The sequence below is a fragment of the Parasphingomonas puruogangriensis genome (genome assembly GCF_036663635.1).
Lineage (GTDB): Bacteria > Pseudomonadota > Alphaproteobacteria > Sphingomonadales > Sphingomonadaceae > Sphingomonas.
Genome location: NZ_JAXOJI010000001.1, coordinates 556,329 through 1,015,459 on the forward strand (window position 1 = coordinate 556,329; position 459,131 = coordinate 1,015,459).

General features: G+C 65.3%; 420 protein-coding genes, 5 tRNA genes and 3 pseudogenes (2 of these 428 cut by a window edge). 215 read left to right on the plus strand and 213 right to left on the minus strand.

Annotated elements, in window-relative coordinates:
- Nucleotides 1–3,921: the 3' portion of a hypothetical protein gene (locus tag U1739_RS02905; RefSeq protein WP_332703803.1), read on the plus strand. The gene continues 1,146 nt to the left of window position 1, outside the view; the window shows 3,921 of its 5,067 coding nt (coding positions 1,147–5,067); the start codon falls outside the window, past its left edge; its stop codon occupies nt 3,919–3,921.
- A gap of 452 nt (nt 3,922–4,373) precedes the next feature.
- Here the strand turns inward: U1739_RS02905 and U1739_RS02910 are convergent, their stop codons facing one another.
- On the minus strand, nt 4,374–5,345 hold the full coding sequence (locus U1739_RS02910) for a phospholipase D family protein (protein WP_332703805.1): 972 nt from the start codon (nt 5,343–5,345) through the stop codon (nt 4,374–4,376).
- Between the two features lie 239 nt (nt 5,346–5,584).
- Between U1739_RS02910 and U1739_RS02915 the strand changes: the two genes are divergently transcribed.
- The 5 genes from U1739_RS02915 (at nt 5,585) to U1739_RS02935 (ending at nt 8,656) form a co-directional block, all read left to right on the plus strand.
- Nucleotides 5,585–5,788, plus strand: a complete 204-nt coding sequence (locus tag U1739_RS02915; RefSeq protein ID WP_332703807.1) for a hypothetical protein — start codon at nt 5,585–5,587, stop codon at nt 5,786–5,788.
- Nucleotides 5,789–6,482: 694 nt separating this feature from the next.
- Nucleotides 6,483–7,043 carry a tyrosine-type recombinase/integrase gene (locus U1739_RS02920; RefSeq protein ID WP_332703809.1) on the plus strand — a complete coding sequence of 187 codons (561 nt, stop codon included), beginning with the start codon at nt 6,483–6,485 and terminating at the stop codon, nt 7,041–7,043.
- A 137-nt stretch (nt 7,044–7,180) separates the two neighbouring features.
- Nucleotides 7,181–7,444: a DUF3768 domain-containing protein gene (locus tag U1739_RS02925; protein ID WP_332703811.1), complete on the plus strand. Its 264-nt coding sequence runs from the start codon at nt 7,181–7,183 to the stop codon at nt 7,442–7,444.
- A gap of 1 nt (nt 7,445) precedes the next feature.
- Nucleotides 7,446–8,090 (plus strand): hypothetical protein, encoded by a 645-nt coding sequence (locus U1739_RS02930; RefSeq protein ID WP_332703813.1) that lies wholly within the window; start codon nt 7,446–7,448, stop codon nt 8,088–8,090.
- Nucleotides 8,087–8,656 (plus strand): hypothetical protein, encoded by a 570-nt coding sequence (locus tag U1739_RS02935; RefSeq protein WP_332703815.1) that lies wholly within the window; start codon nt 8,087–8,089, stop codon nt 8,654–8,656. The genes U1739_RS02930 and U1739_RS02935 overlap by 4 nt, the downstream gene beginning before the upstream one ends.
- An 84-nt stretch (nt 8,657–8,740) precedes the next feature.
- Here the strand turns inward: U1739_RS02935 and U1739_RS02940 are convergent.
- Nucleotides 8,741–8,830: transfer RNA gene (locus tag U1739_RS02940), tRNA-Ser, on the minus strand.
- A 139-nt stretch (nt 8,831–8,969) separates the two neighbouring features.
- Between U1739_RS02940 and U1739_RS02945 the strand changes: the two genes are divergently transcribed.
- The 9 genes from U1739_RS02945 (at nt 8,970) to U1739_RS02985 (ending at nt 17,943) form a co-directional block, all read left to right on the plus strand.
- Complete coding sequence (locus tag U1739_RS02945) at nt 8,970–9,998, plus strand: lytic murein transglycosylase (protein WP_332704850.1); 1,029 nt, start codon at nt 8,970–8,972, stop codon at nt 9,996–9,998.
- On the plus strand, nt 9,982–11,061 hold the full coding sequence (locus U1739_RS02950; protein WP_332703817.1) for a septal ring lytic transglycosylase RlpA family protein: 1,080 nt from the start codon (nt 9,982–9,984) through the stop codon (nt 11,059–11,061). Before U1739_RS02945 ends, U1739_RS02950 begins: the two co-directional genes overlap by 17 nt.
- A gap of 29 nt (nt 11,062–11,090) precedes the next feature.
- Entirely contained in the window at nt 11,091–12,266 is a 1,176-nt protein-coding gene (locus U1739_RS02955; RefSeq protein WP_332703819.1) for a D-alanyl-D-alanine carboxypeptidase family protein, read from the plus strand.
- Nucleotides 12,263–12,889, plus strand: a complete 627-nt coding sequence (gene tmk / locus U1739_RS02960) for a dTMP kinase (protein WP_332703821.1) — start codon at nt 12,263–12,265, stop codon at nt 12,887–12,889. Before U1739_RS02955 ends, tmk begins: the two co-directional genes overlap by 4 nt.
- A gap of 79 nt (nt 12,890–12,968) precedes the next feature.
- The gene (locus U1739_RS02965; protein WP_332703823.1) at nt 12,969–13,949 is read left to right on the plus strand and encodes a DNA polymerase III delta subunit-related protein; all 981 of its coding nucleotides are present in this window, start codon (nt 12,969–12,971) and stop codon (nt 13,947–13,949) included.
- A gap of 177 nt (nt 13,950–14,126) precedes the next feature.
- Entirely contained in the window at nt 14,127–15,647 is a 1,521-nt protein-coding gene (gene metG / locus U1739_RS02970; protein WP_332703825.1) for a methionine--tRNA ligase, read from the plus strand.
- A complete protein-coding gene (locus U1739_RS02975; RefSeq protein WP_332703827.1) occupies nt 15,647–16,423 on the plus strand; it encodes a TatD family hydrolase in 777 nt (258 codons plus the stop codon). The genes metG and U1739_RS02975 overlap by 1 nt, the downstream gene beginning before the upstream one ends.
- 114 nt (nt 16,424–16,537) lie before the next feature.
- Complete coding sequence (locus U1739_RS02980) at nt 16,538–17,302, plus strand: MBL fold metallo-hydrolase (protein ID WP_332703829.1); 765 nt, start codon at nt 16,538–16,540, stop codon at nt 17,300–17,302.
- On the plus strand, nt 17,299–17,943 hold the full coding sequence (locus U1739_RS02985; RefSeq protein ID WP_332703831.1) for a retropepsin-like aspartic protease family protein: 645 nt from the start codon (nt 17,299–17,301) through the stop codon (nt 17,941–17,943). The genes U1739_RS02980 and U1739_RS02985 overlap by 4 nt, the downstream gene beginning before the upstream one ends.
- Before the next feature lie 270 nt (nt 17,944–18,213).
- Here the strand turns inward: U1739_RS02985 and U1739_RS02990 are convergent, their stop codons facing one another.
- The 4 genes from U1739_RS02990 to U1739_RS03005 form a co-directional block, all read right to left on the minus strand.
- Entirely contained in the window at nt 18,214–19,317 is a 1,104-nt protein-coding gene (locus U1739_RS02990) for a sensor histidine kinase (protein WP_332703833.1), read from the minus strand.
- 296 nt (nt 19,318–19,613) lie between these two features.
- Nucleotides 19,614–20,405 (minus strand): helix-turn-helix transcriptional regulator, encoded by a 792-nt coding sequence (locus U1739_RS02995; RefSeq protein WP_332703835.1) that lies wholly within the window; start codon nt 20,403–20,405, stop codon nt 19,614–19,616.
- A 119-nt stretch (nt 20,406–20,524) separates the two neighbouring features.
- Nucleotides 20,525–21,541, minus strand: a complete 1,017-nt coding sequence (locus U1739_RS03000; RefSeq protein WP_332703837.1) for an LLM class flavin-dependent oxidoreductase — start codon at nt 21,539–21,541, stop codon at nt 20,525–20,527.
- 185 nt (nt 21,542–21,726) lie between these two features.
- Nucleotides 21,727–22,749, minus strand: a complete 1,023-nt coding sequence (locus U1739_RS03005; RefSeq protein WP_332703839.1) for a serine hydrolase — start codon at nt 22,747–22,749, stop codon at nt 21,727–21,729.
- A 168-nt stretch (nt 22,750–22,917) separates the two neighbouring features.
- Between U1739_RS03005 and U1739_RS03010 the strand changes: the two genes are divergently transcribed.
- The gene (locus U1739_RS03010) at nt 22,918–23,748 is read left to right on the plus strand and encodes an aldo/keto reductase (RefSeq protein ID WP_332703841.1); all 831 of its coding nucleotides are present in this window, start codon (nt 22,918–22,920) and stop codon (nt 23,746–23,748) included.
- Nucleotides 23,749–23,759: 11 nt separating this feature from the next.
- Nucleotides 23,760–24,038 carry a DUF3253 domain-containing protein gene (locus tag U1739_RS03015; protein ID WP_332703843.1) on the plus strand — a complete coding sequence of 93 codons (279 nt, stop codon included), beginning with the start codon at nt 23,760–23,762 and terminating at the stop codon, nt 24,036–24,038.
- A gap of 87 nt (nt 24,039–24,125) precedes the next feature.
- Here U1739_RS03015 and U1739_RS03020 read toward each other — a convergent pair whose 3' ends face one another.
- A complete protein-coding gene (locus tag U1739_RS03020; RefSeq protein WP_332703845.1) occupies nt 24,126–31,931 on the minus strand; it encodes a pectate lyase-fold domain-containing protein in 7,806 nt (2,601 codons plus the stop codon).
- 194 nt (nt 31,932–32,125) lie between these two features.
- Between U1739_RS03020 and U1739_RS03025 the strand changes: the two genes are divergently transcribed.
- Together U1739_RS03025 and mazG are read left to right on the plus strand one after the other, a co-directional pair.
- Nucleotides 32,126–33,184, plus strand: coding sequence for a helix-turn-helix domain-containing protein (locus U1739_RS03025; protein WP_332703846.1), 1,059 nt, complete (start codon nt 32,126–32,128; stop codon nt 33,182–33,184).
- A 168-nt stretch (nt 33,185–33,352) separates the two neighbouring features.
- Entirely contained in the window at nt 33,353–34,105 is a 753-nt protein-coding gene (gene mazG / locus U1739_RS03030) for a nucleoside triphosphate pyrophosphohydrolase (RefSeq protein WP_332703848.1), read from the plus strand.
- A 118-nt stretch (nt 34,106–34,223) separates the two neighbouring features.
- Here the strand turns inward: mazG and hflX are convergent, their stop codons facing one another.
- The 7 genes from hflX to dusB all read right to left on the minus strand — a co-directional run bounded on the left by hflX (nt 34,224) and on the right by dusB (nt 43,355).
- Entirely contained in the window at nt 34,224–35,510 is a 1,287-nt protein-coding gene (gene hflX, locus U1739_RS03035; RefSeq protein ID WP_332703850.1) for a GTPase HflX, read from the minus strand.
- The gene (hfq, locus tag U1739_RS03040) at nt 35,507–35,998 is read right to left on the minus strand and encodes an RNA chaperone Hfq (RefSeq protein ID WP_332703852.1); all 492 of its coding nucleotides are present in this window, start codon (nt 35,996–35,998) and stop codon (nt 35,507–35,509) included. The genes hflX and hfq overlap by 4 nt, the downstream gene beginning before the upstream one ends.
- A gap of 167 nt (nt 35,999–36,165) precedes the next feature.
- Complete coding sequence (gene ntrX / locus U1739_RS03045; protein ID WP_332703854.1) at nt 36,166–37,539, minus strand: nitrogen assimilation response regulator NtrX; 1,374 nt, start codon at nt 37,537–37,539, stop codon at nt 36,166–36,168.
- A 3-nt stretch (nt 37,540–37,542) separates the two neighbouring features.
- Entirely contained in the window at nt 37,543–39,765 is a 2,223-nt protein-coding gene (locus tag U1739_RS03050) for a sensor histidine kinase (protein WP_332703855.1), read from the minus strand.
- A gap of 52 nt (nt 39,766–39,817) precedes the next feature.
- Nucleotides 39,818–41,266, minus strand: a complete 1,449-nt coding sequence (ntrC, locus tag U1739_RS03055; protein ID WP_332703857.1) for a nitrogen regulation protein NR(I) — start codon at nt 41,264–41,266, stop codon at nt 39,818–39,820.
- Nucleotides 41,266–42,354, minus strand: coding sequence for a two-component system sensor histidine kinase NtrB (locus tag U1739_RS03060; RefSeq protein WP_332703859.1), 1,089 nt, complete (start codon nt 42,352–42,354; stop codon nt 41,266–41,268). Before U1739_RS03060 ends, ntrC begins: the two co-directional genes overlap by 1 nt.
- Nucleotides 42,354–43,355, minus strand: coding sequence for a tRNA dihydrouridine synthase DusB (gene dusB, locus U1739_RS03065; RefSeq protein WP_332703861.1), 1,002 nt, complete (start codon nt 43,353–43,355; stop codon nt 42,354–42,356). Before dusB ends, U1739_RS03060 begins: the two co-directional genes overlap by 1 nt.
- Before the next feature lie 83 nt (nt 43,356–43,438).
- Between dusB and U1739_RS03070 the strand changes: the two genes are divergently transcribed.
- From U1739_RS03070 to U1739_RS03080, 3 genes are read left to right on the plus strand one after another with little or no spacing between them, the layout of a single operon-like run.
- Nucleotides 43,439–44,638, plus strand: coding sequence for a bifunctional 2-C-methyl-D-erythritol 4-phosphate cytidylyltransferase/2-C-methyl-D-erythritol 2,4-cyclodiphosphate synthase (locus tag U1739_RS03070; RefSeq protein WP_332703863.1), 1,200 nt, complete (start codon nt 43,439–43,441; stop codon nt 44,636–44,638).
- The gene (locus U1739_RS03075; RefSeq protein WP_332703865.1) at nt 44,635–45,177 is read left to right on the plus strand and encodes a hypothetical protein; all 543 of its coding nucleotides are present in this window, start codon (nt 44,635–44,637) and stop codon (nt 45,175–45,177) included. Before U1739_RS03070 ends, U1739_RS03075 begins: the two co-directional genes overlap by 4 nt.
- A 2-nt stretch (nt 45,178–45,179) precedes the next feature.
- The gene (locus U1739_RS03080) at nt 45,180–45,692 is read left to right on the plus strand and encodes a CinA family protein (RefSeq protein ID WP_332703867.1); all 513 of its coding nucleotides are present in this window, start codon (nt 45,180–45,182) and stop codon (nt 45,690–45,692) included.
- On the opposite strand, the gene U1739_RS03085 is transcribed toward U1739_RS03080, so the two are convergent.
- Both U1739_RS03085 and lipA read right to left on the minus strand, forming a co-directional pair.
- On the minus strand, nt 45,641–46,114 hold the full coding sequence (locus U1739_RS03085; protein WP_332703869.1) for a type II toxin-antitoxin system RatA family toxin: 474 nt from the start codon (nt 46,112–46,114) through the stop codon (nt 45,641–45,643). The genes U1739_RS03080 and U1739_RS03085 overlap by 52 nt on opposite strands.
- Entirely contained in the window at nt 46,114–47,034 is a 921-nt protein-coding gene (lipA, locus tag U1739_RS03090; protein ID WP_332703871.1) for a lipoyl synthase, read from the minus strand. The genes U1739_RS03085 and lipA overlap by 1 nt, the downstream gene beginning before the upstream one ends.
- Before the next feature lie 55 nt (nt 47,035–47,089).
- Between lipA and U1739_RS03095 the strand changes: the two genes are divergently transcribed.
- A complete protein-coding gene (locus U1739_RS03095; protein ID WP_332703873.1) occupies nt 47,090–47,737 on the plus strand; it encodes a carbonic anhydrase in 648 nt (215 codons plus the stop codon).
- On the opposite strand, the gene U1739_RS03100 is transcribed toward U1739_RS03095, so the two are convergent.
- Both U1739_RS03100 and aspS read right to left on the minus strand, forming a co-directional pair.
- Nucleotides 47,734–48,510 (minus strand): polyphosphate kinase 2 family protein, encoded by a 777-nt coding sequence (locus U1739_RS03100; RefSeq protein ID WP_332703875.1) that lies wholly within the window; start codon nt 48,508–48,510, stop codon nt 47,734–47,736. The two genes, U1739_RS03095 and U1739_RS03100, sit on opposite strands and share 4 nt — an antisense overlap.
- Nucleotides 48,511–48,663: 153 nt before the next feature.
- Nucleotides 48,664–50,484, minus strand: a complete 1,821-nt coding sequence (aspS, locus tag U1739_RS03105; protein WP_332703877.1) for an aspartate--tRNA ligase — start codon at nt 50,482–50,484, stop codon at nt 48,664–48,666.
- 173 nt (nt 50,485–50,657) lie between these two features.
- Between aspS and rnd the strand changes: the two genes are divergently transcribed.
- Nucleotides 50,658–51,833: a ribonuclease D gene (rnd, locus tag U1739_RS03110; protein WP_332703879.1), complete on the plus strand. Its 1,176-nt coding sequence runs from the start codon at nt 50,658–50,660 to the stop codon at nt 51,831–51,833.
- Nucleotides 51,830–52,120: an I78 family peptidase inhibitor gene (locus tag U1739_RS03115; protein WP_332703881.1), complete on the plus strand. Its 291-nt coding sequence runs from the start codon at nt 51,830–51,832 to the stop codon at nt 52,118–52,120. Before rnd ends, U1739_RS03115 begins: the two co-directional genes overlap by 4 nt.
- Nucleotides 52,121–52,156: 36 nt before the next feature.
- On the opposite strand, the gene U1739_RS03120 is transcribed toward U1739_RS03115, so the two are convergent.
- The 4 genes from U1739_RS03120 to U1739_RS03135 are packed head-to-tail and all read right to left on the minus strand — an operon-like array spanning nt 52,157 to nt 57,730.
- The gene (locus tag U1739_RS03120; RefSeq protein ID WP_332703883.1) at nt 52,157–53,650 is read right to left on the minus strand and encodes a Ppx/GppA phosphatase family protein; all 1,494 of its coding nucleotides are present in this window, start codon (nt 53,648–53,650) and stop codon (nt 52,157–52,159) included.
- 8 nt (nt 53,651–53,658) lie between these two features.
- A complete protein-coding gene (locus U1739_RS03125) occupies nt 53,659–55,833 on the minus strand; it encodes an RNA degradosome polyphosphate kinase (protein WP_332703885.1) in 2,175 nt (724 codons plus the stop codon).
- Nucleotides 55,830–56,483, minus strand: a complete 654-nt coding sequence (locus tag U1739_RS03130; protein ID WP_332703887.1) for an HdaA/DnaA family protein — start codon at nt 56,481–56,483, stop codon at nt 55,830–55,832. The genes U1739_RS03125 and U1739_RS03130 overlap by 4 nt, the downstream gene beginning before the upstream one ends.
- Nucleotides 56,480–57,730: a heavy-metal-associated domain-containing protein gene (locus tag U1739_RS03135; protein WP_332703889.1), complete on the minus strand. Its 1,251-nt coding sequence runs from the start codon at nt 57,728–57,730 to the stop codon at nt 56,480–56,482. Before U1739_RS03135 ends, U1739_RS03130 begins: the two co-directional genes overlap by 4 nt.
- Before the next feature lie 60 nt (nt 57,731–57,790).
- Here U1739_RS03135 and purM point away from each other — a divergent pair, with 60 nt between their 5' ends.
- From purM to U1739_RS03155, 4 genes are all read left to right on the plus strand, one after another.
- The gene (gene purM / locus U1739_RS03140; RefSeq protein ID WP_332703891.1) at nt 57,791–58,897 is read left to right on the plus strand and encodes a phosphoribosylformylglycinamidine cyclo-ligase; all 1,107 of its coding nucleotides are present in this window, start codon (nt 57,791–57,793) and stop codon (nt 58,895–58,897) included.
- Between the two features lie 115 nt (nt 58,898–59,012).
- Nucleotides 59,013–59,570: a phosphoribosylglycinamide formyltransferase gene (gene purN, locus U1739_RS03145; RefSeq protein ID WP_332703893.1), complete on the plus strand. Its 558-nt coding sequence runs from the start codon at nt 59,013–59,015 to the stop codon at nt 59,568–59,570.
- Nucleotides 59,567–59,941: an MmcQ/YjbR family DNA-binding protein gene (locus tag U1739_RS03150; protein ID WP_332703895.1), complete on the plus strand. Its 375-nt coding sequence runs from the start codon at nt 59,567–59,569 to the stop codon at nt 59,939–59,941. Before purN ends, U1739_RS03150 begins: the two co-directional genes overlap by 4 nt.
- Complete coding sequence (locus U1739_RS03155) at nt 59,938–60,627, plus strand: hypothetical protein (protein WP_332703897.1); 690 nt, start codon at nt 59,938–59,940, stop codon at nt 60,625–60,627. Before U1739_RS03150 ends, U1739_RS03155 begins: the two co-directional genes overlap by 4 nt.
- A 122-nt stretch (nt 60,628–60,749) precedes the next feature.
- Here the strand turns inward: U1739_RS03155 and U1739_RS03160 are convergent, their stop codons facing one another.
- The 4 genes from U1739_RS03160 to U1739_RS03175 all read right to left on the minus strand — a co-directional run bounded on the left by U1739_RS03160 (nt 60,750) and on the right by U1739_RS03175 (nt 63,825).
- A complete protein-coding gene (locus tag U1739_RS03160; RefSeq protein WP_332703899.1) occupies nt 60,750–61,268 on the minus strand; it encodes a GNAT family N-acetyltransferase in 519 nt (172 codons plus the stop codon).
- Between the two features lies 1 nt (nt 61,269).
- A complete protein-coding gene (gene ndk / locus U1739_RS03165) occupies nt 61,270–61,692 on the minus strand; it encodes a nucleoside-diphosphate kinase (protein WP_332703901.1) in 423 nt (140 codons plus the stop codon).
- 75 nt (nt 61,693–61,767) lie between these two features.
- On the minus strand, nt 61,768–62,208 hold the full coding sequence (locus U1739_RS03170; RefSeq protein ID WP_332703903.1) for a DNA polymerase III subunit chi: 441 nt from the start codon (nt 62,206–62,208) through the stop codon (nt 61,768–61,770).
- 144 nt (nt 62,209–62,352) lie between these two features.
- A complete protein-coding gene (locus U1739_RS03175) occupies nt 62,353–63,825 on the minus strand; it encodes a leucyl aminopeptidase (RefSeq protein WP_332703905.1) in 1,473 nt (490 codons plus the stop codon).
- A 163-nt stretch (nt 63,826–63,988) separates the two neighbouring features.
- On the opposite strand from U1739_RS03175, the gene U1739_RS03180 reads away from it, so the two are divergent.
- The 6 genes from U1739_RS03180 to U1739_RS03205 all read left to right on the plus strand — a co-directional run bounded on the left by U1739_RS03180 (nt 63,989) and on the right by U1739_RS03205 (nt 70,588).
- Nucleotides 63,989–66,238: an LPS-assembly protein LptD gene (locus U1739_RS03180; RefSeq protein WP_332703907.1), complete on the plus strand. Its 2,250-nt coding sequence runs from the start codon at nt 63,989–63,991 to the stop codon at nt 66,236–66,238.
- Between the two features lie 89 nt (nt 66,239–66,327).
- A complete protein-coding gene (locus U1739_RS03185; protein ID WP_332703909.1) occupies nt 66,328–67,671 on the plus strand; it encodes a peptidylprolyl isomerase in 1,344 nt (447 codons plus the stop codon).
- Between the two features lie 10 nt (nt 67,672–67,681).
- Nucleotides 67,682–68,677, plus strand: a complete 996-nt coding sequence (gene pdxA, locus U1739_RS03190) for a 4-hydroxythreonine-4-phosphate dehydrogenase PdxA (protein ID WP_332703911.1) — start codon at nt 67,682–67,684, stop codon at nt 68,675–68,677.
- Nucleotides 68,674–69,495, plus strand: a complete 822-nt coding sequence (gene rsmA / locus U1739_RS03195) for a 16S rRNA (adenine(1518)-N(6)/adenine(1519)-N(6))-dimethyltransferase RsmA (protein ID WP_332703913.1) — start codon at nt 68,674–68,676, stop codon at nt 69,493–69,495. Before pdxA ends, rsmA begins: the two co-directional genes overlap by 4 nt.
- A 40-nt stretch (nt 69,496–69,535) precedes the next feature.
- Nucleotides 69,536–70,297 carry a Crp/Fnr family transcriptional regulator gene (locus U1739_RS03200; RefSeq protein ID WP_332703915.1) on the plus strand — a complete coding sequence of 254 codons (762 nt, stop codon included), beginning with the start codon at nt 69,536–69,538 and terminating at the stop codon, nt 70,295–70,297.
- Between the two features lie 48 nt (nt 70,298–70,345).
- The gene (locus U1739_RS03205; protein WP_332703917.1) at nt 70,346–70,588 is read left to right on the plus strand and encodes a DUF6894 family protein; all 243 of its coding nucleotides are present in this window, start codon (nt 70,346–70,348) and stop codon (nt 70,586–70,588) included.
- A gap of 276 nt (nt 70,589–70,864) precedes the next feature.
- On the opposite strand, the gene U1739_RS03210 is transcribed toward U1739_RS03205, so the two are convergent.
- From U1739_RS03210 to guaB, 3 genes are all read right to left on the minus strand, one after another.
- Nucleotides 70,865–71,377 (minus strand): tetratricopeptide repeat protein, encoded by a 513-nt coding sequence (locus U1739_RS03210; protein WP_332703919.1) that lies wholly within the window; start codon nt 71,375–71,377, stop codon nt 70,865–70,867.
- A 32-nt stretch (nt 71,378–71,409) separates the two neighbouring features.
- Nucleotides 71,410–72,585, minus strand: a complete 1,176-nt coding sequence (locus U1739_RS03215) for an RsmB/NOP family class I SAM-dependent RNA methyltransferase (RefSeq protein ID WP_332703921.1) — start codon at nt 72,583–72,585, stop codon at nt 71,410–71,412.
- A gap of 183 nt (nt 72,586–72,768) precedes the next feature.
- On the minus strand, nt 72,769–74,226 hold the full coding sequence (gene guaB / locus U1739_RS03220) for an IMP dehydrogenase (RefSeq protein WP_332703923.1): 1,458 nt from the start codon (nt 74,224–74,226) through the stop codon (nt 72,769–72,771).
- Nucleotides 74,227–74,607: 381 nt separating this feature from the next.
- Here guaB and U1739_RS03225 point away from each other — a divergent pair, with 381 nt between their 5' ends.
- Entirely contained in the window at nt 74,608–75,591 is a 984-nt protein-coding gene (locus U1739_RS03225) for an SPFH domain-containing protein (RefSeq protein ID WP_332703927.1), read from the plus strand.
- Nucleotides 75,588–76,034: an NfeD family protein gene (locus tag U1739_RS03230; protein WP_332703928.1), complete on the plus strand. Its 447-nt coding sequence runs from the start codon at nt 75,588–75,590 to the stop codon at nt 76,032–76,034. The genes U1739_RS03225 and U1739_RS03230 overlap by 4 nt, the downstream gene beginning before the upstream one ends.
- 115 nt (nt 76,035–76,149) lie before the next feature.
- On the opposite strand, the gene U1739_RS03235 is transcribed toward U1739_RS03230, so the two are convergent.
- The gene (locus U1739_RS03235; protein WP_332703929.1) at nt 76,150–77,757 is read right to left on the minus strand and encodes a phosphoenolpyruvate carboxykinase; all 1,608 of its coding nucleotides are present in this window, start codon (nt 77,755–77,757) and stop codon (nt 76,150–76,152) included.
- A gap of 209 nt (nt 77,758–77,966) precedes the next feature.
- Here U1739_RS03235 and U1739_RS03240 point away from each other — a divergent pair, with 209 nt between their 5' ends.
- From U1739_RS03240 to U1739_RS21110, 9 genes are all read left to right on the plus strand, one after another.
- Nucleotides 77,967–78,674 carry a response regulator transcription factor gene (locus tag U1739_RS03240; protein WP_332703930.1) on the plus strand — a complete coding sequence of 236 codons (708 nt, stop codon included), beginning with the start codon at nt 77,967–77,969 and terminating at the stop codon, nt 78,672–78,674.
- A gap of 5 nt (nt 78,675–78,679) precedes the next feature.
- On the plus strand, nt 78,680–80,230 hold the full coding sequence (locus U1739_RS03245; protein ID WP_443025483.1) for a sensor histidine kinase: 1,551 nt from the start codon (nt 78,680–78,682) through the stop codon (nt 80,228–80,230).
- Nucleotides 80,230–80,658 carry an HPr kinase/phosphorylase gene (locus U1739_RS03250; RefSeq protein WP_332703932.1) on the plus strand — a complete coding sequence of 143 codons (429 nt, stop codon included), beginning with the start codon at nt 80,230–80,232 and terminating at the stop codon, nt 80,656–80,658. Before U1739_RS03245 ends, U1739_RS03250 begins: the two co-directional genes overlap by 1 nt.
- Nucleotides 80,658–81,593: an RNase adapter RapZ gene (gene rapZ, locus U1739_RS03255; protein WP_332703933.1), complete on the plus strand. Its 936-nt coding sequence runs from the start codon at nt 80,658–80,660 to the stop codon at nt 81,591–81,593. The genes U1739_RS03250 and rapZ overlap by 1 nt, the downstream gene beginning before the upstream one ends.
- A complete protein-coding gene (locus U1739_RS03260) occupies nt 81,593–82,000 on the plus strand; it encodes a PTS sugar transporter subunit IIA (protein ID WP_332703934.1) in 408 nt (135 codons plus the stop codon). The genes rapZ and U1739_RS03260 overlap by 1 nt, the downstream gene beginning before the upstream one ends.
- Nucleotides 82,000–82,272, plus strand: coding sequence for an HPr family phosphocarrier protein (locus U1739_RS03265; RefSeq protein ID WP_332703935.1), 273 nt, complete (start codon nt 82,000–82,002; stop codon nt 82,270–82,272). The genes U1739_RS03260 and U1739_RS03265 overlap by 1 nt, the downstream gene beginning before the upstream one ends.
- 144 nt (nt 82,273–82,416) lie before the next feature.
- Nucleotides 82,417–83,217 carry a TrmH family RNA methyltransferase gene (locus tag U1739_RS03270; protein WP_332703936.1) on the plus strand — a complete coding sequence of 267 codons (801 nt, stop codon included), beginning with the start codon at nt 82,417–82,419 and terminating at the stop codon, nt 83,215–83,217.
- A gap of 70 nt (nt 83,218–83,287) precedes the next feature.
- Nucleotides 83,288–83,539: a type II toxin-antitoxin system ParD family antitoxin gene (locus U1739_RS03275; protein WP_332703937.1), complete on the plus strand. Its 252-nt coding sequence runs from the start codon at nt 83,288–83,290 to the stop codon at nt 83,537–83,539.
- Nucleotides 83,536–83,745 (plus strand): type II toxin-antitoxin system RelE/ParE family toxin, encoded by a 210-nt coding sequence (locus U1739_RS21110; protein WP_443025484.1) that lies wholly within the window; start codon nt 83,536–83,538, stop codon nt 83,743–83,745. Before U1739_RS03275 ends, U1739_RS21110 begins: the two co-directional genes overlap by 4 nt.
- A gap of 94 nt (nt 83,746–83,839) precedes the next feature.
- On the opposite strand, the gene U1739_RS03280 is transcribed toward U1739_RS21110, so the two are convergent.
- A complete protein-coding gene (locus U1739_RS03280; RefSeq protein WP_332703938.1) occupies nt 83,840–85,225 on the minus strand; it encodes a DNA recombination protein RmuC in 1,386 nt (461 codons plus the stop codon).
- A gap of 199 nt (nt 85,226–85,424) precedes the next feature.
- Between U1739_RS03280 and U1739_RS03285 the strand changes: the two genes are divergently transcribed.
- Nucleotides 85,425–87,104 carry a formate--tetrahydrofolate ligase gene (locus tag U1739_RS03285; protein ID WP_332703940.1) on the plus strand — a complete coding sequence of 560 codons (1,680 nt, stop codon included), beginning with the start codon at nt 85,425–85,427 and terminating at the stop codon, nt 87,102–87,104.
- Between the two features lie 163 nt (nt 87,105–87,267).
- On the opposite strand, the gene def is transcribed toward U1739_RS03285, so the two are convergent.
- Together def and recR are read right to left on the minus strand one after the other, a co-directional pair.
- Complete coding sequence (gene def / locus U1739_RS03290; protein WP_332703942.1) at nt 87,268–87,795, minus strand: peptide deformylase; 528 nt, start codon at nt 87,793–87,795, stop codon at nt 87,268–87,270.
- 230 nt (nt 87,796–88,025) lie between these two features.
- Nucleotides 88,026–88,622: a recombination mediator RecR gene (gene recR / locus U1739_RS03295; protein ID WP_332704853.1), complete on the minus strand. Its 597-nt coding sequence runs from the start codon at nt 88,620–88,622 to the stop codon at nt 88,026–88,028.
- A 54-nt stretch (nt 88,623–88,676) separates the two neighbouring features.
- Here recR and fmt point away from each other — a divergent pair, with 54 nt between their 5' ends.
- Entirely contained in the window at nt 88,677–89,651 is a 975-nt protein-coding gene (gene fmt, locus U1739_RS03300) for a methionyl-tRNA formyltransferase (RefSeq protein WP_332703944.1), read from the plus strand.
- A complete protein-coding gene (gene truA / locus U1739_RS03305; RefSeq protein ID WP_332703946.1) occupies nt 89,648–90,391 on the plus strand; it encodes a tRNA pseudouridine(38-40) synthase TruA in 744 nt (247 codons plus the stop codon). The genes fmt and truA overlap by 4 nt, the downstream gene beginning before the upstream one ends.
- Here the strand turns inward: truA and U1739_RS03310 are convergent.
- The 6 genes from U1739_RS03310 to U1739_RS03335 all read right to left on the minus strand — a co-directional run bounded on the left by U1739_RS03310 (nt 90,366) and on the right by U1739_RS03335 (nt 98,188).
- A complete protein-coding gene (locus U1739_RS03310) occupies nt 90,366–91,565 on the minus strand; it encodes a class I SAM-dependent RNA methyltransferase (RefSeq protein WP_332703948.1) in 1,200 nt (399 codons plus the stop codon). The genes truA and U1739_RS03310 overlap by 26 nt on opposite strands.
- On the minus strand, nt 91,562–93,109 hold the full coding sequence (locus U1739_RS03315) for an NAD(P)H-hydrate dehydratase (protein ID WP_332703950.1): 1,548 nt from the start codon (nt 93,107–93,109) through the stop codon (nt 91,562–91,564). Before U1739_RS03315 ends, U1739_RS03310 begins: the two co-directional genes overlap by 4 nt.
- A complete protein-coding gene (locus tag U1739_RS03320) occupies nt 93,106–93,525 on the minus strand; it encodes a hypothetical protein (RefSeq protein ID WP_332703952.1) in 420 nt (139 codons plus the stop codon). The genes U1739_RS03315 and U1739_RS03320 overlap by 4 nt, the downstream gene beginning before the upstream one ends.
- Complete coding sequence (gene ilvD / locus U1739_RS03325) at nt 93,506–95,227, minus strand: dihydroxy-acid dehydratase (protein WP_332703954.1); 1,722 nt, start codon at nt 95,225–95,227, stop codon at nt 93,506–93,508. Before ilvD ends, U1739_RS03320 begins: the two co-directional genes overlap by 20 nt.
- A 236-nt stretch (nt 95,228–95,463) precedes the next feature.
- The gene (locus tag U1739_RS03330; RefSeq protein ID WP_332703956.1) at nt 95,464–96,288 is read right to left on the minus strand and encodes a 4-(cytidine 5'-diphospho)-2-C-methyl-D-erythritol kinase; all 825 of its coding nucleotides are present in this window, start codon (nt 96,286–96,288) and stop codon (nt 95,464–95,466) included.
- 241 nt (nt 96,289–96,529) lie between these two features.
- Complete coding sequence (locus U1739_RS03335; RefSeq protein WP_332703958.1) at nt 96,530–98,188, minus strand: electron transfer flavoprotein-ubiquinone oxidoreductase; 1,659 nt, start codon at nt 98,186–98,188, stop codon at nt 96,530–96,532.
- A gap of 117 nt (nt 98,189–98,305) precedes the next feature.
- Here U1739_RS03335 and U1739_RS03340 point away from each other — a divergent pair, with 117 nt between their 5' ends.
- The 5 genes from U1739_RS03340 to U1739_RS03360 all read left to right on the plus strand — a co-directional run bounded on the left by U1739_RS03340 (nt 98,306) and on the right by U1739_RS03360 (nt 102,960).
- On the plus strand, nt 98,306–99,040 hold the full coding sequence (locus U1739_RS03340) for a uracil-DNA glycosylase (protein ID WP_332703960.1): 735 nt from the start codon (nt 98,306–98,308) through the stop codon (nt 99,038–99,040).
- Between the two features lie 23 nt (nt 99,041–99,063).
- On the plus strand, nt 99,064–100,821 hold the full coding sequence (locus tag U1739_RS03345; RefSeq protein ID WP_443025500.1) for a lytic transglycosylase domain-containing protein: 1,758 nt from the start codon (nt 99,064–99,066) through the stop codon (nt 100,819–100,821).
- Complete coding sequence (moaB, locus tag U1739_RS03350; protein ID WP_332703962.1) at nt 100,811–101,338, plus strand: molybdenum cofactor biosynthesis protein B; 528 nt, start codon at nt 100,811–100,813, stop codon at nt 101,336–101,338. The genes U1739_RS03345 and moaB overlap by 11 nt, the downstream gene beginning before the upstream one ends.
- A 63-nt stretch (nt 101,339–101,401) precedes the next feature.
- A complete protein-coding gene (locus U1739_RS03355; protein WP_332703964.1) occupies nt 101,402–101,815 on the plus strand; it encodes a BLUF domain-containing protein in 414 nt (137 codons plus the stop codon).
- Between the two features lie 59 nt (nt 101,816–101,874).
- Nucleotides 101,875–102,960 carry a PA0069 family radical SAM protein gene (locus tag U1739_RS03360; RefSeq protein WP_332703966.1) on the plus strand — a complete coding sequence of 362 codons (1,086 nt, stop codon included), beginning with the start codon at nt 101,875–101,877 and terminating at the stop codon, nt 102,958–102,960.
- A 13-nt stretch (nt 102,961–102,973) separates the two neighbouring features.
- On the opposite strand, the gene U1739_RS03365 is transcribed toward U1739_RS03360, so the two are convergent.
- Nucleotides 102,974–103,687: an EAL domain-containing protein gene (locus U1739_RS03365; protein WP_332703968.1), complete on the minus strand. Its 714-nt coding sequence runs from the start codon at nt 103,685–103,687 to the stop codon at nt 102,974–102,976.
- Nucleotides 103,688–103,885: 198 nt separating this feature from the next.
- Between U1739_RS03365 and U1739_RS03370 the strand changes: the two genes are divergently transcribed.
- The gene (locus tag U1739_RS03370) at nt 103,886–104,410 is read left to right on the plus strand and encodes a ferritin-like domain-containing protein (protein ID WP_332703970.1); all 525 of its coding nucleotides are present in this window, start codon (nt 103,886–103,888) and stop codon (nt 104,408–104,410) included.
- A 21-nt stretch (nt 104,411–104,431) separates the two neighbouring features.
- Here U1739_RS03370 and U1739_RS03375 read toward each other — a convergent pair whose 3' ends face one another.
- From U1739_RS03375 to secG, 9 genes are all read right to left on the minus strand, one after another.
- Nucleotides 104,432–106,003, minus strand: a complete 1,572-nt coding sequence (locus U1739_RS03375; protein WP_332704857.1) for a long-chain fatty acid--CoA ligase — start codon at nt 106,001–106,003, stop codon at nt 104,432–104,434.
- A 257-nt stretch (nt 106,004–106,260) separates the two neighbouring features.
- Nucleotides 106,261–109,740 carry a DNA polymerase III subunit alpha gene (gene dnaE, locus U1739_RS03380; protein ID WP_332703972.1) on the minus strand — a complete coding sequence of 1,160 codons (3,480 nt, stop codon included), beginning with the start codon at nt 109,738–109,740 and terminating at the stop codon, nt 106,261–106,263.
- Nucleotides 109,741–109,923: 183 nt separating this feature from the next.
- Entirely contained in the window at nt 109,924–110,403 is a 480-nt protein-coding gene (locus U1739_RS03385) for a glutathione peroxidase (protein ID WP_332703974.1), read from the minus strand.
- A complete protein-coding gene (locus U1739_RS03390; protein WP_332703978.1) occupies nt 110,400–111,005 on the minus strand; it encodes a GNAT family N-acetyltransferase in 606 nt (201 codons plus the stop codon). The genes U1739_RS03385 and U1739_RS03390 overlap by 4 nt, the downstream gene beginning before the upstream one ends.
- Nucleotides 111,002–111,673 (minus strand): ABC transporter ATP-binding protein, encoded by a 672-nt coding sequence (locus U1739_RS03395; protein WP_332703980.1) that lies wholly within the window; start codon nt 111,671–111,673, stop codon nt 111,002–111,004. Before U1739_RS03395 ends, U1739_RS03390 begins: the two co-directional genes overlap by 4 nt.
- A 156-nt stretch (nt 111,674–111,829) precedes the next feature.
- Entirely contained in the window at nt 111,830–113,080 is a 1,251-nt protein-coding gene (locus U1739_RS03400) for a lipoprotein-releasing ABC transporter permease subunit (RefSeq protein ID WP_332703981.1), read from the minus strand.
- A gap of 597 nt (nt 113,081–113,677) precedes the next feature.
- A complete protein-coding gene (locus U1739_RS03405) occupies nt 113,678–116,146 on the minus strand; it encodes a TonB-dependent receptor (RefSeq protein WP_332703983.1) in 2,469 nt (822 codons plus the stop codon).
- A gap of 347 nt (nt 116,147–116,493) precedes the next feature.
- Nucleotides 116,494–118,128 carry a CTP synthase gene (gene pyrG, locus U1739_RS03410; protein WP_332703985.1) on the minus strand — a complete coding sequence of 545 codons (1,635 nt, stop codon included), beginning with the start codon at nt 118,126–118,128 and terminating at the stop codon, nt 116,494–116,496.
- Between the two features lie 85 nt (nt 118,129–118,213).
- Nucleotides 118,214–118,585 carry a preprotein translocase subunit SecG gene (gene secG / locus U1739_RS03415; RefSeq protein ID WP_332703988.1) on the minus strand — a complete coding sequence of 124 codons (372 nt, stop codon included), beginning with the start codon at nt 118,583–118,585 and terminating at the stop codon, nt 118,214–118,216.
- A gap of 253 nt (nt 118,586–118,838) precedes the next feature.
- Here secG and U1739_RS03420 point away from each other — a divergent pair, with 253 nt between their 5' ends.
- The 7 genes from U1739_RS03420 to eda all read left to right on the plus strand — a co-directional run bounded on the left by U1739_RS03420 (nt 118,839) and on the right by eda (nt 125,337).
- Nucleotides 118,839–119,159, plus strand: a complete 321-nt coding sequence (locus U1739_RS03420) for a MarR family transcriptional regulator (protein ID WP_332704859.1) — start codon at nt 118,839–118,841, stop codon at nt 119,157–119,159.
- A gap of 118 nt (nt 119,160–119,277) precedes the next feature.
- Nucleotides 119,278–119,469: a hypothetical protein gene (locus U1739_RS03425; protein WP_332703990.1), complete on the plus strand. Its 192-nt coding sequence runs from the start codon at nt 119,278–119,280 to the stop codon at nt 119,467–119,469.
- Complete coding sequence (gene argC / locus U1739_RS03430) at nt 119,466–120,395, plus strand: N-acetyl-gamma-glutamyl-phosphate reductase (RefSeq protein WP_332703993.1); 930 nt, start codon at nt 119,466–119,468, stop codon at nt 120,393–120,395. Before U1739_RS03425 ends, argC begins: the two co-directional genes overlap by 4 nt.
- 14 nt (nt 120,396–120,409) lie before the next feature.
- Nucleotides 120,410–121,873, plus strand: a complete 1,464-nt coding sequence (zwf, locus tag U1739_RS03435; protein WP_332703995.1) for a glucose-6-phosphate dehydrogenase — start codon at nt 120,410–120,412, stop codon at nt 121,871–121,873.
- Nucleotides 121,874–122,060: 187 nt separating this feature from the next.
- Nucleotides 122,061–122,774: a 6-phosphogluconolactonase gene (gene pgl, locus U1739_RS03440; RefSeq protein ID WP_332703997.1), complete on the plus strand. Its 714-nt coding sequence runs from the start codon at nt 122,061–122,063 to the stop codon at nt 122,772–122,774.
- Between the two features lie 172 nt (nt 122,775–122,946).
- On the plus strand, nt 122,947–124,725 hold the full coding sequence (gene edd, locus U1739_RS03445; RefSeq protein ID WP_443025501.1) for a phosphogluconate dehydratase: 1,779 nt from the start codon (nt 122,947–122,949) through the stop codon (nt 124,723–124,725).
- A gap of 3 nt (nt 124,726–124,728) precedes the next feature.
- A complete protein-coding gene (gene eda / locus U1739_RS03450) occupies nt 124,729–125,337 on the plus strand; it encodes a bifunctional 4-hydroxy-2-oxoglutarate aldolase/2-dehydro-3-deoxy-phosphogluconate aldolase (protein ID WP_332704001.1) in 609 nt (202 codons plus the stop codon).
- A 142-nt stretch (nt 125,338–125,479) separates the two neighbouring features.
- On the opposite strand, the gene mltG is transcribed toward eda, so the two are convergent.
- The 6 genes from mltG to fabD all read right to left on the minus strand — a co-directional run bounded on the left by mltG (nt 125,480) and on the right by fabD (nt 130,468).
- The gene (gene mltG / locus U1739_RS03455) at nt 125,480–126,448 is read right to left on the minus strand and encodes an endolytic transglycosylase MltG (protein WP_332704003.1); all 969 of its coding nucleotides are present in this window, start codon (nt 126,446–126,448) and stop codon (nt 125,480–125,482) included.
- A gap of 139 nt (nt 126,449–126,587) precedes the next feature.
- The gene (gene fabF, locus U1739_RS03460; RefSeq protein ID WP_332704005.1) at nt 126,588–127,850 is read right to left on the minus strand and encodes a beta-ketoacyl-ACP synthase II; all 1,263 of its coding nucleotides are present in this window, start codon (nt 127,848–127,850) and stop codon (nt 126,588–126,590) included.
- Between the two features lie 135 nt (nt 127,851–127,985).
- On the minus strand, nt 127,986–128,222 hold the full coding sequence (locus U1739_RS03465; protein WP_332704007.1) for an acyl carrier protein: 237 nt from the start codon (nt 128,220–128,222) through the stop codon (nt 127,986–127,988).
- Between the two features lie 98 nt (nt 128,223–128,320).
- Nucleotides 128,321–129,058 (minus strand): 3-oxoacyl-[acyl-carrier-protein] reductase, encoded by a 738-nt coding sequence (gene fabG / locus U1739_RS03470; RefSeq protein ID WP_332704009.1) that lies wholly within the window; start codon nt 129,056–129,058, stop codon nt 128,321–128,323.
- 3 nt (nt 129,059–129,061) lie between these two features.
- Nucleotides 129,062–129,490 carry a GxxExxY protein gene (locus U1739_RS03475; protein WP_332704011.1) on the minus strand — a complete coding sequence of 143 codons (429 nt, stop codon included), beginning with the start codon at nt 129,488–129,490 and terminating at the stop codon, nt 129,062–129,064.
- Between the two features lie 42 nt (nt 129,491–129,532).
- Nucleotides 129,533–130,468: an ACP S-malonyltransferase gene (gene fabD / locus U1739_RS03480; RefSeq protein ID WP_332704013.1), complete on the minus strand. Its 936-nt coding sequence runs from the start codon at nt 130,466–130,468 to the stop codon at nt 129,533–129,535.
- Between the two features lie 166 nt (nt 130,469–130,634).
- Between fabD and U1739_RS03485 the strand changes: the two genes are divergently transcribed.
- From U1739_RS03485 to rplI, 4 genes are all read left to right on the plus strand, one after another.
- Nucleotides 130,635–130,994: an RcnB family protein gene (locus tag U1739_RS03485; RefSeq protein ID WP_332704015.1), complete on the plus strand. Its 360-nt coding sequence runs from the start codon at nt 130,635–130,637 to the stop codon at nt 130,992–130,994.
- A gap of 346 nt (nt 130,995–131,340) precedes the next feature.
- A complete protein-coding gene (rpsF, locus tag U1739_RS03490; protein WP_261294172.1) occupies nt 131,341–131,766 on the plus strand; it encodes a 30S ribosomal protein S6 in 426 nt (141 codons plus the stop codon).
- A 14-nt stretch (nt 131,767–131,780) separates the two neighbouring features.
- Nucleotides 131,781–132,005, plus strand: a complete 225-nt coding sequence (gene rpsR, locus U1739_RS03495; RefSeq protein ID WP_034158365.1) for a 30S ribosomal protein S18 — start codon at nt 131,781–131,783, stop codon at nt 132,003–132,005.
- 14 nt (nt 132,006–132,019) lie between these two features.
- The gene (gene rplI / locus U1739_RS03500; protein WP_332704017.1) at nt 132,020–132,643 is read left to right on the plus strand and encodes a 50S ribosomal protein L9; all 624 of its coding nucleotides are present in this window, start codon (nt 132,020–132,022) and stop codon (nt 132,641–132,643) included.
- 335 nt (nt 132,644–132,978) lie between these two features.
- On the opposite strand, the gene mutL is transcribed toward rplI, so the two are convergent.
- On the minus strand, nt 132,979–134,787 hold the full coding sequence (gene mutL / locus U1739_RS03505; protein ID WP_332704019.1) for a DNA mismatch repair endonuclease MutL: 1,809 nt from the start codon (nt 134,785–134,787) through the stop codon (nt 132,979–132,981).
- 158 nt (nt 134,788–134,945) lie between these two features.
- Here mutL and U1739_RS03510 point away from each other — a divergent pair, with 158 nt between their 5' ends.
- The 7 genes from U1739_RS03510 to U1739_RS03540 all read left to right on the plus strand — a co-directional run bounded on the left by U1739_RS03510 (nt 134,946) and on the right by U1739_RS03540 (nt 142,118).
- Nucleotides 134,946–135,992 (plus strand): rod shape-determining protein, encoded by a 1,047-nt coding sequence (locus U1739_RS03510; RefSeq protein ID WP_332704021.1) that lies wholly within the window; start codon nt 134,946–134,948, stop codon nt 135,990–135,992.
- An 81-nt stretch (nt 135,993–136,073) separates the two neighbouring features.
- Nucleotides 136,074–136,973 (plus strand): rod shape-determining protein MreC, encoded by a 900-nt coding sequence (locus U1739_RS03515; RefSeq protein ID WP_332704023.1) that lies wholly within the window; start codon nt 136,074–136,076, stop codon nt 136,971–136,973.
- Nucleotides 136,970–137,488, plus strand: coding sequence for a rod shape-determining protein MreD (mreD, locus tag U1739_RS03520; protein ID WP_332704025.1), 519 nt, complete (start codon nt 136,970–136,972; stop codon nt 137,486–137,488). Before U1739_RS03515 ends, mreD begins: the two co-directional genes overlap by 4 nt.
- Nucleotides 137,489–137,496: 8 nt before the next feature.
- Nucleotides 137,497–139,575, plus strand: coding sequence for a penicillin-binding protein 2 (gene mrdA, locus U1739_RS03525; RefSeq protein ID WP_332704027.1), 2,079 nt, complete (start codon nt 137,497–137,499; stop codon nt 139,573–139,575).
- Nucleotides 139,572–140,684, plus strand: coding sequence for a rod shape-determining protein RodA (gene rodA / locus U1739_RS03530; protein ID WP_332704029.1), 1,113 nt, complete (start codon nt 139,572–139,574; stop codon nt 140,682–140,684). The genes mrdA and rodA overlap by 4 nt, the downstream gene beginning before the upstream one ends.
- Nucleotides 140,685–140,790: 106 nt before the next feature.
- A tRNA-Lys gene (locus U1739_RS03535) sits at nt 140,791–140,866 on the plus strand.
- A gap of 256 nt (nt 140,867–141,122) precedes the next feature.
- Complete coding sequence (locus U1739_RS03540; RefSeq protein WP_332704031.1) at nt 141,123–142,118, plus strand: sensor histidine kinase; 996 nt, start codon at nt 141,123–141,125, stop codon at nt 142,116–142,118.
- A 52-nt stretch (nt 142,119–142,170) separates the two neighbouring features.
- Here the strand turns inward: U1739_RS03540 and U1739_RS03545 are convergent, their stop codons facing one another.
- Nucleotides 142,171–143,472 carry an SLC13 family permease gene (locus tag U1739_RS03545; RefSeq protein WP_332704033.1) on the minus strand — a complete coding sequence of 434 codons (1,302 nt, stop codon included), beginning with the start codon at nt 143,470–143,472 and terminating at the stop codon, nt 142,171–142,173.
- A gap of 109 nt (nt 143,473–143,581) precedes the next feature.
- Between U1739_RS03545 and U1739_RS03550 the strand changes: the two genes are divergently transcribed.
- The 6 genes from U1739_RS03550 to U1739_RS03575 all read left to right on the plus strand — a co-directional run bounded on the left by U1739_RS03550 (nt 143,582) and on the right by U1739_RS03575 (nt 152,660).
- Nucleotides 143,582–144,475 (plus strand): hypothetical protein, encoded by an 894-nt coding sequence (locus U1739_RS03550; protein ID WP_332704035.1) that lies wholly within the window; start codon nt 143,582–143,584, stop codon nt 144,473–144,475.
- Between the two features lie 282 nt (nt 144,476–144,757).
- The gene (locus tag U1739_RS03555) at nt 144,758–145,693 is read left to right on the plus strand and encodes a serine hydrolase (RefSeq protein WP_332704037.1); all 936 of its coding nucleotides are present in this window, start codon (nt 144,758–144,760) and stop codon (nt 145,691–145,693) included.
- Between the two features lie 77 nt (nt 145,694–145,770).
- Nucleotides 145,771–147,054 carry a family 1 glycosylhydrolase gene (locus tag U1739_RS03560; RefSeq protein WP_332704039.1) on the plus strand — a complete coding sequence of 428 codons (1,284 nt, stop codon included), beginning with the start codon at nt 145,771–145,773 and terminating at the stop codon, nt 147,052–147,054.
- A 103-nt stretch (nt 147,055–147,157) separates the two neighbouring features.
- Nucleotides 147,158–147,973: a hypothetical protein gene (locus U1739_RS03565; RefSeq protein ID WP_332704041.1), complete on the plus strand. Its 816-nt coding sequence runs from the start codon at nt 147,158–147,160 to the stop codon at nt 147,971–147,973.
- A gap of 182 nt (nt 147,974–148,155) precedes the next feature.
- Nucleotides 148,156–149,067: an ABC transporter ATP-binding protein gene (locus tag U1739_RS03570; protein ID WP_332704043.1), complete on the plus strand. Its 912-nt coding sequence runs from the start codon at nt 148,156–148,158 to the stop codon at nt 149,065–149,067.
- Between the two features lie 5 nt (nt 149,068–149,072).
- The gene (locus U1739_RS03575; protein WP_332704045.1) at nt 149,073–152,660 is read left to right on the plus strand and encodes an ABC transporter permease/M1 family aminopeptidase; all 3,588 of its coding nucleotides are present in this window, start codon (nt 149,073–149,075) and stop codon (nt 152,658–152,660) included.
- Nucleotides 152,661–152,702: 42 nt separating this feature from the next.
- Here U1739_RS03575 and U1739_RS03580 read toward each other — a convergent pair whose 3' ends face one another.
- The 5 genes from U1739_RS03580 to U1739_RS03600 all read right to left on the minus strand — a co-directional run bounded on the left by U1739_RS03580 (nt 152,703) and on the right by U1739_RS03600 (nt 159,227).
- Nucleotides 152,703–154,088, minus strand: a complete 1,386-nt coding sequence (locus tag U1739_RS03580; RefSeq protein ID WP_332704047.1) for a M16 family metallopeptidase — start codon at nt 154,086–154,088, stop codon at nt 152,703–152,705.
- Nucleotides 154,089–154,424: 336 nt separating this feature from the next.
- The gene (locus U1739_RS03585) at nt 154,425–156,917 is read right to left on the minus strand and encodes an ABC transporter permease (protein ID WP_332704049.1); all 2,493 of its coding nucleotides are present in this window, start codon (nt 156,915–156,917) and stop codon (nt 154,425–154,427) included.
- A gap of 24 nt (nt 156,918–156,941) precedes the next feature.
- Nucleotides 156,942–157,634: an ABC transporter ATP-binding protein gene (locus tag U1739_RS03590; protein ID WP_332704051.1), complete on the minus strand. Its 693-nt coding sequence runs from the start codon at nt 157,632–157,634 to the stop codon at nt 156,942–156,944.
- A gap of 11 nt (nt 157,635–157,645) precedes the next feature.
- Nucleotides 157,646–158,959, minus strand: a complete 1,314-nt coding sequence (locus U1739_RS03595; protein ID WP_332704053.1) for an efflux RND transporter periplasmic adaptor subunit — start codon at nt 158,957–158,959, stop codon at nt 157,646–157,648.
- Nucleotides 158,960–159,080: 121 nt separating this feature from the next.
- Nucleotides 159,081–159,227 carry a hypothetical protein gene (locus tag U1739_RS03600; RefSeq protein ID WP_332704055.1) on the minus strand — a complete coding sequence of 49 codons (147 nt, stop codon included), beginning with the start codon at nt 159,225–159,227 and terminating at the stop codon, nt 159,081–159,083.
- A 229-nt stretch (nt 159,228–159,456) separates the two neighbouring features.
- On the opposite strand from U1739_RS03600, the gene U1739_RS03605 reads away from it, so the two are divergent.
- Both U1739_RS03605 and U1739_RS03610 read left to right on the plus strand, forming a co-directional pair.
- Nucleotides 159,457–160,851, plus strand: coding sequence for a sigma-54-dependent transcriptional regulator (locus U1739_RS03605; RefSeq protein WP_332704057.1), 1,395 nt, complete (start codon nt 159,457–159,459; stop codon nt 160,849–160,851).
- The gene (locus U1739_RS03610) at nt 160,841–162,163 is read left to right on the plus strand and encodes a sensor histidine kinase (RefSeq protein ID WP_332704059.1); all 1,323 of its coding nucleotides are present in this window, start codon (nt 160,841–160,843) and stop codon (nt 162,161–162,163) included. The genes U1739_RS03605 and U1739_RS03610 overlap by 11 nt, the downstream gene beginning before the upstream one ends.
- A 60-nt stretch (nt 162,164–162,223) precedes the next feature.
- On the opposite strand, the gene U1739_RS03615 is transcribed toward U1739_RS03610, so the two are convergent.
- The 3 genes from U1739_RS03615 to ahpC form a co-directional block, all read right to left on the minus strand.
- Complete coding sequence (locus U1739_RS03615; protein ID WP_332704061.1) at nt 162,224–163,009, minus strand: DUF1206 domain-containing protein; 786 nt, start codon at nt 163,007–163,009, stop codon at nt 162,224–162,226.
- A gap of 153 nt (nt 163,010–163,162) precedes the next feature.
- Entirely contained in the window at nt 163,163–164,743 is a 1,581-nt protein-coding gene (ahpF, locus tag U1739_RS03620; protein WP_332704063.1) for an alkyl hydroperoxide reductase subunit F, read from the minus strand.
- Between the two features lie 86 nt (nt 164,744–164,829).
- Complete coding sequence (gene ahpC, locus U1739_RS03625) at nt 164,830–165,393, minus strand: alkyl hydroperoxide reductase subunit C (RefSeq protein ID WP_332704065.1); 564 nt, start codon at nt 165,391–165,393, stop codon at nt 164,830–164,832.
- Nucleotides 165,394–165,686: 293 nt separating this feature from the next.
- Here ahpC and U1739_RS03630 point away from each other — a divergent pair, with 293 nt between their 5' ends.
- Nucleotides 165,687–166,784 carry an NADH:flavin oxidoreductase/NADH oxidase gene (locus U1739_RS03630; protein WP_332704067.1) on the plus strand — a complete coding sequence of 366 codons (1,098 nt, stop codon included), beginning with the start codon at nt 165,687–165,689 and terminating at the stop codon, nt 166,782–166,784.
- 141 nt (nt 166,785–166,925) lie between these two features.
- Here U1739_RS03630 and U1739_RS03635 read toward each other — a convergent pair whose 3' ends face one another.
- Genes U1739_RS03635 through U1739_RS03650 form a run of 4 tightly spaced genes read right to left on the minus strand, consistent with a single transcriptional unit; the run spans nt 166,926 to nt 171,007 of the window.
- Complete coding sequence (locus tag U1739_RS03635; RefSeq protein WP_332704069.1) at nt 166,926–168,344, minus strand: amino acid permease; 1,419 nt, start codon at nt 168,342–168,344, stop codon at nt 166,926–166,928.
- Nucleotides 168,345–168,369: 25 nt separating this feature from the next.
- On the minus strand, nt 168,370–169,026 hold the full coding sequence (locus tag U1739_RS03640) for a GntR family transcriptional regulator (protein WP_332704071.1): 657 nt from the start codon (nt 169,024–169,026) through the stop codon (nt 168,370–168,372).
- Nucleotides 169,027–169,081: 55 nt separating this feature from the next.
- Complete coding sequence (locus U1739_RS03645; RefSeq protein ID WP_332704073.1) at nt 169,082–170,080, minus strand: 4-hydroxyproline epimerase; 999 nt, start codon at nt 170,078–170,080, stop codon at nt 169,082–169,084.
- A gap of 12 nt (nt 170,081–170,092) precedes the next feature.
- Entirely contained in the window at nt 170,093–171,007 is a 915-nt protein-coding gene (locus U1739_RS03650; protein WP_332704075.1) for a dihydrodipicolinate synthase family protein, read from the minus strand.
- A 72-nt stretch (nt 171,008–171,079) separates the two neighbouring features.
- On the opposite strand from U1739_RS03650, the gene U1739_RS03655 reads away from it, so the two are divergent.
- Nucleotides 171,080–172,297 (plus strand): NAD(P)/FAD-dependent oxidoreductase, encoded by a 1,218-nt coding sequence (locus U1739_RS03655; protein WP_332704077.1) that lies wholly within the window; start codon nt 171,080–171,082, stop codon nt 172,295–172,297.
- A 10-nt stretch (nt 172,298–172,307) separates the two neighbouring features.
- Nucleotides 172,308–173,489 (plus strand): M24 family metallopeptidase, encoded by a 1,182-nt coding sequence (locus tag U1739_RS03660; RefSeq protein WP_332704079.1) that lies wholly within the window; start codon nt 172,308–172,310, stop codon nt 173,487–173,489.
- 67 nt (nt 173,490–173,556) lie between these two features.
- On the opposite strand, the gene U1739_RS03665 is transcribed toward U1739_RS03660, so the two are convergent.
- From U1739_RS03665 to U1739_RS03675, 3 genes are read right to left on the minus strand one after another with little or no spacing between them, the layout of a single operon-like run.
- A complete protein-coding gene (locus U1739_RS03665; RefSeq protein WP_332704081.1) occupies nt 173,557–175,329 on the minus strand; it encodes a DUF885 domain-containing protein in 1,773 nt (590 codons plus the stop codon).
- Complete coding sequence (locus U1739_RS03670) at nt 175,329–176,363, minus strand: Ldh family oxidoreductase (RefSeq protein WP_332704083.1); 1,035 nt, start codon at nt 176,361–176,363, stop codon at nt 175,329–175,331. Before U1739_RS03670 ends, U1739_RS03665 begins: the two co-directional genes overlap by 1 nt.
- A complete protein-coding gene (locus tag U1739_RS03675) occupies nt 176,360–178,726 on the minus strand; it encodes a beta-L-arabinofuranosidase domain-containing protein (RefSeq protein ID WP_332704085.1) in 2,367 nt (788 codons plus the stop codon). The genes U1739_RS03670 and U1739_RS03675 overlap by 4 nt, the downstream gene beginning before the upstream one ends.
- Nucleotides 178,727–179,045: 319 nt before the next feature.
- Here U1739_RS03675 and U1739_RS03680 point away from each other — a divergent pair, with 319 nt between their 5' ends.
- Entirely contained in the window at nt 179,046–181,793 is a 2,748-nt protein-coding gene (locus tag U1739_RS03680) for a DUF5695 domain-containing protein (RefSeq protein WP_332704088.1), read from the plus strand.
- 139 nt (nt 181,794–181,932) lie between these two features.
- Complete coding sequence (locus tag U1739_RS03685; protein WP_332704090.1) at nt 181,933–182,595, plus strand: cell wall hydrolase; 663 nt, start codon at nt 181,933–181,935, stop codon at nt 182,593–182,595.
- A 53-nt stretch (nt 182,596–182,648) separates the two neighbouring features.
- Here U1739_RS03685 and U1739_RS03690 read toward each other — a convergent pair.
- From U1739_RS03690 to U1739_RS03710, 5 genes and pseudogenes are all read right to left on the minus strand, one after another.
- Nucleotides 182,649–185,052, minus strand: a pseudogene (locus U1739_RS03690) (TonB-dependent receptor).
- Between the two features lie 193 nt (nt 185,053–185,245).
- Nucleotides 185,246–186,235: a sterol desaturase family protein gene (locus U1739_RS03695; protein WP_443025485.1), complete on the minus strand. Its 990-nt coding sequence runs from the start codon at nt 186,233–186,235 to the stop codon at nt 185,246–185,248.
- 302 nt (nt 186,236–186,537) lie between these two features.
- Nucleotides 186,538–187,464: a Vgb family protein gene (locus tag U1739_RS03700; protein ID WP_332704092.1), complete on the minus strand. Its 927-nt coding sequence runs from the start codon at nt 187,462–187,464 to the stop codon at nt 186,538–186,540.
- A 32-nt stretch (nt 187,465–187,496) separates the two neighbouring features.
- Nucleotides 187,497–188,510, minus strand: a complete 1,014-nt coding sequence (locus U1739_RS03705; protein ID WP_332704094.1) for an MBL fold metallo-hydrolase — start codon at nt 188,508–188,510, stop codon at nt 187,497–187,499.
- 17 nt (nt 188,511–188,527) lie between these two features.
- Entirely contained in the window at nt 188,528–189,616 is a 1,089-nt protein-coding gene (locus U1739_RS03710) for an MBL fold metallo-hydrolase (RefSeq protein WP_332704096.1), read from the minus strand.
- Between the two features lie 150 nt (nt 189,617–189,766).
- On the opposite strand from U1739_RS03710, the gene U1739_RS03715 reads away from it, so the two are divergent.
- Genes U1739_RS03715 through U1739_RS03730 form a run of 4 tightly spaced genes read left to right on the plus strand, consistent with a single transcriptional unit; the run spans nt 189,767 to nt 192,980 of the window.
- Nucleotides 189,767–190,852 (plus strand): putative urea ABC transporter substrate-binding protein, encoded by a 1,086-nt coding sequence (locus tag U1739_RS03715; RefSeq protein ID WP_332704098.1) that lies wholly within the window; start codon nt 189,767–189,769, stop codon nt 190,850–190,852.
- A 30-nt stretch (nt 190,853–190,882) separates the two neighbouring features.
- Nucleotides 190,883–191,698 (plus strand): ABC transporter permease, encoded by an 816-nt coding sequence (locus U1739_RS03720; RefSeq protein WP_332704100.1) that lies wholly within the window; start codon nt 190,883–190,885, stop codon nt 191,696–191,698.
- A complete protein-coding gene (locus U1739_RS03725) occupies nt 191,695–192,465 on the plus strand; it encodes an ABC transporter ATP-binding protein (RefSeq protein WP_332704102.1) in 771 nt (256 codons plus the stop codon). Before U1739_RS03720 ends, U1739_RS03725 begins: the two co-directional genes overlap by 4 nt.
- A gap of 11 nt (nt 192,466–192,476) precedes the next feature.
- A complete protein-coding gene (locus U1739_RS03730) occupies nt 192,477–192,980 on the plus strand; it encodes a CopG family ribbon-helix-helix protein (protein WP_332704104.1) in 504 nt (167 codons plus the stop codon).
- Between the two features lie 177 nt (nt 192,981–193,157).
- Here the strand turns inward: U1739_RS03730 and atzF are convergent, their stop codons facing one another.
- The 8 genes from atzF to U1739_RS03770 form a co-directional block, all read right to left on the minus strand.
- Complete coding sequence (gene atzF / locus U1739_RS03735) at nt 193,158–194,936, minus strand: allophanate hydrolase (protein ID WP_332704106.1); 1,779 nt, start codon at nt 194,934–194,936, stop codon at nt 193,158–193,160.
- A complete protein-coding gene (uca, locus tag U1739_RS03740; protein ID WP_332704863.1) occupies nt 194,933–198,547 on the minus strand; it encodes an urea carboxylase in 3,615 nt (1,204 codons plus the stop codon). The genes atzF and uca overlap by 4 nt, the downstream gene beginning before the upstream one ends.
- Entirely contained in the window at nt 198,548–199,183 is a 636-nt protein-coding gene (locus tag U1739_RS03745) for an urea amidolyase associated protein UAAP2 (protein ID WP_332704108.1), read from the minus strand.
- Nucleotides 199,184–199,194: 11 nt separating this feature from the next.
- Entirely contained in the window at nt 199,195–200,022 is an 828-nt protein-coding gene (locus tag U1739_RS03750; protein ID WP_332704110.1) for an urea amidolyase associated protein UAAP1, read from the minus strand.
- A complete protein-coding gene (locus U1739_RS03755) occupies nt 200,019–200,501 on the minus strand; it encodes a CopG family ribbon-helix-helix protein (protein WP_332704112.1) in 483 nt (160 codons plus the stop codon). Before U1739_RS03755 ends, U1739_RS03750 begins: the two co-directional genes overlap by 4 nt.
- A gap of 121 nt (nt 200,502–200,622) precedes the next feature.
- On the minus strand, nt 200,623–202,326 hold the full coding sequence (locus U1739_RS03760) for a cation acetate symporter (RefSeq protein WP_332704114.1): 1,704 nt from the start codon (nt 202,324–202,326) through the stop codon (nt 200,623–200,625).
- Nucleotides 202,323–202,649 carry a DUF485 domain-containing protein gene (locus tag U1739_RS03765; protein ID WP_332704116.1) on the minus strand — a complete coding sequence of 109 codons (327 nt, stop codon included), beginning with the start codon at nt 202,647–202,649 and terminating at the stop codon, nt 202,323–202,325. Before U1739_RS03765 ends, U1739_RS03760 begins: the two co-directional genes overlap by 4 nt.
- The gene (locus U1739_RS03770) at nt 202,646–203,410 is read right to left on the minus strand and encodes a GDSL-type esterase/lipase family protein (protein ID WP_332704117.1); all 765 of its coding nucleotides are present in this window, start codon (nt 203,408–203,410) and stop codon (nt 202,646–202,648) included. Before U1739_RS03770 ends, U1739_RS03765 begins: the two co-directional genes overlap by 4 nt.
- Before the next feature lie 261 nt (nt 203,411–203,671).
- On the opposite strand from U1739_RS03770, the gene U1739_RS03775 reads away from it, so the two are divergent.
- The 12 genes from U1739_RS03775 to U1739_RS03830 all read left to right on the plus strand — a co-directional run bounded on the left by U1739_RS03775 (nt 203,672) and on the right by U1739_RS03830 (nt 214,460).
- Nucleotides 203,672–204,367: an endonuclease/exonuclease/phosphatase family protein gene (locus U1739_RS03775; protein ID WP_332704119.1), complete on the plus strand. Its 696-nt coding sequence runs from the start codon at nt 203,672–203,674 to the stop codon at nt 204,365–204,367.
- Between the two features lie 79 nt (nt 204,368–204,446).
- The gene (locus tag U1739_RS03780; RefSeq protein WP_332704121.1) at nt 204,447–206,741 is read left to right on the plus strand and encodes a patatin-like protein; all 2,295 of its coding nucleotides are present in this window, start codon (nt 204,447–204,449) and stop codon (nt 206,739–206,741) included.
- Nucleotides 206,742–206,924: 183 nt separating this feature from the next.
- Nucleotides 206,925–207,266, plus strand: a complete 342-nt coding sequence (locus tag U1739_RS03785; protein ID WP_332704122.1) for a hypothetical protein — start codon at nt 206,925–206,927, stop codon at nt 207,264–207,266.
- On the plus strand, nt 207,263–207,937 hold the full coding sequence (gene pyrF, locus U1739_RS03790) for an orotidine-5'-phosphate decarboxylase (protein ID WP_332704125.1): 675 nt from the start codon (nt 207,263–207,265) through the stop codon (nt 207,935–207,937). Before U1739_RS03785 ends, pyrF begins: the two co-directional genes overlap by 4 nt.
- Before the next feature lie 128 nt (nt 207,938–208,065).
- On the plus strand, nt 208,066–208,704 hold the full coding sequence (locus U1739_RS03795; RefSeq protein ID WP_332704127.1) for a phosphoribosylanthranilate isomerase: 639 nt from the start codon (nt 208,066–208,068) through the stop codon (nt 208,702–208,704).
- A gap of 204 nt (nt 208,705–208,908) precedes the next feature.
- A complete protein-coding gene (trpB, locus tag U1739_RS03800; RefSeq protein ID WP_332704129.1) occupies nt 208,909–210,153 on the plus strand; it encodes a tryptophan synthase subunit beta in 1,245 nt (414 codons plus the stop codon).
- Complete coding sequence (locus U1739_RS03805; protein ID WP_332704131.1) at nt 210,150–210,536, plus strand: hypothetical protein; 387 nt, start codon at nt 210,150–210,152, stop codon at nt 210,534–210,536. The genes trpB and U1739_RS03805 overlap by 4 nt, the downstream gene beginning before the upstream one ends.
- The gene (gene trpA, locus U1739_RS03810) at nt 210,533–211,336 is read left to right on the plus strand and encodes a tryptophan synthase subunit alpha (protein WP_332704133.1); all 804 of its coding nucleotides are present in this window, start codon (nt 210,533–210,535) and stop codon (nt 211,334–211,336) included. The genes U1739_RS03805 and trpA overlap by 4 nt, the downstream gene beginning before the upstream one ends.
- A complete protein-coding gene (gene accD / locus U1739_RS03815; protein WP_332704135.1) occupies nt 211,333–212,190 on the plus strand; it encodes an acetyl-CoA carboxylase, carboxyltransferase subunit beta in 858 nt (285 codons plus the stop codon). Before trpA ends, accD begins: the two co-directional genes overlap by 4 nt.
- A 48-nt stretch (nt 212,191–212,238) precedes the next feature.
- Nucleotides 212,239–212,622, plus strand: coding sequence for an endonuclease domain-containing protein (locus tag U1739_RS03820; protein WP_332704137.1), 384 nt, complete (start codon nt 212,239–212,241; stop codon nt 212,620–212,622).
- A 1-nt stretch (nt 212,623) separates the two neighbouring features.
- Complete coding sequence (locus U1739_RS03825) at nt 212,624–213,931, plus strand: bifunctional folylpolyglutamate synthase/dihydrofolate synthase (RefSeq protein ID WP_332704139.1); 1,308 nt, start codon at nt 212,624–212,626, stop codon at nt 213,929–213,931.
- A gap of 70 nt (nt 213,932–214,001) precedes the next feature.
- Nucleotides 214,002–214,460 (plus strand): DUF6628 family protein, encoded by a 459-nt coding sequence (locus U1739_RS03830; RefSeq protein WP_332704141.1) that lies wholly within the window; start codon nt 214,002–214,004, stop codon nt 214,458–214,460.
- Nucleotides 214,461–214,598: 138 nt separating this feature from the next.
- On the opposite strand, the gene U1739_RS03835 is transcribed toward U1739_RS03830, so the two are convergent.
- Complete coding sequence (locus U1739_RS03835) at nt 214,599–215,933, minus strand: AmpG family muropeptide MFS transporter (RefSeq protein WP_332704143.1); 1,335 nt, start codon at nt 215,931–215,933, stop codon at nt 214,599–214,601.
- Nucleotides 215,934–215,997: 64 nt separating this feature from the next.
- Here U1739_RS03835 and U1739_RS03840 point away from each other — a divergent pair, with 64 nt between their 5' ends.
- Complete coding sequence (locus tag U1739_RS03840; RefSeq protein WP_332704145.1) at nt 215,998–217,131, plus strand: aromatic ring-hydroxylating oxygenase subunit alpha; 1,134 nt, start codon at nt 215,998–216,000, stop codon at nt 217,129–217,131.
- A gap of 119 nt (nt 217,132–217,250) precedes the next feature.
- Here the strand turns inward: U1739_RS03840 and U1739_RS03845 are convergent, their stop codons facing one another.
- Nucleotides 217,251–217,679, minus strand: coding sequence for a response regulator (locus U1739_RS03845; RefSeq protein ID WP_332704147.1), 429 nt, complete (start codon nt 217,677–217,679; stop codon nt 217,251–217,253).
- 144 nt (nt 217,680–217,823) lie between these two features.
- On the opposite strand from U1739_RS03845, the gene U1739_RS03850 reads away from it, so the two are divergent.
- The gene (locus U1739_RS03850; protein ID WP_332704149.1) at nt 217,824–219,230 is read left to right on the plus strand and encodes a pseudouridine synthase; all 1,407 of its coding nucleotides are present in this window, start codon (nt 217,824–217,826) and stop codon (nt 219,228–219,230) included.
- A gap of 3 nt (nt 219,231–219,233) precedes the next feature.
- Nucleotides 219,234–219,770 carry a 16S rRNA (guanine(966)-N(2))-methyltransferase RsmD gene (gene rsmD, locus U1739_RS03855; RefSeq protein ID WP_332704151.1) on the plus strand — a complete coding sequence of 179 codons (537 nt, stop codon included), beginning with the start codon at nt 219,234–219,236 and terminating at the stop codon, nt 219,768–219,770.
- Here rsmD and U1739_RS03860 read toward each other — a convergent pair.
- The 6 genes from U1739_RS03860 to U1739_RS03885 all read right to left on the minus strand — a co-directional run bounded on the left by U1739_RS03860 (nt 219,761) and on the right by U1739_RS03885 (nt 225,869).
- Nucleotides 219,761–220,201, minus strand: coding sequence for a globin domain-containing protein (locus tag U1739_RS03860; RefSeq protein ID WP_332704154.1), 441 nt, complete (start codon nt 220,199–220,201; stop codon nt 219,761–219,763). The genes rsmD and U1739_RS03860 overlap by 10 nt on opposite strands.
- Before the next feature lie 54 nt (nt 220,202–220,255).
- Complete coding sequence (locus U1739_RS03865; RefSeq protein WP_332704156.1) at nt 220,256–221,518, minus strand: MFS transporter; 1,263 nt, start codon at nt 221,516–221,518, stop codon at nt 220,256–220,258.
- A gap of 140 nt (nt 221,519–221,658) precedes the next feature.
- Nucleotides 221,659–223,308 (minus strand): inorganic phosphate transporter, encoded by a 1,650-nt coding sequence (locus tag U1739_RS03870; RefSeq protein WP_332704158.1) that lies wholly within the window; start codon nt 223,306–223,308, stop codon nt 221,659–221,661.
- A gap of 179 nt (nt 223,309–223,487) precedes the next feature.
- Nucleotides 223,488–224,105 (minus strand): class I SAM-dependent methyltransferase, encoded by a 618-nt coding sequence (locus U1739_RS03875; RefSeq protein WP_332704160.1) that lies wholly within the window; start codon nt 224,103–224,105, stop codon nt 223,488–223,490.
- Between the two features lie 25 nt (nt 224,106–224,130).
- Nucleotides 224,131–225,369, minus strand: coding sequence for a BtaA family protein (locus U1739_RS03880; protein WP_332704162.1), 1,239 nt, complete (start codon nt 225,367–225,369; stop codon nt 224,131–224,133).
- A gap of 101 nt (nt 225,370–225,470) precedes the next feature.
- On the minus strand, nt 225,471–225,869 hold the full coding sequence (locus tag U1739_RS03885; protein WP_332704164.1) for a GFA family protein: 399 nt from the start codon (nt 225,867–225,869) through the stop codon (nt 225,471–225,473).
- A gap of 206 nt (nt 225,870–226,075) precedes the next feature.
- Here U1739_RS03885 and U1739_RS03890 point away from each other — a divergent pair, with 206 nt between their 5' ends.
- Complete coding sequence (locus tag U1739_RS03890; RefSeq protein ID WP_332704166.1) at nt 226,076–226,321, plus strand: hypothetical protein; 246 nt, start codon at nt 226,076–226,078, stop codon at nt 226,319–226,321.
- A gap of 79 nt (nt 226,322–226,400) precedes the next feature.
- On the opposite strand, the gene U1739_RS03895 is transcribed toward U1739_RS03890, so the two are convergent.
- The 3 genes from U1739_RS03895 to U1739_RS03905 form a co-directional block, all read right to left on the minus strand.
- Complete coding sequence (locus U1739_RS03895) at nt 226,401–226,877, minus strand: hypothetical protein (RefSeq protein WP_332704168.1); 477 nt, start codon at nt 226,875–226,877, stop codon at nt 226,401–226,403.
- Between the two features lie 13 nt (nt 226,878–226,890).
- On the minus strand, nt 226,891–227,187 hold the full coding sequence (locus tag U1739_RS03900) for a hypothetical protein (RefSeq protein ID WP_332704170.1): 297 nt from the start codon (nt 227,185–227,187) through the stop codon (nt 226,891–226,893).
- 360 nt (nt 227,188–227,547) lie between these two features.
- A complete protein-coding gene (locus tag U1739_RS03905) occupies nt 227,548–228,720 on the minus strand; it encodes an aspartyl protease family protein (protein WP_332704172.1) in 1,173 nt (390 codons plus the stop codon).
- Nucleotides 228,721–228,851: 131 nt separating this feature from the next.
- Between U1739_RS03905 and U1739_RS03910 the strand changes: the two genes are divergently transcribed.
- The 6 genes from U1739_RS03910 (at nt 228,852) to U1739_RS03935 (ending at nt 233,469) form a co-directional block, all read left to right on the plus strand.
- Nucleotides 228,852–231,176, plus strand: a complete 2,325-nt coding sequence (locus U1739_RS03910; RefSeq protein ID WP_332704174.1) for an ATP-dependent helicase — start codon at nt 228,852–228,854, stop codon at nt 231,174–231,176.
- A 212-nt stretch (nt 231,177–231,388) separates the two neighbouring features.
- Complete coding sequence (locus tag U1739_RS03915) at nt 231,389–231,604, plus strand: DUF2283 domain-containing protein (RefSeq protein ID WP_332704176.1); 216 nt, start codon at nt 231,389–231,391, stop codon at nt 231,602–231,604.
- Nucleotides 231,605–231,884: 280 nt separating this feature from the next.
- The gene (locus tag U1739_RS03920; protein WP_332704178.1) at nt 231,885–232,127 is read left to right on the plus strand and encodes a type II toxin-antitoxin system Phd/YefM family antitoxin; all 243 of its coding nucleotides are present in this window, start codon (nt 231,885–231,887) and stop codon (nt 232,125–232,127) included.
- The gene (locus tag U1739_RS03925; protein ID WP_332704180.1) at nt 232,127–232,549 is read left to right on the plus strand and encodes a type II toxin-antitoxin system VapC family toxin; all 423 of its coding nucleotides are present in this window, start codon (nt 232,127–232,129) and stop codon (nt 232,547–232,549) included. The genes U1739_RS03920 and U1739_RS03925 overlap by 1 nt, the downstream gene beginning before the upstream one ends.
- Before the next feature lie 124 nt (nt 232,550–232,673).
- Nucleotides 232,674–232,973 (plus strand): hypothetical protein, encoded by a 300-nt coding sequence (locus U1739_RS03930; RefSeq protein ID WP_332704182.1) that lies wholly within the window; start codon nt 232,674–232,676, stop codon nt 232,971–232,973.
- Between the two features lie 100 nt (nt 232,974–233,073).
- On the plus strand, nt 233,074–233,469 hold the full coding sequence (locus U1739_RS03935; protein WP_332704184.1) for a hypothetical protein: 396 nt from the start codon (nt 233,074–233,076) through the stop codon (nt 233,467–233,469).
- Nucleotides 233,470–233,556: 87 nt separating this feature from the next.
- On the opposite strand, the gene U1739_RS03940 is transcribed toward U1739_RS03935, so the two are convergent.
- The gene (locus tag U1739_RS03940; RefSeq protein ID WP_332704186.1) at nt 233,557–233,904 is read right to left on the minus strand and encodes a hypothetical protein; all 348 of its coding nucleotides are present in this window, start codon (nt 233,902–233,904) and stop codon (nt 233,557–233,559) included.
- A gap of 80 nt (nt 233,905–233,984) precedes the next feature.
- On the opposite strand from U1739_RS03940, the gene U1739_RS03945 reads away from it, so the two are divergent.
- The 3 genes from U1739_RS03945 to U1739_RS03955 all read left to right on the plus strand — a co-directional run bounded on the left by U1739_RS03945 (nt 233,985) and on the right by U1739_RS03955 (nt 236,770).
- Nucleotides 233,985–234,398: a cupin domain-containing protein gene (locus tag U1739_RS03945; protein ID WP_332704188.1), complete on the plus strand. Its 414-nt coding sequence runs from the start codon at nt 233,985–233,987 to the stop codon at nt 234,396–234,398.
- Nucleotides 234,399–234,435: 37 nt separating this feature from the next.
- A complete protein-coding gene (locus tag U1739_RS03950) occupies nt 234,436–235,827 on the plus strand; it encodes an MFS transporter (protein WP_332704190.1) in 1,392 nt (463 codons plus the stop codon).
- Between the two features lie 76 nt (nt 235,828–235,903).
- Nucleotides 235,904–236,770 carry an alpha/beta fold hydrolase gene (locus U1739_RS03955; protein ID WP_332704192.1) on the plus strand — a complete coding sequence of 289 codons (867 nt, stop codon included), beginning with the start codon at nt 235,904–235,906 and terminating at the stop codon, nt 236,768–236,770.
- Between the two features lie 79 nt (nt 236,771–236,849).
- Here the strand turns inward: U1739_RS03955 and U1739_RS03960 are convergent, their stop codons facing one another.
- Together U1739_RS03960 and eno are read right to left on the minus strand one after the other, a co-directional pair.
- Nucleotides 236,850–237,161 (minus strand): FtsB family cell division protein, encoded by a 312-nt coding sequence (locus U1739_RS03960; RefSeq protein WP_332704194.1) that lies wholly within the window; start codon nt 237,159–237,161, stop codon nt 236,850–236,852.
- Between the two features lie 61 nt (nt 237,162–237,222).
- Nucleotides 237,223–238,500, minus strand: a complete 1,278-nt coding sequence (eno, locus tag U1739_RS03965; RefSeq protein WP_332704196.1) for a phosphopyruvate hydratase — start codon at nt 238,498–238,500, stop codon at nt 237,223–237,225.
- Between the two features lie 154 nt (nt 238,501–238,654).
- Here eno and U1739_RS03970 point away from each other — a divergent pair, with 154 nt between their 5' ends.
- Genes U1739_RS03970 through U1739_RS03990 form a run of 5 tightly spaced genes read left to right on the plus strand, consistent with a single transcriptional unit; the run spans nt 238,655 to nt 240,674 of the window.
- The gene (locus tag U1739_RS03970) at nt 238,655–239,209 is read left to right on the plus strand and encodes a hypothetical protein (protein ID WP_332704198.1); all 555 of its coding nucleotides are present in this window, start codon (nt 238,655–238,657) and stop codon (nt 239,207–239,209) included.
- A complete protein-coding gene (locus tag U1739_RS03975) occupies nt 239,187–239,570 on the plus strand; it encodes a phage holin family protein (RefSeq protein ID WP_332704200.1) in 384 nt (127 codons plus the stop codon). The genes U1739_RS03970 and U1739_RS03975 overlap by 23 nt, the downstream gene beginning before the upstream one ends.
- Nucleotides 239,567–239,905, plus strand: coding sequence for a DUF3618 domain-containing protein (locus tag U1739_RS03980; RefSeq protein ID WP_332704202.1), 339 nt, complete (start codon nt 239,567–239,569; stop codon nt 239,903–239,905). The genes U1739_RS03975 and U1739_RS03980 overlap by 4 nt, the downstream gene beginning before the upstream one ends.
- Entirely contained in the window at nt 239,902–240,387 is a 486-nt protein-coding gene (locus tag U1739_RS03985; RefSeq protein WP_332704204.1) for a hypothetical protein, read from the plus strand. Before U1739_RS03980 ends, U1739_RS03985 begins: the two co-directional genes overlap by 4 nt.
- Nucleotides 240,388–240,443: 56 nt before the next feature.
- Nucleotides 240,444–240,674, plus strand: coding sequence for a DUF4170 domain-containing protein (locus tag U1739_RS03990; protein ID WP_332704207.1), 231 nt, complete (start codon nt 240,444–240,446; stop codon nt 240,672–240,674).
- Between the two features lie 16 nt (nt 240,675–240,690).
- Here U1739_RS03990 and map read toward each other — a convergent pair whose 3' ends face one another.
- The 6 genes from map to carA all read right to left on the minus strand — a co-directional run bounded on the left by map (nt 240,691) and on the right by carA (nt 247,747).
- Nucleotides 240,691–241,518, minus strand: a complete 828-nt coding sequence (gene map / locus U1739_RS03995) for a type I methionyl aminopeptidase (protein WP_332704209.1) — start codon at nt 241,516–241,518, stop codon at nt 240,691–240,693.
- A gap of 40 nt (nt 241,519–241,558) precedes the next feature.
- Nucleotides 241,559–242,197: a rhomboid family intramembrane serine protease gene (locus U1739_RS04000; protein WP_332704211.1), complete on the minus strand. Its 639-nt coding sequence runs from the start codon at nt 242,195–242,197 to the stop codon at nt 241,559–241,561.
- 5 nt (nt 242,198–242,202) lie between these two features.
- Nucleotides 242,203–242,679 (minus strand): transcription elongation factor GreA, encoded by a 477-nt coding sequence (gene greA / locus U1739_RS04005; RefSeq protein ID WP_332704213.1) that lies wholly within the window; start codon nt 242,677–242,679, stop codon nt 242,203–242,205.
- 75 nt (nt 242,680–242,754) lie between these two features.
- Nucleotides 242,755–246,087 (minus strand): carbamoyl-phosphate synthase large subunit, encoded by a 3,333-nt coding sequence (gene carB, locus U1739_RS04010; protein WP_332704215.1) that lies wholly within the window; start codon nt 246,085–246,087, stop codon nt 242,755–242,757.
- Nucleotides 246,087–246,461, minus strand: coding sequence for a ribonuclease E inhibitor RraB (locus tag U1739_RS04015; RefSeq protein WP_332704217.1), 375 nt, complete (start codon nt 246,459–246,461; stop codon nt 246,087–246,089). Before U1739_RS04015 ends, carB begins: the two co-directional genes overlap by 1 nt.
- Nucleotides 246,458–247,747, minus strand: coding sequence for a glutamine-hydrolyzing carbamoyl-phosphate synthase small subunit (gene carA, locus U1739_RS04020; RefSeq protein WP_332704219.1), 1,290 nt, complete (start codon nt 247,745–247,747; stop codon nt 246,458–246,460). The genes U1739_RS04015 and carA overlap by 4 nt, the downstream gene beginning before the upstream one ends.
- Nucleotides 247,748–247,863: 116 nt before the next feature.
- On the opposite strand from carA, the gene U1739_RS04025 reads away from it, so the two are divergent.
- The 4 genes from U1739_RS04025 (at nt 247,864) to rpoD (ending at nt 252,759) form a co-directional block, all read left to right on the plus strand.
- Nucleotides 247,864–248,316 carry a GatB/YqeY domain-containing protein gene (locus U1739_RS04025; protein ID WP_332704221.1) on the plus strand — a complete coding sequence of 151 codons (453 nt, stop codon included), beginning with the start codon at nt 247,864–247,866 and terminating at the stop codon, nt 248,314–248,316.
- Nucleotides 248,317–248,426: 110 nt separating this feature from the next.
- Nucleotides 248,427–248,825, plus strand: a complete 399-nt coding sequence (locus tag U1739_RS04030; protein ID WP_332704223.1) for an endonuclease domain-containing protein — start codon at nt 248,427–248,429, stop codon at nt 248,823–248,825.
- Nucleotides 248,822–250,732, plus strand: a complete 1,911-nt coding sequence (gene dnaG, locus U1739_RS04035) for a DNA primase (RefSeq protein ID WP_332704225.1) — start codon at nt 248,822–248,824, stop codon at nt 250,730–250,732. Before U1739_RS04030 ends, dnaG begins: the two co-directional genes overlap by 4 nt.
- A complete protein-coding gene (rpoD, locus tag U1739_RS04040; protein WP_332704227.1) occupies nt 250,732–252,759 on the plus strand; it encodes an RNA polymerase sigma factor RpoD in 2,028 nt (675 codons plus the stop codon). The genes dnaG and rpoD overlap by 1 nt, the downstream gene beginning before the upstream one ends.
- A 95-nt stretch (nt 252,760–252,854) precedes the next feature.
- Here rpoD and U1739_RS04045 read toward each other — a convergent pair whose 3' ends face one another.
- Nucleotides 252,855–254,561, minus strand: a complete 1,707-nt coding sequence (locus tag U1739_RS04045; protein ID WP_332704229.1) for a M20/M25/M40 family metallo-hydrolase — start codon at nt 254,559–254,561, stop codon at nt 252,855–252,857.
- A gap of 159 nt (nt 254,562–254,720) precedes the next feature.
- On the opposite strand from U1739_RS04045, the gene U1739_RS04050 reads away from it, so the two are divergent.
- From U1739_RS04050 to U1739_RS04065, 4 genes are all read left to right on the plus strand, one after another.
- The gene (locus U1739_RS04050) at nt 254,721–255,305 is read left to right on the plus strand and encodes a nitrogen regulation protein NR(II) (RefSeq protein WP_332704231.1); all 585 of its coding nucleotides are present in this window, start codon (nt 254,721–254,723) and stop codon (nt 255,303–255,305) included.
- Between the two features lie 95 nt (nt 255,306–255,400).
- Nucleotides 255,401–256,066 carry a DUF6975 family protein gene (locus U1739_RS04055; RefSeq protein WP_332704233.1) on the plus strand — a complete coding sequence of 222 codons (666 nt, stop codon included), beginning with the start codon at nt 255,401–255,403 and terminating at the stop codon, nt 256,064–256,066.
- A 68-nt stretch (nt 256,067–256,134) separates the two neighbouring features.
- Nucleotides 256,135–256,989: an AAA family ATPase gene (locus U1739_RS04060; protein WP_332704235.1), complete on the plus strand. Its 855-nt coding sequence runs from the start codon at nt 256,135–256,137 to the stop codon at nt 256,987–256,989.
- A 141-nt stretch (nt 256,990–257,130) separates the two neighbouring features.
- A complete protein-coding gene (locus U1739_RS04065) occupies nt 257,131–257,700 on the plus strand; it encodes a CHAP domain-containing protein (protein WP_332704237.1) in 570 nt (189 codons plus the stop codon).
- Nucleotides 257,701–257,705: 5 nt separating this feature from the next.
- On the opposite strand, the gene U1739_RS04070 is transcribed toward U1739_RS04065, so the two are convergent.
- Both U1739_RS04070 and U1739_RS04075 read right to left on the minus strand, forming a co-directional pair.
- Nucleotides 257,706–258,296: a hypothetical protein gene (locus U1739_RS04070; RefSeq protein ID WP_332704240.1), complete on the minus strand. Its 591-nt coding sequence runs from the start codon at nt 258,294–258,296 to the stop codon at nt 257,706–257,708.
- A 12-nt stretch (nt 258,297–258,308) separates the two neighbouring features.
- Nucleotides 258,309–259,259, minus strand: a complete 951-nt coding sequence (locus U1739_RS04075) for a BPSL0067 family protein (protein WP_332704242.1) — start codon at nt 259,257–259,259, stop codon at nt 258,309–258,311.
- 163 nt (nt 259,260–259,422) lie between these two features.
- Here U1739_RS04075 and U1739_RS04080 point away from each other — a divergent pair, with 163 nt between their 5' ends.
- Nucleotides 259,423–260,601 carry a vWA domain-containing protein gene (locus tag U1739_RS04080; protein WP_332704243.1) on the plus strand — a complete coding sequence of 393 codons (1,179 nt, stop codon included), beginning with the start codon at nt 259,423–259,425 and terminating at the stop codon, nt 260,599–260,601.
- Here U1739_RS04080 and U1739_RS04085 read toward each other — a convergent pair whose 3' ends face one another.
- The 5 genes from U1739_RS04085 to U1739_RS04105 form a co-directional block, all read right to left on the minus strand.
- Nucleotides 260,602–260,934 carry a PilZ domain-containing protein gene (locus U1739_RS04085; protein ID WP_332704245.1) on the minus strand — a complete coding sequence of 111 codons (333 nt, stop codon included), beginning with the start codon at nt 260,932–260,934 and terminating at the stop codon, nt 260,602–260,604. It abuts the gene before it with no gap.
- Between the two features lie 67 nt (nt 260,935–261,001).
- The gene (locus U1739_RS04090; protein WP_332704247.1) at nt 261,002–261,145 is read right to left on the minus strand and encodes a hypothetical protein; all 144 of its coding nucleotides are present in this window, start codon (nt 261,143–261,145) and stop codon (nt 261,002–261,004) included.
- Nucleotides 261,146–261,262: 117 nt separating this feature from the next.
- Entirely contained in the window at nt 261,263–262,459 is a 1,197-nt protein-coding gene (locus U1739_RS04095) for an exo-beta-N-acetylmuramidase NamZ family protein (protein ID WP_332704249.1), read from the minus strand.
- A complete protein-coding gene (locus U1739_RS04100) occupies nt 262,456–262,986 on the minus strand; it encodes a DOMON-like domain-containing protein (RefSeq protein WP_332704251.1) in 531 nt (176 codons plus the stop codon). Before U1739_RS04100 ends, U1739_RS04095 begins: the two co-directional genes overlap by 4 nt.
- A 43-nt stretch (nt 262,987–263,029) precedes the next feature.
- Nucleotides 263,030–263,329 (minus strand): GIY-YIG nuclease family protein, encoded by a 300-nt coding sequence (locus tag U1739_RS04105; RefSeq protein ID WP_332704253.1) that lies wholly within the window; start codon nt 263,327–263,329, stop codon nt 263,030–263,032.
- A gap of 119 nt (nt 263,330–263,448) precedes the next feature.
- Here U1739_RS04105 and rimO point away from each other — a divergent pair, with 119 nt between their 5' ends.
- The gene (rimO, locus tag U1739_RS04110; RefSeq protein ID WP_332704255.1) at nt 263,449–264,777 is read left to right on the plus strand and encodes a 30S ribosomal protein S12 methylthiotransferase RimO; all 1,329 of its coding nucleotides are present in this window, start codon (nt 263,449–263,451) and stop codon (nt 264,775–264,777) included.
- A 117-nt stretch (nt 264,778–264,894) separates the two neighbouring features.
- Here the strand turns inward: rimO and U1739_RS04115 are convergent, their stop codons facing one another.
- The 3 genes from U1739_RS04115 to U1739_RS04125 form a co-directional block, all read right to left on the minus strand.
- Nucleotides 264,895–266,379, minus strand: coding sequence for a serine hydrolase domain-containing protein (locus U1739_RS04115; protein ID WP_332704258.1), 1,485 nt, complete (start codon nt 266,377–266,379; stop codon nt 264,895–264,897).
- Nucleotides 266,380–266,593: 214 nt separating this feature from the next.
- The gene (locus U1739_RS04120; RefSeq protein ID WP_332704262.1) at nt 266,594–266,986 is read right to left on the minus strand and encodes an MAPEG family protein; all 393 of its coding nucleotides are present in this window, start codon (nt 266,984–266,986) and stop codon (nt 266,594–266,596) included.
- A gap of 164 nt (nt 266,987–267,150) precedes the next feature.
- Nucleotides 267,151–269,529, minus strand: a complete 2,379-nt coding sequence (locus U1739_RS04125; RefSeq protein WP_332704264.1) for a membrane-bound PQQ-dependent dehydrogenase, glucose/quinate/shikimate family — start codon at nt 269,527–269,529, stop codon at nt 267,151–267,153.
- A 153-nt stretch (nt 269,530–269,682) separates the two neighbouring features.
- Between U1739_RS04125 and U1739_RS04130 the strand changes: the two genes are divergently transcribed.
- Both U1739_RS04130 and U1739_RS04135 read left to right on the plus strand, forming a co-directional pair.
- Complete coding sequence (locus U1739_RS04130) at nt 269,683–271,065, plus strand: leucyl aminopeptidase family protein (RefSeq protein WP_332704266.1); 1,383 nt, start codon at nt 269,683–269,685, stop codon at nt 271,063–271,065.
- A 60-nt stretch (nt 271,066–271,125) separates the two neighbouring features.
- On the plus strand, nt 271,126–271,566 hold the full coding sequence (locus tag U1739_RS04135) for a DUF3606 domain-containing protein (RefSeq protein ID WP_332704268.1): 441 nt from the start codon (nt 271,126–271,128) through the stop codon (nt 271,564–271,566).
- A 134-nt stretch (nt 271,567–271,700) separates the two neighbouring features.
- Here the strand turns inward: U1739_RS04135 and tpiA are convergent, their stop codons facing one another.
- Nucleotides 271,701–272,450 (minus strand): triose-phosphate isomerase, encoded by a 750-nt coding sequence (tpiA, locus tag U1739_RS04140; RefSeq protein ID WP_332704270.1) that lies wholly within the window; start codon nt 272,448–272,450, stop codon nt 271,701–271,703.
- A gap of 128 nt (nt 272,451–272,578) precedes the next feature.
- On the opposite strand from tpiA, the gene U1739_RS04145 reads away from it, so the two are divergent.
- The gene (locus U1739_RS04145; protein WP_332704272.1) at nt 272,579–274,531 is read left to right on the plus strand and encodes a peptidylprolyl isomerase; all 1,953 of its coding nucleotides are present in this window, start codon (nt 272,579–272,581) and stop codon (nt 274,529–274,531) included.
- Nucleotides 274,531–276,033 carry an anthranilate synthase component I gene (trpE, locus tag U1739_RS04150; protein WP_332704274.1) on the plus strand — a complete coding sequence of 501 codons (1,503 nt, stop codon included), beginning with the start codon at nt 274,531–274,533 and terminating at the stop codon, nt 276,031–276,033. The genes U1739_RS04145 and trpE overlap by 1 nt, the downstream gene beginning before the upstream one ends.
- A 106-nt stretch (nt 276,034–276,139) precedes the next feature.
- Here trpE and U1739_RS04155 read toward each other — a convergent pair whose 3' ends face one another.
- The gene (locus U1739_RS04155) at nt 276,140–276,568 is read right to left on the minus strand and encodes a hypothetical protein (RefSeq protein ID WP_332704276.1); all 429 of its coding nucleotides are present in this window, start codon (nt 276,566–276,568) and stop codon (nt 276,140–276,142) included.
- A gap of 123 nt (nt 276,569–276,691) precedes the next feature.
- On the opposite strand from U1739_RS04155, the gene U1739_RS04160 reads away from it, so the two are divergent.
- The 4 genes from U1739_RS04160 (at nt 276,692) to moaC (ending at nt 279,801) form a co-directional block, all read left to right on the plus strand.
- Nucleotides 276,692–277,276 (plus strand): anthranilate synthase component II, encoded by a 585-nt coding sequence (locus tag U1739_RS04160; protein WP_332704278.1) that lies wholly within the window; start codon nt 276,692–276,694, stop codon nt 277,274–277,276.
- A gap of 124 nt (nt 277,277–277,400) precedes the next feature.
- Nucleotides 277,401–278,396, plus strand: coding sequence for an anthranilate phosphoribosyltransferase (gene trpD / locus U1739_RS04165; RefSeq protein WP_332704280.1), 996 nt, complete (start codon nt 277,401–277,403; stop codon nt 278,394–278,396).
- Nucleotides 278,393–279,178 (plus strand): indole-3-glycerol phosphate synthase TrpC, encoded by a 786-nt coding sequence (trpC, locus tag U1739_RS04170; protein WP_332704282.1) that lies wholly within the window; start codon nt 278,393–278,395, stop codon nt 279,176–279,178. The genes trpD and trpC overlap by 4 nt, the downstream gene beginning before the upstream one ends.
- Nucleotides 279,179–279,327: 149 nt before the next feature.
- On the plus strand, nt 279,328–279,801 hold the full coding sequence (gene moaC, locus U1739_RS04175) for a cyclic pyranopterin monophosphate synthase MoaC (RefSeq protein WP_332704284.1): 474 nt from the start codon (nt 279,328–279,330) through the stop codon (nt 279,799–279,801).
- Between the two features lie 186 nt (nt 279,802–279,987).
- On the opposite strand, the gene U1739_RS04180 is transcribed toward moaC, so the two are convergent.
- Complete coding sequence (locus tag U1739_RS04180) at nt 279,988–282,309, minus strand: TonB-dependent receptor (RefSeq protein WP_332704286.1); 2,322 nt, start codon at nt 282,307–282,309, stop codon at nt 279,988–279,990.
- Nucleotides 282,310–282,593: 284 nt separating this feature from the next.
- On the opposite strand from U1739_RS04180, the gene U1739_RS04185 reads away from it, so the two are divergent.
- Both U1739_RS04185 and lexA read left to right on the plus strand, forming a co-directional pair.
- Nucleotides 282,594–283,775, plus strand: coding sequence for a molybdopterin molybdotransferase MoeA (locus tag U1739_RS04185; protein ID WP_332704288.1), 1,182 nt, complete (start codon nt 282,594–282,596; stop codon nt 283,773–283,775).
- A 54-nt stretch (nt 283,776–283,829) separates the two neighbouring features.
- The gene (gene lexA, locus U1739_RS04190) at nt 283,830–284,504 is read left to right on the plus strand and encodes a transcriptional repressor LexA (RefSeq protein ID WP_332704291.1); all 675 of its coding nucleotides are present in this window, start codon (nt 283,830–283,832) and stop codon (nt 284,502–284,504) included.
- Between the two features lie 173 nt (nt 284,505–284,677).
- Here the strand turns inward: lexA and U1739_RS04195 are convergent, their stop codons facing one another.
- Nucleotides 284,678–286,879: a ComEC/Rec2 family competence protein gene (locus tag U1739_RS04195; protein WP_332704293.1), complete on the minus strand. Its 2,202-nt coding sequence runs from the start codon at nt 286,877–286,879 to the stop codon at nt 284,678–284,680.
- Between the two features lie 65 nt (nt 286,880–286,944).
- On the opposite strand from U1739_RS04195, the gene gltX reads away from it, so the two are divergent.
- From gltX to U1739_RS04215, 4 genes are all read left to right on the plus strand, one after another.
- Nucleotides 286,945–288,393 carry a glutamate--tRNA ligase gene (gltX, locus tag U1739_RS04200; protein WP_332704865.1) on the plus strand — a complete coding sequence of 483 codons (1,449 nt, stop codon included), beginning with the start codon at nt 286,945–286,947 and terminating at the stop codon, nt 288,391–288,393.
- Nucleotides 288,394–288,416: 23 nt separating this feature from the next.
- On the plus strand, nt 288,417–289,700 hold the full coding sequence (locus tag U1739_RS04205) for a citrate synthase (protein WP_332704295.1): 1,284 nt from the start codon (nt 288,417–288,419) through the stop codon (nt 289,698–289,700).
- Nucleotides 289,700–289,897 (plus strand): hypothetical protein, encoded by a 198-nt coding sequence (locus U1739_RS04210; protein ID WP_332704296.1) that lies wholly within the window; start codon nt 289,700–289,702, stop codon nt 289,895–289,897. Before U1739_RS04205 ends, U1739_RS04210 begins: the two co-directional genes overlap by 1 nt.
- 69 nt (nt 289,898–289,966) lie before the next feature.
- A complete protein-coding gene (locus tag U1739_RS04215; RefSeq protein WP_332704297.1) occupies nt 289,967–290,161 on the plus strand; it encodes a hypothetical protein in 195 nt (64 codons plus the stop codon).
- A gap of 56 nt (nt 290,162–290,217) precedes the next feature.
- Here the strand turns inward: U1739_RS04215 and U1739_RS04220 are convergent, their stop codons facing one another.
- The 5 genes from U1739_RS04220 to U1739_RS04240 form a co-directional block, all read right to left on the minus strand.
- Nucleotides 290,218–292,077 (minus strand): M1 family metallopeptidase, encoded by a 1,860-nt coding sequence (locus U1739_RS04220; protein ID WP_332704299.1) that lies wholly within the window; start codon nt 292,075–292,077, stop codon nt 290,218–290,220.
- Nucleotides 292,078–292,267: 190 nt separating this feature from the next.
- Nucleotides 292,268–293,617: a sensor histidine kinase gene (locus U1739_RS04225; protein ID WP_332704867.1), complete on the minus strand. Its 1,350-nt coding sequence runs from the start codon at nt 293,615–293,617 to the stop codon at nt 292,268–292,270.
- A gap of 17 nt (nt 293,618–293,634) precedes the next feature.
- Nucleotides 293,635–294,723 (minus strand): DUF2336 domain-containing protein, encoded by a 1,089-nt coding sequence (locus tag U1739_RS04230; RefSeq protein WP_332704301.1) that lies wholly within the window; start codon nt 294,721–294,723, stop codon nt 293,635–293,637.
- Between the two features lie 35 nt (nt 294,724–294,758).
- Nucleotides 294,759–295,940 (minus strand): hypothetical protein, encoded by a 1,182-nt coding sequence (locus tag U1739_RS04235; RefSeq protein WP_332704302.1) that lies wholly within the window; start codon nt 295,938–295,940, stop codon nt 294,759–294,761.
- A gap of 68 nt (nt 295,941–296,008) precedes the next feature.
- Nucleotides 296,009–296,302, minus strand: a complete 294-nt coding sequence (locus tag U1739_RS04240; protein WP_332704304.1) for an Hpt domain-containing protein — start codon at nt 296,300–296,302, stop codon at nt 296,009–296,011.
- An 80-nt stretch (nt 296,303–296,382) separates the two neighbouring features.
- Here U1739_RS04240 and U1739_RS04245 point away from each other — a divergent pair, with 80 nt between their 5' ends.
- The gene (locus tag U1739_RS04245) at nt 296,383–298,677 is read left to right on the plus strand and encodes a coiled-coil domain-containing protein (RefSeq protein WP_332704306.1); all 2,295 of its coding nucleotides are present in this window, start codon (nt 296,383–296,385) and stop codon (nt 298,675–298,677) included.
- Between the two features lie 30 nt (nt 298,678–298,707).
- Here the strand turns inward: U1739_RS04245 and U1739_RS04250 are convergent, their stop codons facing one another.
- The 26 genes from U1739_RS04250 to U1739_RS04375 all read right to left on the minus strand — a co-directional run bounded on the left by U1739_RS04250 (nt 298,708) and on the right by U1739_RS04375 (nt 321,680).
- Nucleotides 298,708–299,037, minus strand: a complete 330-nt coding sequence (locus U1739_RS04250) for a GIY-YIG nuclease family protein (RefSeq protein ID WP_332704308.1) — start codon at nt 299,035–299,037, stop codon at nt 298,708–298,710.
- A gap of 79 nt (nt 299,038–299,116) precedes the next feature.
- Nucleotides 299,117–299,395, minus strand: coding sequence for a DUF1467 family protein (locus tag U1739_RS04255; protein WP_332704310.1), 279 nt, complete (start codon nt 299,393–299,395; stop codon nt 299,117–299,119).
- 7 nt (nt 299,396–299,402) lie between these two features.
- The gene (locus U1739_RS04260) at nt 299,403–301,043 is read right to left on the minus strand and encodes a ribonuclease J (protein ID WP_332704312.1); all 1,641 of its coding nucleotides are present in this window, start codon (nt 301,041–301,043) and stop codon (nt 299,403–299,405) included.
- Nucleotides 301,044–301,160: 117 nt separating this feature from the next.
- Nucleotides 301,161–301,943, minus strand: coding sequence for a type III pantothenate kinase (locus U1739_RS04265; RefSeq protein ID WP_332704314.1), 783 nt, complete (start codon nt 301,941–301,943; stop codon nt 301,161–301,163).
- A 9-nt stretch (nt 301,944–301,952) separates the two neighbouring features.
- Nucleotides 301,953–302,723, minus strand: coding sequence for a biotin--[acetyl-CoA-carboxylase] ligase (locus U1739_RS04270; protein WP_443025502.1), 771 nt, complete (start codon nt 302,721–302,723; stop codon nt 301,953–301,955).
- A gap of 47 nt (nt 302,724–302,770) precedes the next feature.
- Nucleotides 302,771–304,219 carry an NADH-quinone oxidoreductase subunit NuoN gene (nuoN, locus tag U1739_RS04275; RefSeq protein WP_332704318.1) on the minus strand — a complete coding sequence of 483 codons (1,449 nt, stop codon included), beginning with the start codon at nt 304,217–304,219 and terminating at the stop codon, nt 302,771–302,773.
- The gene (locus U1739_RS04280) at nt 304,216–305,742 is read right to left on the minus strand and encodes an NADH-quinone oxidoreductase subunit M (RefSeq protein WP_332704320.1); all 1,527 of its coding nucleotides are present in this window, start codon (nt 305,740–305,742) and stop codon (nt 304,216–304,218) included. Before U1739_RS04280 ends, nuoN begins: the two co-directional genes overlap by 4 nt.
- A gap of 109 nt (nt 305,743–305,851) precedes the next feature.
- Nucleotides 305,852–307,948 (minus strand): NADH-quinone oxidoreductase subunit L, encoded by a 2,097-nt coding sequence (gene nuoL / locus U1739_RS04285; RefSeq protein ID WP_332704322.1) that lies wholly within the window; start codon nt 307,946–307,948, stop codon nt 305,852–305,854.
- A 4-nt stretch (nt 307,949–307,952) separates the two neighbouring features.
- Nucleotides 307,953–308,258 (minus strand): NADH-quinone oxidoreductase subunit NuoK, encoded by a 306-nt coding sequence (gene nuoK / locus U1739_RS04290; RefSeq protein WP_332704324.1) that lies wholly within the window; start codon nt 308,256–308,258, stop codon nt 307,953–307,955.
- Nucleotides 308,255–308,866: an NADH-quinone oxidoreductase subunit J gene (locus U1739_RS04295; protein ID WP_332704326.1), complete on the minus strand. Its 612-nt coding sequence runs from the start codon at nt 308,864–308,866 to the stop codon at nt 308,255–308,257. The genes nuoK and U1739_RS04295 overlap by 4 nt, the downstream gene beginning before the upstream one ends.
- A gap of 147 nt (nt 308,867–309,013) precedes the next feature.
- Nucleotides 309,014–309,499, minus strand: coding sequence for an NADH-quinone oxidoreductase subunit NuoI (nuoI, locus tag U1739_RS04300; RefSeq protein ID WP_332704328.1), 486 nt, complete (start codon nt 309,497–309,499; stop codon nt 309,014–309,016).
- A complete protein-coding gene (gene nuoH / locus U1739_RS04305) occupies nt 309,496–310,674 on the minus strand; it encodes an NADH-quinone oxidoreductase subunit NuoH (protein WP_332704330.1) in 1,179 nt (392 codons plus the stop codon). Before nuoH ends, nuoI begins: the two co-directional genes overlap by 4 nt.
- Nucleotides 310,671–312,674, minus strand: coding sequence for an NADH-quinone oxidoreductase subunit NuoG (nuoG, locus tag U1739_RS04310; RefSeq protein ID WP_332704332.1), 2,004 nt, complete (start codon nt 312,672–312,674; stop codon nt 310,671–310,673). Before nuoG ends, nuoH begins: the two co-directional genes overlap by 4 nt.
- Before the next feature lies 1 nt (nt 312,675).
- Nucleotides 312,676–312,906, minus strand: coding sequence for a hypothetical protein (locus U1739_RS04315; RefSeq protein WP_332704334.1), 231 nt, complete (start codon nt 312,904–312,906; stop codon nt 312,676–312,678).
- Nucleotides 312,903–314,207 (minus strand): NADH-quinone oxidoreductase subunit NuoF, encoded by a 1,305-nt coding sequence (nuoF, locus tag U1739_RS04320; protein ID WP_332704336.1) that lies wholly within the window; start codon nt 314,205–314,207, stop codon nt 312,903–312,905. Before nuoF ends, U1739_RS04315 begins: the two co-directional genes overlap by 4 nt.
- The gene (locus tag U1739_RS04325; protein ID WP_332704338.1) at nt 314,208–314,372 is read right to left on the minus strand and encodes a hypothetical protein; all 165 of its coding nucleotides are present in this window, start codon (nt 314,370–314,372) and stop codon (nt 314,208–314,210) included. It abuts the gene before it with no gap.
- The gene (locus U1739_RS04330) at nt 314,369–315,037 is read right to left on the minus strand and encodes a complex I 24 kDa subunit family protein (protein WP_332704340.1); all 669 of its coding nucleotides are present in this window, start codon (nt 315,035–315,037) and stop codon (nt 314,369–314,371) included. The genes U1739_RS04325 and U1739_RS04330 overlap by 4 nt, the downstream gene beginning before the upstream one ends.
- A complete protein-coding gene (locus U1739_RS04335) occupies nt 315,037–315,342 on the minus strand; it encodes a nuclear transport factor 2 family protein (RefSeq protein ID WP_332704869.1) in 306 nt (101 codons plus the stop codon). The genes U1739_RS04330 and U1739_RS04335 overlap by 1 nt, the downstream gene beginning before the upstream one ends.
- Nucleotides 315,343–315,365: 23 nt before the next feature.
- Nucleotides 315,366–316,568, minus strand: coding sequence for an NADH-quinone oxidoreductase subunit D (locus U1739_RS04340; protein ID WP_332704871.1), 1,203 nt, complete (start codon nt 316,566–316,568; stop codon nt 315,366–315,368).
- A 29-nt stretch (nt 316,569–316,597) separates the two neighbouring features.
- Nucleotides 316,598–317,446, minus strand: coding sequence for an NADH-quinone oxidoreductase subunit C (locus tag U1739_RS04345; RefSeq protein ID WP_332704343.1), 849 nt, complete (start codon nt 317,444–317,446; stop codon nt 316,598–316,600).
- Nucleotides 317,443–317,991: a NuoB/complex I 20 kDa subunit family protein gene (locus U1739_RS04350; protein ID WP_332704345.1), complete on the minus strand. Its 549-nt coding sequence runs from the start codon at nt 317,989–317,991 to the stop codon at nt 317,443–317,445. Before U1739_RS04350 ends, U1739_RS04345 begins: the two co-directional genes overlap by 4 nt.
- On the minus strand, nt 317,982–318,356 hold the full coding sequence (locus tag U1739_RS04355) for an NADH-quinone oxidoreductase subunit A (protein ID WP_332704347.1): 375 nt from the start codon (nt 318,354–318,356) through the stop codon (nt 317,982–317,984). Before U1739_RS04355 ends, U1739_RS04350 begins: the two co-directional genes overlap by 10 nt.
- A gap of 258 nt (nt 318,357–318,614) precedes the next feature.
- Nucleotides 318,615–319,427, minus strand: coding sequence for an inositol monophosphatase family protein (locus U1739_RS04360; RefSeq protein ID WP_332704349.1), 813 nt, complete (start codon nt 319,425–319,427; stop codon nt 318,615–318,617).
- Between the two features lie 43 nt (nt 319,428–319,470).
- Complete coding sequence (efp, locus tag U1739_RS04365) at nt 319,471–320,034, minus strand: elongation factor P (protein ID WP_332704352.1); 564 nt, start codon at nt 320,032–320,034, stop codon at nt 319,471–319,473.
- A 36-nt stretch (nt 320,035–320,070) separates the two neighbouring features.
- Nucleotides 320,071–320,664: a M23 family metallopeptidase gene (locus tag U1739_RS04370; protein WP_332704354.1), complete on the minus strand. Its 594-nt coding sequence runs from the start codon at nt 320,662–320,664 to the stop codon at nt 320,071–320,073.
- Between the two features lie 20 nt (nt 320,665–320,684).
- Nucleotides 320,685–321,680, minus strand: a complete 996-nt coding sequence (locus tag U1739_RS04375; protein ID WP_443025486.1) for a L,D-transpeptidase family protein — start codon at nt 321,678–321,680, stop codon at nt 320,685–320,687.
- Between the two features lie 41 nt (nt 321,681–321,721).
- Here U1739_RS04375 and U1739_RS04380 point away from each other — a divergent pair, with 41 nt between their 5' ends.
- A complete protein-coding gene (locus U1739_RS04380) occupies nt 321,722–322,315 on the plus strand; it encodes a peptidoglycan L,D-endopeptidase MepK (RefSeq protein WP_332704356.1) in 594 nt (197 codons plus the stop codon).
- A 4-nt stretch (nt 322,316–322,319) separates the two neighbouring features.
- On the opposite strand, the gene U1739_RS21115 is transcribed toward U1739_RS04380, so the two are convergent.
- The 10 genes from U1739_RS21115 to gap form a co-directional block, all read right to left on the minus strand.
- On the minus strand, nt 322,320–322,472 hold the full coding sequence (locus U1739_RS21115; protein ID WP_443025503.1) for a type II toxin-antitoxin system RelE/ParE family toxin: 153 nt from the start codon (nt 322,470–322,472) through the stop codon (nt 322,320–322,322).
- 94 nt (nt 322,473–322,566) lie between these two features.
- Nucleotides 322,567–322,779 (minus strand): type II toxin-antitoxin system RelB family antitoxin, encoded by a 213-nt coding sequence (relB, locus tag U1739_RS04385; protein ID WP_443025504.1) that lies wholly within the window; start codon nt 322,777–322,779, stop codon nt 322,567–322,569.
- 11 nt (nt 322,780–322,790) lie between these two features.
- Nucleotides 322,791–323,483: a thiamine phosphate synthase gene (gene thiE / locus U1739_RS04390; protein ID WP_332704360.1), complete on the minus strand. Its 693-nt coding sequence runs from the start codon at nt 323,481–323,483 to the stop codon at nt 322,791–322,793.
- Nucleotides 323,473–323,955 carry a hypothetical protein gene (locus U1739_RS04395; RefSeq protein ID WP_332704362.1) on the minus strand — a complete coding sequence of 161 codons (483 nt, stop codon included), beginning with the start codon at nt 323,953–323,955 and terminating at the stop codon, nt 323,473–323,475. Before U1739_RS04395 ends, thiE begins: the two co-directional genes overlap by 11 nt.
- A 9-nt stretch (nt 323,956–323,964) precedes the next feature.
- Nucleotides 323,965–324,873 carry a class I fructose-bisphosphate aldolase gene (locus U1739_RS04400; RefSeq protein WP_332704364.1) on the minus strand — a complete coding sequence of 303 codons (909 nt, stop codon included), beginning with the start codon at nt 324,871–324,873 and terminating at the stop codon, nt 323,965–323,967.
- A gap of 21 nt (nt 324,874–324,894) precedes the next feature.
- On the minus strand, nt 324,895–325,227 hold the full coding sequence (locus U1739_RS04405) for a type II toxin-antitoxin system PemK/MazF family toxin (RefSeq protein ID WP_332704365.1): 333 nt from the start codon (nt 325,225–325,227) through the stop codon (nt 324,895–324,897).
- Nucleotides 325,218–325,454 (minus strand): ribbon-helix-helix protein, CopG family, encoded by a 237-nt coding sequence (locus tag U1739_RS04410; protein WP_332704367.1) that lies wholly within the window; start codon nt 325,452–325,454, stop codon nt 325,218–325,220. Before U1739_RS04410 ends, U1739_RS04405 begins: the two co-directional genes overlap by 10 nt.
- Nucleotides 325,455–325,503: 49 nt before the next feature.
- The gene (locus U1739_RS04415; RefSeq protein ID WP_332704369.1) at nt 325,504–326,700 is read right to left on the minus strand and encodes a phosphoglycerate kinase; all 1,197 of its coding nucleotides are present in this window, start codon (nt 326,698–326,700) and stop codon (nt 325,504–325,506) included.
- A complete protein-coding gene (locus U1739_RS04420; RefSeq protein ID WP_443025487.1) occupies nt 326,697–327,233 on the minus strand; it encodes an MOSC domain-containing protein in 537 nt (178 codons plus the stop codon). The genes U1739_RS04415 and U1739_RS04420 overlap by 4 nt, the downstream gene beginning before the upstream one ends.
- A 14-nt stretch (nt 327,234–327,247) precedes the next feature.
- The gene (gap, locus tag U1739_RS04425; RefSeq protein WP_332704372.1) at nt 327,248–328,258 is read right to left on the minus strand and encodes a type I glyceraldehyde-3-phosphate dehydrogenase; all 1,011 of its coding nucleotides are present in this window, start codon (nt 328,256–328,258) and stop codon (nt 327,248–327,250) included.
- Between the two features lie 254 nt (nt 328,259–328,512).
- Here gap and U1739_RS04430 point away from each other — a divergent pair, with 254 nt between their 5' ends.
- From U1739_RS04430 to U1739_RS04445, 4 genes are all read left to right on the plus strand, one after another.
- Nucleotides 328,513–328,695, plus strand: a complete 183-nt coding sequence (locus tag U1739_RS04430) for a hypothetical protein (RefSeq protein WP_332704902.1) — start codon at nt 328,513–328,515, stop codon at nt 328,693–328,695.
- Nucleotides 328,695–328,982, plus strand: coding sequence for a cell division protein ZapA (locus U1739_RS04435; protein WP_332704374.1), 288 nt, complete (start codon nt 328,695–328,697; stop codon nt 328,980–328,982). The genes U1739_RS04430 and U1739_RS04435 overlap by 1 nt, the downstream gene beginning before the upstream one ends.
- Before the next feature lie 426 nt (nt 328,983–329,408).
- Complete coding sequence (locus U1739_RS04440) at nt 329,409–329,906, plus strand: 5-formyltetrahydrofolate cyclo-ligase (protein ID WP_332704376.1); 498 nt, start codon at nt 329,409–329,411, stop codon at nt 329,904–329,906.
- Entirely contained in the window at nt 329,903–330,127 is a 225-nt protein-coding gene (locus U1739_RS04445) for a DUF2842 domain-containing protein (protein WP_332704378.1), read from the plus strand. Before U1739_RS04440 ends, U1739_RS04445 begins: the two co-directional genes overlap by 4 nt.
- Before the next feature lie 152 nt (nt 330,128–330,279).
- On the opposite strand, the gene U1739_RS04450 is transcribed toward U1739_RS04445, so the two are convergent.
- Nucleotides 330,280–330,356 (minus strand) — tRNA-Asp (locus U1739_RS04450).
- 67 nt (nt 330,357–330,423) lie between these two features.
- The gene (locus U1739_RS04455) at nt 330,424–331,608 is read right to left on the minus strand and encodes an AI-2E family transporter (RefSeq protein WP_332704877.1); all 1,185 of its coding nucleotides are present in this window, start codon (nt 331,606–331,608) and stop codon (nt 330,424–330,426) included.
- Nucleotides 331,609–331,751: 143 nt separating this feature from the next.
- Here U1739_RS04455 and U1739_RS04460 point away from each other — a divergent pair, with 143 nt between their 5' ends.
- On the plus strand, nt 331,752–333,257 hold the full coding sequence (locus U1739_RS04460) for an FGGY family carbohydrate kinase (RefSeq protein WP_332704380.1): 1,506 nt from the start codon (nt 331,752–331,754) through the stop codon (nt 333,255–333,257).
- Nucleotides 333,258–333,475: 218 nt separating this feature from the next.
- The gene (locus tag U1739_RS04465; protein WP_332704382.1) at nt 333,476–334,180 is read left to right on the plus strand and encodes an SIMPL domain-containing protein; all 705 of its coding nucleotides are present in this window, start codon (nt 333,476–333,478) and stop codon (nt 334,178–334,180) included.
- 78 nt (nt 334,181–334,258) lie between these two features.
- Here the strand turns inward: U1739_RS04465 and U1739_RS04470 are convergent, their stop codons facing one another.
- Nucleotides 334,259–336,010 carry an AMP-binding protein gene (locus tag U1739_RS04470; RefSeq protein ID WP_332704384.1) on the minus strand — a complete coding sequence of 584 codons (1,752 nt, stop codon included), beginning with the start codon at nt 336,008–336,010 and terminating at the stop codon, nt 334,259–334,261.
- A gap of 130 nt (nt 336,011–336,140) precedes the next feature.
- Between U1739_RS04470 and U1739_RS04475 the strand changes: the two genes are divergently transcribed.
- The 7 genes from U1739_RS04475 to U1739_RS04505 all read left to right on the plus strand — a co-directional run bounded on the left by U1739_RS04475 (nt 336,141) and on the right by U1739_RS04505 (nt 345,868).
- Nucleotides 336,141–337,361 (plus strand): serine hydrolase domain-containing protein, encoded by a 1,221-nt coding sequence (locus U1739_RS04475; RefSeq protein ID WP_332704386.1) that lies wholly within the window; start codon nt 336,141–336,143, stop codon nt 337,359–337,361.
- Between the two features lie 122 nt (nt 337,362–337,483).
- Nucleotides 337,484–339,511 (plus strand): 3-hydroxyacyl-CoA dehydrogenase NAD-binding domain-containing protein, encoded by a 2,028-nt coding sequence (locus U1739_RS04480; protein ID WP_332704388.1) that lies wholly within the window; start codon nt 337,484–337,486, stop codon nt 339,509–339,511.
- A 142-nt stretch (nt 339,512–339,653) separates the two neighbouring features.
- On the plus strand, nt 339,654–340,844 hold the full coding sequence (locus U1739_RS04485) for an acyl-CoA dehydrogenase family protein (RefSeq protein ID WP_332704390.1): 1,191 nt from the start codon (nt 339,654–339,656) through the stop codon (nt 340,842–340,844).
- Between the two features lie 151 nt (nt 340,845–340,995).
- Nucleotides 340,996–342,123: an acyl-CoA dehydrogenase family protein gene (locus tag U1739_RS04490; RefSeq protein ID WP_332704392.1), complete on the plus strand. Its 1,128-nt coding sequence runs from the start codon at nt 340,996–340,998 to the stop codon at nt 342,121–342,123.
- Nucleotides 342,124–342,269: 146 nt separating this feature from the next.
- Complete coding sequence (locus U1739_RS04495) at nt 342,270–343,148, plus strand: acyl-CoA thioesterase (RefSeq protein WP_332704394.1); 879 nt, start codon at nt 342,270–342,272, stop codon at nt 343,146–343,148.
- A 21-nt stretch (nt 343,149–343,169) separates the two neighbouring features.
- Nucleotides 343,170–345,029 carry a DUF885 domain-containing protein gene (locus U1739_RS04500; protein WP_332704396.1) on the plus strand — a complete coding sequence of 620 codons (1,860 nt, stop codon included), beginning with the start codon at nt 343,170–343,172 and terminating at the stop codon, nt 345,027–345,029.
- Between the two features lie 56 nt (nt 345,030–345,085).
- On the plus strand, nt 345,086–345,868 hold the full coding sequence (locus tag U1739_RS04505; protein WP_332704398.1) for a methyltransferase domain-containing protein: 783 nt from the start codon (nt 345,086–345,088) through the stop codon (nt 345,866–345,868).
- Nucleotides 345,869–345,919: 51 nt separating this feature from the next.
- Here the strand turns inward: U1739_RS04505 and U1739_RS04510 are convergent, their stop codons facing one another.
- The 6 genes from U1739_RS04510 to U1739_RS04535 form a co-directional block, all read right to left on the minus strand.
- A complete protein-coding gene (locus tag U1739_RS04510; protein WP_332704400.1) occupies nt 345,920–346,108 on the minus strand; it encodes a hypothetical protein in 189 nt (62 codons plus the stop codon).
- A 267-nt stretch (nt 346,109–346,375) separates the two neighbouring features.
- Nucleotides 346,376–347,173, minus strand: a complete 798-nt coding sequence (locus U1739_RS04515; protein ID WP_332704402.1) for an SDR family NAD(P)-dependent oxidoreductase — start codon at nt 347,171–347,173, stop codon at nt 346,376–346,378.
- Nucleotides 347,174–347,286: 113 nt separating this feature from the next.
- Nucleotides 347,287–348,051, minus strand: a complete 765-nt coding sequence (locus U1739_RS04520) for an SDR family NAD(P)-dependent oxidoreductase (protein ID WP_332704404.1) — start codon at nt 348,049–348,051, stop codon at nt 347,287–347,289.
- A gap of 127 nt (nt 348,052–348,178) precedes the next feature.
- Nucleotides 348,179–349,231, minus strand: a complete 1,053-nt coding sequence (locus U1739_RS04525) for a phosphotransferase family protein (protein ID WP_332704406.1) — start codon at nt 349,229–349,231, stop codon at nt 348,179–348,181.
- Nucleotides 349,231–350,316, minus strand: coding sequence for a Zn-dependent alcohol dehydrogenase (locus tag U1739_RS04530; protein ID WP_332704408.1), 1,086 nt, complete (start codon nt 350,314–350,316; stop codon nt 349,231–349,233). Before U1739_RS04530 ends, U1739_RS04525 begins: the two co-directional genes overlap by 1 nt.
- 102 nt (nt 350,317–350,418) lie before the next feature.
- Nucleotides 350,419–351,696: an acyl-CoA dehydrogenase family protein gene (locus tag U1739_RS04535; RefSeq protein ID WP_332704409.1), complete on the minus strand. Its 1,278-nt coding sequence runs from the start codon at nt 351,694–351,696 to the stop codon at nt 350,419–350,421.
- Nucleotides 351,697–351,848: 152 nt separating this feature from the next.
- Here U1739_RS04535 and U1739_RS04540 point away from each other — a divergent pair, with 152 nt between their 5' ends.
- From U1739_RS04540 to U1739_RS04560, 5 genes are all read left to right on the plus strand, one after another.
- Complete coding sequence (locus U1739_RS04540; protein ID WP_332704411.1) at nt 351,849–353,090, plus strand: TetR/AcrR family transcriptional regulator; 1,242 nt, start codon at nt 351,849–351,851, stop codon at nt 353,088–353,090.
- Between the two features lie 43 nt (nt 353,091–353,133).
- A complete protein-coding gene (locus U1739_RS04545; RefSeq protein WP_332704413.1) occupies nt 353,134–354,318 on the plus strand; it encodes an acyl-CoA dehydrogenase in 1,185 nt (394 codons plus the stop codon).
- A 112-nt stretch (nt 354,319–354,430) separates the two neighbouring features.
- Nucleotides 354,431–355,549, plus strand: coding sequence for a CaiB/BaiF CoA transferase family protein (locus tag U1739_RS04550; RefSeq protein ID WP_332704415.1), 1,119 nt, complete (start codon nt 354,431–354,433; stop codon nt 355,547–355,549).
- Between the two features lie 10 nt (nt 355,550–355,559).
- The gene (locus U1739_RS04555) at nt 355,560–356,663 is read left to right on the plus strand and encodes a CaiB/BaiF CoA transferase family protein (RefSeq protein ID WP_332704417.1); all 1,104 of its coding nucleotides are present in this window, start codon (nt 355,560–355,562) and stop codon (nt 356,661–356,663) included.
- Nucleotides 356,664–356,714: 51 nt separating this feature from the next.
- Entirely contained in the window at nt 356,715–357,473 is a 759-nt protein-coding gene (locus U1739_RS04560; protein ID WP_332704419.1) for a class II aldolase/adducin family protein, read from the plus strand.
- Between the two features lie 47 nt (nt 357,474–357,520).
- Here the strand turns inward: U1739_RS04560 and U1739_RS04565 are convergent, their stop codons facing one another.
- Both U1739_RS04565 and U1739_RS04570 read right to left on the minus strand, forming a co-directional pair.
- A complete protein-coding gene (locus U1739_RS04565) occupies nt 357,521–357,919 on the minus strand; it encodes a hypothetical protein (protein WP_332704421.1) in 399 nt (132 codons plus the stop codon).
- A complete protein-coding gene (locus U1739_RS04570; RefSeq protein ID WP_332704423.1) occupies nt 357,919–358,392 on the minus strand; it encodes a hypothetical protein in 474 nt (157 codons plus the stop codon). The genes U1739_RS04565 and U1739_RS04570 overlap by 1 nt, the downstream gene beginning before the upstream one ends.
- Nucleotides 358,393–358,582: 190 nt before the next feature.
- Between U1739_RS04570 and U1739_RS04575 the strand changes: the two genes are divergently transcribed.
- The 4 genes and pseudogenes from U1739_RS04575 (at nt 358,583) to U1739_RS21120 (ending at nt 362,049) form a co-directional block, all read left to right on the plus strand.
- On the plus strand, nt 358,583–359,125 hold the full coding sequence (locus U1739_RS04575; RefSeq protein WP_332704425.1) for a (2Fe-2S)-binding protein: 543 nt from the start codon (nt 358,583–358,585) through the stop codon (nt 359,123–359,125).
- A gap of 115 nt (nt 359,126–359,240) precedes the next feature.
- Nucleotides 359,241–360,149: an RcnB family protein gene (locus U1739_RS04580; protein ID WP_332704427.1), complete on the plus strand. Its 909-nt coding sequence runs from the start codon at nt 359,241–359,243 to the stop codon at nt 360,147–360,149.
- Between the two features lie 79 nt (nt 360,150–360,228).
- Nucleotides 360,229–360,909 carry a prolyl hydroxylase family protein gene (locus U1739_RS04585; RefSeq protein WP_443025488.1) on the plus strand — a complete coding sequence of 227 codons (681 nt, stop codon included), beginning with the start codon at nt 360,229–360,231 and terminating at the stop codon, nt 360,907–360,909.
- Between the two features lie 145 nt (nt 360,910–361,054).
- Nucleotides 361,055–362,049 (plus strand): annotated as a pseudogene (locus U1739_RS21120) (IS30 family transposase).
- Between the two features lie 4 nt (nt 362,050–362,053).
- On the opposite strand, the gene U1739_RS04600 reads toward U1739_RS21120, so the two are convergent.
- The gene (locus tag U1739_RS04600; protein WP_332704431.1) at nt 362,054–362,938 is read right to left on the minus strand and encodes a 5'-methylthioadenosine/S-adenosylhomocysteine nucleosidase; all 885 of its coding nucleotides are present in this window, start codon (nt 362,936–362,938) and stop codon (nt 362,054–362,056) included.
- 233 nt (nt 362,939–363,171) lie between these two features.
- Here U1739_RS04600 and U1739_RS04605 point away from each other — a divergent pair, with 233 nt between their 5' ends.
- Together U1739_RS04605 and U1739_RS04610 are read left to right on the plus strand one after the other, a co-directional pair.
- Nucleotides 363,172–363,696 carry a gamma carbonic anhydrase family protein gene (locus U1739_RS04605; RefSeq protein ID WP_332704433.1) on the plus strand — a complete coding sequence of 175 codons (525 nt, stop codon included), beginning with the start codon at nt 363,172–363,174 and terminating at the stop codon, nt 363,694–363,696.
- Between the two features lie 37 nt (nt 363,697–363,733).
- Nucleotides 363,734–364,693, plus strand: coding sequence for an NAD(P)H-dependent flavin oxidoreductase (locus tag U1739_RS04610; RefSeq protein ID WP_332704435.1), 960 nt, complete (start codon nt 363,734–363,736; stop codon nt 364,691–364,693).
- Between the two features lie 36 nt (nt 364,694–364,729).
- On the opposite strand, the gene U1739_RS04615 is transcribed toward U1739_RS04610, so the two are convergent.
- Both U1739_RS04615 and U1739_RS04620 read right to left on the minus strand, forming a co-directional pair.
- Nucleotides 364,730–365,164 carry a DUF1465 family protein gene (locus tag U1739_RS04615; RefSeq protein WP_332704437.1) on the minus strand — a complete coding sequence of 145 codons (435 nt, stop codon included), beginning with the start codon at nt 365,162–365,164 and terminating at the stop codon, nt 364,730–364,732.
- A 106-nt stretch (nt 365,165–365,270) separates the two neighbouring features.
- The gene (locus U1739_RS04620; RefSeq protein WP_332704439.1) at nt 365,271–365,468 is read right to left on the minus strand and encodes a YdcH family protein; all 198 of its coding nucleotides are present in this window, start codon (nt 365,466–365,468) and stop codon (nt 365,271–365,273) included.
- A gap of 176 nt (nt 365,469–365,644) precedes the next feature.
- Between U1739_RS04620 and U1739_RS04625 the strand changes: the two genes are divergently transcribed.
- Nucleotides 365,645–365,800 (plus strand): YdcH family protein, encoded by a 156-nt coding sequence (locus tag U1739_RS04625; RefSeq protein WP_332704441.1) that lies wholly within the window; start codon nt 365,645–365,647, stop codon nt 365,798–365,800.
- Between the two features lie 50 nt (nt 365,801–365,850).
- Here U1739_RS04625 and U1739_RS04630 read toward each other — a convergent pair whose 3' ends face one another.
- On the minus strand, nt 365,851–366,246 hold the full coding sequence (locus tag U1739_RS04630) for a PilZ domain-containing protein (RefSeq protein WP_332704443.1): 396 nt from the start codon (nt 366,244–366,246) through the stop codon (nt 365,851–365,853).
- Nucleotides 366,247–366,345: 99 nt separating this feature from the next.
- Nucleotides 366,346–366,807: an RNA polymerase-binding protein DksA gene (dksA, locus tag U1739_RS04635; protein ID WP_332704445.1), complete on the minus strand. Its 462-nt coding sequence runs from the start codon at nt 366,805–366,807 to the stop codon at nt 366,346–366,348.
- A 460-nt stretch (nt 366,808–367,267) separates the two neighbouring features.
- Between dksA and U1739_RS04640 the strand changes: the two genes are divergently transcribed.
- Nucleotides 367,268–368,095, plus strand: a complete 828-nt coding sequence (locus U1739_RS04640; protein WP_332704447.1) for a hypothetical protein — start codon at nt 367,268–367,270, stop codon at nt 368,093–368,095.
- Nucleotides 368,096–368,174: 79 nt separating this feature from the next.
- On the opposite strand, the gene U1739_RS04645 is transcribed toward U1739_RS04640, so the two are convergent.
- A complete protein-coding gene (locus U1739_RS04645) occupies nt 368,175–368,615 on the minus strand; it encodes a host attachment family protein (protein ID WP_332704449.1) in 441 nt (146 codons plus the stop codon).
- A 93-nt stretch (nt 368,616–368,708) separates the two neighbouring features.
- On the opposite strand from U1739_RS04645, the gene serS reads away from it, so the two are divergent.
- The 6 genes from serS to U1739_RS04675 all read left to right on the plus strand — a co-directional run bounded on the left by serS (nt 368,709) and on the right by U1739_RS04675 (nt 374,088).
- Nucleotides 368,709–369,986 carry a serine--tRNA ligase gene (serS, locus tag U1739_RS04650; RefSeq protein ID WP_332704451.1) on the plus strand — a complete coding sequence of 426 codons (1,278 nt, stop codon included), beginning with the start codon at nt 368,709–368,711 and terminating at the stop codon, nt 369,984–369,986.
- Nucleotides 369,983–370,285: a DUF2513 domain-containing protein gene (locus tag U1739_RS04655; RefSeq protein ID WP_332704453.1), complete on the plus strand. Its 303-nt coding sequence runs from the start codon at nt 369,983–369,985 to the stop codon at nt 370,283–370,285. The genes serS and U1739_RS04655 overlap by 4 nt, the downstream gene beginning before the upstream one ends.
- A gap of 93 nt (nt 370,286–370,378) precedes the next feature.
- A complete protein-coding gene (gene surE, locus U1739_RS04660) occupies nt 370,379–371,143 on the plus strand; it encodes a 5'/3'-nucleotidase SurE (RefSeq protein ID WP_332704455.1) in 765 nt (254 codons plus the stop codon).
- Between the two features lie 8 nt (nt 371,144–371,151).
- Complete coding sequence (locus U1739_RS04665; protein ID WP_332704457.1) at nt 371,152–372,213, plus strand: peptidoglycan DD-metalloendopeptidase family protein; 1,062 nt, start codon at nt 371,152–371,154, stop codon at nt 372,211–372,213.
- Between the two features lie 196 nt (nt 372,214–372,409).
- Nucleotides 372,410–373,636 (plus strand): tyrosine--tRNA ligase, encoded by a 1,227-nt coding sequence (gene tyrS, locus U1739_RS04670; RefSeq protein WP_332704459.1) that lies wholly within the window; start codon nt 372,410–372,412, stop codon nt 373,634–373,636.
- Between the two features lie 137 nt (nt 373,637–373,773).
- On the plus strand, nt 373,774–374,088 hold the full coding sequence (locus U1739_RS04675) for a PilZ domain-containing protein (RefSeq protein WP_332704461.1): 315 nt from the start codon (nt 373,774–373,776) through the stop codon (nt 374,086–374,088).
- A gap of 30 nt (nt 374,089–374,118) precedes the next feature.
- Here the strand turns inward: U1739_RS04675 and recG are convergent, their stop codons facing one another.
- The gene (gene recG / locus U1739_RS04680) at nt 374,119–376,179 is read right to left on the minus strand and encodes an ATP-dependent DNA helicase RecG (RefSeq protein WP_332704463.1); all 2,061 of its coding nucleotides are present in this window, start codon (nt 376,177–376,179) and stop codon (nt 374,119–374,121) included.
- Nucleotides 376,180–376,253: 74 nt separating this feature from the next.
- On the opposite strand from recG, the gene U1739_RS04685 reads away from it, so the two are divergent.
- Nucleotides 376,254–376,520, plus strand: coding sequence for an FAD assembly factor SdhE (locus tag U1739_RS04685; RefSeq protein ID WP_332704465.1), 267 nt, complete (start codon nt 376,254–376,256; stop codon nt 376,518–376,520).
- Nucleotides 376,521–376,682: 162 nt separating this feature from the next.
- Nucleotides 376,683–380,240, plus strand: coding sequence for a transcription-repair coupling factor (mfd, locus tag U1739_RS04690; protein ID WP_332704467.1), 3,558 nt, complete (start codon nt 376,683–376,685; stop codon nt 380,238–380,240).
- A gap of 146 nt (nt 380,241–380,386) precedes the next feature.
- Here the strand turns inward: mfd and U1739_RS04695 are convergent, their stop codons facing one another.
- Entirely contained in the window at nt 380,387–382,369 is a 1,983-nt protein-coding gene (locus tag U1739_RS04695; protein WP_332704469.1) for a putative bifunctional diguanylate cyclase/phosphodiesterase, read from the minus strand.
- Nucleotides 382,370–382,495: 126 nt separating this feature from the next.
- Here U1739_RS04695 and moaA point away from each other — a divergent pair, with 126 nt between their 5' ends.
- From moaA to U1739_RS04720, 5 genes are all read left to right on the plus strand, one after another.
- Nucleotides 382,496–383,521, plus strand: coding sequence for a GTP 3',8-cyclase MoaA (gene moaA / locus U1739_RS04700; RefSeq protein WP_332704471.1), 1,026 nt, complete (start codon nt 382,496–382,498; stop codon nt 383,519–383,521).
- Nucleotides 383,522–383,531: 10 nt separating this feature from the next.
- The gene (locus U1739_RS04705; protein WP_332704473.1) at nt 383,532–384,308 is read left to right on the plus strand and encodes an NAD kinase; all 777 of its coding nucleotides are present in this window, start codon (nt 383,532–383,534) and stop codon (nt 384,306–384,308) included.
- Nucleotides 384,309–384,376: 68 nt separating this feature from the next.
- Nucleotides 384,377–384,451: transfer RNA gene (locus U1739_RS04710), tRNA-Asn, on the plus strand.
- A gap of 296 nt (nt 384,452–384,747) precedes the next feature.
- Nucleotides 384,748–386,241: a L,D-transpeptidase family protein gene (locus U1739_RS04715; RefSeq protein WP_443025489.1), complete on the plus strand. Its 1,494-nt coding sequence runs from the start codon at nt 384,748–384,750 to the stop codon at nt 386,239–386,241.
- A 10-nt stretch (nt 386,242–386,251) separates the two neighbouring features.
- On the plus strand, nt 386,252–386,590 hold the full coding sequence (locus tag U1739_RS04720; protein ID WP_332704474.1) for a hypothetical protein: 339 nt from the start codon (nt 386,252–386,254) through the stop codon (nt 386,588–386,590).
- Between the two features lie 2 nt (nt 386,591–386,592).
- Here the strand turns inward: U1739_RS04720 and U1739_RS04725 are convergent, their stop codons facing one another.
- Nucleotides 386,593–387,861: a PepSY-associated TM helix domain-containing protein gene (locus U1739_RS04725; RefSeq protein WP_332704476.1), complete on the minus strand. Its 1,269-nt coding sequence runs from the start codon at nt 387,859–387,861 to the stop codon at nt 386,593–386,595.
- Nucleotides 387,858–388,337 carry a hypothetical protein gene (locus U1739_RS04730; protein WP_332704478.1) on the minus strand — a complete coding sequence of 160 codons (480 nt, stop codon included), beginning with the start codon at nt 388,335–388,337 and terminating at the stop codon, nt 387,858–387,860. Before U1739_RS04730 ends, U1739_RS04725 begins: the two co-directional genes overlap by 4 nt.
- A gap of 226 nt (nt 388,338–388,563) precedes the next feature.
- Here U1739_RS04730 and U1739_RS04735 point away from each other — a divergent pair, with 226 nt between their 5' ends.
- The 3 genes from U1739_RS04735 to U1739_RS04745 all read left to right on the plus strand — a co-directional run bounded on the left by U1739_RS04735 (nt 388,564) and on the right by U1739_RS04745 (nt 390,918).
- Complete coding sequence (locus U1739_RS04735; protein ID WP_332704480.1) at nt 388,564–389,160, plus strand: CC0125/CC1285 family lipoprotein; 597 nt, start codon at nt 388,564–388,566, stop codon at nt 389,158–389,160.
- 353 nt (nt 389,161–389,513) lie between these two features.
- Nucleotides 389,514–390,347: a peptidoglycan-binding domain-containing protein gene (locus U1739_RS04740; RefSeq protein ID WP_332704482.1), complete on the plus strand. Its 834-nt coding sequence runs from the start codon at nt 389,514–389,516 to the stop codon at nt 390,345–390,347.
- A 10-nt stretch (nt 390,348–390,357) separates the two neighbouring features.
- On the plus strand, nt 390,358–390,918 hold the full coding sequence (locus tag U1739_RS04745; RefSeq protein WP_332704484.1) for a hypothetical protein: 561 nt from the start codon (nt 390,358–390,360) through the stop codon (nt 390,916–390,918).
- Nucleotides 390,919–390,978: 60 nt separating this feature from the next.
- Here U1739_RS04745 and secA read toward each other — a convergent pair whose 3' ends face one another.
- Both secA and U1739_RS04755 read right to left on the minus strand, forming a co-directional pair.
- Nucleotides 390,979–393,714, minus strand: coding sequence for a preprotein translocase subunit SecA (gene secA, locus U1739_RS04750; protein WP_332704486.1), 2,736 nt, complete (start codon nt 393,712–393,714; stop codon nt 390,979–390,981).
- Between the two features lie 96 nt (nt 393,715–393,810).
- Nucleotides 393,811–394,071: a hypothetical protein gene (locus U1739_RS04755; protein ID WP_332704488.1), complete on the minus strand. Its 261-nt coding sequence runs from the start codon at nt 394,069–394,071 to the stop codon at nt 393,811–393,813.
- Between the two features lie 321 nt (nt 394,072–394,392).
- Here U1739_RS04755 and U1739_RS04760 point away from each other — a divergent pair, with 321 nt between their 5' ends.
- Complete coding sequence (locus U1739_RS04760; protein ID WP_332704490.1) at nt 394,393–395,520, plus strand: zinc-binding dehydrogenase; 1,128 nt, start codon at nt 394,393–394,395, stop codon at nt 395,518–395,520.
- Nucleotides 395,521–395,696: 176 nt separating this feature from the next.
- On the opposite strand, the gene U1739_RS04765 is transcribed toward U1739_RS04760, so the two are convergent.
- Nucleotides 395,697–396,443 carry an SDR family oxidoreductase gene (locus U1739_RS04765; protein WP_332704492.1) on the minus strand — a complete coding sequence of 249 codons (747 nt, stop codon included), beginning with the start codon at nt 396,441–396,443 and terminating at the stop codon, nt 395,697–395,699.
- 99 nt (nt 396,444–396,542) lie between these two features.
- Between U1739_RS04765 and U1739_RS04770 the strand changes: the two genes are divergently transcribed.
- The 4 genes from U1739_RS04770 (at nt 396,543) to U1739_RS04785 (ending at nt 399,886) form a co-directional block, all read left to right on the plus strand.
- Nucleotides 396,543–396,929 (plus strand): winged helix-turn-helix transcriptional regulator, encoded by a 387-nt coding sequence (locus tag U1739_RS04770; protein ID WP_332704494.1) that lies wholly within the window; start codon nt 396,543–396,545, stop codon nt 396,927–396,929.
- A 53-nt stretch (nt 396,930–396,982) separates the two neighbouring features.
- The gene (argJ, locus tag U1739_RS04775) at nt 396,983–398,203 is read left to right on the plus strand and encodes a bifunctional glutamate N-acetyltransferase/amino-acid acetyltransferase ArgJ (RefSeq protein WP_332704496.1); all 1,221 of its coding nucleotides are present in this window, start codon (nt 396,983–396,985) and stop codon (nt 398,201–398,203) included.
- A gap of 172 nt (nt 398,204–398,375) precedes the next feature.
- A complete protein-coding gene (locus tag U1739_RS04780; RefSeq protein ID WP_332704498.1) occupies nt 398,376–399,278 on the plus strand; it encodes a glutathione S-transferase family protein in 903 nt (300 codons plus the stop codon).
- A complete protein-coding gene (locus U1739_RS04785) occupies nt 399,278–399,886 on the plus strand; it encodes a glutathione S-transferase family protein (protein WP_332704499.1) in 609 nt (202 codons plus the stop codon). The genes U1739_RS04780 and U1739_RS04785 overlap by 1 nt, the downstream gene beginning before the upstream one ends.
- Before the next feature lie 93 nt (nt 399,887–399,979).
- Here U1739_RS04785 and trxA read toward each other — a convergent pair whose 3' ends face one another.
- The 11 genes from trxA to ahcY form a co-directional block, all read right to left on the minus strand.
- A complete protein-coding gene (trxA, locus tag U1739_RS04790) occupies nt 399,980–400,303 on the minus strand; it encodes a thioredoxin TrxA (RefSeq protein WP_261295321.1) in 324 nt (107 codons plus the stop codon).
- 78 nt (nt 400,304–400,381) lie between these two features.
- Nucleotides 400,382–403,783, minus strand: a complete 3,402-nt coding sequence (addA, locus tag U1739_RS04795; RefSeq protein WP_332704501.1) for a double-strand break repair helicase AddA — start codon at nt 403,781–403,783, stop codon at nt 400,382–400,384.
- A gap of 117 nt (nt 403,784–403,900) precedes the next feature.
- Nucleotides 403,901–406,984, minus strand: coding sequence for a double-strand break repair protein AddB (gene addB, locus U1739_RS04800; protein WP_332704503.1), 3,084 nt, complete (start codon nt 406,982–406,984; stop codon nt 403,901–403,903).
- On the minus strand, nt 406,977–407,729 hold the full coding sequence (locus U1739_RS04805; RefSeq protein WP_332704505.1) for a nucleotidyltransferase family protein: 753 nt from the start codon (nt 407,727–407,729) through the stop codon (nt 406,977–406,979). The genes addB and U1739_RS04805 overlap by 8 nt, the downstream gene beginning before the upstream one ends.
- Nucleotides 407,726–408,694 carry an aminoglycoside phosphotransferase family protein gene (locus U1739_RS04810; RefSeq protein WP_332704884.1) on the minus strand — a complete coding sequence of 323 codons (969 nt, stop codon included), beginning with the start codon at nt 408,692–408,694 and terminating at the stop codon, nt 407,726–407,728. Before U1739_RS04810 ends, U1739_RS04805 begins: the two co-directional genes overlap by 4 nt.
- Nucleotides 408,691–409,131: a tRNA (adenosine(37)-N6)-threonylcarbamoyltransferase complex ATPase subunit type 1 TsaE gene (gene tsaE, locus U1739_RS04815; protein WP_332704507.1), complete on the minus strand. Its 441-nt coding sequence runs from the start codon at nt 409,129–409,131 to the stop codon at nt 408,691–408,693. The genes U1739_RS04810 and tsaE overlap by 4 nt, the downstream gene beginning before the upstream one ends.
- A gap of 1 nt (nt 409,132) precedes the next feature.
- On the minus strand, nt 409,133–409,432 hold the full coding sequence (locus U1739_RS04820; RefSeq protein ID WP_332704509.1) for a CcdB family protein: 300 nt from the start codon (nt 409,430–409,432) through the stop codon (nt 409,133–409,135).
- Nucleotides 409,432–409,689 carry a type II toxin-antitoxin system CcdA family antitoxin gene (locus U1739_RS04825; RefSeq protein WP_332704511.1) on the minus strand — a complete coding sequence of 86 codons (258 nt, stop codon included), beginning with the start codon at nt 409,687–409,689 and terminating at the stop codon, nt 409,432–409,434. Before U1739_RS04825 ends, U1739_RS04820 begins: the two co-directional genes overlap by 1 nt.
- A 51-nt stretch (nt 409,690–409,740) precedes the next feature.
- A complete protein-coding gene (locus U1739_RS04830) occupies nt 409,741–412,107 on the minus strand; it encodes a sensor histidine kinase (protein WP_332704513.1) in 2,367 nt (788 codons plus the stop codon).
- Nucleotides 412,108–412,281: 174 nt separating this feature from the next.
- Entirely contained in the window at nt 412,282–415,299 is a 3,018-nt protein-coding gene (locus tag U1739_RS04835; RefSeq protein WP_332704515.1) for a TonB-dependent receptor plug domain-containing protein, read from the minus strand.
- A 250-nt stretch (nt 415,300–415,549) separates the two neighbouring features.
- The gene (gene ahcY / locus U1739_RS04840; protein ID WP_332704886.1) at nt 415,550–416,953 is read right to left on the minus strand and encodes an adenosylhomocysteinase; all 1,404 of its coding nucleotides are present in this window, start codon (nt 416,951–416,953) and stop codon (nt 415,550–415,552) included.
- A 194-nt stretch (nt 416,954–417,147) separates the two neighbouring features.
- On the opposite strand from ahcY, the gene U1739_RS04845 reads away from it, so the two are divergent.
- Nucleotides 417,148–418,167, plus strand: a complete 1,020-nt coding sequence (locus U1739_RS04845) for a phosphatase PAP2 family protein (RefSeq protein WP_332704517.1) — start codon at nt 417,148–417,150, stop codon at nt 418,165–418,167.
- On the opposite strand, the gene U1739_RS04850 is transcribed toward U1739_RS04845, so the two are convergent.
- A complete protein-coding gene (locus U1739_RS04850; protein WP_332704888.1) occupies nt 418,138–418,698 on the minus strand; it encodes a YqgE/AlgH family protein in 561 nt (186 codons plus the stop codon). The two genes, U1739_RS04845 and U1739_RS04850, sit on opposite strands and share 30 nt — an antisense overlap.
- 114 nt (nt 418,699–418,812) lie before the next feature.
- Between U1739_RS04850 and U1739_RS04855 the strand changes: the two genes are divergently transcribed.
- From U1739_RS04855 to U1739_RS04870, 4 genes are all read left to right on the plus strand, one after another.
- Nucleotides 418,813–419,292, plus strand: a complete 480-nt coding sequence (locus U1739_RS04855) for a peroxiredoxin (RefSeq protein WP_332704519.1) — start codon at nt 418,813–418,815, stop codon at nt 419,290–419,292.
- A gap of 101 nt (nt 419,293–419,393) precedes the next feature.
- Nucleotides 419,394–419,696: a hypothetical protein gene (locus U1739_RS04860; protein ID WP_332704521.1), complete on the plus strand. Its 303-nt coding sequence runs from the start codon at nt 419,394–419,396 to the stop codon at nt 419,694–419,696.
- Between the two features lie 161 nt (nt 419,697–419,857).
- On the plus strand, nt 419,858–421,309 hold the full coding sequence (locus tag U1739_RS04865; protein WP_332704523.1) for an AMP nucleosidase: 1,452 nt from the start codon (nt 419,858–419,860) through the stop codon (nt 421,307–421,309).
- 186 nt (nt 421,310–421,495) lie between these two features.
- Nucleotides 421,496–421,972, plus strand: coding sequence for a hypothetical protein (locus U1739_RS04870; protein ID WP_332704525.1), 477 nt, complete (start codon nt 421,496–421,498; stop codon nt 421,970–421,972).
- Between the two features lie 45 nt (nt 421,973–422,017).
- Here the strand turns inward: U1739_RS04870 and U1739_RS04875 are convergent, their stop codons facing one another.
- From U1739_RS04875 to U1739_RS04900, 6 genes are all read right to left on the minus strand, one after another.
- Nucleotides 422,018–423,850, minus strand: coding sequence for a M2 family metallopeptidase (locus U1739_RS04875; RefSeq protein ID WP_332704527.1), 1,833 nt, complete (start codon nt 423,848–423,850; stop codon nt 422,018–422,020).
- Between the two features lie 58 nt (nt 423,851–423,908).
- Entirely contained in the window at nt 423,909–424,673 is a 765-nt protein-coding gene (locus tag U1739_RS04880) for an alpha/beta fold hydrolase (RefSeq protein ID WP_332704529.1), read from the minus strand.
- On the minus strand, nt 424,654–425,091 hold the full coding sequence (locus U1739_RS04885; protein WP_443025505.1) for a GFA family protein: 438 nt from the start codon (nt 425,089–425,091) through the stop codon (nt 424,654–424,656). Before U1739_RS04885 ends, U1739_RS04880 begins: the two co-directional genes overlap by 20 nt.
- A 16-nt stretch (nt 425,092–425,107) precedes the next feature.
- Complete coding sequence (locus U1739_RS04890; protein ID WP_332704533.1) at nt 425,108–425,518, minus strand: type II toxin-antitoxin system VapC family toxin; 411 nt, start codon at nt 425,516–425,518, stop codon at nt 425,108–425,110.
- A gap of 318 nt (nt 425,519–425,836) precedes the next feature.
- On the minus strand, nt 425,837–426,277 hold the full coding sequence (locus U1739_RS04895; protein ID WP_332704535.1) for a GFA family protein: 441 nt from the start codon (nt 426,275–426,277) through the stop codon (nt 425,837–425,839).
- Nucleotides 426,278–426,311: 34 nt separating this feature from the next.
- A complete protein-coding gene (locus U1739_RS04900) occupies nt 426,312–427,340 on the minus strand; it encodes an aspartate-semialdehyde dehydrogenase (RefSeq protein ID WP_332704537.1) in 1,029 nt (342 codons plus the stop codon).
- 141 nt (nt 427,341–427,481) lie between these two features.
- Between U1739_RS04900 and dut the strand changes: the two genes are divergently transcribed.
- The 6 genes and pseudogenes from dut to U1739_RS04930 all read left to right on the plus strand — a co-directional run.
- Nucleotides 427,482–427,925 carry a dUTP diphosphatase gene (gene dut / locus U1739_RS04905; protein ID WP_332704539.1) on the plus strand — a complete coding sequence of 148 codons (444 nt, stop codon included), beginning with the start codon at nt 427,482–427,484 and terminating at the stop codon, nt 427,923–427,925.
- A 2-nt stretch (nt 427,926–427,927) separates the two neighbouring features.
- Nucleotides 427,928–428,311 (plus strand): hypothetical protein, encoded by a 384-nt coding sequence (locus U1739_RS04910; RefSeq protein ID WP_332704541.1) that lies wholly within the window; start codon nt 427,928–427,930, stop codon nt 428,309–428,311.
- Complete coding sequence (locus tag U1739_RS04915) at nt 428,272–429,078, plus strand: HesA/MoeB/ThiF family protein (protein WP_443025490.1); 807 nt, start codon at nt 428,272–428,274, stop codon at nt 429,076–429,078. Before U1739_RS04910 ends, U1739_RS04915 begins: the two co-directional genes overlap by 40 nt.
- Before the next feature lie 92 nt (nt 429,079–429,170).
- On the plus strand, nt 429,171–430,316 hold the full coding sequence (wecB, locus tag U1739_RS04920; protein WP_332704543.1) for a non-hydrolyzing UDP-N-acetylglucosamine 2-epimerase: 1,146 nt from the start codon (nt 429,171–429,173) through the stop codon (nt 430,314–430,316).
- Entirely contained in the window at nt 430,294–431,604 is a 1,311-nt protein-coding gene (wecC, locus tag U1739_RS04925) for a UDP-N-acetyl-D-mannosamine dehydrogenase (protein WP_332704545.1), read from the plus strand. The genes wecB and wecC overlap by 23 nt, the downstream gene beginning before the upstream one ends.
- A gap of 221 nt (nt 431,605–431,825) precedes the next feature.
- Nucleotides 431,826–432,448 (plus strand): annotated as a pseudogene (locus tag U1739_RS04930) (GDP-mannose 4,6-dehydratase); the annotation flags it as partial.
- 528 nt (nt 432,449–432,976) lie between these two features.
- Here U1739_RS04930 and U1739_RS04935 read toward each other — a convergent pair.
- The 3 genes from U1739_RS04935 to U1739_RS04945 form a co-directional block, all read right to left on the minus strand.
- Nucleotides 432,977–433,114, minus strand: coding sequence for a hypothetical protein (locus U1739_RS04935; protein WP_332704547.1), 138 nt, complete (start codon nt 433,112–433,114; stop codon nt 432,977–432,979).
- 289 nt (nt 433,115–433,403) lie between these two features.
- A complete protein-coding gene (locus U1739_RS04940) occupies nt 433,404–434,144 on the minus strand; it encodes a polysaccharide biosynthesis/export family protein (RefSeq protein WP_332704549.1) in 741 nt (246 codons plus the stop codon).
- Nucleotides 434,145–434,256: 112 nt separating this feature from the next.
- The gene (locus tag U1739_RS04945) at nt 434,257–435,549 is read right to left on the minus strand and encodes an exopolysaccharide biosynthesis polyprenyl glycosylphosphotransferase (protein WP_332704551.1); all 1,293 of its coding nucleotides are present in this window, start codon (nt 435,547–435,549) and stop codon (nt 434,257–434,259) included.
- A 306-nt stretch (nt 435,550–435,855) separates the two neighbouring features.
- On the opposite strand from U1739_RS04945, the gene U1739_RS04950 reads away from it, so the two are divergent.
- The 5 genes from U1739_RS04950 to U1739_RS04970 all read left to right on the plus strand — a co-directional run bounded on the left by U1739_RS04950 (nt 435,856) and on the right by U1739_RS04970 (nt 438,439).
- A complete protein-coding gene (locus U1739_RS04950) occupies nt 435,856–436,035 on the plus strand; it encodes a hypothetical protein (RefSeq protein WP_332704905.1) in 180 nt (59 codons plus the stop codon).
- Entirely contained in the window at nt 435,960–436,661 is a 702-nt protein-coding gene (locus tag U1739_RS04955) for a glycosyltransferase (protein ID WP_332704892.1), read from the plus strand. The genes U1739_RS04950 and U1739_RS04955 overlap by 76 nt, the downstream gene beginning before the upstream one ends.
- Complete coding sequence (locus U1739_RS04960; RefSeq protein ID WP_332704552.1) at nt 436,634–436,765, plus strand: hypothetical protein; 132 nt, start codon at nt 436,634–436,636, stop codon at nt 436,763–436,765. Before U1739_RS04955 ends, U1739_RS04960 begins: the two co-directional genes overlap by 28 nt.
- A 16-nt stretch (nt 436,766–436,781) precedes the next feature.
- Nucleotides 436,782–437,456 carry a hypothetical protein gene (locus tag U1739_RS04965; RefSeq protein WP_332704554.1) on the plus strand — a complete coding sequence of 225 codons (675 nt, stop codon included), beginning with the start codon at nt 436,782–436,784 and terminating at the stop codon, nt 437,454–437,456.
- 539 nt (nt 437,457–437,995) lie between these two features.
- Complete coding sequence (locus tag U1739_RS04970) at nt 437,996–438,439, plus strand: FecR family protein (RefSeq protein WP_332704555.1); 444 nt, start codon at nt 437,996–437,998, stop codon at nt 438,437–438,439.
- Nucleotides 438,440–439,092: 653 nt separating this feature from the next.
- On the opposite strand, the gene U1739_RS04975 is transcribed toward U1739_RS04970, so the two are convergent.
- Both U1739_RS04975 and rpsU read right to left on the minus strand, forming a co-directional pair.
- Nucleotides 439,093–439,719: an FKBP-type peptidyl-prolyl cis-trans isomerase gene (locus tag U1739_RS04975; protein WP_332704557.1), complete on the minus strand. Its 627-nt coding sequence runs from the start codon at nt 439,717–439,719 to the stop codon at nt 439,093–439,095.
- 85 nt (nt 439,720–439,804) lie between these two features.
- Nucleotides 439,805–440,011, minus strand: coding sequence for a 30S ribosomal protein S21 (gene rpsU, locus U1739_RS04980; protein ID WP_069203433.1), 207 nt, complete (start codon nt 440,009–440,011; stop codon nt 439,805–439,807).
- A gap of 195 nt (nt 440,012–440,206) precedes the next feature.
- On the opposite strand from rpsU, the gene cysS reads away from it, so the two are divergent.
- The 6 genes from cysS to U1739_RS05010 all read left to right on the plus strand — a co-directional run bounded on the left by cysS (nt 440,207) and on the right by U1739_RS05010 (nt 446,677).
- Nucleotides 440,207–441,646 (plus strand): cysteine--tRNA ligase, encoded by a 1,440-nt coding sequence (gene cysS / locus U1739_RS04985; protein WP_332704559.1) that lies wholly within the window; start codon nt 440,207–440,209, stop codon nt 441,644–441,646.
- 178 nt (nt 441,647–441,824) lie between these two features.
- Complete coding sequence (locus U1739_RS04990; protein ID WP_332704561.1) at nt 441,825–442,760, plus strand: D-2-hydroxyacid dehydrogenase; 936 nt, start codon at nt 441,825–441,827, stop codon at nt 442,758–442,760.
- Nucleotides 442,761–443,158: 398 nt separating this feature from the next.
- The gene (locus tag U1739_RS04995) at nt 443,159–443,371 is read left to right on the plus strand and encodes a hypothetical protein (RefSeq protein ID WP_332704563.1); all 213 of its coding nucleotides are present in this window, start codon (nt 443,159–443,161) and stop codon (nt 443,369–443,371) included.
- 333 nt (nt 443,372–443,704) lie between these two features.
- Complete coding sequence (locus U1739_RS05000) at nt 443,705–445,075, plus strand: class II 3-deoxy-7-phosphoheptulonate synthase (protein WP_332704894.1); 1,371 nt, start codon at nt 443,705–443,707, stop codon at nt 445,073–445,075.
- 53 nt (nt 445,076–445,128) lie between these two features.
- Nucleotides 445,129–445,203, plus strand: a tRNA-Glu gene (locus tag U1739_RS05005).
- A 163-nt stretch (nt 445,204–445,366) separates the two neighbouring features.
- Nucleotides 445,367–446,677: a tyrosine-type recombinase/integrase gene (locus U1739_RS05010; protein WP_332704565.1), complete on the plus strand. Its 1,311-nt coding sequence runs from the start codon at nt 445,367–445,369 to the stop codon at nt 446,675–446,677.
- Nucleotides 446,678–447,043: 366 nt separating this feature from the next.
- Here U1739_RS05010 and U1739_RS05015 read toward each other — a convergent pair whose 3' ends face one another.
- From U1739_RS05015 to U1739_RS05035, 5 genes are all read right to left on the minus strand, one after another.
- On the minus strand, nt 447,044–447,511 hold the full coding sequence (locus U1739_RS05015; RefSeq protein ID WP_332704567.1) for a hypothetical protein: 468 nt from the start codon (nt 447,509–447,511) through the stop codon (nt 447,044–447,046).
- A complete protein-coding gene (locus U1739_RS05020; protein WP_332704569.1) occupies nt 447,511–447,705 on the minus strand; it encodes a hypothetical protein in 195 nt (64 codons plus the stop codon). Before U1739_RS05020 ends, U1739_RS05015 begins: the two co-directional genes overlap by 1 nt.
- A gap of 11 nt (nt 447,706–447,716) precedes the next feature.
- Nucleotides 447,717–448,199, minus strand: a complete 483-nt coding sequence (locus U1739_RS05025) for an OmpH/Skp family outer membrane protein (protein WP_443025506.1) — start codon at nt 448,197–448,199, stop codon at nt 447,717–447,719.
- A 229-nt stretch (nt 448,200–448,428) separates the two neighbouring features.
- On the minus strand, nt 448,429–449,151 hold the full coding sequence (locus tag U1739_RS05030; protein WP_332704573.1) for a SapC family protein: 723 nt from the start codon (nt 449,149–449,151) through the stop codon (nt 448,429–448,431).
- A 62-nt stretch (nt 449,152–449,213) separates the two neighbouring features.
- Nucleotides 449,214–459,131, minus strand: partial view of a filamentous hemagglutinin family protein gene (locus U1739_RS05035; protein WP_332704575.1) — the 3' portion only. Its footprint extends 1,842 nt past the window's final position; only the last 9,918 of its 11,760 coding nucleotides appear in the window; the start codon falls outside the window, past its right edge; its stop codon occupies nt 449,214–449,216.

Consider the following 459,131-nt stretch of genomic DNA (forward strand, 5'->3'; position numbering starts at 1 on the left):
CGGGTGCGAAGCGAGGCCTTCGTCCTCCAGTTCGGCGAGACGGCCAAGCAGCTGACGAGCGCCTCGGGTCAGGAGGTAAGGTCGCTGGTGGAGGGCGCCATCGCCATGGCCGATCGCACTGCGTTCGACCTCCTCGTGACCGGCCCAGGCGCCGCGGCGCGAGCGGTCGAGGACAAGAAGGGCTTCCTGACCTGGAAGGGCGACGCGTCCATGCGAGGCGCGCGGGTATTCCGGCCTGCGCTTCTGCGCGCGGTGGAGGCGGATTGGGTCGGACGGGCAGGAGCGATCGGCTACTGGACCCAGGTCGTACGTGCCGACGGATCGCCTGTCGGGGAGCTCGGGTTCACGGAGATCGAGCCAGGTGACCGTGGCCCGACGACGGAGCGTGCGCGCGAGGCGAGCCGAAAGCTGGCCGACGAACTAGGTGCGGCCGGCCTGCTCGGCCTCGTCATACCCCCCGGCTGGTCCGCAGCGGACAACTACATCAACGCGTGGGAGAAGGCTCTCGACGCTGGGAGTCCCATCCTAGCCCGGCATGGCACGGTGGAGGTCCGCGGGCAGTCTGGCATCCTCATCGGGCTGCTGGTGACCCCACTGCACCCGCTGCGTTTCGCGTGGCATGCGCACTATGACCAAGTCGTGGCCCATGCGCGCTTCGAGCAGGGGCTCTCGCCGCAGCACATACAGTCGACGGTCCGCCCGATCGATTCTTCGTTCTTTCCTTTCGCGCTGCCAGGAGACGAGGGTGCCGGCTTCGTCTTCGCTGACGTGATCGGCTTCCACACCGTGGCGATGACGGTGGACGGCGAGCGTGAGCCAAAGGCCGCCACCGCGCTGCTCGCAGCCTGTCTTGGATCCGGCACGGCGACGGTCCCATCGATCGGGCAGGCGAGCGCCGCGGCCATAGCGCGCGAGCTCGGTCACTATCTCGACTGCTACGGCGGCGCCAACGGCGAGCGGCCGGACCTCTTGGCAGTGCAGGCCTGGCGTGCCGGGGACGGCTTGACCGTCGCCAGCGCGCTTGGTCAGACGCTCGCGGCACGGGGATTCAACGACGACGACGATGTTGACTCGCCTCTCTGTTTCACGCTCGACCTCTTCCACGCTCCGCGCTCGGCAGGTGCGGGACAGTTCCTGTCCGCGGTGGGACAGCGTCGCCGCGCCGGAGGTCAGGCCCTTGATCAGCGGGACCGCTGGCTCGCCGAGACCGCGACGCGACCTGGCGATGTGCTCGTCCCGCGGCTCAGGTGGGCCAAGCATCAGGAGCCCTCGGTCGATGACGACTTGGCATGGAGCCGGATGCGGGCCTCGCACGTCAGCCTCGCGTTCGATCTGTTCGAGACCAGCCTCGGGACCGTTCCCGCGTCCGCTGTATCGGACTTACGGCCACTGCATGCCTGGGGACTTCTGAGGACGCTAGAGCGGCGTGCCATCACCGGGCAGGACTTGGAGTGGATGACCTACGCGGCGCCCGAACTGGGCGGCGATCCGAGCCCAGAGAGCCGCACCGCCAGCGATCGGCTGCGCCGCATCGATCGCGCTACGGCTCGCGCCACGGCACGCGGGCTGGGCGGCACGGGCGACGACTGGCCGGTTCTGAAGACGCGACTGCTGCCAGCGGACCGTCGTAGGATCGACAGGATGCATGACCAGAGCGACTGGGTGATCACGCTCGATCGCAATGCGGCGCTCGACTACTTCGACTCTCCTCAAAATAGTCCGGACGCCTACGAGCGTTTTGTCATCGACACCGTGCCGGAGCGTTCGGATCTGACTGCAATCCAACTGGTCACCTCCACGACGAAGCTCGATGCGGTTCGCGACCTGGTCGACGAGGCCCTCGGGGACATGGGCCTCAGCAGTAGCGAGCGGAACAGCCGCTTCCTCGTCGCTCAGCTAAAGGCGCTGAGCGGGAGGCTGGCGATCCGGCTTGCGGATGGCGGGACGAGGACCGGCGAGCTGATTGCGCTGGCGCTGATGTATGCCCACTGCGCGGCAGCCGGGGAGCAGAAGGGACCGTGGCTCAACGTCGCTCAGGGTGTTCTGATACCCGTCGATGAGATTGCCGATCATGCCCCGATCGTGAACACGCCAGCGGCCGACGGCGAGACCGCGCGTCGTGCCGACTTCATCCACGTCAGCGCTCCTGCCCGCGGGCCGCTCGAATTCCGCTTCGTCGAAGTGAAGAACCGACAGCATCTGCGAACGGCGAGGCAACCGGACATGCTTGCGCACATGGTCGCGCAGACCGGGGATCTTCGCGTGAGGTGGATGGACTGGTTCTTCGGAGCTGACCTGGAGCCGCTGGAGCGGGTGGTCCGGCGAGCCCAGCTGGCGAAGCTGCTTCGTTTCTACGTCGATCGCGCCGCACGCCACCGGCTTTCGCTGCAGGCGACGGCTCGGCTGAATGGCGAGATCGACCAGATGGTGTTGAAGGAGACCTATCTGCCGGGCACGGTCGCCGATCCGGACGTAGGCTACGTCTTCTGTCCGGAGCACCGTTCAGGGCAGGTCGAGCGCATCTATTCCGAGCGCAGCGAGACCGCGCTATGGCTCTTCGGGCCGACGATGCTCCCCGACGAGACGAGCGGCGCGCCGGGCACGCTGATGCTCCCTGCCAACGTAACAGTCTCTGAAGGACCGGGGCCGCAGGGGGATAGGGGCCAGGGCGACGCGGTGCTCGAGCCCGGTTCAGACTTCGGGCAGGGCGAAAGTGACGAGCCGCATGTGCCGAGCGAAGTCGGTGTAGCCGGCGCAGCGGTGTCCCCCGAGGCTGACGCGAGCGTCGCCACCGGTGGAGCACTCTCGGCGGGAAGCGCTGATGTCATTCTGGATCCCTTCTCAGGCTTGGTAGCCGAAGAGGGTGGAGCGGCGCCGGAGCTGGTTCGGGATCCCGTCGAGGTCCGTCTGGGCGAGTCCCTTACGCAGATGCCTGTCGACTGGTCCGTCTCTATTCGCACCAACCCACACATGATGATTGTCGGCCTGCCAGGGATGGGAAAGACGACTGCGCTCATCAACATCTCGAAGCAGCTGACCGCTGCAGGCATCGCGCCGGTGATCTTCTCGTATCACGACGACATCGACGAAAAGTTGGCGGATGCGATCGGTCCCATGCGGACGATCGACTTTGACGGCCTTGGATTTAACCCGCTGCGTGTCGACGCGCCGGGGCCGATGGCCTACATCGACGTCGCTGGCACGCTGCGCGACATCTTTGCCTCCATCTTTCCGGATTTGGGTGAGATCCAGCTCGAAGAGCTCCGCGGGGCCATCAGGCAGAGCTACGACGACCTTGGATGGAACGACCGCGCCGCTCAGCGGCCTGCGCCTCCGAGGTTCCGGACGTTCCTCGACATCTTGAAATCTCGTTCAAAGCCGAACCAGAACTTGCTCGCCCGCCTTCAGGAGCTAGATGACTACGGGTTCTTCGGTGGGGAGGACGGTGGCTCCGGCATACTCGTTGATCGCAAGCCCACGCTGATCCGCGTCCACCTCAGCACGAACGAGATCGTCCAACGCGCCTTCTCGTCGTTCGTCCTCTACAGCATCTATAAGGACATGTTCCGCAGGGGTGTTCAGCAGGGCCTTACCCACGCGGTGATCTTCGACGAGGCGCACCGGGCTGCTAAGCTGAAGCTGATCCCGCGCCTCGCTAAGGAGTGCCGTAAGTATGGCTTGGCGCTTACACTCGCGTCGCAGGGCGTCAGGGACTTCGATGGCGGGCTTTTCGAGGCCGTTGCGAACTACCTGATCCTGCGAGTGACAGAGGCGGATGCCCGCACCCTCGCGCGGAACTCGGGGCCGACTGCCGACCAGCAGCGCACTACGGACCGGCTGAAAGCCCTCGAGCCCTACCACGCAATGTTCTTTTCCGCCGCGACGCAGAAGCCGATCTCATTGAGACTAGGCGCCGGCTAACGGGACGGTGCTCACAGCCATATACGTTAAGAGGTCGAATGGCGCACGAGTATTTAGCGGCCTTGGGTAATGCCTCGAAGCTCCTGGAGGAGGCGCGCCGCGAGCTCGTTGAAATGTAACGCGCCAAATATGCTCAATGGCTCAGCAGCCGTCGGAACTCGTTTGGAGAGAAGCTCAGGATGGTCGGTTCCTTCAGCGCATACGCCTTTAGCCTGACAGCGACCATCGATGCGTCGATCGCGTGAGCGACTGCGCACCAAACATGGACAGTCTCCGAAATCGCGCGGGCGAAGCGGCGAGGTAATGGACCGATCATAGCCCGAAAATTTGATCAGGTTTTATCATAGCTGCGACAGCTGCTTGTTTGACGTTTGCTTTCGGGTGACGGCGATGTCGCCGTCGGTGTTGCATTCGGGACTTCATTTAAAGTTCGGTCTCTTGAAGCCAAACCGTCAATCCAGACAATCTATCGCTACGGCTAATTCGCGTGCGGTAAATAGGACGTCGTCATATTTGTCTAGCAGACGGCGGACCAAGTGCTGATCGGCCTTGCAAATCGCCTTCGGGTCAGGAAGGTCGCCTTCGACAACAGACCGTACTGCCGGCCAGTACTTGCGAGTCATTACAGTACCCGTGGCATCGTGATAGTATAAAGCCGTACGGCCGTAGCAGTAAAGTCGATTGTCAGGCATCCAGAACTCAATGCACGAACGTCGCCAGCGTGCGAGGTCAGAACGATCCCATCCGATGAACATGCCGTCGTCTGGCAAACACGTGATCTCTCTCTCTTCGTCAGGGTGCGCCGCAACCATCGCTGAACGGGCGCGCGCACGCTGCTTGGGTTTAGCGTCGGTTTGCGCAAGCACGATGCTGATCTCGGAGAAGCGATCGGGGTCAGCGGCGATCTGATCCAGAAGAGAGCCGACACGGATTGGCCGCCCACCCGGAACGCCACTCGGTCTGAAGCGCTTCCTTGCGAGAGCTAGGGCTTCCTTGTCGACCTTCTTCGACCGTTTCCAAAGCAATGCGAACCAAGCGCCCGCTTCGGCGAAGCCGGTATCGGCCGGAGCGAGAAGCATGCCAGCCTCAATCAGACCGGGACCAGTGTCAAAGCCGATCCCATTGCTGGAGGCATTGGCGGAACCAACGACGGCACCGCGGTCGGATATGTAAACTTTCGCGTGAAGGTCCGGGACGTGCCTTAGCAGCTTGTTTTTCGTAGCCCCGAGATCGACCAGCGCTTTAGGCGAGGTGCCGCCCCGCGTCACGTCGCAGATGATGCGTGCGGCCGGTGGTCCTTCCGATGGCGGGAACGCCTGGTCGATGCCAGCGCCCCAGTAGGCGACCGCACAACGCACGTCAGCGCCGGAGAGAACTTCTTTGATGGCGGTGGCTAGATCTCCGCCTGTCAGAAATTTGATCATCGAGTGTTCTCCCTCATCCCAAGCTACGCCCACTGGCCGGGGATGTCATCGCGTCATGTCTTCGCGTTGCAACGCCGATGGTAAGTTCGGTTTCGAAAAGAACCGGGCATGAACCTACGATCTGCCGATTACCCAGTTGTTCGGATGCTCTCGCGACGAAAGATATCGACTTTTGCGCCGCGGGTATGAGATCCTTCGTCTGACGGAGATTTTGCCGTCCAATGATAGGAGGCATCTCAATGCCCTATATGATACATCCGCGCGTCACGAATCAGCGTTCGGCGGTCGAGAACGGGATGACCGTTCTCACAGTCGACACGACGGTCGTGCTTGATTGCTGCGACAAGGCTTTTAGCCGATTCGCGCGCGATCAGCTCGAGCGTGAACAGGCACGCGTCAGCCGTCGCTTCGGCTTCGGCGAGGTTTGCCTAAACCAGATCTGATCTGGCGTGTATTGGCGCCCGGGGCCCGGCTCCGGGCGCCTCTTTATCCTAGCGGTTCCCGACCAGCGTCACTGCGCCGTGGTCACGTTCTACGGCATGATCCCGTTAAGTATGAGCGTCTGTAAGAAAGCATTTCGCGGAACCGCCGTCTCTATCAATGCGGGATTATCCAAGGGCGACTTGGGCCTTACGACATCCCAATCGTCTATGCGATCGTCCAGGCCAGCCTGAAGGTCGGGATAACGATCCCTACGGAGCTAGGCCCCTTCATATTCTCGTGGGACACCTTCGGTGGAGCCGCCGCGCTGCGCTAGGGCGTCTTCATTAACGCGACGGCGACCGTGCTTACAGGTCTGTCCTCATCTTCTGCGACGTCCGCCGCGACAACCGCGCGAAGGTGATCGCCACCTACTCGGCGATTAACAAGCAAGTGCATGACCGCGAAGGCACCGTCGTGCGCGATGTGGACAACAGGAATCGATCGCGGACGACGGCCTCGATGCCCGCAGCTCGAACACGCGGCTTACAGATAAGGCGATGCGTAGAACGCTACTATCGATCTTCGAACGATCGTAAGCTACTCTAAATAGGCAGTTATTTGACAAATTGGTTTAAATCGGCTAATCTATAGTGGGCACATGTGTGTTGCCTAACCCCGATATCGACAGGAATCCTTATGGGAGGATCAGCCAAGGTGCTGGAAGTGGCGCACGTGCGTCGCCTGCTTTCGCACGTCCAATGCACACGAAACCCCGCCCGCAACCGCGTCATGGTTTTGCTCAGCTTCAAAGCTGGCTTGCGGGCCGGAGAGATCGCGGGGCTCGATTGGCGCATGGTATTGCGCCCTGACGGGCGTTTGGCAAAGCAGTTGAACGTCGATCACCGCATCGCCAAGAAAGGATCAGGTCGGCGAATACCGATTAGCCCGGAATTGCGCGTCGCGCTGGAGCGACTACTGCGCGAGCTTGGCCATCCCCGTGACGGACCCGTAATTCGGTCGGAGCGCGGTCGGCATATGACACCCCGCAGCGTCGTCAATTGGTTCCGCCGCACCTACGCTGAGCTCGGCATGGCCGGATGCTCATCCCACTCTGGGCGGCGGACCTTCATTACCCGCTCAGCACGTCTCCTGATCAAAACCGGCGGATCGCTCCGCGATGTCCAGGAGCTCGCGGGTCACCGTTCTCTTACCACTACCGAGCGGTACATCGAAGGCGACCGCGACGCGCAGCGTCGCCTTATGCGCCTGATCTAACCCACCTACATTTTTGGAGAATAATCGTGCCTGATCACGAAACGAATCCGCACGTCCGCTCGGCATCACGTGGCGCTGCACGACACCGTGCCATTCAGCGCCTCAACGACGAACTACGCACAGGGGGGGCAGGGGGCATGCTGGCCATCACGCCCGGCGTTGCAGCGTTGGGGCGGGAAGCGCTGGCAACGATCGTTGCTGACGTTCGAATGCATGAGCTGTTTAGCGAAGAAAACGACCCCTTTGGCGAACATGACATGGGCACCGTCCATCACGCTGGTCAGCGGCTGTTCTGGAAGATCGACTATTACGATACGAACCTCGAATTTGGATCGCCGGATCCTGCTGACCCGGCGGTCACGACGCGCATCCTGACAATCATGCTAGCGTCGGAATACTGATGTGGCGGACGGCACGTTTCACCCGCCGGCGCTGGACTTCGTACGGCCACAAAGCCTGCGACAGCTCCGGCGCCTGCAACCGGTTTGGCACGGACATTACGCCGACCTGTCTTACATCTACGCCTGCATCAATGCGCTACGGTTGCTGTTGGAGCCGAGCAGGCCGTTGCCACCTCGCGATTGCGAACAGCTTTTCCGCTTCGCTGTGCGCTTCCTGGATCGCGCCGGTCTGTTGGCAGCAACGGTGGAGCGCGGGCTGGCGCCAGCGGGCTGGACCAGCCTTGTGCGCGGTGTGGCGGACCGGGCGGAGGACCTAGCATGCATGCGGCTTGCCATGGCCCAGCCTTATCCGGATGGCGCCGTCACCTTCGACCAAGTCAATGATGCGGTTCGATCAGCGATCGACGCGCGGGAAGTTGTTCTGATCGCTCTCGCTGGGCACTACGAGCACTACACGGTCATCGCGGGCTACAGCCGCACCCGCTTCCGCCTATTCGATGGCTACGGCTGCTCCTGGCTTAACCTTGAAGCGTGTGACGTTGCCAGCGACATCGCGATCGCCCGCCACCAGATTGATCCCCGCTCCATGGTCACGCTCGGCCTAGCGCCCACCCAACACGTCGACCTCCTGAAGGATTCATCATGATCACGCTCGAACGCTTTCGCGAAATTGAAGCTGCCGTGCGGGAGGCCGGCTATTCCGACGCCATCGAGCGATCGGAAACGCCAACCGCCCCGGCCACCGCCTACGAGTTCGCCGCCGGGGCCATCTACGTCATCGCCAACTCCGGCATGCGCAACAGCGTGGCCCGCCCGATCTATGAGCGATGTATGATCGCGCTGAAAGCGACCGACAGCTGCAAGTCGGTGTTTGGGCACCCCGGCAAGTCTGCCGGCATCGACTTGATTTGGGCAGAGCGTGACCGCCTGTTTGCAGAATATCTCGCTGCTGAGGACAAGGTGGCGTTCCTACAGACGCTGTCATGGATCGGCCCGATCACGAAGCTTCACCTAGCTAAGAACTTTGGCGGCGACTTCGCCAAGCCAGACGTGCATCTCAACCGCCTAGCTGACGCCGAAGGAACGACGGCACAGGCGCTATGCGAGCGACTAGGGACGGAGGCCGGCTATCGGGCAGCGACGATCGATTTGATCCTGTGGCGTGCGTGCGCTGATGGAATTATCAGCTCGTTCGCCGCGGATCATCGTTGACCGCAGGTAGCAGTTTCAAAAGTGGGCATCTTAGTGGGCTTGGTCCGGAATTCTGATGGAAAATCCAACAATATCAACGGAAATTGGCGGAAGAGGTGGGATTCGAACCCACGGAGAGCTTGCACCCTCGCCGGTTTTCAAGACCGGTTCCTTAAACCACTCGGACACTCTTCCATACCGGTTCGGCGGCGCGGCGGCGCTTGGCCGCGTTGCCGCGCCACCCCGCATATCCGGGCTGCGCCGCTTTGTGCAAGCGCTGCGACGCTTTGGGGTTCATGACGCGTCTTGGCTGTGCCAGTGTCGCCGGATGAAGATGCTTACCCGACTGAAATCGATCGTGGCTGCGGCCGGCGCGTGCGTTCTGGCGGCCAGCCCCGCGCTGGCGCAGGATGAAGCGGGCTTCCAGGCCTATCTGCAGACCCTGCGCAGCCAGGCGTTGGCCAAGGGCGTCAGCACGCGCACGCTGGACCAGGTGCTGCCGACGCTGACGCTCAACACGCGCGTGATCGAGCTCGATCGCCAGCAGCCGGAGGCGTCGCCCAACGCGCCAGTGCCCAATTTCGCGCCGTACAAGACCAGCCATGTCGATGCCTCGCGGATCAGTCGCGGGCGCGCCGCCTATCAGGCGCAGCGCGGGCGGCTGGCGCGGATCGAGCGCGAGCAGGGCGTGCCCGAATCGATCATGGTGGCGATCTGGGGACATGAGACCAATTACGGCAACGTGATGGGCAATTTCGATCTGCCGCGCGCGCTGGCCTCGCTGGCCTATGAGGGGCGCCGCCGCGACTTGTTCGCCGGGGAATTCATCGCCACGCTGCAGATCATCGATCGCGGAATCCCGCCCTATCAGATGAAGGGCAGCTGGGCCGGCGCGTTCGGCGGGCCGCAATTCCTGCCCTCGGTCTATCTGCGCCTGGCGCGCGACGGGGATGGCGATGGCAAGGCCGATATCTGGAACAGCGCGGCCGATACGCTGACCTCGATCGGCAATTATTTCGCCAATGCGGGCTGGCGCCCGGGCCAGCCCTGGGGGCTGGCGGTGACCGTGCCGGCGAGCCTCGACCGCGCCGCGATGACCACGCGTCTGGTCTCGCCGCGCTGCCCGCGCGTGTTCGCGCGGCACAGCGCGTGGAAGACGATGGCGGAATGGCGCGCGCTGGGCGTCACGCCGGAAACCAAGACTTGGCCCGACGATCGCGTGCTCGCCACGTTGATCGAGCCCGATGGCGTGGGCCGCACTGGCTATCTGCTAACCGGAAATTATCGGGTTATCCTCGATTATAACTGTTCGAACTTTTATGCTCTTTCAGTCGGGTTGCTCGCGGATGCTGTCGAACACTAAATCCTTGCTCGGTTTCACGTTGCTGCTCGCCGGTTGTGCCGGTGGCGGCGGCACTGGCGATGCGCCGCGGATCGACGGCCCGTCGGCGCGCGCGCTGGATGCGCCCTATGCGCCGCGCGAGGAGTATCCGCCCGTGGTGCCGCAGGCGGCGAGTGCGCCCGGCGCCCCCTATCGCCTGCAGGGCGATTACCCGCCCGAACCGGGCGTCGGCCGGATCGACACGGTAGACGTGCCGCCGTCGCGCGTCGCGCCCGGCGCCAATTATGATGCGCCTGCCGCGCCCTATCGCCCGATGCCGTTGCCGGCGGACGCGCCGCCAGCGGTGGCGGCCAGCACCGGCCCGCGCGGCACATCGGGCGAGCAGCAGCGCTATGACGCGGTCGGCTATGCCAGCTGGTATGGCGAGGAAATGGGCGGCGGCACCACGGCATCGGGCCAGCGCTTCGATCCCAACGCGATCACCGCGGCGCACCGCACCTTGCCGCTCGGCTCGGTGGCCGAGGTCACCGCGCTGGATAGCGGCCGCACGATCCTGGTGCTGATCGCCGATCGCGGCCCCGGCGCAGCGGATCGCGAAATCGATCTGTCGCGTGGCGCGGCGCAATTGCTCGGCGTGACGGCGATGGCGCCGGTGCGGGTGCGGCTGACCAATGCCTCGCCGCAGGATGTGCGCGCCTTGCGGTCCGGCCAGCCGGCGGGCGAGCGAATCGATGCGCCGCCAACGTTGCTGACCGCCTTGCGCCGCAAATTGCCGACGCGCGCCATAACCGCGGCGCCACCGCAGCCGCTGCGGCCGGTCCGTCCCAACTACACGCCGCCCGCACCGCGCCCCACGGCGGGCCGCGCACCGGTCACCTCAGGCCTGTTCGTCCAGGTCGCCGCTTTGTCTAACGAGGGCAGGGCACAGGCGCTCGCCACCAGCCTTGGCGGGCGCGTGCAGCGCATCGGCGCGATCTTCCGCGTGCAGATCGGGCCCTATGCAAATACCGCTTCGGCGCAACGCGCGCGTGACGAGGTCGCCCGGCGTGGCTATGGAGATGCTCGGATCGTAACCACGAACTGAGCTTTCCCTCTTAGCGCCACGGACTGACCATGAAGAAACTGCTCGCCGCCACCATCCTCACGCCTGCTTTGCTTCTTGCCAATCCGGGCCTGGCCGAGGCGCCCGATTACCCCACGCCAGCGCCGGTTGCCTATCTGACCGACCTGTCGACCGGGGCGGTATTGTTCTCGAAGGACGCCGATCGCCGCATGCCGCCGGCCTCGATGGCCAAGATGATGACGGTGTATGTCGCGTTCGACATGCTCAAGAAGGGCGAGATCAAGCTCGGCCAGAAGTTCGAGGTGCGCCCCGAAACGTGGCAACGCTGGCACGGCCCGGAGGCGGGATCGACCATGTTCCTGTCGACCGGCGAGCAGGTCAGCGTGGAAAATCTGCTCAAGGGCATCGTGACCTTGTCGGGCAATGACGCCTGCGTCGTGCTGGCCGAGGGCATTTCCGGCACCGAGCCCGCTTTTACCTCGCGCATGAACGAAGCGGCCAAGCAACTGGGCCTGGCCAACAGCCATTTCGGCACGTCGAACGGCTGGCCGGATAATGGCGTGACCTATGTGACGGCGCGCGACCTGGCCAAGCTGGCGGCCGCGACGATCCAGAACTTCCCGGATTATTACAAGAAGTTCTATTCGCTGCCGAGCTTCACCTGGGGCAAGACGCTGGGCGCCGGCGCCGATATCACGCAGCAGAATCGTGACCCATTGCTGGGCCGTGTGGCCGGCGCCGATGGCTTGAAGACCGGCCATACCGACGAGGCCGGCTATGGCTTTACCGGATCGGCGCAGCAGAATGGCCGCCGTCTGGTAATGGTGATGGCTGGCCTGACCAGCTCCAACCAGCGCATGGAAGAGTCGGTCAAGTTCATGAACTGGGGCTTCCGCTCGTGGCAGGCCAAGCCGATCGCCGCCAAGGGCCGCAAGATCGAGACCGCCGAAGTGCAATTGGGCGACGCCGCGACCGTCGGCCTGGTCGCGCCGACCAACCTGACCGTTACGTTGCCCGCCGGTGCCGCCCCCGCGCTGTCCGGCAAGGTGGTGTATGACGGCCCGATCAAGGCGCCGATCAAGGCCGGCCAGCATATCGCCGATCTGGTCATCAGTTCGCCCGATCTGCCCGAGCAGCGCTTGCCGCTGGTGGCCGAAAGCGATGTCGGCGAGGCCGGCTTTTTCGGCCGCGCCTGGGCCGGACTGACCGGCCTGTTCGGCGGGTGATCGGCCGCTTCATCTCGCTCGAAGGCGGCGAGGGAGCGGGCAAATCGACCCAGGTGCGCGCGCTTGCCGCGGCGCTGGAGGCGCGCGGGCTGCCCGTGCTGGTGACGCGCGAGCCGGGCGGCAGCGAGGGCGCGGAAGCGATCCGCGCGTTGCTGATGGAAGGCGCCGTGGCGCGCTGGAGCCCGCATAGCGAGGCGTTGCTGTTCGCCGCCGCCCGCGCCGATCATGTCGAGAAGACGATCCGGCCTGCTTTGGGTGCCGGCTCCTGGGTGATCTGCGACCGCTTCATCGACAGCAGCCGCGCCTATCAGGGCGTGGCCGGCGGGATCGACGACGCGGCGGTGCTGGCGTTGCACGGCTTCGGATCGCGCGGGTTGTTGCCCGATCGCACCTTCGTGCTGGAAGTGCCGGTCGAGCAGGGTCGCGCCCGCGCCGAGCGGCGCGACGGCGCGGCGGCGGACCGCTTCGCCGCGCGCGGGGATGCGTTTCATGAGGATGTGGCGAGGGCGTTCCGCGGTTATGCCGAGCGTGAGCCGGATCGGGTGCGGCTGATCGATGCGGCGGCCAGCGCCGAGGCCGTGACCGCGGCGCTGCTCGCCGGTTTGGCTGACCTGCTGCCATGAGCCAACCACTATTGTTCCCCCGCGCAGGCGGGGGCCCAGACTGGGTTCCCGCCTTCGCGGGAACACAAGGGTGGCTCGCATGACGCTTCCCCTTGGCAACAGCACCGCGCATGACGCGTTTCTCTCGGCCATGGCGGGGTCGCTGCATCATGCCTGGCTGTTCGCCGGGCCGGAAGGCGTGGGCAAAGCGAGCTTCGCGCGCATCGCCGCGCGCCGCTTGCTGGCCGATGGCGCCGGCGGACCGCCGCTGCCGCCGGGCTATGACGTGCCCGACAGGCACCCGACCAACCGGCTGATCGAATCCGGCGCGCATCCCGATTACCGCGTGCTCGCGCGCGCGCCCAAGGATGACAAGGGCGGCGCCGAATTGGCCCGCTCGATCCCGATTGCGCAGGTGCGCGCGCTCAACCCGATGTTCGCCATGGCCCCGTCGCAATCGTCGCGCCGCGTGATCATCATCGATGCCATCGACGAGGTCGAACGACCCGGCGCGTCCAACGCGTTGCTCAAGAACCTGGAAGAGCCGCCGCAGGGCACGATCTTCCTGCTGATCAGCCACGCCCCCGGCCGCCTGCTGCCGACGATCCGCTCGCGCTGCCGCCTGTTGCGCTTCGAGGCGCTCGACGATGCGCTGATGCGCCAGGTGCTGCGCGCGCAGCAGCCGACGCTTGCCGAGGAGGAACTGGCCGCGTTGATCAAGGCCGGGCAGGGCTCGCCGGGGCGCGCCTTGGGCTTTGCCGGGCTCGATCTGGCGCAGCTCGATAGCGCGCTGGCGGCGATTGCGGGCGATGGCGACCCGAGCAATGCGCGCCGCGCCAAGCTGGCCAAACTGCTGTCGCCCAAGGCGGCGCAACCGCGCTACGAAGCGTTCCTCGATCGCGCGCCGGCGTTTATCGCGGCGGCGGCACCGGGGCGGCAGGGGCCGGCGCTGCGGTCCGCGCTCGACAGCTATGACGCCGCGCGGGCGCTGTCGGCGAGTGCGCGCGGGCTGTCGCTCGATGCGCAGGCGACGGTGTTCGAGATGGCGGGGCTGGTCGCGACCCTGGCGCCATCCCGCTAGCCGCATATCCGTCATCCCGAACTCGTTTCGGGATCCAGGCGCGGTCACCCGTCCCATGGACATGGTCCTGTTGGCCGCCGACCGCGCCTGGATCCTGAAACAAGTTCAGGATGACGATGGAGTGGAGGGCAGTTCGGGTGGTTCCAACCCCCACCAAAGCACGCTACAGCCGCCTTCATGGACCCCTATTACATCACCACCGCGATCAGCTATCCCAATGGCCGCCCGCATATCGGCCACGCCTATGAAGCGATCGCCGCCGACGCGATCGCCCGTTTCCAGCGCCAGGCCGGGCGCGACGTGCGCTTCCAGACCGGCACTGACGAACATGGCCTGAAGATGGTCCAGGCGGCGCGCGACAAGGGCGTGGCCGTGGCCGATCTCGCCGCGGAAATGTCGGGCTATTTCCGTGCCATGGATGACGCGCTGAACATCAGTTATGATCGCTTCATTCGCACCACGGAGCCTGCCCACCACCAGGCCAGCCAGGCGATCTGGCAGGCCATGGCGGCCAATGACGACCTGTATCTCAGCCGCTACGAAGGCTGGTATTCGGTCCGCGACGAAGCCTTTTACGAAGAGAAGGAATTGCGCGAGGAAGAGGGGCGGAAACTTTCCCCGCAGGGTACGCCGGTCGAATGGACCGCCGAGGAAAGCTGGTTCTTCCGCCTGTCGAAATACCAGCAACCATTGCTCGATCATATCGCCGCCAATCCCGATTTCATCCGCCCGGAGAGCCGCCGCAACGAGGTGACCAAGTTCATCGAGGGCGGGCTGATGGACCTCTCCGTGTCGCGCACCAGCTTCGATTGGGGCGTCAAGGTGCCGGGCAGCGATGGGCATGTGATGTATGTATGGGTCGATGCGCTGACCAATTATCTCACCGGCGCGGGCTATCCTGACAAGGCCGATGAACTGGCCCAGTGGTGGCCGGCCGATCTGCACCTGATCGGCAAGGATATCGTGCGTTTTCATGCGGTTTACTGGCCGGCTTTCCTGCTCTCTGCGAAGCTGGCGCTGCCCAAGACGGTGTATGGCCATGGCTTCCTGCTGCACCGCGGCGAGAAGATGTCCAAGTCGATCGGCAACGTGGTCGATCCGATTGCGCTCGCCGAGACGTTCGGCGTCGATCCACTGCGCTACTTCCTGCTGCGCGAAGTCAGTTTCGGGCAGGACGGATCCTATTCGGCCGAGGCGATCGTCACCCGCGCCAATGCCGATCTGGCCAATGGGCTCGGCAATCTCGCGCAGCGCTGCCTGTCGATCATTGCCAAGAATTGCGACGGCGTGGTGCCAGCGGATACCGTCGATACCCAGGCGCCTCATCTTGGGGACATACTCGGTCATGTCACGGAACTGATGGCCGATCTCAAGCTCAACGAAGCGCTCGAGGCGATCTGGGAGGGCGTGCGCATCGCCAATGGCTATTTCGCCGAAATGGCGCCCTGGGCGTTGCGCAAGACCGAACCGGCGCGCGCCGATGGTGTGCTGTATTATACCGCCGAAGTGGTGCGGCAACTGGCCATTCTCGTGCGGTGGGTGGTGCCCGCGAGCGCCGACAAGCTGCTCGATCTGCTCGCCCAAGCGCCCGACGCGCGCGATTTTGCTGCGCTGGCGGTGCCGCTCCAGGCCGGCATTACGCTGCCGGCGCCGCAGGGCGTGTTCCCGCGGCTCGATCTGCCGGTGGAGCCCAGCTGATGCTCGCCGACAGCCATTGTCACCTCAATTACAAGGGCTTGGCCGAGGATCAGCAGGCGGTGCTCGAACGCGCCCGGGCCCGCGGCGTCACCGCGATGCTCAACATCGCGACGCGCGAAAGCGAATGGGATGACGTGCTCGCCACCGCCGAGCGCGAGGCGGACGTGTGGGCCACCGTCGGCATCCACCCGCACGAGGCGGACAAGCATCCGCATATCGACACCGCCAAGCTGATCGAGCGCGCGCAGCACCGCCGCGTGGTCGGCATCGGCGAGAGCGGGCTCGATTATTATTACGAGCATAGCGACCGCGCGCGCCAGCAGGCCAGCTTTCGCGCGCATCTCGCCGCGTGCCGCGAGACGCAGCTGCCGATTGTGGTCCACACGCGCGACGCCGAGGACGATACGGCGACGATCTTGCGGGAAGAGCTGGGGAAGGGGGCTTTCCCCGGCGTGATCCACTGTTTCACCGCCAGCGGGGCCTTTGCCGATATCGCGCTCGAGCTCGGTTTCTACATTTCCATTTCGGGTATCGTGACGTTCAAGAATGCCAAGGACCTGCAGGAGACGGCGGCGCGGCTACCGCTCGATCGGCTGCTAATCGAGACCGATGCGCCGTTTTTGGCGCCCGTGCCGCATCGCGGGAAGACCGGCGAGCCGGCATTCGTGGCGGATACGGCGGCGTTCCTGGCGCAGTTGCGCGGGGAGAGTGTCGAGGAATTGACTGAGGCGACGGCGCATAATTTCCACCGCTTGTTTAACAAGACGGTTCGGTGAGCAATATGATCGTCCGTCATCCCAGCGACAGCTGGGATCTCAAGCGGCATGTGCGGGACAGGAGCCGCACGAGACCCCAGCTTTCGCTGGGGTGACGCAATTAGGGTAGGGCCTTTGAAAATCCGCCTCCTCGGTTCGGGCACCTCGTCCGGTGTGCCGCGTATCGGCAATGATTGGGGCGCTTGCGACCCCAATAACCCGCGCAACCGCCGCACGCGGGCCTCGGCGATCGTCGAGACCGCCACGACGCGCATTCTGATCGACACCAGCCCCGATCTGCGCGAGCAATTGCTCGCCGCGGATGTCGGCGACGTCGACGCGGTGATCTGGACGCACGACCATGCCGATCATTGCCACGGCATCGACGATCTGCGGCAAATCTATCATGCCCGCGGCCGCCCCGTCGCCGGCTTCGCGCGACCGGCGACCTTGGCGCAGCTCAACGACCGCTTTGCCTATGTGTTCAACGGCCGCGCCGGCTATCTGCCGACCGTCGACGGCGTGCCATTGCCCGACGCGCTGCGCATCGGCGACATCGACATCCGCGTCGTCGATCAACCGCATGGCAGCATCTTTTCCGCTGGGCTGCGCTTCGACTGCGGCGCGGCATCGATCGGATATGCCACCGATTTCAATATTTTAACCAATGATATGCGAAACCTGTATCAGGGCCTCGATATCTGGGTAGTGGATGCGCTGCGACGCTTTCCGCATCCGTCGCATCCCGAATTGTCCGAGGTGCTGCGGTGGATCGAACAGTTGCGGCCGGGGCGATCGGCGCTGATCCATATGGACCAGTCGATGGATTATGCCACATTGATCGGCGAACTGCCGCCGGGTGTCGAACCCGGCTATGACGGGTTGGAGCTGAGCGCATGAGTGACGGACCCGGCTTTGCCTATCTGCTGTTGATGCTGGTCCTGCCATTGTCCGCGCTGATGGCGCGACGGCTGCCGGTCGGCAGCATGGTCAAGATGGCGCTGGGCTGGGTGGCGATCTTCGCCGTGCTGATCCTGGCGGTGGGCAATTGGGAGCGCGTGGCGCCGGCGTTCCGCTCGCTCGGCGATACGCTGGGGATCAGCGATCAATCCGTCTCCGGCACGACGGTCAGGATCCGCAAAAGCGAGGACGGGCATTTCTGGGCCAATGTCGTGCTCAACGGCGCCGAGCGCCGCATGCTGATCGACAGCGGCGCGACGACGACGGCGATTTCGACCGGCACGGCGACCGCCGCCGGACTCGACCTCGACGAGGAGGCGTTCAACACGCTGCTCAACACCGCCAACGGCACGATCAGCGCGCGGCACGCGACCGCCAAGACGCTCGATATCGGGGGCATCCATGCGGAAGATATCGGCGTGGTCGTGTCGCCGGCATTCGGCGACACCGATGTGCTCGGCATGAACTTCCTGTCGCGGCTCAAATCGTGGCGCGTCGAAGGCAATGTGCTGGTGCTGGAACCGAAAGGGGGCTCGACTACGGACAGCGCCGGCCCCGCAGCGGATGATGACTCAATTTAACATAATGTATATTATCGGATCGATTGATTGAGTGGCGTCCGTCTGAGAAGCGCCAGCCCTTTCCGGATGAGCCTCGTCGTTTTGGATCCATCCGGCCCGGTTCGACATGAGGTCCATGTCTCGTACGGCGCGCAGCGACTGTCAGGATATGAACAAGACGGATGCGTCGTTGATTCCGCCATCCATCAACTTGTCGATCCCGACCGCGTCTGACCGTCCGCGAACCCTACCCTTCGAGCCTCTGTGAGATGCAGTCGTGATCGCAGCGGTCTATGCAAGCCCACGGCTGTCCGGTAACCTCACACTGAAACACGCTCCGGGCCCGCCCGCGCGCGCCGCAGCGCAAAACGTGCCGTCGAGTTGCCGGGTCAACGATGTAATCACCCGCATGCCGAGGCTACCATCGATCGCGGTCGGATCGAAACCCGGTGGCAGCCCGTCGCCTTCGTCGCAGACCGAGAGAATTTGATCACCCACGGTGCGGCGATAGCTTACGGAGATCGTGCCCCTGCCGTGCTTGGCGGCATTGGTCACCAACTCGTTGACGAGTAATCCAATCGGCTGGATCAGCGTCGTGGGCACGTTACCCTCGTCGCCATCGACCTCGACTTCACGACCGACAATCGAGGCCAAATCGTTACACAACCGGCGCAAGAAGGTAATGCAAGAGGTTTCGGTCGCGTCGCCGGCGTAGAAATGGCGATGGACCTGCGCCACCGCCGCAACGCGGTTCGCCGCAATTTTCAAATGCGACGCTGCCTCGCCGACATCCGGTGAGCGGCTTTGCATCAGCAATAGGCCCGAGACGAATTGGAGGCTGTTCATCACCCGATGATCGATTTCCTTGGCCATCAACTCAGCCTGGCCCAGCGCGCGGCGGGCCGAAAGCTGCAGCTCCATCTGGTCCATCACTACCGAGGCGAGGTCCTTGAGGTCCTCGATCTGCGCCTCCTCGATCGGGCGGGCTGCCGTGTCGATGACGCACAAGGTGCCAAGATTATAGCCGTCGCTGCTGGTCAGCGGCACCCCCGCATAGAAGCGCAGGCCGAACTCACCGGCGACCAAAGGGTTCGCGAGCGAGCGTGGATCGACGCTGGCGTCGCTCAATATATGTGGCACGTCGCCGAGGATGGCCGAAGCGCACAGCCCGGGATCCCGGCCGATCTCGCTTACCGGCACGCCGTGGTGCGACTTGAACCATATCCGATGCTCGTCGACGATGCTGATGATCGAGATGGGCACACCGAAGCGACGCGCCGCCAGCGCGGTGATGCGGTCGAACGCCCCGTCGGGTGGCGTGTCGAGGATGTCGTAGCGCCTGACCGCCGCCATGCGCTCGGCTTCGTTCGCGGCGATGATGGTTTGGCCGTTCATGCCGGAAGCGGTCCTCGTTGAAGGTCGAGACGGCCTCCTGCACGCTCTGGCACGTTCCGTCGATATCGTTTTGGCAGCGAGCGCTATGATGTCGACGCTTTACGGAAGCGGGTGCCGATCAGCCGTTCGATCCTCTTGGCACAATGACGGTTCCATCGCCGAGCCGCTGATCTGCATGGGGTACACTGCCGAGGTCACGTTGCGGACATCCGGCGCCCCTGCCCGCTTTCCGACCCCGACCATTCGTTCATCCGGTAACGGCTGTTGTCGGCGGCTGGCGCCGGTGGCCTCCGCGGTCACCGCCCCGGGAGTTTTCCCCCTGGTTGGAGAATGCCGCCGGCCATCCGGCCTTCGCCGTCGAGCGCGGCCGACATCAATACCTCGCCATTGGCGAACACCAGAGTGTAGGCGTCGTCGCCCATCATGCCACGCCCGCGGAAGGTGACCGATTTCAGCTCGCCGAGCGATTTGAACATGGGATGCGTCATGGGCAGATCGCCACGGACGACTTCGGCGAACCGCGGAGCGAGCTTGTCATAGTCTGGCGCACCGCTCGCCAGGCCAGCGACAAGGCGCCGCAGGGCGGCCTCGGTGCCGGCCGTCGGCACGGCGTCGGGTGCGACTGACGGTGCCGACGGCACTCTTGCCGATGGGCTTGCCCGTCCCTCGACGGCGCCAGACTGAACCCAAAGTATCAACGCGGCTGCGGCGAAAAAGCTCATTAGCATTGCTCCTGAGACCACATAAAGCTGATGCCGCCATGTGATCCGCGCGGTCTCGTTTCGCGGGGCGGCAACGGAGCCGCACTCATCGCCCTCAGCATGGCGCGGCGGAAGCTCCGACGCGCCGGGTCCCAGCCGACCGGACCGCTCTAGCGACTCCACCAGCTTCGCCGCTTCGAGCGATGAGGACAGGCCCAGCTTGGCGCGGGCCATCTTCAAGCGCTTCTCCACAGCGTGAGGAGAGATACCAAGATCCAGGGCCATCTGCTTGGCAGTCTGGTGGTTCAGACAGCGCTTCAGGCATTCCCGCTCGGCTATTGTCAGGCGCAGGATCGCTGCCCGTGTGCTCTGGTTGATCACGTCCATGCTCATGCCGCCCAACGTAGCGCTTTCCGAGCCAGTACCAACTCCACCTGTCTGGTACCCCATCCGCCAATGCCAGTGCGACGCGCAGGAAGGACTGGGACTGGCGGATGGTTCGGGGATCAGCGCCACCCCAGCGCAGGCGCTACGTGGGTCAGGACGGAATCGAGCACATGGGCGTTATAGTCGACCCCGAGCTGGTTCGGTACCGTGAGCAGCAGCGTGTCTGCCTCCGCAATGCCCTCGTCAGCGCGGAGTTGCTCGATCAAGCGCTCGGGCTCGGCGGCATAGGAGCGGCCGAACACCGCCCGCATATTGTCGATCACACCGATCTGATCGCTGCTGTCGCCGCGCCCGAAATAGGCACGATCCCGATCGTTCATCAGCGCGAAGATCGAGCGCGAGATCGAGACTCGCGGCGTCCAGTCGTGCCCGGCGGCTTTCCAGGCGTCGCGGTAGAGCCGGATCTGCTTGGCCTGCTGGATATGCAGCGGCTCCCCGCTCTCGTCCGCCTTCAGCGTCGAGCTCTGCAAGTTCATGCCATGCTGCGCCGCCCACACTGCGGTGGCATTCGACGACGAGCCCCACCAGATGCGCTCGCGCAACCCGGCGGAGTGGGGTTCGATGCGGAGCAGGCCCGGCGGGTTGGGGAACATCGGTCGCGGGCTGGGCTGGGCGAACCCCTCGCCCTTCAGCAGATCGAGAAAGACCTCGGCGTGGCGACGGCCCATATCCGCATCGCTCTCGCCCTCGGCCGGCGCATAGCCGAAGTGACGCCAGCCCTCGATCACCTGCTCGGGCGAGCCGCGGCTGATCCCGAGTTGCAGGCGGCCGCCGCTGATCAAATCGGCCGATCCGGCGTCTTCTGCCATATAAAAAGGGTTTTCATAGCGCATGTCGATCACGCCAGTGCCGATCTCGATCCGGCTGGTCCGGGCGCCGACCGCGGCAAGCAGCGGAAAAGGCGACGCGAGTTGCTGTGCGAAGTGATGGACGCGGAAATACGCGCCGTCCGCGCCCAGCTCCTCGGCGGCGACAGCAAGCTCGATCGACTGCAGCAAAACATCCGACGCGGATCGCGTCCCCGATTGCGGCGCTGACGACCAATGACCGAAGGAGAGAAATCCGATCTTTTTCATGATGTGCTCCTGGTGCTGGCGGTTGTCGCAGCTTCGCGACGACGGTCTGCCTATGCTGCCTAGATAGGGAGCACAGGGCATGACGTCGCGGCAGCGCAGGGAAACGCAGCTATTCTATCTAGCCGAGATCCGCGATGGCGCGGCAGGCTGGCGGCGTTTAGCAGAAGCGCAATAAACCGGGCTGGTCACCGCATTCGCATGAACAGAGCAAGGGCGTTGCGGGCGCTATCGGCAAAGCGGTCGTAGATCATGCGTGAGACCTCAGCGATTACGGGCTGGCGATCGCGTCCGCCCCGGGCGAACACCGCGACCGCCACGCGGCGGCCGTCGGGCATGGTAATGAACCCCACGTCGTTGGTGACACCATCAAGGGTGCCTGTCTTGTCTTCCACCAAAGTGCCCGCCGGAAGCAGCGCGCGGATACGGCGCGTGCCCGTCTCGCATCGGCGCATCAGGTCCAATAGAAAGATGCGGCTTTGAGCGGTCAGCACCGTGCCGTTATCGAGCCTGGACAATAAAGCGACCATGGCCACCGGCGTGGCGACATCCTGGCTGTCGGCAAGGTGGCCGCGCTCTCGCAGCAGCTGCGCTATCGTCCGGTCTACGCGCATACCCGTGATCTTTTGCGACAAAAGCCACTGCTGGACCGCGACGGGGCCGCCAACGGTGGCAAGCAGCTGATCGGTCGCATGATTGTCGCTCCGAACGATCATCAGCTCCAGCGCTTTGGCGGCGGTGCGGCCCGATATCAGGTCGCCGAGGCTGCGTCGTCCTTGATCCACCTCGGCGAGATAGGTCGCTGCGATGGCCAGCTTGACCGTGCTGGCCATCGGAAACGCGGTGCCGCCGTTGATGGCGACGATCGAGCCATCCCGCAGGTCGAGCGCAGCAATGCCGTATTCCCCGGGGCGTTGCGCTACCAGCATGGTCAGCTGGTGCTCAAGCCCGATGAGCTCGGGAGAGCTTGCGGCTGCCGGCGCCGAGACCAGGACGCTGGCGGCGATACCGAGCAAGAGCAGGCGGAAAAGCGGGGGTAAGCGCATCGATGATCCTTGCATGCCGCCCTTCAGCGAAGTGCCCATCCTAGACTGAAAACCTGAACACCTCGTGTCGCATGCCAGCGAAAATAGGCCAAGTGGTGGGTCGCGGTCAGCAATCAGCAAATCCGGTTCGTTGGGCCAATTCCAGACCGGCGCCTTCGGGCACATGCGAACATCCGGGAGACCGGCAGAGCTGTAGGTCAAGTGGCGACGCAACTTTCGGCGAGTGGGACTAAACTATGGTCCGGGTGCGACGGCGATTTAATTCACGTGGCAACGCGCCACAATCGCTGGCCCGGAGTTGCATAGCGATCAACTCTAGTCGCGAGACGAACGATGAAGACCGTGACGCTGCCTGATGGCGAGAAGGTGCCCGCGCTGGGGCAAGGCACGTGGATGATGGGCGAGCGGCACGACCGCCGGGCCGCCGAGATCGCGGCGCTGCGTGCTGGCGTCGAACAGGGGATGACGCTGATCGATACTGCAGAAATGTATGGGGAGGGAGCCGCCGAAACGTTAATCGCCGAGGCGCTCGGCGATGTGCGCGACGCGCTGTTTCTGGTGAGCAAGGCCTATCCGCAGAACGTATCGCACCAGCGGCTGGCCACCGCTTGCGAAGCCAGCCTGAAGCGGCTCGGCACCGATCGCCTCGACCTGTATCTCCTGCACTGGCGCGGATCGGTGCCACTTGGGGAGACGGTGGAAGCGATGGAGGCGCTGCTGTCGGCGGGCAAAATCCGTCACTGGGGCGTTAGCAATCTCGATACCGATGACATGGTCGAACTACGCGCCGCTGGCGGCCGCAACTGTGCGACCAACCAGATCCTTTACAACCTCACCCGCCGGGGTGCCGAGCACGACCTGCTTGAGTGGTTGAGCGATCATGCCATGCCCGCAATGGCCTATAGTCCAGTCGAGCAGGGCCGGCTCCTGGCCAATCCGTCGCTCGCCAAGATCGCCGATACGATCAATGCCACGGCGGCGCAGGTGGCGCTGGCATGGTCGATGCAGCGCGGGAACATCATCGCGATCCCCAAGGCCGGCACAGTGGCGCATGTGCAGGAGAACCGCGCCGCCGCTGACCTCGTTCTGTCCGAAGCGGATCTCGCTGCACTCGATGGAGCATTCCCGCGGCCAAATCGCCGGCGCCCGCTCGAGATGCTATGAGCGGTCCGGGAATGGGGACGGCCGAACCGAGCGCGCGAGACGCGACGCTGGCGTTGCTCAGCTGCCGTGCACACGGCGCCACGATCTGTCCTAGCGAGGTGGCGCGCGCATTGGCCGCCCCACCGCAAACTGGCGCACCCGGCACCAATTGGCGGGAGTTCATGCCCATCGTTCACGCTGCGGTCGACGAGTTGGTCGCGGAAGGACTGGTGCGCCTGAGCTGGAAGGGCGCCCCGCTCGCGGCACGCGCTGGCCCCTATCGCATTGGTCAGATCACAGCGCCGGTTTGATGAAGATCGGGCGCTAGCCGAGCCAAGCCAGGTCATCCGCTCGGGCTTTGTCACACCCGAGCGCGATGGCGTGCGCGCCGCACTCCGTCAAAAACGGATACGCATTCCCGCGCGACCACCAAATCCGCGATACTCGTCCGAATAGCGGCCGGTGCCTTCGATGAAGCCGCTTACCGCCCCATGGTCAATCGTCAGCCCGAGCTTGCCGATGGCATAATCGGGCAGATGAGTGTCCCCGACCGACAGGCTCGTGGCACCGGTCGAGAAGATCACGCCTTGATCGGCATCGAACGTCCGGACGTAATCGGCCGCGCCGTACAGCGTGGCCCGCGCCGCGCCGACGGCAACGCCGCCGCCGAAGCGCACGCCCGCTGCGCCGGTCCAGCCACGGCGATCGTCGAAGTCCAGCGTCGCGATCAGCGGCAGCGTGTCGATGCGCGTCGTCGCCCAACTGACCTTCACCGCCGGCTCGACGAAGAAGTTGCCCCCGGCGACACGCAGCCCCGCCTCGCCACGCGCGGAGAAGCCATCGGCATCGGTATCACCCCGCTCGCCGGCGACCCGCACGTCGAGATCGTAGCGATCGTATTTGCCCAGCACATTGGCGAATAGCGGTCCACTGCGCAGCGCGCCGTACAGGCCGATATTATAGGCGTCATACTCGATCCGATCGGCGCTGCGATCGAAGCCGAGCACCGAATTGGCATAGCCGCCGGTGATGCCGAACGTCGCGCCACCACGGGTCACATCTACGCCGTATTGCCCGCTGAAGCCGTCCTGCTTGTACCCCAGATCCGCCGTCTGGCCGAAGCCGAAGCTGGCGAAGCGGCGCGTTTCGTCACGCGATGCCCCCGCCCCGCCCGCGACGAACCACATGCCGCTGCCCGCTGCCTCGCTGTCGCGCGTTGCCGCCAGATGCGCCGAAACGGCATCGGCCGACTCCAGCGCGAGGGTCCGGGCGCCCTCGCTGGTCTTGAGCAGGCGGTACGCCCCCGTCGATGGCGCGCTGACCAGACGGAAGCTGGTATTGCCTGCGTCGAACAGCAGCCCGCGCTGGAAGAATCCGGCATCGCGCTGCGCCGGATCGAGCGTGAAGGCGCCGGCGAGCGTGCCGCTGCCGGCCTGCACCAATGTGACGCCAGGGTTGAGCACCAGGGCATTGCCGGACGTCTGCAGCACGATGCGTGTCGATCCCGTCGCCGCGCCGGCGATCACCAGACGATCCGCGATCGTCGTGGTGCCGAAGCTGACATCCAGGCCGATCGTGCTCGCGCCCGTGCCGGAGAAAGCGCCAGACAGCGCCAGCCTGTCGCCAGCAATGCCGTTCCGCAAATCGATCGCACCGCTATTGGCGGTGCTTTCCAATCCGCCGATCGTGCGCGACACCGCGGTGGTGGCGATCACCGGCAGGCCGTTGCTGCCCAGCGTCGCCAGCCGCAACGTGCCGCTATTGGCCAGCCGGTCGTTCCCCGCCCCGAAATCGACGTCGCCCGCGAGAAGCAATGATCCGGCCGTGTCGAGCTCATCGTCGCCCGCGCCGAAGCTCGTGCCGGACGCGAGATACAGATCGCCGGTATTGCTCACGCGATCATTATTGGCGGTGAGCACCAGCGCACCGGCGATCGTGCCGGTATTGACGATCGTTGCGGCGCCGCCATCGGCGCGCACCGCGACCCCGCCGGCGCTGCGGATCGTGCCGCCATTGGTCAGCATATTGCTGCCGCTGCCGCCGAGCAGAACGGCCGTCCTGGTCGAGAAGACGCCCCCGCCGTCCACCACGGTCAACGCCGCCCTGCCCCCGGCGGCGATGCGCACCCCGTCATGCCCGCCCGTGCTCGCGACGGTGCCGACCACGACGGTGGCATCGCCGATCGCCTGCGCGTCGATCGCGGATTGCGCCGTCGCGCCCGTGCCGGTTGCGGTCACCGCCCCCACGGTGACCGCAACCGTAGCACCGCGTGCGATGATCGCGGCGCTATCGCCGGCATCGTTGCGCACGCTGTTGGCCCCGATCGAGACGGTGCCCGCCCCTTGCGCGAAGATCCCGGCCGAACCCTGACCGCTGGCGCCGGCCGAGCCGACCAGCACGCCGACATCGCCGGTCGTGTTGCGCGCGGTGATCGCATCCCGGCTGATGCCGGTGGCGACCACAATCGTGCCATCGACGATCGTGCTGCCGCTGGTCGCATCGGCGAAGATCGCCTCGCCGCCATTGTTGCCGCTGCTGACCACGCTGCCGAACTCGACCGTAGCGCCGGTCGCGCCGATCGCCAGGATGCCGTTGCTGTCGCCGGCATGGACCACCCGGTTGGCGAATACCCGTGCCTCGCCATTGGCGGCATAGGCGCCGATCGCCGTGCCGCCGCCCGTGGCGGTGACCTGCCCGGCGACGACGACGATGGCATTGCCTTGCTGATAGCTCGATGCGTCCACCCCGATCGCGCCCGCACCGCTGACCGTGACGTTCCCGGCCACGGCATAGGCCGATCCGTAGGCATGGGCGACGACGCCGTGCGCCAGCGCGCCGCTCGTCGTGACCTGGCCGACGCTCGCCGCCGCCACATTGACCCCCTCGACGAGCAGCCCGATCGAACGGTCACCGCTGGTCGTGATCGTGTCGGCAAGGCCGTAGGCGGCGCCGAACGAGCGGACGAATATGCCGCGCGCGTCGTCACCGGTGGTGGCCACGCTGGTCACCTCGACCAAGGCGATATCGTTGTTGGCGCCAGCATAGATGCCGGTCGCGCCATCGCCGCTGGTCGCGATCGTGCCGTTGCCGGATACGGTCACCCCGGCATAGCCGCGGGCGGCAATACCGCCTTCGAACGCGCCGCTGGTGACGATCGTGCCGTTGTTGATGATCGTGGTGGTGCCGAACGAGTCGCTGGCGATGATCGCCTGCGACCGATCGGCCACGCGGCCACCGGGCAGCGGCAGAAGCTGCGGCCGGGGCAATTGATCCGCGCTGCCCGCCACCGTGCCGGTGATCGTGACGAGCGCATCGCCGTTGACATAGGTCTCGATCCCGCGCGCGCCATCGCCCGACACCGTCACGTCGGCAACGGTGAGGGTGGCATCACCCAGCGCGCTGACGAACGCGCCGTACGAGCCGGCGCCCGACACCGCGACCGTACCGAGAGCGACGCTGGCCGAGCCGTTGGTGAGGACCGCCAATCCATCGGATAGCGCACCGCGCGTCGCCACGCTGTCGATCGCGATAGCGACATCGCCTTGAGCCCGGACACGCACGGCCGTGCTGTCGTCGCCGAAGGTGGAAACGCTGCCGATATCGAGCAGTGCGTCACCGCCGCTGGTCAATTGCAGGCCGAGCGACCGATCGCCATATGTCGTGATCGCAGACGTGCCGTTGACCGACGCAGCGCGTTGCCCGGCAATCACTACCGCCGTGGCATCGTTGCCAAGCGTCGATATCATGCCGCTGCCCGCCAAAGCGGCGATGCCATTGCTGGCGATCGACACGCCGGCATTGCCGAGGCCGGTCGTGGCAATGCCGCCGATATTGGTCAGTGACGCGCTATTGCCGCCCATAAGATCGATCGCCGCGGTCTGCAGCACGCTTTGCGCCGCGCTGGAGGTGATTGCGCCGTTGGTCTTGACCGTCAGGTCGATCCCCGCCTGCGCGACGATCGCCCGTGCGTCGGCGCCGCTGACGTCGATCGCGTCGACATCGATCGTGATCGAGCCCGGCGAGACCGCGACCACGGCAGTGCTGCCGGCCCCCGACACGCCCAGTGCGCCGGTCGAGCGGAAATCGATCCCGCTGCCGGACACGAGGCGTACGACGTCGGACCGCGCGCCATTGGTCGATCCGCTACCGAGCGTGACGCTTAGCGGCCCCCCCGTGCTGACATTCATGCCATTGGCGGACTCGCCATCGGTGGCGAGTTGACCGATCGTGATGTCGGCCGCACCATTGGCAGCGAGTGTAACCCCGTTCGACCTTCGGCCGGATGTCGTGATCGTGCCGACGTTCAGCCTGGCCTCGCCGCCAACCGTCGCGGCGATGGCAGTAGCGTTTCCACCGGCGGTGGTAATCGAGCCGGCTCGTAAGCTGAAGTCGCCGCCGCTGTCTGCCTCGATACCATAGCTGAAAGCGCCGGAAGCCGTGATCGACGCCTGATCGATCTTGATCGTACCCAGCGCGGTGAGCTTATAGCCGCCGTTGAACGTGCCGATCACCTCGACCCGGCCGGTGCCGTCGATATTTATGTCGTTGTTGGAGCGCAGGTTCACGGCGCTGAATCCGTTGGTCTGCATCTTGATCAGGGCATTGTTGGTAAAATCGATATTGAACGTGCTGAGCGGGTTGGAGGCGCGCGGCTCCGTCGTATCGAAGGATAGCATGGCATATTGCAGGCCCCCGGCAACCTGCGGGACCGCGTCGACGCTGATGATATCGCCATCGAACGTCGTCGCAATATCGCCCGCGAAGATATCGAGCAGCGTGGTGGTCAGGTTGCTGGTGATCGTGCCACGATTTTGGAACGTCGTCGTGCCCGTAGAGACGAGCGAGCCGATGCTCGATCCATTCGACAATTGCATCGTTCCGACGTCGATCTTGGTATCGCCCCCGAACGACTGGGCAAGGATACCGATGCCGGATCCGGTTCCCTCGAACCGGTCCAAGTTCACCGTAACCGTCCCTCGCGAGACTGCAGATATACTGTTGATAGCGGCGCCGGCCGACCGAAGTTCGGCCACGTTGATCGTGATATCGCCGAGCGAGCTCGCCCCGATGCCGGACGCTCCAAATCCGTTGACCAGGATCGTGCCGGTGGAATCGACGACAATCTGGCCATTCGAGCGCAAATACATCGCTTGAGATACGTCGCCATCGACCGCGATGATTCCGTCATTGCGAACACGAACCGAATCGAACGCCTGCAGCGTGAGCGTTTGCGCATTGCCCGTAAAAACGAAATCGTCCGGTCGCGTGGCAATCATGGTGCCGGTGTTCGTGAAATCGATCGATCTGGCCACGACGTCGATCGCGCGGGAAGACTGTCCGGCCGCCGTGAAATCGCTGGCATTGATTACGACGGCCGCATTGTCGGCCTGGATCGACATGCCGGAGGAAAAATCGCCGCTGGTCGCAACGGTATCCACGTTCACCGTCACCACGCCGCTTCCGGCGCTGATGATGCTCATGCCATTTGCATGATCGCCGGTCGTCGTGATGTTGCTGGCGGTGACATCGATCGTGCCATCCCCGAGATTTTCCACGCGAATGCCGCGTCCTTGCTCACCCGATGTGAGAATATCGCTGGCCGCGACTGCGATATTGCCGTTCTGCGACAGTATGTTGATTCCGTAGCTGCTATAGCCGCTGGTGCGGATGTTCGTCGCAGCGAGCGTGACGTCGCCGGCCGCCCGAATCGAGATCGCATCGGCCAGATCGCCGGTGGATGCGGCGCTTCCGGCCACCACCACCGCGTTGCCGGCGGTTTGTGCGTCGATGCCATACCCCCCCGTGCCCGTGGCGGTGGCGCGGTCGACGCTGATCGCCAGATCGCCCGCCGCGCGCGCAAAGATCGCGTGCCCATCCTCGCCACCACCCGACGCCTGGCCGATCGCGATCGCTGCATCGCCGCGGCTTTCGACGGAGATGCCGACGCCCTGCGCGGCGAACACGTTGCCCGTGCCGCTGACGACGACCGTATCGCCGGTCGCGCGGAGCGAGGTCATGTTCGCGCCCAGCGCTTCGATCCGATCAGCGACCGAAACCGCGGCCAGGCCGCTTGCCGCATTAACCTCGACCAGCGCACGCGTATCGTCGGCATCGCCCGTGCCGAGCACCGATCCGACCGATACTGTAGCGTTGCTCCCCAGCGCATAGACCGCGCTGCCGTTGACGCCTGTGAGTTCGGCGTCCGCCAGCGCTGCCGTGACGTCGGCATAGGCGGCGTCGACCACGATGCCCGATTGGTTATCGCCGGTCGCCCGCAGTTTCCCGAGCGTGACATCGATCGCGCCAGTCGCGGCGGCGCCGCCCGTCATGCGGATATTCACCCCCGTCGATCCGTAACCGGCCAGGGCAATCGATCCGATATCCACCGATGTCGCCGCCATGCCAGCGCGCGCCAGGCGCACCGCGTCGCCGACCAGGCCGGTGGTTTCGATCGTATCGACCGTGATATCGATCGCGCCGGCGGCGTTGCCGACGATGCCGAAGGCATAGTCGCCCGTCGTACGGATCGTGCCCTGCGTGATCGAGGCAGCGCCGCCGCTGTCGAAGGACACAGCGGACGCGTAGTCGCCGTGGCTCTCGATCGTACCCGTGCCGGAAACGACGACACCTTCACTGCCTCGGATCAGCACGCCGCCAACATTCGCGCCAGTGGCGATGATCGTGCCGTCGTTATGCAGCGAGGCGAGCCCGATGCCGTCGATCGCCGGCGCGTAGGCGAACGGCGCGGCAGCAATGGCGACGGCGGCGGTCGCGGTGTCGTTATCGCCCGATACGCTGATCTCTCCGGTCACCGTCGCGGCGACGCGCTGCCCATCCAATCGGATGCCGTGCCCATAGGCGCCGCTCGCGCTGACATCCCCCGCGGTGAGATCGATCGCACCATAAGACGTCATTCGAATGGCGTCCGCCATGTCGCCTGTGACACTTACCGAAGCGATGTTGGCCGTGATGTCGCCGCCGGTGAACACGCTGACGCCGCTCGCACCATAGCCGCTGGTCGAGATCGTGCCGAGCTTGAGATCCGTCGTCCCGGTATCGGACAAGACCACCACGCCGAGCGATCCGTCGCCGCTGGTCGTCACCGATGTGAGGTCCATCACCACGGCGCCGGCCGTCGAATAAATCGTTACGCCGTTCGATTCGTCGCCCGATGTGGCGATCGTACCGGAACCGGCGATCGTGACATCGCCGAACGCCCGGGCATCGATCGCCTCGCTTGCGGTGCCGCTGGTGGTGATCGACCCGTCAAGCACGACGTTTAGCGTCGTCGCGCCCCGCGCCCGCACTCCGCCCGCCTGTCCGTTGTCGGTGACGACGTCGCCACTGACGACGATGGTCTGGGCATCGCCACCGCTCGCCCGGATGGCGGTGGCACCGTAGCCGGCTGTGTGGATGCTTCCTGTGTTGATCGTCAGATCACCGCTGGTGGCGAAAGCATAGACCCCATAGGCATTGTAGCCGGACGTGCTGATCCGATCGACATCGATCGTCGTTGTGCCTGCGCCAAGGCTGTACGATACCACGCCGTGGCCATAGTCGCCGCTGGTGGCGACATCGCTGGCGGCGATCGCGGTATCGCCGTCACCACTGGCGAAACCGACGACGCCGCGCGCGCCATAACCTTCCGTGCCGATGTTGGAGGCGTCGATCTGCAGGCTGCCATCCTGCACCACGCCGCCGACACCCGCCTGGCGCGCGCCATAGGTCCGCACGCTACTGCCGGCCGCCGCATCGATCGTGACGTTGGCCGCCTGAAATCCTTCGCCGCGCACCGCGGTGAACTGGCCCGCCGTATCGGGCAGCACCACCGCCACGCCGTTCTGCAGCGCGATGCTGAGATCCAGTACCTCGGTTGCGGGATCGGTCACGTCGTCGCCCGGCGTGGCGGGCTGCGCAAAATAGGAGATGCCAGCCGGATAGGGATTGCCGCTCGGCGCGCAGACGACGCTGCCGTCGACTTGCGGGCCGCAGGCGTCCACGGCCTGTGCCTGGGCGCGATCAGCCCAACCAATACAGATCAGCGTGGCGGCAATCGCGGTGGTCGCAATCAGGGTGCGGCGCGGCAGACGGCGCGTCTGCACCATCGCATTGGCACCCCGCACGGGGCCGGTCCCCAGGACCATGCGGGCGGATGACGCCACGAGATAGAACGAATTCTGGCAGTTTGCGCCGAACAGCGACATGCGACATCCCTCATTGAAGACGATGCGCAGTTCCCGTCCGCGCCCCCGGAGATCGCCCGTGCGGCGGCATGGGGAATGGCGTCAATGGCCCCGCGAATACTGCGACGAAACCGCCGGGAAATGATACGAATTGTATGGCTTGGTCCCCCTGCGCGACGCTAGTGGTGACCAAACGGCCGTAGGAAGGATGTCTGATGGAGGAAACGGGCAGGCTTGCGGTTACCGTGCCCAATTTCCAGGTCGCCAGCGCCGATGTTGGCGGCGCGGCGGCGTTCGACGCCTTTGCCGCTTCCGTCGCGGATGTCTTCGCGCTCGCGCTGGTCGGCGAAATGGCTGTTACGGAGTATCAACTGACGCTGTCCGCCTGGCATCTTGGCACGCTGATGATCGGCGATTTCCGGTCCAGTGCGCTGGCCTTCGATCGGTCGGGCGCGCTGACCGCCGCCGGTGGGCTGGATCACCTGCTGATCCAGCTATACGTCGAAGGCGGTTTCACCGGGACGGCCGACGACCGTAAGCTTGAGGTGCGGGCCGGTGATATCGTGGTGTTCGATCTCACGCGCATGCTCTCGACCGTGACGACACCTTTCCGCAACATCTCGCTGCTGGTGCCGCGCACGTCGTTCGAAGATGCGCTGGAAGAAGTGGATTGTCTCCATGGCATGATCCTGCATCACGAGACTCCGCTCGGCGGGTTGCTGGCCAATTATCTCGAATCTTTGGTCGCGCGACTGCCGCAGTTGACGCCGGCCGACGCGATCGTGTCCGCCAATGCCACGGTAGGACTGGCGGTGACCGTTTTGGCGGCGCACGCGCCCCGCGGGTTGGCGAGCGCCAGTGCGGTCCGCTCGCCATTCCGCAAAATCGCGTTGCACATCGATGCGAATTTGCACGACGCGCGCTTGAATGCCGAATCGATCGCGCCGATCGTGGGCATGTCGCGGGCGTCGCTCTATCGCCTGTTCGAGCCGGTGGGCGGGGTCGCGCAATATATCCGGCGCCGCCGCTTGATCCGAGCGGCATTGGCATTGGCTACCCACACGGATCGACCGCGTCGGATCGGGGAAATCGCGTTCGAACACGGCTTCACCAGCGAGGCGACCTTCGCGCGCGCCTTCAACCAGGCGTTCGGCATATCGCCGACCATCGCCCGATCCCGCGCGTCGATCCTGCTCACTGCCCCAGCTATCGATTCCAGCGGACGAGTTGACCACCGGGTGTTCGCGGACTGGATGCGTACCCTGCAGGCGTGATTTACCGGCGTTACCCCTATCGGTGCGTTGCGGCGGCTCAGTACGCCACAGATCGCCACAGTCGGTCACGCGGCTGGTGTTTTCAGGGCGCAACCGGCGATGTGGTTTCGATGGCCCCGCCCGGCCGCCGCTGCTAGCCGCTACCTGGTGCTAACCGATGGAAATAACATGCAGCCTCAATCCCCCATCGACCGGCTCGTCCAGATCATGGCGCGGCTGCGCGATCCCGTCAGCGGCTGCGCCTGGGATAGCGTGCAGAATTTCGCTTCGATCGCGCCGTACACCATCGAAGAAGCCTATGAAGTGGCCGACGCGATCCAGCGCAACGACATGCCCGATCTCAAGGACGAACTTGGCGATCTGTTGCTGCAAGTGATCTTCCACAGCCGCATCGCCGAGGAAGCAGGGCATTTCGCGCTGGCCGATGTGGCGGCTGCGATCAGCGACAAGATGGAGCGCCGCCACCCGCATATCTTCGGCGACGCGGCCGAGGGCGGTCATTCTCTGTGGGAACAGATCAAGGCCGAGGAGCGCGCCGGCAAAGGTGCCAGCGGCGCGCTGGACGGCGTGGCGATCGGCCTGCCCGCTTTGCTGCGCGCGGAAAAGCTGCAGAAGCGGGCAGCGCGGACCGGGTTCGATTGGCCCGACGCGGCGGGGCCGCGGGCGAAAGTGATCGAGGAGATGGCCGAGATCGATGCGGCCTCCGCGGCCGAGCGCGAAGGCGAGGTCGGCGATCTGCTGTTCTCGGTGGTCAATTGGGCGCGGCATCTGGGGGTCGATCCGGAAGCGGCGCTGCGTACGGCCAATGCCAAGTTCGAGGCGCGCTTCAAGGCGATGGAGGCCGATGCTGGCGATGCCTTTGTGGGGCTCGATCTGGACGCCAAAGAGGCGTTGTGGCGGGCGGCGAAGGCCAAGGAATAGGCGCTACATCGTCACCCCAGCGCAAGCTGGGGTCTCATGCGGCTCTGTTCTGCGCTATCCGCTTGAGATCCCAGCTTGCGCTGGGATGACGGGTTTGGGAGGTATCGCCTCCCTATTCCTAGCGCTGCCCGAAGCGTTCGAAATCGCGCGGCGCCATGCGCACGTCGTAGCTGGCGCGATCGCCTTCGACGTCTTGCCCCAGCACTTCGCCATGCGCGTGCAGCCAGGCGGCGGCCGCGCCATCGCCGGCGTCGAGCTCGATATGATAATCGCGATGGCCCTCGGTGACCATCTTGGCGATCGTCTCGAGCAGGCCCGGCACCCCTTCCCCGCCCAGCGCGGAAATCGCCACGACATCGTCGCGCCGCGCGGCTTCGCCGAGCAATTGGGCGCGGTCTTCCTCGGCCAACAGGTCGAGCTTGTTCCACGCCTCGATCCGGGGCGTGGTTTCATCCACGCCGATATCGCGCAGCACCGCCTCGACATCGTCGCGTTGCGCCATCGTATCGGGATGGGCGATATCGCGGACGTGGATCAGCAGATCGGCCGATACGACTTCTTCGAGCGTGGCCTTGAACGCGGCGACCAATTGCGTCGGCAGTTCGGAGACGAAGCCGACCGTGTCGGACAGGATGACCTTGTCGATCCCCGGCAGGCTGATCTGCCGGAGCGTCGGATCGAGCGTGGCGAACAGCAGGTCCTCGGCCATCACCTCGGCCCCGGTCAGGCGGTTGAACAAGGTCGATTTGCCGGCATTGGTGTAGCCGACGAGCGCGATCACGGGCCATGGCGCACGCTGCCGCCGATCGCGGTGCAACCCGCGCGTGCGGCTGACCTTTTCGAGTTCCTTCTTGAGCCCGGCCATGCGGTCACGGATCAAGCGCCGATCGGCTTCGATCTGCGTTTCGCCCGGGCCGCCGAGAAAGCCGAAGCCACCGCGCTGGCGTTCAAGGTGGGTCCAGCTGCGCACCAGGCGGCCGGCCTGGTAATCGAGATGTGCGAGTTCAACCTGCAGGCGACCCTCGGCGGTGGCGGCGCGCTCGCCGAAGATTTCCAGGATCAGCCCGGTGCGATCGATCACCTTGGCCTTCAGCGCCTTTTCGAGATTGCGCTGCTGCACCGGTGTCAGCGCGGCATCGAACACGACGAGGTCGGCCTCTTCCATCGCCACCGTGGCGGCGAGCATCTCGACCTGCCCGCTGCCGAGCAGAGTCGAGGGGCGCCGTTCGCGGATACGGAAGGAGACCTTGTCCGCGACGATCACGCCGATCGCCGCGGCCAGGCCGGCGGTTTCGTCTAGCCGGGCAGCAACGTCTCGCGACGACCCGCCCTGTTCGGGCAACACCACGACGCAGCGTGCGCCGCGGGCAAAATCCTGTGCGTCGCGATCAAATCCAGCGGTCAATCTTCGGCCTCGTCGGTGGGTTCGTCAGCCAGGTTGAGCGGGTGCGCCGGCTGGATGGTGGACACGGCATGCTTGTAGACCAGCTGCGACATGCCATCGCGCTGCAACAGCATGCAGAACAGATCGAACGCCGCAATCTGCCCCTGCAGCATCACGCCGTTGACCAGGAACATGGTGACATTGTCTTCCGACTTGCGCACCGCGTTGAGGAAGATTTCCTGCAGCAACGGCGTGCGCTTCTGCGCCTCGCCGACCGCATTGACGATCGCCGCGACATCCACCGTGCCCGACGGCATGATGGTGGAAATGGCATGTTTGTAGATCAGTTGCGACTGGCCGTCCCGGCGCAGCAACACGGAGAAATTGTCGAACCAGGTAACGATACCCTGGAGCTTGACGCCCTTGACGAGAAACATCGTCACCGGGGTCTTGGAGCGCCGAAGCGCGTTCAGGAACAGGTCCTGGAGGGAAGTCTGCTTGTCGGCCATCGGCGCGATCCTTGTTATTGGCGGGGAGTTTCCCCGCATTGCGCCGGTTCCGGCGTCGAGCGCGCGGTTGAGCTACCGCGCCATCCCAATCTAGGGATTGGGCGGGCCAACGTCCACTGTTCGATGGAGATTGATTGCCCCGGCGCGGCGCTGCCGCACCGGGCGGCTTACTCGTCGCGGGTTTCGGTGATGCCGAGCAGCTTGAGTTTGCGGTGCAGCGCCGAGCGCTCCATGCCGATGAAATGCGCGGTGCGCGAGATGTTGCCGGAGAAGCGGCGGATCTGCACGCGGAGATATTCGCGTTCGAACGTTTCGCGCGCCTCGCGCAACGGGCTGCCCATGATGGCCGAACTGCCCGCCCCCATCTCGCCGGGTTCGCCCAACACTTCGGCGGGGAGCAGGTCGATCTCGATCCGCCCGATGCGGTCGCCCGGCGCCATGATGATGGTGCGCTCGACCACGTTGCGCAGCTGGCGGACATTGCCCGGCCATTCGTAGCTCTGCAGCGCGACCATCGCGTCGGAGGCGATCTCCGGCGTCGGCACGCGGCGTTCATTGGCGTAATGCGCCATGAAGTGATGCACCAAGGGCGGAATATCCTCGCGCCGCTCGCTGAGATTGGGAATCAGCACGGGCACGACGTTGAGCCGGTAATACAAATCCTCGCGGAAGCGGCCCTCGGCAATCTCATGGACCAGATCGCGCGCGGTAGCTGAGACGACGCGGACATCGACCTTGACCACACGCTGGCCGCCGACCCGCGTAAAGCTCTGATCGGTCAGCACGCGCAGGATGCGGCCCTGCGTGGCGATCGGCATGTCGGCAATCTCGTCGAGGAACAGCGTCCCCGTATGCGCCTGTTCGAGCATGCCGGGGCGGACCAGATCGCCGCTTTCCTCGACCCCGAACAATTCCTCTTCGACACGCTCCGGCGTCATGTTTGCCGCGCTGACGATGATGAACGGCGCATCGGCGCGCTGGCTCCAGCCGTGCAGCAGGCGCGCGGCGACTTCCTTGCCGACCCCTGCCCCGCCCATCACCAGCACCCGGCTGCCGGTTGCGGCGACGCGCTTCAGTGTCGCGCGCACGCCGTTGATCGCGGTCGAATTGCCGGTCAGATCGGTATCGCGACCGACGCTGGCGCGCAGGCTCGCGACCTCGCGGCGCAAGGCCTCGGTCTCGGTGGCGCGTGCGACCATCAGCAGCAGGCGTTCGGCTTCGAACGGCTTTTCGATGAAATCGACCGCACCGCGGCGGATTGCCGCCACCGCGGTATCGAGATTGCCATGGCCGGAAATGACCAGCACCGGGATCGAGGGATCGCGGCGCTTGAGCTCGTCGAGCAGATCGAGCCCGTCGAGCTTGGAATTCTTGAGCCACACGTCGAGCAGCACCAAGGACGGGCGCCGGGCAGCGATCGCCTCCAGCGCGGCATCGCTGTCCGCCGCGGTGCGCGTGGCATAGCCTTCGTCTTCGAGCACGCCCGAAACGAGCTCCCGAATATCGCGTTCGTCGTCAACGACGAGGATGTCGAGCGCCATGATTTATGTCCGTGTTCTGGTGAGTTCGGTGGGGAGCCGGTCGTTCTTGCTGTCGATCGTATCGTCGTCGCCCGCATCCATGCGGGCCAGCGCCGCCGCGTCGAAGCGCATCGTCACGATCGTGCCCCCGCCCGGGCGATCGCCAAACGCCATGGTGCCGCAATGCTCCTCGACGATCTTGTTGACGATCGCCAAGCCCAGCCCGGTGCCCCGCGCGCGCGTCGTCATATAGGGTTCGGCGATGCGGTCGCGCGCGGCGGGCAAGCCTACGCCATTGTCGGCGACCTCGAGTACGATCGACTTGGCGGGATCGCCGCTGATGGTCATCGCGACTTCGCCGGCATTGCCCTCACCCTGCGCCTCGATCGCCTCGACCGCATTCTTGATGATGTTGGTCAGCGCCTGGCCGATCTGGCGCCGATCGCAGACCAGATCGACGCTGGCCGGCGTGCTGACCAGCGAGAAGGTCACGCCGGGATGCGCGACCTCGTGCAGGAACAACGACTGGCGGGCGATATCGACCAGCGACTCATGCTTGAACAGCGGCTTGGGCATGCGCGCGAAGGACGAGAATTCATCGACCATGCGGCGGAGATCGCCGACCTGGCGCACGATCGTCTCGGTCAGCCGGCCGAACGTGCCGTCATCATTCTCGATCTGCTTGCCATAGCGGCGCTGCAGCCGTTCGGCGGCAAGCTGGATCGGAGTCAGCGGATTCTTGATCTCGTGGGCGATGCGCCGCGCGACATCCGACCAGGCGGCGCGGCGCTGATCGAGCAATTGCTGGGTGATATCGTCAAACGTCAGGATCGGCCCAGCTTCCGCGCGGGCGATGCGCACGGCCAGCGTGCGCGCTTCGCCCTGCGCATCGACTTCCACGATCGCGTCGCGCTGGTCGGTGCCGATCAGGGCAGCGAGTTCGGGCGCGATGTCGGCGAGCAGGCGTCCCACCGGGCTGTCCGTGCCGGTCTTCAGGAGATCGGTGGCCGAGCGGTTGATCAGCCGGATCGTGCCGTCGCGCCCGGTGGCCACCACGCCGGCGCTGACCCCCGACATCACCGCCTCGATCAGCGCGCGGCGCGTTTCCAGTGCGCCGGTCTGTTCTTCCAGCTGGCGAGTCATCTGGTTGAACGCATCGGCCAACACGCCGACCTCGTCGCGCGTCTTGGGCGACGGCACGCGTGCGGTGAGATCGCCGCCCGCCACGGCGCGCGCCGCACCGACCAGTTCGCCGACCGGCCTAACGAGGCGATCGGCTACCTCCAGCGCGATCCACACAGCCACACCTACGATGAATAAGGACACCAAGAGCAAGGCGGCATTGAAGCGGATCTGCAACGATCGAGATCGTGCGAGCAGATCGCGATAATCGCCCAGCACCGCCTCGGCGCGGTCGGTCTGCGCGGTCATCGTCTTCGAATCGGTCAGCCGTGCGGTGTAGAGATACAGGTCGCTCGCGCCGGGCAGCATCGTCACCGTCTGGATGCGATCGCCCATATCGGTAACCACGCTCTTCTGGGCCTTCAGCGCAGCGATCGTCTTGGGGCTGACCTGTTCGGTCAGGTTGCGCGCATAAGGATTGACCAGCGCCAGCGATTGGATGCCCCGCGTCGGCGAGACGGTGAAGATCGCGCTCTCGTTGAGGTTGCGATAATAGACCTGCCGGCCGAAAAAGTCGGGAAACTGGGGATCCTCAATCGGCCGTTCGCGCAGGAAACCCGAAATATCCTGCGCCATGGCCAGCGTCTCGGTGTTCCAGCGATCGAGCTGCTGCTGATAGGAGACGCGCGCCAGCACGGTGGCATTCTCCAGCATGCCGCGCGCTTTGTCAGAAAACCAGAATTCGACGCCATATTGGAACAGCAAGGAGGCGAATATCGTCACCAGCAGCATCGGCACGGCGGCGACGACGGAGAACAAGGCGACGAGCCGGACATGCAGCCGGCCATTGCCGCCGATCGGCGAGCGTGCCGCGCGCCGCATGGCAATGCGCCGGCCGAGCAGGACGAGCAAGGCGATACCCGGCACCAGGTTCGACACCAGCAACAAGGCCACCACCGGCGGGGTAAGCAGACGCTGCGACGATTGCTCGCCGACGATGACGAAATAGCTGACCGTCGCGATCGCGATCGCGCCGGCGAGCACGAGCAACTCGATAAAGGGCGTCACGCTGAACCGGCGGTTCGTCGTTTGCGGCATGTCCATCGCGGTAGTGTCGGCGATCATCGTGTCCTTGGTACAACAAGAATGTGGCCAATAGAACACAGTTTGTGGCGGCCTACCCCGATATCGGCTCGCTCGACCGCCCGGTGGCCGGATCAATGCCCAGCGTATCCAGTCGTTTGCGCAAGGTATTGCGGTTGATGCCAAGGGCGCGGGCGGCGCGCAACTGGTTCTGCCCGTGGCGCGCGAGCATCGCTTCGATCAGCGGGCGCTCGACCTCGCCGATGATGCGATCGTAGAGCGTACCGTCGTCGAACACCGCGGGCTCCTCCCGCGCCATCCGTTCGAGCCGCCCGCGCACTGCCGCCTCGATGCCCGGATCGACCTCGACCGGGCTGGCATTATGATTGCCGAGCATGGCGCGGACTTCGCCGGCATCGATCCGCTCGTCACGCGCCAGCACGGCCATGCGGCGCATGATATTTTCGAGCTCGCGGACATTGCCGGGCCAGTCGTAATGTTCCAACGCGGCGATCGCCTGCGGCTCGAGCTGCTTGCGCGGCAGCCCGCTTTCCGCTGCCTTGTCGAGAAAGTGGCGGGCGAGCAGCGCAATGTCCTGCCGCCGCGCGCGCAAGGCGGGCAGCGCGATCGGCACGACGTTGAGCCGGTAAAACAGATCCTCGCGGAACTGCCCACCGGCGACAAGGCCGCCGAGATCGCGGTTGGTGGCGGCGACGATGCGCACGTCGGCGCGGATCGTGCGCGCGCCGCCGACAGTGGTGAATTCGCCCGATTGCAGCACGCGCAGCAGCCGCGTCTGCGCTTCCATCGGCATGTCGCCGATCTCATCGAGGAACAAGGTGCCGCCCGCCGCCTGCTCGAACCGGCCGGCCGAGCGCGCCTGCGCGCCGGTGAAGGCGCCGCGTTCGTGCCCGAACAGTTCCGCCTCGATCAGTTCGCGCGGGATCGCCGCCATGTTGAGCGCGACGAAGGGCGAGCGCCGGCGCGGCCCCAGATCATGGATGGCCTGGGCGACCAGCTCCTTGCCGGTGCCCGATTCGCCGCAGATCAGCACGGTCAGGTCGTTGGAGACGACGCGGGCGATGATGCGGTACACGTCCTGCATCGCCGGCGAGCGGCCGATCAGCGGCAGCGTGCCCTCGTCCTGATCGACCGAGTCGAGCGGTCCGCTGGCGGTCCGCGCGAGCGCGCCTTGCACCGCACGCGACAGCGCTTCGAGATCGAACGGCTTGGGCAGATAGTCGTACGCGCCGACCTCGGTGGCGCGCACCGCGGTCGACAGTGTGTTCTGCGCCGACAACATGATGACCGGCAGCGACGGGTGTTCGACGATCAACCGTGCGACGCGATCGAGACCGTTGCCGTCGGGCAGGATCACGTCGGAAATGACGACGTCGGGCGTGATCAGTCGCAGCTGCGCGTCGAATTCGGCAAGTGATCCGGTGGTGCTCACCCGATGCCCCTCGCGGCGCAGCGCTTGCGCGACGACGGTGCGAATTGCGGCATCGTCGTCGACGACCAGGATAGTGCCGGTTTTGGTCATCATTCGCCTCGGGGCAGCAGGATGCGGAATACGGTCGCCTCGGGGGATCCTTCCCGCGCATATTGGATGATCCCGCCCATGTCGCGGACCAGCTTGTCGACCAATGCGAGGCCCAGCCCCTCGCCCTCGGGCTTGCCGGAAATGAACGGGTCGAACAGATGATCGGCGATCTCGGCCGGCGCGCCGGGGCCATTGTCGATCACCGCAATCTCGATCGGCAGCGGGCGCCGCGCGCGGCCCGGCGCGGCGCTCACCGCCATGCCGTGGCGATAGGAAGTGGCCAGCGTGATACGGCCATCGGCCTGGCCCGCCAGTGCCTCGCAGGCATTCTTGATCAGGTTGAGGATCACCTGGACCATCGCATCGCGATCGACCAGCACCGGCGGCAGCGACGGATCGAAGCGCTCCTCGATCGGCACGTCGCGGGCAAAGCCGGCCAGCGCGACGCGGCGCACATGATCGAGCATGGGATAGATATTTTCCGGCGCGATGGTCAGCGGCCGCGTGTCGGTGAAATCCTGCATCCGATCGATCAAAGCGGCGATGCGATCGACCTCGGTGACGATCAGCGTCGTCAGCTCCGCCGCCCCCGCGCCGTCGTCCCCCGCGCCTGCTTCCATGCCGAGCAATTGCGCCGCGCCGCGGATGCCGGACAGCGGATTCTTGATCTCGTGCGCCAGCATCGCTGCCGCGCCGACGGCCGCGCGCGCGGCGGAGGCGCGATCGGCGCTATTGCCGAGCCGGCGGGAGGCGGCGGCATGATGCAGCGTGATGGTGCGCCAACCGGGACGATCGGCCACCCCCGCCTCGATGAAATCGGCGCGCACCCGCCCGCCGCGGACCAATTCGATCTCGACATCGAAGGCGGCGAAGCCGTGGCTGTCATGCGCGGTGGCGTCGCGCGGCGAATGCAGGATCGATTCGAGTGACTGGCCGAGCATGGCGCGCTCGGACAGGTTGAGCAGCGCCTCGCACTCGGCATTGGCATGCACCACGCGGTCGGCCGGATCGAGCACCAGAACGGCGACGGGCAAGGCCGCCAGCAGCTCCGAAAAGCTCGGCACGCTGCTCGCCCGGGCAGCCGCCATCAGGCCGCCGCGCGGCTGCGATAGGGCGCGTAGAATTCCGCCAACATGGTCTGCACCAGCTTGGGATCGGGGATCTGGTTGACGCGGTTGCGGAACTCGGCCGAGCCGTGGATGCCGCGCGTGTACCAGCCGATATGCTTGCGCGCCATGTTGACGCCAACCTCATTGCCGTAATGGCTCAGCATCGCCTCATAATGCTCGGCGATGACGTCATATTGTTCGCTAAGATCGGGATCGGGCACGCGTCGCCCGGTGGAGAAATATGCCATCAACTGGCCCAGCAGCCAGGGCCGGCCGTAAGCGCCGCGACCGATCATGATGCCATCCGCGCCGGATTGCTCCAGCGCCGCCTCGGCATCCTCGATGCCGCAAATGTCGCCATTGGCGATCACCGGCAGCTCGACCGCGTCCTTGACCTTGCGGATGAACGCCCAATCGGCCGAGCCCTTGTACATCTGGTTGCGCGTACGGCCGTGCACCGCGATCAGTTTCACGCCCAGATCCTGCGCGATCTTGGCCAGTTCCGGCGCGTTAAGGCTGTCGTGGCACCACCCCATGCGCATTTTCAGCGTGACCGGTACGGTCACGGCATCGACCACGCCGCGGATGATGTTCGCCGCATTGTCGAGGTCGCGCATCAGCGCCGATCCGGCATCGCCATTGGTCACCTTGCGCACCGGGCAGCCCATGTTGATGTCGATGATCGCCGCGCCACGATCCTGGCTAAGCTTGGCCGCCTCGCCCATCTCGTACGGCGTGCACCCGACCAATTGCATCGACACGGGATTTTCGCTGACATGCCACGCCGCTTTCTGGAGCGACTGGCGCGTCTCGCGGATCGCCGCCTGGCTGGCGACCATTTCGGTGACGTTGAGGCCGGAACCGTAACGCCGGACGAGCGTGCGGAACGGCATGTCGGTCACACCGGTCATCGGCGCGAGCACCACGGGGTGGTCGATCCGCACCGGGCCGACCTGGATGGGGGTGAGCTTCTTGATCATGTGCCTGAAAAATGGGCAGTAGCGCCGCGTAGCCAAAATGGCAAGGCTGGCGAGCCGGTGCGGCTTGGGCTAGGCGGTCTGGCATGACGACGCCCCGTACAGCCGCCATCATCGTCGCCGCCGGCACCGGCACGCGCAGCGGCAGTGATGCGCCCAAGCAATTCGCGATGCTGGCTGGCAAGCCGATGATCGCGCACAGCGTCGCGGCGTTGAGCGCGCATCCGGCGATCGAACGCCTGATCGTGGTGATCGGTGCGGGGCAAGAGGCGGCGCTGCGGGGCGCGGTTGGTAACGTGGAATATGTCATCGGCGGCGCGACGCGGCGGCTGTCGGTGCTGGCCGGGCTGGAGGCGCTTGCCACCCCTACCCGTCACCCCGGACCTGTTCCGGGGTCCACCGTGCCGCCGACGGAACTGGTCGAGCGCGTACTGATCCACGATGCCGCCCGCCCCTTCCTGCCGATGGCCGTGATCGATCGCCTGCTTGCCGCGCTGGACGAGCACGAGGGCGCACTCCCCACCCTGCCCGTCGCCGACACGCTGACCAACGCACACGGTGACACGATCGACCGCACCGGCCTGTCGCGCGTGCAGACGCCGCAAGCGTTCCGCTTCGCTTCGATCCTTCGCGCGCATCGCGGGTGGGTCGGGGACGAGCCGACCGACGATGCGCAAATGCTGCGCCGGCTTGGCGGCAGCGTCGCGATGGTCGAAGGAGATGGGATGCTCGACAAGATTACCTACCCCGCCGATTTCGCTGCCGCCGAGGCGCGGCATAGTGCCGGCCTCGTTTCGCGCAGCGCCAGCGGCTTCGACGTCCATCGCCTCGAAGTCGGCGAGGAATTGTGGCTTGGCGGCGTGCTGATCCCGCATGACAAGGGTCTGTCCGGGCATAGCGACGCCGATGTCGCGCTCCATGCGATTACCGACGCACTGCTCGGCACGATCGCCGCCGGCGATATCGGCACGCATTTCCCGCCCAGCGATCCGCAATGGAAGGGCGCCGACTCCGCGCAATTCCTCGACCATGCCGCCAGCCTGGTGCGCGATGCCGGCGGGATCATCGACTTCATCGATCTCACCTTGATGTGCGAGGCGCCCAAGATCGGCCCGCACCGCGAGGCGATGCGCACCCGCATCGCGGCATTATTGCGGCTGTCATCCGCGCAGGTTAGCGTCAAGGCGACGACGACCGAACGGCTCGGCTTTACCGGGCGCGGCGAGGGGATCGCGGCGCAAGCCATGGCGACGATCAGAATAGCGGCCGGGATGCAGGGGGCATGATGCGCAGACGAACGATCGGCACGGCGGCGGCCTTATGGCTGGCGCTGGCGGCCACCGGGGCCCAAGCGGCGACACCGTGCCTGACCGAACCGGAAGCCGAAGGGCTGGTGATCAGCCTGTTGCCCGACATGGTCGAGGCGGTGGGCACGACCTGCGCCCCCAACCTGCCGCCCGAGGCCATGCTGCGCTCGGGGCTCAGTTCGATCGTCACGCGCTATCGCGCCGAGGGACCGGCCGCTTTGCCGCAGGCCAAGAGCGCTTTCGCCAAGCTGATCGGCAACGACATGCAGGGCCTCGATCCGGAACTGATGCGGCCGCTGATCACCGCGATGATCGCGCCGATGCTCGCCAAGGAGATCAAACCGACGGATTGTCCCAGGGTCGAACGCATCGTCACGCTGCTGGCCCCGCTGCCGGCGCGCAATGTCGCAGGGGTCGCCGTATTGTTGTTCACGCTCGGCACCGAGGGCAAGCGCGACAAATCGCCGTTTAAGATCTGCCCTGCCCCCTCGGTCCTCTCCTCGCTGCCAAGGCCATGACGATGGACACCATCCTCCCTACCGAGCTGGTCGAGGCCGCGCGAAAAGTGGTCGAGCGCAACATCGCGCTCGGGCGCCGCATCAGCGTGGCGGAAAGCTGCACCGGCGGGCTGGTGGCCGCCGCGCTGACCGAGATTCCCGGCTCGTCCGACGTGCTCGAGGCAAGCTTCGTGACGTATTCGAACGACGCCAAGCTCGATATCCTCAAGGTCAGCTCGGATGTCGTCGAGACGTTCGGCTCGGTATCGATCGCGGTGGCGTGGAGCATGGCGCAGGGGGCGCTTGAAGTCAGCGGCGCCGATGTTGCGGTGGCGATCACCGGGATTGCCGGGCCGGGTGGCGGGTCCGAGAAGAAACCCGTTGGCACCGTCGTGTTCGCCCGGGCCGAGAAGGGCGCCGATCCGGCCGATATCGTCGCCGACCGCAAGAATTTCGGCGATCTCGGCCGCGGCGGCGTGCGGCTTCAGGCGGCGCTTTGCGCGCTCGAACTGCTGATGCCGCCCGAGGAGGCGTAAAGCACTGCGGCGCGCTCCTCGAACGCGCCGATCATTTTCCGCAGCGCGCTGCCAAACACTTGCCCCGCGAGCATTTCGAACACGCGGTTCTTGAACGCGAAATCGACCGTGAAGTCGACGAAGCAACCGTGCTCGCCATCGGGGCGGAAGGTCCAGTCGTTGCGCAGATATTTGAGCGGCCCATCGATATAATCGACCGACAGATGGCTGGGCCGCTGCTTCTCGACCTTCGAAGTGAACGTCTCGCGCAGGCCCTTGAAGCCGACGATCATGTCGGCGAGCATCTCGGTCTCGCTGTTCGAACGCACGCGGATCGCGGTGACCCAGGGCAGGAATTCGGCATAGCGGCCGACATCGGCGACCAGATCGAACATCTGCTCGCAGCTATAGGGCAACCGGCGGGTTTCGGAATGCTTGGGCATCAGCCGCGCGCGAGCTTCGCCTCGCGGGCCGCGCGCAACCGAGCGAAATCGTCGCCGGCATGATAGCTCGAGCGCGTCAGCGGCGAGGACGCGACCAGCATGAAGCCCTTGGCGCGGGCGATCTGCGCATAGGCATCGAAGGCCTTGGGCGTGACGAAATCGAGCACTTTCGCGTGGCGCGGCGTCGGTTGCAGATACTGGCCGAGCGTGAGGAAATCGACATCGGCGCTGCGCATATCGTCCATCACCTGGTGAACCTCCATCCGCTCCTCGCCCAGACCCATCATCATGCCGGACTTGGTGAAGATCGAGGGATCGTGCCGCTTGACGCTCTCCAGCAGGCGCAGCGAGGCATAGTAACGCGCGCCCGGGCGGATCGTCGGATACAGGCGCGGCACCGTTTCGAGATTGTGATTGTACACGTCCGGGCGCGCTTCGACGATCGACTCGATCGCGGCCTGCGCCTTGTTGCGGAAATCGGGCGTGAGGATCTCGATCGTCGTGCCCGGCGTGGTGGCGCGCAGCGCCTGGATCACACGCACGAACTGCGACGCGCCGCCATCGGGCAGATCGTCGCGATCGACCGAGGTGACGACGATATGCTGGAGCCCCATCTGCGCCGCGGCATCGGCGACGTTCTGCGGCTCCGCGAGGTCGACCGCGCGCGGCATGCCGGTCTTCACGTTGCAGAAGGCGCAGGCGCGGGTGCAGGTGTCGCCCAGGATCATCACCGTGGCGTGCTTCTTGCTCCAGCATTCGCCAATATTGGGGCAAGCCGCTTCCTCGCACACGGTGGTGAGGCTTTTCGAGCGCATCAGATCGCGCGTTGCGGCAAAGCCGGCCGAGGTCGGCGCTTTCACGCGCAGCCAGTCCGGCTTGCGCTGACGGGCAATGGGGGCGAGCGGGGACATCTCGTTCATGGGGTGCATCTAGCGATGGGTTGAAGCCGTTACAACACACGCTAGAACCGCCGGCATGACCGACTTTACCGATCTGCTCGATGGCTATGGCCGTTTCCGCTCCAGTGAATATCGCCGCCATCGCGCTCGGTGGGACGAACTCAGCGAAGGGCAGAGCCCGCGCGTGATGGTGATTGCCTGCTCAGACAGCTGCGTCGATCCGGCGCAGGTGTTTGATACCGTGCCGGGAGAGATCTTCGTGGTGCGCAACGTCGCCAACCTCGTACCCCCGTTCGAAGTGGGCGGGGGGCGCCACGGCGTCTCCGCGGCGCTGGAATTCGCCGTGACGCAGCTCGAAGTGCCCGAGATCGTGGTCATGGGCCACGGCGCCTGTGGCGGCGTCAGCGCGGCCTTGTCGCGCCGCTTCGAGGGCGAAGCGCCGGGCGCGGGCGGCTTTATCGCGCATTGGGTCGACATGCTCGATGAAGCCCGCGACCGCATCATCGCGCAGCATGGCAACGGGCCGGAAGCCGTCCGCGCGCTCGAACTGGAGACGGTACGCGTGTCGATCGCCAATCTACGCAGCTTCCCATTCGTCGCCGAGCGCGAAGCCGCGGGCACGCTGACCTTGCACGGCGCCTATTTCGCCATCGCCGACGGCGTGCTGCACGTAATGGACGAGACGGGCGCGTTCGCTCCGGCCGCGCCCATCGCCGCGGCCTAGCCCTTCTTCAGGGCCTTGCGCGCGAGCTTTTCCAACGCCGGGTCCAGTTCGGGCGGCGCCATATCGACATTGGCTTCGAGTTGATCGGCAATGAAGGTCAGCGCGGCGATCCGCGCGGCTTTCTTGTTGTTGCCGTCGATCACCTGCCACGGCGCCCAGCGCGTGTCGGTGCGCTGAAACATCTCGGCCATCGCCTCGAGATAGAGATCGCGCTTGTCGCGGTTGCGATAATCCTCGGCGCCGGTCTTCCACCGCTTCCACGGGTGATCGAGCCGTTCGAGCAGGCGTGCATCCTGCTCTTCCTGTGTGGTGTGGACGAACAGCTTGATGATGGTCGTGCCCGAATCCGCCTGCTGCGCCTCGAATTCGTTGATCTCGTCATAGCCGCGACGCCACTCGGCTTCCTTGGCATAGCGTTCGACCCGCTCGACCAGCACGCGGCCATACCAGCTGCGATCGAACACGCCGATATTGCCATCCGCCGGCAACCGCTTCCAGAAGCGCCACAGGAAATGCCGCGCCAGTTCCTCGGGATGCGGCGCCTTGATCGGCCAGACCTCGAAATTGCGCGGATCCCAATTGCCGGTCAGGCGCTGGATGATGCCGCCCTTCCCCGCCGCGTCCCAGCCCTCGAACAACACGATGGCGCGCTTCTTGTGGACGATATAGGCGACCTGGATATGCGCGAGCCGCTCCTGGAGCGCCGCGAGATCGTCCGAATAGTCGCCGTCATATTTCTTGCCGGCTTCGTAGTCGGACAGGTTGATCGTCATACTGGCGTCCTTTCATACCCGTCATCCCGGACTTGATCCGAGATCCATCGTGCCGCACGCCCGGCGCTCCGCCGTGACGCGCGTACCAAGCCGCCTGATGGATCCCGGATCAAGTCCGGGATGACGGTGGATTTGGGGCAATAGCAGTGCGGATTATTCCGGCCGAACCGCGTCGCTCACCGTCTTCGCCACCACCGGCGCCACCGTCTTGAGGTTGAGTTCCTTGAGCTGCTTCTCGGTCGCAAAATTAGGCGCGCCCATCATGAGATCCTCGGCCTTTTGCGTCATCGGGAAGGTGATGACCTCGCGGATGTTGGGCTCGTCGGCGAGCAGCATGACGATGCGATCGACGCCCGGCGCCGAGCCGCCATGCGGCGGCGCGCCGCACTTGAACGCGTTGATCATGCCGGCGAAGTTCAGATCGACATCGGCCTGGGTGTACCCGGCGATCTCGAACGCCTTGTACATGATCTCCGGCTTGTGGTTGCGGATGGCTCCGCTCGACAATTCGATGCCGTTGCAGACGATGTCGTACTGATAGGCCAGGATATCGAGCGGGTTCATCGTCTCCAGCGCGTCCATCTCACCCTGCGGCATCGAGAAGGGATTGTGGCTGAAATCGACCTTCTTGGCGTCCTCGTCATATTCGAACATCGGGAAATCGACGATCCAGCAGAATTCGAACGTCTTGTCGTCGATCAGCTCGAGCTGGGTGGCGACGCGGGTACGCGCCAGGCCGGCGAGCTTGGCCGCCTGCGCCTCCTTGCCCGCGGCGAAAAAGATGCCGTCGTTCGGCCCGAGGCCCAACGCCTCGGCGATAGCCTTCATGCCGTCCTGGCCGTGATTGTTGGCAATCGGGCCGCCGAACACGCCGTCCTTCTGCGTGGCATAGCCGAGGCCGGGGAAGCCCTCGCTCTGCGCCCAGCTGTTCATCTCGTCGAAGAACTTGCGGCTCTTCTCATGCGTGTTCGGCGCGGCCAGCGCACGGACCACGTCGCCGCCCTCGACCATCGACGCGAAGCGGCCGAAGCCCGAACCGCGGAACAGTTCCGACACATCGTGGATCAGGATCGGGTTGCGCAGATCGGGCTTGTCGTTGCCGTATTTCAGCATCGAGTCGCGATAGGGGATGCGCTTGAACGGCAACGGGCTGACCTTGCGCCCCTTGCCCTGCCAATCGGCGAATTCCTCGAACACGCCGTGCAGCACCGGCTCGATCGCGGCGAACACGTCTTCCTGCGTGACGTAGCTCATCTCGAAATCGAGCTGGTAGAATTCACCCGGCGAGCGATCGGCGCGCGCGTCTTCGTCGCGGAAGCACGGCGCGATCTGGAAATAGCGATCGAAGCCGGCAACCATCAGCAGCTGCTTGAACATCTGCGGCGCCTGCGGCAGCGCGTAGAACTTGCCCGGATGGACGCGGCTCGGGACCAGATAGTCGCGTGCGCCCTCGGGCGACGATGCCGTCAGGATCGGGGTCTGGAACTCGGTGAAGCCCTGGCCGATCATGCGCTGGCGCAGGCTGGAAATGACGTTCGAACGCAGCATGATGTTGGCGTGCAGCCGCTCGCGGCGCAGATCGAGGAAGCGATAGCGCAGGCGGGTCTCTTCGGGATATTCGTTCTCGCCGAACACCGGCATGGGCAATTCCTGCGCCGACGATTGCACAACGACGTCGCGGGCGCGGATTTCAATCTCGCCCGACGGCAGATTGGCATTCACCGTCTCGGGCGACCGCGCGATGACATCGCCGGTGATCGTCACCACCGATTCGGCGCGAAGCTTGTCGAGCACGGCGTGCGTCGGGCTGTCGCTGTCGGTGACGATCTGGGTGATGCCGTAATGATCGCGCAGATCGACGAACAGCAGATTGCCGTGATCGCGCTTGCGATGGACCCAGCCGCTGAGCTTGACGGACGTGCCGACATCGGCGGCGCGGAGCTGGGCGCAAGTGTGCGTGCGATAGGCGTGCATTGTTTTACTCTCGTATCGTCACCCCAGCGTAGGCTGGGGTCTCATGGGGTGAGCGCCGCGCGCGCCCCACAAAGATCCCAGCTTTCGCTGGGATGACGGTGAATTGGGTGGGTGTGCGCTTCCCTTTCCAGCCCGCCTTTGTCAAGCCGCGCAGGCCTCGCTATGGCACGCCCATGCATATCCATCCGCTCATCACCGACAGTGCGACTCTCGCCAATCTGTGCGCCCGTCTCGCCCAAGCCGACTTCGTCTGCGTCGATACCGAATTCATGCGCGAGAACACGTTCTGGCCGGAACTGTGCCTGATCCAGATCGCCGATGTGAACGAGGCGGCAGCGATCGATCCGATGGCGCCGGGGCTGGACATGAAGCCGTTGCTCGATCTGATGACCGAGAATCCCGACGTGCTGAAGGTGTTCCATGCCGGCGGGCAGGATCTGGAGATCATCTATAATCTCACCGGCAAGACGCCCTATCCCCTGTTCGACACGCAGGTCGCGGCGATGGCGCTCGGGCAAGGCGAGCAGATTGGTTATTCGAACCTGGTCGACGCCTATCTTGGGATCGTCGTCGACAAGGGCGCGCGCTTCACCGATTGGAGCCGCCGTCCGCTCGACGCGCGACAGATCGAATATGCCATTGGCGACGTCACGCATCTCGCCGAAATCTTCCCCAAGATGCTCGCGCGGCTGCGCAAGACCGGGCGCGGCGCGTGGCTCGACCAGGAGATGGAGCGGATCGGCGATCCCGCCAATTACGCCAATGATCCCGAGGAAGCGTGGAAGCGCATCCGCGTGCCCGGCCGCAAACCCGATCTGCTCGGTCGCCTGAAGGCGCTGGCGCGGTGGCGCGAGATCGAGGCGCGGCAGAAGGATATTCCGCGCGGCCGCATCGTCAAGGACGAGACGATCGCCGACATTGCCGGCCATCCGCCGCGCAAGCAGGGCGATCTCGCCAAGGTCCGCGGCCTCTCGGCGAGCTGGGCGAACAACGATATCGGCGCGCGCATGATGGCCGCGCTGGACGCTGCCGTGCCGATGGACGCCGACGAGATGCCGCAGCGCGACGATCGCAAGCCCGGGCTGGGCAAGGACGGCGCGCTGGTCGCCGATCTGCTCAAGCTGCTGCTCAAGATCCGCTCGAAGGAAATCGACGTCGCCTCGCGGCTGCTGGCGCGCAGCGAAGATCTCGAGGCGCTGGCTGCGGGTACGCGCGCCGATCTGCCGATCCTCACCGGCTGGCGCTTCGAACAGTTCGGCCGCGATGCGCTCGATCTGGTCGAGGGCCGGCTCGCCTTTGCCGTGGTGGGCGGCAAGCTCAAGATGACCCGTACGGAGGATACCCCATGAAGCTCGCCCTCGCCGCCCCCGCCCTCGTGCTCGCCCTGGCTGCTTGCACGCAAGAACACCCCGCCCCGCTGCCCGCGCCTGCCGGCCTGTGCAAGGCGGCGCCGGTACAGCGCTTCGTCGGGCAACAAGCAACGCCGGCGTTGGTGGAGAAAGTGCAACGCCGCTCCGGCGCAAGCACCGCGCGGCGCATCACGCCGGAAATGCGCGTGACGATGGAATTCAACGAAGCGCGCGTGAATGTTTGGGTTGGCCTGAAGGGCGAGGCGGAACGGATTACCTGCGGGTAATCTTCCTCCCCTCCCTTCCAGGGAGGGGAGTTTAGGTTAGTCTGCCACCACCGCCGCCCGCCCCACGCCAGTGGCGAGCGCGGTATGCCGCCGCTCGACCGCATCGCCGTAGAGCGCGCGATCGGCGTCGGCGAGATGCAGCGTCACTGCCGTCGCATCCTCGCTCAGCCGCGAGCGCTGCAACGGCCCGGCCAGCCCGCCGCTGAGCCGTTGCCCGAGCCGCATCGCCAGCCCCCAGGTCAGCGCGCGTTTGAGATCCTCGGCCGGCGCCAGCATCGCCAGCGGCGCTGGCGTGTTGGTGCCGCCGCCCAGGCTGGTGAACAGGGCCTGCGCCATCAGCGCGCGGCCCCGCGCGTCGATCGCCACCCAATTACCGTGCAATGCGATTTCCACACCGCGTTCGGCGCGAAATTCGGGATTGGCGCGCCAGCCGACATCGGCGAGCTGACACGCGGCATGGCGCAGGCGCGCCATCTCGGCATCGTCATTGCCGAACAATGGCGCGATCCAGCGGTCCAGCAGATCGCCATGTTCGGGAAAGCGGCCGTGCCGCCGCCCCTCGTCGCGCGTCGCGACGATCAGCGGATCTTCATCTTGCGTCGCCGCGTCCAGCGCGCCGTAGAGCAGCCCCTCGCGCAGCCCGAAGGCGGAGACGATGGTGCGATCGCTGCCGATATGCTTGAGCAATGCCTGGAGCAGCGCGGCGCTGTCGCCCAAGGTCGAGGCACGACCCGAGGATAGCCCGGGCACGGCGCGCAGCCATTGCTTGTTCACGTGCGCGATCGTCCGCCCCATGCGGGTGATCGCTTCGGCGGGCATGGCATATTGGTGAATCACCGGCAGCGGATAGCTGCACAGATGCATGTCGAGCCGCCCCAGCGCGCGCCACGAGCCGCCGACCAGATACAGCGGCAGACCCGCGCCGGCGCCGAGCCAGCCCGCCGCGCTGAGCGCGCCATGCACCTGCCGCTCCAATGCCCCCGGGCCCTTGGCGCGCACCGCCCCGATGCGCAACACGCCTAAGGGAAAGGACACGCGCTCGCCCAGCTCGCCACGCTCGACGCGGACCAGCTCGAGGCTGCCGCCGCCGAGATCGCCGACAATGCCATCCGCCGCCGGAATGCCCGAGAGCACGCCGTGCCCCGCCGCCATCGCTTCCTGCTCGCCGGACAGCGTCTCCACGTCCAGCCCGAGCTGCCGCACCGTCTCCAGCAGGGCCGCCCCGTTCGAAGCATCGCGTACCGCCGCCGTCGCCACCGTGCGCAGCCGGGTGACGTCCATCTCGCGCGCCACCGCGGCGAACCGCGCCAGCGCCTGTTCGGCCAGGTCCAGCGCGGCTTGCGAGATCGCCCCGTCCTGCGCCAGGCCGCGTCCGAGCCCGGCCATCACCTTTTCGTTGAACAGCACCGAGGGCACGCGTTCCGGCCCTTGATAGACCACCAGGCGGATCGAATTGGAGCCGATATCGATGATCCCCGGGCGGGGTTCGTTCTGTGGCTCGGTACGCGGTTTACGAAACAGACTTGCCATGATCTCGGTCAGTGTCCTCGTCGCAACGACAATTTGGGCACCGATTTGCCCTTCAGCGCCGCGCCGCGCCCGGACAGCGACGGATTGGTCATGAAATAGCGATGCAGGTTGAACGGCCGGTCGCCCGGCGTTTCGCGCACATAGGAGCCGTCCGCCTTCAGATCCCAGCTCTGCTCGTTGTCGATCAGATTGGCGACCATCACCTGGTCGAGGATCTGGTCGTGCACCGTGGGATTGAGGATCGGCAGCATATATTCGACGCGGCGATCGAGATTGCGCGGCATCCAGTCGGCCGAGGAGATGAACAATTTGGCATCGTCATTGGGCAATGCCTTGCCATTGCCGAACGCCCAGATGCGGCTGTGCTCGAGGAACCGGCCGATCACCGATTTGACGCGGATATGCTCGGACAGGCCGGCGATCCCGGGCCGCAGACAGCAGATGCCGCGGATCACCAGATCGATCTCCACGCCCGCCGCGCTCGCCTCGTACAATTTCTCGATCATCGCCGGATCGACCAGCGAATTCATCTTGGCCCAGATCGCCGCCGGCTTGCCGGCCTTGGCATTGGCGATCTCGCCATCGACCAGATCGACCAATTTGGGGCGCAGATCGCGCGGGGAAAGGCTGACCAGCGCCATATTCTCCGGCTCGACATAGCCGGTGATGTAATTGAACATCTGCGCGGCATCCTGCCCGATGCGCGGATCGGCGGTGAAGAAGCTGAGATCGGTGTAGATCTTGGCCGTGATCGGATGGTAATTGCCGGTGCCGAAATGGCAGTAGGTGCGATATTGCCCGGCCTCGCGGCGCACCACCATCGAGATCTTGGCGTGCGTCTTCCACTCCATGAAGCCGTACACCACTTGCACGCCCGCCCGCTCCAGCGCGCTGGCCCAGATGATATTCTGCTCTTCGTCGAACCGCGCCTTGAGCTCGACCACCGCGGTGACCGACTTGCCCGATTCCGCCGCCGCGATCAGCGCGTTAATCACCGCCGGCTGCTTGCCGGCGCGGTACAGCGTCTGCTTGATCGCTACCACGTCGGGGTCGGCGGCGGCTTGCTTGAGAAAGGCGAGCACCACGTCGAACGTCTCGTACGGATGATGGACGACGATGTCCTTGGCCTTGATCGCGGCAAAGCAATCGCCGCCGAATTCACGGATGCGCTCGGGGAAGCGTGGCGAGAAAGCGGTGAATTTGAGATCGGGCCGATCCTCGTCGACGATCGCGTCGAGATCGCCCACGCCCAGGAACGCGCCGCTTTCGGTCACGAAGGCGTGCCCGCCCAATTCGTCGCGCAAAGCTTCGCCGAGCGCCTGCGGCATGCCGCTTTCAAGTTCGAGGCGGATCACCCGGCCACGGCGGCGGCGCTTGATGGCGTTGGCGAAGTAGCGGACCAGATCCTCGGCTTCGTCGTCAATCTCGAGATCGCTGTCGCGCAGCACGCGGAATTCCGCGCCGCCCAACACTTCATAGCCCGGGAAGATCAGCGGCGCGAAGCGCTTGACCAGCGATTCGACCGCGACGAACCGCGCGCGCTCGCCCGGCACGCGCACGAAGCGCGGCATCTGGCTGGGTAGCATGATCAATTCGCGGATCGGCTCCTGGTCCGACAGGCGGACGAGATCGAACATCACCGCCAGGCCCTTGTTCGACATGAACGGGAAGGGGTGCGCGGGATCGAGCGCCTGGGGGGTCAGGATCGGGAAAATCTGTTCGAGAAACTGGTTCTGCAGCCAATCGACTTCCTCCGAGGTGAGGAAATCGTCGATCGTGCGCGAGCCAAGGATATCGATGCCCTGGTCGCTCAACTGGCGGCGCAGGTCGCGCCAGACCGAGCGCTGGCTCTCGATCAGCTCGTCCGCCTCGGCGACGATCGCGGCCAATTGCTGCCCCGAGGTCATGCCGTCGGCCGAGCGCCGATCGACGTCCTGCACCAGCTGGCCCTTGAGACCGGCGACGCGGACCATGAAGAATTCGTCGAGGTTCGAGCCCGAGATCGACAGAAAGCGCACGCGTTCCAGCAGCGGATGCGCTTCGTTGCATGCTTCCTCCAGCACGCGGCGGTTGAACGCCAGCCAGGAGAGTTCGCGGTTGAAATAGCGATCGCCGCTTTCCTCGGCGGCGAACTGGTCGTCATCATCCTCGGCGAGGCGCGCGATATGGGCGGGGCGGGTCATGGAACCTCGAATGGCAATGTGGGGGCCGGATCGACGATCAGGCTCGCCTCGGTCAATGTGGCCTTGGCCAGCGGAATCGACAAGCGTTTGCGCCGTTCCAGCACTGCCTGGTCGAGCACGTCGACGGCGCGGATCAGCGCGACATGGCTGCGTTCGACGCGGGTCAGCAGCCATTGGATCAGGTCCGGCCGCGCATCCAGCCCGCGCCTGATGAACATCCGTTCGAACAGTGCCTGCATCAGCGCGTCATCCGGCGCACCGATTTGCGCCACCGGGCTGGCAGCCAGACGCGAGCGCAGATCGGGAAGTTTGACGGACCATTCGGGCGGGGCATGGTCGGCGACGATGACAAGCGGATGACGCTCCTCCTGCGCGCGGTTCCAGGCGTGAAACAGGGTCGTCTCTGGCTGCCGCTCGGCATCGTCGATAATCGTGCCATTGCTCTTGGCGGCAAAGATCCGCGCGAGCAGGCTGCGGCCCGATTTGCGCGGGCCGGTCAGCACCACGGTCATCACCGGCCAAGACGCCCAATGCTCCAGCTGGTGTACGGCGCGCGCGTTTGATTCGCTGACCAGGAATTCGTCGTCGCGGGGATCGGCCGGCCATTCGAACGGCAGCGCGATCTGCCCGCCTGTGGGGCCAACGCTCATCCGCCGGTCGCATTGTCCGCGGGGGAGGCCGCGGGCGGGGCCAGCGGGCGGCGGATGCGCAAGGTGGTGCCCGCGCCCTGCACGATCCAGCCGCGCGCCTCCAGCGCCGCCTGCAACGCCGCCGGATCGCCCTCGAACCCGACGCGCATGACGGACACCCCGCCCAGCGCCAGGCTGCTGGTCAGCGCGCTGCGCACGCCGGGAATACCGCGCAGCGCCGCCTCGCCCGAAGTCACCGCGGCAACGCCGGGCGTATCGAACTGGATGTTGATCGACACCGTCGCGGCAGTCGGGACGGCCGTCGCCGGATCAACCGGCAGCTCTGCGACCGGCGTTTCGACCACCGTTCCCGGCGGCGGCGGCGGGACATAAGCGAGCCCGGCATCGGTTGCGAGGCCGCCACCGCGCAGCGCCGCCTGATACGATTCGTCGATCCGCTTGACCCCGGCGTCGAGCAAGGCCGGCAGCCCGTCACCATTGTTCACGCGCAAGGTGAACTTGGTCACCAGGCGATTGTCCGGGCCATGCCGCGCCTCGAACGCGCCGATCACCGGCCCGCCCGGCCATTGGCGATACAGTCGCACCGCCGGCACAAGCACGTCGAGCGCGCCATATTGATCGAGGATCGTGCGCCACCAGCCGCGCCCCGGCCGCCCGGTCTGGCCGAGATTGAGCAGCAGCGCATCCGGCCCCGACCCCGCCGGGCGGATATAATCGACCACGCTGTTGCCGGTGCGGTATCGCGTCCACGCTTCCGCCCATTCGGTGCGTTTCTCGAAAATCTGCCCGGCGCCGCCGGAATATTGCAGCGGCAGCACGAGCATCGGCGACGAACGCAACGACTGGCCGGCGACGCCGAGCAGCGATCCCGCGCGCCCGCGATTGAACAGCACGCCGAGCTTCGCGACATAGCGGTTCGGCCCGATCTGCTCATTCTCGACGACGATGCCGGAGACCATCGCATCCAACGTGCCGTCGGACAGCCCACCACCGCCCGCGCCGAGCCGCTGCGAGAGCATCACCCAGCCCTTGCGCTGCGCCAGCCGCCAGCCGGCCTCGCGCGCCGCCACGGCGTTCTTGCCGGTCACGTCAACTTCGACGCCGCTTACTTCGTAGCTGCCCGAGGCATCGCCCATCGAATAGCCCTGCGGCCCGCCCTCGTCCTGCGCCAAGACCATGGCGCTGCCCGTGGCGAGCAACAGGGCGAGCGCTGTTTTCACATGCGGTAAGGAGATTTTGGCGGACATCGCGGCCCTTGTGGCGAAGCAGGCGTGGAAATCCAAGCGCGATATGGCTAGGGGCGGCATATGAACGACACGCCCCGACAGAATAGTCCCTACACCTATGCCCAGGCGGGCGTCTCGATCGCTGCCGGCAATGCGCTGGTCCGCGCGATCGGACCGCTGGCCAAATCGACCCGCCGCAAGGGCGCGGATGCCGATCTCGGCGGCTTTGGCGGGTTCTTCGATCTGAAGGCGGCGGGCTTCGTCGATCCCCTGCTGGTGGCGGCGAATGACGGCGTCGGCACCAAGCTCAAGCTGGCGATCGAGCATGACGCGCATGACGGCGTCGGCATCGATCTGGTCGCGATGTGCGCCAACGATCTGATCGTGCAGGGTGCCGAGCCGCTGTTCTTCCTCGATTATTACGCCACCGCCAAGCTCGACTCGGCGGTCGCCGAGCGCGTCATTGCCTCGATCGCCGAGGGCTGCCTGCAGGCCGGCTGCGCGCTGATCGGTGGCGAGACGGCGGAGATGCCCGGCATGTACGCGCCGGGCGATTACGATCTGGCCGGCTTCTGCGTCGGCGCGGTCGAGCGGACCCAAGTGCTCACCGGGCGCGAGATCGCGCCGGGTGACGTGATCCTTGGCCTTGCTTCGTCGGGGGTCCATTCCAACGGCTTCTCGCTGGTCCGCCGGCTGGCCGCGGACAAGGGCTGGAAGCTCGACCGCCCGTCCTTGTTCGATCAGGACGTGCGCCTGATTGACGCGCTGATGGCGCCGACACGGATCTACGTGAAGAGCCTGCTGCCGTTGCTCGCCGAGCGCCGCATCAAGGGTCTTGCGCACATCACCGGCGGCGGGCTGCTGGAGAATGTGCCGCGCGTCCTGCCCGAGGGCGTCCATGCGACAATCGACGCCGACGCCTGGCCGCAGCCGCGGCTGATGGCGTTCCTGCAGGCGCAGGGCGCGATCGAGCCGGAGGAAATGGCGCGCACGTTCAATTGCGGGATCGGCATGGCGGTGGTCGTGGCGGCGGATGAGGTTGCCGGCGTGAGCGCGGCGCTGGAAGCGGCGGGCGAAGCGGTGTTCCGGATCGGGGCGATCGAAGCAGGCGAAAAGGGCTGCACGGTTAGCGGTTCGACCGAGACCTGGGGCGCGCGCGCCGACTGGACTGCGACGCATCATGGGTGAGCCTTCTTCCCCCCTCCCGCTCGCGGGAGGGGCCAGGGGTGGGCGCCCGCTTTCCCCGGCAGCTTCCGCTGACAGCGCGAGCCCACCCCTAACCCCTCCCGCAAGCGGGAGAGGGATGCCCGCCCGCATCGGCATCCTGCTCTCAGGCCGCGGATCCAACATGATGGCGCTCGCCGCGACCGCCGGCGACAGCTATGAAATCGCGCTCGTCGCTTCCGACAAGCCCGAGGCCCCCGGCCTGGCCTGGGCCGCCGACCACGGCATCCCGACCTTCGCTCATTCCCCCAAAGGCATTCCCAAGGCCGAATACGAAGCCGCGATCGACGCCGCCCTCCACGCGGCAGGCGTCGAGATCATCGCGCTTGCCGGCTATATGCGCCTCCTGTCCGACGCTTTCGTCGCCAAATGGCGCGGAAAAATTCTCAATATCCACCCGTCGCTGCTGCCCAAATATAAGGGCCTCGATACCCACGCCCGCGCCATCGCCGCCGGCGATACGATCGCCGGCTGCTCCGTCCATATCGTCACCGAGGAACTCGACGGCGGGGAGATACTTGGCCAGGCCGAGGTCCCGATCCTGCCCGGCGATACGCCCGACACGCTGGCCGAGCGCGTCCTTTCAGCCGAGCATCGCCTTTACCCACGAGTTCTGGCAGACTTCGCGGCACGATGAGCCCCGATCCCGAACCCCTGCTCGCCAAGGTGCGCGATGCCGCGCTGGCGCTGCCCGAAAGCTATGAGAAATTGTCGCACGGCTCGCCCGGCTTCTTCATCGAGAAGGGCAAGGCCTTCGCCTATTTCTGGCACGATATTCACAGCGACGGCGAGACGGTCGCGATCGTCAAGACGACCGGCCCCGACGAACAGCAGATGCTGATCGAGGCCGATCCTGCCTTCTATTATTCCCCACCCTATCTCGGGCCCAGCTTCTGGATCGCGATGCGGCTCGATGGCGCGGTCGATTGGGACCGTGTGGCGGACCGCATCGCGATCAGCTGGGAGCTGGTCGCGCCTGGGCGCCTGCTCGAGGCGGGCGGACGATGAACGGAGACCCACCGACAGTGCCCCCCATTCCGGTCGATCCACTCGTTCCCCCACCGCCCTCTAACGCAGCCGCGCCGGCAGCGGACACCGTCGCACAGGCCGTCGATCGCGCCGAGGCTGCGGCGACGCGCCGCCGCTGGGTCACGCTGGCCGAATTGGTCGGCGTCGCCGGGGTGATCATCGCCGCGTTCGGGCTGTGGCTGACCTGGTCCGATCGCCGCGCCGACGACCAGGCCAAGCAGGCCGAACAGGCGAGCGAGCGCAAGACGCGGACCTTGGTGATGCTCAAGGCGACGGTCGAGGGCGATAATCTGGCCCTCAGCGATCCGGCGCACGACGTGCAGACGATCGATATCGTCTTCCCAAAGGCGCTGGGCGTGGCGGCGAAGACCGACGCGGATCCGCAGATCGATGCCGGCTGGGTGTCCGCCCCGATGCTGAAACTCACCGATGGCGGCGCCGATACGCAGAGCGGGCGGCTGCCGGTGCTGATCACCGCAAGCTATTGGGACGCGGATGTCGAGCGCCACGATGCGGCGATCTATGACGTGGTGTGGAAGACCGAGGGCGGCTTCCCGCTGGGCCGCTCCTTCAAGCTCGAGGGGCTGAAGCTCAAGGAGCGGAGCGCGTCGGTCGCTCGGCTGGAGGCGATCTGGGCGAGAGAGAGGCCGAAGCCGGCAAAATAGCACCTTCCCGGCGGAGGCCGCGGCCCAGGAGCGAGACAGTGGTTATCAGGCGGTGCGCGACGTAACTTCTGACGTCACGCCTGGGCCCCGGCCTTCGCCGGGGAAAGGCCAGGGAAATTGCCTTACAAATCCCGCGCGTAAATTGGGTCGTCGTGCGTTTCGCTGCCAACGGTAAATTGTCGCGAGCCGATCACCGCAAACCCATGGCGCTCGTAAAAGGCATGGGCGCGGAAATTCTGGTCCCACACACCGAGCAGCATACGTTTTCCGCCCAGCCGCCTGGCATCGGCAAACGCCTGGGTGATCAACTGGGCGCCGATGCCCGAGCCATAGCTTTGCCGCAGCGTGTAGATCCGCCGCAGTTCGATATCGCCCGGCGCGAGCGCGATCGGAAAGTCGGGCGCGGTGAGCACGGTATAGCCGACCGGCGCGCCGCCCGGCAGCATCTCGGCCAGGCTCACCACCGAGCCGGGATCGTTCGTCCAATCGACGAAAGCCTCGGCGCGGTTATGCTTCAGGCAATGCGCGACGAGGTCGGCGCCATCCAGCGACGGCGCATAGGTATCGAGAAAACATGCATTGGCGACGAGCGACAGGCGATCGGCATCGTCCGCCCCGGCCTGTCGCACGCGCCACTGCATATCAGCCGACGATTTCTTCGGGCTTGAAGAAGTAGGCGATCTCGATCTCGGCATTCTCGTCCGAATCCGAACCGTGCACCGAGTTTGCTTCGATCGATTCGGCCAGTTCCTTGCGGATCGTGCCGGGCTCGGCATTGGCCGGGTTGGTCGCGCCCATGATGTCGCGGTTGCGCTGCATGGCGTTCTCGCCTTCCAGCACCTGCACGACGACCGGGCCGGAGATCATGAACGACACCAGGTCGTTGAAGAACGGGCGCTCGCTATGCACCGCATAGAAGCCTTCGGCCTGCTCGCGGGTCATCTGGATGCGCTTGGACGCGATGACGCGCAGGCCCGCTTCTTCCAGCATCTTGGTGACGGCGCCGGTGATGTTGCGGCGCGTGGCGTCGGGCTTGATGATCGAGAATGTGCGATTCGCGGCCATGACCGTGAAGCTCCTTGCGATGGGGGAATGGAATGAAGTCGCGGCTAACTAGTCGCGCAGCCCGGGGGATGCAAGTTAGGCCGCCTGTTCCCAGCGGCCATTGTCGTTCTGCTTCCAATAGCGCCGTTCGACGCCATCGCGATCGGCCAAGGCCTTCCACGCGGTCCGCGCCTCAGTGATGCGATCGCCATCGAAGAAATGGAAGGCGCGCTCGAAATTTAGCGCTTGCTCGCGCCATATCCCGTCGACCAGCGCGATATGCTTGGCGCCATTGATCGGTACGGGCTCCGCGCTGAGCAAGATCGGCTGCACCGCATCGTTTGGCCCGCCGGCCTCGGCATGCGGCAGGAAGCTTTCCGGCGCATAGCTCCACAGCAGGCGATCGAGCGCCTGCCGCTGCGCCGCGCTTTCCGCCACGATCAGCAGACGGGCACCGCTCGACAGCACTTTCTCCGCGATCTGCGGAAGGGCGCGGTCGAGCGGGGTGGTGGTGAGGTGGTAGAAATCGACCTGCATTTATCCCCTCCCCGTCATCCCCGCTACCGTCATTCCCGCGACCGTCATCCCAGCGAAAGCTGGGATCTCCTTGAGGCGCGCCAGACGCCCGCCCCACCAAGATCCCAGCTTACGCTAGGGTGACGGACGTAGGGACGTGCCCCCTCAGCCTTCGAAATTATCCGCCACGAACCGGTCGAGCAGCCGCACGCCATAGCCCGTCGCGCCCTTGTCGTAGTTCGGCCCGGCCTTGTCCGACCATACCATGCCGGCGATATCGAGATGCGCCCACTTCACGCCGGTATCGACGAAGCGCTGGATGAACTGCGCCGCGGTGATCGAGCCCGCCCCGCGCGGGCCGACATTCTTCATGTCGGCGATCGGCGAATCGATGATCTTGTTGTACGTGTCGGACAGCGGGAAGCGCCACAATTTGTCGCCCGTGGCGAGGCCCGCCTGCAGCAACTGATCGGCCAGCGCATCGTCATTGGCGAACAGCCCGCCATGCTCATGGCCGAGTGCAACGATCATCGCGCCGGTCAGCGTCGCCAGATCGACGATCGTCGTGGGGCGATGCGTGCGCTGTACCCAAGTGACGCAATCGCACAGCACCAGCCGGCCTTCGGCATCGGTGTTGAGCACTTCGATCGTCTGGCCGGACATGCTGGTCAGCACGTCGCCGGGGCGGATCGCATTGCCGTCAGGCATGTTCTCCACCAGCCCGCACACGCCGATCACATTGGCCTTGGCTTTCCGCGCCGCCAGCGCCTTCATCGCGCCGACGACGGCGCCGGCGCCGCCCATGTCCCACTTCATGTCCTCCATGCCGGCCGCACCCTTGATCGAGATGCCGCCCGTGTCGAACGTCACGCCCTTGCCGACCAACGCAATGGCCGGATCGCCCTCGCCTGCGCCGCTCCACTTGAGCGCCAGCAAGCGCGCCTCGCGCGCCGAGCCCTGGCTGACGCCAAGCAAGGCGCCCATGCCGAGCTCGCCCATCGCCGCCTCGTCGAGCACGGTGACTTCGAGCCCGAGCCCCTCGATCTCGGCCAGCACTTTGGCGACGAAGGTTTCGGGATAGATGATGTTGGCCGGCTCGGCGACCAAGGTGCGGGTCAGTTCCATGCCCTCGGTGACCGCCTTCTGGCCGATCCACGCCGCATCGGTGCCCTCGGGCGCGTTGACGATGACGATTTCGCCCAGCGTCGGCTTGGATTTTTCCGGCAGCTTGGTGCGGTACACGTCATGCCGCCAGGCGCGCTGCGCTGCGGCGGCCGCGAACAGCGCCGCGGTCTTGCCCTGCGCGCCCGCGCCCGCCAGATCGACGGTGGCCGTGATGACTCCCGAAGTCAGCAGCTTGGCGGTCAGCGCGCCGCCGGCTTTCTCCCACGCCGCCGCGCTACCGTCGCCGACGCCGAGCAGCAGCACGCGCCGCACGCCCGCCCCTGCCGCGATGAAGGCCTCGACCACCACGCCGGGCTCGCCATCGAAGCGGTTGCCGCGTGCCGCGCCGATCACCACGCTCTTGGCCGCCGCATCCAGCCCGCCCAGCGCGCTGCGCTCCAGCGCGTCCTTTTCGATCGGCAGGGCAAGCACGGCACCGGCATCGGCGGGCGCGGTGGAAAAAACGATCTGCATGACAATCCTTGGGGCTGCGGTGAGGAATCTGTTGAGTCGTACCCTCTAGGCCAGCCGCAAAGCGCTGGCAAAGCCATGCGCGCGATTGCGGCGCGCGGGCGGTGGTGCGATAGGACGCCCAATCGCGCGCCATTCCGGTGCGTCCGGGGGTGTGTTTCCCAACGTGAAGCGTTCCGATCTTTTCTCGACGTGCGCGCTTCCGCTCGCCCTCTTCGCTGCCGGCGCCGCGCACGCGCAGGACCTGCAGACGCGCCCCGTCGACGCACCGCCGCCATCGACCGCAGCCAAGCCGGCTGGTGACGACGAGGTCGAATTCGCCGCCACCGAGCTGCAATATGACAGCGATGGCGAGATCGTCACGGCGATCGGCGACGTGCGCATGTTTCGCGCCGGGGATCGCTTGCGCGCCGACAAGGTGGTGTGGAACCGCAAGACCGGCAAGGTCGTGGCGACCGGCAATATCGCGGTGACCAATCCCGGCGGCGATACGGCCTATGGCGATTCGATCGAGCTGACCGATTCGCTCAAGGATGGCATGGTCGACAACATGCTGGTCGTGCTCGAACGCGGCGGCCGCCTCGCCGCGCGCCGCGGCACCCGCGCGCTGGACGAGACGCTGACGCTGGACGATGCCGCCTATACGCCGTGCACCGTGACCAATTCCGCCGGCTGCCCAAAAGAGCCGTCGTGGAAGATCACGGCCGTGCGCGTGGTGTATCGCCCGGAGCGGGGCCGCATCTTCTATAGCGGCGCCAAGATCACCGTGTTCGGCTTGCCCAGCCTGCCGCTGCCCGCTTTCTCGCATCCGGTCGGCGGGAATAACGAAGGCGCCAACGGGCTGCTCTCACCCGACATCAAATATAATGCCACCAACGGCCTGGAATATGCCCAGCCTTACTTCTTCAATCTGGCGCCCAATCGCGCGCTGATCGTTACCCCGCACGTTTTCAGCGGCGTGCTGCCGATGCTGCAGGCCGATTACAGCCAGCTCAGCACCAAGGGCGCGTTCAAGCTGCGTGCTTATGCCACCTATGGCCAGCGCAGCGAGGATCTCGACACGGCCAATCCGGTTGGCACCGAATCCGCCTTTCGCGGCTATCTCGATGGCGTCGCACGCTTTCAGTTCGATGAGAATTGGAGCGCCAGCGCGTCGATCCGCCTGGCCACCGACCGCACCTTCCTGCGCCGCTACGACATCTCCTACGACGATCGCCTGCGGTCGACCGCCAGCCTCGAGCGGATCGACGCGAACAGTTATTTCGGGCTGACCGGCTGGTTCGTGCAGACGGTGCGGGTCAACGATCCGCAAGGGCTGCAGCCGATCGCCCTGCCCGAACTGGATTATCGCCGGCGCTTCGACGACGGGCTGCTCGGCGGCAAGATCCAGCTGCAGGTCAACACGCTCGCGCTGACCCGCACCGAAGGCCAGGACACGCAGCGCGCCTTTGCCAGCGCGCGCTGGGACCTGCGCAAACTGACCCGCTGGGGCCAGGAAGTGACGTTCACCGCGTACGGCCGCGCCGACGCCTATAACAGTAGCGATTCGCTCACCACCGACGTGGCGAGCTATTCCGGTACCGAAGGATTTCAGGGGCGGCTGGTCGGCGCGCTGGCGGTCGACGTGAAGTGGCCGCTGATCGGCGAACTGTTCGGCGGCACGCAGCGGCTGACGCCGCGCGTGCAGATCGTCGCGTCGCCCAAGGTCGAAAATCTGGATATCCCCAATGAGGATGCCCGCGCGGTCGATCTCGAGGATTCCAACCTGTTCGCGCTCAACCGCTTTGCCGGCTACGACCGCGTCGAAGATGCCACGCGCTTCACCTATGGCGCGGATTGGGCGCTCGATCTGCCCGGCGTGTCGATCAACGCCAATATCGGCCAGAGCTATCGGCTTGGCTCGCGGCCGGTGATCTTCCCGTCCGGCACCGGTCTCACCGATCGCTTTTCCGATTTTGTCGGGCGCACCGAAGTGCGCGTGCGCGACATCGTCTCGGTCACGCATCGCTATCGGCTCGACAAGAGCGGTTTGGCCATTCGCCGCAACGAGCTCGATGCGACGCTCGGGTCGCGTTCCACCTATGCGCTGATCGGCTACCTCCGGCTCAACCGTGACATCACGGGCACGGCCGAGGATCTGCGCGATCGCGAGGAAGTCCGCCTGGCCGGCCGCGCGCAATTCGCGCGCTTCTGGTCGGTGTTCGGCTCGACCGTGATCGATCTTACCGATCGCAGCGAAGACGTGTTGTCGGTGTCCGACGGTTTCGATCCGGTGCGCCACCGGCTTGGCGTCGCTTATGAGGACGATTGCCTGAAACTTGGCTTTACCTGGCGCCACGAATATCAGACCACCGGCGACGCGCGCAGCGGCAACGGCTTTTCGTTGAGCCTTTCCTTCAAAAATCTGGGCCGCTAAGCTGGCATTCACCTCCGCCGTTTCATGACCAGCGCGCTATCTGCGCTGCGACGCTTCTTGGGATTTACAACACCGTGATGATTTCGAAGATGAAGGCTGGCCGTATCGCCCGCGTGATGACCGCCTGTGCGGGCATCGCGATTGCCACCGTCGCCGTTGCGCAAACGGTGGAAGACAGTGCCGTACCCGCGGTCGGCCTCAACATTCCGGATAACATGCAGGTGTTCGGCAAGGTCGATCCCAACGTGCGCAAGCCAACCGCGATCGTCAACGACACCGTCATCACCGGCACCGATGTCGACCAGCGCGTTGCCTTGATCATGGCGGCCAACCCGCTGAAGATCAGCGACGAGGACAAGATCCGCCTGCGCACCCAGATCCTCAACCAGTTGATCGACGAAGCGCTGCAGATCCAGGAGGCCAAGGCTAACGACATCACGATCCCGCCGGCGCAGATCACCTCGAGCTTCAACAGCGTGGCGAAGAACTTCCAGCAGACCCCGGAGGCATTCCGCACGTATCTGCGCAAGGTCGGCTCGTCGGAACGCTCGATGAAGCGCCAGATCGAAGGCGAACTGGCGTGGAGCGGGTTCCTGCGCCGCAAGGTCGAGCCGAGCGTCAATGTCGGCGAGGAAGAAGTCGCGTCGATCCTCAAGCGCATGCAGGACGCCAAGGGCACCGAGGAATATCACGTCGCCGAAATCTATCTCTCGGCCACGCCCGATCGCGCCGACCAGGTGTTCGCGGCGATGCGCCAGATGATCGAGAAGATCCAGAAGGGCGAAGCGCCGTTCGGTTATTTCGCGCGTAACTTCTCCGAAGCATCGACCAAGGCAGTCGATGGCGATCTTGGCTGGGTGCGTACCGCGCAGCTGCCGGATTCGCTGTCCAAGGCCGCCGCGACGATGCAGACCGGCCAGATCGCGGGCCCGATCGAGGTGCCGGGCGGTTTCTCGCTGCTGTATCTGGTCGACAAACGGCAGGTGCTGACCGCCGATCCGCGTGACGCGCGGCTGGCGCTCAAGCAGCTGACGGTCAGCTTCCCCGCCGGCACCAGCCAGGCCCAGGCCACGGCGCGCGTGGGGTCGTTTGCTACGGCGGTGAAGGAGATCAAGGGTTGCGGCGACGTCGCCAAGATCGCCGCGACGCTTGGTGCCGACGTGGTCGACCGCGATGCGATCCTGATCCGCGACTTGCCGCCGGCATTGCAGCAAATCCTGCTGCAGCTGCAGGTCGGCGAAGCGACGCCGCCGTTCGGCTCGGCGCAGGACGGCGTGCGTGCCTTGGTCGTGTGCGGTCGCGACGAACCGCGCAACGGCGAGTTGCCCAATGCCGGGCAGCTGCAAGGGCAGATGGAGCAGCAGCGCGTCAACCTGCGCGCCCAGCAGATGCTGCGCGATCTGCGGCGCGACGCGATCGTCGAATATCGCTGAGGCCGGCCCCGTGATCGCGCCCCTGGCGGTATCGATGGGCGATCCCGCCGGGATCGGCCCGGAGGTCATTGCCAAGGCCTGGGCGGTACGCGACACCCAGCGCCTGCCGCTGTTCTTCGCGGTCGGCGACGCGCGCGCGATTGCCGCAGTATGGGATGGCCCGGTCACCGAGATCGGCGATCCCGGTCAGGCCGCGGCCGCGTTCGCCACCGCGCTGCCGGTGCTCAACGTGGAGGATGGCGGGCAGATCAATCCCGGAATGGCGGACGTCGATGGCGCACGCTGCGCGTTGCATTCGCTCGAGCTCGCCGCCGGGCTGGCCCGCTCCGATGCGGTCAGTGCGCTGGTCACCGGGCCGGTATCCAAATCACAACTCTACCAGATCGGCTTCAGCTATCCCGGCCAGACCGAATTCATCGCCGAGCGCTGCGGCATCGCGCGCGACAATGCGGTGATGATGCTTGCCGGCCCCACCTTGCGCGTGGTGCCGATCACCACGCATGTGCCGCTGGCCGACGTCTCCGGCCTGCTTTCGATCGACTTGATCGTGTCCAAGGCGCGCGCCACCGCGCGCGGGCTGCAGCGCAATTTCGGCATCGAACGGCCGCGTCTGGCCTTTGCCGGGTTCAATCCGCATGCCGGCGAGAATGGCGCGCTGGGTCACGAAGAGATCGATCTGCTGATCCCCGCGATCGAGCAGCTCCAGGCCGAGGGGATCGACGCAACCGGTCCGTTCGCCGCCGACACGATGTTCCACGATCGCGCCCGCGCCAGCTATGACGTGGCGATGTGCTGCTATCACGATCAGGCGCTGGTGCCGCTCAAGACGCTGCATTTCGACGATGGCGTCAATATCACGCTGGGCCTGCCGATCGTCCGCACCTCGCCCGATCACGGCACCGCGTTCGGCATTGCCGGCAAGGATATGGCCCATCCCGGCGCGATGATCGCCGCGATCCGCATGGCCGGCGAAGCCACCGCACGCCGCATTGCCACCGAGGCGTGAGCATCGATCTGCCGCCGCTGCGCGAGGTGATCGCGCGCTATGGCCTCAACGCGAGCAAGGCGCTGGGCCAGAACTTCCTGCTCGACCAGCAATTGCTCGCGCGCATCGCCCGTATCCCGGGCGATCTTCAGGACGCCGAAGTGTTCGAGGTCGGCCCCGGCCCCGGCGGCCTGACCCGTGCGCTGCTGCAGGCCGGCGCGCGCGTCACCGCGGTCGAGCGCGACCGCCGGTGCATCCCCGCACTTGCCGAATTGGGCGACGCCTTTCCGGGCAAGCTGTGTGTGATCGAGGACGACGCGCTCGAACTCGACACTACCGCCTTGTTTGAGGGCAAGCCGCACATCGTCTCCAACTTGCCCTATAATATCGGCACTGCCTTGCTCGTGCGCTGGCTGTCGGCCGACTGGCTGCCATGGTGGCAGAGCCTGACCTTGATGTTCCAGAAGGAAGTGGCCGACCGCATCGTCGCGGGTACCGACGACGATGCGTACGGCCGGCTCGCGGTGCTCGCGCAGTGGCGCTCGACCGCCAAGCTGGCCATGCCGGTACACCGCTCGGCCTTCACGCCGCCGCCCAAGGTGATGTCGGCGGTGGTCCATATCGCCCCGATCGCGGCGCCCGACGGCGTCAACTTCGCCATGCTCGAGCGGCTCACCGCCGCCGCCTTCGGCCAGCGCCGCAAGATGCTGCGGCAGAGCGTCAAGGGTCTGCCCGGTGCGCTCGCCGCGCTGGAGACGGTCGGCATCGATGCGACGCGCCGCGCCGAAACCGTCAGCGTGGCCGACTTCGCCGCCGTCGCGCGCGCGATGAGCGTGTGATCTATTGGATAGCGTGTTGAATTCATTGTAGAGCGTCGCAATGACTGATGCTCGACATGGCCTTTCCCTGTGGCTCGACCGACTGACCCTGCGCTCCACGCTGACCGATGCCGAGTGCGAAGCGATCCTGGCACTGCCCGGCGAGCTCGAATTGATCCGGCCCAATCGCGATTTCGTGCGGCTCGGCGAGCAGGTCGATCGGGCCTGTCTGGTCGTCTCCGGCCTGGCCGGACGGTTCGGCCAGACCCGCGACGGCGAGCGCCAAATGACGGCGCTGCATATTCCGGGGGATATGGCCGATCTTCATTCGGTCGTCTTACCGAAAGCGGCGACGGCGCTGCAGAGCGTGAGCGAGACGCTGATCTACCGGGTGCCGCATAGCGCGGTGCACAAGCTGGCGAGCCAGTCGCTGGCGCTGGCCGAGGCATTCTGGCGCGATTGCATGGTGGATGCCGCCGCGCTGTCGCAATGGGCGCTGGTCAATGCGCGGCTATCGGCCAAGGGCCGCGTCGCGCATCTGCTGTGCGAAATGGCCAGCCGTTTCTCCAAGGAGGACTGTCGCGCCGAGCAAGTGATCGACTGGCCGCTGACCCAGACGACGCTGGGCGATACGACCGGCCTGACCCCGGTCCATGTCAATCGCACGCTGCGCGCGCTCCGCGAAGCCGGGGCAGCGCACATTACCGACAAGCGTCTGCACATTCTCGACTGGAAGCTGTTGCAGTCAATCGGCGAGTTCGATGCGCGATATCTGGCGCTCGAAAGGGTCGATGAAGCGGGCCTGCCGAGATTATTCGCCTGATCTCGATAAATTTGCGAAACTTCCTGCCCGATCAGACGCTTGCCTTGCATGGCACGGTATTTCTTCATCCTGCATGAGTGCGGGACAGTAACGCCCGACCCCGATGGTCGCGATTTCGCTTCGCTGGAGGCGGCGCATGCCGCCGCCGTGCAGGATGCGCGAGCGATCATGTGCGAAGAGCTGGGCAGTGGCAGCCTGTGCCTGTCCTGCCATATCGACATCACGACGGACCAGGGCGAGTTCGTCGAACGCGTGATGTTCAAGGATACGGTGGCGGTGACGGGGGTCTGAGCCGTTTCATCGCCCGGGATTGTTCCGGGGTCCACTAAGCGGCTTTCGTTGCGCCCAATTGTCGATCGTGGTGCCGGCGGTAGAGTCCCCCCTAACGAGCCGGCGATCATACCTTTGCGAAATGTACCGTAATGTTCTCCCGCGAAGGCGGGAGCTCAGGGCACCGATCGTCAGCCTTTGCGGCCCTGGGCCCCCGCTTGCGCGGGGGAACAAGGGGTACTTGCCCGGCGGGAACAGCACAGGGCAAGTCCAAGCTGACGCTATGGGGCGCCCGGCTTATTCCGTCGCGGTGGGCACCTTGTCCGGCACCTTGGTCGCTGCCGCGGTCTGCACCGGCGGGCCCTTGGCGATGACGGCGGCCAACGACATGCCTTCCGGACACGCGGCCTTGCCGCACAAGGTGCGGATCTTGACGAGATTGCCCTTAGCCTGCGTCACTGCCCCCTTGCTGACCAGCGCGGCGCCCTGACGGGCCAGCGCGACGCGATCATTGGGTTCGAGCAGCAACGCCTCGCGGTACAGGCGGATCGCCTTGCCCGGCAGGCCGCGCGCCTGCGCCACATCGCCGAGCACGATAAAGGCCGGGCGGTTGCGCGGATCTACCGCCAGCGCGGTTTCCAGCAAATCGGTGGCGCCGTCGAGATTGCCCGCCGCCTGCGCTGCACGGCCCTGCGCGAGCAGCGCGAGCGAGCGGGGATCGATCTGGTCGTCGGGGCGCTGGCCGTGCAGCGACGTCGATACCGTCAGCAGAGTCAGCGCGACGGCAGCGGCGACGGACGAATAACGCATGATGCTCTCCGGGGTAGGCACGATGGGTTTGGCTAGCATGGCCGCAGGAGGCGCGCGACAAAAAAGCCGTCGGTGGCGTCATGCGCCGGCGTCAGCCGCACGCCGCCGCCATGCGCGCGGCCAGCGGGGAGATCGAGACTGTCGACTTGCCAGCCGGGATGCGCGGTGAGGAACGCCGACACCTGCCCTGCCCCCTCTTCGTCGAGCAGCGAGCAGACGATATAGACCAGGGCGCCGCCCGGCTTGACCAGGCCGGCGCCGATTTCCAGGACATGCGCCTGGGTTGCCGCCAGCCGCTCGATCCGGTCCGGCGTCAGCCGCCAGCGCGCCTCGGGATTGCGCCGCCACGTGCCGGTACCCGAACAGGGCGCATCGATCAGCACGCAATCCGCGTTGTCGCTCCAGTCGGCAAGCATCTCGACCTCGCTGCCGGGATTGAGCAACCGCGTCTCGACCACCGTCGCGCCGGCGCGCGCGGCGCGCGGCGTCAGCCGCGACAGGCGGGCACGATCGGTATCGGTGGCGAGCAGTGCGCCGTCATTGCGCATGGCGGCGGCCAGCGCGAGCGTCTTGCCCCCCGCCCCGGCGCACAGATCGACGATGCGTTGCCCGGGCAACGCGCGCGCGGCGAGCGCGACGATCTGGCTGCCGGCATCCTGCACTTCGATCGCGCCATCCTTGAAGGCGTCGAGCTGTTCGATGCTGGTGCCCGAGGGCAGGCGCAGCGCATCGGGCAGGCCGGCGATCGGATCGGCGCCGTCGATCGGTTCGGGCGCAGGGACGAGTCGGTTGATACGGATGTCGAGCGGCGCGCGGTCGATCAAGGCGGGCAGTTCGTCCGCGCCGATGCCGTCAGCGGTGAGCTTGGTGACGATCCATTCCGGCGCGATGCCAGGGGCAGCAGCGGCTTCCTTGTCGCCGATCGCCGCCGGCGCGTGGGTCGAGCCGTCGAACAATGCGGCGATGTCGGGATCGGTCGCCGCCAGCGCGAGCATCGCGGCGCGGCCGCTCTTGGGCCGCTCGCCGAGCTGCCGGATGGCCGAATAGACCAGCTCGCGGACGGCGCGGCGATCCTTGCTGCCGGCATAGCGGCGCTGGGCGAAATATTTGGCGATGATGGTGTCCGCTGCGGCGCCCTGATCGCGCGCGGCGATGACGATGGCGTCGAGCAGGTCGATCGCGGCCTGGATGCGGGCGGAGGGAGTCATGTCAAATTCCTGACGCCGTGCATGATACGCAGCACGAACGCCCTATATTCCAAGCATAACCGCTTCCCCGGCGAAAGCCGGGGTCCAGTAGTGGAACAGCCGATCATCGATCGCTGCTCCCCGTTACCACTGCCATCGCGACTGGGCCCCGGCCTCCGCCGGGGAAGCACCAGCAGTGAAAGCTTAGCGCGTCGGATAGTTCGGCGCTTCGCGGGTGATCGACACGTCGTGCACATGGCTTTCCATCAGCCCGGCGCCGGTGACCTGCACGAACCGTGCGCGCTGCTGCAGGTCGGGAATCGTGGCCGAGCCGGTATAGCCCATCGCCGCCTTCACGCCGCCGACCAATTGGTGGATCACGTCGCGCGCCGGGCCCTTAAAGGCGACCTGCCCCTCGATGCCCTCGGGCACCAACTTCAGCTGATCCTTGATGTCGCCCTGAAAATAGCGATCCGCCGAGCCACGCCCCATCGCGCCGACCGAGCCCATGCCGCGATAGGATTTATAGGCGCGGCCCTGATAGATGAACGTATCGCCGGGCGCTTCCTCGGTGCCCGCCAGGAGCGAGCCGATCATCACGCTCGATGCGCCGCCGGCCAGGGCCTTGGCGATATCGCCCGAGGTGCGGATGCCGCCATCGGCGATCACCGGCACGCCGCTTTTGGCCGCTTCCGCGGCGCATTCCATCACGGCGGTGAGCTGCGGCACGCCGACACCGGCGACGATCCGCGTGGTGCAGATCGAGCCCGGCCCGATGCCAACCTTGATCCCGTCCGCCCCGGCGTCGATCAGCGCGCGCGCCGCTTCGGCGGTCGCCACGTTGCCGGCGATCACCTGAACCGAATTGCTCAGCTTCTTCACGCGTTCCACGGCGCGCGCGACATCGCGGTTATGGCCGTGCGCGGTGTCGATCACGATCAGATCGAGCTCGGCATCGACCAACGCCTCGGTACGCTCGAAGCCCTTGTCGCCGACCGTGGTCGCCGCGGCGACGCGCAGGCGGCCGCTCTCGTCCTTGGTCGCGTTGGGATAGGTGACGGCCTTTTCGATATCCTTGACGGTGATCAGCCCGACGCAACGATAGCTATCGTCGACCACCAGCAATTTCTCGATCCGGCGGTGGTGCAGCAGGCGGCGCGCCTCGTCCTTGCCCACGCCCGACGACACGGTGGCGAGATTTTCGTGCGTCATCAGCTCGGACACCGGCTGGAGCGGGTTCTCGGCGAAGCGCACGTCGCGGTTGGTCAGGATGCCGACCAATTTGCCGTCGCTTTCCACCACCGGGATGCCGCTGATGCGGTTGTTGCTCATCAGCGCGCGCGCCTCGGCCAAAGTCGCGCGCGGGTGGATGGTGATCGGGTTGACCACCATGCCGCTTTCGAAGCGCTTGACCTGGCGCACCGCGGCAACCTGCTCGTCAATCTCCATGTTGCGGTGGAGCACGCCGATGCCGCCCAATTGCGCCATGACGATCGCCATGTCGGCCTCGGTCACCGTATCCATCGCCGAGGACAGGATGGGAATATCGAGCGCGATGCCGCGGGTCAGCTGCGTGCGCGTATTGGCCTGGCTGGGGACGATATCGGATTCCGCCGGATATAGCAGGACATCGTCGAAAGTGAGGCCGAGGCGAATGTCCATGGGAGCCAGTTCCTGCGTGGGGAGAATCGTGGCGTGCCATGTAACCAAGTGGGGGGCATTGCGCTAGGGCGGGCATCGGCACGCACCCCGTCACGCACAAACCGTCAACCCGGACCGGTCCGGGATCCAACGCGCCACGAGGCCAAGCGCCGGAAATCAGCGTCCGCCCCCCGCTTGCAATGTTGGAAATGTTCTGCTTACGTTCCCGGTCGCGCAACAGTGGCTTGGTAGCACTCTAGGATGGGGAGACAGACGGAAAGATATCGCGTTGGCCTAACCTTAGCCTAACCTTAGGGTCCCGACGCTCGGCCAGCCCCGCGCATTTGGCTATGTTTGCCCCACCGATCTGCTAAATTGCCTGCGGACTTCGGGAGGGATGACATGGCGTTGATCTTGAGCGCGATCACGGTCGCCTTGGTGCTGTTCTATCTCATGACGAGCATCAAGATCGTACGGCAAGGCTATCAATATACGATCGAACATTTCGGCCGCTTCACCACCACAGCGCGTCCAGGGTTCAATTTCTACCCCGCTTTCTTCTACCGCGTCGGTCGCAAGATCAACATGATGGAGCAGGTGATCGATATTCCGGGGCAGGAGATCATCACCAAGGACAATGCCATGGTGGCGGTCGACGGCGTGGTGTTCTTCCAGGTGCTCGACGCGGCCAAGGCGGCGTATGAAGTGTCCGAATTGTATGTCGCGATCCTGCAGCTGACGACGACCAACCTGCGCACCGTGATGGGCTCGATGGACCTCGACGAGACACTGTCGAAGCGCGACGAGATCAACGCGCGGCTGCTGGTGGTGGTCGATCACGCCACCGCGGCATGGGGCGTGAAGATCACGCGCGTCGAAGTGAAGGATATTCGCCCGCCCGCCGACATCGTCAACGCGATGGGCCGGCAGATGAAGGCCGAGCGCGAGAAGCGCGCCAATATCCTCGAAGCCGAAGGCAGCCGTGCGTCCGAAATCCTTCGCGCCGAGGGGCAGAAGCAGTCGAAGATCCTCGAAGCCGAAGGCCGGCGCGAAGCGGCGTATCGCGATGCCGAGGCGCGCGAACGCTCGGCCGAGGCGGAGGCCAAGGCCACGCAGCTCGTGTCGATCGCGATCGAACAGGGCAGCGCGCAATCGCTCAACTATTTCATCGCGCAGAAATATGTCGAGGCGATCAGCAAGTTCGCCACGTCGCCCAATGCCAAGACGATCCTGTTCCCGGTCGAGGCGACGCAGCTGATCGGCACGCTGGGCGGGATCGGCGAACTGGCCAAGCAGGCGCTGTCCGACGCGCCCGCCCCGGCGGCGCCCAAGCCCCCTGCCCCGCCGGCGCGCGTGCGCGGGCCGTTCGAGCAAGAAGGCCAATGACGCTGGACGGGATCGGCGCGGGAACGCTGTGGCTGGCAGTTGCGCTGCTGCTGGGGCTGGCCGAATTGCTGATCCCCGGCGTGTTCCTGATCTTCCTTGCCATCGCTGCGGCGATCACGGGCGTGGCGACGCTCGCACTGGCCGACCTGCCGCTTGCCGCGCAGCTTGCCTCGTTCGCGATCTGGAGCGGCGTTACCGTGCTGATCGGTCGCCGCTGGTATCGCGACTATCCGGTGGCGACGACCGATCCGCTGCTCAACGATCGCGCCGCCCGGCTCATCGGGGAGATCGTAACGGTGGAACAGGCGATCGATGCCGGCGGCGGGCGGGTACGCGTCGCGGACGGCGTATGGCCGGCGCGGGGGCCGGACAGCGCGGTGGGCGCCCGGATGCGGGTCATCGAGGTCGATCGCGGTGTGCTGGTGATCGAGCCCCTACCCTAGCCGCTTCCCCGGCGCAGGCCGGGGCCCAGTAGCGACGGTCGAGCCGGTCGGGTGTTGCGCCCGTTACCTTCTACGCCATGACTGGGCCCCGGCCTGCGCCGGGGACGGAGCTTAACTACGCCACCTCGCGAACGCGTGGCGCCGCCTGCCGCACGCCCTCGTCGACATGCTCGGCGAATTGCGCGAAATTCTCCACGAACAGATCGACCAGCTTGGCCGCGGTCGCGTCGTAGCTTTCCTTGTCGGCCCAGGTCTCCCGCGGATCGAGGATCGCGCTGTCCACGCCCGGCACGCTGACCGGCACCTGGAAGCCGAAATTGGCATCGGTGCGGAACTCGGCATCGTTGAGCGAGCCGTCGAGCGCAGCGTTAAGCAAGGCCCGCGTCGCCTTGATCGGCATGCGGTGGCCGGTGCCGTATTTGCCGCCGGTCCAGCCGGTATTGACCAGCCAGCAATCCACCCCGCCCTTGGCGATGCGGCTCTTGAGCAGATTGCCGTAGACCGAAGGATGGCGCGGCATGAACGGCGCGCCGAAGCAGGTCGAGAAGGTCGCATCCGGCTCGGTCACGCCGATCTCGGTGCCGGCGACGCGCGCGGTATAGCCCGACAGGAAATGGTACATCGCCTGATCCGGGGTGAGCTTGGCGATCGGCGGCAGCACGCCATACGCATCGGCGGTGAGCATGACGATGTTGCGCGGCACCGGCCCCATATTGTCCGCGCTGGCATTGGGGATGAAGTCGATCGGATAGGCGCCGCGGCTGTTCTCGGCCAGGCTGTTATCTTCGAGATCCAGCGCGCGCGTGACCGGGTCCATCACGACATTTTCCAGCACGGTGCCGAAGCGCTTGGTCGTGGCAAAGATCTCCGGCTCGGCATCGGCCGACAGGCGGATCATCTTGGCGTAGCAACCGCCCTCGAAATTGAACACCGCGGTGTCCGACCAGCCATGTTCATCGTCGCCGATCAGGGTGCGGCTGGCATCGGCGCTGAGCGTCGTCTTGCCCGTGCCCGACAGGCCGAAGAACACTGCCGTATCGCCGTTCGGGCCGATATTGGCCGAACAATGCATCGGCATCACCCCGTTCACCGGCAGCAGATAGTTGAGCAGCCCGAACACGCTCTTCTTCATCTCGCCGGCATATTTCGTGCCGCCGATGAGGATCAATTTCTCGGTGAAATTGACCGCGATGACGGTGGCGCTACGGCAGCCATGCTTGGCCGGATCGGCGCGGAAGCTGGGCAGATCGATGATGGTATATTCCGCCTCGAAAGCGCGCAGTTCGGATTCCTTGGGGCGTACCAACATCGTGCGGATGAACAGGTTGTGCCAGGCGAGTTCGGTGACGACGCGGACCCGAACGCGGTTCTCCGGCTGCGATCCGCCGAACAGATCCTGGATGTACAGGTCTTCCTTATCCTTCAGCGCGGCCATGAAATCGGCCTTGAGCGCGGCGAAATCATCCGGGCTCATGCCCTTGTTGCTCTTGCCCCACCACACGACGGAATCCGTCTCGGCGTCGCGCACGATGAACTTGTCCTGCGCCGAGCGGCCGGTGTGATCGCCGGTCTCGACGACCAGCGGACCATCGGCGGAAAGCTTTCCTTCGTTCTTCGCCACTGCCGTTTCGATCAGCCGCGCGGTGACCAGGTTCCAGTGGAGGTTGGCGCGCGTTTCGATACCTTGCGCTTCCAAACCGGCATCGGGGATACGATCGCTCAACTCAACTCTCCTGTGATGCTTACGGTACATGCCGTATCAACATACTTGCCCGCAGGCTTATCGCGGCCGATCGTTTGTTGTCCAGTGGACAAACTGGTGCGATTTATCGGACAATTTCTGGAAATGTTCGTCTTATAAGCGCTGCATGGGCGAGGTTGAGCGGCCGCCGCATTTGCCCTAGTCGGATAGGCGATAAGCAAGGTGACCCAATGACGGCAACGATCGCGCTCGTCGATGACGACCGCAACATCCTGACATCGGTGTCGATCGCCTTACAAGCCGAAGGCTTCGTCACGCGGGTCTATTCCGATGGCGAGACCGCGCTGAAGGCGTTGCTCGACAATCCGCCGGATCTGGCGATCTTCGATATCAAGATGCCGCGCATGGATGGGCTGGAACTGCTGCGCCGGCTGCGCGAGAAGCAGGCCACGCCGGTAATCTTCCTGACCAGCAAGGACGACGAACTCGACGAGGCGCTTGGCCTGGCGATGGGCGCGGACGATTATATCGCCAAGCCCTTCTCACAGCGCCTGTTGATCGCCCGCATCCGCGCGATCCTGCGCCGTACCGAATTGGTCCAGGCCGGCCCGGCGGCGGACGCCGAAGTCGCGGCGGGCGAATTGGTTCGCGGGCGCCTGGCGATGGATACGGCGCGGCACCGCGTCACCTGGGACGGCAAGCCGGTGACGCTGACGGTGACCGAATTCCTCATCCTCGAAACGCTCGCCCAGCGCCCGGGCATCGTCAAGACGCGCAACCAGTTGATGGATGCGGCCTATCAGGACGACATCTATGTCGATGACCGCACTATTGACAGCCATATCAAACGCGTGCGGCGCAAATTCCGGCAGAGCGACGCGGAATTCGACGCAATCGAAACGTTATACGGCGCCGGCTACCGATTTTCCGAGGAATGAACCAGGTGGGCTGGGAGGATGACGACCGGCTCGACCTGCGCTGGTCGGGCCGCATTTCGCTCACGCCGCGCATCCTGGCGGTCAATATCTTCGCGCTTGCCTTGCTCGCCGGTGGTTTCTTCTATCTCGATTCCTATCGCAGCCGGATCGTCGACAGCCGCGTCGCGCAATCGATCAGCGAAGCACGATTGATGGCCGAAGCGCTGCGGTCGGTCGCGCCCGGGCGCCGCGACGCGCTGATGCTGCGGCTCGGTCGCGATACCGGATCGCGACTGCGGCTGTACGACGATACCGGTGTCTTGCTCGCCGATACGCGGGCGCTGGGCCTGCGCAACGTGGTGCTGCGCGATCCGGACAAACAGGATTGGGGCCAGGGCGCCGCGCGCTTTCTCGACGCGGTCATCGACACCGTGGTGGGAGCGCCGCGCGCGCCGCTGTATCGCGAACGGCGCGACGGCCTGGGCTGGCCGGATGTGCGCGCCGCGCGCCATACCGGCGCAGTGCCTGCGTCGGTATGGCGCGCGCCGGATCGCACCCCCGTGATCACCGCCGCCGCGGTGGTGCCGGGCCAGGGCACGGTGTTGATCACCAGCAACGCAACCGAGATCACGCAGACCGTGCGGGTCGAGCGCTTCCGGCTGAGCATGGTGCTGTTGATCGTGTCGATCGTGTCGATCCTGTTGTCGCTGTTCCTGGCGCGGACGATCGTGCGGCCCTTACGGCGCCTGGCGCGGGCCGCAGTGCGCGTGCGACTGGGGCGCGCGCGGGAAGTGGTGGTCCCTCGCCTGCCCTCCCGCCGTGACGAGCTGGGCTTGCTGGCGCGGGCGCTGTCCGACATGAGCCTGGCGCTGCGGGCCCGGATCGACGCGACCGAGGCGTTCGCTGCGGATGTGACGCATGAGATGAAGAACCCGCTCGCCTCCATGCGCTCGGCGATCGAGGGCATGTCGATGGTCGCGGATCCCGTGCTGCAGGCGCGATTATTAGCCATCCTGCGCGATGACGTGCACCGTATGGACCGGCTGATCACCGATATTTCCGAGGCCTCGCGGCTCGACGCGCAGCTCAGCCGCGCCAAATTCGAGCCGGTCGATATCGGCGCGATGATCGCCGGGCTGCTCGACCAGCGCGAGCAACGCGGGATCGAACGCGGCGTGCGCCTGTTGTTCGATCGCCATCCGGCCGATTCGCTGGTGGTGATGGGCGAGGGACAGCGGCTCGAACGGGTGTTCGAGAATTTGATCGACAATGCCGTGTCCTTCTCGCCCGATGGCGGACTGATCACGATCGGTGCGCTACGCGGCAGCGATCGGGTGACGATCAGAGTCGAGGACGAGGGCCCCGGCGTCCCCGCGGATGCCCGCGAACAGGTGTTCAGCCGCTTTCAATCGTTGCGCCCGGACAGCGAGGAGTTCGGCAAACATTCCGGGCTTGGCCTCGCCATCGCGCGAACCATCGTCGAAGGACATCAGGGGGACATTTCGGTCGAATCGCGGGAAGACCGACTGCAGGGCGCCCGCTTCGTGGTACGATTGCCGTTGGCGGACCAACGATGATGGCAGAGGTCACCGCTAGCGAGACACGTCATGTTACGGCGGTGGCGATCGGCGGCCGCGCGGTGCTGATCGAGGGGCCGTCGGGCGCCGGCAAATCCGATCTCGCGCTGCGCCTGATCGATCGCGGGGCGACCCTGGTAAGCGATGATTATACCCTGCTGACACGGGAGGATGACCGGCTGGTCGCGCGTGCGCCGCAAACGATCGCTGGGCGGATGGAAGTCCGTGGCCTAGGGATCGTCACGGTAGCGCATCTCCTGTGTGCGCCGGTGGGATTGCTCGTTCGGTTGTCGGCCCAGGTCGAGCGTATGCCCGAGCCTGCCGCGCAGGTGATTGTTGGCGTCACGATACCGCTTATCACGCTTAACGGACTCGAAGCGTCGGCGCCGATCAAGGTCGAGCTGGCGCTGGCACGGACGGGAAATTGATGCCGCAACCGAAGCAAATTCTGCTCGTCACTGGCCTGTCGGGGGCCGGAAAATCGACCGTGCTGCGCACGCTGGAGGATCTGGGCTGGGAGGTGGTCGACAACCTCCCCTTGTTGTTGCTCGATCGACTGCTTGGTGCGCCGCTGCCCGAAGGGTCGGAGGGCAGCGATCAACCGTTGGCGATCGGCATTGGCGCGCGCACCCGCGGCTTCGATCCCGGCGGCATCGTCAAGCGCATCAAGATTCTGCGCGAGACGCATGGCCATGATATCGGCACCTTGTTCCTCGATTGCGCCGGCAGCGAGCTCGAGCGGCGCTATTCGGAGACGCGGCGCCGCCATCCGCTCGCGCTCGACCGGCTGGCCAGCGACGGCATCGCGCGCGAACGCGAGTTGCTCGAACCGTTGCGGCGCTGGGCCAACCGGCTGATCGACACCACCACTTTGACCGCCAATGAACTCGCACAACAGATTCGCGAGAGCTTTTCCGGCGGACGGCTTGGCGAGCCCACGCTGTCGATCCTGTCGTTCGGCTTTGCCCGCGGGCTGCCGCGCAATGCCGATCTGGTGTTCGACATGCGCTTCCTGCGTAATCCGCATTGGGTGGCGGCGCTGCGCCCGGGGACCGGGCTGGATGCGGATGTCGCGGCGTATGTCGCCGGCGACCCCGCTTACGAGGCGGCGGTAGCGCAGATCGAGTCGTTGCTGCTCTTGCTGCTGCCGCGTTACCGGGCCGAGGGGAAATCCTATGTTACGGTGGCATTTGGCTGTACCGGCGGGAGACACCGCTCCGTGCACGTCGCCGAGCGCGTCGCGAAGCGGTTGCGCGACGCAGCATTTTCGCCCACGGTTCGGCACCGCGATCTGGCCGCGGCGCCCCAGGATACGCTGGAAGGCGCCCCGGCCGATGGCCCTGGCAGTGGAATGCAGTTGTAATGATCGGCCTTGTTCTGGTGACGCATGGGCGGCTGGCGGATGAATTCGTCACCGCCATGGAGCATGTCGTGGGCAAGCAAGAGCGGGTCGCCACGATCCCGATCGGCCCCGATGACGACATGGAAGCGCGCCGCGCCGATATTGCCGACGCCATCGTGCAGGTGGATGATGGCAGCGGCGTGATCGTGCTGACCGACCTGTTCGGCGGCACCCCCTCCAATCTCGCCATTTCACTGATGGAAAAAGGCCGCGTCGAAGTGATTGCCGGAATCAACTTACCGATGCTGATCCGTCTCGGCTCGGCGCGCTCGAAGATGAAGGTCGTCGAAGCCGTCGCCGCAGCGCGCGAGGCAGGGCGCAAATATATCACCGTGGCCTCGGAAGTGCTTGGCGAGGCGGCTGCCTGATGGCCGTGCAGCGTACCGTGTTGATCACCAACAAGCGTGGGCTACATGCCCGGGCCAGCGCCAAGTTCGTTACCTTGGCCTCGACCCAGGGGATCGAGGTGACGGTGGAGAAGGACGGCGCGGGGTCCGTGACCGGTACGTCGATCATGGGGCTGATGATGCTTGGCGCGGCGATGGGCGATTCGATCGTCATCTCGGCCGATGGCGATGGCGACGAAGCCGCCGTCGCCGCACTAACAGAACTGGTAGAAGCAAAGTTCGGCGAGGATTGACCTCATCCTCCCCTCCCGCTTGCGGGAGGGGTCGGATGACCTCATCCTCCCCTCCCGCTTGCGGGAGGGGTCGGGGGAGGGCATGTGAGCGGTGATGACAGACAGCCCCTCCCCTAGCCCCTCCCGTAAACGGGAGGGGAATTAGTGCCCCGCGAGATTACCGCCTTCTCCAACCCGCTGATCAAGCGCATGCGCAGCCTGCGCGAGAAGCGCCATCGCCGCGCCGAGGGGCTGTTCCTCGCCGAGGGCCTGCGCATCCTGACCGAGGCGCGCGAGAACGGGCGCATCCCGGAATTCCTGTTCTATTCGCGCGAGGGCGCTGCGCATCCGCTGGTGCGCACGCTGATTTTCGATGTCGAGGATAGTGGCGGTCAGGCGATCGAAACGGTGCCGGACATCCTGACCAAGCTGTCGGGCAAGGACAATCCGCAGGCCGTGGTCGGCGTGTTCGCGGCGTTCGATTCGGCCTTGGCGGTGCTCGACCGGAGCAGCGCGGACATCTGGCTGGTGGCGGAGCGGCTGCGCGATCCCGGCAATCTGGGGACGATCCTGCGCACCGGCGACGCGGTCGGCGCCGGCGGGCTGATCCTGCTTGGCGAGTGCGTCGATCCCTTCTCGATCGAGGCGGTGCGCGCCAGCATGGGGGCACTGTTCACCGTGCCGGTGGTGCAGGCGGAGTGGGACGAGTTCCTGCCCTGGCTGCGCAGCGGGCCGGGCCAGTTGGTCGGGCTCAGTTTGGACACCGAGAACGATTATCGCGCGGCCAAATATGACAGCCCGACCTTTCTGCTGACCGGCAACGAGGCGCAGGGCATGCCGCCGGAGATGGCGGCGGAATGCGACCTGCTCGTCAAGCTGCCGATGCTCGGCAAGGCGGACAGTTTGAACGCGGCGGTGGCGACGGCGGTGATGGCCTATGAGGTACTGGCGCAGCGGCGCGGCTGAACGGCGACCGGTGGAATTGTGTCCGCCTGTTGTGGTATGATCTCTTATGGTGTGATGCAGGAGACCGCCGGTGGACGTTGCAATCGGAAAGCGCTGGGAAGGCTTCGTGGAGGACGCCGTGAGGGACGGCAAGTTCGAGTCGGCCAGCGACGTGGTCAACGAGGGGCTTCGGCTGGTCGAGCAGCGCGAGGCAAAGCTGCAGGCGTTGCGCGAGACACTGGCGGCGTCGATCGCGCGCGGTGGGGCATATAGCGACGAGGAAGTTGGCGCATATATTGCCTCACGGCGTGACCGGCGCGCTGCTGCGACGGCGGCGGGATGACGCGGCCTCTGAATTACCTGGCGTCGGCGCGAGGTGATCTGGAAGCTATCGCAAACTATCTCGAAGATGAGACCGGAAGTGCAGCCCTGGCGGATGCGTTCGCCGATCGGTTGCGTGCTAAGTGCCGGAAGCTCGCGGCCCTGCCCGGCTCGCTCGGCACGGAAAGACCCAAGCTGCAATCCGGTATCCCTGCGAAGGCTACGTGATCTACTTCCGTTACACCACGAACGCTGTGGAAGTGATCAACGTTCTCCACGCGAGCCGCGACGCCGAAGCGCATTTCCACGGCTAGGCGCCCGCTCACTCGGCGGCCTCCTTCGACTCCTCCAGCAAGATCGGCGCCGTGCTCTGCCGCGCCAGCGTCTCGATCGCCGGGACGTCTTCCAGTTCACGCGCGCCGGTTTCGATGTTGAGCGCCTTGAACTTGCGGCCGGTGACCATCAACCGGCCGTTGAACGAATTGCTGAACGCATTGAAATTGCTCACCGCGCTGTTCAGCCCGGAGCCGACCTTGCGCAAATCGTCGGCCACCTTGGCCAGGCGATCATGCATCTCCTTGCCCAGCTCGCCGATCTGGCGCGCCTCCTTGGCGAGCTTTTCCTGCCGCCAGACGGCCGCGACGGTGCGCGCGATGGCGATCAGGTTGGTCGGCGTGGCGAGCAACACGCGCTTGTCGAAGGCGAAATCCCATAAGGTCGGATCGTGTTCGAGCGCGGCGGAGAGGAAATGCTCGCCCGGCACGAACATGATGACATAATCGGGGGCGTCGGCGAACTGGCTCCAATAGGCCTTGTTGCCGAGCCCGTTGACGTGCGCGCGCATCGCCGTGGCATGCGCGCCGAGCGCGACCAGTTTCCCGGCATCGTCGGCCGCGCCGAACGCGTCCTGATAGGCGTTGAGCGACACTTTGGCATCGATCACCAGCGATTGGCCGCCAGGGATGTTGATGATCACGTCGGGGCGCAACCGCCCGCCATCCTCGCCGGCGACGCTGACCTCGGTCTGGAAATCGGCATGTTCGGACAGGCCGCAGCTTTCGAGGACATTCTTCAATTGCTGCTCGCCCCAGCGGCCGCGCGATTTCGGCGCGTTGCGCAGCGAATTGACCAGCTTGGCGGCCTCGGTCGAGACCTTTTCCTGACCGATGCGCATTTGCTCGATCTGGCCCTTCAGTTCGCTGAACGCGCCTTTGCGCTCGCTCTCGACCTTCGAAACCGCTTCCTCATATTTGAGCAGTCGATCGCTGACCGGCTGGAGCATGGATTTGAGATTTTGCCCGGCGGTTTCCTCGGACTGTTTGAAGCGCTCTTCGGCACGCGTGAGAAACGCTTTCTGAGCCTCACCGAGCAACTTGCCAGCCACTTCGTTGAAGTGGCCCGTCATCGCCTCGCGCGAATTCTTAAATTCCTCCAGCCGCGCTTCGAACGCACTGGAATGCGCCTTGAGCGCGGCGTTCTCGGCGCGGAACGAGTCGCGCTCCTCACGGATCAGATCGAGCTGATCGCGCAGATAGGCAGCGGCCTTACCGCGTTCCTCGGCAGCGGCGAGTTCGGTGATCGCGCGCTTGAATTCCTCGGTCCGAGCATCGCGTTCGGCGCGGGCTTGGGCCGTGGGGCGGCTGCCGAGCAGCCAGCCCAGGGCAGCCCCGAGGATCACGGCGATCAGCGCGACGAGCAAAATTTCCATCACCGCGCCCCGCCGAAAGTAACGAAAGTAACACTACGTCCCCCTCGAAATCCCCCTCCCGCATGATCAGCATCGTAACTGGCGGCGATTTGGTTCGGGTAACGCATGCCGGGAACATAGATTGAACACTGCTTGTAGGACAGAGAGAAATCGCACACTTCGGCTTGCGGCCGCGTCGGGCGGGCTTAGGACGGTGCGCATGCTGACAGACATTGCCATCTCCCGCGCCGCCACGCTTCAGCCCATTGGGCAGATCGCCGCCAAGCTGAACATCCCGCCAGAAGCTGTTGAACCTTATGGGCATTTCAAGGCCAAGATCGATCTGGCGCGGGTCCCGGCGACGGGCAAACAGGGCAAATTGATCCTGGTCACCGCGATCAACCCGACGCCGGCGGGCGAAGGCAAGTCGACCACCTCGGTCGGGCTGGCCGATGCGCTAAACCTGATCGGACGCAACACCGTGCTGTGCCTGCGCGAACCTTCATTGGGCCCGTGCTTCGGTACCAAGGGCGGCGCGGCGGGCGGTGGTTATGCGCAGGTCGCGCCGATGGAGGATATCAACCTTCACTTCACCGGCGATTTCCACGCCATCACCAGCGCGCACAATCTGCTCGCGGCAATGATCGACAACCATGTCCATTGGGGCAATGCGCTGGATATCGACGTGCGGCGCATCGTGTGGCGGCGCGTGCTCGACATGAATGACCGGGCGCTCAGGGATATCGCACAGTCGCTGGGCGGGCCGGCTAATGGCTATCCGCGCGAAAGCGGGTTCGACATCACCGTCGCGTCGGAGGTTATGGCGATCCTCTGCCTAGCCGATGGGTTGGAGGATCTCGAGGCGCGGCTCGGGCGGATCGTGGTAGCCTATACGCGCGGCCAAGGATCAGAGGGGCGCCGGCCGGTGACGGCGCGCGATCTCAAGGCCGATGGTGCCATGGCAGTCCTGCTGGCGCAGGCGATCAAGCCGAACCTAGTGCAGACGCTGGAGGGCAATCCGGCGTTCGTCCATGGCGGGCCGTTCGCCAATATCGCGCACGGCTGCAATTCGGTGATCGCGACGCGCACCGCGCTGGCGCTGGGCGATTATGTCGTGACCGAAGCGGGGTTTGGCGCGGATCTGGGGGCGGAGAAGTTTTTTGACATCAAGTGCCGGCAATCGGGGCTGAAGCCGGCGGCGGCGGTGATCGTGGCGACGGTGCGGGCGCTGAAGATGAATGGCGGCGTGGCAAAGGGCGATCTGGGGCCGGCGGATGCCGCGGCGGTGCGGCGCGGTGGCGTCAATCTGGCGCGGCATATCGAGAATGTGCGCATGTTCGGCGGGCCGGTGGTGGTGGCGATCAATCGCTTCGATGGCGATAGCGACGAGGAGTTGGAGGTGATCCGCGAAATTGCTGCGGCGCAGGGCTCGGACGCCGTGCTATGCACGCATTGGGCCGACGGCGGCGCGGGCGCCGTGGCGCTGGCGGAGAAAGTCGCCGAGCTGTGCGATCACGGGAGCCCGCAATTCGCGCCGCTCTATGACGACGGTCTGTCGCTGTTCGAGAAGATCAACACTGTGGCGACGCGGATCTATCGTGCGGAGGAGGCGATCGCCGAGCCGTCAGTGCATGCGCAGCTCAAGCGCTGGGAGGAGGCCGGGTTCGGCGCCCTGCCCGTGTGCATGGCCAAGACGCAGTATAGTTTCTCGACCGATCCGGCGAAGCTGGGCGCGCCGACGCACCATGTCGTGCCGGTGCGTGAGGTGCGGCTGAGCGCCGGCGCGGGCTTCGTGGTGGCGATCTGCGGCGAGGTGATGACGATGCCGGGACTGCCGCGGGTGCCGGCGGCGGAGGGGATCCGCTTTGGGGCCGGGGGCGAGATCGAGGGGTTGTTCTAGATTTCGCTCAAAGTGGTACTGTGAGCGCGTTGTTTAAGGCCCCCTCACCCCGCCGCCTCACCGTCACCCCAGCGAAGGCTGGGGTCTCTCGCGGATAGCGAACCCGAAGCCGCTTGAGATCTTAGCTTTAGCTGGGACGACGTATTGGCGAGGGGTCCTGCCCTTAGCCCTTGCGCATCTTCGTCAGCTTCTTGAGCAGCATGTCGCGCTTCAGCTTCGAGATGTGGTCGATGAACAGCACGCCATTAAGATGGTCGATCTCGTGCTGGATGGCGGTGGCCATCAGGCCGTCGAAATCCTGCTCATGGCTCGCGCCCTGCTCGTCGAGCCATTTCAGGCGGCAGCGCGCAGGGCGCTGGACCTCGGCATATTGCTCGGGAATCGACAGGCAGCCTTCGCTGTAGCTGGACAGTTCCTCGCTGACCGAGACGAGTTCGGGATTGATGAACACGTGGGGGCTTCGCACCGGCTTGGCGTCTTCCTCGTCCGATTCCGGCTCCTGCAGGTCGATCGTGACGATGCGCTGTTCGATCGCCACCTGCGTCGCGGCGAGGCCGATGCCGCGCGCGTCGTACATCGTGTCGAACATGTCGGCGACGATCGAGCGGACCGCGTCGTCCACCTCCGCCACGGGTTTGGCGACGGCGCGCAGGCCGGGATGCGGTACTTCGAGAATTTCTAGGATTGCCATGGGCGCGGGCTAGGAAAGCCTGCGATGTACGTCAAGTTTCCTTCCTCTTTGCGCTCTCTGCGGCTCTACGCGAACAAGCAAAAGTTGGGTCGCGCAGAGGCGCGGAGGACGCGGAGGAGAAGAGGCTTCGCGCTCTTCGCGTATCTTCGCGCCTTTGCGTGAACCCACCTTTTTCACGCGAAGGCGCGAAGGGACGCGAAGGGACGGAGAGAATTTTGCGCTGCGCGGGCTTAAGTCACTGGGCGCCTGGCTCTGAGCGCCTGGGCGAGCGTGCCTTCGTCGAGATAGTCGAGCTCGCCGCCGACGGGGAGGCCGTGGGCGAGCTGGGTGACGCGGATCGGGAAGCGGTCGATGCGGTCGGCGATATAGTGGGCGGTGGTCTGGCCTTCGAGCGTGGCGTTCATCGCCAGCACGACTTCGTCGATGCCGCCCGCCTCGATGCGGCGGACGAGCGAATCGATCGTCAGGTCCTCCGGGCGGATGCCTTCGAGCGCGGACAGGCGACCGCCGAGCACGTGGAAGCGGCCGGGGAACAGCCGCGAGCGATCGAGCGCCCAGAGATCCGCGACTTCCTCGACCACACAGAGCGCGCGGGCATCGCGGCGGGGATCGGCGCAGATCGCGCAGGGGTTGGTGGTGTCGATATTGCCGCACACGCCACAGGTCGACAGCGTTTCATCGACGGCGTTGAGCGCATCGAGCAATGGGCCGAGCGCGGTCTCGCGCTTCTTGAGCAGGTGGAGCACGGCACGCCGGGCCGATCTGGGGCCGAGTCCGGGAAGCCGCGCCAGGGCTTGCGTGAGCGCTTCGATCTGTGGGGAGGCCATGGGGAACAGATAGGGGGTTGCGTGAGGGAATGCCAAGCGGCCAGAGCGTTCCCCATGCGGATAGTGTTCATGGGTACGCCCGAATTCTCGGTGCCGGTGCTGCAGGCGTTGGTCGATGCGGGGCATGACGTGGTGGCGGCGTATAGCCAGCCGGCGCGGCGCAGCGGGCGCGGCAAGGCGGTGACGCCGTCTTCGGTACAGGCGCGGGCCGAGGCATTGGGTATCGCAGTGCGCACGCCGGTGTCGTTGAAGGATCCGGCAGCGCAGGCGGACTTTGCCGCGTTCGGCGCGGATGTGGCGGTGGTGGCGGCTTATGGGCTGATCCTGCCGCGCGTGGTGCTGGAGGCGCCGCGTCTCGGGTGTCTCAACGTGCATGCCTCCTTGCTGCCGCGGTGGCGCGGGGCGGCGCCGATCCAGCGCGCGATCCTGGCCGGCGATGCCGAGACGGGCGTCGGCATCATGCAGATGGAGACGGGGCTGGATACCGGGCCGGTGCGGCTCGAGGGGCGCACGGCTGTTGAACGCAAGACGGGGGGGGAACTGACCGACGATTTGAGCGCGATGGGGGCGCGGCTGATGGTCGAGGTGCTGGCGGATATCGCCGCCTATCCGGCGGTGGCGCAGCCGGTGGAAGGCGTGACCTATGCGCCGAAGATCGACAAAGCGGAGACGCGGCTGGATTTCTCCAGGAGCGCGGTGGAGGCCGAGCGGCAGGTGCGCGGGTTCAATCCGCCGGGGGCGTGGTTCGAGGTTGCCGGAGAGCGGGTGCGGGTGTTGGCGGCGGACGTGCTGGCTACCCCCCCGCGTCATCCCAGCGAAAGCGGGGATCTCGTGGCAACCGGCAGTGCGCCGGCCGCGGAAGACCCCAGCTTTCGCTGGGGTGACGGTGTGGTGGTGGACGACGAACTTACGATCGCCTGCGCCGAGGGCTTGATCGGCCCTACCCTGCTGCAGCGCGCTGGGCGTGGCGTCATGACGGCGAGCGAGTTGCTGCGCGGCTTTGCGATCCCTGAAGGCACGCAGCTTTGACGCGGTTCGCGTTGACCGTGGAATATGACGGCCGCCCCTTCGCCGGGTGGCAGCGGCAAACGCATTCGCCCAGCGTGCAGGCAGCGATCGAGGCGGCGATCTTGGCCGTAACGGGCGAGACGGTGGCTGTGCATGCCGCCGGGCGGACCGACGCGGGGGTGCATGCGACGGCGATGCGTGCGCATGTCGATGTGGCGAAGCCGTTGACCGGTTTTCGGCTGGCGGCGGCGATCAACGCCAAGCTGGCGCTCGCACCGGTAGCGATCCTTGCTTGCGAAGCGGTGCCGGAGGACTGGCATGCGCGGTTTTCCTGCCTGGGGCGGCATTACGAATATCGCATCATCATGCGACGGGCGCCGCTAACGTGGGAGCGCGGACTGGCGTGGCGCGTGCCGGTGGCGCTGGATACGGCAGCGATGGCGGCGGCGGCGGCGCGCCTGATCGGGCGGCATGATTTCACCACCTTCCGCTCGGCGCATTGCCAGGCCGATAGCCCGCTGCGCACGCTCGATCGGCTCGACGTAGTGGCAGCGGGAGATCGGATCAGCGTGTTCGCCTCGGCGCGGTCGTTCCTGCATCACCAGGTGCGCTCGATGGTCGGGTGTCTGGCGCTGGTCGGGCAAGGCAAATGGTCGCCGGACGATATGGCGGAGGCGTTGGCCGCGCGCGATCGCACGCGGCTGGGACTCAACGCGCCGCCGGATGGGCTGTTCTTTATCGGGGCGGACTATCCCGGCTGAACTTGGCGGCCAGTTCGACATGCGTCGACCAGCGGAACTGGCCGACCGGCTGGATCCAGTCGAGCGTATAGCCACCCTGGCACAAAATCTCCGCATCGCGCGCGAAGCTGCTGGGATTGCACGAGACATAGGCGATCGCCGGCACTTTAGCCGGGGCCAGCAGCAACACCTGTTCGCGCGCGCCGGCGCGCGGCGGATCGAGCACGATGGCGTCGAAGCGATCGAGTTCGGCAGTGGTCAGCGCGCGGCGATAGAGATCGCGATGGTCGGCAAAGATCGGGCGGCGCGCCTGGGCGGCAGCGCCCTTGAGCGACAGGATCGCGTCACGCGCCGCTTCGCCGGCATAGACCTTGCCCGGCAAGGCGAAGGTGAAGGTGCCGAGGCCGGCGAACAGATCGGCGATCGTCGCGGCGCCGCTGGTGGCGGCGCGCACCGCCTCGATCAGTGCGGCTTCCCCGTCTGCGGTGGCCTGGAGGAAGGCGGCGACGGGCAGCGGCACGGGCACGCCGCTCAGCGTGATCGTCACCGGCTCGGGCTCCCAACGGATCTCGGGGCCCATGCCGCTATCGATCGCGAAGCGCGCGACGTTATTGGCGAGCGCAAAGGCGCTGATCGCTTCGGCCGCGTCGAGACCTTCGGCTTCCACGCCTTCGATGAGCAGGTCGAGGCCCTGATCGGCTTGGGTGAGATGGAGGCGGGCGCGACGGCCTTTGCGCAGGAACCTGGCCAACAGGACGCGCATAGGGGCAATGACGGCGAACAGTGCGGGGGTCAGCACCCAGCATTCGTGGATATCGACCAACGTGTGGCTGGCATTTTCGCTGAAGCCGATCTGCACCTTGCCCTGCTTGAGCTCGGCTTGCAGCGCGGCGCGACGGCGGGTCTTGGGGGGTGACAATATCGGCGTGCGGATTTCGGTCGAGAGGTTGTGCGCGGCGAGCGCACCCTGGATGCGGTCCGTAATGAACTGCGCATAGCTCTCGTCATCGAGATGCTGGAGCTGGCAACCGCCGCAGGTCGGGAAATGGCGGCAGGGCGGTAGCTGGTGGTGCGGGCCGGGAATGACCTCGAAGGCGGCGGTGAGCGTGTCGCCGGGCGCGGCCAGGGGCGCGCTGCGGCCATCGGCGGTGAGGCCGTCGCCGCGCGCAGCGACGCGAATGATGGTGTCGTTCATGAGGAGGCTCTAGCGGCACTCAGCGCCTGGGCAAGGTCGTCGGCGATAAAGGCGGCGCCACAGCGGCGTGCGGCCTCGGCGTGGAGCCAGACGCCGGCGGCTGCCGCGTCGAGCGGGGCGAAGCCGGCGGCGAGCATGGCGGCGATCGCGCCGGCGAGGACATCGCCGGTGCCGGCGGTTGAGAGCCAGGGGCTGGCTGTCTGCGCGATGCGGACCGTGCCGTCGGGGCTGGCGATGACGGTGTCGGCGCCCTTGAAGACGATTGTTGCGTTGGCTTGAGTTGCTGCATCGCGGGCGCGATCGATCTTGCTGACCGCGCAACCTTGTTCCCCCGCGACGGGGGTCAAGTCTGGGCCCCCGCCTTCGCGGGGGAACAAGGCGTCGAATTCGCCGGCGTGCGGGGTGAAGATTGTGGGCGCTTTGCGGTTAGCGAGTTGGGCGAGGCGGCTACCTTTGAGCAGGTGGAGCGCGTCGCCGTCGATGATCAGTGGGTGATCGGTGCCGAGCGCGGCGTCGAGCTTGGCTGCCGCGTCGGCATCGCGGCCGAGACCGGGGCCGATCAGGAGTGCGTTGATGCGCTTCTCGGCGATTGCTTCGGCAGAAAAGGCTTTGTGGACCAACGCGTCCGGCCCGCCCTGGTCGTCGCCGAGCAGCAGGACATAGCCGGCGCCGGCGCGCATTGCGGCGATGCTGGCGAGGCGGGCGGCGCCGGGCATGCTGCCGGCGATGATCGCGACCATGCCGCGCGTGTACTTGTGCGCATCCGGGCCGGGAGGCGGGAGCATTGGGCGCGCGAGGATTTGCGCTGCCGAGGACGTGGCCACGCCGAGGTCGAGAATGCGGATCGCGCCGCAGTGGCGGGCGGCGGGCTGGAGCAGGTGGCTGGGCTTGGCCGCGGCGAGCGCCAAGGTGACGTCGAAGTTGGGAATGTCGCTGAGCACGTGGCCGTCGTCGGTGATGACGCCACTGGGCAGGTCGATGGCGATAGTGAGGTGCGCGGCTTTGGCGAGTTCGCGGAGTTTGGTGGCGATCGGGGTTGTTTTCTCGTCGTCCTTCGCCGTCACCCCAGCGAAAGCTGGGGTCTCGCGCGACTCCTGGGCGCCGTTGTCCGCTTGAGATCCCAGCTTTCGCTGGGATGACGGTGGGGCCGGGGTGTCGTCCAGTCCGCGGGTCAGACCGGTGCCGAACAGGGCGTCGATAAGGATCAGGGCGGGCGCCGCGTCGGCGAACCGCTCGACGGGGCCGGGCCACCCTGCCCTCGCCGCCTTGGCCGCGTCGGTCTTCGGGTCGGCAAGGGCGGCGACGCGCACGCGCAAACCGGATTCTTGTAACAGCCGGGCGGCGACGTAGCCGTCGCCGCCATTGTTGCCCGGGCCGCACACGATCAGGATCGGATTGCTGCCGGCCAGACGGCGGACGGTGGCGGCGATTTGTTGACCGGCACGCGCCATCAGGCTTTCGACCGTGGCGCCGGCGGCGATGGCGGCCTGTTCCGCCGCGCGCATCTCGGCGGCGGTGAGGATCGGGCCGGCCAGTGGCGTCATGAAGCGGGCGTGCCGCCCTTTACCGTGGCCGGCAGGCGGTAGCGGCTGCCGCCCAGCGCGACTTCGATCTGGTTGCCGGGAAGGACGCTGACCTTGGCCTGCTCCGCCCCGTCCGCTGCGACGACGCCGCGGCCATCCTTGGTCACCAGCAAGCGGCGGAAGGCGCCATCGGCGTGGCGCAGCGTCAGGACCAGCCCGTCCGGCCCGGTCTGGCGCTCGACCGTGCAGGTCGGCGCGAACGCCCCCTGCCCCTGCGCGCACATCAGCCGCCCGTCATCGCCTTGCGCGGCACTACGCTCCGCCTCGTATTTGGCGAGCGTGGCGTGATCGGTCTTCTGCTCGCCGCACGCGGCGAGCAGGCAGACCAGGACCAGAAGGAAGGGACGCGTATCGGCGTCAGATATCCGCATAGACATGGGTTTCGGCCGCTGCTCCGGGGTGAGTGACGGCGCCCTTATAAGCGGGGCCGACGTTTTGGGCATAGCGCCACAAGGCGCCGGATTGGTAATCGTTGGCGCGCGGCACCCAGGCGGCGCGGCGCGTGGCCAGCACGTCCTCGTCGACCAGCAGATCGATCGTGCCGATCTCCGCATCGATGCGAATCAGATCGCCATTTTCGACCAGGGCGATCGGTCCACCTTCTGCGGCTTCCGGGCCGACATGCCCGATGCAGAAGCCGCGCGTACCGCCGGAGAAGCGACCGTCGGTGACCAAGGCGACCTTTTCGCCGAGGCCAAGCCCATAGAGCGCGGCGGTAGTGGAGAGCATCTCGCGCATGCCGGGGCCGCCCTTGGGGCCTTCGTAGCGGATGACGATCACTTCGCCGTCGTTGATCTCGCGTGCCTCGACCGCAGCGAAGGTATCCTCCTCGCAATCGAACACGCGCGCCGGGCCTTCGAACACCAAGCGGTGCATGCCCGCGACCTTGACGATTGCGCCGTCGGGCGCGAGCGTGCCGCGCAGGCCGACGACGCCGCCGGTGGGGGTGATCGGCGTCTTGATGTCGTAGATTACCTTCTGGTCCGGGTTCCAGGTGACCTGGTCGATATTCTCGCCCAAGGTTTTGCCGGTGACGGTCAGGCAATTGCCGTCGAGGAAGCCGCCGCTGAGCATCGTCTTCATCAGCATGTAGACGCCGCCGGCTTCGTACATGTCCTTGGCGACATACTGACCGCCGGGCTTGAGATCGGCGATATAGGGCGTCGATTTGAACGCCTCGGCGACGTCGAACAAGTCAAAGTCGATGCCGGCCTCGTGCGCCATGGCCGGGAGATGCAGCGCGCCGTTGGTCGAGCCGCCGGTGGCGGCGACGACGCGGGCGGCGTTGATGAAGGCTTCGCGCGTACAGATGTCGCGGGGGCGGATGTTGAGGTTGATCAGCTCCATCACCTGCGCGCCGGCGGCGATCGCGATCTGCTCGCGCGTGCTATACGGTGCGGGCACCATGTTGCTGTTCGGCAAGGACAATCCGATCGCCTCGCCGACACAGGCCATGGTGTTGGCGGTGAACTGCCCGCCGCACGCGCCGTGGCCGGGACAGGCGACCTTTTCCAGCTCGTGCAGGTCAGCGATCGGGCAATTGCCCGCGGCGTATTGGCCGACCGCCTCGAACACGTCGACGACGGTGACGTCCTTGTCGTGATAGCGGCCGGGCAAGATCGAGCCGCCATAGACGAAGATGCTGGGCACATTGAGGCGCAGCATTGCCATCATCATGCCGGGCAAGGATTTGTCGCAGCCGGCAAAGCCGACCAACGCGTCGTAGCAATGGCCGCGGACGCTGAGTTCGACCGAATCGGCGATCACCTCGCGGCTGACCAGCGAGCTCTTCATGCCCTGATGGCCCATGGCAATGCCATCGGTGACGGTGATGGTGTTGAAGCGGCGCGGCATGCCGCCGGCGGCGTTGACCCCGGCTTGCGCGGCGTCAGCTTGCGCATCGAGCGTCGTGTTGCAGGGGGCGCTGTTGTTGCCGGCCGAGGCCAAAGCGACGAACGGGCGGGCGATCTCCTCTTCGCTTAGGCCCATGGCATAATAATAACTGCGATGCGGCGCGCGTTCAGGACCGACCGAAACGTGACGGCTGGGCAGCGTGGATTTGTCAAAGGAGCGTGTCATGCGCACGCCTATGTCGCGAGAGGCAGGTTTGACGCAAGTCTATTGCGCGAAAAAGGACGGCGAGCATTGCGCTCGCCGTCCTTCGGGATGACGCCCGCGAGGGGATCATCAGCGGACGCTGCGCAGCGCGCCGGATCCGTTCGTGCTTGTAACAGCAAGGATGGGGCCAGTGGCGGATTTCTGCGGTTTGATCGCCAGGACCTGATCCGACTGTCCCGTAACGGGGCGTTTGACTGTTACGCGAGTGTCGATTCGAGACACCACCAGGCTGGATTTGCGGCGCGGATGGCAGCGGCGGCGGTACTGCGCTCGGCCGCACTGGCATATAGCGCGAAGCAGGTCGCGCCCGAGCCCGACATGCGCGTCAGGAGCGGATCGGTCATGGTGAGTCGGTCGATCACTGCGCCGATCACAGGGGCAAGCGTGCGTGCGGGCGGCTCGAGGTCGTTGCGCCCCGCCAGCGCGCGATCGAGCAGCGGGCCGTCGCTGATCGGACCGCGGTCGACGCCGTCCCAGCGCTGGAACACGGCGGCGGTGGAGACGGCGACGCGCGGATTGACCAGCAGGACCGGGATGTCGGTCAGGCCGTCCAGCGGCTGGAGTCGCTCCCCCCTGCCCGTGCCGACGGCGCTGCGGCCGTATAGGCAGGCGCGAACGTCTGAGCCGAGTGTATCGGCGCAGGCGAACAGGATCGGATTGTCGAGCTGGATGTGGTTGAGGCGGGCAAGCGCGCGGAGTGTGGCGGCGGCGTCGGCCGAGCCACCGCCGATGCCCGAGGCGATGGGCAGGTTCTTGGTCAGCGTGATGGCGTAATCTTGTTCTATGGCAAAGCGTTGCGCGAAGATGCTGGCGGCGGCTGTGACGAGATTGTCGGCCTTGGGATCGAGGCCAGCGGCGAAGGGCCCGTCGATGTGGAAGCTGGGCTGGCCCGGTTCGAGGCGGATTTCGTCGCCGTGGCGGAGGAAAGCGAACAGCGTCTCTAGCTCGTGATAGCCGTCGGCGCGGCGGCGGCGAACGTGCAGTGCGAGGTTGATCTTGGCGGGGGCCGGTTCGGCAGTCATGCGCAAACTCCCCTGTTCAGCGCTTCCCCGGCGCAGGCCGGAGCCCAGTCGTGGAACGATGGTTGGCGGGCGCTGCGCACAGTTATTTCAACCTTCGCGACTGGGCCCCGGCCTTCGCCGGGGAAGCGGTGGGAGAGGAAAGCGCGCCGCGGCGAAGCCGCGTCGTCGGTCGGCGCTTGGGCGCCGCCGACCGGACGCGCCTTGAGCCGCGACGCAACTTCGTTGCGTCTTGGCCGGCGCGTTACATATTCGGATAGTTCGGCCCGCCGCCGCCCTCCGGCACCACCCAATTGATGTTCTGCGTCGGATCCTTGATGTCGCAGGTCTTGCAATGGACGCAATTCTGCGCGTTGATCACGAACTTGGGATTACCCTCCTCCTCGCCGACGATCTCGTACACGCCGGCCGGGCAGTAACGCTGCGCCGGCTCGTCATACATCGGCAGGTCGTATTCGACCGGGATAGTGGGATCCTTCAGCGTCAGATGGACCGGCTGGTCCTCCTCGTGATTGGTGTTGGAAATGAACACCGAGGACAGTCGATCGAAGGTCAGCACGCCGTCCGGCTTGGGATAGTCGATCTTCTTGACCATGTCCTTGCGCCACAGGCTCTTGTGATCGGCATGGTGCTTCATGGTGAAGGGCAATTTGATGCCGAAGCTTTCCAGCCACATGTTGATGCCGGCGAGCGGCGTGCCGAGCAAGGCGCCGAACTTCTCGACGATCGGCAGCACGTTGCGGACGACGGACAATTCCTTCTTCACCCAGCTCTCATCGAACGCCGCCGGATAGGCGACGAGCTCGTCATGCTGGCGCTGCGACATCACGGCGTCGACCGCGGCCTCGGCGGCCATCATGCCGGACTTCATCGCGGTGTGCGTGCCCTTGATCCGCGGCACGTTGAGGAAACCGGCGCTGTCGCCGATCAGCGCGCCGCCGGGGAAGACCAGCTTGGGGATCGACTGCAGCCCGCCATCGCTGATCGCGCGCGCGCCATAGCTGACGCGCTTGGCGCCCTTGAGCAAGGCGGCGACCTGCGGGTGGGTCTTCCAGCGCTGCATTTCCTGGAACGGGGAGAGATAGGGATTGGAATAGCTCAGCCAAGTGACGAAGCCGATCGACACCTGGCCATTGGCCTGGTGGTAGATCCAGCCGCCGCCGTTCGAGCCGGTTTCGCTGAGCGGCCAGCCCTGCGTGTGGATCACGCGACCCGGCGCATGCAGCGCGGGATCGATATCCCACAATTCCTTGACGCCGAGGCCGTAAACCTGCGGTTCGGCGTCCTTGGCGAGATCAAACGTGCGGATCAATTCCTTCGACAGATGCCCGCGCACGCCTTCGCTGAAGAAGGTATATTTCGCATGGAGTTCGAGCCCCGGCGTATAATCCGGCTTGTGCGTGCCATCGCGCGCGACGCCCATGTCGCCGGTGGCGACGCCCTTGACCGAGCCATCTTCGTTGAACAGCACTTCGGCCGCGGCGAAACCAGGGAAGATCTCGACGCCGAGTTCTTCCGCCTGGGTGGCGAGCCAGCGGCACAGATTGCCCAGGCTGCCGGTATAGGTGCCCTTATTATGCATGAAGCCGGGGGTGGCGATATGCGGCATGCTGTACTGCTTGCTTTTGGTCAGGATCCAATGCTGGTTGTCGTTCACCGGCACTTCAGCGAGCGGGCAGCCATCATCGCGCCAGGAGGGCAGCAATTCGTCGAGCGATTTGGGATCGATCACCGCGCCGGACAGGATGTGCGCGCCGACTTCCGAACCCTTTTCGAGCACGCAGACGGAGATGTCGGCCTCTTTTGCCGCCGCGGCCTGTTTGATGCGGATCGCCGCGGAAAGGCCGGCGGGCCCAGCGCCGACGATCACGACGTCATAGGGCATGGATTCGCGTTCGCTCACTCTTCGTCTCCATCAAGGACCATGCCCGCGCGCTCTCGTCGCGTGGCAGCAACGCCCCGTCCAAGTTGCGGTGCCAGTAAGTTGACCTTCGCGTCAACATGTCTCCTATAGGGATATATGGGGGCCGATCAGAATTACGACTGGAATCAAGCCGCTGCGAGCGCGATTGCGTGGTGGCAGGATGCCGGCGTCGACATCATTATCGACGAGGAACCGCGCAACTGGCTGGCCCGGCCGGCCGCTGCCGCCAGCGTAACGACCGTCGCCACCGTCGCCGCACCGGTGGCCTTGCCCGAGACGGCGGCCGACTTTGCGATCTGGCGCGCCGGCGCGGACGTGCCCGAAGCGACCTGGCATGGTCCGGGGATCGTCGCGCAGGGCGATCCGGCGTCGCCGATCATGATCCTGATCGACATGCCCGAGCGCGAGGATGCCGACAGCGGCATGCTGTTGAGCGGTGCCGCGGGCAAATTGTTCGATCGCATGCTGGCCGCGATCGGCCGGACGCGCGAAACGATCTATCTGGCGGCCGTGTGCACCAAGCGGCCGGCGGCGGGCCGTGTCGCGCCGGAGATGGAAGCGCGGCTGCACGAACTGGCGCAGCATCATGTCGCGCTGACCGGCGCCAAACGCGTGCTGCTGATGGGCAATGCGCCGAGCCGTGCGCTGCTCGGGGCGGATGCGATGCGGGTTCGTGGTAGTTTACACTCGCTTAACCTTAAAGCTGGCACGATAGCGGCAGAGATCGAAGCGGTGGCGAGCTTTCATCCCCGCTTCCTGCTCGAAAAACCCGCCGCCAAGGCCGAAGCATGGAAAGACTTGCAGATGCTGATCGAGGGATTGGAATCGTGAGAAACGTATTTCTGGCCGGGGTGATGGCCGTGATCCCGCTGGGCGGCGCCATGGCCGCCGGCACCGCGGCCCCCGCCCCCGTTCCGGCGGCTGCACCCTATGAGGCGCCGCGCGCGGACGGCATTCCCGATCAACTCGATACTGGGCAGCGCGACGGCTATCGCACGGTGTTCGCCGCGATCCGCGACCAGCGCTGGCTCGATGCGCAATTGCAGCTCGATTCGATGAAGCCGGGCCCGCTGCACGCCATCGCCCGCGCGGAAATGCTCACCGCCAAGGGTTCGCCCAAGGCCGATCTCGATCCGCTGCTGAAGCTGCTCGCCGAGGCGCCGGAACTGCCACAGGCGACGCAAATCTATGCCATGGCCAAGTCGCGCGGCGGGGTCGACCTGCCGCCGCTGCCGGAGGCCAATCGGCTGACCTGGTTGGGCGGCGCGCCGGTACGGTTGCGCGCCAAGAGCATCAAGAGCGACCTGTCGAGCGCCGAACTGGCGATCAAGATGCATCCTTTCGTCAAGGCGGATGATGGCGCATCGGCCCAGGCACTGCTCGAGTCGACCGTCGGCCTGACGCCGGAGGCGCTGACCGAGTGGCAGCAGAAGGTATCGTGGATCTATTATCTGCAGGGTAATGATCGGTCCGCGCGGGACATGGCGTCGAAGGCGGCGCAGGGCTCGGGCGACTGGGCGATCCAGGGCGACTGGGTCAATGCGCTGGCGGCGTGGCGGCAGAAGGATTGCACCGCGGCGGGCCAGGCGTTCGAGCGCGTCTCGGCGCGGGCCGGCGACATCGAATTGCGCTCCGCCGGCCTATATTGGGCAGCGCGCGCCGACATGGCGTGCGCGCGGCCCGACCGGATCGAGGCACGACTGAAGAGCGCGGCGCAGTATCGCGAAACGTTCTACGGGCTGCTCGCGCGCCAGGCACTGGGCATCCGCGACGTGACGCCGAAACCGGACAAATATGTCGCCAGCGATTGGCAGACGCTTGCGCGGCGCCCCAATGTGCGTGTCGCCGCCGCGCTGGTGGAGATCGGCGAGAACAATCTGGCCGACGAAGTGATCAAGCAGGAGGCCAAGCTCGGCAGCCCGCAGGAATTCCCCGCTTTGGTACGGCTGTCGAACAGCTTCAACCTGCCCAGCACGACGGTGTGGCTGTCCTATAACGGCCCGGTTGGCGCGACGACCTCGGTCGCGGCGCGCTATCCGGCGCCGAACTGGACGCCGGACGGCGGCTGGCGCGTCGATAAGGCGTTGGTCTATGCCCACACGCTGCAGGAATCGCGCTTCCGCACCGATGTGGTGAGCCCGGCCGGCGCTTACGGCCTGATGCAGGTGATGCCCGCCGCGGCGACCGATATCGCGCGCAAACATGGCCGGCTGTACGATCGCACGATGCTGTCGCGGCCCTCGGTCAATATGGAAGTCGGGCAGAGCTATCTCGAGCAATTGCGCGATCTGCCACTGACCGGCGGGCTGCTGCCCAAGGTCATCGCGGCCTACAATGCCGGGCCGGCGCCGGTGCAATTGTGGAACGCGCTGTCGCGCGATGGTGGCGATCCGTTGCTATATATTGAGTCGATCCCCTATTGGGAGACGCGCGGCTATGTCAGCACCGTGCTGCGCAATTACTGGATGTACGAGAGCCAGAGCGGCAAGCCGGCATCGCCGAGCCGCACTGCGCTGGCGCAGGGCCTGTGGCCGCGCTTCCCCGGCATGGCAGGCGCCAGCAGCGTACGGCTTACCGCAGCCCCGAAGGGTGTGATCCTCAGTGCCAATTGACGAGGGCGCGGCGTTCAAGCCCGTCCGTATTGCCGTCCTGACCATTTCCGACAGTCGTCGGCTGGCCGACGATCGGTCTGGCCAGGCGCTGGTCGATCGGCTGACCGCGGCCGGGCATGTGCTGGCGGACCGCTCGATCGTCACCGACGACGTGCCGGCGATCGTCAGCAAGCTGCACCGCTGGATCGACGACGACCAGGTCGATTGCGTGATCACCACCGGCGGCACCGGCGTCACCGGGCGCGACGTGACGCCCGAGGCGATCGAGCAGATCCAGGACAAGGCGATTCCGGGCTTCGGTGAACTGTTCCGCTGGCTCAGCTTCCAGACCATCGGCACGTCGACGATCCAGTCGCGCGCCTGCGCCTGCGTGACGCGTGGCACCTATATCTTCGCGCTGCCCGGCTCGACCGGCGCGGTGAAGGATGGGTGGGACGGGATCCTGGTTCATCAATTGGATAGCCGGTTCAAACCGTGCAATTTCGTCGAGCTGATGCCGCGGCTCATGGAGCGCTGAGCGGGAAGCGCTGTTCCCCGCGCGACGAATAGCGTAGCCTTTCGGAGGTGGGGGAGAGCGACCATGGTGACGCAATTGATCTATATGTCGCAGCCGTTCGGCTATGACAGCGCGATGCTGGCGGGAATCCTAGCAGCCGCCCGCCGCAACAATCCGCGCCACGCGATTACCGGTGCGCTGATCTGCCGCCAAGACATCTACCTGCAGTTGCTCGAAGGCGATGCGGCGGCGATCGACGCATTATACCAGCGGATCTCGATCGACGATCGGCATCTGGCCGTCACCTTGCTTAGTCGGGCGGAGGTCCCCGATCGGCTATTCTCGGCCTGGGCAATGCTGCACGATCCGGCGCGATCCTGGCTTTGGTCGGTCGATGAGGTCGCGCAGGGTGCAGTCCGTGACGCCGGGCCATTGGCATTGCAGCGGGTATTCGAACGGATCGCTGCCGAGGTCATGCAGGACGATCTGCCTGGCTGAGCCGCTGCGAGCCGCGCGTCGTTCTTGTTATGTTCCCTATGGCATGCTATCGATCGGCAATGGTCGGCTCCCGCCCCTCCGGCGCCCGTACGCAGCGTGGCGCAACGCTCAACCAGGAGAGCAGCCGCTTCGGCTTGCCCGATCGCGCGGCGGACGGCGACTGGCTCGATGCGCGCGAGGAGCTGGACGGGCCGGCGCCCAAGCTGCGCACCACCGTGACGGTAGAGACGGCGCGGACGATCATCTCGCGCAATGCGTCGCCGGATATCGGCTTCGATCGCTCGATCAATCCCTATCGCGGGTGCGAGCATGGCTGCATCTATTGCTTCGCCCGGCCGAGCCACGCCTATCACGATCTGTCGCCAGGGCTGGATTTTGAAAGCCGGCTGTTCGCCAAGCCAAATGCTGCCGACCTGCTGCGTGTCGAGCTGGCCAAGAAGGGTTATGTGGCGCGGCCGATCGCGTTCGGGACCAACACCGACCCGTATCAGCCGATCGAAAGCGACTGGCGCATCACCCGGTCCTGCATCCAAGTGTTGGCCGAGTTCGATCATCCGCTGACCATCACCACCAAATCGGACCGCGTGACGCGCGATATCGATCTGTTGGCACCGATGGCGGCAAAAGGGCTGGCGGCGGTGGCGATGTCGATCACCACGCTCGAGCCGCGCCTCGCCATGACGCTGGAACCGCGCGCGCCCTCCCCTGCCCGGCGGCTGGCAGCGGTGCGCAAGCTGAGCGAGGCAGGCATCCCGACCTATGTATCGATCGCGCCGGTGATTCCCGGGATCACCGATCACGAGCTCGAACAGATCATCGAACAGGCAGCGATGGCCGGCGCGCGATCGGCGTTCTTCCTACCCGTGCGGTTGCCGCATGAGGTGGCGCCGCTGTTTCGGGCCTGGCTGGACACGCATTTTCCCGATCGCGCGGGGAAGGTGATGGCGGTGATCCGCGAGTTGCGCGGCGGGCGGGACAATGATCCGAATTTCCACACGCGGATGCGCGGACAGGGGCCATGGGCGGAATTGTTGCGCACGCGTTTCCAGATTGCTTGCCGCAAAGCCGGCTTCACCGGCGAGCGCTTGGCGGTGCGAAGCGATCTGTTTCGGCCGCCGGCGGGGCCGCAGGGGGAACTTTTCTAACCGGCGGGATGGGTCAAGCGGCACGAGCCGACGCAGCGACGGGCATGTCGATCGCCGGCAGTCGTTCGAACGCCGGTTTGGCGAGCAGATAGCCCTGGACGAGGTCGATGCCGATCGAGCGCACTGCATCCAGCTCGGCACGGGTTTCGATCCCCTCGGCGACGAGACGGATACCAAGTCGCGCGCAGAGGCCGACGACGGATTCGACGATCATGCGGCGCGGCATGCTGGCGTCGATCCCGCGCAGCAGATCCATATCGAGCTTGATCACGTCGGGTTGGAAGCGCGCCAGCAGACTGAGCCCGGCATGGCCGGCGCCGAAATCGTCGATCGCGGTGGTGAAGCCCATCGCACGATAGGAATCGACGATATTCTGGACATGCTCGGGATCGACCATCCGCTCATTTTCGGTGAATTCGAACATCAGCCGGTCGAGCGGCAGCCCGGTCGCCGCGGCGGTGCGCAGGGTCAGCTGAATACAGGCCGCGGGCGAATAGACCGCATTGGGCAGGAAGTTGATCGAGAGCAGCGCGCCGCTATCGAGGATGCCGGCGGCGACCGAGCGTTCGATTGCGGCGACCCGGCAGCGCTGATCGAAGGCATAGCGATTATCGTCGGTAACCTGCCCCAGGACCGACGCGGCCGAGGCCCCATCGGCACCGCGCACCAGCGCCTCATAGGCCCAGGGCCGGCCCGTCGTCATATCGACGATCGGTTGAAACGCCATGGATAGGGCGAAATCGAGCGCAGCGCCGTCTCGGCACCCGGCGCAGGGGGAGGAACGGTTTGTCATCAAGCACTTATACGACTCAAGACTTAACGGATCGTACCTAACTTATGTTGTTCGGCGATATTGTTCGGATCCGTCGTGAACCGGGACGGGCTTCACTCGTTGCCATGATACTCGATCATTTGGAGACGAATCATGGCCACGGCTAACAGCAACGACGTGACGCAGTCCCTGTTCATCACCGGGCTGCAGAATATCCACGGTGTGGAAAACCAGGCGTTAGCGCTGATCGACCGGCAGCTCGATCACCTCGAAAACTATCCCGAAGTGTCGGACATGCTGCGCAAGCATCGCGGCGAAACCGAGGAGCAGATCAAGCGCGTCGACGCGATCCTGGCGGAATTCGATAGCGATCCGGCCAAGCTCAAGGACATTTTCCTGAGCATTGCCGGCAATATGGCGGCGATCGCGCACATTCCGGCGCCGGACGAGATCCTCAAGAACAGCTTCGCCAATTACGCCTTCGAGAATTTCGAGATCGCTGCCTATACCTCGCTGCTGACCATGGCCGAGGCGGCCGGCGTGGGCAATCTGGCCGCGCCGCTCGAACTATCGCTGAGCGAAGAGCAGCGCATGGCCACGTGGGTGCTGGAAAGCCTGCCGGCGCTAACCACCAAATATATCGGCCGCCGCGAGGCCGGCGAAACCGCCAGCCATTGATCGACCGACAAGCCGGTGGCGTCAGACCGCCGCCGGCTTGTGATCCTTGTAGCGCGCGCGCAGTTCGGTCTTGAGCAATTTGCCGGTGGCGGTGTGCGGCAGGCTTTCGACGAACAGGATATCGTCGGGCAACCACCATTTGGCGACGTGGTTGCCGAGATGCGCGATGATCTCGGCCGGCGTGACTTGGCTGTCCGGCTTGCGCACGACGAGCAGCAAGGGGCGCTCATCCCATTTGGGATGATAGATGCCGATCGCCGCGGCCTCCCCGACCCCCGGGCAACCGACGGCGGCGTTCTCGAGCTCGACCGAGCTGATCCATTCGCCGCCGGATTTGATCACGTCCTTGGCGCGATCGGTGATCTGCATCGTGCCATCGGTGTGGAGCACGGCGACATCGCCGGTATCGAACCAATTGTCGGCATCGACCGCATCTTCGGGCGCGCCGAAATAGCGCTGCACGATCCACGGGCCGCGGACCTGCAGACGGCCGGAGGATAGTCCGTCGCGCGGCTGTTCGCGATCCGCGTCGTCGATCACCCGCAGTTCGATGCCGAACGGGATGCTGCCCTGGCGTTGCAGCATGTCGAGTTGCGCCTCGCGGTTCATCGCGTCCCATTCGGGCGGCGGCGTGGCGGCAGTGGCGACGGGCGAGGTTTCGGTCATGCCCCATAAGTGGATGACCTTGATGCCCATATCGAGGAAGCGCGCGATCATCGCGCGGGGGGCGGCCGAGCCGCCGACGGTGATCTGTTCGACGGTGGCGGGGCGCTCGCCGGTGGCGTCGATATGCTGGAACAGCGCCAGCCACACGGTCGGCACGCCGCTGGCCAAGGTCACGCGTTCGCGGTTCATCAGCCCGCACAGGACCGCGGCATCGTTGACCTGGCTGAACACCATTTTGCAGCCGGCCAGCGGCGCCGCGAAGCACAGACCCCAGGCGGCGGCATGGAATAGCGGCACGATCGGCAGCATCGTGGTGCGCGCGCTGAGCGTCATCACCGACGGGGAGCAAGCGTGCATGGCGTGGAGCAGGGTCGAGCGGTGCGTATAGAGCACGCCCTTGGGATGGCCGGTGGTGCCGCTGGTGTAGCACAGCATGCACGGCTCGCGCTCGCCGCCTTCGACCCAAGTGTAGGTGCCGGTCTCGGCGTCGAGCAGGGACTCGAATGCACCGTCATCGAAACAGATATAATGTTCGATGCTGGTCCATTGCGCTTTGAGGCGATCGACGATCGGCTGGAACAGCTTGTCGTAGAGCAGGACGCGGTCCGCGGCGTGGTTGGCAATATAGACGAGCTGTTCGTCGAACAGGCGGGGATTGATCGTGTGGACGACGCCGCCCATGCCGATCGTACCGTACCAGGCGACCAGGTGGCGATGATGGTTCATCGCCAAGGTCGCGACACGGTCGCCTGCGACGATGCCGAGCTTTTCGAGCGCCTGGGCGAGCTTTTTCGAGTCTCGCGCGATGCCGGCCCAGTTCGTGCGGGTCTCGCTGCCGTCGGCCCAATGGCTGACGATTTCGCGGCCGGCGTGTTCGCGGGCGGCATGGTCGAGCAGCCGGGGGACGCGTAGTTCGAAATCCTGCATTCCACCCAGCACGTCGCTCTCCTCATCCGCTATCGTGCGGTTATCGCACCAGCATAATGACGGAGACGCGCGGGGCAATCCCGCGACTGTAACGAAGTGCTTCGGTCAGCGGGACAGACCTGTCGCGCGCATTGCCACGTCATCCCAGCGAAAGCTGGGATCTTATGCGGCTCGCAGCGGACGCGAGCCGCAGGAGACCCCAGCTTTCGCTGGGGTGACGGCGGTGGCAAATGCTTGTGTTTAGTATCGAGGCCGCGTCAGCCGACCAGCGCCAGCCGTGTCTCCGCCGGTTTCAGTGCCACGTTATCCACATCCTGCAGGCTCTCAATCTGTCCGGCGAGTTCGCCGTCGAGCAGGAAATCGCGCCCCAGCAGCAAGCGGGCGGCGCGGCCGTCGGGTAGCGCGGCGTTGACCCATACCTCGCCGCGCGCGCCGCGGTGCGTGGAGAGCAAGTCGGCAAGCTGGCGCATCGCGGCGATGCTGTGCACGTCGGCGACCAGATTGAAGCGCGCCAGGCTGGCGAGTTGCTCGAACGGCTGGATACGCTTGACGCTGACGCGCGGCGTATCCTCACCCGGGCGACGATCGAGTTCGACGGTCAGCACGCCGCAGCCGCCATTGCGCGCGGCCTCCTCGAGATCGGCGGCGACATTGTCGTCGAAGCAGGTGGCGACGAACTGGCCCGACGGATCGGACAGGGTCGCCATCATATAGCGTTTCCCACGCGCCGACGTGCGCCAGCGGGCATCCTCGACCAGCGCCGCCATGGTCGCGCCGGCCCGCGTGCCGTCGTCGGGGATCTGCAGATCGGCGAGCGCGGAGAATTGGCGGACGCCATGCGCGCGGGCGAGATGGGCGTGGCGATCGACCGGATGCGCGGAAAAATAGAAGCCGAACGCTTCCTTCTCCTGCTCCATGCGCTGCGCCATGGTCCAGCGCGCGCTGAGCGGCAGCTTGATATCGGGCTCGGCTGCTTCGTCGCCGCCGAACAGACCGCCCTGCCCGCTGGCCTTCATCTCCTGCGTGCGCGACGCAGTGGCGAGCAGTGTCTCGGCGACAGCGAAGATGCCGGCGCGATTGTCATTCATGCCGTCGAACGCGCCGGCCCCGGCCAGCCCTTCCAGCTGGCGCTTGTTGAGCAGGCGCGGATCGACGCGGCGGGCGAAATCGTCGATGCTGGCGAAATAGCCGTTCTGCTTGCGCTCGATGACGAGCTTCTCCATCGCCCCTTCGCCGACGCCCTTCAACGCGGCCAGCGCGAAGCGGACGGCCAGGCCATCCTCGGTCGCCTCGACGCTAAATTCCGCCTCGCTATTGTTGACGCACGGCGGGACGCAGGCGACGCCCAAGCGCCGCATGTCGTCGGCGAAAATGGCCAATTTATCCGTCAGATGCAGGTCGTAGCACATCGAGGCTGCGAAGAATTCGTGGGGGTAATGCGCTTTCAGATAGGCGGTCTGATAGGTCAGCAGCGCGTAAGCCGCCGAGTGACTCTTGTTGAAGCCGTAGCCGGCGAACTTGTCGATCAAGTCGAACAGTTCGTTGGCCTTGGCTGGCCCGATATTATGCGCCGCCGCGCAGCCCTCGACGAAGGTAGCGCGCTGGTCGTCCATCTCCTTCTGGATCTTCTTGCCCATCGCGCGGCGCAGCAGATCGGCGCCGCCCAGGCTGTAGCCGGCGAGGATCTGCGCCGCCTGCATGACCTGTTCCTGGTACACGAAGATGCCGTAGGTTTCCTTGAGGATACCCTCCAGCAGCGGGTGCGGATATTCGATCGGCTCGTCGCCATTCTTGCGCCGCCCGAACATCGGGATGTTGTCCATCGGGCCCGGGCGATACAAAGCGTTGAGCGCGATGATGTCCTCGAACACGGTCGGCTTCACGGCCGTGAGCGTGCGGCGCATGCCCTCGGACTCGATCTGGAACACGCCGACGGTGTTGCCGCTCTGGATCAGCTTGAAGGTCTTTTCGTCGGTCCATTCGAGCCCGTCGAGATCGACCGTGATGCCGCGCTTGGCGAGCAATTGCACCGCCTTCTTGAGCACCGACAGCGTCTTCAGCCCGAGAAAATCGAACTTCACCAGCCCGGCGCCCTCGACATATTTCATGTCGAACTGGGTGACGGGCATGTCGGAGCGCGGATCGCGATAGAGTGGCACGAGCTGCGCCAACGGGCGATCGCCGATCACCACGCCGGCGGCGTGGGTGGAGCTGTGGCGCGGCAGGCCCTCCAGCTTCATCGCCAGATCGATCAGGTGGCGGACGTTGGCGTCCGACTTATATTCGTGGTGGAATTCGCTGACGCCGTTGAGCGTGCGCTCCAGCGTCCAGGGATCGGTCGGATGGCTGGGGACGAGCTTGGCCAGGCGATCGATCTGGCCGTAGCTCATCTGCAGCACCCGGCCGGTATCCTTGAGCACGGCGCGGGCCTTCAGGCGCCCGAAGGTGATGATCTGCGCGACGTGATCGCTGCCGTATTTCTGCTGCACGTAGCGGATCACTTCCTCGCGCCGCGTTTCGCAGAAATCGATGTCGAAATCCGGCATCGACACACGTTCCGGGTTGAGGAAGCGTTCGAACAGAAGGCCGAGTTTCATCGGATCGAGATCGGTGATGGTCAGCGACCAGGCAACGACAGAGCCGGCGCCCGAGCCACGGCCCGGGCCGACCGGGATGTCGTGATCCTTGGCCCATTTGATGAAATCGGCGACGATCAGGAAGTAACCGGGGAAGCCCATCTGGATGATCACGTCGAGCTCGAAATCGAGCCGCTTGCGGTAATCCTCCTCGGTCGTGTCGGGGGCGAGGCCCTTCTTGAGCCGCTCGGTCAGCCCGGCATGCGCGTCGGCGCGCAGCGCGAGCGCTTCGGCGTCGCGGTCGCCAGCGAGGCTCGGGAGGATCGGCTTGCGATACGGCGCGGAAACGGCGCAGCGCTGCGCCACGACGAGCGTGTTGGCGATCGCTTCGGGCAAATCCTCGAACAGCGCGCGCATGTCCTTGGCCGGCTTCATCCAGGCATCGGGCGAGCTGCGCGGGCGATCGTCGCTGGCGATGTAGGTGGAGTTGGCGATGCACAGCAACGCATCGTGCGCCTCGCTGAAATCCTCGTCGGCGAAGCAGCATGGGTTGGTGGCCACCAGGGGCAGGTTGCGGGCATAAGCGAGATCGAGCAGCGGCGCTTCGGCCTTGCCTTCGATCTCGTCGAGCCGGCGGGTGAGCTCGATATAGAGGCGGTCGGGGAACAGCCTTTCGAGCCGGTCGGCATAGGCTTCCGCGCGACCGAGCTGGCCTTCGGCGAGCAGCCGCGTCAGCCCGCCTTCGCGGCCGGCGGTGAGCGCGATCAGGCCGTCGGCATGCTTGGCCAGCGTCTCAAAGCTGACATGCGGCGAGAGTTCGAGCGGGCGGCCGAGATGGGCCTGGCTGACCAGCTCGCAGAGATTGTCATAGCCGGTCTCGTCCTGCGCATAGAGCGCGAGCCAATCGAGCGGGGCGTCAATGCCCTCGGGCATGTCGGGCCGGCACACGCCCAGCATGGTGCCGATGATCGGCTGCACGCCCGAACCTTTGCAGGCATCGGAATAGGCCATGGCGGCGTACAGGCCGTTGCGATCGGTCAGCGCGGCGGCGGGGAAGCCGAGTTCGGCGGCGCGTTTGGCGATCGCCTTCGGTTCGATCGCGCCGTCCAGCATGGTGTAGGAGGAGAAGATACGGAGCGGCACGAAGGCGGAATGCGACATGCGTGTGACTATGCCGCCTTTGCTTGATTCGCGTAACCGCCTGCTCAAAAATTCTTGTGGGAGATGGGCTTACCGGGCCCCCTGCCCGTCACCCCAGCGAAAGCTGGGGTCTGGTGCGGCTTCTGTAATGCTGCCAGCCGCTTGAGATCCCAGCTTTCGCTGGGATGACGGTTGTGGCTGGGCCTACAGCAGTTTTTCGATGTCCGCCTTGATGTCCGCCGGCTTCGTCGTCGGGGCATAGCGTTCAACGACCTGGCCGTCCTTGCCGACGAGGAATTTGGTGAAGTTCCACTTGATCCCCTCTGTGCCGAGCAGGCCGGGTGCCTGCTTTTTGAGCTCGACGAACAGGGGCGCCGCATCGGCGCCGTTGACGTCAACCTTGGCAAAGACCGGGAAGGTCACATCATAGGTCAGCGAGCAGAAATTGGCGATCTCCGCCGCGTCGCCCGGCTCCTGCCCTCCGAACTGGTTGCACGGAAAGCCGAGCACCTCGAAGCCTCGGTCCGCATACTCGCGGTGCAACGCTTCGAGGCCCTCATATTGCGGGGTGAAGCCGCATTTCGAGGCGGTGTTGACGATCAGCAGCACCTTGCCAGCATAGGCCGAGAGATCGGCCGAGCTGCCGTCGGCGTTCTTGACGGTGATATCGGTGATCGCGGTCATGCAGGCGTTCCTTCGTGGCGGGCGAGCAGGAAGTTGAGGTTCTGGCGCACGCCGGGCCATTCGTGCGCGAGGATCGAATAGACCACGCTGTCGCGCAATCGCCCGTCGGGCAGCAGCTGATGACCGCGCAGGATCCCATCGCGCTTGGCGCCAAGCCGCTCGATCGCGGCCTGCGAGCGCTTGTTGAGGAAATCAGTGCGGATCTGCACGCATTGACAGCCGAGCACCTCGAAGGCGTGCGTGAGCAGCAGCAGCTTGGCCTCGGTATTGACGCCGGTGCGCTGGACCGTCTTGGCGTAGAAGGTGCCGCCGAGTTCAAGCCGGCGGTTGGCCTCGCTCATGCGCATGAAGCGTGTCGTGCCGATGATCGTGCCTGCCGGATCGAGCACGACGAACGGCAATGCGCGCCCATAGTCGCGTTCCCGCAGCGTCGCCGCCATGAACGCATCGGGGTTCTTCAGCTGCGCGACATTGGCGTAGAACGTGTCCCACAGATCGTCCGCCGCGGCGACCGCGACCAGCGCGTCCTTGTCGTCTTCGTGCAGCGGGCGGAGCGTGACGTGACGGCCGATCAACGTCGGCGTGCTCCGCCACAGGCTCATGCCAGGCGGCCCTCGTGCAACCGCACGACGCGGTCCATCTTGGCGGCGATGCGCTCGTTATGCGTCGCGACCAGCGCTGCGGAGCCTTCGTCGCGGACCAGGCGGAGGAACTCGGCGAGCACGATATCGGCGGTGGCTTCGTCGAGATTGCCGGTCGGTTCGTCGGCCAGCACCAGCGCGGGGCGGTTGGCCAGCGCGCGGGCGACGGCGACGCGCTGCTGCTCACCGCCGGACAGCTGGCTCGGTCGGTGCGTCAGGCGGTGGCCCAGGCCCAGCGCGGTAAGCAATTGCGCGGCGCGCTCATCGGCCTCGGCGCGACTCTTGTCCTTGATCAACTGCGGCAGGACGACGTTTTCCGTGGCGTTGAAATCGGGCAGCAGGTGATGGAATTGATAGACGAAGCCGAGCTGGTCGCGGCGCACCAATGTGCGGCCATGTGCGTCGAGCTTGGCGGCTTCCTTGCCGGCGATCTCGATCGAGCCGGCAAAGCCGCCTTCGAGCAGCCCGACGGCCTGCAGGAGCGTGGATTTGCCCGAGCCCGAAGGACCGAGCAAGGCGATGATCTCACCCTGGCCGACGGTAAGATCGATGCCGCGCAGGACTTCGATCGTCACGTCGCCCTGGACGAAACTGCGCTGTAGGCCGGTGACGCGGAGGATGTCGGTCATGAAAAACTCCTCCCCGGTACGGGGAGGTGGCATGCGAAGCATGACGGAGGGGGTGTGCCGGCAACGCTACAGTTGCGTGCGTGGAGCCCCCCCTCCACCATTCGCGTGAAGAACGCGAATGGTCCCCCTCCCCGTTCCGGGGAGGAATTGAAGTGATCATTCATAACGCAGTACCTGAACGGGATCGGTGCTCGCCGCCTTGAACGCAGGGTAGAGCGTGGCGAGGAAGCTGAACACCAGCGCCATCAGCGCGATCGCGACGATTTCGACCGGATCGGTCTTGGAGGGCAATTCGGTGAGATAGCGGATCGAGGGATCCCACAAGTTCTGGCCGGTCACGAGCTGGACGAAATTGACCACGCCCTGCCGGTAGAACAGAAAGACGAAGCCGAGCAGCAGCCCGGCAAGCACGCCCAATGCGCCGATCGTCGTACCGACGACCATGAAGATGCGGATAAGACCCACCCGCGTGGCCCCCATCGTGCGCAGGATGGCGATGTCGCGCGTCTTGGCGCGGACCAGCATGATCAGCGACGAGAGGATGTTGAACACCGCGACCAGGATGATGATCGACAATACGGTAAACATCGCCACGCGCTCGACCGCCAGCGCCTCGAACAATTGCGCGTTCATCTGCCGCCAATCGGCAATCACGCCCCTGCCCTGCAGCTTGTCGGCAAGCGGCGCGAGGATCGTCTGGACGCGATCGGCATTGGTCGTCTGCAACTCGATCATGCCGACATTGTCGCCGAGCAACAGCAAGGTCTGAGCATCCTCCATCGGCATGATGACGTACAATTTGTCGTAATCGTACACGCCGATCTCGAAGATCGCGCCGACCGTATAGGAAACAATGCGCGGCACCGTGCCGAACGGCGAGGTCTGACCCTGCGGGCTGATCAGCGAAATCTGACTGCCGACCACCGCGCCCAGTGCCTCGGCCAGCCGAGAGCCGATCGCGATCGTGCCGCTATTGGCGGTCAGGCTGTTGAGCGATCCGGCGACCAGCTTGGTATTGATCGTCACATTGTTGCGAATGTCCGCCACACGCATGCCGCGCACCAACACGCCTTCGACACGACCATTATAGGTCGTCATCAGCGGTTGTTCGATCAACGGCGTGGCCTTGGTCACGCCAGGGGTGGCCTGGGCCGTCTTGACGATATCGCGCCAGTCGGGAAGTCGCCCGCCGACACCCTGCACCACGGCATGGCCGTTCAGCCCGACAATCTTGTCGAACAATTCGGCGCGAAAGCCGTTCATCACGCTCATCACGATGACCAAGGCGGCGACACCGAGCATCACCGCGACCAGGCTGATGCCGGCGACGAGGAAGATGAACGCCTCGCCCTTGCCGGGCAGCAGATAGCGGCGCGCGATCATGCGTTCGTAGCGGGACAGGATCATAAAGGGATGGTTACGCTTGTGCCCGAGGAGAGACGCGCTTTCTCTACGGCGCTGTACGGGCGCTGGCAACTAAGGCGCTGGTGTGGCGGAATCGACACAGGGTGGGCGCAATCCAACGGCGCACCGCACATAGGCGGTGACAAGAACCGGTACACAACCTAGCAACACAATCACTGAGACACAGGCAATGGCCGTGGTTCGGGGATTGAAGCTTTCAGTTCCGCCTTACGGGGCGTGTAGCGGGAGCGGGAAATGGGGGCTGACGAGCGATCGTCACGCAGGACGCCCGGGCTGGCAACGGCCCGGGCGTTTGCTTTTGGGCGAAGGCGCACGTGCCGGTCCGCCCGCGGATCGCCCAAAACGGCCGGCGGGCGGCGCTTCCGCCGACCCGGCCGACGGCTTTGCCGTGGGCGCCTATCCAGCCACTAAATTCCCTCTCCCGCCTGCAGGAGAGGAGCGAGACTTGGGCTGCGCACTTCTGCGCGGTCCTGGTCGCAGCGGTGAGGGTCTTCTTTTGGTACAGCGGGCGAACAAAAGAAGAAGACCCTCACCCAACCCTCTCCCGCGAAGGGCGGGAGAGGGCTTTAGGGCAAGAGATCAGAACGACTTGCTTACGGTCAGCCCGTAGGTTCGCGGATCGCCCGGTTGCCCGACGATCAACCCGGTGCTGCCCGACTGGGTGGAGAGCAATTCGAAATAGTTCTGATCGAACGCGTTGCGCACCCAGCCGAACACGTTGAAATCATCCTTGCGATAGCCGGCGCGGACGTTGGACATGGAATAGCCCTCGATCCAGGTATAAGCCGATGGCGACGGGTTAGACGAGAAGCGCGAGCGATAATTGCCGTCATAGCCGATATAGACTTCGCCGCCCGATCCGCCGACCGGGACATTGTATTCAGCGCCGTAAGAGAAGGACCATTTCGAGATGCCGGGCAGGCGTTGGCCGGAAATGTCGCAGGCCACGGCGCTGTTGGCCCCCGGTACGCCGGCATTGCCCGATGCGCCGACCACGACCGTGCCACCGGACAGTTCGGGCGGGCACGGCGCGTTGGTGAACTTCTGATAGGTCGAATCGGTATAGGCGCCGTTGACGTAGAGGTTGAGGCGCTGGCTCGGGCGGAAGCTCGAATCGAATTCGAAGCCGCGCGAGCGCACCTTGGCGGCATTGGCGAGATAGCCGCGGATGACGGTCAGCTGGCCGTTATTCACCGTCGCCTGGTAATCGGCGACTTCGGTCCAGAAGCCGGCGAGGTTGAGCGTCACGCGACGATCGAAGAACTGGGTCTTGAGGCCGACCTCGTAATTGTCGACCTTCTCGGGCTTTACCGTCTGCGTGCTGAGATCAACGCCAGTGCCGGCGGCATTGAGCGGCAAGCCGGAGAGATTGATGCCGCCGGACTTGAAGCTCTTGGCGTAGGTCGCATAGCCGTGAATATCAGCGGAGAAGTCGTAGGAAGCGGTGATGTCGCCCGAGACGTTCCAATCGCTGAACTTGGGCGCATAGCTTTGCGGTGCGAGCGTCGCGCACTGGTCGCGCACCACGCTGCTGGTAGGCGCCGGATCGCAGATCACCAGCGCGCCCGCGCCGTTGGTGACGACAGAGACATAGGAGCCGCTTTTCTTGTCATAATTGACGCGCAGGCCAGGCTGGAGGTGGAAGCCCTCGAACAGCTCGTAATTGAGCTTGCCGAACACTGCGAAACTGGTGTTGTCGAAGCTGATCGTGTTGGTCGAGGTGAGCCCATTGAGCACCGCCGGGTTGCACGCATTGGCGGTCAGCGTCGCACAGCCATTGGCCAGGAAGGGCGGATTGCCTGGGTTGAGCAGATAACGGCTCGCCGCCGGCCCCTGCACCTGCGAACCCTGCGTATCGATCGTCTGATGGAAATAGAACGCACCGACCGTGTACGCGAGCTTGTCCGCGCCGTTCGAGGCAAGGCGGATTTCCTGCGACACCTGCTTTTGCTGCGACGGGTTCTGCGAGATCGTGGTGATCGGCAGGCCGATGAAATCGCGATCATTCTGCGGCTGCCAGTCCCAATAGCGCCACGCGCTGACCGAGGTGAGCGTGGCCGCCCCGAGATCCCAATTGGCAACCAGCGAGACCCCGCCGATTTCCTGGCGCGACCGGATCCCGGCATCCAGGTCCGTCACGCGATCGAATGGGTTCTTGCTTGGCGGCGTATAGCCGAAGGCGGCGGCGAGCGCGTCATATTGGCGGCTGAGCGGGCGCTGCGTGGTTCCGACGCGCGCAAAATATTGCACGCAGCAATCCGGGCTCTGCACGTTGAAATCGCCCGACAAGGTCAGATCCAGCGCATCGGTCGCCTTCCACAGCAATTGGCCGCGCAGCCCGAGGTTGCGCAGGCGATGCAGATCGTCGCCCGAGCTGCTATTGTAGATCGTGCCTTTGCGGGTCGTTGCCGACGATGACAGGCGCAGCGCGAGATTGTCGGTCAGCGGCCCCGACACCGACGCTTTGGCCTGGACGAAATTGTAATTTCCACCGCTTAGCTCGACCTTCGCCTCGGGCTCGAAGCTTGGCGGGCGGGTGGTGATGTTGAGCGCGCCGGCCGTCGTGTTCTTGCCGTAGAGCGTACCCTGCGGCCCACGCAGCACTTCGACCTGCGCGACATCGACGAAATCGAATGTCGAGGCGCCGATGCGCCCAATATAGACGCCATCGACATAGAAGCCGACGCCCTGCTCAATGCCGTCATTGGTCAGGCCGAATGGCGCGCCGAGGCCGCGAATGTTGATCGCCGAGTTGCGCGGATTGCTGGAATAGAATTGCAGGCTCGGCTGCTGCTGCTGCAGCCGGTTGACGTTGAACGCGCCGGTGCGTTCGATCTCGGCACCGCCGATCACCGAGATGGCGATCGGCACTTCCTGCACCCGCTCCTCGCGACGCCGCGCGGTGACGACGATGTCGCCCGAGCGCCCCTCGGGGTCGGCCCCATCGGCGGCGGCGACCGGCGTCTGCTGAAGCGGCGCTTCCGGCGGCGCGGCGGTGAGCGGCGCGGCAGTCGACACCATCAAAACATACCAAGCGTGTGCGAGCATCGGGATCCCCTTGTCGCCATTGCGGCGGTTGGCGATCATAATGCCTATTAATTTGGTGGGCTTTTATACGAAGAACTTTTGGGGGGCGAAGTTGAACTTCATCGCGTTGAAAAGGCCGGACTTTGTTGCGCGATTATGGCGCTGAGCGAACAGTCGCGGCGCGAGATTTTGGTTAGCGCCGGGATGACAACGCTGGCAGATCGGCGGGACGCGCTGCGGGCACGAGCCGAGTCCGGTCGCGACGGCTGATGCGACTTAGCGTGGCGCCCCCCAATCTGCTGCGCCGCGACTGGGCCCCGGCCTTCGCCGGGGAACGTATCGGTCAGGCCGGCGGCGGCCTGCCTGGATCAGACCAGGCGGCTCTGCTTCACTGCCGCCGCGACGAAGCTGGCGAAGAGCGGGTGCGGGTCGAACGGTTTGCTCTTGAGCTCGGGATGGAACTGCACGCCAACGAACCACGGATGATCCGGGCGCTCGACGATCTCGGGCAGCATGCCATCCGGCGACATGCCGGAGAAGACGAGACCGCCCTTTTCCAGCGTGTCGCGGTAATGCGTGTTGACCTCGTAGCGGTGGCGATGACGCTCGCTGATATCGTCGGACTGATAGATCGAGGCGACGACGCTGTTGCCGTCGAGCTTGGCTTCATAGGCGCCGAGCCGCATGGTGCCGCCGAGATCGCCATCCGCCTCGCGCTTCTGCACGCCTTCCGCGGTCATCCATTCGGTGATCATGCCGACCACCGGCTCGGACGTCGGGCCGAATTCGGTCGACGAGGCGTCGGGGATGCCGCCGAGGTTCCGCACGCCTTCGACACAGGCCATCTGCATGCCGAAGCAGATGCCGAAATAGGGCACTTTGCGCTCGCGGGCGAAGCGCACGCTGGCGATCTTGCCTTCCGCGCCGCGCTCGCCGAACGCGCCGGGCACGAGGATCGCGTGGAGCGGCTCGAGCTTGGCAGCGATATCGCTCTCGGGCTGCTCGAACAGTTCGGCATCGATCCACTGCACGTTGACCTTGACACGGTTGGCCATGCCGCCGTGGACCAAGGCTTCATTGAGCGACTTATAGGCATCCGGCAGGCCGACATATTTGCCGACCACGCCGATCGTGACCTCGCCTTCGGGGTTCTGCAGCCGATCCATGATATCGGCCCAGCGATCGAGCAAAGGGGCTTCGCCGGGTTCGATGCCGAACGCGCGCAGCACTTCCGAATCGAGGCCCTCCGCGTGATATTGCTCGGGCACCGCGTAGATGCTCTTGGCGTCTAGCGCGGGGATGACGGCCGCCTGCGGCACGTTGCAGAACAAAGCGATCTTGGCGCGGTCGCTGGCCGGCAGGAATTGCTCGCAGCGGCATACCAGCACGTCGGGCTGTACGCCCAAGGCGGCGAGTTCGCGCACCGAATGCTGGGTCGGCTTGGTCTTCAATTCGCCGGCGGCGGCGATGTACGGCACCAAGGTGACGTGGATGCTGACCGAATTGCCGCGGCCAAGATCGTTGCGCAGCTGGCGAATCGCCTCGATGAAGGGCAGCGATTCGATGTCGCCGACGGTGCCGCCGATCTCGCACAGGACGAAATCGAGATCGTCGGTCTCGGCCTGGGCGAATTCCTTGATCGCGTCGGTAACGTGCGGGATGACCTGCACGGTGGCGCCGAGATAGTCGCCGCGGCGCTCGCGGGCGATGATCTGTTGGTAGATGCGGCCGCTCGTGATGTTGTCCGACTGACGCGACGGCACGCCGGTGAAGCGCTCGTAATGGCCGAGATCGAGATCGGTCTCCGCGCCGTCGTCCGTCACATAGACTTCGCCATGCTGGTAGGGCGACATCGTGCCGGGATCGACGTTCAGATACGGATCGAACTTGCGGATGCGCACGCGGTAGCCGCGCGCCTGCAGCAACGCCGCGAGGCTCGCTGCCATGAGACCTTTACCGAGCGAGGAGACCACGCCGCCGGTGATGAAAATAAACCGCGCCATGGGAGCAAATGCCTAGCGTCTATCGGGCCGCGACGACAAGCGCGCGACTCCGTCAGGTGAGTAATAAAGTTGCGAAGGTGCGCGCTTACTGCGCGAGCGGCACCGCATCGTTGGTGACCGGCGCCGGGGCCTGGATCGCCGTGCCGTTCGCCTGATCGACCGCCAGCGGCGCCGTTGCCGCCGGCGCGACCGCGGCCGGCTTGCGCGCCAGGCTGGGATCGATCTTCACCGTCTGGCGGTTGGCCGCGAGCACCGCCAGCACGATGCTGAGCACGACGAACGCCGAAGCGAGCACCGCCGTCGAGCGCGTGAGGAAATCCGCTGCACCGCGCGCCGACATCAATCCGGACGGGCTGCCGCCCGTGCCGAGGCCGCCACCTTCCGACTTCTGCATCAGGATTACCGCCACCAGGGCGGCCGCGACGATGGCGTGAATGACGAGCAGAAAAGTGAACATGGGGTGCGGTTACGTTTCTTGGCTGTTCCGGAAGGCGGGCACATAGGCGAGGCTGCGCCACCAATCAACCGCCCTGCCGGTATGACGAACGCATGACCGCGCCATTAACAATTCGTTGTGCCACTGAAACCACCCGCGCTTGCGGGCGTTATATGTCCGATGCCACGATCCCTCCGGCATCGGGTATTGGTGGAAGTTGACCGTGGCGACTGTATTGGAAAAACCATCTTTCGGCTCTGCGCTCGGTTCCTGGATGCAGGCGCTGGTCGATTATGTGCGATCGGGCGAACCCGATCTGACCAATCGCCAAATGGCCCTGTTGCTGGTCGTCTACCTGAAACCAGGGCCGCATACGGTGCGTGGGCTGGCCCGTGCGTTGAACGTTTCCAAGCCCGTGGTGACGCGCGCCTTGAACCGCCTTGGCAGCCTGGGCTATCTGCGCCGACAGCGCGACGATACCGACAAGCGGAACATCTTCGTCGCGCGGACCACTGAAGGGGCAGATTTTCTTGAAGAGTTCGGGCATTTTCTCGGCGAGGTCGAGCAGCCAAGCGCCCGCCGGGCCGTCGCGTAGCAGCTTTGCGCTGGCCGGTCGGTCGGCGAAACTCGATCCCCGGACACACGCAGTGCGTGGCGATCTAGCCGATCTGCGGCTTGCGGACCGTGTATTCGCGCCACATTACGCTGCTCCCATGACGGTGGTCCTGGAGAATGATGTGATCCTCCGCGAAGCAGCACCCATGAATTCGGCCGAGATTGCCCAGCTCCGCGCTGGCGAGTCGTTCGAGGTGCTGGAATTGGCCGGGAGCAATGCCTGGGGCCTAGCGCCGGCACAGGGACTGGTCGGCTATATCCTTGCCTCGGCAATCGGGCCGCAGGCGTGACCGCCACTGTCTTCATCGATGGCGCCGAAGGCACGACCGGCCTGGAAATCCGCGAACGGCTGGCCGGGCGTAGCGATATCGCGCTGATCCAACTCGACGATGCCAAGCGCAAGGATGTCGACTCCCGCCGCCAAGCGCTGAACGACGCTGACTTCGTCATCCTGTGCCTGCCCGATGACGCCGCGCGCGAAGCGGTCGCGCTGATCGACAATGACCGCACGCGCGTGATCGATGCATCGACCGCCCACCGGATCGGCGACGGCTGGACCTATGGTTTTGCCGAACTCGAGCCGGGCCAGATGGCGGCCATCGCCGAGGCGAAGCGGGTGAGCAATCCGGGCTGTTATCCCACCGGCTTCCTGGCATTGGTGCGCCCCCTGGTGCGCGCGGGGCTGGTGCCGGTCGATTGGCCGCTGACCGTCAACGCGGTTTCCGGCTATTCCGGCGGCGGCAAGGCGATGATCGCCGACTATCAAGACGCCGCCACCCCGCCGGCGGCGCGCGCTTACGGCCTGGGTCTGGCGCATAAACATGTCGCCGAGATGCAGAAGCATGCCCGGATCGAACATGCGCCGATCTTCGCGCCAGCGGTGGTGAACACCTATCGCGGCATGATCGTCGAGGTGCCGCTGCCGCTGCACATGTTCTCGCGCCGCCCGAGCCTGCACGTGTGCGAAGCCGTGCTGGGCGAGGCGTATCGCGACTTCGCGCTGATTCGGCTGGGCGAAGGCGACGCGGCGACGGTGAGCATCGCGGACGATGCCGGCAGCGACCGGCTGACGATCCGGGTGTGCGGCAACGCCGATACCGGCCAGGCGCGGTTGATCGCCACGCTCGACAATCTCGGCAAGGGTGCGGCCGGCGCGGCGGTGCAGAACCTCAACATCATGGCCGGGTTCGATCCTGTGGCCGGACTTACCCTCTAAGCGAAAGAGCCTTCATGCAGCGCAATCCGGTAAACAAGTTGCTCCTGTTCGGGGCGACCGGCGATCTTGCTCAGCGCATGTTGCTGCCATCGCTGTACGGGCTGCACGCCGACAAATTGTTGCCCGAAGGCCTGACCATCACGGGCGCGGCGCGGTCGGAGCTCGACGATGCCAGCTATCGCGACTTCGCCAAGAAGGCGCTCGACGAATTCCTGCCCGATGATCGCAAGGACGAGACGGCGATCGTCAGCTTTCTCGAGCGGCTGTTCTACCAGGCGGTCGATCTCTCCGCCGAGGATACGTTTGCGCCGCTGGCGGAAAAGGTCGGCGACGTCTCCGGCGGCCTGGCGATCTTCCTGTCGACCGCGCCGTCGCTATTCGAACCGGCGATCAAGGGGCTCGAAAAGGTCGGGCTGACCGGCGAGACGGTGCGCATCGGGCTGGAGAAGCCGCTCGGCTATGATCTCCAATCGAGCCGCGAGATCAATGATGCGGTGTTCCACGCCTTCCCGGAGCCGCGCACCTACCGGATCGATCATTATCTCGGCAAGGAGACGGTGCAGAACATTCTGGCGCTGCGCTTCGGCAACACGTTCTTCGAGCCGATCTGGAATGCCGGCGGGATAGCCAGCGTGCAGATCACCATCGCCGAGACGGTTGGGCTGGAGGATCGCGCCGGTTATTACGAAACCGCCGGCGCGCTGCGCGACATGGTGCAGAATCATATCCTGCAATTGCTCGCTTTGGTGGCGATGGAGCCCCCTGCCCGCTTCGACGGAACCGCGGTGCGCGACGAGAAAGCCAAGCTGTTCCACTCGTTGCGGCCGATGACACCGGCCGACGTGGAGCAGCAGACCGTGCTCGGGCAATATTCGGCCGGTGCGGTCGAGGGCGAACTGGCCAAGAGCTATACCGACGAGCTGGGCAAGCCATCGAATACCGAGACGTTCGTCGCGCTCAAAGCCCATATCGATAATTGGCGCTGGCAGGGCGTGCCCTTCTACCTGCGCACGGGCAAGCGCATGGCGACGCGCCGCTCGGAAATCGTCATCCAATTCAAGCCGGTGCCGCATTCGATGTTCGCGACACGTGGTGGCAAGTTGCAGCCCAACACACTGATCATCCGCTTGCAGCCGGAGGAATATGTCCAGCTGCTGGTGATGGCCAAGGAGCCTGGGCTCGACCGCGACGGCATCCGGCTGCGCGAAGTGCCGCTCAACCTGTCGCTGGACAATGAGTTTGCCGGGACGCGGCGGCGCATTGCCTATGAGCGGCTGCTGCTGGATCTAATCGAAGGCGACCAGACATTGTTCGTGCGCCGCGACGAGGTTGAGGCGCAATGGCGCTGGATCGATTCGATCCGCGACGGCTGGGCGGCCAACGGCACCAAGCCCAAGACCTATCCGTCGGGCACCTGGGGTCCCTCGACCGCAACGGCGCTGACCGAGCGCGACGGGGTAACCTGGCACGACGATTGACCTACTTCCAGCCCTCTCCCGCTTGCGGGAGAGGAGCGAGACTTGGTTCGCCTTCTCCAGGCGGGCCTAGTCGCAGCGGTGAGGGTCTTCTTTTTGGCTAGCGTCGAAATGAAGAAGACCCTCACCCAACCCTCTCCCGCAAAGGGCGGGAGAGGGCTAAGAGCCAGAAACACACATTGGAATTATCATGAACGACGAACACGAAATCGAATGGTGGGATTATGACGATGCCGAGGAGATGGCCGCGGCCGTTGCCGGCGATATCGCCTTCATCATCGAAAGCGCGATCGATGCGCGCGGCGCGGCGGTGATCGCGCTGTCCGGCGGCAAGACGCCGATCCCGATCTACGCCAAGCTGGCCGAAGCGAAGATCGACTGGAAGCGCGTGACGATCATCCCGACCGACGATCGTATCGTGCCGCTTGGCGATCCGCTGAGCAACGTAACGATGATCGCCAAGACCTTCCTGCCCAAGGGCGCGCGCGTCATGCCGATCGTCAGCGACAAGGCGGCGGACTATAAGGCGGCGGGCCGCTCGGCCGATGCGCTGATGCAGGATCTGCACTGGCCGCTCGATCTTTGCCTGCTTGGCGTCGGCACGGACGGGCACACCGCCTCGATCTTTCCCGGCCCCGATTTCGAGGAAGCGATCGCCGGGCCGAAGGAACGTCGCGGGCTCGGCGTGATGCCCGATCCGCTGCCCAAGGACGCGCCTGTGCCGCGCGTGACGCTGAGCCGCGCTGCGATCGTCTCGGCCAAGGCCTTGCTCATCGCCGTCACCGGCGCCGAGAAGCGCAAGGTGATCGAAGCCGCGATCAAACAAGGTCCGTCGTCGAGCTACCCGATCGGCCGCGTGCTCGCGGATGCCGAGCTGCCCGTGGATATCCACTGGAGCGAATGATGACGCGCGCCCTCCGTCACCGTTCTCCTGCGCACGCAGGAGCCCAGGGTACCGCGCGCGGCGCTCGTGGCTCTGGGCCCCTGCTTTCGCAGGGGAACGTGGTGAAATGCGGGACAAGGGAGGGGGCTTGGTCATGACACTTCATCCGGAGATCGCCGCCGTCACCGATCGCATGATCACGCGCTCCAAGCCGACGCGTGATGCCTATCTGGCGCTGATCCGGCATGAGCGGGAGAATGGCCTGGAGCGGCCGAACCTGGGCTGCGCCAATCTCGCGCATGGTTATGCCGGCACGGACGAGGATCGCGATGCGATGCGGCCGTGCGATTCGATGAATATCGGCATCGTCACCGCCTATAACGACATGCTTTCCGCTCACGCGCCTTACTATCGCTACCCCGAGCAGATGAAGGTGTGGGCGCGCGAAATCGGCGTCACCGCGCAGGTCGCCGGCGGTGTGCCGGCGATGTGCGATGGCGTGACGCAAGGCTATCCCGGCATGGAGCTGTCGCTGTTCAGCCGCGACACGATTGCGATGAGCACCGCGATCGCGCTCAGCCACGGCCTGTTCGAAGGCGCGGCCTTGCTCGGCATCTGCGACAAGATCGTCCCCGGTCTGTTGATGGGCGCGCTGCGCTTCGGCCATCTGCCGATGCTGCTGATCCCCGGAGGCCCGATGCGCACGGGCCTCGCCAACAAGGCCAAGGCGGCGGTGCGCGAGCGCTATGCGGTGGGCGAGGCCAGCCGTGAAGAACTGCTCGACGCGGAGATCGCCGCCTATCACGGCAAGGGCACCTGCACCTTTTTCGGCACGGCCAATTCGAACCAGATGATGATGGAGATGATGGGTCTCCATATCCCTGGCGCGGCGTTCGCCAATCCGGGCACCAAATTGCGCCAGGAACTCAGCCGTGCGGCGGTGCACCGCATTGCCGCGATCGGCTGGCAAAGCGAGGATTACCGCCCGCTCGGCCACTGCGTCGACGAGCGCGCGATCGTCAATGCGGCGATCGGGCTGCTTGCCACGGGCGGCTCGACCAACCATCTGATCCACTTGCCGGCGATCGCCGCCTGCGCCGGGATCGTGATCGACTGGGAGGATTTCGATCGCCTGTCGAAAGTCGTGCCGCTGATCGCCCGCGTCTATCCCAATGGCTCGGCCGACGTGAACCAGTTCGAAGATGCCGGCGGCATGCCGTATGTGATCCGCGAATTGCTCAGCGAAGGGCTGATGCATGGCAACGTGCTGACCGCCGGCGGCGCGACCATGGCCGATTTCGGCACCAAGCCCGAGATGCAGGACGACGTGCTCGCCTGGAGTGATCCGGGGCCGAGCAAGGACGAGACGATCGTTCGTCCGGCCGCGTCGCCCTTCTCGACCGAGGGCGGCTTCCGCATTCTCGCCGGCAATCTCGGCCGCGCGTGCATCAAGGTCAGCGCGGTCGATCGCGATCGCTGGACGATCGAAGCGCCCGCCCGCGTGTTCGAAACGCAGCAGCAGGTGCAGGACGCGTTCAAGGCCGGCGAACTCGACCGCGACGTGATCGTGGTAGTGCGCTTCCAAGGGCCGCGCGCCAACGGCATGCCCGAACTGCACAAGCTGACCCCGCCATTGGGCGTGTTGCAAAACAAGGGGTTTCGCGTCGCTTTGGTCACCGATGGGCGCATGTCCGGCGCCAGCGGCAAGGTGCCGTGCGCGATCCATTCCAGCCCCGAGGCGTTGGGCGGCGGGCCGCTCGGCAAGGTGCGCGATGGCGATATCATTCGGCTGAGCGCGGAGACGGGCGAGCTGGTCGCGTTGGTTGATCCGGTCGAGTGGGCGGCGCGGGACTTCGCCGTCGCCCCTGCCCCCGCGATCGGCATGGGCCGGGAATTGTTCGCGCTGATGCGCACACAGGCGAACGAAGCGGAGCGTGGCGGATCGGCCATGCTGGCGGCGATGGGCTGGTAAGGAATGACGATGGATATCGAAGCGATCATGCGCACCAGCGCGGTCATCCCGGTGCTGGTGATCGATGATGCCGCCACTGCCAGGCCTTTGGCCGAGGCGTTGGTCGCGGGGGGACTGCGCGTGCTGGAAGTGACGATGCGCACGCCGGCCGCGCTGGATGCGATCCGTGAGATGAAGCAGGTGCCGGGCGCCATCGTCGGGGCCGGCACGGTGGTGGATACCGCACAGTTCGAGCAGGTCATGGCGGCGGGGGCGGAGTTCATCGTCTCGCCCGGGCTGACCGATCGGCTGGGCGGCGCGATCGTGGAGAGCGGCGTGCCGTATCTGCCGGGCATCGCCAATGCCGGCGACATCATGCGCGGGCTGGATCTGGGGCTGACGCACTTCAAATTCTTCCCGGCCGAGGCGTTGGGCGGGCTGAAGGCGTTGAAGGCGCTGGCCGCGCCATTCTATCAATGCCAATTTTGCCCGACCGGCGGGATTACCGAGGCAAGTGCCCCGGATTGGCTGGCGTTTGCACCGGTGCTGTGTGTCGGCGGGAGCTGGGTGACCGGCGGGACGATGGCGGACGTCGAGGCGAAGGCGAAGGCGGCGAGCGGGTTGCGGGGTTAAAATCCTCCCCGGCACGGGGAGGCGTCAGCCGCAGGCTGACGGAGGGGGTGGGCCGGCAGCGCTACCGTCGCGTTGCCAGCCCACCCCCACCACCACCCGGCTGAAGAAGCCGGGCGGTCCCCCTCCCCGTTCCGGGGAGGATCTACATCTCGCCTCTTGCCCGTCTTATCGCATACCATTTCTGCACATTGGCATTGTGCTGTTCCAGCGTGTCGGCAAACACATGTCCGCCGGTCCCATCCGCGACGAAATACAGCGCGCTGGATTGCGCCGGATCGAGCACCGCAGCGATGCTCGCGCGCCCCGGATTGGCGATCGGCCCGATCGGCAGGCCGACCTTGGCATAGGTATTGTAGCCGTTGTCCGCCTGCAGCTCGGAGCGCAGAATACGGCGTCCCAGCGGGCGGCCCTTGGTCACCGGATAGATAACGGTGGGATCGGCCTGGAGCGGCATGCCGCGCTTCAAACGATTGGAATAGACCGCCGCCACGGTGCGGCGCTCGGACTCCTTGCCGGTTTCCTTCTCGACGATCGAGGCGAGGATCAGGGCGTCGCGCGGCGTGGTGACGGCGATGCCGGGTTTGCGCTTGGTCCAGGCCGCGGCGAGGTAGGTGGTCATCGCGCGCTGCATGCGCTGGACCATCGCGGCGCGGGAATCACCGCGCTGGAAGCTGTAACTATCGGGCAGGATCGTGCCTTCGATCGGCACGCCGATCTTGCCCGTCATGCCCTTGGTGTTCATGATCGCATCGCGCGCCATGATCGAGGGCCAGCCTTCGGGGATGGTGACGAAGCGCTGCAGCGTGCGGCCGCCCTGTAACAGCTTCAGGATATCGGCCTGGCTGAGCTGCGCGGGGATGCGATATTCGCCGGCCTTGATCCCGGCGCCACCGCCGAAGATGCGCGCGAACAGCTTGAACCTGCTCGCCGACGAGATCGCGCCGGCCTTTTCCAGTTCTGCCGCCGCACCGGCCATGCTGGTGCCCGGCGCGATTTCGACCGTAATGTTGCGCTTGAGCGGGCCGCTGCCGCCCCATTGCTGGAGCACGATGAAGAAGACGATCACCACGATGGCGGCGACCAACAGGCCGGCGCAGCCGAGCTTCTTCATCGAACTTCCCCGTTTCACTGCGCTTCCCCGGCAGAGGCCGGGGCCCAGTCGCGATGGTTGAGGTAACTTTGCGCAATGCTAGCCAACGACTGTTCCTCGACTGGGCCCCGGCCTTCGCCGGGGTGGCGGCACGGATGGGTTATGACACCGCCTTCATGACGAGCGACGCGTTGGTGCCGCCGAAGCCGAAGCTGTTGTTCAGCACGGCCTTGACCTTCCGCTCCTTGGCCTTGTGCGGCACCAGATCGACGCCGACGCAATTCCCGCTGGGATTGTCGAGGTTGAGCGTCGGCGGCACGATCTGGTCGCGCATCGCCAGGATGCAGAAGATGCTCTCCACCGCGCCGGCGCCGCCGAGCAGATGGCCGATCGCCGACTTGGTCGACGACATCGACATGGTGTCGATATTGTTGCCGAACAACCGGCGCACGGCATTGAGTTCGAGCTCGTCGCCGAGCGGCGTCGAGGTGCCGTGCGCGTTGATGTAATCGATATCGGCGAGATCGAGGCCGGAGCGTTTTACCGCCATCTGCATCGAGCGGAACGCGCCCGAACCTTCGGGGTGCGGGGCGGTCACGTGATAGGCGTCGCCCGACATGCCGTACCCGACCACCTCGGCATAGATCTTCGCGCCACGTGCCTTGGCATGCTCATATTCCTCGAGACAGACGACACCGGCGCCTTCGCCCATCACGAAGCCGTCGCGATCCTTGTCCCAGGGGCGGCTAGCGCGCCATGGCTCGTCGCGGAAATTGGTCGACAGCGCGCGCGCCTGGCCGAAGCCCGCGATACCGATCGGGCAGATCGTGCCCTCGGCGCCGCCCGCCAGCATGACGTCGGCATCGTCCATCGCGATCATCCGGGCGGCATCGCCGATCGAATGCGCGCCGGTCGAACAGGCCGTGACGACGGCGTGGTTGGGGCCCATCAGCCCGTATTTGATTTGCACTTGGCCGGTGATCAGGTTGATCAGGCGCCCGTGCACGAAGTGCGGCGAGACGCGGCGCGGGCCTTTTTCGTGCAGCACGATCGATTCGCTCTCGATCCCCGGCAGGCCGCCAATGCCCGAGCCAATCGAGCAACCGGCGCGATATTTCTGCTGCTCGGTCATGTCGAGCAGGCCGGCATCTTCGAGCGCCTGGCCGGCGGCGTCGATGCCGTAGATGATGAACGGATCGACCTGCCGCTGGACCTTGTGATCGACGCGTTTGCCCGGATCGAAGCCATAGGGGTGATCCGGGGCCTTCACTTCGCAGGCATAATTGCTGTGATACTCGGTCGCGTCGAAACGCGTGATCGTCTCAGCCCCCGATTTGGCGGCGAGGATATTCGCCCAGGCGGTTTCGACATCGGCGCCCAGCGGCGTGACGAGTCCAAGTCCGGTTACGACAACGCGGCGCATGGGCGTTCTCCGTTAAGTCTTAAAATGCGAACGGCCCCCCACCCCTTGGCGATATGCCGGGACGGAGAGCCGATCATATGGTCTTCAATCATCGGGCGCTGCCGGTGCCGCAAGGGCAACGGCAACGACCGGCGATCAGGCCTTGTTCTCGTCGATGAAAGTGATCGCGTCCTTGACGGTCGTAATCTTCTCGGCTGCGTCATCGGGGATTTCGACGCCGAATTCTTCCTCGAACGCCATCACCAGCTCGACGATATCGAGGCTGTCTGCGCCCAGATCGTCGATGAAGCTCGCGTCCTCGGTGACCTTGTCGGCTTCGACGCCGAGATGCTCGACGACAATCTTCTTAACGCGCTCTGCGGTCTCGCTCATGGGTATCGTCCCTCTATCGCTGGGGGTTTGGGTAATTCCTGAACGCACCTAGAACGGGGTTGGTGCCCTTGCAAGGGGCGCACAGGGTTGGATGGGGATCAAATCATCGCCATCCCACCATTTACGTGCACGGTTTGTCCCGTGACATAGTCAGCTTCGCGACTCGCAAGATAGACCACGGCGGCGCCGATATCGGCGCCTTGGCCCATCTTGCCGGCAGGGATGCGCGCGTTGAGCGCCTCCTTCTGGGCGTCGGGCAGCGCGTCGGTCATCGGCGACGTGATGAAGCCGGGCGCGACGCAATTGACCGTGATGCCCCGCGACGCGAGTTCCTGCGCCAGCGCCTTGGACATGCCGACCAGCCCGGCTTTCGAAGCGGCGTAATTGGCCTGGCCCGGATTGCCGGTCGTCCCGACCACCGAGGTGATCGACACGATGCGCCCGAAGCGCGCCTTCATCATCGGCCGCGCGGCAGCGCGGGCGAGCCGGAAGGCCGCTTCGAGATTGACGCGGATCACCATGTCCCACTCCTCGTCCTTCATGCGCATGACGAGATTGTCGCGCGTTACGCCGGCATTGTTGACCAGGATATCGAGCGTGCCGAGCGCCGCGACTGCGGACGGCACCAGCGCATCCACCGCAGCGCCATCGGATAGATCGCACGGCAAGGCGACATGATCGCCACCGAGGCTATCCTTGAACGCCTCGAGCTTGGCCTGGTTGGAGCCGGATACAGCAAGCCGGGCGCCTTGCGCGGCGAGCGCTTGCGCCACGGCCGAGCCGATGCCGCCGGACGCGCCGGTAACGAGGGCGGTCATGCCTGTGAGGTCGAACATCTCTTAATCTCCGAGGTTGATTGGTTCGCGCAGAGGCGCGGAGGACGTAGAGACGTGGTTATTCACCAATCTGCGTATGCCCTCTTTAAGCGTGTTGCCGCCGAAATTGATGAGCAGCCCGACGGGCTGATTAGTCAGTCTGAGATATGTCAGCAATTGCTTAGCGTGGACCGGCAGCAGGCGTTCGATCGATTTGATCTCAACGACGAGACGCTGATCGACCAGCAGATCGATCTTGAAAGCGCCCTCGAAATGCATCCCATCGAAATCGATGCTGATCGGCTGTTGCCGCGCAACGGCGTAGCCCATCTTCATCAGCCGTCCCGCCAGCAAGGCCTCATATACGCTTTCCATGAGGCCGGGGCCAAGTTCGCGTTGCAGCCGCAAAGCGACATCGAGTACATCTCCGCTGACCTCGTCGATGTCTTTCACTTCTTCTCCGCGTCCTCCGCGCCTCTGCGCGAACCAACCTTCTTAAAGCGTCTTAGCCATCGCCTCGATATCGTCCATCGAGATCACACTAGCCGTCTCGACGTCAGGCGTGATGCGCTTGACCATCGGGGCCAGCACCTTGCCGCCGAATTCGACGTAGCGCTCGACGCCCGCCGCGGTCATCGCCAGCACCGATTCGCGCCAGCGGACCATGCCGGTGACTTGTTCAACGAGCAGGCGGCGGATCGTGTCGGGGTCGCTGACGGGCGCGGCGGTGACGTTGGCGAAGACGGGGACGAGCGGCGCGGCGATGCGCGCTTCGGCCAGCGCCTTCTCCATCGCGTCGGCCGCCGGCTGCATCAGCGGACAGTGGAACGGGGCGGAAACGGGCAGCAGGATGCCGCGCTTGGCGCCCATGTCCTTGGCCAAAGCAATGGCGCGCTCGATCGCGCCGCGATGGCCGGAGATGACGACCTGGCTTGGATCATTGTCGTTGGCGACGGTGCACACTTCGCCCTCCGCCGCGGCATCGGCGATGGCCTGGGCCTTGGTGAGGTCCGCGCCGAGCAACGCGGCCATCGCCCCCTCGCCGACCGGCACTGCGGCCTGCATCGCCTGGCCGCGATGCTTGAGCAGGCGCGCGGTGGTGGCGAGATCGAACGCACCGGCGGCGCACAGCGCAGTATATTCGCCGAGCGAGTGGCCGGCGACATAATCGGCCTTGTCGGCCAGGCGAATGCCGCCTTCCTGCTCGAGCACGCGCAGCGTGGCGATGGCGTTGGCCATGATCGCCGGCTGGGCATTTTCGGTGAGGAGAAGCTGGTCCTCCGGCCCTTCGGTCATCATGCGGTAGAGATGCTGGCCCAGCGCGTCATCGACTTCCTGAAACACCGCCTTGGCGATCGGACTGGCCTCGGCAAGCGCCCTGCCCATGCCGACGGCCTGGCTGCCCTGGCCGGGAAAAATAAATGCGCGCATGTTTCGCTCCTGATTTCAGGCGTGCGGCCTAGAAAGGCGCGCGCGCTCTGGCAAGCTTGCGACACTTTGCGACCATTTACGCGTTGGGCGGGACAGGGTTGCGACAAGTGACCCCTAAATAGGTTCTCGACGCCAACGACGGCGCCGAATGTTTCGGAGACTGATCATGAAGAAGTTCATCCTCGCCGCGCTTGCCGCCTCGATCGCCCTGAGCCCGATGGCCGCATCGGTCGCCAGCGCGCAGGGCCGCCAGCAGGAGCGCCATACCACGGTGGTGAAGCGCAACGGCAATGTCGTGAAGAAGACGGTCGTGCGCCAGCAGGCACCGAAGTATCGCAGCGACTGGCGCAAGGGCCAGCGCTTCGACCAGCGCCAGGCCCGCAATTATCGCCAGATCGACTATCGCCAGTATCGCGGCCTGCGCGCACCGCCGCGCGGCTACCGCTACGTCCAGTCCGACCGCAATGTCATTCTGGTCAGCAATGGCGGCATCATCTCGCAGATCTTCGCCGGCCTGATCCGGTAAGGGATTGCTTCTCTAGCCAGAAGGGGCGGCGGGACTTCGGTTCCGCCGCCCTCTTTTTTACGGCGGCCCTCCCTCGTCATCCCGGACTTGGTCCGGGATCCAACCAGCGGCTTGGGACGGCGTATGAAGCGTGAACATCGCCTTGCCGGCCCATTGGATCCCGAATCAAGTCCGGGATGACGGGGTGTGTGGATGGTTCCTTGCCTTATCGGGCAATTCCGCTATGGACCGCCACTTCGGGGTTGACCGCATGCGCGTTCCGCCTCGTTTGCATACCAAGACGATAGCCGGAGGGGCGTCACGCATGGTGCGGGCGTCAGCGATCGGCCAAGACGAAGGACAAGACATGGCTCTGTATGAGCACGTGTTCCTTGCGCGCCAGGATCTGGCACAAGCGCAGGTGGACGCCCTGGCGGAAAACGCCAAGAAGATCATCGACGATAACAATGGTCGCGTCGTAAAGACCGAAAATTGGGGCCTGCGCAGCCTGGCGTACAAGATCGCCAAGAACCGCAAGGCGCATTACGTGATGCTCGAAATCGACGCCCCCGGCGATGTCGTGGCCGAGCTCGAGCGCCAGACGCAGATCAACGAAGACGTCATCCGCTACATGACCGTCAAGGTCGAAGGCCATGAAGAGGGCCCGAGCGTGATGATGCGCAAGTCCGATCGTGACCGCGAGCGTCGTGGTGACCGCGAAGGCGGCCGTCCTGACCGTGGTGACCGCCCCGAGCGCTCCGAGCGCCCGCGTCGTGATTTCGACGGCGAATAAGGAGCATATAGACAATGGCACGCCCATTTTTTCGCCGTCGCAAGTCCTGCCCGTTTTCGGCCAAGGACGCCCCACGGATCGATTACAAAGACGTCCGGTTGCTGCAGGGCTTCGTGTCCGAGCGCGGCAAGATCGTCCCGAGCCGTATCACTTCGGTGAGCGGCAAGAAGCAGCGCGAACTCGCCCAGGCGATCAAGCGCGCCCGTCATCTGGGCCTGCTGCCCTATATCGTTAAGTAAGGAAGGACTGACCCATGCAAGTCATCCTGCTTGAGCGCGTCGAGAAGCTCGGCGCCATCGGCGACGTCGTCACGGTGAAGGACGGGTTCGCCCGCAACTTCCTGCTGCCGAACAAGAAGGCGCTTCGTTCCAACGAAGCCAACCGCAAGGTGTTCGAAAAGAACAAGGAATCGATCGTTGCCACCAACGCGGCACGCCGCGGCGAGGCCGAGATCGAAGCCAAGACGATCGACGGCATCACGCTGACGCTGATCCGCCAGGCATCGAACACCGGCCAGCTGTACGGCTCGGTCGCGGTGCGCGATCTGCTCGACCTGCTCGAGACCGAGGGCCACAAGGTGCCCAAGTCGTCGATCGTGCTTAACAAGCCGATCAAGGCGATCGGCCTGTACGAAGTGAAGGTCGCGTTGCATCCGGAAGTCTCGGTGACCGTCAAGGTCAACGTGGCACGCTCGCCGGAGGAAGCAGAAATGCAGGCCTCGGGCGTCAACGTGATGGAAGCGATGTTCGAAAAGGACGAGGCCGGTTTCGTCGAGGATTACGATCCCAACGCCGAGCCTGGCGTGACCGCCGAGATGTCGTCGAACGACGACGCCGCGCCGGCCGCCCGGAACGACGACGAGACGACCGAAGGCTGATCTTGCAGCTTAGGTAAGAAAAAGGCCCGTCCGGAGCGATCCGGGCGGGCCTTTCTTCGTTCAAGTTCCTGCCAGCGCGAGGGGACGCCGGGGAACGCTCAGCTCAGGGACACGCCACGCAGGCGCCGACGACGGCAGCCAGGGGGATAAGCGCGAATACGAGGGGAAGTATCTGCTTCATGACCGGTTCGTTTCTCGTGAACTGAGGACCTGAGGCTGAAATGCGCGAGCGCCAAAAAGGTTTCCAGGAGATGAACGAGCCGATCCGCCACCGTCACCCGGGCCTCGCGGGATCCCGGGTCAAGCCCGGGATGACGAGGTCGTGCACCGGCGACCTACTTGCGCCCGAACAGTTTCTCGACATCGCTCATCTGCAGCTTCACCCAGGTCGGGCGGCCGTGATTGCATTGGCCGGAATGCGGCGTGACTTCCATTTCGCGCAGCAACGCGTTCATCTCGGCGACCGAGAGGACGCGCCCTGCCCTGACGGAGCCGTGGCAGGCCATCGTGCCGGCCACCGCATCGAGCCGCTCCTTCAGACTAAGCGCCTCGTCGAACGCGGCGAGCTCGTCGGCGAGGTCGGTGACCAGGCCGGCGACGTCGCTTTGCCCAAGCAAGGCCGGCACGGCGCGCACCAGCATCGCCCGTGGACCGAACCGTTCGAGATCAAGGCCGAACTCGCTCAGCTCCGCGGCGCGCGCGTCGAGGCGGTCGCAGGCGGGTTCGTCGAGTTCGATCACTTCGGGGAGGAGCAGTGCCTGGCTGGCGACGCCGCCATTGGCCATCGCCTTGCGCATGCGTTCAAGAACGAGGCGCTCATGCGCGGCGTGTTGATCGACCAGCACCAGGCCGTCTTCCGCTTCGGCGACGATATAGGTCTTGGCGACCTGGCCGCGGGCCACGCCGAGCGGGTGGGTGATGGTGTCCGGCGGCGCGGCGTAGGACGGTTCGGCGCGGCCTTGCGGGGCGGGCATCGTGAAAGTCTGGCGGCGTTCGTACACCGCGCTTCCTCCCGTCATCCCCGCAAAGGCGGGCATCCCGCTGGCTGGCGACGGCGTGAAGAAGGAAGAAGCGGGATCCCCGCCTTCGCGGGGATGAACGATAAGTTGCTCCGCCTGCCATGCCGCCATCGCGTCCTCGGCCGGGCGTTGCACGCTGCGGTGCCCGGCTCCGTCGAGCGCGCGGCGCAGGCCGCTGACGATCAGTCCGCGAACCAGCGCCGGTTCGCGGAACCGGACTTCGGTCTTGGCGGGATGGACGTTCACATCGACGGCGTCCGCCGGTACGTCAAGAAACAGTGCCACCATGGCATGCCGATCGCGCGGCATCATTTCAGCATAGGCGCCGCGGATCGCGCCGATCAGCAGGCGATCCTTGACCGGGCGGCCGTTGACGAACAGATATTGGTGATCGGCGATGCCGCGGTTGAACGTCGGCAGGCCGGCAATGCCGCCGAGCGTCAGCCCCTCGCGCGCGAAATCGATCGGTACGCCATTCTCGATCATACCCCGATCGGTCAGTGCGGCGACGCGTTGCGGCAGGCTTTCGCCGGCCAGCACCTGCAGCGCGCGCCGGCCGTCATGCTCGACCGAAAAGCCGATATCCGGCCGGGCCATGGCGAGCCGCTTCACCACGTCGAGACAGGCGGCATATTCGCTGCGCGCCGAGCGCAGGAATTTGCGCCGTGCGGGTACCCGCGCGAACAGACCGTCGACGCGCACCCGCGTACCGGGCGGCACGCCGGCCGGGCCGTCGGCGTCGACCACGCCGTTATCGACGATGCGCGCCCAGCCTTCGGCGCCGCGCACCCGACTCTCCAGCGTCATCCGCGCGACGCTGGCGATCGACGGCAGCGCCTCGCCGCGAAAGCCCAAGGTCGTCACTGCCTCGATCGCTTCGTCGGGCAGTTTCGATGTAGCGTGCCGCTCGAGCGCCAGCGCCATGTCGGCCGGCGCCATGCCGCAGCCGTCGTCGATCACTTCGATGCCGTCGATTCCGCCGCCGCTGAGCCGCACATCGACTCGGGTGGCGCCGGCGTCGATCGCGTTTTCTACCAATTCCTTCAACGCGCTGGCTGGCCGTTCGACCACTTCACCGGCAGCGATGCGATTGACGAGATGTTCGGGCAGGCGGCGTATTGACATGGGGTTTCCCCTAGACCAAGCGACGGCATCCCGCGACCCGCATTAGCCAAGTTCTGAGCGAGGAAATCCCGCCCGGTTCCTTGGCACGATATGAATAGCGCGCGATTTTGACACAGGCTGCCGGCCCGGCTCCGGGGCGGCCAAGTACGGAACGATCAATGGCATTCTTCTCGCGCTTCTTCAGAATGATGTCGCACGACATGGCGATCGATCTCGGTACTGCCAATACGGTCGTCTATCTGCGCGGCCGCGGCATCGTGCTCAACGAACCGTCGGTGGTGGCGATCGAGACGATCAACGGCGTGAAGAAGGTCAAAGCGGTCGGCGAAGACGCCAAATTGATGATGGGCAAGACGCCCGACACGATCCAGGCGATCCGCCCGCTGCGTGACGGCGTCATCGCCGACATCGACATTGCCGAGGAAATGATCAAGCATTTCATCCGCAAGGTGCATGGCGGCCAGCGCCGCTTTCTGCGCTGGCCGCAGATCGTGATCTGCGTGCCATCGGGCTCGACCTCGGTCGAGCGCCGCGCGATCCGCGATGCCGCGTCGAATGCCGGCGCCAGCCAAGTGTGGCTGATCGAGGAACCGATGGCGGCGGCGATCGGCGCCGATATGCCCGTCACGGAGCCGATCGGCTCGATGGTGGTCGATATCGGCGGCGGCACGACCGAAGTCGCCGTGCTCTCGTTGCGCGGTCTGGCCTACACCACGTCGGTGCGCGTCGGTGGCGACAAGATGGACGAAGCGATCGTCTCCTATATTCGCCGCAATCATAACCTGTTGATCGGCGACTCGACGGCCGAGCGGATCAAGCAGGAAGTGGGCGTGGCCAAGCCGCCGGCCGATGGCATCGGGCTGACCATCCACGTCAAGGGCCGCGATCTGGTCAATGGCGTGCCCAAGGAGATCCAGATCAACCAGGGCCAGATCGCCGAGGCGCTGAGCGAGCCGGTCGGCCAGATCGTCGAAGGCGTGCGCATCGCGCTGGAGAATACCGCGCCGGAACTGGCGGCGGATATCGTCGATCAGGGCATCGTACTGACCGGCGGCGGCGCGCTGCTGCAGGGCATCGACGAAGTGTTGCGCGACGAAACCGGGCTGCCGGTGACGATCGCCGACGATCCCTTGATCTGCGTCGCGCTCGGCACGGGTCGTGCGCTTGAAGATCCGGTGTATCGTGGTGTGCTGCATAGCGCCTGAGCGAGCAGCGCGCGCCGCGCGTGACGATATTCTAAAGCCCGGCCGACGCGAGCGGCGGCCGGCGCGACGATAGGGGGAAAGATGGCGCCGTCTCGCAATCGGCGTCCGGGTTTTTCGCGGCGGGCGCAATACGGACTATTTCTGGGCTACGTCATCGCCGGCGTCGGCGCGCTCGTCGCGGTGGTGCTGCTCGCGCTCGCGACCTTGAACCCGCCGGCCTATGCCGTGGCGCGCGCGACACTGGCCGAACTGACCACACCGATCTCCAGCGGGCTGGCCGGGATCGGCCGTGGCGTCGCGGCGATCCCGGCGGGCATTGCCGACCATTTCGCGGTCAAATCCGACAACGCCGAATTGCGCCGCGAGTTGAAGGACGTGCAGCGCCTGCTGCAGCGTGCGCGGACGCTGAACTATGACAATCGCCGGCTCAAGGCGCTGCTGCGCTTTCGCGAGCGCGCGGTGGCCCCGATCGTGACGGCCCGGTTGGTCAGCTCCTCGGCGTCGAGCACGCGGCGGGTCGCCGTGCTCAATGCCGGCGCCTGGCAAGGCGTGCGCGAAGGGCAGCCGGTGCAGGGGCCGGAGGGACTGATCGGCCGCATTCTGGAGGCCGGGCCGAACACGGCGCGCGTGCTGTTGATCACCGATCCCGAAAGCATCGTGCCGGTGCGCCGCACGCGCGACGGGCTGGCGGCGCTGGCCGCCGGCCGCGGCGACGGGCTGCTCGACATCCGCTCGGTCAGCCTGACCAATGTGGCGTTCCAGCCGGGCGACGTGTTTGTCACCTCGGGCACTGGCGGGATCTACGCCCCGAACATCCCGGTGGCGCGGATTTTGCGGCGCGCCAGCGATACCGCGTTGGCGCGCGCTTTCACCCAGGCCGACACGCTCGATTTCGCGCTGGTGCAGCAGGCATTCCTGCCGCCCCCCGCCCCGGCCCCGACGCCCTCCCCTACGCCGGCGCCGGCCGCGGCAGCGCCGTGAGATCGCCACGCCCCCGCGCCGGGCCGTTCGATCCCGCGCCGCTTGGCCCGATCGCGCGCGTGCTGCCGGCGCTCAGCGTGATGGCGGGGTCGTTGTTGACGATCTGGCCGTATATCGCCAGCTTCCCGATCCTGCCGCCAATGGGCCTGGTGATGCTGCTTGGCTGGCGCCTGCTGCGCACGGATTCCTTCCCGATCTGGGGGGCGCTGCCGCTTGGCCTGTTCGACGATCTGCTTAGCGGGCAGCCGCTCGGCAGTGCGATGCTGCTATGGCAATTATGCTTCTTCGCCATCGACATGATCGACCAACGACTGGTGTATCGCGATTTCTGGCAGGACTGGCTCGTCGCGGCCTGCGCGATCGGATTCTGCCTGATCATGGGCCGGGCCTTTGCCACGCCGTTCGGCGCGCATGTCGATACCGTATTGCTGCTCCAGGCAAGCATCGCGATCATGCTGTTCCCGCTCTGCGCGCGGTTGTGCGCCTGGCTTGATGGCAAGCGCGGGGACGCGTAGGTCGGCCCATGCGGATCGCCAGCGAACAATCGCAATCCTACAGTTTCACCCGCCGGGCGTTGATGCTCGGTGGCGCGCAGGCGACCGTCGGACTGCTGCTGGCCGGACGAATGACCTGGCTCGCGGTGGCCGAGAACGAGCGTTACCGGCTGCTGTCGGAAAGCAACCGCGTCAACATGACGTTGGTGCCGCCCCGGCGCGGCTGGATCGTCGATCGCCACGGCGCCCCGATCGCCAACAACCGCACCGACTTTCGCGTCGATCTGATCCCCGATCGCTTGCTCGATGTCGACAAGGTGCTGGCCGAACTAAGCCGGATCCTCACGCTGCCGCCGGAGGAGATCGAACGGATCAAAACCGACCTCAAGCATGCGCGCGGGCTGCAGCCGGTGCAGGTGATGGAGAATCTCGACTGGGAGCGGTTTGCCGCGGTCAGCGTGCGCCTGCCCGAACTGCCCGGCGTGGCGCCGACGCGCGGTTTCGCGCGCAGCTATCCCGCCGGCGCCGCCGTGGCGCATCTCACCGGCTATGTCGGCGCCGCCTCGGCCGCGCAGTATCAGAAGACCAAGGATCCGCTGTTCGTCACGCCCGGTTTCAAGCTGGGCAAGGACGGGCTCGAAAAGACGCTGGAGGCCACGCTGCGCGGCGATGCCGGGGCCAAGCGCGTCGAGGTCACCGCCCGCGGCAAGCTGGTGCGCGAACTGGAGACGAAGATCGATACGCCGGGCAAGACGGTCCGTCTGACCATCGATGCCGGGCTGCAGGAATATGCCGCGCGGCGGCTCGGCACCAATAGCGGCTCTGCCGTGGTGATCGATTGCGACAGCGGCGACATCATGGCGATGGTGTCGATGCCGGCCTATGACCCCAACAGCTTTTCCGATGGCATCAGCCATCTGGAATGGAAGATGCTGTCCGACGACGATCACGTGCCGTTGATGAACAAGTCGCTGCAGGGCCTGTATCCGCCGGGATCGACGGTCAAGCCGATGAACGCGCTGGCCCTGCTGCATGCCGGCGTCGATCCACATGCGCGGATCAACTGTTCGGGCGCGATGCGCGTCGGCACCGGCGTGTTTCACTGTCACAAGCGCGGCGGCCACGGCCCGCTCGACATGAAAAATGCAGTGATGCAGAGCTGCGACATCTATTTCTACGAGATGATCCGGCGCGTCGGCTATGATGCGATCGCGCCGATCGCGCGCGAAGTCGGGCTCGGGCAGAAGTTCGAGTTGCCCTTCGATTCGCAGCGCTACGGCACGGTGCCGGACAGCGCATGGAAACTGAAAAAGTATAAGGACGCGTGGACCATTGCCGACGGTCTCAACGCCTCGATCGGCCAGGGCTATGTGCTGGCCAATCCGTTTCAATTGGCGGTGATGGCGGCGCGGATCGGTTCGGGACGGCAATTGACGCCGCGCCTGATCATGAACGGCACAGTGCCCCCGGCCCCACCGCTGTCGGCGACGCCTGAACAGCTCGCCATCGTCCGCGACGCGATGTTCGGCGTGATCAACCAGGGCGGCACCGGCGGGCGGGCACGCATGCTCGTGCCCGGCGTCGCCATGGCCGGCAAGACCGGCACCGCGCAAGTGCGCCGCATCACCATGGCGGAACGCGCCGGGGGCGTGCTCAAAAATGGCCAATTGCCGTTCAAGATGCGCGACCATGCCTTGATTGTCGGCTTCGCGCCGGCCGACAAACCGAAATATGCGATGGCCGTGGTGCTCGAGCATAATGGCCATATCACCGCCAATCTCGATACGCCGCTGACCGGGCGCGACATCATGACCTATATGTTCGATCGCGAGCGGGCGATGGCATCGCTGGCCGAGTTCGAGCCGACCTGGGGCGGCGACATCCGCACCCGCGCCGATGCCCAGGCCGCCGCGTTTCGCGCCACCGCCGCCGCGCCGCCGCCGATCGTCGGCGCAGCGACCGAGACCAATGCTACCGCGCCGACCGCCGCGCCCGCGGTCGCTGCCGCCACCGACGCGGCCAACGCCACCGCCGAGCAATTGGCGCGCGATGCCGCCACCGGCAACGGTGTGGCCGAAACCATCGGCTCGCCCGAGCCGTCGCCATGAGCGGTCGCAATTTCGTCCCCGCGCCATTGGCGCAATTGCCGTGGCGGATCATCCTGCTGGTCATGGCGATCAGCGCGTTCGGGCTGGTCGTGCTGTATTCCGCCGCTGGCGGCAGCGTGCGGCCCTGGGCGCTCAACCAGGGCGTGCGCTTCATCGTGCTGCTGGCCGCGGCCCTCGCATTGTCGCGGGTCCGGGAGAGCTTTCTCGGCAAGATCGCGCTGCCGGTGTACGGCGTGCTGGTGGTCTCGCTGGTGCTGGTCGAACTGCTCGGCGCGGTGCGCGGCGGCAGCCAGCGCTGGCTGGATCTGGGCGTGATCCGGCTGCAGCCGTCCGAATTCATGAAGCCGTTCATCGTGCTGGCCTGCGCCAAATTCTACGACATGCTGCCGCCCAGCGAGACGCGGCGCTTCGGCGCGATCTGGCCCGCGGCGCTGCTCATCGGCGTGCCCGCCGGGCTGGTCATGTTGCAACCCGATCTCGGCACCGCGCTGATGATCTGCGCGGGCGGCGTGACGGTGGTGTTTCTCGCCGGCGTGCCGCTCCGGCTGTTTGTCGGCGGCGCGCTGGCGCTGGGCGCAGCGATCCCGATGGCGGTCAATTTCGTGCTGCACGATTACCAACGCAACCGCATCCTCATCTTCCTCGATCCGGAAAGCGATCCACTCGGCACTGGCTATCATATCAGCCAGTCGAAAATCGCGATCGGCTCGGGCGGCATTTTCGGCAAGGGCTTCCTCAACGGTTCGCAAAGCCATCTCGATTACCTGCCCGAGGGCCATACCGATTTCGCGCTGGCGACGATGATGGAGGAATGGGGCTTGGTCGGCGGCGTGCTGACGATCATCGCTTTCTTCTGCATCATCTTCTGGGGCGTCAACGTTGCGCTCAACGCCTCGACGCGGTTTGGACGGCTGACCGCCGCCGGCTTGTCGGCGACGATCTTCTTCTATGTCGCGATCAACATGTCGATGGTCATGGGCCTGGCACCGGTCGTCGGCATCCCCCTGCCCTTTATCAGTTTCGGCAGCTCGGCGCAGTTGACCGTGCTGCTGTGCCTCGGCGTGCTGATGTCGATCGACCGGCAAAATCGCCAGACCAGCGCTTGGTGAGAAAAAGCGCATAAAAGGGTTTGCATTCCCCGGGCACGATGCTAGTTCGCGCCCTCCCCGAACGCGGCGGCGCCCTCCAAGCGCCACCAGATGCCGCGGCGGATATGGACGCATAGCTCAGTTGGTAGAGCAGCTGACTCTTAATCAGCGGGTCCTTGGTTCGAGCCCAAGTGCGTCCACCATATATCTCAGATAAGTTGAGCTCACGGCCAGTGCGATGCGCTATCCGGGGTGCACCTCGACGCACGTTCTACGCCATTGCAGGCGCGACAACCTTCGTCGGGGTTGCCGATCACGAACAGCCTGTTTCATCACCAGGAAATTGATCTCAGTTAATAATGGCGTTCAGGATGCAGCTAGGCTCGGATCGGTGATCGTTCGATAGGGCTCCCAGTGATTTCGTCACTAGCCGCACAACACTTTCGCAGAGGGCGGCAAATGAATTCGAGCCAGAGTGCCGACACGCCCCAATGGGGTATCGTCGATCTACGCCGCGCGACCCAGGCGGCGGGCGTTGCGCTGTGGTCGTGGAACGTCGAAACCGACCGCATCACGATGGACGAGCACGGGTTCCGCTTGTGGGATGTCGGTACGCAAGGCGAGATCACCTTTGAGGACCTCTCGGGAAAGATCCACCCGGCCGACCGGGATCGGGTGCGGGCCGCTTTCTCGGCGACGCGTGCCCTGATCGGCGCCTATGATATCGATTTCCGCATCCTGAGTGGCGACGATGTGCGGTGGATTTCCGCCCGCGGCCAAGGTGACGATGCAGGCATCATCGAAGATGTCATGTTCGGCATCTTCCTGGACGTTACCGATCGGAAGCAGGCGGAGGAAGCGCACGAATTGTTGGCGGGGGAAATGAGCCATCGCGTCAAGAACCTGCTGGCGATCGCCTCCAGCCTCACCACGATCGCGTCGCGATCCGCCGTGAGCGCGGAAGAGATGGCCAACGACCTGACCACGCGCCTGTCGGCCTTGGGCCGCGCCCATGACTTGGTTCGACCGACGCCGGACGGGGAAAACTCCGCTTTGGTCGGCGACCTGATTTCCGTGGTGCTGGCGCCCTATGACGGCCTGGCGGCGCTGAGCGGCAGAGTGCGGGTATCCGTACCGAGGATCGCCACCGGCGACGGCGCCGCGACCAATCTGGCGCTCATTCTGCACGAACTGGCGACCAATTCGGTGAAATACGGCGCGCTATCCGTCTGCGCCGGTACGATCGATATCACGTGCACCGTGCGGGACAATGATGTGGCGCTGGTATGGACGGAACGCGGCGGTCCGACGATCGCCAAGGCAACCGAGGCGGGGTTCGGTAGCAAGCTGATCGCCCGCCTGACGGCGCGGCTTGGAGGGTCCTGTTCGACCGACTGGTCGGCCGGCGGCGTCACCGTGACGCTCACCATGAAAAAGGACCGTTTAGCAGCCTAGCGTCGCGCAATTTGCACGAGCCACCCAGCGCCATCGGGCGCCACCGGGGCGGTCAGAACGGGAAGAAGGTCTGGATCGCCACGATCGCCACGCCAAAGGTGATGAAATTAAGCGGCAGCCCGACCTTCACGAAATCGAGATAGCGATAGCCGCCCATCTGATAGACGATGACGTTGGTCTGATAGCCGAACGGCGTGGCAAAGGCGGCGCTGCCGGCCATCATCACGGCGACGAGGAACGGCCGCGGGCTGACCCCCAGGCTCTCGGCCAGCGCCACGGCGATCGGCGTGACCAACACCGCAACGGTGGCGTTGGAGAGCAATTCGGTCAGTACCATGGTCAGCCCGTAGAGCACGATCAACGCAGTCAGCGGCCCGACTTCCTGCATCGATCCGACCAAGGCGCCGGTCGCCTCTGCCGCAAGCCCGCTGCGCTCCATGGCCATGCCGAGCACGACCATGCCGGCGATCAGGATCAGGATCTGCGGGCGCAAGCCGCCATAGGCCTCGTCCGCCGTGATCACGCGCAGCAAGATCAGCAGCACCGCACCGGCAAAGGCGGACGCGGCGATCGGGGCCAGGCCCATCGCCGCGACCGCAATCGCGCTGGCGAAAATGCCCAGCGCAATCGCCGCCTTGACCGGCTGGAACGGCCGGGGCGTGGCAAACAAAGTGGCATCGCCGACCTGCCCGCCCGGCACGTCGATCACGGTCGCCTCGGTCGCCGGGGCGGCATCGGTCATGCTGCCGCGCATCAGCCGGCCGCTGAACAGGAACAGGTACAGCGCCCCCGCCAGGGCGATGGGCAGGCCGACGGGGGTGATCTCGAACATGCCGAAGCGCGGCTGGCCGGCGACGCGCGCCATGTCGTCGACCAGCAAATTGGTCGACGTGCCGATCAAGGTGCAGCAGCCGGTCAACACCGTGATGTAGGACAAGGGCATGAGATAGCGTTTCGGCGGTAGCTTCAGCGCGATCGCCACATCGCGCACCACGGGCGCCCCGAGCACCACGATCGGCGTGCTGTTGAGAAAGCACGACACCAAACCGATCGCCGCGAGCAGCAGCCACAGGCCCGCCGCGCCGAGCCGCCGGCACATCTTCACCGCCGCTTCGATCGCGCGATCGAGCAGGCCCGACAATTCCAGCGCGTAGGCGATGACGAACAGCGAGGCCAGCGCGATGATCGCCGGGCTGGCGAAGGCGCCCTGCACCTCGATCGGCCGCACCACGCCAGTCGCCAGCAACACCGCCGCGCCGCTCAGCGCAACGACGTCGGCGCGCACCTTGTCCCAGATCAAAGCGGCGACCACCGCCACCAGCACGACCAGCGTGAGGATCTGATCGAATGTCACGGGTGCTGCGCGCGGGCCATGGGCACGATCACGAAATGGGGCATACCTTCTCCTGTGGATGGCGCTACACCGGGTATGACCGGGCGCAAAGCTTTGCTATCCCCTGACCATGAATGAGCCAAGCCTCCGCACCAGTCGTGTCGCGCTCGCCGCCGGCCTTGCCGCCGTTGTCGTGGTGGGCGGCGGCGGGTTTCTGCTCGGGCGATCGACTTCGGCGCGGGATCCGGCGCCGGCGGTCGTGGCGCCGATCGCCGCCCCGGCGCCGTCCACGCCGGAGGCCGAACAGCCGGCCCCGCGCGATCGCGTGCTGACCCGCGTCGATCTGATCGCGCTGGCCGCCCAAGCCACCGATGCCGTCGCCTCGGGCCAGCCGCTGCCCGCCGCCATCGCCCGCGCGATGGGTCAGCGTTTCGCAATCAATATCCCGTTTGGCTGCCAGGGTCCGGCTGACGCGACCAGCGACGCGCCGATGCGCTGGCGCTACGATGCCGAGACCAAGGTGTTGCGTGTCCATGTCGCGCCGGTGGTGTGGAACCCGACCGAGATCCTGCCTGCCGCCGCCGTCGAGTCGGTCGCCGCGGTCGAGGGGTTCTGGATCGCGCGCCCATGGAGCGCGAGCGATAGCTGCCCGCCAGTTGGCGAAGCGGCGACACCCAGCGGCGCGGACGCCGTAACCCTGCCCGGCCAGACGCTGGCCATCGCGCAATTTTTCGGCGCGGACGACGTGCGCCAAGGGCGACGCGGCGACAAACCCTATGAAGCGGTCGTGCGCCTGCCCGACGGGGCCTTTGCCGGCCCACAGGGGTTGCGATTGCGCATCACCGGGCGGATCGCCGCGCCGCCCGGCGGCGGCCCGGTCGCGTGCCGCCAGCCGGCCGGCGCAGAGCAGCGCCCGATCTGCCTCATCGCCATCGCCAGCGACGAAATCGCCATCACCGATCCCGTCTCCGGCACCGTACTGGCGACCTGGACGGTGGACGGCGCGGACGCTGCGGGACAGTGATCCCGCGATAATCGGCTCAACGTGCCCAGGCGCGCGGCAGAGCGATGGCGGGGCACTGGCCTGGCCGGCCCTGCGCAGGCTAAGATAAGCGCAGATTACCGGGGTCGTTGTTTGCGTAAATTTTCAGTGAGCCGGGCCGCGATCGCTGCGCTTGGCACGAGCATTTGTTTGGCGGCCTGCGTGCCGAACGGCCCGCCGCCGCGGCCCGCCGCCCCGGTGTTCCGGCCATTGCCGGCGGCCCCGCCTCTATCCGTCACGGCGCCCCCCGCCACGCGACCGAACGTGCGTCGGGACCAGCCCCCGGCGGACCTGCTCAGTGCGGTGCAGGCCTTGGGCGGCGGCTTTGCGGGCCAGGTCGGCATCGCCATCCGCGATGTCGATGACGGCTGGGCGGTGGGGCATAATGCCGACCTCCCGCTACCCCAGCAAAGCGTGAGCAAATTGTGGGTGGCGATCGCGGTGATGGACGCGATCGACCGCGGCACGCTATCGCTGTCCGACGCGATCACCGTGCGCCGGTCCGATCTTACCGTATTTCATCAGCCGATCCGCGCCTCGGTCGGCGCGGACGGTTATCGCACCACCATCGGCGCGTTGCTGGAAGGCGCGATGACGCGCAGCGACAATACGTGCAATGATGTGTTGCTGTGGAAAGTCGGCGGCCCCGCGACGATCCGCCGCGTGCTGGCGCAGAAGGGCGTCATCGGGGTCGGCTTCGGCCCGGGCGAGCGCCTGCTCCAGGCCAAGACCGCCGGGCTCGACTGGCGCCCGGAATGGGCCGGTGGGGCGGGCTTTCTCGAGGCCCGTGCGAAAATGACCTACGAGGCGCGCGACGCGGCGTTGAAGCGCTATCTCGCTGCGCCGTATGATGGCGCTTCCGCCAACGGTATCACGCTCGGGCTCGCTTTGCTGCAGAAAGGCGCGCTGCTCAGCAACGCCTCCACCGTGCATCTGCTGACGCTGATGCGCGCCAGCAAGACCGGACCGCTGCGGCTGAAATCGGGGCTCCGCCCCGGCTGGAGCTTTGCGCACAAGACCGGCACGGGGCAGGAACTCGCCAGCCTCGCCACCGGCTATAACGATGTCGGGCTGTTGCGCTCGCCCAGCGGCCACACTTATGCCGTCGCGGTGATGATCGGCAGCACGCGGCGCCCGATCCCCGCACGCATGCAATTGATGGGCGATGTGACACGGGCGCTCATCGCGGCGGTCGAATAACGGCTGCGCACTCCGCCGTTCCGCGCTCGCAGGTTGATTGGCTCGCAAGTGGCCCGCCTGCGTTGAAAGAGCACCTCTTGGGGAGACCGATCATCGCCACCTTCATGTTCGCGACGGGAATCGAAAATAGCGTACCCACGATCCATGGTGGGCGTACGCGCGTCGACGAGATGGAAAGCTGTGGTCACTATCGGCGCTGGCAGGAGGATTTCGCGCTCGTTGAAGACATGGGCATCGGCTATCTTCGCTTTGGTCCGCCGATCCACAAGACCTGGCTGGGTGCCGACCGCTACGACTGGGAATTCGCCGACCTGACCTTTGCCGATCTGAAGCGGCGCAATATCGCCCCGATCGTCGACTTGTGCCATTTCGGCGTTCCGGACTGGATCGGCAATTTTCAGAACCCAGACTTTCCCGACCAATTTGCCCGCTACGCCGCCGCCTTTGCCGAGCGTTTCCCCTGGATCCAGCTCTATACGCCCGTCAACGAGATGTATATCTGCGCCACCTTCTCGGCGCGCTACGGCTGGTGGAACGAGCAACTCAGCAGCGACAAGGCATTTGTTACAGCGCTCAAGCATCTCGTAAAGGCCAACGTGCTGGCCATGCAGGCGATCCTGAAGATACGCCCGGATGCCATTTTCATCCAGAGCGAGTCTTCCGAATATTTCCATGCCGAAAGCCCGGCGGCGATCCGGCCCGCTGAAATCATGAACGCGCAGCGGTTTCTCTCGCTAGACCTGAACTATGGCCGGCGCGTGGATTCGGAAATGTACGAATATCTGCTCGATAACGGGATGACGCGGGACGAATATCACTTCTTCCTGAACCAGCACCTCAAGCAACATTGCATCATGGGCAACGACTATTACGTCACCAATGAGCATCGGGTGGCCGAGGACGGATCGACGCGCGCCTCGGGCGAGATATTCGGCTATAGCGAGATCACCCGCCAATATCATGACCGCTACCGGCTCCCGGTCATGCACACCGAGACCAATTTGAACCAGGGCCCATCGGGCCGGGAGGCGGTGGACTGGTTGTGGAAGGAATGGGCCAACGTGCTGCGCGTGCGCAACGACGGCGTACCGATCGTCGGCTTCACCTGGTATTCCCTGACCGATCAGATCGATTGGGACAGCGCGCTGCGCGAGACCAATGGCAACGTCAATCCGCTCGGCCTGTTCGATCTGGACCGCAACATCCGGCCAGTGGGCACGGCTTTCAAAAAGCTCATCACCCAGTGGCGTGACGTGCTGCCGACGCAAAGTCTCTGCCTGACCGTGCCGGTCGTGCTGCCGGACGAGAATGACGACGTGAATGCCAGGCGACAGACCAGGCTCGCTGAACAGATGCAGTAGACCTGTCGAACCGATCGACTACAGAGCGCCGGCATCCGAAGATGCTGCAAGCCGATCACCGGAGCACGAAATGTACTTCTCCCGAAATGCAGTTGCGGCCGGCATGACCATCGCGCTGATAGCAACGGCAAGCGCGGCGCAGGACGTGCCCGTCGCCGCTGTGCCGACCCTTGCGCCGGCCCAGATCGTCACGCGCTGGACGGCCGAGGAAGCGCGCCAGGGCGCCGCGGCCGACGCGCGGCATTTCTACGCGATCAGCAACAACCGGATCGGCAAATACAACAAGAAAAGCGGCCGCCGGGTCGCGCAATGGCAGGGTTCAAAAGCGCAGTTTCCGCATATGAATTCCTGTGTCGTCGACCGGACCCAGTTGATCTGTGCGGCGTCCAACTATCCCGCGGTGCCGATGGCCAGCGCGATCGAGATTTTCGACGCCGCTACGTTGCGCCATATCCGATCGATCACGCTGCCGCCCCTGCCGGGATCGCTGACCTGGATCGAGCGGCGCGGGAAGGATTGGTTTGCCGGGCTGGCCAATTACCCGGTGGCCCGCGGCGGGGAAGCGGGTCACGATCATCGCTGGACGTCGCTCGTCCGGCTGGACGCCGGCTTGCGCCCGACCGGACTGTGGCACTTTCCCGACAGCGTGCTGGCGCGCTTTGCACCGATGAGCTGTTCCGGCGGCACGTGGGGCACGGATGGCCTGCTTTATGTCACGGGCCATGACCTGCCCGAGCTTTATGCGCTGCGGCTGCCGAAAGCGGGCACCGTGCTCGAACACATTGCCACGATCCCCCTGCCCACCGGCGGCCAAGCGATCAGCTGGGACCCGTCCGCGCCGCGTACCTTGTGGTCGCTTGATCGCGCCACCAAGCAGGTCGTGGCAAGCCGGATCGGGGCTATAGACATCAAGCGCTAGTCTGTTTGCAGGCGATCGACCCAAAAGTCACCATTGTCCGTCTTCATACCACCGCCCAACATCGGGCGCCCATTCAGGCCCAATCCGGACGTCAAGGTGCAGGCGCCGCCACTCGCGCTCAAAGACGTGGTGTACAAGCACAACACACTCGCTATGATCACCCTAACATTGCGGGGGATCACATGCTCGAGCTCAACGGCGTAACCCATATCTACGCGAACGGAACGAAGGCGCTCGACGATGTCAGCCTGACTGTGCCGACCGGCATGTTCGGGCTGCTGGGCCCGAACGGCGCCGGCAAGTCGACGCTGATGCGGACGGTGGCCACGCTGCAAACGCCGACCGCGGGCACGATTCGGTTCGGCGCGATCGATGTCATCGCCAATCCCGAGGCACTGCGCGAGACATTGGGCTATCTGCCGCAGGATTTCGGTGTCTATCCGCGCGTTTCTGCCTATGACATGCTGGATCATATGGCGGTGCTGAAGGGCATCGCCTCGGCGCGCGAGCGCAAGGAGACGGTCGAGACCCTGCTCAACCAGACCAACCTCTGGGCGGTGCGCAAGAAAGCGATCGCGGGTTTCTCGGGCGGCATGCGGCAGCGTTTCGGAATCGCCCAGGCGCTGATCGGCAATCCCGGACTGATCATCGTCGACGAACCGACCGCCGGGCTCGATCCCGAAGAGCGCAACCGCTTCCTCAACCTGCTTGCCGAGATCGGCGAAAATGTCGTGGTGATCCTGTCGACACACATCGTCGAGGACGTCGCCGATCTGTGCCCGCGCATGGCGGTGCTGGCAGCGGGGCGGATCCAGCTGGAAGGCGCGCCGCTGGAATTGATCGAGCAGACGCGCGGCAATGTCTGGGCCAAGACGATCGGCCGCGACGAGCTCGACGAGAGCCGGCTGCGCTACGAAGTGATCTCGACCCGCCTGTTCGCCGGGCGCACGATCATCCACATCCTGGCGCATGACGATCCCGGCGACGGCTTCGCGCCGGTAAAGGGCGGGCTGGAGGATGTGTATTTCTCCACCCTCGCCCGCTCGCGCCGCGTGCCGGCCGCCGAGCCCGTCTCCAGCTCCATCGCGGCCTGAGCGCGATGTTCGGCCAGATCGCCCGCTTCGAACTGCGCTACCAATTGCGCAATCCGGTCTTCTGGACCGTCTCGATCCTGTTCTTCCTGCTGACCTTCGGCGCGATGACGGTCGAGCAGATCCAGATCGGCAGCGGCGCCAACATCCACAAGAACGCGCCCGTTGCGATCGCGCAGATCCACCTGATCATGTCGCTGTTCTTCATGTTCGTGACGACGGCGTTCGTCGCCAACGTGATCGTGCGCGATGATGAAAGCGGGTTCGGGCCGATGGTGCGCTCGACCCGCGTCAGCAAGACGGATTATCTGCTCGCCCGTTTCCTCGGCGCGTTCGCCGCTGCGGCGATCGCCTTCGCCGCCATCCCGCTGGCGATCTGGCTGGGCTCGATGATGCCGTGGATCGATCCCGAAAAGCTCGGGCCCAACCGGCTTGGCGATTACGCTTATGCCTATTTCCTGCTGGCCCTGCCCAACGTGTTCCTGACCTCGGCGATCTTCTTCGCGGTGGCGACGATGACGCGGTCGATGATGTATTCCTATCTCGGCGTGGTCGTGTTCCTGGTGCTCTATTTCGCGCTCACCGCGATCCTGCGGAGCAAGCCCGAATGGCGCCCGTTCGGCAGCTATGTCGAATTGTTCGGGCTTGGCGCGTTCAACACGACGACGCGATACTGGACGGCGAGCGACGCCAATGCGGGCATGCCGGCCTTTGCCGGCGTGCTGGTGTGGAACCGGGTGATTTCGATCGCGGTCGGGCTGTTGGCGATCGCCATCGCCTATGCGCGCTTCTCCTTCGCCGAGCGCGGCGTATCGAAACGCAAACTGCGTCGGCAGCGGCGTAAGACCGCCAAGCTCGCCGCGCAATTGCCGACCATGGTCGAGCGTCTGCCTGCCGCGCGCCCAAATCATGCCGCCTGGACGCGGCTGAGCACACGCTGCCGCTTCGAAATGGGCTTGGTGTTCCGCAGTCCCGCCTTCGTCGTCCTGCTGATGATCGGGCTGTTCAACGCCGTCGCCGCCTTGCTGTTCGCCAATGAGATGTTCGGCACGCCGATCCGCCAGCTGACCTTCGCGGTGATCGGCACTTTGCAGGGCAGCTTTTCGATCATCCCGCTGATCATCGCGATTTATTATGCGGGCGAATTGGTCTGGCGCGATCGCGAGCGCGGCATGCACGAGATCGTCGATGCGACCTCGCTGCCCAATTGGGCGTATCTGGTGCCGAAAGTGCTCGCGGTCACCGGCGTATTGTTCGCCACGACGCTGGTTTCGGTGGTCGCCGCCTGCCTCGTCCAGCTCGCGCGCGGGCAAACGGATCTGGAATTGGGCCAGTATTTCGCCTGGTATCTGCTGCCCACCACCGCCGATGCCGTGATCCTCGCCGTCCTGGCGGTGTTCGTCCAGGCGCTCAGCCCCAACAAATATGTCGGCTGGGCAATCATGGTGGTCTATCTCGTCGGCACGATCACGCTGACCAGCATTGGGTACGAGCACCCACTCTACCAATATGGCAGCACCGGCACCGTACAGCTCTCGGACATGAACGGTGACCAAATCGGCGGCGCGCGCGCATGGTGGTTGCGGCTCTATTGGGGCGGTATCGCGCTGGCGCTGGGCGTCTTCGCGCACCTGTTGTGGCGTCGCGGCACCGAGACGCGGTTGAAACGGCGGCTGCTGCAATTGCCACGACGTCTGATCGGCGTGCCCGGCGCGGTGCTGGCCGGCGCGTTGCTCGTGAGCGCGGCAAGCGGCGCGTATCTCTATCACGACATGAACGTGATCAACACCTATCGCACGGCGCAGGACGGCGAACGTCGGATGGCCGACTATGAGAAGAAGTACCTCAGATACGCCGCGGTGAAGCAACCGTCGGTGACCGACATGCGGCTGAACATCGCGCTCTACCCGGAGCAGCGCCGGATGGAATCGTCCGGCAGCTATGCCTTCGTGAACGACACTGGCGCCCCGCTCCGCGACCTGCACGTGCGGCTGATGAACGATCAGACCAAGCTGGGCGCGGTTGCCATCCCCGGCGCCAGGCTGGTGATGGACGACGACGACCTGCAATATCGCATCTACCGCTTCGCTACACCGCTCGCCCCCGGAGCGCGGGGCACGCTCAGCTTCCACGCGACACGTTGGGAACGCGGCATGCTCGCCAATGCCGACGATACCCGCGTGGTGGGCAATGGCAGCTTCCTGCAGAATGGCGAGTTCGCCCCGCAGCTTGGCATGGACCAGAACGGCTTGCTGCAGGACCGCGCCAAGCGCCGCAAATACGGTCTGCCGCCCGAATTGCGCCTAGCCAAGCTCGAGGACCGTTCGGCGCAGGCGCGCAACATGCTGTTCAATGCGCCGTGGGTGCGTTCGGACATCACCGTCTCGACCAGCGCCGGCCAGACGCCGATCGCGCCCGGCCGGAAGCTATCCGATACGATGGCGAACGGCCGACGCACGGCGCGCTTCGTCTCGACCGCGCCGATACTCGCCTTCTTCTCGGTGCAATCCGCCGCTTACGCCGAAAAGACCCGCCTGGTGGACGGCACGCGCCTCGCCGTGTTCTACGATCCCAAACATGCCTTCAATACGACACGCATGCTCGATGCGATGCAACGCTCGCTGCGCTATTACCGCGCCAATTTCGGCCCCTATCAGTTCGACTATGCCCGGATCATGGAATTTCCCGGCTATGCCAGCTACGCGCAGGCGTTCGCCGGCACGATCCCCTATTCGGAACGGATCGGCTTCATCGCCGACGGCCGCGATCCGGATGCGATCGACTATGTCAGCTATGTCACCGCGCACGAACTGGGCCATCAATATTGGGGCCATCAGTTGGTCGCCGCCGATATGCAAGGCGGCACGCTGCTGCTCGAGACGATGGCGCAATATTCCGCGCTGATGGTGATGAAGCACCAATATGGCGAGGACAAGATCCGCCGCTTCCTGAAATACGAGCTCGATTCCTACCTGCGCTCGCGCGGCGGCGAAGTGATCGAAGAAGTGCCGCTCGATCGCGTCGAGAACCAGGGCTATATCCATTATCGCAAGGGTTCGCTGGTCATGTACCTGCTGCAGGATCGGCTCGGCGAGGCGCGCGTCAACGCGATGCTGCGCGGCCTGCTTGAGCGCTATCGCTTCAAGGGCAAGCCGTATCCGCGCTCGCTCGATCTGGTCGCCGGGTTCCTGTCGCTCGCGCGTACCCCCGGCGAACGACAGCTCGTGCTCGACCTGTTGGACCGGATCACGGTGTATGACCTGAAGACGACAGCGGCGACGACGCGGCAGCGTGCCGACGGCCAATACGAGACGGTGCTGACCATCGATGCCGGCAAGTTCTACGCCAGCGGTAGCGGCGTCGAGAAGGCGGCGCCGCTTGCTGACACGATCGACGTTGGCGTGTTCGAGCAACGCCCGGGCCTGGGCAGCTTTGCCGCGCGCGACGTGCTGCTCAAGGAGCGCCGGCCGATCGTTTCCGGGATACAGACCGTGCGCATCGTCACGAAGCGCAAGCCGGCCTTTGCGGGGATCGATCCCTACAACATGTATATCGACCGCAATGGCGACGACAATGTTATCCCGGTGACGTCTTAAGCTGGGGGGATCGCAGATCGGCGGGGACGACGTCGCCAGCTCTCATGAAGCCTTAAGAGAGCGACGCACCTTGCAGCCAGAGGTGTCTTCGGCTTCGGCGGCAATGGCGCGGATCGTCGCTTCCGGATGGCGAACCTTGGCGAGTTCGGGCGCCTCCACGCGCAGGTGTTCGACGCCGCTACCCCATTGCCGGCGCCACCACGTGCTGGCGGACCGCGCATCGATGCGGGGCAGCATGTTCCGCGCATAGCCGAGCATTTCATCGGGCGGGATCAGGTCCTTCCCATCGGCGATAGCGTGCGACAGGTCTCGCGCCAGATCGACGTTGCGCACCTTGGCCATCTCTCCCGCGCGATATTGCAGATCGGCAGCGACGTTGCGTTTGGCTGCCGCCCATTCCTGCTCCGTAAAGCCGGTCGTCGCGAGCTCGCAGGTCATCTTGCGCAGGCCCGCGACCGCCGGCTGCCACTGATCGACGGCAAATCGGTCCCACAGCATGATCTGCCGATGACCCTCGCTACTTTCGATGAACATGCCGAGCTTGCCGGCCGGGCTGCCCGGCTGGGAAGCGGCGAAGCGCCCGTCGATCGCCCGCACGGCCAGCAGATCCATGAGGTCCGCCTCGGCCTGCCGGGCGCGCGTCGAGGGCGGCGCGGGGGTGGGCATGACGACCGTCATCATCGCCGTCCTGCGCCCCTGGGGCAGCGCGGAGACACTGATCGGGCGGATGCGATCGCGCTGAAACACTGGAAATGGCGCTCGGCGGGACACGGGCTTGCTGGGCTGCCAGGTGCCGAAGCGCTGCTCGATCAGCGCCCTCACCTGCTCGGCGTCGACATCCCCCACGATCACGATCATCATGGTCTCGGGCTGATACAGCCGTCGGTACAGATTACGGATCGTATCGATACTCGCGGTCGGCACATCATCGGAGTTTTGAGCCTCGATCACGTCGTTGGGCGACCCTGGCGCGACCGCCGCGATGTAATCGGCGAAGATTTCGTTGCCGAGCTTCTTGTCCGCCATCTCCCGCACGACCTCGGCCCGGGCGGCATCGACCGCATCGGCGCGCAAGGTGAGGTCGGTCGCGGCGTCCCGAAACAGGCTCAGCAACGTGTCGATCTCGGCCGGTGCCGTGGTTTTGGTCGACAAATAATAGTTGGTTTCCCGCCACGAGGTCGAGCCGGCATTCGGCGCAGGGAACGTCAGCGGCAGGCCGATGCGAACGAGATGTCGGAAGTCGTCCGGCTCTTTGTTGGTCGGGCTAAGGAAGAAGATATGTTCGATCAGGTGGGCCAATCCCCGCTCGCCGGGGCGTCGTTCGGCAATGAACCCACCCTCATTGCGCACCAGAAAGCCAATTCCGGGCTCACTGCCGCGGCGCGGCAGGATGGCGAAGCGAACCCCGTTGCTGAGGCGTCCCGTCACGGTCTTCTGCCAAGCGCCATCGGAGGGGCGCGCGATCGTCCTTTGGGTGACTGCGTCAGTCGCTGCGAGTGGAGAAGAGGACACGGCTATAGGAAGCAGCGCGAGGCGTAGCGACGACCGGAAGTGGCTTATCACTTGCAAGGCTTGATCCCTTCCAGCCTGTCGCTTCCGATCCCGACCACCGGCAGCAATTAGCGCGATGATTGTAAAGTTTTGCGGCAGGAGGATGACACGCGCTGAAGCGTCCAACTGATCGAAAGCCCACGATCAGGATCGCCGACCTGGTCCAGTTGATCCTGGCGCTCGTCCGATCGGACGAGCGCCAGATCGCACCGGTCACTCGTAGCGTAATGCTCGGATCGGGTTTTCGCGCGCGACCCGCCAAGCGTGGCTGGCGATCGTGGTCGTCGCGATCACCAGTGCCAAGCCGCCGGCGGCGAGGAACGGCAACGGCCCCAACGCGATGCGGTCATCAAAGCCGTTCAGCCAGCCGCGCATCATCCACCACGCGACCGGCCACGCGATCAAATTGGCGACCACCACCGGCCGGGTGAACTGCCACACCAGCAATCGCACGATATCGCGCGTGCCGGCGCCCAACACCTTGCGAATGCCGATTTCCTTGGTGCGGCGTTCGGCGGTGAAGGCGGCAAGCCCGAAGAGGCCAAGACACCCGATGATTACCGAGAGGATGGCGAAGCCGGCGAAGACCTGCCCGGTGGCCACGTCCGAGCGATAGAGATCGGCGGCCTTATCGTCGGAAAATTCGGCGTCGAACGGCACGGTGGGCACGATGCGTTTCCATACCGCCCCGATCCGCGCCATCACCGCCGCCGGATCGGGATCCTCGACCCGCACCACCAGCCACGGCAGGTTATATTCGTCATGATACATGATCATGTCCTCAACCTGCTCGCGCGCGCTGCGGAACCGCGTGTCGCCGAGCACGCCGACGATCGTCGCCGGCACGGTGCCGTTCTTGGGATCGACGAAGCTCATGCGAATCTGCTTGCCGACTGCCGCCTGCGGGCTGGCAAAGCCCATCTGCCGCACCGAACTTTCATTGACCATCACGTTCATGCCGCGCGCGACCAACGCCTTTTCCTTGGCGTCGTCGGGCACATCGGCAACGGTCGCGTCGTCCATCGCGCGATCGCGCTGCAGCGTGCGTCCGGCGAGCAACTTCATCCCCATCGTTTCGGGATAATCGAACCCGACGCTGTACGACCCCAGGGTGAGCGGAGTGGGCTTGCCGGGCAGCATGACGCTCTGGTTCATGCGATTGTCGGTCGCCACCGCAATGCTGGTGCGCGCGACATGCTTGACGCCGGGTGTGCGCAGCACTTGCTGTTCGATCGTGTCGATCGAGGGGCGTACGGCCGTGCGGCTCATATTCTCCACCTGGATCAGGCCGGAACGTTTGAAGCCGGGATCGGCGCTGCGCAGGAAAGCCGTCTGGGAATAGACGATCGCGGTGCAGATGATCAGCCCGATCGAAATGGCGAACTGCACCACCACCAGCCCGTTGCGCAGCACGCCCGATCCTTCGGCTTCGGCCGCCGACTTGTTCGCTTTCAGCACACGTGCCGGCTGGAAGCGGGTGAGATAGAAAGCGGGATACAAACCGCCGGCCAGGCCGACCGCCAGCAGCAGCACCAACGCCGGTAACAGCACGCCCCCGCCGCCGAAATATTGCAGCGCCAACTCCATGTTGAGATAGGTCCGCAGCCACGGCAGCGACAGCTCGACGATCGCCAGCGCGACGAGCATCGCGATGGCGGAGACCAATACCGACTCCGCGAGGAACTGCGCGATCAACTGACCGCGGCTGGCGCCCAGCACTTTGCGCAGCGCCACTTCGCGCGCGCGCTGCGAGGCGCGCGCCGTGGCCAGGTTGGTGAAGTTGACACAGGCCATGACCAGGATCAGCGCGGCGAGGATGGCGAAGGTAACGATGGTGCCGGCATCCTCTTCGTTGGCCGAGGGGCCGGACTTGCCCGTACCGAGATGGATGTCGGGCAATGCCACCAGCTTGAAGCTGGTATCTGCCGTTTGGCTGATCAGTTGCCCGCCAACCATGTCCTTGGGCGCGGCGCGCTCTTTCCAGGCGTCGAGCTGCGCGTTGAGCGCGGCGACGTCCGTGCCCGGCTGCAGCGCGAGATAATTATAGCCGCTATATTGGCCCCAATTATTTTCCTGTCCGGGCGGGAATCTGGCCGGATCGGCCAGCACGGCCATGCCCATGCGGTTGTGCGAATTGCGCGGCAGATTCTTGTAGACGCCGGTGACGCGGAAATCGCGCTTGCCCTCACGCGCCTGGGCAGTGACCGTCCGGCCGATCGCATCCTCGCTGCCGAACAGCGAGAGTGCGGTCTTTTGCGAGACAACGATGCTGTTGGTGTCAGGCAACGCGGTCGCCGCCGAGCCGCGCACGAAGGGCAGGTCGAAAATCTTGAAGAAATCGGCGCCGACCTGCGTGATGGTTAGCTGGCGTGGCTCGCCCTTGTCCATGATGACAGGCTGCCAATTGGTCATATAAGCAAGCCGCGCAATCTGCGGAAAATCCTTCTTGAGCGCCGGTCCGACGGCATAAGGCGACATCTGGATCGGATCGACCGCGCCGGTCTGGGCATCGCTCGTCACCGCCTGCACCTGATAGATATTGTCGGCATTGGGCACGAAGCGATCGAACGACAGATGCTCGCGCACGAACAGCGAGATCAGCAGGCAGGCGGCGAGGCCGATCGCTAGGCCGAGGATGTTGATGAAGGCGTAGGTACGGTTCTTGAGCAGGGCTCGCAGACCGACGGTCAGGTAATTGCGCCACATGGCAAGGTCTCCGGGAAATCGGGGTCAGGCAGCGCGGCGGCGTTCCTGCAGGATGCGGCCGTCGAGCATGTTGACGACGCGGCCGGCATAATCGGCGTGCGCCGGCGAATGCGTAACCATGACGATGGTCGAGCCCTCGGCGTTCAGCGCCTGCAGCATCTTCATCACTTCCTCGCCATGCTGCGTATCGAGATTGCCCGTCGGTTCGTCGGCCAGGATCAGCTTCGGCGCGGCGACCAGCGCGCGGGCGACGGCGACGCGCTGCTGCTGCCCGCCGGAGAGCTGGCTCGGGCGGTGCTTGGCCCGGTGGGCGATGCCGACCTTGTCCATCACCGCATCGGTGCGGCTCTTGCGATCGGCGGGAGAGACCTTGTGGTAGAGCAATGCCAGTTCGATATTCTCGCGCACCGACAGTTCGTCGACCAGATTGAAGCTCTGGAAGATGAAGCCGATGTTTTCCTTGCGGACGACCGACAGGCCGGCTTCGCTCAAGCCCGCAACTTCTTTACCGGCAAAGACATAGGAGCCGCTCGACGGGCTATCGAGCATGCCGATCAGGTTGAGCAGGGTCGATTTACCGCAGCCCGAAGGTCCCATGATAGCGACGAACTCGCCGGACTGAATATCCAGGTCGATGGCATCGATCGCGGTCGTTTCGACCATATCGGACGCATAGATGCGGCAGAGATTGCGCATCGTCAGCAGAGCAGTGTGCATGGGAGCATCCTTCACTTGGCGAGGGAGAGCTCGGCCTTGTCGGCAAAGCCCGTATAGGGAGAGGTGATGACGCGCTCGCCGGGATCGAGCCCATCGAGGATTTCGATACTTTCGGTGTTGCGGCGACCCATGCGCACCTGGCGCTTGATCGCCTGGCCGCCGCCGGGCGCGACGACGAACACCCAGGTGCCGCCGGTTTCGTTGTAGAACGCACCGTTGGGCAGCAGGATCGCCGGCGCCGGATCGCCGAGCGTGAGGCGTGCCTGGAGCGACTGGCCGCGCTGGATGTCCTTCGGCTCGACACCGATAAACTGCAGGTCGAGCTGGAACTCACCATTCTGCACCTGCGGGTAGATTTTGCTGACACGCGCGGCGAAACTCTTGCCGCCGACATCGATCGTCGCCTTCTGCCCGATAACGACGCGGCCGAGATAATATTCGTCGACCCCGGCGATCAGCTTGTTGCGACCCGGGGAATCGATCTGCCCGATGCGCTGCCCGCGCGACAGCGACTGGCCGACCTGGATCGAGAAACCCGACAGCTGCCCCGCGACCGGCGCGCGCAGGTTGAGCGCGTCGAGATTGCCGCGAGCAAGCGCCAGGCTGGACATCAGCGAGTTCGAAGACGCACGAAGCTGCGCCAGCTGGCTCGACATCAATTTGCGATCGGTCGCCTGGCCGCGGCGCAGCACGGTGCCGCGCTCGCGCTCGTAGGCGTAGGAATCGCTGGTGTCGCTGAACGTCTTGGCGGCGACGAAGCCGCGCGCGGCGAGCGCCTTTTCCCGGGCATATTGGCGTTCGGCCTTGGTGCGCGCGAGATCGGCCTCGAGGATCGAGCGTTCGTTGGCGAGCTGCGTCTGCGCCAGCGCCAGCTCCTGGCTGCGCATGTTGTTGAGCTGCTCGGTCACTTCGCTCTGCCGCGCGAGCACGGACAGCTGCAGCTCGGCATTGGACAGCAAGGCGATCGGCTGGCCCGCGGCGAGGCTGGCGCCGTCTTCGACCAATACCTTCTCGACCCGCCCGCCCTCGATCGCGTCGAGAAACACGGTCTGCAGCGGCGTGACGCGAGCGCGCAGCGGAATGAAATCGTCGAACGTGCCGCGCGAGACGGTGGAGATGGTCAACCGGCTGGCGGCGACGCTCTGGCTGTCACTGCGCGGTGCGAAATACCAGAAGGCCGCGGCGGCGAGCAGGAGCGCGACGACGCCGGCCGCGAGCTTGTATTTGAGTGGCAGTTTGCGCGAGACGACGACGCGATCCATGCCGCTGCCGCTGACGGCGGCACCGGGGTTGTCGTTGTCATCACGGAGGTGGACGATGCTCATACGACGTTTCTCGCAATCGTCGTGCCAGATCGTGCCGAGGGAATAGCGTGGCGGCCGTGCACGCGACTGTCCGAAAGCGAACAGTCGCGTTCGATTTCGGACAGAATGGCGGGTGCTGCGCTCATACGGTGATGCTCAACCGGACCGTAGCGGCGGCGTGGATCTGCGGCAGTTGGATCCAGCCATAGGCCGATGCCAGCGTCAGCGCCGACACGGCGATCAGCGCCAACATCGCGGCGAGAATTTTCGGGGGCCAGTCGGGGTGCATGCGTCGTTCCTCGTGCGGCGGCAGGCTGCCGACGTGTGATACGTTGCAGGGGGTGTGCCAAACCCGCCCTCACCGCGCGTCATCCCAGCGAAAGCAGGGATCTCACGCCGGCAGCGCGGGAAAAAGCCGCCGGAGATTCCAGCTTTCGCTGGGGTCACTACCGGCGAAAGCGTCTGGCACGTAAATTGATTGTCCGTTTCCGCACACTGATTGTACGGAAGCGAACGTGATGGGGGCCGAATTCGATCTATGCGTCGTGGTCGACGACGATGAGGACATCCTCATGGCGGCGCGCCTGTTGCTGCGCACCTTATTCACCGAGGTGCTGACCGCGCGCGCGCCGGACGAGGCGCTGGCGTTGATCGCCGGGCGCTCGCCCGATGTACTTTTGCTCGACGCCAATTTCGGGCGCGGGGCGACCGATGCGCGCGAGGGGCTGGCCTTGCTCGATGCGCTGCTCAAGGCCGATCCCGAACTGGTCGTGGTGATGATCACCGCGCATGCCGGCGTGCAGGTCGCGGTGACCGCGATGAAGCACGGCGCGACGGATTTCGTGTCCAAGCCGTGGAGCAACGAGCGGCTGCTTGCCACTGTCCGCACCGCCGCCGCGCTGCGCCGCTCGCGCCGTGCGGTGGCGACGGAACGCGGCAAGGTCGCGACGATTGCCGCGCCAGCCAGAGCCGGCAACTCTCCCTTGCTCGGCGATGCCCCGGCGATGGCGCGCGTGCATTCGTTGATCGCGCGCGCCGCGCCGACCGATGCCAACGTGCTGGTGCTTGGCGAAAATGGCACGGGCAAGGAATTGGTCGCGCGCGCCCTGCATGCCGCCTCGCGGCGCGCGGATCGGGTCATGGTCACCGTCGATCTCGGCGCGGTGGCCGAAGATCTGATCGATTCCGAGCTGTTCGGCCATGTCAAAGGCGCCTTCACCGATGCGCGCAGTGATCGCATCGGGCGGCTCCAGGCGGCCGATGGCGGCACGTTGTTCCTCGACGAGATCGGTAACCTGCCGTTGCGCCTGCAACCCAAATTGCTCACCGCGCTGGAGCAGCGCCAGGTGACGCCGGTCGGCGCCAACAAGCCGGTGGCGATCGACATCCGCGTGGTGGCGGCGACCAACCTGTCGCCCGACCGCCTGCATGATGAGGCATATTTTCGGCAGGACCTGCTGTTCCGGCTCAACACGGTCGAGATTCGATTGCCGCCGTTACGCGATCGGCGCGAGGATATCGGGCTGTTGATCGATCATTATCTCGAGCTCTACGCGCGGCGCTACGATCGCCCCGTCGCGCGCGTGTCGCCGACCGCGCGCGCGGTGCTGGCCGGGCATGACTGGCCGGGCAATGTCCGCGCCTTGCGTCATGCGGTTGAGCGCGCGGTGATCCTGGCCGCCGGGCCAGTGCTGGAGGCGGAGGACTTCGCGCTGGGGGCCGCTGCGCCGCGCATCGCACCGGAAGCGATCGTCGCGCCCGGCCCCGCCGACGACCTCAACCTCGATCGCGTCGAGCGCCGGCTGGTCGAGCAGGCGCTGCGCCGCCACGGCTACAATATCTCGCTCGCTGCCCACGAACTGGGCCTGTCGCGTGCGGCCTTGTACCGCCGGATGGAAAAGCATGGGCTCTGATCGCTTCACGCGGGCGATGATGCTGCAGTTTGCGGGCCTGCTGGCGGCGATGCTGGCGTTCGTGTGGGCCGTGCAGACGCCGGGGCTATGGGCAGTACGCTGGCTGACCGGCGCGTTGCTGGCGGCCGCGATATACGGCGTGTGGCAGCGCATCGCGCGCACCAATGTGGAAGTTGCGCGTTTCGTCGAAGCGCTGCATCGTGGCGATGTCACCACGCATTTTCACCGCCACGAGGGATCGGGCTTCGGCACGATGGGCGATGCATTCAACGCCGCGATCGCGCAGGTGCGCGAGGAACGCCGCGCAAGCGGCGACGATCTCCGCTATCTGGAGGCGTTGATCGACGACATGCCGGTGGCGCTGCTGACCATCGATGCAACCGGGCGGGTCGATCCCGGCAACAAGGCGGCGCGGCGCTTGTTTGCTCAGGTTGGCGGCGCGCGGCCGGAGGATTATGCGATCTATGGCGCGACCTTCGCCGCGCGACTGGCCGATGCCGGGCCGGGGCGCGAGGAGATGTTGATCCTCAATCTCGACGGCCACGCCAAGCGCGCGCTGGTCCGCTCTGCCAGCCTGACCCGGCTCGGCCACGCCACCCGCGCGGTCATCGTGCAACCGGTGCAAGAAACGCTCAACGCCGTCGAAATGGCCACGCAGACTGATCTGGTGCGTGTCTTGACCCACGAAATCCTCAACTCGCTGACCCCGGTCACGTCCCTCGCCGCGACCGCCGCGGCGCTACTCGGTGACCTCGACCGCGGCACCGATCCCCAATTGTCCGATGCGCGCGACGCGGTCACCACGCTCGCCCGTCGCGCCGAGGGGCTGGGCCGCTTCATCGACAGCTACCGCGCCGTTGCCAGCCCCCCGCGACTGCAGCGCCGGGTGTTTGCAGCGGCGCCGTTCGTTGCGGAAATACAGCGGCTGTTTGCTGCCGAATGGCCGGGCGTAACGCTCGACGTGGCACTCGAGCCGGCGCTCGAGCTCGACGCCGATCCCGATCTGATCGCGCAACTGCTGATCAACCTATTGCGCAATGCTGCCCAGGCCTGTGGGTCCGTCGCCCAACCGATCATTATCCTGGCGATGCAGCGGCTGCCGGGGCGCGCGATTGCCCTTGAAGTGTCGGATAGCGGACCGGGCGTGCCCCACGCCCTGCGCGACGATATCTTCCTGCCCTTCTTCACCACGCGTGCAACCGGCACCGGCGTAGGCCTGAACCTCGCGCGGCAGATCGTCACCGCGCATGGGGGCAATATCGAAGTCGTTGATGGGCCAAGCGGCGGTGCGCTGTTCCGTATCGTAATCTGACCGATTCAACACTGCCGACCAGTCAGCTCGGCCTGGCGAACACAGAGCCCAGAAACCCAGCTATCGCCCCGTCGCGTGCCGCGCGAGATCGCCTACGGCCACATCGTGGATGATCCGGAACCGCGCTTCGATCAGACTGAACACGCCAAAGCCGATCAAGCCGATGGCGATGACGATATCCGCCGGGCTGGTCAGCCAGGACAGTGCCTGCGCCATGCCGCCGGCCTGGCTCGCCTGATCGTTCATACCCGCCTTGAACAACAGATAGCTGCAGATGACGAACACGACGCCGCGCGCGGCATAGCCGGCACGACCGCTCCACCGCGCCCAGGGCTGCGATGCGATGTGCGGCTCGAGATAGTCGAGGAAACTGCCTTTGGCCGCTTTGACCAACTGGAGGATGCCGACACCGAACAGGATGACGGCGCCGACCATCACCAACAGCGTGCCGCCGGGCAGGTCGAGCGCGACCTGCGTGCCCTCGCGGGCGCCGTTGCCGCCCGAGCCCAGCCCACGGATTAGGCGGACCGCCTGCCAGGTCAGCAACAGATGGACGATCCCGCTGATCGCTGCGCCGACCCGCTCCATCACACCCTTGCGATCTGCACCGTGCCGCTCGATGTCGAACGCGGCATCGCACAGTCGCCAGACGCCATAAGCGCCCAAGCCCACCGCCATGACCGAGAGCAATATGCGGCCTGCGCCATCGCCGACATATTGCAGCGCGCCGCTGGGATCTTCCGCGCGCCCGGCGCGGATGACCAGAAAAGCAATAACCAGATACAGGATACCGCGCGTGGCGAATCCGATCCGTGTAAGTGTGGTCAGCCGTGCGCTGGCGTTCATTACAATGGTCCCCCTGTCCCGCGAGAACGGCCTGGATCGCTGATACGTTCCCAGGGAGATCATCACATTCCGGCCTTCCACTCCCGCGCCAACAACCGCGGCCCCTTGGCAAGAGGGAGAGGCCTCGGTTGCTCGGATGGCGCGGCAGACCCGCTAAGCGGCGGCGGCCTGCAATTCCTCCTCGGGTAGCCGGATCATATAATCGAAGGCGGACAGCGCCGCGGTCGAGCCGGCGCCCATGGCGATCACGATCTGCTTGAACGGCACCGTCGTGCAATCGCCGGCCGCGAAGATGCCCGCACGCGACGTCTCGCCGCGATGGTCGATCTCGATCTCGCCATGCTGGGTCAGTGCGATCGTGTCGCGCAGCCACTCGGTGTTGGGGACGAGGCCGATCTGCACGAAGATGCCTTCGAGCGCGATCTCGTGCAGCGTATCGTGGTTGCGGTCCTTATAGATCAGCCCGGTCAGCTTCTCGCCATCGCCGACCGCCTCGGTGGTCAGCGCGGAGGTGATGACCTTGGTGTTGGGCAGGCTGGCGAGCTTGCGCTGAAGCACGGCGTCGGCGCGCAGGTCGCTGGCGAATTCGATCAGCGTGACATGCGCGACCAGGCCGGCAAGATCGATCGCCGCTTCGACGCCCGAATTGCCGCCGCCGATCACCGCGACGCGCTTGCCCTTGAAGAGTGGGCCGTCGCAATGCGGGCAATAGGTGACGCCCTTGTTGCGATATTCGTCCTCGCCCGGCACGTTCATCTGCCGCCAGCGCGCGCCGGTCGATAGGATCACGGATCGCGCCTTGAGCGATGCGCCGCTCTCAAGCTGTACTTCATGCAGGCCACCGGGCGTGCGCGCCGGGATCAGCTTGGCGCCGGTCTGATGGTTCATGATATCGACGTCATAGTCCCGGACGTGCTGCTCGAGCTGCGCGGCGAGCTTGGGCCCTTCGGTATGACTAACCGAGATGAAATTCTCGATCGCCATCGTGTCGAGCACCTGCCCGCCGAAACGCTGGGCGGCGATGCCGGTGCGGATTCCCTTGCGCGCGGCATAAATCGCCGCCGCGCCACCGGCCGGGCCGCCGCCGATCACCAGCACGTCGAACGGATCCTTGTGCTTCAGCTTTTCCGCGGTGCGCGCCTCGGCGCCGCGGTCGAGCTTGGCGACGATCTGCTCGAGCTCCATGCGGCCCTGGCCGAACACCTCGCCGTTGAGATAGACCGTGGGCACGGCCATCACCTTGCGGGTCGCGACTTCGTCGGGGAACAGGCCGCCATCGATGGCGACGTGGCTGATGCGCGGGTTAAGCACGCTCATCAGGTTGAGCGCCTGCACCACATCCGGGCAATTCTGGCACGACAGCGAGAAATAGGTTTCGAAGGCATAGTCGCCATCGAGATCCTTGACCTGCTGGATAATCTCCTGCGCGGCCTTGGACGGATGGCCGCCGACCTGCAGCAACGCCAGCACCAGCGAGGTGAATTCATGGCCCATCGGCAGCCCGGCGAAACGCACGCCAAGATCGGTGCCGACACGACGGATCATGAAGCTGGGCGTGCGCTGGTCGTCGGCGGTGACGACAGTCACGCTGTCGGACAGCGCGGCGATTTCGTTCAGCAAAATACCCAGCTCGCGCGATTTGGCATCGTCACCCAACGAGGCGACCAGTTCGATCGGCTGCTTGATATTGACCAGATAGGCCTTGAGCTGCTGCTGCAGATTGGCGTCGAGCATGGGAAATTCCTGTTTCTTGAACGCAAACGGCCCGGGGCGGAGGTAAAATCCACCCCGGGCCGCTCATTTACCCGAAGGCGGTTTGCTTAGATCTTGCCGACCAGATCGAGCGAGGGGGCCAGCGTCTCTTCGCCTTCTTCCCACTTGGCCGGACACACTTCGCCGGGATGCGCGGCGATATACTGTGCCGCCTTGATCTTGCGCAGCAGCTCCGCCGCGTTGCGGCCAACGCCTTCCGAAGTCACTTCGATGAGCTGAATAACGCCCTGCGGGTCGACCACGAAGGTGCCGCGATCAGCCAGGCCCTGGCCGGCGCGCAGGATGTCGAAATTGGTGCTGATCGTGTGGTTCTGATCGCCCAGCATGAAATAGTTGATCTTGCCGATGGCTGGCGACGTGTCATGCCAGGCCTTGTGGCTGAAATGCGTGTCGGTCGAGACCGAGAACACTTCGACGCCCATCTTCTGCAGCGTCGGGTAGATATCCGCGAGATCTTCGAGCTCGGTCGGGCAGACGAAGGTGAAATCCGCAGGATAGAAGAAGAACACGGCCCACTTGCCGGCGACATCGGCCTGGGTGACCTCGACGAACTTGCCCTGCTTGTAGGCCTGGGTGGTGAAGGGCTTGATCGAGGTTCCGACGAGCGACATGAATGATCTCCGATTGGTCGTTGCAGTGCAGCATATAATGCGCTCAAGCTAAGAAAGGAAATCGTCAAACTCGCGGCTGTTGATCGATTTTGTCACTCACAGAGCAGCAGTGGCCCGCCATCCATGGCGTTGACCTTCGGTCTGTTGATCGCTTGAAACGATAACTACCGCTGACCGCGCGGGCCTGCGATCGCTACGGAAATTCGCTGCACCGCCGCATAAATCGTTTCCGCTGTGGCGCGACGTTTGAGCGATCCACGCGTTATCCGGACCTGTCATTATCGGAGACATGCATGCCCACCCCTGCCCTATTCACCCCGTTGCGCGTCGGCGCGCTTGAGCTTGCCAATCGCATCGTCATCGCGCCGATGTGCCAATATTCTGCCGAAGACGGCTGCATGACCGACTGGCATCTGATCCATCTCGGGCAATTGGCGCTGTCGGGCGCCGCTCTGCTGACGATCGAGGCCAGCGCGGTGACTCCTGAGGGGCGGATCACCTATGGCGATGTCGGGCTGTACGACGATGCCACCGAAGCCGCGATGGCCCGCACGCTCGCCGCCGTGCGGCGCTGGTCCGACATGCCGATCGCTATCCAACTCGCCCATGCCGGCCGCAAGGCGTCGTGCGCCAAGCCGTGGGACGGCGGCAAGCAGATCGCCCCGGACGCCGAGCATGGGTGGCAAACCGAGGCGCCATCGGCGCTGGCGTTCGAGACCGATGAGCATCCGCCCGTCGCCCTCGATGCCGACGGGCTGGCGCGGATCCGCGAGGCGTTCGTGGCAGCGGCGCTGCGCGCCAAGCGGCTCGGCATCGATGCGGTGCAGTTGCACGGCGCGCACGGCTATCTGCTGCACGAATTCCTCTCGCCCTTGTCGAACCAGCGCGACGACGCCTACGGCGGAAGCTTGGAAAACCGGATGCGGTTTCCGCTGGAAGTGTTCGATGCCGTAAAGGCCGCGTTCGGCGGGCCGGTGACGATGCGCGTGTCGGGTTCGGATTGGGCCGCGGGCGGCTGGGATTCGGCGCAGACCGTGGCGTTCGCGCAGGCGCTCGAAGCGCGCGGCTGCGATGCGATCCACGTGTCGAGCGGCGGGCTGACAAGCGCGCAGCATATCCCGGTCGGCCCGAACTATCAGGTGCCACTCGCGCGCGACGTCAAGCGCGCCGTGGCCATGGCGGTGGTCGCGGTGGGGTTGATCACCGAATTCGAACAGGCCGAGGCAATCATCGGCACCGGCGACGCCGATCTGATCGCGATCGCGCGCGGCGCCTTGTACGATCCGCGCTGGCCGTGGCACGCGGCGGCCGCACTCGGCGGGCAAGTGAAGGCACCGCCGCAATATCTGCGCAGCCAGCCGCGGCAGTATAAGGATTTGTTCGGCAAATAGCCTGTCCGTGGGTCGGGATATCGCTCTTCCGCCACGGACCATCACAGCTGTGGTAGCCAATAACTTCCCCGGGGCCGGGCTTACCTGCGCCGGGGAAGTCGATTTCACCGGACGGTTTCGCCCGCCCCCAGACCAGATCGCTTACGGCGTGACGGGCTCGGCCTTCCCAACCAAGCTGCGGCTGCGGCTATAAGCGAAATATACGATCAGCCCGATGCCGTTCCAGATCACGAAGCGCACCAAGGTCGAGGTCGGCAAGCTGAACAGCAGGTACAGGCAGCCGAGGATCGCCAGCGTGCCGACGACATAGGGCTGCGGGCAACGAAACAGCCGCTTCATGTCCGGTGCAGTGCGCCGCAAGACCATCAGGCACGCGCCGACCGCGATGAATGCGACGAGCGTACCGGCATTGGCGAGCTCGGCGATTTCGTCGAGCCGGAAGATGCCGGCCACCACGGCGATCGAAATCCCCGTCAGCAGCGTGATCAAGGTCGGCGCGCCGGTCCGCGGGGACACTTTGGCGAGGCGACGCGGCAGCAGGCCGTCGCGCGCCATGACGAAGAAGATGCGGCTCTGGCCGTACATCATCACCAGGATCACCGACGGCAAGGCGATCACCGCGGCGAGCGCAATCAGATAGGCCGCGACGGGCTGGCCCAGGCTGCGCAGCACCAGCGCCAGCGGCTCGGGCGAATTGGCCAGTTGCTGGAACGGCAGCGCGCCGATCGCGGCGATCGCCACCGCCATATAGATCACGGTGCACACCGCCATCGAACCGATGATGCCGATGGTCAGATCGCGGCCGGGGTTTTTCGCCTCTTCCGCAGACGTCGCCACGGCATCGAAGCCATAAAAGGCGAAGAACACGATCGCCGCCGCCGCCATCACGCCGCGCTTGTGGCCGGCAATCTCGGTGCTGGCGAAGCCATAGGGCATGAACGGTTCGAGGTTGCTCGACTGGAAGGCGGGCAGCGCGAAGGCGATGAACACGCCGAGCGCGACGAGCTTGATGATCACCAGCACGATATTGAGCGTTGCGCTTTCCCGCGTACCCGCGATCAGCATGCCCATCACGGCCAGCGCGACGAACACGGCAGGTAGATTAACGATACCGCCACCATGCGGGCCGACGAGGATTTCATGCGGCAGATGTACCCCCGCCGCCTCGATCCAGCCGACCAGATAGCCCGACCAGCCGACCGCGACGGTCGAACAGGCCAGCGAATATTCGAGGATCAGGCTCCAGCCGACCACCCAGGCGATCTTTTCGCCGAGTGCCGCATAGCTGAACGTATAGGCGCTGCCCGCTGCCGGGATCATCGTCGCCAGTTCGGCATAGCACAGCGCAGCGCAGGCGCAGACCGCGCCGGCAATGGCAAAGGCCAGGATCACGGCGGGTCCGGCGCGTTCGGCGCCGACGCCGGTCAGGGTATAGATGCCGGTGCCGACGATCGCGCCGACCCCCAGTGCGATCAGATGCGGCCAGCTCAGCGTCTTGGCGAGGCGTTGTCCCGTCTCATGCTGCGTAACGTTACTGAGCGACTTGCGTGGTCCGAACATTCTATCCCCCTTGTCAGCGCCTGTGTCAGGTCGTCATGGTCGTTTTGAATTGCGCGCGCAGATCGTCCAGCGTGCCCTGGATGTGCGCAGTGAGCCGTTCGGTGAGCAGCGGCACGTCGCGCGCCAGCCAGGCGTCGATCAGCCCGCGATGTTCGAGATGCGCGCGCGCATCGCGGCCGGCGGGCTTGAGCTGAGCGACGACATAGCGTTCGGCCAGCACCGCAAGCCGCTCGACCAATTGCGTGGTGAGCAATTTGTCCCCCGGCCGCACTAGCGCTGTATGGAAGGCGCGATTGCGGATCGCGACTTCGGCGAGATTGTTGTTTGCCGCACTGTCGAGCAGTTCGAACGCCTCATAAGCGGCGGCGCGGTCGGCATCGTTGGCGAGCGTCGAGGCGAAGGCGGCCGAGCGCGGCTCGAGCGCCAGCCGCAATTCGAAGATCTCGTCGGCCTGCGCGGCGGACATCGGCTGGACGAAATAGCCGCGGTTGGGCTGGCTGGTCAGCAGACCTTCCTGCTCGAGCCGGGCGAGCGCCTCGCGCAGCGGAATCTTGCTCACGCCGAGATCGTTGGCCAAGGCGTCCTGGCGGATCGGCAGCAGATCGGGCAGCGCGCCGGTGACGATCTGCTCGCGGACGATCTCGAACACGCGTTCGGAAAGGGTACGTACGACGAGGCTCATCGCTCTGTCACTCCATCCAGGGGTGTCACCGCAACCGAGAAAAACGGCCGGTTGATCACTTCACCTGAAATCCATCCCAGAAGCGGTCCGCGCGATCAATCCAGATCGTGTTGAAACCGGTGGCGATGGCGGAGCCTTCGATCGAGGGAATGATGGCCGCCTGATTGCCGAGCGTCGTCGCCCGCTCGACCCGGCCGATGAACTGGCTGCCGATATAGCTTTCGTGGACGAAGCGCTCGCCCACCGCCAGCCGCCCGGTGCCGGCAAGATGCGCCAGCCGGGCGGAGGTGCCAGTGCCGCACGGGCTGCGGTCGATCGCCTTGTCGCCGTAGAACACGGCGTTGCGGCCATCGGCGCCGTCTCCGCGTGGCTGGTCGGCCCACAAGATATGGCTGACGCCGCGAATCGTCGGGTCGAGCGGATGGACCGGTTCGTATTTTGCCCGGATCGCGTCGCGGATCCGGCCGCTGAGATCGATCAACCGGCTCGCACCAAGATCGTCAAGCGCGGTGTACGCGCCCTGCGGCTCGATGATCGCATAATAATTGCCGCCATAAGCGACATCGACCGACAAGGGCCCGATCCCCGCCACGTCGATCTGGATGCCGGTCGCGGCGACATAAGACGGCACGTTGGTGATGCGCACCGCGGTCACCTTGTCGCGCTCGGTCGTATAAGCGATGTCGATGATCCCGGCAGGCACTTCGACCTTCAGCTGCCCCGCTATGGCTGGCTGGATCAGCCCGTGCTCCAGCCCGAACGTGACCATGCCGATCGTGCCATGCCCGCACATCGGCAGGCAGCCGGAGGTCTCGATGAACAGGATACCGATATCGGTATCGTCCCGTGTCGGCGGATAGAGGAAGCCGCCCGACATCATGTCATGGCCGCGCGGCTCGAAGCACAGGCCGGTGCGGATCCAGTCGAAGCGCGCCATGAAATCCTGGCGGCGCTCCGACATGGTCGCCCCCTTGAGCAAGGGCGCACCGCCGGCGACGAGCCGCACCGGGTTCCCCGCCGTATGGCCGTCGATGCAAAAGAAGGTGTTGCGCATGATCTCTCTCGCTCAGGCCGCCTTGGCTTGGTCAAGATGGGGGCGCGTTGCCGCGGCCTTCTCGACCATCGCGATCACTTCGGCGCGGCGCGCGCCGATCAACGGGTAACGCGGCGGCAGCACCCGCTCCGAGCCACGGCCCATGACCTGCTCGGCGAGCTTGATCGACTGGACCAGATCATGCTCGGCATCGAGATGCAGCAGCGGCATGAACCAGCGATAGATTTCGATCGCCTTGGCATGATCGCCCCGTTCGAACGCCGCGACCAGCTCGACCGATTCCTTGGGGAAGGCATTGGTCAGGCCGGAGACCCAGCCTTGCGCACCGAGATACAGGCCTTCGAGCGCAACATCGTCGAGGCCGGCGAACAGCACATAGCGGTCGCCGAATTCGTTGCGGAAATCGGTGAAGCGGCGCGTGTCCGGCGCGGATTCCTTGACCGCGACGATATTCTCGACCTCGACCAGGGCCGACAGCACGGCGCTGTTGATCACCGTGCGATAGGCCGGCGGGTTGTTGTACAGCATGATCGGCAGCGCGGTGCTCTCGGCGACGCCCTTGAAATGCGCGACGAGCTCATGTTCCTGCGGCACGTAAACCATCGGCGGCAGCAGCATCAGGCCATCGGCGCCGGCCTTTTCCGCTGCCTGCGCGTAGCGCGACGCGCGGCGCGTATCATATTCCGACACGCCGGTGATCACCGGCACGCGGCCCGCGACGACTTCGACGATCGCGGTCAGCACGGTGACCTTCTCGTCATATTCGAGCGAATTATTCTCGCCGACCGTGCCGAGCGCGATCACGCCGGTGACGCCGTCGCGGATCAAATCATCGACAACACGCTGCGTATCCGCGAGATCAATCGACAGATCCTCGCGCAGCTGGGTCGTTACAGCTGGGAAGACCCCCTTCCAACCGATCGTCATTACAATACCCTTTCTTGAGTTCTTATACTGTATACGATATGGGATTTTGCGACGCAACAAGGGATTTGGCGGGTGCAGCGAATAACGATCGTCGGCGGCGGGATCGTCGGCTTGACCAGCGCGGTGGCGCTGGCGCAGGCGGGGTTCGCGGTGAGTGTGTTCGAACCCGACGCGGCGCGCAATGCTGCCTCATGGGGCAATGCCGGGCATATCGCGACCGAGCAATTGGCGCCGCTGGCCTCGCCGGCGTCGCTCCGCTCGGTACCGGGGCGTATGTTCGCGCGCGGCGGCGCGCTCGATCTACCCCTGAACATGATCCGTCACTGGCTGCCGTTCGCACTGAAGATGCTGCGCGCCTCGACGCCGGGGCGCTTTGCCCGCGGCCGCGCGGCGTTGACCCCGTTGCTCGCCGATGCGCTGCCGGCATGGCAGCGGCTGGGCGCAGCGGTCGGCGCCCCGGAATTGATCAGAACGGACGGGCATTTCGTCCTGTGGGAATCGGAGGCATCGGCGCAGCGCGGTCGCGCAGCATGGGCGGCGGCGGAGACCGGCACGGCGACGTTTCGGGACGCGACGATGGCGGAACTCGACGCGATCGATGCGCTCAACACCACGCCGTATCTCGACGGGATCCGCTTTGCCGGTAGCGGCCAGATCAGCGATCTCGGCGATCTCGCCGACGCGCTGGAACGCGCCTTGGTGACGGCGGGCGGAAGGATCGTGCGTGAGACGGCCGGCCTGATCGTCAAGGATGGCCGCGCGTGCGTTGTCGGAAGCGAAAGCGATCTGGTGTTGATCGCCGCCGGCGCGCGCTCGGCGGCGTTGATGCGGGCGGCGGGCCACCAGGTGCCGCTGATCGCCGAGCGCGGTTATCATATCCGCGCCGCCGCCGCGGCTTGGCCCGCGGATATGCCGCCGATCGTGTTCGAGGATCGCGCGATGATCGTCACGCGCTATCGCGATCAGGTGCAGGCGGCGAGCTTCGTCGAGTTTGGCGCGGTCGACGCGCCCCCGGACGACGCCAAATGGCGGCGACTGGAGGAGCATGTCGGTGCGCTTGGCCTGCCGCTTACCGGCCCGTTCGTGCGCTGGATCGGCGCCCGCCCCACCCTGCCCGATTATCTCCCGGCGATCGGCCGCTCGCGCCGTGCCGGCAATCTGCTCTATGCCTTCGGGCACCAGCATCTTGGGCTGACGCTGGCGCCGATCACGGCCGAGTTGGTCGTGGCGCTGGCACGCGATACAGCGCCGGCGATCGATATCACCCCGTTCGATGTCGAGCGGTTTTGAGGACGAGACGATGACGATTGGTGGATCCGACAGCGCCAGCGAACTGGCCACGCTCACCCCCTGGCGCGACCGGGCAGCGCCGATCGGCCGCGCCGAATATGACGCGCGACTGGATCGTGCGCGCGCCCTGACCGACGCGGCCGGCGCGACCGCGTTGCTGGTCAATGCCGGGGCGAGCCTGCGCTATTTCGCCGGCGTGCCCTGGGGGGCGAGCGAGCGGATGGTAGCGATGTTGCTGCCGGTCGGCGGGCGGCCGGTCATGATCTGCCCGGCGTTCGAGCAGGGCACCTTGGCGGCGGATCTCAAGATCGACGCAGAGCTCGCCTTGTGGCAGGAGGATGAAGAGCCGGCCGATCTTGTCGCACGGCTGCTCGGGCCGGATGCGGTGCTCGCGGTCGATCCGTCGCTGCCGTTTGCCTGGGGGGAAAAGCTGCGCACGCGTGGGCTTAGGCTCGCCGACGGCACCGCACCGATCGACACGTGCCGCCAGATCAAATCGGCCAGCGAACTGGCGTTGCTGTCGCAGGCCAAGGCGATGACGCTGGAGGTCCACCGTCGCGCCGCCGCGATCCTGCGCCCGGGGATCGCCGCCTCGGAGGTGGTGCGCTTCATCGATGCCGCGCACCGTGCGCTCGGCGCGTCCGGCTCGAGCTTCTGCATCGTGCAGTTCGGCCGCGCCACCGCCTTCCCCCACGGCCTGCCCGGCGAGCAATATCTCGCCGAGGGCGACCTGGTGCTGGTCGATACCGGCTGCCTGGTCGAAGGCTATCATTCGGATATCACGCGCACCTATGCCTTCGGCGCGATCGGCGACGAGCAGCGCGCGATCTGGGCGATCGAGAAGGAGGCGCAGGCAGCCGCCTTCGCCGCCGTGCGGCCGGGCGAGACGTGCGAGGCGATCGACGCGGCTGCGCGCCGCGTGCTGGTGGCGCATGGTCTGGGGCCGGACTATAAGTTGCCGGGGCTACCGCATCGCACCGGGCACGGCATCGGCCTGTCGATCCACGAGCCGGCCTATCTGGTGCGCGGCGACCGCACGGTGCTCGCGCCCGGCATGTGCTTTTCGAACGAACCGATGATCGTCGTGCCGGATCGCTTCGGCGTGCGGTTGGAGGATCATTTCCACGTAACGGAAACGGGCGCGGCGTGGTTCACCGAACCACAGCACTCGATCGATCGGCCGTTCGGGTAAGCCGTTGCGCTGGCGACGTTCCCCGGCGCCGCCCAGGGAAGAACAGCTCCCGCCCAGCGCTTCTGCGTCATTCGCTGTCCGGGTACGGCCCTTTACCGCCTTGGGCGATCAACCGATCGACGCGCGCGTCGATCACCGGCAACGGCACCGCGCCCAATTCGAGCACGGCATCGTGAAAGGCGCGGATGTTGAACTTGCTGCCCAGCGCCTGTTCGGCGCGCGCCCGCGCGCGCTGGATGGCCAGCTGGCCCATATAATAAGACAAAGCCTGCCCGGGCCAGGCGATGTAGCGATCCACCTCGGTGGTGATCTCGTGGTCCGACAGCGCGGTATTGTCGCGGAAATATTGCTGCGCGCGCTCGCGGCTCCAGCCCTGCGTGTGAATGCCAGTATCGACCACCAAGCGCGCCGCTCGCCACATCTGATAGCTCAGCATGCCGAAGCGATCATAGGGGGTTTCGTACATCCCCATTTCCTCGCCCAGCGCTTCGCAATACAGCGCCCAGCCCTCTCCATAAGCCGAGAGATAACCGTCGCGGCGGAACTGCGGCAGATCGGTATTTTCCATCGCCAGCGGCATCTGCATGGCATGGCCCGGCGCGCTTTCGTGCAGCGTCAGCGCGATCTGCGAATAGAAGGGCCGCGCGGGCAGATTGTACGTGTTGACCAGATAGATTCCCGGACCGCCGCGACCGCCGGTGTAGAACGGCGCGATATCGTCCGGCACCGGCTTGATGGCGAAGCGGCTGCGCGGCAGGCGGCCGAAATATTGTGATGCCTTGCCGTCGAACGTCTTGGCAATCCACGCCGCGCGGTTGAGCAATTCGTGCGGCGTCTTGGGATAGAATTGCGGATCGGTGCGCAAATGCTGCAGGAATGCCTTGAGATCGCCTGTAAAGCCGACCTCTTTCATCACGTCGAGCATGCGTGCGCGGATCTTGGCGACTTCCGCCAGGCCGGTGGCATGGATCTCCTCCGCGCTGACATCGAGCGTGACGAATTCGCGGATCTTGGAGCGATAATAGGCTTTACCGTCGGGCAGGTCGTACGCCGCCAGGCTGGTGCGCGCGCCGGGAATATAGTCGCTGCGCAGGAAGGCGAGCAATTTGGCGTGCGCGGGCGTCACCGCGTCGCCGATCGCCGCCAGCCCTTCGGCGCGCAGCTTGGCCTGCGTGGCCGCCGGAATGATTGCCGGGAACGTCTTGAAGGGCGCGTAAAAGGGCGACTCCGCCGCGCTCCTGGCCTCGGCGACCTGCGCCACGCCAATGTCGCGGCCTTCGAGCGTGATGCGCGACGGCGTAAAGCCGCGCTTCAGCCCGGCACGCATATTGACGATCTGCTGATCGAAATAGCGCGGCACCTCGCGCAGCATGGCGATATAATTGCGATAATCAGTCTCGGTGCGGAAGCTGCCACGCGACCATTCGGTCACATCGCCCCAGAAGCTGGTGTCCGAATTGAGCGGCTTTTCATACTCCCGGAAGCGCTGCTCGGCGAGCAGGCTGTCGATCTGCTGGCGATAGACCGCGAAGTCGATCTGCACCTTGGGCGACAGCGCCGCGACATTGATTGCGGCCAATTGCTTGTCGACCGCGCTCCACCGCGCGAGCTTTTCGGCCTGCGCGACGGGGCCGACGTCGGGGAGTTTGCTGCCCGCCTGTTTGGGGCTGTCCTCGTCGGGCGCCTGGTGGCGCTGCCGCCAGCTATATTCCGCGGTGTAGATGGCCTTGAAACGCGCATCGGCAGACTTTTTCGCCACCGCCGTTTTGGCCGGGGCCGCCAACGCCCCGCCGCTTGCCGTGCTCAGCAGCAGACCGACGACCATCATCGTGCGTTGCATCATCTCTCTCCATCCGACAGCGCCAGGATATCGGCGTATAATTGACCCGGGATCAGCACGCCCTCAGCCAGGCTGCGTGCCCGTGCGTCGTAGCGCCGTTGCGACGGCAGCCGCGCGCCCTGCCCTTCGATCGCGGCGAACAGCGCTTCGGCGCGTTGCAGGTGATCGGTGACACCAAGCCCCAGGAAACCCGCCGGATCGATCGCCACGATCAATTCGCCGCCGATCGGCGACCCGCCGCGTCCATCGTCGAGCGTGATCGATTCCCGGCTGGTCATGTCGCCGATCAGCGGCCCGGCCAGCAGTTCGACCATCGCCGCCAGTGCCGATCCCTTGTGCCCGCCGAACGTGCGCAGCGCGCCCGCCAGCACGGCTTGCGCATCGGTCGTCGGTTCACCGGCCGCATCATAGCCCCAATCGTCGGGCACGGGTTTTCCCGCGCGACGATGCAGCTCGATCTCGCCGCGCGCCACCGCGCTGGTGGCAAAATCGAACACGAAAGGGTGTTCGCCGGGCCGCGGCCAGCCGAACGCGATCGGATTGGTGCCGAACACCGGCTGGGTACCACCGGCCGGCGCCACCCAGGCATGGCTCGGGGTGAAGGCCAACGCGACCAGCCCATCCTCCGCCAACGCCTCGACCTCCGGCCACAAGGCGGCGAAATGCACGACCTGGTTGAGCGCCAGCGCGGCAATGCCATAGCGCCGCGCCTTTTCGGCGAGCAGCGGCCGCCCGGTCTCGAACGCCAATTGCGCGAAACCGCCACCGCCATCGACCTGCACCAGGGCTGGCGCCGGTTCGCTGACCAGCGGCACCGCATCCGTCACCACCACGCCGGCGGCGATGCTGCGCGCCGCAACGAGCAGGCGATAAATGCCGTGCGACGCGCAGCCATCGCGCTCGCCCGCGACCATCGTCTCGGCCACCGCGACGGCGTGCGGCTCGGCCAGCCCGGCGGCGCGCAGCACGCGACGCGCGAGCGCGCGCACCTCGTCCAGCGTCAGCCGCACATCGCCTTGCGTCGCGACGCTCACGTGGCAGGCTTGGCCGTGAACAGGCGCACGCCAAACACCGGCCCGGCGGAACTGCGATCATGCGGCACGAAGCGCACCTTGATCGCGGCTTTCTTGGTCAGCGGTTCGGGCAACGCATATTCGACGTCGATGAACTTGCCCGGACTATCCTCGGACAGGTGTTGTGTGGCGATCTTGACGTTGTCGACCAGGATGTCGAAGTCGCGCGTGCGCTCGCCGCCCCAATAGCTCGCCTGCAGGATCAGCGGGCCGGGCTTGGTCTTCAGCGTGAATTCGAAGAACCCGCCGGCGCGCGCATCGCGCCCGCTGCGGCCGCGATAATTGACCGGATAGGAGATTTCGGAGACGAGGTTGTGATCGCGCTCCGGCTGCATTTCGCCGAGATACATGACGTCGACCGAGCGGCCGGCAATATCCTTGAGCCGCGCTTGTTCGCGGTTGAACGCCGCTTCCTCGGTCTTCCAGCCGGCCTCGGAAAAGCGCTTGAAATAGACCGCGCTGCGCCGGTCATATTGGCGATAGAAGGGCACGAAGCCGAGATCGGCCGGACGCACGATGCCGCGCGTGGCGAAGCTGGCGTCGCCCGGCGCGGGCGTAAAGGCGGCAAGCAGGTTCTCGCCGACCAATGCCGGATCCGCGCTCGTCCACGGCGTTCCCTTGGGGCCGAGATCGGCAGCGAGCACCAAGGGCCCGCGCAGGATAGCGATCGTAGCGGCATTGCCTGGCGTCGCTTCGATGCGCAGCTCGAGCGGCAGGCTGATCGCCAGCACGTCGCCCGCCGCCCATTTGCGCCGCACGATCGCATAGCCGCCGGCATGCTGCGCTTCGATCGGCTTGCCGTTGAGCGTCAGCACTGTCTTGCCCTCGGCCCAGCCCGGCACGCGCAACGCGACAGGGAATTTGCCGGCGCGGTCGAGCCTGGCGAAGGTCAAGGTCGATTCCGGCTCGAACGGATAGTTGGTCTCGAGCGTCAGTTCAGCGCCGCGCGCCTTCCACGTCGCGCTGGCCGGGATGTAGAGGTTGACCAGCAAGGCCCCCTCGCCTTCCCAGAAGATCGCCTCGCCATGCTTGGAATGGCTTTCCATGCCCGAACCGACGCAGCACCAAAAGGCATCGTCGTCCACGGTCGAATAATCGCGCGCCGCCCCTGTCATCAGCGGCGTCATATAGGTGAAGCCACCGCTCTTGGGATGTTGCGCCGCCATCGTGTGGTTGAGGTGCGCGCGTTCGTAGAAATCGAACAACGCGCCATCCGGCTGCCAGCTGTACAGTTTCTGCGTCAGCTTGAGCATGTTGTAGGTGTTGCAATGCTCGCAGGTCTGCTCGGTGATGTGATCGGCGAGCGTATCGGGCGCGGAGAAATATTCGCGATCGGCATTGCCGCCGATCACATAGGAGTGGTGCTGCGTCACCGTATCCCAGAAGAAGCGCGCCGCCGTGGCCTGTTCCGGCTTGCCGGTCAGTTCGTGCAGACGCGCCAGGCCGATCAGCTTGGGCACCTGCGTATTGGCGTGGAAATTGGCCAATTTGTCGTCACGCGCGGCGAGCGGATCGAGCACCTTATTGTCGTACAGCCGCTCGGCAACAGCCAGCCACCTGTTGTCCCGGGTACGCGCATATAGTTCGGCATAGCTTTCGTTGAGCCCGCCATATTCGCAGCTCAGCACTTCCTGCATCTGCTTGTCGTCGAGCGCTGCGAACACACGCTCGAAATAGCGCGCTAGGCCGGTGACCACCTGCAGCGCCTGTGTGTTGCCCCAGGCCTGGTGCACGTCGAGCAGACCGGCAAACACTTTGTGCACGGTGTAGAGCGGCGACCAGGCGCCGTTCAGATCGAACCCCCCGGAGCGGATCTCGCCGCGCATCAGCTCGGGGAAGATCTCCTCGCCATCGACGACGCTCAGATCCTTGCGCTTGCGCTGCAACGCGCCGACATAGCCGGTGCCACGCTTGGCCTGCGCGGTGGCCAGTTCGGCGACGATATAATCGGCGCGGCGACGGCATTCGGGATCACCGGTCTGCGCATGCATCAGCGTCAGCGCGGTCAAATAATGGCCCAGCGTGTGCCCGGCGATCGTGTCGCTTTCCCAGCCGCCATAGATCGGCGCCTTGGGCGGAAGCCCCGCAAACTTGACGAAATTGTGCAGCAGCCGGTCAGGCTGAAGGCGCAGCAGATAGGTACGATTGACCTCGACAGCGTTAGCAAAGTCGGAGGGTGCTAGGCGCACGGCCGATAGCGGCAAGGGCTGCGCGGTGCGTGGCAGCAGGCTGGCAGGTGCCGCCATCGCTGCTGGCACCCGCGCAGCAATCGCCACTGCCGCCGCGCTAAGCATCAGTTCGCGCCGATTTCCCTGAAACATCATGTCGCCTTCTTAGAATACGGTATACGATATTTCGATAACGGCCGTAAGTCAACGCCAGCCCGATAGGCAAGTCTCAATAATATACCGTATAATATCCTTGACCCTTGGCGTGGGGATTGCTGTAAGACCGTAGAGGGGGATGTCATGATCGGTTACTTCTCATCAAGCGCGCACCGCGAATGATGGACGCCTGCAGCTCCCTGAGCCGCCTAACAGGCAGCCGTGCCGGTTCCTGCACCGCGCCGATCCATGGCCGCAGCCGCCCAACCCCCGTGCCACCAGCGCGTGCCTCGGCAATCGCGAGTTAGTGAGAACCACCATGTCCTTGTCCCGCACGCTATCGCCGATCGCGCTGCTGCTTGCCGGTGCGTCGATCGCCTCGGCGCCAGCCCTGTTCGCGCAGAAAACGCAGCCGCCAAAGCCGGTATACAAGCCGATTGCCACTACGCTGTTTTCGGTCGGCGCGTTCGAGTTGGCCTTGCGCAGCGATACGCAGACGCTCGAGCGGCTGTCCCCCAAAGCCGATCCGAAGTTCGATTTCACCCCCGGCGGGCGCGAGGCGGAGCGCCAGGGCGATGGCTATCAGCATATCGGCGATCTCAACATCCGCCTGAAGAGCAATGCGGGCGACTGGCAGGACTTCGCCTCGGCCCATGCGCGCAAGGCGATCCACGTGCTTCCGGCCGGCGCCAGGACGATCGCCGCAGCCGATATCACCGCCTCGATGGGGGTGGGCATCCCGCTGAAAGTCGAGCGCCGCTGGGTCAACGAGCATGGCACGCTGGGCTTACGCTTCGTGCTGACCAACACCTCCCGGACACCGGTCGAAATCGGCGCGCTCGGCCTGCCGATGGTGTTCGACAATATCATCAGCGATCGCACGCTCGATCAGGCGCATGAGAGCGCCAGCTTCGTGGATCCCTATATCGGTCGCGACGCCGGTTATCTGCAAGTCACGCGGCTGAGCGGCAAGGGGCCCGCGTTGCTGGTACTGCCGGAGAAAGGCACGCCACTCGAAGCCTATCGCCCCAATCTCGAGCCGGGCGATCGCTCGGCCTTGTCGATCTTCACCGACAAGAGCCCGCGTGGCCAGACCTCGGAAGGCTTTTACGACTGGACCGTGGCAAGCAAGGGCTTCGCCGAAAAAGAATGGCGCAAGGCCGGCGAGCAATGGAACGCACCGACCAGCTTCACGCTTGCCCCCGGCGCCTCGCGCGCGATCGGCGTGCGCTTCGTCGCATCGCCTTCGATCCGCGCCATCGAAACGACGCTGACCGCTGAGAAGCGGCCCGTAGCGGTCGGCGTGCCCGGCTATGTCGTGCCGACCGATCTGGAGGCGAGCCTGTTTCTCAAGGCCCCGCACAGGGTCGCCAAGATCGAAAGCTACCCGGCCGGCGCGCTGACCGTCACCGCCGCCGGCTCGGCCAAGGGCTGGGCCAAGTATACGGTGCGTGGCGTGCGCTGGGGCCAGGCGCGGCTGTCGATCACCTATGCCGATGGCAGCGTGCAGACGGTGAGCTATTTCGTCACCAAACCGCTCGACCAGACGATGGCCGATCTCGGCCGCTTCTCCACCACCAAGCAGTTCTTCGACGACAAGGCGGACCCGTTCAAGCGCGCGCCTGCCATCCTCAGCTATGACCGCGATGCCGACAAGATCATCACGCAGGAACCGCGCGTGTGGATCGCCGGGATGAGCGACGAGGGCGGCGGCGGCGCTTGGGTGGCGGCGATGATCAAGCAGCTCGACAATCCGGTTCCGGCTGAAGTCGCCAAGCTGGAGCGGGTGGTCAACGAAACCGTCATCGGCAAGCTGCAGGTCGCCGACGGCCCGACTGCCGGCGCGGTAAAGAAGAGCATCTTTTATTACGATCCGGCCGGGCATCCCGATTATTACGACAAGACCGCCAATTGGACATCCTGGACTTCCTGGTCGAAAAAGGATGCCGGCGATCTCGGCCGCGCGTACAATTATCCGCACGTCGCGATCGGCCACTGGGTGCTGTACCGCGTCGCGCGCAACCACCCCGGGCTGGTCACGCAGCGCGACTGGCGCTTCTACCTGGAACACGCCTACCAGACGACCGTCGCGATGATGCGCGATGCGCCCTATTACACGCAATTCGGGCTGATGGAGGGCGACGTGTTCGTCGACATCCTCAAGGACCTGAAGCGCGAGAACATGACCGCCGAGGCAACCGAGATGGAGCGGCTGATGAAGCGCCGCGCCGATCACTGGGCCTCCCTGCCCTATCCCTTCGGCAGCGAAATGGCATGGGACTCGACCGGCCAGCCTGAGGTCTACGCCTGGCTGCGCTATTTCGGCTATCAGAAGCAGGCCGACCAGACTCGCGAAGTGATCCTAGGTTACGATCCAACCATCCCGAGCTGGGGCTATAACGGCAATGCCCGGCGCTATTGGGATTTCCTGTACGGTGGCAAGACCGCGCGGATCGAGCGCCAGATCCACCATTACGGCTCGACGCTCAACGCGGTCCCGCTGTTCGAAGCATACCGCGCGAACCCAGCCGATGCGCATCTGCTGCGCGTCGCTTATGGCGGCCTGATGGGCGGGATCACCAATATCGACCAGCAGGGCTTTGCGTCAGCCGCCTTCCATAGCTGGCCCGACATGATGTCGTGGGATCCCTATACCGGCGACTACGGCATGGGCTTCTTCGGCCATGCCTATGCCGCGGCGACCTATATGGTGCAGGATCCGCAGTTCGGCTGGATCAGCTATGGCGGCAATCTCCGTCAGGCCGGCGGTCGGATCACCGTGACGCCGAAGGATGGCGCTCGCGCACGCCTGTTCGTGGCCCCCGCTGGCGCCTGGATCACGCTCGCTGCCGGCAAAATCGCCTCGGCCAGCTACACGCCGGCCACCGGCAGGATCACACTGACGCTCGATCCTGCAACAGCCGCGACCCCGGTGGCGCGCGTCCTGGTCGAGACCACCACCAAAACGGGCCGTCAGTACACGATCGGCAGCGGCACCGCCGAGCGCGGCGGCACGGCGATCACGCTGAGCGCGGCACCGACCAAGGTCGACCTGACGCCCAATTAAGCAGGACGTCGGGATGGCGCCGCGGGTGGTGCGCGACAGCGTCCAGGGCGGCGATCAACCTGCCGCCTGCCCGGCCAATCAACCCGGTCGTGCCCACGCAGCGTTGCTTGCACCGCGCCATGTTGGCTAGACCGCAGCGATGGCGCAGCGACGTACTTCCCCCCGCCGGCATGCCGGCGCGACCAGCGGCGCGCGCGACGCGGCGGCGGAGCGGTGGCTGCTGCTGATCGGCGTCATCATCCTCCTGGTGATCGTCGCTATGCTCGCTCCCTGGCCGTTTCCGAAGCGGATACGCGACGGCGCCGTGCCGATGACCATGGCGCAGGCGCGCGCCTCCAACGCCGCCGTGCCGATCGAGGCACGACGCCGCATCCGCGCCGCGCCTTACCGCTTCCGGGGCAGCGCAACCGCGCGGGCCGAGGCCGTGGACTGTCTGGCCACCGCAGCGCTGTACGAGGCCGGGGCGGATGCGCGGGGGCAGCAAGCCGTCATCCAGGTGATCCTTAACCGAGCGCGCGCACGCGGTTTTCCGCGCACCATCTGCGGCGTCGTGTACCAGGGCTATGCCCGCATCACGGGCTGCCAATTCTCGTTCACCTGCGACGGCTCCGTGGCCCGGCGGCCAGTGCGGCGCGGCTGGTCTGCGGCACGCCGCACGGCACGGCGCGCGCTGGCCGGACGAGTCTTTGCCGATGTCGGCGGCGCCACCCACTATCATGCCAATTGGATGGTGCCCTATTGGCGCAATTCGCTGACCAAGATCGCGCGGGTTGGCACGCATCTGTTCTACGTGCGCCGCTGACCGGCGAAGCGAGCGGGGCGCTTTCCTCCGGGAAAGCGCCCCGCTCGTCACGATCAGTATTTGATGCGTGCCTCGATCCCGACGGTGCGCGGATTGATCACGGCCTGACCATAATAGCGCACCGCGACGCCGTCATTGACGCCGATCCGCGAGCGATCATTGCCGACCGATACCACTGCATATTTGTCGAAGATATTGTTGGCAAACAGGCTCAAACTGTAGCTGTCGGTCTCGTAGCCCAAGGTCGCGCGGTGCAGCACATAGCCCGGGATCTTGTCGCCATAAGCGCGATCCCAGCCGAGCCGCGACACGACATTGCCGCGATAGGTCGCGGTCCAGTTGGCGATGAGATTCCCGTCCATCAGCGGCATTGTATAGGTCGCGCCCAAGCTGCCGGAATTCTTGGCGGAGCCAGGCAGGCGATCGCCTGACAGCGCATCGAGCTGGACGAACCGGTTGGAATAGTCGCCCGGAGTCTCGCGAATGGTGATGATGCCGGGCACGTCCTCGGTCAGCTTGGCATCGTTGTAGGAATAACTGCCTTGGATCGCGAGCTCAGGCACGGGCCTGAACTGGAACGTCGCCTCGACGCCCTTGGACACCGCCGTGCCGCCATTCACCGTAATCCCGGTCGCGCCGTTGACCGTGGCGGAGGCGACTTGGATGCCGCTCCAATCGATATGGTAGACGTCGAAGCTCAAGCTCAATTTGCGGTCGAACAGCTGGGTGCGGACGCCGACTTCGATGTTCTTGGTCGTATCGGGACCATATTGCAGCTCATCGGGCAAGGCGCAGATGTTCTGCCCTTCCGGCAACGGATTGTCGCACGGCGCGACGGTGTTCGGGCCGCCGATGCGATAGCCCTTGCTGTAGGTGGCATAGAGCATCAGGCCCGGGGTGAAGTTGTAGGAAGAGTTGAGTTTCCACACCCAACCGTCTTGCCCGCCGCTGCCGCCGTTCACCGTCTTGTCGTACGGGCTGAGCGGCTGGCCGAGCAGCGGCAGAGTCTGCGCGCCTTTGATCTCGGAGGTATATTTGTAATAGCGCGCGCCAGCGGTGACCTGCCATTCGGGCGTCACCTTGAACGTTCCTTCGCCAAAGATCGCCTTTCTCGGTCACTTTGGCCCGGGTGTAGGATACGTATTCGAGCTCGTCAGGGTTGGTGGCAAGATCCACCCACGGATGGCCCGGCACATGCTCGGCATAATCGTTCTTGCGCTTCTGCTGGTTGTAGAAACCACCAAGCACCCAGCTGAACGGCCCGCCGTGCCGCGAGACCAGCCGCACTTCCTGGTTGAACTGCTTGCGCGTGCCATCCGATTCGTTCCAGCTCGTGAACGCGGGAAACAGCTCGTAATCATAGTCGAGATCAAGCAGCAGATCGGTATTGTCGGACTGCGATTTGGTTCGGACGTTGGTATAGGCGGTGGTCGCGACGAGATCCGCGATATCGGCGAGGTTTGCGTCGACCTCCATGCTCAGCAAATGCGCGCGGCGATTGACCGGTTCGATATAGCGCGCGGCATTCTGATACTTGCCCGTGCCGAGCACGCCGGCGCTATTGGACTGCGAGCCGTCCGTCTTGGTGCGCTGGAAGGCGTAGGTGAAGTTGACCTTAAAGTCGTCGGTGGTCTGGAACAGCAGCTGGTTGCGCGTCGTGAAGGTCTTTTCGAAGTTGAGATCCTTCTGCCCGCGCAGATTGGCGGCATAATCGGCATCGGACACGCCACCGGTACCGCCTGGCTGCGGCAGCGACACGCCGGGCTGCTGAACCAGCAACGGGTAATCGATAAAGCCCGGATCGTAATAATAGCCCGTCGCCGTGCGGAACGCGATGTGATCCTTGACGATCGGGATGTTGATCACGCCATCCGCCTGATAGCCAGCCTTGCCGCTGTGGCTCTTGCCATAGAGGCGGCCATGCGCTTCGCCTTCAAATTCGGTCAGATTGGGGCGATTGGGGATATAGCGGATCGCACCGGCCATCGTGCCCAGCCCGTAGAGCGTGCCCTGCGGCCCGAGCAAGGTCTCCACGCGCGCGATGTCGATCAGCTTGAAGTCGTAATAGAGCGGCACTTCGCCGAGATAGATGCCCATGGCATTGTCGTAGCTATTGCCGCCGGACGTGACGTCCGAGGCATTGAGGCCGCGCAGCACGATCGCTCCCGTGGACCCCGGCCCGGTATCCGAAATGGTCATGCCGGGGGTGAAATCGGCGAGATCGCGCACGTCGTCGATCCGCTGGCGCGCGATGTCCGCGGCACTGATCGCCACGATATTGATCGGGGTTTCCATCAGCGTGGTGTTGCGGCGCGTGCCGGTGACGATGATCTCGCCGCCGCTCTCCTCATCGGGGGTCAGCTGCGTCTCCTGTGCCGCGGCCGGCATGGCGAGGACGGTGCCAGCGATGATCGTGGCCGATAACAGTGCCGATCTCAGTGTCGCGCGATAGAACATGATATTCCCCCTTCGTGTTATGGGTCTCCCGTGCGCTGGCGCTGGTGCGCCGGAGCCCGAGCGGCCTTCGTTCGTGACACCGGGCGCATGTCGCCGGCGCCGCTCGCCGGCATGCTGGCCGACGGGCAAACTGTTCGAATTTCAAAAGTGTCGCGGCGTTCGATCAATGCTTACGCCGCAGGTTCCGCCTGGCTCAGCCGCTCGCCGAGACAGGCGGGCTCCTTCTCGCCTTGGCCCGGTCGATCAACGGGCGGGCCGGGAAGATCGTCTGCTCCCAGATCGACAGTCTCTTGCGATCGTCCTGCCCGACGACGGTCGATTCCCCGTCGCGGTAGGTGCCGAACAGGCGATCGAGCAAGATTAGCGAGTTGCCGTAATTGCACCGCGTATCCTCATAGCTGAGCGCGGTGTGATGCAGGCTGTGGTGCCTGATCGTGGTGAAGACATAGGCATACCAAAGCGGCGGATCCGACCGCACATTGGCATGGGCGAAGGTCGATACCGCGCCGAGGATGTTGAACCCGCAGAACAGGGCGGCCTGGGGCAGATCGAACAAGGCGACCACGCTCAGGCTGATCAGGAACAGTTCCAGCGGATTGCCCACCGCACCCTTCATCGCGTTCAGCTGCGTGATGTGATGGTGCGGCGCATGCGTCCACCACAGCACCGTATTGTGCATCAGCCGGTGCATCCAATATTGGCCGAACTCGATCAGGAAGACGACCAAAGCGACCTGCACGACGAACGGCAGCTGCATCACCCACGGGGTGGTGATGCCCAGCGATTGCTTCAGCGCTTTCAGCGGCTCCTCGGCCAGCGTGGCCGAGGCCCACGCGATCGCCGTATAGCCGAGGATCACGTAGAACACGTCGGTGGCGAATTCGCGTTTGTCGAGCCGCCAATCGGCATGCCGCTCGTGCACCCATTCGAGCGTCTGGACGAATGCCGTGGTCAGCGCGCCGGCGATGACGATCGACCACGGGCTCTTAATCCAGGACGTCGGCCCGAATGCCCAGAAACAGATGATCACCGCCACGGTGGCCGGCGGCAACAGGTTGAAAACCGCCTGTTTGATGGTCGTCCGACCCGCGGCCGCGGACGACGCCTCATCGGCGACATAGGCGCCACCGCCGATCGATCGCAGGTCGGCAGAGAGAGCAGCAGTAGCAGGCTGTTGGTCCACAGAACATCTCCCCATCCGAGCCGACAAACCGGCCTGATGTTTCGATCCTCTCCTGTCCCTAAACCCGCTCTTCGAGGCGTTGCGTCACAGGCTATTCATATTACGTATTGCGTCAAGAGTATTAATTGAGCCCGACACGGAAGTGTCATCGACGTGGCAAAAATACCAGATAACAGCCATTTCTTGGGCAAAAACCGGGCATGTTTCGCTATCGTGCTTATTAACGAAGCAGGCCGAATTGGACCGCGGCGAGCGCCTCCCCGCGCACACCGTATCGACTCGTTGGCCGCTGAGCCCCGCGTCTATTTCGGCGTGCGTGCGGCGCTCCACCAGGATAGCGTGTGCACGTCGTGCGCACTCGTCCAGATGCCAGACGGCGTATAGCGCAGCGCGCCGCTACCGGCGGCCTTGCCGGCGCGCGCCAGGATCGCCAGCGAGGTCGGATCGATCGCCACGAAGGTCTGCTCCTCCGTCGTGCGCAGCCAGACCTTGCCGCCGCCGACATCGATATCGCCATAGATCAGCGTTTTGCCGACCGTCACGCGCCCCGATACCGTCACGCTTTCCGGGTCGATCCGCGCGACCGTGCCGTCGCCCTGTTCCTGCACCCAAACCGCCCCCTCGCCTGCCGCCAGAAAGCCGGGTTGCTTGCCGAGCTTGACCGTCTTCACCACGGTATCGGTCTGGGGGTCGATCCGTTGCAGCGACTGTGCGGCGCTGCTGACCGCCCATACCGCGTCGAATCCGGCAGCGAGATAGAAGGTGCCGGGATCGACGGCGATCGTGGCGCGCACGGTATTGGTCTGTGGATCGATCCGCGCGACCTTGCCCGCTTCGTCGCTCGGCACCCAGATCGATCCCGCCGCGGCGACGACGTTGAGCTCGCCCTTGGGATTGCCGATCGGAGTGGCGATGATGGCCTGGAGACGCGCCGTCTTGAGATCGATGCGGTACAGATTGCCGCCCTGGCAATTGGCCACCCACAACGATCCGAACGCCACCGCCATAGCCCCACACGGCTTTGGCACCGACACCGAGGCAAGCTTGCCGCGCCTGGACCATTGTTCGACACGACCGGCATTGGTGGCCCACACCGTTTTGCCGTCGACCGCCAGGAAATCGGCAAAGCCCGGCACGGTGAACACCGTTTCGCGCAGCGCCAGAGGATCCAACGGGGCGGCGGCGCATAGCCCGGCCGCGATCGACATCAATCCCAGGATACGTTTCATCTGCTCACTCCCCCTCCGACCCGCGCCGCGAGTCAGCTGTACCGATATGGATTCTTGTCGATCGTCGTCGTTCCCCGCGTCTGGTTGCAGAGGAAGACGGTGCCGGTGAAAAAGATGCCGGGTTCGGTGATCTTCTGCGCATGGGCAAATGCCTCGCGCAGTTGCTGCACCGTCATCTCGACCGGCGCTTCGTCCGGCTGATAGGTCATGCCGTAGGCATAATCCTCGCCATCGCGGCTAATCTCGACATGGCAGCCCATGACATGGGTCACCGGATGCGTGTCGCAAAAGTCGATCAGCCGCTTCATGCTGTCGAACCATGGCTGCCAGAAGCTGATATAGCAGCGCCCGCGATAGAACATGTCGCCGGTGTAGAGGATCTGCGTGTAGCTGTCGTAATAAGCGAATTCCGACACGACATGGCCCGGCGACCCCCAGATCAGGATATCGCGCCCGCCCAGATCCAGCGTCACGCGTTCTTCGGGAAAGTTTGTCATACCCCAGAAGCCGACCATCTCGTCATGGGTCAGACCCATATAGCGGGTGTTGGGGCGGTCGGCGAACTGGTTGGTCGCGGCATAATGATCGTCGTGCAGATGGGAGAAGGCGACCAGCAATTCCATGCTGGCGGGATCGCGGCCGTTGCGCTGGCACCATTGCTCGATGCACTGATCGACCACGCCGCGCAGGTCGTAATCGTTGCGCAACTGCACATAGCCCTCGTCGAGCAGCAGCACGCGATCATTGCCGAAATAGAGCGGCGCGAACGGCGCTTCGTAACTATAGGCTTTGTTCTGGCGCAGGATCGCAGTGTGCGGGTTGTACCAATGCACCTGGATCGCGGGATCCTTATTGTCCATGCTCGAGGACGAGCCGCAAATCCACTTGGCAGGAAAGCTGCCCTTGCCCGGGACATTGGTCGTGAAATCGACCGGGGGCGGCCGGACGGAGGCCGATGCCGCCTTGGCCAAGCCGGTCAGCGCGACGCCGGACAACGGGATGGCCGCCACCGCGGCGTTGTAGGTCAGGAAAGTGCGGCGATCCATGAAGGCGCTCCCAATCGTCAGAAATGAAACGGCGGCGTGATATTGGGCACGCCGTCCGGCCAGATGCGTGTGCGCTGATCGGGACTGACGCCGTTGAACAAGACGAAATCGGGCCGGATCAGCATCATATCCTTGCCCTGCACCGCGCGCGCATGAACGATCGCCTCGTTGATCAGCGCGGGGTTCATTTCGAGCACGCGCTCGTGCGGCTTGTAGCTGGCGAAGCGCCGGTAATATTTGCCCGGCACGAACATCATCTCGATATGGCCGCCCAACACCCATTTCACCGGCTGGCTGGCGGCAAAGGCCTTGAGCCGCTCCAGCGAGGCGACATAATCGTCATCATTGCTGATATTGATCTTGCCGGGAAACAGCAGGTCGCCAGTGAACAGGAAGTCGCAATAGGGATCGTAGAAGCTCACCCCGTCCTTGTGCGTGCCTGGCGTAGGGATCACCTCGATCACCCGATCGCCCAGATCGATCTTGCCGACGCCGGCGGGCCAGCTGCCGGCCAAAGCGTAGAAGCGCTTCATCACTGCCAGCGGCCGCGGCACGATGGTGGTGTTCGCGCGGTCGGCAAATTGCACCAGGCCCTGGTTCTGCGCGACATCCTCGCCCGAGGTCAGCGCGATCGTCAGCGGAACCCTGGTCCGACCGCGCGCCTGCCCCCAGCGGGTGATGATCGCGTCGACGGTCTCGCGCAACGGATAATGATTGGCGTCGGCCGTTGCACCGCTGTCGATCAACAAGGCGCCGTTATTGCCGAACAGCAGATAAGTGAACGGCGCTTCCCAATGCACGCAGACATTCTGGCGCAGCACGAACGTGTCTTCGTTATATTGCGTGACCTGCACGCGCGGATCGCGGTTCTTGGCCGCAACGTTGGAGCCATAAGTCCAGCGAAACGCCAGATTGCCCGGCGCCGGGCCATCACAGGCATAATCGTGCACCACCGATTTGCTGCGGTGCAGCGGTATCGCGCTGTCGGTGTTGCGGACACCGGGCGGATTATAACCCAGATCGGGATTGCCGTTGGGATAGGTGCGTGCCACCACAGGCTTGGCACTGCCGGCCGGTGCGGGCGTGTCGGTCGCTGTCTGCGCCATGGAATTCCCCCGAAATGTGCCCCGAGCAGCCGCCCTTGGCGCTGCGTCACCGCCATGATATTGATATTACCGATCGTCGCAATAGTAATAATGACGCATGGACAAAGCGTGGTGTTGCAGCGATGCTGCAATGCGAAAGGGGATCGAATCATGCTTCACCGGATTCGCAGCGCTGGAAAAATCGCGCTCATGGCCTGCACGCTGCTGGCGGCGTCCTGCGCACCTTCGTCGACAGAAGCCCCCAAGCCGCGCACGGAGTTCAGCATCGGTTGGTCGATCTATGCCGGCTGGATGCCGTGGCCCTATGCGCAGCAGGCCGGTATCGTGAAGAAATGGGCCGATAAATACGGCATCAAGATCGATATCGTGCAGGTCAACGATTACGTGGAATCGGTGAACCAATATACCGCCGGCAAATTGGACGGCGTGACCGTCGCCAATATGGATGCGCTGACCATTCCCGCCGCCGGCGGCAAGGATACCAGCGCCATCATCGTCGGCGATTATTCGAACGGCAATGACGGCATCGTGCTTAAGGGCGCCGAGACGCTCGCCGCGATCAAGGGCCGGCAAGTCTATCTCGTCGAGCTATCGGTATCGCATTATCTGCTTGCGCGGGCACTCGAAACGGTCGGGCTGGCACTGACCGACGTCAAGACGGTCAATACGTCGGATGCGGACATTGTCGGCGCCTTCTCTGCCCCGGCGGTCACTGCCGCCGTCGCTTGGAACCCGCAGCTGATGACGATGAAGGCGACGCCAGGCGCGAAACAGGTGTTCAGTTCGGCCGACATACCCGGCGAGATCCTCGATCTGCTGGCGGTCGATACCGCGACGCTGAAGGCCAATCCCAACCTGGGCAAGGCGCTGGCCGGCATCTGGTATGAAACCACCGCGCTGATGCAGCGCCAGGATGCGCAAGGCAAAGCGGCGCGCGCCGCGATGGCGAAGCTGGGCGGCACCACTCCGGCTTTGTTCGACAGCCAACTTGCTACGACCTACCTGTATGCCGAGCCCAAGGCGGCCGTGGCGGCGATGTCCGCGCCCGGCCTGATCACCACCATGACGCGGGTGCGCGATTTCAGCTTTGCCAAGGGGCTGTTTGGCCAGGGCGCGAAATCGGCCGACGCGGTCGGCATGGCGTTCCCCGGCAACAAGACACTGGGCGACCCCAACCATGTCACGTTGCGCTTCGATCCCAGCTACATGCAGATGGCCGCCGATGGTAAGCTGTAACGGCGGCCGGCGCAGTCGGGATCGGGCATTATGCGCTGGGTGAACCGCCGCATCAGCCGGGGGCATAGCATCCTGCTCGGCGCGCTCCCGATCCTGCTGCTGGCGTTGGTCTATGTCATCGCCGCGGCCAGCCGCCATGCGCTGAACCCCAATGACAAGATCCTGCCGCTGCCCGGCGGCATGGTCGACGCCATGGCGGTATTGCTGTTCCAGCCGGATCAACTCTCCGGGCGGCTGATCTTCTGGGCGGATACGCTCGCCAGCCTGCAGCGGCTGGGCATCGGGCTTGGCCTGTCCACGCTATCGGCCTTGCTGGTCGGGCTGCTGCTTGGCGTGCTGCCCCCCGTTCGGGCGACCTTCGGGCCACTGGTGACGGGGATCGCGGTGATCCCGCCGATCGCCCTGCTGCCGATCCTGTTCATAGCCTTCGGGCTCGGCGAAATGTCCAAGGTGGCGCTGATCTTCATCGGCATCGCACCGTTCATGATCCGCGACGTCGCCGCGCATGTCACCGCGCTGCCGCGCGAGCAGATCATCAAAGCGCAGACCCTGGGGGCGAGCAGCTGGCAAGTGCTGCTGCGCGTCGCCCTGCCCCAAGCCATGCCGCGACTGATCCAGGCCGTGCGGCTGTCGCTCGGGCCGGCCTGGGTGTTCCTGATCTCGGCCGAGGCGATCGCCTCCGATATCGGTCTCGGCTATCGTATCTTTCTCGTCCGCCGCTATCTCGCGATGGATGTCATCCTGCCCTATGTCGCTTGGATTGCGGTGCTGGCGATCGGCATGGACATGATGCTCAGCTGGTCCAGCCGCCGGCTATTCCCCTGGGCGCATGGAGCGGACCATTGAGCGCCGTGCTGAGCCTGCGCAACGTGTGGGTCGAATATGGCGACAAGGTCGTGCTCGAACGCGTCAACCTCGATATCGAGGAGGGATCGTTCGTGTCGATCATCGGCCCGTCGGGTGCCGGCAAGAGCAGCCTGTTACGCGTCGTGCTTGGCCAGGAAGCGCCGACGCGCGGCGCGATCCTGCTCAACGGCGCACCGCTGAAGCCCGAATGCGGACCGGATCGCGGCGTCGTGTTCCAGCGCTATTCGGTGTTTCCGCACCTCACCGTGCTGCGCAACACGATGTTCGGGCTGGAATGCGCCCAGGCCCCCTTGTCCGCCCGATTGTTCGGCGCGCGCCGCCGCGCCGCAACGCTGGAGGCGGAGGAAATGCTGCACGCCGTCGGGCTGGGCGACAATCTGCATCTTTATCCCGCGCAGATGTCCGGCGGGATGCAGCAGCGGCTGGCCATTGCCCAGGCGCTGATCAAGCGCCCGCGCATCCTGCTGCTCGACGAGCCGTTCGGTGCGCTCGATCCCGGCATCAGGGCGGATATGCACACGCTGATCACGCGTTTGTGGAGCGACTATGCGTTGACCGTGATCATGGTGACGCATGATATCAAGGAAGCCTTCTCGCTCGCCACCCGCGTGCTGACGCTGGACAAGCGCCGCCACGATCCACACGCGCCCCACCGCTTCGGCGCGACCGCGGTATACGATCTTCCGCTGCTGCGACGGGCTCGGGCGGTCGCAAAAGCTATTACCATCGCCGATGTTCAGGATTAGAAGCCTGCAACATGAGCACCGAACCCACCACTCTCGCCCGTCTCAGCATGAGTCTTCCCGCCGAGCTGTTTCGCCAGCTCGACGTCATGGTCGACGAACGCGGCCTGCCGTCGCGCTCGCAGCTGATCGCCGAACTGATTCGCCACGCGCTGGCCGAACATGAGGCGCTGACCCGGCCCGAGGACATGCTCGCAGGCACGATCACGTTGGTCTATCGCGGCGATCGCGGCCGCGTGCGGCATCAGCTCGCACAGACCCAGGCCGAATATCTCAAGGAAGTCATTTCGTCGCAGCACGTCTTCCTGGAAGACGATCAGTCGCTCGAAGTGCTGCTGGTACAGGGCCCCGCCACGCGGCTAAAGGCGCTCTGCGATGCGTTGCGCCGGATCCGCGGCGTGCATCAGTTGCAACTCGTCACCACCACCGCATTGCTGCCGCCGCTGCACGAGCAGGACGGCGAGATCGAGGATAATGCGGCGAGCAAGAAACAGGCGGACAAGAAGGTCGCCGCCTGATCGTTGCCTCCGGCATCCGAACTTTTAAGCAGAATAAGATCTCCCCTACCCGTCACCCCGGCCTTGAGCCGGGGCCCCGCTTCTTGGCCGGCAAAGAAGCGGGGCCCCGGGTCAAGCCCGGGGTGACGATGTATAGTAGGCCGAGAACACAGCCGACCCTAGGCTGGGGGTAGCAGACTAGACGGTGCCCCCCGCCCCCTCCGCCACGAACGCCCGCCAGCCGCCAAGCTCGGTGATATCGCGTGCGCCGACCGTCGCCCGCGGCTCGGCGACGAAGCCCTTGACCGACGTGCCGTCGTCGAGCGTGACCGTGCCGATCGCCAGCGGCGCCGGCACCTCGGCCACGAAGCTCCCAAACGCCGCGACATCCAGACGGTAGATCTCGACCGCGATGGCGGCGCCGCTGTCGTCATGCACCAGCGCCGGCTTGGGCGGCACGGTGCCCGCCATGGCGTAGAGACGATAGCTGTCGGCGGTGTGCGCGCTGCGCACGAATTCGGCGGCGCGGCTGGTCAATTGCCAATGCAGCGGCATCCCCTCGAGATGCGCGCCGACGACCGCGAGTTCGACGGTTTCCATGATAGTTCCTTCCAGGTTCAACGGGGGAGTCGTGCGCACCGGCATCTTGGCCAGCCAGTCGGACCCGAGATCGAGCAGCGCGCGGTCTGCGCCGTCTGGCGCGACGAACGTCACGCCGATCCCCGTCCGGTTCGACCGATACCCCGCCGGCAGCGCCAGCGCGCTCATCTCCAGCAGGTTCACGAAATTGGTATAGCGGCCCAGCCTGGCATTGAGCGCGATCGGCGCAGCGCGAAGCTCGGTCAGGCGGAAGATCGTCGGCGTGGTCGGCAGCAACAGCGCATCCACGTCCTGCCACATCAGCTCGGCCTGCCGCCGCGCGTGGCGCAGCGCATAGATCCCACGAAAGGTCTCGACCCCGCTGACCGCCAGCCCGCCCGAGACGATCTCGCGCACCACCGGATCGATCGCGTCGGGGCGCTCTATCAGCAATTGCTCGATCGCCGCGGTGCGCTCGGCCACCCATGGCCCCTGGTAGAGCAATTGCGCGGTATCGAGTAGGAACTGGATATCCAGCGGCACGATCGTGCAGCCCGCCGCGATTGCCGCATCGACCGACACGCGGAACGCCGCGATCGTCTCCGCATCGCCGTCGATCTGATGCTCGAGCGGGATGCCGATGCGCCGCCCGAGCGGGCGATCCGCAATGGCCCGGCTGAAATCGTCCGCCAGGTCGATGCCGGCAACCACGCTATCGACTAATGCCGCGTCGGCGACGGTACCGGTCAGCGCCGTGATGCAATCGAGCGTGCGGCACGCGGGCACCAGCCCGGTGCTGCTCCAGCGCCCGACGCTGGGTTTGAGCCCGACCAGGCCGTTGAACGCGGCGGGCACCCTGCCCGACCCTGCCGTATCGGTGCCGAGCGCGAAGGCGACCAGCCCGGCCGCCACTGCCACCGCCGATCCCGAGCTCGATCCGCCACTGACATAGGCGCGATTGAACACGCATTGCGGCGCGCCGTAAGGGCTGCGCGTGCCGACCAGCCCGGTGGCGAATTGATCGAGATTGGTCTTGCCGATCGGCACCGCGCCGGCCGCGATCAATCGCGCCACGACGGTGGCGGAGGCATCGGGCGTATAGGCGAAATCGGGGCAACCCGCAGTCGTCGGGCAGCCTGCCAGATCCACATTGTCCTTGATCGCGAACGGCACGCCGGCGAGCGGCAAATGCTCCCCCGCAGCAATGCGGGCGTCGACCTCCGCCGCCATCGCCAGCACGGTATCCGCCGGCAGCCGTGTGATCCATACTTCCGGCTGGATTGCGGCATAGGCCTCGACCCGCGCCAGCGTCTCCCGGGCGACGGCAAGCGCAGACACGCGCGCGGCGCCGACATCGGCGGCGATTACGATGGCATCCTGCAGCAGGCGATCGGTCATGCCGGCTGGATCGCGATCATCGGGCTGCCGGGGTTTACCGCCTGCCGTTCCTCGACATACAGACCGGCGACCACGCCGGCATGCGGGCTCGACACTTCGGTCTCCATCTTCATCGCCTCCAAGATTGCGATCGGCTGGCCCTCCGTGACCCTATCCCCCACGCCGACCAGCAGCTTCCACACGCTCGCCCCGAACGGTGCTTCCACCAAGGTCGCGCCATCCGGCACCGCGATCTCGACGATCGCGGCATCGCCACCGCCCTCATCGACCAACGCCGCGACCCGGTCGAACTCCCCGCGCCGTTCCCAATCCGCGCGTTCGGCATCGAATGCGGCCTGTCGCGTCGCCTGGAACGCGTCGATGCCCTTGGCGTGTTCCTTGAGGAACGCACGGTAATCGGCGAGCCGGAACACCTCCTCCTCGATCCGGATCGAGCGCCGGCCGAGCGGGAAATCCCGCCGCCATTCGGTCAGTTCGTCATGCGTCACGGGGAAGAAGCGGATCTGGTCGAAGAAGCGCAGCAGCCACGGCTTGCCCGCGGCGAACGCGTCGGTCTCGCGCCAGCTGTTCCACACCTGGATCGTGCGCCCGAACAGCTGGTAACCGCCCGGCCCCTCCATCCCGTAGATGCACATATAGGCGCCGCCGATCCCGACCACGTTAGGCGGTGTCCAGGTGCGCGCGGGGTTATACTTGGTCGTCACCAGCCGGTGGCGCGGGTCGATCGGGGTGGCCACCGGCGCGCCGAGATAGACGTCGCCCAAGCCCATGACGAGATAGCGCGCGTCGAACACGATCCGCTTCACCGCATCGATATCGTCGAGCCCGTTCACGCGCCGGATGAATTCGATATTGTCCGGGCACCACGGCGCATCGTCGCGCACCGATTGCATATATTTGTCGATCGTCTCGTAGATCGCCGGATCCTGCCAGCTGAGCGGCAGATATACGACACGCGACGGTATTTCGAAATCGTCGAGCCCGCCGAGCCGCGCCTCGGCATCCTCCAGCGCATCGAGCAACGCGGTCTGCGAGAGGATGCGGCTGTCGAAATGGATCTGCAGCGATCGGATCCCGGGCACCACATCGATGATCCCGGGCAGGGCCAGACGCTCGAGCTCGAGCATCAGCGCATGAACACGCAGGCGCAGTTCGAGATCGAGCACGATCTCACCATATTCGACCAGCAGGTTGCGATCGCCCTGGCGGCGATACAGCACGCGCGGAATCTCGCCCGAGGCATCGCGCCTGCGCAGGATCGGCGACATATCCACGTCGTCCAGCGCCAGCGGCGCCTCCGCAGCCGTCAGTCCCGCGATCGCGCGGTCCTGCGCCTGTTCCGCCGCCACCGCCGTGGCATCATCGACCACGTCGAAGCGCAGCGTATCGCCGGGCGCCAGCTGCCCGACCTTCCACAGATCCGCCTGGATCACGACCAGGGGGCAAACGAACCCACCCAGCGACGGACCGTCCGGCCCGAGGATAATCGGCATGTCGCCGGTGAAATCGACCGCACCAATGGCATAGGCATTGTCGTGGATGTTGGACGGATGAAGCCCTGCCTCGCCGCCATCGCGCCGCGCCCAACGCGGTTTCGGGCCGATCAGCCGCACGCCGGTGCGGTTGGAATTGTAATGCACGCGCCAATCGGTCGCCCGCAACGTGGCGATGTCGTCGTCGGTGAAGAAATCGGGCGCGCCATGCGGCCCGGACAGCACGCGGATCGTCCAGTTGCGCGCGATCGGCGGCAGCGCCGCCGCGTCCAGCACCGGGGGCAGCGGAGCATCTTGCGGCGTGGCAAGATGCAGCGTGTCGCCGGTCGCCACGGCGCGCGCGGCATGGCCGCCGAATTCGCCCAGCACGAAGGTCGATCGGCTGCCGAGAAAGGCCGGCACGTCGAACCCACCGACCAGCAGCAGATAGCCGCGCAGGCCCACGCCCGTCACCCGGCCGATCTTCAGCGTCTGCCCGGCCGTCACGCGCACCGGCGCATAAGGCTCGATCGCCGCGCCATCCACGGTAGCGTCGAACCGTGCGCCGGCCAGGCAGATCGTCGCCGCCGTGGCGAAGCGCAATGTCGGCCCCGCCGCGGTGAATTCGAGCCCGGCCATGCCTTCGGGATTGCCCAGCAAGCGGTTGCCCAGCCGGAACGCGAACGCGTCCATCGGTCCCGATGGCGGCACGCCGACATCCCAATAGCCCAGCCGCCCGGGGTGATCCTGTACCGTCGTCGCCGGACCGCCGCTCAGCACCTGGATCGTGGCCGGCCGATAGACGATATCGTCGAGCGTCCGGGTCGAGACATTGCCGCTAGTGAAGGCGTCGCTGCGCACCACGGCGCGCAGCCAATCGAGATTGGTCTCGATCCCCGCCAGCCGCACAGCGTCCAGCGCGCGCTGCATCGCCACGATCGCCAGCGCCCGGTCAGGGGCCGTGACGATCACCTTGGCCAGCATCGGATCGTAAAATGCGCTGATCTCGCTGCCCGTCGCCACCCACCCGTCGACCCGGATATCGTCGCCGGTCGGGAAGGCGACGTCGATCAACATGCCGGTGCTCGGGCGATAGCCCTGCGCCGGATCCTCGGCATAGAGCCGCACCTGGATCGACGCGCCCCGCGCCTGGCCGTCCCAGCCATCGAGGAACGCGCGCTCACCGGCGGCGCCCCGAATCATCCATTCGACCAGGTCGATGCCGGTCACCTGTTCGGTCACGCCATGTTCGACCTGCAGCCGCGTATTGACCTCGAGAAAGAAGAAGTCGTCGCGATCGGCATCGTAGAGGAACTCGACCGTCCCCGCCGAGGCATAGTTTGCCGCCGCCGTCAGGCGCACCGCCGCCGCGCTCATCGCCGCGCGCGTCGCCTCGGGCAGGCCGGGCGCCGGAGTCTCCTCTACCACTTTCTGGTTGCGCCGCTGCAGCGAGCAATCGCGCTCGCCCAGCGCCAGCACGCCGCCGCGACCATCACCGAACACCTGCACCTCGATGTGGCGCGCGCGCGGCACGTAGCGCTCGAGGAACACGCCGCCATCGCCGAAATTGCCCGCCGCCTGTCGTACCACAGCGGCGAAGCCATCGCGCAGCGCCGCTTGATCGGCGCAGATGCGCATGCCGATGCCACCACCGCCGGCGGTCGCCTTGAGGATGACGGGATAGCCGATCACCTCGGCCGCGCCGACCGCCGCCTCGGCATCGGCGAGCAATGCGCTGCCCGGCGCCAACGGCACGCCCTGCTCGGCGGCCAGCGCCCTCGCGTTATGCTTGAGGCCGAAGGCCGCGATGTTGGCCGGGGTCGGCCCGATGAACACGATGCCGGCCGCCTCGCACGCCTCGGCAAAGGCGATGCTTTCCGACAGGAAGCCATAGCCCGGATGGATCGCCTGCGCGCCGCTGGCGCGCGCGGCCGCCAGGATCGCGGCGATATCGAGATAGCTCTCGGCGGCCGGCGAGGCGCCGATATGCACCGCCTCGTCGGCATCGCGCACATGCAGCGATCCGGCGTCGGCGTCGCTGAACACGGCGACCGAGCGGATGCCCATCTGGCGCAACGTGCGAATGATCCGGCAAGCGATCGCGCCCCGGTTGGCGACTAAGACGGTATCGAACAAAATTCAGGCGCTCACGATCATGCGGACAGGCGTCGGGTTGAAGCCATTGCAGGGATTGTTGACTTGCGGGCAGTTGGACACGACCACCGTCACGTCCATGTCCGCGCGCAGTTCGACCCACAGGCCCGGCGCGGAAATGCCATCGACGATGCCGAGCGCGCCGTCGGCCTCGACCGGCACGTTCATGAACCAGTTGATGTTGGACACCATGTCGCGCTTGCCGCGCCCGGCGCGCGCATTGGCGTCGAGGAAATTGTCGACACAGGCATGTTGCGCCTTGGTGTGATGACCATAGCGCAAGGTATTGGACTCGCACGAACAGGCGCCGCCGATCGTGTCGTGATAGGCGACGTTGGTGTCGACCAACGTCATCATCGCCCGCCCCTCGTTCGACAGCAACACTGCACCGGTGCGCAGGAAGATATTGCCCTGCGCGGCGATCGTATCCTGCGCGCTATAGCGTTCGGCATCGTCGGCGGCGGCGTAGATCAGGAAATCGACCGCCTGATTGCCTTCCACATCGACGATTCGCAGATACTCGCCCTTGGCCAGCGCCTGCATCCACGGCGCGCGCGCGGGCACGATCTCGTCCAGCAGGACCGAATTGCGAACGCGCGGGGCGTCAGACTGCTCATTCATCGATCCGTCCTTCACCGCAGGTAGAAATCGTCGGTATTGGCAAAAGCGCGCGTCGCTTCCGGCGTCGCGTGCCGGATCGCGTCATCGGGGGCAGCCGGCGCGCCACGCCACGCCAGCACGCGCGCCGGCGTCACGCGATAGTCGGCACGGGAATCGAGCACGTGCGGGCAATTGGCCAGCACGACGAACAGCTCCATGTCGGCGCGCAACGTAACCGCGCGGCCGGCGGCGTACGGGCCGGCATCGAGCGCGACCTCGCCCGCCGTGCCGATCCGCACCGGCTTGAACCAATTGACGCAAGGATGAATGTCGCGCCGGCCCAGGCCGAGCTTGGCGACGGCAATGGCAAAGCGATCACGCGCATTGGGATGCACGCCGTGATTGGCGCCATCGCCATAAAGCTTGGCATTGCTGGCGGCGTTGGAGGCGCCGCAGACCAGGTCGTGTCCGGCGGTATCGTCGGCCACCACGCTGGCCATGACGCGCCCCATGTCCGACAGCAGCATGCTGCCGGCTCCCAGATAGGCATTCCACTGGATCTTCATCGTATCGGCGACATTCAGCCGCTCGATCGGCTGTTCGGCATTGAACACCAGCATGGACAGGCAGGCATCGCCCTCCAGATCGGCGATGCGCAGCCGCGCCCCACGCGGCAGCCGTCGTGCGGCATAGCCTCCTGCCCCGATCGTCTCCGCCCACAACATATCGTCAGGCGACACGTCGCTCGGTCGATCGATCGCCTGGGTCGGGGGCACGGTCGGCATCGCCTCGACGATCGTGCCGGCCATCGCGCGGGCATGCGCCTGTGCGCCATAGGGATTTGCGGTCGTGTTGCTCATTCGCTCGTTCCAACGGATGGGGTGGCCTCGCCGGGCGCATGCAGGGGGCGAAGGAGAGAAGTGGTCGCGACGAAGTTCAGTTGCTGCACCCCTCGAATGGATCGTAACGCGTCGCACAACGCATCGAGGCGGTGGGCCGGTCCCTGCACCAACAGCACTTCGAGCGATTGGTCGTCCTCGAGGAAAACGTGCTGCGACGAGATCACTTCCTTGAGATATTTGGCTTGCGCCAGCGCCAGCGCATGACGCACCTCGCCGCTTTCGGCGCGGTAGATCAGCGTCATCGTGCCGGCGATCGTATCGTTGGGCCGGTCGCGCGCGCCATAATGATCCAGCTCCTGCCGAATGAGCTCGACGATGATCTGCGAGCGATTGCTCAAGCCACGTTCCGCCACCATCACGTCAAGCTGCCGGAACACATCGGCCGGCAGGCTCAGGCTTAAGCGGGAGATCGCACTTTCGGTGCTGTCGAACGGCATCAGGCGAGTTAGGATATTATTACGGAGATCGTCAATCGTAATAATAGCTGGAGGCAAGCAAAGTCGCGCGGAAAGCCCGCCTGGCCGACACGAAAACGGTCATCGTCGCCGCCCAGTCCGGTCAGTGCGCCGCCGCGCTATGGACGCCCAGTCCGGTTTCCGAGCGCAATCGCTGTTCGGGATAGCCGGCCCTGTCGATCGCCGCGCGCGGCGAGCGATCGAGCAACGAGATCAGCCAGATGGCGAGGAAACCGGCCGGCACCGAGAACAAGGCGGGCGAACTATATGGGAAGATCGCCTGCTCGAAGCCGAACACCGCGACCCAGATTACCGGCGACAGCACGGTCAGCCCGAACGCGGCAAGCAGCCCGATCGCCCCGCCCCACGCCGCGCCGTTGGTGGTGCAGCCCTTCCAGAGCAACGACATGACCAGCACCGGAAAATTGCCCGACGCGGCCAAGGCGAACGCAAGACTGACCATGAAGGCGACATTCTGCTTCTGGAACACGATGCCGAGGATGATCGCGGCGATGCCGAGCAGGATCGTGGTGATGCGCGAGACGCGCAATTCCTTCACGGGATCGGCATCGCCCTTATGGATCACGCTGGCATAGACGTCGTGGCTGATCGCCGAAGCGGCCGACAGCGTCAGCCCGGCGACGACGGCCAGGATCGTCGCAAACGCCACTGCGGAGATGAAGCCGAGGAACAGGTTGCCGCCGATCGCATGCGCCAGATGCATCACCGCCATATTGTTGCCACCCCGCAAGGCGCCGGCCGCATCGACATAAGCGGGGTTGAACGAGACCATCACGATCGCCCCGAAGCCCAGCACGAAGGTCAGCGCGTAGAAATAGCCGATCCACACCGTTGCCCACATGATCGATTTGCGCGCTTCGCGGGCATCGGGAACGGTGAAGAAGCGCATCAGGATATGTGGCAGGCCGGCAGTGCCGAGCATCAGCGCGAAACCGAACGACAAGGCCGAGATCGGATCCTTGATGAACCCGCCCGGCCCCATGATCGCCTGTCCCTTGGCCGCGGCATCGCCGGCCGAAAGACCGCTGTCGAGCGCCAGCTTGGTCTTCACCGCGACCGCTTGCGCGAACAAATTCTCGAACGAAAAGCCGACATGCGCCATCACGCCGAGCACCAGGAAGGTCGCGCCGCACAGCAGCATCACTGCCTTGATGATCTGCACCCAGGAGGTCGCGCGCATTCCGCCGAACAGGACATAGACCATCATCAGCCCGCCCACGACGGTGATGGCGTAGAGATAGGGCAGCCCGAACAGCAATTGGATCAACTGCCCCGCCCCGACCATCTGCGCGATCAGGTAGAAGGAGACGACAAACAGCGTGCTGATCGCTGAAAAGCTGCGCACCGGCCCCTGCAGGAAGCGATAGGAAGCGACGTCGGCGAAGGTGAAGCGGCCGAGGTTGCGGAGTTTCTCCGCAACCAGGAACAAGACGATCGGCCAGCCGACGAGGAAGCCGATGGCATAGATCAGCCCGTCATACCCATCGTTGAAGATCTGCGAGGTAATGCCGAGGAACGAGGCGGCCGAGCAATAATCGCCGGCCATGGCCAGCCCGTTCTGGAAGCCGGTGATCCCGCCCCCGGTATAGAAATCGGACACGGTGCGCGTGCGCTTCGCCGCGGCACCGGTGATCCACAAGGTGATCGCGACGAAGCCGGCGAACATCAGGATCGCGGTCCAGTTGGTCGGCTGCTGCTGCACCGCGCCGGCGATCGCCGCATTGGCGCCGCTGGCCCAACCAAGCAAGGTCAGCAGCACCGCGCTGCGCATCAGGCTGCCGGTCATGCCGGGATATCCGCGAGCAGTTCGGCCAGCCGCGTATCGAATTCGCCATTGGCGCGCCGCACATAGACCGCGCAGATCGCCACCGTGCCGGCCAGTATCGCTGCCCCCAGCACCACGGCGATGCTGGTCGTGCCCGCGCCGATCGGCTGCGCCATCAGCGGCTTGTCGAACGCGATCAGCGCGATAAAGCCGCTATACACGATCACCGTGATGGCGGTCAGCAGCCAGCAAAAACGCTGCCGATCGCGCACCAGCGATTGGTAGCGGGGATCGGCGGCGATGCGCGCCTCGCGCCTGCGCTCGGTACCGTCCTCGCCGCTCACCGCGCACCCCGCACGAGCCGGTCGATATCGGGCCGGATCGTATCGGCCCAAATGCGATAGCCGCGCGCGTTGGGGTGGAGATAATCGGGCATGACCTCGCCCGACAGTGTGCCGTCCGGCGCCAGGAAGCTGGCGGCGATATCGCGGTAGAAGACCGTCTTGCGATCGGCCAGCCCGGCGATGCGCGTGTTCGCGGCATCGACCGCGACGCGCAGCGGGTCGTCCTTGCGGTTGCCGCGCGGGAAGATGCCGAGCAGCAGGATCTTGCTGCCCGGCAGTTTGCGGCGGATCGCCTGGACCACCGCGGCAACGCCATCGGCGGTCTCGTCCGGGCCCATCTTGTTGGCATTGGCGAGATTGTTGGTCCCGATCATCAGCACGACCAGCTTGGGTGCGAGCCCGTCGAGCTCGCCATGGTCGATGCGCCATAGAACGTGCTGCGTCTCGTCGCCGCTGACGCCGATATTATAGGGACGGTAGCGGCCGAAATAATCGTCGAACAGCTCGTGCTGCGGGTTCTGTCGCCAGCCATCGGTGATCGAATCGCCGACGAAGATCAGCTCGGTGCCACCGGTCTTGATCAGACTGTCGCGGCGAGCGAGAAACGACAGGTGGCGATCGAGGTCCTTCTCGGCCGCCGCACTGCCACGCTGTTGCGCCGCCGCCCCGTCGCCCTGAGCCGCGCTGGCGCCGTGCGCCGTCAGCGACACGATCAACGATGCGGCGAGCATCAAGCGCAGGGCCGTCCCTGGATAAAGCATGTCTATGTCCTTCGCCTGCTCGCTGACCGGATCGCGCGGGGCAGCGTAGCGCTAAACGTCGATGCTCGACACTTCAATGTACCGCACTCTTTGCGCCGGGCGTGTTGACTGTCGGCCGCGAAGCCGCGACACCTGCGACGTCGCATAGTTCTGCGGCGTCCGAACGGTCGCTCCCTGTTCGACTGCGCCGCGCCGGTAACCGGATCGCGGTTCGGCTCGCGCGACCGGCACCATTTCTCGCGAACGGCGTTTCTTCCCCAGATGATCAAGGTCGCGAGCTACAATATCCACAAGGGCATCGGGCTTGACCGGCGCCGCGATCCGATGCGCATCCTCGAAGTGCTGCGCGAGATCGATGCCGATGTCATCGCGCTGCAGGAGGCCGATCGCCGCTTCGGCGCCAAGGCCTGCGTTATTCCGCTGCATGCGCTGGAGGAACATTCGCCGTGGAAGCCGATCTCGTTCGGGGTCCGCGCCGGATCGATGGGCTGGCACGGCAATGTGCTGCTGGTGCGCAAGGAGGCGGTGGTCATCGACAGCGAGGCGATCCACCTCCCCGCGCTCGAGCCGCGCGGCGCGGTGATGGCCGACGTCCGGGTCGGCGGCGCGGCGATCCGCGTCGTCGGCATGCATCTCGATCTGTCCGGCCTGTGGCGACGGCGTCAGGCGCACGCCATCCTCAGCCATGTCGACGCCAGCGCCGAACGTCGCCCGACCGTGCTGATGGGCGATCTCAACGAATGGAGCGCCGGCCGCGGCTGTCTGCGCGATTTCGGCAAGGATCACGCCTTCGCCGCAACCGCGCCGAGTTTCCACGTCCGCCGCCCGGTGGCGCGGCTCGATCGCATCATGGTCTCGCGCGAGTTGCAGGTCGTCGACTGCGGCGCGCATCACAGCGCCGCCTCGCGCAAGGCATCCGATCATCTTCCGATCTGGGCCGTGCTGGCGAGCACATGACCTTCGCCGAACCATACGCCCCTTCCGTCATCTCCGCGCAGGCGGGGGTGACGGAAGACGGGTCGAGGGGCGTCGGCTGATGCGCGAGAAGGAACTTCGCCTCGCTTTGGTCTGCTATGGCGGCATCAGCCTGGCCGTCTACATGCACGGCATTTCCAAGGAAATCTGGCGTCTGGCGCGCGCCAGCCAGGCGTTTCACGCCGGCGAGGAACCCGCCAGCGGCAGCCAGCACGTCTATCGCGCCTTGCTCGAGGAGATCGAGGCGGAAACCGGCGTGCGGCTGCGTGTGCTGGTCGATATCATCGCCGGGGCCAGCGCGGGCGGTCTCAACGGCGTGTTCCTCGCGCAGGCCATCACCACCGGACAGAGCCTCGAACCGCTGACCGATCTGTGGCTCGATTCGGCCGATGTCGAAGCGCTGATCGATCAGACCGCGGCGCCGCAATCGGGCCTGACCAAGGTCTGGGCCTTGCCGCTGGTGTGGATGGCGGCGGGCCGCGGGGTCAGCAAGCTCGACGAAACCGTCGATCCCGAGACGCGCGAGGAAGTGCGCCGCAAACTCTCGCATTTCATTCGCTCGCGCTGGTTCTCCCCGCCCTTCGGTGGCGAGCGCTTCACCGGGCTGATCCTCGACGCGCTCGACGCCATGGCCAAGGGGCCGCGCGGCGCCCGCCTGCTGCCCGACGGCCAGCCGCTCGACCTGTTCGTCACCGTCACCGATTTCCGCGGCCATCCCGAACGGCTCAGCCTGCATTCGCCGACCGAAGTGATGGAGACCGAGCACCGCTTGGTCGTGCCATTCTCCGATCACGGCATTGCCCGCGATACGCTGGCGCACCCGGCGGAGCTGGCCTTTGCCGGCCGCGCCACATCCAGCTTTCCCGGTGCCTTCCCGCCCTTTACGGTCAAGGAACTCGACGCCGTTCTGAAGACGCGCAAGCGCAAATGGCCCGAGCGCATGGCCTTCCTCAAGCGCATCCTGCCGCGCCAGTTCGCCGCCAATGCCGCCGAGGGCGCGGTGCTGATCGACGGCTCGGTGCTCGCCAATGCGCCGTTCCGCCCGGCGATCGACGCGCTGCGCGAACGCCCGGCACGGCGACAGATCGATCGCCGCTTCATCTATATCGATCCCACGCCAGGCAATAAGATGCGCTTCAGCAGCGGCGCGGAGGATTTGCCGAGCTTTTTCCAGACCATCGTCGGCGCTGCGTCCGAACTGCCCCGCCAGCAGCCGATCCGCGACAATCTCGAAGCACTGGCCGAGCAATCGCAGCGCATCGAGCGCATGCGCGGCATCATCGCGGCGATCCGCCCCGAGGTGGAGGCGCAGGTCGAATCGCTGTTCGGCTACACATTGTTCCTCGATTCGCCGACCACCACGCGGCTCGCCAATTGGCGCAACCGCGCGCAGAGCGCGGCAGCCGTCAAGGCCGGCTATACCTATGCCGCCTACGGCCATCTCAAGATCACCGGCGTGATCGAGTTGATCGTCGGCCTGCTCTATCATGCCGGCGGCGAGCCCGGCCCCGGGCCATGGGACCGCATCCATCGCCATATCTGCGACGCCATCAAGACGCGCGGGTTCGACACGATCGGCCCAGCCTTTTCCGGCGGCGCCAGCGCGGAGACGATCGCGTTCCTGCGCGCCTATGATCTGGGCTTTCGCATTCGCCGGCTGCGCATCCTCGCACGCCGGCTCGGCGAGCTCGAGGCCGAAGGCGCCGAGCTCGAATTCGGTCCGTTGCGCGAAGCGATCTATCTCAGCCTTGCCGCCTATCTCGATCGCAAGCGTAGCGACGTCCACGCGCATCTCAAACGCGACGTGCGCGCCTTGCGCGGCGATGCCGGGCCGTTGCTTGATCGGCTGGCGGGATCGCTCGATCTCAAGCGGCTCGACACCGAAACCGACGCCCGCCTCGCCGCTGCCTTTGCCGCTTTGCCCAAGGACCTGCGCCGCCCGGTGCTGCTGACCTATCTCGGCTTTCCCTATCTCGATACCGCCACCTTGCCCCTGCTGCAGGGCGAGGGGCTCGACGAATATGACCCGATCAAGGTCGATCGCATCTCGCCCGACGACGCCAAATCGATCCGCGGCGGCGGCGCAGAGGCGACGCTGAAGGGTATCCAGTTCAACAATTTCGGCGCCTTTTTCAGCCGCGCGTACCGCGAGAACGATTATATCTGGGGCCGGCTGCACGGCGCCGAGCGGATGATCGACATCCTGGTCTCGACCCTGCCGGAAAATGTCCGGCTGAAGCCGGGGCGGATAGCGGCCGTGAAGCGCGCAGCGTTTCTGGCGATCGTCGACGAGGAGGAACCCAAGCTAACGGCTATTCCGGGGCTGATCGAGACGCTGCGCCGGGAGATCGGCTAGCAAATCCCTCTCCCATCGGGAGAGGGGAGAGGCGCGAAGCGCCGGAAGGGTGAGGGTGACCCCGATTGGTTGGGCACCCGCCATCGCCCTCACCCTTCCCACGCCTGCGGCGCGGGCCCCTTCCCGCTCCCAAAGGGAGAGGGAGTATGGCCAAACCCGCCCGCCCACGTTAGCCTGCCCGCCATGCAATTTCTCAAAATCCTCTTCTGGTGCCTGCTCGCGTTCGTCGCGGCATTGTTCACCCTGGCCAACTGGACCAACGTGCAGATCAAGCTATGGGGCGGGCTGATCGCGGAAGTGAACCTGCCGCTGCTGCTGCTGACGGTGTTCCTGCTCGGGCTGCTGCCGATGCTGCTCTATCATCACACGGTGCGCTGGCGGTTGCGCCAGCGCCTGGCCACCGCACAGGGCACGGTCGAGGCGTTGCGCACCCCGGCCAACCTGCCGCCCGCGCCGGTGCTGCGCCCCGATGCCGAGCCCGCGCCGCCCGCGATCCTCACCGCCGTCCCGCCGGGCGGCGCATGAGCAACCGCATCTATGTCGCGCTCGACACGCCCGATCTGGCCCGCGCCAAGGCCATGGCGACGCGCGTCCAGCACCATGTCGGCGGGATCAAGCTCGGGCTCGAATTCTTCATGGCCAATGGCCGCGCCGGCGTGCGCGAGATGGCCGATCTGGGCCTGCCGATCTTCCTCGACCTGAAGTTTCACGACATTCCCAACACCGTCGCCAAGGCGATCCAGGCGCTGCAGGGGCTCGAACCGGCGTTGCTTACCGTCCACGCGGCCGGTGGCCAGGCGATGCTCGAGGACGCCAAGGCTGCCGCCGCGGTCGGCACCAAGGTCATCGCGGTAACCACGCTGACCAGCCTCGACGCGACCGATCTCGCCGCCATCGGCTGCCCGAGCGATCCGCACGAGCAGGTGATGCGGCTGACCGAATTGGCCAAGGCCGCCGGCGTCGACGGCGTGGTCTGTTCGGGGGCGGAAGTGGCGGCGGCCAAATCGGTCTGGCCCAAGGGCTTTTTCGTGGTGCCCGGCGTGCGCCCGGCCAACGGCACGGTCGGCGACCAGAAACGCGTCGTCACCCCCCGCGCCGCGCTCGATGCGGGCGCGTCGATCCTGGTCATCGGCCGGCCGATCACGCAGGCGGACAATCCCGATATGGCGGCGCGCGAAATCGAAGCCACGCTTTAATCCCTCTCCTTTTGGGAGAGGGTGGCCGAGCATAGCGAGGCCGGGTGAGGGCGCGTCAGAAAGATCGCCAGCCCCGCCGCTTCGCGGGGGCCCTCCCTCGCCCGACAGGAGAGGTATAAAGGAACCCCATGACCATCAACGCCAAGATCTGCGGCCTCTCCACCCCCGAAACGCTCGACGCAGCGGTGCGCGGCGGGGCGAGCCATGTCGGCTTCGTCTTCTTCCCCCCCTCGCCGCGCACTCTCTCGCGCGACCGCGCGCAACAACTGGCCGCGCGTGTGCCCAGCCATGTCGCGCGCGTCGGCGTGTTCGTCGATCCCGACGATGCGCTGCTCGACGCGTCGATCTCCGCCGGCGCGCTGCATATCCTGCAGCTGCACAATACCAGCCCGACCCGCGCCGCGCATATCCGCGCCACCACCGGCCTCGCCGTATGGGCGGCCGTGGCGGTGAAGCAGCGCGCGGACCTTGCCGCCGCGCAGACCTATGCCGGCGCAGTCGATCGCATCCTTTACGACGCCAAGACTCCGCCCGGCGCGGCCTTGCCCGGCGGGATGGGCGTGCGCTTCGACTGGACCTTGCTTGAGGGGTTCCGCCATCCCCTGCCCTGGGCACTGTCCGGCGGGCTCGATCCGCTCAACGTGGCGGAAGCGATCCGAGTGACGGGGGCGGAACTGGTGGACGTGTCGTCGGGCGTCGAAATCGCGCCGGGCATCAAGCATGTAGCCAAGATCCAGACGTTTCTGGCGGCGGTACAGGCAGCCTGAGCCTGCCACCAACGTCGTCACCCCGGCCTTGAGCCGGGGCCCAGCTACTTCTTCTGAGTGCGGGGCAAGGCAGCGGGACCCCGGGTCAAGCCCGGAGTGGCGATATTCGGTCGGTCACCACCATATCGTTCGAGCCAATAAGGGTGGCCGCGCCGCGCCGCGTATCCCTCGACACGAACGAAGCGGGTGATTAAGCGCACAGCCATGAACGCCCCTCACACGCTCACCCCCAATTCCTACCGCGCGCAGCCCGACGAGCGCGGCCATTTCGGCGCGTTCGGCGGCCGCTATGTTGCCGAGACGCTGATGCCGCTCGTGCTCGATCTCGATCGCGCCTATCGCGCCGCGAAGGAAGATCCCGCCTTCGCCGCGCAGTTCGACGATCTGCTCGAACATTATGTCGGCCGCCCCAGCCCGCTTTATTATGCCGAACGCCTCACCGATGCGCTGCGCGACAGCGCGCCCGATGGCAAAGGCGCGCAAGTGTGGTTCAAGCGCGACGAGCTCAATCACACCGGCGCGCATAAGATCAACAATTGCATCGGGCAGATCCTGCTCGCCATGCGCATGGGCAAGACGCGGATCATCGCCGAGACCGGCGCGGGGCAGCACGGCGTCGCCACCGCCACGGTGTGCGCACGCTTCGGCCTGCCGTGCGTGATCTATATGGGCGCCAAGGATGTCGAGCGGCAAGCGCCCAACGTGTTCCGCATGAAATTGCTCGGCGCGGAAGTGCGGCCAGTGACGAGCGGCGCGCACACGCTGAAGGATGCGATGAACGAGGCGATGCGCGATTGGGTCGCCAACGTGCACGACACCTTCTACATCATCGGCACCGCCGCCGGCCCGCATCCCTATCCCGAACTGGTGCGCGATTTCCAGAGCGTGATCGGCAAGGAAGCGCGCGCCCAGATGTTAAGCCGCATCGATCGCCTGCCCGATCTATTGGTCGCGGCGATCGGCGGCGGATCGAATGCGATCGGCCTGTTCCACCCGTTCCTCGACGATCCCGAGGTCAAGATGCTCGGCGTCGAAGCCGCCGGGCACGGCCTCGACAAGGAACATGCTGCCAGCCTGGCGGGCGGATCGCCCGGCATCCTACACGGCAACAAGACCTATCTGCTGCAGGACGAAGACGGCCAGATCACCGAGGCGCACTCGATCTCCGCCGGACTCGATTATCCCGGCATCGGCCCGGAGCATAGCTGGCTGCATTCGATCGGCCGCGTCGAATATACCAGCGCGACGGACGTCGAGGCGCTCGACGCGTTCCAATTGCTGTGCCGCACCGAAGGCATCATTCCCGCGCTCGAGCCGTCGCACGCCATCGCTGCCGTCGCCAAGCGCGCGCGGGAGATGGACCGGGAACAGATCATCCTCGCCAATCTGTGTGGCCGAGGGGACAAGGATATCTTCACCGTGGCGGATGCGCTGGGAGTGAAGATGTGAAAATCATCAACAAGCCGTTTGACGATACCCGACAGATTGCGTTGGCTATAACAATCCTGTTGGCAGTGGCGCTCTTCGTATTGGGCTCCAGAGATGCGTTTGCCTTAGACGTGGTATCGTTTCCGTATATCTTCTTTTTTTCACTCGCACTGCGTTTTGCGTTGCCAAAGCGAGCAACGGTCAGGCGCCGGTTCGCGGACCCCCTGCCGTGGATCGCGCTCGCAAGCGCGTGCTTGACCGCTTGCGGAGCAATATTGTTCATGGAGCCTGAAGGTGGGCTCGGGCTGAGCTTTCTGGCAGTGGGATTTTACCTGGGACTACCGATCTTGCTGCTGACTATGCTGCTCACCTCCATCTCATTCCCGATCGATAAGCACGCATGACTCGCCTCTCCGCCGCCTTCACCAAGGCCCACCCGGCACTCGTCACCTTCGTCACCGCCGGTGACCCCACGCCGCACGCCACCGCCGCGATCCTCGACGCACTCGTCGCGGGCGGCGCGGACGTGATCGAGCTCGGCATGCCCTTCACCGATCCGATGGCCGACGGCCCGGCGATCCAGGCCGCCAATCTGCGCAGCCTTGCCGCAGGCACCAAGACCGCCGACATCCTGGCCATCGCCAAGGCGTTCCGCGCCCGCCACCCGGAAACCCCGCTGGTCCTGATGGGCTATGCCAATCCGATGACGATCCGCGGTGGCGACTGGTTCGCCGCCGCGGCCAAGGATGCCGGCGTCGACGGCGTGATCTGCGTCGATATCCCACCCGAGGAAGATCCGGAGCTCGGCCCGGCGCTGCGCGCCGCGGGTATCGATCTGATCCGCCTCGCCACCCCGACCACCGATGCCGCGCGCTTGCCTGCGGTGCTCGATGGCGCCAGCGGCTTCGTCTATTACGTCTCGGTCGCCGGGATCACCGGGCTGCAACAGGCGGTGCAATCCTCGATCGAGGACGCCGTTGCGCGGCTGAAGGCCGCCACCGACATTCCGGTCGCCGTCGGCTTCGGCGTGCGCACGCCCGAACAGGCCGCCGCCATCGCCAAGGTCGCCGACGGCGTCGTCGTCGGCTCGGCGATCGTCGATCTCGTCGCCGAGCATGGCGCGGATGCGCCGGACGCGGTGCGCGCCTATATCTCTTCCCTCTCGTCGGCGATCCGCGCCGCCCGCCTGGAAAAAGTCGCATGAGCTGGCTCACCAACGTCCGCAACGCCTTGGCCTATGTCGTGCCGGCGAAGAAGGAGACGCCCGACAATCTCTGGCACAAGTGCAAGGGCTGCGGGCAGATGGTGTTCCTCAAGGAACTGGAGGAGAATCTCCACGTCTGCCCGCATTGCGAGCATCACGATCGTATCGGCCCGGTAAAGCGCTTCGAATATACGTTCGATCCCGGCAGCTACCAGATCATCCCGCTGCCCAAGGTGCCGGACGATCCGTTGAAATTCCGCGACACCAAGAAATATGCCGACCGCATCAAGGCCGCGCGCACCGCGACTTCCGAAGGCGACGCGCTGATCAATGCGCGCGGCACGATCGAGGGGCATAAGGTCGTCCTCGGCGTGCAGGATTTCGCTTTCATGGGCGGCTCGATGGGCCTCGCCGTCGGCGAGGCGTTCATCCGCGGCGTCGAGAATGCCATTGCCGATCATTGCCCGTACGTGATCTTCACCGCGGCGGGCGGGGCACGTATGCAGGAAGGCATTCTCAGCTTGATGCAGATGCCCCGCGCAACGGTGGCCATCGCCATGCTGCACGATGCCGGCCTGCCCTATATCGTCGTGCTGACCGATCCCACGACCGGCGGCGTCACGGCCAGCTATGCCATGCTCGGCGACGTGCAGATTGCCGAGCCCGGCGCGCTGATCGGCTTCGCCGGCCAGCGCGTGATCGAACAGACGATCCGCGAGAAGCTGCCCGAGGGCTTCCAGCGCGCGGAATATCTGCTCGATCACGGCATGCTGGACATGGTCAAACACCGCAAGGAGATGCGCGCGACTTTGGCCAAGGTGGTGGATTATCTGTGCGTGAAGCAGGCCGCCTAGCGCGATAAAGCCCTCTCCCCTCCGGGGAGAGGGTTTGGGAGAGGGGCAGTGCCGCAGACCGACAAGCTGTTGCTGGAACGCGCCAAATCAATGCGCACCAACATGACCCAACCGGAGCGCGAAATCTGGACCGCGTTGCGCGCGAAACGGTTCGAGCACGTCAAATTTGCACGCCAGGTCGTTATTGGCCCGTACATCGCCGATTTTGTCGCCAGATCCCGCAAGCTGATCATCGAGATCGATGGTCATACGCATACCGATGCCGAGCGTGACGCGCACCGTACCGCGTGGCTCGAAACCCAGGGCTATCGTGTGATCCGTTTTACCAATAGCGACGTGATGCAGAACATCGAGGGCGTGTTAGACACGCTGGCTTCGGCGCTTGCCGCTGCCCCTCTCCCAACCCTCTCCCCGAAGGGGAGAGGGCTTTAAGATGCCCGACCACGCCCACTCCACCAACCCGGCCGTCCAGCGCCAGCTCGACCGGCTGTGGGCGCTCTCGCCCGGCGCCGATATCCTCGGTCTCGAGCGCATCACGCAGCTACTCGCCCGCCTCGGCAATCCGCACGAGCGGCTGCCGCCGGTATTTCATGTCGCCGGCACCAACGGCAAAGGCTCGACCTGCGCGTTCCTGCGCGCCGCGATCGAGGCGGCGGGATACACCGCCCATGTCTATACCAGCCCGCACCTTGTCCGCTTCAACGAGCGTATCCGCATCGCCGGCGCGCTGATCGACGATGCCACGCTGGCCACGCTGCTGGAGGAAGTCCTCGATGTCGCCGACGGCATCGGCGCGAGCTTCTTCGAGGTCACCACCGCGGTCGCCTTCCTGGCCTTCAGCCGCACACCAGCGGACGCCTGCATCATCGAGGTCGGGCTGGGCGGCCGGCTCGACGCGACCAATGTCGTCACCCCCGTCATCACCGGCATCGCCCAATTGGGCATCGATCACCAGAGCTTCCTGGGCGACACCTTGCTGCAGATCGCCGGCGAGAAAGCCGGCATCGCCAAACCGGGCGTGCCCTTGGTGACGATGGACTATCCCCGCCCGATCCGCGAGCGCATCGCCGCCATCGCCCGGCAGGCCGGCGCCCGCGTGCTTGCGCGGGGCGCCGCCTGGACCAGCGAAACCGCGCGCAACACGCTGAAGTACAACGATATCGGCTTCACGCTCGTAACCAATCGCCCGCGCCTGGTCGGCACGCACCAATCGCGCAATCTGGCATTGGCCATCGCCATGCTGCGGCATCAAAGCGCGCTGGCCATTCCCGACGCGGCGCTGCGCGCCGCCGCCGACTGGGCGCACTGGCCCGCGCGCATGCAGCGGCTCGGGCCCGGTCCGCTGCTCGCGCGCCTGCCGTCCGGCAGCGAGATCTGGCTCGACGGCGCGCACAACCCCGCCGCCGCCCGCCCGCTCTCCCGCGCGCTCGGCCGCATCGCCCAGGGCCGCCCGGTCACGTTGATCACCGGCATGCTCGCCAACAAGGACGCGCCCGGCGTGCTCCACGAACTCGCGCCGCATCTCGCGCAGGTGATCGCCGTGCCGGTCCCCGGCCACGCCCATCACCACCCCCAGGCGCTCGCTGCCATCGCCGCATCCTTCGCCCTCGGCGCCACGACCGCCCCCTCGTTCGACGCCGCGATCGAGCAATTGGGCGACGCCCCCCGCCTCGTGCTGATCGCCGGCACGCTCTATCTCGCCGGTGAGGTGCTCGCCGCCAACGACGAGCTCCCGACCTGATCGCTTATTGCTATTGACTTGCAATAACGAACCGACCAGCTTGCAGGTGACCGAAGCGGAGTCGCCGATCATGACCATTACCCCCAACACTTCCGGCGTGAATACCGTCGCCCCCAGCACCGCGGCGGCCTTGCCGCACGCTTTGCCGCCGTGCCGCAACGCGCACATCGCCTTGTTCGCGATCCGGCGCATGGGCGCCTGTGGCCTCGCCGATGCGCACGTCGCGCATGCCTTTGTCGGCGGCTTCGGCGAAGGCTTTCGCCGGCCGCTGATTTTGACGCGCGTGTTCATGGCCGAACTCGCCGAGAATGCGACGCAGCCGATCGCCATCGCACCGTGCTGCTGCGGCCGCATGACCCCGGCGGAACGCGCGCTGCTCACCGTCCTGTCGCGCGCCGACACGGCGCCCGACATCGCCCGACTGCTGCTCGCCGACCTGCTCGGCAACCGCCGCGTCGATGGCGTGCTGGCCAGCGCCTGCGCGGTATCCCAGGCGTTCGCCGATGCCGGGCGACCCATTGCGGCGTGATCTACTATCCCAGCCCTTCCCCGGCGAAGGCCGGGGCACAGTAGCGACGGTGGGGGTAACGGCGCGCAACGCCAGCTAACGTCTGTTCCGCAACTGGGCCCCGGCCTTCGCCGGGGAAGCGCCTACCGGGATAACCAGTCAGCCGCCTCCCTCCCGTACGTCGCCCTCGCCCGCCGTGCCCGCATCGCCGATCGAGCGATCGACCAGCCCGCTGCGCATCATCCACCAGAATAGCAGCACGCCAGGAAAGGCCAGCACGGTCGTCAGCAGGTAGAAGTTCACATAGCCGAACGTCTCCACCAGCCCCCCCGCGGTCGTACCGGTGACGAACCGGCCGACGATGCTTGATGCCGCCGAGATCAGGGCATATTGCGCCGCAGTGAAGCGCAGGTCGGTAAGCGCGGCGAAATAGGCCACGACGACCACGCCGCCGAAGCCGCTGGCGAAATTCTCGAAGCCGATCGCGCTGGCCATGCCGATATTGGAATGGCCTGCCGCGGCCAGCGCCGCGAAGCTCAGGTTCGACACTGCCATCAGCACCAGCGACAGCAGCACCGAGCGTTTCATCCCCATCTTGGCGTACAGCGCGCCGCCGACGAAGATGCCAATCAGATAGGCGAGGAAGCCGATCCACACGTCGTAGAAGGCAATCTCATCATTGGTGAATTTCAGATCCTCGAACAGCAATCGCAGCGTCAGATTGGCCAGCGTATCGCCGATCTTGTGGATCAGGATGAACGCCAGCACGATCAGCGCGCCTTCGCGCGCGAAGAACTGCACGAACGGGCCCCAGATCGAGCGGAAGAATGCCGCTGGCCCGGTGCGTCCATCGCTCGGTTCGCGGTGTCGTTCCGGCTCACCGACGATCAGCGCGGCGATCACCGCCGGCAGCGCGAACGAGGCGCAGGCGAGATAGGCCAGTTCCCAGCCGCCGCGCGCGGCGATCACCAGCGCCAGCGCACCGGCGCCGGCCGAGCCGATCCGCCAGCCATATTGCGACATGCCCGATCCCACGCCCAATTGCCGTGGCTCGAGAATCTCGATGCGGTAGGCGTCGATGACGATATCGAACGTCGCGCCGGCAGCGCCGACCAGGATCGCGGCAATGGCGGTGGCCATGATGTCCGCCTTGGGGTCGATCAGTGCGAGATTGGCCACCGCCGCGATCACCAGCACGCCGGCGACGATCATCCACGACACGCGCTGCCCGAGCCGGCCGATCAGCGGCAAGCGCACGCCGTCCACCACCCACGCCCACAGCCATTTGAGATTGTAGACCAGGAAGGCCAGGCTGAACGCGGTCACCGTTTTCTTGTCGATGCCGTCCTGCGCCAGCCGCGTGGTCAGCGTCGCGCCGATCATCGCATAGGGAAAGCCCGAGGAGATACCGAGCGCCAGCGCGGCAAGCGGGGCCTTTTCGACATAGGGCTTGAGCCCGTCCCACCAACTCGCGCCGGTTGTCGTATCGGTCATTCGTCTCTTGCTCCCCGCGTCCAAGGCGCAGAGACTAGCGTCAAAATATGGGAGAGGAAGCGTCATGAACGCGCTCGAGACGATCATGCGCCCAACCGATGGGCAGTTGGCGCTTGCCCGGCAGCTCGCCGATGGCGGCGCGCGGGCTAATGCCGGGATCAGCTATATCGATGCCGCGGCTTACATATCGCCGGCGCGACACGCGGCCGAACAGGCGCGCATCTTCGCGACCAGCGCCTTGGTGATCGCGCCCTCCGCGCTGCTGCCCGAGCGCAACATGGCCGTGCCGCACGACGGCTTCGGCAAGCCGCTGCTCATCGCGCGTGACAAGCACGGCACGGCGCAGGTGTTCCTCAACGTCTGCCAGCATCGCGGCACGCGGCTGGTCGAGGGCAACGACCCGGTGTGCGCGGCGCGGCTGGTCTGCCCCTATCATGCCTGGAGCTACACGCTCGACGGGCAGCTTGCCGCCCTGCCCCGGCCCGACAGCTTCCCCGGGCTCGACAAGGCGCAGTTCGCGCTCAAGCGCCTGCCCACGCTCGAAGCCGGCGGGCTGATCTGGTTCTCGTTCGACGAGGCCGCCGATTTCACCGATGCCGCAGCGCTGGGCCAGGATTTCGCCGCGTTCGATCTAGCTGGCCAATATCTCTTCCGTCGCCGCGCGCACGATGTCGCGGCGAACTGGAAGCTGATCATGGATGCGTTCCTCGAAAGCTACCACGTCCAGCGGCTGCATTCGGCGACGATCGGCCCGTTCTTCAAGGATGGCGTGGCCAGCGGCGACACGGTCGGTCCGCACCAGCGCTCCGCCGTCGGCCGCGCGGCGGCCTTGTCCGATGCCAGCGATTGGCCGACCTTGCGCGCGGCGATCACTTACACCTACCAGATGTTTCCCGGCACGATCCTGATCGTCAGCCCGGATTATATGAACCTGATGACGCTGATGCCGCAAAGCGAAAGCCGCGTGCTGGTCGAGGATTTCATGCTCATCCCCGAGGCGCCGCAGAGCGAGAAAGCGCTGGCGCATTGGGAAAAGAGCTGGACCTTGCTCGATGGCGGCGTGTTCGGCGCCGAGGATTTCCGCGCCGCGGCGCTCGGCCAGCAGGGGCTCGCGTCTGGAGCGTTGGAGCGGCTGACTTTGGGCACGCTGGAGAGCGGGATGCGGCGGTTCCACGACGAGGTGGAAGCGCGGCTGTAAATCCTTCTCCCTTTGGGAGAAGGTGGCGCGAAGCGCCGGATGAGCGCGACCGGCCAGATATGCCGCCCTCACCCTTCCGCGCTACGCGCTCCCTCCCTCTCCCGCTGGGAGAGGGAATGCTACGCCGCCTCGAACAACCGGAACCCGCTCGGCAAGCGCTTTGGCGGCTTGCCGTCGAGCACGCCTTCAACCGCGTTGATCGCGCCCAGCAAACTCTTCTGCGCGTAAGGCTTGGACAGGCAGCCGACCGCCACCTCGCTTGCGCCGGCCGGGCATTCGCCGGTCACGAAGATCACCGGGATGCCCGCGGCATGCGCCGCCCGCGCGACATCCAGCCCGCTGCCATCGGCCAGGTTGACGTCGACCAGCATCAGGTCGATCTCGTCCTCGCTTTCGATCGCCGCCATCGCATGCACCACGCGGTCGACCGTGGCGACGATCTCGAACGCTTCGTCGCGCAGGAAATGTTCGGTGTCGAACGCCACCAACGGTTCGTCCTCGACGATCAACAGCCGCACGATCCGCCGTGTTTTCTTGCCGAACAGCATGGGGTGGGAACCCGCCTTTGCCCTTGGGCCGGCAGGACATTCCCGCCGACCTCGTTACGCCTGTGACCCTTAACGCGCGCACCTAGCCTTGGTCGCAACATTTTTTTTCCGCTCGGCACGCATTTAAGCTGTATCAGCGCAATCGTGTCACAGTCATCCAACACTTCCGCGCCCCGCGAGGGGCCCCGCGACGGTCAACGCATCGCCAAGCTCCTCGCCCGCGCCGGCATCGCCTCGCGCCGCGAAATCGAACGCATGATCGAAGAGGGCCGAGTCGCGCTTAACGACGTGGTCATCGACACGCCGGCGACCGTGCTGACCTCGCTCGCCGGCGTCACCGTCGATGGCGATCCGGTCGAGGCGCCCGCCGCCGCGCGCCTGTTCCTCTATCACAAGCCCGCCGGCCTGCTCGTTACCGAGCGCGATCCCGGCGGCCGCCCGACGATCTACGACAAGCTGCCCGACGATCTGCCCCGCCTGGTCCCGGTCGGCCGGCTCGACATCAACACCGAGGGACTGTTGTTGATGACCACCGACGGCGAGCTCAAGCGTCAGCTCGAGCTGCCCGCCACCGGCGTCGAGCGCGCCTATCGCGCCCGCGCTTACGGCAACATCACCCAGGCGCAGCTCGAGGAATTGATCCACGGCATCGAGATCGAAGGCGTGCGCTATGGCTCGATCAACGCCAATCTTGAGCGTCGCACCGGCGCCAATGTGTGGATCGAGATGATCCTCACCGAAGGCAAGAATCGCGAAGTACGCCGCGTGCTGGAATTCCTCGGGCTGAAGGTCAGCCGGCTGATCCGCACGCGCTACGGCCCGTTCCTGCTAGCCGATCTGCCGGTCGGCGGGATCGGCGAAGTGAAGGGGCATGACGTCGCCGCGTTCCGCAAGAACCCGACCAAGAATCCGCCACCCGAGCGCCTGCGCCGTGACGAGAAGTTCAGCGAGCGGCCCCGAAATCTGCCGGTGCCGACGCCGGTCCAGGCCAACACCGCCCGCCCCCGCCCGGACGGCCCGCGCCCCGCGCCGGGGTCGCCGAGCGCCGCACGCAAACCGAGCCCGGTCCAGGCCGGCAAGCCCGCCACGCGCATCACGCGTGAAGCGGCGTCCGCCGCCGATCGCGCCGCGTTCATCGATTCGCCGACGCGTGGCCAGCGCGCCAGCGGGCGCCCGGCCCGGCCCGAGCCCAAGCCTACCGCCAAATCCGATGGCTGGCAGCCGCCAACCGAGCATCAGGCACGCGAGCCGATCGCCGGCGCCAAGCCGAAGCGCTTCTACGACGCCAAGCCGCCACGCGACCGCGCCGCCACCCCGGCGCGCGATGGCCAGCCTGCGCGCCCAGCGCGCGACGGGCAGCCGGCGCGTCCCGCCCGCGTGTTCAACGCCGAGCTCGGCCGCAACGTCCGCGCCAAGGCTCCCGGTGCGCCCCGCGCTGCTGGCGATGCCGCGCGGCCGTCGCGTCCCTCGACGCGCCCCACACCGAAAAGCGGGCCCCGCCCGACCGGCGGCAACACGCCGCGTGGGGCCCCACCCCGTAACCGGAAGTAAATCATGCGAATCATTTCAGGCCAGTGGCGCGGTCGCCAGATCGTCGCGCCCAAGGGCGATGCCACCCGCCCGACGGCCGATCGCACGCGCGAGACGCTGTTCTCGATGCTGACCAGCCGGCTCGGCAGTTTCCAGGATCTGGCGGTCGCCGATCTGTTCGCCGGCTCCGGCGCGCTTGGCATCGAAGCCTTGTCGCGCGGTGCGGCAAGCTGCGTGTTTGTCGAACAGGATAAGCCGGCGCTCGACGCGCTGCGCGCCAATCTCGCCAAACTGGGCGCCACTGCCGACGTGCGCGCGCAGTCGGTGCTGGCCCTGGCGCACGTCGCCCAGCCCATCGACGTGATCCTGATGGACCCGCCCTACGGCACCGGCGCCGGCGCCGTCGCCTTGGACAAGCTCGGCCGGCTTGGCTGGATCGGCCCGGCGACCTGGATCAGCATCGAAACGGCCAAGGACGAGACGATCGACGTCGACGGTTTCGAGATCGATGTCGAGCGCACGTCCGGCAAGGCCAAGCTGACGCTCCTGCGTCAGTCCTGAACCCGCGCCATCGGGGGCGGCGCCACCACACGGCTGGCCTCGATCATCGTTTCCGCCACAAAGGCATAGGCTTCGCACCAGGCGGCCTCCGTCGCCGCGTCGATGCGGCCGCCGCCCTGTACCGCGACCATCTCCAGCAAGGCGCTGCCCACCGCGGCGTAATGCGCTTCCGCCACGCCGTAGCCGACATGACGGATGGCCAGCGCGTGCAGTTCCGGCAACATGTCGATCGGCCGGCTCAGGCCGGTGATGATCTTGGCGATCGCGCCGATCAACAGTCGGCCCTGTTCGACCATATCGTCGCGGAACAGCAACCGCGTCTCCGGCTCCAAGGCAAACAGGCGATCGTAGAACACCGTCGCCGCTTCCTCCGGGGCGAACAGCACGTGCATGAAGCTGTCGCGCAGGAGCTCGATTTGCTGCGGACTCATCGATTATCTCCCAGCCCGGCACGATGGCCCCAGGCTGGTAAAGATTTGGTACGGCTAACGCCGCAGGATCGCCAGCCCCGCCAGGCTCAGCACGCCGGCCACCACCAGATACGCCCCGACCATGTTCAGCCCGCCGCGCTCGGCAAGCGCCTGCGCGGCGATCGGCGCCAGCGCCCCGCCGAAGATCCCGCCCAGGTTGAAGGTGATGGAGACACCGGTATAGCGCACGCCCGCCTCGAACAATGACGGCAGCCAGCCGCCCAGGGGCCCGTAGCAAAAGCCCATCGCGAACAGCGAAAAGGCCAGCCAGGCGAACACCACCCACAAGCTCGCCGCGCCGAGCATCGGCCCCATCAGCAGGCCCGACAGCACACAGCCGGCAAAGCCGATGCGCAACATCGCCTGCGCGCCGCTCTTATCGGCGAGCGTGCACGACACGATCACGCCGAGCGCCAGGAACAGAATTGCGGCGATCTCGACGCCAAGGAACGCCTGCCGCCCATGGCCCAGGGTCGTCGTGCCGTAGCTCAGCGCGAACGCCGTGGTCAGGTAGAACAATGCGAAGCAGGCGATCACCCCGACCGTGCCGGCGATCGTCGGCCGCAGATGCGATTTGAACAATGTCGCGATCGGCACCTTGGGCAAGGCGTCGTGCGCCGCCGCCTCGCGAAACGCGGGCGTCTCGGTCAGCTTCAGCCGCACCCACAGCCCCAGGCCGACCAGGATCGCGCTGGCCAGGAACGGCACGCGCCAGCCCCAATCGCGGAACTGCGCGTCGGTGAGCACGGCGCCCAGCAGCAGGAAAAAGCCGTTCGCGGCAATGAACCCGATCGGCGCGCCCAGGGGTGGAAACATGCCGTAGCGATTTTCATAGCCCGGCGGCGCATTCTCCACCGCCAGCAGGCTCGCCCCGCCCCATTCGCCGCCCAGCCCGAAGCCCTGGGCGAAGCGCAAGATGCACAGCAGCAGCGGTGCGATCCAGCCGACCTGCGCATAGCTCGGCAGGAAGGCGATCGCCACGGTCGCGCCGCCCATCAGCATCAGCGACGCGACGAGCGTCGACTTGCGCCCCAGCCGATCGCCGAAATGACCGAACACCGCGGCCCCCAGCGGTCGCGCAAAAAAGGCCAGCCCGAAGCTGGCGTAAGACAGCATCAATTGCGCCGACTGGCTTTCCGCCGGGAAGAATAATGGCCCGAACACCAAGGCCGCGGCGGTGGCGTAGATATAGAAATCGTAAAACTCGACCGAGGTGCCGATCAGGCTGGCGACAAGGATGCGACGATGCGCCCGCATCGGGCTTTGGGGAGCGGTCATGCCGATGCGTTCGCGCTATCGGATCGAGGGGTCAAGCCTCTCACCGTCATCCCAGCGAAAGCTGGGATCTCAAGCGGCATGGAAGGGACAGGAGCTACGCGAGATCCCAGCTTTCGCTGGGATGACGTGATCTGGCAGGCTCAAGCCCCGCCGTTCGCCCGCACCAGCGTTAGCAGCAACCAATATAGCCCGCCCGACAACAGCATCGCTGCCGGCAGCGTCATCACCCAGGCCAGCGCCATGTTGCGGATCGTGCGCACCTGCAGCCCCTGCCCGTTGGCCACCGAAGCCCCCGCCACGCCCGAGGTCAGGATATGCGTCGTCGATACCGGCAAGCCGAAGCGCTCGGCCATCAGGATCACCGCCGCGGCGACCAGTTCGGCCGAGGCGCCCATGCCATAGGTCATATGGCTCTTGCCGATCTTCTCACCCACCGTGACGACGATTCGCTTCCAGCCCACCATCGTGCCCAGGCCCAAGGCGATCGCCACGGTGATCTTGACCCACAAGGGAATGAACCGCGTGCCCGATTCCAACATGCCCTGATAATCGCCGATGCTCTTCAGCTCCTGTGCCGAAAAGCGCGTCTCGGCATCCTTGGCCTTGGTCATCAGCTTGGTCGTATCGAGCAGCAGATACATGTCGTTGCGCACGTTATGCGTTGCTTCCGCGGGCACGTTGCTCAGCGCGCCATAGCCGCCGACGCGCGTCGCCAGGTCGCGCGACACCGTTTCCACCGCGCCATACACTTCCGGGCTGTCGACCTTCTTGGCCTGCAACGCATCGGTCAGCACGCCGCGCGCGGCGATCAGCGGAATATCCAGCCCGCCCGATTTCGCGTCGAACGTTGCGCTTGCGCTGTTCGCCGCTGCGACGAACGCCGGCGTCGCGCTGCTCGGCAGCGTGCGGTTCAGCGCATAGGCGGTCGGCGCGCAGCCGATCAGGATCAACATGATCAGCCCCATGCCCTTCTGCCCGTCATTGCCACCATGCGCGAAACTGACGGCGGTACAGGTGAAGATCAGCAGTGCGCGAATACCCTTGGGCGGCGGGGCGCCTTCCACCGGCGGCGCGTACAGCGCCGGCTTGCGCACCAGCATCTTCATCGCGAACAGCAACGCCATCGCCGCGAAGAAGCCGATCAGCGGCGCCATCCACAGCCCGGTCAACACCTTGCTTGCCTGGCTCCAATCGACGCCCGCCGTGCCGCCGGCGCTGCCGCCGGTGAGCAACTGGTTGGCGAAGCCGACGCCCAGGATCGAGCCGATCAGCGTATGGCTGGAGGAATTGGGCAGGCCGATATACCAGGTCGCCAGGTTCCACAGCACGGCGGCGAGCAGCAGCGAGAAGATCATCGCAAAGCCGCCGCTGCTGCCGACGTTGAGGATCAGATCGACCGGCAGCAAGGTGATGATCGAATAGGCCACCGCGCCGGTCGACAGCATCACGCCAAGGAAATTGAAGAAGCCCGACCAAACAACCGCGGCATAAGCCGGCATCGAATTGGTGTAGATCACCGTCGCCACGGCATTGGCGGTGTCGTGGAAGCCGTTGACGAATTCGAAGCCCAAGGCGATCAGCAGCGCCAGCGCGAGAAACGCGAACACGCCGAGCGCCAGGCTCTCGCCCACCTGCCGCGTGTCGACGAACACGCTGTAACCGGCATAAGCGAACCCGCCGATCAGGGCGGCGAGGAACAGAGTCCGGGCGATCGGCGGAACGGGGCGATCGAACCGTGATCCGGGCGCGTCGAGGGGCAGCTGTGCAGCTGCGATAGCGTGTGTGGCCATGATGGGATCGCCTTCGCTGGAGTTCATGACAACTTGATGACGAATTGATGACGCTAGGGCCCGGTTCACGCCTTCCCCTCTCCGTCACGCCCCACGTAAGCGGGGGCCTCGCTTCTTCTTCTGGCCGCGCGCAAGGCAGCGGGATCCCCGCTTTCGCGAGGATGACGCATGGGCAGCGACTAAGGTCGCTCCAGCCGCCCCGCCCAAGCATAGCCCCGATAGCGCGGCGTAAAACTCGTCCGCCACGCATCCCGCGCCGCGACCTCGTCCAACGCCGCTGCCAGATCCGCCCGCGGCGTTACGTCGAACTTGCCCAGCCAGGCGAACAAGCCGCGCCGGAACATCGCCGGCAACCGCTCCTGCTGCCCGAAATCGACGCAATCCACCCGCCCCCGCGCCACTGCCGCGGCTTGGCCAAGCGCGGCGCGCCAATCGGGTATCATCGATAGCGTGTATGACAGCATCACCCGATCGAATGCCGCCTCGCCGAACAGCGCCACGGGATCGAACCCGGTGGCATCGCCCTGCGCCAGCACGATGCGGTCGCTCAGCCCGGCGCGCGCCACGTTAGCCCGCGCCGTGATCAGCATTTCCGCCGACAGATCAAGCCCGAAGCACCGCGCTGCGGGCCAGGCCTTAGCCACCGCGATGAGGTTGCGCGCGGTGCCGCAGCCGATCTCGATCACGCTGCCGCCTTGCCCCAGATCGAGCTCGGCAATCAGCCGGTCGCGCCCGAGCAGGTAATATTTGCGCGTCAGATCGTAGAAATGGCGCTGCCGCGCATAGATCGCGTCCATCCGCGCCGCCTGGGGCTCCACCGGCTCAGCCCTTCAGCACGTAGAGATGCACGCCGCCATAGATCGAGGAACGGTCGCGCGCGGTGTAATCGAGCGACTCCACGGCGCGATACTCCCAGCGATCGAGCACCGTGTCGGCCACCCGCCCCGGCAACAGGGTCGGCGCGGCGGCGGTGCGGAACAGCACGCGTGCGCCCGGCTTGGCGGTGCGGGTGATCTCGCGCCACAGGTCGTTCAATTGCTCGTCGGTCATCCAATCCTGCGCGTCGAGCAGGATATAACGATCGCGGCTCCCCGCCGGCAGCCCGCCCAGATGCTCGGTCAGGTTGGCGTGCAACACCTCGATCCGGTCCGCCCGCGCCGCGATATCGGCATGGTGCGCGGGTTCCAGATACGGCGGCACCGATCGCCCCTCGCCCGGGCCATAACGCCGTCCGAAGGCCTGCTGCGCGAAGTAATTATCGCTCACCGGGAAGTCGCATGCGAGTTTTTCGAGCCGCCCGCGCAGCACCGCGCGTATCCCGCCGGGATCGTCATTGGACAGCGCAACATATTGTGCCGGCGGGATTCCCAGCCCGAAAAGCGACGCCGGCTGATCGATCAACCACCGTACGAAACCCTTATCGAACACCGGTGCCAGCCGCGTCTCAAACACCCGCCGCTGCTCCTCGATCGTCTGGGCCGCGAGAATCTCGCGCGGATCGATGCCGTATAGCCGCGCGACGAGATGCGCGCTGCCGATGAACTGCCCGAGCAAGCCGCGCTTGTAGATGTTCGAGGCGAAACCCCGGATGCGCCGCCGGCCGATCAGGTCGCGGCCCTCCCAATAGCGCTGCGTCACATCGTCGAGATGCGGCCGCAGCACCTCCTGATAGACGCGGACATTGGCCTTACTGTCCGCCGCGCCGAAGAAGCGGTGGAACGCGGCATGATCGGGCAGGTGTTGCGCGGCGGCGACTTTCAGCCGGCCCAGCGCAACGTGCGCCGTGTTGAGGTCCACCGCGGTGATACGCGCCGGATCGGCGGTCAGATACGACAATACATTGCAGCCGCCGCTGGCGATCGTCACGACATGGCTATCCGGCGTGATCGCCAGCGCTTCCATGTCGACGACCGGATCTTCCCAGATCTGGGCATAGACCAGCCCGCGGAACGCGAAAGTAAAGGCACGCTCCAGCATGCCCGCCTTGCTGCCGCCGTCATGCTGGTGAACCGCCGCGCCGACCTTCTTCACTGTAGCCCGATGAAGCTTCAAGCTCGCCATGCCGCGTCCCCCGTTGTCCGAGGTCGCCGCTACGTCCTTTAAATGACGCGCCCAAGACGTGGGCGTGACGCTGGCGTGACGGCGGTGCGTGGGCCGGCCACTTAGCTGCCCGGATAGCGGTCGAATTTGGGCAGATCGGGAACAGTGCCGATCCAGTCCGGCGCGTCCGCCATCTGAATGCACGCCTGCGGTGCGATTGCATCGGTATCGTCGAACGACCCGCTCTGGATGTCGATCTTGCCGGGAAAGACTGATTCGCTTTCGAAGAACAGCCCGGTGCCGCACGTGCCGCAAAAGGATCGTTGGACATCACCGGATGAATTGTACTGCGTCGGCGTGCCGGTGATCGTCACCGCATCGCGCGCGAACAGCGCCCAGCCGACCATCGGTGCCCCGGCCGAGCGGCGGCACGGCTCGCAATGGCACAGCGCATGATGCTCCGGCGCGCCGTCTGCCACATATCGTATCGCGCCACAGCGGCACCCGCCCGTCACCGTCATCTCGTCTCTCCCCAAGCGTTCCCTGTTTGTTTCATAAGGCTTAAAATGTCCCGAGTCGAGAAAAAGCCAGCCTTGCCGACCCTGAAAGTTCTTTTTCCTATTAAAACTGGGGAGTTTCGCGGTAAGACGGTGCCTGACGTCGTTCGGCGCCGCGTTTCAGGCGGCAATGGGGATCTGTCGCAAGACCTGAAACAGGAGAATTTCCGATGAAGAAGATCGCAACCCTCGCCCTCATCTCGGCCGCTGCACTGAGCCTCGCAGCTTGCGGCGACAAGACCAGCAGCAACACCGTGACCACGATCGACAACGAGACGGTGCTGAATTCCGAAGAAGCTCCGCTCGACAACCTCGGCGGCACGGACGCTGATCTGCTCGGCAACTCGGCCGACAACGTCTCGGTCGATGCGACCACGACGACGGTCAACAGCACGACGGTCAACACCGTCGAGTAATCTCGCTGCACCTTTTAGGTGCTGCGAGAACGGGCCGGTCGCCTTCACGGGCGGCCGGCCTTTTCGTGTCCGCATAGCGTCAGATCGCCGCCGTCTCGGCCATGGCGTCGGCGCCGCCGCTGACACTGTCCATTCCCGCCCGCGCCGCCGTACGCAACGCCACCTGGTCGGGTGGGACGCGTGTCATCACCTGCGGGCACCGCAGGCAGATGGCGTCGCCCCGTTCTTCATGCCAGCGGCACGTCGCACGGATCTGGCACGAAGGAAGCGTCGTCACCACCGCGGGCAATTGCTCGAGAATACGCTGGCCCAGCCCGCATCGCCCATCGGCATACTGGCCGCAGCGCCCATTTTCGCACCGCCCGGAATACCGAAACACCAGGGTAGGATCGAGCTCCCCCAGGGTGCCCATCATTGCCGGCGTGATCTCGGCGCGCTGCTTCAAATAGGCGATGCGCGGTTCGGCCAACGTCCCGGCAACCACCCCAAAGACTTGCGCGTCCACCATGTCGGGTTGCGCGCTCGGACAAGATAAGGGGGCATCGGCATCGCACATCGCAACCGCCGCCTTAGAAATTGCGGAACTGCGGAATATCGATGCGCTCGAAAAAGCCCGCGAGGATCCGATCGTCGATCTGCAGCACCGCCGGCGAGGCTTCGAACCCTGCTTCGGTCACCTGCTTGGCAACCGCGTCGGCGAACTTCTTGCCCTCGCCAAAATCCCGCACGACCTTGCCGGCCAGATCCCAGCGGAGCACGAGCGACTCCCCTTCCACCCGTACGCCCGCGGCTTTGACGGCCGCCTCGACGATGCCCGGAAGTTCCCGTACCGAGATAAGCGAAGCGCTACTACGTCCCATGACCATTTCGACTCTCCCACTGTCTCGACCGCATCAACATAATTCGATGCTTCGAGTAGGAGAGTCAAGTACAACCCAGACATACTTGGATCTATAGCTTACGATCACTGATCTTTACATAAATTATGCTGTCGCTTTTGTCCAATTTTTATCAATTCCTCATAGTTACCGCTTAACTAACTAAGATAGACGCACCGATCTTCGCGCAGCGGCGCCGGTAGCGCCATAGCGTTCCAAGCCAAACTACCGCTCCGTAAAGCAAGAGTTGATTTCCTATCTCGTGAATAGGAATTACCCAGGTGCCTGTCAGGTTTGCTCCCTGGACGGCTTCGGCCCGACACGCGTGTCGGGCCGTTGTTGTTGGGGCTACAGATAGGGTGCGAGCGTGAACGCTATCGCAGAGCGCGCGCCGTCCCGCTCGATCTCCAGCGATACCGCCTTGCCCGGCGCGCCGACGATCTTGCGCAGCGCCAGCGGGAACGTATCCCCCACGATACGGTCGCCGACCCTCATCCCGGCCTTGGCTGCGGGGCTGCCGGTGCCGACCGCACCCACGGTGATCGCGTCGCGCTCCTGATCGAGCCATAGCCCGGACAGGCCATAGCGATCCGGCAACGGCATGGCATTGGCGTTGCGCTTCACCCACAATGCCTTGGCTTTCACATCGGTCGACAGGTTGAACTGCCGCAGCACCTGCAGGCCGATAACACCGTCCACACCTTGCGTCGGCCGGTCTTCTCCGCTGAGCGTAACGAGCGGCGATACGTAGGACGCACCGCCGAACTCGGCGCGCTCGACGCGCACGGTCCGGGCGATGCGCGCTTCCCCGCCCACGCCGTGCGGCCGCGTTGGCGCATAAGGCTGGGTATCGCTCCATAGCCCCATCGACTTGGCGACCGAACGGTCGAGCGAAAAACCTCGTGGCGCACCGGTATCGAGCAGGAAGCGCAGCCGCCGCCCGTTGACCGTGGCATCGCCATAAAGATGGGGCGATCCCGCCCCCATGCCGGATCCGGAGGCGACGCTGCTGATCGCATTGTCGATGCGGAAAAAGCCGCTACGCGCCGGCCGCCCGTCCAGATAGCTGCGCCATTCGCCATTCTCGATATCGAGATCGCTATCGGTCGCCGTCAGCATGCCCGCCGCCAGCGTCCCCCGTATCTCGCGATTGAAGCCACTCTCCATTGCGCCGAACGCCACGCCGCGTTGCATGGCGCCACCGCCGAACACCACGTCGCGCGCAAGATATAGCGGCAGCATTGTCCGCCCGCCGACACCGCCCATGCGCACCGAACCGCGCGACGACAGTTTGAGCGCGCGTGCGAGCTCCTTGTCGATCAGGCTTAGAAAACCGCCGCTGTCGATCAGGAACAGATACGGCCCTGCGCCATTGATGGTCAATGGCATGACGACACGGTCGCCGAGCAACTGGATGCGGCTGACGACCACGCGCGGCTCGGCCGCGATCGCCCGCCCCGCGCCCGTCAAGACGGCGGCGCCGCCCACTGCCAATGTTCGAATCACATCACGACGGAGCATGCCAAAACCTCATTCTTGTTGCGCGACGTCGTAATGCCGCCCGCGTCGGACACAATTGCCATAGATCTATTACCATCGGGCGACGCGCTGCGTGGTTGCTCTGCGCGCCCGCGTTCCCTACCTGTTCACGAATGTCCCTCCCCGCGCCCTCCCCGCAAGATCCCGCCTATCTCCGCGGGCTGAACGAACCCCAGCGTGAAGCCGTGCTGACCACCGAAGGCCCCGTATTGGTCCTCGCCGGCGCCGGCACCGGCAAGACCGCCGCGCTTACCGCCAGGCTCGGCCATCTCCTCTTCACCAAAAAGGCCTGGCCGTCCGAAATTCTCAGCGTCACCTTCACCAACAAGGCGGCGCGCGAGATGAAGCACCGCGTCGGCAAGCTCGTCGGCGACGTCGTCGAGGGCATGCCGTGGCTCGGCACGTTCCACGCGATCGGCGCCAAGATGCTGCGCCGCCACGCCGAATTGGTCGGCCTGCAGAGCAATTTCACCATCCTCGATACCGACGATCAGCTGCGCCTGTTGAAGCAGTTGATCCTCGCCGCCGATCTCGACGAGAAACGCTGGCCCGCCCGCGCACTCGCCGGGCTGATCGATGGCTGGAAGAACAAAGGCCTGGTCCCCGCCGATATCGATGCCGGCGAGAGCGAACTCTACGCCAATGGCCGCGGCGGCGAGCTGTATGCCGCGTACCAAGACCGGCTCAAGACGCTCAATGCGTGCGATTTCGGCGATCTGCTGCTGCACATGCTAGTTATCCTCAAGACCGACCGCGCGGTGCTCGCCGAATATCAGCGCCGCTTCAAATATATCATGGTCGACGAATATCAGGACACCAACAGCGTCCAATATCTGTGGCTCCGCTTGCTTGCCCAAGAGCATAAGAACATCTGCTGCGTCGGCGATGACGACCAGTCGATCTATTCCTGGCGCGGCGCGCAGGTCGAGAATATCCTCAAGTTCGAAAAGGATTTTCCCGGCGCCAAGGTGATCCGGCTGGAGCAGAATTACCGTTCCACCCCGCACATCCTCGGCGCCGCCAGCGGCGTGATCGCCAACAATAGCGGCCGCCTCGGCAAGCAATTGTGGACCGAGCTCGACGTCGGCGAGAAGGTCAAGGTGCTCGGCGTCTGGGACGGCCCCGAGGAGGCACGCCGCGTCGGCGACGAGATCGAGACGTGCAAACGTGCGGGCAAATCGCTCGACGATGTCGCCATCCTGGTCCGCGCGCAGCACCAGACGCGCGAATTCGAGGATCGCTTCATCTCGATCGGCCTGCCCTATCGCATCGTCGGCGGCTTTCGTTTCTACGAACGCGCCGAAATCCGCGATGCGCTGGCCTATCTGCGCATCGTCGCGCAGCCGGCCGACGATCTCGCCTTCGAACGCATCGTCAACGTGCCCAAACGCGGCCTGGGCGACAAAGCGGTGCAGAAGGTCCACCAACTCGCCCGCGCGCAGGGCATCCCGCTGACCACCGCCGCCGCGCGCATCCTCGACACCGACGAACTGACCGGCGCCGCCCGCCGCACGCTCGGCAATCTCGTCGGCGACATGGCGCGCTGGCGCAGCATGGCCGGCGAGATGCCGCATCCCGAGCTCGCCCGCATCGTGCTCGACGAGAGCGGCTACACTGCGATGTGGCAGGCGGAAAAGTCCGCCGAAGCCGCCGGCCGCCTCGAGAACCTTACCGAACTCGTCCGCGCGATGGAGGAATATGAGAATCTCGGCGCGTTCCTCGAACACGTCTCGCTCGTCATGGATAATGAAAGCAATGCCGAGGATCCCAAGGTCACGATCATGACGATCCACGCTGCCAAGGGGCTGGAATATGACACCGTATTCCTAGTCGGCTGGGAAGAGGGCCTGTTCCCCTCGCAGCGCTCGCTCGACGAAGGTGGACTCGCCAGCCTCGAGGAGGAACGCCGCCTCGCCTATGTCGCGATCACGCGCGCCAGGCGGAAAGCGATCATCATCCACGCTGCCAACCGCCGCATCTATGGCCAATGGACCAGCAGCATTCCCAGCCGCTTCGTCGGCGAATTGCCCGACGTGCATATCGAGCAGGAAACGACCATGTCCGGCGGCGAGAGCCTGTGGCGCGCGAATTGGTCCGAACGCGCCGACCCATTCGCCGACATCGCCCGCGGCAGCGGCCGCGGCCCCGGCTGGCAACGCGCCGCCGGCCTCACCCCCGGCGTCGACCCCGCCAAACCCGGCGGCGCCTTCACCAGCCGCACCTTCTCGCGCGAACCCTCGCGCGTCGTCGAGGCGCGGGCGAGCGCGGTCAGCCTGGGCAATAAGGGCCGCGACGACGTGTCGGTGGGGATGCGCGTGTTCCACCAGAAGTTCGGCTACGGCGCGATCGCCGAGATCGAAGGCAACAAGCTGGAGATCGATTTCGAGAGCGCGGGGCGGAAGCGGGTGATGGATAGTTTCGTGACGGTTGGCGACTAACTATCTTAAAGCCCCTCCCCTTCAGGGGAGGGGTTGGGGTGGGGAAATGCGACTAATGCCACCTAACCAATGGCATGATCCGGCCGCATCCGCCTGTGGCGGCGGATAGTGGACGATGTCGGGAAATCCTATATCCCGCGCGTCGTGACGCTCGAAGAAGGCGAGACGGTGCACAACGCCTTTTTAGACCGTACCTGTCGCGAGGCCGAGAGATGAAGCTGCTCTATTATCCCGAGACCGACAGCATCTATATCGAGTTGCGCGCGGGCGCCGGCGCGGAGACGCGCGAAGTGGCGGACGGTGTGAATATCGATTTGGATGCGGCCGGGAATATCGTGGGGATCGATATCGACCAGGCTTCGACCAAGCTGGACCTTGCCACGTTGAAGACGGCGGGATTGCCATTGCGTGATTTAAGCGCGGCTTAGATGGACACAGACAATAGGGACGCGGGGTGCTTTCCACTCACCAAGACCTGATGTCGAGCTGCTAACATTACTCAACTCGTCATGCTGAACTTGTTTCAGCATCCATCGTGCCGCAACCTCCGACCGAGCGGGAGGCGCAATGGACCCTGAAACAAGTTCAGGGTGACGGGCGTGGTGCGGAGGAAACCTTGCTATCACTCAGCCAAGCGTTTGCCGGCAGTCTTCAAAATTGCACACAACCCTGATATGGTCATCCACCTAGTCATGGAGCGCGCACCACATGGAACGCATCAACCTCGCCGACACAAAAGCCCATCTCAGCGAGATCGTCAACCGCGTCGAAGCGGGGGAAACCGTCGAGATCACGCGCCGCGGCATCGCCGCCGCGCATCTTAGCCCCGTGCCGAAGCCCAGGCAGAAGATCGACCTCGCTGCGCTGCGCAAGCTACGCGAAGGCCAGCAAATGCAGCCCGTTTCTGCCAGCGAGTTCATCCGCCAGATGCGTGATTCCGATCGCTACTGATGTTTTATCTCGACACGTCGGTGATCGTCGCGGCGCTCACGCTCGAAGCGCATAGCGAGCGCGCATCGGATTGGATGGCGGCGCAGGACGAGGGCACGCTCCACGTCAGCGAATGGAGCGACACCGAAGTGTCCAGCGCGCTCGCGCTCAAGATGCGCACCGGCATCCTGTCGACCGAAAAGCGCGCCGAGGCGCTTGCCACATGGCGCGGCTGGCGCGATCGGGTGCTGACGCTGTCACCGGTCGAGTCCAGCCACTTCATGGCCGCGGCTACCTTCGCCGATCAGCACAAGCTCGGCCTGCGCGCTGGCGACGCCCTGCACCTCGCCATAGCGGCCGGCGCAGGATTGCGCATCGTCACGCTCGACAAAACCATGGCCGAGGCCGCTCCGTCGTTCGGCATCCCCGTCGAACCGCTCTGAGCAGCCACGCCCCGGGTGCTCACCGCAAACCTGTACCTCACCCTACACCCCCATTCAGGAACGATACCCGTCGCAGGGCGTACCCCTTGCCCATGGCCCAACCCGGGCCGCGAGAGGATCGCTCATGAAGTTTACCCATTTGATCGCCGCCGCCCTGATGATGGCCGGGATCGGCGTCTCCACCGAGGCCTCGGCACAGCGCCACGACGGTTACAGCCAGAACGATCGCCGCGACGACGTGCGCAATGATCGCCGCGACAATCGACGTTACGATCGTCGCGACAATCGCCGCTACGATCGCCATGACAATCGCCGCAACGATCGCCGCTGGCGCAACAACGGCCGTCACTACGGCTGGAACAACAATCGCCGCCCGTGCCGCGTGATCTATCGCAACCATCGTCGCGTCACTGTCTGCCGCTGAGCACATCCGGGGAGGGGCGCCCTCGCCTCTCCCGTTAGCCGCGTTTCCGCGCAGTGCGAATGTTGGATAAATGTTGGAAATCGCGCGTCATGATCGACGAATGACCGATTCGCACCCCCCCGCTCCGCCCGTCGATCTCGACGATTATGCCCTCACCTCTGCCGCCGTGCCGTCGCGCAAATGCCATGCCGGCTGGAGCGAGCGCCGCCAGCGCTGCTTCATCGCCGCGTTGCGACAAGTCGGCTCGGTTCAGGCCTCCACCCGCGCGGTCGGCTGCTCACCGCAATCCGCCTACAAGCTGCGCAAGCGCCCCGACGCGACCGAGTTCGCCGCCGCCTGGGATCGCGCGCTCGACGAAGCGCGGCTCGACGCATTCGACCGCGCGATGGCGCGCGCGGTCGATGGCTATCACCTGCCCCTATTCTATCGCGGCCGCTTCACCGGCACCGCGCATCGCCACGATCATCGCGCAGCCATTGCCCTGCTCGGCAAGTGAACATTGTCAAATTCGCCCGAAAGGCGAAAAACGAACGCAAAATGCCGTAACTTCGCAAGCTTTGCCGACCGTATATGGCGCGGAATGTCAGTCCGGCTCGACCGCCATCAGCGTGGTATCGGCATATTTGAAGCTGCCCTGGTCGAACAGGCTGCTGACCTGGAATGCCCGCGGGGTGATGCGCAACGCGGTCAGGCCGATCAACTTGAACGTGCCCATCTTGGGTTCCTTGGGCGGCTTGCCGTCGCGCGTCAGCACTTCGGCGTCGATGAACAGCTCGTCATGCTTGGTATAGATGACATGCGGCGCCAGCGTCATCTCGGTCTTGTTGTACGTCGCGGCGAGGCACATCTTGCGCACGATCGCCTCGAACACCGTGGGGGTGGTGGTGGGCGTCTGGACGGGCGGCCGCTCAGCGGTCATGGTATCGGTCATCCCGCCAACATATCGATTACGCTGCAGTGCAGCAAGATACTTCAGGGTAAACGCTGTCTTTCGGATAATGGACCCATGGCATGCGCGACGCGACGGCCTTGATCGCCGCCTTGGATCTGGCCCCGCATCCGGAGGGCGGCTGGTTCCGCGAAACCTTTCGCCAGGCCAATCCGGATGGCGGCCGCGGCCTGGCCACCGCGATCCTGTTCCTGCTCGAGGCGGGCCAACGCTCGCACTGGCACCGCGTCGACGCCGCCGAACTATGGCTATGGCATGCCGGCAGCCCGCTCGCTCTGTCGATCCATCAAGGCAGCACGATGACGCACATGCTCGGCGCCGACATCTTGGGCGGGCAGCAAGCGCAGGCGCTGGTCCCACCGCACGCCTGGCAATCGGCCGAAGCGCGGCATGGCTGGGCCTTGGTCAGCTGTGTCGTCACGCCGGCATTCGAGTTCGCCGGTTTCGAACTCGCCCCGCCCGGCTGGCAGCCGTGACTTGCGCTCGCCGCGCACAAGCCTAAGCGCATCTGCCATGACCGACGGCCTCCCCATGCACCGCCGCTTATTGGCGATCGGCGCGCTTTCCTGCGGCACCGCGCTGATCATCATCGACGGCGCCGTCGCCACGGTCGCGCTGCCGACCATCGCGCGCGATTTGCGCGTCGATAGCAGCGCAGTGGTCGCGGTGGTGACGATCTACCAGCTGACGCTGGTCATGCTGCTGCTGCCCTTCGCCGGGTTGGGCGACCGCATCGGGCTGAAGAAGATGTACCAGCTCGGCCAGCTGATCTTCACCGTCGCGACGATCCTGTGCTTCTTCGCCAAGAGCCTGCCCTTCCTGCTCATCGTTCGCGCGTTCCAGGCGATCGGCGCGGCGGCGGCGCTCAGCGTCTCTTCGGCGCTGATCCGCCAGACCTACCCTGCTAAGCAATTGGGCCGCGGGCTGGGCATCAATTCGGTGATCGTATCGAGCAGCGCGGCGGCCGCGCCGACCATCGGCGGCCTCGTCTTGTCCTTTGCGCCCTGGCCATGGGTGTTCGCCAGCGCGGTGCCGTTCGCCATCATTTCGCTCGCGCTAGGGCGCGCCCTGCCCGATCCCAAGCCGCGCGAAACACGCTTCGACGTGATCGGCGCGGTGATGTGCGCGGCCATGTTCGGCCTGGTCATCGGCGGGCTGGAATCCAGCGTGCATGGCGATTCGCCCGTCGTCTCGGCCGCGATCGTGCTGATCGGCGCGGCGATCGGGGTCTATTTCGTGCGTCGCGAACGACACGAGCCCGATCCCATCCTGCCCATCGATCTGCTCTCTCGCCCGGTGCTCGCGCTCTCGGCGATCGGCGCCTATACCGCGTTCATCGCCTCGATGACGCTGCTGCTATCGACGCCGTTCCGGCTCGGCGCGCTTGGTTTCACACCGGCGATGATCGGCGCCGCCATTGCCCCCTGGCCACTGACCAACATGATCGTCGCACCGCTGGCCGGCTGGTTGTCGGATCGCATTCCGGCCGGGCTGCTGGGCGGCATCGGCATGTGCATCTCGATCACCGCGCTGCTGTTGCTGGCCTTCATGCCGGCTGACCCCAGCCTGTTCGACGTCGCCTGGCGGATGGCGTTGTGCGGGTCGGGCTTCGGCACCTTCCTGCCGCCCAATGCGCGGCTGATCATCGGCAGCGCGCCGCGCGAACGCGCCGCCGCCGCCGGCGGCCTGGTCTCGACCGTGCGCTTGGTCGGCCAGACCACCGGCGCGACTCTCGTCGCTGCACTGCTGGCCGTCGGCGTCGGCAATGGCATCGTCCCGCCGCTGGTCGCCGCCGGCCTGGCGGTGGTCGCCGGCCTGTGCAGCCTCGCCCGCTTACGGCCGTCGATCCGCAATCCCAAGGCCGATGAAGCGGATGACGTGCAGCCCGCCAGTCCGGTCCGCTGACGCGACGGCCACCGGAACTGTACCCACCGCCGGTCCGTTCAGGCCGCACGATTGGTCAGCGTTACGGAGCTCCCCCATGCCCTATATCAAGACACGCGATGGCACAGACCTCTATGTCAAGGATTGGGGCAGCGGCCGCCCGGTGGTGCTGATCCATGGCTGGCCCCTGTCCGCCGACAGTTGGGACGCCCAGGCGATGGCGCTGGCCGAAGCGGGCTTCCGTGCCATCGCTTATGACCGCCGAGGCTTCGGCCGCTCGGGCCAGCCCTGGACCGGCTATGATTATGATACGCTGTCGGACGATCTCGCCGACGTGCTCGATCAGACCGGCGCGGCAGATGCGACCGTCGTCGGCTTCTCGATGGGCGGCGGCGAAGTCGCGCGCTATATGAGCCGGCACGAGGGCAAAGGCGTGATCGGCGCCGGGCTGATTTCCTCGGTCGTACCGTACATGCTCAAGACGGATGACAATCCCAACGGCGTGCCCGAGGAGCAGCTGAACGCGATCGGCGATGGCATCAAGAAGGATCGGCCGGGCTTCTTCCATTCCTTCTTGCAGGATTTCTTCGGCGTTGGGTTCATCTCCTCGCCGGTCAGCAGCCAGACGGTCGATTGGGCCTGGCGCTTGGCCATGCAGGGCGGCCTCAAGCCGATCCTCGCCTGCGCGGAATCCTTTGGCCACACCGATTTCCGCGGCGACCTATCTGCGTTCCGCGTGCCCACGCTGGTCGTCCACGGCACCGCCGACAAGACCGTGCCGATCGACGCCACCGGCCGTGCGGCGGCCACCGGCATCGCCGGCGCGCAACTGGTCGAATATGACGGTGCCCCCCACGGGCTGACGGTGACGGAAAGCGATCGCTTCACGAACGATCTGTTGACGTTCCTGGGGCACGGGCGTGGTGTGACGTCGGATCACGAGGCGCAGTTGATCAGCGGCTGATGGTCGAACGCAAAAGGGCGGCGCTCCCGATGGAGCGCCGCCCTTCTTGCTGCGTCAGCAGCGGCGAACTCACCCGCGCTCAATTCAGCGGCACGATGACCTCATCCGGATGTACGACATTCAGCTTCTCGCGCGTCAGCTCGTCGACCATGTCCGGATCGGCGCGCTTCGGATCAAGCAGTGCCACCTTGTTCTGCCACTCGGCGCGCTTCGTCTTGAGCGCGGCAAGTTGCACCTCGCGCACGCTCAGCTGCCGTTTGACGTCGCCATAAGCCCGCGCGCCGTTCGGCCCGAGCACGGTGTATGTGCCCAAACCGACGATCACGATCACCACCACCGCCGGCACGATCGCGCCGCGGAGCATCGTCGAAAAGGTTGAACGCTTGGCCATAGACTGATTCTCGCAGGCTAAGCCTATCGTATCAAGGAGTTTTTAACCAGGATCGGTTCGATCACCCGCGCAGCACGCCCCGCCCGGCATAAACGGCGGCATCACCCAATTCTTCCTCGATCCGGATCAGCTGATTGTACTTCGCCAACCGGTCGCTGCGCGCCAGGCTGCCCGTTTTGATCTGCCCGCAATTGGTCGCCACCGCGAGATCGGCGATCGTGCTATCCTCGGTCTCGCCCGAGCGGTGCGACATCACCGCGGTATAGCTTGCGCGATTGGCCATCGACACCGCTTCCAGCGTCTCGGTCAGCGTGCCGATCTGGTTGACCTTGACGAGGATCGAATTGGCGATCTTCTCGTCGATGCCGCGCTTCAGCCGCTTGGGATTGGTCACGAACAGATCGTCGCCGACCAACTGCACCTTGTCGCCGACCAGATCGGTCAGCGCCTTCCAGCCGGCCCAGTCGTCCTCCGCCATGCCGTCCTCGATCGAGAAGATCGGGTAGCGGCGCGTGAGATCGGCGAGATATTCGGCCATCTCGGCGCTCTCCAGAATGCGGTTCTCGCCCGATATATTGTAGCGCCCGTCCTTGAAGAATTCGGTCGCGGCGCAATCCAGCGCGATCATCACATCGTCGCCCGGCGTATAGCCCGCCTTCTCGATCGACGACATGATGAAGTCGAGCGCATCGCTAGTGCTGGCGATGTTCGGCGCAAAGCCGCCTTCGTCGCCGACCGACGTCGCCAGGCCCTTGTCGTGCAGGCCCTTTTTCAGCGTGTGAAAGATTTCAGAGCCGCAGCGCACCGCATCGAAGATCGTGTCCGCGCCGACCGGGACGATCATGAATTCCTGGAAATCGATCGGATTGTCGGCATGCTCGCCGCCATTGATGATGTTCATCATCGGCACCGGCAGGACATGCGCCGAAACCCCGCCGACATAGCGATATAGCGGCAATCCGCGCGCATCCGCCGCCGCCTTAGCGACCGCAAGGCTGACGCCGAGGATCGCGTTGGCGCCGAGCCGGCTCTTGTTCTCGGTGCCGTCGAGATCGATCATCGCGCGATCGATATCCGACTGGTCTTCGGCATCCATGTCGACCACTTCCTCGGCAATCTCGCCATTGACCGCGTCGACCGCGCCCTGCACGCCCTTGCCCAGCCATTGGCTCATGTCGCCATCGCGCCGCTCGACCGCCTCGTGCGCGCCGGTTGAAGCACCCGACGGCACCGCGGCGCGGCCGAAGCTGCCATCCTCGAGCATCACGTCCACTTCGACCGTCGGATTGCCGCGGCTGTCGATGATCTGGCGGGCGTGCAGGTCGATGATTGCGGTCACGGAACGATCCTTATAGTCTAGGCGCCTCGGCGGCGGTGCGAGGGCCTGTATCGGCTATCCGTCCCCCCGGCAATTCGCCCCGCCAATTCGGTGCGACGATGGAACCGCGATGCGCGCGACAAGTTGAGCGGTTAACAACGGAAAGGGCGATATCATGGCCGACCAGAACGACAAACCAACCGACGGCGTGTTCGAGAATGCAGGCGCCAAAGACGTCAACGATACGCCGCCGGCCGACACCAGCTTCCGTCCCGAAAGCGAAGCCAACGATGTCGATGCTGCCAGCGCAGCCGACGCACCGACGGAGCAGCCCGCGGCAAACGCACCCTCCGGCACAGCCCAGACGCTTAAGGATGGCGCCGCCAAGGTCGCGCAGACGGTCGGCGATCGCGCCAAGACCTATGTCGAGGACGGCAAATCGCGCGCCAATAGCGCGCTCGACGAACTAGCCCAGATGATCAACGATGCGGCTGGCACGGTCGACGACAAGATCGGCGCGCAATACGGCCAATATGCCCGTACCGCTGCCGACACGGTCTCGGGCTTTTCGGACTCGCTCAAAGCCAAGAATGTCGACGATCTAATCGCGGACGCCACGGCGTTCGCCAAGAAAAGCCCGGCGATCGCCATCGGCACAGCCGCGGCGCTCGGTTTCGTGCTGATCCGTCTCGTCCAGTCGGGTCTCAATGCCGACAACGACCAAGCGTGATGCAGCGGCGGCGGGGCTCGACATGGTGACGCAACCGCCGCCCGAGGAAAGTATCGGCACGCTGGTCGGTAACGTCGTCGAAGACGGTCGCGCCTATGCGCTCGCCGAACTTGCCATCTATCGCGCCAAGGCTATGGCGTGGCTGGGGCAGGCCAAGTTCGTCGCCCTGTTCGGTGTCAGCGCGCTGCTATTGGCCAATTGCGCGATCATCGCCTTATTCGTCGGCCTGCTCCTCACGCTGGCGCCCCGCGTCGGCCCCGGCTGGGCGACGATGATCGTGGTCGGCGGTACATTGGCGTTTGCAGGGCTGCTCGGATGGCTGGCGCTGCGCCACATCCGAAAAATGGGAGCGGCCAAATGAGTGACGCCGTCACCGCCGCCGAGGCCCAAGCTGTTATCGCCCGCGCTCGGCTCGGCGCCACGCTCTCGACCCTACAATCCCGCCTCGCCCCCAAGGCGCTGGCGCAGGAAGCGGCGCAAGGCTTGTTGGACAAGGGACAGGCGGTGGCCACCAGCGGTGTCGAGGTCGTCCGTCGCAACCCGCTGACGGTCGCCGGTGCGCTCGGCGCCGTGGCCCTGTTCCTGGCCCGCAAGCCGATCGCCAAATTGCTGACGAAAAACGGTGATGCAACCTCGCCGACACCCGATAGTTTGACCCTCCGAAAGCCCCGTGCTGTCAAAAGGAAGCCGAAATGACCGATCCAGTCGCGCCAGCCAATGGTACCAAGAACAAGGTTCAGGCTCAGCCGGAGCCACCCAAGACGACCATCGAAAAGACCCGCTTGGCTGCTACGCACGCGCTCGACACGGCGCGTGACAGTGCGCGCGATGCGGCCGACCGCACCGCCAAGGCAATCGACGCCAATCCGCTGCCGGCGCTGGTCGGTGGCGTGGTGATCGGCGCGCTGGCCGGCGCGCTTGTGCCGCGCAGCCGCCGCGAGGCCGAGCTGCTCGCGCCGGTCGGTCGCAAGCTCCGCGCCACCACCACCGATGCTGTGCAAAGCGCCAAAACCACCGGCCTGGCCGAGTTGGGCGCGTTGGGGCTGAGCAAAGGCGCGCTCAGCGAACAGGGCGGCAAGCTCGTCGGCGGTATTTTGACGGCGCTGGCCACCGCGGGCAGCGCGGCGATCACGGCGTCGCGCGAGGCCAAGGCCAAAGCGGAAATAAGCGCGGAATAGACGACGGCGGCCGCCGAGGCTAAGGCGCTTATGAACCCCATCCCCAGGATACGATCATGAGCAAGCTCCACCTCGTTTTCGGCGGCCGCGTCAGCGACCCGCGCACGCTCGACTTCGACGATCTCGATTCGATCGAGATCGTCGGTATGTTTCCGGACTATAAAAGCGCCGAAAAGGCCTGGCGCGCGGCAGCACAGCGCACCGTCGATGATGCAGAGATGAAGTACGTCGTGGTCCATCTGCACCGGCTGATGCAGCCCGATATGATCGCCAAGGCAACGCTCTGAAGCGGCTACCGCCCGCCTATCGGTAAGGTGGGCGGTGCAGTCCAGCGGGGCTAGTGGTGAAAATCTCGCAGCCCGTATCGGTGATGCCGATCGAATGTTCGAACTGCGCCGAGAGCGATCGATCGCGAGTCACCGCCGTCCAGTCATCGTCGAGCACCTTAACATCGGCGCGCCCGGCATTGATCATCGGCTCGATCGTGAAGATCATGCCGGGCTTGAGCTCCGGCCCGGTGCCGGCCTTGCCATAATGCGGCACGTCCGGCGTATCGTGATAGACCAGGCCGACACCGTGCCCGACGAAATCGCGCACCACGCCGTAGCGATGTTTTTCGGCATGCCGCTGGATCGCGTGGCCAATATCTCCCAGCCGGTTGCCGGGCCGCGCCTGCTCGATCCCGAGCGTCAGGCAGTCGTAGGTCACATCCACCAGCCGCCGGGCCTTTAGCGCGACGTCGCCGACCAGATACATGCGGCTCGTGTCGCCATGCCACCCATCGACGATCGAGGTCAGGTCGATATTTAGGATATCGCCCTCCTTCAGCGTGCGTTCGCCGGGGATGCCATGGCAGACGACCTGGTTGATCGAAATGCAGCTGGTATGGGCGTAGCCGCGATAGCCGATATTGGCCGGCACCGCCCCCGCCGCGACGATCGCTTCGGCGGCGAAATCGTCCAGCGCTTGCGTCGTCACGCCCGGGACGACCCGATCGGTCAACGCGTCGAGCACCGCGGCCGAGACCTGCCCGGCCCTGCGCATGCCGGCGAACGCCTCGGCATCGTAAAGCTTTATCTCGCCGGCGCGGCGGATCGCCTCGACCGAGGTGGCGGATACGTAACGCGTCATCAGTCTCTTTCACTGTCGCCAGGCTTGGCGTCGTACGACGTCACGCGCCGCGGTAGCGCCACAACAATAATGGCCGCGCCAGCACCAGCCCGGCGATAAACCCGCCGATATGCGCACCGATGGCGATGCGCACGTCGCCGTTGAGGCCGGCAAGCCCGGTAAGCAACTGGATTCCGATCCATGCCGCGGCCAGCCACAGCACATGGATCACGCTCGCCGGTACCGGGCCGATCGGCTTGGCGCGCATCTCTCCGTAGAACAAGGAATAAGCCGCGATCACCGCCGAGATCGCGCCCGACGCGCCGATCATCGGCGCCACGCCACTCGGGTCCTGCAGCCATTGGCCGGCGGCCGCGGCATAAGCGCCGACCACATACAGCACCACCAGGCCCTTCGCATCCAACGCCCGCTCGGTCATCTGCCCGCAATAGAACAACATGACGAGGTTCAGCGTCAGGTGAATGAAGTTGGCGTGCAGCAATGTCGCGGTCAGCGGCGTCAGCCACCATGGCACGCTGGCGCCGAATTCCGGCGGCAGGACGGCGCCCGAAGCGATCGCCGGGATGAACCCGGCGACCACCGCGGCATAGCCGGCATTACCGGTGAGGATGACCAAAGCCGACACGAAGATCGTCGCGACCACGAGGATCGCGGTCGCGCGTGTCTGGCGCCAATCCATAAGGGTCAGATGAACTCGATCTTGGACACCGAATACCAGCGGTCGCCCGCCGGCACGGTCACTTCGACTTCGTCATCCACGCGGCGCCCGATCAGCGCCCGGCCGAGCGGCGAATTGTACGAGATGCGCCCGCCCTTGGCGTCCGCCTCGGTCTGGCCGACGATCTGGTAGGTCGATTCCTTCTCGTCCTCGTCGATCAGCGTGACGGTCGCGCCGAACACCACCTTGTCGCCGGTCAGGTCACGCGGGTCGATAACCTGCGCGCGCGACAATTTGTCCTCGATATCGCTGATCGACGCTTCGATCTGGCCCTGGCGCTCCTTGGCGGCATGGTATTCGGCGTTTTCCGAAAGATCGCCATGCGCGCGCGCTTCCTCGATCGCGTCGACAATGGTCGGGCGCTCCGCCTTAAGCCGTTTCAGGTCCGCATTGAGCTTTTCATAGCCTTCCTGCAGCATCGGCATCTTTTCGACGGTCGCCATCCCTCTTCGTCCTTCGTCAATTGCCCCATTCGGCCGGCCCTGGTGGGCCCGCCCGCACGTTTTGTAATTTGGGGGTTAGTTGTGCGAGTGCGAATAATAGGATTGCAGCGGCCGTACTTCAAGGTCGTGGTTGGCCAGCGCCGCAATTGCCCGCGCCGCTTCGACGCTCGCCGCCGCGGTGGTGAAGTGCGGAATCTTCTGCACCAGGGCCGCGGCGCGGATCGGCTGCGAATCCTTCAGGCTCTGCCAACCTTCGGTAGTGTTGAACACCAGGTCGATCTCGCCGTCCTTCATCCGGTCGACGATATGCGGCCGCCCCTGCGCCACCTTGTTGACCCGCTCGACCAACACACCATTGGCGGTGAGGAAGGCGGCGGTGCCGTCGGTCGCGATGATGCGGAAACCCTGCTCGGCAAGCGTCCGCGCGGCGGGCAGGATCACCGGCTTGTCGTTCGGTTTGACCGAAATGAACACATTGCCCTTGCTCGGCAGCACGGTGCCCGCGCCAAGCTCTGCTTTGGCGAAGGCGATGGCAAAATTGCTATCGATTCCCATCACTTCGCCGGTCGACTTCATTTCCGGCGAAAGCACCGGATCGACGCCGGGGAAGCGGTTGAACGGGAACACCGCTTCCTTCACCGCATAATAATCGATGTGGCGATCGATCTTGGGCAGGTTCGCCAGCTTCTCGCCGGCCATCACGCGTGCGGCGATCTTGGCGATCGGCGCGCCAATCGCCTTGGCGACGAACGGCACCGTGCGGCTGGCGCGCGGATTGACCTCGATGAGATAGACCAGACCATCCTTGACCGCGAACTGGATGTTCATCAGCCCGACGACCGACAAAGCATGCGCCAGCGCCACCGTCTGCCGCTCGATCTCGGCGATGATCTCGTCGGACAGCGAATAAGGCGGAATCGAGCAGGCGCTGTCGCCCGAATGCACGCCGGCTTCCTCGATATGCTGCAGCACGCCAGCGACAGTGACATCGGTCCCGTCGCAGATCGCATCGACATCCACTTCGATCGCATCGCGCAAATACTGATCGATCAGCACCGGCGAATCGCCCGAGACGTGCACCGCGGTGGCGATATAATTGTCGAGTTGCTCGAGCGAGTCGACGATCTCCATCGCGCGGCCGCCGAGCACATAGCTCGGCCGCATCAGCACCGGATAGCCAATCCGCTCGGCCGCGGCGACCGCCTCGTCACGGCTACGCGCCAGGCCGTTGGCCGGCTGCAACAGCCCGAGCTTGGTCACCAGCGCCGAGAAACGCTCGCGATCCTCCGCCAGATCGATCGCGTCCGGCGAGGTGCCAAGGATCGGAATCCCCGCCGCTTCCAGCGCGCGCGCGAGATTGAGCGGCGTCTGCCCACCGAACTGCACGATCACGCCGACCAGTTCGCCATTCTGCTGCTCGGTGTGCAGGATTTCCAGTACGTCCTCGGCGGTTAGCGGCTCGAAATAGAGCCGATCCGACGTGTCGTAATCGGTCGATACGGTCTCCGGATTGCAGTTGACCATGATCGTCTCATAGCCCGCTTCCTCCAGCGCGAAGCACGCATGGCAGCAGCAATAATCGAACTCAATGCCCTGCCCGATCCGGTTCGGTCCGCCGCCCAGGATGACGATTTTCCGACGCGCGCTGGGCATGCTCTCGCATTCCGGCTCGCCGAAGCTGCCGGCCTCATAGGTCGAATACATATACGGCGTCTTGGCGTCGAATTCCGCCGCGCACGTATCGATGCGTTTGAACACCGGGCGCACGCCGAGCCGGTGGCGCAGCGCACGCACCTCGTCCTCAGTCACGCCGCCGGTCATCGCGACCACGGCATCGTGGATCAGCCCGGAGCCACGCGCGATGCCGCGCGCATTGCCGCGCAAATTGGCTGACTTTAGAGCCAGATAGGCGAGCCTCTTATCACTGAAGCCCATCGACTTGAGCTTGCGCATCCCGGCCGCATCGATCGGCAGACCGTGCTGGCAGACCTGCTCCTCCGCCGCGATGATCTCGGCGATGCGCTCAAGGAACCACGGATCGAACTTGGCGATCGCATGCACCTCGGCAACCGTGAAGCCCTCGCGCAACGCCTGCGCCGCGACCAGCAACCGATCCGGCGTGGCGCGCGCCAAGGCAGCCTCGATCTCCGCACGTGGCGCGCCGACGAGATGCTCGATCATGTTGAAGCCGGAAAGACCGGTCTCCAGCCCGCGCAGTGCCTTCTGCAGGCTCTCGTGAATATTGCGCCCGATTGCCATCACTTCGCCGACGCTCTTCATCGCAGTCGAGAGGATCGGCTCGGCGCCCTTGAACTTTTCGAACGCGAAACGCGGGATCTTGGTGACAACGTAATCGATCGTCGGTTCGAAGCTCGCCGGCGTCGCGCCGGTAATGTCGTTGGTGATCTCGTCGAGCGTATAGCCCACCGCCAGCTTGGCCGCGACCTTGGCGATCGGGAAGCCGGTCGCCTTGGAGGCAAGCGCTGACGAGCGCGACACGCGCGGATTCATCTCTATCACGATCAGCCGGCCATCGGCCGGATTGACCGCGAACTGCACGTTCGAGCCGCCCGTCTCTACGCCGATCTCACGCAGCACCGCGATGCTCGCATTGCGCATGATCTGATATTCCTTGTCGGTCAGCGTCAGCGCCGGCGCGACGGTGATGCTGTCGCCGGTATGTACGCCCATCGGATCGACATTCTCAATCGAGCAGATGATGATGCAATTGTCGTTCTTGTCCCGAACGACCTCCATTTCATACTCTTTCCACCCCAACAGCGACTCTTCGATCAGCACCTCGGTGGTCGGCGAGGCATCGAGGCCGGAGCGCACGATTGCCTCGAATTCCTCGCGATTATACGCGATCCCGCCGCCCGATCCGCCCATCGTGAACGACGGCCGGATGATCGACGGCAGCCCGGTGCGCTCGAGCACCTCGAACGCTTCGCTCACCGAATGCGCGATCCCCGAGCGCGCGCTTTCCAGCCCGATCCGGTCCATCGCCTCGCGGAACTTCTGCCGGTCCTCCGCCTTGTCGATCGCCTCGGCATCGGCACCGATCATCTGCACGCCGTATTTTTCCAGCGTGCCGTCATTGAACAGCGCCAGCGCCGTATTCAAAGCGGTCTGCCCGCCCATCGTCGGCAGCACCGCGTCCGGTCGCTCCTTGGCGATGATCTTGGCGACGATCTCCGGTGTGATCGGCTCGACATAGGTGGCATCGGCCAGTTCGGGGTCGGTCATGATCGTCGCCGGGTTCGAATTGACCAGCACGATGCGATAGCCCTCCTCGCGCAGCGCCTTGATCGCCTGCGTGCCCGAATAATCGAACTCGCACGCCTGGCCGATGACAATCGGTCCTGCGCCGATGACGAGGATGGAAGAGATGTCTGTACGTTTTGGCATCAATCTTGTCCGTCTTCGCCGGTGCCATCTTCGGATGTGCAGCCCCAGCCGTCATATTCCACGTCGTACAGCAATTCGATCTGCAGGCAGCGCAAAGTCAGCGCCTTGATCGAGGCCTCGTCGGCGGCCTGTTCGCAGCCGAGGAACAGTGAAATTTCACCATCTTCGTCCTCTTCGCGCTCGATCACCGTGAAGCCCAGCTCCTCGGCATTCTCTTCGAGCCGATCCAGCGCACCCTCGTCGCCGCGGAAGCTGACATCCACCGGCCGCACGATTTCCGCGACATCGCCATTCTCGGCGAGGCTGGCGAGCACGTCCTTGTCCGCTGCCCATTCGGCATCGAGCCGCGCCTGATCGACTTCGGGAAGAGTCATGACGCCACCTTCAAGCTACCGACGAATTTCTCGAACAAATACAGGCTGTCCTGCGGGCCCGGGCTTGCCTCGGGATGATATTGCACGCTGAACGCAGGCCGGTCGGTCAGCTCGAAGCCGGCATTGCTGCCATCGAACAGCGACACGTGCGTCTCGCGCGCGGTTTCCGGTAGGCTCTCGCCGATCACCGCGAAACCGTGGTTCATGCTGGTGATCTCGACGACGCCGTCGGCGAGGCGCTTGACCGGGTGGTTGGCGCCGCGATGTCCCTGGAACATCTTGGTCGTCCGGCCGCCCACTGCCAGCGCGAGCAACTGGTGCCCAAGGCAGATGCCGAACAGCGGGATGCGCGTCTTGAGCAATTGCTGGATCACCGGCACGGCATAGTCGCCGGTCGCGGCGGGGTCGCCCGGGCCGTTGGACAGGAAGATGCCATCGGGCGCGAGCGCCATCACGTCGTCATAGGTCGCGGTGGCCGGCAGCACGCTGACCTTGGCGCCGGCGGCGGCGAGATTGCGGTAGATGTTGCGCTTCGCGCCGTAATCGATCGCCACGACATGGGGGCGCTCTGCTCCCCTCCCGCTTGCGGGAGGGGTTGGGGGAGGGCCTATCAGCGGGTTGGACGGCGCATTTGCGGACATGCCCTCCCCTAGCCCCTCCCGCAAGCGGGAGGGGGATTGATCATAACCAAAGCCCAACTTCCAAACGCCGCCTTCCCAGCCATAATGCGTCTCGGTGGTCACGTCCTTGGCCAGGTCCATCCCCTCCAGGCCTGGCCAGGCGCGCGCCTGTTCCAGCAGCGCCGGGATGTCGAACTCCCCCACCGCCGAATGCGCGATCACCCCGTTGGGTGCGCCGCCCACGCGGATGCGCTTGGTGAGCGCGCGCGTATCGATTCCGGCAAGGCCGATCCGTCCATGCTTGGCCATCCACGCATCAAGCCGCTCGACCGAACGAAAATTCGACGGTTCGGTCACGTCCTCGCGCACGATGATGCCCAAGGCATGCGGATCGTCCGCCTCCAGATCATCCGGATTGGCCCCTACATTGCCGATATGCGGAAAAGTGAAGGTCACCATCTGCCCGGCAAACGACGGATCGGTCATCACTTCCTGATAGCCGGTCATCGCGGTGTGGAAGCACACTTCGCCCACTGCCACGCCTTCCGCGCCGAACCCGCGCCCCCACGCCACGTCCCCGGTCGACAGCACCAGCACGCCGGTCGCGCCCTCTGGAGCCTTGGCCGAAACCTTGTCAGGCATGGCAATAGGTTTGGCGTCGGCCATGTCGGCGGGCACTCCGTTCGTTATCGATGTCGCTAAGCGGCGTTGGCTAGAGACGCATGTCGGATGCGTCAATCGCTTAAACCGGCTAGACCCGCCCGCGACAAAAAGGACGTAGAATGATTCGAGACGACATCAAGGCCGCGCAGATCACCGCGATGAAGGCCGGCGACAAAGTGACCCGCAATGCGGTCAGCCTGATCCAGGCCGCGGTCAAGAACCGCGATATCGAAGCGCGCACAGGCGCCCCGCCGGCCAGCGACGACGCGCTGGTGATCGAAGTGCTGCAGAAGATGGTCAAGCAGCGCCGCGAGTCGATCGACATGTTCACCAAGGGCGGGCGCCAGGAACTGGCAGATGCGGAGGCGGCAGAGGTAGCGGTGATCGAACGCTTCCTGCCGCAGCAGATGGATGAAGCGCAGACCGCGGCGGCGATCGAGGCGATCAAGCTCGAGCTGGGCGCGGCGGGCATGAAGGACATGGGGCGCGTGATGGCGGAACTGAAGGCGCGGCATGCGAGCGAGCTGGATATGAGCAAGGCCAGCGGGCTGGTGAAGGCGGCGTTGGCTTAGGATAACAGGCCCTCCCCTAACCCCTCCCGCAAGCGGGAGGGAGATGTTATTGCGGCGAGGCAGACGCAACAAAACTCCCCTCCCGCTTGCGGGAGGGGTTGGGGGAGGGCATGTCGGACAAAGGCTATAAACGCCCCACCGCCCGCTCCCGCGACTTGCGCGCCAACATGACGGATGCGGAGCGCAAGCTATGGGGCCATCTCAGCGCCAGAAAAGTCGCCGGCGTGCGCTTCAATACGCAGTTCCCAATCGGGCCGTTCGTTTGCGATTTCGTCTCGCGTGGCGCCAAGTTGGTAATTGAGGTCGATGGCGGACAGCACGCGAACACGGAGCGGGCGGATTTGAGCCGAACGCGCTATATCGAAAGCCGAGGGTATTGCGTGATTCGCTTCTGGAACAACGACGTCATGGGCAATGTGGAAGGCGTAGTCGCGGAAATCGAGCGCGTGCTTGCTGACAGGCCCTCCCCTAGCCCCTCCCGCAAGCGGGAGGGGGATGAAGAAGAATGACCCTCTCCCCACAATTCCTCGACGAGCTCCGCAGCCGTACATTGCTCTCGTCGCTGATCGGCCAGACCACCAAGCTGCAAAAAGCCGGCCGCGAATTCCGCGCCTGCTGCCCGTTCCACAACGAGAAGACCCCGAGCTTCTACGTCAACGACGACAAGGGCTTCTACCATTGCTTCGGCTGCTCGGCGCATGGCGACGCGATCCGCTGGATGACCGATCAGCGCGGCCTGCCGTTCATGGATGCGGTGAAGGAACTCGCCCAGAATGCCGGCATGGAACTGCCGGCGATGGACCCGCGCGCCGCCGAAAAAGCCGAAGCCGCCAAGGGCCTGCACGAAGCCTGCGCCGATGCCGCCAGCTGGTTCACCGATCAGCTCAACGGCATTGCCGGCGCCGAAGCGCGCTCTGTCCTCGATAAACGCGGCATCAAACAGGAGACCGCACGCACCTTCGGCCTCGGCTATGCCCCCGATTCGCGCGGCAAATTGAAGGACGCGCTCAAGGACTATGGCGATCCGCTGCTGATCGAGGCCGGCCTGCTCATCTCGGTCGAGCAGAAGACACCGTATGATCGCTTCCGCGGCCGGCTGATGATTCCGATCCGCGACCCGCGCGGCCGCACCGTCGCGTTCGGTGGGCGCATCATCGGCGAGGGCGAGCCGAAATACCTCAACTCCCCCGAAACCCCGTTGTTCGACAAAGGCCGCACGCTCTACAATCTCGACCGCGCCGGCCCCGCCGCGCGGAAGACCGGCCGTGTGCTGGTGGTCGAAGGCTATATGGACGTCATCGCGCTCGCCCAGGCGGGGTTCGAGGAAGCCGTCGCCCCGCTCGGCACGGCGCTGACCGAGGCGCAGCTCGAACGGCTGTGGCGGATGAGCGACGTACCGATTCTCTGCCTCGACGGCGACAGTGCGGGGCAAAAGGCCGCGATCCGCGCCGCGCACCGTGCGCTGCCCATGCTTGCCCCCGGCCGCAGCCTCGCCTTCGTCACGCTGCCGCAGGGCCAGGATCCCGACGATCTGGTCCGCGCGAAAGGTGCGCCCGCGTTCGAGGCGTTGCTCAAAACCCCCGATCCACTGGTCGACAAGCTATGGGCGCACGAACTCGCGCTCGAGCCGCTGAACACGCCCGAGCAAAAGGCCGGGCTTAAGTACCGTCTCAACGAACTCGCCGGGCTGATCGCCGATCAGAACGTCAAACACGAATATATCGCCGAATTCCGCCGCCGCTTCGATGATCTCTACGCCCGCAAGCGCGAGCCGTTCCGCCCCTTCACCCCACAACCCCGCGGCGCACGTAAACAAGGTCAGCCCTGGAAAGCGCCCCCCGGCCCGGTCGGCGAAGGCGTCAAAGGCGTGCGCGCCGGCGGGATCGATCGCATTCTCGCCAAGGCGGTGCTGGCCGGGCTGATCCGCCACCCGGCCGAAATCGCCCGCCATATGGAGGTGCTCGGCAGCCTCAAACTGGCCGATGGCGCGCTCGGCAAATTGTTCGAAGCAGTGGTCGATTTGGCCGTCGAAGATGCCCATGCGGGAAAGATGCTTGATAGTGAGGGCCTCCTCACCATATTGGCGGCATCTGGATTTGATATAATCGCGCATGATCTGTTGCGGGCCGATCAATTATCCTGCTCGTTCACACAGAAGGATGCGGAACCGATACAGGCGCGCGAGGACCTCGACGAGGCGATCGCGATCCTGGTGTCGCGACCGGAAGTGGATGCGGCACTGGCCTATGCGACGGCAGAAATGCAGGCGCGCTCGACTGACGCAACGTTCGATTGGGACGGGGCGTTCGAACGGCAAGTAGCGCTGGTGAAGGAACAACAGGCGCTCGACGCTCGGCTTGCCAATTTGGTTCAGGCGAACGAAGACGCCAGAGTATTTAGTGCTGAGGGCAATTGATGGCGAAGACCGACATGGCGGATACTGCCGAGACGACCGAATCCGGCGATGCACCGCTGATCGACCTGAACGATGCGGCGCTGAAGAAGGTGATCGCCCGGGCCAAGAAGCGCGGCTACATCACCTATGATCAGTTGAACGAAGCGCTGCCGCAGGACGAGACGTCCCCCGACAAGATCGAGGATTTCAGCGCGGCGCTGTCCGAAATGGGCATCAACATCGTCGAGAATGACGAAGCCGGCGAAGAAGGCGATGAGAAGCCTGCCGATGAAGACGAAGTCGAATCGGTCGACGCGTCGGACGACGGCCCCCAGCAGCTCGACGTAAAGAAAAAAGAAGTCATCGATCGCACTGACGATCCGGTGCGCATGTACCTGCGCGAAATGGGCGCGGTGGAACTGCTCAGCCGTGAAGGCGAAATCGCCATCGCCAAGCGCATCGAGGCCGGCCGCGACACGATGATTCTCGGCCTGTGCGAGTCGCCGATCACGTTCAACGCGATCATCGATTGGTCGACCGCGCTCAACGAAGGCACGATGCAGCTGCGCGAGATCATGGATCTCGATGCCATGCTGTCGAAGGATCCCGCGCCCGAATCGCTGACCGACGACGAAGAAGGTTCGGGCGAGATCAGCGAGAAAACCGCCGGTCCCAGCTTCAAGGAAGAGGAAGAGCCCGAGGAGGCCCCCGCCGAGGAGGAAGAGGATTCGATGCAGGAGCGGCGCACGCCGCGCCCGTCCGATGACGAGGAGGAGGACAACACGCTCTCCCTCGCGCAGATGGAAGAGCAGTTGAAGCCGATCGCGCTCGAACGCTTCGCCAGCATCACCGCGCTCTACAAGAAGTTCAGCAAGGTGCAGCAGTCGCGGCTCGACGCGATGGGCGCCGGCGGCGAACTCAGCGCCGCTGACGAGCGCAAGTATCACAAGCTGCGTGAGGAACTCACGGCAGAAGTCGAGAGCGTCCAGTTCCACAATGCTAAGATCGAATATCTCGTCGATCAGCTGTACGCGTTCAACCGCCGCCTGACTGCCCTGGGCGGCCAGATGCTGCGCCTGGCCGAGCGCCACAAGGTGCCGCGCAAGGATTTCCTCGATCGTTATATCGGGCACGAACTCGACGAGCAGTGGATCCCCAACCTCGGCAAGCTCGACAAGAAATGGACCGCGTTCGTTGCCAACGAGACCGACTCGGTCGATCGCATCCGCAACGAGATCGCCGAGATCAGCCAGGCCACCGGCATGTCGCTCGGCGAGTTCCGCCGTATCGTCAATATGGTCCAGAAGGGCGAGCGCGAGGCGCGCATCGCCAAGAAGGAAATGGTCGAGGCCAACCTGCGCCTGGTGATCTCGATCGCCAAGAAATACACCAATCGCGGCCTGCAGTTCCTGGATCTCATCCAGGAGGGCAATATCGGCCTGATGAAGGCGGTCGATAAGTTCGAATATCGCCGCGGCTACAAGTTCAGCACCTATGCGACGTGGTGGATCCGTCAGGCTATCACCCGCTCGATCGCCGATCAGGCGCGCACCATCCGTATCCCGGTGCACATGATCGAGACGATCAACAAACTGGTCCGCACCAGCCGCCAGTTCCTCCACGAGCAGGGCCGCGAGCCCACGCCCGAGGAAATGGCCGAGCGCCTCTCCATGCCCTTGGAGAAGGTGCGCAAGGTGATGAAGATCGCCAAGGAGCCGATCAGCCTAGAAACGCCGATCGGCGACGAGGAGGATTCGCATCTCGGCGATTTCATCGAAGACAAGAACGCGATCATTCCGGTCGATGCCGCGATCCAGGCCAACCTCAAGGAAACCGTCACCCGGGTTCTGGCCAGCCTCACCCCGCGCGAAGAACGCGTGCTGCGCATGCGCTTCGGCATCGGCATGAACACCGATCACACGCTGGAGGAAGTCGGCCAGCAGTTCAGCGTTACGCGCGAGCGCATCCGCCAGATCGAGGCCAAGGCGCTGCGCAAGCTGAAGCATCCGAGCCGCAGCCGCAAGATGCGGTCGTTCCTCGACCAGTAAGCACGCTCCGTCACCCTGAACCCGGTTCAGGGTCTATCGCGCCGCACGGACCATGTCCGTGCGGCGCGCTGCGTTGGGGTGGTAACCGCCAGCCCTCACCCCGCCCGACTGAACAGCGCCACGCTCGGGGCCAGCGGATCTAGCCGCACCCATAGTGCGATCCCCACCGCTACCAGTATCAGCGCACCCGCCACCGCCAATGTGCGCCGCCGCTCTAGGTCCGGCATTAACGGCCACACCAACACGGCGCTCAACGCCAGCGGCAGAGCGGCGGCGTACGGCGTATCCGGCCCCACCGCCTGCAACAGCTGAAAGGTCAGCGCTCCCAGAAACCCGATCACCAGCGCGCCCGCGACCACGCCGGCTACCTTCCCGGCGGATTCGCCTACGAACGCCCCGACCGCCGCCGCGATCGCCGCTAGCACTAGGGGGCACAGGATGACGTAGGACACGGTCGGCGCTGCCCATTGCGCCAGCCCGCCGAGCAATAGCAGCGGCAGCGCCGCTCCAGCCGTCAGTCCCGCCACCGACCGCCGCCCCGCCGCGATCCACGCCCCCACCGCTAGCACCGCCGCGACACACAGCAGCCCTGCCTGCACCTGCAAGCGCGGGATCGCCGCCAGCCGGTCGTAATAATTGACCGGTCCCTCCGCGCCCGACACGAGATTGGCAAGATATAGCAGCCCCGCGGACAGCAGGATCAACGCCAGCGTCGCGCCGATCCCGCGCGGGACGTCGCGGCCGCCGCGCTCGCGCCACGCCGCAGCGGCCAGCAGCACCGCCGTCAGCCCGAACAGCGCCCAGCCGAACCCCGCCGGATAGGCCACCAGCGCCAGCCCGAACGCATCGAAGAAGGTGATGTCCGCCGCTTTGCCGGGCAGCACCGGCGCGGCCAGCAGCGCGCGGGTCAGCGCCAGCACCTGTCCGCCCATATCCTGCACCGATCCCTGGTCGAGCGCGTCCGGCGTCGCCAGTGGCGAGTGATACAGGCCGGGCCGCCCGATGAAGGCGAAATTGAAGCCGGCATAGCCGGCCCGTTTGGCCGGCGTGAAATCGGTCGAGTTGGGCAGGTGCTGGTAGATGAACACGCTGAGCGAGGTGCCCACCGGCCCCGGCACTGCGCGCTGGAACAGCCGCATCATCGCGCCGTTATCCGCGCCGGTTTCGAACATCGAGGCGCGCCCGCCGCCGCCGCGCGCTTCCATGTTGACGATCACGCCGACGCGCTTGGCCAGCGGATCGCGCGCGAAAAAAGCCTTGGCGCCGAGCAATCCGGCCTCCTCGCCATCGGTCAGCAGCACGATCACGTCGCGCGCCGGTCGTCCGCCCGCCAGCACTGCGCGTACCGTTTCCAGCGCGGTGGCCACGCCGGCGCCATCGTCCGCCGCGCCGGGCGAGCCCCATACGCTGTCATAATGCGCCATCAGCAGCACGGCCGGCCGGCGGCGGTCGCGCCCGGCCAGCGTCGCAACGATATTCACCACGTCGGGCCGCACCAACGGAGTCTTGTTCCACGCCGCGATACGCGCGGCCACCGCCGCGTCCATCGGCGTACCGCTCGACCGCACCTCGAGTCCCAGGCCGGCGAGCCGCTGCATCAGATAGGCGCGCACCCGGGCATTCTCCGCGCTGCCGGTCGGATGCGGCGTGTGCCCGATCGCGCGCACGTCGATCATCGCCCGAGCGGCCGAAAAGCTTCCCCCCGACGGATCTGCGGCCACCGGCGCCGGCGGTGTCGTCCCGATCACCGCCAGCATGATCGTCCCCGCCAAAGCGATCAGCAGCGCCCACCAATGTCGCATTCCGCGTCCCCCATCCAGCATAAGACTGTCGAAGCGCGACCGGCGATGCAAGTCGAACCGGTTCGATACCCCCCCGCCGGTCGCGCCAGAAAAGAATTGCCACCGCTCCGGACGGGCCTGCTTGCCGAGATCGGCCAACATCTGTTTGCGCTACGCGTCATGAGCGCCCTGCCCCGCCACGAACCCCGCAATCCCGGTGCGGCCCTGCCCGGGGCGACGACGCCGCGCGCCGATATCGTCACCGCCTCCGATCTCGTGCGCCATTTCGGGCTGTGGCAGGAGCGCGCCGCCCGCGCGCCGGTCTATGTGATGTTCCGCGGGCGCCCCCGCCTCGTGCTGACCTCGATCGAAGTGATGGAGGCCTTGCTGGCCCCGCACCTGCCCGATCCGGCGGCTGAAGGCGTTGATAGCGGCGCGTTGCTCGATCTGATCCGTGACATGGTGCTGATTGTCGATGCCGATCTGCGCATCACGGCCGCCAGCCGGCCGGCGCGCGCCTATTTCGGCGCTGCCGTCGCGCCCGGCATGGCAGCGGATGGGCTCGTCCCCAGCGCGGTGCGCAACTCGCTGCTGCGCGCGCTGCGTCACGTCCAGGCCAGCGGCGTCGCGCAAAAGCTCGATCTGCCCTCGCCGCGCGCCCCGGATCGCCTCCTGCTCGTGACGATCGAGCCGCACCGCCAAGGCTTCGCCTTGCTGGTGCAGGATGTCAGCCCCGACAGATGCGACGAATGGAGACAAGGTTAATTGCCGATACACCAGGTTTTTACGCGCTTCAGTATAGGCTTGTCCCCGATGAACGATCACGCCGGCCCGAAGATGGATTGGCGCACCGGGGGATCATGCCGCTAGATTCGAGAAACCTTGCCCAACGCGACAGCAATTGGGGCCTGATCGCCGCGCTGGTCGATGCCGATGGCAGCGCTGCCCATGCCCTGCCGCGTCGTCTCGCGCTGCGCGATGCCCCGGCGCGTGATCTGGCTGACGCGGTGCATGCCTTGTGCTGGCTGCATGGCCGCCAACCCGGCGTGATCGATCATGCCGGGCAGGCCAATGCGCAACCCCTGGCGCAGGACTGGCTGACCGAGGCCGCCGCCGGATTCGCCGCAGAGCGCTCCTATCTCGCCACGCTCACCGCTGCCGCCGGGCATCAGCCTTCGACTCCCGGCCAGTCCGAATCCGAAGCCGCCGTGCTTGGCCAGCGCCATGCGCTCGATATGCTCGCCCAGTCGGAACGCGCCGGCTGCGCCACCGGCGCCGCCATTGCCCTGGTGCTCGACTGGTCGGCCATCCGCACCACGCTGGATGCCGCCGCGCAGCGCTTTGGCCTTGAGCCGCCGCCTTTCGCGCTGCCGATGAATGCCGATCTCGAGACCGTCGTGCTGTCGCTCGGCCATACGCCAGCGATCGAACGCGCCATGGCGTTCGGCGCGCAGCAATTGCTCGCCCAGCATCGCGGCCTGTGGTGCCTGCTCGAAGCGCGCGCCAGCGCCCGCGATCGTCTCTGAGAGCTTGCGCGCACGCGCCTAAAGCCTCTATCGCCAAACCCGATATTCAAATTCGGGGACGGATGACGATGAAGCGCTTCGAAGGCACGCAAAGCTATGTCGCCACCGACGACCTGAAGGTCGCGGTCAACGCCGCCGTCACTTTGCGCCGCCCGCTGCTGGTCAAGGGCGAACCAGGCACCGGTAAGACCGTGCTCGCTTACGAGATCGCCAAGGCGGTCGACGCCGAGCTGATCGAGTGGAACGTCAAATCCACGACCAAGGCGCAGCAGGGTCTGTACGAATATGACGCCGTGGCGCGCCTGCGCGATGGTCAGCTCGGCGATGAGCGCGTCCACGACATCGGCAACTATATCCGCAAGGGCAAATTGTGGGAGGCGTTCACCCGCCCCAAGCCCCCCGTGCTGCTGATCGACGAGATCGACAAGGCCGATATCGAATTCCCCAACGATCTGTTGCAGGAACTCGATCGGATGGAGTTCCACGTCTACGAAACCAAGGAAACGGTGCGCGCGGTCGAACGGCCGATCGTCGTCATCACGAGCAACAATGAAAAGGAATTGCCCGACGCATTCCTGCGCCGCTGCTTCTTCCATTACATCAAATTCCCCGATCGCCAGACGATGCAGGCGATCGTCGACGTGCATTTCCCCGGCATCCAGAAGTTGCTGGTCAGCAAGGCGATGGACATCTTTTACGACGTCCGCGACGTGCCCGGCCTGAAGAAAAAGCCCAGCACCAGCGAATTGCTCGATTGGCTTAAGCTGCTGCTGCACGAGGACATGCCGCTCGAGGTGCTGCAGAATCGCGACCCGACCAAGGCGATCCCGCCGCTGCACGGCGCGTTGCTCAAGAACGAGCAGGACGTGATGCTGTTCGAACGACTCGCCTTCATGGCCAAGCGCCAACAGAATAAGGGCTGACCACCGACAGAGGGTCATCCGACCAAGTCGGCAAATACGGCAACGGGCGACTCTCTTCACCAATACGGCAGGTGGTTTACCCGCCATAAAGCATTCCCGGTTACGCAAGCTTCGGGGGGTACCACTAACGCGGTATCCATTATGCGTCGTATTACCGGATCCATCATTCTAGCGCTGGCCGCGTTTTCGGCCACGGTTCCGGCGCAGGCCGGTTCACTGCTCGATTATGTCGGCGAATGCGTGCCGTTCGCCCGCGCTGCCTCGGGCATCCAGATCTACGGCAATGCCTGGACTTGGTGGGGGCAGGCCGATGGCCGCTACAAGCGCGGCGATGCGCCACGCGTCGGCGCGGTGATCGTGTTCGAAAAATCGAAAAAGCTGCGTTTGGGCCATGTTGCGGTGGTCAGCCGCGTCGTCACGCGGCGCGTGGTGATGGTCACGCACGCCAATTGGTCGCGCCAGAATGGCGAACGTGGTCATGCCGAGCAGGACGTGACGCTGACCGACGTTTCACCCGGCAACAATTGGACCTCGGTCAAGGTGTGGTACCGCGATCGCGACGGGCTCGGCAGCAGTATCTACCCGGTCTACGGCTTCATCTACGGCAGCCCTGACCGCACCGCCCCCAAGGCGGTCGCCGACGCCACCCCCGCCCCCGAACTCACCGGCCGCAACCCCGATTATGTCGGCGCACTGATCGACGCTTACTGATCGCGTTATTTTTCCTCGCGCACGCAGACCGCCGACACCGCTCGGCGCGATGCCCCCTGCGGCAATTCGGTAGTGCAAACATAGTGGGCGCCGGCCGCGATCGGCAGTAGCAGCACAGCCTCGGCCAGCAACGGCGGGCGGGTCGCACCATAGCGGCAGACCAGCGTATAAGGCTGCTCGGCGCTCGGCTCGGCATCATAGACTTGCACCGTCACGCCTGATTTCTGCGGTCCCTCCTCGGGCTCGACTTCGGCCATCCCGCTCGTGTCCTCGGCAATGGCCGATGGGGCATTGGCCGTAACCGTCGCCGATGACAGGCCGATCGCCGCACCGCCGGCAATGCCCAGTAACCGCGCGCCGCTCGCCACCGCGCTCCCCGTCAGCGTGGCTGGACAGCGCGTCCCCGAGGCCGCCACCAACGGCCCCGGCGTTGGTGTTGCAACAGCTGTCGCCGCGCTAGGTGCGGTGGAATCGGCCGCCACGAGCGGCGGCTGCGCCACCGCTGCATTGCCCGGCGCGGCCGGGCCGCAACCGCCCGCCATCGGCACCAAAGCGAGCGCGGCCATCCGACCGAGCAGATCCTTCGAAAACGACATGCTATTCTCCGCTCAACTGCCGGTCAGCAGGACGAAATATTCTTCGCCGTCGGCCGACCAATGGACACGATGGTCGTGCTTCTTGCCCGCCGCATCGGTCCATGCCTTGGTCGCGCGCCCCGCTTCGTTGGCATCGACGTCGTAACGCTTCAGCCGACGGCGAATCGGGTTCTTGTTGAACTGATCGAGCAGCAACACGCCGCCGCCCTTCTTGGTCAGCGGATCGTGGCCGAGATAGATGCCCACGTGCGAGCGGCCCGAATAATCGTTGTGGTACATGCCATCGCGTAATGTCGCCACCACCGTGCCGACCGGGATCGACCCCGGCTCTTGGTGGCACACCTGCGGGCCTGCGCGCCATTCGCGGGTCCGCGGTACACCGAAGAACTGCACGAATTGCGCACATTCGTTCTTGATCAGCTTCTTCGGATCCCAGGGTGCGACCGATACGCCGCCGACCAAGCGGATTGCATAGCCATCATATTGCTCGAAATCCTGCAATATATAGCCCCGCCCAGCATAGTTGGGAAAGGCGATGCGGCGATGCTTGCGGTTCTGGCCCGGCGACACGACCGGCTTACCTACCGCCGCTTTGGGCGGCGCCGCTGCCCGGGGCGCGCTCGCCGCCGGCGTCTGTTGACGACCGGCCACCGGTTCGTCGGGCGTGACCGCATCATAGATCATGCCGGGCAACCGTGCCAACCATGCCCCGAACGCCGCCGGGTTGAACGCATCCGCGCCGGCCGGCTTGGGCTGCGCCGGTCGGCGCAGCAAGGCGCCACGCGTCCTCGGCCCGACTAAGCCGTCGGCAGGCAAATGTCGCGCCGCCTGCAACGCCTTCACCGCCTGCTCGGTCTTCAGTCCGAAAACGCCATCAATGTCGATCTTGGCGCCCGCGCGCCGCAAATTGCCCTGGATCTCGCGCACGGCAGGGCCGTGATCGCCACGTCGTAGCACTTGCATGGTTTATCCCTCCATCGTGGCGAGAGTCGCCATGCTCAAGTTCGGAAACCCACGGCAAAACTACCGTTGCCCTCGCGCTCTGTCTACACCGCTGTCGGAGGGACTGTCAGACGACTGGGCGACGTGGCATGATCGACGCAAGACACCGAATAGAAGGCTGCCGATGTTTTTTAACTTCCTCGACGAGCTCCGCGCTGCCGGCATCCCGGCCAGCCTCAAGGAGCATCTGCTGCTGCTGGAAGCGCTCGACGCGGAGGTGATCGATCGCACGCCGGAGGATTTTTATTACCTGTCGCGTGCAGTGTACGTGAAGGACGAGGGGCTGCTCGACAAGTTCGATCAGGTATTCGCCAAGGTGTTCCGCGGTATCGCTACCACCTTCGGCACCGAGAATGCCGACATTCCCGAAGATTGGCTGAAGGCGGTGGCCGCCAAATACCTCTCCCCGGAGGAGATGGACAAGATCAAGTCGCTCGGCTCGTGGGACGAGATCATGGAGACGCTCAAGAAGCGCATCGACGAGCAGAAGGAACGCCATCAGGGCGGCAACAAATGGGTCGGCACCGGTGGTACCAGCCCGTACGGCAATAGCGGCTACAACCCGGAAGGCGTCCGCATCGGCGGCGAAAGCACGCACAAGCGCGCGCTGAAAGTGTGGGACCAGCGCGATTTCAAGAATCTCGACAGCACCAAGGAACTGGGCACGCGCAACATCAAGGTGGCGTTGCGCAGGCTGCGCAAGTTCGCCCGCGAAGGGGCCGCCGACGAGCTGGATATCGACGCCACGATCGACGGCACCGCGCGGCAAGGCTGGCTCGACGTCGTGATGCGCGCCGAGCGGCGCAATGCGGTCAAGCTGCTGCTATTTTTGGATGTCGGCGGCTCGATGGATCCGTGGGTCAAGCTGTGCGAGGAATTGTTCTCCGCCGCGACCAGCGAATTCAAGAACCTCGAATTCTTCTATTTTCACAATTGCCCGTACGAAGGCGTGTGGAAGGACAATAAGCGCCGCTTTACCGAGCGCACGCCGATGTGGGACGTGCTGCACAAATTCGGCCACGACTATAAATTGGTGTTCGTCGGCGATGCCGCGATGAGCCCGTACGAGATCACCCATCCCGGCGGCTCGGTCGAGCATTTCAACGAGGAATCCGGCGCCGTGTGGCTGCACCGGCTGACCACGACCTATCCGGCCGCCGTGTGGCTCAACCCGGTGCCCAAGGAGCAATGGGGCTATTCGCAGTCGGTGAAGATCATCCGTGAATTGATGACCGACCGTATGTACCCGCTGACCTTGGCCGGACTCGACGAAGGCATGCGCGAACTGACACGCAAACGCTGATCAATCCGCCGGCACGATCATGGCGCGGACCTGCGCCCGTTCGATCGGCGCGTCGAAGCGACAGGCGGTAAACCCTTCGCGCGTCCACACCACCGTGGCCGCGATCGGATTGCCGCCCGGGAACCGCACCCACAGCCGCTCGTCGACGGCATGCATGTCGGGCGATCGCACGCGGCAACCATAGACCGAGAGATCGCACAATTCGGCGTCGCTTGGTGGATCGCCGTGGCGGCGGACGCTGGCCGTGCTGATCGTGACGCGATGGCGTGGCGCCGCGCGGTTTTCCACCAGCGCCGGCAACACTTTCCTGAACTGCGTAGCGCGCGATGCCATTGAACCTCTCCCGAGGATCGGGCTTGACGCAAAACAGTAAACGGCGCGTTACGACATGGCGTCGCGGTCAGGCGCTCAGCGCTTCCAGCTTGGCGCGAAACTGCTCGACCAAGGCCAGCCGCCGCTCGCGCGCCGCGTGCGTCACCGCGGTGCGCGCGGCGTTCTGTTCCTGCGCAACCCGCCGTGCGTAATAATGTAAGTCCGACACCATCGAAGTCGCCCCCGCAAACGATTCCCCGTCACGCAGCGTAGTGTTGTACAAAAACGACGCGTGCCAATGGTTTGGGACAAGATGCCGCGAGTCCGTGACGAGTCGTTGCGGACCGTGTCAGTAAAGCAGAAATGGTCGCCGTAGCGCGTCCCACGCCGCCTCGTCGGGGACCGTTGCGGCGTCCAGGTCGCCCGATTCGGCGCCCGTATCATCGACCCAGTCGCGCAGCCCGGGCCCGCCATTGATGACGTCGATCGCCAGCTTGCCGAACTCATATTCATACGGAAAATCGCGCCACAGGTCATAGTCCGGATACAGCGCGCGGATCGCCTTGAAGCCCGCGGCTTGCACCCGCCACGGCCGGAACGCGGCATGATCATATCCGGCGCCCTCGGCATGGATGAACACCCCGCTGCACAACTGCCCGACATGTTTGTGGAACGTCGGCTGGAACGCCATGTCGCGCAGCGTGCAGCCAGCGAGCCAGCCCGGCGCCAGTCTCCGCATTTCGGCGATCACCACCTTGGCGTCGATATCCGGCGCGCCGAACAATTCCAGCGGGCGAGTCGTGCCGCGTCCTTCGGACAAATTGGTGCCTTCGAGCATCACGGTGCCGGCATAGGCCCGCGCCATGTTGACGTTCGCAGCATTGGGGCTGGGGTTGATCCATACCCGGCGCTTCGGCCAGCCGAAGCCCGGCGCGGCATCAGGCACCCAGCCCTCCATTGCGATGACCCGATAGTCGACGTTGATCCGGTAATGATCGATGAACCAGTGGCCGAGTTCCCCCAGCGTCAGCCCATGCCGCATCGGCATCGGCCCCGCGCCGACGAAGCTCTCCCACCCCGGCAGCAAGGTCAGGCCCTCGATCGGTCGTCCGGCGGGATTGGGGCGGTCGAGCACCCACACCGCTTTGCCATGTTCGGCCGCCGCTTCCAGCACGTAGAGCAAGGTCGTGACGAACGTGTAGATCCGGCATCCGACATCCTGCAGATCGATCAGGATCGTATCGAACGTCCCCATCGACTGCCCCGTAGGCCGCCGCACCTCGCCGTACAGGCTGAACACCGGGATATCGTACTGCGGATCGGTGAAGTCGGGCGACTCCATCATATTGTCCTGCAGATCGCCGCGCACGCCATGCTGCGGCCCGAACATGGCGGAGACGTTAACGCCGCACGCGATCAGCGCGTCCAGGCTGTGCGTCAGGTCCGCGGTGACCGAGGCGGGATGCGCAAGCAGCGCAACACGTTTGCCGTCGAGCGGTTTGCGGAGTTCAGGCTCGGAGAGCAGGCGATCGATACCGAATTTCATGGCGCGGTTGGTGCCGGGAGGGTGGCGATAAAGCAATCCCGGTTGTGGAAATCCGGCGGCCCCGGCGCATGCGCCAGCGCCCAATAGGATTTGGTGCCGTCGGTTTCCTCGATCACGGCGGACAGCCCGAAACGCAAAGCGCCAATTGGGTCAAAGGTAAAAGCGGCGACGGCCCGAACACCCCCTTCAATCGGCTCGATGTGGGGCGCAGTGTCTAGTGAAAGGTCCCGACCTTGCGCCCGATAGCTTTCAAAAGTGTATGCGGCCCATTGCCCGGACGGTGAAAAGTTGAGTTCGACGTAACGCTCCTCACCGGCCTGCATGACAAACAACTCGAAGCAGGTGGTTTGCCAAAGACCGTCCGTCCGAACGGGATTTGCCGGTGACGGAATCGTCGGCGCCTCTCCCGACAGCACATAGGACACTACCGCGCCGCGGGCGCTCAGTGAACCAGACGCGCGGACCGCGCGCCCAGCAAGCGGCGGAAAATCGGGATGCGGGAGCAAATCGAACGCGAACACCCCCATCAGCGCTTCCCCGGCGAAGGCCGGGGTCCAGTAGCGACGTCCGTCATTGTAAGGCGATGCGGTCGTACAAATCGTCCCACCCCGGATTGAGCCCCTCGATCTCGCGCACCTTCCACGCTCGCTTCCAATCCTTCATCTGAAACTCGCGCACCCGCGCCGATTCAAGCGTCCCATGTACTTCATACCAGACCAGCAAACGGCAATCGTATTTCTTCGTGAAGCCCGGAACGACACCTGCGCGATGCTCCCACACGCGCCGCACGAGATGGTCGCTTGATCCGATATACATCGTCCCGTTGCGCCGATTGGCCATGATGTAAACGCCGGGCTGCCCGTCGCTCACGATCGTTCCTCGACTGGACCCCGGCCTTCGCCGGGGAAGCGCAGCATTGGTGTGATGGATAGCGCAAATCCGCGATGACTGGAAAATTCCCCCGAACGCGCCTACATGCCGCCCCTCCCATGGCAACAATACTCCCCTCCCCGCCGAAAATCGGCATGGTTTCGCTCGGCTGTCCCAAGAACCTGGTCGACAGCGAACGCATCCTCACCAAGCTGCGCAGCGACGGCTACGCCATGTCCCCGGATTATGCCGGCGCCGACGTGGTGCTGGTCAACACCTGCGGCTTCCTCGATTCCGCCAAGGAGGAGAGCCTCGAAGCGATCGGCGAAGCGATCGCGGAGAATGGCCGCGTCATCGTCACCGGCTGCATGGGCAAGGAAGCGGAGATGATCCGCCTGAAATTCCCCGGTATCCTCGCCGTCACCGGCGCGCATCAATATGAGGAAGTGGTCGGCGCAGTGCACGAAGCGGCACCGATGCCGCCGAGCGCGTTCCTCAACCTCGTCCCCGACAGCGGCCTGAAACTCACCCCGCGTCACTACAGCTATCTGAAGATCAGCGAAGGCTGCAACCACCGCTGCAGCTTCTGCATTATCCCTTCCCTCCGCGGCGATCTTGTCAGCCGCCGCCCCGATGCGATCCTGCGCGAAGCCGAAAAGCTGATCGAAGCCGGCACCAAGGAGTTGCTGGTGATCAGCCAGGACACGTCGGCGTACGGCGTCGACATCCGCCATCATCCGCGCATGTGGCACGGCCACGAAGTCCGCGCGCACATGACCGATCTGTCGCGTGAGCTGGGCAAGCTCGGCGCTTGGATCCGCCTGCATTACGTCTACCCATACCCGCATGTCGACCAGGTCATCCCGTTGATGGCCGAGGGGCTGATCCTCCCCTATCTCGACATCCCGTTCCAGCATGCCAGCCGCAACGTGCTGAAATTGATGAAGCGCCCGGCGAATGAAACCAAGGTGCTCGAGCGGATCAAGAATTGGCGCACGATCGCGCCCGACATCGCCATCCGCTCGACCTTCGTCGTCGGCTTCCCCGGCGAAACCGAGGACGATTTCGCCTATCTGATGGATTGGCTGGAGGAAGCGCAGCTCGACCGCGTCGGCGCGTTCCGCTTCGAGCCGGTCGAAGGCGCGGTCGCCAACCTGCTGCCCAATCACGTGCCCGAGGAAATCAAGGAAGAGCGCTACGCCCGCCTGATGGAGCTCACCGCGCGCATCTCGGCGGAAAAGCTGCAGGCCAAGATCGGCCGCACGCTCGACGTGATCATCGACGCCGTGGACGCGGAAGGCGGCGCCACCGGCCGCTCCAAGGCCGACGCGCCCGAGATCGACGGCGAGGTCTTCCTGCGCGATGCCGGCCATCTCAAGGCGGGCGACATCACGCACGTGTTGATCGAGGATGCCGACGACCACGATCTGTACGGCGTGCCGGTCTAGCATCAGCACCACTCCGTTCCCCTGCGAAAGCAGGGGCCCAGAGCCCCAAGCGCATCGTTTGTTACCCTGGGCTCCTGCGTTCGCAGGAGAACAAGCTAATTGAACGGAACACCGCCCTCACGGCGCAGCAGGCGCAAACTCCAGCGCCTGGATCTCCACATCCAGCGTCGGCGCCCGCTGCACCCGCCCGCTCACCCGCCCCTTCTCGCACGCCCAATCGAACCGTCCCTCCATCGCCGACACAGGCACGATCGCCTCGCGCGCCGCGCACGTGCCAACGGCCCCACGCACCCGCGCGATCATCGCCGCCCACGCCGCCTTGTCGTGATCCAGCAGCACGTTGTTAGCGAGCGGCGCGCTGGTAATCTCGCCCGAGCGCCACACCGTGCGCGCCGCGTCATAGGCCGTGGCCAGCCCCGGGCTTACCGGGATCGCCCGATCGCTCAACGCCCCAGCCTTGTGCAACGCCAATGCCGCGCGAAACACCGGCAAAGTCGCGCCGCCATAGGTCTTGCTCGAAAAGGCAAATAGCCCGACATTTTTGTCCGGCAGCAGCATCACGTACGAGCCATAGCCGGGATAGCCGCCGGAATGCGCCACGACACGCCCCAGATCGCAATCGTCGGTGACGAACCAGCCCATGCCATAGGCGCGCGCCCGCCGGCACGACGCCCCGCCGATCGCCGGATTGCGCATCGTCGCGCTGGCGAAGTTGGATCCCGTGACGATCTCGCGCACCGTCGATCGCTTCACCGGCCCAGCCTCCGCGTCATCCCGCGCCGGCCATGCCGACAGCAGATACGCCACCCATTTGGCGTAATCGGTCGCATTGGTCTCGACCCCGCCCATCGCCCCGAACGCGCCGTCCTTCATGTCGGGCTCGCGCAGCCACGCCCCGTCCTGCCAACGATAGCCGATGCTGCGCCGCGCCTGGGCCGAGGCGAACACGTCATAGCCGGTCGCCGCCATGCCTAGCGGCGCCATGATCTCACGCCGGATATAGTCCTGATAGCGCACGGCCGACACGTTGGAGACGATCCGCCCCAAGGTCGCGAAGCCGAGATTGGAATATTCCATCCCCAGGCCCGGCGCCCGCGCAAAGGCCACGCCGCGCTTGAGCAAGGCGGTGAACTCGGCCTCGGGCATGACCTGCTGCCGATCGCCCCACGGATTATCCTCGACGAACCCCGCGCTGTGCGTGAGCAGATCGCGCACCGTGATGCGCGGGCTGTCCTTGGTCGGATAGGTCCAGCCCTTGAGTTCCGGCACATAGGTCTCGGCCGGCGCATCGAGCGAGAGCTTGCCGGCATCGCGCAGCTTGAGGATCGCCAGCGCGGTGAACGCCTTGGACATCGAGGCGATGCGGAACAGGCTGTCCGGTCCAACCGGCGTCTTGCTGTCGATATCCTGCACGCCGAGCCCCTTCACCGCGACCAGCTTGCCGTCGGCGACGATGCCGTAAACCAGCCCCGGCACATGCGCGCTCCGCTGCCACTCGGCGAAGATCGCGTCGACTTGCGCAAGCGTTGCCGCGTCGGGCGGCGCGGCGTTCGCGCTGGTCGTGGCGAGGCAGACCAGACCTAGAATGTAACGAAGCTTCACGCGCGTTCCCCCGCTGGATGAAGGGGCAGCTTATAAGCGGGATATAACGATGTCCCACGATATCGGCAGAACCCGTTCTCGCAACACCGCCCTACCCGTCATCCCGGACTTGGTCCGGGATCCAACGGGCAGCTAGGGATAGGAATAGTGATGTGAGCGCTGCGCTTGCGGCGCATTGGATCCCGGACCAAGTCCGGGATGACGGCGAGCGACCTCAGAAAAACCGCACCAACATCATCGCCAGCCCGACCAGCGACACCAGATACACCACCGTCCGCCACACCGGCACGCCGAGCAGATACAACGGCAAATACACGATCCGCGCGCCGAACCACAGGCATGCCCCGATCGCCCCGATCCCGCCGCTCTGCCCACTCACCGCCAGCCCCAGCGCCAAAGCGATGAACGCGGGCCAGGTTTCCTTGTAATTATCCAGCGCGCGCTGCGCCCGCCCCGCGAACTGCCCGAGCGGCTGTTCCGGCGCATCGCGCGCACTGGCGTTCCACGTCGTGCCGCGCTCCTTGGTCACGCTCTGCCCCTGGAAGCCGATATGGACCACCAGCAGGATCACGGAGAGACCGAGGACGATCAGTTCGGTGGTCAGCATAGTGCGCCTATCTGTGCTTGCGCTTCCCCGGCGAAGGCCGGGGCCCAGTAGCGAGGCAGAAATTGGCAGGCGCAGCGCGCCGTTACCTCGACCATCTCGACTGGGCCCCGGCCTCCGCCGGGGAAGCGCTTAAGGGATTGAAAGAGCGGGCATCACCCCGCCCCTCACGATTTCGGCAGCGCATAAGCGATCATGCTATCCCCGGCCGGCGTTTCCATGAAGTGGTGACCACCGGCGAAGATCGCGAGATATTCGCGCCCGCCTTGTTCGTACACGATCGGCGTCGCCTGCCCGCCCGCCGGCAACGGCGCGGTCCACACTGTCTTGCCGGTCCTGAGATCGATCGCGCGGATCAGTTCGTCGGTCGCCGCGGCGATGAACACCAGCCCGCTTGCCGTCACTACGCTGCCACCATTGTTCGGCGTGCCGATATGGAAGGGCAGATAGGAGGGAATACCGAACGGCCCGTTCTTGCGCGCGGTGCCGAACGGACGATCCCACAAGGTCTTGCCGGTCGCCAGGTCGATCGCGCGGATCCCGCCGTACGGCGGCTGCTTGCACAGCATCCCGGTCCACGGCACGCGCCAGCCGGCATTGACGTTGACGGCGTAGGGCGATTCCCACTGCGGATCGATCGAGTGCGACGTCGACGACGATTTGCCCGGCGTCATGAAGCGCGGCAGCACGCCGAGCTTGTTCGCCTCGGCCCGCGGCACCAGCTTCACATAGTTGGGCATATCGTTGTAATTGGCGATCATCACGCCGCGCACCGGATCGACCGATACGCCGCCCCAATCGCTGCCGCCATTATAGCCGGGATATTCGACCGAGCGCTTGCCCACGCTGGGCGGGGTGAAGAAGCCGCGATAATCCGCGCCGCGAAACTGGATACGGCAAAACAATTGGTCGATCGGCGACATGCCCCACATGTCACGCTCGGTCAGCACCGACTTGCGCAGCGTATGCCATAGCGACACGATCTGCGTCGGCGCGCGCTGCTCGGGCTCGGCGCCACCGCCAGGTGCCTGGATCGTGCCGATCGGTGTCAGCGGCTTGCCGGTTGCCCGGTCGAGCACGTAGAAATCGCCCTGCTTGCTCGGCACGACGATCGCCGGCACGCCCTTGTAATCGATCAACGTCGCCTGGCTACCGAAATCATAATCCCACACGTCCTTTTTGACTGCCTGAAAGGTCCAGCGCGGCTTGCCGGTATTGACGTCCAGCGCGACCAAGGAGGTGGCGAACTGGTTTTCCTGGGGGCTGCGATGGCGGCTGAGATAATCGTTCGCCGCATTGCCCATCGGCACATAGGCCAGGCCGAGCCGCTCATCGCCCGAGGCGCCGGTCCAGCTGTTCGGCGTCCCGCGTGACCAGAACTGCCCCGCCGGCGGATAGCCGGTCCAGTCGGGGTGCATCATGTCCCACGCCCAGCGCAATTTGCCGGTGACCATGTCGAAGCCCTGGATCACGCCAGAAGGCGCAGTCTTGGTCTGCCCGTCGAGGATCTGGTGGCCGACCACCGCGACGCCCTGCACCACGGTCGGCGCGGAGTTGATCGAGGCGTAGCCCGGATAAACGTCGCCCATGCCGATCTTGGTATCGGTCTGGCCGTTGGTGCCGAAATCCGTGCACGGCTTACCGTTCAGCGCGTCGACCGCGATCAGCCGCGAATCCAGCGTGCCTTCGACGATGCGCGTCGCGCAAAGACTGCCCTGCGCGGCATTGGGCACGGCATAATAGACCACGCCGCGGCATGCCGTGGTGTAGGGAATCCAGTCGTCCGGCACCTTCGGGTCGAAGCGCCAGGCCTGCTTGCCCGTCGCCGGATCGAGCGCCACGATCACGTTCTTGGCGGTGCAGGTGTAGAGCAGGTTGCCGACCTTGAGCGGCGTATTCTCGGTGCCGTACAATTTGGTGAATTGCGGATCGGTCGGCAGTCCGCCGGTATGCGTCTCCCACACCTGTTCGAGCTTGCCGACATTATCGAGGCTGATCTGCGTCAGCGGCGAATAGCGTCGTGCGCTTGTCGTGCCGCCATAGGCCGGCCAGTCCGCGCCGGTCGTCTGCCCGGATGGATCGGTCATCCCCGGCGCGGTCTGGCCCGGCAACGCCGCCACCGCGATGGTGTCGCGTGTGCCGAGCACGCCGAAAAACAGCGCAGCGACAACGAACACCGCGCCCGCGCTGATCAGCCCGCGCTTCCAGCGCCCATCATGCTGTTGCAGAGTCGGCATCACCAGCAAGGCGGCAATCAGCAGCACCAGCGGCGCGATCACCCGCGGCACCATCGGCCAGGGATCCAGTCCGACTTCCCACAGCGCCCACAAAAACGTCAGCACGAAGATCGCGACATACAGCCACACGCCGGTCATCCGCCCGCGAACCAGCAGCACGCCAGCGGCGATCATCGCCAGCCCGGTGATGACGTAATACAATGAGCCGCCCAGCACCGCGAGCCACGCCCCGCCCATTGCCAGCACGAGACCTATCAGCCCGATCACGATCCCCAGGATCGTGGCGGGCCAGCTGCGGCGGTTCGGCATGATAGCAATGTCCCAGCAATAATTCGTTCGGCATCGCAACGGGAGGGCGACGGGTTGGTTCCGTTGTCGGCGCGCATGCTATTTCTGCATGTCCGATTGCGTGAAACGGTGCCCGGTTGGCAAAGCATGCCGCTCTTGGGCTAGGACGTCGGGATGACCGATTTCGCCCTTTTGCTCCAACCGGATCGCGGACAGGCCGCCCGGACCATCCATGTCGTCCACCCGGACGCCTTTCTCGATTGGCTTATCGCCCAGCCGCAGCGCGTGCGCACCGCAGTCGCTGCGCATCGCGTGATCGGCAAGGCGGGCAACCGCGCCGTCCTGCCCGGCGACGGCGCGGACGATTGGTCGATGCTGCTGGTGTGCGATGAGAACGTCGATTCACCGTGGCGCATCGCCTCGCTCGGCGAGCAATTGCCGGAGGGCACCTATCGCCTCGCCGAGGGCGAGCCTGGCGCAGCGATGCTCGGCTGGCTGCTCGCCCAGCATCGCTTCGATCGCTACAAGAAGACCGACACGACCGGCGCGCGCGTGCTGCTTACCGGCGAGCCGGCGCGGATCGAGGAAATGGTGCGCCTTGCCACCGCCACCGCCTTGGTGCGCGATCTCGTCAACACGCCCGCCTCGGACATGGGCCCGGCGGAGCTTGAAACCGAGGCCGCCGACCTTGCCGAGGCCTTTGGTGCGACGCTCACCATCACCAAGGGCGACCCGCTGGCGAAGGGCTTTCCGATGATCCACGCGGTCGGCCAGGCCGCCGCCGCCGATCGCGCGCCGCGGCTGATCGAGCTCGAATGGGGCGACCCCAAGCATCCGCGGCTGGCGCTTGTCGGCAAGGGTGTCACCTTCGACACGGGCGGGCTCAACATCAAGCCCGGCAGCGGCATGGCGGCAATGAAGAAGGATATGGGCGGTGCCGCCCATGCGCTCGCGCTCGCCGGTCTGGTCATGGCCGCACGGCTCAAGGTCCGCCTGCACCTGCTGATCCCCGCGGTCGAAAACAGCATCGCCGGCAACGCCTTCCGTCCCGGCGACGTGCTGCGCTCGCGCGCTGGCCTGACGGTCGAGAACACCAATACCGATGCCGAGGGCCGTCTCGTGCTGGGCGATGCGCTGACCAAGGCCGGTGAAGGCCATCCCGACCTGATCATCGATTATGCCACGCTTACCGGCGCGGCGCGGGTCGCGCTCGGCCCCGATCTCCCCGCCACGTTCAGCAACGACGATGCGCTCGCCGATACGCTGCTCGCCGCCGCCAAACAGGTCGGCGACCCGCTGTGGCGCCTGCCGCTGTGGGATGGCTATGACGACATGCTCAAGTCCGATATCGCCGACATGGTCAATTCCGCCGAAGGTGGTTACGCTGGCGCAACGACTGCAGCTTTGTTCCTCCGGCGCTTCGTCCCCGCCACCACGCTCTGGGTACATTTCGACACCTTCGCCTGGCGCCCCTCGAGCAAACCCGGCCGCCCCAAAGGCGGCGACGCGCTCGGCCTGCGCGCGGCCTGGGCGCTGCTCAAGGCGCGCTACGGCTAAGCTTTCCAGGGTGATGGACGCGAAACGAAACTCTCCTCGCCTCAGCGCGTTGAGCGCACCATGACACACCAGCCCCCCGTGCCCGATGCGGCGCAATCGCCCTATCCGCTGCAGCCAGCGCCCCATAATGACGGCGCCAAGCTCGTCGCGACGCCGGCGCCGGCCAAGCCTGAGCCGCTGATCACCCCGGCGCTGGCGCAGCTCGCCAGCATCGGCGCCGCATTCTTGGGCTCGGCCGCGCTTGCCGCCTGGTATTTCCGCCGCGACAAGAAGCCGGCCCCCGCCGCGCGCAAGACGCCGCGCAAAGCCGCCACGAGCAATGGCGCCCGCAAACCCCGCAAATCGTCCGACGCCGCACTCGTCTCGGCCAGCCAGCCCTACGAAGTCAGCTATTTCGCCCGCAAGCATGGCCTCAGCACGAGCCAGGTGCGAGAAATCTTCAAGGAAGCCGGCCCGAGCCGCGCCAAGGCCAACGAGCTCGCCAAGCAGCGCAAGGGCTAATCACCCCGTACCGTTCCCCGGCGAAGGCCGGGGCCCAGTCGCGAAGGTAGATGTGACGTAGCGCAACGCGCGAAACTTTCTCGGAACTGGGCCCCGCCGACGCCAGAAGCGTCAGCGGGGGCAGCTCCGCCCCATCACCCCAACGCCACCGCCGCCTCGATGATCGGCACGAACTTCGCCGCGCTCAAGCTGGCGCCGCCGACCAGCGCCCCGTCGACATCCGCCGCGCCGAGCAGTGCTGCCGCATTCTCCCCCGTCACCGACCCGCCGTACAACAACCGCATCGCATCCGCATCGGCGCCGATCAGCGTGCGCAGCTTGGCCCGGATCGCCCCATGCATCGCCGCGACATCCGCCACGGTCGGTGTGCGCCCCGTGCCGATCGCCCAGACCGGCTCATAAGCGATCGACAGCCAGTCCGCCGCCGCTCCCGCGGGCAGCGACCCCGCCAGTTGCGCCGTCACCACTGCCTCGGCATCGCCGGCATCGCGCTGCGCCAGCGTCTCGCCGACACACAGGATCGCGCGCAACCCGCCCGCCCGCAGCGCTTCCGCCTTGGCCCTGACTTCGGCGTCGCTTTCCCCATTGTCCGCGCGCCGCTCGCTATGCCCGACGATCGAGAAACGCGCGCCGGCCTCGGCGATCATGCCGACCGACAGGCATCCGGTATGCGCGCCCTGGGCCGCCGCATGCACGTCTTGCGCGCCGATCGCCAAACCCGGCGCCGCCACCACCGCCGGCATGATCAGCGTCGCCGGCACTGCCATCGCCACATCCACGCCATCGGCATCCTGCGCCGCGAGCGCGATCGCACTCAGTTCGCCCAGCGTCGCACGACCGCCATTCATCTTCCAATTGCCCGCCACCAGCTTGCGTCGCGTCATGCCATCCCCCTGAAATACCGTTGGCGTGGCGATAGAGCGCGCAAGCTTGTCTGCGCAACCTTGAAGCCGGGGGACGCTGCCCGTAAAGCGACACTCAAACTCCACGACCCGTAACAGATCGGTCCTTCATGCTCAGCGTCATTCGCCGCCTCATTCATTCCAAGGTCGGCCTGGTCATCACCTTCGCTTTCCTGGCGATCATCGGGCTCGCCTTCGCGGCCAGCGACATCACCGGCATGAATTCGACCGGCGCACCGCTGGCGGGCGACGCCCTCGTCACCGTTGGCAAGGGCAAGCTCACCGGCACCGAGCTCCGCGCCCGCGCGCAGGACCAGCTTGAAGCCTATCGCCAGCAACAGCCCAATCTCGATATGGCGCAGTTCGTGGCCGGCGGCGGCATCGAGTCGACGATGAACCAGCTGGTCGCCGGCCTGGCGCTCGAACAATTCGGCCGCGACGCCGGCATGGTCGTTAGCAAGCGCGCTGTTGATGGCCAGATCGCCAGCATCCCGGCGCTACAGGGTCCGAACGGCGAATTCAGCCAGTTGCTCTACGATCGCCTGTTGCAGGATCGCAAGCTCACCGACCAGCAGGTTCGCACTGATATTGTCCGCGAGACCATCGCCCGCCAACTGATCCTACCTACGATCGGCGCGAGCCAGGTGCCGTCGCAGCTCGCCCTGCCCTACGCTTCGCTGTCGCTCGAAAAGCGCCAGGGCCAGATCGGCATCATCCCGACACGTGCGCTCGCCACCGGCGCAGCGCCGAACGACGCCGAACTCGCGGCCTGGTACAAGCGCAACATCACGCGCTACACGATCCCCGAGCGCCGCATCGTACGCTATGCGGTGGTCACCGGTGATCAGATCAAGGCGCAGACGACGCCGAGCGAAGCGGAACTGACCGCAGCCTATCAGTCGCAGCGCGCCAGCTTCGCGCCGAGCGAGAAGCGCACCTTCCAGCAGGTCATCGTCGCCGATCAGGCGGCCGCAAATGCCATCGCCGCCAAGCTCAAGACAGGCATCGCCATCGCGGATGCCGCGCGCGCCGCCGGCCTCGAACCCAGCACGTTCACCGCCACCGACAAAGCGAGCTATGCCAAGCAGAGCTCGTCCGCCGTCGTGGAGGCGATCTTCGGCGCGGCCAAGGGCGGGATCGTCGGGCCGGTACGGGGCGCTCTGGGCTTTACCGTCGCCCGCATCGATGATGTCGTGCAGGTGCCCGGCAAGTCGTTTGCCGAAGCGCGCGCCGAACTGCTCGCCGCCGTGACCAAGGACAAGACGGCGCAGGCACTGGGCCGCATCCATGACGCGATCGACGACGCCGCGGCCAATCGCGCGACGTTCGACGAGATCATCGCCGATCAGAAGCTTGCCGCCCAGACCACCCCGCCCCTGCTCGGCGATGGTCGCGACCCCACTAACCCGACGATCAAGGCGGCGCCCGATTTCGTCCCCGTCGTCGCCGCCGCCTTTGCTGCGGAATCGGGCGATGCGCCGCAGATGGTGCCGCTCGGTACCGATGGCGGTTTCGCCGTCGTATCGGTTGGTCGCATCGTTGCCCCTGCCGCGCCGCCGCTGGCCGAGATCCGCCCGGTCGTGTCGCGCGACGTGCTGATCGACCGGGCACGCCGCGCCGCCCGCGCGATGGCCGCGGACATCGTCGCCAAGGCCAACAAAGGTGGCGCGCTGCCGGCGCTGTTCGCCGCGACGGGAATCAAGACGCCGCCAATCCAGCCGATCAACGTCGCCCGCGCACAGCTGAAAGCCGATCCGCGCGGCGCGCCGCCCCCGCTGACCCTGCTGTTCAGCATGTCCGAAGGCAGCACCAAGCTGCTCGAAGCGCCGAACAACGAAGGCTGGTTCATCGTCCATCTTAATGCGATCCAACGCGGCAACGCGGCCACGCAAAAGCCGGTAATCGATCAGATGCGGGCGGAGATGGGTCGTACGATCGGACGTGAATACGCCGAACAGTTTACCCAGGCGGTGCAGGCCAAGGTGGGCGTGAAGAAGAATGACAAGGGCATCGCCGCGCTGAAAGCCGAGCTGAGCGGCGCCACCACGACCCGCCAGAACTGATGGCTGATGCGGACGCGGCGCGCGCGCTGGCGGCGGGCCGACCGGCGTTGGTCTGGCGCCGCCAGATCGCCGACACCGAAACGCCGGTCGCCGCCGCGCTGAAACTGATCGAGCCCGGGCGCGGCGACTTCCTGCTCGAATCGGTTGAAGGCGGCGCGATCCGTGGGCGTCACAGCCTGATCGGCCTGGCCCCCGATCTGGTGTTTCGCGCCCAGGGTAACCACGCAGAAATCAATCGCCACTGGCTGACCGAGCGAGACGCCTTTGCGCCCTGCGACACGCCGACGCTCGACGCGCTGCGCGGGCTGGTCGCCGATTGCCGCATGGACGTTCCGGCCGAACTGCCACGCGCGCTGGCCTGCCTGGTCGGCTATTTCGGCTATGAGACGGTCGGGCTGGTCGAACGACTGGCGGTGCCCGACACCGACGCACTGGGCCTGCCCGACATGATGTTCGTGCGCCCGACGGTGGTGCTGATCTTCGATCGCCTGGCCGACGCATTGTTCCTCGTCGCTCCCGCCTGGCCCGACGCCACCCGCGATCCCGCCGCCATCGTAGCGGCAGCGGAGGAGCGCATCGACGCGGTCGCCGCACGGCTGGCCGCGGCCGGCCTGCCCGATCCGGTGCGCCTCACCGCGCCCGAAGCGCCGGTGCTGACCCCGGTGCTGGCGCCCGGCCATTATGCCGAGATGGTCGCCACCGCCCAGGAGTATATCCGCGCTGGCGACATCTTCCAGGTCGTGCTCGCGCAACGCTTCACCACGCCCTTCCCGCTGCCGCCGATCGAGCTGTACCGCGCGCTGCGCCGGATAAATCCCTCGCCATTCCTGTATCATCTCGACCTGCCCGGCTTCTCGCTCACCGGATCAAGCCCTGAAATCCTCGTCCGCGTGCGCGATGGCGAGGTGACGATCCGCCCGATCGCCGGCACCCGGCCGCGCGGCAAGACCCCGGCCGAGGACGATACCAACCGTGCCGAATTGCTCGCCGACCCCAAGGAGCGCGCGGAGCATCTCATGCTGCTCGATCTCGGTCGCAACGATACCGGCCGCGTCGCCGCCGCCGGCACGGTCAGGGTCACCGACAGCTATACCGTCGAGCTTTACAGCCATGTCATGCACATCGTCTCGAACGTGGTCGGCCAGCTCTCACCCGAGCACGATGCGATCGACGCCTTGCTCGCTGGCTTCCCGGCCGGCACGGTCAGCGGCGCACCGAAAGTGCGTGCGTGCGAGATCATCACCGAGCTCGAGCCGGAGAAACGCGGCGCTTATGCCGGCGGCGTCGGCTATTTCTCACCTGACGGATCGATGGACAGCTGCATTGTCCTGCGCACCGCGTTGGTGAAGGACGGCGTGATGCACGTCCAGGCCGGCGCGGGGATCGTGGCAGACAGCGATCCGGCGTCGGAACAGCGCGAATGCGAGGCGAAGGCCGGCGCGTTGTTCGCGGCGGCACGGGAGGCGATCGCTCGGGCTGGCGAAAGCGGCTTCGGGCAGTAACCTGCCTGCCAGCGGCGTCATCCCAGCGGACGCTAGGATCTCGATCCGGCCACGGGACAGGAGCTGCATGAGACCCCAGCTTTCACTGGGGTGACGGTGGCGGGCCTCAAGGCACCGAATCGGCCAGCCGCTTCTTCTCACGCTTGTCGGCGGCATAATCGCGCAGCAGCTTGGCCGTGCACCCGGTCTGCCCGCCCGAGCCGACCGGCGAACAGGTATCCGGCAATCCGGCGGCCTCGCGGCTCACGTCATCGATCGTCGCGGCGCGATTGACCCAGCTCTGCTGCACCGCATCCGGCTTGCGCTCGCGCAGCGTCTTGGGGATGCGATACGGTTCTTCCTGCGTGCCGCACACCACGATTTCATCGTCCGACTGTGCGGTGGGGCACTTCTCGCCCTTTTGCAGCTGCACGTTGCGGATGCGTTGCACGCCCTTGCCGCTCTCGGCCTGCTGCGCGGCATTGGAGGTCTGCTGCTGGGCGATGCCAGCGGCGGGCGCGGCAAGCAGCGCGATGGCAAGCGATAGGCGGATCATGATCAACTCCTGTTTCGGGGCTCAACGTGCCCATGGACGGATTGCTCCACCCTGAATGATCGTCAATGACGGCCGAAACGCGGCGCTGTTGCGCTGCATCATGCATAGGCTATGGCGGCAGGCATGATCCTGGTCATCGACAATTACGACAGCTTCACCTGGAACCTGGTCCATTATCTGATGGAATTGGGGGCCGAGACGAAAGTCGTGCGCAACGACTCCCTTACCGTGCGCGAGGCGATCGAAAGCAACGCGCAGGCCTTCCTGATTTCCCCCGGCCCGCGCACGCCGACCGAAGCCGGCATCAGCCTCGATCTCGTCGCCGCCTGCGCCGAGGCGGGCAAGCCGTTGCTCGGCGTGTGCCTCGGCCACCAAGCGATCGGCGAGCATTTCGGCGGCAATGTGGTGCGCGGCGGGCTGATGCACGGCAAGACCTCGCCCGTCACGCATGACGGCACTGGCCTGTTCGAAGGCCTGCCCAGCCCGTTCACCGCAACACGTTATCACTCGCTGATCGTCGAGGATATTCCGGCGCACCTGGTGATCAACGCGCGCAGCGACGACGGCTCGGTGATGGGCTTCCGCCACGAGACGCTGCCGATCCACGGCGTGCAGTTTCATCCGGAGAGCATAGCGACCGAACATGGGCATAAGATGCTGGCGAATTTCCTGCGGCTGGCGGGCTTGCCCGTGAGAGAACTGGCATGAGCGTTCTTCTTCCCCCCTCCCGCCTGCGGGAGGGGCTGGGGGAGGGCCTGTCGGGCCTAAACCAGCCTTCGCATTTCGGAACACGCCCTCCCCTAACCCCTCCCGCAGGCGGGAGGGGAATAGTATGACCACGCTCACCCTGCTCCCCGACCCCAGCACCCCGCTCTCCCACGAATCCGCCGCCCAGGCCTTTGCCGACATCCTCGACGCGCGCACCTCCGAAGACGCCGTCGCCGACTTCCTTACCGTGCTCGCCATCCGCGGCGAGACCAGCATCGAGATCGCCGAAGGGGCCAAGGCGTTGCGCGCCCGGCTGATCCCGATCACCGCACCGGCGGGGGCGATCGACGTGTGCGGCACCGGGGGCGACGGCCAGCACACGCTCAACGTCTCCACCGCGGTCAGCCTGATCGTCGCCGCCTGCGGCGTACCGGTGGCCAAGAACGGCAACCGCGCCGCCTCGTCCAAGGCCGGCGCCGCCGACACGCTGGAAGCGCTCGGGCTCGACATGGAACGCGCCGGCGCCATGGCCCAGGCGACGCTCGACGATCTCGGCATCTGCTTCCTGTTCGCCGCCAACCACCATCCGGCGATGAAGCGCATCACCCCGATCCGCCGCCGCATCGGCCGGCGCACGATCTTCAACCTGATGGGCCCGCTGGCCAATCCGGCGCACGTTACGCGGCAATTGGTCGGTATCGCCCGCCCGGATTACGCCGGCCTCTATGGCGAAGCTCTGGCGCAGCTCGGCACCGAAGCCGCCATCGTCGTGGCGGGCGAAGAGGGACTCGACGAGCTCTCCTGCGCCGGGCCCAGCATCGTCGTCAATGTCGGCAGCGCCGCCTTCCCGTCGCGCATCGCGCCGGAAGATGCCGGCCTGCCGCGGCACCCGATCGCCGCGATCCACGGCGGCGACGCGGCCTATAATGCGCTCGCGCTGCGCCGCCTGCTGCACGGCGAGACCGGCGGCTATCGCGACGCCGTGTTGCTCAACGCCGCCGCCGCCTTGATGGTCGCGGGCCACAGTCCTACGCTGCCTGAAGGCGCCGCCGCCGCCGCGGAAGCGCTCGATGCCGGCCGTGCCACCGCGCTGCTCGATGCCTGGATCGCTTATTCATGACCGATATCCTCGACCGTATCCTGGAAACCAAGCGCGCCGAAGTCGCCGCGCGCAAGGCCACGATCAGCCTCGCCGAGCTCGACGCGCGGGGCGCGGCGCAGTCCAAGCCACGCGGCTTCCGCGCCGCGCTCGACGCCAAGGCCCAGACCGGCCACGCGCTGATCGCCGAGATCAAGAAAGCCAGCCCGTCCAAGGGGCTGATCCGCGCCGATTTCGATCCCCCCGCGCATGCCCGCGCCTATCAGGCGGGCGGCGCCGCCTGCCTGTCGGTGCTAACCGACGAGCCATGGTTCCAGGGCGACGACCAGTATCTCGTCGATGCCCGCGCGGCCTGCACGCTGCCGGTGCTGCGCAAGGATTTCATGATCGACCCGTGGCAGGCGCCCGAAGCACGCGCGATCGGGGCCGACGCAATCCTGCTGATCATGGCCGCGCTCGACGACACCTTGCTGGCCGAGATCGAAGCCAGCGCGATCGACTGCGAGATGGACGTGCTGGTCGAGGTGCACGACCAGAAGGAGCTCGATCGTGCGATGAAGCTCAAATCGCGGTTGATCGGCGTCAACAACCGCAATCTGCGCGACTTCACCGTGAGCTTCGCGCGCACTTACGAATTGGTGTCCAAGGCGCCGGCCGGCTGCACCTTCGTCGCGGAAAGCGGGCTGACGACACGCGCCGATCTCGACGCGATGGCCGAACACGGCGTGCAATGTTTCCTGATCGGCGAAGCGCTGATGCGGCAAGACGATGTCGAAGCGGCGACGCGGACGTTGGTGGGATAACGACGGCGCCACCCTTTCTGCCGCTTCCCCGGCGAAGGCCGGGGCCCAGTAGCGAGACAGAAGTTGGCTGGTGTCGCGCGTCGTTACATCAACCTTTCCGACTGGGCCCCGGCCTCCGCCGGGGAAGCGGCAGAAGAGAGAATAAGAAGATGACCAGCCTCACCCATCTCGACTCCGCCGGCGCTGCGCACATGGTCGATGTTTCCGCCAAGCAGATCACCGCGCGCGAAGCCACCGCCACCGGCCGCATCACCATGTCGCCGGAAGCGGCCCACGCCATCCGTACCGGCGCTGCCGCCAAGGGCGACGTGCTCGCCGTCGCGCGCATCGCCGGCATCATGGCCGCCAAGCGCACCAGCGATCTGATCCCTTTGTGTCACCCGCTGCCGCTGACCCGTGTCGCGATCGAACTGGTCAGCGACGATAGCGGCGTCACCGCCACCGCCACCGCGCGCACCGACGGCAAGACCGGCGTGGAGATGGAAGCGCTCACCGCTGTCTCGGTGACCTTGCTGACGATCTACGACATGGCCAAGGCGATCGACAAAGGCATGCAGATCGATGGCGTGCGATTGCTGACCAAGACCGGCGGAAAATCCGGCGATTGGATAGCGCAAGCCTAACCCCACTACCGTCATCCTGAACTTGGTTCAGGATCCAGGCGCGTACAGCCGCCCCACGGATGATGTCAGTTTGGCAAATGACCGCGCATAGATCCTGAACCAGGTTCAGGATGACGGTAGTGGCAGCACAAAAAAAAGGACGGCGCGCTAAAAGCGCACCGCCCTTAATTACCCAATCGTCTCAGCTCAGAACTTGCCGCCCAGCGACACGCCGATGATCCGCGGCTCGTTGAAGATTGCCGCGTTGTAATTCTCGATCACCCCCTTGAGGTTCTTCTCGTTGGTGATGTTGCGCGCGAACGCCGCGATCTCATACTTGTTGTCCGGCGTCGTATAGCCGACCTTCAGGCCGCCCTCGAAATTGCCGTCGGCATAGAATTCCGCCGTCTTGTACAGCACGAGATTGGTATAGCCCTGCACGTTCCAGTCGGTCGCCACGAACAGATTGCCGCCGGTCCAGAGCGGAATGTCGTAACGCAGCGCGGCGTCGAGCTGCCACTTCGGCGCATTCGGCAGCGGATTGCCGTCGATCTTGGTCAGAAACACCGAGCCCACCTGGCGTACGGCGCTTTCCACAGTGCAAACCACCGCGCCGTTGAGCGCGCAGACCTGCACTTCCGTGGTGCGATCGCGGATCTTGGTATGCAACGCGCTGCCGCCCAGCGAGAAAGTGATGTTGCGGATCGGCCGCCATTCGAACTCGGCTTCCACGCCGTAGGCGTTGGCGTGATCGCCGTTGAACAGCACGCCGTTGCCGTTGGCATCATTGCCGTTCAGTTGGATGTCCTCGACGGTATAGGCAAAGCCGGTCACGTTGAAGCGCATGTTGCCGAATGGGCGGGTCTTCAGGCCGGCTTCGTACGACATGATCGTCTCCGAATCCGCCGTGGTGAACGCGCTGTTGAACACGGCCGAGCGCCCCTGGATGGTCGGCCCGCGGAAGCCGCGCGCCGCCTTCACGTAAATGCTGGCATCGGGGTTGATCTGGTACAGCGCCGAGATATCCCAGCTTGGCTGCGTATCCTTCAGCTCCAAATAACGCGCGACCCCTGCCGGGAACGAGTCGGTCGTGCCCGCAGCGTTGCGCACGCTGCGCACTAGCTGCGTGGTCTTTTTGTCCTCGGTGATGCGGCCGCCCGCGGTGATCGTAAGCTCCGGGGTGATCGCATAGCTGATCTGGCCGAACCCGGCCCACGACGTGTTCACATTGTGCAACTGCACGAAATTATTCGGGTTGGGCTGCGTGTTGTTGAGATCGGGGCCGGTCAGGAAATAGGTGCGCTGGTAGAATTCGGTATCGTCGCGGCTATCGAAATACATCCCGCCGATCTGCCACTTGAATGGCCCCTCGCCATTGCTGGCGAGCCGCACTTCCTGCGTCCACTGATCGAGATCGCGCAGGTTGCCGCGGCTCTGGCCGTAGGACGGCCGCCCGGCATAGTTTTGTGCCACGCCACCATCGGTATCGCCGCGGCTATAGCCGTGGCTGGTCTCATAGGCGGTGATCGAGGTCAGCGTAACCGGCCCGAAATCCCACGCCGCGTTCACCGACGCGCCATAGGTCTTGTAGGCCTGCGGGTTGTTGTCGCCCTCGTCCTGCGCGAAGCTGGTGCGCGGTTCGTCCTGAACGTTGTTCGAGCCCTTTACCAGTGCGCCGCGATGGAAGATGCTCGCCGTGCCGTCATAGTCGCGCGCATGGCCGGAGACGTTGATCGACAGCGCCTCGGTCGGCGTGAACAGCAATTGCAGCCGCACGTCCTTCTCGTCGAAGCCGCCAAGCGCGTTCTTGCCGCCCTTGGTGCCGTCCGCCCCGGTGCCGGCGAAGTTGTTGTCCACCCAGTCGTCACGGTGCTGGTACAGGCCGGAAATGCGGAACGCGATCTTGTCCTGCACGATCGGGCCACCGATGCCGACATCCGCGGTGATCGTGTTGTAGCTGCCATAGGAGGCGGTGCCGCGGCCTTCGAACTCCTGGCTCGGGCGGATCGTGTCGAACTTGATGATGCCGGCCGTGGTGTTGCGGCCGAACAGCGAGCCCTGCGGGCCGCGCAGCACTTCCACCTGGTTGACGTCGAACACCGGGTTGGACTTCAGCACGACATGCTCGAGCACGACATCGTCCTGCACGATCGACACCGGCTGCGACGCACCGAGATAGAAATCCACATTGCCCAGGCCGCGAATGTAGAAGCGCGGGAAGATGCGGCCCGTGGTGGTCTCGGCATAGAGGCCGGGGACGCGACCGGCGAGGCTGAGGATATCCTCGCCACCGCTCTGGAAGCCACGCAGCGAATCGCCGCTGACGACCGCGACCGAGACCGGCACCTTCTGCAGATTCTCCGAGCGGCGTTCCGCCGTCACCACGATCTCGCCGAGATCGCTATCCGATGCCGTATCGCTCACCGCCACGTCGGTCGCGGTCTGCGCCGACGCGGCCGTCGCGCCGAGCAGCGCGCCGAAGGCAGCGCCGACGAGCAGGGTGGATTTGATGACGGTCGTATTCAGCATGAAGGGTTCCCCGGAGATGAAAGGCTTGGTTCGAAAATAGCCGCGCACGACAGTGACCAGTCACCGTGAACCGGTGCCGGTTTTGCTTGTTTTATGAGGTATGCCCTGCGCTTGGCGCCGCCCTAGGCGGCGAATAAGACGGAATCGTGACGATCTGGAAACACTCCAGCAATACGCCAAGAGGTGTGTGATCCGGGCAACACTGGTGGCGAGGCCAGGCTTCCCGGTCGAGGCCGACACGATCAGCCCTCGACCCTATCCCCCGCCCGCGATACGCCGCCGCCATGACCCTGCTCCCCGTCGCCGAAGCCCAGGCCCGTCTATTCGCGCTCGCCCTGCCTGCGCCGGCCGAGCACGTCCCGCTCGCCGCCGCCGCCGGCCGCTGGGCTGCCACCGATATCCTCGCGCGCCGCACCCAACCCACCACCGACCTCTCCGCAATGGACGGTTATGCGATCCGCTACGCCGACCGCCCCGGCCCCTTCACGCTGATCGGCGAAAGCGCCGCGGGCCGCCCGTTTCCCGGCACGATGGCGGCGGGTGAGACGGTGCGTATCTTCACCGGCGCGGCGATGCCGGACGGCGCCGACAGCGTCCTCGTCCAGGAAGAAGCGACGCAAGACGGCGCCTCGATCCACCTCAGCGGCGAAGGTCCGCGCCGCCACGGCGGCAATGTCCGCCTCCGCGGGCTCGATTTCAGCGCCGGCGACGTGCTCGTGGCCAAGGGCGAGCGCCTTACCCCCGCGCGGCTCGCCGTGGCCGCGATCGGCGGCCACGCCACCCTCCCCGTCGCGCGCCGCTTGCGCGTCGCCATCGCCGCCACCGGCGACGAGCTGGTCCCCGCAGGCCAGGATCTTACGCCCGGTCAGCTGCCCGAATCGAACGGCCTGATGCTCGCGGCGATGCTTGCTGGCCTGCCGATCGAGCTGATCGATCTCGGCATCATCCCCGACGACCTTGCCACGATGACCGCCGCCTTTGCCGAGGTTGACGCCGACATTCTCGTCACCACCGGCGGCGCCTCGGTCGGGGATCACGATCTCGTCCGTCCCGCGCTCAAGGCCGCTGGCGGCACACTCGATTTCTGGAAGATCGCACTGCGACCAGGCAAGCCGATGATGGCCGGCCAGCTTGGCCACGCAGTGGTGCTCGGCCTGCCCGGCAACCCGGTCTCCGCCTTCGTTACCGCGCAACTCTTCCTGCTGCCGCTGATCGCCACCATGTCCGGCGCGCGCGATCCGTTCCCCGTCACGATCGCCGCCCCGCTCGGCGAGCCGCTCCCGGCCAACGATCACCGCACCGATTATCTGCGTGGCGAACTGCGTGATGACAAAGCCTTTGCCTCGACCATCCAGGACAGTTCGATGCTGCGCACCTTGGCCCGCGCCACCTGCCTGATCGTGCGCCCGCCACATGCGCCGGCCGCCCAAATCGGCGACTCGGCGGAAATCCTCATCCTCGCTTGACTTGGGCGTGGTTGTTCCATATTGGTTCCGCGTCTGTTCTGACGGAGGAACGCAATGCTAACGCGCAAGCAGCACGAGCTTATCTGCTTCATCAGTGATCGCCTGGAGGAAACCGGCGTGTCACCCTCGTTCGAGGAAATGAAGGACGCGCTCGACCTCAAGTCCAAGTCGGGCGTGCACCGCCTGATCAGCGCGCTCGAGGAACGCGGCTTCATCCGCCGCCTGCCCAATCGTGCGCGTGCGCTCGAGATCCTCAAGATGCCCGAGCGCGGCGAGGTGGTGAAGCTCACCAAAAAAGCTCCAGCGCCTCAACTTTCTCAACATTCGCTGCCGCAGCCGGCCAATGACGTGATCGAGATCCCATTGCATGGGCGGATCGCCGCGGGCGTGCCGATCGAGGCGTTCGAAAGCAGCGCGATGCTGTCGGTGCCGGCCGCCTTGCTCGGCAAGGGCGATCATTATGCCCTCGAAGTGTCGGGCGATTCGATGGTCGATGCCGGCATTCTCGACGGCGATTACGCGCTGATCCGCCGTCAGGATGTCGCGCGCGACGGCGAGATCGTCGTCGCGCTGATCGAGGATACCGAAGCGACGCTGAAATATTTCCGCCGCGAAGGCGCCATGGTCCGGCTCGATCCGGCCAACCGCGCCTATGACCCGCAGCGTTACGCGCCGCAGCAGGTCCGCGTGCAGGGCAAGCTTGCCGGATTGCTGCGCCGCTACGACTGATTGGCCCTCACCTAAGCCTGACCTTCCAATTTTGCGCTACCCGTTCACCGCTTCCCTATTTTTTTCGCTCCCTATTTTAGTCGCTTCCCTATTTAGTCGCTTCCCCGGCGAAGGCCGGGGCCCAGTCGGGAGGCGGACGTGATCGCGCATAGCGCCAGTTACCTTCTGCTCTACTACTGGGCCCCGGCCTTCGCCGGGGAAGCGCGTGATCGGTAGCGTGTTGTGATGTCAGCGGTCGATCGGGGCATGGCAGCCACCCGCCAAGGATGCCGATCCCCCGCCACCCGCACCGTCCTTACCAGCCCCTCCGCCAACGCGATCGCCACCCCCCCAGTCTTTGCCAGCGTCGCCCGGTCCAGCCGCAACCAGCGCGGCGCACACCCCCGCGGCAGCCGCCGCTCGCTGACCACGATATCCGCCTCTCGGCACGCCGCGATCAACTCCCGCACCGGCACCAGATACGCACTGCGCGTCGCCAGGATCCGCCACGTGCGCCCGCCGGCGACCCGCTCGGTCAAACACAGATCGCGCGTGCACCGCGCCTCCGGCTGATCCGCCAGCAGCAGCGGCGTGCCATCCACCCCGCCATTCTCCGCCAGCATGTCCGCGGTATAATCCCCCACCCGATCGCGCAGCATCGCCAGCCCCCCACCCGCCGTGCGCACCGCAATGTGCCGCCCGTCGCCCGTCACCAACAGATCCGGCGACGGTGCCACCGCTGCCCAGCCGAGCCCCATGACGAATGGCGCCAACCCCAGCCGCCGCCACCGCGTCCGCCACAAGGCCAGCCATAATCCGCCGACCACGATCAGCGCATAAGCCCCTGCCGGCATCGCCGGCAAAGCCGCCACCGACCCCGGCAACGCTGCGGTGGTGCGCGCAATCCACAACAGCAGCCGCAACGCGACATCCGTCAGCCACCAAACCGGCGCGCCCAAGCCCACGGCATCCAGCGCCAAGGCCAGCGCCTCCAGCGGCATCACCACGAAGGTGGTCAGCGGGATTGCGACGATATTGGCCAGCGCGCCATACAGCCCGGCCTTGTGGAAGTGGAACAGCGCGATCGGCATCAGCGCCAGTTCAACCGCCAGCCCGGTCAGCACCAGCGATCCGACGCCCCGGCCAAAGGCGCGCAGCCGCCCCTCGCCGCGCGGCGCGAACCACGCTTTCACGCGCGGATGCTCGTGCAAGGCAACGATGGCGGTGATCGCCGCGAACGACAGTTGGAAGCTCGGGCCCGCCAGCGCCTCGGGCCATAGCAGCAGCACGACCACCGCCCCCGCCGCGACCAACCTGAGCGTCATCGCCTCGCGCCCGATCGCCAGCGCGACCAGCACCAGCAGGGCGGCCACGCACGACCGGATCGTCGGCACCTGCGATCCGGTCAGCAAGGTATAGCCCACCGCCGCCGCTGCGCCCGCCGCCGCGGCGATCAGCGGCAGCCGTACATGCAGCGCCAGCCATGGGCTCAGCGCCAGCACGCGCATTACCACCAGCATTACCAAGGCCACCACCGCAGTGATATGCAGCCCGCTCACCGATAGCAGGTGCGCGAGGCCCGCACGCCGCATCGCCTCGGCATCCTCCTCGGCGATCGCGCCCTGGTCGCCGGTCGCCAAAGCCGAGGCGATCCCGCCCGCGCTGCCCGCCACGCGCGCTTGGATATGCCGTGACAGCCGATCGCGTAGATCGGCCCCAGCCGCTTCGCCGGGCTTGACGATCGTCAGCGGCGCAAAGCCCCGCCCGGTCGCGCCGATGCGGTCGAACCAGGCGACGCGGGCATAATCATACGCCCCCGGCACCGCCGGCTCGGGTGGCGGCATCAGCCGCGCGCGTAAGGCGATCGTCGCGCCGCGCGTCAGCCCGGGCGGCACATCCTTCACCGCCAGATTGACCCGGATGAAGGCGGGCAGCTCAACGCTTCTCCCCCTTCCAGCCAGCGGAGGTGAATCCACCACCCGGGTCGGTGCCAGCCGCAACCGCACCAATTCCCGCGCTGCCAGCGGCTCGACGCTCACCACACGCGCCTCGAACGCGACGATCACCGGACGGGTCAGCACCACGCCGCCGGTTCGCTCCGCCCGCCACCATATCAAGCCGAGCCCCAGCGCCGCCGTCACGAAGGCCACCGCAAGCGCCCGTGACGCCCGCCCGCTTTGCCCGACCGCCAGCGCCGCCAATGCCCCCGCGCCACACAGCAACACCGCCGTCAGCCACGCCGCTTGATCCGGCAGCACGAACCAGGTGGCGATGCCTGCGCCCAGCATTACCGGCAGCCACAGCACGATCTGGTCGCGCTCTGCCTCAAGCCAGCGCTCGACAACATCCCGCGCCACCCCGAAGCCGCGCGCGATTTGGCGCGGCCAAGGTCGCATGCTAGGGGCGTCGGCGGCTGAGCTGGCCATAGTTTCAAGTCTGAAAGGATGCGCGTTTGGGCGCAATAGCCACCCCCGAAGCCTCGGCTTCCGGTTCTCCTTCTGCGACCCCCGCTACGGGCAAGGTCGTCACCCGGTTCGCGCCCTCGCCGACCGGCTTCCTGCACATTGGCGGGGCGCGCACCGCCTTGTTCAACTGGCTGTTCGCGCGCCATCACGGCGGCGAGTTCCTGCTGCGCATCGAGGATACCGATCGCGCGCGCTCGACCCAGCCGGCAATCGAGGCGATCCTCGATTCGATGAGCTGGTTGGGGCTCAACTGGGACGGCCAAACGGTTTATCAATTCGCCCGCGCCAGCCGTCACGCCGAAGTCGCCAACCAGCTCCTCGCCGCGGGCCACGCCTATAAATGCTACGCCACCGCCGAAGAATTGACCGCGCTGCGCGAACAGCAAAAGGCTGCCAAGCAGCCGATGCGCTATGACGGCCGGTGGCGCGACCGTGCCGAGGGCGACGCCCCCGCCGGTGCCCCTTTCGTCGTGCGCATCAAGGCGCCCAAGGAGGGGGCGACGACGATCCATGACCAGGTCCAGGGGCCGGTGACCGTGCAGAATGCCGAGCTCGACGACTTTGTCCTGCTGCGCTCGGACGGCACGCCTACCTATATGCTCGCGGTGGTGGTCGACGATCACGACATGGGCGTCACCCACGTGATCCGCGGCGACGATCATCTCAACAACGCCTTCCGCCAGCTCGCCGTGATCCGCGGCATGGGCTGGCCCGAGCCGATCTACGCGCATATCCCGCTGATTCACGGCACCGACGGCGCCAAGCTGAGCAAACGCCACGGCGCGATCGGCGTCGATTCCTATCGCGACGAACTCGGCATCCTGCCCGAGGCGCTCGACAATTACCTGCTGCGGCTCGGCTGGGGTCATGGCGACGACGAAGTGATCAGCCGCGAACAGGCGGTGGAATGGTTCGATCTCGCCGGGGTGGGCCGCTCGCCGTCGCGCTTCGACCTCAAGAAGCTCGAAAACCTCAACGGCCACTATCTTCGCCTGGCCGATGACGAGCGCCTCGCCACCCTGCTCGCTGAGCGACTCGATTTTACGGTATCTCCGGAGCAGCTCGAGCTGCTGCGCCGTGCGATGCCCGCGCTGAAACCGCGTGCGGCGAATCTGAACGAGCTCGCGAGCAGCGCCGCGTTCCTGTTTCGCACGCGTCCCCTCGTGCTGGATCCTGCCGCCGCCGATCTGCTCACCGCGGAATCCCGTGCGCTTCTCGCATCTGCACACAGCAAGCTTGACGCCATCGCGCGCTGGGATACGGAGAGCCTCGAAGAAGCGGTTCGGCAGACAGCCGAGGATGCAGGCATCAAGCTCGGCCAGGTTGCGCAGCCGTTACGCGCGGCCCTGACGGGTAAAAAGACCTCACCCGGAATCTTCGAGGTGCTCGACCTTCTAGGCCGCGAAGAGAGCCTCGGCCGGATCGCCGATCAGATCACCGCCTGACCGGCGACATTAAAGGACGATTGATGAGCGACTCCGCAAAGCTGAACGTCGGCGCCAAGGATCTCGAACTGGCCGTGATGTCGGGCAGCGTCGGCCCCGACGTGATCGATATCCGCAAGCTCTATGCACAGACCGGCAAGTTCACCTACGATCCCGGCTTCACCTCGACCGCGTCGTGCGACAGCGCGATCACCTATATCGATGGTGACGAAGGCGTGCTGCTGCACCGCGGCTATCCGATCGGCCAACTGGCCGAGGAATCTTCGTTCATGGAGGTCAGCTACCTCCTGCTCAACGGCGAACTGCCGTCCAAGCAGGAGCTCGAGACGTTCAGCTATACGATCAGCCGCCACACCATGCTGCACGAGCAGCTCGCCACTTTTTATCGCGGCTTCCGGCGCGATGCGCATCCGATGGCGATCATGTGCGGCGTCGTCGGCGCGCTCAGCGCCTTTTACCAGGATTCGGCCGATATCAGCGATCCGCAGCAGCGCATGATCGCCAGCCATCGGCTGATCGCCAAGATGCCGACGATCGCGGCGATGGCGTATAAATATTCGGTCGGCCAGCCGTTCATGCACCCGGACAACTCACTGAGCTATACCGGCAATTTTCTGCGCATGACCTTTGGCGTGCCGGCCGAGCCTTATGTGGTCAATCCGATCGTCGAAAAGGCCATGGACCGCATCTTCATCCTGCACGCCGATCACGAACAGAACGCCTCGACCTCGACCGTTCGTCTGGCCGGGTCGTCGGGCGCCAATCCGTTCGCGTGCATCGCCGCCGGCATCGCCTGCCTGTGGGGCCCGGCGCATGGCGGCGCCAACGAAGCCGCGCTCAACATGCTGCGCGAGATCGGCACGGTCGACAAGATCCCGGAATATATCGCCCGCGCCAAGGATAAGAACGATCCGTTCCGCCTGATGGGCTTCGGCCACCGCGTCTATAAGAACTATGACCCGCGCGCGACGGTGATGCAGCAGACGGTACGCGAAGTCCTCGGCGAACTGGGCGTGACCGATCCGATCTTCGATGTCGCGCTGAAGCTCGAGGAAATGGCGCTCAGCGATCCGTACTTCATCGAGAAAAAGCTGTTCCCCAACGTCGATTTCTATTCCGGCGTGATCCTTTCGGCGATCGGCTTCCCGACCACGATGTTCACCGCGCTGTTCGCGCTTGCCCGCACGGTCGGCTGGGTGGCGCAGTGGAACGAAATGATCTCCGATCCGGAGCAGAAGATCGGCCGCCCGCGTCAGCTGTATACCGGCCCGACGCAGCGTGATTACGCGCCGGTGGACAAGCGCTGATGCGCATGCCCCGGGCCGTGTTGCTGATCGTCGGCATCCTCGCCTTGCTGGTGGGGCTGCTCTGGATCGGGCAGGGCCTGGGGATGGTCCACTGGCCGGCGTCGAGCTTCATGCTCGATCAGCGGCCCTGGGCGCTGGCGGGCACACTGCTCGCGCTGGTCGGACTATTCGCGATTTGGCGCGCGCGGCGGCGCTAGCCTAGCGCGGGGAACTATCGACAGCGGCGACGGTTGATTTGATGGGCGGGCCTAAAAAGGTCTTCGGTCATGACATCTTCGAGCTTTTTATCGTCGCTCAATCTCGGCACGTTGGTCATCGTTTTGGTGGTCGTCGCGATCGGCTTTGCCTATTTCCTGCGCAAGCGATCGAACCGCCATCCCCTGGACGGCCGCGAAGAGCGCAACGTCGCCCGCGATCTCGATGCCAACCGCGAACCGCCGGATCATTCTCCCCGACAGTGAGGCGCGCCGCACTGGCTGCAGAGACCCACACCCGCCGCCGATGGCGAAGGGACCAGTTACTTTAGAAGCTTATCCACCATCGCCACCGTCACCGGATGATAGACCGGTCGTGCCCCGGCATAGATGCGCCGGGCGATCGGCATGCCCCACTCCCCCTGCTCGGCCAGCGCGCGATACACCGGGCGGATCAGCAGCATGCGCCCGATGCGCGGCAGGAACTCCTCTGCCGACGCGACTGCCGGCTGGTAGCGATTGCCAAGCGCCAGCACGAGCCAGGCCGAGCGCACATAAGCGTTGGGCGATGCCGACAGCTTCATCGTCCCATCCAGCTCGGCTAGCCGTTCGGCGGACAGCTTGCGCGGCAAGCCGTTGAGAAAGCGCTGCCATTCCTGCGTCCCCCACGATGTAAAGGAGATCGACGCGATCGGCGCTCCGGCTTTCGCCGCGACGATCGCCTTGTCCACGTCAGCCAGAGTCGCCGACACGACGTGCACCGCATTGTCCGGCAACCCCGCGTCATACGACCAGCGATCAAGCTGCAGCTTGGCCTCCAGCGCGGCATCACCCTTGATCAGATTGGCGCGGATATCTGTCAGGAACCCGGCAGTGGTCTGCGGCTGGAAGGCATGCCGATCGAAATAGCCCTTGAGGTAGGCATCGAAGCGCGGCCGCCCGACGGCCTGCTCGATCGTCCGCAAGAACGTCGCGCCCTTGTTATAGGCCAGCTCGCCATACAATTCCTCCGGCCCGCCATGCAGGCGCGTGGCGCTCGGCGTCGCTTCCTTCAGATCGCGCTGCAGTCCATCCCAAGAGAGATCGGCGAGCACCGCGGCGCGCTCTTTGCCATAGACGATCTCGTCGATGCGGTTCTCGAAATAGGTCGTGAAGCCTTCGTTGAGCCACGAATCCGACCACGTCGCATTGGTTACCAGATTGCCCGACCAGCTATGCGCCAGTTCGTGCGCGACGACATCGACATTGGCCTTGTCGCCGGTGAACATCGTCGGCGTCAGAAAGGTCAGCGTGGGATTTTCCATGCCGCCATAGGGAAACGACGGCGGCAGCACGAGCATGTCATAGCGGCCCCAGCGATACGGGCCGTACAAGCCCTCGGCGGCCGTCACCATCCGCTCGGTATCGTCGAGTTCGGGCGCCACCCGCGCCAGCGTGACCGGCTCGGCATAGACGCCGGTGCGCGGGCCGAGCGGCCTGAACGCCAGATCGCCCACCGCCAGCGAGATCAGATATGGCGGTACGGCATGGTCCATGCGGAAGCTGAAGCGCTTCTGCCCACCCGCGACCGCCACGCCCTTCGGCGTCAGCCGCTCGCCGCTCATCACCGCCATCAGATCGCCGGGCACGGTGATCTTGGCGCTCCAGGTCTGGCGAATCCCCGGGCTATCCTGAGTCGGGATCCAGCTGCGCGTTTCGATTGCCTGGCCCTGGCTGAACAGGAACGGCTTGCGCTTGCCCGCGGTCAGCGCCGGCGCCATCCAGCCGAGCGCGCTGGCGTTCGGCTTGGAACGATAGGTGATGATGATCTTGCGCGCTGCGCCGATCGTCACCGTCAGTGGGGCCCCCTTATACTCCTCGGCCGTGCCGACCGTCCACGCCAGCGGCTTGCCACGGGCGTCGACGATCCGCTCGATCACCAGCCCCTTGTCGTCCAACACGATGACGCGCGCGCCGGGTGCGGCGAGGATATCGAGCGTCGCCGCGCCGCGCAGTTCCTTGGTCGCGAAATCGGCGACCAGATCGAGCGCGACATGCGTCACGCGGGCGATCTCGGGCCGGGCATAGGACAGCACATCGCGCGCCTCGGGCGTGGTCAGGATCGGGGCGACCGCGTCGCGCGGTGCGGCGTATACGGGGACGGCGGAGAGCAGCAGCAGCGCAGTGAGGGTAAGTTTCTTCATGCCCCATCTTTGGCCGCACGCTGGCGCCAACACAAGGTGGCCGGTGCTGCGGGATCACCCGATGAATGGCGCTTTCCCCGGCGAAGGCGGGCGCCCAGTCGCGAAGGTGGATGTAACGGAGCGCAACGCCCGAAATCTGCTGTTCACTACCGGGCCCGGCTTTCCGCGTGTTAGGAGAGCAAGCCCTCCCCTACCCCCGAGCCGGCAACGTAAACACGAACCGCGCCCCCTGCCCCGGCGCGCTATCGACGGTGATATCCCCGCCCATCGCGCGGGCCAGCCGCCGGGCGATATACAGGCCCAGCCCGCTGCCGCCCGGTTCGCGCGGATCGACGCGCTCGAATTTTTCGAAGATCCGCACCTGATCCGCCAGCGCGATGCCCTTGCCCTGATCCGCCACGATCACCGCGGCGACATCGCCTTCGCGCTCGGCGCGGATCCACACCATGCCGCCCTCGGGCGAATAGCGCACCGCATTGCCGATCAGGTTGACCAGCACCTGCAACGCGCGGCGGAATTCCCCGCTCGCCGGCAGCAATTCGCCGAATGCCGGCTTGTCGATCCGCACATTGGCCTCGCCCGCGCGCACGCTGAGCAGACCGGCGGCGCGGCGCGCCACGTCGGCCAGGTCGATCGCCTCGATGGCCACGGCGAAGTCGGGTCGCTCGATCGCCTGCAGATCGACGAGATCATCGACCAGGCCGAGCAAATGCCGTCCGGCGCTGGCGATATCGGCGGCATAATCGGCATAATCCTGCCTCAGCGGCCCTTCGGATTGGGCATTGATGCTGTCGGCATTGGCGATGATCCGCCCGAGCGGGGTGCGCAGCGCCGCATCCAGCCGCATCGCGAATGCGCCCGGCAAGCCCTCTTCCGCCGCCGGCGCCGGATCGACTGCCGGCTCCTCGATCAGATGCACCGCCCCGATAAACCCGGCGAACACACCGACGCGGTCGGTCCGCGGCGTCGCCGCCAGCCGCACCTTATGGTTGGTACCGCGGATCGTCGCGCGCTGGTCGTCGAAGCGCTGGCGCATCGCCAGCCCGCCCAGGATCGGAAACGCCCCCTCCATATCCTCGCCCAGCACGAACAGCCGGGTCAGCGGTTGCCCGAGCATCTCGCCGACATCGAAGCCATAGCGCGCGCCCGCCGTCGCGGTCAGAAAAGTCAGCCGGAGCGCCGCATCGGACTCCCAGAGCCAGTCCGCCCCGCTGCGCACGAAATCCCCGTCGCGTTCGTCGTCCGAGCCGCCCGGCCGCCACGCCGCGCGTAAGCGCCAGCCGCTGATCTCCAGCCGCACGCCATCGGGGTCGGGATCCGCCTTGACCCACAGATCCATGTCGCCATCCCCATCGCCGGCCACCACGCCACGCGAAATGAGGATGCCGAGCCGCGACGCCAGCCGCGCCAGCGTCGCGATCTGCGGGATCGCCAGTGGCTGCCCGATCGCCCCGCCGGCGCGCTGGTTGAGGTCGCTCAGGCGCTGGTCAGCCTCGACCAGCCGGCCGTGCAGGTCGATCCGGCCACGCACCGGCGCCATACCAAGTTCGGGCGCGTTCACTTGGCTGCTCCCGCCAGCGCAGCCAGCGCCGCGCGAAAATCCGGATGCAACTTCATCGGCGCCAGCGCCGCCCGCGCGTCGTGAGCGGAAATGGCCATGATCGGGTCGAGCGACTCGGCAAACCCGTCGAGATCGCGCCGCCCATCGGCTTCGCACAAGGCCAGCCCGATCCGCGCGATGGCCGTGCGCCCGGCGTCGAGCGCGCGCAGCATGAGCCACAACTGGCCGCCATCGGGATCGGTAACGACATCACGCGCCTGCTCATACTCCAGCCCTAGCGCGTGCGCGAGCAGCGCGGTGAACAAGGCGATGCGGCGATCACCAAGCGCCTCGACCAGCAGATCGGGCAGATCGCGCGGCGCCGCATCATAGGCCGCCGCCAGCCGCAGCGCGACGGCTTCCATCCGATCGCCTTCGTCATGCGCGGCTAGGCTGCGCAGTGCCGCGTCGGTCAGCGCGCGATCGAGCGCGGGCAGATCCTCGGCATCGCCGAACCGGTCGCGCAGCGCCGCCACCACCCACCAGATCAGTCGGTGAAACAATTCCGCGCGCAAATCCCCCTCGATGCCCCCGCGCCGCCGGCTCTCCGCGGCCAGCAACGCGGCCGCGGCCGCCGCTACGACGCTGTCGGAATGGTTGGCCAGCCGCGTCAGCAGGCTGGGGTCGTCGGCGCGCGGCGGCGCGGCGGCAGGCAATGCGTCGCCAATCACATCCTGTTGCGCCCGCGCGATCAGTTCGCGCATCAATTCGCTGTCGCGCAGCACGCCGGCCGTGGCCAGCCGCTCGAGCACCGATCCATCGCCGCGCCCGACCCGCGCCGCCAGCGCCACTGCCTCGCGCGCGTTCAGCAGCCGCGCGGCATGCGCGGTCAGGGCCCGCTCGACCGCGCCGATCAACCCCGCCAGCGTCTGCGCGACGGCCGTGCGCATACGATCGTCGAGCCGCCCCTCGCGCGCCAAAAAGAAATCGTCGATTGCGGTCGACAGCCGGGCGCGACCACGCGTCTCCGCCCCGGTCGCGCGCGCGATCAGTTGGCCGGGATCCCCGTGGACCCCATCGTCCATGTCGCGAAGGTTGCTCGCCATTCGGCTCACTTACGGGAAATGTCGTTAAGGCAGCCCTAAGGCTTTTCGCGAAATCCCTCAATCGCCGCCGCCAGGGTTACCGTGGCATAGGTCGCCGCCGCCGCCAGCGCGATCAGCGGCAGGCCGGCGATGCTGAAGGGCAGCACGATCAGCAGATAGGCTACCGGGCTGCCCCACCAGCGCCGCTTCGCGCCCGGGCCCGCCGCCCGCTCGCCCAACGCCGCCGCCACGACCAGGGCGATGCCGAGCGTCCAGCCAGTCGCGGTGCCGTCGCCCGCGCTGGTGACATGGCCGAGCAGCAGCGTGGCAAGCGCCGCCAGCCCCGGAATCGCACCATTCTGGAACGCAGCCAGCGGCTCTTCGTCGCGCAACCAGGCCAGCGCGGCGCCGATCGTGAACACCAGGCTGGCCAGGATCACCAGCGCGATGCCGACCGACGCCGTCTCGAACACGATCGCCGCCAATGCGCCGATGCCGAGCACGATGCCGGTCGCCGTCACCGCCAGGCTCGGCACGGTTCGCGCCATCAGCGGCGGCAATGCCAGGCGGGCCAGCGGTGCCAGGATATAGCGATCAGCCCATACCACGGGTTTGGACACCAGCACCGCCAGCATCAGCGTGCCGCGCGTCGCCAAAGCACGCGAATCGCGCTCGATCCCGTGCGCCCCGCCGGAAAGCGCCGCCGGCAAACGGATATGCGCTGCCTTGCCCTGCGCGGCGACGCGCAGCAGGGTCGACTGGAAATCATAATCCCTGGGCAATTTAGCCACCTCGGCGATGCGCTTGGCATCGAGCCGCGCGAGCCCGGCCCAGGCCGTCTCCGCCCCGACCCGCTCGAAGCCCGGCGCCGCCTCGCGGTCGGAGACGGTGAGCAGCGCATCGCCCCCCTCTTCGGTGAGCAACGACAAGACGTCGCCGGTCGTCACCAGCCCATCGGCCATCACCAACACCCGTGCGAGCGGATGCAATTTGTCCGCCGCCTCGACCGCGCTGCGCACCACATCGACCGACGCGCCGCGCCGCCCGATCCGGGCGATGGCGCCGAGCAATTCGGGTGTCAGCCGCGTCACGACGACGAGCAATTGGCTTACCCCCGCGCCGACCAGCAGCCGCGCCTGGAACTCGATCAGCGTCAGCCCGCCGAACGGCAAGGTCGCCGCCAGCGTTCCCGCGCGGTCATCGGCATCGTCGGTTGCAAAAATCAGTCCAGCCAGCATCGTGCGGCTGTTAGGCGGTCGCGCCCTGCTTGGCAAAGGCAGACGGGCGGGTCGGCGTCGCGGCCTCGTTACAGCCGCTCGACCGCACGTCGCAGTTTGCGCAGCACGACGACGTCCTGCACCTCGGCGCAGGCTGCTTCGCTGGCGATGGCCATCAGCCGTACCGCGCCGAAGCTTGCGGCCAAGCCTTTCAAGCGGAACGCCGCCGCCTGCCAGCCGGCCGCGTCGCGCGCGCGCTCCAGCCCGTCGAGCCCGCGCCGCGCGCTGTCGAGAAAGGCTTCGCGCAGCTCGGCAATCAGCACGGGCTCATCGCCCACTGCCGCCGCCAAGGTTGCATCGATTGCTCCGGGATCATAGGCCATGGGCCGTTTCTACCCCGGCATCCTTAAGGCAAGGTTTCGCTATTCGCTTTGCGGCGCGCGATTTCGTGGTAAACGGGGGGATGAACGGGGGTTCGCGCATCATCAATCTACGCACGGGCCATGCCGGCCTCGATGATGATTTGCTGCTGGAAGAGAGCGTTCCCATCGACACCTATGATCCGCTGCCCGACTCGTTCGACGCCGATTACGCGCCTGAGCAGCATTATGACTGGGTCATGCCGGCGTTGGGCCTGTTGATCGCTGTTGGTTGGATTGGCGCAATGCTGGCGCTGTCCTGGCCGGCGCTGCAGCGTATTGGACCAATCGAACTGACCGGTTTCATCGCCGCGTTGTGCGTGCCCCCCGCGCTGATCGGCGTGCTGCTGTTGCTCCGCCTGCGCACCAGCACGGCCGAGGCGCGCCGGTTCGGCCGTACCGCGCACGCCATGCGCGAGGAAGCCGCCAGTCTTGAGCGTACCGTCGGCATGCTGTCCCGCACGATCGACGCCAATCGCGCCAAGCTCGCCGAACAGACCACGCAATTGGTCGCGATCGGCGACGGCGCGGCCAGCAAGCTCGCCTCGGTTGCTACCGGGCTAGCCGAACAGGTCGCGCAAAGCGACGCACTGGCGCGCACGCTGGCCGATGCCGCCGCCACGACGCACGCCAAGCTCGACATATTGCTGTCGATGCTGCCCCGCGCACACAGCGAAACGATCGATATCGGCGCGGCGCTCGACCAGGCCGGGCTGAGTGCTGCCGCCCATGTCGGCGCGCTCGACGCGCAATTGGTCGCGCTGGCCGAGCGCGGCCGCGATGCCGACGCATTGGCCAGCGGCGCCGCCCACCGCCTCGCCGCGCATATCAGCCGGATGGAAGCGACCGGCGAGACCGCCGGCGCGCGGCTCGAGCTGGTCACCGAACAGATGTCCGACGCGGTCGATGCGCTGCTCAGACGCACCGCCGACGCGGTCGACGAAGCGCGTAAGGGCATCGCCACGCAGGGCGATGCGATGTTGGCCATGCTCGGCATCAACCAGGCCGCGCTCGATCGCGCCGCGCGGGACAGCGCCGAGGCGCTGTCCGCGCGCATCTCGGCGATCGAGGCGTTGATCGATCGCATCGCCGATCGGCTCGGCGACCAGCGTACCGTCAGCGACGCGATCATCGACGAGCTCGACAGCGGCATCACCCATGTCTCCGGTCGGCTCGATGCGCTGCACGTGCAGGGCGTCGAGCGCACGCAGGATCTCGCCGCGTCGATCAGCGCGCTGGGCGGCTCGGCCAACGCGATGACCGAAGCGCTCAAGACCGGCGACGTGATGGCGCGCGGCGCGATCACCACCACCGAACATCTGCTCCTGGCGCTGGACGCCGCCGCGCGCGAGATTGACGAAACGCTGCCCGATGCGCTCGCGCGACTTGACGATCGCGTCGTCACTAGCCGGCAGATCGTCGGCCAGGCCAAGCCCGAACTGCTCGCCCTGGTTACGGCCGCGGAAAGCACGCACGACGCGATCGAAGCGATTGCCGGGGTCATATCCGGCCAGCGCGCCACGCTCGACAAATTGTCCGGCACCTTGCTCCAGACGCTGAGCGATGGGCGCGTCAAGGCAGACGAGCTCGGCCATATGGTCGACGAGACGATCGGCCGCACGCACCGCTTCGCCGAGGAAGCCGCGCCGCGTCTGGTCGAGGCGCTGATCCGGGTCCGCGACACCGCCAGCGCCGCCGCCGAACGCGCGCGCGAAACGCTCGCCACGGTCATCCCGGAGGCTGCCGCCGCACTCGAACATGCCAGCGCCGCCGCCATGGAGCGCGCCTCTGGGGTGGCGCTGCAGCATCAGATCGCCGCGATCGGCCAGGCCGCCGAGGCCGCCGCCGACGCTGCCGCGCGCGCCTCCGATCGGCTCACGCGCCAGATGGAAGCGATCGCGGACTCCACGGCAGTGGTCGACAGCCGCATCGCAGACGCCCGCGCCGAGCGCGATGCGGCCGACCAGGATACGTTCGCGCGGCGCGTGTCGCTGCTGATCGAATCGCTCAATTCAGCCTCGATCGACATCACCAAGGCCTTTTCGGCGGACGTCACCGACAGCGCCTGGGCGGCCTATCTCAAGGGCGATCGCGGCGTCTTCACCCGCCGCGCGGTGCGCCTGCTCGACGCCGGCGACGCGCGCGAGATCGTCCGCCTCTATGACGACGACACCGCGTTCCGCGACCAGGTCAACCGCTACATCCACGATTTCGAAGCGATGCTGCGCGCGATCCTGGCGCAACGCGACGGATCCCCGCTCGGCGTAACGCTGCTGTCGTCGGATATGGGCAAGCTGTACGTGGCGCTGGCGCAGGCAATCGAACGGCTGCGCACCTGACTTAAAAGCTGCCGTCATCTTGAACTCGTTTCAGGATCCATCGTGCCGCGTAGACGAATCCACCAGCTCGAGCCCTAACCCCACCGCCAGCTCCTTCCACCGCGGATTATACGTCCTGATCAGCGCAATCTTCCAATCCCGCCGCCAAGCTTTCAACTGCATCTCCCGCGCAATGGCAGAGGGCATGTCGGCGTACAGTTCGTACCGGACCAGCACGAATATGCCATAACGCGAGGTGAACCCCGGCACGCCCCCGCTACGACGCTGATCCAGCCGCGCAAGCAAATGCGCGGTCACGCCGATATACAACGTACCGTACGGCTTGCTTGCCAAAATATATACGTAAGACTGCTTGGCCATGCCCGCCCCCATACCGAGGAGCGTGGGGCACGACGGCTCCTGAATTAAGTTCAGGAGGACAGGAGCTAATTGGGCTGGGCTACTCCAGCCCGGCCAACGCCCCAAACAAATCCAGGTCCTTCGCGACCACCCAACCATTTACGTAATTCAGCATGAACAGGGTAAACAGCACGGTCGCGACGATCGTCACGCGAAGCGCGACCTTGCCCGCGGCGAACGTATGCGGCGCGCTTTCCGATTGCCCCGGCACGCGCGGCACCCCGGCCTCGTCCGACGTGCGTACCCCGAAGGGCAGCACGAAGAACACGGAAAAGGCCCAGAACAGGATGTAGATCGCCAGGGCCGAGGTCCAGCGCATGCGCGGATCAGGCCTCGATCAACAGCACGTCGACGATCGGCTTCTTGCCGGTCCAACGCGTCGCCACCTTGCGCACGGCGAGGCGCAGCGCCTCGCGCAGCTTGGCACGGTCGCGGCCGCCCTGCCGCGTCGCCTGGACCAACGCGCCGGCCACTTCGGCGACGAAGGGATCGCGATCTTCCTCGACCGGAATGCCCTGCAAGCGAACCTGCGGCTGGCCGAGCATGCGCCCGCCCTTGTCGACCGCCACGGCGACCGAGATCTGGCCGTTGACCGCGAGCTTGCGGCGCTCGTTGATCGTCGCGCCATCACCCGGCAAGATGACGTCGCCATCGAGCACCAAGCGGCCATGATGGGCATGGCCGATCTTGGTCGGCTCGCCCGGCGCGAGGCGCACGATATCGCCATTGGTCTGCACCAACGCGCGCTCGACGCCTTCGGCCAGCGCGAAGCGCGCCTGCTCCATCAGGTGGCGCATTTCGCCATGCACCGGGATCAGCACCTCGGGGCGCATCCAGCGATACATCTGCGCCAGTTCCGGCCGACCCGGGTGACCCGAGACATGGACCAGCGCCTGACGATCATTGACCATCATCACGCCCTTGGCCGCCAGCTTGTTCTGGATCAGCCCAATGGCGACCTCGTTGCCCGGAATCTGCTTTGACGAGAAGATCACCGTATCACCGGCATCGAGCGAGATCGGGTGCGACCCGGCGGCAACACGGCCGAGCGCGGCGCGCTCCTCGCCCTGCCCGCCCGTGGCGATCACCAGCACCTTGTCGCGCGGCAGGCGCATCGCCGCCTCGGGCGAGATCAGCTCGGGGAAATCCTTGAGATAACCGGTCGCGCGCGCCACCTTGATGATGCGATCGAGCGAGCGCCCAGCGACGCACAGCTGGCGCCCGGTTTCGCGCGCCACTTCACCCAGCGTGTGCAGGCGCGAGGCGTTGGACGCGAACGACGTGACCATCACCCGGCCCGGCGCCTTGGCGACCTGCTCCATCAACCCGGCGCGCACGTCCCGCTCGGAGCCCGAGGGCTCCATGTTGAACACGTTGGTCGAATCGCACACCAAGGCCAGGATGCCGGCATCGCCGATCGCCGACAGCTGCTCGGCGGTGGCCGGGCTGCCGATCACCGGGGTGGCATCCAGCTTCCAATCGCCGGTGTGGAAGATGTTGCCGTACGGCGTGTCGATCAGCAGCGCGCTGGATTCGGGGATCGAGTGCGACATCGGCACGAAGGTGAAGTGGAACGGCCCGAGATCGAAGCCCTCGCCGACCTGGATCGTCTTCAACTTCACGCGCGAGGCGTTGCCTTCCTCCTCCAGCTTGCCGCGGATCAGCCCGGCCGTGAACGGCGTGGCGAACAACGGCACGCCGAGATCTTCGGCGAGGTACGGCAGCGCACCGATATGATCTTCATGGCCATGCGTCAGCACAATGCCGACGAGATCGCCGAGGCGCTCCTCGATAAAGGCGAGATCCGGGAGGATCAGGTCGATGCCGGGATATTGCGGATCGGCGAAGGTAACGCCGCAATCGACCATCACCCATTTGCCATTACAGCCATACAGGTTGACGTTCATGCCGATCTCGCCGGAGCCACCAAGGGCTACATAGAGCAGTTCGTTCTTTGGGTTGGTCACGTAGGTCTTTCTTGAAACGGCCGCTCGCCCATCAGCGGGCGACATAGGGATGCGCCGTCAGGCGCGAATGATCTGTTGAGGAAAGGGGCGCCGCCACGAAGGCGCGCACTCGTAAGCTCAACCCGCTATATGGGCCCGATCGTACAACATCGCCAGCCCCTGAATGGTCAGGTCGGCCTCGATCACGTCGAACACGCTGGTTTGCTTCTCGAAAAGGGTAGCCAGCCCCCCCGTGGCGATGACTTTCACCGGCCGGCCGACCTCGGCCTTCATGCGCGCGACCAGCCCCTCGATCATCGCCACATAGCCCCAATAAATCCCGATATGCATCTGGCTGACCGTATCACGCCCGATCACGCTGGTATTGTCTGGCGCCTCGATCGCGATACGCGGCAGCTTGGCCGCGGCCGTTACCAGCGCATCGAGCGACAGGTTGATCCCCGGCGCGATAATTCCGCCCTTATAGGCGCCGGAATAATCGACCAGGTCGAACGTTGTCGCCGTGCCGAAATCGATCACGATCAGGTCGCCGGCGTGCAGCTTGTGCGCCGCAATCATCGTCACGGCGCGGTCCGCGCCGACCGAACGCGGCTCGTCGACATCCAGCGCCATGCCCCATTCGACCGGCGCTTCGCCGGCGATCAGCGGCTCGCCGCCGAAATATTTGCGCGCCAGCACCTGCAGATTGTGCAGCGCGCGCGGCACCACCGTTGCGATGATCACGCCGGTCACCGCTTTGCGGTCATAGCCTTCCAGGCTCAGCAACTGGCTCAGCCACACGGCATATTCGTCCGCGGTGCGCCTGGGATCGGTGGCGATGCGCCAGCGCGCCTTGATCGCGCCCGCCTCGACGAGCGCGAATACGACATTGGTATTGCCGGCATCAATGGCGAGCAGCATGGCGACCCTTCAGATCAGAAATATGTCGGCGGCGTGAATGACACGCTGGGTGCCGTCCGCCAAGCGCAGGATGAGCGCGCCGTCGCTGTCCAGCCCCTGGAACAGGCCGTCGATCGCGTCGCCATCGGGCAACCGCGCGGTCAGCGCGGTGCCGATCGGGTGGGCACGCTCAAGCCAGCGCGTGCGGACTGGCGCAAGACCTTCGCCGCGCCAGCGCGCCAGCCAGCGGGCAAAGCCTTCGGCGAGCGTTTCGAGGAATTCGGCTGGGTCGGGGGTGATGCCGTGGGCGGCGAGACTGGTGGTCGGGCGTTCGAGGTCGTCCGGGTGCGCGGCGAGATTGACCCCGATGCCGATCACCACGGCATCGCCGGCGCGTTCGAGCAGGATGCCGGAGACTTTCGCGCCATCGATCAGGAGATCGTTAGGCCATTTAAGTGCCACGCCCCCCCCAGCGCTTCCCCGGCGAAGGCCGGGGCCCAGTAGCGAGGCAGAATTTGGCTGAGCAAGGCGCGTCGTTGCATCGACCTTGCCGACTGGGCCCCGGCCTTCGCCGGGGAAGGAGCAAAGGTAAATGCCTACCGCCTCCTCCAGCGCCACCGCCGCGACCAGCGCCAACGTCGCCGCCTGCGGGTCCGTCCCCCGCAACCGCACCAAGGTAGAAGCCGATAAATTCCCCGGCGGCGCGACCCACGTCCGGCCTTGTCGCCCGCGCCCGCTCACCTGCCGCTCCGCCCGCAGCCACAGCCCCTCGGCCGCGCCGCTCCGCGCCAGATCGAGCATATCGGCGTTGGTCGACCCCGTCTCCGCAACCGTGCGTATCACGGGTGTCAGAACAGCGAGTGAGCCGCGCTCAGCGTCAGCACACCCAACGGCGCCAGCATCACCCAGCCGATCGGCGAGACGAACACCGCCGCCGCCGCGATCAGGCCACCTTCGACGACATTCGGCTCTTTGTGATATTCAGGCGCCGGATCGTCGAAATACATCACCTTCACGATGCGAAGATAATAATAGGCCCCGATAACCGAGGCGAGGAAGCCGACCACGGCGAGCGGATACAGGCCCGCGCCGACCGCCGCGTTGAACACCGCCAGCTTGGCGTTGAAGCCCAGCAGTGGCGGAATACCCGCGAGCGAGAACATGAAGATCGCCATGGCCAGCGCCAGCAGCGGCCGGGTCTGCGACAGGCCGGACAGGCTGGAGATCGTCTCGACCGGTTCGCCGCTCGCATCGCGCATCTGCAGCACGACGATGAAGCTGCCCAAGGTCATCACGACATAGACGGTGAGGTAGAACAGCACCGAGGCGATCCCCGCCTCCGTCCCCGCCGCCAGACCGACGAGCACGAAGCCGACATTGTTGATCGACGAATAGGCCAGCAGCCGCTTGATATTGCTCTGCCCGATCGCCGCCACCGCGCCGAGGATGATCGACGCCAACGCCGCGAAGATCACGATCTGGCGCCACTGATCGGTCGCCGAGCCCATCGCCTCGATCGCGATGCGCACGGCAATGGCCATCGCCGCCACCTTCTGCGCGCTGGCGAAGAACGCGGTGACCGGGGTCGGCGCGCCTTCATACACGTCGGGCGTCCACATATGGAACGGCACCGCGGCCAGCTTGAAGGCGATGCCTGCGAACACGAACACCAGCCCGAAGGTCAGCCCGAGCGACTGGCCGCTGGTCGTATAGGCGGTGGCGATCTGGTCGAACGTGGTCGACCCACTGAAGCCGTAGATCAGCGAGATGCCGTACAGCAGGATGCCGCTGGCCAGCGCGCCGAGCACGAAATATTTGAGCCCCGCTTCGGCCGAGCGCGTATCCTGCCGCATGAAGCTCGCCAGCACATAGGCGGCCAGGCTCTGCAGCTCGAGCCCGACATACAGGGTCAGCAGATCGCTGGCCGAGGCCATCATGCCCATGCCAACGCAGGAGAGCAGGATCAGGACGGGATATTCCGGGCGCAGGTCATCGCCTGCGGTGCGCGCGAAGAAGCGTGGCGCGATCAGGATGGCAACGGCGCTGGTGGCATAGATCAGCACCTTGCAGAATGCCGCGAACGCATCCGCGCGGTACAGCCCGCCAAACGCCTCGCCACCGCTCGATGCCGGCCCGATCAGCGCGATGCCAGCGCCGATCAACACAGCGACGCTGGCCCAGGAGACGGCGCGCGTTACCGCCTGGCCGCCCCAGGCGGAAACCAGCATCAGCGCCAGCGCGCCCAACGACAGGACGATCTCCGGCAGCGTCATCAACAGATTGGCGGAAGTGGTCATTCGTGGCCCCCGGCATGCGCGGCTGCAGGAGCCGGTGCCTTGCCTACAGTTGGATTGGAATCGCTCGTCGGCGCAGCGCGGGCAACACGAGCGACAAGGCTCGCCACGTCGCCGCGCATCGGCGCCATAAAGCTTTCCGGATACACGCCCATCCACAGCACCACCGCCGCGATCGGCGCCAGCAGCGCGAATTCACGCAGCGAGATATCGGGCATCGCGCGGACATCGTCCTTGGTCAGCTCGCCAAACACGACGCGGCGATAGAGGTATAGCATATACGCCGCGCCCAAGATGATGCTCGTCGTACACAGGAGCGCCGCCCAGGTGGAGACCTGATACACGCCCATCAATGCGAGGAATTCCGCGACGAACCCGCTGGTCCCCGGCAGACCGATCGAGGCCATCGTGAACAGCAGGAAGAACAAGGCGTAACGCGGCATGTTGATCGCCAGCCCGCCGTAGCGGTCGATCTCGCGCGTGTGCAGCCGATCGTAGATCACCCCGACGCACAGGAACAACGCGCCCGATACCAGGCCGTGGCTCAGCATCATCATCATCGCGCCTTCGATGCCCTGCTGGTTGAACGCGAATAGCCCGATCGTCACGATCGCCATATGCGCGACCGAGGAATAAGCGATCAGCTTCTTCATGTCCGACTGCACCAGCGCCACCAGCGAGGTGTAGATCACGGCGACTGCCGACAGGCCGAGGATCAGCCAGGTCAGTTCGCCCGAGGCTTCCGGGAACATCGGCAGCGAGAAACGCAGGAAGCCGTAACCGCCGAGCTTCAAGAGCACACCGGCCAGGATGACCGAGCCCGCGGTCGGCGCCTGGACGTGCGCGTCGGGCAGCCAGGTATGCACCGGCCACATCGGCATCTTCACCGCGAACGAGGCGAAGAAGGCCAGCCACAGCCAGGTCTGCGCCTGCACCGGGAAGTCCGTGTTCATCAGCGTCGGAATGTCGCTGGTGCCGGCGTGGTGCACCATCCACAGCATCGCCACGAGCATCAGCACCGAGCCGAGCAGCGTATAGAGGAAGAATTTATACGAGGCGTAGATGCGGTTCACGCCGCCCCAGATGCCGATGATCAGATACATCGGGATCAGGCCGGCCTCGAAGAAGATGTAGAACAGGAAAAGATCCTGCGCCGCGAACGTGCCGATCATCAGCGTCTCGGTGACGAGGAACGCGGCCATATATTCCGGCACGCGCTTGGTGATCGATTGGCTCGCGCCGATGCAGATCGGCATCAGGAATACGCTGAGCATGATCAGCATCAGCGCGATACCGTCGATGCCGAGCTTCCAGCTGAACACACCGAGCGACCCGCCATCCTCGACGAACTGCCACTGCGCGCCACCGACGTCGAACTGCGCCCACAGCCCGATGCCGAGCACCAGATTGATCAGCGTCGCGGCGAAGGCCAGCCAGCGCGCGTTGGTCGCGCCAACGAACAGACACCCCACGGCGGCGATCGCCGGGATCGCCAGCATGACGGACAGGATCGGAAAGCCGCTCATAGCGCCACCCCCGTCACCCCAGCGAAAGCTGGGGTCTCAAGGGTGAGCGCGGGACAGGACCCGCATGAGATCCCAGCTTGCGCTGGGATGACGATATTTGGTGTAGCGCTCACTTCGAAATCGCCCAGGTAATCGCGGCGGTCAGGCCGATCAGCATCACGAACGCATAGCTATAAAGGTATCCCGTCTGGACCCGCGCGGTAACGCGCGTACCCTGCTGCACCAGCCAGGCCGAGCCATTGGGCCCGAACCGGTCGATCGTCTTCTCATCGCCGCGGTGCCAGAAGAACCGGCCGATGGCGAAGGCAGGACGGACAAACAGCAAGTGGTACAGCTCGTCGAAATACCATTTGTGCAGCAGGAAATCGTAGATCACGCTGAACTGCGTCGCCACCGTCTTGGGGAAGCCAGGATTGCGGATATAGGCCATCCACGCGGTCCAAAGTCCGAGCAGCATGGCGATCGTCGCCGACAGCTTGATGATCGTCGGCACGCCATGCATTTCGTGCATGAGATGCTCGCGAAACGCGATCGCGCCCTTCCAGTAGCGCTCGCCCGCCTCGGGCTCGATGAAGAAGCCGTGGAACGCGAAGCCGGCGGCGATCGCGCCAACCGACAGCACGATCAGTGGGATCAGCATCGGCAGCGGGCTCTCGTGCGGGTGATAGCCCCCCGTCCCCTCCGGCAGCGCGTGCGCATCGGCGGCGTGCGCGTCCGGCGCGTGGCCGGCATCTTCCGCCGCCGGATGCGCATCGTGCGCCGCGGCATGGTGATCGTCATGGCCATGGCCATGCGCGTCATGAATGGCGTGCTGGATATGCTCCGACTGCGCCCAGCGTGGAGCACCGTAGAAGGTCAGGAACATCAGACGCCACGAATAGAAGCTGGTCAGCAGCGCGACGAGCACGCCGACGAACCACACGCCCGGCTGGCCCGCGGCCCAGGCCGCCTCGATGATACCGTCCTTCGAATGGAAGCCGGCAAAGCCGATCGCCAGGGGATTGCCGAACACGCCCGGTAGGCCGACGCCGGTGATCGCCAGCGTGCCCATCATCATCGCCCAGAAGGTGATCGGAATGCTTTTGCGCAGGCCGCCATAGAATCGCATGTCCTGCTCGTGATGCATGGCATGGATCACCGAACCGGCGCCCAAGAACAGCAACGCCTTGAAGAAGGCATGCGTGAACAGGTGGAACATCGCTGCGCCGTAGGCGCCGATGCCGGCCGCGAAGAACATGTAGCCGAGCTGCGAGCAGGTCGAATAGGCGATCACGCGCTTGATATCGGTCTGCACCAAGCCGACGGTGGCGGCGAACAGGCACGTCGCCGCGCCGATCGTCGTCACCACGCCGAGGGCGACCGGCGACGTCTCGAACATCGGCGACAGGCGGCAGACCATGAACACGCCGGCGGTGACCATCGTCGCGGCATGGATCAGCGCCGACACCGGGGTCGGGCCTTCCATCGCGTCGGGCAGCCAGGTGTGCAGCCCGAGCTGCGCCGACTTGCCCATCGCGCCGACGAACAGCAGCAGGCACAGCACCGTCATCGTATCGAGCCGGTAGCCGAGGAAGCCGATCGTAGAGCCGGCCATGCCCGGCGCTGCAGCGAGGATCTCCGGAATGGAGACCGTACCGAACACCAGGAACGTGCCGAAAATGCCGAGCATGAAGCCGAGATCGCCGACGCGGTTGACCACGAACGCCTTGATCGCCGCGGCATTGGCGGAAGGTTTGCGGAACCAGAAACCGATCAGCAGGTACGAAGCGAGCCCCACGCCTTCCCAGCCGAAGAACATCTGCACCAGGTTGTTGGCGGTCACCAGCATGAGCATCGCGAAGGTGAACAGCGACAGATAGGCGAAGAAGCGCGGCTGGCTGTCGTCCTCTGCCATATAGCCCCAGCTATACAGGTGGACGAGCGCCGACACCGAGGTGATCACTACGAGCATCACCGCGGTCAGCGAATCCACCCGCAGCGCCCAGGACACGTCCATCGCGCCCGAATGGACGAAGTGCAGTACCTGCACGACCTGCGGCTCGGCGCTGCCGCCGATATAGGAGAAGAAAACCGGCCAGCTAAGCGCCGCCGAGGCGAACAATGCCGCCGTCGTGACGATCTTCGCCGGACCGTTGCCGATCGTGCGATTGCCGAACCCGGCGACGATGGCCGCGAGCAGCGGCAGGAATACGATAAGGAGGATCACCAAATCACCCCTTCATCCGATTGACGTCGTCGACCGAAATCGTCCCGCGTCCACGGAAATAGATTACCAGAATGGCCAGCCCGATCGCTGCCTCGCCCGCCGCGACGGTCAGCACGAACATCGCGAAGATCTGGCCGACCAGATCCTGCAGATAGCTCGAGAAGGCGACGAAATTGAGGTTCACGCTGAGCAGGATCAGCTCGACCGCCATCAGCATGACGATCAAATTCTTGCGGTTGGCGATGATGCCCACCACCCCCAGCGCGAACAGGATCGCCGCAACGACCAGGTAATGCGTCAGCCCAATCACAATTCGATCCCCTGCCCGACCACGGGCTGCGTGTTGCGCGTCGCATCCTGCGGCCGCCTGGCGACCTGGCGCGAGATATTCTGCCCGCGCACGCCGCCGCGCTCACGATGCGTCAGCACGATCGCGCCGATCATCGCTACCAGCAGCACGAGGCCCGCGCCCTCGAACACGAACAGATAGCGCGTATAAAGGAGCTGCCCGATCGCCGCGATGTTGGACACGACCGGATCGATCGGCGCCGCACGCCGCGCCAACTCGATCCCGCCCGCGCTCCACGCGCCGAACGCGATCATCACTTCGGCCGCCAGCGCGATGGCCAGTGCCAGCCCGATCGCGGCATAGCGCGCAAACCCCGCGCGCAGCTCGGCGAAATCGACGTTGAGCATCATCACCACGAACAGGAACAACACGGCGACCGCACCGACATAGACGATCACCAGCAGCATCGCGATGAACTCGGCACCGACCAGCACCATCAGCCCAGCGGCATTGAAGAAAGCCAGGATCAGCCACAGCACGGCATGCACCGGGTTGCGCGACGTGATGGTCAACGCACCCGATACGATCACCATCGCGGCGAAGAGATAGAAGGCAATGGCCTGGATCATGCCGCGCGTGCCCCGTCCTTAGCCGTCGCCCCAGCGAAAGCTGGGGTCTCAAGCCGCAAGGGAGCGCCCTGCAATGAAGAGATCCCAGCCTTCGCTGGGATGACGGTGTGGAAATGATTCATCGCGGTCCCTGCGTTCACGGCGCGCTTAACGGTACGGTGCATCGGCGGCAAGGTTCGCAGCGATGGCGCGTTCCCAGCGATCGCCGTTGGCGAGCAATTTCGCCTTGTCGTAGATCAGCTCTTCGCGCGTTTCCGTCGCATATTCGAGGTTCGGCCCTTCGACCACCGCATCGACCGGGCATGCTTCCTGGCACAGGCCGCAGAAGATGCACTTGGTCATATCGATATCGTAGCGCGTCGTGCGGCGGCTGCCATCGTCGCGCGGCTCGGCCTCGATCGTGATCGCTTGGGCTGGGCACACTGCCTCGCACAATTTGCATGCGATGCAGCGCTCTTCACCATTGGGATAGCGGCGCAGCACATGCTCGCCGCGGAAGCGCGGGGAGAGCGGGTTCTTCTCGAACGGATAGTTGATCGTCGCCTTCGCCTTGAAGAAGTATTTCAAGGTCAAAGCATGCGCCTTGACGAACTCCCACAGCGTAAACGCCTTGATATATTGAGCGACGCTCACGGGCGCTTCTCCGAAATGACCTTGTCACGGCACACGCCGTCGGTCGGGTAAACGGGGCGCTGCGCCTGATACAGAGCGGTCGCAGTGCCATATTGCTTCAGATAGACGCGCTCGGAGGCGTCGCACTCGGTGCCCACCCGGGTCAGCATCAGGAAGCCTGACACCAGGAACACCCAGAACAGCGAGACCGGCAGGAATACCTTCCAGCCCAGCCGCATCAACTGATCGTAGCGATAACGCGGCACGGTCGCCTTCACCCAGCTGAACAGGAAGAAGAAGAACAGCATCTTGGCGAACAGCCAGATGATCCCCGGCACCCAGTACAGCGGCGCCCAATCGAACGGCGGCAGATACCCGCCCCAGAACAGGATCGCGTTCAGCGCGCACATCAGGATGACGTTGGCATATTCGCCCAGCCAGAACAGTGCGAACGACATCGACGAATATTCGGTCTGGTACCCAGCGACGAGTTCGCTCTCCGCCTCGGTCAGATCGAACGGCGCACGCTGCGTTTCGGCCAGCGACGAGATGAAAAACATGATCGCCATCGGGAACAGCAAAGGATTGAAGATGAACCCGTTGACCGGCAGCCACGGATAGATCGCGCGCTGCGCATTGACGATGTCCGACAGGTTGAAGCTGCCGCTCCACAGCACCACCGAGATCAGGATGAAGCCGATCGCGACCTCATAGCTGACCATCTGCGCCGCGGCGCGGATCGCCGAGAAAAACGGGTATTTAGAGTTGGACGACCAGCCCGCCAGGATGATGCCGTACACCCCCAGCGACGAGGCCGCGAGCACGTAGAGCAACCCGACATTAATGTCAGCCAGCACCACGCCAACGTCGAACGGCACGACCGCCCACACGATCAGCGCGACCGTGAATGTGATGATTGGAGCGAGGAGAAACAGGCCCTTATTCGCCGCCGTCGGCACGATGGTTTCCTGCAGGAACACCTTCAGGCCATCGGCGAAGCTCTGCAATAGCCCAAACGGCCCGACCACGTTGGGCCCGCGACGCAGCGCCATCGCCGCCCAGATCTTGCGGTCGGCATAAATGATCATGGCGACGGCCAGCATCAGCGGCAGCGCGATGACCAGGATGCCGATGATCGTGGAAAGGAACCACGCCCAGCCGTAATCCATGCCGTGGGAAGTGAAGAAAGCGGTCATTCCGCGGCCTCTGCAAATTCCTGGCCATGGACCAGTTCGGCCGAGCAACGCTGCATCGTCGGGCTCGCCCGGCAGATCGCGTTGGTCAGGTAGAAATCCTTGATCGGATAGCCGGTGATCGTGCCCGAGCCGGTCGCATCGAGCGCCGGCGGGTTCCACGCGAATGTCTTGAGCCCCAGGCTACCGAGTTCCGGCACGGCCGCGCCCATCGCCGCGCGCAGCTCGTCGATCGTGTCGAACGGCAGCGTCTGGCCCAGCACGGCGGACAAGGCGCGCAGGATCGTCCAGTCCTCGCGTGCATCGCCCGGCGGGAACACGGCACGCTCGCCGCGCTGCACGCGCCCTTCGAGATTGACCCAGGTGCCAGATTTCTCGGCATAGCTGGCGCCCGGCAGGATCACGTCGGCATGCCGCGCGCCGGCATCGCCATGATGCCCGATATAGACCTTGAAGCTATCGGCGAACGCGCCGTAATCGAGTTCGTCCGCGCCAAGGAAGAAAGCCAGCTTCGGCTTGGCCGCGGCGAGAGCGGCGATCCCGCCCGGCTGCGCCCAGCCGAGCATCAGCCCGCCCATGCGCGATGCCGCCATGTGCACCACATTGAAGCCATTCCAGCCGTCGCGCACCAGATTGAGCGACCCGGCCAGCGCCAAAGTCGCGCCCTGCCCGCCCTTCAGCGCCGCGCCACCGACGATCACCATCGGCTTGGCCGCGCCGTTGAAAGCCTCGCGCGCCGCCTGCGGCAGATCGCCGAGTAGCGCCAGATCGTCGCCGAGCCATTCGACGCGGTACGTCAGATCCGTCTCCGGCCCGATCGCGAACACTTTCGCGCCCTTCTTGATCGCCTTGCGAACGCGCGTATTCACCAACGGCGCTTCCCAGCGCAGATTGGTGCCGACCAGCAGGATCACATCGGCCTCTTCGGTCCCGGCGATCGTGGTGTTGAAGTTGACCGCCGCCAGCGAGGTGGCGTCGTAATCCATCCCCGTCTGCCGGCCCTCGATCAGCGTCGAGCCCATCGACGAAAGCAGCATCTTGGCGGCAAACAGCGTCTCGCAATCGACCAGATCGCCATGCACGGCAGCGACGCTGTCCCCGGCATCGACCGCGGCGATGGCGCGGAACGCATCGTCCCAGCTCGCCTTCTGCAGCTTGCCGTTCACCCGCACATACGGCGCATCGAGCCGCCCACGCACCAGGCCGTCGACCGCATGCCGCGTCTTGTCGCTGGCCCACTCCTCGTTGACGTCCTCGTTGATCACGGGGAGCGCGCGCAGCACCTGACGACCGCGGCTGTCGAGCCGGATGTTAGTGCCTACCGCATCCATCACGTCGATCGACAGCGTCTTCTTGAGCTCCCAAGGCCGCGCCTCGAACGAATACGGCTTCGAGGTCAGTGCGCCCACCGGGCACAGATCGACCACGTTGCCGGAAAGCTCGCTGGTCACCGCGCCTTCGAGATACGAGGTGATCTGCATATCCTCGCCACGCCCGATCGCGCCGATCTCCTCGACGCCGGCGACTTCCTCGGCAAAACGGATGCAGCGCGTGCACTGGATGCACCGCGTCATCACCGTCTTGACGATCGGCCCCATATATTTCTCGGTAACCGCGCGCTTGTTCTCGTCATAGCGCGACTGGCCACGGCCATAGGCCACCGACTGGTCCTGCAGATCGCATTCGCCACCCTGATCGCAGATCGGGCAATCCAGCGGATGGTTGATCAGCAGGAATTCCATCACGCCTTCGCGTGCATTCTTCACCATCGGCGAATTGGTGAACACTTCCTGATTGTCCGCCGCCGGCAGCGCGCACGACGCCTGCGGCTTGGGCGGGCCAGGCTTCACTTCGACCAGGCACATGCGGCAATTGCCGGCGATGCTGAGCCGCTCGTGATAGCAGAAACGCGGGATTTCCTTGCCGGCGATCTCGCACGCCTGCAGCACCGTGGCGCCGGCGGGCACGTCGACCTCGACACCGTCTACTTTGAGTTTTGGCATTTCAGTGTTCCGTATCGCGCAGCCCGATACGCTCCTCGATCCGGTCAACCCGGACCTTGAGGTGCGCTACATCGGCTTGAATGCTGTAAAGCGTGGTCAACGTACCACGGAAATGGTCCTCGAGCGCCGAAATGCGCATCGACTGAACAGCCAGCTCATGCTTCATCTCAGCGAAATCGCTCTGCATCTTTTTCAGGATTTCGAGGATCAGGTCGCCCTGTTCGATCGTCACTCCGCAGCCTCCATCATCGGGCTTAGCCCACCGCCGTTCTTCTCGGTGATGCGCCGCTCCATCTCGGGGCGGAAATGCTTGATCAGGCCTTGAATCGGCCAGGCCGCGGCATCGCCGAGCGCACAGATCGTGTGCCCTTCGACCTGCTTGGTCACCTGATACAGCGTGTCGATCTCGGAAATGTCGGCGTCGCCGGTGCGCATCCGCTCCATCACGCGCCACATCCAGCCGGTGCCTTCGCGGCACGGCGTGCACTGGCCGCAGCTCTCATGCTTGTAGAAATAGCTGAGACGCGAGATCGCGCGGACGATGTCGGTCGACTTGTCCATCACGATCACCGCCGCGGTGCCGAGGCCCGAGCCGAGCGCTTTCAGACCGTCGAAATCCATCGGCGCGTCCATGATCTCCTTGGCCGGCACCAATGGCACCGAGGAGCCGCCGGGGATCACCGCGAGCAGATTGTCCCAGCCGCCGCGAATGCCGCCGCAATGCACTTCGATCAGTTCGCGGAACGAGATGCTCATCGCCTCTTCGACGACGCACGGCTTGTTCACATGGCCGCTGATCTGGAACAGCTTGGTGCCTTCGTTCTTCTCGCGGCCGAAGCTCGCAAACCATTCCGGCGAGCGGCGTAGGATCGTCGGCACCACCGCAATCGATTCGACATTGTTGACCGTCGTCGGGCAGCCATAGAGGCCAGCACCCGCCGGGAACGGCGGCTTCAGCCGCGGCTGGCCCTTCTTGCCCTCGAGGCTCTCGAGCATCGCGGTCTCTTCGCCGCAGATATACGCGCCCGCACCGCGGTGCACGAACACGTCGAAATCATAGCCCGAGCCGCAAGCGTTCTTGCCGATCAGCCCGGCGTCATACGCCTCGGCCACCGCCGCGAACAACGTCTCGGCCTCGCGGATATATTCGCCGCGAATGTAGATATACGCGGCGCGCGCGCGCATCGCGAAGCCCGCAATCAGCGCGCCCTCGATCAGCTTGTGCGGATCGTGGCGGATGATCTCGCGATCCTTGCATGAACCGGGTTCGGATTCATCGGCATTGATGACCAGGAAGTTCGGCCGGTCAGCCTTGGGTTCCTTGGGCATGAAGCTCCACTTCATACCGGTCGGGAAGCCCGCCCCGCCACGCCCGCGCAGACCCGATGCCTTCACCTTGTCGATGATGCCGTCCTGCCCGAGCACCATCAGGTCCTTGGTCTTGTCCCAATCGCCACGCGCCATCGCGGCCTGCAGGTTCCACGGTTGGAACCCGTAAACGTTGGTGAAAATACGATCTTTATCAGCGAGCATTTACTTGCCGCCTCCCAGAAGCTTCCGGCCACCGGCCAGCACGGCAACGACGATCGCCACGCCGATGGCGAGGCCCAGCAATTTGAAGCTAATTTTTAGCACCCAGCCGAGCACGACGATCCCGCCAATGATCGCAAGCAGGGTCACGAGCGTATTTTTGCTCATGCCCACTCGCCCCGATAATCGTGGTTCTCGTCGACCATCGCCTTCAATGCCACCGGCCCACCGGCCGGCTCGCTTGACTTGCGCCCGATCGTCGATCCAGGCGTCGGCATCTGCCCGGCGGCCAGCGCCTCGAGGATCGCGGTGGTACGATCGTAATCGAGATCCTCGAAATTATCGTCGTTGATCTGCACCATCGGCGCGTTGGCGCAAGTGCCCAGGCACTCGACCTCGGTTAGCGTGAACAGGCCATCGGGCGTGGTCTTGCCCTTGATCAGCCCGTGATTCTTGCACGCCGCCATCACGTCGTCGCTGCCGCCCAGCATGCACGGCGTCGTGCCGCATACCTGGACGTGATAGCGGCCGACCGGCGCCATGTTGAACATCGTGTAGAAGGTCGCGACTTCGTACACGCGCATGTACGGCTGGCCAATCACGCGCGCGACGAACTCGATCACCGGCACCGGCAACCACCCTTGCGTCTGCGTCTCGGCGCCGACCTGCCGCTGCGCCAGATCGAGCAGCGGCAGCGAGGCGGATTGCTCACGCCCCTTGGGATAGCGACCGAGAATCTCGTTCGCTTTCTTCTGATTGTCCTCGGTCCAGGCAAACGCGCCCCAGCGCGCGCGGGTCTCGGCTTCGTCGGGGATTTGGGCTGCTTCAGTCATTAGCGGATGAACTCCACGCGATCGACCTTATCGCCGACGAACGAGTAAATGGACATGTCTTCAAACTGCTCGCCGCCGGGCCCGCGCGACACGTTTTCGTGCAGCAACACCGTGTCGCCGAGCAGTTTCGCGCTCAAGATTTCGGCGCGGTTCTCGGGAAACTGCGCGAACATCGTCTTCAGGCCGGCGCGAACGCCTTCCTTGCCTTCACGCACGACAGCGCCGCGATAGGTCGCCTCACACGCCGCATCGGTCATCAGCGCGACATAGCCGTCGGCGTCCTGCGCGTTGTACAGCGCGATCATGCGCTCCGCGGTGTCGATCTTGCTCACCGGTCGCACTCCCCGAACACGATATCCATCGCGCCGAGAATGGCGGTCGTGTCGGCGAGCATGTGCCCCTTGGCCATGAAGTCCATCGCCTGGAGATGGCTGAACGCGGTAGGGCGGATCTTGCAGCGATACGGCTTGTTCGAGCCGTCGGCGACGAGATACACGCCGAACTCGCCCTTGGGGCTTTCGGTGGCAACATAGACGTCGCCCGCCGGCACATGGAAGCCCTCGGTGTACAGCTTGAAGTGATGGATCAGCGCTTCCATCGATCGCTTCATCTCGCCGCGCTTGGGCGGCACGACCTTGCGATCGAGCGACGAAATCGGCCCCTCGGGCATCTCGCTCAAACATTGCTTCATGATCCGCGCCGACTGCTTCACTTCCTCGACGCGCACCATGAACCGGTCATAGCAATCGCCGCGCGTGCCGACCGGCACGTCGAAGTCCATCTTGGCATAGGCATCGTAGGGCTGCGACTTGCGCAGATCCCAGGCGATGCCCGAACCACGGATCATCGGCCCCGAAAAGCCCCATTTGATCGCGTCGTCACGGCTGACCACGCCGATATCGACGTTGCGCTGCTTGAAGATGCGATTGTCGGCGACAAGCGAAATGGCATCGTCGAACAGCCGCGGCAGGCGCGTGTCCAGCCAGTCGCCGATATCGGTCAGCAGCTTCAACGGCACGTCCTGGTGCACGCCGCCGGGCCGGAAGTACGCCGCATGCATGCGCGCGCCGCTGGCCCGCTCATAGAAGCCCATCGTGTCTTCGCGCAGCTCGAACAGCCACAGGTTCGGTGTCATCGCACCGACATCCATCACATGCGATCCAAGGTTGAGCAGATGGTTCATGATCCGCGTCAGTTCGGCGAAGAACACCCGCAAATATTGCGCACGGATCGGCACTTCCAGATCAAGCAGCTTCTCGACCGCCAGCACATAGGTATGCTCCATGCACATCGGCGAGCAGTAATCGAGCCGATCGAAATAGGGCAACGCCTGCAGGTACGTCTTGTACTCGATCAGCTTCTCGGTGCCGCGGTGCAGCAGCCCGACATGGGGGTCGACCCGCTCGACAATCTCGCCGTCCAGCTCCATCACCAGTCGCAACACGCCGTGCGCGGCCGGATGCTGGGGACCGAAATTGATCGTGTAGTTCTGGATCTCGACGTCGCCCACGGTGGGGTCGGCGGCATCCATGCGGCGCTCGACGGCTTCGAGATGATCGCTCACTGGTTCTGTCCCTTGCCGGCGGTCGGCACGACGTCCGCATCGGCCGGCTTGTCCTTGGCCAAATTGCCCGCATCCTTGTCGCCAGCGCCGGTCTCCGCCCGGCTCTCGGCGGTCTTGCCATACGGCTCGCTTGGTGCGCGCGCCGGCGCGGTCGCGCTCTGCGCCGCATCGGCCTTGACGATGTCGTCCGCCTTTAAGGGCGTCGGCGCACCCTTGGCTTCGGGCAAGGCCGCCTTCTCGTCACCCGGCAGCGTATATTCGGCGCCTTCCCATGGCGACTGGAAATCGAACGTGCGGAAATCCTGCGCCAGCTTGACCGGCTCGTACACCACACGCTTGGCTTCTTCCGAGTAGCGCAGCTCGACGAATCCCGAGAGCGGGAAATCCTTGCGCTGCGGATGGCCGCGGAAACCGTAATCGGTCAGGATGCGACGCAGATCCGCATTGCCCGAGAACAGCACGCCATACATGTCGTACACTTCGCGCTCGAGCCAGCCCGCCACCGGCCAGATGCCCGTCACCGATGGCACCGGGTTTTCCTCGTCGGCCCGGACATGCACGCGAAGGCGATGGTTGCGCGTCAACGACAGCAGGCAATAGACCACTTCGAAGCGCTCGCCGCCACGATCGGGATAATCGACGCCGGCAATTTCCATCAATTGTTGATATTCCAGCCCCGGCGTATCGCGCAGCGCGATCATCGTCTGGACCAGGCTGCTCCGATCGACCGTCAACGCCACTTCGCCGACGGCATCGCGCGACGCCAGCAAGCTGCCGCCCAACGCCGCCGTCGCCGCATCGATCACGCCATCATTGGCGGCATAAGCTGGTGCGGGCGCCCTCACCGTTCGATCGTCCCGACGCGGCGGATCTTCCGCTGCAGCTGCATGATGCCATACAGCAATGCCTCCGCGGTCGGCGGGCAACCCGGCACATAGATATCGACCGGCACAACCCGATCGCACCCGCGCACCACGCTGTAGCTGTAATGATAATAGCCGCCGCCATTGGCGCACGAGCCCATCGAGATGACGTATTTCGGCTCCGACATCTGGTCATAAACCTTGCGCAACGCCGGGGCCATCTTGTTGCACAGCGTGCCCGCGACGATCATCACATCCGATTGGCGCGGGCTCGCGCGCGGCGCGGCGCCGAAGCGCTCGAGATCGTAGCGCGGCATGTTCACGTGAATCATCTCGACCGCGCAGCAGGCGAGCCCGAAAGTCATCCACCACAGCGAACCGGTGCGAGCCCACTGGAACAGCTCCTCGGTCGACGTGACCAGGAAGCCCTTGTCGTTCAGCTCGCCATTGATGTCGTTAAGGAAAGCGACGTCGGGCAGCGTACCGGCAGCGACAGGCGCTGACGGATGCGTGAGTTCTACTCCCATTCGAGCGCTCCCTTCTTCCAGGCATAGACAAGGCCGAGCGCCAATTCGGCGATGAAGATCATCATCGAGAACCACGCCGTCCAGCCGAGCGTGAACACGCTGACCGCCCAGGGATAGAGGAACGCCGCCTCCAGATCGAAGATGATGAACAGGATGGCGACGAGATAGAAGCGCACGTCGAACTGGCTCCGGCTGTCCTCGAACGCCGGGAAGCCGCATTCATATTCGGTGAGCTTCTCTGCGGTCGGCTTGTGGCTGCCAGTGAAGCGCGACGCGATCATCGGCAGGAACACGAACGCGCTCGACAGCACCAGGGCGACGCCCAGGAACAGCAGAATCGGGAGGTATTGCGACAGGTCGACCAAGGTTATCTCGCATGTGCGAAGTGGAAGCCCGCGCTTTAGGCGCATGGCCGGAAGCGGGCAAGGCTTGGGGGGTGTGAGAATGACTCGCAAGTCGTCTCCTCCCCGGTACGGGGAGGTGGCAGCCTGAAAGGCTGACGGAGGGGGTGCGCCGGCAACGCACTCTGTCGTTGCGAAGCGCCTGCTCGTAGCGCACCGTTGCCGGCCCGCCCCCTCCGTCACGCTACGCGTGACACCTCCCCGTGCCGGGGAGGAGGGACATCAACGCAACGCGTTCGCCACTAGCTTATGCATTTTCGATTGCAGCACGTCGTTCGCCGCCAGCACTTCCTTGCGCGCGATCATCTGATCGCCGCCACGGTAATCCGTGACGAAGCCGCCGGCTTCCTTGATCAGCAAAATGCCCGCCGCCACGTCCCACGCTTTGAGATCCGATTCCCAAAAACCGTCGAACCGGCCAGCCGCGACCCAAGCCAGATCGAGCGACGCCGCGCCAAAGCGGCGAATACCCGCCACTTCCGGCGCGATCGCCCCGAAAATGCGGCTCCACTGCCCGAAATTGCCATGTCCCAGAAACGGGATGCCGGTGGCGATCAGCGCATCCGCCATATCGCGCCGCGCCGACACGCGCAGCCGCTCGGACTGGACCCAGGCGCCCTTGCCCTTTTCGGCCCAGAAGCTCTCGTCGGTCAGCGGCTGATAGACCAACGCCGCAGTTACCTCGCGCTTGCCATTGGCCAAGGTCTCCTCGACCGCGATCGAGATGGCGAAATGCGGGATGCCGTGCAGAAAGTTCGACGTGCCATCCAGCGGATCGACGATGAAACGGGGCTTATTGGGATCGCCGGCCACTTCGCCGCGCTCCTCCATCAGGAAGCCCCAATCGGGGCGCCCGTGCGAGAGTTCCTCGAACAGGGTCTGCTCGGCGCGCTGATCGGCGATCGACACGAAGTCGGCCGGCCCCTTGCGGCTGACCTGCAGTTGCTGCACCTCGTTGAAATCACGACGCAGCCGTGGCCCCGCCTTGCGCGCCGCGCGGTCCATGACCGTCATCAAACCGGAATGGGAAACCATAATAAAACTCCTCCCCTCCCGCAAGCGGGAGGGGAGTAGCAGGCTAGTCCGCCCGCTTCACATAGGTCTGCTCGTACACATCGACCACGATCCGCGTGCCTGCGCCGATATGCGGCGGCACCATCACGCGCACGCCATTCTCCAGGATTGCCGGCTTGAACGACGACGACGCCGTCTGCCCCTTCACCACCGCGTCGGCCTCGACGATCAACGCTTCGATCGTGTCGGGCAGCTGCACCGAGATTGGGCGCTCTTCCCACAATTCCATGACCACATCCATGCCGTCCTGCAGGAACGCCGCGGCGTCACCAAGGATGCCGGCGTCGAGCGTGATCTGCTCGTAATTGATCTTGTCCATGAAGGTCAGCGTGTCGCCTTCGCGGAACAGATATTGGAAATCGACCGTGTCCAGCCGCACGCGCTCGACGCTTTCGGCGGAGCGGAAGCGGACGTTGGTCTTCCGCCCGTCGATCAGGTTCTTCATCTCGACCTGCATATAGGCCCCGCCCTTGCCCGGTTGGGTATGCTGGATCTTGACGGTCTTCCAGATGCCGCCTTCATACTCGAGAATGTTGCCGGGACGAATTTCGACCGCATTGATCTTCATGGGAAACCTGTAGCTGGAAAGAGCGAAGCGGGGGCCTTAGCGGGAACCCGGCTTTCCGGCAAGGTACGGGTAAGGATCGACCGGCCGCCCCTCATACCAATGTTGCTCCGGCGCGGTGCGGGTCAGCCCGAAATGCAGGTGATAATTGCCCGCGCCGGCATTGCCGGTATCCCCAACGAAGCCAATCAGATCGCCGACCCTTACCGCCTGCCCTTCGTGCAGCCCCGGCGCGTAACCGCTAAGATGCGCATAATAATAGGTCCAGCGGCGCTGCGGTGAGCGGACGTACACAGTCGTCCCGCCTGCCGCGCTGTTCCACAACTTCTCCACGGTCCCGGGCGCCGCGGCCACCACTGGCGTGTTCGCTGGCGCGATGATGTCATTGCCGTGATGTTCGCGTAGGCCGTTTTCGCGCGGATCGCCCCAGCTATCGGTCACTGCCGAGCGCGAGATCCCCGCAACAGGCATGGCCAACGGGGCGCCGCCGACCTTCATCTTAGCGTTAACCACCTGCGGCGACGGCTTTACCGCCCGCCCGCCCGGGGCGTCGGGCAGAAACACCAGCATGGCAACCCAGATGCCGATGACCAGCACCGCCCCACCCAACAGGACCAGCCCAAATTTTCGCATGATTACCCCCCGGCGCGACCTTATTCCTGAAATACCGCGGGCGTGCCCGGCTTGACCATCATCGACAGCCGCGCCGCATCCCAATTGGTCAGCCGGATGCACCCATGGCTTTCCGCGCGCGCGATCGTCTCGGGCGACGGGGTGCCGTGGATGCCGTAATGTGGCTTCGATAGATCGAGCCAGATCACGCCTACTGGCCCGTTCGGCCCGGGCGGCAGCTTGGCTGCCTTGGAATCGTCCTTGGCGTCCCAGAACAAGTCGGGATTATAGTGGAACGGCGGATTGTACGACGCGCCCTTGATCGTCCATTTTCCGATCGGCAGCGGATCATGCTCGCTGCCCATCGTGGCCATGAATTGCGCGACCAATTTGCCGTCCTTGTCGAGCACACGCAGCACTTCGTCCGACTTATCGACCACCACCTTCACGCCCTGCGGTTGCGTGGCGTCGACATTGAGATCGGCGAGCGTTTTGCGCCACGCCTCGGGCAACTTGGCGTCATAGTCGCGCGATGCTGGCAGCGCATTGGGGAACACCACCTTGGTGCCCGGTGCCAGCCGCGTATCCGCGCTGTTCAACTCGACTAGCACCTCGGGGCGGGTGTGGAACATTTCGGCCAGCTTCTCCATCGCATTGCGATAGCCGAGTTGCGGCAGTTTGGCCTGTTCGGCCGGGTCCTTCGGCAGCGGATTGGTATATGGCCCTGCCAATATTGCCTCGGTCAGCGCCAGCATCTTGGTCGGGCGCAGCGCGCGATAGGGATACAATGCCTGCAGCGTCGGCTTGTCGATCGCTCCGGTCTTCTTCAGCCCGCGTGATTCCTGAAAACCCTTGAGCGCTGCGGTGAGCGACTTGCCGGATCGACCGTCCAACACGCCAGGCGAGAACCCGAGATGGTCGAGGATTACCTGAACGTGCAGCGTAGAGCGATCGAGGCCGACCGGCGCAGCTTTTGTTCCCTGCGCCAATGCCGGGATAGGACCAAGCGAGGCAACCGCCAGACAGACTGCGACCACAACCGTTTTCCTCACCAATTCAAACTCCTACATATATTCCTATGCAGACAACGATAAACGAGCGGCTTGTTTCCCAGCCGTCACGATTACCGCAGCTTTCTCGCCGCAGCCTGATCGGTGGTGCCGCGCTTGGCGGCGTTGCCGCGATGATGCCGCTCTCCGCCATGGCCGCCGGGAGCGAATGGCGCCTGGCGATCCGCAACGTCCATAATAACGAAACGGTCGACGCTGTGTTCGCCCGCTCCGGCCAGTTCGTGCCCTCTGGCCTGGCGGAACTCAACCACGGTTTGCGCGACTGGCGTACCGGCGAAGCCATCCAAATGGACCGCCGCCTGCTGGCCCTGCTGGTGCGACTGCGCGAAAAACTTGACCTATCCGGCCGCAGCAAGATCGAACTGATCTCCGGCTATCGCTCGCCCCATACCAATGCCGCGCTGCGCGCGCGTGGCGGTGCCCATACCGGCGTGGCGAGCACCAGCCAGCATATGCTCGGCAAAGCGACCGATATCGTGGTCCCCGGCGTCACGCTCGACAAACTGCGCGGCGCCGCACTGGCGCTCGGCGGCGGCGGCGTCGGCTATTATCCGCGCGACGGCTTCGTCCATGTGGATACCGGCCGCGTACGCCAGTGGTGAGTGGTCAGGGGTATTCCTGACGGACGTGCAAAACAGCAAGGATCACCACGCTGTCCTTCGCGATCCGATAGACGATAACGTAATGGGGTGAATCACCGCCTCGCGCGTGTCCGGCAAACGCCCTGGCCGGTACATTTGCCGGTGGGCGCTGAGAAATTCACAGTGCGCATGGTAGCAGCTTGTAGCGCATTGGCAGCATGCGATGGTGGTCGGAAATATAATCTAAAAACCGGCGCAGGTTTGAGCGGGCCTTAGCCCGCCAGACGAGACGCATCGCTTTTACTATCAATAAGCGCCCGCATTTCCGCCATCGCCTCATCATGAGGGATGTCTGGCTCATCGCAATTGATCGCCGCCTGCACTTTCGCGCGAAACCAGACGTCATACGCCTCGGCTTCCTCGGTAGAGCCAAATTCGGATACGATCGGCGAAAGCTTTGGCGCGCCTTTGTTAAACCGGACCAGCCGACCAATCTCTAGCCGACTTTGGGCCGCGCCATCACCTCGGCGAACGCGCGCACCGCCGCCGCTTCGTCCCCGCCCCAAACCGCGTTAGATGCCGCCAGGAAATCCGCCCCCGCCGCTACCAACGGTGCGGCATTGGCCGGGGTGATCCCGCCGATCGCTACGCACGGTATCTCGAACACCGTCGACCACCAGCTCAACAGCACCGGCTCGGCGACATGCTCGACCGTCTTGGTCATGGTCGGATAGAAGGCCCCGAACGCAACATAGTCCGCCCCGCCCTCGCCCGCTTCCATCGCCAGATGGCGGCTGTCATGGCAGGTCACCCCGACCTGCGCGGTCGGGCCGAGCTGATCGCGCGCCTCGCGCGGGTCGCCATCGCCCTGCCCCAGGTGCACGCCGTCCGCGCCCAGCCGTTTGGCCAGCGCGATGCTGTCATTGACGATGAACGCCACATCCGCATCGGCGCAAATGCGCTGCAGCGGTTCGGCCAAAGCCGCCGCGACATGCTGGTCCACGTCCTTCACGCGAAACTGGAACGCGGCCACCGGCCCCGCCTCCAGCGCGCTTTTCAAGCGATCGGGAAACGTCCCGCTCACGTCGAGTGGCGAGACCAAATACAGCTGGCAGGCCGGCCGTCTGATATCGCGCGTGAACTGCGCGGCGAAATTGGGGTCTAGCGGGCCGAGCGGGTCAATATCCATCCCCGCGCGATAGCGCCGCGATCGCGGCATGGAAAGCCGCCGGATCATCAAGCTTGTGCGCCACCGCGTGCACCTGCCGTCCGCGCCGCAGCGCGATCGGCGTCTTCAGGTCGATCACCACGTTGGGCCACGCGACCAACGCCAAATTCAGCAAGCGCCGATCCTTGATCGCCGCCGCATCCCAACTCCCCCGCAGGCCGGCAATCTGCTCGACCGGCACGGCGATCGACTGCAGATAGCCGGCATGCAGCGTCAGAATGCCATCGCGGATGGTCACCGGCCGACGTTTGAACGAGCGCAGCAGCCACACCAGCGCGACCACCGCCGATAGGTCGATCGCCCCATTGATCAGCGCCGCCCAGGGCCCAAGCCACGCCACGACGACGAGATGCACGACCAGCATCTCGACGATCGCCAACCCCAGCAATACGCCCATCATCGGCCCAAGGCTACGATGATAGGCGAACTGCATAGGCGTCCGTTACTCTTCGTTCTTGTAGATCGCGATGATCCGCTCGAGCATCGCCAGCGCTTCGTCGCGCGGGCGCTGGAACGTGTTGCGGCCGATGATCGAGCCGTTGCCCCCGCCATCACGAATGTCGCGCGCATCCTGGTACACCGCGTCGACGCCCTTCGAGGCGCCGCCCGAAAACACCACGATGCGCCGCCCGGCAAAGCTCGACTGGACCACGTGGCGCACACGGTCCGACTGCTTGGACCAGTCGGTGCCCTCGTACATCGGCTTGGCGTCCTTCTGCTCGATATGGTCGCTCGGCAGCTTCACCTTGATGATATGTGCGCCGAGCAACGCCGCCATGTGTGCAGCATAAGCGCCGACATCCAGCGCCAGCTCGCCGGACTTGGGCAGCATGCCACCGCGCGGATACGACCAGATCACCGTCGCGATGCCGACCGACTTGGCCTCGGCGGACATTTCGCGGATCTGCCCGATCATGTCGAACAGATCGTCCGATCCCGGATAGATGGTGAAGCCGATCGCCGCGCAGCCGAGCCGAACGGCATCCTCGACCGATCCGGTCACCGCCTGGTTGGCGCCTTGCGCCCAGCTGTTCGAGCTGTTGACCTTCAGGATCGTCGGGATCTGCCCGGCAAAGGTTGCGGCCCCCGCCTCGATCATGCCGAGCGGCGCGGCAAACGCGCTGAGCCCAGCATCGATCGCCAGCTGGTAATGGTAATGCGGGTCATAGGCCGCCGGGTTGACCGAGAAGCTGCGCGCCGGGCCGTGTTCGAAGCCCTGGTCGACCGGGAGGATCACCAGCTTGCCGGTGCCGCCCAGTTTCCCCTGCATCAGGATGCGGGCGAGATTGGTCTTGGTGGCGGGCGAATCAGATTCGTATTTGTCGAGAATGGCCTGGACTTGCGGCGTCATTTTAATCTCCTTAGCGCTGTTTCAAAGTGCCAACCAGCGCCGCAGCGCCTGATCGACTTGTTCCATGGTCGTGGCCGGGGCGTACCCCAGTAGCTTGACGATCCGTTCACGGCGCAACGACTGCACCTTGTCGATCTGCGCCTCGCTTTCGCCGGCAAGGCCGGTAGCCTCAGACGGGGCAAACGGTACGCGAAACAGCGTTTCGCCACCGACATTGCTGGTCATCGGGCACAGGGTTACGGAAGCGTGCGTCTCGTTGAATATATCGGATTGAACTATGAGGAAGGGCCGCGGCTTGCGCGAGTATTCGCCTGGGCCAGCGGCGAGCACGATCGCACCCCGCCTCAGCTCCACGCACCGTCCTCGCCTTCGACAGCTTCCAAAAACGCCCAGTCCGCACCGTCGTCTCGCGCTGCTGCGCGCGACGACTGGCGACGCGCTTCCGCGCGATAGGCCTCATCATGCAATTCGACGTAGCGGCGCACCGCATCACGCGCGATATCGCTCTTGCTGCGCCCCTGCGTGCGCGCCACCGCCGTCAGGCGCTGTTCCAGATCGGTATCGAGGCGAACGCCCAGCATGACCATGCTCCGTTTAACACGTTTAACATAGCAAGCTGGGCGCTGTTAATCAACGCGTCAACGCGGTCACACCCGGCAAATCCTTGCCTTCCATCCATTCCAGGAACGCGCCGCCCGCCGTTGACACGAAAGTGAAGTCGTCTCCCGCCCCGGCCTGGTTCAGCGCCGCAACGGTATCACCGCCGCCCGCCACCGAGACCAACGAACCATCGCGCGTCAGCGCCGCCGCCGTCTTGGCCAGCGCCACCGTCGCGGCATCGAACGGCGGCGTCTCGAACGCCCCCAAAGGCCCGTTCCACACGAGGGTGCGGCAATTCTTCAGCACATCGCCCAGCGCCTCGACCGCCGCTGGCCCCACATCCAGGATCATCTCGTCCGCCGCCACCTCGTGCACGTTGCAGGTCCGCAAGCTCGGTGGATTGGCGGCAAAATCCTTCGACACCACCACGTCATAGGGCAGATGGATGGTGCAATTGGCGCGCTCGGCGGCATCGAAAATCTCGTCTGCGGTGCCGGTAAGATCATGCTCGCACAGGCTCTTGCCGACATTCACGCCGCGCGCAGCGAGAAACGTGTTGGCCATGCCGCCGCCGATGATCAGGTGATCCACCTTGGTCACCAGATGCTTGAGCACGTCGAGCTTGGACGACACCTTGGCGCCCCCGACCACGGCGGCGACCGGATGCTCGGGATTGCCCAGCGCCTTGTCCAGCGCGTCAAGCTCCGCCTCCATCGCCCGCCCGGCAAAGGCCGGCAGCACATGCGCCAGCCCCTCGGTGGAAACGTGCGCGCGGTGGGCGGCGGAGAAGGCGTCGTTGACGTAAAAATCGCCAAGTTCGGCAATCTTTGCAATGAGTTCGGGATCGTTCTGCTCTTCGCCAACAAAGAAGCGCGTATTTTCCAGGATCGCTACATCGCCCGGCTGCATCATCGCCGCGGCCTCGCCCGCGCCGTCCCAATCGACGAACCGCACCGGCCGCCCAAGTACCGCCTCGTACGGCCGTGTCACGAGCGCTAGCGACATGTCCGGATTGCGCATCCCCTTGGGTCGCCCGAAATGCGCCAGGATCAGTACGATCGCACCCCGATCGGCGAGTTCGCTGATCGTCGGCAAGGTCGCGCGCAGCCGCGTATCGTCGCTCACCGCACCGTCGCTCATCGGGACGTTGAGATCCTCGCGCACAAGCACGCGTTTGCCCCGCACATCGCCCATATCGTCGAGCGTTTTGAACGTTCTATTGGTCATGTCTCGATCCTGATCGTATCGCCGACGGCGATCGTGCCGCCCTGTATCACCATTGTGCACACGCCGCCGCGCCAATCGGGCAGCAACGCCGCCTCGAGCCCCGGTGCCAATGCCTCCATCCGCTCGCACGGATCGGTTTCGCGAGTCACTTCCAACACCACGTCGCTGCCGATGCGCAGCCGCACGCCTTTGGTCTGCGGCAAATCCAGTCTATCGACCAACAGGTTCGAGCGCCGCTCTTGCCACGGAATGTCCGCACCCACCTCGGCCAAGGCGGCGTCCCAGTCGCCGCGCTCTAGCAACGTCACCTGCCGCCGGTGCGGCTTGCCCTTCATCGCCCCGCGATAATCGCCGCTGATCCCGCCCTCGAGCGTGACGAGGACGTGATCGACGGTTTCCATCGCCGCCTTGGGCCGACCATGTCGCGCGATTCCGCCGAGCACCCCAACCTTGTCGTCACCCCAGCGCAAGCTGGAGTCTCCCTGCGGCGAGCGCTCCGGCCCGAACGGGGAGATGCCAGCATCCGCTGGCATGACGACATGCTTCATCAGATGAACTTGCCCATCGCCCCGGCGGTATCGATCATGCGGTTCGAGAAGCCCCATTCGTTATCGTACCAGCTCAGCACGCGCACCAGCTTGCCGTCGATCACTGCGGTCTCCAAGCTGTCGACGGTCGAGCTTGCCGGCGTGTGCATCAGATCGATCGAGACCAACGGCTCGTCGGTATAGGCCAGGATGCCCTTCAGCGGCCCGCTCTCCGACGCCGCCTTCAGTACGGCATTGACCTCTTCCACCGTCGTGTCGCGCGCCGGCGTGAAGGTCAGGTCGATCAGCGACACGTCCGGCACCGGCACGCGGATCGCCGACCCGTCCAGCTTGCCCTTCAACTCTGGCAACACTTCCGCCACGGCGCGCGCCGCGCCGGTCGTCGTCGGGATCATCGACATGGCCGCTGCCCGCGCGCGCCGCAGATCGGGATGGATCTGGTCGAGGATCTTCTGGTCGTTGGTATAAGCGTGGACGGTGGTCATCAGCCCGCGCTCGATGCCGATCGCATCGTTGAGCACCTTGGCCACCGGCGCCAGGCAGTTGGTCGTGCACGAGGCATTCGAGACGATGTTGTGGCCGGCCTCGAGCTTGTCGTGGTTGACGCCGTACACCACGGTCAGATCGACACCCTTGCCCGGGGCCGAGATCAGCACCTTCTTGGCGCCGGCATCGAGATGCTTCTGGCAGCTCTCGCGATCGGTGAAGAAGCCGGTGCATTCCAGCACGATGTCGACGCCCAGTTCGGCATGCGGCAGGTTGGCCGGGTCGCGCTCGGCGGTCACGCGGATGCGCTTGCCATCGACCACCAGGTCATTGCCCTCGGCCGAGACCTGGCCCGGATATTTGCCGTGCACGCTGTCCCGGCTGAACAGCCACGCATTCGACTTGGCATCGGCCAGGTCGTTGATCGCAACCAGCTCCAGTCCCGTATCGCCGCGTTCCAGCACCGCGCGGGCGACAAGCCGACCGATCCGCCCGAACCCGTTGATCGCTACCTTGATCGTCATGCTATTCTCCTGGCTGTCGGCCGTCCGGGCCGGCGTGTCGAAGCCACAGGCATCAACCTCCGACAAGAGGCGAACGGCGGCGGCGGTTGAAAGGAACTGGCCACGGACGGGCCTATCGTCGGAATCTCCACCGGCTGGTCGCGGGGATCCGTCCCCACGGGGTCAATGTGCGCGGTCTTTGCGGTGGACCGGCCGCTGCGTCAACCGGGCTGCGGCAAATCCGTGTTGTCGCCCTGTCCAACCATGCTATCCGCTTGCCCATGCCCGACACCCCCATCGACCGGATCGACGCCGCGATCGCCCGGATTGCGGCCGCCGTCGCGCGCCGCGCGCAAGCCAGCGAAGCGCTAACCAACCGCCACGCCGCACTACGCACCCGCATGACCGAAGCCGTCGCCGCGCTTGACGAGGTCATCGCCCGCGGAAAGTCCGAATAATGGCCGAGGTTACGCTTACCATCGGCGATCGCCGCCACATCGTCGCGTGCCGCGATGGCGAGGAGGATCAGTTGCGCCGCCTCGGTGAGATGCTCGACGCCCGCTGGCCGGCCGCGGCGCGCGCGGCAGGCGGCATGAACGGCGAACGCACCATGCTGCTCGTCGCCCTGATGCTGGCCGACTCGCTGGACGAGGCCGAACGGCGCCCCGCCGCGGATGCCGCCGGCGACCTGCTAGAAAAGCTCGCCGATCGCCTCGAAGCGCTCGCCGAGAGTATTGAGAAATAGCGTGAACCACGCTATATACATCGGTGGCGGGCACTGCCCGGTACGAGCCTTACCGATTATCCCTGAGGCGATTCTTCTTCCTAGGGGGTTGTCCCTGCGCAGATCCTGGTCTGTCGTACATGATCCCCACCTGATGCTTTTGGCGTCAGAGGATATTCAGGCAAACGGCCATGGTGGTCCCGCCACCCCATCTGGCCCCCGCGCATGATCGACAAGCAGACGCTCCGTGCCCAGATGCGCGCCGCGCGGCTCGCCTTCGTGGAAGGCTATGGCGATCGGCTGACCCCGCCCCCTTCCGAAGACACCTTGGCGACAAGAGCGCAACCATCCCCCCATCGTCACCCCGGACTTGTTCCGGGGTCCACCGCGCCGCAAAATCTACGGTCCGCGGATGTGCGGGCCGGTGGACCCCGGAACGAGTCCGGGGTGACGCCAGGTGTCGCGACGCGTCCCACCATCCACGTCCCCCAGGCGTTCCTGGACAGGCTCGAGCATGGCCTTACCGTCGCCTCCTACGTGCCGATGGGCGGCGAAGCCGACCCCGCGCCGCTCGCCCGCGCCGCGGTCGAGGCCAGTTGCGAGATCGTCCTCCCCCATGTCGTCGATCGCGCCACGCCGCTCCGCTTCCTCGCTTGGGATACCGAGGCGGCGCTGGTCGCCGGCCCGTTCGGCCTGCACCAGCCCGCGCACAGCGCCGCCGAGCGCCAGCCCGACATCATCCTCACCCCGCTGGTCGCGTTCGATGCCACGCTCAACCGCCTGGGCCAGGGCGCCGGCCATTACGACCGCGCCTTCGTCACCTTCCCCAAGGCGTGGCGCGTCGGCATCGCCTGGAGCATCCAGCAGGTCGACTCGCTTCCGGCGGACCCGTGGGATGTCCCGCTCCACGCCATCGCCACCGAAACCGACTGGATCACGCCATGACACCCTCCTGGCGCAAACCCGCTGGCATGTTGTTCATCCTGCTGCTGCTGGCGGTCTGGGTGGTCGGGGTCGCCAGCCTGTCGAATGTGGTCGGCGGCTGGCACTGGCTGCTGCAACTGGTGTTCTACGTCTTCACTGGCGTGATCTGGCTGTGGGTACTGCCGATGCGCCGCCTGCTGCAGTGGATGGAGACCGGCACATGGCGGGCGCCTACTCAGTAAACCTCGTCATCCTGAACTCGTTTCAGGATCCATGCGCGGCCAGTAGCCCAAACGGACACGGTCTATGAGGCGAATGACCGCGCCTGGATGCTGAAACAAGTTCAGCATGACGACAAGTATTTGGGGGTCCGACACCCTCCCAAAACAGGGAGTGGCGCGAGTGACGGGGCTCGAACCCGCGACCTCCGGCGTGACAGGCCGGCGCTCTAACCAACTGAGCTACACCCGCTTGTAAAGCGTGGAGGCGGCTCACTATGCGCGGGGCCGCACCCTGTCAACGGCCTTCTTTCGACAAATCAACTTCCGGTGTCAGAACGCACGTCGACGGTCGGGTCGCGACGCTTGCGCTGGGTGAGCGTGCCATGCTCGAACAGGAAGCCGGCAATGTCCGGCTTGCCCGCCGCGCCGATCACGGTCTGCAGGATGATCAGCAACGGCACGGCCAGCAGCGCGCCCGTCGTGCCCCACACCCAGCCCCAGAAGCTGATCGAAATGAGAATCATGATCGGGTTGATGGTCAGCCGATGCCCGACGATCAGCGGCGTCACCACATTGGCCTCGACCAAGTGGAGGCCGTACATGATCGCCGGCGGCGCCAGCGCCACCCACACGTCGGAAAAGGTCATCAACCCGCCGATCGCCAGCAGCAACGCCGCCACGACGGGCCCGAAATACGGCACATAGTTGAGCAAGGCGACGATGCCGCCCCACATGAGCGGGAACGGCATGCCCAGCGCATAGAGCGCTCCGGCGATGCACAGCCCGAGCACGATGTTGATCGCGGTGATCGTGCCGAGATACGACGACACGTCGTCGACCACGTCCTGGATCACCCGCGCGGTCGCCATGGCCCCGCCGAAGCTCTGCCGACTGGTGATCGTCCGCTTCCGCATCCGGGTCCAACCCGACAAAAAGAAAAATGCCGTCAGGATGCCGAAGAAGATCTGGATGATCACCCCCGGCGCCGAGGTCGCGGCCAGTTCCAGGATCGAGCTCGGCGGCGCGACGCCCGCAGTGGGCGCCTGGCGGATCGGCGTGGTGGCGATCTGCCGCAGCGTGCGATTGGCGTATTTTTCCAGGCTCGAATACAGATCGAGCAACGGGGCAAGATTGGTCTGGATACGATCGATGCGCGTCGGCAGCAGGCGGAAGAATTCCGTCGCCGGCACGACGATCGCGGCCAATGCGATGTTCGCGACGATGAGGAACAGCAACACGCAGAACAACGCCGCCAGCGCGGACGGTACCCGGCGCCGCTCGAGCCATTCGAGCAACGGGATCAGCGCCACCGCGATCACCAAAGCGGTGGTCGTCGGCAGGAAGAATTCCGCTCCGGCCTTCAGGGCGAAGGGGGTGGCCAAGGCAAGCCCCACGCCAGCGGTCAGCGTCAGCGCCGCCAGCAATCGATCGCGGCGCAGCGCGATCCGCGCCAGATCCTCGCGCTCCTCGCCCGTCTCCAGCGGCAGCCCTAAGGCGCCCATCTGCTCGACCGGGGCCGGCTCCGACGGCGCGGACGCCGGCACTACAGTCTCGTCGCTTGTCGCCATCCCGCTTCGTCCTCACGCCTACCCCGCCCGACCCTAGCGGCATTCCCAGCGCTTGTAATCCCGGCTAGCAAGGCGCCATGCGCGATCAGATTCTCGTCATCGACGAAGGCACTACCTCGACCCGGGCGATGCTGTTCGCCCCCGACGGCAGCTGCCGTCACACCGCGCAGCAGGAACTGACGCAACATTATCCCGAGCCGGGCCGGGTCGAGCATGATGCGGCGGAAATCTGGCACCGAACCCTGGCGGTGGCGCGGCAAGTGGTGGAAAAGGCCGGCGGTGCGGACCGCATTGCCGCGATCGGCATCACCAACCAGCGCGAGACGATCGTGTTCTGGAGCCGCCGCACCGGCGAGCCGCTGGCCCCCGCCATCGTCTGGCAGGACCGCCGCACCGCGACCACGTGCCGCGAGCTCAAGGAGCAAGGCTACGAGCCCGCGGTACAAACCAAGACTGGCCTGTTGCTCGATCCCTATTTCTCCGGCTCCAAGATCGGCTGGGCGATGGCGCATTGGCCGCAGCTCAAGGAGGCCGGCGACGACCTCGCCATCGGCACGATCGATTCGTGGTTGATCTGGAAATTGACGGCCACTGAAGACCGGGGCGGTCTGCACGTGACCGACGCGACCAACGCCAGCCGCACCGCGTTGATGGCGATTGGCAGCGGCCATTGGGACGACGGGCTGATCGAACTGTTCGGCGCCCCGCGCAAGGCGCTGCCCGAGATCGTCGATTGCGCCGGCCAGTTCGGCGAGACCACGCTGTTCGGCGCGCCCATCCCGATTTGCGGCATCGCCGGCGACCAACAGGCCGCCACGATCGGCCAGTCGTGCCTCAAGATCGGCGAGACCAAGGCGACGTTCGGCACTGGCGCATTCGTCCTGACCCAGGCCGGCCCCACGCCCCCCACCTCGCGCCACCGCCTGCTCTCGACCATCGCCTGGCAGCTCGACGGCCGCCGCGCTTATGCGCTCGAAGGGTCGGTGTTCGTCGCCGGCAGCCTGATCAAATGGCTGCGCGACACGCTGGGCCTGATCGGCACCGCCAGCGAGACCGAGCACCTTGCCCGCAGCGTCCCCGACAATGGCGGCACCTATCTTGTCCCCGCACTCTCCGGTCTCGGCGCCCCATGGTGGGAACCGGAAGCGCGCGGCAGTATCTCCGGGCTCAGTTTTTCGACCAGCAAGGCGCATATCGTGCGCGCTGCGCTCGAATCCATGGCGCACCAGGCGCACGACCTGAAGGCCGCGTTCGCCGCCGACGGGATCGACTGGAACTGCGTGCGTATCGACGGCGGCATGGTCGCCAACGACTGGATGGCGCAGGACATGGCCGACATGCTCGGCGTCACCGTCGAACGCCCGAAATTTGCCGAAACCACCGCGCTTGGCGCGGCGATGCTCGCCGGCGTCGGCATCGGCCTATTCAAGGACCTCGCCGAAGCCAGCACGATGCGCGGCGCGGTCGAAACGTTCGAACCGCTTATGACGGACGATGACCGGCTCTTCAGGCTGGCCGGTTGGACGAGAGCCGTCGAAACCGTCGTCGCTGCGCGTCCCGCCAGAAAGACAACACCGGGGTGATGCTTATCCCCGCGTTTTAACCGCGAAACGATGTCAAAGGATCTCGTTCGATCCGCCAATAGCAGCCCGCGACTTGGCGGTGCTCAAGGCCCTTAGCCAATACCGCCTCCTGGTCTTATACTGTACCGATGGCTATTTGCTGGCGGCACGCGCCATGATTGCATCGCTAATTTGACGATGTAAAAGCCTTGCTCAAACGGTATGTTGAAAGGCAATCCATGCGCCTGTTCTTGCTGCTGCCTGTTTTCACCTTGACGCTCGCCGGCTGCGGCTCGGGCAAACAGGGCCCAAACGATCTCCGTCGCGACGAAACCTTGCTGCAGGTCAGCGCAACCGGCCGGGCCGAGGCGAAGCCGGACGAAGCGCGCTTTTCGGCCGGCGTCTCCACGATCGGCGCCAGCGCCGCCGCCGCGACCGAGACCAATAATGCCCGCATGAACGCGGTAATCGACGCGCTCACCGGGCTCGGTGTCGCCAAGGACGATATCCAGACCAAGCAATTGACCGTCGGCCGGATCGATTGGGGCAAGAACCGCAACAAGTTCGAGGCCAACAACGTCGTCGAGGTGCGCATCCGCACGGTCGACAAGGCCGGCGCGGCGGTCGCCGCCACCACGCAGGCCGGCGCCAACGTTCTGTCCGGCCCCGCTCTGCGCGTCACCGACGATGGCGCGGTCAACGGCGCAGCCTATGCCGCCGCGTTCAAGGCGGCCCGCGCGCGGGCCGACGCAATCGCCGCCGCGGCGAACCTGAAGGTCGTCCGCATTCTCTCGATCCGCGACGGCAGCACGTCCGCTCCGAGCCCAAGCTACGACATGGCCTATGAACGCGCCGCCCCCCAGGCCGCCCCGCCACCGGTCCTCGCCGGTACGGACACCACGATCGCTTCGGTCAGCATCGATGCGGTGCTCGGGCCGCGTTAGGGCGCCATGAGTTAGCATCGGCCATACATCGTCACCCCGGGCTCGACCCGGGGCCCCGCTGCCTTGCCCGGTGCTAACTCACGCCGCCACGTTCTCCCGATCCTCGAACAGCACCTTGAGGTCCTTCTTGAGGATCTTGCCATTGGCGTTGCGCGGCAGCGTCTCGTGCACGAAGCGCACCGCCACCGGCGTCTTGAACACCGCCAGCCGCGTCCGCACCCACGCCTGCAGCTCCGCCTCGCTCGCCGTCATGCCCGGCGCCAGATGCACCACCGCCGCCGGTTCCTCGCCCAGGATGCGATGCGGCAGTCCGATCAGCGCGCAATCGGTCACTGCCGGATGCGCGTATAGCACGTTCTCGACTTCGCTCGAATAGATGTTCTCACCGCCGCGGATGATCATGTCCTTGGCGCGATCGACGATATAGACGAAGCCTTCGTCATCCAGCCGCGCCAGATCGCCGGTGCGCACCCAACCGTCGACGAACGTCTCGGCGGTCGCCGCGGGCTTGTTCCAATAGCCCTTCACCACCATCGGCCCACGCGCCCACAATTCGCCGACCTCACCCACCGGCAGCTCGGTCGTGCCATCGTCGTCCATGATCTTGAGATCGGCGACCGCCACCGGCGGCCCGGCGCTGGTCGGGCGGTTGAGATAGTCCTCCGCTGCGTGGCTGGTCACCGTCGCCATCGTCTCGGTCATGCCCCAGCCATTGCCGGGCAGCGCGCCGAACTCCTCATGGATGCGCCGCACCAATTCGGGCGCGGACGGCGCCCCGCCATAGGCGATCGCCTCGATCGAGGAGAGATCGTATTTGTGCCGGTCGGGATGCTCGAGCAACTGCCAGGCGATCGTCGGCACGCCCCCGGTCATATTGACCTTCTCGCGCTCGATCAGCTCCATCGCGCGCACCACATCCCATTTGCGCATGAAGATCGCGGTCGACCCGCTCGCCACCACGCCCATCAGCCCGGCGCTGCACGCCGTGACATGGAATAACGGGATCACCGTCAGCGACGTGCGCGGCACCGGATCGGGGATCGGCTGCCCGCGCCGCAGGAACGATCGCGCCCCAGCATAGCCACCCGACATGATGTTGGTCATCAGGTTGCGATGCGTGCCGAGCGCGCCCTTGGGATTGCCGGTCGTGCCGCTGGTGTAGAAGATCGTCGCATCATCATCGGTATCGATCGCCACCTGCGGAAACGGTACCTCGTCTAGGCGCGCATAATCATGCGGCGTCCCGATCAGGTCCTCCAGCCGCGATGCCCTGCCCTCCAGCGGCGTCGAGGCGCGCGCCACGATGATCCGCTCGACCGCGGGGAGCGCCGGCGCCGCCTCCACGAAGCGCTGATAACGCTCGTCATCGACGAACAGCACGCGCGTCGCCGAATCATCGATGCCATATTCCAGCTCGCCTGCGGTCCACCAGGCGTTGAGCGGCACGACGATCGCCCCGATGCTCGCCGCCGCGAAGAAGATCACCGGCCATTCCGGCAGGTTGCGCATGGCCAGCGCGACCCGGTCGCCCTTGACCACGCCAAGCGCGATCAGCTTGGTCGCCAGCAGCGCCACGGCGCGATAATTGGCCTCGAACGTCACGCGTTCGTCTTCGTAGATGGTGAACAGGTTGGCGCCATGCGCCCGCGCCGCCTGCGCCAGCCAGCCAAGATGGGGCGGGGCATTCTTCCACACGCGCGTGGGCACGCCGCGAATGTCGATCGTTTCCATCTCGAACTTCGCGCCCGGCGCGGTCAGCATCGCCTGGGCATGCGCCAGCGACACCGCCGGCCAGGCCGGATCGAGTGCGATCAGCGGTTGGTTTTCCAAGGCAGCTCTCCCAAGAATCTGAACATCGGGTTTGGCTTATCCGCCATTTGATGCCCGTTTAGTGTTGATTCCCGCTCCACTCAAGGCAATAGGGTTCGGTAAAGTTCGAAACCGGGGTATGGGTCAGACCATGAAGATCGCCAAGCCAGAAGATCATGGCATGGATGCCACGCGCCTCGCCCGCATCGATGCTCTGCTCAAGGAACGCTATATCGACAGCGGCAAGCTGGCGAGCACGCAGGTGCTGGTCGCGCGCGACGGCGAGATCGTGCATTTCGCGAGCCAGGGCTGCGCGCGAGAGGATGGCGCGACGCTCGATGAAAAAGCGCTGTTCCGCATCGCCAGCATGACCAAGCCTATCACCTCGATCGCCTTCATGATCCTGCTCGAGGAAGGCAAGGTCGCGCTCGACACGCCGGTGCATCACGTCATGCCGGAATTTAAAGGCCTGGGGGTCTATGTCGCGGGCGGCGGCTCGGTCCCGTTCCAGACCAAGCCGACCAGCCAGCCGATGCGCATGGTCGATCTGCTGCGCCACACGTCGGGCCTGACCTACGGCTTCCAATACCGCACCAGCGTCGATGCCGCCTACCGCGCGAACAAGCTGGAGAATTGGCACGGCAATTACGATCTTGACGGCTTCGTCGCCGCTTTGGCCAAAATCCCGCTCGAATTCTCCCCCGGCGAGGCGTGGAATTATTCCGTCTCCACCGACGTGCTCGGCGCCGTGGTCCAGCGGCTTTCCGGCATGCCGTTCGACGACTTCCTGCGCACCCGCATTTTCGAACCGCTCGGCATGCACGACACGTTCTTCACCGTGCCCGAAGACAAGATCGACCGCCTCACCGATTGCTATACCTTCGCGCCGGGCAAGGGCCGCGCGATGTACGATCGCGGCGCGGACAGCGCCTGGGGCCGCCCGGTCAAATTCCTCTCCGGCGGCGGGGGGCTCGTCTCGTCCGCGCTCGATTACAACCGCTTCTGCCAGATGTGCCTCAACGGCGGCACGCTAGACGGTGCCCGCATCGTCAGCCGCAAGACGCTTGAACTGATGACTCTCAATCACTTGCCTGGCGATCGCGATCTCACCCAGATGTCGCGCTCCTTGTTCAGCGAAGCGGCGCTTGCCGGCACCGGTTTCGGGCTCGGTTTCGCAGTCAACAAGGATTTGGCGCCGGGGATGGTGCCCGGCTCGGTCGGCGAATATTATTGGGGTGGGATGTTCTCGACCGCCTTCTTCATCGACCCCATAGAGCGGCTGAGCATGGTGTTCATGACGCAGCTGTCGCCCAGCAGCCAGTACCCGATCCGCAGAGAATTGAAGACGTTGATTTATTCGGCCTTAATCTAAACAGTTCCCCGGCGAAGGCCGGGGCCCAGTTGCGAAGGTCGAGGTAACGACACGCAACGCCCGCCATTGACTGTTCCGCGACTGGGCCCCGGCCTTCGCCGGGGAACAAGTAGGAGAGAAAAATGACCAGCCCGATCACCACCGAGCGCCACGACAACGTCCTCGTCATCATTTCCAACAGCCCGCCGGTCAACGCGCTCGGCGCCGCCGTCCGCCAGGGTCTCAAGGCCGGCGTCGAGGAGGGGCTGGCCGACGACAGTATCAAGGCGATGGTCATCCGCTGCGACGGCCGCACCTTTTTCGCCGGCGCCGACATCACCGAATTCGGCAAGCCCCCGGTCGAGCCCGGCCTGCACGACGTGCTCGACATGATAGAGCAATCGACCAAGCCGGTCGTCGCCGCGATCCACGGCACCGCGCTCGGCGGCGGCTGCGAAACCGCGCTCGTCTGCCATTACCGCATCGCTGTCCCTTCCGCCGTGCTCGGCACGCCCGAGGTCAAGCTCGGCCTGCTCCCCGGCGCCGGCGGTACGCAGCGTATCCCGCGTATCGCCGGCGTGCCGCTTGCGCTGGAGATGACCGCCAAGGGTGATCCGATCAGCGCCAAGAAGGCCGTCGAGGCCGGACTGATCGATCGCCTCGCCACCGAAGGCAATCTCGAGGCGGATGCGATCGCCTTCGCCCGTGAGATCGCCAGCGTCACCCCGCTGCCCCGCGCCTCGGAAAAGACCGCCGCACCCGACCCGCAAGCGATCGCCGCCTTCCGCAAGGAAAACGCCAAGCGGTTCCGCGGCTTCGAAGCGCCGGAGGCCAACATCGCCTGCGTGGAGGCCGCCACCCACGGCAGCTTTGCCGACGGCATGAAGTTCGAACGCCAGCAATTCATGAAGCTGATGACCGGCACGCAATCCGCCGCGCAGCGCCATCTGTTCTTCGCCGAGCGTCAGGCGGCCAAGATCGACGGCATCGCGCCGGACATCGCGCTGCGCGAGATCAAGAAGGTCGGGGTGATTGGCGCCGGCACGATGGGCGGCGGGATCAGTATGAACTTCCTCTCCGCCGGCATTCCCGTCACGATTGTCGAAACGCAGCAGGAAGCGCTCGATCGCGGCACCGGCGTGATGCGCAAGAATTACGAAGGCTCCGCCGCCCGCGGCCGCATCAAGCCCGAACAGGTCGAGGCGGCTATGGGCGCGCTGACGCCGACGCTCGATCTCGCCGCGCTCGCCGATTGCGACCTGATCATCGAGGCGATCTACGAAAATATGGACGTCAAGAAGGAGCTATTCGGCAAGCTCGACCAGATCGCCAAGCCCGGCGCGATCCTCGCCTCCAACACCTCCTATCTCAACATCGACGAGATGGCCGCCGTCACCAGCCGCCCCGGCGACGTGATCGGCATGCATTTCTTCTCGCCCGCCAATGTGATGAAGCTGCTGGAAGTCGTGCGCGGCGCACAGACGTCGGACGACGTGCTCGCCACCGTCATGGCGCTGGGCAAGAAGATCAAGAAGGTCGCCGTGGTCTCCGGCGTCTGCCCCGGCTTCATCGGCAACCGCATGCTCTCGCCGCGCCAGCAGGAAGCCAACAAGCTGCTCATGGAAGGCGCGACCCCGGAACAGATCGACCGCGTCCATGTCGAATTCGGCATGCCGATGGGCCCGTTCCAGATGAGCGATCTCGCCGGCGTCGATATCGGCTGGCACCGCGATCCGACCCGCATCGAAAGCATCCGCGACGCACTCGCCGCCGAAGGTCGCTGGGGCCAGAAGAAACAGGCCGGCTTCTACGATTATGACGAGAAGCGTAATCCGACGCCGAGCCCGCGCGTGGCGGAGATCATCGAGGATTTCCGCTCGAAATCGAACCTGCAGAAGCGCGAGATCAGCGACCAGGAGATCATCGAAAAGACGCTCTACACGATGGTCAACGAAGGCGCGCTGATCCTCGACGAGAAGATGGCGCAGCGCGCGTCGGATATCGATGTGGTGTGGATCTACGGCTATGGCTGGCCGGTCTATCGTGGCGGCCCGATGTTCTGGGCCGACACCGAAGGCCTGCCCAAGATCGTCGCGGCGCTGGAGAAACACGGCTTCAAGGTCGCCGATCTGCTCAAGAACAAGGCCGAGAGCGGCGGTAAGTTCAACTGACTCTCCCTCTCCCCTCCGGGGAGAGGGCAAGCGAGGCGAAGCCGAAGCGAGGGAGAGGGGCGGTGCGGCAGCGACACAGCCCATGACTGCCCCTCTCCCCGACCCTCTCCCCAACGGGGAGAGGGAGAAGAAGGAAACCGACATGACCGACACCAACCTCGACCAATTCCGCACCGAAACGCGCGCCTGGCTCGCCGAAAACTGCCCGCCCGAAATGCGCGAACCCGTCCGCTCCGACAAGGACGCCGTGTGGGGCGGCCGCGACCAATCCAACCTCACCCCCGCACAGAAGACTTGGATGGACAAGATGGCCGTCAAGGGCTGGACCGTCCCCGACTGGCCCAAGGCCTATGGCGGCGGTGGCCTCAGCCCAGCCGAAACCAAGATCCTGCGCGAGGAAATGGCCGCCATCCGCGCGCGCAATCCGCTCAACAGCTTCGGCATCTCGATGCTCGGGCCAGCGCTGCTAAAGTACGGCACCGAAGAGCAGAAGCTCAACCACCTGACCAAGATCGCGCGCGGCGAAATCCGCTGGTGCCAGGGCTATAGCGAACCCAATGCCGGCTCCGATCTCGCTGCGCTCGCCGCCTCCGCGGAGGACAAAGGTGATCACTACCTCGTCAACGGCCAGAAGGTCTGGACCAGCTATGCCGACAAGGCCGACTGGATCTTCTGCCTCGTCCGCACCGACAAGGCCACCAAACAGGGCGGCATCAGCTTCGTGTTGTTCGACATGGCCAGCGAAGGCGTGTCGACCAAGCCGATCCTGCTGATCAGCGGCTATTCGCCGTTCTGCGAGACCTTCATGGATAACGTGAAGGTGCCCAAGGAAAACCTCGTCCACGAAGAGAATAAGGGCTGGGACGTCGCCAAATACCTGTTGGGTCACGAACGCGAGATGATCTCCGGCATGGGTCTGGCCTCGACCGGCGGCAACCCGCTGATCGACGGCGCCATCGCCACTGTCGGCCTCGATCATGACGGCCGCCTCGCCGATCCGCTGCTACGCGCCAGCATCGCGATGTTCGAGGTCCGCTCGAAAGCCTTCGGCATGATGAGCGAGCGCTTCATCGACGAGTTGAAAGCCGGCCGCGCCCACCCCGCCCAGCCCAGCATGATGAAATATTACGGCACCGAGCTCAACAAGAGCCGCTACGAACTGATGATGTCGGCCGGTGGCTCGGACGCGCTCGAATGGGAAAGCGAGGCCTCCTCGGGCGGCAGCACCCCGCGCGCCTGGCTGCGCACCAAGGCCAATTCGATCGAAGGCGGCACCAGCGAAGTCCAGCTCAACATCATCGCCAAGCGCATCCTGGAATTGCCGAGTACGTAAACTTCTCCCTCTCCCCTCCGGGGAGAGGGCAAGCGAGGCGAAGCCGAAGCGAGGGAGAGGGGCAGGGCGGCAGCGACACCACCCGTGACTGCCCCTCTCCCCGGCCCTCTCCCCGCCAGCGGGGAGAGGGAGAAGAAGAAGGAAGAATAAAATGCCCCTCTACCTCAACGACGAACAGCAAATGCTCCGCGACACCGCGCGGGAGTTCATCGCCGAACACGCCCCCGTCAGCCACCTGCGCAAGCTCCGCGACGAGCAAAATCCCGACGGCCTTTCCCGCGACCTGTGGAAAAGCTTCGCCGAGATGGGCTTCACCGGCATGCTGATGAGCGACACAGACGGCGGCCTCGGCCTCGGCCATGTCGAAGCCGGCGTGCTGCTCGAGGAAATCGGCCGTAACCTTTCGCCCTCCCCGTTCCTCACCACCGCCGTCGCCGCAGTCGAGGCGTTGAAGGGCACGCCGCACGCACAGCGCTATTTCCCCGGCATCCTGGCCGGCGAGACGATCGCCGCTCTGGCCATCGACGAAGGGGCCAAGCACCGCGACCATATCGCGCTCAAGGCCGAACGCTCGGGCAACGGCTTCAAGCTCAGCGGCAAGAAGCAGTTCGTCACCCACGGTCATATCGCCGACCTACTGATCGTCGCCGCCCGCACTGCTGGCGGCGCCGATGACGACCAGGGCATCACGTTGTTCGCGGTCGACAAGAACGCTGCCGGCCTCACCGCCGCGGCCGAACGGCTCGCCGATTCCAGCCTCGCCGCCCGGCTGGAGTTCGACGGTGTCGAGCTCGATGCCGATGCCGTGATCGGCGAGATCGACGCCGGTCGCGATCCGCTGCGGCGCCTGCTCAACGCCGGCCGCACCGGCGCTGCGGCCGAATCGCTCGGCGTCGGCGGCGGCGCGATGGACATGACGATCGGCTATCTCAAGGAGCGCAAGCAGTTCGGCGCAACGATCGGCAGCTTCCAGGCGCTGCAGCACCGCGCCGCGCACCTTTACAGTGAAATGGAGGTGGCGCGCGCCGCGGTCATCAAGGCTGCGCAGTTGCTCGACTCAGGCTCGGACAAGGCCGACGACGCCGTATCCGTCGCCAAGGCGATGACCGCGCTCGCCACCACGCTCGCCGTGCAGGAAGGCGTGCAGATGCACGGCGGCATCGGCATGACCGACGAATATGATATCGGCTTCTACATGAAGCGCGCCCGCGTGCTGGCCGAGATGTTCGGCGACGCCAATTTCCACGCCGACAAGCTCGCCAAAGCCGCAGGCTACTGATCCGCTTGTGCTAGAGCGCTTCCCCGGCGCAGACCGGGGTCCAGTCGAGGCGCAGACGTAACCCAGGCCTGCGCTTCTTCACCTCGACCTCCGCGACTGGACCCCGGCTTGTACCGGGGAAGCGCCGTGATCTTGAAAGACCTGCGATGACCGATACCCCCACCCCCGAAGCCCTTGCCGCAGATCTCTGCGATCTTCTCGACGTCGAGGAAATCGACACCGATCTCTATCGCGGCAAGCGCGGCAAGGACGGCTATGGCCGCGTGTTCGGGGGCCAGGTCATCGCGCAAGCGCTGCAAGCCGCGCAGCGCTCCACCGATGCGCCGAAAATCGCGCATTCGCTGCACGCTTACTTCATGCGCCCGGGCAACGAGGATTTTCCCATCCTCTACCGCGTTGTGCGCGATTTCGAGGGCAAGAGCTTCGCCACCCGCCGCGTCATCGCCATGCAAAAAGGCCAGCCGATCCTCAGCATGACCTGCTCGCTGCAAGTACCTGAACAGGGCCTGCACCATCAGGACACGATGCCCGACGTGCCCGGCCCCGACGGCCTCCAGACCGACACCGCGCTGCGCGCCGAGATGGTCGATCGCATCCCCGAACGCTTCCGCCGTACATTCCTCAAAGCCCGCCCGATCGAGATCCGCCCGGTGTCCCCGCGCGCCTGGCTCAACCCGGTGAAGTCCGACCCCAGCCAGCAAACCTGGTTCCGCATCGCCGCGCCGATCGGCGACGATCCCGCGCTGCACCGCGCGATCCTGGCCTACGCTTCGGACATGGCCCTGCTCGGCACCGGCACGCTGCCGCACGGCGTCAATTGGATGACACACAACCTGCAGACTGCCAGCCTCGATCATTCGGTCTGGCTGCACGAGCATTTCCGCGCCGACCAATGGCTGCTCTACGCCTGCGATAGCCCCTGGGCCGGCCACGCCCGCAGCTTCAATCGCGGCCGGATCTACGCGCAAGACGGCCGCCTCGTCGCCAGCGTCGCGCAGGAAGGATTGATGCGGCTGCGCGAATAGCTGTTGCGCTCGCGCCATTCCATGGCACCTTGGGCCATGCTCAATCGTCGCACGCTGCTCGCCCAGGCCGGTATTGCCGGTCTCGCCACCACCCTCCCCGCCATCGCCCAAGGCGCCAAAGCCGCCCCCGGCGACGCCGGCGCGAGCAAGACGCTCGCCGGCATCGCCGAAGAACTGCTGGCCGACTTCCCCGAAGGCGCGACCCAGCTCGGCATCGATGTCGGCGCGCGCGCCGCGTTGAAGGCAAAGCTCACCGATCACAGCCTCACCGCCGATCGCGCCCGCCGCGACCGCATCGACATCCGTCGCACCCAGCTCCAGAAGATCGATCGCGCCACGCTCACGCCGCAGATCGCGCTCGACGTGGATGTCACGCAGGCCGCCTACGATCTCGCGCATGACGGCTGCGTGGCGCTGCCGCACGGCGACGTCGCCATCCTCAACCAGAACGCATCCTATCGCAGCACGCCCTATATCGTCAGCCAGGGCACCGGCGCGTTCGCCGAAATCCCCGACATGCTGGAGAGCAAGCACAAAGTCGCCACCCGCGCCGACGCCGACGCCTATCTCGCTCGGCTCGAATCCTATGCGGCACAGCTCGATGCCGAAACCGCGCGGATCACGGCGGACGCCGCCGCCGGATTCATCCTGCCGCGTTTCCTGATCGACATCACCGCCGCCCAGCTCGCCACCGCCGCCGCGCAGCCGGTCGCCGACTGGAACCTCGTCACCACCTTTGCCGCCAAGACCAGCAAAGCCGGCCTGCCCGGCGCTTGGTCCGACCGAGCCACCAGAATCGCCACTGGCACGATCGCCCCCGCGCTCGCCCGCCAGGCCGCCGCATTCGAGGCACTGAAACCCAAGGCAGGCAACACGCCCGGCATGTGGCAATTGCCCGGCGCCGAGCGCAGCTATGCCTGGCTGGTCGAGGCCGGCACCACCACCAAACGCACCCCGGAAGACATCCACCAGTCCGGCCTGGAGCAGGTCGCGGCGCTCACCGCCGAGATGGACGTGCTGCTCAAGGCCCAGGGCCTGGCCAAGGGCACGGTCGGCCAGCGCCTGATCGAACTCGGCAAGCGCCCGGACCTGCTTTACGCCAATACGGACAAAGGCCGCGCCGAGCTGCTCGCCTATCTCAACACCGTCGTCGCGGACATCCGCCCGCGCATGGCCCAAGCGTTCCACAAGCTCGTGCCCGGCCGGCTCGACGTCAAGCGCGTGCCGCCCTCGATTGAAAACGGCATGCCCAACGGCTACGCCTCGGCCGGCTCGATCGACGGCAAGACGCCGGGCGCTTATTACATCAACCTCAAGGATACCGGCATCTGGCCGCGCTTTGCGCTGCCCACTTTGACCTTCCACGAAGGCATCCCCGGCCATGTCTGGCAGGGCGAATATACCTATGATCTGCCGCTGATCCGCACGCTGCTGGCGTTCAACGCCTATAGCGAAGGCTGGGGCCTGTATGGCGAGCAGATCGGTGACGAGGTCGGCTTCTACGAGCGCGATCCGATCGGCCGCATCGGCTATCTCCAATCGATGAACTTCCGCGCCAGCCGCCTCGTCGCCGACACCGGCCTGCACCACAAGCGCTGGACCATGGCGCAAGCGACGCGCTGGTTCGGCGAAGCGACTGGCTACACGCCGTCGCAATGCCAGAGCGAGCTCAACCGCTATTGCGCCTGGCCGGGTCAAGCGCTCGGCTACAAGACTGGCCATAATGAAATTAACCGCCTGCGCACCAAGGCCCGCGCCGAACTGGGCCCGCGGTTCGACGGCAAGGCGTTCAACGACCTCGTCGTCAGCACCGGCGGCGTGCCGCTTAGCGTGCTGGGCCGAATCGTCGACGCGTGGATCGGGCGGTGGAAGCCGTATTGAGCAAGGCAGTAAACGAAGGGTAGCCATAGCCGCCCGCTGGCGCTACCGATGTTACAATGTCTCATATACCATCGCCAGCGGGTTCGAATCCCGCTAACGCGCCCAGCGCCCGCTTCTTTTCCGGGCTCGGCATCTCCCATGGCATGCGGGTGCTGGATGTCGGGTGCGGGAATGGAGACCTGAGCCGCCTGATCGCCGGCCTTGCGGGCCCAACGGGCGAAATTGTCGCGATCGACTCCAGCGAGCCGGCACTGGCGCTGGGCCGCGCCGTCGAGGCGGATGCGCATGCTGCATCCATTCGATACTGTCAGGCAGACCTGGCTGGCGAACTACCTGACCTGGGCCGGTTCGACGCGATCGTCGGCCGCCGGGTGCTGATGTATCTTCCTGATGCAGCGGCAACGCTTGCTCGGCTTGCCGTCCTGGCCAAGCCCGGCGCGATCATCGCCTTTCAGGAACATGCGCGGGCCGCATTGCCCTACGGGCTCGGCGAACTCGCCGTGCATCGCCGCCTATATGACTGGATGTGGGATACGGTCGCAGCGGAGGGCGGGGACGTCTCACTGGCGCTCCGTTTGGTCGAATTGCTCCCAACAGCGGGGTTCTCGATCGCGGACACGCGCAGCGAAGCGATCCTGTTCCAGCCCGGCGCGCCGTCATTCTTGCCGACGCTTGCCCGAGCCATGCTGCCACGCCTGATCGAGCGCGGCGTAGCCAGCGCCGAAGACGTTGGGCTCGACACGCTCGCGCAGCGCATCGAGGAAGAGCGCCGCTCCATCGGCGGTTCGATCATGTGGGATTTGGCGTTTCTCGTTTGGGGACGGCGGGCTGTTGTGTAAGGCTAGCGCCCGAACGGCCGCGGGCAGCACTCGCCGATCGGGTCGACGCGTTTAGTTCTTCCCGACTGCACTTTCGTTAAGGCGCGGACGGCCCGGCCGCCGCGCTTCGCGAATGGCGACGCCCGTCACCACCGCCCCGGCCAGCACGATCGCGGCGATCGACAGCAGCCCCGCCGGCGAGATTGCCACCCGTACCTCGACCTCGACATTCCGGTTCCAGGAAACGATTGCGTCCGACATGATGCCTCCTGGTAGCGACCTGCAAATAGCGAACTTGCCGCCACCGAAAGCTGCTGGCAAGTCAGCCCGATCGCCTCGGCCGACGTATCACAAACTGCTGTCCTACAACGCGCCGCCATGACATGATCGTATCGTTCTTTGAGACGGTCGATTCGATACAATTACGCGCGACCGCAGCGATGTCGCGACCCGCCGATCTACCGCCGCGAACTATGCTTCTTGGCCTAACCTTAGCCTAACCTTCCGCGCCGCAGTATTGCCGTGCGCTCACACCGCGGTCTTGCCATATTCCTGCTTGGTCACCGGATGGCTCGACGATAGGCCGCCATCCACCGCGATCGCCTGGCCGTTGACATAGCTCGCATCGTCCGACGCCAGGAACGCGGCGACCTTGGCCAGTTCCTCAGGCTGCGCCCCCCGGCGCAGCGGATTGAGCCGCCCGACCCGGTCCAGCTTGTCGGCGCTGCGGGCATAATCGAAGGTCGGCTTGGTCATGCCCGTCTCGGTCAGCCCCGGGCAGATCGCGTTGACGCGCACGTTCGATCCCGACAGCTGCTGTGCCGAGACCATCGCCAGGTTGATCACCCCCGCCTTAGACGCGGAGTAAGCCGGCGAGCCTGCGCCTGAGCGGATTCCTGCTACGCTTGCGGTCAGCACGATCGCCCCGCCGCCGCGCTCGGCAATCCTGGGCGCGGCATGTTTGATCGCCAGATACGGCCCGATCAGATTGACCCGCAGCACCTCGGTGATCAGCGCCACATCGGTATCGAAGATATTGGCCATGCCGCCCGAGATACCGGCATTGGCGAACATCACGTCGAGCCCGCCATAATATTCGGTAGCGACGGTGACCACACGGATCACGTCCTCCTCGTTCCCCGCATCGATGATGATGCCGTGGGCCGTCCCGCCGGCCGCGACGATCATGGCCGCGGTTTCCTCCGCCGCCGCAGTGATATCGGCGCAGACCACCGACCCGCCCTCGCTGGCAAATAGGCGCGCCGCCGCTCGCCCGATGCCCGAACCAGCGCCGGTCACGATGATCGATTTACCGCTGAACCGCATTCCTACCTCCATCACCACCGACCGTCATCCCGGCAAAAGCTGGGATCTCAAGCGGCAAACGTTGTTCGCCAGCCGCACGAAGCCCCAGCTTCCGCTGGGGCGACGGCATGGGCCTAAATCGTCACCCCGCCATCGATCACGATCGACTGCCCGGTCATGAACGCGCTGGCTGGCGAAGCGAGGAACACCACCGCCCCGGCAATCTCTTCGGGCACGCCGATCCGCCGCAGCGGTACCGATTTGTTCGCCGCCTCGATCCGTGCCGGATCCTCCCACAGCGCCTTGGCGAAATCGGTCTTGATCAGCCCCGGCGCGATACAATTGATGCGCACATTGTCCGGGCCGAATTCGTGCGCCAGGTTGCGCGCCAACTGCATGTCCGCCGCCTTCGAGATGCAATAGGCGCCGATCACGTCCGAGCCGCGAAGGCCGCCGATCGACGACACGATGACGATCGAGCCGCTCTTCCGCTCGCGCATTTCCGGCGCGACCATCGCGATCAGCCAGTGGTTCGAGACGATGTTGTTGTCGAGGATCTTGCGAAACTGCTCATCGGTAATCCCCGCCTGCGGCCCGTAATAGGGGTTGGATGCCGCGTTGCAGACCAGGATGTCAATCTGCCCGAACGCTGCGCGGGTTTCGTCGACCAAATGCTGCAGACCAGCCTTGTCGGAGATATTCGCCGCCACCGCGATCGCCGTCCCCGCGCCGAACCGCGCGTTGAGCTCCCCCGCGACCGCGTCGCACGCATCCTGTTTACGGCTCGATATCACCACCTTGGCGCCGTGCTCGGCCAGCTCGACCGCGCTCGCCTTGCCGATGCCCTTGGTCGAACCCGTGACGATCGCCACTTTGCCGCTCAGATCGAATAACGACATATCTTCTCCTGTTCTAAACTCCCCTCCCGCTTGCGGGAGGGGTTGGGGGAGGGCCTGTCGCCAAACGCGGCGCTGCAGTTCTGGACACGCCCTCCCCTAACCCCTCCCGTAGGCGGGAGGGGAATGATCAAGCCCCCGCCTTCACCGCAAAGTCCCACGCCGCATCCGCCAACCGATACACGCCGGCCGCCGATTTTTCCGCCTGCGCGCTCGACGCGGTGCCCTCGACGATGCGTTTCTTGATCCCCTGCACGATCCCGGTCAGCCGAAACAGATTGTAGGAGAAGTACCAGTTTAGATCCGGCACCCCCTCGCGCCCGGTCGCCGCGCAATAGCGCGCGACCATATCGTCGATCGTCGGGATGCCGGTCTCCGGCCCGGTCCGGCCCTTCACGCCCGAACGACCTTCCGGCTCGGTCACCCAGCTCATCAAGAAATAGGAGAAATCGGCCAGCGGATCGCCCAGCGTCGATAATTCCCAGTCGAGCAACGCGATCACGCTCGGTTCGGTCTTATCGAAGATCATATTGTCGATGCGGTAATCGCCATGCACCACCGCGGTCCGCGTCTGCTCGGGCACGGTTCGCCCGAGATAATCGATCAACCGCTCGACCGATTCCATATGCTCGGTCTCGGACGCCCGATATTGCTTGGTCCAGCGCGCGACCTGGCGTTCGAAATAATTGCCCGGCCGTCCATAGTCGCCCAGGCCTGCCGCTTGCACGTCGGTATTGTGCAGCGCCGCCAGCGTATCGCACATCGCATTGTAGATGCCGGTCCGCTCTACCGGCGCATAGTCCGGCAGCGTCCCGTCCCACAAATTGCGCCCATCGGCGAAGCCCATGACGTAGAAATCGGTCCCCACCACGTCCGGATCGGTGCACAACCCATATGGCCGCGCGACCGGGAAACCGGTCGGGTACAGGCCCTCGATCACGCGATATTCGCGGTCCACCGCATGCGCCGAGGGCAACAGATTGCCGAACGGCTTGCGCCGCAACACATAGTCGCCGGACGGCGAACTGATCTTGAATGTCGGGTTGGATTGCCCGCCGGAGAATTTGGAATAACGCAGCGGCCCCGCAAACCCCGCGACGTGCGCGTCCATCCACGCGGTCAGCTTGGCCTCGTCGAGCCGGTCCTTTTCCGGCACGTCCATCGTCTGCGGCGATTCATCCATCAGGCGAACTCGATCACCGAGCGCACCGTATCGCCGGTGCGCAATTTGCCCATCGCCTCATTGACATCCTCAAGCTTGATCCGCTCCGCCACCATCGTGTCGAGATCGAGTTTGCCGTCGAGATACAGTTGCACGAGCCGCGGCATGTCGATCGGGAAGCGGGTCGAGCCCAGCAGCGACCCCTGCAGTTTCTTGCCCGTCAGGAACGTCGGTCCCGGTATCTTCACGTCACCGCCCGGCGCGATCATGCCGAGGATCGTCGCCGTGCCGCCGCGCCGGAGGATGTTCCAGGCCAGTTCCGCTGTATTCGGGCGTCCGACCGCTTCAATCGCATAATGCACGCCGCCACCGGTCAGCTCGATGACCTTTTTGGTCAACTCAGGATCCATCGCGTCGAAGCCATGCGTCGCGCCCAGTTTCTCCGCTAGGGCGAGCTTATCCGCGACAGGATCAATGGCGATGATCTGCCCCGCGCCGGCGATCTTGGCGGCGTTGATCGCCGCCAGCCCGATCCCGCCGCAGCCAATCACCGCCACCGTCTCGCCTGGGCGCAACTGACTGTCGTTGAACACCGCCCCCGCGCCCGTAATTACCGCGCAGCCGAGCAACGCCGCCCGGTCCATCGGCATCTCCTTGGAGATCGCCACGCAGGCATTTTCATGCACCAGCATCATTTCGGCATAGGCCGAGAGATTGAGGAACGGCGCCAGTGGTGTACCGTCGTTAAGGCTCAGCCGCGGCGGCGCGCCCTTGGCCCGGCGCGTCGAGGCATCGACGCACAGGCTCGGTCGCCCGGACACGCAGAACTCGCAAGCGCCGCAGAACACGGTGAAGAAAGTGATGACGTGATCGCCGACCTTTAGATGCGCGACGTCCGAGCCAACCGCCTCGACGATCCCCGCCGCTTCATGGCCGGGGACCGTTGGCATCGGGTGGGGGAACGCACCGTCGATAAAATGCAGGTCGCTGCGGCACACGCCGACCGCCATCGTGCGGATCAGCACTTCGCGGGGCCCCGGATCGGACACGGTGATGTCCTCGATCACCAGATCGGTCTTGGGGGCGTAGAGTACAGCTGCTTTCATTCTTAACCTCGTCATCCCAGCGAAAGCTGGGAGCTCAAGCCGCAAGCGCGCGCTTCGTTACCGGAAGGCCCCAGCTTTCGCTTGGGCGACGGCGTGATCCGCTTACCGCCGCACTGCGTCCTTTGCCGCCACCGCATCGGGCAGATCCGCATATTTGCCGAACTCATGCCGTGCGATGGCCCGGTTGTGCACCTCGTCCGGGCCATCGGCGAACCGCAATGTCCGCATGCTCGCCCAATCGTGCGCGAGATGGAAATCGCCCGACACACCGCCGCCGCCATGCGCCTGCACCGCATCGTCGAGGATCTTGAGCGCCATGTTCGGCGCCTGCACCTTGATCATGGCGATTTCCTGCTGCGCGCTCTTATTGCCGGCGCGGTCCATCATGTCCGCCGCCTTGAGACACAGCAATCGCGTCATCTCGATATCGATCCGCGCCCGCGCAATACGCTCCTCCCACACCGATTGGTCGGCGATGCGCTTACCGAACGCGACGCGCGTCAGCAGGCGCTTGGCCATTGCCTCGATGCCGGTTTCGGCCACGCCGATGGTGCGCATGCAGTGATGGATCCGCCCTGGCCCAAGCCGGCCCTGTGCGATTTCGAACCCACGTCCCTCGCCCAGCAACAGATTTTCTACCGGCACGCGCACGTCTTTCAGCACCACCTCGCCATGCCCGTGCGGGGCATGGTCATAGCCATAGACCGACAGCATGCGCTTGATCGTCACGCCCGGCGCATCCATCGGCACCAGAATCTGGCTCTGCTGGCTGTGCCGCGCGCCGTCCGGATTGGTCTTACCCATCACGATGGCAACGGCACAGCGCGGATCGCCCACACCCGACGACCACCATTTGGTGCCGTTGATCACATAATGGTCGCCATCGCGCACCATGCTGGTCTCGATATTGGTCGCGTCCGACGAGGCCACTGCCGGTTCGGTCATCAGAAAGGCCGAACGAATCTCGCCCTGCATCAGCGGCTTCAGCCAGCGCTCCTTCTGCTCGCGCGTACCGTAACGGTGAAACACTTCCATATTGCCGGTGTCGGGCGCCGAGCAGTTGAACACTTCCGACGCCCATCCGACCTTGCCCATCTCCTCCGCGCACAGCGCATATTCGAGGTTGCTGAGCTGCGTGCCTTCGAACTCGAACGTGTCGTCGACATGGTTCTGGCCGGAATGCGGCGGCATGAAGAAGTTCCAAAGGCCAGCCTCCTTGGCCTTCTGCTTCATGTCCTCGATCACCTGGATCACTTTCCAGCGCTCACCGGTGTGCGATTGCTCGTGATACACGTCCTGGCGCGGGCGAATGTTCTGGCCGATAAAGTCGCGTACCCGATCGCGGAAATACGTCTCCCGCTCGCTCAGCGTGAAATCCATGCTCGCTCTCCTAACCCGTGGCCACTGACCGTTGCCACGTTGGTTAGACCGTACCGCGTTTTCGGTAAAGCCGTCAGGCGACATAATTTGGCCCCTGCTGGCGCACGGCAAAAAAGACTGTTTCTTCTAAAGGAAGTTGGTAGACATGGCCGATGACGGCCGACCCCACGCTCATCGACGAAGAAAGCGGCACCAAGCGATTCCGCGCCAAGCGCGACGCGATCCTCGCCGCCGCCGCTCAAGCGATCAACGAACAAAGCGCCAAGGGCATGACGTTCGCCGATGTCGCGCGGCGTGTCGGACTGAATACCACCAGCGTAACCTATTATTTCAAGCGCAAGGAAGACCTTGCCTCAGCCTGTTTCGAGAACACGCTGGAGCGCCTTCAGGCGATGCTTGACGAAGCGTTGGAAGAGGCGACCCCGCAAGCGCGCGTCGCCAAATATCTCTCCATCACCATGGGCCGCCTGGCGGCGATCCAGCGCGGCACGCAGACGCCGTTTGCCGTATTGTCCGATCTGCGCGCGATGGAAGAGCCCGCGCGCGGCCAATTGATGACCGCGTGGCGCGAGGTGTTCCGCAAGACCCGTACCTTGTGGGGCCCGGCCAAGACCCGCGCCGAAACCGACTTGCGCGGGGCGCGCGCGCACGTCCTGCTCGAAAACACCTTCTGGCTGCCGGTGTGGCTGACACGCTACGATCCCGATCAGTTCGCCCGGGTCGAGGCGCGGCTGATGGACGTGTTCGAACACGGCATTGCCGCGCCTGGCCAGCGTTGGGCTCCCGATCTGGTCGATCTTGATCATGGAAGTTCCGAGCCAGGCCGCGCCGCCTTCCTGCTCGCCGCCACGCGGCTGATCAACGAACTCGGCTATCGCGGCGCCTCGGTGCAAAAGATCGCCTCGGAACTCAACGTCACCAAGGGTAGCTTCTACCATCATCTCGATGCCAAGGACGATCTGGTCATCGCCTGCTACAAACGCAGCTTCGACACGATCGCCGATGCGCAGCATTTGGCCGACGAAGCCGGCGGCAGCCATTGGCAGCGGCTGACGAGCACGATCGCCACATTGCTCGACGTGCAATTTTCCGAACGCGGCCCGCTGCTGCGCACCACCGCTTTGTCGGGCCTCCCGTCGGGTGTACGCGCGGAAATGCTCGAACGCTCGAACCGCATTGCCAGGCGCTACGCCGGCACGATGAGCGACGGCATCGCCGAAGGCTCGATCCGCCCGGTCGATGCCTTGGTCGCTGCGCAGGCGTTGATGGCGCTGCAGAACGCGGCGTTCGACATGCGCAAATGGGCCGCAACGATGCCCCGCGACAAGGCCGTGGCCTTCTACGCGTCGACGCTGGCGTTCGGCCTGTTCGACGATCGGGTGCTGAGCCTCTAACGCGCCTGCTAACGACATTCCTACGAGCATCTGGAGCTATATCATGACCGGCATGGGCCAATTCGACTGGGCCGACCCCTTCCTGCTTGACGACCAGCTGGAGGAAGACGAGCGCATGATCCGCGACACCGCGCGCGCTTACGCGCAGGAGAAGCTCGCGCCGCGCATCATCGATGCGTTTCAGAACGAAGTCACCGATGTGGCGATCTTCCGCGAGATGGGCGAACTCGGCCTGCTTGGCCCTACCGTACCCGAACAATATGGCGGCGTCGGCGCCTCCTATGTCGCGTATGGACTGGTCGCGCGCGAGGTCGAACGGATCGATAGCGGCTACCGCTCGATGATGAGCGTGCAGTCGAGCCTCGTCATGTACCCGATCTACGCCTACGGCTCCGAAGCGCAGAAGATGAAATATCTGCCCAAACTCGCCAGCGGAGAATATATCGGTTGCTTCGGTCTGACCGAGCCCGATGCCGGCTCCGATCCCGGTGGCATGACCACGCGCGCCACGAAGGTGGATGGCGGCTATCTCATTTCGGGTGCCAAGACCTGGATCAGCAACAGCCCGATCGCCGACGTGTTCGTCGTCTGGGCCAAGTCTGACGCGCATGGCGGCGGCATCCGCGGCTTCATCCTCGATAAGGGCATGAAGGGCCTCGAAACGCCCAAGATCGAAGGCAAGCTCTCCTTGCGGGCATCGATCACCGGCATGATCATGATGGACGAGGTCGAGGTCAGCGAGGACGCTTTGCTCCCCGACGTGCAGGGTCTCAAAGGACCGTTCGGCTGCCTCAACCGCGCGCGCTACGGCATTAGCTGGGGCGCGCTCGGCGCGGCGGAATTCTGCATGCATGCGGCGCGGCAATACGGGCTCGATCGCCACCAGTTCGGCAAGCCGCTCGCCGCCAACCAGCTCTACCAGAAGAAGCTCGCCGATATGCAGACCGAGATTGCGCTCGGGCTGCAGGCGTCGCTCCGCGTCGGTCGCCTGATGGACGAAGGCCGCTTCGCCCCGGAAATGGTCTCGATCGTGAAGCGCAACAATGTTGGCAAGGCGCTCGATATCGCGCGCATGAGCCGCGACATGCATGGCGGCAACGGTATCAGCGGCGAATATCAGATCATGCGTCACATGATGAACCTTGAGACGGTCAACACCTATGAAGGCGCGCACGACGTTCACGCGCTGATCCTCGGCCGCGCGATTACGGGGATTGCGGCGTTCTGATGCACGCGAGCGCCCCGCCCCCCACCGTCACCCCGGGCCTGCCCCGGGGCCCCGCTTGTTCTTTGTCGCGACCGCACGAAGAAGCGGGATCCCCGCTTTCGCGGGGATGACGATGGATGGGCAGTTGAAACCCCTCGCTGGCATCAAAGTCCTCGAACTCGCCCGCATCCTCGCCGGCCCTTGGTGCGGCCAATTGCTCGCCGATCTCGGTGCCGAGGTGATCAAGATCGAACGTCCGCACGCCGGCGACGACACCCGCCACTGGGGTCCGCCATTTATCACCGGCCCCGACGGCAACGATCTCGATGCGGCTTATTACCACTCGACCAACCGCGGCAAGACTAGCCGCGCGGTCGATATCACGACGACGCAAGGCCAGGCCGAGATCCGCTCGCTCGCCGCCGGGTCCGATGTGGTCATTGAGAATTATAAGGTCGGCGGCTTGGTCAAATACGGCCTCGACCACGCGTCGCTGGCGGCGCTCAACCCCCGCCTGATCACTTGCTCGATCACCGGGTTCGGCCAGACCGGCCCTTATGCCGCGCGCGCCGGCTACGACTTCATCATCCAGGGCATGGGCGGCATCATGTCGCTGACCGGCGAGCCCGATGGTCCGCCGCAGAAAGCCGGCATCGCCTATGCCGATATCTTCACCGGCGTCTATTCCGCCGTCGCGATCCTTGCTGCGCTGCGCACCCGCGACCGCGACGGGACCGGCGCGCATATCGACATGGCGTTGCTCGACACGCAGGTAGCGGTGCTGGCCAATCAGGCGTTGAACTGGATGGCGTCGGGGAAGGTGCCGCATAGAATGGGTAACGGCCATGCCAATCTCGCGCCTTATCAAGCATTTGCCGCCTCGGATGGTGACTTGATCATTGCCGTTGGGAATGACAGCCAATTCGCCAAGCTCTGCGCTATCCTCAGGCTGCCGCTGGCCGACGATGCGCGCTTCGCCACCAACCCGGCCCGCGTCCGCCATCGCCTCGAAATGATCCCGCTGCTCACCGCCGCCATCGCCACCTGGGGCAAGGCCGATCTGGCCTGGGCGCTGGACGAAGCGGGCGTTCCGGCCGGCCCGATCAACCGCGTCGACGAAGTGTTCGCCGACGCACAGGTCGTCGCCCGCGGCATGGCCATCACGCGCGACGGTATCCCCGGCGTTGCCTCTCCCATCGTGATCGACGGCATCCGTATGGTTTCCGATACTGCCAGCCCGCCCCGCCCCTAGGAGAGCCCGCATGCCCACTGCCCCGCTCCACGGCATCCGCATCGTCGAGATTGCCGGCATCGGCCCCGGACCGTTTTGCGGCATGATGCTGGCCGATCACGGCGCCGAGGTGATCCGCATCGAGCGCCCCGGCGACCCACTCAACCCCAAAGACCCGTTACTCCGCTCGCGCCGTACGATCGCGCTCGATCTCAAGAACCCGGCGGCGATCGACGCGGTCAAGCGCATCGTGGCCACCGCCGATGGCCTGATCGAAGGCTTCCGCCCCGGCGTGATGGAGCGGCTCGGCCTTGGCCCGGACGTCCTGCTCGCGGCCAACCCCAAGCTCGTCTACGGCCGCATGACCGGCTGGGGGCAGACCGGCCCGATGGCGCCGCAGCCCGGCCACGACATCAATTACATCGCGCAGTCGGGCGCGCTGCACGCCTTCGGCCCGGCCGGCGGCAAGCCACAATTTCCGATCAACCTGGTCGGCGATTTCGGCGGCGGCGGCATGATGCTGGCGTTCGGCATGCTCGCTGCGATCCTCCACGCGCAACGAACAGGCGAAGGCCAGGTGGTCGATTGCGCGATGACCGAGGGCTCGTCGGTGCTGATGAGCATGATCTGGGGGTTCCGCGCGATGGGCCGCTGGAGCGATGCGCGCGGCGCCAATTTGCTCGATGGCGGCGCGCATTTCTACGATAGCTATGAGACAGCCGACGGAAAATATGTCTCGATCGGCGCGATCGAGCCGCAATTCTACGCTGCGCTGCGCCGTGTCCTGGCGCTCGATGGTGACGAATGGGCCGCGCAGTTCGATCCGCGGCAATGGCCAGCGTTAAAGGCCCGCCTGACCGATCAGTTCAAGACGAGGACGCGCGACGCGTGGTGCGCCGCCTTCGCCGGCCATGAAGTCTGCTTCGCCCCCATTCTCTCGTTCGACGAAGCCGTCGCGGATCCGCACAATGTTGCTCGCGGCGCCTTTGTCGACGCGGGTGGCGTCACCCAGCCCGCCCCCGCCCCGCGTTACTCGGCCAGCCCGACGGTCGCCCCTACCATGGCCGCCGGAGCCGACCCGCACCTGCTCGCCGAACTCGGCTTCAGCGATGCGGAAATCGCCGCTTTGCGCTGATCGCGCAGTCGTGCGATAACCATACCGATAGTTCAGAACATGGAGAGCATCATGGCCACCGCAGTCCTCCGCAACAGCCAGATGAGCGAGGCCGAATGGGCCGCACGCCAGGAACTGGCCGCCTGCTACCGCGTGTTCGACATGCTCGGCTGGTCGGAGATGATCTACAACCACATCACGGTAAAGCTCGATGAGGAAGGCGCCTTCCTGATCAACCCGTTCGGGCTGCATTTCAGCGAGGTCACCGCGTCGAGCCTGGTCAAGATCGACATCGACGGCAACAAGCTCGACGACAGCCCCTATCCGGTCAACCGCGCCGGCTTCGTCCAGCACGCGCTGTTCCACCGCCACCTGCCCGACGCGCATTGCATCATGCACACGCACACCACGGCGGGCATGGCGGTCAGTTCGGTCGAAGGCGGGCTGCAGCCGAGCAATTTCTACGCCTGCAATTTCGCCGGGCAAATCGCCTATCATGACTTCGAGGGCGTCACCGTGCGCGATGAGGAAGGCGAACGCCTGCTGTCGCATCTCGGCCAGAAGCGAGTCATGCTGCTGAAGAATCACGGCATCTTGGTGATGGGCAAGACCTTGCCTGAGGCGTTCATCAAGCATTGGAGTCTGCAGCGCGCCTGCGAGATCCAGATCGCCACGATGAGCATGGGCAAGCCGTTGCTGGTCGATGAAGCCGTCGTCGCCGTGCACCAGCGTGATCTGCACATGGCGCAAGTCCCCGGCGGCGCCGGCGCGGCCGACTTTGCCGCCATGGTCCGCAAGGTCGACAAGATCGACACGAGCTGGCGCAACTAAGACGGGGGCATGCCTCGTGGTTCAGCGAGAGGCGTTCTGAGCGCGTCTCAGGATGGCAGCGAGACCTTGTCCTGACAGGCGTTTCGCTCCGGCGAGGCCAGCCATGCCTCGGCTTCCGCCAGCGTCTCAACGACCTGCAAGGTGTCGCTGGCCAGCACGCGGCGGATCTGCAGCCGGAGCAATGCGCTCTCCGATACGATGACGATGCGGCGCGCCTTGACGGGCGATTCGACGATAACGCGGTGAAACGCGGCCAGCACGTCCTGCCCCTGCGCCATACCGCCGGCGGTCTCGATCAGCAGGTCGTACGTGCCGTGCCGCGCTTGCGCTGCGCGCGCCACTTCCTGTTCTTCGCGCCAGAAACAGGCAACTTCGGCGTGGTCGAAAAAGCCCGACAAATGGATGTGCACGACCGCACTGACCGGATCGGCGGCGACGGCAAACATCAGCCGGACGCCGACGTCGCGCCGGCATCGTCCTGGCATTCGATCGCCACCAGCCAGCGCTCGGCCGACACCTCGTCTTCGAAGAATCGGCACGTGTCTCGCGCGATCAGCCGGCGGATCTGCATCTTGGCGGGCGACGCGCCGGTGACGAACGCCATGCGCGCCGACATCAAGCTGCGATCGGTTAGCAACCCGCGAAACGCTTCGACCACTTCCTGTGGCTGGATCTTGCACGCCGAGACGTCGCACAGCGTCACGTGACGGCCTTTGGCCGAGGCCAGGGTCTCATAGGCGCGTCGTTGCGCTGCGGCGAATTCCTGGACATCCTCAAGCGCAAAGAAACCGCCGAGCTTGATCCGCACGAAGGCCGCAAGACGATCCACCGAGATCGAATATTTGTCCGTCACTTTCCCTGCGGTCGTCACGCCAGCGTGGGCGGTGATCGCCCGGATCACGGCGGTTTCGTCCACCATCGTTACACCTCTGTGCGACACGACCGATTGTCCTCTCGCTGCACCGGATCGATAAAGGCGCCCGGATTTCTGTCCCCTCGGCTTAGGCATGTGCGGCTAAGAAGATATTAATGCGGGATTTTGAGGGAGCACAAAGCGGGGTCCGACAAACCGGTGACTTCGCCCATCGACCCGCGCTACACAGGCGCGCATGACCCGCTTCACCGTCAACAATAACCCGGTCGAATACCGCATGGATCCGCAGACCCCGTTGCTCTGGGCATTGCGCGACGCGTCCAACCTCACCGGTGCTAAATATGGCTGCGGCAACGGCCAGTGCGGCGCGTGCACGGTCGATATCGATGGCGAGGCGGTGATGGCTTGTCGGACGGTGATCGGCGCGATCGAAGGCAGCTTCGTAACCACCATCGAAGGGCTGTCGCGCGAGCGCGATCATCCGGTACAGCTTGCTTTCATTGCCGAAAATGTGCCGCAATGCGGCTTTTGCATCCCCGGCATGATCATGGCCGCGGCCGTGCTACTGAAGAAGAATCGCAGTCCATCCGAAGACGATATCCGCGCCGGCATCACCAATTTGTGCCGCTGCGGCGTCTATCCGCGCGTGATCGACGCCGTGCTCGCCGCGGCCCGCGTGCAGCGCGGCGATGGCGAGGTGGCGGTGGGCGCGCCGCCGGGCACGTCGCCGGCGGACGCGGCGCGACGCGTTCCGGCGCTGACCCCGCCGGGTCGCTAGCCGCGCCCTTCCTTTCGCATTGCTGACACGCCAATTCAGAAACGGCTCATCGGCAAAGGCTTATACCCTGTCTATCGACCGGGCGATCGTCGCCGGCGTTTTCGAGGAAACGTGCATGCGTACTTCCATACTCGCGGCCCTGATGGCCGCCACCGCGCTGATCCCCGCTGCCGCGCAGGCGCAGCGCGGCGAGCGCGACGGCAATGCCGGCTGGCAACAACGTGGCGAGCGCCCGCAAGGCCAAGCGCGCCAGCCGCGCCAACAGAATGAGGCCCGCGAGCGTGTCCGGCCGCAGGCGCAGCCGGCGGTGCAGGCCCCGGCGCAACAGCGCCCGCAAGCGCAGCCACAGGTGCGCCCGCAGCGACCCGACGGCAATACTGGCGGCCAGCGCGTCGACAGGGGCGATCGCGGCCCGCGCGGCTCGATCGGCGATCGTGGCGGCCGTGGCGGCTATCAGCCCGCCCCCCGCCCGCAGGCGCCGATCGCCCAGCCCAACCGCCAGCCGACTCGCGATGCTGGCTATCGTGGCAACCGCCCCGGTGGTGACCCGCGCGTCAATCGTAATGATGACAACCGTGGCAGCCAGTGGCGCGGCAACGACAATCGGGGCGCTCAATGGCGCGGCAACGACAACCGTGGCGGCCAGTGGCGCGGGAACGACAATCGCGGCGGCCAGTGGCGCGGCAATGACGGCCGCGGCAACGATCGGGGCAATTGGAACCGCAATTGGCGGCAGGACAGCCGCTACAACTGGAACCAGCGCCGCCAGTATAACCGCAATATCTATCACCTGCCGCGTTACTATGCGCCCAATGGCTGGAATTCCGGTTATCGCCGCTTCGGCATCGGCTTCACGCTGAGCTCGATCCTGTTCAATCAGAATTACTGGATCGACGACGCCGAATATTACGGCCTGCCAGAGGCCTATGGCGAGTATCGTTGGGTGCGATATTACAACGATGCGCTGCTCGTCGATACCTATTCTGGCGAAGTGGTCGACACGGTGTACGACATCTTCTGGTAAGCGACGTTCGCGTCATTTGAGGCCCGCCGGCATGCCGGCGGGCCTTGTTTTTTGCCGCCGGCGCGGCAATCTCCGCCGTGTGACCATTGCCCCCCGCCCCGCCGGCGCCGCCTCGCCCGTGCGCAAACTCGCTGGCGACAGCGTCGCCCGCCGCCTCGCCGACACCCCCGCGATCAAGCGCGCGAATGTCGCTGCCGCCGACATCTATCGCTATCCCGACTTCCTCAACGCGCAGCAATGCGCCGCGCTGATCCGCCTGATCGACGCCGACCGCCGCCCCTCGACCTTGCTCAGCGAAAATCCCGACACGCAGTTCCGCACCAGCGAGAGCTGCGACATGGATCGCTGGTCGCCCGACGTACGCCCGACCGACGAGGCGATCGCCGCGCTGCTTGGCATAGACCCCGGCCATGGCGAGACGATGCAGGGCCAGCGCTACGCCCCGGGCCAGCAATTCCGCGCGCACCACGATTATTTCCACGAAACCGCGCCCTATTACGAGCAGGTCGTCCAGGCCGGGGGACAGCGTACCTGGACCGCGATGATCTATCTCAACGAGGTCGAGGAAGGCGGCGCGACCTGGTTTCCACAAGCGGGCTTGCGCGTCGCGCCGAAGCGCGGCCTGCTGCTCGCCTGGAACAACATGAATGCCGATGGCAGCCCGAACCTGGCCACGTTGCACGAAGGCATGCCGGTGGTGCGCGGCACCAAATATATCGTCACCAAGTGGTTTCGCGAGGGCCGCTGGCTACGCGGCTAGGCCAGGGTGAGATGGTATTGAACCATCGCACATCGTCACCCCGGGCTTGACCCCGGGCCCAGCTTCTCCTTCTCACGCCCGAAAGAAAGAAGTTGAGCCCCTGCGAGTTCACAAACGAAGTGCAACACCTGACACAGGTGCTGCCATGCCGACCTATCACCAGCTATCGCTCGAGGAACGATGTTCGATTGCCCGGCTTCATGAAGCCGGGCAATCGAAGCGGCAGATCGCTGCAGCTCTGGATCGCCAGCCGTCGACAATCTCGCGCGAGCTGAAGCGCAACAGCGGCGCGCAGGTCGGCTATCGGCCCGGCTATGCGCAGGCGCAGACCCAGGCGCGGCGCTGGAACGGCACCCGGCTCGATCGCGACGATACCTTGCGCGAAGCCATTCTCGACCGGCTTGCCGCAGGCTGGTCGCCCGAGCAGGTCTGCGGGCGCCTGGCTTATGAGGCCGGCCATCGCATCGTCAGCCACGAGACGATCTATCGCTTCGTCTACGCCCAGCTCAAACGCACCAACGACCGCCGCTGGCGCCACTATCTGCCGCGCGCCAATACAAGCGCGGCCGGCGCACCAAAGGCGGATGGCCCCGGCACACCGACCGCCGCTCGATACACGATCGCCCCGCCGACATCGCTAGCCGCCAGCAGCCCGGCCACTGGGAAGCCGATGCCATGCTCTTCTCGACCCCCGGCCAGGCCATCCTCGTCGCCCATGAGCGACACTCCCGCGTCATCATCGCCGTGCCGCAGCCGAGCCTCAAGGCCGATCCCGTCGCCGCCACGCTCGTCGATATGCTGCAGCCGCTGCCGCCGGACCTGCGGCGCTCGATCACCTTCGACAACGGCCCGGAATTTACCCGTCACCCGCACGTCGAACGCCAGCTCGGCGCCCACGCCTACTTCTGCGACCCGCGCGCGCCGTGGCAAAAGGGCGGCGTCGAGAATGCCATCGGCCGCTTGCGACGCGACCTCCCCCGCAAAACCAATCTTGCCGCCTTGTCAGCGGACGCGATCGACGGCATCCTCGCCGCGCACAACAACACGCCCCGAAAATGCCTCGGCTACCTCACCCCAGCCGAAATCTTCAAACCGTTGCACTTCGAATGTGAATCCACACCCGGCTCAAGGCCGGGGTGACGGGTTAGGCGGCACTCAAAGGGCTCGGCATCGCCGCGACGAACGCGCGGACGAGGTGGGCGGAATTGCTTGCGGCGAGGCCCATGAAGGTCAGCATCTGGTTTGTACCGGCATCACCGCCGGCGAGATCGGAAACACTGCGGAACACGACAAACGGCACTTGATTGGCATAGGCCACCTGCGCCACGGCGGCGCTTTCCATATCGACTACCCGCGCTTCGTAGACGTCGGCCAGATATTGGCGATAGGCAGCATTGTCGACGAAGGCCGGGCCGCTGACACCATTGCCGCCGAGGATCACGGCCGGCTGATGATCGAGGCAGTGCGGCTCTTGCCCTGCTTCGGCGGACAGGCAGCGTTCCAGCTGTACATCGGCCCCTACCCGCCCGGCCAATGCGACCAGATCGGGGTCGGCCTTGAACCAGCGGCGCTCGACGACGGGATCGTCGGCATTGCCAACCAGCACGTCGCGCGGGAAAAGCGCGCCGTGGCCGGGGAGGTCGGTGCCGCCGGGCAGCCCGGTCGGCGGGTCGAAGCCATCCGCCGTCTGGCGCGCATAGGCGACTTCGAAATTCTGGCCCCATTTTTGGGGCACGCAGACGTCGCCAATGGACAGTTCCGGATCGACCCCGCCGGCGATGCCGGAGAAGACAATGCTTGTGACGGCGAAGCGATCGATCAACAACTGCGTGTTCATCGCCGCATTGACCATCGAGATGCCGCTTTGCAACAGCACGACCGGCTTGCCGGCGAGCGTGCCGGTGAGGATCGTCAGGCCGTTGATGCGGGTCTCGTGTGGGGTCTCGACGCTGTCGACCAGGGCGGCCCATTCCGGCGGGAAGGCGGTCATCACGGCGATGCGGGGCTGGGAGTCGCGCTTTTCGGTCATGGGCGAGCGATGGCGGGGAAAGCGCTGCGCAGCAAGCGGGTGAGTTGGCGCTTATCTCCCCCTTCGCTTCCCCGGCGGAGGCCGGGGCCCAGTCGAAATGGCAGAGGTTACGTCGCGCAGCGCCATGTTTTCTTCTGTTTCCCGACTGGGCCCCGGCCTTCGCCGGGGAAGCGCGATCGGGAGAGTAGAATGCCCCCGTCCATGCTAGTCAGCCCAAAAGCAGGAGAGCCGGCATGTCCAAATACGAACTCGACGGAAAGCGTCCCACCCTCGCGCCTGGCGCCTGGATCGCCCCTAGTGCCGACCTGATCGGCGACGTCCAGTTGGGCGAGGACGCCAATGTCTGGTTCGGTGCGGTGATCCGTGGCGACAACACGCCGATGATCGTCGGGCCGCGCAGCAACATCCAGGAAGGCGCCATGTGCCATTCCGATCCGGGTGCGCCGCTGACCATCGGTGCCGATTGCACGATCGGGCATCACGCCATCCTGCACGGCTGCACGATCGAGGATCGCGTGTTGATCGGCATGGGCGCGATCGTGCTCAATCGCGCGGTGATTGCCGCAGGATCGATCGTCGGCGCGGGCGCGTTGGTCACCGAAGGCAAGACTTTTCCCCCCGGCAGCCTGATCGTCGGCAGCCCGGCGCGCGCGGTGCGGCAGCTCGACGATACCGCGCAGGCGATGCTGCTGGTGTCGGCGCAGCATTATGTCGAGAAAGCACATGCCTGCGCCACCGGGCTGAAGCTGGTCGAGTGACTGGACAGTGATATCGGTTGCGCTATGAAACGTAGTCATGACCTTACCCGCCATCCTGCAAAACCTGCGGCTGCCGATCGTCGGCTCGCCGCTGTTCATCATCTCCGGCCCCGACCTAGTCATCGCCCAGTGCAAGGCCGGAATCGTCGGTTCGTTCCCCGCGCTGAACGCGCGGCCGCAGGCGCAGCTCGACGAATGGCTGCACCGCATCACCGAGGAACTGGCGGCATGGAATCGCGATAACCCGACGCGCCCCGCCGCGCCGTTTGCGGTCAACCAGATCGTGCACAAATCGAACGAGCGGCTCGAGGCGGATCTGGCGACCTGCGCCAAATGGCAGGTGCCGATCGTGATCACCTCGCTCGGCGCGCGCGAAGATCTCAACACCGCGGTGCATGGCTGGGGCGGGATCGCGTTGCACGACGTGATCGACGATCGTTTCGCGCGCAAGGCGATCGAAAAGGGCGCCGACGGGCTGATCGCGGTCGCCGCCGGCGCCGGCGGCCATGCCGGGCGGCTATCGCCCTTCGCGATCATCCAGGAAATCCGCCAATGGTTCGATGGCCCGCTGGCGCTGTCGGGATCGATCGCCACCGGCGACGCGGTGCTGGCCGCGCTCGCGATGGGCGCCGATCTGGCCTATATCGGGTCGCCGTTCATCGCCACGACCGAGGCCAATGCCGAGCCGGCGTACAAGGATTCGATCGTCGCCTCCAAGGCAGCGGACATCGTCTATTCCAATCTGTTTACCGGCGTGCACGGCAATTATCTGCGTAGTTCGATCGCCGCCTCCGGCATGGATCCGGACAATTTGCCCGAAGGCGATCTCAAGACGATGGATTTCGGCACCGGCAACGGCGCCAAGCCCAAGGCGTGGAAGGAAATCTGGGGATCGGGCCAGGGCATCGGCGCGGTCACCGCGATCGAATCCGTCGCCATGCGGGTCGATCGGATGGAGCGCGAATATCTGGCGGCGCGGGCGCGATTGGCGCTGTGATCGCCGCCTGCCCCCATTGCCAAGGGGGCTAAAAGCTCAGAACGCCGTCGCCAACCGGTCGAGCATCGACCGCGCCGGGCTGGCCGGTACGGCCGACGCGGTCTGCGATTCATCCAGCCGGGCGACGCGCCGGTACAGATCGACGCTCGAGGCGATCATCGTGCCCGCCTGATGGGGCATCGCCGCGATCGCCGCGGGATCGCTCGTCGGCGCCGGCCCTAGTCGCCGCGACGGATCGAGCGCATCGCTGATGCGCAACTCGCCGGCATCCACCGCGCGCTGCGTCAACAACCAGGCAATGACGTGCATCAACCGCGTCGTGACTTTCAGCGATTCACAGGAAAAGGCCACGCGCGCCATCGGATCGAGCAATTCACGCTCCAGCCGGCCGGTTTCATCGAAATAGCTCCGTGCTTCGTCGGCAAGCACCATCGCCTCGACATACAATGTGTCGATCAAGCGGCGTTTCATGCGCGATCCTGTGACGAGCCCCCTCATGCGCCAAAAATGCCATGGTGGAGCGGTTAACGACAGTGGCTAAGCAACAATAATTCATGGTCCGCTGTGCCAAAGCGGATCAGGCGATGATATCAGGCACCAATTGATCCTCGAGCATGCCGATCTCGTCGCGCAGCCGCAGCTTGCGCTTCTTCAGCCGGGCAAGTTGCAACTGATCGCTCGACCCGCTCTCGATCAGGGCGGCGATCGCCGAATCGAGATCGCGATGCTCGGTGCGTAGCATCTCGAGCCGCTTGGCAAGCTGCGTGTCGTCCATCGATCCCCCACTCCGGGACCGACCTTAGCGCATCGCGCGGCCGCGGCGAACGCCCAAAACGGTTTGACGGGAAAAACCGTTCGTGCCGTCGAATGTGCGACAAACGCAGGGAGACAATTAACTTGTGATATGTTTTCCTGAATCCCCCGCACAGGACCTGAAGGAGGATTGCTTCGATGCAGACCGCACATTTCTCAGCCCTTGAAGCCAAACATGCCGGCCTCGACCGTCAGATTGCCGCCGAAGCGCAGCGCCCCCTGCCCGACACCGCGGCGCTTGCCGCCCTGAAGAAACAGAAACTCCGCCTCAAAGAGGAAATGACCGCGCAATAGCGCCGGCGCCTCGCACGGGGATCACCCTCGTGCGGGGATCCGCAACCGGCTTAGCGGCGCGGCGATAGCGGCTTTACGAATACTTTCGAGGCGATATGCACGCCACCCTTGGCTGCGCCGCTGACCGGCTTGCGCGCCATCATCGGATCGATCGGGCTGACAAAGGCGATGCCGACCCGACCCGCCGCCGACCAGGCGATATGGCCGGTGACCCAGCCGATGCCGCGGACATCCACTTCCACTTCCACGCCCTGGGGCAGGCCGGTGGGCAATTCGGCCATCAAGCCGCCGGTCGACAGATTGCGCACGCGAACTTGCTGCGCCGTCGCGCTGCCCGCCACGCGCAGATCCGCCATCAGAAACAGGCTGTCGCGCGATTCGGAGCGATTGCGCGCGGGATCTTCCGCGGCAAGGCCTTCAAAGGTATCGTGAGGAAATTGGTCCATTAGAATGCTCGAGCCGACCTCCGTTCGGCACCTTATAGACCGGAAATAGTCTCTAAGCGCTTAACGCTGCCCCGTAACGATGCGTGAACCGCCGCCCGATCAATCCTCGCGCGACACTTTCTCGTTGCGCTCGTGCCGCTCCTGCGCCTCTACCGTCATCGTCGCGATCGGCCGCGCTTCCAGTCGCGCCAGGCTGATCGGTTCGCCGGTCACTTCGCAATAGCCATATTCGCCATCGTCGATGCGGCGCATCGCGGCGTCGATCTTGGAGATCAGCTTGCGCTGACGGTCGCGCGTGCGCAGCTCGATCGACCAATCCGTCTCGCTCGACGCGCGATCGGTGAGATCCGCCTCGCGCAGCGAATCGACCTGCAATTGCGATAGCGTGCCCGCGGCTTCGCGCAGGATCGCATCTTTCCATGCCTGCAGCTTGTCGCGGAAATATTCCGCCTGCTTGGGGTTCATGAATTCTTCGTCGGGACCGGGGCGATAACCACCCTGGTCATTGGCCGGAGCCATCGACTTTTCGGATTCGTCCAATCGATTCAAGACCGTCGCCATCCCACTCTCCCCGACGATGAAACGGGCGCTTGTGCGCCTCTTGCCCATCGTGTCTGCCCAACCCCTTGATGAAGGCGCCTATAACGGGGCGCCACGCATCCCACAAGCAATCCCGACACAAGCTGGATCAAGTGTGATGGTGCGGCCCTAATCACGCCCGCGTTGCAGTTTCGTGAACCGCGCTCGGCGGCACCGTCGCCTTTTGGGGTGGCGGCAAGGCCCGATGCTGTTAACGGGCTTGGTTAATGGCGGGCATAATAACGGCATGGCCCGTCCCATCGCGGCACGGTAACCATGTTACCGGCGTTGGCATTGGGAAAATCCCTGCTATTGCGGCGTAATTCCTGGTTAACGTGCTTGAACTTAATCGTTTGTTCGGCACTTTAGCGAAATAGCGGCGGCATAGCTGTTGATCAATCGGCGCAGTATTCCTGCAGCCGTTTAGCGAGAGAGTGACATCATGTCAGTGCGGATGGCCTTGGCGAAATTATGCGCGTGCACCTGTGGCGGCGCGCTGATCGGCGGCGGTGCAGTGCATGTCGCGGAGGGCGCGCGATCGCGCCAGGCGATCGCCCAGAAGCAGACCAAGCGCGTCGTGCGCAAGGTTGCGGCGGTGAAGCGTCCGGTCAGCCGGGTGCGCCGAGTCGTCACGCAGACGCGCGCTGCCTGCCCGCCGGCAGTGGTCACGGTGACCAGCCAGGGCGCGCCGATCCCGCTGCCCCCGGTGGCCTATGCTGGCCTGGGCTCGAGCGGTGAGATCCCCATCGTGTCGGGCGGCGGCAGCGGCGGCGGGCTGGCCGTGATCGGCGGCAGCGGCGGCTTTAGTGGCGGCGGCGGCGGGTTCGGCGGTGGCTTTGGCGGCGGCGGCGGCGGGTCCGGCGGCGGCAGCATCGTGGTGTCGTCGACCGGTGGCACCAATATCGACATCGACAACAATAACGAACAGCATCAGGACCAGGATCAACACCAGGACCAAGAGAACAACAACAATAATAACAACAATAATAACAATAATAACGAAAACAATAACAATAATAATAACGAGAATCACAACAACAATAATAACAATAACAACAACCATAATCACAACGAAAACAACAACTGGCCGATCCCGCCGAAGCCGCCCAAGCCGCATCCCGGCCCCGGTCCGCATCCGGGCCCGCCCGTGCCGCCCGGCCCCGGCCCGTCGCCGGTTCCGGCCCCGCCGATGGTGTTGCTGTTCGGCGCGGCCGCCGCAGCCCTGGTGGCGCGCAAGCGGTTTACCAAGAAGACCGTGCTCGCCGTCTAACGGCGGACAGATCGGTCGATACGACAAGGGCTCCCGCCGCAACGGGAGCCCATTTTTGTGACCGGGACCGGCGCGCCGGTCAGGCGGCCAGCAACAGCTTTTCGATCTGGTCGATCGGATGGCCGGTCAGATCCTTGTCGAGCTCGCCGGTCAGGCGCTGGCTGACTTCCTTGTGATAATGTTTGCGCAGTTCGCCCAGCGTGCGCGGCGGGGCGATGATGATCAGCGAATCGAAATCGTTCTTCAACGCGCGGCGCTTGAGCAGGTCGGCGGTTTCCGCGGCGAAGCGATTCTCCTCGAGCTGGTGGAAATCGACCTCCTGCATCGAATTCTGCCCGCCGCCGACGCTCGACGAGGACCGGCCGGCATGATCGGATTTCTGCTCGCCATCGCTGGGATTGTCCTGCTCGACCGCCCGTTCGACGACGAGGTTGAGATGCACGGCATCGCCCTCGTTGCGGAGGAACAGCATCTTGCGACCATCGGCGACGACGACGACGGACTTGTGCGCGACCTGCATAGAATATCCTTTTTTTGTTGATCTGTAGGAAGGGTAACGCCTCGTATGCGGCCTGGGTTGCGCGGGGCTGGCCGCGACGGCATAGCCCCGCCCATGCATGATATCCGCCAGATCCGTGAAAACCCGCAAGCTTTTGACGCCGCGCTGGCCAAGCGTGGCATCGCGCCATCGGCGGCCGAGCTGGTTGCGCTCGACGAACGCCGCCGCGCGTTGATCACCGAGGCACAGATCGGCCAGGCGCGGCGCAACGAGGCGTCCAAGGCGATCGGCGCCGCCAAGGCGCAGAAGGACGAGGCCACGGCGAGTGCGCTGATGGCGGAAGTCGCAACGCTCAAGGAGCGCTTGCCGGCCGTCGAGGCAGAGGAAAGGACGCTCGGCGATCAGCTGACCGGGCTGCTCGCGGCGATCCCCAATTTGCCGCTCGGCGACGTGGCGGAAGGGGCGGACGAGGATGACAACCAGTTCGTCCACGAACGCGGCGCCCCGCGCAGCTTTGCCTTCGCGCCCAAGCTGCACGACGATATCGGCCCGCCGCTCGGGCTCGATTTCGAGACCGGCGCAGCGATGTCCGGCGCGCGCTTCACCCTGGTACGCGGCGCGGCGGCCAGGCTGCACCGCGCGCTGGGGCAATTCATGCTGGATACGCTGACCTCCAGCCACGGCTACGAAGAATGCGCGCCGCCCCTGCTGGTCAAATACGACACGCTGTTCGGCACCGGGCAAATGCCCAAATTCGCCGAAGACCTGTTCAAGGCGGGCGACGATCACTGGCTGATCCCCACCGCCGAGGTCAGCCTGACCAATATCGTGCGCGAGCAGATCCTGGCCGCACAGCAATTGCCGCTGCGTTTCACCGCGCTGACCCCCTGCTTCCGGTCCGAAGCCGGGGCGGCCGGGCGCGATACGCGCGGCTTCATCCGCCAGCATCAGTTCGAAAAGGTCGAGATGGTCTCGATCGTCACGCCCGACGCGTCCGAAGCCGAACATGAGCGCATGACTGCCTGTGCCGAAGGGCTGCTCGACGCGCTTAGCCTGCCGTTCCGCCGCATGAAACTGTGCACCGGCGACATGGGCTTCACCGCGGCACGCACCTATGATCTCGAAGTATGGCTGCCGGGCCAGGCGCGCTACCGCGAGATTTCGAGCTGCTCGACCTGCACGGATTTTCAGGCGCGGCGCATGAATGCGCGCTATCGCCCTGAGGGGGAGAAGGCGACGAAGTTCGTGCACACGCTGAATGGCTCGGGGCTGGCGGTAGGGCGTACGCTCGTCGCGGTGCTGGAGAATTACCAGCAGGAGGATGGATCGGTGGCGATTCCGGACGTGTTGCAGCCGTATCTGAAGGGGCTCAACCGGCTGGAGCCGGCATGAAAAGAGATATGGATTTAGTAAGGGCAATTCTTCTCGCCGTTGAAGCGAAGGATGGTCCCGAAGGCGTTTGGATGGAAGAGGCCATTGTTCCGGAACATCCCGATACGTCGGAGCGTCGGAAACATTTCATCACGATGACTGAGGCGGGGTTCTTTTCGTGTGAGCCGACACGGAGCAAGACGAATCCAGATCGCATTTACAACGTGCTGGTTTTTGATCTGAGCTGGAAAGGACACGAGTATCTAGACGCGATACGTGATCCAAAGGTTTGGAAGAAGACAAAAGCGGGGGTTCAATAAAGTGGGTGGCGCTGGCTTTGACTTTGTAATTGAAGTGGCAAAATCAATCGCGCGCAGTGGCCTTCGCGAAGCTGGGCTAACGATAGGATCCTGATGCGCATTCTGATAACCAACGACGATGGCTATCATGCGCCGGGGCTGAAGATCCTCGAGACCATTGCCGCCGCCTTTTCCGACGACATCTGGATTGTCGCCCCGGCCGAGGAGCAATCCGGCGCGGGCCATTCGCTGACGCTGAGCCGGCCGATCCGCGTGCGCAAGCATGGCGAGAAGCGCTATGCCGTCGCCGGCACGCCGACCGATGCGGTGATGATGGCGCTGGCGCGGATCATGAAGGACAGCCCGCCGGACCTGATCCTCTCCGGCGTCAATCGCGGCGCCAACCTGGCCGAGGACGTGACCTATTCGGGCACCGTTTCCGCCGCAATGGAAGGCGCGCTGGCCGGCGTGCGCTCGATCGCGCTGAGCCAGGTCTATGCCCGCCAGGGCATGGGCGATACGGTGCCGTTCGAGGCGGCCGCGGCGTGGGGCGAGCGTGTGCTGCGCCCGTTGATCGATGCGCCGCTCACGCCGCGCACCTTAATCAACATCAACTTCCCCGCAGGCGCTGCCGCTGCGGTAAAGGGCGTTCGCGTCGCGCATCAGGGGTTTCGCGATTATGGACGGCTGCAGGTCGACACGCGGCGCGATCCGCGCGGCTACGACTATCACTGGTTCTCGCTCGGGCCGGTGATCCAGACGCCGGCGCACGCCACCGATCTCGAAGCGGTGGCCGACGGCTATGTCGCGGTAACGCCACTGCACCTTGACCTGACGCACTATGCATCGTTCGATATGCTTAACGCCGCATACCGATAGGATACCACATGGGGGCAAGCAGCAGGTTTCTGGGGATGGCGGCGGCCTTGCCGCTGTGCGCCTGCATACCCGGCGGGGGCGACCGCCCGGCGCCGCGGGCCGACTATCCGCGCTACGATCCGCCGCCCCAGCAGCGCCCTGCCAATGACGAGGTGGTCACCTTGCCGAGCGCGCCGCCCGCCTGGCAGGCACGGCCGGTGGTCGCCGATGCGCGCCAGATCGACGCGACGAGCTATAATGTGCGGCCCGGCGACACGCTGCGCGCCATTGCCGAGCGCACCGGTGCCGGTTCCGAGGCGATCGCACGGGCCAACGGCATCCCCCCGCCCTACACGATCCGCGTCGGCCAGCGGCTGGCGATCCCCGCCGGGCGCTATCATCTGGTCCGCGCTGGCGAGACCGGGATCGCCATTGCGCGCGCCTATGGCATCGATTGGTCGCGCATCGTTACCGCCAACGATTTGAGCGAACCCTATGTGCTGCGCGTCGGCATGCGCGTACTGATCCCGGGCACCGCCCCGGGCCGCACCAGCATGGAGGAACGCGCGTCCGCGTTTCGGCTCGACGTCGACGATCTCGTCACCGGCAGCAGCCCGGCGATCGCCCTGACCGAGCGCCCGGCCAAGGCCACGGCGTCGGCAGCGCGCGTGCTGCCCGCCACCACGCCGGTCGCCGAGCCGACGCGGTTCAGCGGCGCGTTCGTGTGGCCGGTGCACGGCAAGGTGGTCGGTCGCTTCGGCCCGGGCGCGAGCGGCGAGAAGAATAACGGCATCAAGATCGCGGTGCCGCTCGACACGCCGATCAAGGCCGCGGCCGACGGCGTCGTCGCCTATGCCGGGGATGAGATCGCCGCTCTGGGCGGGCTGGTGATCGTCAAGCACGGCGGTGGCTGGACGACGGTATACGGCCATGCCAGCAAATTGCTGGTGCGGCGCGGCCAGGCCGTGAAGCGCGGCCAGACGATCGCGGAATCGGGGGATTCGGGCTTCGCGGATCGCCCGGAAGTGCATTTCGAAATGCGCAAAGGGCGGACGCCGGTGAACCCGTTGCCGCAATTGCCGGGGGTTTAACGGCAGCACCAAAAGCCAAGGCGCTTCCCCGGCGAAGGCCGGGGCCCAGTTGGGAAGGTGGTGGTACCTTAGCGCAGCGCACGACATCCGGCGTTCCGCGACTGGCCCCAGCCTTCGCCGGGCAAGCGTAATGGCGCGTGACGGCACCGCAAGGCAGGTAGTGCATTTTGGACGGCGCATGCTAACCGCTGCTACCATGACCGAGCACACCTCCCCCCTCCTGCGCACGCTCGCCGAGCGCGGCTATATCCACCAGACGACCGACGCGGCGGCGCTCGATACGCTCGCCAACAAGCAGATCGTGCCCGGTTATATCGGTTTCGATCCGACCGCGCCGTCGCTGCATGTCGGCAGCCTCGTGCAGATCATGTTGCTGCGTCGCCTGCAGCAGAGCGGGCACAAGCCGATCGTGCTGATGGGCGGCGGCACCGGCAAGATCGGCGATCCGAGCTTCAAGGACGAAGCGCGCAAGCTGCTCGGCCATGACGGCATCCAGGCCAATGTCGCCTCGATCAAGCGCATCTTCGAACGCTTCCTAGTGTTCGGTGACGGGCCGACCGATGCGGTGATGCTCGACAATGCCGAATGGCTCGATGCGCTGGAATATATTCCGTTCCTGCGCGACGTCGGCCAGCATTTCTCGGTCAACCGCATGCTGAGCTTCGATTCGGTCAAATTGCGGCTCGATCGCGAGCAGTCGCTCTCATTCCTCGAATTCAACTACATGATCCTGCAGGCCTATGATTTCCTCGAACTGTCGCGCCGCGCCGGCTGCCGGTTGCAGATGGGCGGCAGCGATCAATGGGGCAATATCGTCAACGGCATCGAGCTCGCGCGGCGCATGGACGGCGCGGAAGTGTACGGCATCACCACGCCCCTGATCACCACCGCCGATGGTGGCAAGATGGGCAAGACGATGTCGGGCGCGGTCTGGCTGCATGAGGACCAATTGCCGCATTTCGATTATTGGCAATTCTGGCGCAACACCGATGACCGCGATGTCGGCCGCTTCCTCCGGCTGTTCACCGATCTCCCGCTCGACGAGATCGCGCGGCTCGAGGCGCTGCCCGGCGCGGAAATCAACGAGGCCAAGAAAATCCTCGCCAACGCCGCGACCGCGATGTGCCGCGGGCAGGCGGCGGCGGACGAAGCGGCCGAGACCGCGCGGCGCACGTTCGAGGAAGGCACGGCGGGCGGCACGCTGCCGACCTTCGTCGTGGCCGGCGAGATCAGCATCGTCGATGCGTTGATCGGGATCGGTTTCGCCAAGTCCAAAGGCGAGGCGCGGCGGTTGATCCAGGGCGGCGGCGCGCGGCTGGGCGGGGAGAAGGTCGAGGACGAGGCGAAGCTGATCACTGTCGGGGCCGAGCCGGTGCCGATCGCGGCGGGCAAGAAAAATCACGGGCTGCTGATCGCCGGCTAGCCGCTATTGACCCCGTTTCGGTTTTACATGGCTTCTTTTTCCTAACAAATTTTGGTTAGCGCGGCGCTAAGCTCGTTCTTTCCAACCTGCTTCACACCCGGCTCATAGGCTCGCCGCAGGATCATTGCGGGGATCATATGGCGTTAGACAATACGGCCTGGGCCGACCATCGCGCGTCGGTACGCGACGAAGTGCATTACCGCGCGCGAGCGCTGGGGCCGGATGCGCAGCACCTATCGCTGCTCATCGTCAACATTTCCGCACAGGGGCTAATGGCCCGGTACGATGGCGCCATGGCGGTCGGCGCCCGATTGCAGATCACCTTGCCGGTGGTCGGCGTGGTGGCAGCGGCGGTACGCTGGTCGCTCGGCGGGCGGATCGGCTGCGAGCTGGATGCGGCGGTGCCGCTGGCGCAATATTACGCATTGCTGGCGGCGCTCGAGCACCGGTAATCACTTCCGCCCCGTGCCGGGCGGGAATAGTTAGCCGCTGCGGAGCAACGCCACGCCGGCTTCGCGCTCGAATAGGTATAATGCCGTCCTGGCCGCCTGCCCGCGCGGCGCATCGAGGCCACCGTCGCGATCGATCAGCAGGCGTGCATCGTCGGTCGCGATCGGCAGCAACTCGCCGAGCATTTCCGGCGTGGCGATGCGGAACGCCGCTTCGCCCGATTGCTTGGTGCCGAGCAATTCACCGGCACCGCGCAGGCGCAGATCTTCCTCGGCGATGCGGAAACCGTCGGTCGTCTCGCGCATCAGCGCCAAGCGCGCGCGCGAGGTTTCGCTCAGCGCATTGCCGCGGATCAGCAGACAGTTCGACTTGCCGCTGCCCCGCCCGACGCGGCCGCGCAGCTGGTGGAGCTGGGCCAGGCCGAAGCGGTCGGCAGCTTCGATCACGATCAGGGTAGCGTTGGGCACGTCGACGCCGACCTCGATCACCGTCGTCGCGACCAGCACGCCGATGCGGCCGGCGGCGAATTCGGCCATCACCGCGTCCTTTTCCGCGCCCTTCATGCGGCCGTGGACCAGGCCGACGCGATCGCCGAAGCGGGCGCGCAAGGTTTCCGCGCGGTCCTCGGCGGCGGCGAGATCGCTCTTGGCGCTTTCCTCCACCAGCGGGCAGACCCAGTAAGCCTGGCCACCGTCGGACAGGTGCCGCGCGAGCGCATCGACCATGTCGGGCAGGCGATCCTCGGAAATGACGCGGGTCTCAATCGGCTGGCGGCCCGGCGGCATCTCATCGAGCATGCTGACATCCATCTCGCCGTAATTGGCCAGTGTCAGCGTGCGCGGGATCGGCGTGGCGGTCATGGCGAGCAGATGCGGCGCGGCTTTCGCCTTGGCCTGCAGCATCATGCGCTGGGCAACGCCGAAACGGTGCTGCTCGTCGACCACGACCAGGCCGAGATCCTTGTAGGTCACCGTATCCTGGAAGATGGCGTGCGTGCCGATCAGGATATGGATCGCGCCGGAGGCGAGGCCCATCAGCGTGGCCTCACGCACCTTGCCCTTGTCGCGGCCGGTGAGGATGGCGATTTCGACCGGCAAGCCGGCGAGCTGGCGGCGCAACGTCTCGTAATGCTGGCGGGCGAGGATTTCGGTCGGGGCGAGCAAGGCGCCTTGCGCGCCGGCCTCGACCGCCATGAGCAGCGCCATCGCCGCGACGAGCGTCTTGCCCGAACCGACATCGCCTTGCAGCAGGCGCAGCATCGGTTGCTCCTGGGCGAGATCCCCCTCGACCTCGCGCACCGTGCGGGCCTGGGCGCCGGTTAGTTGATAGGGCAATTTCAGCGCATCGCGCAGGCGACCGTCGCCGGCCAGCGCCCGGCCCCGCCGGGCGCGCGACGATTGCCGCACGAGCGTGAGCGCGAGCTGATTGGCGAACACCTCGTCATAAGCGAGCCGCTCGCGCGCCATGGCGTCGGACGAATCGGCGTGGATGCGGGCCAGCGCCTCGCGCCAGCTCGGCCAGCCGCGTTTGGCCAGCAGGCCGGGCTCGATCCATTCGGGCAGGTCCGGCGCGCGCTCCAGCGCCTGCTCGACGAGCTGCCCCATGCGGCGCGAGGTGATGCCTTCGGACAAGGGATAGATCGATTCGCGGGTGGCGACGTCCGGCGCTTCCTCGAGCGGCAGGCAGTAATCGGGGTGCACGATCTGCAGTTCTTGCCCGTACATCTCCAGCCGCCCCGACACGCGGCGCGGCTCGCCGATCGGCGCGAGCTTCTTGGCCCAGCCGGGATGGCCGCCGAAATAGACCAGGCTGACGAAATTGCCGAGCGCATCGCTGGCCTGGACGCGCGTCGGGCCGCGGCCGTTGCCCAAGCGATAGCTTTGCGGCGTCAGCGTGATGGCGATGGTGCGCCCGGCATCGGCCATGTCGAGCTCGGTGCGGGGCACGCGATCGATCCAGCCGGTCGGCAGATGGAAGGCGATATCGACGTTCCGGGCAAGGCCGAGCCGGTCGAGCGGCTTGGCCAGGCCCGGGCCGATGCCCTTCAGCGCCGTGACTTCGGCGAACAATGGATTGAGGATATCGGGCCGCATGACTATCTGTGTCCTCTAGCCTCACCCGGCGTGCGTTGCCAGACGCCCGCCGGGCAATTGCCGTTGGAGTTCGGATGGATCGCGAAACACGTCTCAAACGCCTGCACTACCGCGCGCATCACCGCGGCGTGAAGGAAGCGGATCTGCTGATCGGCGGGTTCTTCGACGCGCATGGGCGCGGCTGGGACGAGGCCGAGATGGTGCTGTTCGAGGAACTGCTGGAGGAACAGGACGTGGATATCATGGCCTGGGCGATCGGGACGGAAGTGGCGCCCGAGCGGTATCAGGGGTCGATCGTGACGGCGCTGAAGACGCTGAATTACGTGCCAATTGCTGAGTGACTCTGCGCCCTAATTAATCGAATCCTTCCCCGGCGGAGGCCGGGGCCCCGTCGCGAAGGTCGATGTTACTTCGCGTAGCGCTCTCCAACTTCTGTTCCGCGACTGGGCCCCGGCCTTCGCCGGGGAAGCGGTGACGGATGAAGCGGTGAATATGGAAACCGAATGCCCGACCTGAAGAAAATCCTGGCCGCGAAGAAGCCGCTGACGCTATCCGGCGTGCCCACCGGGTTCGAGCCGTGGCTGCTCGCCGATCTCGCCCGCGCAGCCCCTGCCCGCGCGGTGTTCATCGCGCCGGACGAAGTGGCGATGCGCGCCATTTCCGCGACCGCGCAGGTGTTCGCGCCCGAATTGGAAGTGCTAGCCTTCCCGGCCTGGGATTGCCTGCCGTACGATCGCGCCAGCCCGACGCTGAACGTGATGGCCGAGCGCATGGCGACGCTGCACCGCTTGCAGCAGCCGACCAAGAAGCCGCAGCTGCTCGTCACCACCGCCAACGCCGCGGCGCAGCGCACATTGACGCAGTTCCGCATCCGCCAGCTCGTCACCACGCTGGCGCCGAAAGCACGGATCGATCGCGACAAGCTGGCGATGATGCTGCAGGCCAACGGCTATGTCCGCGTCGAGACGGTGGCGGATTCGGGCGAGTTCGCGGTGCGCGGCGGCCTCGTCGATCTGTTCCCGAGCGGCGAGGACCATGCGCTGCGGCTCGATTTCTTCGGCGACGAGATCGAATCGGTGCGCACCTTCGATCCGCAGGACCAGCGCACCACGGGCCGCGTCGAAGGCTTCACGCTGCTGCCGGCGTCGGAGACGTTGCTCGACGAGGACAGTATCAAACGATTCCGCACGCGCTACCGCGAGCGTTTCGGCGCGACCGCGACCGGCGATCCGCTGTACCAGGCGATCAGCGAAGGCCGGCGGCTGGCGGGGATGGAGCATTGGCTGCCGCTGTTCGAAGACAAGATGGCCACCTTGTTCGACCATCTCGGCGACGGTGCCGTGGTGCTGCGCGACAGCGGCGTGATCGCCGCGGCGGAGCAGCGCTTCGAGGCGATCACCGATTATCACGGCAACCGGGTGAAGGCGCAGGTCAGCGATCCCGGCAGCTATCGTCCCCTGCCGGCGGATGCGCTGTACCTGACCGCCAAGGAATTTGCCGAGCGGGCGGAGGGGATGCCGACGCATCAGACGTCGCAATTCCATGAGCCCGAGAGCGCAACCGTGCTCGATTTCAACGTCGATGGACCGCGCGACTTCGGCGCGGAGCGCTCGGCTGGCGCGAACGTGTACGAGGCGGTGGTGCATCACCTGCGCACCGTCCAGCGCGACGGCAAGAAGCCGATCCTGGCAAGCTATTCGATCGGCGCGCGCGAGCGGCTGGCCTCGTTGCTGGCGGATCATGGCCTGACTGGCGCGGTCAAGGTGGATACGTGGCAGGAAGCGCTGGGAGTGACTGCTCCCCTCCCGCTTGCGGGAGGGGCTGGGGGAGGGCCTGTCGTCAAGCGCAAGGCGGGCGAGGATACAGGCCCTCCCCTAGCCCCTCCCGCAAGCGGGAGGGGGACAGGCAGCGTCGCGCTGTTGGTGCTCCAGCTCGATCATGGCTTCGCTACCCCTGACGTCGCGCTTCTCACCGAGCAGGACATGCTTGGCGACCGGCTCGTGCGCCGCAAGAAGCGCAAGAAATCGGCCGACGCCTTCCTCGCCGAACTGGCGATGCTCACGCCGGGCGATCTCGTCGTGCACGCCGATCACGGCATCGGGCGCTATGAGGGGCTGACCTCGATTCCCGTCGGCAAGAGCCCGCACGATTGCGTCGCGCTCACTTATGCCGGTGGCGACAAATTGTTTGTGCCTGTCGAGAATCTCGAAGTGCTGTCGCGCTACGGCTCGGACAGCGACGGCGCGAGCCTCGATCGCCTGGGTGGCGAGGCGTGGCAGCGCCGCAAGTCGAAGATGAAGGAGCGGATCCGCGAGATCGCCGGCGAGCTGATCGCGACGGCCGCGGAACGCGCGACGCGGCCGGCCGACGTGATCGAGGCGGACAGCAGCTATGCGCAGTTCGTCGATCGCTTCCCGTACGAGGAGACCGAGGACCAGGACCGCGCGATCAACGACGTGCTCGGCGATCTGAGCAAGGGCACGCCGATGGACCGATTGGTGGTCGGCGATGTCGGCTTCGGCAAGACCGAGGTGGCGTTGCGCGCGGCGTTCGCGGCGGCGATGGGCGGCCTCCAAGTAGCAATCGTGTGCCCCACCACCCTGCTCGCGCGGCAGCATTTCAACAATTTCACCGCGCGGTTCGAAGGCTTCCCGATCAATGTCGGGCGGCTGTCGCGGCTGGTGCCGGCGGCCGAGACCAAGGCGACCAAGGAGAAGCTTGCCGACGGGCAGATGGACGTCGTCGTCGGCACGCACGCGATCCTCGCCAAGTCGATCGACTTCAAGCGGCTGGGCCTGGTGGTGGTCGACGAGGAGCAGCGCTTCGGGGTCACGCACAAGGAGCGGCTGAAATCGCTCAAGACCGACGTCCACGTGCTGACGCTGACCGCGACGCCGATTCCGCGCACGCTGCAGATGGCCATGTCCGGCCTGCGCGAGCTGTCGGTGATCCAGACGCCGCCGGTCGATCGCCTGGCGGTGCGCACCTATATCATGCCGTGGGATCCGGTGGTGCTGCGCGAGGCGTTGCTGCGCGAACATTATCGTGGCGGGCAGAGCTTCTTCGTCACGCCGCGGGTGGCGGATGTGCCGGAAATCGAGGCGTTCATGCGCGATCATGTGCCGGAAGTGCGCGCTGTCGTCGCGCATGGGCAGATGTCGGCGACCGAGGTCGAGGAGCGCATGTCGGCCTTTTACGACAAGAAATTCGAGGTGCTGATCTCGACCACGATCGTCGAGAGCGGGCTGGATATTCCGAGCGCCAACACGATGATCATCCACCGCGCCGATCGCTTCGGCCTGGCGCAGCTGTACCAGCTGCGCGGGCGCGTCGGGCGGGCGAAGACGCGCGCCTATGCCTATCTGACCACGCCGCCCAACCGCATCGTCACCGAGACGGCGGAGAAGCGGCTGAAGGTGCTGTCCGATCTCGACAGCCTAGGTGCCGGGTTCCAGCTCGCATCCCATGATCTCGATATCCGCGGCGCGGGCAATCTGCTCGGCGACGAACAGTCGGGCCATATCAAGGAAGTCGGCTACGAACTCTACCAGTCGATGCTGGAAGAGGCGATCATGGAGGCCAAGGCCGGCGGCCAGCGACTGCGCCCGAAGGACTTTTCGCCGCAGATCACGATCGACGCGCCGATCCTCATCCCGGAGGATTATGTCCCCGATCTCGATCTGCGCATGGGCCTGTATCGCCGCCTCAACGATGTCGAGGACCAGGACGGCGTGGAAGCCTTTGCCGCCGAGATGATCGATCGCTTCGGCCCGCTGCCGAGCGCGACCGAGAATTTGATCCGCATCATCGAGATCAAGATGCAAGCCAAGAAGGCCTGCGTGTCGAAGATCGATGTCGGGCCGAAGGGCGCGTTGGTGACATTCCAGAACGATACGCCGCCCAATATCGAGGGGCTGCTCGCCTGGGTGCAGAAGCTCGATGGCGTGGCGCGGTTGCGGCCGGACAGCAAGCTGGTGGTCAACCGCGTGTGGGGCGATCCCAAGGCACGGCTGCACGGCGCGCTGCAACTGTCCAAGGGGCTGGCGCGGGCGGCGGGCTAAGGCGCGCGGTGCGCCCCTCTCCTTACGCTTCCCCGGCGGAGGCCGGGGCCCAGTCGCGATGGCCGAAATGACTACGCGCAGCGCCGGTTACATTCTACGCCACGACTGGGCCCCGGCGTCCGCCGGGGAAGCGATAGGGTGTTGGGCTATGGGGTAGCGCGCTCCATCAGGGCCGCCAGCGCCACGCTCGAAATGGCCTCCGAACACAGGAAGCCCTGATAATATTGGCACCCTTCCTTAGCCAATAGTTCGAGCTGTTCCTCCGTTTCCACGCCCTCGGCGATTACCGACAGCCCCAGCGAGCGCGCCATGTCGATCACGCCGCGCACCACGACGCGGTCGCGCACCGTGCCGGTAATGTCCTGCGCCAGCTTCTTGTCGATCTTGAGATAATCGAGCGGCAGCGACTTGAGATAAGCGAGGCTCGAATAGCCGGTGCCGAAATCGTCGATCGCGATGCGGCAGCCGGCCGAGCGAAACGTGGTCAGCAAGGTGGCGGCCACGTTGAGATCCTCGATCAGCCCGCTCTCGGTAATCTCCAGCGTCAGCCGCGTGCGCGGGAAGCCGCTGCTGTCGATGCGATCGAGGAACAGATCGGCAAAGCCCGGCCGCGCGATATCGCCCGCGGTGAGGTTGAGCGACAGGCGCAGACCCGCCAGGATCCGTGGCCAGGCGGCCGCGCGCTCCAGCACGATGCGCTGGATATGATCGGACAAGGCGATCTCCAGATCGGCGCGCGCGGCGGCGGCGAACAGCAGGTCCGCGCCGATCGTGCCGAGCGTGGCATGCTCCCACCGCGCCAGCGCCTCGACCCCGACGATCGCGCCATTGGCCATCGCCACTTGCGGCTGAAACAAGGTGTCGATCTCGCCATGATCGATCGCCGGGCCGAGTTCGGCAGCGAGGCGATCGATCGGCGCATCCTCCTCCCCCGCATCGGCGACGCGCAAGGTCGCACTGTCGGACGCCTTGGCATCGGCCAGCGCCTCGCTCGCCCGGCGCAACAGCGAAGCGGCATCGTCGCCCTCGCCGCGTTCCGCCATGCCGATGCGGCAGCCGAGCACGGCGATCGAATCGCCGACGACGAACGGCTTGGCCATTGCACCGACGATCCGCTCGACCGCGAGATCGATCCGGTCGCGTCCCTGATCGGTGGCGACGAGGAATTCCGACCCGCCCATGCGCGCGACCAAAGCGCCTTTTTCCAACGTCTCCGCCGCCGCCTGTTCGATCCGGCGGTGCGCGCCGCGCAGCAACGCATCGCCGGCCGCGCGCCCATAAGCGGTGTTGACCACTTCGAAGCGGTTGAGCGCGACGAGCACGGCGGAGAGCGGCCCGCCGGCTGCCAGCCGGCGCTCGACCCAGCGCCGCGCGCCGCCGGCATCACGGCCGCTGGCCAGCGCATCGCGCATCGCCGCGGCCGAATCCGGCGCGCTGCCCAGCGGCTCGACCAAGGCATCGATACGCTGCGCCTCGGGATCGTATTGCAAATGCTGCACGACCCGCCCGAGGCCATCGATATCGTGGGCAAATGCGGTGGCCGACCGCGTCGCCAGCCGGCGCAGTGCGAGCACCGCGGTGCGGCGCTCGGCTGCGTCCAACGCGCGCAGCACGATGCGCGGCGCGGTATCTTCGGCGAGCTGGAGCAGCTTCGCCAGCGCCGGGGTGAGTTGCATGGCGCCGGCGCGCAGATCGAGCCGCCAGCCCAGCGGATCGGCCGGCCCGGTCGCGCGCCAGTCGCCCGCCATGAGCGTTGCGTGGCGCCCGGCGAAGCGCACCGCCTGGACGAATTCCGCCTCGCTAAACGGGCTGGCGAGGAAATGCGTCGCGCCGGCATCGTAGAAATGCGGGATCGCCGCGATGTCGCCGCGCGACACCAGGGCCAGCATCGCGCCGCCGTTCGACCCGATCGCGCCGTCGAGCGCGGTGGCGGCGGCGAGCCCTTCAGTTAGTGCGCCGCGCGCATCGACCACCGCGACGGCCGACCCGCTGGCCAGGAAGCGACGCTCGGCCCCTGCCGCACGGCGCGCGGCGACGACCTGCCAGCCGGCCCCGGCGGCAAGCGCAGCCAGTTCATCACGCTGCCGGAACGACAATATGTATAACGGGGCCGGATTGACGTCGCTCACCCCGTAACAGTCCCCGTCGAAAATTGCCTTGGCACCGACTGTCACCTTCTGACGTTTACGCGCCAAGGACAAGGCGTCTCGTCACCCGCTCTTGTTACACTCCCCTCAAAGGCTTAGCTCTCACCCATGTCCTGCGCGCCCACCTCGATCGACAGCCCCCTGATCGATGGCCATGGCCGGACCATCAGCTATCTGCGCATTTCGGTCACCGACCGCTGCGATCTGCGCTGCCGCTATTGCATGGCGGAGCATATGACCTTCCTGCCCAAGGCGGCGGTGCTCAGCCTCGAGGAAATGGCGATCATCGCGGAGCGCTTTATCGCCCGCGGGATCCGCAAGATTCGCCTGACCGGCGGCGAACCGCTGGTGCGTCGCGATGTCGAACAACTCGTGCGCCGGCTGGGCAGTCATGTCGGCGCTACGGGGTTGGCGGGCGGCCTCGACGAGCTGACCATGACGACCAACGGCAACCATTTGGTTGAGCATGCCGCGGCGCTGGTCGATGCCGGTTTGCGCCGCATCAATGTCAGCCTCGACACGCGCGATCCCGAGCTGTTCCGCTATATCACCCGCCACGGCGACGTGGCGCGCGTGATCGGCGGGATTTTCGCCGCGCGCGATGCGGGGTTGCGGGTCAAGATCAACATGGTCGCGCTGAACGGGCAGAATGATCGCGAGATCGCCGCGATGCTGGCCTGGTGCCGCGACGAGGGGCTCGACCTGACGCTGATCGAGACCATGCCGCTCGGCGCCATCGACGAGGACCGTACCGACCGCTTCCTGCCGCTCACGGCGGTGCTCGACGAGTTGAAGGGCGCCTTCCCGCTGGTCCGCGACACCCACGATAGCGGCGGGCCGGCGCGTTATTGGCGGGTTGACGGCAGCGACACCCGGCTTGGTCTGATCTCTCCGCTCACCGCCAATTTCTGTAGCACGTGCAACCGCGTGCGGCTGACCACCGAGGGCATTCTCTATACCTGTCTCGGCCATGACGATCAGGTCGATCTCAAGACGATCCTGCGCACCCAGGGCGTGGCCGGGCTAGATACGGCGCTGGACGCCGCCATGGGCACCAAGCCACAGCGCCACGAATTCGACATCGCCGCAACCGCCCCCGCCGTCAGCCGCCATATGAGCGTGACGGGTGGTTGAGGGAGGTCGGATGAGCGAACAACGCCGCGCTTTGGTTGCCTCCCCCACCGCCGCCGCCCAGGCGGCGGCGAAAGACTTGGCCGATGCGCATGATTGGGTGCCGGTCGAGGAGGCAGAGCTGATCGTCGCGCTGGGCGGCGACGGCTTCATGCTGCAGACGCTGCACGCCATGCTCGAGCGCCGCAAACCGGTGGTGCCGGTGTTCGGCGTGAACCTCGGCACGGTCGGCTTCCTGATGAACGAATGGCGTCGTCACGATCTGCACGATCGGCTCGCGCGGACCAAGCCGTTCAAGGTCGTGCCATTGGCCATGACCGCCGAGACGATGGATGGCGAGATCGTCACGCTGCCGGCGATCAACGAAGTGTCGTTGCTGCGCGAAACGCGGCAGACCGCCAATCTGCAAGTGACGCTGAATGATCGCGTCGTGCTGCCCGAACTGGCCTGTGATGGCATCCTCGTCGCCACCCCCGCCGGCTCGACCGCGTATAATTTCTCCGCGCAGGGCCCGATCCTGCCGCTCGGCTCGGCCTTGCTCGCGCTCACCCCGATCAGTCCGTTCCGCCCCCGGCGCTGGCGCGGCGCGATCCTGCCCGACAAGGCGCGCATCAGCATCCGTGTGCTCGATCCCGGCAAACGCCCGGTCAGCGCCGTCGCCGACCAGCGCGAAGTGCGCGACGTCGCGCGCGTCGACATCGTCATCGATCGCGCGCGCGAGCTCACGTTGTTGTTCGATCCCGAGCATGCGCTCGACGATCGCATCACCATGGAGCAATTCGCCGCCTGAGCGATAATCGCCGCGGAACGGGGTTGCATCCCCGTTCGAGCCGTTTATAGAACCGGCCACGGCTTCATTCCCCGATAGCTCAGCGGTAGAGTAGGTGACTGTTAATCACTTGGTCGTTGGTTCGAATCCAACTCGGGGAGCCACCGCCTTTCTCCGGAAAGCCACGGGTTTGGCGTGAAGCGATGCCCCAGCGCGGGCTTGCCGGCAGCTGCTTTTTCGGCATGACATCTCGCTGCGCGGACTGCGGTTAAACTCGCCAAGTTAGCCGGGATCGATCTGCGCCGCGGATGACCGGACCGCGCTCCTACGCGGCCGCATTCTTTTCACCTCGGCACCGCCCGCCAGCGCTGCATCGCGGCCAACGAATATGCCCGAATGTCCTGTTCATGCTGGACTATTATGCTGAACGGCAGGACAGCGTGTAGGAACATAAGACGGAATGACCATGGCTTTCACCAATAGACTGATCCGGGCGCGTCATGCGGCCGGTCTCGTACCGGCGGTAACGATCGGCGCGCTGCTCGCCGCCACGCCGCTCGCCGCGCAGCAGCGCCCCGCGGTGCCGCCAACCGTGCCGACGCTCCCGCCGGCCACCCCGCCAATGGTGCGCACCGAACTCAGCGAGGCACAGGCGCGGCGACTGGCCGAACTGATCGACCGCGATTCCGTGGCGCAGGGATTGCGCGAAAAGGATCTGCCGCGCGCCACGTCGCTCGATCGCGATGCGCTGGTCGGCGCCGCGCTCGATCATGCCCGCGCCGTGCATGCCGGGCGGCTCGATGTCAGCGATTTCCAGCCCGAATGGGGCATCCGCCCACAGCCATACGATCCGCTGCCGGGCTTTGCCGAGGCCGTGCGGCGCGACCGGCTGGCGGCGTGGATCGCCTCGCTGCCGCCACCTTATGCCGGCTATGATACGTTGGTCGCCGGGCTCGCCCGCTATCGCAGCATCGCCGGTTCCGGCGGCTGGACCGCGCTCGTGCCCGGCCCCGAACTCAAGCTCGGCGCGACCGGTGCGCGTGTCGCCGCGCTGCGCAAGCGACTGGCGGTGGAAGATACCGCGCTCGACGGCAGTGGCGATCGCTTCGACGCGCCCTTGGGCGAGGCCGTGCGCCGCGCGCAGCGCCGCTACGGGCTGAACCCGACCGGTGCGGCCGGCGCGCAGACGGTCGCCGCGCTCAACGTGCCCGTGGCCGATCGCGTCCGCCAGATCATGGCCAATATGGAGCGCTGGCGCTGGTTGCCGAGCGAGATCCAGAAGAATCGCGTGCAGGTCAACATCGCCGCCGCGGTGCTGACGGTGTTCGAGGGCGATGCCCCAGTCATGTCGATGAAGGCGGTCACCGGCCGCCCCGGCGACGAGACGCCGATGCTGGTGTCGCAAATCCACAGCATCGTGATCAACCCGCCATGGAACGTGCCTTCCTCGATCGCGACCAAGGAATTGTGGCCCAAGGAGCGCGCCAAGCCCGGCTATCTCAAGCGCAACGGCTTCCGCGTGATCGACACTGGCGATGGCGGCAAGCGCCTGCAGCAATCGTCCGAAAACAGCGCGCTGGGCAAGTTCAAGTTCGATTTCGACAACAACTTCTCGGTCTATCTGCACGATACGCCGGCCCAGGCCGGCTTCGCGCGCTTCGATCGCCTGTCCAGCCATGGTTGCGTGCGGCTCGAAAAGCCCGCCGATCTCGCCAAGCTGCTGCTCAAGACCACGCCCGACTGGCCGGCCCCGACGATCGACGCGACGGTGACCGCCGGCAAGACGGTGCGCGCCAAGGTGGCAGACCCGGTGGCGGTGTATCTGCTATACTGGACCGCGTTCGCCAATGGCGCCGGCCAGGTCAGCTTCCGCGCCGATCCCTATAAATGGGATGGCACGCTGGCGACGAAGATCGAAGCACGCTCGGCGCGTCAGGCGCTGGCGTCCCGCTGAAAGGATGACGATGAAAGCCACCCGCCCCCTGCTCGCCGCCGCCGCGTTGCTCGCGCTTAATCTTGCTGCTTGCTCGAAAGAGCCTGAAGCGCCGAGCGAAAACCTGTCTCTGTCCGAAGACGATCGCCCGGTGGTCGAAGCCGCGCCGGAGCCGACGCCGATCGCCAGCCCCGCGCCGGTCGAGGAGCCGACCGACACCAACGCCGCTGCGGCACTCGAGCCCGAGCCGGTCACCCCGCCCGACGAGCAGATGCTCGACGATGCCTCGGCCACCGGCATGACCGCGCGCGCCACGCGTGATCAGGCCGCCAATGATATGGCGGCGGAAAGCGAGACCGAGCAGCAATAGCGTCAGCGCGATCGGGGTCGTGCGATCCCGATCGCCACCGAAATGCCACTGCCGATCCAGAACAGCGCCGCGAATGGCGCGGCGTTGCCGAGCGTCAGCCGCACCGCCAGCGTCAACGCCAGCGCAACCGGCACGCCCCACACCACGCCGTCCCACGCGCCGGCCAGCCGCGGCTCGACGATACCGCGCCGCCGCCGTTTGCCGAGCCAGATCCAAGTGCCCGTCGCGGTCACCACGGTCAGCGCGATGCCGAACACGCAATAGACGATCTTGACCGGCAGCCCGCCGAAATTGCCGAAATGCAGCGGATAATTGGACGCCGCGACCTGCTGGCCGATGGCCCCGTCGGACAGGCCGGACTTACCCTGATAGCGCCCCCGCGCGTCGAAATTGTAACTGTCGCCATAGATCAGCCGATGGCGGTGCGCGGCGACGATCTGGATATGCTGCCCCGCGGTGCCGGGATCGTGCAGCGTGATGAAATACGGCCGCGTATCCGGAAAGCGCGCGGTCATGGTGCGCAAGGCGGTGGCCATATCGGCGAGCGGCGCCGCACGGGCGTCGGCCGGATGCTCGCCACCGAAGATCGGCTCGAACACTTGCAGCGTCTTCTCGCCGGTATATGTGGCGATGCCCTGCGCGGCGAGCGCGCCGAGCCCGATCGCCGCGCCGGTCAGCGCGATGGCGAGGCCGAACGGCAGCGTCCACACTGCCAGCCGATTGTGCCAATCCGACAGCGCCACGCCGCCCGACTGGCGCGCGCGCAAGCGAAACGCGTCGCGAAAGATCCGCGGGAGCGCGAGCACGCCGGTGACCGACAGCGCGAGCATCATAACGCCAAGCAGGCCGACCACCGCCAAACCAACGGTCGCCGGCAGCGTCAGCGCATAGTGAAGCTCGAGCAGGAATTCCGCCCAGGCGCTTTCGTGCGGCATCGCCACCCGGCCGGCCGCATCGATCTGGCGCGCCTGATGATCGGTCGTGATCGTCGTGCGCGGCAGCGCCGAGCTCGGCAGTTCGATGAACAGATGCGTGGTCGGCTTCTTGCCACGTTCGCTGGCCAGCACCGTGGCTATCGCCGCCTGCACCGCCCCGGGCGCGATCGCGGTCATTTCCGGCGCGCGCGGCTGTTCGATCCGCTGCCACTCCTCGTCGAACACGATTAGCGTCCCGGTCAGGCAGACGATGTACAGCAAGGCCCCGGCGAGCAACCCGATCGCGCTGTGCGCCGCCAGCGCGCTGCGCACGACATTCTTGTCAATCGCCTTCATGCGTACCGTTTCATCAGCAGGAGGGTGGCCAGGATCGCCCAGCAGATCGGCAGCAGCATCAGCGCCAGCATCACGCTGTCGGCGCGGTGCCAGCCGATGAGATCGGCCAGCGCATAGCAGCCGACCGCCAAGGTCAACGACGCGGCGAAGCCGAGTGGCACGGTGAGCAGAAACGTCGCGACACGCCACCCAAGCCGCAAACTGCCGCGATCGGGCGCGGCGCGCGCTTTGCCCGGCTTGGCCGGCGCGCGTGGGACAAGAGCATCCGGCACGAGCAGCACCAGCGCCGCGGCGGTCGCGCTCAGGCCGGCGACCGTGATCCCCCACGCGCCATGCGCCATTGCGCCAAGCACCAGGCCCGCCAGCAGTAGCCCCCAGCCGATCGTGTTGAGCCCCACCGAACGCCGCGCACCGCGCCACGCGACGCGCAAAACGCCAATCGAGAGAATCGCGAGAAAGCTACCGGCCCAGATCATGCGGCGTTATTAGCACGCATTATCAATAACGCCATTGCCTTGCCGTAACGATCGCAATCGTCCGCACGGCCGATCCCGCCCCGGCAACGTTTCGTCAGCCCCTGTTCATACTTACTGATTGATATTGAGGCGGTCTCACCGGACACTTGTGCCCTATCGTTCGTTCCCCATCTTGCAACTGATACCGGTCGCTCCATTGCGGGGGCCACCCGTCGGAGGAAGATCCATGTCGCGTTCCACACTGAAATTCGGCGGCGCGCTGCTCGCCGCAACGGCCACGTTGGCGCTCGGCGCCTGCGCGACCGAGACCGCCTATCGCCCCGCTACCGGTAGCGGCTTTGCCCGCACCGGCTATAGCGACCGCCAGGTCGAGCCCAATCGCTATCTGGTCAGCTTCGCGGGCAATACCTACACATCGCGCGACACGGTCGAGCGCTATTTGCTGTTCCGCGCCGCGGAACTGACGCTGTCGCGCGGCTATGACAATTTCATCCTGGTCGACAAGGATACCGATCTGCGCTCGCGCACCTACAGCACGCCCGGCATCGGCGGCGGCGGGTTCGGCTATGGCGGGTTCGGCGGCTTTGGCGGCTGGGGCCCGAGCTGGCGCTATCGCGGCCGCGGCTTCGGCTGGCGTTCGTGGAACGGCTTTGGCGGCGACCCCTTCTGGGATCGCGACATCGACATCCGCACGGTCGACAAGTTCGAGGCGACTGCCGAAATCCTGCTCGGCAAGGGCCCCAAACCCAAGGACAATGTCCGCGCCTTCGACGCCCGCGCGGTGGTCGACAGCATCGGGCCGAGTGTGGTGGTGCCGAAGTAACTGGGCTACCACTGGCGGTCACGGAAAGGGCTTCCTCGCCACGCGGCGGGGAAGCCCTTTCCGTTGCCCCCGCCAGGGAGTGTCGGGTCGCCCGTGCTGGGGGCACAGGCGACCCGACATTGTGGCGCCGAAGGCGACGGAGGGGACTGTGCGCGGTCCGTTATCGAATCGTCTCCGTCGCTCTAGCGCAATCGCAACCACGATGACGGCTGATCCTCACGCAATTAATCTGAAACTTGCCAAATTTCCATATTTCGGGGCTCTAGTTGATGGCTGGCGAGGTACCGCGCGTCTTTAGGAACCAAACCAATTCGACGAAGTTCACTTGGTCATGGGAATGTCGGGAGCCGAAAATGAGCCTCAGACGCATCAATGCCGCTGAACGCCACCTCGCTTTTGCTGCTTTTCGAGATAGTATCAACTACGACAACGTTTACATTAGCAATCTGACGCCACGCGGTCAGGTCATCACTACGGCTTGGCGAACGCCTGGTATATGCTACGTTATTCTGTGGGAGGCGGGGTTCTCCGACGTGGTCGGGGACCCATCGCGGAAAGCGACGTTCATCCACGAGATGACCCATGTTTGGCAAGGAAACAACGGGCAGACACCAGGCTTTTTTATGCAGCAGTCAGTCGTAGCCCAACTGCGCAGCGGGGTAGCAGACGTCTTTCGGACGAACGATTTCGTCGGCGCATATAGCAATTGGGACGAGCACCGAAGTCATGCCTATGACTTTAACATAATAGACATGGGTAAACCTTGGAGGACCTTCAACGTCGAACAGCAAGCCTCGATCGTTGAAAGTTGGTATGTCGGTGAGCGCGTGCGCAGCCGCAGAAAGCGCGACTTTGACACCGGTGTATATGGCGGAAACAGTTCACGATTTGACGTGCGTTACGCCTATATTCGCGACGTCATCCGGCCTCGCCGCCCAAATGCTGACCCACGACCGGTCATGCTACCGAACGGCGGCGATCTGGAGGTAAAACGTATGCAGGACAAGCTTGTGGCACTCGGCTATCTGGACGCCAGATACGCTGACGGCTCGGTTGGCCGCGGCCATAGCGCGACGCTAGATGCTGTCGAGATTTTCCAAAAAAGGCATGGCCTGCATGTCGACCGCGATTTGGGGGGCCGAACAGCCAGACCCGTAAACTTTTGGCTTGGCCAACCTACCAGTTAAGGCGTGCACCATGACGGTAACGCGGACGGCGCGCGCCTTGATAGCGCTGGCGATGACCGCCGCCTGCGCGCAACCCGACGAAGGTGCCCTGCAGCCACTGCCCACACCGGGCGTGACGCTTGGCAAGCGCAGTATCGCCGGAGATACTGCTGAGATCGTGAGGCTTGGTATCCAGGCGCGAGTGTGGGGCGACTGGGGGTGGGATGCGGGAGAAACGGTCGATGTCGAATATCGGAATACGGGCGGCGAGGCTGTCAGCATCCACGTCGATCGAGTGAGTATCACATTCGATGGCAACCAAGGTGCGGCGGAACAGATATCGGACGTTAGCCTGGTCGATCTGAACGACGCCGACCACCGCAACGATGTGGGTCGCAGCCTAATGGAAGATGCCAAAGCACCAGATCGCCCCGGCATCCTTGTTATACCCGCGCGTGAGGCACGCCGAATTCAGGTGTCCTTTCGGCCGTTCTCCGAACCGCACCGTCCCCGCCTTGACGATGTTGTCACCCTTAAGGTGCCGCTATCCGAGACTATCGTCAGCGTGCGCCTCAAATGTGCAGGACCGTGAGCACCACGTCCGCCGGTCACCTCGCTGAGGCGAAGATGACCAGTGATCCTCGGCGCCAGTTTAAACCGCCCCGTGGCAATGCTTGTACTTGTTCCCCGAGCCGCACGGGCACGGCGCATTGCGGCTGATCTGGCCGGCCCAATCATCCGGATTGTCCGACGGCTCGATCATATCCGGCCGCGGGATCGAGAGCGGCGGCAACCGCGTCTGGATCAGCCCCAGCGAGCCGGCATCCACATCGTTGCTGTCGTCCAGCCCGGTGAACGGGTCGAAATGCGTGGTGATGAAGTCCGGCAATTCGGGTAGCTCAGCCTGCTCGTTGGCGCGGAATTCGGCATAAGCGATGGTCCGCGTCACGTCCTCGCGAATGCTCTCCAGCATGCGTTCGAACAGCGAGAAGGCTTCCTGCTTATATTCGTTGATCGGCGTCTTCTGCGCATAGGCGCGCAGGTGGACGACCTGGCGCAGCGCATCCAGCGTGGCGAGATGCTCCTTCCAGTGATGATCGAGATTCTGCAGCAGGATCGATTTCTCGACCGAGATCCACACGTCCGGCTCGAGCTGCGCCGATTTCTCGGCGACCTGCGCATCGGCCAGTTCGCGCACGCGCTCCTCGACCAGTTCGGGATCGATCGCGTCTTCCTTGATCCACGCGTCGATCGGCGGATCGATCGCCAGGTTGGCCAGCAGCTTTTCCTTCAAGCCGGCAATATCCCACTGCTCGGGGTACGAGTTGGGCGGGCAGGCCGCGCCGACGATCGCATTGACCGTCTCCGTACGCATATCGGTGACTACGTCGCCGACCGTCTCGGCATCCATGATGTCGCTGCGCTGCTCGTACACCACCTTGCGCTGGTCGTTCATCACGTCGTCATATTCGACGACCTGCTTGCGGATATCATAGTTGCGCGCCTCGACCTTCTTCTGCGCGGTCTCGATCGCCTTGCTCAGCCATTTGCTGCCGATCGCTTCGCCATCGCCGATATTGTTGCGCATCATCCGCGCGAACAACGTGTCCGGCCCGAAGATACGCAGCAAATCGTCGTCGAGGCTGAGATAGAAACGCGACAGGCCGGGATCGCCCTGGCGCCCGGCGCGGCCGCGCAGCTGATTGTCGATGCGGCGGCTTTCGTGGCGCTCGGTGCCGAGCACGAACAGGCCGCCGGCGGCGAGCACTTCGGCCTTCTCGACCGCGATCTGCGCCTTGATACGAGCGATCGCGGCATCGCGTTCCGGCCCCTCGGGCATCTCGGACAATTCGTCCTCGACCATGAATTCGAGATTGCCGCCGAGCTGAATGTCGGTACCGCGGCCGGCCATGTTGGTGGCGATGGTCACGGCCGATTTGCGGCCCGCCTGCGCCACGATATGCGCCTCCATCTCGTGGAAGCGCGCATTGAGCACCTTATGCTCGACGCCTTCCTTAACGAGGAATTCGCTGAGCAATTCGGACTTTTCGATCGACACGGTGCCGACCAGCACGGGCTGGCCGAGATCGGCGTGATGCTTGATCTTCTTGGCGATGGCGGCGAACTTGTCCGCAGTATCCTTGTAGAATTCGTCTTCCTCGTCGACGCGCTTGATATCGACATTGGTCGGGATGGTGACGACGTTCATCTTGTAGATGTCGTAGAATTCGGCCGCTTCGGTCGCCGCGGTGCCGGTCATGCCGGCGAGCTTGGGGTACATGCGGAAATAGTTCTGGAAGGTGATCGAGGCCATGGTCTGGTTCTCGGGCTCGATCTCGACGCCTTCCTTGGCCTCGACCGCTTGGTGCAGGCCGTCCGACCAGCGCCGGCCATCCATCATGCGACCGGTAAACTCGTCGATGATGATGACCTTGCCGTCCTTGACGATATAATCGGTATCGGCCTTGAACATCACGATCGCGCGCAGCGCCTGGTTGAGGTGATGCACGACCTGCGTGTTCTCGAAATCGTACAGATTGTCGCCCTGCAGCAGCCCATCGGCCTCGAGCATGCGCTCGACCTTCTCGGTGCCGTCCTCCGTCAGGATGATGGTCTTCTGCTTCTCGTCCTTCTCGTAATCGCCGGGGACGAGCCGCTTCACCACGAGATCGACCGAGCGATACAGGTCGGACTTGTCGTCGGTCGGGCCGGAGATGATCAGCGGCGTGCGCGCTTCGTCGATCAGCACCGAATCGACCTCGTCGACGATCGCCATGGCGAACGGGCGCTGCACCATCGAGCTGCGCTCATATTTCATGTTGTCGCGCAGGTAATCGAAGCCGAATTCGTTGTTGGTGCCGTAGGTGATGTCCGCGGCATAAGCGTCGCGGCGCTGCTGGTCGGTCAGGTTCGGCACGATCGTGCCGGTGGTCAGGCCGAGGAAGTTGTACACCTGCCCCATCCACTCGGCATCGCGCGCTGCCAGGTAATCGTTGACGGTGATGACGTGCACGCCGTCGCCCGGCAGTGCGTTGAGATAGGTGGCGAGCGTGGCGACCAGCGTCTTGCCCTCGCCGGTGCGCATCTCGGCGATCTCGCCGCGATGGAGCACGATGCCGCCAACCAGCTGCACGTCATAATGGCGCTGCCCGAGCACGCGCTTGGCCGCGTCGCGCACGGTGGCGAAGGCCTCCGGCAACAGATCGTCGAGCTTGGCGCCATCGGCCAAGCGGGCGCGGAATTTGACCGTCTGGTCGGCCAGTTCCTCGTCCGACATGGCCGAGATGGTCGGCTCGAACGACCCGATCTTGTTGACGATGGTGCCAAGCGATTTGACATAACGGTCGTTGGACGACCCGAAGAGCGTTTTGGCAAAGCCGCCGAGCATGGAGAATTCCTGTACGTTCAGATGGGGATGCGGCGCAGCCAGGCGCGCCGGAAAAATAATGTCGGGAGAGCCCGCCGCAGTGCGGCGCCCAGGCGCTTATTGGCGCAATTTGCTCAGATACAGCGGCACCGGCGCAGCAAGCGCCCAGTCGGTCATGGCGATCGGCGCCTGTGTCGGCCGCCCGGCCAGCGCGAGCCACGCGCGCTGGCGCTGGACCGACACGACCTGGGCAGAACCCGCGACGGTCGCCCCGCTTAGCGCCGCGCTCTGCTGGAACTGCACCTCGGCCACGCGCACGCCCGAAATCGCGCCGGTCAGCGCGCTCAGCATGGCGGAGAGGAACAGTAACAGTTGCACGAATAACCCTATGACGACGCCCGCGTTGCCGAACCCTGAACGCGAGCCTGCGCGACATAGTTGCTGGCTGCGACTTCGCCTAGGGTCAATCGACATGATGCCCTCCCCCTGCCCTGCCGCTCCCCCGGCGGAGGCCGGGGCCCAGGCGAGAGACCGAAGTTGGCGTACGCTGCGCTTCGTTACTTCGACCGTCGCGGCTGGGCCCCGGCCTTCGCCGGGGAAGCGCCAGGGTGTGGGACGTGGCGCTAGCCAAAGCCTTACCCACGCGATACGCATCGTTCGAAATCGGCCGCACAGGCGGCACAGCAGGAGCAGGACATGATGAGCGACACCATACCGCAAACCGGCAAGCAGCTTTTCTCCACCGTCACGGAAGACGGCCGCCTCGAACTTGCCATGCGCACCGTGCCCGTCACCGAGCCCGCAGCCGACGAAGTCCTGATCCGCGTCGACGCCGCCCCGATCAACCCGTCCGATCTGGGCGTGATGCTGACGGTGGCGGACAGCAATGCGTTCGAGGCCGGCGACAACGCCGCCTCCGCCGCCATCCCCGAAGCGATGCTGCGCCACGTTGCGGCGCGCAAAGGCATCTCGATCCCGATCGGCAACGAAGGCGCCGGCCTGGTGGTCAAGGCCGGGTCGTCACCCGAAGCGCAGGCGTTGCTCGGCAAGACCGTCGCGCTCGCCGGCGGCGGAATGTATTCCACCTATCGCACGGCGAAGGCGAGCGCCTGCATGGTCGTTCCCGAAGGCACATCAGCAGAGGAAGGCGCGTCGTCGTTCGTCAATCCGCTCACCGCGCTGGCGATGGTCGGCACGATGCGGCTCGACGGCTACAAGGCGCTGATCCACACCGCCGCCGCGTCCAATCTCGGGCAGATGCTGGTAAAACTGTGTCTCGCCGAGGGCATCGAGCTGGTCAATATCGTGCGCAGCGCCGAGCAGGTCGCCCTGCTTAAGGATCTCGGCGCCAGGCACGTGGTCGATTCCGCCCAGCCCGATTTCATGAAGGCGCTGACCGAAGCGATCGCCGAGACGCAGGCATTCCTGGCGTTCGACGCGATCGGCGGCGGCCGGCTCGCCGGGCAGATCCTGACCGCGATGGAAGCCGCGGCGCTGAAAACGCAAAAGGCCAACGGCCCTTACGGCTCGACGCAGTACAAGCAGGTCTATCTTTACGGCGGGCTCAACACCGCGCCGACCGAGCTCAACCGCGGCTTTGGCATGTCGTGGGGCATTGGCGGTTTCCTGCTGACCTATTTCCTGCAGCGCGTCGGGCAGGAAGAGACGGCCAAGCTGCGCGCGCGGGTCGGCGCCGAGCTCAAGACCACGTTCGCCAGCGCCTATACCAGCCGCATCACACTGGAACAGGCGATCGAGCCGGCGACGATCGCGGCGTACAACCGGCGTGCGACGGGGGCGAAATATCTGATCACGCCGCAGGTATAAGGGGGCCGGCGGGAGTACGCGCCTCCCGCCACCATACGCTTCCCCGGCGAAGGCCGGGGCCCAGTCGCGGAACAATTGGAAACGGGCGTCGCGCGAGGTTACGTCCACCTTCGCTGCTGGACCCCGGCCTCCGCCGGGGAAGCGCATCCGGGGAAACCAGGCACCACGCCCACCCGTCACCCGTTCAGCATCGCGAACACTTCGTCATAATTTCCATTCGCCTCTGCCCGGCGCAGGAACTGCACGCGTTCGACGCCATTTTCCGGCCCCGTCGGATGCGCCTTCAGCAGCGCCACCGTCTCGGCGATATAGGCGTCCAGCGGCATCGATTGCGGATTCTCGGCATGGCCCGGCATCAGATCGGTCGCCACGCCTGGCGGTGAAATCTCGATCACGTCGACATTGGTCTCGCGCAATTGATGGCGCAGCGACTGGCTGTAGGAATGGATCGCCGCCTTGGTCGCGCTGTAGGTCGGAGTGGCGGCCAGCGGGACGAAAGCCAGGCCCGAAGACACGGTCATCACCGTCGCACTCGGCTGTGCGCGGAGGTGGGGCAGCAGTGCGGCGGTCAGTCGGATCGGGCCGAGCAGATTGGTCGTGATCGTCGCCTCGGCCACATCGAGATCGAACGGTTCGGCGAGCAGATCCTCGACCTGCATGATGCCGGCATTGTTGATCACCACGTTGAGCGCGGTATGTTCCGTCGTAATCTTGGCGGCGAACGCCCTGATCGCAGCGGCATCGGACACGTCGAGCACTGCATAATCCATGCCCGGATGCGCCGCGACCGTTTCCCTGAGCGGACCTTCGCGCCGCCCGGTGACGATCACGGTATTGCCCTCAGCCTGCAACGCAATGGCGAGTGCCTGGCCGATGCCCGATCCGCCGCCGGTGATGAGGATGGTGTTGCCGCTGATGTTCATCGCATTGCTCCTGTGATTGCCTGCAGACGCTGATATAGAGTGTCGCTTACCGATCGAAAGTAGGCACCGAAACGTGCGGTACTTACCAGGAGGAAACCGATGCCCGCCCCTTCTTACGAAAGCTATCCCCAGGCCGACCCCAAGGTCGACGCGCTGGTCACCGACGTGATCGGCCGCGTGGCCGACAAATGGACCATGTTGGTGCTCGAGGTGCTGGTCGAGCATGGCGAAGTGAGGTTCACGCAACTCGGCAAGCTGACCGGCAAGATCAGCCAGAAAATGCTCACCCAGACCCTGCGCGCGATGGAGCGCGACGGGCTGATCATCCGTACCGTCCACCCGGTGGTGCCGCCCAAGGTGGAATATCGCCTGACCGATCTCGGCTATACCCTGGCCGGGGCATTCTGTGGCGTCTGGGGCTGGGCGGCGGAAAATCTCGAGCGGATCGAGGCCAGCCGCGCCGCTTTCGATGCGCGCGCCATGTAATCATTTGGCGGCTGGGCATTTGCCTGCGCAGCGACGCCATCTATGAGGGCGGCATGACCATCTCCCCGCTCGCCTCGCCCTTCCCCACCTTGCCAGCGATCCCCGGCGTCACGCCGCGTGTCGCCCGCGCCCGCTACAAGGATTGGGATCGCTGCGACCTGACCTTCGTTACCTTCGCCGATGGCACCACCGCCGCGGGCGTGCTGACGCAGAGCAAATGCCCGTCGCCCGAAGTGGAATGGTGCCGCAACGCGCTCGTACTCGGCAATGCGCGCGCATTGGTGGTCAATGCCGGCAATTCCAACGCCTTTACCGGGGCGCGCGGCCGCAGCGCGGTCGAGGCGATCGCTGCGCGCACCGCGCAGACGCTGGGCTGCCAGCCCTCCGATGTCTATGTCGCCTCGACCGGCGTGATCGGCGTGCCGCTGCCGATCGACAAGGCCGAGGCCGGCCTCGACGCCGCCTTTGTCGCGGACGTGTGCAGCTGGCAGGACGCCACCGACACGATCGGCACCACCGACACCTTTCCCAAGGCGGCGACGACAAGCGCGATCGTCGACGGCAAGACGGTCAATCTGGTCGGCATCATCAAGGGCTCGGGCATGATCGCGCCGGACATGGCGACGATGCTCGGCTTCATCTTCACCGACGCAGCGGTCGATGGCGCCTTCCTGCAGGGCTGCCTGGCCGCCGCCAACACGACGAGTTTTTCGTGCATCACGGTCGATAGCGATACCTCGACCAGCGACACCGTGCTCGCCTTCGCCACCGGCAAGGCGGGCAATGCCCCGCTGACCTCCTCGGACGATGACGGCGCGGATGCCTTCGCCGCCGCACTGGCCGATCTGTGTCGCCAACTCGCGCATCTCGTGGTCCGCGACGGCGAAGGCGCGACCAAGTTCATCCGCATCGATGTCGAAGGCGCGGAGAGCGACCGCAGCGCGCACCGCATCGCCATGTCCGTCGCTAATTCGCCGCTGGTCAAGACCGCGATCGCTGGAGAGGATGCCAATTGGGGTCGTGTCGTCATGGCGGTGGGCAAGGCGGGGGAACCGGCCGAGCGCGACAAACTGGCGATCCGCTTCGGCAATACGCAGGTCGCCGAGGGCGGGCTCGCGGTCGAGGGCTATGACGAGGCGCCGGTGGCGGCGCATCTCAAGGGCAGCGACGTGGAGATCGGGGTGGATCTGGGGCTCGGCGAAGGCCGCGCGACGGTGTGGACCTGCGATCTGACGCATGGCTATATTTCGATCAACGCGGATTATCGGTCGTAAGCTATTCGCTTCCCCTGTTCATTCCCCCATTAGCCGCTTCCCCGGCGAAGGCCGGGGCCCAGTCGCGAAGGTCGAGGTAACTGAGCGCAACGCATCCCAACTGCTGCCTACCGACTGGGCCCCGGCCTCCGCCGGGGAAGCGCTGAAGAACTAGGAAAAGAAGGAGAGCCAGATGCCCAACCTCATCCTCCATCATTACGACCGCTCCCCGTACAGCGAACTGCTCCGCCTCGCGCTCGGCATCAAAGGCGCGGCGTGGCGCTCGGTGATCATCCCCAGCATCGCGCCCAAGCCCGATCTCGTCCCGCTCACCGGCGGCTATCGCAAGACGCCCGTCTTCCAGATCGGCGCCGACATCTATTGCGACAGCGCGATCGCGATCGAGGCGATCGAGGCGCAGCCCGGGCCGACCTTGTTCCCGGGCCCGCTCGGCCGCCTCGCCGCGCTGGTCGCGCAGCAGGCCGGCGGCGCGACGTTCAGCCACGCGGTCGGCTCGGCCATGGCCACGGTGATCGATCGCATTCCCGACGAGTTTCTCGACGACCGCAAGAAACTGTTCGGCCTCGATCGTGACCGCATCAAGCAGGCCGCGCCGCATCTCACCGCGCAATTCACCGCCTGGCTGGTGCGGCTCGACGACGCGCTGGCCGATGGCCACGCCTTCCTCGGCGGCGACGCGCCCGGCTATGCCGATTGCGCGGCGGGCATGACCGTCTGGTTCCAAGGCAATTTCGGGCTGAAGGACGCGCGCCTCGCGCCGTTCGCACACGTCGCCGCCTGGTCCGCGCGTGTCGAGGCGATCGGCCATGGCAGCCCGAGCACCATGACCGCCGCCGAAGCCCTCGATGCCGCGCAAGTCTCCGAGCCCAAGGTGACGGAACAGGTGGACGTCGATAGCGGCTTCACTGCCGGCCAGTCGGTCACCGTGCGTACCGAAGACCCCGGCGCCGATCCGGTCGCCGGCACACTGGCCCGCCTGACGCCGCGCGATATCGTCGTGCTGCGCGAGGATCCGCGCGTCGGCACCGTCGCCGTCCATTTCCCCCGGCTTGGCCAGATCGTGATGCCCGCCTGATGCTGACGATCTGGGGGCGGCTCAACTCGCACAATGTGAAGAAGGTCGCCTGGGCGGCGGAGGAGATCGGCCTGCCTTATGTGCGGCACGATGTCGGCGGGCAGTTCGGCATGGACGACGCGTATCTCGCGCTCAATCCCAACGCGCTGATCCCGACGATCGAGGATGACGGCGTGGTGCTGTGGGAATCGAACGCGATCCTGCGCTATCTCGGCAGCCGTTATTCGGCGCCACTCTGGCCGGCCGATCCAGCGGCACGCGCCCAGGCCGATAAATGGATGGACTGGCAGTTCGGCTATGCCGACGCGCAGCGCGATGCGTTCATCAATCTGGTGCGTCTGCCGGCGGACCAGCGCGATGCGGCGGCGATCGCCCGCTCGGCCGAGCGCTGTGCGGCGATGATGACGCTGCTCGATGTCGAGCTTGCCCGCCAGCCGTGGCTATCGGGCGACAGTTTCGGGCTCGGCGACATCCCGATGGGCGTCTACGCGCACAGCTGGTTTACGCTAGAGATCGATCGTCCGGCGCTTAGCCATGTCGAGGAGTGGTACCGCCGCCTGCAAACGCGAGACGGCTATGCCAGCCAGGTGATGATTCCGCTCACCTGAACCCGTCGCCCCACCGAAAGCTGGGGTATCAATGGGGCAAGCACCAAGCTCGCCCCACCGATATCCCTGCCTCCGCCGGGATGACCTAGCGGCTTACGCCAGTTCGCCCTCGAGCCACGCCTTCAGCCGCCCCTTGGGCTCGGCGCCGACCTTGGTCGCGGCCGGCACGCCGCCCTTGAACAGGATCATCGTCGGGATGCCGCGCACGCCGTAGCGGCCCGGCGCATCGGGATTCTCGTCGATATTGAGCTTGGCGATGGTCACCTGCTCGCCCAGCTCTTCCGAGATTTCCTCCAGGCTCGGCCCGATCATCTTGCACGGCCCGCACCATTCGGCCCAGAAATCGACCAGCACCGGGCCATCGGCCTTGAGCACGTCATTGTCCCAGCTGCCGTCGGTGATTTTCTTGGTCGCCATCTTAATTCTCCTTGGTTGACCGCAATCTAGGGACGCGGGGGCCGGTGCTCAAGCGCGCGAGCGCAAGCTTTGCTCCCGTCACGCAAAGCCCGGCTTGTGCGCAGCGAGCACATCCGCCGGCAGATCGAACAGCACCGGCCCCGACGTGTAGAGCAACGCCGCCTCGATGGCGCGGTCAGGGAAGATCACGCCGAGCGCCTGCACATAGGCCGCCATCTGCCGCAGATGATAGGGCGGCAGTTCGGCCAGCGATGCAGGCGCATGCCGGCCGGTCTTGAAATCGACCACGCGGATGAGCGTATCGGTGACGAGCAGGCGATCGACCGTGCCCGACACGACCACGCCATCCCCCACCACGGCGGCGATCGGCGCCTCGGCCAACGCCTCCGCCCCGAACAACGCGGCATGCGCGGGGTCATCGACCACCGCGAGCACCGTCGCGACGATCTCCGCCCGCACCTTGGCATCGTCGACGCCGCCGGCGCCAGCCAGCCAGCGCTCCCCCGCCGCCGCGCGTTCGGCAGCGGCAACCGCCGGAAGCCGCTCGAACAGCGCGTGGATCAGCCGCCCGCGCTCTGCCGCGAGGCGCATGGCGGGGGACGGCGGCGGATCGGCCACTTCGTCCTCGCCGAGCGACGACGGCGCCAGCGGGCGCGGCGGTTTCGCCTCGATCGGGGCGCGGTTGCGCGCCCATTCCGGCACGGCGCCGGGGCCTGGGTCGGCCTCGCCCGAGCGGGGGCGCAACGCCACTGCCTTTTGTGCTTCACGCCCGCCAAAGGTTCGCGCTTCGTCCGAAGCCCCCGCGCCCAGTGCGCCGAACGCGCGGTCGGCCGCCGAATACCAGCTCTGTTCCGGCGGTACGCCCTTGGCCATCGGCCCGAGCGCGCCGGCGACCACCAGCCGCTCTTCCGCGCGCGTCGCCGCGACATAGAAGAGCCGCCAATGCTCCTCCAGCTCGCGCGCCGCCGCCGTCTCGATCACCTCGATCAGTGGCCCGCCGACCTCCTCTTTGCGCGGGCGGAAGATCGGGATCGGTGCGCCGTCCTCCGGCGTCCATTTCAGCACGCGCGAGGGCGTGCGTGTAGGATCGGCGGTGGCGTCAGCCAAAATCACCAACGGCGCCTGCAAGCCCTTCGCGCCATGCGCCGTCATCACGCGCACCGCGTCCAGCGGCGCGGACGGATCGCGCACGATCTCGACATCGCCGCGATCGAACCAGTCGAGGAAGCGCTGCAGCGACGGCGTCGCCTGCGTTTCGAAATCGAGCGCGGCGTTGAGCAATTCCTCGATCGGATCGCGCGCCTCCTGCCCTAGCCGGCGCAGCATCTTCGCCCGCCCGCCCAGCGGCCCGGTGAGCAATTCCTCGAGGAAGCGATACGGCGTGGCGATATCGGCCCGCGCCAGCATCGCACGCAACGGCGCCAGTCGCTCGGGCGGCTGGGTCTTGCCGAGATGCGCCCACAGGCTGCCCAAGCCGCGCGGCGCGGCGACCATCAGCTCGTCCTGGGTCCAGCCGATCAGCGGCGAGACCAGCAACGAGGCGAGTGACAGATCGTCCCCCGGCTGCAACACGAAGCGGATCGCGGCGAGCAGATCCTGCACGCTGAGCGGCGCATTGAGCTTCAACCGATCCACGCCGGCCACGGGCACGCCCTCGGCATAGAGGCGCGCGACGATCAGCGAGGCGAGCTCGCCGCGGCGTTTGACCAGGATCATGACATCCTCGGGGCGCAGCGCGCGGCCCTTGCTTTCCAGCATCAGCGGGGTCGGGCCGTACAGCCAATCACGGATCTGCCGCGCGATCTGCCGCGCCAGTGCGCGCGTCGCATCTGGCACCCAGCCCTCGGCATCCTCGTCCGATCCGCCGGTCACCACTGGCGGCCATAGCTCTACCGCGCCTGGCCCAGGCACTTCGCTGGCATGCACGTCGACCGAAGCCGCCCCCATTGCGGGCGCGCCGATTGCGTCGATCGCGGCATCGACGAATTCGAGCACCGGCCGGGTCGAGCGGAACGACTGCGTCAGCGAAAGCTGCGCCATCGGCAGCCCGCGATCCTCGGGCGAGGTGTCTTCGTCGCCCAGCGCCTCTTCCGCACGGCGACTGAAATACAGCTCCGCCGCCTCGAAATTGCGCGGGTCGGTCCCTTGGAAACCGAAGATCGCCTGCTTCTGATCGCCCACGGTAAACAGCGTGCGCGTCTTGGGCGCATAGATGCCTTGCCCGGAAAAGAATTCGTCGGAGAGCGCGCGGACGATGCGCCACTGATGCGCATTGGTATCCTGCGCTTCGTCGATCAGTACATGCTCGGTCACCTGATCGAGCTTGTAGCGGATCCACTCGCCCATGCCGGGCTGATCGAACAGATCGACCGTTGCGCGGATCAGATCGTCGAAATCCACCGCGCCGACGCGCCTTTTGGCCATCGCGTAATCCGCAGCATAGATCCGCCCGACGCTCAGCGCATCGGCGAGCAGATCGGCATAAGCCGCGCGGGTGCGCATCGACAGCAGTTCGGCACAGGTCGCATGCAGCCCGCCGGCCAGCTCGGCATAATCCGGATGCTGTGGCGCCTGGCCCTTGCCGAACGAGCGCACATCGCCATCGGCCTTGGCCCAGATGCGGTGCAGTTCGTGCAGGCTCGCCGCGCGCTCCCCGGGCGTGCGCTCCAGCCACGCCGAGACCAGCCCGGCGCGTTCCTTGCCGCTCTTGGTTGCCCAGGAGGCGTTGTGCCCGCCGACCGCATCGAGCGATTCATGATCGAATATGTCGTCGTGGCACGCGCTGCCGATCTCCGCCTCGATATCGCCGATCGGCAGGTCCATCGCCTGGCGCAGATACGGGACGATCTCGCTCGGCAGATTGGCCATCGCCTCGGGCGCGCGGGCGCAGGCACGCAGGAAATTCTCCGCCTCGCCTTCGCCCAGCCGCAGGCTCAGCGCGCCGACGATCTCGATCTCGCGCGGCTTGGCGGCAACCAGCATCTCGGCCAGCGCCTCGCGCGCGAGCAGAGATTCCTCGCGCGCCTCCAGCGGGCGGAAGCCCGGCACCAGCCCGGCCTCGATCGGGAACGCCGCGAGCAGCCCCTGGCAGAAACCATGGATCGTCTGAATACGAATGCCGCCGCCCGGCGCGTCGAGCACCTTGGCGAACAACGTGCGCGCGAAGGCGACCTGGGTCGGGTTCAGATGATCCTCGCCAAGCGCGAACAGATCCTTTTTCAGCTCCGGCTCGGGCATCCGCACCCACGCCGCCAGCCGCTCGCTGATCCGCCCGGCCATCTCCGCCGCGCCCGCCTTGGTGAAGGTCAGGCACAGGATGGCGCCCGGATCGGTACCGCGCAGCAACAGACGGAACACGCGCGCAGCCAGCACCTGCGTCTTGCCCGTGCCGGCCGAGGCGGAGAGCCACACGTGGCTGTCCGGCGCGCTGGCCTTCGCCTGGTTGTCCCTGAGGATCGGCAAGCCGCCTCTGGCGCTCACGGCTGATCACCCTCACCCTTCCGCGGCTGCGCCGCTCCCTCCCTCTCCCAACGGGAGAGGGAAAAGACGCCGAAGGCGGCGAAGGGTGAGGGCGACCGCAGCTCGTCGATCACAACTTCAACCCTCACGGCCATACCATTCATCCAGCCGCATCAACTGATCATATTCCGCATACGGCGCGAATTCCGGATGCAGCTTGGCCTCGAACGGCGCATCCCCCGTCAGCCACATCCGCACCGCCTCGGCAAAATGATGCGCCGCGGTCTGCGTGAACTCGGCTGTCGGGATGCGATCGCGCTTGCCATCGGGATCGACCGGCGTGGTGACATAGCCGAAGCCATCCCCCTTTCGCCCCAGCGACCAATATTCGAACGCCGTCGCCGTGCCCTTGATCCCCTCATAGCCGCCATGTTCCGCGATCAGCCCGAGCAGCCCGAGCTGCAGGCTGAACCCCGCGCGCAAGGCGGCGGCCGACGGCGGTTGCCCCGTCTTGTAATCGATCACCGCCAGCCCCCCGTCGGGCATGCGATCGATGCGATCGAACTTGCCGGTCAGCGTCACCCCGGCAATCGACATCTTGCCCTCCTGCTCGACCGCCAGCACGGTCCGCCCGGCCTCGGCGCCCTCGATGATCTTGGCCGAGATCCAGTCGATCGCCTCCATCAACCGCGGCTGCCACAAGGCCCGCATCATCGGATGCGTGCGCTCATCGTCGAGCATCGCCAGCGCGCGTTCACGCAATGCGGCCGGATCGCACTTATCCTCGCGTGCCCATGTCTCCAGCACGTCATGCACCGCCGTCCCGCGCCACGCCGCGCTCGGATCGCCATCGACCGGATCGAGCGACGCCAGCCGCAGGATGCGCTTGGCGTAGAAAGCGTAGGGGTCGGCCTTGAGCCGATCGACATCGGTGACGGCGATCCGCGTCGGGCGCAGTTCGGCGGCGGGCGACGGCTTGGGGTGCGCGGCGGGCTCATGCACGCCGGGATCGTCCAGCGCGCGCGTCAAGCCCTCCAGCGCGCGCGCGCGTTCGAACCGCTCGCCCGCCAGCGCCTGCAAGCGCAGCCAGAAGCGCGAGGCGATCGCCGGCGACTTGGCATCACGCCGCGCCCGGGTGAGCAAGGCCGCCGGCGCGCCCAAAGCTCCCGCCAGATCATGCGCCGAAACGCCCACGCGCCGCTCCAGCCCAGGCAGGCCGAGCTCGCTGCGGATGCGCGGCGCCAGCCATGGATCGGGCGCGGGCTGGCCCGGCCAGGTGCCTTCGTTGAGCCCGCCCAGGATCATCACATCGGCTGTCTGCAACCGCGCCTCGATCAGGCCGTAAATGGCCAGGCGCGGATGCCCGCCCTGCGGCGGCCGCACCGCGACCTCGTCCATCAACGTCTTGAGCAATGGCGCCAGACTGTCCGGCGCGACCGTCGCCGGCCCGTTCGCTGCCTGCACTTCCAGTTCGGCGAGCAACTCCGCCGCTGCGCGCCCCGCCGGCCCGCCCCACAAGGCGTCGCCGCACAGCGCCTGCGCGGTCTCGCGCAACGCCGCGATCATGGCGGGCAACGGCTGCGCGCCGCTGTCGAACACGGCTTCGATCGGCGCGAGCAGCGCGCGTGCCTCCGGCCACCACGCTGCCGCTTCCGCAAGACGGCGCCCCTCACTTACTCCCCTCCCCGAAAGGGAGGGGCTGGGGGTGGGTTGGTCCTTTGAGGAACGGTCCTGAGTCTCAGAACCCACCCCCAGCCCCTCCCTTCCAGGGAGGGGAGCAGAAGATTGGAGGGGAGAAGAAAGATGCGCATCCACCCCCGCTAACCCCGCCGCCGGCCTTGGCCCGCGCAACACGCGATCCAGCGCGCGCGCGCCGTCCAGCCAAGCGATCCGCCCCTCGCCCGCGCGCACCAGCGGATGCTTGAGCAGCGCCAGCAGCGCGAGCGGGGCAAAGCGCTGCACTGCCGCCTCGGCCAAAGCGGTCAGCAGCGTGCCGCTGGGCAGGATCGAGAGCGGCCGCCCCGCCGTATCGTCGATCTCCACGCCCCAGCGCTGCATGTGCACCGCCACACGCCGCGCCAGGCCGCGATCGGGCGTGACCAGCGCCGCCGTTCTTCCGGGCGTCTCCAGCGCCTCGCGCAGCGCCAGCGCGATGGCCTGCGCCTCCTCGCCCGGCGTGGCCAGTTCCGCCGCGGCGATGCCGGTCAAGCGACGCTGGTCCGCCTCCAGCCCGGTCCACTTGCCGGTGAACTCGGCCGGCGCCAGTGCGTTGGCCACCGCCCGCCCGCGCGCGATCGTCGCGTCGTGATCGCTGCCATCGCGCCACGTGGCGAATTCCGCGCGGTTGACGCTCATCCGCTCCAGCAGCAGCTTGAGATGGAATTGCGGATGCGTCTCGATCGATCGCTTGCGCCGCCCGGTCACCGGATCGGGCGCATGCGGCCCGAGCGCCAGCCACTCAGCCTCGTCCATGCCGGTCGCCAGATCGGCCAGCACCACCAGCCCGGCGGGCAATTCGGACACGCAGCGCAGCAGCCGGGCCACCGCGGGCGCGCTATCGGTAATGCCCGCCGCGCAGACGAACCCGGCGGGTGGTGCAACCTTCCACCGCGCGGTCAGCCGATCGAGCAGCAATGCGCGCCGCGTCGCCAGATCGATGCGCTGCAATCGCGCCAGTTCGCCCGGCCAGCGATCGAGCACGATTCCGAACAGCGCGAGCGACTTCTGCCAGTGGCGCGACAATTCCTCGGTCAGCTCGAGCTCGCGCAACCGCGCCGGCCGCACTTCCTCGACCAGCAACTGATCCAGCGTGCGCGCCAATTCTCCCGCCAGCCGCACCGCTTCCGCCGCATCCACCGGTTGGCCCGCCTTGGCGCGCTCCTCCGACACCAATCGCGCGAGGATCATCCGCCGCTGCAACGGCGCCACCGCCGGCATCACCGGGTCGGCATCATCCGCCGGATCGATCGCCGCGCCGGCCGCTTCGTCCAGTTCGGGATCGCCGATCGCCACCAATCGCGGCAGCAGCAGTCCGCCATCGCTCTGGCGCACGAACGCATCGGTCACCGCGCGCTTGGCGCGATTGTTGGGCAGCAGCACGAGGCCGCGCGCGAGCCGCATGCGGTCCCCGCCGGCTCGGCGGATAAGCCCGGCGGCGAGCGCGTCGGCAAAAGCCCGGTGCGCCGGGATCGTATAGACAGCGGGCTTGCGGCCCTCAGCCATCCGCCATCATCGTTTCGGCATAGGGAATCGCCTGCGGCGTGCCGACGTCGAACCACAGCCCGGAATGGACCACGCCATACGCCCGCCCCGCGGCGATCGCCCGCTCCCAGAACAGCATGGTCGAGAACGGCCCCTCCGGCCAATCGTGGATCACCCGCGGCGACAAGATCTGCACCCCGGTATAGACGAAGGGCGCGACCCGCCCCGGCTGCCGCCGCCCGGTGATCCGCCCGTCCGCTGCGAGGCGAAAGTCGCCCTGACCGCCATGGCAATGCGCGCGCGCCAGCGGCACGAGCAGCAGCAGCGCGTCCATCTTGTCGTCGTCCCACGCCGCGGCGAGCGCCTTGATCGCGTCGGTCGGCCCGTCGATCCACAGATTGTCCGAATTGACCACCACGAAGGGCGCGTCGCCGATCAGCGCGCGCGCCTGCACGATCCCGCCGCCCGTCTCCATCAGCGCGTCGCGCTCGTCCGAGACGACCAAGTCGATGCCCTTCACGCGGTGTGTCAGATGCGCCTCGAGCGCATCGGCCAGATAATGCACGTTGACCACCGCGCGCTTGACGCCGGCCGAGCGCAGCCGATCGAAGGCATGATCGATCAGCGCCTTGCCGTTGACCTCGACCAACGGCTTGGGCCGCGTCGCGGTGAGCGGGCGCATGCGCTTGCCCAGGCCCGCCGCCATGACCATCGCGGTCTGCGGCACCACGCCGCCGGGATCGGGCCGGATCGCCAGCGTCTTCATGCCCCGAGCACCATCGGATCGCCCCTCAGCTTGGCCGGGATGTTGGCGTCGAACCACGCTTTGACCGGCGCCAACGCCGGATGCGCCAGATCGCGCTCGAGATAACGCCACACCCGCGGGCAGAACGAGGGATAGCGCGTCTTGCCGTCGCGCTGCCACAGCCGCGTGAAGATACCGACGATCTTGGCGTTCCGCTGCGCGCCGAGCACGTGATAGGCCGCGTCGAACGCCTCGCCCTCCCCGGTGATCCGCCGATAGCGATCGAGCATCGACGCTTCCAGCGCCGGATCGACGTCGCGCCGGGCATCCTGCAGCAGCGAGACCAAATCATACGCCGGGTGCCCGGCTAGCGCGTCCTGGAAATCGAGCAGCCCCAGCGTCTCCCCGCCGCCCACCAGCATCAGATTCTCGGCATGGTAATCGCGCAAGACGGTCACTCTCGGCCCGGCCAGCGCGACCTCGAACACGGCATCCCAGGCGGCATCATAGCCCGCCTGGTCGGACACGATGCCCACCGCCGGGCAATACCATTCGGTCAGCAGATTGGCCTCCCGGTGCAGCACCGCGCCGTCATAAGGCGGCACATCGCCTGCCTCGTGGCCGCGCAACCGGATCAGCACGTCGATCGCCGCTTCGTACAGGCGCAGCGCGCTTTCCGGCACCGCGTCGACCGTCTCGCGCATGCGCACGTCGCCGAAATCGTCGATCAGCACCAAGCCCTGCGCCAGATCGACGCCGTGGATCGCCGGCGCGGTAAACCCGCGCGCGACCAACCACTCGGCAATCGCGATGAACGGCCGCGGATCTTCCTGCGGCGGCGGCGCATCCATCAGGATCGCGCTGCGCGTGCCCTCGCTGGCACGAAAGTAGCGCCGGAACGATGCATCGCCGGCAACCGGCGAAATCGCCGCGCCGCCCCAGCCGTGCGCGGTGAGGAATTCGGCCGCACCGGCCGGCGGGTTCATATCTGCTGCCATCTGGCCTTCCATGCCGCCGGCACCTCGGCTGTCAAGCCGCGCGTCCCATCGGGCAGGATCTCCAGCGCCAGCGCCAGCGCCTCGGGCCAATGACCGGGCGCGCGTTCCGGCCATTCGACGATCAGCGCAGAATCATACGCTGCCTCGTCCAGTCCCAGTTCCTCGAGTTCGTCGGGATCGTCGATGCGATACAGATCGACATGCAGCACCGGCAGGCGCACTTCGGGCGGCGCATAAGGCTGGACGATGGCAAAGCTCGGGCTCGGCGCTTCGCCGGCCAAGCCCAAGGCAGCGAGCAAGCCCCGCGCAATGCTCGTCTTGCCCGCGCCAAGTGGCCCGGCAAGGGTTATCACATCTCCGGCTGACACGCAGTCGGCCAACCGCCTGCCGAAGTCTTCGGTCGCCGACGCATCGTTCAAAATCACGTCAATACCCGCCCATCAGGAAGTCCATGGCGTTTGAGATAACGTATCGTTGGTCATCGAGCGACAGGACCCGACGGTCGAGTTCGCGGGCCAGCACCGTGGCGGCGTTCTGCGGCATCAGCACCATGTCATCTCCGCCAATCATGAAAATCGGATTCAGCCGGCCGATGATCGCAGGCGCTATAGACCGTGGTAATAGCGGAACCACAAAACGGGTCACTAACTGGTTCAGCACGTCGGCCTGATAATCGAGCAAATAGCCCGGCCCGCCGCGACGCGTATAAACGTCGAACTGCGCCATCAGAACATGCGATGTTCGGCGAGCGGAATGCCATGCTCCTCGACCCAGGCATTGTACCCCTCGATGGCCGCACGGTTTTCGTCCTGCCAACGGCGTTCGCGTTCGGCTTTGACTTCCCGCGCCAGCCCCTCTTCGCACGCGCGCGAAACGTTGATGCCCAGCTCCTTGGCACGTTCGATCAGGGTCGTGTCCAACGAAACGTTAGTCGCCCGCCGCGCCGGCTGCGCTTTATCGCGTCGATGCAACCGAGTCGCCATCACCGTCTCCTCATGCGTATTATATATGCGCATGACATGAAGACGCAAAGCTCAACGCCGTGGCACTTGCACCGTGATCAGCGTGCCCTGGCCCGGCTCCGACACCAATTCGATCGTTCCTTCATGCGCCTCGACGAACTGCTTCGCCAGTGGCAGGCCCAGCCCCAGCGCGCGCTCCTCCCCGCGGTTGATCTCGGGCTGCGCGAAGCGGTCGAACGCTCGCGCCACCGCCGCCGCATCCATCCCGGCGCCATTGTCCGACACCACGATCCGCGCCATCGCCGCATTGCCATCGCTGTGCAGCAGGATCCGGCCGCCCTCCGACGTGCCGGCCACCGCATGTTTCAGCAAATGCTCGATCACCTGGCGCAAGCGATCGGCGTCACCGTGGATCATGCCGGTCGACGGCATGACCTCGACCGCGAAATCGAGCTTCTTGCGCTTCATCCAGGTGCCCGCCGCCTCCGCCGCGCTGCGCACCACCCGTACGAGATCGATCTCGCGCACATCGAGCGTCGGCGCTTTGCCGTCCTCCTGCGTCAAATCGAGCACTTCGTCGACCAAACCGCCCAGCCGCTCGACGGATTCGAGGATCGCCGCGACATAGCCGTCCGCAGCCGCGCTCAACTTGCCGGCATAGCCTGCGCTCAGCATCTCCGCGAAGCCGCTGATCGAGGTCAGCGGCGTGCGCAATTCGTAGCTCATATTAGCGACGAACGCGGTCTTCACGCGGTCAGCAGTTTCCAACGCATCGTTGCGATCGCGCAGCGCGCGTTCGATCCGCCGGCTGTCGGAGATATCGAGCATGGTGAACAGCCCATTGCCGTCGGGCAGCGGCACCGCGGCGAATTCGAAATGCCGCCCGTCGGCAAACGCCACGCGACCGGCGCGCTGTTGCCGGTCGACCGTCGCGGCGCGCACTAGGTCACCGATCAGCACGGCGCGGGCCGGATTGGTCAATTTGCCGGCCGCGGCGTCGGCCAAGGCATCGACGCGCGGATGCGTGGCGAGGAACTCCTCGTCAAACCCCCATAGCGCGCGGAACTTGTTGTTCCAGATCTGCAACCGGCCATCGGCGGCGAACACGCCGAGCGCCTCGTAGAGATTGTCGAACGTCGCGGTGCGCACGCGCAACAGCGTGTCGCGCGCGCTGGCCAATTGGACCTGCTCGGTGCGATCCTCGAAAATCAGCAGCAGCCCGCCATCGGGCAAGGGCTGCGCCACGACGCGCAAGTGCACGCCGCCCGGCAAATGCCAATTCTCCTCGATCGCCGCGTCCAGCGCCGGCGCGGCGGCGTGGAACCACTCGCGCCGCTCGGCCTTCCAGCCCGGAAAATCGCGTACCTCGGGCAGCCGGTTGGCCTCGCGCATCCGTTCCAGCACGCGATCGAATTCGGGCCGGTCGGACAGCCATTCGCTTCGCATCGCGAACAGCCGGCGGAACGGCTGGTTGCAGAATACCAATGTGCGATCGGACGCGAACTGCACCACCCCGGCCGACAAGCGATCGAGCATTGCGCGCTGCGCATCGCCAAAGCGCTTGATCCCGCCGCGCGCCTGTTCGAGATCCTCGATATCCACCGCGAAGCCGGCCACGCCGCCGGTGGGCAGCGGCACGTCATGCACGCGCAGCATGCGCCGCGCGCCGCGGATCGTCGCCGGCATCGCCTGCATCTGCGGCAGATCGCTGTCGCGCGCTTGCGCCGCGCCGGCCAGCGGCCCGCCCAACCCCGATCCTTCGACCAGTTCGAGACCACGCCGCACGACATCCTCGGCATCGGCGCCCTCAACCGCCTCAACATAAGCGGAATTGACCATCGCCAGGCGTAGATCCGGCCCACGATACCACATCGGCAGCGGCGCCGCCTCGATCAGCCCGGTCAGCGCATCGAACGCCGCTTGCGCGCCGGCACTTTCCTCCGACAGTCGCGCGATCTCACCATAGCTCTCGGTCGCATCGAACACCCACAGCACGACGCCGCCCGGCGCCTGCAGCCCCAATGGCGCGCGGCTGCCATGGATCGTCAACGCGCGCTGCGATCCCTGTACTCGCACCGTGCGAGAGAAAGGCCGCCCCGCTTTCTGCGCCGCCGCGATATCCTCGCCCAATGCTGCAAGGTCGGTGGCGGCGAGCCCGCTATCGCCCGCGCTCAGTTCGGCAAGATAGCGCGGCGCCGGCGACAGGCCGAGCCAATCGGCCAGCCGCTCGGGCAGTTCGAGCCGCCCGTCGGTGCGCACGATCATGGCCTGCGTCGGCGCGGACGAGAGCAAGGCTTCGAGACGGGCATTGCCGGCTACCGTGCCCGCTGCGGCGCGCTGCACCCGCAGACCGACGAGCAGCGTATAGATGGCCCCGACGATCAGCACGGCCAGGCAGATGCCGGCCGTTACGCTACCCCACGTCGAAACCTCGATCACTATTGCCCCTTCCAGATCACGCCAGGGTCTTAGCCGCTGCATACTGACAGCGGAAGCGACAACCACCGTGACGAAAGTCAGCTTGGTGCCCGATGCAACGAAAAGGCCGGATAGCGTCGCTACCCGGCCTCCTCATAACGCATGCCGCTGCCCACCCGTGAAGGTGGGGCAGGATCAGAAGCTCGGCAATTTAACCCGGGCACCTGCGAACATATAGCGGCCAATCGACGATACCGGATACGTGTCGGTGCCGATCTCGGGTTTCTGGCCGAATACGTTGTTGACACCACCAAAGAACTGGAATCGATCTGACACGTCGACACTGGCATAGATGTCGTGCTGCCAGAGCTCCTTCAGATAGACATATTCCGGTGCGACAATATCGGGGTTACCGGCCATGGTCTGGTTGCTGTAGCGCAACGTCTTGTCGAACCACGACAAGCCGTAGTTCAGCGTGAACTTGCCTAGCTGCCATGTCAGATCCGTATTGACGGTATATTTGGGCGCAAAGGTTTCACCACGACTGTTCGTCACGTCAGCGCCCGGCGTTCCGAAAAACTCCAGCTTGTTAAGGTAGTTGCCAATTACCCGCAAACTGAAGCGTCCGGCCGATCCGGCATCGAGCCGATAACTGAGATTGACGTCCAGGCCCGACGTAGCAAAGCTTGCCACGTTCTGCGGCACGACGGTGAAGCTGGTGATATTGCCGATGTCGGCAGTGTTGGTCTCCGTCGCGGTGCGTGTAATCAGCCCGCAGAACTGGTTCTGTAAAGTTGGCTGATCGACGCACAATTGCGCCACCTGTTCCGGGGTAACCGTGTTGATCGCGTTCTTCAGCTTGATATCGTACCAATCGGCGCGCAGCGTGAAGCCCGACAGAAAGCTAGGTTGGAACACGGCGCCCGCGGTCCATGTCGTTGCCTCTTCTTCGCTCAGATTGCGATTGCCGCCGCTGAACCCGGGAATGTTCGATGTTCGAGCATCGACATAAGCTGCCGGGTCAGTCACGCCGAGGCCACCGAGGAGTGCCTGGCAATTTGCCGCGCGATACTGCGTGCCGTTCTGAATTTCCGCGCGATCGCATGGATCAGTGATGAACTCGAACGTCTGCGACAATGCGCCGAACAGTTCGCCGATATTGGGTGCGCGTACCGCCTTGGAATAGGTGCCGTTGAAGGCGATATCGCGCACCGGCGCCCAAGTACCATCGACTTTCCAAGTCGTGGTCCGACCGACCGTTGAATAATCCGATAGGCGCGCCGCCGCGCCGAATTCAAGCCGATGGGCAAAGGGCTGGTCGCGCAGAAGCGGCAGGTTGAGTTCGCCGAACACTTCCTTGACGTCGAACGAACCCTCGTCGCTGCCCAGCGCATTGGTGAAGGTCAGCCCCTGCGCCGCGATTGGGTCGGGCGTGAAACGGCTTTCCTCTTTACGATATTCCGCGCCGATAGCAAATCCGACCGGGCCACCGGGCAGACGGAAGAACTGGCCGAAATCACCGGTCAGCGAGCCGCTAACGACGTGCTGGCGCAGTCGCGAGCGATCCGTGGTGTTGGCACGAAGGAAGTCGAAAGACGCCTGGCTCGAGACATTGTCGCCGAACAGATTGAAGGGAACGCATTCGCCCGGACGGAACGTGGCCGGGGCTCCGGTGTAACGATCGGTGTATGGCTGATCGATGACGGCAGTTGGGCCTAGGTTGATGCGGCAAGTGACTTGGCCGGTCGCGGGATCACGCACTGCGTCGATCGCTGCCAGGAAGCGATCGTCATATACGTCATTGATATAGTTGTTGGTGATATTGGTTTGGCCAAACACGTACGACAATTCGTAATTGGCGTGATCGCTGATTGCGCCACGTGCGCCAACCACGCTGCGGAACGTCTCGCGCTCGATCCGCTCGCCGCGCTGACCGATATCGAAATTGTCCCGCGTCACCAGCACGCCACCGTTACCAACTAGGGACGCAGGCAGATACGGATTGTCGTCGTTGACCAATAAGTAATAGTCGAACGATGGCTGGCCAAGCGAGTAGGACTTGCTGTTCGCATACTTGCCTTCCGCGAAAATCGTCAGCGCGGGAGACACCTCGAAATGGCCGACCGCATTGACGACGTGGCGGTTCAATTCAGGCAGCAGGTCGTTCTGATAATCGGCGATGCGCGTGCCGCTGCCGCCGCTCGAAAAACCAGGCTGGAGCACGGTCCCCATATCGAACGGCACCAGCTGGCCGGTGGCGTTGACGAAATAATCCGGAGCGCCGTCGAAGTCGACGTCAATCCCGCCCTGGCGCGCGGTATCATTGTAGCGCAGGTCGCTTGCCGGAACCCGATCGGGGATGCCGTTGCTTGCCCCACCGGTATAGCCCGGCTGAAATTCCGGATCGGCCGGGTTGCGGTAGAAGCCCGTCAGATTGGCCCCGGTCAGGCGGCTGCGGTCACGCGATTCAAGCCGGCTTTCGCTCGCATATTCGTAAGCGACGGCGATATTGCCGCGGCCACCGGCGAAATTCTTGCCGGCGGTCACACTGATCAGGCGCTTGCCCGCATCGCCATACTCGCTGACCCCTGCCTGGGCGCGCGCGGATACGCCTTCGAAATTCTGCTTGAGCACGAAATTGACCACACCGGTCACCGCATCCGCGCCGTAGACAGCGGAAGCACCGCCGGTCAGCACGTCGACGCGGTCGATCAGGTCCACCGGAATAGTGTTGATGTCGACCGACTGGCTACCCGGTACCGAAGCGACGTGACGGCGCCCGTCGACCAGCACGAGCGTACGTTCGGTACCCAGGTTGCGCAGGTTGAGCAGGTTCAGACCGGTATAGCCGATTCCCGCGCCGCTGCCCGAATTGTCGGCTGAAGTCGACGACCCCTGCAGTGCTGGGAAACCGGTCAGAAAGTCGGTCAAGTTCGTCGTGCCTGACTGCTGGATCGTCGCGGCGCTGAGCGAGACGACAGGGCTCGGCGTATCGAAGTCCGGCCGCCGGATGCGCGATCCGGTGACCACGATTTCGGCTCCCGCATCCTCGGCCTCGGCCTGATCGGCCATCGCTGCCGCCGGGCTGGTGCTGTTTGGGTCGGGCTGCGCCGCCGGATCGGCCTGTGCGAATGCGGGAGAAGCGAGCGCCACTATCAAAGCGGCAAGAGCGGAGCCCGCAGCATAGCGGGTTGTGGCGCGATACACAGTCATGAACATCAAACCTTTAAGCGAGAACATGCCCCCCCGGACGCCGCCCTTCCACCGGAAGTGACGCCGCCCCACAACCCCTTGTGACGGATTATTCTATACTGTGACGTTATTGTCGCATTTCAGTAACATACGACGGAATCGGTTGTATCTTGCGCCGCCGCATTCCGCGCGGCAACCGGTTCTGACGGGCGGACACGAAAAGGGGCCACGGATTCCTCCGCGGCCCCTCCACTTGCCGACAAGACAATACTTAGTAGCGGTAATGATCCGGCTTGAACGGCCCTTCGACCGGCACGCCGATATAGCCGGCCTGCTTCTCGGTCAGCTGCGACAGCTTCACGCCGAGCTTGGCGAGATGCAGCGAGGCCACTTTCTCGTCGAGATGCTTGGGCAGCACGTACACTTCGTTCTTATACTTCTCGCCCGCGGTCCACAGCTCGATCTGCGCCAGCGTCTGGTTGGTGAAGCTCGCCGACATCACAAATGAGGGGTGGCCCGTGGCGCAGCCCAGGTTCACCAAACGGCCCTTGGCGAGGATGATGATCTGCTTGCCGTCCGAGAACTTCACCAGGTCGGTGCCCGGCTTCACTTCGGTCCACTCATAGTTCGACAAAGCGGCGATCTGGATCTCCGAGTCGAAATGGCCGATGTTGCAGACGATCGACATCGGCTTCATCGCCTTCATGTGATCAGCGGTGATCACGTCGGCATTGCCGGTCGCGGTGCAGAAGATGTCGGCGCGGGTCACGGCTTCTTCCATCGTCACGACTTCGAAGCCCTCCATCGCCGCCTGCAGCGCGCAGATCGGATCGACTTCGGTGACCATCACGCGGGCGCCGCCGTTGCGCAGCGACTGGGCCGAGCCCTTGCCGACGTCACCGAAGCCGGCAACGACCGCGACCTTGCCGGCCAGCATCACGTCGGTGGCGCGGCGGATCGCGTCGACCAGCGACTCCTTGCAGCCATACAGATTGTCGAACTTCGACTTGGTCACGCTGTCGTTGACGTTGATCGCCGGGAACGGCAGCTCGCCCTTCTTGGCGATCTCGTACAGGCGATGCACGCCGGTCGTGGTCTCTTCCGACACGCCCTTCAGGTTCTTCACCGTCTCCGTCAGATAGCCCGGATATTTGGCCACGAACGCCTTCAGCGCACGCTGGAATTCGACTTCCTCGTCATTCTCCGGCTCGCCCAGCGTATGGCCGGCCTCGAGCTTGGCGCCCCACAAAGCGAACATCGTCGCGTCGCCGCCGTCGTCGAGGATGATGTTGGCGGTCTGGCCGTCCGTATCCGCGCCCCAGTTGAAGATGTCGCCGACATAGTCCCAATAATCGGCCAGGCTCTCGCCCTTGATCGCGAACACCGGCACGCCGGTCGCGGCAATTGCAGCAGCAGCATGATCCTGGGTCGAGAAGATGTTGCACGTCGCCCAGCGCACATCGGCGCCCAAAGCGGTCAGCGTCTCGATCAGCACCGCGGTCTGGATCGTCATGTGCAGCGAACCGGTGATGCGCGCGCCCTTCAGCGGCTGCGACGGGCCGAATTCCTCGCGCAGGCTCATCAGGCCTGGCATTTCGGTTTCAGCGATGTTGATTTCCGCGCGACCGAAATCGGCGAGGTTGATGTTGGCGACGACATAGTCGGTCGCGTTGATGACGGGTGCAGTGGCCACGGTGAAATCTCCGGCAGATAATATGATGCCGCGCCAGTAGCGCTCCGGGCGCCCGAAATCAAATATAAAGATATCTTTATGTCTGTTGCAGGAGCCATGGCCGCTGGCCCCGACAACATCTGTTCACCGTGGCTTAAGCGCGCGCCGCGTTATCGCCGGTGATCAAGGTATCCTGCATGTCCCAACCGCCTGGCGCCTCTTCCTTCGCCCCCGTCGCCCCCGTCGCCCACGCCGCGGCGGAACCACAGATCGTGATCGATGTGCCGCTGACGCCATCGGACAATAGCGGGGTGCCGTTGGGCTGGATGCTGGGTGGGCTACTTGCCACGTTCGTCGCGCTGGCGCTGACCATGCACCGCGCCGGCCTGGCGATCGATCCGTGGAGCACGAGCAACCTGCCCTTTTATGTCTTCGGCCTCAGCGCCATCGCCGCGCGCGCCTGGCTTCCCGGCAGCGGCCTGCGCTACGCTCGGTCGATCGCCGATGGCGCGGAATATTATGGCCTGTTCATCGCCATGACGCTGATGGGGGCGATCTCCTGCTATCCCGTCGTGGCGCTCACCCATGGCTATAGCGATGCCAAGCTGCAGGCGGTGGATGCGTGGCTCGGATTCGATTGGCTCGCTTGGTATCGCACGGTCGCCGCCAGCCCGCTGCTGCAGCGGCTCGGCACGATCGCCTATCGCAGCATCTATCTCTCGCCCGCACTGTTGCTCGGCTATTATGCGTTGGCCGCACAGCGTGCCGAGGCGCACCGCTTCATCATCACCTTCTGGATCTGCGCGATCTTCACCTTGGTGACATTCCGGTTCATGCCCGCAGTCGGGCCGTTTTCCCATCTATGGCACGCGCCGATCCCGTACATGCCGGAAAGCGAATTGTGGCAGCCGGACCTGATCCCGCAATTGCGTGCGCATCGTGTCCACATCATCGATCTTGGGCAGTTGCGCGGCCTCGTCTCCGCACCGAGCTTCCACGCCGCCGCCGCGACCCTCTACGCCGCCACCGCCTGGCGCGTGGCGCGGCTGCGCTGGCCGCTGCTGGTGGTGAATGCCGCGATGCTGCTGGCGACGCCGGTCGAAGGCACGCACTATCTCGCCGACATCCTGCTCGGCATCGTCGTCGCCGGCGTGACGCTGGCCGTCGTCCACCAAGCGCTGCGCTGGTCAGGCTGTCCCCGCCCCGCTGGCCAATAAACGCGAATCCACGCCGGCGTCGGCAAAGCCACGCGTCCAGCGTTGGTCGGCCGGCGTGTCGTAGAGCAGGTCGAGCGCGCCGGGCACGTTGAACCAGCCATGCTGGGTCAATTCCGCATCCAATTGCCCCCCGTCCCAGCCGGCATAGCCCAGTGCGACGACGAAGCGCTTCGGCCCGCTCCCGGCTGCGATCGCGCGCAACACGTCGATCGTGCCCGACAACGCCCAGCGTCCGGCGTCGTCGATCGTGTCCTGCCCACCCCAATCGCCCGAATGGATCACGAAGCCGCGCCGCGGCTCGACCGGCCCACCCAGATGCACGGGGGCATCGGGTGCTTCGCCCGGATCGATCGCGAACTGGCCGAGCAAGGTATGCAGCCCCAGCCCGGGAATCACTTCGCCCAAGCCGATGCCGACCGCGCCATTCTCATCATGCGCGCACATCGCGATGACCGCACGGTCGAAGCGCGGATCGCCAATTCCCGGCATGGCGAGCAGGAACTGGCCGGTAAGGTATCGCGCGCTATCCATCAGGCGCGCAATGTAACCGCGCATCGGCCTGGCCACCATGCTTGAAATCAGTGCGCGGTCGTACGAGTTATACGGCGCCCCTCCGCATTCTGCGCGGGGCGTAGGAGATACTTTATGACGATCAGCGTCGGCGACCGCATTCCGAGCACCATGATCACCAAGGTTACCGCCAGCGGCCCCGATCAGATCAGCTCCGACGACTATTTCAAGGGCCGCAAGGTCGCGCTGGTCGCGGTCCCGGGCGCGTTCACGCCGACCTGTTCGGCGCGCCACCTGCCCGGCTTCGTCGACAAGGCCGACGAGTTCAAGACCAAGGGCGTGGACGAGATCGCTTTCACCTCGGTCAACGACGCGTTCGTGATGGGCGCCTGGAGCAAGAGCGCCAATGCCGATGCGATCACCATGCTGGCGGATGGCAATGGCGATTTCGCCGAAGCGGTCGGGCTGACCATGGATGCGTCGAAGTTCGGCATGGGCAAGCGCAGCCAGCGTTATTCGATGCTGGTCGAAGACGGCGTGGTGACGCAGCTCAACGTCGAGGCGCCGGGCGAATTCAGCATCTCCTCGGCCGAGCATCTGTTGAGCGAAATCTGACGTCAACCCGTTCCCCGGCTGCGCCAAATCACGCGTCGTCGGGGGAACGCGGCGGGCCCGGTTGCGTTAGTGTAACGATCTCTAGCCCAAAGGAGCGACACATGAGCGACACCGCAGAAACCAGCGCCAACGACACCACCGGCACGACCGGCGACAAGACGATTTACGACCAGGCGCAGGAAGCCGTCACCGCCGCGATCGAAAGCGCGACCAAGTCGGTCACCGCCGCCTTTGAAACCGCCCTCGACGCGGCCAAGGAAAACCCCAAGACTGCAGCGGCGATTGCCGCCGGTGCAGCGGCGGCCGTGGCCGGCGCAGCGTTCGGCGTGAGCAAGCTGCTCGACGACAGCAAGCCTGCCACCAAGAGCACGGGCAGTAAGGGCTCGACTGCTAAGAAGAACTGAGTCTTACCGTTCTCCTGCGTAAGCAGGAGCCTAGCGTTACAAGCCGCAGCGCTCGTGACCCTGGGCCCCCGCTTTCGCGGGGGAACACCAGCAGGCGGCGGATGGACGCCGGCGACATCCCTCGTCTTGCCAGTTTAACAATCCTGCCTTAGCTCCGGCAGATGACAACAGCCGCCGACATCGTCGCCCAACTCGACACGCTCTACCGCGCTTCCGTGGCGCGCCTTCAAGCCGCGCTTACCGCCTATATCGCCGACGGCACCCCGCCCGTGCCGGAATCGCGCCGTGATGGCAGCTTCGCCTATCCCGAGATTCGCCTGACCTATCGCGGCGGCAGCGACCGCCCAGCGCCGATCCGCTCGTTCGGCCGGCTAGTTACCGAGGGCGAATATAAGATCAGCGTCACCAAGCCTGCCATCTTCGCCGATTATCTGACCGAACAGCTTACGCTGCTGATCGAGGATTACGATGTCGCGGTGCAGGCGGTTCCCGGGCGCCAGGAAATCCCCTTCGCCTATGTCATGGATCCCGGCCACGCGCTGAGCCTCGACGAAATCTCCGTCGCCGATCTCGCGCGCTTCTTCCCCGCCACCGAACTCGCGCATATCGGCGACGAGATCGCCGACGGCCTGTGGATCGCACATGACGAGACGCGCCCCCTTGCCTTGTTCGATGGCCTGCGCACCGATTTCAGCCTTGCCCGCCTGCGCCATTATATGGGCACGCCGGCGGAACATTCGCAGCGCTTCATCCTGTTCACCAACTATCATCGCTACGTCGACGAGTTCGTCCGCTGGGGCGCGAGCCAACTCGGCCCTGACGCGGATGGCAATCCCAGCCGCTTCACCGGCCTGTCCGGCGCCGGCGGCATCATGATCCATCACGGCGACGATGCCGACAAGATCGTCAGCGACAGCGCGTGGCGGCGGCACCAGATGCCGGCCTATCACCTGATGGCCGATGATCGCACCGGCATCACGCTCGTCAATATCGGCGTCGGCCCGTCCAATGCCAAGACGATCACCGATCACTTGGCGGTGATGCGTCCGGAAGCTTGGTTGATGATTGGCCATTGCGGTGGGCTCCGCCCCAGCCAGCGGATCGGCGATTATGTTCTCGCTCACGCTTACTTGCGCGACGACCATGTGCTGGACGATGTGCTGCCGCCGGAAATCCCCGTGCCGGCGATCGCCGAAGTACAGGTGGCGATGGCGCGCGCGGCCGAGACCATCTCCGGCCAGTCCGGCGACGAGCTCAAGCGGCGGTTGCGCACCGGCACGATCGTCACCACCGACGATCGCAACTGGGAATTGCGCTACTCGAAATCGGCGCTGCGCTTCTCGCTCAGCCGCGCGGTCGGCATCGACATGGAGAGCGCGACGATCGCCGCGCAAGGCTATCGCTTCCGCGTGCCCTACGGCACCTTGCTGTGCGTGTCGGACAAGCCGTTGCACGGTGAATTGAAGCTGCCTGGCCAAGCCAACCGCTTCTACGAGCGCGCCATCAACGAACATATGCGCATCGGCATCGAGACCTGCGAAGAGCTGCGCCGCGAAGGCGCCAAGCTCCACAGCCGCAAGTTGCGGGCGTTCAACGAGCCGCCGTTTCGGTAAGTGTTCCCCGGCGCAGGCCGGGGCCCAGTCGGGATGGCCGAGGTGGCGACGCTCAACGATCGATCATTCACGTTCCACTACTGGACCCCGGCCTGCGCCGGGGAACCGGAAGTTTCAGTACGACCAACGGAAACCCTTACGTGTTGATGCGTTACGCTAGCTCAACGACCTTAGGAGTTCGTCCGCATGGCCACCCCGCCCAAAGATCCGACCGACACGCCCACCGCGACGCCGAAACCCCCGGCCCCGCGTAAGCCGGCCACGCCGCGCAAGGCTGCCGCCCCGCGCAAGACGGCACGCAAGACGGCCGCGGCAGCCACTCCCGCCGCTAAGCCCGCGCGCAAGCCTGCAGCGCCCCGCACGGCAGCAACGCCGCCTGCCGCTGCCAAGCCGGCCAAGAAGCCCGCCGCGCGTCGCACGCCGGCCAAGGCCAAGGCGGCTTCCACAGGCACCAGCAAATGGGGCGTCGCCGCCGTGATCGGCGGGGTCGGCGCAGCACTGACCGCCGGCCTGCTGGCGTTGCGCGGCAGCACGCCGCTAACCACGACGCCGGAAAATCCGGCCGAACCCAATGCCGGCCACAAGGCGCATCAGGCCGACGGCACCGATTCCTCCGCCTCGTTCGAAGCCGGCATCGCCGACGAAGGCACGATCCCGGAATAAGCTGCGCGCCATCCCCGCATTAGCGGGGATGGCGGTTAGCCACGATTACCAGCCGCTTGGCTTGCCCTTATTCTGCTTGTCGAGCCACGTCTTGAGTGGCGCAAAATACGCCACCATCGCCTTGCCCGACATGTCGCGGCTGCCGGTGAACTTCTCCAGCGCGTCGGGCCATGGCTTCGACTGGCCCATCTCGAGCATCGCGTTCAGCTTCGCGCCGACTTCCTTATTGCCGTAGAACGAGCAACGGTGCAGCGGCCCCTTCCACCCGGCCTGCTTGCATGCCGCCTGGTAGAATTGGAACTGCAGCAGCCGCGCGAGGAAATAGCGCGTATAGGGCACGCTGGCCGGCACGTGATATTTGGCCCCCGGATCGAACTTGCTCTCGTCACGCGCCACCGGCGGCACGATGCCCTGATATTTCAGGCGTAGATCGTCCCAGCCCTTTTCATAACCAGTCGCCGGAATGTCGCCGGCGAACACGCCCCAGCGCCATTTGTCGATCAGCAGCCCGAACGGCAGGAACGCCACCTTGTCCATCGCCTGGCGTAGCAACAGCCCGATATCCTTGTCCGCGCTCGGCACCTTGGCCTGATCGAGCAGCCCGATCTGCACCAGATAGTTTGGCGTGATCGACAAGGCGACGAAATCGCCGATCGCTTCATGGAAGCCATCGTTCGCCCCGTTCAGATAGGCCGGCGGCTGATTCTGATAGGCGCGCTGATAATAATTGTGCCCGAGCTCGTGGTGGATGGTAACGAAATCGTCGCCATTTACCTTGGTGCACATCTTGATGCGCACGTCGTTCTTATTGTCGAGATCCCAGGCCGAGGCATGGCAGATCACCTCGCGATCGGCCGGCTTGGTGATCTGCGAACGCGCCCAGAACGTGTCGGGCAACGCCGCAAAGCCGAGCGAGGAATAGAAGGCTTCGCCGGTCTTGACCATTTTCAGCGCGTCGTAATTCTTGGCTTTCAGCAGCTCGGTCGTATCGAAGCCGAGATCGCCCGCCCCCTTGGGCGCGACCACGTCATAGATATTGCCCCATTCCTGCGCCCACATATTGCCCAGCAGATCGCTGCGGATCGGCCCGGTCTTGGACTGGACGGCATCGCCGTATTTTTCGTTGAGCTTCCACCGCACGTACGTGTGCAGCGACTTGTACAGCGGTTCGACCTCCAGCCATAATTTGTCGGTGAGCTGCGCGAACGCCTCGGGGCTCATGTCGTAGCCGGCGCGCCACATCGAGCCGACATCCTTATAACCAAGCTCGGTCGCGCCCTGATTGGCGATCTCTACCGTGCGGGCATAATCGGTGCGCATCGGCGCGCCGACATTGTCGTGCCAGCTGACCCACATCTCCTTGAGCTTGGCCGGATCGCGTTCGGTGCCCATCGCCGCTTCGATGTCGCTGCCATTGATCGGCTTGCCGTCGAGCGTGCCCTTGCCCTTGCCGTAGGAGGACGACATCTTGGTAACCAAGGTAGACAGCTCGGTTGCCGCCCCCGGCGTGGTCGGCGCGGGCAAGGTGATGCCGCCGCGCAGCAGATCGAGCTTGCGTCGCGTGTCGAACGACAGGCCCGGGACCTTGTCGAACTTGGCGGCTTCCAGCGCGAACTTCACGGAAAGCTCGGTGCCCTCGGCATTGATCCGCGCGGCCATCGCGTCGGTATCGTCGGTGATATAGGTCGCGTTGACCCAATTCACCTGGCTCGACTGAATCGAGAAATCGAACAGCGTCTTTTCGGCCGCGGCGATGAACGCATCGGCATCGGCAGCCGTCATGGCTGCCGTGGTGGTGACCGGCGCCGTCTGCGCCAGGCCAGGGGATGCAACCATCGCGAACGACAGCGCCAGGCACGAAATACCGGTACGGATCATGAAAACCTCGACGGGAAAAGGTGGTGATGCTGCAACCTGTCCCCCGCTCGGCGTCGGGTCAAGCGGCGGCGAGGAAGTCCGCAATGACGTGGCCCAGTTCCGGCTTGGTCACCGCGCTCATATGCCCGCCCGGCGTCTCGACCAGCACCGCGTCCTGCAATAATGCCGCCACCTCGGCATGCGAGCCATTATCGTCATCGTCCACGCCCGACACCACCAAGGTGCGCTGTTCGATCGCGCGCAGTGCCGCGATCGGCGTATCGACGAAGGTATCGAGAATATGCAGAAGCGCCACCGGATCCCCCCCGGTGGTCTTGAGGAACGCCTCGGCCAGCCATTCCGGCGACCCTTGCGCGAAGCTGCCGAGATTGCTCAGGATCTTGCGGAAATGCCCGCCCCGCCCCGCTGTGTCGGTCAGCCCGCTCAGCCCCATGCCGGCAATCACCACGCGGCGCGGCGTCGCCCCATTGGCCATCATCCGCGCCGTCGTCCGCGCACCGAGCGAATAACCGCCAAGATCGTAATCGCTGAGCCCGAGATGCGCGACCAGTGCGAATCCATCGCGCATCAGCACGTCCGGCGGATAGCTCGCGGCATCATGCGGCTTGGCGCTGTCGCCATGCGCGCGCAGGTCCGGCATGATCACCCGGAAGCCCTTCGCCGCCACTGCCGCGGCATGGCCGTAGCGCAGCCAATTGGTCGAAGCGTTGGAGAAGAAGCCGTGGATCAGGACGACAGGGCGGCCCTCGCCCACTTCGCGGAACGCCAGTCGCGTGCCATCGAAACTGTCGAAAAACTGCGGTTCAATCGGGGATTTTGCCAACGGCCTTGATCCAACGGTCACGAGTGGAGGGATTATCGTCCGCCCGCGTAGCAGGTAGGTGGCGCGTGTCGAGCCACTCCTCGTGCCAGGTCTCGGGCGAGAAGTGGCTGGTCGGCTTGAAACGATAGGGCTCGTCGAAGCTGCCGACGGTCAGATCCATCGTCTCGCCGGGTTCGAGAAATTCGAACGTCAGCGGCGTGCCACACGCCGCGCAAAACCCGCGCTGCGCGATCGGCGAGGATTGGTACCGATCGGGCTCGCGAGTCGTCCAGCAAAGGTCCGCGATCTTCACGTTCTTGAACGCGATCGACACCCCGCCGGTGGCCCGCTGGCACATCCGGCAATGACACAGATAGGCGTCGTCGCTATCGATCGCCACGCTGTAACTCACCTGCCCACATTGGCAGCCACCGGTCATCTCGGTCATGACATCCTCACCATTTCAACAGATGAACTCGATCCTTCCAAACGGATGCCTGGCATGCGCGATGAAACTCCCGATCTGCGGTGATCACGTCGGCATCCTCGCGAATTGCCAACGCCAGATAAAGGCAGTCGTATATCGGGTGACGCAGGCGGAAGGCCAACTTCAGCGACTCCGCCAACAGCGGTTCAGCGGGATAAAGGCGCTCGAAGAGTTTTGGTAAGCAGTCCAAATTGTCTTCCGCATGGACTGCAAGCAGACGGGAAAATTTCACTTTCTTCCACAATGCACTGGCGACTTCGACGAGCGTCCAATCGAGCGCAATCAGAACTTCAGGCCCGTCCACGATCTCGTACGCAGCGTCGGAGCCGTCCTCTTGCGCGACGAACTTCACGGCCACGCTGGCGTCAACGACCAGCAAGGTGCTCCGCCCAACCATCGTCAATCCAGCGACCGTGATCGGTATCGCGGTCCCACCGTATATCGAGTGTGCTGTCACCAGTGTTGGGACCATCGGGTGGCGTCATGGCCCGAAGCCGTCGCGATAGCGCCCCGCGCGCTTCGCGAACTTTCACGGGAGCGGGGCGCCCCCGTTCGATCGCCTCCCGCAACTCATCTTCCAGAGATCGTCCCCGCTGTTCAGCGGCCGCGCGATAAATCTCTATCGTTCGGTCATCCAACTTGATGGTGAGCTCTTGTCCCATCTTCAAATTATAACACGAAGCGCCCCCCGCCTCAATTAGCCGCGCGTCATGATCGCCGCCATCTCGGCCATCGGCGCACTCTCCTCGAACGTCGGCACACCCGCCGGCAGCACGATCCACGGCTGCTTGCGCTTCACCCAGATATGCAGCCGCGGCACGATCGTATCGCTGTCGTCCAGCGTGCCGGCGCGGAGCAAAGCAATGCCCGGCCGCGCCGTATGGCCATTGAAGATCCGCGTATGGCACACCGCGCAAATGCGCTGCCGCGATTGCCCGCCGCTACGCGTGTCGTACACATAATCTACGATTGGGCCGTCGAGCGTGAGCGCATCCTCCCGCACGAACCCCTGCGCGCTGAACGCACTGCCCGACCAGCGCTGACAATCATGGCAATGGCAGCAATAGACCGGGGGCAGCTCGTCCATCGCCAGCGTGTAGCGCACCGCGCCGCAGCGACATCCCCCCGCGATCGTCAACGCCGCCTCCCTATCACTAGCCGGCACCGGCGGCTTAACCGCCCTTGCGCAAATGCCGGCGCCCGAGCAGCTCCGCAATCTGCACCGCGTTCAGCGCCGCGCCCTTGCGGAGGTTGTCGCTGACGCACCACAGATTGATGCCGTTCTCGATCGTCGAATCCTCGCGCACGCGGCTGACGAACGTGGCGAATTCACCGACGCATTCCACCGGCGTGATATACCCGCCGTCCTCGCGCTTGTCGTACAGCATCACGCCGGGCGCCTCGCGCAATATGTCCTGCGCTTCCTTGGCCGAAATCTCGTCCTCGAACTCGATGTTGATCGCTTCCGAATGCCCGACGAACACCGGCACGCGCACGCACGTGGCGGTCACCTTGATCTTCGGATCGAGGATCTTCTTGGTCTCGACCACCATCTTCCATTCTTCCTTGGTCGATCCGTCGTCGAGGAAGCTGTCGATGTGGGGGATCACGTTGAAGGCGATCTGCTTGGTGAACTTCTTGGCCTCGGCGGGATCGCCGACGAAGATGTTGCGGCTCTGCTCGAACAGCTCGTCCATGCCTTCCTTGCCCGCGCCCGACACCGACTGGTAGGTCGCGACCACCACGCGGGTGATCTTGGCCTTGTCGTGCAGCGGCTTCAACACCACGACCATCTGCGCCGTCGAGCAGTTCGGGTTGGCGATGATGTTGCGCGCCTTGTAGCCGTCGATCGCCTCGGGATTCACTTCCGGCACGATCAGCGGCACGTCCGGATCCATGCGGTACAAAGAGGAATTGTCGATCACCGTGCAGCCGGCGGCAGCGGCGATCGGCGCGTATTTCGCGGTCGCCTCCGAGCCGATCGCGAACAGCGCCATGTCCCAGCCGGTCCAATCGAAATTGTCGATATTCTGGACCTTGTACTGCTTTCCGGTGTCGCCGTAATCGACCATCAGTCCTTGGCTGCGCGACGAGGCCACGACGGCGATCTCGTCCGCCGGAAATTCGCGCTCCGCCAGGATGTTGAGCATCTCGCGCCCGACACTGCCCGTCGCGCCCGCGACCACGATCCGATAGCCCATATGCATTTCCCGCGTTAGAATTCGTCGAGCGCGCGATACCAGAAACGCGCGGGCTGGGAAGGTAGGAAAGCTTGGGCATTGGACAGGCGACACTTTCGCCTCCCCCTTCGCAGCGCTAGGCCCAGCGCCTATATGCCGGCCATGACCATCATCTCCATCGCGCTGCAACGCCTCGCTCATGGCGCGGGCCTGCCCCTGCCCGCTTACGCCACCGATGGCGCCGCCGGCATGGACGTTGTGTCCGCCGAGGAATTGGTGCTCGCCCCCGGCGCGCGCGCCGCCGTCGCTACCGGCTTCGCCATCGCCATTCCCGCGGGTTACGAGGTGCAGGTCCGCCCGCGCTCGGGCCTGGCGCTGAAACACGGCATCACCTGTCTCAACACGCCGGGCACGATCGACAGCGATTATCGCGGCGAAGTGAAGGTCATCCTAGCCAATCTCGGCGCTGAACCGTTCGCCATCGCGCGCGGCGATCGCATTGGCCAACTCGTTCCGGCCCCGGTCCAACGCGCCACGCTGGACGAGGTCGCCACGTTGGACGAAACAGACCGCGGCAGCGGGGGGTTCGGGTCCACGGGGCGCTGATGATGTATGCACTGATTCTGATCGCGGCGGCGCAGATCATCGCGCCTCCTGTTGTGCCGACCGACTGGTCGGTGCTGCCGCCCATCCCGTATCTGGCTCCGCCGCAGCAATCTCCTGCGTTCGCCAGCTACGTTGCCGGCGAGGTCGCGGCCGGACGCTGTCCGATCGCGCGCCCTGCCGATGGTCGTTACGTCGTCAAGGTCGAGGTTGCAGCGTTGGTCGGCGCCGATGGCGTGATCCGCCGCACTGTGCCGCGCGCGATCAATTGTCCCACGGTGGAGCAATATAGCGCGGGACTGGTGATCAGCTTCGCGCGCCGCAACCTGCCGCCGGCGACCACCGATCAATGGTATCGCGCGACGATCGTGTTCGACTGGAACGGCTGATTCTTACCGATACCGATCTCGATCGCTACGCTCGCCATATCGTGCTCAAGGAAGTCGGCGGCGCTGGCCAAATGGCGCTGCGCCGCGCCACGGTTGCGGTAATCGGCGCGGGCGGCATTGGCAGCCCGGCGCTGCAATATCTTGCCGCCGCCGGCATCGGGCGGCTGATCGTGATCGATGACGACACGGTCGATCTCTCCAACCTGCAGCGCCAGACGATTTTCGGCACCGCCGATATCGGCCAGCCCAAGGTCGCTGCCGCGACGATTGCGATCGCCGCGCTCAACCCGAACGTCGATGTCGCGATGCACAAGGTGCGGATCGACCAGGGCAATGCCGCGACGCTGCTGGCCGGCGCTGACGTGATACTCGACGGCTGCGACAATTTCGCCACCCGCCTCGCGGTAGCCGGGGCGGCACTGGCGGCCCGCATTCCGCTCGTCTCCGCCGCGGTCGGCCAGTTCGAGGGCCAGCTTGCCACCTTCCGCGGCTGGGAAGCGGACAAGCCGTGCTATCGCTGCTTCGTCGGCAACGACCCCGACCGCGCCGAGGCGAGCTGTGCCGAACAAGGCGTGCTTGGCGCGATGACCGGTGTGATGGGCAGCCTCGCCGCTTTGGAAGTGATGCGCCAGATCGTTGGCTTCGGCGATGACAGCGCGGGCAAGCTGCTACTTGTCGATGCGCTGGCCTTCCGTTTCCGCACGATCACGCTGCCCAAGGATCCTGGATGTCGTTGGTGCGGCCCATCTCGATACCCGTCAAGCTGACGAAAGTCAGGATCCATCGCGCGTCTCGTCAGGATAACGGTAAATGGGGTATGATTAGCGCTCCCTTAAGTGATCCCCGCTATGCCACGCCCATGACCGCCGCACGCCTCCATAAAGTCCTCGTCATCTTCGGCACCCGTCCCGAAGCGATCAAGCTGTTCCCCGTCGTTGCCGCGCTCAAGGTCACGCCGGGCCTGGACGTGCGCACTTGCGTCACCGCGCAGCATCGCGGGCTGCTCGATCAGGTGCTCAGCATCGCCGGCCTCACGCCGGACATCGATCTCGACATCATGGAACCGGGCCAGAGCCTCGACCGCCTCACCGCGCGCCTGCTCACCGCCCTCGGCGAAGTGATGGATGCGGAAAAGCCTGACCGCGTCATCGTCCAGGGCGACACGGCGACCGCGATGGTCGGCGCGCTCACCGCTTATTACCGTAAGATCCCGGTCTCCCATGTCGAGGCGGGCCTGCGCTCGGGCAATATCTATCAGCCCTGGCCCGAGGAAGTGAACCGCCGCATCGTCGCGCCGATCGCCGACCAACATTTCGCGCCGACCGACACTGCCGCCGCCGCACTGATCCGCGAAAACATCGATCCCACGACGATCCACGTCACCGGCAACACCGTGATCGACGCGCTCTACGCCACCCAAGCCAAGCTCGCCGCCGACCCCTCGCTGGCCGCCAACCTGGACGACATCGCCGCACGCTTCGCCGGCAAGCGCATCATCCTCGTCACCACGCACCGGCGCGAGAATTTCGGCGACGGCATGGCCAATATCGCGTGTGCCATCCAGCATATCGCCGATCGCCCCGGCACCGCGATCCTGTTCCCCTGCCACCCCAATCCCAACGTGGTGAGCGTGATGGACGAGTTGCTCGGCGACCGCCCCAATGTCGCCCGTATCGAACCGCTCGATTACCCGCATTTCGTCCGCGCGCTCGGGATGTGTGAGATCGCGCTGACCGATTCCGGCGGGGTGCAGGAGGAGGCGCCCGCGCTCGGCAAGCCGGTGTTGGTCTTGCGCGAGACGACCGAGCGGCCCGAGGGCGTCGAGGCCGGCACGGCCAAGCTGATCGGCACCGATGCCGACCGCATCGTTTCCGAAATATCAACCCTCCTTGATGATAAAGCCGCTTATTCGGCCATGGCCCGCGCCCACAATCCGTTCGGCGACGGCCATGCTTCGACCAGGATCGCAAAGGTAATCGCCGATGGTTTCGTCGCTTCGTACTGACTCTTCGCTCGCCGTCGTCGTCGTCGGCCTGGGCTATATCGGCCTGCCCACCGCGGCAATCATCGCGCGCACCGGGGCGCAGGTGCTCGGCGTCGATGTCACGCAATCGATCGTCGACACGGTCAATTCGGGCAAGGTCCATATCGAGGAAGTCGATCTCGACGGCTTGGTCTCGGGCGTCGTCGCGCGGGGTTCGCTGCGCGCATCGATGCAGATCGAACCCGCCGACGTGTTCGTCATCGCCGTCCCCACCCCGTTCGCCGACGATCACGCGCCGAACATCGGTTACGTCCTGCAGGCTGCGACAACCATCGCCACCGTGCTCAAGGCCGGCGACGCAGTGATCCTCGAATCCACCTCGCCCGTCGGCACGACCGAAAAAGTCCGCGACCTGCTCGCCGAACTGCGCCCCGATCTCAAGATTCCCGGCAAGACCAGCGAAATCCCCGACATCGCCATCGCCTATTGCCCGGAACGCGTGCTGCCCGGCCGCATCTTGGTGGAACTGATAGATAACGACCGCGTGATCGGCGGCATCACGCCGCGTTGCGCGCGCAAAGCGCTGGGCTTCTACAAGCGCTTCGTCCGTGGCGCCTGCGTTACCACCACGAGCCGTGCCGCGGAGATGACCAAGCTCACCGAAAACGCCTTCCGCGACGTCAACATCGCCTTTGCCAACGAACTGAGCCGAGTTGCCGACACGATGGAGGTCGATGTGTGGGAAGTGATCCGCCTCGCTAACCGCCACCCGCGCGTCAATATCCTGTCGCCCGGTCCTGGCGTCGGCGGGCATTGCATCGCGGTCGATCCGTGGTTCCTGGTCCATGCCGATCGCGCCAACACGCCGCTGATCCGCACCGCGCGCGAAGTGAACGACGCTAAGGTCGACTACACGATCGAGCGTGCCGCGCAGCTGATCGAGGCGCACCCCAATGTGCCGGTCGCGTGCCTCGGTCTCGCCTTCAAGGCCAATATCGACGATTTCCGCGAAAGCCCGGCGCTCAAGGTCGCGAGCGACCTCGCGCATCGCTTTGGCTCACGCATCCGCATCGTCGAGCCCTATGCCGCGGCACTGCCAGCGCTATTCGACGGCTCTGGAGCGACGCTGACCGATCTCGATGCGGCGATCGAAACCTGCGGCATCATGATCGTGCTGGTCGATCACGATCTGTTCAAGTCGGTGCCGGTCGATGAACGAGCCGACAAGTACGTCTACGATACGCGCGGCATCTGGCCCGATCAGCCGCGCGCGCGCATCGCAACGGAGACGTTGCGCCTCGCCAGCTAGATGGCTGAACATCGATCGAAATAGCAAGTACAGCGTAAATATCATAGCCCACTAATACGTACGTATGGCCGCCACGGCCATACTCCCGCTACACGATTGAAGTCGCTGATATAGCTCTACTTACGACATTAAGAAGTCAGCACTAGACGGACAGCATAATAATAACATAGATCGTTCTTCGGAACGGTACTTTGGTAGCGCGTGGAGGGCGATACGATCTGATGACGAAAGTCGCGCTGATCACCGGCATCACTGGTCAGGATGGCGCCTATCTATGCGAACTGCTGCTCCGAAAGGGATATGAGGTTCACGGCATAAAGCGCCGTTCTTCTTCATTTAATACTGGCCGCATCGATCACCTCTACCGTGATCCGCAGGAGGTCGGCCGCCGACTTCACCTTCACTATGGCGACATGACTGATTCGATGAATCTCGCGTGAATCGTGCAGGAGGTATGCCCCGACGAAATCTACAATCTCGCCGCGATGAGCCATGTGCAGGTCAGTTTCGAGACGCCGGAATATACCGCCAATGCCGATGGCATCGGCACGCTACGCCTGCTGGAGGCATTGCGCATGCTCAAGATGGCCACAACGACCCGTTTCTACCAAGCATCGACCTCGGAACTATACGGGTTGGTGCAGCAAGTCCCGCAATCGGAAACCACGCCTTTTTATCCGCGCTCGCCTTACGCGGCAGCCAGATGTACGCCTATTGGATTACGGTGAACTATCGGGAGGCTTACGGCCTGCACGCGTCGAACGGCATCCAGTTCAACCATGAAAGCCCGATGCGCGGCGAGACCTTCGTCACCCGCAAGATTACGCGCGCGGTGGCCGCCATCCGCCTGGACCGCGACATTCTGCGTCACTTGCGATTGCGGGGTCGAACGCAGCGCATTGCGATACCTCTGCTCGGCCAGGATCCGGTCGCTCTGCGCCGTCGTCAGCGCTTCGTTGAGCGCGACCAATGAGGCGCTATCGAGCGAACTGTTGGTGGCGTCGCCGCCGTCTTCGATGGTCGTCTTGTTGACGACGATGATGTCCGCCTGCTGCGCATATTGCACCAACTGTCGTTCCGACGCCTCCAATTGCGTTTTTGGTCTTGGCGATGCGGTTTCCAGGATGTTGCGGGCATAGGCCATCGCACCATATTGCCGCTTCAGATTGGACGCGACTAAACCGTCGGCGAGTGCATTCGGCACGTCGGCCGCCAGCTTTGGCGATGGGCTCGAGAAATTGATGTTGATCAGGCGGCTAGCCGGGACCGGCACCACCTGCGTGTTGGCCATGATGCCCGACGGAATGACGGCCGGGCGGTCGCCAGATCGCGCGTCGAGCCCACGATCCGCCACGACACCTTCGGCGAGCGATCAGCTCTTGAGCAGCCTGATCTGCGTCGCCAGATATTGCGGATCGCGCACCGCCGTCTGGCGGCTGCTGCGATCGTTGTTGGTGATTATGCCATCCTGCTGCAGCGCGATCTCGACCTGCGTGGTCGCTTTGTACAAACGGCGTCGCCAGCAGCGAAAAAGCCAAGCCTGCGAGCAGCGCGACGCCAGTGACGCCGAGGATCAGCCAGCGCCATTAGGTCAATACGCGCCATATCTCATGCAGATCGATCTCGACCGTGGCGCCGTCCGCGGGCAGCCCCCGTGGGACGCCAGGCCGGCGGGCCGAAGTTAGATCGATCCAGCCTGACCCAGTATACGGGGCGCGCCACCGGCAGGGACAGGATAAAATCGATCCATCACATCCCCGAATAGTTCTAGCCGATGGCAAGCACCGCTTCACGCATCATCAAAACGGCCGGAAGATGCTGAGCAATGGCAGGGCGCTCAGCGTGTCCTTGAAGTTCTTCCGCAGTTGGTTGCCGTCGACCACGATCACATCGTTGCCATAGATCGCCGGATCGGGCGCCAGCCCACGGCGGATGTCCGTCAAATCAAACGACGCCGCCTGGCGCTGACCGCCGATCATACGGAACACGATGATCCGACGTGGATTGGCATCGGTATCGGGCCCCTTGGCCAAGGCGATTGCCTGGAGCAACGTCGTCGAAGGTGTGATGGGATAGATTCCCGCCTGCTTGACCGATCCGTCGATCGTGACGCGCTGATTGCTGGCCGTCTTGACCGCCACGCGCACTTCGGGGTTCTGCAGATATTTGGTGCCAAGGCGCTGGGTAAGTTCCGTTTGCAACTGATCCGTCGTCTTGCCGATCGCCTGCACCTGGCCGATCAGCGGCATGGTGAAATTGCCGGTCATGTCGACCGCCACGTCACCCGACATATCGGGCACGCGGAAAACCACGACCGACAGCTCGTCGCCCGGCCCAACATGATATGTCTCGTTCGTCTGCAACGCCACGGGCGCATCCGGCGAGCCGAAATTCTTCACGTCATAGGGAATCTTGCCCCCGCGGCGGTCAGCGCAGGCCGACAGCGACAATGCCGCGACCGCTAAAACTGCCCCGATATGGCGCGTGGCGCGAAAGCCTCCGCAAAGAAACGCACGGTTGGTTGTGACGTCAGCGCTCAAAGCCTGCTCCAATACATAAAGCGAAGATACTCGTCCGCCTGATGACGACGGTTTAGCACTCGTCCTGCCGGAATCAAGCCAACAGCACCGATGCTGGTCACCACGAAACGTCCTATTTAGACCCTGACCCGGTAATAACGGTCCGCACGGTGCGAAATAGGATCAGCGCATCGAGCCACGCCGACAGATATTTGATATAGTAAAAGTCATAGCACAACTTGTGATGGACATCGCTGATTTCGGCGACATGACCCTGATTGACCTGGGCCCAACCGGTAATGCCGGGCTTCACCACATGCCGGTAACTGTAGAACGGAAGCTCTTGCTGATACCATGACGATAGCGACATCGCCTCCGGACGGGGACCGATCCAGCTCATTTCGCCGCGCAGGACGTTGAGGATTTGCGGAATCTCGTCGATACGCGTCCGCCGTAAGAAGCGGCCGACGCGGGTGATGCGTTGATCATCGGTCAGTGTCATCGCCCGCTTGCGCGCTTCTTCGCCGGCCACGAACTGGTCAGCGGGCTTCATCGTGCGGAACTTCAGCACCGAAAAGGGTCGACCTCGGAACCCCATTCGTTGCTGTTGGAAGAGTACCGGCCCAGGCGAATCGAGCCGGATCACGATCGCCACCAACATCAGCACGGGTAGCAACAGCGGCAGCAGGATGATTGCCGAAGCAATGTCAGCGAACTGCTTGAGCTTGCCATAGCCTTCGTTCGGCGTCAGCGAACCTAGCCCATTTTCGCTGATATGTTCGATTTGCAGCTGGCCAGTGATCGATTCAAGCAGCTGCTTGATATGATAGACTGGCACGCCTGCCAGCGCCGCCTCCGCCAGCATCCGCTCCCAGGAATCATCGAGGTCGGCACGAAGATCGACCACGATCCCCGAATCGGCCGATGCCGGTAGGGTCGGCTCGGTCATCATCAGCCATTGCGCATTGCCCACGCCGTCAAGCCGAGACACGTCGCCGGCCGGCACGACATGGAAGAGATACGTGCGCTTCCGCAAACCGATGTAGCACAGCACGAACATGGTGATCACCGACATCACGAAGCTGCCGAGCAAGGTCGAGACCACATAGTTGAGGCGCAGCGCCAGCATCACCGCGACGACCAAGCCGTAGGACGTAAAGAATGACGGCAGGACATATTCGTAGACACGTACGCCGGGGAACCGGCGAAAGCGGCGAAACAGCAACACGCCCACCGTCAAGGCGACCGCGGAGGCGACGATCGAGTTCTGGCTGCTCGCGCGATCCAGCATGGCGAGATCGAAGCGCACGCCGATGATCGCGGGCAGACACACGGCGAACAGGAAGCCAACCAGCAATTGCACGCGCAGCCGCTCGGCCGCAGCCCGCGCCCTGCCATGCTGGCCTTGCAATCGCGACTGCAACATTAACTGGCATCCCCCGAAGCCGAATGGCCAGCACGCGCCCCCGCGACGCTTGCCTGCCGATCTCGGCTATAGCCGATGAGGCTGATTCTCTTCAACACGCGCCGATACCTTTTGCCAGCCTCGCAGGCTTGTACGAAAACAGCACTGATGCAGTATCGTTGCCGGGTCGCTTACACTGCGTTGCGGCGTAACCCAAGTCTTCGCCACAACGGTATCGCGTATGAGTGGAGTGTCCTCCGGCACGGTGTGCCGCTCGCACGCCCCGGGGCACGTCGGACCAGACGGATCGGGGGCAGGCTCGTCGTGATGCGCATCGTATTCTTCAATCGCTTCTACGCCCCGGATCATTCCGCCACGGCGCAATTGCTGAGCGACGTCACCGAATATGTCGCCGCCGCCGGCCGCGAGGTATCGTCGCGACCAGCCGTGCGGTATGTGACGACGACGATCGCTTATTGTCTCCTCGCGAGCTGCGCCACGGGGTGACCGTCGTCCGCACCTGGACGCCGAGACGCCGTGGCGGCATGGCCGGGCGGTTGCTCGCCTATCTCGCTTATTATGCCACTGCACTGGTCCAGGCGCTCAAGCTGGCCGGCCGCGATACCGTGTTTGTCGTGAAGACCGATCCGCCACTCTTGCCGCTGGTAATGGAAATCGGCGCGCTCCGGGGAACTCGGTTGGTGCATTGGGTACAGGACCTTTTTCCCGAGGTCGCCCAGGCGTTTGGCATGAGGCTCGGCGGCGGACCGAGTGGCGCCCTGCTGCGCTGGCTGCGCGATTTGTCCTTCCGCCGAGCACTATATATCGTCGCGATCGGCGATTTGATGGCCGGGCGCATCGCTGCGCTCGGTATCCCGCCCGACCGCATTCGTATCATTCCCAACTGGACCGATGACGTGGCCATCACCCCGGTCGCCCGCCACGCCCCTTCCCTGCGCCGCGACTGGGACATCGCGCCCGCCGCCTTCGTCCTGAATATTCGGGCAATTTGGGCCGCGCACACGAATATGACACGGTGCCTGGCGCCGCAGAGCAGCTGCGCGACCGGCACGATATCGTCTTCCTCTTTATCGGCGGCGGACACATGGCCCGGCAACTCGCCGTGCGGGTAGCGGCCAACGGCCTGACCAGCTTTCGCTTCGCGCCCTATCAACCGCGCGAGCGCCTGGCTGCGTCGATCGTGGTCGGTGACGCCTATTGGGTGTCACTGTCCTGAGTTCCAAGGACTGATCGTGCCGAGCAAGGTGTTCGGCATCTGCGCCGCCGGCCGCCCGGTGCTGTCCATCTGCGCCGGCGATGGCGAACTACCGCGCATGCTTCCCCCGAATCAGGCCTGCATCACGATTGCGCCGAGCGATGCCGAGGCGCTCGCTGCGGCGATCACGCTGCTGGCGGCCGACGATCGCGCGGCGACGCGATCGGCGCGGCGGCGCGCGCCGTGCTCGATCGAGGCTATCGTCGCGACCATGCCATGCGGCGCTGGCAATCCTTGGTTGACGAAATCGCCGCAAATGGCGCGCCTCCGCGGCGCGGATCGACGCCCAAGCGCTCTACCGCGACACCGGCTTGAAACGCGCATGGGGCCATTCAAGCGGCAGCACGCTCTTGCCGCAACGCCGCCAAACGGCCCAACGGCCACCCATGCCCACGGCTATGCGATCGGCGACAGCACCGCCGATTCGACCTGTTACGTGACCTGCTGGCGCAGACCGCGCCCCCCCGTCGGGCGCGCCTGCAGGATCCCCACGTCGACCCGGCCCCGATCCGGCGGGGGTAATCGACCATTTGCGGCGTGCGCGATTCGCCCTGTCATGGCGATCCTCAGGATGCGCAAGCAGGAAGAAATGCTGCACGTGCATGCTTACCAACAACAGACAATTTCACTATTAGATGAAACTCGGCAATGATGAATGCGCTCCAAACCGCGGCAGCGAAATGTGGCGATTGATCGGTTGGAGACATCAGCTGTTACGTGACTGGTGCGCTATCGCATTCCTCACGCGCAATGGGCATTCATCGTCAGCTTGCGGTGCCGCAAGCCGTTCACCACCCATGCCGGCATTAGCGCCACAATCTTGATTTAGATTTATGATACCAAAGCTTCACGCCGGATCCGCGACGATTCCCTGGATAGTTCGACCAATCATGGGCTGGTCATCGTCTATGGTCATACGATTGGCGACGGGACCTGACGATAGCCGAAGCGGATCGGTATTGATACTGGCCGATACCAGAGTGCCATCCTCGCAGTAGTACGTATCGAGGCAACGGAACGAAGATATCGGGCAATGCGTTAGGGCGCATCGATTGACGGATATCGACGGTTATCCGCCATTTCGGGCCGACACGACCGACGCGAAAATGCTTTTTTTAATAGACAAAAACCGAATGCTGAAGTAACCGGGGACATGAGCCAGTTATAGAAGCGGTTCCAAGGGAGATAAATATGAAACTTTCACGGATGACCGCCGCCGTCATGATGGCGAGCCTTTCCACCCCGCTGTTCGCAGCGTCGGAGCAGAGCGTCGGGACGCTTACGTCGGCAAGCCAGGGCACGTTCGTTGCTCGTGATGGTAAGCTGATCGCTGCACGGTCCGGCCAGTCGCTGTTCGCTGGCGACCGCGTCGTCACGCGCGGCAAGGCCAACGCCAAGATTTCCATGTCGGGCTGCAACTATGCGCTCGGTTCCACTTCGATCCTGTCGGTCGGCAAGGGCGCATGCACGGCCAAGGCGCAGTCGCTCGCCGTGCAGGACAATTCGGACGACGCCGGTGCAAACACCGGTTCGGGCGCTGCTGGTGGCGTCGTTCTGGCAGCAGCGATCGCTGCAGTCGGTCTCGGCGTTTATGTCGCAGTCGACAAGGACGATAGCTCGCCTGCCAGCCCGTAAGCTGCTGACGACGATCGACTAAAAAAGGGGTCGAGCGCAAGCTCGGCCCCTTTTTTGCGTCCGTATAGCTGAGCTGAAGACAATCGCACCGCGCGCGCCGAGCAAACGTAATGGCCTTGCAGAGGCGTTTTAGGATCGCCTGCTGTCGCGCCTCAGCGAGTACATCGTCGCCCCGGCGACGGCCGGGGCCGCTGCATGCCGTGCGCTAACTGCAGCCCAACCGCGGCCGGCCCAGCCCCGCCAGGACAAGGCGAGCGCGGGCATTGTGCGGGCGTTCCGGTTGACGGCACAACATCGCCCGACCGCCCGCAGCCGGCGACACCTTCACCGTGCACCGTTTCCTGGTCGCCCATCCCTTAGAGCTGATCTACGCGGCGATGCGCAGTTAACAATGGCGCAGCGCGCACACGCGGTTTGCTGGATTGCTCCGTCGCTTGCGGAGATTGCCGAACCGGCAACGGCAAAGGCGGATGCCTTTGGGACATATGACGCAGCTCAACGCAGCGAGCCCGGCCTTCGCCGGGCGAAGGATCTAGAAGCGGGCTCGCTTCGTTCTGCTTGTTCCAAGCGCAGCGCTGCCGACGCCAGTGGCGTCGAACATCACCCCTGGATCATCCGACCGGCGCGCGCCACGCCGGCGCAGCAGAGCAAAATTATTGGAGCGGCGCACCCTGGGGTTGTGGCGCACCCGGCGCGCCCTGCGGCCCGGCGCCCTGCTGCTGCATCATCTGCTGCTGTTGCTGCAGGCGACGCACGGTTTCCTCGGGCAGGAATTCGATCATCTCGACATCGAAGATCAGCACGTTCTTGGCCAGCTCCGCGGCCGGGCCATCGAGCGGCGGAGCGCCCGCCGGGCGCGGCGCGCCGTAACCGAGTTCGGGCTTGATCCAGAAGCGGTATTTCGCGCCCTTGGTCATCAGCTTGAGCGCCTCGGAAAAGCCGGGAACGACGCCGCTGACCGCCATCGGGGTCGGCTGTTGCGACTTGTCGAAGGTCGTGCCGTTGGGCAGCTTGCCTTCGTAATTGACCAAGGCGATGTCGGTATCGGTCGGCTTCGGCCCGGGAACGCCGGGGGAGACGATCTGATATTGCAGGCCGGACGGGGTTTCGATCACGCCCTTCTGGCGCTTGTTCTTGGCCAGCAGGTCGGTGACCGGATTACCCGGCGCCGCGGCGGCCAGGGCGAACGCGCCAAGCACGGCGACGAGCACGCCGATCCAGATCAGCACCAGCACGCCGCGCTTGGTCGGCTGCAAGGGAACGGCGGTGATGCTGGACATGGGGCTGCCTTGGGTTCGACGGCGCGCCGCCGGTTGGTATCGAATCTATGGTAGCAAGGGGCGGCAGCATGCCGCCCCGGAGGTCTTACCGGGCGCCGTCGCGCTCCAGGCGCTTGCGCTCGAGCTTGCGGGCACGGCGGATCGCCGCGGCGCGCTCGCGTGCACGCTTTTCGCTCGGCTTCTCGTAATGCCGGCGCAACTTCATCTCGCGATACACACCTTCGCGCTGCAGCTTCTTCTTGAGGGCGCGCAGCGCCTGGTCGACATTGTTGTCGCGAACGATGATTTGCATGTTGTGTAGACGCTCCGAATGTTGTGGCCGAACTGTCCAGCCGAATCGATACATAAACGCCGTCGCAAACCATAGGTCCGCGCCGCGAAGGCGAGCGCCGTAGCAGCGGCGCGACGCGCATTCAAGCCAAAACCCCCTTTTCGCCGCCTGCCGCGCCCCTTTGCCGGAAGAGCCGTGCTTCGCTAAGGGAGCGTCATGACCCCGCTTACCCTATATAACAGTCTCTCGCGCAGCCTGGAGACGTTCACCCCGCTCGATCCCGCCAACGTGCGCGTCTATTCGTGCGGCCCCACCGTGTATAATTACGCCCATATCGGCAATTTGCGCGCCTATGTCTTCACCGACACGCTGTCGCGCGTGCTGACGTGGAAGCGTAAGGCAATGGGATGGGGGCCGCTCACTCACATCATCAACATCACCGATGTCGGCCATCTGACGTCCGATGCCGATGCCGGCGACGACAAAATGGAGGCGGCGGCCAGGGCCAGTGCGCAGAGCATCTGGGATATCGCCGCGCATTACACCGCGGCGTTCAAGCACAACCTTACCGATCTCAACATTCGTACGCCTAGCGCCTTCCCGCTCGCCACCGATCATATCGCCGAGATGATCGCCTTCGGCGAACAGATCGCCGCCAATTGCTACGAACTCGACAGCGGCCTCTATTTCGACACCAGCACCGTGCCCGACTACGGCCGTCTCGCCGGCACGCATGACGACGAGCGCGAGGGGCGGATCGATCCCGTCGCCGGCAAGCGGCACCCGCAGGATTTCGCCATTTGGCGCAAGAGCGAACCCGGCGAAAACCGCCAGATGGAATGGGACTCCCCCTGGGGCCGCGGCGCCCCGGGCTGGCATCTCGAATGTTCGGTGATGAGCCAGAAATATCTCGGCGCCAGCTTCGATATCCATACCGGCGGGATCGATCACCGCGAGATCCACCACCCCAACGAGATCGCCCAGAATCAGGCGCATTGCGGCTGTGCCGACACCGGTGCGACGTTTTGGATGCACAACAATTTTCTGGTCGAACGCTCCGGCAAGATGAGCAAATCCGCTGGCGGCTTCAGCACGCTGCAGACGCTGGTCGACCTCGGCGTGCATCCCTTGGCCTATCGCCTGATGTGCCTGCAGTCGCATTACCGCAGCGAACTCGAGTTCAGCCTGGAGAATCTCGCCGCCGCGTTCACGCGGCTCAAGCGGCTGGTGATCGTCGTACAGGCGCTGCAGGCCCGCGCTGACGGCGCGATCGAGGAACCGTGGAACAGCCCGTGGCTGGACCAGCTCGATGCGGCGATCTCGGACGATCTCAACACACCGCGCGCGCTGCCGGTGCTCGACGAGATGCTGGCCGACAAGAAGCTCAAGCCCGGCGAGCGGCTGGCGCTGCTGGCGCGGTTCGATGACGTGCTCGGGCTGGATTTGTCCACCCTGCCCCGCGCGGCGCTCCGCCTCCGCCCAGCCAGCGCCACACTGACCGACGCCGAGATCGACACGCACCTCGCCAACCGAGTCGCGGCGCGCGCGGCGAAGGACTTCGCCCGCTCCGACGCGATCCGCGACGCGCTCGCGGCGGCGGGGGTCGAGGTGATGGATGGCGATCCGCTGGTCTGGGACTGGAAACTGGCGCTCTGATAGTCAGCAGCTTGGGGGGTGGGCGAATACTATCATCGTCACCCCGGGCTTGACCCGGGGCCCAGCTTCTTCTCCGCAGTCGGTTAAGAAGCTGGGCCCCGGGTCAAGCCCGGGGTGACGGGGTTGGGAGCTTGCTTCCCCCCTCCCCGTCCCGGCGAGCATTTGCTACGATACGCCCATGAAGCTCCTCCTCCCAGCGCTCGCCCGCCCGCTCCTCGAACCGCGCCTCCCCGCCGGCCTCGACCTCGACTGGTTCGCCGACCACGACGAGGCCAACGCGATGGTCGCCGACGCCGACATCGCCTGGGTCGATCAGATGCGCCCCGAATGGACCGCCGACACTATCGCCAAAGGCGCGAAGCTTAAATGGCTGAGCACGATCTACGCCGGGATCGATTCCTTCCCGCTCGCCGATCTCAAGCAGCGCGGCACGATCCTCACCAACGGCACCGGCATCAACGCCATTGCGGTCGCCGAATATACCGTCCTCGGCATTCTAGCCGCCGCCAAGCGCTATGACGAGGTGGTCCGCCTCGCCGATCGCCACGAATGGCCCAGCGACGCCCCGGGCAAGGTCGAACTCTACGAGACGAGCGCGCTCATCGTCGGCCTGGGCACGATCGGGCAGCTCATTGCCGATCGCCTCGCCGCGTTCGGCGTGTCCATCACCGGCGTCACGCGCTCGGGGCGAGACGGCACGCTGACGCCCGATCAATGGCAGGCGCAGCTCGGCGATTTCGACTGGATCATCCTTGCCGCCCCCTCGACCGACACGACCAAGGCGCTGATCGGCGCGACCGAACTGGCGGCGATGAAGCCCAGCGCATGGCTGATTAATATCGCCCGCGGCGACATGATCGATCAGGAAGCGCTGCTCGCCGCCCTGCAGACCAAGGCGCTGGCCGGCGCTTTCCTCGATACGGTTCATCCCGAACCACTGTCCGCCGACCATCCCCTATGGACCGCGCCCAACGTGCTGCATTCGATGCACCTCTCCGGCCGCAGCCAGACGAAGATGTTCCAGCGCGCCGCCGCCCTGTTTCTCGACAATCTCGACGCCTATATGGCGGGCAGGCCGATGCGCAACGTGGTCGATCTCGACGCGGGATATTGATCGCCGCCGGTCGCGTCGCCGCTCCGACAACGACAATAAAGGTAAATTGTCCATATCGGTTAAAATTACCCCTTTCCTACAACCGCACTGATATGGTTCACTGATGCCATGACAGAGTCGCAACCCCCGCCCACCTACCTGTTCACTCCCGTTCGGCTGACGCGCGCGCATGCCAATGGCTGGACCACCGATGCGCAAGTCGCGTTCATCGCCGCTTTGGCGCGCACCGGCGTCATCGCGGTGGCGGCGCGCAGTGTCGGCAAATCGCCACGCTCGGCCTATCATCTGCGCCAGCGGCCGGCGCGGAGAGCTTTGCCGACGCGTGGGATCGTGCGCTCGACGAAGGGCAGACCCGCGCGATCGACATCGGCCTGTCGCGCGCGCTCGCACCAACGATCGTGCCGATCTTTCGCCATGGGCGTCAGGTCGGCACGCGCGAAAAATTCGATCATAGCCTCGTCATCGCCGCGCTGCGTGCACTGGACGGGGCGAACGGCCGCTGGTTCCGCCGCACGGGTCTGCAAGCGAGCGCCGACACGACAGCGTCTCCGCAATACGACAGCGCCCAGGACTATCTCGCTCGCTTGCTGGGCGAGCAACCGTTGTCGTGACGCTTCGACAGCAACATTATTACACGATCACCGCGAAATGTGCGAAGCCAAGCGGGCGATTACCCTAACGGGGAAATGTCCCTTGCTACACTTACCCCATCCGGGTAAAGGCACGTCATGACCACCCTTGCCGGCACCAAGATCAAGCGTTTTCGCGAATCCCGCACGCTTAGCCGTGCCGCTTTCGGTGCGTGGTACGACGCGCCGGGCAGCACGGTGCAGGGCTGGGAAGAAGACGGCAAGCGCGCCAGCCAGCCAGTGGTCAACCAGATCGCCGCCAATGGCATCGCCACGCATGCCGATTGGTACATCACGATTCGTACGGAGAATGACATGACGACCTGGGCCCCCGACAGCTGGACGAAGGCCGAAGCGCGTCAGCTCCCCACCTATCCCGACGCCGCCGCCTTGGACGCCGCGACCGACACGCTGGGCAAATTCCCCCCGCTCGTCTTCGCCGGCGAGGCACGCAATCTCACCGCCGATCTGGCCAAGGTCTCGCGCGGCGAGGCCTTCCTGCTGCAGGGCGGCGATTGCGCCGAGAGCTTCGCCGAACACAGCGCCAACAATATCCGCGACACGTTCCGCGTGCTGCTGCAGATGGCCGTCGTCCTGACCTTCGCTTCCAAGCTCCCCGTGGTGAAACTCGGCCGCATGGCCGGCCAGTTCGCCAAGCCGCGCTCCACCGACATGGAGATGATCGATGGCGTCGAGCTGCCGAGCTATCGCGGTGACATCGTCAACGATATCGATTTCACCGCCGGCTCGCGCGTGCCCGATCCGCAGCGCATGATCCGCGCCTACAGCCAGTCCGCCGCCACGCTCAACCTGCTGCGCGCCTTCGCCAGCGGCGGCTATGCCAACCTCCATCAGGTGCATCGCTGGACGCACGACTTCCTCGGCTCGAGCCCCTGGGCGGCCAAATATACCGAGACCGCCAACCGCATCGGCGAAGCGCTCGACTTCATGGAAGCGTGCGGGATCAATCCCGAAACCGTCCCGCAGCTTGCCCAAACGCAATTCTACACCAGCCACGAGGCTTTGCTGCTGCGCTACGAACAGGCGCTGACCCGGCAGGATTCGCTCACCGGCGACTGGTACGACACTAGCGCGCACATGCTGTGGATCGGCGACCGCACCCGCTTCGAGGGCAGCGCGCATGTCGAATATCTCCGCGGCATCGGCAATCCGATCGGCATGAAATGCGGCCCGACGCTCGAGCCCGACGCCTTGCTGCGGCTGCTCGACACGCTCAATCCCGGCCGCATTCCCGGCCGCATGACGCTGATCACGCGCTACGGCCATGACAAGATCGAGGCCGGCCTGCCCAAATTGGTCCGCGCGGTGCTACGCGAAGGCCATCCGGTGGTGTGGAGTTGCGATCCGATGCACGGCAACACCGTGAAGGCGGCCACCGGCTACAAGACTCGGCCGTTCGATCGCATTCTGGCCGAAGTACGCGGCTTCTTCGCCGTGCACCGCGCCGAGGGCAGCATCGCCGGCGGCATCCATGCCGAGATGACCGGGCAGAACGTGACCGAATGCACCGGCGGCGCGGTCGATGTGACCGAACAGAGCCTGGCCGATCGCTATCACACGCATTGCGACCCGCGGCTGAATGCCGGCCAGTCGCTCGAACTGGCCTTCCTGCTGGCGGAAATGCTCAACGTGGAAATGAAGGAGCGCCGATCCGAAGCGGCATGAAGGCGCGCGGGTTGACGCCCGCGCCGCACCATCCTAGAGCCCGATTTCCGCGCGGCCCCTTCGTCTAGCGGTTAGGACGACGCCCTCTCACGGCGTAAGCACGAGTTCGATTCTCGTAGGGGTCACCAAATTGCTTTCCCAGAGCATCCCAAATTGTCCCGCAAACGGCTGTTTTCTGCGGTTTTTTATGGTATAGCCGTCTCAATCGGATCGGCGAAGTACCACTCCATACCAGCAATCTGATGGTATTTCTGATGGCACTGCGCCGGTCGCTTGGATGGAGATACCATCATGGCGTTGTCGGTTTTGGCGATCAAAGCGGCCAAGAGTCGCGAGAAGGCGTACAAGCTTAGCGATAGCGACGGGCTCTACCTGCTCGTGGCACCGTCCGGCGCTCGCTGCTGGCGAATGAATTATCGGCATCTCGGAAAGCAGAAGACGTTGGCCTTCGGCGTGTGGCCGGATACCGGGCCAGCCGAGGCTCGCGCAGCGCGTGACGCCGCGCGCAAGGTACTGGCTCGGGGCGATGATCCGTCTGAACGGATCAAACTCGATCGGATCGCTGCCACGGTAGCGGCGTCCAACAGCTTCAAAGCCGTGGCAGACGAATGGCTGCTCAAAGTCGAGAAAGAGGGCCGCTCGGCGGCCACGATGAAGAAGCTGCGCTGGCTGCTGGGCTTCATCAACGCAGCGATTGGGCAGCGCCCTGTCGCTTCGATCTCGGCGCAGGAGTTACTCATCATGCTGCGCAAGATGGAAGCCAAAGGTCGGTACGAAACGGCAAAGCGCCTCCGCAGCACCTGCTCGCAGATTTTCCGCTATGCCATCGCTACTGCGCGGGCCGAACGCGATGTCGCGGCTGACCTTCGGGGCGCGCTAATCGTCCCTAAACACGTTCATCGCGCCGCGATCACCACGCCCGCGGAAGCAGGCGCGCTGCTCCGCGCGATTGAAGCGCTGGAAGATCATCCGACGACCGGCGTAGCGCTTCGCCTCCTGCCTCACGTGTTTGTTCGGCCTGGAGAGCTTCGCTCCGCCGAGTGGGCAGATGTCGATTTTGGCAAAGCCGTTTGGACGATCCCGCCACATAAGACCAAGATGCGGCGCGCACACTCGGTCCCACTCTCCCGCCAGGCGCTTCACGTCATCGAATCGATCAAGCACGACGCCGAGCACAGCCCGTATCTTTTCCCGTCACTCCGATCGGTCGAACGACCGATGTCGGAGAACACCATCAACGCAGCGCTTCGTAGAATGGGCTATGCTCGAGACCAAATGACCGGCCATGGCTTCCGCGCTATGGCAGCCACGCTGCTGAATGAGATGGGGCTATGGCATGCCGACGCGATCGAGCGCCAACTTGCCCATTGCGACAACAATCCTGTGCGCCGTGCCTATACTCGCGGAGAATACTGGGAAGAGCGCGTGCGCATGATGCAGCATTGGTCAGATCATCTAAATTTTCTCCGCGACGAAACCAGGTCCTCGACGGCAAGTTCGGAAAGGCAAAAGGCTGATAGCGGCGTCGCAGCTGGCCAATTTCGGACTGGCCGCTTTCGTAACGAAACGCGGGACGCGGACCGTTATTCAGTACTTTGGTAGGACGCGAAGACCCAAATGCAAATGTAAGCGCCGGGCGCTTGCTTCCCGGAAGTAGACGTCTGATCATGATGGCGTGCGTCTAGATTTAGACCCTTTACGATCGCGCAGCCTAACAAATGCCTGTAAGCTGCTATTCCTCAGAATTCTGCGCATCTAATTTGAGATTGACGGAGCCAGGTAGCCGCCAACGACAGTCAAATATTTCATGGGAATTAGGAGATTGACCTGATACGTCGTACTTTCATCGGAACCTTGCATCTTGTCCACTTGGGACTGGAAGGGTCTTGCTGACCTTGCACGAGCATCAAGGGCAGACTAACTCATGGCATATTTGTAGAAATTCCACGAGTTGTTCTGAGATCGCGGCTAAAGGCGTGGAGTTGCCGCGGGCGCTGGTTGCGCCGGCTCGAGCTGGATCGCCAGGCGCAACGGTAACAGCATTCCACGCGGCGGCGCGGATGGCAGAGTGCGACCAACGATGGACGTGAGCAGGCTAGCATTGGCGGATTGATCGGCGAACGGTGTAAAACCGATTCGATCGACGCGGCCATCCCGTTTGATCCACACCTTCAGGACAAGCGGCGGCGATGGCTGATCCTCGGCCGGACGGGTCTGGTGCAGGTAAGCCCGAAACGCGGTCGCGGGCTCGCTATCCTCTTCGAGCCAGGTCGTGACGCTCCGGGTGGCCGTCTCGGCATAACGCACCCATGCGATCGGGGCCTCTGACGGCGCCACCGATTGCGGCTGCGCCGCCGCGGCCCCGCCCAGGCCGACAAGGCCGCTGGCGAGGCCACCCAGAACGCCGGTCAGGCGGCGGAAGCGAGAAGCATTCATCACAGGCGTCCTTGAGCGAAGTCTTCGTCTCGCCTTGGGGCGACACGCAATGTGAAGAGAGACGTCGCGCCGTAGCCATCACGCTGGCGTGCCATGTCGTAGGGGATCAGCCCAACGAAATAAGGTGCGCAGAGCTCCATCAACACCACGCCGAGGATAAAGCACGCCACCGCAAGGCCGGGCGCGACGATCACGGTACGGGCCTTTACCGAACCGCGGGCACAGGCTGCTGTTGCGGCAGCCGCTCGCGCTCGAAGGTGATGGTCTGGATGCGCGCATCGAGGCCGCGCACCACATCGGCAGTCAGGTCGTTGGCGAAGTTGCCGCCCAGCGCGCTACTGCGATCAAACAGCAGGCCGCATTTCTTCTGGCCGTACACCTGAGCAATGACCGGCTGGGCTTCGGTCGAGATGCGCTCGAGCGCCTTGGCGCGGGTTGCCTCGATCTCGCGGCCGACCTGCGCGGCCTGGCCCTGCAGCGTCTGGAAGCGGGTCGCCAGCGCCTGGCGGCGCGGACGGTTGGCCGCGTTGTCGGTCTGACCTTCAAGGGCGCGGGCTTCGGTTTCGATCGGCTTGCGCTGGGCCTCGATCTCGGCCTGCGCGGTGCGGGTCAGCTCCTGCAGTCGTGCCGATGCGGCCTTGCCGACCGCGGCGTTTCCGAAAATCGCTTCGCGCGACAGCAAGCACACACCTGGGATGACGGGACCGCCCAGCGCCTGTGCCGCCGGGGTCTGTGGCCGGCCGGCAGGAGCGCCGCCTACCGCTTGCGCCGACGCGGTTGAAGCAATGCCGACAAGGGCGGTGGCGGATATCAGAATACGCAGGGACATGGGATCGGGCTTTCTTCGACTTGGCGGGTTTGATGGGCTCAGCGCTTTCGACGTCCGAACCAGTTAATTGTGACATAGCCGCGACAGGCTAGCGTTTACCTTGCCGCGCCAGCAGCGTCGCGAAGCGGTCCAGCGAGGCAAGGTGCAGGTGGATTAGGGTGAGATAGCCGGCTTTGTGCCACGCCAGAACAACGCTGTCGGGCAACGCTGCGAACTTCTCGCGATCGACGATGCGGAAGCCCTGTACGCCGAACGCGCGGCCGTCCGGCATGGTCGCGTCGGCGCGGCGATCGATCAAGATGTCCTGCTCCCCAAGTGCGGCGATGAAGGCGTCGGTGACCGCCGCATCCCGCTCGAAGGCAGCGCAGAATTCCAGCGCCTGCTGGGTCAGCGCGCTCGGCTTGCCATCATCGAACAACGCAGTTCCCGCCTCCCCGCCTTGCACAGCGCGCGGCGATGCTGCGTCGATGGCGAGGCGAAAGCCATCCGGCTCGCGCGTCGCCATGAACGCGAATGGATAGCGCCGCACATAGGCGGGGACATAGACGGTATCATCCCACTGCCCGTCCTGGACAAACAGATTTGCCTGTTCCAGGCCGAGCACAGCGATCGGAGTGGTCGTGTCGGCCGTGAAAACGATCGGATAGTCGCGCGCCGCTGCCACGATCTCGCTTGTCAGGATCGGTACGAACGCGGTTCCGCCAGCGAATGCCTCGTCACCGTCTAGCAATCGCCAGTCGGCATGCGCTTCGGCGGAAAGTGGTTCGGGCTTCCTGTAAAATAACGGGAGGCCGGCGGGTACGTTACTCATGACATATCCTGTTCAAACCGAGCCGGGTCAGTGGGCGCCATCAGACCACCCCCACTGCCCGTTCATTCACCAAAGCCGATAAAGCTGACCGTAACGATCGCCGGCATGTCGCGGAGCGGCTGCGGACGGGCGCGTTCGGCCAGGCGGGCAGCTTCATTGGCCACGGCACCATTCGCCGCCGATGCCGCCGACAGAGCGCCGGTGTTCACCGCCGCCGTGACCGGAATGCCGGTCGCATCGCCCTGAACCTGGATGTTCGCTGCATTGACGATGTACAGCGCGGCCAGGTTGACGTTGCCCGACACGCGGATGCCCGCTTCGCCCGCATCGATCGTGCCGAGCGGCGCGATCAGATCGACGTCGCCTGGCGGCACTTCCGGGATCGGGTTGAGCGTCGCGATGCCGGCGCCGGTCGACGGCACGGTCGGCGAGAGCGAGGCGAGCCCGTACAGATCGTAGACCCGGCGCGGCGGGGTGAAGACGATCGACGTCTTGGCACCGCGACCGGCGTTGATGTCGCCTTCCGCCGACCAGGCGAAGATGTTGCCGCCGAACGTCGTCATGATCCGCGACAGGCCCAGCAGGATGCTGCCTTGGCTGTAGATGTCGATATCGCCCGGCCCCTTGGTGATCAGCCCGGTCGCGTTGAGCCCCTGCACGCCGATGACAACGTCGCCGCCCGGCGCGAGCAGATCGATCTTGCCGCCGAAATCGGTGACGACGCCGGCAGTCGATTTCAGGCCCATCGTGATGTTGCCGTCATAATCGTCCGGGAACAGCGCCTCGATCGCGGTGCGGCCGCGCAGATAGCTGTTGAAGCGCGGGCTGGACGGCGCGTTATATTCGCGCCCGGCGGCCTTCAGCTCGCCATAATAGACCGAGCGGGCGAACACCCCCTGCTGCTCGGGCGCGAGCGCCAGGAAATAAGGCAACGCCTCCGCCGCGGTGCCGCGGAAACCGAACCGGCCGCCGAGCCACTCGACCAGCTCCTTCTGATAGGTCTGCGGCACCTTGCCGTCGCCGATCCGATCGCCTTGATTGGCCGGATCGAAATACAACTTCGCGAAATCGGCATAGCTCAGGCCGGCGGCGCCGACGCCGGCGATCAACGCGATGTTGGTGCCGTCGCCATTGTCGAGCGGATTGACGTTGTACAGCCGCCCGAGGCTCTCCACCGCACCATCGAGACCGAGATAGAGATTGCGCCCGGCGCTGACTTCGAGATCGCCGGTGCCTGCCATATTGACGTTCAGCGAGAAGATGTCGCGACCGGCCGATATCACCGAAACGTCGTCTTCATGCAGATTGGTGATCAGCGACGGTACCGGCGTATTGGCATCAAATTGATCGGGTATCGTGCCGAAGCCGACGATGTCGCGTCCGGCCCGCACATGTGTCGATTTTGCCGTCCGGTTGATCGTATAGGACGTGTAGGTGGTGTAATCGAACCCCCTCGCCGTCTCGCCCAAGGCGAGGTTGATGATGTCGCCGGTGACGGCATAGACGCGCATCGGATCACGATCGGCGAGGTGCAGATCGGTGGTCGGCACATCGCGCTGGAAGGCGAAATAGCCGCCATATTGATCGAGCGCGTTGGTGCCGGTGATCGGCTTGAACGGGTTGGGCAGCCAGTTATAGCCGGCGCGTGCGCCGGACATGTCGATGCGCAGCCCCTCGCCCACATTGTTGCCGCCGCCAATTAACGGCGCGGAGGCGCCGGCATAGATCGAATCGCGCGCCAGCAGCTCGAGCTGCCCCATCGGCGCCGGAACCAGTTCGACCGCAAGCGTCGCTTGCCGGCTGAAATACAGGCTGCCACCCGCGGCGATCGCGCGGAACGTGGGGACGGTGTATTGCGGAATGTCCGGGTTGCTCGTGCTGATGTTTGCGCTGTTGTAGCTGACGAACGGATTGAGATTGCCGCCCGCCGAGAACAACGTGATCGACGTGGTCGGCTGCCACAGGCTGAAGCCCAGGGCGCCGGTTCGGTCGGGCGCGAAGGTGGCGTCGGCGGTGGAGTTATACGCCAGATCGCCCAATGTCCGCACGGTGATCGCGCCGTCACCGGCGACGAACACCGGTGCGCCGAACGCATCGCCCAAGGTCGTCGCGGCATAAGGATCGGCAGTGCGCGGATCGCGCAGTTCCGCCACGCCGTAGCGCAGCACGAGGCCGCCCAGCGACGCCCCGGAAACATCGCTGTCGCCGCGCAGATTGGTGATCGTGCCATTAGAGTCGGCGGTGGTGTAACTGCCGGGCGTCAGGCCGGTCGCGCCGTTGATGCGGCCCGCGACCTTGAGCACCAGATCGCCGCCACCGGTTTCGACGATCGTTCCGCCGGTCACTTCGCCGCCCGCCGTGGCGACGCCGGTCACGCGGCCGGTCGACGCGACGGCCAGCGTCAGCGCGGTCTTCGCCCCATCGGTGAGGATGCCGGCATCGCCGCCGGCGATCAGCGTGGCATTGCCGCCGCCGAGCGTGCCGAAGCCGGCGAACCCGAGGACCGAGTCATAGATTTGGCCGATATCGTTGGTTAAGCTCGTCACTTGCCCGAAGTTGATCGACCAGGACGTGCCGCCAGTGTCGCCCACCGTCTGACGCTTGAGCCAATCCGCTACCGCGCTTTTGTCGCGGTCGTGTGTGGCCGTCATATTGCCCTGCGACTGCATCATCAGGTCGCCGCCATGTTCGGGATAATAGCCCGCGAACTGGAAGTCGCCCGCCGGCGCCGCACTCTGCGTGCCCGCGGTGTAGATGCCGAACAGCGTCTTCGCGGCGAAGTCGCCGCCCGCCAGGATGTCGAGATCGCCGGTGCCGGTGCGCACGACGCTGAAGATCTGCCTGGTCGATTCGGCGCCATCGACGTGAAGATCGTCGAGCGTCACGTTGCCCTTGCCGCCCAGCGTGCTGATCGCGCGCAGCGAGCGGCCGCTGGCCGCCGCAATGTCCGCACCACCGACCAGCCGGATCGAGGCCGACAGCGTGCCCGCCGCCTGCATCGCCGACGCCGCCCACACCTTGCCCGAGCCATAAGCGACGCCGAGCGTATCGGGCAGAGCCTCGCCGGGCGCGAAAGTCGACTCGTAATACAGGATCTGCGTGCCCGCGGGGATCACCGTACCGGCAAGAAAATAGTTGTAATTGCTATCGTAGATCACGCCTTCGTAATTCTGGTAGAAGGGGATGTCGGGCACGGTGTAGTCGTTCGCGAGCGTTACGAAACTGGTATACTTATACGGCGCATCCGGGACGATGCCGGCTGTGATGACCGGTACTGCCGCGCCGAAGAAATTGTCGAATGGGGTGGTCGGCGGCGGCGCGAAGCCGTCGGTGATGCTGCCGTTCACGGTCAGGTCCCCGCCCGCGCGGATCAGCAGCGACAGCGGTTCGCCGGCGCCGTAGCGCGGCGACAGCACGTCGCGGTCCGCCGCCAGGCCATAGCGATAGCCCGACAGGTCGAGATCGCCTTTCACGGTCAGGTCGCCATCCGCCGTCGCACTGACGAGCGCGACGCCGGGGCGCAGGTGATAGGCGTCGCCGAGTGCGGCGAGGCCAGTCGTCTTGCCCTGCAACACGCCGCCGGTGGCGGCCATGAAGGCCTGGTTGCGCGCATCGATCTGCGCCAGCCCGACCGAACCATCGGCCCCGACCGGCGTATTACCCTTATTGTCCTGGACGATCGAGCCGTCCGCGTCGGTTGGCGCGTAGCTCCAGAAGCCGTTGAGCGCGACGCTGCTGGTGCCGGTGATCGCCAGCGCACCTGTCGCCGAGACCTTGATGTCGCCGCTGGTTTCACCGGTGCGCGAGGCAGCCAGCTCGATCCGGCCGCGCGCGACGCCGTCGGGCGAGCTCAGGTCGATCGCCGCGCCGGAGCTGAGCGTCAGCGTGCCGCTGGCCGCCGTCAGCTCGACGGTGGCGCGGTTCTTCGCCTCGATCGGCTTGCCATAGCTGTCAAGCGCCATCGTGGTGGCATGCGCGTCCAGCCGGGCGGTGGTCGCCAGCGTCAGATCGTCGCGCGCCGCTAGGCGGATCGCGCCGGCGGTGGTGCCGCTGGCATCGATCGTGCCGGCGACCGTCAGGCTGCCGCCATCAACGGAAATATCGACGACATGCGCCTGCACCTCGTTACCGACGGTAAGGTTGCCCTGCTTCAGCGCGAAGCGCCGCTCGGCATCGAAGCCGGCCGTGTTGAGCCGGGTGTTCAGCGCGGCGAAATCGGCGCTGAACGCGCTCGGATCGCCGATCGTCTGGGCGCGGATGCCGATGCTACCCCCGGCGAACCCGGTGGTCGTGGTGCCGAGCATCGTGCCGCCCAGGCGCACCGCGCCGGCCGTGGCATCGGTGGCGGTGAGCTGGATCGTGCCGGCATCGGCATTGCGCGCCGAGACGTCGATCGAACCACCCGCCGCCTGGCTGATATTGCCATGGCCGGATTCGAGCGCGAGATCCCCGCCCCAGCTATATTTGGTGACGTCGAAGAACGGCACCGCGACGCCCGACAGATCGATCCGCGATCCCGCGCCGAGCGCAACATCGCCAGCCGCGGTCATGCTGAGCCGCCCGCTGTGCAGCACGATCGCAGTCGATGCCGCGATGCTCGCCGCGTCGAGCGACACGGTGGCGCCAAGGCCGGTGGCATCGGCAGTGCTCGGCGCGCCGCCCGCCAACGGCGCGATCGTCAGCGCGCCGCCGATCCGATACCGCATCGACGATCCGGAATCGCCGGTCAGCAGTGGCGTGGCGATCGTCAGATTGCCGTCGGTGCCGGCATAGGTCTTGCTGTCGAAGCCGAGCGCCGGATTGGCGCCAGCCTGGTAATAGGTCAGGCTCTGACGATAATTGGCCGTGACCCGGTCGCTTGCCTGCAGATTGACGTTGGCGAAACCGAGGATCAGCCGGTCGAAGGTCAGCGAATTGTCGACCTGCGCCTGATCGGGATAGCCGAACACGATCTTCTCGGCGGTGATGTTGAACGTGCCGATGCCGCTGCCAGCGCCGCCGGCGATGGTCGCCCCCGGTGGCGCCGCGACCGAATAGGGCACCCCCGTGCCCGAATCATATTTGATCGTGCGGTTACCGTTCCAATATAGCGTGCCGACCGTCAGATTGACGCTGTCGTCGGCATCGCCATAGCCGTAGATCGCCGGGCTGTTGAGCACGAACTGGTCGAGGCTGGATTTGCCGGTGGTCGCGTCGATCGTGTTGAGATCGACCGTGCCGAAAAAATTGACCGATTGCGACGCGGTCAACGTCAGGTTCTGCACTGCCGGGATGTTCGCGCCGGCATTGCCCGAGAGCAACGTGTCGAGCAGTTGCTGGTTGAACGACAAACCGGCTGGCAGGATGGCGTGCGCGCCCGCATCGGCCAACGCCGCATCGCTGCCGATGTTGAGCGAGGACGCGACCAGCGACACGGTGCGGGCGCCGATCACCGCCGAGCCGGCGAAATTCACGTCGGTTGAATTGAACTGCAACGTCCCGTCGGCGACCAGCTTGGCGCCGTCGCCGATCTGCAGCGTGCCGGCGAGCACGATGTTCGACGCCTTCACCGGCGCCCCGCCGGTGAGATAGCCGCCCAGCGTATCGAGCGCGAGCACGCTTTGCCCGAGCGTCGACAAGGTCGAGCCGCCGTTCAGCGTTATTTCCGTGGCCTTGAGATAGATTTGCGCGGCCGTCAGCGTAGCGCCGGATTCGAGCTCTATGAACGTGATACCGTTGGTGTCGTTGAGGATCTGGCTCGATCCCGGATTGACGGTGAAGCCACCGCCGATAATCAGCGTCGGCGCGGCAAGCGCGACGATGTCGGTTGCGGCGACCACGGTGACCTGGGACGTGCGCAGTGCCGTGCTGCCCGGTGCCGTGATCAGCAGTGTGGGGGCGCGAGAATATTCCTGCGGCTTGTTGAGGATCAACGTCCCGCCGAGGCGATCCTTTTCCGCCGTAAAATCGGTCTTGCCCGCGAAGACGAGCGCGAACTCGGCGGTCGGTTCGGAACCCGGCGCAAGGCTGCCGATGTTGAGCGTCAGCGTGCGGCCGTCGCCCGGCAGGAAGGTGCGCGCGGCGGCGAACGTCTTGGCGTTGGCGAGATAGAAGGCGTCATAACCCTGCTCGTTATATTGCGAATAGGTCCTGACCGTCGCGCCGGGGGTGATCAGCAATGACGTCGGCTGCGCATCCAGGATCGCGGTATTGGCCACGCCTTGGCGGCCGCTCGTCGCATAGGTGCCGGTCGGCAGGCCGACGACTTTGTTATCGCCAAACAGCGGCGCGGCGCCGCCCAATTCGACGCGGAACGCGCCGGGCAGCAGCGCGTAATTGGCTGGCATCAACGTGTAGGTGCCGGCCGGCAGGCCGGGCACACCGTCTGCGATGGTGATCTGCTGGCCGGGTGCGGGCGTGTTGCCGGTCCAGGCGACCGACGATCCGCCGGGCGCCGGCGCGACGCTGGCGCCGGGGACGATGGCGTAAACCTGCCCGCCGGGCCGCAGCGGATTGACCAGCGTGTCGACCGAACCGCCACGCCCTTGCACGAACGCCGCGCCGGTCAGCGTGCCGCCGCCCGACAGATCGAGCAGCGAGCCTTCGTCGCCGATGATCCGCGTGCCATGGATCGTCACGCCGCTCTTGTCGGTGCCGTAGGTGCCCAAGGCGCCGTTGATCGGGCTGGGCGTGATCGGCGCGCCGCCATCGACCGTATAGGTGACGCCGTCGACCGTCCCGCCATACGGCATGATCAAGCCGCGACCGCTGGCCGAGGTGATGCTGCCGGCGAGCAGGTGGACGAGGTCACCGGTATAGCCGCGGAAGGCGTCGGCGTCGAAATAGGTCGCGCCGAGCGCGATCGCGCCGAGCGGGGCACGAATGATGCCGCCCTGCACGACGGTGTTCGCGTTCAGGCTGAGCGTGCCGAACACCGAATAGGGCATGTCGGGCGTCGCGCCGGCATAGCGCGAGACGGTGACCAGGCTATCGGTGCCGCCGGCCGAGATCTGGCCGATCGCGTTGCTGGCGGGATAGATCTGCCGCGCGAGCAGCTCGATATTGCCCGTTGCGCCGAAGCCCGAGACGGGCAGCGAGATGGCATAAGCCGCCGAGCCCTTGAGCACGCGCAGGTCGCCGCGGCTGACGATGCGGGTCAGATCGTAGTTGATCGCGGTGAGGTTCTGGAAATCGACCAGATCGCCGGTGACCGTGAAGCTGCTGCCCTTGGTCGTGATATTAACCGGGCCTGGCGTATAGGATTGCGGGAACCCGGCGATGATCCCGGTCTGTCCACCGATCATGACATAAGGCGCATCGATCGTCACCGCCCCGTCACCGAGATTGTAGATCGCGCCTTTCTGCAGCGTGATGCTGCGCCCGGTGCGCAGCGCGACGTCGCCGTCGAACGTGATCGCCGAGCGGCCGAACAGGGTCAGGCTGTCGAACCCGCCCTCATCGACCTGTTGCGCGCTGACCCCCGCTTCCGTCGGCCTGAACCCGGCGTCATAGCCACCGGCGAAGCCGTTGGCGGCAAGCGTTTCCGGTGCAGTCGATTGGCTGACGATGATCGTGCGGCCGGGGCGGAACGCCGCGGGCACCGTGCCGACGACGGTGGGATAAACCGGCGTTTCGAGCATCAGGGTGAGCGATCCGCCGGAGGCGCCCTTGCCGCCGGCATTGGCGTGCATCGTGCCGGCATTGGCGATGCCGCTATAGGACGACATGTAGATCGATCCGCCATCGCTGGCGATCGTCAGCGGTGCGGAAGCAAACGACAGGCCACCGGTGCCGGCGCGGGTGTCCAGCACCGCGGCCGCACCGGACACGTCGAGCACGGCGCCCGACCGCACGACCACGAAGGCATCGGTCGAATAGGCTTCGCCGCTGGTCGCGTCGATCGCCGTGCGATCCCGACCGAGCACGATCGACCCGCCGTCGAGCACGTTGCCATAGGTCCGGCCCGCGCGATCCACGGCGGTATAGGCGCGACCCGACGCGTCGAGCACTGCGCTGCCGCCGATCCACACCGACAGCGCGCCCGGATCTTTGCCGAGGAACGGGCTGGTGTTGAGGACCGAGATCGTCCCGCCATGGGCTTCGATCTTGCCCTCGATATCGACTTGGCCATCGCTGGAGATCGTCACCGAGCGACCCGGATCGACCGAGATTTCGGCACCGCGACCGATCAGCACCGATCCGGCGCGTGGGCGCGTAATGTCGTTGCCGGCGGTTGCGGTGAAGCTGAGATCGACGCCCGGGCGCTGCGTCAGGACCGCGTTGACGGGATCCTCGACATTCAGCGGCAACAGGACCGGCACGCCGACACTGGCCGGGTTCGCGCCGGTCGACACCTGGTAGCTCGCGGCAGTCAGTTGCAGCAGCGGCTGGACCGCGGCGATCTTGGTGCCGTCCTGCACCACCAGCCCGCTCGTGCCATTCACCGCGTAGGACGAGAAGCCGCGCGAGAACAGATCGGCCGACAGACGCAGCGTGTCGATCGGCACGAACCGCGCGTCGCTCGGCAGCACCGTGCCGACAGGAATGATCGTCCCCGCGGGCAGCACGATGTCGACGTTCGAGATCGATCCGGCGGCGTTGTTGGTGATGCGCGGCGTGGCCAGCGGCAGACCGTCGGGGAACACGTTGGCGGGCGGGACATAGCCTGCCGGCAGCGCCTGCGTGTAGGGGAACTGTCCGCCGTACCAGATCGAGCCCTTGGGGATCGTGTCGCCGGCAAGTGCCTGGCCATAATTGGTATAGGCGAACACGGGCACGACCCAATCATCGGCCACGACGATGCCGGCGGGCGGATTGGGATAATCGGCTGCCAGCGGCTGCCCCGCCGGCAGGCTGGTCACGACGGTCTGGAAGCTGAGCGGCGACGCCGTGCCGGCGGCGATCGTGATCGCTTCCGCCAGCGTGAGGTTAATTGGCGCCGGCGTGCCACCGGCCAGAACCTCGCCGATAGCATAAGGCTTGTCGCCGATGATCACCGCAGCGTTCGTGCCGAGCGTCAGCTTGCCGCCATGCGTATAGCCGTTCGAGCGCACGGTGCCGTCGAACACCAGGTTGCCCGTTGCGCCCTGCTTCTGCTGCGATGATCCCGCGATCAGCGTGATGTCGCCGCCAGCGCCGCCGACCGTGCTGCCATCGACCAACACCGCGGCACCCGCCGAGGCATCGATCAGCGCGCCCTTGGCGAAATCCACGTCGCCGCTGGCGATGACTGAGACCGATCCGCCATTGATATAGGGCAGGCCGGACAGATTGTTCGCATCGAGCAGCGCGTTGGTCCACACGCCGCGCGCGTCGATCGTTACCTTGCCGAAGGTCACGTCGCCGGTGCTCGCGAGCAAGCTGCCGCCGATCGCGATCGAACCGCCGCGCGCGGTGAGATCGCCGTCGATCGTGACGGTCTTGCCAGTCAGCGACAGGTTGCCGCCCGTCGCCAGCGTCAATGCCGCATCGACCGTCGTCGCGCCGCTGGTCAGCACCGATACGCGGCCTAGGCCGTAAGAGCTGAGCGCTGCGGCGTCGAACCAGATGCCGGTGGCATCGACCGGCCGGACGCCGGCGGCGAAGGTGACGTCGGCGGCCAGGCTGGTCGGGAAGCGCTGGTCGACCGGGTCATACCCCTGCACGATCAGCCCGCCGGCCTGCGCGACCTGCGTCTGGCCGAGCTTGTACCCATCGGTGACGGTGATCGGCCGGGCGCTGACCTGGCGGTCGCCCTGCACGACGCCGGCATCGATCGTGCCGTCGAAGATCGCATTGGGCGTGGACAGGATCAGCCGGCCCCCTTCCCGCCCGACGACATAGCTATCCTCATGGCGGGTATACACGCCGCGATTGAACGTTGGGTTCGAATAGACCTCGTCATATTGCGTGCCCCAGCGATCGTGCGTGACCATCTGGCTGCGGCCGACGCTGACGAACTGCATGCCCGCCGGTGCGTCGTTGATGTCGTAGAGCCGGCCGTCGATCCCCTGCAGACGCGT

Excerpts from the sequence above, each read along its gene's own strand:
- U1739_RS03310 (WP_332703948.1), bottom strand. The coding sequence starts at position 91,565 with ATGAACGACACCATCATTCGCGTCGCTGCGCGCGGCGACGGCCTCACC.
- U1739_RS04820 (WP_332704509.1), bottom strand. The coding sequence starts at position 409,432 with ATGGCGCAGTTCGACGTTTATACGCGTCGCGGCGGGCCGGGCTATTTG.
- U1739_RS03785 (WP_332704122.1), top strand. The coding sequence starts at position 206,925 with ATGCAATTTCTCAAAATCCTCTTCTGGTGCCTGCTCGCGTTCGTCGCG.
- U1739_RS03345 (WP_443025500.1), top strand. The coding sequence starts at position 99,064 with ATGGCCGTGATCCCGCTGGGCGGCGCCATGGCCGCCGGCACCGCGGCC.
- mutL (WP_332704019.1), bottom strand. The coding sequence starts at position 134,787 with ATGTCAATACGCCGCCTGCCCGAACATCTCGTCAATCGCATCGCTGCC.
- U1739_RS05015 (WP_332704567.1), bottom strand. The coding sequence starts at position 447,511 with ATGAATGCTTCTCGCTTCCGCCGCCTGACCGGCGTTCTGGGTGGCCTC.
- def (WP_332703942.1), bottom strand. The coding sequence starts at position 87,795 with ATGGCAATCCTAGAAATTCTCGAAGTACCGCATCCCGGCCTGCGCGCC.
- mfd (WP_332704467.1), top strand. The coding sequence starts at position 376,683 with ATGCCCGACCTGAAGAAAATCCTGGCCGCGAAGAAGCCGCTGACGCTA.
- U1739_RS04885 (WP_443025505.1), bottom strand. The coding sequence starts at position 425,091 with ATGACCGGTGGCTGCCAATGTGGGCAGGTGAGTTACAGCGTGGCGATC.
- U1739_RS03465 (WP_332704007.1), bottom strand. The coding sequence starts at position 128,222 with ATGAGCGAGACCGCAGAGCGCGTTAAGAAGATTGTCGTCGAGCATCTC.
- dut (WP_332704539.1), top strand. The coding sequence starts at position 427,482 with ATGACCATCATCTCCATCGCGCTGCAACGCCTCGCTCATGGCGCGGGC.
- rpsR (WP_034158365.1), top strand. The coding sequence starts at position 131,781 with ATGGCACGCCCATTTTTTCGCCGTCGCAAGTCCTGCCCGTTTTCGGCC.
- recG (WP_332704463.1), bottom strand. The coding sequence starts at position 376,179 with ATGCGGCCCGATATCCTCAATCCATTGTTCGCCGAAGTCACGGCGCTG.
- U1739_RS04125 (WP_332704264.1), bottom strand. The coding sequence starts at position 269,529 with ATGCCGAACCGCCGCAGCTGGCCCGCCACGATCCTGGGGATCGTGATC.
- U1739_RS03390 (WP_332703978.1), bottom strand. The coding sequence starts at position 111,005 with ATGAGCCTGTGGCGGAGCACGCCGACGTTGATCGGCCGTCACGTCACG.
- U1739_RS04525 (WP_332704406.1), bottom strand. The coding sequence starts at position 349,231 with ATGGATGAATCGCCGCAGACGATGGACGTGCCGGAAAAGGACCGGCTC.
- U1739_RS03595 (WP_332704053.1), bottom strand. The coding sequence starts at position 158,959 with ATGAGCATCGTCCACCTCCGTGATGACAACGACAACCCCGGTGCCGCC.
- U1739_RS03175 (WP_332703905.1), bottom strand. The coding sequence starts at position 63,825 with ATGCAGATCGTTTTTTCCACCGCGCCCGCCGATGCCGGTGCCGTGCTT.
- U1739_RS03700 (WP_332704092.1), bottom strand. The coding sequence starts at position 187,464 with ATGAAACGTATCCTGGGATTGATGTCGATCGCGGCCGGGCTATGCGCC.
- U1739_RS03170 (WP_332703903.1), bottom strand. The coding sequence starts at position 62,208 with ATGCAGGTCGATTTCTACCACCTCACCACCACCCCGCTCGACCGCGCC.
- U1739_RS04570 (WP_332704423.1), bottom strand. The coding sequence starts at position 358,392 with ATGGTGGACGAAACCGCCGTGATCCGGGCGATCACCGCCCACGCTGGC.
- U1739_RS04540 (WP_332704411.1), top strand. The coding sequence starts at position 351,849 with ATGACGGCCGACCCCACGCTCATCGACGAAGAAAGCGGCACCAAGCGA.
- U1739_RS04910 (WP_332704541.1), top strand. The coding sequence starts at position 427,928 with ATGTATGCACTGATTCTGATCGCGGCGGCGCAGATCATCGCGCCTCCT.
- ntrC (WP_332703857.1), bottom strand. The coding sequence starts at position 41,266 with ATGACCAAAACCGGCACTATCCTGGTCGTCGACGACGATGCCGCAATT.
- U1739_RS03945 (WP_332704188.1), top strand. The coding sequence starts at position 233,985 with ATGCGCGACGCGACGGCCTTGATCGCCGCCTTGGATCTGGCCCCGCAT.
- U1739_RS03635 (WP_332704069.1), bottom strand. The coding sequence starts at position 168,344 with ATGTTCGGACCACGCAAGTCGCTCAGTAACGTTACGCAGCATGAGACG.
- U1739_RS21110 (WP_443025484.1), top strand. The coding sequence starts at position 83,536 with ATGACGCGGCCTCTGAATTACCTGGCGTCGGCGCGAGGTGATCTGGAA.
- U1739_RS04665 (WP_332704457.1), top strand. The coding sequence starts at position 371,152 with ATGGGGGCAAGCAGCAGGTTTCTGGGGATGGCGGCGGCCTTGCCGCTG.
- U1739_RS03930 (WP_332704182.1), top strand. The coding sequence starts at position 232,674 with ATGAAGTTTACCCATTTGATCGCCGCCGCCCTGATGATGGCCGGGATC.
- U1739_RS04835 (WP_332704515.1), bottom strand. The coding sequence starts at position 415,299 with ATGACTGTGTATCGCGCCACAACCCGCTATGCTGCGGGCTCCGCTCTT.
- U1739_RS02935 (WP_332703815.1), top strand. The coding sequence starts at position 8,087 with ATGATCACGCTCGAACGCTTTCGCGAAATTGAAGCTGCCGTGCGGGAG.
- trpA (WP_332704133.1), top strand. The coding sequence starts at position 210,533 with ATGACTCGCCTCTCCGCCGCCTTCACCAAGGCCCACCCGGCACTCGTC.
- U1739_RS04155 (WP_332704276.1), bottom strand. The coding sequence starts at position 276,568 with ATGATCCGCCTATCGCTTGCCATCGCGCTGCTTGCCGCGCCCGCCGCT.
- U1739_RS03610 (WP_332704059.1), top strand. The coding sequence starts at position 160,841 with ATGGGCTCTGATCGCTTCACGCGGGCGATGATGCTGCAGTTTGCGGGC.
- U1739_RS04050 (WP_332704231.1), top strand. The coding sequence starts at position 254,721 with ATGAGCGCCCTGCCCCGCCACGAACCCCGCAATCCCGGTGCGGCCCTG.
- U1739_RS04490 (WP_332704392.1), top strand. The coding sequence starts at position 340,996 with ATGCCCCTCTACCTCAACGACGAACAGCAAATGCTCCGCGACACCGCG.
- U1739_RS04600 (WP_332704431.1), bottom strand. The coding sequence starts at position 362,938 with ATGACCGAAAAGCGCGACTCCCAGCCCCGCATCGCCGTGATGACCGCC.
- U1739_RS04330 (WP_332704340.1), bottom strand. The coding sequence starts at position 315,037 with ATGACTGAAGCAGCCCAAATCCCCGACGAAGCCGAGACCCGCGCGCGC.
- U1739_RS04460 (WP_332704380.1), top strand. The coding sequence starts at position 331,752 with ATGCGCGATCAGATTCTCGTCATCGACGAAGGCACTACCTCGACCCGG.
- U1739_RS03975 (WP_332704200.1), top strand. The coding sequence starts at position 239,187 with ATGCCGACAACGACCAAGCGTGATGCAGCGGCGGCGGGGCTCGACATG.
- U1739_RS04360 (WP_332704349.1), bottom strand. The coding sequence starts at position 319,427 with ATGGTTTCCCATTCCGGTTTGATGACGGTCATGGACCGCGCGGCGCGC.
- U1739_RS04780 (WP_332704498.1), top strand. The coding sequence starts at position 398,376 with ATGCCCAACCTCATCCTCCATCATTACGACCGCTCCCCGTACAGCGAA.
- U1739_RS03630 (WP_332704067.1), top strand. The coding sequence starts at position 165,687 with ATGCCCACCCCTGCCCTATTCACCCCGTTGCGCGTCGGCGCGCTTGAG.
- U1739_RS03685 (WP_332704090.1), top strand. The coding sequence starts at position 181,933 with ATGGCGCAGCGACGTACTTCCCCCCGCCGGCATGCCGGCGCGACCAGC.
- U1739_RS04075 (WP_332704242.1), bottom strand. The coding sequence starts at position 259,259 with ATGCAAGTGCTACGACGTGGCGATCACGGCCCTGCCGTGCGCGAGATC.
- U1739_RS04090 (WP_332704247.1), bottom strand. The coding sequence starts at position 261,145 with ATGGTGTCGGACTTACATTATTACGCACGGCGGGTTGCGCAGGAACAG.
- U1739_RS04455 (WP_332704877.1), bottom strand. The coding sequence starts at position 331,608 with ATGGGCGCCTTAGGGCTGCCGCTGGAGACGGGCGAGGAGCGCGAGGAT.
- ahpC (WP_332704065.1), bottom strand. The coding sequence starts at position 165,393 with ATGTCGCTCGTCGGAACCTCGATCAAGCCCTTCACCACCCAGGCCTAC.
- U1739_RS04205 (WP_332704295.1), top strand. The coding sequence starts at position 288,417 with ATGAGCGACTCCGCAAAGCTGAACGTCGGCGCCAAGGATCTCGAACTG.
- U1739_RS03540 (WP_332704031.1), top strand. The coding sequence starts at position 141,123 with ATGAATTCGAGCCAGAGTGCCGACACGCCCCAATGGGGTATCGTCGAT.
- ahpF (WP_332704063.1), bottom strand. The coding sequence starts at position 164,743 with ATGCTCGACGCCAATCTGCAGCAGCAGCTCAAGGCCTATCTGGTCAAT.
- U1739_RS03405 (WP_332703983.1), bottom strand. The coding sequence starts at position 116,146 with ATGCTCGCACACGCTTGGTATGTTTTGATGGTGTCGACTGCCGCGCCG.
- U1739_RS03885 (WP_332704164.1), bottom strand. The coding sequence starts at position 225,869 with ATGACGGTGACGGGCGGGTGCCGCTGTGGCGCGATACGATATGTGGCA.
- U1739_RS03645 (WP_332704073.1), bottom strand. The coding sequence starts at position 170,080 with ATGCGCAACACCTTCTTTTGCATCGACGGCCATACGGCGGGGAACCCG.
- U1739_RS04255 (WP_332704310.1), bottom strand. The coding sequence starts at position 299,395 with ATGCGCTGGACCTCGGCCCTGGCGATCTACATCCTGTTCTGGGCCTTT.
- U1739_RS04560 (WP_332704419.1), top strand. The coding sequence starts at position 356,715 with ATGGCCACCGCAGTCCTCCGCAACAGCCAGATGAGCGAGGCCGAATGG.
- U1739_RS04860 (WP_332704521.1), top strand. The coding sequence starts at position 419,394 with ATGAGCGACACCGCAGAAACCAGCGCCAACGACACCACCGGCACGACC.
- U1739_RS03955 (WP_332704192.1), top strand. The coding sequence starts at position 235,904 with ATGCCCTATATCAAGACACGCGATGGCACAGACCTCTATGTCAAGGAT.
- map (WP_332704209.1), bottom strand. The coding sequence starts at position 241,518 with ATGACGCGTTACGTATCCGCCACCTCGGTCGAGGCGATCCGCCGCGCC.
- nuoH (WP_332704330.1), bottom strand. The coding sequence starts at position 310,674 with ATGACCGCTTTCTTCACTTCCCACGGCATGGATTACGGCTGGGCGTGG.
- U1739_RS04615 (WP_332704437.1), bottom strand. The coding sequence starts at position 365,164 with ATGAAACGCCGCTTGATCGACACATTGTATGTCGAGGCGATGGTGCTT.
- U1739_RS03585 (WP_332704049.1), bottom strand. The coding sequence starts at position 156,917 with ATGTGGCGCAATTACCTGACCGTCGGTCTGCGAGCCCTGCTCAAGAAC.
- U1739_RS04210 (WP_332704296.1), top strand. The coding sequence starts at position 289,700 with ATGCGCATGCCCCGGGCCGTGTTGCTGATCGTCGGCATCCTCGCCTTG.
- U1739_RS04740 (WP_332704482.1), top strand. The coding sequence starts at position 389,514 with ATGAGCCTCAGACGCATCAATGCCGCTGAACGCCACCTCGCTTTTGCT.
- rimO (WP_332704255.1), top strand. The coding sequence starts at position 263,449 with ATGGCAACAATACTCCCCTCCCCGCCGAAAATCGGCATGGTTTCGCTC.
- U1739_RS04625 (WP_332704441.1), top strand. The coding sequence starts at position 365,645 with ATGCAGACCGCACATTTCTCAGCCCTTGAAGCCAAACATGCCGGCCTC.
- U1739_RS04420 (WP_443025487.1), bottom strand. The coding sequence starts at position 327,233 with ATGCCAGCGGATGCTGGCATCTCCCCGTTCGGGCCGGAGCGCTCGCCG.
- U1739_RS03025 (WP_332703846.1), top strand. The coding sequence starts at position 32,126 with ATGGAGGAAACGGGCAGGCTTGCGGTTACCGTGCCCAATTTCCAGGTC.
- U1739_RS04350 (WP_332704345.1), bottom strand. The coding sequence starts at position 317,991 with ATGGGAGTAGAACTCACGCATCCGTCAGCGCCTGTCGCTGCCGGTACG.
- U1739_RS04395 (WP_332704362.1), bottom strand. The coding sequence starts at position 323,955 with ATGCAGTTCGCCTATCATCGTAGCCTTGGGCCGATGATGGGCGTATTG.
- U1739_RS04240 (WP_332704304.1), bottom strand. The coding sequence starts at position 296,302 with ATGGCCTATGATCCCGGAGCAATCGATGCAACCTTGGCGGCGGCAGTG.
- U1739_RS04950 (WP_332704905.1), top strand. The coding sequence starts at position 435,856 with ATGCGCATCGTATTCTTCAATCGCTTCTACGCCCCGGATCATTCCGCC.
- U1739_RS03890 (WP_332704166.1), top strand. The coding sequence starts at position 226,076 with ATGAAGAAGATCGCAACCCTCGCCCTCATCTCGGCCGCTGCACTGAGC.
- wecB (WP_332704543.1), top strand. The coding sequence starts at position 429,171 with ATGACCGCCGCACGCCTCCATAAAGTCCTCGTCATCTTCGGCACCCGT.
- carB (WP_332704215.1), bottom strand. The coding sequence starts at position 246,087 with ATGCCAAAACGTACAGACATCTCTTCCATCCTCGTCATCGGCGCAGGA.
- pyrG (WP_332703985.1), bottom strand. The coding sequence starts at position 118,128 with ATGGCGCGGTTTATTTTCATCACCGGCGGCGTGGTCTCCTCGCTCGGT.
- U1739_RS03080 (WP_332703867.1), top strand. The coding sequence starts at position 45,180 with ATGGACACCATCCTCCCTACCGAGCTGGTCGAGGCCGCGCGAAAAGTG.
- U1739_RS04655 (WP_332704453.1), top strand. The coding sequence starts at position 369,983 with ATGAAAAGAGATATGGATTTAGTAAGGGCAATTCTTCTCGCCGTTGAA.
- U1739_RS03575 (WP_332704045.1), top strand. The coding sequence starts at position 149,073 with ATGTTCGGCCAGATCGCCCGCTTCGAACTGCGCTACCAATTGCGCAAT.
- U1739_RS04845 (WP_332704517.1), top strand. The coding sequence starts at position 417,148 with ATGTCCCAACCGCCTGGCGCCTCTTCCTTCGCCCCCGTCGCCCCCGTC.
- lexA (WP_332704291.1), top strand. The coding sequence starts at position 283,830 with ATGCTAACGCGCAAGCAGCACGAGCTTATCTGCTTCATCAGTGATCGC.
- U1739_RS03385 (WP_332703974.1), bottom strand. The coding sequence starts at position 110,403 with ATGACCGCGATCACCGATATCACCGTCAAGAACGCCGACGGCAGCTCG.
- efp (WP_332704352.1), bottom strand. The coding sequence starts at position 320,034 with ATGAAGATCAATGCGGTCGAAATTCGTCCCGGCAACATTCTCGAGTAT.
- U1739_RS02910 (WP_332703805.1), bottom strand. The coding sequence starts at position 5,345 with ATGATCAAATTTCTGACAGGCGGAGATCTAGCCACCGCCATCAAAGAA.
- U1739_RS04280 (WP_332704320.1), bottom strand. The coding sequence starts at position 305,742 with ATGAGCGGCTTTCCGATCCTGTCCGTCATGCTGGCGATCCCGGCGATC.
- U1739_RS04160 (WP_332704278.1), top strand. The coding sequence starts at position 276,692 with ATGATCCTGGTCATCGACAATTACGACAGCTTCACCTGGAACCTGGTC.
- U1739_RS04055 (WP_332704233.1), top strand. The coding sequence starts at position 255,401 with ATGCCGCTAGATTCGAGAAACCTTGCCCAACGCGACAGCAATTGGGGC.
- U1739_RS04025 (WP_332704221.1), top strand. The coding sequence starts at position 247,864 with ATGATTCGAGACGACATCAAGGCCGCGCAGATCACCGCGATGAAGGCC.
- U1739_RS04505 (WP_332704398.1), top strand. The coding sequence starts at position 345,086 with ATGTCTCATATACCATCGCCAGCGGGTTCGAATCCCGCTAACGCGCCC.
- U1739_RS03360 (WP_332703966.1), top strand. The coding sequence starts at position 101,875 with ATGGTCGGCTCCCGCCCCTCCGGCGCCCGTACGCAGCGTGGCGCAACG.
- U1739_RS04325 (WP_332704338.1), bottom strand. The coding sequence starts at position 314,372 with ATGAGCAAAAATACGCTCGTGACCCTGCTTGCGATCATTGGCGGGATC.
- U1739_RS03665 (WP_332704081.1), bottom strand. The coding sequence starts at position 175,329 with ATGCAACGCACGATGATGGTCGTCGGTCTGCTGCTGAGCACGGCAAGC.
- U1739_RS03155 (WP_332703897.1), top strand. The coding sequence starts at position 59,938 with ATGAACGGAGACCCACCGACAGTGCCCCCCATTCCGGTCGATCCACTC.
- U1739_RS03370 (WP_332703970.1), top strand. The coding sequence starts at position 103,886 with ATGGCCACGGCTAACAGCAACGACGTGACGCAGTCCCTGTTCATCACC.
- U1739_RS04515 (WP_332704402.1), bottom strand. The coding sequence starts at position 347,173 with ATGCGGTTCAGCGGTAAATCGATCATCGTGACCGGCGCTGGTTCGGGC.
- U1739_RS03750 (WP_332704110.1), bottom strand. The coding sequence starts at position 200,022 with ATGAGCAACACGACCGCAAATCCCTATGGCGCACAGGCGCATGCCCGC.
- U1739_RS03420 (WP_332704859.1), top strand. The coding sequence starts at position 118,839 with ATGCAGGCGCTGGTCGATTATGTGCGATCGGGCGAACCCGATCTGACC.
- U1739_RS02915 (WP_332703807.1), top strand. The coding sequence starts at position 5,585 with ATGCCCTATATGATACATCCGCGCGTCACGAATCAGCGTTCGGCGGTC.
- U1739_RS03570 (WP_332704043.1), top strand. The coding sequence starts at position 148,156 with ATGCTCGAGCTCAACGGCGTAACCCATATCTACGCGAACGGAACGAAG.
- U1739_RS02990 (WP_332703833.1), bottom strand. The coding sequence starts at position 19,317 with ATGAACGGCCAAACCATCATCGCCGCGAACGAAGCCGAGCGCATGGCG.
- U1739_RS03285 (WP_332703940.1), top strand. The coding sequence starts at position 85,425 with ATGCTGACAGACATTGCCATCTCCCGCGCCGCCACGCTTCAGCCCATT.
- U1739_RS02950 (WP_332703817.1), top strand. The coding sequence starts at position 9,982 with ATGCTGTCGAACACTAAATCCTTGCTCGGTTTCACGTTGCTGCTCGCC.
- U1739_RS03565 (WP_332704041.1), top strand. The coding sequence starts at position 147,158 with ATGACCATCGCGCTGATAGCAACGGCAAGCGCGGCGCAGGACGTGCCC.
- U1739_RS03600 (WP_332704055.1), bottom strand. The coding sequence starts at position 159,227 with ATGCACCCCGACTGGCCCCCGAAAATTCTCGCCGCGATGTTGGCGCTG.
- U1739_RS03115 (WP_332703881.1), top strand. The coding sequence starts at position 51,830 with ATGAAGCTCGCCCTCGCCGCCCCCGCCCTCGTGCTCGCCCTGGCTGCT.
- U1739_RS04675 (WP_332704461.1), top strand. The coding sequence starts at position 373,774 with ATGGCGTTAGACAATACGGCCTGGGCCGACCATCGCGCGTCGGTACGC.
- U1739_RS03515 (WP_332704023.1), top strand. The coding sequence starts at position 136,074 with ATGGCGCCGTCTCGCAATCGGCGTCCGGGTTTTTCGCGGCGGGCGCAA.
- U1739_RS04100 (WP_332704251.1), bottom strand. The coding sequence starts at position 262,986 with ATGGGGGTGTTCGCGTTCGATTTGCTCCCGCATCCCGATTTTCCGCCG.
- U1739_RS03125 (WP_332703885.1), bottom strand. The coding sequence starts at position 55,833 with ATGACCCGCCCCGCCCATATCGCGCGCCTCGCCGAGGATGATGACGAC.
- U1739_RS03935 (WP_332704184.1), top strand. The coding sequence starts at position 233,074 with ATGACCGATTCGCACCCCCCCGCTCCGCCCGTCGATCTCGACGATTAT.
- U1739_RS04945 (WP_332704551.1), bottom strand. The coding sequence starts at position 435,549 with ATGTTGCAGTCGCGATTGCAAGGCCAGCATGGCAGGGCGCGGGCTGCG.
- U1739_RS03825 (WP_332704139.1), top strand. The coding sequence starts at position 212,624 with ATGCCCGACCACGCCCACTCCACCAACCCGGCCGTCCAGCGCCAGCTC.
- U1739_RS04855 (WP_332704519.1), top strand. The coding sequence starts at position 418,813 with ATGACGATCAGCGTCGGCGACCGCATTCCGAGCACCATGATCACCAAG.
- U1739_RS03365 (WP_332703968.1), bottom strand. The coding sequence starts at position 103,687 with ATGGCGTTTCAACCGATCGTCGATATGACGACGGGCCGGCCCTGGGCC.
- U1739_RS04045 (WP_332704229.1), bottom strand. The coding sequence starts at position 254,561 with ATGCGACATTGGTGGGCGCTGCTGATCGCTTTGGCGGGGACGATCATG.
- U1739_RS03715 (WP_332704098.1), top strand. The coding sequence starts at position 189,767 with ATGCTTCACCGGATTCGCAGCGCTGGAAAAATCGCGCTCATGGCCTGC.
- U1739_RS04485 (WP_332704390.1), top strand. The coding sequence starts at position 339,654 with ATGACCGACACCAACCTCGACCAATTCCGCACCGAAACGCGCGCCTGG.
- U1739_RS04685 (WP_332704465.1), top strand. The coding sequence starts at position 376,254 with ATGGATCGCGAAACACGTCTCAAACGCCTGCACTACCGCGCGCATCAC.
- U1739_RS04475 (WP_332704386.1), top strand. The coding sequence starts at position 336,141 with ATGAAGATCGCCAAGCCAGAAGATCATGGCATGGATGCCACGCGCCTC.
- U1739_RS04825 (WP_332704511.1), bottom strand. The coding sequence starts at position 409,689 with ATGGCGACTCGGTTGCATCGACGCGATAAAGCGCAGCCGGCGCGGCGG.
- U1739_RS04640 (WP_332704447.1), top strand. The coding sequence starts at position 367,268 with ATGTCAGTGCGGATGGCCTTGGCGAAATTATGCGCGTGCACCTGTGGC.
- U1739_RS03330 (WP_332703956.1), bottom strand. The coding sequence starts at position 96,288 with ATGACTGCCGAACCGGCCCCCGCCAAGATCAACCTCGCACTGCACGTT.
- U1739_RS03000 (WP_332703837.1), bottom strand. The coding sequence starts at position 21,541 with ATGAAAAAGATCGGATTTCTCTCCTTCGGTCATTGGTCGTCAGCGCCG.
- secA (WP_332704486.1), bottom strand. The coding sequence starts at position 393,714 with ATGCTCGGCGGCTTTGCCAAAACGCTCTTCGGGTCGTCCAACGACCGT.
- U1739_RS03940 (WP_332704186.1), bottom strand. The coding sequence starts at position 233,904 with ATGACCGATACCATGACCGCTGAGCGGCCGCCCGTCCAGACGCCCACC.
- U1739_RS04875 (WP_332704527.1), bottom strand. The coding sequence starts at position 423,850 with ATGATCCGTACCGGTATTTCGTGCCTGGCGCTGTCGTTCGCGATGGTT.
- U1739_RS04215 (WP_332704297.1), top strand. The coding sequence starts at position 289,967 with ATGACATCTTCGAGCTTTTTATCGTCGCTCAATCTCGGCACGTTGGTC.
- rsmD (WP_332704151.1), top strand. The coding sequence starts at position 219,234 with ATGCGAATCATTTCAGGCCAGTGGCGCGGTCGCCAGATCGTCGCGCCC.
- trpB (WP_332704129.1), top strand. The coding sequence starts at position 208,909 with ATGAACGCCCCTCACACGCTCACCCCCAATTCCTACCGCGCGCAGCCC.
- U1739_RS03210 (WP_332703919.1), bottom strand. The coding sequence starts at position 71,377 with ATGCGTTATTCGTCCGTCGCCGCTGCCGTCGCGCTGACTCTGCTGACG.
- dksA (WP_332704445.1), bottom strand. The coding sequence starts at position 366,807 with ATGGCGACGGTCTTGAATCGATTGGACGAATCCGAAAAGTCGATGGCT.
- U1739_RS03070 (WP_332703863.1), top strand. The coding sequence starts at position 43,439 with ATGACGACGCCCCGTACAGCCGCCATCATCGTCGCCGCCGGCACCGGC.
- U1739_RS03875 (WP_332704160.1), bottom strand. The coding sequence starts at position 224,105 with ATGGACGCGATCTATGCGCGGCAGCGCCATTTCTACGATCTGACGCGC.
- U1739_RS05000 (WP_332704894.1), top strand. The coding sequence starts at position 443,705 with ATGACGACCTGGGCCCCCGACAGCTGGACGAAGGCCGAAGCGCGTCAG.
- U1739_RS04410 (WP_332704367.1), bottom strand. The coding sequence starts at position 325,454 with ATGCTGGGCGTTCGCCTCGATACCGATCTGGAACAGCGCCTGACGGCG.
- U1739_RS04195 (WP_332704293.1), bottom strand. The coding sequence starts at position 286,879 with ATGCGACCTTGGCCGCGCCAAATCGCGCGCGGCTTCGGGGTGGCGCGG.
- U1739_RS04565 (WP_332704421.1), bottom strand. The coding sequence starts at position 357,919 with ATGTTTGCCGTCGCCGCCGATCCGGTCAGTGCGGTCGTGCACATCCAT.
- metG (WP_332703825.1), top strand. The coding sequence starts at position 14,127 with ATGGACCCCTATTACATCACCACCGCGATCAGCTATCCCAATGGCCGC.
- U1739_RS03640 (WP_332704071.1), bottom strand. The coding sequence starts at position 169,026 with ATGAGCCTCGTCGTACGTACCCTTTCCGAACGCGTGTTCGAGATCGTC.
- moaC (WP_332704284.1), top strand. The coding sequence starts at position 279,328 with ATGACCAGCCTCACCCATCTCGACTCCGCCGGCGCTGCGCACATGGTC.
- rodA (WP_332704029.1), top strand. The coding sequence starts at position 139,572 with ATGAGCGGTCGCAATTTCGTCCCCGCGCCATTGGCGCAATTGCCGTGG.
- U1739_RS03870 (WP_332704158.1), bottom strand. The coding sequence starts at position 223,308 with ATGGCCACACACGCTATCGCAGCTGCACAGCTGCCCCTCGACGCGCCC.
- U1739_RS04735 (WP_332704480.1), top strand. The coding sequence starts at position 388,564 with ATGTCGCGTTCCACACTGAAATTCGGCGGCGCGCTGCTCGCCGCAACG.
- U1739_RS04900 (WP_332704537.1), bottom strand. The coding sequence starts at position 427,340 with ATGGGCTATCGGATCGTGGTCGCGGGCGCGACGGGCAGTGTCGGGCGC.
- U1739_RS03650 (WP_332704075.1), bottom strand. The coding sequence starts at position 171,007 with ATGACGATCGGTTGGAAGGGGGTCTTCCCAGCTGTAACGACCCAGCTG.
- U1739_RS03615 (WP_332704061.1), bottom strand. The coding sequence starts at position 163,009 with ATGAACGCCAGCGCACGGCTGACCACACTTACACGGATCGGATTCGCC.
- U1739_RS04605 (WP_332704433.1), top strand. The coding sequence starts at position 363,172 with ATGTCCAAATACGAACTCGACGGAAAGCGTCCCACCCTCGCGCCTGGC.
- U1739_RS03085 (WP_332703869.1), bottom strand. The coding sequence starts at position 46,114 with ATGCCCAAGCATTCCGAAACCCGCCGGTTGCCCTATAGCTGCGAGCAG.
- U1739_RS03230 (WP_332703928.1), top strand. The coding sequence starts at position 75,588 with ATGACGCTGGACGGGATCGGCGCGGGAACGCTGTGGCTGGCAGTTGCG.
- U1739_RS03835 (WP_332704143.1), bottom strand. The coding sequence starts at position 215,933 with ATGACCGATACGACAACCGGCGCGAGTTGGTGGGACGGGCTCAAGCCC.
- U1739_RS03795 (WP_332704127.1), top strand. The coding sequence starts at position 208,066 with ATGACCATCAACGCCAAGATCTGCGGCCTCTCCACCCCCGAAACGCTC.
- trpE (WP_332704274.1), top strand. The coding sequence starts at position 274,531 with ATGGCTGATGCGGACGCGGCGCGCGCGCTGGCGGCGGGCCGACCGGCG.
- U1739_RS03865 (WP_332704156.1), bottom strand. The coding sequence starts at position 221,518 with ATGACCGCTCCCCAAAGCCCGATGCGGGCGCATCGTCGCATCCTTGTC.
- nuoF (WP_332704336.1), bottom strand. The coding sequence starts at position 314,207 with ATGCTCGCTGATAAAGATCGTATTTTCACCAACGTTTACGGGTTCCAA.
- U1739_RS03060 (WP_332703859.1), bottom strand. The coding sequence starts at position 42,354 with ATGGCGGCTGCCCGGGCGAGCAGCGTGCCGAGCTTTTCGGAGCTGCTG.
- U1739_RS04270 (WP_443025502.1), bottom strand. The coding sequence starts at position 302,723 with ATGCTCGATCTGGCGCGGAGCGGCGCGGCCGAGGGGCTGTGGCTGCGG.
- U1739_RS04610 (WP_332704435.1), top strand. The coding sequence starts at position 363,734 with ATGACCTTACCCGCCATCCTGCAAAACCTGCGGCTGCCGATCGTCGGC.
- U1739_RS04810 (WP_332704884.1), bottom strand. The coding sequence starts at position 408,694 with ATGAACCCGCCGGCCGGTGCGGCCGAATTCCTCACCGCGCACGGCTGG.
- U1739_RS04730 (WP_332704478.1), bottom strand. The coding sequence starts at position 388,337 with ATGATCTGGGCCGGTAGCTTTCTCGCGATTCTCTCGATTGGCGTTTTG.
- U1739_RS03100 (WP_332703875.1), bottom strand. The coding sequence starts at position 48,510 with ATGACGATCAACCTGTCCGACTACGAAGCCGGCAAGAAATATGACGGC.
- U1739_RS03775 (WP_332704119.1), top strand. The coding sequence starts at position 203,672 with ATGATCAAGGTCGCGAGCTACAATATCCACAAGGGCATCGGGCTTGAC.
- ilvD (WP_332703954.1), bottom strand. The coding sequence starts at position 95,227 with ATGACACGCTCCTTTGACAAATCCACGCTGCCCAGCCGTCACGTTTCG.
- aspS (WP_332703877.1), bottom strand. The coding sequence starts at position 50,484 with ATGCACGCCTATCGCACGCACACTTGCGCCCAGCTCCGCGCCGCCGAT.
- U1739_RS03020 (WP_332703845.1), bottom strand. The coding sequence starts at position 31,931 with ATGTCGCTGTTCGGCGCAAACTGCCAGAATTCGTTCTATCTCGTGGCG.
- serS (WP_332704451.1), top strand. The coding sequence starts at position 368,709 with ATGCATGATATCCGCCAGATCCGTGAAAACCCGCAAGCTTTTGACGCC.
- U1739_RS04370 (WP_332704354.1), bottom strand. The coding sequence starts at position 320,664 with ATGCGAAAATTTGGGCTGGTCCTGTTGGGTGGGGCGGTGCTGGTCATC.
- U1739_RS03675 (WP_332704085.1), bottom strand. The coding sequence starts at position 178,726 with ATGATGTTTCAGGGAAATCGGCGCGAACTGATGCTTAGCGCGGCGGCA.
- thiE (WP_332704360.1), bottom strand. The coding sequence starts at position 323,483 with ATGGATATTGACCCGCTCGGCCCGCTAGACCCCAATTTCGCCGCGCAG.
- U1739_RS04000 (WP_332704211.1), bottom strand. The coding sequence starts at position 242,197 with ATGGATTGGCGCCAGACACGCGCGACCGCGATCCTCGTGGTCGCGACG.
- fabF (WP_332704005.1), bottom strand. The coding sequence starts at position 127,850 with ATGCGCCGCGTTGTCGTAACCGGACTTGGACTCGTCACGCCGCTGGGC.
- U1739_RS03225 (WP_332703927.1), top strand. The coding sequence starts at position 74,608 with ATGGCGTTGATCTTGAGCGCGATCACGGTCGCCTTGGTGCTGTTCTAT.
- rapZ (WP_332703933.1), top strand. The coding sequence starts at position 80,658 with ATGCCGCAACCGAAGCAAATTCTGCTCGTCACTGGCCTGTCGGGGGCC.
- U1739_RS03200 (WP_332703915.1), top strand. The coding sequence starts at position 69,536 with ATGACTGATGCTCGACATGGCCTTTCCCTGTGGCTCGACCGACTGACC.
- U1739_RS03550 (WP_332704035.1), top strand. The coding sequence starts at position 143,582 with ATGAATGAGCCAAGCCTCCGCACCAGTCGTGTCGCGCTCGCCGCCGGC.
- U1739_RS04745 (WP_332704484.1), top strand. The coding sequence starts at position 390,358 with ATGACGGTAACGCGGACGGCGCGCGCCTTGATAGCGCTGGCGATGACC.
- U1739_RS04760 (WP_332704490.1), top strand. The coding sequence starts at position 394,393 with ATGAGCGACACCATACCGCAAACCGGCAAGCAGCTTTTCTCCACCGTC.
- pgl (WP_332703997.1), top strand. The coding sequence starts at position 122,061 with ATGAACGACGAACACGAAATCGAATGGTGGGATTATGACGATGCCGAG.
- U1739_RS03150 (WP_332703895.1), top strand. The coding sequence starts at position 59,567 with ATGAGCCCCGATCCCGAACCCCTGCTCGCCAAGGTGCGCGATGCCGCG.
- U1739_RS04575 (WP_332704425.1), top strand. The coding sequence starts at position 358,583 with ATGACCCGCTTCACCGTCAACAATAACCCGGTCGAATACCGCATGGAT.
- U1739_RS03135 (WP_332703889.1), bottom strand. The coding sequence starts at position 57,730 with ATGTCCGCCAAAATCTCCTTACCGCATGTGAAAACAGCGCTCGCCCTG.
- U1739_RS03745 (WP_332704108.1), bottom strand. The coding sequence starts at position 199,183 with ATGAATGAGCAGTCTGACGCCCCGCGCGTTCGCAATTCGGTCCTGCTG.
- mltG (WP_332704003.1), bottom strand. The coding sequence starts at position 126,448 with ATGAAGAAGCTCGGCTGCGCCGGCCTGTTGGTCGCCGCCATCGTGGTG.
- U1739_RS04870 (WP_332704525.1), top strand. The coding sequence starts at position 421,496 with ATGGCCACCCCGCCCAAAGATCCGACCGACACGCCCACCGCGACGCCG.
- trpD (WP_332704280.1), top strand. The coding sequence starts at position 277,401 with ATGACCACGCTCACCCTGCTCCCCGACCCCAGCACCCCGCTCTCCCAC.
- U1739_RS03510 (WP_332704021.1), top strand. The coding sequence starts at position 134,946 with ATGGCATTCTTCTCGCGCTTCTTCAGAATGATGTCGCACGACATGGCG.
- U1739_RS04915 (WP_443025490.1), top strand. The coding sequence starts at position 428,272 with ATGGTATCGCGCGACGATCGTGTTCGACTGGAACGGCTGATTCTTACC.
- U1739_RS03780 (WP_332704121.1), top strand. The coding sequence starts at position 204,447 with ATGCGCGAGAAGGAACTTCGCCTCGCTTTGGTCTGCTATGGCGGCATC.
- U1739_RS03860 (WP_332704154.1), bottom strand. The coding sequence starts at position 220,201 with ATGAGTCCGCAGCAAATCGAGCTCCTGCGCGACAGCTTCATGCACGTG.
- U1739_RS04080 (WP_332704243.1), top strand. The coding sequence starts at position 259,423 with ATGTTTTTTAACTTCCTCGACGAGCTCCGCGCTGCCGGCATCCCGGCC.
- U1739_RS03900 (WP_332704170.1), bottom strand. The coding sequence starts at position 227,187 with ATGGTCATGGGACGTAGTAGCGCTTCGCTTATCTCGGTACGGGAACTT.
- hfq (WP_332703852.1), bottom strand. The coding sequence starts at position 35,998 with ATGGCCGACAAGCAGACTTCCCTCCAGGACCTGTTCCTGAACGCGCTT.
- secG (WP_332703988.1), bottom strand. The coding sequence starts at position 118,585 with ATGTTCACTTTTCTGCTCGTCATTCACGCCATCGTCGCGGCCGCCCTG.
- U1739_RS04335 (WP_332704869.1), bottom strand. The coding sequence starts at position 315,342 with ATGATCGCGCTGTACAACGCGCAGGACGCCGACGGCTATGTCGCGCTG.
- U1739_RS04645 (WP_332704449.1), bottom strand. The coding sequence starts at position 368,615 with ATGCAGGTCGCGCACAAGTCCGTCGTCGTCGTCGCCGATGGTCGCAAG.
- trpC (WP_332704282.1), top strand. The coding sequence starts at position 278,393 with ATGACCGATATCCTCGACCGTATCCTGGAAACCAAGCGCGCCGAAGTC.
- U1739_RS04545 (WP_332704413.1), top strand. The coding sequence starts at position 353,134 with ATGACCGGCATGGGCCAATTCGACTGGGCCGACCCCTTCCTGCTTGAC.
- U1739_RS04235 (WP_332704302.1), bottom strand. The coding sequence starts at position 295,940 with ATGCTGGCTGGACTGATTTTTGCAACCGACGATGCCGATGACCGCGCG.
- U1739_RS04295 (WP_332704326.1), bottom strand. The coding sequence starts at position 308,866 with ATGATCCAGGCCATTGCCTTCTATCTCTTCGCCGCGATGGTGATCGTA.
- U1739_RS03950 (WP_332704190.1), top strand. The coding sequence starts at position 234,436 with ATGACCGACGGCCTCCCCATGCACCGCCGCTTATTGGCGATCGGCGCG.
- U1739_RS03895 (WP_332704168.1), bottom strand. The coding sequence starts at position 226,877 with ATGTGCGATGCCGATGCCCCCTTATCTTGTCCGAGCGCGCAACCCGAC.
- U1739_RS03005 (WP_332703839.1), bottom strand. The coding sequence starts at position 22,749 with ATGTGCCCGAAGGCGCCGGTCTGGAATTGGCCCAACGAACCGGATTTG.
- U1739_RS02985 (WP_332703831.1), top strand. The coding sequence starts at position 17,299 with ATGAGTGACGGACCCGGCTTTGCCTATCTGCTGTTGATGCTGGTCCTG.
- U1739_RS03830 (WP_332704141.1), top strand. The coding sequence starts at position 214,002 with ATGACCATTACCCCCAACACTTCCGGCGTGAATACCGTCGCCCCCAGC.
- U1739_RS03130 (WP_332703887.1), bottom strand. The coding sequence starts at position 56,483 with ATGAGCGTTGGCCCCACAGGCGGGCAGATCGCGCTGCCGTTCGAATGG.
- U1739_RS03840 (WP_332704145.1), top strand. The coding sequence starts at position 215,998 with ATGAACGCGCTCGAGACGATCATGCGCCCAACCGATGGGCAGTTGGCG.
- U1739_RS04555 (WP_332704417.1), top strand. The coding sequence starts at position 355,560 with ATGCCCACTGCCCCGCTCCACGGCATCCGCATCGTCGAGATTGCCGGC.
- U1739_RS02925 (WP_332703811.1), top strand. The coding sequence starts at position 7,181 with ATGCTGGCCATCACGCCCGGCGTTGCAGCGTTGGGGCGGGAAGCGCTG.
- fmt (WP_332703944.1), top strand. The coding sequence starts at position 88,677 with ATGCGGATAGTGTTCATGGGTACGCCCGAATTCTCGGTGCCGGTGCTG.
- U1739_RS04445 (WP_332704378.1), top strand. The coding sequence starts at position 329,903 with ATGACACCCTCCTGGCGCAAACCCGCTGGCATGTTGTTCATCCTGCTG.
- greA (WP_332704213.1), bottom strand. The coding sequence starts at position 242,679 with ATGGCGACCGTCGAAAAGATGCCGATGCTGCAGGAAGGCTATGAAAAG.
- purN (WP_332703893.1), top strand. The coding sequence starts at position 59,013 with ATGCCCGCCCGCATCGGCATCCTGCTCTCAGGCCGCGGATCCAACATG.
- zwf (WP_332703995.1), top strand. The coding sequence starts at position 120,410 with ATGCAGCGCAATCCGGTAAACAAGTTGCTCCTGTTCGGGGCGACCGGC.
- U1739_RS04480 (WP_332704388.1), top strand. The coding sequence starts at position 337,484 with ATGACCAGCCCGATCACCACCGAGCGCCACGACAACGTCCTCGTCATC.
- U1739_RS04715 (WP_443025489.1), top strand. The coding sequence starts at position 384,748 with ATGACCATGGCTTTCACCAATAGACTGATCCGGGCGCGTCATGCGGCC.
- atzF (WP_332704106.1), bottom strand. The coding sequence starts at position 194,936 with ATGACCGATCGCCTGCTGCAGGATGCCATCGTAATCGCCGCCGATGTC.
- U1739_RS03280 (WP_332703938.1), bottom strand. The coding sequence starts at position 85,225 with ATGGAAATTTTGCTCGTCGCGCTGATCGCCGTGATCCTCGGGGCTGCC.
- U1739_RS04225 (WP_332704867.1), bottom strand. The coding sequence starts at position 293,617 with ATGGCGCCGGTGCGTGGCCGGATCGACCTGCACGGCCGGCTGGTCGAG.
- U1739_RS04085 (WP_332704245.1), bottom strand. The coding sequence starts at position 260,934 with ATGGCATCGCGCGCTACGCAGTTCAGGAAAGTGTTGCCGGCGCTGGTG.
- moaA (WP_332704471.1), top strand. The coding sequence starts at position 382,496 with ATGTCCTGCGCGCCCACCTCGATCGACAGCCCCCTGATCGATGGCCAT.
- carA (WP_332704219.1), bottom strand. The coding sequence starts at position 247,747 with ATGGCCGACGCCAAACCTATTGCCATGCCTGACAAGGTTTCGGCCAAG.
- U1739_RS02975 (WP_332703827.1), top strand. The coding sequence starts at position 15,647 with ATGCTCGCCGACAGCCATTGTCACCTCAATTACAAGGGCTTGGCCGAG.
- U1739_RS04095 (WP_332704249.1), bottom strand. The coding sequence starts at position 262,459 with ATGAAATTCGGTATCGATCGCCTGCTCTCCGAGCCTGAACTCCGCAAA.
- U1739_RS03680 (WP_332704088.1), top strand. The coding sequence starts at position 179,046 with ATGTCCTTGTCCCGCACGCTATCGCCGATCGCGCTGCTGCTTGCCGGT.
- U1739_RS03260 (WP_332703934.1), top strand. The coding sequence starts at position 81,593 with ATGATCGGCCTTGTTCTGGTGACGCATGGGCGGCTGGCGGATGAATTC.
- U1739_RS05010 (WP_332704565.1), top strand. The coding sequence starts at position 445,367 with ATGGCGTTGTCGGTTTTGGCGATCAAAGCGGCCAAGAGTCGCGAGAAG.
- argJ (WP_332704496.1), top strand. The coding sequence starts at position 396,983 with ATGACCATCTCCCCGCTCGCCTCGCCCTTCCCCACCTTGCCAGCGATC.
- U1739_RS04120 (WP_332704262.1), bottom strand. The coding sequence starts at position 266,986 with ATGCTGACCACCGAACTGATCGTCCTCGGTCTCTCCGTGATCCTGCTG.
- U1739_RS04550 (WP_332704415.1), top strand. The coding sequence starts at position 354,431 with ATGGATGGGCAGTTGAAACCCCTCGCTGGCATCAAAGTCCTCGAACTC.
- U1739_RS04015 (WP_332704217.1), bottom strand. The coding sequence starts at position 246,461 with ATGACTCTTCCCGAAGTCGATCAGGCGCGGCTCGATGCCGAATGGGCA.
- U1739_RS03660 (WP_332704079.1), top strand. The coding sequence starts at position 172,308 with ATGACGATTGGTGGATCCGACAGCGCCAGCGAACTGGCCACGCTCACC.
- U1739_RS04135 (WP_332704268.1), top strand. The coding sequence starts at position 271,126 with ATGACACACCAGCCCCCCGTGCCCGATGCGGCGCAATCGCCCTATCCG.
- U1739_RS04250 (WP_332704308.1), bottom strand. The coding sequence starts at position 299,037 with ATGGCCAAGCAGTCTTACGTATATATTTTGGCAAGCAAGCCGTACGGT.
- U1739_RS03265 (WP_332703935.1), top strand. The coding sequence starts at position 82,000 with ATGGCCGTGCAGCGTACCGTGTTGATCACCAACAAGCGTGGGCTACAT.
- U1739_RS03605 (WP_332704057.1), top strand. The coding sequence starts at position 159,457 with ATGGGGGCCGAATTCGATCTATGCGTCGTGGTCGACGACGATGAGGAC.
- U1739_RS04705 (WP_332704473.1), top strand. The coding sequence starts at position 383,532 with ATGAGCGAACAACGCCGCGCTTTGGTTGCCTCCCCCACCGCCGCCGCC.
- U1739_RS03050 (WP_332703855.1), bottom strand. The coding sequence starts at position 39,765 with ATGATCGCCGACACTACCGCGATGGACATGCCGCAAACGACGAACCGC.
- dusB (WP_332703861.1), bottom strand. The coding sequence starts at position 43,355 with ATGATCAAGAAGCTCACCCCCATCCAGGTCGGCCCGGTGCGGATCGAC.
- U1739_RS03215 (WP_332703921.1), bottom strand. The coding sequence starts at position 72,585 with ATGACTCCCTCCGCCCGCATCCAGGCCGCGATCGACCTGCTCGACGCC.
- U1739_RS03425 (WP_332703990.1), top strand. The coding sequence starts at position 119,278 with ATGACGGTGGTCCTGGAGAATGATGTGATCCTCCGCGAAGCAGCACCC.
- U1739_RS04070 (WP_332704240.1), bottom strand. The coding sequence starts at position 258,296 with ATGTCGTTTTCGAAGGATCTGCTCGGTCGGATGGCCGCGCTCGCTTTG.
- U1739_RS03315 (WP_332703950.1), bottom strand. The coding sequence starts at position 93,109 with ATGACGCCACTGGCCGGCCCGATCCTCACCGCCGCCGAGATGCGCGCG.
- U1739_RS03205 (WP_332703917.1), top strand. The coding sequence starts at position 70,346 with ATGGCACGGTATTTCTTCATCCTGCATGAGTGCGGGACAGTAACGCCC.
- U1739_RS04850 (WP_332704888.1), bottom strand. The coding sequence starts at position 418,698 with ATGGATAGCGCGCGATACCTTACCGGCCAGTTCCTGCTCGCCATGCCG.
- purM (WP_332703891.1), top strand. The coding sequence starts at position 57,791 with ATGAACGACACGCCCCGACAGAATAGTCCCTACACCTATGCCCAGGCG.
- U1739_RS03755 (WP_332704112.1), bottom strand. The coding sequence starts at position 200,501 with ATGCCGTTCGACAGCACCGAAAGTGCGATCTCCCGCTTAAGCCTGAGC.
- U1739_RS04500 (WP_332704396.1), top strand. The coding sequence starts at position 343,170 with ATGGCACCTTGGGCCATGCTCAATCGTCGCACGCTGCTCGCCCAGGCC.
- nuoN (WP_332704318.1), bottom strand. The coding sequence starts at position 304,219 with ATGACCACTTCCGCCAATCTGTTGATGACGCTGCCGGAGATCGTCCTG.
- U1739_RS03590 (WP_332704051.1), bottom strand. The coding sequence starts at position 157,634 with ATGCACACTGCTCTGCTGACGATGCGCAATCTCTGCCGCATCTATGCG.
- U1739_RS04400 (WP_332704364.1), bottom strand. The coding sequence starts at position 324,873 with ATGACGCCGCAAGTCCAGGCCATTCTCGACAAATACGAATCTGATTCG.
- U1739_RS04220 (WP_332704299.1), bottom strand. The coding sequence starts at position 292,077 with ATGAAGAAACTTACCCTCACTGCGCTGCTGCTGCTCTCCGCCGTCCCC.
- U1739_RS04990 (WP_332704561.1), top strand. The coding sequence starts at position 441,825 with ATGAAGCTCCTCCTCCCAGCGCTCGCCCGCCCGCTCCTCGAACCGCGC.
- U1739_RS03925 (WP_332704180.1), top strand. The coding sequence starts at position 232,127 with ATGTTTTATCTCGACACGTCGGTGATCGTCGCGGCGCTCACGCTCGAA.
- U1739_RS04265 (WP_332704314.1), bottom strand. The coding sequence starts at position 301,943 with ATGCTGCTCGCCATTGATGCCGGCAATACCAATGTCGTATTCGCGCTC.
- lipA (WP_332703871.1), bottom strand. The coding sequence starts at position 47,034 with ATGAACGAGATGTCCCCGCTCGCCCCCATTGCCCGTCAGCGCAAGCCG.
- U1739_RS03705 (WP_332704094.1), bottom strand. The coding sequence starts at position 188,510 with ATGGATCGCCGCACTTTCCTGACCTACAACGCCGCGGTGGCGGCCATC.
- U1739_RS05030 (WP_332704573.1), bottom strand. The coding sequence starts at position 449,151 with ATGAGTAACGTACCCGCCGGCCTCCCGTTATTTTACAGGAAGCCCGAA.
- U1739_RS03075 (WP_332703865.1), top strand. The coding sequence starts at position 44,635 with ATGATGCGCAGACGAACGATCGGCACGGCGGCGGCCTTATGGCTGGCG.
- U1739_RS03400 (WP_332703981.1), bottom strand. The coding sequence starts at position 113,080 with ATGATCCTGTCCCGCTACGAACGCATGATCGCGCGCCGCTATCTGCTG.
- U1739_RS03485 (WP_332704015.1), top strand. The coding sequence starts at position 130,635 with ATGAAGAAGTTCATCCTCGCCGCGCTTGCCGCCTCGATCGCCCTGAGC.
- U1739_RS03120 (WP_332703883.1), bottom strand. The coding sequence starts at position 53,650 with ATGGCAAGTCTGTTTCGTAAACCGCGTACCGAGCCACAGAACGAACCC.
- U1739_RS03015 (WP_332703843.1), top strand. The coding sequence starts at position 23,760 with ATGGGGACGGCCGAACCGAGCGCGCGAGACGCGACGCTGGCGTTGCTC.
- U1739_RS04620 (WP_332704439.1), bottom strand. The coding sequence starts at position 365,468 with ATGGACGACACGCAGCTTGCCAAGCGGCTCGAGATGCTACGCACCGAG.
- U1739_RS03185 (WP_332703909.1), top strand. The coding sequence starts at position 66,328 with ATGAAGGCTGGCCGTATCGCCCGCGTGATGACCGCCTGTGCGGGCATC.
- rnd (WP_332703879.1), top strand. The coding sequence starts at position 50,658 with ATGCATATCCATCCGCTCATCACCGACAGTGCGACTCTCGCCAATCTG.
- mrdA (WP_332704027.1), top strand. The coding sequence starts at position 137,497 with ATGCGGATCGCCAGCGAACAATCGCAATCCTACAGTTTCACCCGCCGG.
- U1739_RS04465 (WP_332704382.1), top strand. The coding sequence starts at position 333,476 with ATGCGCCTGTTCTTGCTGCTGCCTGTTTTCACCTTGACGCTCGCCGGC.
- addB (WP_332704503.1), bottom strand. The coding sequence starts at position 406,984 with ATGGCTGAGGGCCGCAAGCCCGCTGTCTATACGATCCCGGCGCACCGG.
- U1739_RS04340 (WP_332704871.1), bottom strand. The coding sequence starts at position 316,568 with ATGGATGCCGCCGACCCCACCGTGGGCGACGTCGAGATCCAGAACTAC.
- U1739_RS03920 (WP_332704178.1), top strand. The coding sequence starts at position 231,885 with ATGGAACGCATCAACCTCGCCGACACAAAAGCCCATCTCAGCGAGATC.
- U1739_RS03355 (WP_332703964.1), top strand. The coding sequence starts at position 101,402 with ATGGTGACGCAATTGATCTATATGTCGCAGCCGTTCGGCTATGACAGC.
- U1739_RS02955 (WP_332703819.1), top strand. The coding sequence starts at position 11,091 with ATGAAGAAACTGCTCGCCGCCACCATCCTCACGCCTGCTTTGCTTCTT.
- U1739_RS03320 (WP_332703952.1), bottom strand. The coding sequence starts at position 93,525 with ATGTCTATGCGGATATCTGACGCCGATACGCGTCCCTTCCTTCTGGTC.
- U1739_RS02945 (WP_332704850.1), top strand. The coding sequence starts at position 8,970 with ATGCTTACCCGACTGAAATCGATCGTGGCTGCGGCCGGCGCGTGCGTT.
- edd (WP_443025501.1), top strand. The coding sequence starts at position 122,947 with ATGATCACGCGCTCCAAGCCGACGCGTGATGCCTATCTGGCGCTGATC.
- U1739_RS03250 (WP_332703932.1), top strand. The coding sequence starts at position 80,230 with ATGGCAGAGGTCACCGCTAGCGAGACACGTCATGTTACGGCGGTGGCG.
- tyrS (WP_332704459.1), top strand. The coding sequence starts at position 372,410 with ATGACCGAGCACACCTCCCCCCTCCTGCGCACGCTCGCCGAGCGCGGC.
- rpsU (WP_069203433.1), bottom strand. The coding sequence starts at position 440,011 with ATGCAAATCATCGTTCGCGACAACAATGTCGACCAGGCGCTGCGCGCC.
- dnaE (WP_332703972.1), bottom strand. The coding sequence starts at position 109,740 with ATGTCGCATTCCGCCTTCGTGCCGCTCCGTATCTTCTCCTCCTACACC.
- U1739_RS04785 (WP_332704499.1), top strand. The coding sequence starts at position 399,278 with ATGCTGACGATCTGGGGGCGGCTCAACTCGCACAATGTGAAGAAGGTC.
- U1739_RS03880 (WP_332704162.1), bottom strand. The coding sequence starts at position 225,369 with ATGGCGAGCTTGAAGCTTCATCGGGCTACAGTGAAGAAGGTCGGCGCG.
- U1739_RS04065 (WP_332704237.1), top strand. The coding sequence starts at position 257,131 with ATGCGTCGTATTACCGGATCCATCATTCTAGCGCTGGCCGCGTTTTCG.
- tpiA (WP_332704270.1), bottom strand. The coding sequence starts at position 272,450 with ATGACGCGACGCAAGCTGGTGGCGGGCAATTGGAAGATGAATGGCGGT.
- guaB (WP_332703923.1), bottom strand. The coding sequence starts at position 74,226 with ATGGACATTCGCCTCGGCCTCACTTTCGACGATGTCCTGCTATATCCG.
- U1739_RS04805 (WP_332704505.1), bottom strand. The coding sequence starts at position 407,729 with ATGAAGACGCTGGCGATCCGGCCCGATCCCGGCGGCGTGGTGCCGCAG.
- mazG (WP_332703848.1), top strand. The coding sequence starts at position 33,353 with ATGCAGCCTCAATCCCCCATCGACCGGCTCGTCCAGATCATGGCGCGG.
- U1739_RS03970 (WP_332704198.1), top strand. The coding sequence starts at position 238,655 with ATGGCCGACCAGAACGACAAACCAACCGACGGCGTGTTCGAGAATGCA.
- U1739_RS04960 (WP_332704552.1), top strand. The coding sequence starts at position 436,634 with ATGGCCCGGCAACTCGCCGTGCGGGTAGCGGCCAACGGCCTGACCAGC.
- U1739_RS03845 (WP_332704147.1), bottom strand. The coding sequence starts at position 217,679 with ATGCTGTTCGGCAAGAAAACACGGCGGATCGTGCGGCTGTTGATCGTC.
- U1739_RS03395 (WP_332703980.1), bottom strand. The coding sequence starts at position 111,673 with ATGACCGACATCCTCCGCGTCACCGGCCTACAGCGCAGTTTCGTCCAG.
- U1739_RS04970 (WP_332704555.1), top strand. The coding sequence starts at position 437,996 with ATGAAACTTTCACGGATGACCGCCGCCGTCATGATGGCGAGCCTTTCC.
- fabG (WP_332704009.1), bottom strand. The coding sequence starts at position 129,058 with ATGTTCGACCTCACAGGCATGACCGCCCTCGTTACCGGCGCGTCCGGC.
- U1739_RS04580 (WP_332704427.1), top strand. The coding sequence starts at position 359,241 with ATGCGTACTTCCATACTCGCGGCCCTGATGGCCGCCACCGCGCTGATC.
- U1739_RS03095 (WP_332703873.1), top strand. The coding sequence starts at position 47,090 with ATGACCGACTTTACCGATCTGCTCGATGGCTATGGCCGTTTCCGCTCC.
- U1739_RS04520 (WP_332704404.1), bottom strand. The coding sequence starts at position 348,051 with ATGTCGTTATTCGATCTGAGCGGCAAAGTGGCGATCGTCACGGGTTCG.
- U1739_RS04720 (WP_332704474.1), top strand. The coding sequence starts at position 386,252 with ATGAAAGCCACCCGCCCCCTGCTCGCCGCCGCCGCGTTGCTCGCGCTT.
- U1739_RS04060 (WP_332704235.1), top strand. The coding sequence starts at position 256,135 with ATGAAGCGCTTCGAAGGCACGCAAAGCTATGTCGCCACCGACGACCTG.
- U1739_RS04030 (WP_332704223.1), top strand. The coding sequence starts at position 248,427 with ATGTCGGACAAAGGCTATAAACGCCCCACCGCCCGCTCCCGCGACTTG.
- U1739_RS03990 (WP_332704207.1), top strand. The coding sequence starts at position 240,444 with ATGAGCAAGCTCCACCTCGTTTTCGGCGGCCGCGTCAGCGACCCGCGC.
- U1739_RS04975 (WP_332704557.1), bottom strand. The coding sequence starts at position 439,719 with ATGTCCAGCATCACCGCCGTTCCCTTGCAGCCGACCAAGCGCGGCGTG.
- U1739_RS04185 (WP_332704288.1), top strand. The coding sequence starts at position 282,594 with ATGACCCTGCTCCCCGTCGCCGAAGCCCAGGCCCGTCTATTCGCGCTC.
- rpsF (WP_261294172.1), top strand. The coding sequence starts at position 131,341 with ATGGCTCTGTATGAGCACGTGTTCCTTGCGCGCCAGGATCTGGCACAA.
- U1739_RS04725 (WP_332704476.1), bottom strand. The coding sequence starts at position 387,861 with ATGAAGGCGATTGACAAGAATGTCGTGCGCAGCGCGCTGGCGGCGCAC.
- U1739_RS03010 (WP_332703841.1), top strand. The coding sequence starts at position 22,918 with ATGAAGACCGTGACGCTGCCTGATGGCGAGAAGGTGCCCGCGCTGGGG.
- U1739_RS03375 (WP_332704857.1), bottom strand. The coding sequence starts at position 106,003 with ATGCAGGATTTCGAACTACGCGTCCCCCGGCTGCTCGACCATGCCGCC.
- U1739_RS04145 (WP_332704272.1), top strand. The coding sequence starts at position 272,579 with ATGCTCAGCGTCATTCGCCGCCTCATTCATTCCAAGGTCGGCCTGGTC.
- fabD (WP_332704013.1), bottom strand. The coding sequence starts at position 130,468 with ATGCGCGCATTTATTTTTCCCGGCCAGGGCAGCCAGGCCGTCGGCATG.
- U1739_RS04530 (WP_332704408.1), bottom strand. The coding sequence starts at position 350,316 with ATGAAAGCAGCTGTACTCTACGCCCCCAAGACCGATCTGGTGATCGAG.
- U1739_RS04865 (WP_332704523.1), top strand. The coding sequence starts at position 419,858 with ATGACAACAGCCGCCGACATCGTCGCCCAACTCGACACGCTCTACCGC.
- wecC (WP_332704545.1), top strand. The coding sequence starts at position 430,294 with ATGGTTTCGTCGCTTCGTACTGACTCTTCGCTCGCCGTCGTCGTCGTC.
- U1739_RS04535 (WP_332704409.1), bottom strand. The coding sequence starts at position 351,696 with ATGGATTTCACGCTGAGCGAGCGGGAGACGTATTTCCGCGATCGGGTA.
- ntrX (WP_332703854.1), bottom strand. The coding sequence starts at position 37,539 with ATGGCGCTCGACATCCTCGTCGTTGACGACGAACGCGATATTCGGGAG.
- U1739_RS04415 (WP_332704369.1), bottom strand. The coding sequence starts at position 326,700 with ATGACCAATAGAACGTTCAAAACGCTCGACGATATGGGCGATGTGCGG.
- surE (WP_332704455.1), top strand. The coding sequence starts at position 370,379 with ATGCGCATTCTGATAACCAACGACGATGGCTATCATGCGCCGGGGCTG.
- U1739_RS02965 (WP_332703823.1), top strand. The coding sequence starts at position 12,969 with ATGACGCTTCCCCTTGGCAACAGCACCGCGCATGACGCGTTTCTCTCG.
- rpoD (WP_332704227.1), top strand. The coding sequence starts at position 250,732 with ATGGCGAAGACCGACATGGCGGATACTGCCGAGACGACCGAATCCGGC.
- U1739_RS03160 (WP_332703899.1), bottom strand. The coding sequence starts at position 61,268 with ATGCAGTGGCGCGTGCGACAGGCCGGGGCGGACGATGCCGATCGCCTG.
- ndk (WP_332703901.1), bottom strand. The coding sequence starts at position 61,692 with ATGGCCGCGAATCGCACATTCTCGATCATCAAGCCCGACGCCACGCGC.
- nuoG (WP_332704332.1), bottom strand. The coding sequence starts at position 312,674 with ATGCCAAAACTCAAAGTAGACGGTGTCGAGGTCGACGTGCCCGCCGGC.
- U1739_RS03240 (WP_332703930.1), top strand. The coding sequence starts at position 77,967 with ATGACGGCAACGATCGCGCTCGTCGATGACGACCGCAACATCCTGACA.
- cysS (WP_332704559.1), top strand. The coding sequence starts at position 440,207 with ATGACCCCGCTTACCCTATATAACAGTCTCTCGCGCAGCCTGGAGACG.
- U1739_RS03340 (WP_332703960.1), top strand. The coding sequence starts at position 98,306 with ATGGGGGCCGATCAGAATTACGACTGGAATCAAGCCGCTGCGAGCGCG.
- U1739_RS03770 (WP_332704117.1), bottom strand. The coding sequence starts at position 203,410 with ATGCTTTATCCAGGGACGGCCCTGCGCTTGATGCTCGCCGCATCGTTG.
- U1739_RS03960 (WP_332704194.1), bottom strand. The coding sequence starts at position 237,161 with ATGGCCAAGCGTTCAACCTTTTCGACGATGCTCCGCGGCGCGATCGTG.
- eda (WP_332704001.1), top strand. The coding sequence starts at position 124,729 with ATGACGATGGATATCGAAGCGATCATGCGCACCAGCGCGGTCATCCCG.
- U1739_RS04380 (WP_332704356.1), top strand. The coding sequence starts at position 321,722 with ATGCAGACAACGATAAACGAGCGGCTTGTTTCCCAGCCGTCACGATTA.
- U1739_RS03710 (WP_332704096.1), bottom strand. The coding sequence starts at position 189,616 with ATGGCGCAGACAGCGACCGACACGCCCGCACCGGCCGGCAGTGCCAAG.
- U1739_RS04770 (WP_332704494.1), top strand. The coding sequence starts at position 396,543 with ATGCCCGCCCCTTCTTACGAAAGCTATCCCCAGGCCGACCCCAAGGTC.
- U1739_RS03720 (WP_332704100.1), top strand. The coding sequence starts at position 190,883 with ATGCGCTGGGTGAACCGCCGCATCAGCCGGGGGCATAGCATCCTGCTC.
- U1739_RS02995 (WP_332703835.1), bottom strand. The coding sequence starts at position 20,405 with ATGGACGTGATCAACCAGAGCACACGGGCAGCGATCCTGCGCCTGACA.
- pyrF (WP_332704125.1), top strand. The coding sequence starts at position 207,263 with ATGAGCAACCGCATCTATGTCGCGCTCGACACGCCCGATCTGGCCCGC.
- U1739_RS04495 (WP_332704394.1), top strand. The coding sequence starts at position 342,270 with ATGACCGATACCCCCACCCCCGAAGCCCTTGCCGCAGATCTCTGCGAT.
- U1739_RS04435 (WP_332704374.1), top strand. The coding sequence starts at position 328,695 with ATGGCCGAGGTTACGCTTACCATCGGCGATCGCCGCCACATCGTCGCG.
- gap (WP_332704372.1), bottom strand. The coding sequence starts at position 328,258 with ATGACGATCAAGGTAGCGATCAACGGGTTCGGGCGGATCGGTCGGCTT.
- U1739_RS04245 (WP_332704306.1), top strand. The coding sequence starts at position 296,383 with ATGAACGGGGGTTCGCGCATCATCAATCTACGCACGGGCCATGCCGGC.
- U1739_RS03980 (WP_332704202.1), top strand. The coding sequence starts at position 239,567 with ATGAGTGACGCCGTCACCGCCGCCGAGGCCCAAGCTGTTATCGCCCGC.
- U1739_RS03910 (WP_332704174.1), top strand. The coding sequence starts at position 228,852 with ATGTCCCTCCCCGCGCCCTCCCCGCAAGATCCCGCCTATCTCCGCGGG.
- U1739_RS03915 (WP_332704176.1), top strand. The coding sequence starts at position 231,389 with ATGAAGCTGCTCTATTATCCCGAGACCGACAGCATCTATATCGAGTTG.
- U1739_RS03985 (WP_332704204.1), top strand. The coding sequence starts at position 239,902 with ATGACCGATCCAGTCGCGCCAGCCAATGGTACCAAGAACAAGGTTCAG.
- dnaG (WP_332704225.1), top strand. The coding sequence starts at position 248,822 with ATGACCCTCTCCCCACAATTCCTCGACGAGCTCCGCAGCCGTACATTG.
- accD (WP_332704135.1), top strand. The coding sequence starts at position 211,333 with ATGAGCTGGCTCACCAACGTCCGCAACGCCTTGGCCTATGTCGTGCCG.
- U1739_RS04230 (WP_332704301.1), bottom strand. The coding sequence starts at position 294,723 with ATGGCGAGCAACCTTCGCGACATGGACGATGGGGTCCACGGGGATCCC.
- rplI (WP_332704017.1), top strand. The coding sequence starts at position 132,020 with ATGCAAGTCATCCTGCTTGAGCGCGTCGAGAAGCTCGGCGCCATCGGC.
- trxA (WP_261295321.1), bottom strand. The coding sequence starts at position 400,303 with ATGGCGACCAAGAAAATCACCGACGGCAGCTGGGACAATGACGTGCTC.
- U1739_RS03760 (WP_332704114.1), bottom strand. The coding sequence starts at position 202,326 with ATGACCGGCAGCCTGATGCGCAGCGCGGTGCTGCTGACCTTGCTTGGT.
- U1739_RS04765 (WP_332704492.1), bottom strand. The coding sequence starts at position 396,443 with ATGAACATCAGCGGCAACACCATCCTCATCACCGGCGGCGGATCGGGC.
- U1739_RS03730 (WP_332704104.1), top strand. The coding sequence starts at position 192,477 with ATGAGCACCGAACCCACCACTCTCGCCCGTCTCAGCATGAGTCTTCCC.
- U1739_RS04630 (WP_332704443.1), bottom strand. The coding sequence starts at position 366,246 with ATGGACCAATTTCCTCACGATACCTTTGAAGGCCTTGCCGCGGAAGAT.
- U1739_RS04130 (WP_332704266.1), top strand. The coding sequence starts at position 269,683 with ATGACCGATTTCGCCCTTTTGCTCCAACCGGATCGCGGACAGGCCGCC.
- recR (WP_332704853.1), bottom strand. The coding sequence starts at position 88,622 with ATGGCCTCCCCACAGATCGAAGCGCTCACGCAAGCCCTGGCGCGGCTT.
- U1739_RS04180 (WP_332704286.1), bottom strand. The coding sequence starts at position 282,309 with ATGCTGAATACGACCGTCATCAAATCCACCCTGCTCGTCGGCGCTGCC.
- U1739_RS04510 (WP_332704400.1), bottom strand. The coding sequence starts at position 346,108 with ATGTCGGACGCAATCGTTTCCTGGAACCGGAATGTCGAGGTCGAGGTA.
- U1739_RS03905 (WP_332704172.1), bottom strand. The coding sequence starts at position 228,720 with ATGCTCCGTCGTGATGTGATTCGAACATTGGCAGTGGGCGGCGCCGCC.